This is a genomic window from Thalassospira sp. CA1, from assembly GCF_059052855.1.
On the sequence record NZ_JBZCIA010000002.1, the window covers coordinates 71,277 to 527,293 of the forward strand.

The following is a 456,017-nucleotide window of genomic DNA, read 5'->3' on the forward strand; positions in this document are numbered from 1 at the left end:
GTCCCCTTCGTCTAGAGGCCTAGGACACCGCCCTTTCACGGCGGCAACAGGGGTTCGAATCCCCTAGGGGACGCCACCAACCGAAAGTCACGACATTCGCACATAAATGCTTGTGCCTGTGTCCCCTTCGTCTAGAGGCCTAGGACACCGCCCTTTCACGGCGGCAACAGGGGTTCGAATCCCCTAGGGGACGCCATCTTTTCCAAATATAAATCAATATGTTGCGTTAGTATGCTCGAAAGCTATTTTGGCGGGCATTTTTTTTATGTCCATTTTTAACTTCATTTCTCAGTCTTAGGATCATTAAGTATATCCTCGTTGCTTTTTAGTTCCTGAATTATCGCGTATCCTGCCTCTTTCTGCTTTTTCCTTTCGGCATTATGCAGGTTTTCCCATCTGCCGAGGGAGAGGCTGTTTAGAAGCGTTTGTGAAACTCGGTCTTTATGTACTGCTATGAACCATAGCTGCAGTGCTTGGAATTCGATTGGTGCGGTTTTAGCTAGCCTCAGGTAGTCTTCGACGCAGCTAAAAAGTAAAAAATCATTCTGAATATCAGAAAATGTTTTTCTCGCATCTTCATTGCGATCAATTTCATCTTTGTTGCGTCCGATGTGTTTAAAAGCATTTCGATATATATTTCGTGCTGCAAAGTATTCAACAAGATCTAGGCTTGAGTTCGATTCTAGAACATCGGAATGAAATGGTCGCTCTCCAGTTCGCTCGCATAAATCGGAAAGTAGCTCGCTAGCGGCGCCAGCAAGGGTATGAACAGATACCGGATCGTCATCTTTAAAGAATAAATTAGTCGCTGTAAGTAGCTGTTGGCGAGCGATAAACAGTAAGTCCAATTTGGGCCTCTAAAATCTAAACTTATGTTGACGAACAGCTTTCTTTTTATGCTGCCGATAACGCCGTGTCAGGCTTTCGCGCAATTGTTCGGCAGTCGGTCGGGGCAGGTCGATGACCGTGCGCGGGGTTTCTGGTGTGATTGCGTCTGATTGCGCGGCATCATCGGTGATGGCGGCGATATCACCGGCAAACAAATCAACCGGATCAGCCATATCGGCGTCGTAAAGGTCGGCGACCCCGACGCCAAGCAACCGATAGCGTGTGCCATCGATTTCCTTTTTAAGCAGGGTCAGCGCTGCGTCCAGAATGACGTCTTCGCGCAAGGTCGGATAGGTCAGGCGCATGTTGCGCGTGCGGAGCTTGAAGTCCGATGATTTCAGTTTCAGGATCACGGTGTGCCCGGCGATTTCCTTGCGCGCCAGATCGCTGGCAACCCGCGATGTCAGGCGGGTGGCAATCTCGGAAAGCTCGGACAGGCTTGCGATATCTTCGTTGAATGTGGTTTCCGAAGACAGGCTTTTGCGTTCCGTGCTTTGCTCCACACGCCGGTTGTCTTCACCGCGCGAGAAGTAAAAGAACCGCTTGCCGATACTGCCATATCGGCCCTGAAGGGTATGGATGTCCATTTCCTGCAGCTGCCCGATGGTTGTAACGCCATCTGCGTGCAGTTTGCGCTCCATCGCGGGGCCAACACCCCACATCATACGCACTGGCTTGTCGGCCAGGAAATCAAGCGCCTCACGCCGCCCGATCATGGAAAAGCCAAACGGCTTGTTGAGGTCGGACGAGATTTTGGCAAGAAACTTGTTATAGGAAAGCCCGATCGAGACGGTAATGCCGACTTCGCGTTTGATTGTCGCCTGAAGGTCGATCAGGCATTCTGCCGCAGATTTGCCATGGGTTTCCATGGCGTTGGTCAGGTCCATAAAGGCCTCGTCAATCGACAGCGGTTCGATATCGGGGGTGAGTGCACGCATCATGTCGCGAATGCGATAGCCTTCGCGCTGATACTTTTTCATATCGGATTTCAGAAACACCGCATCAGGGCAGAGTTCCCGTGCCTTGAAGGCAGGCATCGCGGACCGCACACCATATTTGCGCGCAACATAACAGCATGTCGCGACAACACCACGATGACCGCCGCCAATGATGACAGGCTGATCGATCAGTTCCGGTCGATCACGCTTTTCGATCGAGGCATAAAAGGCATCGCAATCAAGATGACCAATCGAGAGTTCCGGCAATTCCGGGTGGGCGATTGCGCGCTTGCAGGAACAGACCGGGCAGGGCACATAGGACCCGCTGCCGCTTTTTGGGAGCGGTCGGTCAAGATGCAGTCGCCATTTGTGATGGCAATCCGGGCACAGCGCGTACAACATGCTTATGTGTACTGCTTTTGTTCCCGTTTTGCCAAGGGGTGAAATGAAGGTGGTGGCTGGTAAACCAAGGCTCCTGACCGGTTTGTCAGGAGGATGTCTGGCGGCGGTCGGTTATCGCGTCGGCTTGTCGTCGGTTGGTCTTGTCGGGGCAGGTCTGACGGCCTTTTTTGCGTCGCGCTTGGCGCGGCGCTGCCGGGCGATCATGTTGTCGATATAGCGCCCCTGGAACAGGGTAATGCCAAGCGACTGGCCGAACTTGATCGCGGTGGGCGAATCACAACGGCACAGGATCACGCGTTCCCGGCCCGAGTTCTTCACCAGACTGTCCATTTCCGAATATTTTTTGCGGATGACATTATCGGTCATCTCTTCGCGCCAGGCGACCTTGATAAAGTCTGCCTTAAGGCGTTTACGATCAACAAAGGACAGGGCTTCGACCGTCAGGTTGTCGATCAGAATGCGATAGCCGCGTTCATGGAAGTCGTCACGCACACTGAGATAGGTTTCAAGGTTTGAAAACAGATCAACCTGATTAAGCTCGATGATCACGTTGCCCTGCCAGTTGCGGCGCACGGTTTCGTCAAACTTGTCAAAATCCTTTGACGTCAGGGTGCCAAGATTGAGGTTGATCGAGAACGAACTTGCATGCGTCTTGAAGGTCCGCTTGCACAGGTAGTTCAGCATGCGTTTGTCGAGTGTCTCGGTCATGTGCTGGAACAGCCAGCGGTTTGACGCCAGATCAATATTGGGCATCAGCGCGTTGCGCAGATCGGTGATCGAGACAAAGAACTCGTCAAAAACTGGATGCAGTTCCTTGGAACTGCCATGGGCAAAGACACAGACCGGTTGCTGGCGAATATGTTCGGACAGATCGGCTGTGTGAATGGTTTCTTCAAGTTCGCCGAGGTTTTCGGCCGTGATCGGGTTCAGGACGTTGTTGTCTTTTTCACGCTGGATGGCGCTGCGCATGTTCAAGCTTTTCTGAAGCTTTTTGGCGCGCTCATCAAGGTGCTGACACAGCAACAGGAATTCCTGGAACTCGGTATTAAGGTTGTACCAGGTGCAAAAACCGGTTTCCTCGCTGTCGTCCTGTGACAGCGGATCATCGCGGAACAGATAGCGCAGCGTATCAACAGCCGGTTCGACATCGGCAATCGACTTGTCTTTCCAGACAAAGATCAGATCATTGTTGGTCAGAACAAAGATACGGCCGACATAGAGTTTGACATAGCTTTCAAAGGTATTGGTCGCAACGCGGATATGATAATCGCGGCGGTGGAACGGCTTTAGGCGCGACAGGTGAATATGTACCGCCCGGTGCCCGTATTTACGGGTCTCCAGCCGTTGCACATAATCCAGCAACAGGTATTCCTGAAGGGCCTGTTGGCCATATTGCTGCGGTTCAATCACGCCGAAACCCCTGAAAGAGAAAACGTTTTTTTGAGTGGTTATTTGCCGGTTGAATACACCGAAGACCGAAGTCTGATCAAATCATAATGTTCTGAAGGTCTGGTTAATGGTTGAGACACTCACTTTAGCACTATTCTATGTATAGAAACTATACGTATGGCAGGACAAGTGTCGCGTCAAAAACAGTGATTAATTTGCTTTAACGAATTGTTGGCAAGCAGAGTGCAAAATCAAGGCTGTATGGGGGAAGTCCATGCCGGGTTTTGCTGGAATATGAACTGGCACTACAGCATGATTTCCGAAACGGGTTTTATGGAATAGGGGATTGGCGCCATGCAGGTATCCGCAAAGCGGACCGGAAACTGGCTGAAAATCGGCAAGGGTATTGCTGTGATCGGTATGGTTTCATGGGTGTCGGCCTGTGCGCCGCTGCTGGATCAGGACTTCTGGGACGAGGCAACGTCCTTCGCCGATGACAATTACACGGCCCTTGGCCTGCAACAATTGGCCAGCGGTGATTATGCATCTGCTGAAAAGCTGTTTGACGAGGCACTGCGCAAAAATCCCCAGGATGGCCATGCAATGTTGTGGCGGTCTGTCCTTTATCAAAATACCAACCGCCCGGATCGGGCGCGCGACGGTTATGAAACACTGATCGCGATGAACCCTCCGGGTACGGTTCTGATGTCTTCGGCAACGGGCACACAGCCGCGTCCGCTGCGTGATGCAGCTGAATTCAACCTGTCGCGGCTTCAGCGCGGCCTGCCGGGGTCGCTTAGCATCAATGATCAAATCATCAGCGGGCCATCGGGCCTTGGCAATGGTGCCGCGGCTGTGGCCGCCGGTCGTGCCACAAACGCGCCAATGACGGGCAACTCGGTTTCGTCCATGACCAGCGCGTCAACCAGGTCGATGGATGTTCCGGCCGGTGCAGTCCTGTCGGCAGGGGACGAGGCAATCGCCAAACGGTTTGCGATCTTGCGCAATCTGCAGTCCACCGGACTTGTCACGCCCGAGGAATATTCCGCCCGCCGTTCGGCAAACCTTGGTGCCTTGCTGCCGATGAGCCAACCGGCACCGTCGGCATTCTTGAACAATCCGCCGCCAGATGGCGAACAGGTCGAACAGCGTCTTAATCAACTGAACCGTGCGCTTCAGATCGGGGCGATTACCGTGCAGGAACATGTTGCGGAACGCACCGCCATTCTCGATGCGTTGTTGCCAGCCCAGCCGCGTCAACGCGCAACCCCGCCGCCAGCCCCGCAAGGTCTGATGGATGCTGCACGCCAGATCGCACGCATCGAAGACCTGCAACAGATGAAGCTGGTGACACCCGATGAGTTCAAGCGCGAACGTGACGCGATTGAGGCCGCCATTGTCGAACCGGCACAGGGCACGGCAATGACCCTTAATTCCGGGGAACCGGTTCGCCGTGTCGCCACGGGTGAAAGCCGCCCGGTTCAGGCGGCTGAGGAAATGGCAAGCGCGCCTGCCGCTATGGCAAGTGGCTCCAAATCCGTTCATCTGGCGTCTTATCGTAATGAGGCACAGGCAGAACGCGGTTGGCAGATCCTGAGCAGCCGTTATGGCCAGCTTGCCCCGCTTCAACATGGTGTGACGCGCGCCAGCATTCCGGGCAAAGGCACCTATTATCGCCTGATGGCAACGGGGCTAAGCGATAGTGCGGCAAGCTCGCTGTGTGCGGAGCTTAAACGACGCGGCCAGTTCTGCGAGGTCAAGTAGCACTTCGGGTCCATGGACCTTATCTTAAAAGAATAGCGACAACGCCGGTGGGATCAAAATGTTGCCACCGGCGTTGTTGTCTTCAAGCTAGGTCCTGAGCCTAACCCTAACCCTATTCAACCGATATTCCGGTAACATGCCATGATCTTTGTCTTTAGCGATTTTGGTGTAAACGGCCCCTATAGCGGGACCATGCGGTCGGTCGTGATGCGTCATGCGCCGGACGTCCCGATCTGCGATCTGATGTGTGATGCGCCGGATAGGAACCCGAAAGCCGCAAGTTATCTTCTGGCGGCCTTGAGCCGTGAATTTCAGGCGGGTGATGTGGTGTTGAGTGTTGTTGATCCCGGCGTGGGCAGTGCGCGTCAGGGGCTTGTCATTACGGCCGACGGCGTTTCATATGTCGGGCCGGACAATGGTTTGTTTGAAATGATTATACGGCGTGCCGAAAAGGTATCGATCAAGGTCATTGACTGGATGCCCGATGATGCATCGGCAAGCTTCCATGGTCGGGATATCTTTGCCCCAGTTGCCGCATGGGTCGCAACCGATCAGGCGTTTACATCACATCCGATCGCACTTGATGCGAGGTTTGGCCCGGCACAGGATTGGCCCGATGAATTGGCCGAAGTGATCTATGTCGATCCTTATGGCAACCTGATGACGGGACTTTCTGCGCGTTCACGTGATGAAAAGATCACGATCAATACGCATATCGTTTCCGGGGCGCGGACATTCTCCGACGTGCCGGAAGGATCGGCTTTCCATTACCGCAATTCGATTGGGCTGTGTGAACTGGCGGTCAATTGCGGACGCGCCGACAAAATGATGGGCGCTGTGATCGGAAGCACTGTTGGCGTGAATTGAATATGTTACGCGCAATCGATGATTGGTTCGTAAGTATGTGATGTGATCGTTTGAAGGTGTGATAACTGGTGTTTGCGATAAGCAATCAATCCTTGAGCAGGGCTTGGTGAATGGCGATTGAGGTTAAATTCTGGGGCGTTCGTGGAAGCATTGCATGCCCGTCACCTGACCATGTTGTTTATGGTGGCAATACCAGTTGCATTGAAATGCGTGTCGGTGACGAGGTCCTGATCTTTGATGCAGGGACCGGGATCCGCAACCTTGGCAAGGACCTGATCCGGCGCAATGTTACCCATGCCCATATCTTCCTGACCCATACACACTGGGATCATATCAACGGATTTCCGTTCTTTGTGCCGGCCTATAACCCAAACGCGTCCTTCCGTGTCATGGCGGGGCATCTGACCCATCAGGGCGGGGTGGAACGCGTGTTTTCGGCCCAAATGGCCGACCCGACATTTCCTGTGCCGCTGTCTGCCATGCAATCGAAGCTGACATTTGAGGATTTCAGTGTCGGGGATGAATTGCATCCCGCTGATGGTATCGTGATCAAGACGGCACCCTTGCGTCACCCCAACGGGGCGACGGCGTTTCGTGTCGAGCATGATGGTAATGCGGTGTGTTATGTGACCGATACCGAACATGATCCGGAGACCCCGGACCCGATCATTCTTGATTTCATCGAAGATGCCGATCTGGTGATTTACGATTGCACTTACACCGACGAAGAATTTCCGCAGAAAGTCGGGTGGGGGCATTCGACATGGCAGGAAGGTATTCGGCTGTGCCGGGCCGCCAATGCCAAGCAACTGGCACTGTTCCATCACGATCCGGAACATGATGATGCGGCGATGACCATTATCGAGCAAAAGGCACGCGCCACCTGGTCAGGCGCGTTTGCTGCCCGCGATGAAATGGTGTTGCACATCGAATAGAGTGTTTTCGCGCAAAAAAGCCCAAGGCCGCGTCCCTGCGATCCTCGCAGGGACGCCTAGCCAGTCGTCTTAGCGCGAATTGCCGCTTTGCATGTCCTGGACAATCTCGTCGACATCGACCGTGAAGCTGGCCTGACGTGGGGGATATTCCTCAAACGACTGGAAGAACTTGTTTACCACACCGATGGCCGGCGCAAGGGTCCATGACCGGTTTTCCTGCCATTCATCAAAACCGCGTGCGTCGTGGAACCGCTCGAACGGATCAAGTTTCAGGTTGGTGATCAATGGCGTGGTCAGGTTGTTGGTAACCCCGTTGAACCATTGGTCCTGTTCAGTAAACAGGAATTTCCAATCGCCATAGCGCAAACCGTGGAACTTCGTTTCCGTGAAATAGAAGAATTCCTTGCGTTTGGTTGGGCCATCCTGGGTCAGGATATCGGTTTGATCATAGCCATCCAGATGGACCCGATATGTGCGATCACCAATCTTGTGACCATCAAGCAGCTTTTCCTTGAGATCCTTCTCACCCAGCTGCGACATAATGGTTGGTACCCAGTCTTCCATGGTCATGAATTCGCCGGTTGTCGTGCCGGGGGGCACAACGCCGGGCCATTTGACTGCCATGGGGACCCTGAACCCGCCTTCATAACCGCCAACACCTTTTTCACCGCGGAACGGCTGGTTGCCGCCATCGGGCCAACTGTTCGATGCCGCGCCATTGTCAGTGGAGAACATGACCATGGTGTTGTCTGCCACACCAAGCTCATCAAGAAGGTCGAGGAGCTCGCCGACATCGTCATCAAGCTCTTTCATGCCGTCGGCATAAAGGCCGTAGCCGGTTACACCTTCATATTCCTGGCTTAGATTGGTGCGGTAATGCATGCGCGTGGTGTTATGCCAGACAAAGAATGGTTTATCGTCTGACACAGCATCACGAATAAACCGTTTGGATTCTTCGAGGACTTCCTGATCAAGGGTCCGTTGCCGTTCGCGCCCGAAACTACCAAGGTCCTCGATGGATTGCGTGCCGTCTTCCTGATGCAGGGAATGAATAATACCGCGCTGGGCGATGTATTCGGCCACCTTGCTGCCGGTCGGATAGTCGTACTGTTCGACATATTCGCCGGCATTCAGGTGATAGAGAATGCCATAGAACTCGTCGAAGCCATGATTGGTCGGCAGGTGTTCATCGAGGTCGCCAAGGTGGTTCTTGCCGAACTGGCCGTTTGCATAGCCCTGTTCACGCAGCATTTCTGCAAGTGTCGGGTCTTCTTCCTGCAGGCCGATGGGCGATCCCGGGATGCCGACGGTACTAAGTCCGAGACGCATCGGATACTGGCCGGTCAGGAACGCCGCACGACCAGCCGTGCAGGATGCCTGTGCATAATGATCCATGAACAGCATGCCGTCATTGGCGATGCGATCAATATTAGGGGTGCTACCACCCATCATTCCACGGTGATAGGCGCTGATGTTCCACATTCCGACATCATCGCCCCATATGACGAGGATATTCGGGCGCTCGGAAGCTTGATTGGTTTGTGCAATAGCCGCACACGGGAGGATCATCAGGGCAGTCAGGGTTTGAAAAATTCTGGAGAGTTTCATTTTCCCACCTTCCTGTTTGACGTGTCAGCGCAGACCAGATGGTCGTCTGACCAAGCCAACAGAAAAGAAGGCTGAGCTCGGTGATAACCTAAGGGTGAAATTTTGTATCTTCTGCGCGCCCTTGAATTGTATTTCCGGGTCGGGTTGGCGTCAAGTTATGGTGGTGTGACAGGGGGACGTTTCAAAACACGCGGGAGTATTTCGGGAAGACACGGATTTCAATCCGGCGGTTGGCTTCGCGGTTTTCCGGGATCGGTTCGCCGAAATCGTTGCGGTTTGGCAATTTCGGTTTGGTATCGCCGTAAGAAATGGCGCGCATGCGTTTGCTGTCAGGATCAACGCCAAGGGCGGCAAAGAACCTGACAACTGCGATGGCACGACCCGCCGCCAGATCCCAGTTTGTCGGGAACCGCGGTGAATTGATCGGGCTATCGTCGGTGTGACCGGAAACTTCGACCTGAAAACCGAGATAGCGCGGTTCTTTCAGAAGATCCCCGACATCCTTAAGAAACAGGACAGCATCATTGGTCAGGTTGGCCGACCCCGGTTGGAAGAACGACGCGCTGCCCATTTCCATCAGGATGCCTTCGTCGTCGGTCGACACATTGACCGCACTGTCCAGCGCCATGTTGAAAACGACATCGCGCAGATCTGTCTCAAGCACCTGTGTCGGGCGGACGACTTCGCGTTTGCCAATCTGTTCGGCGATGCCTGCCTGTACCTTTTCAAACATCGGTATTTCGACCTTGGAAAAGCTGACCAGCATGACGAAAAACGCCATCAAAAGGGTGATGGCATCGGCATAGGTTGCAAGCCAATCCTCGTTGACCGGTTCTTCTTCCTTGAATTGCAGGCGTCTCTTGCCGCGGGCCATGATCTATCCCCTTACTTCGACGACTTGTCGATATTGAAATGAATGGCCGGATCAAGGAAGGAATTCATCCTGTCCTGAATGGCGCGCGGGCCTTTGCGATCTGCCAGCATGATCAGGCCTTCAGCTATCAGGTAATTGCGAAACCGCATGATTTCCTCGCGCTGCTGGATTTTGCTGGCCGCTGGCAGGAAAAAGAACCGGGCGGCGACAATGCCATACAATGTCGTGATCAGCGCAATCGCAAGACCGGCACCAAGTGACGTCGGATCATCGGCCATCTTATCAAGCATGATGACAAGGCCGACCAGTGTCCCGATCATGCCAAAGGCCGGGGCGGCGGCCGCCATGCTCTTAAGGATAGCAACCGGTACCAGGTTACGGCTAAAGGCGTTATCGATGGCATTGTGAAGCATCTCGGCGGTTTCCTCGCCGTCATAGCCTGTGATGACGACTTCCATCGCCCAACCCAGAAACGGTTCGTCCTTGCCGACCCGTTCGGCTTCCTGTTCAAGGGCGTTGATACCCTTTTTCTGCAACAGATAGCCCCATTTTACCACACGGCCGACTTCGCCGGTCAGTTGGCCACGGCCCATTTGCGGGGCGCGGAAAATCTTGAAAATCAGTCTGAGCGCCAGCAGCACATAGCGCGCCTCATAGGCAATAAATGTCGCGGCCAGCGTGCCGCCAACCACCATCAGTGCACTCGAAAGGCTTAAGAATACCAGATAGTTGTCGGTCGAAATAAAGATCGACCCGATAAACAGGCCAAGGCCGACCATAATGCCTAAAATCGTCGTAAACGACATTGTCCCCACAATCCCCCGGGTCGTCGACATGGCGCTTTTGTGTGTCAAAGACACAAGACATTAGAAAAAAGAATATTATTATTTTACGTAAGAATAGGCCCGCGTTTCGTTGTTTTGAAGTTAATTTTATTCAATTCAAAGTCGATAACGTCGGCCGGGGGCAGATGCAAGGGGTGTGGTCGTTGCAACTTCTGGCATAAGTTCGGTTCATTCGGTGGTTGCCAAAAACAAAACCGACGGCAAAACAACTGTCTTGCCGCCGGTCAATGGTGAACGATTTCTGCGCAGATTTGCGCTTAGCTGCTGCGGATGTCGGCAAGGAACTGATCGACCTGCGCGCGCAGATCGTTGGACAGCGTCCCAAGTTCTTCGGCAACATCAAGAACCAGATGGGCAGCCTGATCGGTATCGGCGACGGTGTTGCTGACCCGTTCGATATTGCTGCTGACTTCCTGGGTGCCGATGGCAGCCTGTTCGACATTCTGCGCGATCTCGTCGGTGGCATCGGATTGTTCGCCAACCGCGGCCGAGATGGTGTTGACCATTTCGGTGATGCGGCTGATCACATCCGAGATATCCCCGATCGAGCTGACCGTTTTGCCGGTTTCTTCCTGAATGGCCGTGATCTGTTCGGCAATTTCGTTGGTCGCGCGGGCCGTCTGGTTGGCAAGGTTCTTGACCTCTGCCGCGACCACGGCAAAACCTTTGCCAGCTTCGCCCGCACGGGCGGCCTCGATGGTGGCATTGAGCGCCAGAAGGTTGGTCTGTCCTGCAATGTCACTGATCAGCTCAACAATTTCACCAATGCGGTTGGCAACTTCCGACAGGCCCTGAACGGTTTCGGACGACTGGGCGGCCTCGCGCGATGCCTCGGCTGCAATCTGGGTTGATTGCTGTGCCTGTTCCCCGATCTGGGAGATTGATTCAGACAGATGGTCGGCGGCATCGGCCACAGTACGGACATTGACCGTTGCTTGTTCGGAGGCGGCGGCAACCGTGGTTGCGCTTTTGCTGGCCCGGTCGGCTGAATCGACAAGACCGCGTGCCGTGGTCTGCATGCGTTCGGCCGAGGCCGAGACCGCACCGACGATTTGCGCAATCACGCCTTCGAAACTGCCGATATGGCGTTCAAGGCTTTGCATGCGTTCTTCGCGGCGGCGGGATTCTTCTTTTTGTTCGGCTTCCATCTGCTTTTTGGCAATCGCATTGGTGCGGAAAACATCAACCGATTTCGCCATTTCGCCGATTTCATCCTGGCGCGACAGGGCGTTGATTTCAAAGTTGGTATTGCCGTCGGCCAACGCATTCATGTCATTGCCCAGATCAGAAAGCGGGCCGGTGACAATGCGAGACAGCAGCACCCGCATACCGATGATGGTGGCAATTGCGATTGCAAGGCCGCCCAGAACAATACCGATCAGGATACGGTTGGTTTTTTCCTGTTCGGGTGCGACGGAAAGGCTTGAGGACAGAACGGCGATTACGTCGCCGGTGTCGGCCTCCATCGCGCCATGGCAGCTAAAGCAGACTTCGCGATCCGCACCCTTGGTTTCCCCCAGCACAATCGGCATCGACAGGCGATAGGTGCCGTTATCAGTATAACGGCCAATCATCTTGCCGGTTTCGATGGCCTCGATATCAATCTCGTCGCGCGGGGTTTTAAGCGGCTTCTCGCCGAATTCTTCCATATAGGCCATGGTGGTCGGTCCCCATGCGGACCAGAGTTCGCCGGGATAGTCGCCATTGCGGCTGTCAAACCAGTTATTGAAAACCTGAATGCCGATATCGTCGACATCATCGGGGCGGGCGGCCATCACATTGACAATCAGCGCATGCAGCGACGTCAGCTCGTTTTCACTTAGCTGATGAAGCTTTTCATCCATGGCTTTTTCCTCGACCACAGTCATCATCAAAAGCGCAATAATCACAGTGGTAGAGACGCCAAATGCGGACGCCCACATAAAGCGTTTGCGAATGCTCATGGCGTTGAAGGCAGACAGGATGCGCATGGTAACTCCCCGATGGCATAGGCTTCAATAAACCCGACGGAACAGGATGTTTTTTGTTCTGTTTCGCGGGCTTGTGAACCATGCATGATCGCGGAAAAAGTGCTTTGATATGCCTCAAGCGGGGCGAATTGAATTGGTATAGTTCGTATCGCCAAACGGGCTGTTTTCAACGTTGCGGGGCTTGCAAGCCCAACGACAAACAGGCATAACCAGCCCAACAAACACATTCGATACACAGGACAATCTGATGACGCTTTCCTATAGCGACACCCGCAAGAAGCTTGATCAGATCACCGCAGAAATGCTGGGACTGATCCGCAAATACGGTCTGGATGCGGCAAGCCCGTTTGACGTGATCGAAGTCGCGCGTGCAAAGATCACTGACCAAAACGATTACATCCGTTTTCTGGAACTGTCGCTTGAGGGCCGGATATACGGTGAATATGGCGATGCCCTGCAAAAGCAGATCGACGAAGAAGCCAAACAGGCCGAAGCCGCCAAAAAGCTGAACTAGCGCTCTGAGCCTAGCGTTCTGGGAGCGTCGTTTGCGCATTGATCGAATTTATTTTCGGCCTGTCTTCTGTTTTGAAGACGGGCCGTTTTTATATGGCTGGTAAGCCGCAAACTGGCACAAATCTTCTAACCTCAGGAAAGGCTGATTTTGCGGCATCGGAAGAATTGGGCAAACTGTCACAAATTCTTCCTGATCTTGTCACCGTGCTGCAGTTGAGCGGCCATGAAGTTAGGACTATATGGCTTCTGTAAACGCCGCATCACAAAAATGGATGCGACAAAATTCGATGGGCAAAACCGTCGAAAACCAACGAGCAACAGGATGACTGACATGAAAAAGAGTTACGTCCAGACTCTGATGGAAGTCGAAAAAGTATTCGGTCAGATCAATGACCATGATTATCGCCTTTACCGGGCCGTTTGGGGCAATCGTCAGGCGGCACAAACCGGCTTGCCGCGTGGAACACGCGCAGAAATCAGCAAGAAGCTCGCCAATGACTTTGTTGCGGCGGTACCGTCTGTCGCACATATCAACCCGCGTCTGTCCACACCGCACGCGGCTTGACGCGGTTAAAAGCTTGGCTCCGGCAAGGCACGGATGATGGGATGTACCTTGCCAATTCACTCTGTTTCAGGCATCAAGTGACGCCGTATGTGATCTGGCCGTGATAGTCATGGCTTTTGAGCTGCGAAGTCGCATTTCCTGATATCTGGCCGGAGTATCCCATGTCGATCAAGTCGTTGATTCGTACCATTCCCGATTACCCGAAAAAGGGCATCATGTTTCGGGATATCACGACGCTGTTCGAGGACCCGTATGGTCTTAGCGAAGTGATCGACAGTTTCGCCGCCGAATTCCAGGACAAGAAGATCGACATGATCGCCGGGATCGAAGCGCGTGGCTTTGTCATCGGCCCGGCGGTTGCCGTCGCTCTTGGTATCGGTTTTGTCACCATCCGCAAGCAGGGCAAGCTCCCGGCTGAAACGGTCGGTGTCGAGTACGAACTCGAATATGGCACCGACGTCATCGAAATCCACAAGGATGCCGTCAAACCGGGCAGTCGTGTTCTGATCATGGATGATTTGATTGCCACCGGTGGCACTGCCCTTGCCGCGATTGATCTGGTCGAAAAGATCGGGGCAGAGGTCGCAGGTTGCGCCTTCATCATTGATCTGCCTGATCTTGGTGGGGCGCAGAAAATCCGCGATCGCGGTATCGAAGAATTTCACTTGGTCGAATTCGAAGGCGATTAAGACGCCTGGAAACTGAGGTGAGGGGCAGGAATTGCGAATTTCCTGCCGTATCACTATATATTCATGTATAATGCATGGATTAAATTAGGTCTTAGCCCATATCGGTCTTTCGCCAAGGCAGAGGAACATGATCGCACCGGTCCAAAACGCACAGACAGTCTCACAGGTTGGCCAGTATGGCCGACTTGCGCCTGCTGGTGCGCGCGGTGTGGCAACAGCCGACCGGGACAATCAGGTTGAGGCATCGTCTCAGAACTACACCTATGACCCCGATGATGACGGTATTCTGTTTAATGCCTATGTCGATGGCAAAAACAAACGTCAATCGGGGCAAGGCAATCCCGGCGAACAGAAAGACCAGCGCACCGAACAGCGCAATCTGTCAGCCGCGCGTCGCGCAAGTGACCGCGAGGGTGCTGTCGATATGCCCAGCGAGATCGATTTTGCCAGCCTGCTTGATCCATCAATCCCGTTTGACCTGTCGGCCAATAGCGGTACATCGTTTTATGCGGTGGTCAACGCGGTGGCCCACGGTGTGGGCGTGCGCGGCAAGCATCTGGATGCGACCGTTTAGGCTGGCCTGCCCATAGGCACTTCAAACCGCTACTTTCCCCGAAAATTTAAAAACCTGATCGGTGATGCTTGTTGGTATCTGCCATAGGTTTTATGATCCTTGGCAAAACGTGATCGTATCCCATGACCATCGGGCACAGCATGAAGAACAAGCCGGTTCTCAATACAGTATTTGATGCCGCATTCAGGTTCATTGACCTAGCACTCAATGACAACGAATATCTGCAGCCGCAAAAACTGCATCGTTTGTTGTATCTGGCCCAAGCCTATTACGGCGCGAACTATCACGGCAACATGTTGATGCCCGCCATCTTTGTCGCTGAGGAATTCGGCCCGGTCGAACCCAACCTTTATGCCGTGATGGAAGAATCCCGACCTGATGTGCGGCTAAAATCGGTTGATCCGAAAACCATCCATTTTCTTGAAAGCATCTGGGCGCATTTTGGTCATCACACGGTCGAACATCTCAGTGTGACCGTGCGTAATCATCCGCCCTTTACCAAGGCCTACAAGGAAGGGATCGGAACGATCATCCCGTTCGACGAACTGGTTGAATTTTATGCCTCGGTCCGCAAAACCGCGACCACGCCCGAGGCCAAGGAAGTCGTGCGCCCGCGCGTCATGCGCTCCCACAAAGGCAAACCGGTTGCGACCACCGACTGGTTGCCGCGCAAGATCAAGTAATCCGAAAAGCTTGGCTGAACGGGTTTTGGGGTTATTGCCCCATTCCCAGGTTCTGGCACGGATCGCCGCGCGCGATGTCATTGGTAAACCACATGAAATCGATATCGTCGGGGGCACCAAAACGCATGGCATAATCCTCGATGCTTGACGCGTCCGGGCCGGGATCATCGGCCTCGATCAGGCTGACGACTGCGATATCGCGCGGCTCAAGATCCGGTTCATAGCGCTGCAAATGCCAGGGGGTGGCAATGCTGTGGCGGACATGCATGGCACCCGCAATCAGGAAAGCACCATCAATGCCGTCAATATTTGCCGCATCGCTCATCGCACGCGCAAGCGACGCATCGCGGGCAAACTGAACGGCTGAAAAACCACCCAGCATGCTTTTGGGCAGCATATTGCAATGCCCCTCGGCGATTTCGACATTGAAGCGATCAAGTATTTCTGTCGGCATATCTGGCAAATCAAGCTTGGCAGCCAGATCATCGGGCAGGGCATCGTTGCCATTGCTGATCATGGGTTTAAGCAGATCATCCGGCAGATTACCCGCCACCATCATCAAACCGTTATCGCGTGCAGCCTGCGCAATCGGCGCGTAGTCATGCCATGACGGCCAACCGCGATCTTCCCACGCCATCGCCGGGCCGAGTTCCGAAACCGGAAGCGTCTGCCAGCTGTCTTCAAGCGATGCCTGTTGATCACGGGTAAACATTTCCCAGACAACCGCACGTTCACGTTCATCCGACTTGCTGAGTGCATTGACCAGCTGTGCCTGATGATGATGGTGGATGGGATTGTCGTGCTTTTCGCCGATCAGGATGTATTTGCGACCTGACAGCCGTTCGACCAGCGCATCAAACATGATGTATTCGCCAGCCACCACGTCAAAAATCAAACCCGGCGCCGGGGGCAGGGCATTGACGTCGGTCAGGCTGCCCTGAGGGGTGTTGCTATCATGTGCAACCGTCGGGGCGATGGGAAGGATAGTCGATGCCAGCGCAACCACAGAGAAACCGACAGTGCGTTTAACAGCATGTGTCCATGATCTGACTGCGATTTGGATCGGCATCGACTTGGGCATCGATCAGTTGAATCCTGATTGAAGACGGATGTGTCTTATTTGCTTAAGCGCAAGGCCGTTTCAAGGTCGTTAACAAGATCACCACAATCTTCGATCCCGACCGAAAGACGCAGAAGGTCTGCCGGTACCGGGCTGGTCGGCCCTTCGACCGAGGATCGATGTTCGATCAGGCTTTCAACCCCGCCAAGCGATGTCGCGCGTTTAAACAGTTTGCACTGGTTGTGGAATTCAACCGCGCGCTTTTCGCCGCCCTTGACGCGTAGCGACAGCATCCCGCCAAAACCACCTGACATCTGCTTTTTGGCAATTTCATGACCAACATGGCTTTCAAGGCCGGGATACTGAACCTGTTCGATTTCCGGGTGGTTTTCGAAATGCTTGGCAATCGCCATGGCATTGGCACTGGCGCGCTCCACACGGATCGAAAGGGTGCGCATCCCGCGCAGTAAAAGCCATGTTTCAAACACGCCCAGAACGGCACCGCCCGATGCGTGCTGTTTGCAAACGCGCTGCCAGAATTCGCTATCCTTGGCAGTGGTCAGGGACCCGGCAAGAACGTCACTATGACCGTTCAGATATTTGGTCGCCGAATGCATGACGATGTCGGCACCAAAATCAATCGGACGGGTCAGAAGCGGCGTGGCAACGGTGTTGTCAACGACCACAAACGCACCAGCGGCCTTGGCCAGTTTGGCAACCGCGGCGATATCGGTGATCTGCCAATCCGGGTTGGCCGGGGTTTCAAGCCAGACCAGCTTGGTCTTGCCGGCAACAATGCATTTGTCCCAATCGGCAATATCGGCGTTGTCGACAAAATCAAATGACAGTCCGGCACGTACACCGCTATCGAGCATAAAGCTGCGCAGCGCCCAATACATTACCTTGGGGGCGACGACGTGATCACCCGGATTCAGCGCATGCAAAACAGAAACGGCAGCCGCCATGCCCGATGCAAACAGGCGGGTTTCAGAACCGCCTTCAAGTTCGTTTAGGACTGCACAGGCCTGATCATAGGTCGGGTTGTCCGCACGGGTATAGCATCGCCCATCGTGATAGCTCAGATCCGTGTTGCGTTCGAACGTGGTGGACGGATAAAGCGGCGGTGTAACGGATTTGGTGGCTTCATCCACCCAGCCAAGCGCCTGTGCACTTACGGTGGCGGGGGACTGTTTTTTTGCATGATCAGACATGGTGGCACCTGATTTGGTTGAGATTTGTTGGCGCGCAACATAACGTGGTTCCCGCCACACACCAAATTGAATTGCCACCAATATTCATCTTTAGGTCCCCACATGACGAATTATCCGAAAATCACCCTGCCAAAGGAATGCGACGTCGTTGTCATCGGCGGCGGCATTCACGGGTCATCAAGCGCCTATTACCTGACCAAGGCCGGCATGAAAGTCGTGCTTTTGGAAAAGGATACCATCGCGTCACACCAGTCCGGTCGCGCCTGGGGCTTTGTCCGCCAGCAGGGGCGTGACCCGGTAGAACTGCCATTGATGATCGAATGCAACAAGATCTGGCAAGGTCTTGAAAAGGAACTGAATGCCGATCTGGAATGGCGCCAGGGCGGGGTGCTGTTTGTCGCCCGCGATGACAAGGAAATGTCGGAATTCGAGGGCTGGATTAACGACACCAAACACTTTGGCATCGAAACCCAGGTCCTTGACCCCAAGGGGGTCGAAAAACTGACACCGGGGATCACAGCACCGGGTGTTGGCGGGATCTACACGCCCTCAGACGGGCAGGCCGAACCGAAAAAGGCCGCCCCGGCAATCGCCAAACGCGCCAGTGAATTGGGTGCTGTGATTGCCGAGGGCTGCGGCGCGCTTTCGATTGAAACAGAGGCCGGCGCGATCAGTTCGGTGGTGTCCGAACAGGGCGAAATCAAATGCAAATACGTCATCTGTGCTGCCGGGGCTGCGACGCATAAATTCGTCGCCAAGTTCGGGCGGCGTTTGCCGCAGCAAACCACGCGCGGTACCGTGATCCGCACCACACCCGTGCCTGATATCTCGGCTGCGGGCACGCTGGCGGCTGGGCTTGCATTCCGGCAACGCGCAGATGGGTCGATGAACATCGCCGATGAATTCATGACCGACATTGATTTGACGCTGGGTCGGTTCAAGTATGCCCGCGATTTCATGCCGGGGCTGTTTGATAACTGGGCGACTTTCAAGTTCCACTTTAACAAGCGGTTCTTTGATGATCTGGTCGATCGTATGCCGGGATCGGATGCATCACGGCAACCCATGATCGGACGACGTACCAATCAGGCGGAACCGTATGAGGTGCGGGTTAAAAACGCGATGCGCAACCTGCAAAAGGTCCTGCCACAGATTAAGAAAGTCGGTATTGTCGATACCTGGGCGGGAGACATTGATGTCACCCCGGATGCGGTGCCGGTGATTGATCAATTCGACAATCCCAAACATTTCTTTGTCGCATCGGGCTTCTCGGGCCATGGCTTTGCCATGGGGCCGGTGGTTGGCAAGGTGCTGGCAGATTGGATCACCACCGGGCAGCCATCCATCACGCTAAAGGGCATGGAGCTTGGCCGGTTTGAAGACGGCACGCGCCGTGTGCCGCGCACGCGGGTCTGATCGCGTGTCGTGAAACAGATATTGGGTAGGGGCGGTTACAGGCTGCGTGCCAGACGCAGGACAATCGCTCCGCCCAGCGTCATCATGGTCGAGGACAGCTTTATAAGGTTAAGCTTCTCGCCCATGAAAAACACGCCGATCAGAAGGGCAAAGACAATGCCGGTTTCACGCAGGGCGACCACAAGCGGGATCGGCGCCTGTGTAAAGGCCCACATCACAGTGGCATAGGCCGCAAAGGACGCGGTGCCGCCAATCGCAAAGACCTTTTTGCCAGATCGCGCGATATCGACAAGGATGCGCGGGCGCATGAAGGTCACGATCACGGCGAAGATCACGACGTTGCCAATCGTCTGATAGCTGTAATAGCCAAGCGCCGTTCCGGCCAGCCTTGCACCGGTGCCATCGACCAGTGAATAGCTGCTGATGAAACAACCGGTAATGATCGCGGCAAGGGCAGCATTGCGGTTACGCATGCCATCGGCTTGTCGCGTTATGCACATGCTGATGATGCCAACCCCGATGATAACAATCGCCAGCCACTCGCTGACATGCAGGGTAACCCCCATGATCAACACGGACACCGCCGCAACAATCAGCGGCGAAGACCCGCGTGCTATCGGATAAACCTGGCTGAGATCGCCCAAACGATACGCCAGGATCAGAAACAACTGATAGCCGATATGAAGTCCAAGCGAAGTCAGAAGATAAGGCCAGCTTTCGGGGGCAGGAAGCTCAACAAACGGCAACAGGGTCAGAACAATCGGCGTATGACCCAGCACGATCGCCGTCATGTTCATCAATTTGTCCGAGCCACCCTTAACCAGTGCATTCCACACGGCATGCATCAGGGCAGCGCCCATTACAGCAAGAAAGACAGTCAAACTCATGGCGGGGCGACCAATGTTACGGTTTTGTGACGCAATCATTGATGCTTAGCATGCAGTTTGAAAAACCACCAAACCGAACTTGAAAGGGCAGCTATGAGCCAGACGCCGTATGCTCGACCTTTTGCGTGGTTGTCGATGCGGGTGCGGCTTTGCCATCAAAGAACCGGGTCGCGCCGATTGGTGGTGCAACGAAATCGCCATCTGCAATCCCGTTGTCCCTGCGGGCCGCCGCCAACCGGACCGGCGGCTCATCCACCGGCTCAGCCGTCAGAACAAACGTGCCCCAATGAATGGCAAGCGCCTGTTTGACGCCCATTTTCTGCATGATTTGAATGGCTTCTTCGGGGTTGCAGTGCGCATTACGCATGAAGTCGCGCGGGTCATAGGCCCCGATTGGGATCAGGCCGAAATCAATCCCGCCGTGGATTGCGCCCATTTCCGTAAACAGGGCTTCGTTCCAGCCAGTATCACCGACAAAATAGAACCGGTAGCCATCGCCGAATTCAAGGATATAGCCACCCCACAGCATTTCCTTGCGGTCCTTGGTGGTGCGGCTTGACCAGTGATTTGATGGCACGTGGGTGATTTTCAGATCATCGTGATGATGGCTTTCATCCCAATCCAGTTCGACATAACGATCAGCACGAATGCCCGCAGTTTCCAGCAGTGCACCATTCTTCAGCGGCAAGACATAACGCGGCGCGTTGCCAAGCTGCGTCAGGCTGGCCAGGTCAAAATGGTCATAGTGATTATGTGACAGCAACACCAGATCAAGCTTGGGCAACTGATCAATGGCTAGCCCCGGTTGGGTATAGCGTTTCGGTCCAACACGTTTGAACGGTGATGCGCGGTCGGAAAACACCGGATCGGTCAGGATATTGAGCCCGCCATATTGCACCAGAACCGTGGCATGACCGACCCAAGTGACTTGCAGGCGTTTGGGATCCGGGTTGTGAATGGCTTCGTGATCAGGTGTTTCGGTCGGGATTTTACCGACCTGATGTTTGGCCTTCGGCCAGTTATCATCACCGAAATAGCGCCGCTTTAAGAAATGCCAGAACGACCGTTTGACCGGATCGGGCAGGGGGTGACGGTTTTCAAAGCCGCTATCGGTGTGATGGGCTGGTTTTGTTTGCTGCTGCACTTTTGGGTCCTGATCCGGTTTGAATGTGGTCGCCATTCTGCATTTTACGCGGGTGACCATAAGGTAACTGGGAATTTGACCTGCGCAAGCGAAAGGCCGGAACGCGGGACACACATTCCGGCCTTTCTTGGTGGTCTTCCCATGCGGGGTGCAGACCAATGCTTTCGCAGTTGCTGGGGCGAGCCTTGCGAAAGCAGGGGGGACTGAATTTTATTCGATCACGGTCGCATAGGTTTCAAGCGCAGGGCTTTCGGTGATCAACCCCTGTTTGACCATGTAATCGGCAAAGCGGGCATAGCGCGCCTTATCAAGGGCCGCCGGACGCAGCGCAAAGCGCGGCAGGGTATCGGCCCATGCCTTGATATTGAGTTCATCATCAAGGTTCGGATAGGCGGCAATAAAGGCCTGCCAGCTGTCATCCGGATGGTTGATCAGGTACTGCACACCTTCTTCAAGGGCAGCCAGCATGCGGGCATAACGCGGGTCATCGACCTTGTCGTTACGCACGGTCAGGATCAGCTCGTCATAGGGCGGAACGCCTTCTTCCTCGACATAAAATGCCTTGCCTGGCTTGCCTTCGATTTCCATCTGGTTGAGCTCGAAATTGCGATAGCCGCCAATGATCGCATCGACTTGACCGGAATACAGCGACGGCGAGAGCGAGAAGTTCACATTGATCAGTTCGACATCGTCAATCGAAACCCCGTGATTGCCGAGCATGGTGCCAAGAAGCGCATCCTCAAAACCGGCCAGCGAATAGCCGATCTTCTTGCCCTTGAGATCGGCGATTTCCTTGATCGGGCCATCTTCAAGAACGATCAGGCTGTTAAGCGGGGTTGCAACCAGTGTGCCGATACGCGTCAGTGGCAGGCCTTCGGCGGCCTGAACGTGAAGCTGTGGCTGATAGTTCACGGCTACATCGCCCTGACCGGCGGCAACAAGGCGCGGCGGGGCGGACGGATCGGATGGTTCGATCAGTTCAACATCCAGATCATGGTTGGAAAAGAAACCCTTTTCCTTGGCAACAATCAGCGGTGCGTGATCGGGGTTCACAAACCAATCAAGAAGAATGACCAGCTTGTCCGCCGCAAAGGCGGTTGAAGACGTTCCAAGAACAAGTGCGCCCAGTGCGGTCACGGTGATCATGGATTTAAGGCGTGACATGGATGAACCTCCGTAAGATGCGCCAAATAAATAGTATGAGGATTTAAAACGCTGCCAAACAGGCAGGCGTGTGGTGTTTTACCGAACCGGTTTCAGGCTGTCGGGTTGCCATGGCAGGGCTGCGCGCAGCACGCGATCGACAATGAAATATTGCGTGATCGAAAACGCGCACAGGATCAGAAGACAGGCAAAAACCATATCGATCTGAACCCGCGCATTCGCATGCAGCATCAGATAACCCAGCCCGTGACTGGATCCGACCCATTCGCCAATCACCGCCCCGATCGGGGCAACGGCGGTGGCAACGCGGAAACCAGATGCAAAGGCGGGCAGAGCGGCGGGCAATCGGATATGGGTCAAAAGCCGCCAGCGACTTGCCCCCATGGTGCGCGCCAGATCAAGCCAGCCGCTTTCGGTCCGTGATAGGCCATCGAAAAACGCAACCGTGACCGGGAAGAAAATGATCAATGCGGCCATGGCGATCTTCGATGCCAGCCCAAAGCCCAGCCACAACACCAAAAGCGGGGCCAGAGCAAAGAACGGAATGGCCTGTGAGACCAAAAGGATCGGCATCAGCCAGAAACGCACCGGCGAAAACAGCGCCATCGGAATGGCGGCCAGCGTGCCAAGGGCGGCACCGGCAAACAGGCCGATCACGGTTTCAGCAATGGTATATTTCGCATGATCAAGCAGGACGGCATGACGCGCGATCAAGGTGTGCCAAACGTCAGCTGGCGGTGGCAGCATGTATTTCGGTGCGCCGGTAACAATCACCAACAGTTGCCAGGTGGCAATCAGCGCAATGATAATAATCAGCGGCCGCGCAAGGATCAGCCAGCGGCGCTCGGACAGTGCTTTTTTATTTGTATGAGGATTGATTTGCGTGCTCATGCCGCATCCTCCGACCGCTCGGCACCCAGTTGGCCGAGCAGTTCGGCCTGCTGTGCCAGAATTTCGGGATCGGCAATGTTGCGCGGGCTTTGTCCCTTGGGCGTGATGGCGTCTTGCAATTGTGCCGGGCTGCCGGTCAGGACATGAACCTGATCGCCAAGGCGCAATGCCTCAAGCGGGTCGTGGGTCACAAGCAACACCGTTTTGCCCCGCAGCACCCGTGCGGCGAGTTCCTGCAAGCGCAGGCGGTTGAGCGGATCAAGGGCCGAAAACGGTTCGTCCATCAAAACGACCGGGCGATCTTCCATCAATGTGCGGGCAAGGGCGGCGCGCTGTTTCATGCCGCCTGACAGTTCAGCCGGGCGCAGATCTGCCGCATCACGCAACCCGACTTCGGTCAGTAAATGTGAGGCTTTCTCATAATCGGGTTTTTCGTGGCGCAGAACAGCACCGAGTACGACATTTTCAAGAACACTGCGCCAAGGCAAGAGCAGGTCCTGCTGCGCCATATAGGCGACCCGACCGGTAAGCGGGGTGTTGTCTGAACAGGTGATGGTCCCGCTAACATCGCCTTCGACCAGGCCGGCGAGATAGCGCAAAAGCGTGCTTTTGCCAACACCACTTGGACCGAGCAGGCAGGTAAAGCTTCCCGCCTGCAAGGTCAGGTCAAGATCATGGAAAATATCGACGCCGTTGAAAGCCACGCGGGCGGCACGGAGCGCAATATCAAATCTGGTTGGATTGTCTTGCGCCATCTGGGGCGCGTGTTCTGTGCTGCGCATTCGATCCTTCCTACGCCGGTCTTAACCGGTTCAGGTTCAAAGGGTCGTTCGGCAACACCGAACCTCTCAGCCGATTTACGATCGGCCCCCCCGGAGATCAGGGGACTATGCGCAGACAAATCGCTGCCGTCAAGTTTTGTAACAGTTCTTGGACTTGATCCTGATCACAGCTTACCAGTGGGCAGCATAACGATGCAGCTTTCCTGCCGGATGAATCCAGCGATGTGGTGTTCCTGCGATGTTAACCGGAAAGGCGATGCGCCGGGCTGGACCCCAGTCCGTGTCTTCCACATGTGGGGCAATATCGGCATCTGTTTCCGCGGCGATCATGTCAATGCAGTCAGGCGCATGGCGGGCTGGATCGCGCATCTTTTTGAACAGCGCAAAAGTGGCAAGATCATTCGGCCACGCGCCAGCGTGTCCTGATGCGAATCAAATTGGGCGGCATAAGTTACATCTGACCCTCCCGTCATATGTACGGGGTCGAAGCCTCAGCCACCGTGCAATTTGATCTTCGGGCGTCGGGTTAGGGTCGGGCAACCACCTGCTTGATCCAGCCCGCGATCTTGTCAAACGTGCCGGGCGCATAGGCATACCGGCCAAGGGCGACATAAAGCATCTGGCGGGATGTCGGCATTTCACTGCTGAGCTGATAGTTGAACAAATTGCTTCTAAGCAGCCCGTGCGTGGCATCGGGGATGACAACCACCTCATTTTCAGGATGTCGACCGATCAGGATATCGCGATAGATATCCGCATCGGATTTTGCATCCACATTCAGATCATCATGTCCCCATATGGCAAGTGTCGGTGTTTCAAGCTGCGCCAGGTCTGCTTTTGCGTCAGATGTGATGTTGCGTTTTACGAATTCGTACCGGTCCGATGCCATCGGTGACGGATCACTGGTGTTTGCAAGGTAGGTTTCGTAACTTGCATCGGGCGCAAAGATCACGCTGTCCCGGACGTGGTTGCGTTCAATTTGACGTTCGATATCTTCTTGTGTTGCACCATCGGCCAAGAGGCGTTGGCGCGTGTAATACGCACCCTGTTCTTGCCAGTTCACCGCCCCGCCTATGATGACATTAAAGGCATTGTCCGGGATCATCCGCGATGCTTTGGGGATCACCCAGCCCGCCTGGGAAAAACCGATAAAGCCGATTTGTTGTCGGCTTCCGGGATGGGCCGTTCTGATTGCGTCATACGCCGCAACGGCTTCGTTTGCGCGGTCATTCATGGATTGCGAAAGCCAGTTTCCCGTGCTTTCGCCGATGCCGGCCTTGTCCCAGCTGTAAATACCGATCCCGCGATCAAGCAGGGCATTGATCACGGGTAAATAGCCATCGCCCGCAAAGCGGTCCTGCGGGCCATCGCCGTGAACCAGAAGGGCAATCGGGCCTGTATGCTGCGCATCTGGCAAGATCAGGCTGCCAGACAGAACAGCATCATCGTGTGCAAAGCTGATCTGTTCAGTCGGGCGGTTGCTGATATCAAAGTCAGACAATCCGACAAGTGCAAGACTTCCGGGAACAGCAACAAGCAGCACAAACAGAACAATCGCCACCCTGACAAGGTGGCGGTAACGAATGCGGCGGGGCGATGGCACGGCACAGCCTTTCAGGTTGGTGACAGCAAGGAATATTTGGCAGTGTTCGCAGATTGCGAGAAGTCAGGGGGCCCGTCAATCGCCTTGCAACCGGTTATGTCGATGAAATCAGGTGTTTAGCCCAAAAGCATCCAAGCCATAAGTGCAAGGCGCTAGGTCCTGAGCCGGGAATTGCACAAAACAGAACTTGAAAGAGCATCATGAAACGGTCAATGCTTTCGGCACTGCAACCAAATCTGCCCTGCGTGCCATTGTGATCCTTTCAGACGAGATACCAGACCACCGTATTGCCGATCCGGCCCCGCGCATGATTGCGGCCGAGATTTATCGTGGCTCAAGCTATGGTCCCAAGCATCCGCTGGCGATCCCGCGGGTGTCGCTGGTGGTTGATATGGTGCATGCGCTGGGTTGGGTGGATGAGACCACCTATCTGACCGGGCCGGTGGCAACACCCGATCAGCTCGCACGGTTCCATGACCCGGACTATATTGCCGCCGTCATGCAGGCCGAACGCGATCAGGCGCTGCCCGTCGAGATGATGGAGCGGTTCGGTCTGGGCAAGAATGGCAATCCGATCTATCCGGAAATTTTCCGGCGTCCGGCAACTGCCGCCGGATCATCGGTGATGGCGGCCAACCTGATCAGGGATGGCGGGATCATTCATCATCCGGCAGGGGGCACCCATCACGGTTTGCGCGATCGGGCATCCGGGTTCTGTTACTTCAACGATCCGGTTCTGGGCATTTATGCCTTGCTTGATAGCGGGTTGGACCGGGTGCTTTATGTTGATATCGACGCCCATCACGGCGACGGGGTGCAGATCGCCTTTGCCGAGGATGAACGCGTTCTGACCGTATCGATCCATCAGGAAGACCTGTGGCCCAAGACCGGCGCAATTGATGACATTGCAGGCGGTATGGCGCGCAACCTTCCGATGCCTGGCGGCATGCATGATGACGAGATGCGTTTCATCCTTTTCGAATATTTGGTTCCTCTTGGATTAAGTTTTGCACCCCAAGCTATTGTTTTACAATGTGGATGTGATACTCTTGCTGAAGATCCACTGTCCAGACAGCTTTTGGGCAATCAGTCGATCTGGGAAGTCGTGGGGGCGATGACCCGATTGGCGCCCCGAAGTCTTGTTCTTGGCGGCGGAGGATATAGTCCATATGGCGTTGCACGCTGTTGGTCCGGGGTGTGGGCAACCATTAACGGGATCGAAATACCTGATGTGTTACCCATCACAGCGGAAAATATCCTGCGTGTCATAAAATGGGCGCATAGTCGTGGAAGACAGCCGGCAAGTGAGTTGTTCACAACGCTTGCGGATCCATGGCGGGGTGGCGCCATCCGGGACGAGGTCCGGGATCGCGTCAAAAGACTAAGAGGATATGGGGTATGAAGTCGTTCTTTCAGATGGCTTTGGTTGTGTGTTTTGTCAGCGCGGCGGTTGTTGCCGGGCTGAATGCAAAGGCAACCGGTTATGAACGGTCGCGTCTTCTTGTTGATGGCGAAGTGTTCAATGTTGAACTGGCCATCACACCCGAAGAAAGGTCGCGCGGCCTGATGTTTCGTACCGAAATGGCTGAAGACGCCGGAATGCTGTTTGATTTCGGCGGACCTCGCGACATTTCTATGTGGATGAAAAACACCTTTATCTCGCTTGATATGCTGTTCATCGCAGCTGACGGCACGATTGTCGGCATTGAAAAGCGAACCGTGCCGCAATCAGAAACCATCATTCCATCGCCAAGGCCGGTGCGCTTTGTGCTTGAACTCAATGGTGGTTCGTCTGACCGGATGGGGTTTGAGGTTGGTGAAAAGGTCGAAGGACTGCCGCGCTAGGTAGCACCTTCGACACGCCACACAATCAATCAGCAATAGCAAGGCCGCAGGTGATATCTGCGGCCTTTGGTTTTTGCGTCGGTTTTTGTGTCATATTTTCGAGAAAAACACGCAATGCGGTCTTGCCCACCCAGCAAGATGGTGCTAAATCCACATCCGCGTCGGGGAGTAGCGCAGTCTGGTAGCGTACCTGCTTTGGGAGCAGGGGGTCGCGAGTTCGAATCTCGCCTTCCCGACCATTTCCCCTTTTATCGTTTTTCGGATGCCCAACGGGATTTCCAAGTCACGATAAAAGGTGTAAAAGATGAACTGATAGCAGGGGTTAGAGAGACCCGCTTAACTGCCATCATCATCTTATCCCGAAGGTCAAGACGAGGGTCCCGATGAAGGTCCGTGTTTACAAACCTGCCAAGAACGCCATGCAGTCCGGTCAGGCTGCGACCAAGCACTGGGTCATGGAATTTGAACCGGGTGCGAAAAAGGTTGCGGATCAGCTGATGGGCTGGATCGGATCTTCTGATACCCGTGGTCAGGTCCGCATGTATTTCGAAACCCTCGAAGAAGCGCAGGCCTTTGCCGCCAAGCACAAGCTGATCGCGGACATCGAAATGCCGAAACCGCGCAAACTTCAGCTCAAGGCCTATGCGGACAACTTCGCGTTCAAACGCGTCGTCTGATCTGGCAATCGCCAGCGTATTTGACCAATTCTCGGGGCGGATTTCCGCCCCGTTTCGTCTGACAGGGGACGTTAAAGCCTGTGAAGACAGTCGGGCAGGCGCCCAATGCCATGCCCCGGGGTTCGTAACCACCCCACCCAGCGGTCCCTTAGCTCAACTGGATAGAGCAACAGACTTCTAATCTGTAGGTTGCAGGTTCGAGTCCTGCAGGGATCGCCATTTTCATGCTTTGTGAGCCGGACTAATCGGTGTCGCTTGCTACCGCGGAATGCAATACCATTCTGACAACTGGATAGTTAATTATCGCCCATGTATTTGGATTTTATTGACTGAATTTGCTGTGAAATTGATAACGAACATTTTTCGCAGTAGTCTAGTGAATCTGTTATGGCGGACAATAGTAGGTCCTGTTTTTCTTTTTGCATACTAAAGTAGTCGGGGTGGCTTCTGTTGCTGATAATCCGTTGTGAAAGCTCCGTGAGTTGCACGAGATTTGTGTATGACGAAAAATTGTAGCTAGTAGTTCCGTGGGTTGAGATTAGTTTATTTAGATGATCCATTCTTCGGTGTAGTATGAACGCTGATCGTTCTACTGTTCGTGCCCACTCGTCTATCTTTTCTTTGTCGCTATCAGAGCCCCAAGCATTATTATTCTCTTCATGAAGCAGGTGCTGGATTTCTTGAAGGTTTTTCTTAGTGTTGACAATGACGTCGAGAGTAGTTTCGAGAGGTTGCGCTACTTGATCTGAGCGATGTTGATTCATTGTTGATACTTGGTGGCGTGCAGCGGCTATAACGAAGATACCGCCCATTAGACCTAATGTGCCTGCGACAATGCTTTCCCACTGAAACCCATTCCACACACGACAGCTTGCTATTCCGCTGCTGATACACGCGGTATCTATCGCTAATGCGACTACAATAATACCAAATGCCAAAGCTGTGACAATTAGCGCCAGTTTTAATGGGTGTTTCATATTGTACTTAATCTACCCCGATTGCAGAAGCGCCATGCATCATCTCTCTTTAGTGTCTATTTGGTCAATGCCATATGGGATAGTTACCAGTATTCGGGTTTTGCGGTCGCACTGAAATCTGCCTTGATTATTGAGGCAATTTAGTCGAGTTGCGGCGTGAGTTCGCGAAGCTGAGCGGGTAGGTCATACGTGTAGTTTGCGTTCTTATCGCGCCGAGAAATACCGTCCCGGACGATGGTTGAGTGCGATGATCAGGTTGAGGATGACTGCACCGAGGATCGAGAGCAGGACCTTGTCGAAGGGCAGGGTCAGGAAGGCGCAGACGAGGATCACCATGTCGACGGCGAGCTGGAAGTAACCGGCGCGGATATTGAAGTTTTCCTGAAGGTACAGGGCGAGGATATTGACCCCGCCAAGGCCGGCACGATGGCGAAACAGCATCAGCAGGCCAATCCCCATCAACGCACCCCCGGCAACCGCGGCATAGACCGGGTTGAGCGTGTTGAACTCTACCAGCATCGGGGTCAGCTTCGAGAAGGCCGAGACCAGACCAACGGCGATGAAGGTTTTGATGGTGAAGGCCTTGCCCATGCGTTTGAAAGCCAGCCAGTAAAAGGGCAGGTTGATCACAAAGAAGATCATGCCAAACGACAGCCCGGTGGCATGTTCAATCAGAAGGGCAGCGCCGGCGGTGCTGCCGGTGACAAGGATGCTTTCGCTATAAAGCGTGACGCCAAGCGACACCACCATCGTGCCCAGCAACAGGGCCAGGACATCCTCATACGGGCGATGGGCGATATCGTCCTTTTTGGGTGTTTCGCTGGTTGCGGCCGGGTCGGTTTTATCGTTGGTGTTTGCGGTGCTCATAAGCGGTGTGCTGCCAGTTGGTTGATTAGATTGAATTAAAATACGCTTTTCGCAGATGCGAAACAAGCTGTGCGCAAGATCGCAGCGTAAATCGCGTGTTTTTGATGTAACGGCATCGCCAAACGCAAAAGACCGGCTTAAAGCAAGCCGGTCTTGGTAATTTTGTATGTTTGTTCGCCGTTACGCCGGATGGTGATCAGGCGGCCTTGTCCCATTCCGGTGCGAAGGACGGATCAATCAGGCGGCCATTCGGATTGGCAAGATCATGGATTGCGTCCATGTCGTTTTCCGAAAGCTCGAAATCAAAGATATCGAAATTGGCCGCGGCATTTGTCGGTGAGCCCGATTTCGGGATGGCCATGACGCTGTCTTGTTGCAGCAACCAGCGCAAGGTGACCTGGACGGGCGACTTGCCGTATTTTTCACCGATGGCCTTAAGCGTTGCGTCCTTCATGACATTGCCGCGCGCAATCGGGCAGTAAGCCGTCAGCAGCATGTCATGCGCACGCACGCTTTCGAGCACCTTGGACTGGTCAAGATAGGGGTGATATTCGACCTGATTGACCGTCAGCGGCGCATCGGTCAGTGACACGGCCTGATCAATCAGGGCGGTCGGGAAGTTTGAAATCCCGATCAGGCGCGTCATGCCAAGGTTTTTGACCTCGTTCAAGGCTGCCATGGTTTCTTCAAGCGGCACGTCATCATTGGGCCAATGCAGAAGCAACAGATCAACATGGTCAAGATCAAGCTTGCGCAGGCTTTCGACCACGGAGGTCTGCAAATCACCGCTTTGGAATTTGTCGTACCAGACCTTGGTGGTCAGGAAGTAGTCATCGCGTGCAAGGCCGGAATTTTTCAGGCCCTGACCAACGCCCTGTTCGTTGTGATACATCTGGGCGGTATCGAAATGGCGATAGCCGATTTTGGCGGCCTCAGCGATCATTTTCGCCGCTTGATCGTTGTTGAGCTCGTACGTCCCAAAGCCAAGGGCCGGGATTTTAGTGTCCTGCCAGTTCCGGTAAATCATACTGGTGTACCCCCTTGTTTCGTTTGATTGTTGTGATTTTGGGTCTTCGCGGTGTCATGTGCAAATGACGATCCGGTGTCAGTTTGCCCGATTTGCGCCAGATTTAGTGCGCATGTCGCCGATCGCAACCTGTACATCAGGATGGTACAGGCTGTGCAATTGGCGAGAGGCCCGGGGTTGCCCCGTGTGCGGGTGGGGATTTTCAGGTAAAGAAAAAGGGCGACCAAATTAATGGGTCGCCCGAAGTTCAGGACTTAGAGTGAGGCTGTATCAAGCCAAGGACGAGATTGCCGCAATTGCTGGTGATGATCCTTGATGTGGCTCAAACGCGGTCGATTATTCTTTGACCGTGTTGCCATCATTGGTTTCGCTGACCGCGGCATTCAGGTGATAAAGCGATTCACGGATTACCTGGGGCCCAAGATCCTTGGTGATGAAGACGATCTTGGACCGGTGATCATCGCTTGGCCAGGCGGGCAGGGATGCCGGCGGGTGGAAAACATGCTGCACGGCATGAATGGCGACAGGCGCGTCTTCGCCGACCAGATTAAGGATGCCCTTTACACGCAAAAGGCTTTCACCGCGCATCTGGGTAAAGATTTCGGCCCAGGTAACAAAGGCATCCCAATGGATCGGTTCGTCAAAGGTGATGCAGAAGGATCGGATGTGGTCGTCATGGCGGTTGACGTCGTGGCTGTGATCATGGTGGTGGTCATGATGCGCGTGATCGTCGTGATGATGCGCATGATCATCGCCGTGCTGCTCATAGGCTTCATCACGCAGCCATTTCTGCACATCCATGCTTTTGGTTGTCGGGTCATACAGCCCGGCATTAAACAGCTTCGAAACCGCAATGTCGCCATTGATCACCGGATAGATCGGGGCGGCCGGATTGAGTGCGCGCAGGCGGGTTTCAAGTTTGGTGCGCGTTGCCTCATCGGCCAGATCGGCCTTGGTCATCAGGATGCGGTCGGCAACAGCCGCCTGCTTGACACTTTCGGGATGGTTATCAAGCTGGCCTGCGCCGTGGATGGCATCGACCGTGGTCACCACGCTATCAAGGCGGAACTTGGTGGTCAGAAGCGGGTCGGTCATCAGGGTGTGCAGGATCGGGGCCGGGTCGGCAAGGCCGGTGGTTTCAATGATCACCCGATCAAATTCCGGAATTTCACCGCGCGTGCGTTTGACAAACAAATCACGCAGACCCGAAATCAGATCACCGCGCACCGAGCAACAGATACAGCCGGAATTGAGCAACACCACATCTTCGGAAACTTCGCGCACCAGCAAATGATCCAGCCCGATTTCGCCGAACTCGTTGATCAGGACCGCCGTCTTATCCATGCCATCCTGTGTCAGCAGGGCATTCAAAAGCGTGGTCTTGCCACTGCCCAGAAAGCCGGTGATGACGGTGGTGGCGATGCGGTCAAACTGTTCGTTGGAAAGGGCCATGATCAATCAGGTCTTTTGCGCTGCGCGTTGGATTTGCGGGCTTATTTCTTGCCGTAAAGTTCTTCGGCCGAAACTTCCGGTTCGGAAATCACGACTTCCTTGCCATCACGGGCGGCGAAATAGAAACAGTTGCGCCGTCCGGTGTGGCAGGCAACACCAATCTGATCGACCTCGACCAGAATGGTGTCCATGTCGCAGTCATAACGAAAGTCGACAAGTTTCTGCACCTGGCCGGAGCTTTCACCCTTGCGCCAAAGTTTCCCGCGGGAGCGCGAGAAATAGCACACCCGGCCGGTTTCAAGGGTTTCAAGCACGGCATCGCGGTTCATCCACGCCATCATCAGGACTTCGCCCGTGTCATGTTGCTGGGCGATTGCCGGGATCAGGCCGTTTTCGTTGAATTTCAGTTTGTCGGCAATCAGTGCATTTGAGCCCGTCATGGGGAAGCTCCGGTCGATGGTGGTTGACTTTTGACGTTTGGCGCGTCAGAAAATGATATATTATAACATTTCATCAGATGCCACGGCTTTTTGAAATCGGTTGGGCCGAAACCGCCGAAACCAGATGGCCGTCGATACGAGATATTCAGCTATGAGCGATCTTTTCCCGAAAAAGGGCCATGATCACGACAGATGTGTGCATAGCGCACTTGCGCAGGCAGAGAAAGTCTGTGACAGCGAAAATGCGCGCTTTACCGACATGCGCCGCAAGGTCTTTACCCTGATCTGGCAATCGCACAAGGCGGTTACGGCCTATGAGTTGCTGGATGCGCTGACCGCTGAAGGGCAGCGGGTTCAACCGCCAACGGTTTATCGCGCGCTGGAATTCCTGACTGAGCTTGGTCTGGTGCACAGAATTGAATCGCTTAATGCCTATTTCGGTTGTGACCGGCCCGATTGCGAACATTTGGGGCAGTATTTCATCTGTACCGATTGCGGACGCGTCGCCGAGGCGGTCAACGAAGACATGAGCAACGCGGTTCGCAAGGCGGCCCGCAGTGTCGGTTTTACCATTCAGGCGACCACGGTCGAGATCAAGGGGCTGTGCCATGACTGCGCCACTCATTGAAGGCCGTGACCTTGTTCTGTCCTTTGGCAATGAGCGCGTGCTTGATCAGGTATCGCTTGCCATTCATCCGGGCGAGATCATTACCCTGATCGGGCCGAATGGTGCGGGCAAATCGACATTGGTCAAGACGCTTCTGGGTTTGCAGAAAGCCGATAGTGGTGAAGTCGTGCGCAAGCGCGGCCTTACGATTGGCTATGTGCCGCAAAAGCTTGCCATTGATCAGGTCTTGCCGATGACGGTGAAGCGGTTTCTGAGCCTGACCCGATCCGTGAGCCGGGCGGATTGCGAAGGTGTTTTGGCGCAGGTTGGGGCAGGGCATGTGATTGACGCGCAGATGAGCCAGCTTTCAGGCGGCGAGACGCAGCGCGTCATGCTGGCCCGCACCCTTTTGCTGCGCCCGCATTTGCTGGTGCTTGATGAGCCGACACAGGGCGTGGATGTTTCGGGGCAGGCGGAGCTTTATCGCCTGATTGACGAGATCCGCCGTGAACTTGATTGCGCGGTTCTGATGATTTCGCATGATCTGCATCTGGTGATGGCCAAGACCGATCAGGTGGTGTGTTTCAATCGCCATGTCTGTTGTTCGGGCATTCCCGAAACCGTGCGCCAGCATCCGGAATACCGGTCTTTGTTTGGCGTGCGCGAGGCCGATGCGATTGGCATTTATCACCACGAACATGATCACGAACATGATTTGTCGGGGCATGTTGTTGGCGGATGTGGTCACGATCATTCCCATGACCATGCGCATCACCATCACGCAGATGATCACGCGCATGATCACAATAAAGCCGTCAAAGAAGGGGCGGGAACAAACCAATGATGGACGATTTCCTGTTTCGCGCCGTTTTGGGCGGTGTTTTGCTGGCCGTCGTTTGTGGCCCGTTCGGCGCCTTTATCGTCTGGCGGCGCATGGCGTTTTTTGGCGACATGCTGGCGCATACGGCATTGCTGGGGGTGGCACTTGGCCTTCTGATCGGGGTCGATGTGCGGATCGGCATGATCGCGACCTGTCTGGCGGCCGCGCTTATTCTGGCTTATGGGCAGCGGCAATCGCGGATTGGCAGCGATACGGTGCTGGGCATGCTGGCGCACTCCACGCTGGCACTGGGCATGGTCGCGCTTTCCTTTGTGCAAGGTGTTGCTGTTGATCTGATGGCTTATCTGTTTGGTGATATTCTGGCGGTCAATACCGGGGACATCTTGCTTTTGGCGGTTGGCGGCGCCTTTGCACTTGGCATCCTTGCCTGGATGTGGCGGCCTTTGCTTGCGCTGACAGTCAGCCCGGAAATTGCCGCGGCCGAAAGCATCCCGGTCGAACGGCTGCGTTTGATTTTCATGCTTCTGATGGCGCTTGTGATCGGTATGGCAATCAAGATTGTTGGGGTTTTGCTGATTACAGCCCTTTTGATCGTTCCAGCCGCCAGTGCGCGTTTCTTTGCCCGCACACCTGAACAGATGGCGATTGGGGCCGGACTGTTTGGCGCGGCATCGGTTCTGGCGGGGATTTCCCTGTCCTGGCATGTTGATACGCCTGCCGGGCCGAGCATCGTGATTTCGGCTGCGGCGATCTTTGTTGCCAGCGGCATTGTGATGAGTGCCAAGCGCCACTTTGCAGGTGGCTAAACCGATATCGCCTTAAACACGGTGATCAGCTAGGCGCCCGATTCCGTAAAGCGCAGATAGAACCGCGTAAAAGGATATCGGTGTGCCGCAGCAGTCATCAACAGATCGAAACCCAGCATCCGCCCGCGAGCCCGAAGCGGATGCGCCTTTCTTTGTCGCCATCCCGCTGCCCGCGCGCTGGTTCGGGCTGACGGGAGCGATCCCGTTTGTTGGCTTGTCAATTGGCGGGGCATTCTTATCGGGTGCGCATCAATCACTGGCCTATTTCACCCTTGTCGCCTATGGCGCGGTGATCTTGTCATTTCTGGGCGGCGTGCATTGGGGGCGGGCGATCAAGGCCTTTGATCAGGGGACGGTTGCCGACAAGTTCCTGTGGGTCTCGCTTGGCATCAGTGTGGTGCCGTCGCTTATCGGATGGTTGACGCTGCTTGTGCCGCTGGCGATTGGCTTGCCCGTTTTGGCTGCAAGCTTCGCGGCCATGCTGTTGATTGACTTGCAGACCGTCAAAAGCGGGCAGTTTCCGGCGTGGTATGGCAACTTGCGCGTCATCCTGTCGGTGATTGTGATTGCATCGCTTTTGTTTGCGTGGCTGTGAAGCAGCGCAGGTTTGCGGGATTAAACTGAAAAGGGCGCTGAAAGTTCAGCGCCCTTTGTCATTTTCGGGTGTGCTTTTCGGATTTAGGCCGTTTTAAGCCGCGCAAACCCGGCTTCAAGATCGGCAATCAGATCATCCGGATCCTCAAGGCCGATATGGAGCCGGATCAACTGACCATCGTCGTCCCATTTGGTGGCGGTGCGGATTTTGGTCGGGTCTGAGGGCAGCATCAGGCTTTCAAAGCCACCCCAGCTAAAGCCCATGCCAAACAGTTCCATGTGATCGACCATATTGGCAAGCTGCGCCTTTTCGACCGGTTCCATGACAAAGGAAAACAGGCCGCAGGCACCAGTGAAATCGCGTTTCCAGATCGCATGGCCCGGATCATCGGGGAGGCCGGGATGCAGGACGCGTTTGACTTCCGGGCGGGTTTGCAGCCAGTTTGCGACCTTAAGGCCGCTTTCGTGGTGCTGTTTCAGGCGCACGGCAAGGGTGCGAAGCCCGCGCTGGGCGAGGTAACAATCATCTGGACCAACCGCGTCACCGGAAATCAGGACCTGCTTCTTGATGGTCAGAAGGTCTTCCTCGGTCGCAGTCGTGATGGTGCCCAGCATGACGTCGGAATGACCGACAATGTATTTGGTACCCGCCTGAACCGAGACATCAACGCCCAGTTCAAATGGGCGGCACAGGATTGGGGAAGCCCAGGTGTTATCAAGCATCACCTTTACATTGCGCGCGTGCGCGGCCTTGGCAATTGCCGGGATATCCTGCATTTCAAAGGTCAGCGACCCCGGGCTTTCGCACCAGACAAGGGCGGTGTTATCGCGAATAAGGCCCGCAATGTCGCCGCCAATCGTCGGATCATAATATTCCGTCTCGACCCCGAACTTCTTAAGAAACGTATTGCACAGGTTGCGAGTCGGAAAATAGGTGCTGTCGGTGATCAGGATATGATCGCCGGGCTTTACAAAGGCGAGGATGGCATTGGTAATCGCCGAAACGCCCGATGAAACGCACAGCGTGCCATAGCCACCTTCAAGTTCGGCAACGGCTTCTTCGAGCAGAAAGCGCGTCGGGGTGCCGTGGCGGCCATAGGTCGTTTTTCCGGGGACCGAGGCACCAGCCTTTTCAAGTTCTGCCAGGCTGTCAAACAGGATGGTCGAGGCATGCAGAACCGGCGGGTTGACCACACCGTGATACTGGCTAGAACGGCGACCGGCATGGACCAGTTTGGTTTGGGTATGTTTGGGGCTTTGCGATGACATAACAGGCGGTTCTCCTTGGGCGCGACGTCTTATGCCTCAAAGACAAACCACCTTGGCGGCGGGCATTCAAGGCTTTTTGCGTCAAAGCCATTGTTAATGCCTGATATCAGGCTATTTTTTACATTCAATAACAGCAACGAATGACACAGAATTCGGCAAGGGGGCCCCGTGATTGAACTTCAGGATTTTCGCACTGCGCGCAAGGCGATATCAGACCATATGCGCCTGACCCCGGTGTTTGCGGTCAGCAATTTTGGCGATGCATCCGGCTTTGTCGCGCGTGATCGCATCCCCGAGATGTTCCTGAAACTTGAAAACATGCAGGTCAGCGGGTCCTTCAAGGCACGTGGGGCGATGAATGCCGCACTGGCCCTTGAGCCCGAACAAAGATCTGCCGGGCTGTGCACGGCATCGGGCGGCAACCATGGCATGGGTGTGATCAATGCGGCCCGTACACTGGGTGTGCCGGTGAAAATCTTCCTGCCGACCAACACCCCGCATCCCAAAGTCAAAAAACTGCGCGCGCAGGGTGTTGATGTGGCTTTGATCGGGGCGGTTTGGGATGACGCCAACCGTGCCGCGATGGAGCACGCACATGAAAGCGGTATGGCCTATATCCACCCGTTCGCCGATCCCAAGGTGATTGCCGGGCAAGGAACCATCGCGCTTGAGCTTTTAGAGCAGCAACCCGACCTTGATACACTGGTGGTGGCGATTGGTGGTGGCGGGCTGATTGCCGGTGTGGCGACAGCCGCACGCTTGTTGCGCCCATCGATCCGAGTGATCGGTGTGGAGCCGACCGGGGCGGCAACCTTGTTTGAAAGCCTTAAGGCCAACGAGGTCGCGACTTTGCCCAGCGTGAATACAGCCGCGACCAGTCTGGCACCGCGTCAGTCATCGGCACTTAATGTCGATCTGATTGGCAGGAATGTGGATCGCATCGCATTGGTCAGTGACGAGGAAATGCAAAAATCTGCCAAGTGGCTTTGGAAGGAGTTCGGTATTTCGGTCGAACTTTCCGCCGCCGCCGGTATTGCGGCTGTCATGAATGATCGCCTCGGTGATCCCAATCCGGGGCGGGTCGGCGTGATCGTGTGTGGAGCCGGTATGGATGGTTTTGAGTAGGGATAAATAAAAAGGGATGAAACCAAACGGTTTCATCCCTTTTTAAACCAGACGCCAGTCCGATAGGACTGGCGCGGAAATATATAGCGTCGCAAACCGCCAAAGAGCAAAAAGCTCTCCGGTGCGGAATTACATCTTCGGCTCGACCACCTGACGACCACGGTACATACCGGTGTTCGGGTCAATGTGGTGCGGGCGATGCAGTTCGCCGGTCTCTTTGTCTTCGCGGTACGAGCCCTTGGCGAGCTTGTCATGCGAGCGACGCATGCCCTGACGGGACTTGGTCACTTTTTTCTTTGGCACTGCCATGGGTCATCATCCTCTGGCTTGGGTAAACTCAGGCGCGCTTGTTACCGTGCGCGGTCGGGAAAGTCAACGATCAAAGTGTCGGAATCTGCATTATTTGCATTTTCCGGATCACTTTCGCGATCAGGTGTATCGCTCGCGGGATGACCATCATGATCGACATGGTGGTCGATATGCGGGATCAGTCCTGTGTCGCGCGGATCATCAACAATATCGGTTCGGCGATCGTATATAGCAAATCCAGCCTTTTGGTAAGCCCCAAGTGCACTTGGATGATCAAGCGTGCAGGTATTGACCGTGATGCGGGTGGGTTTGAAGCTCCAGGCGGTATCAATCGCCCAATCCAGCAGATATTTGCCAAAGCCCTTGCCGATGAATTCCGGCATCAGGCCCATATAGTGCAGATCAATGACGTTATCCGATTCAAAATCCGTCAGATCAAGCTCCGCAAAGCCCGCAGGCACTCCGGCAACATAAAGCACATAAACATGCGTTTCCGGCTTGGCGAGGATCGCAGAGAGTTCTTCGTCGCTCATCAGGCGGCGTTGCCACCACAGCCATGGTTCGCCGACCGTATTATATAGGTAGCGGTAAAATGACAGGGTCGGATTTTCAGCCCGGATGATCGCGACCTTGCCGGGTGGGACGATGGCCGGTGCGCGTTCTGGCGGGCTTTGCATTTCAAGGAAGCTGATCACAACTTCCAGCTTGCGCGGATTGGATGGGGTCATTGGACTAAACTCTTGCGCATTATCTTGTTTTGGTGCGGATCAGGATCAGCCTGATCGGTGACGCTTGCTATAAAGTCATAGCCGAGTTTGGCGTAAAAATCACCCGCTGCGGCATTTTCAATCGTTATCCGAATTTCACTTAAGCCCGAAAGGCGCAGGATATCCTCGGCCAAACTTACTAGTTCGCGGCCAATCCCGCCTCCTTGGGCGTGTTCGGCGATTGCCAGATAATGAATCCAGCCAAAGACAGTGTCATGGCCGGTCATCATGGTGGCAAAGATTTGCTGATCATCTGGCATGCGCGCGACAATCAGGCTGCCATTGTCGGCCGCAATACAGTTTTCGATATCCTGCCGCGCATCGCGGATCGCCGGGATCAGTCCGGTCGCAATCCAAAGGCGGGTGATGGCGGCAATGTCGTCGTTAGTAGGGGTTTTAAGCTGTTCAAGTCTGATGCCCGCACCATCGGCGGTATTGTTCGTCATATCCGAACCGAACGGGGATGGGGCGGGCATCGGGTTTCTCTTTTTAAATGTGTGATACGGACAGGGCCGGATTTTCAGGCCGGGCCGGTATCAACCGGGCTGTCTTCCGTGGTGGCCCATTCCGCCCAGGATCCGTCATAGACCGCGACCTGTTTGTGGCCGGAAATATAGGCCCCCATCGCAAGGACACAGGCCGTGACGCCGGAACCACAACTGGCAACAATCGGCTTGTTAAGGTCGACACCTGCTGCGTCGAACGCAGCCTTGATTTCATCCGCCGACTTAAATGTGCCATCCGAATTCAGAAGTTCGGTAAAGGGCAGGTTGTAGGAGCCCGGCACGTGGCCAGATTTGCCCCACGGGTCGTCGACTTCACCACGGAACCGTTCGCCGGCACGGGCATCCACCAGCTGTTCGCGTTTGGTTTTGACGTTCGAGAGAACCTGATCATATTCACGCAGCAAAAAGCTGTTGGCGCGTGCGGTAAAGTGGCGTTCGCGCGGCGGGGTCGGTGCATCAGTGACCGGGCGTCCCTCGGCGATCCATTTTGGCAGGCCGCCATCAAGCACGACGACATCATGATGGCCGAAATGACGCAGCATCCACCATGCACGACAGGCGGCAAGGGCGGAACCCTTTTGGCTATAGACAACCACACGGACACCATCGCCGAGGCCCAGTTTGCGAACCTTGGCGGAAAACTTGATCGCGTCAGGCATCATATGCGGCAGCGGGGCGCTATCGTCGGCAGCAATGTCATCGATATCAAAGAAAACCGCGCCCGGAATGTGTTCAGCATCATAAAAGTCGCGGGCATTCTTGTTTTCGGCTGGCATGTACCAGCTGGCATCGACGACGCGCACATCCGGTGCATCAAGATGATCCGCAAGCCACTCGGTGGAAACAAGGGCGTCGGAAGGTGGGTTGGTCATGGACAAGCTCCGATTGGCAATGGTGGATATTGCTAGATCCCGGTTGAGTCCGGCATCATTTTAAATTGGTCCTGAGTTTCAGTCTAAATTTGTAACGGTCCTGCGCTTTACTGGCAACCGGCAGACAATGCGGATGGTGGAGATCCGCATTGCCGGGGAAGCTGGCGTTAGTCGGCGAAGACCACGTTGATCCGGCGGTTCTGACGGCCTTTCTTTTCGATCTTGGAAACCATGACCTTGCCGATCTCGCTGGTTTTGCGCACATGGGTGCCGCCACAGGGTTGGAAATCAATCCCTTCGATGGTGACAGTCCGGATGGAATGTCCGTCCATTGGCGGCTGCACCGACATGGTGCGCACCAGTTCCGGGTTGGCTTTAAGCTCGGCGACGGAGATTTCCCCGTCATAGACATCGGCATCGCGTGCGATCAGTTCATTAAGCTTTTCGCTGATTTCATCCTTATCGAGCGTGGCGTCCGGCAGGTTAAAGTCAAGCCGCGCCTTGTGGGCGGCGATATTGCCACCCGTGACATCGCCTTCGATGACGGCACACAAAAGATGCAGGCAGGTGTGAAAGCGCATCAGCTTGTGGCGATTGTCCCAATCAAGTTCGGCTGTGATCGTATCGCCAACCGCGGGCAGGGGATGATCATCAGCAATGATGTGCAAGATACGCCCGGTTTCGCGATCCTTGACCGTGGTAACGACGGGAAGTGCCGTGCCATCGCCAAGGGTTAGTGTGCCGACATCACCCGATTGGCCGCCAGCGGTCGCGTAAAATACCGTTTGATCAAGTTCGATCCCGCGATCTGAAATACTGGTGACGGTGGCGTTGCAATTCTTTGCATAGGCGTCTTCGCGAAACATCAGGCGTGTCATGTTTTCTGGTCTCCCGTTGGTGGCGGTTGATGGCGTTCTTGATTTTACCGCCCGGCGTTTGGTGCCGGGGCGTCCGTTCGTCGCGCAGCATTGGTGCGAATGGATTGATTGCCGGGATTATGGTGCGGTGGCGGACCGGCAATTGTCGAGACCAAAGTTACGGTAATCCTTCGGCTGAAGTGTAAGTTAGTATACATAAATGTAATATTGATGTTGAAAATTGTACGTAATGTATGGTATCGCTGCGGTGTAATTCAGGAGTGATATAGCCGTGCCAGCCATTATCCATGTCAAGCTTTCCGGTGAAGGGGACTTCGGCCCAGTCGATCTCGAATGTGCGATTCCGCCTGCGCGTTTGCCGGTGGTAATGGCTGCCTTGTTCGGGCAGACACCGTCAGTGCCGGGTATGGCTGTTGGCGCGGTGCGTGGTTCTGTACCTGGTGTTTCAGGCGGCGGTCGCCCGCGCGAGAACGGCGAGGTTGATGTCTTCGCCAATGAAAGTGCGGGGGCCAAGGTGGATGATCAGGCTGCGACGGCAGCCCATGGCGTGCCGGGGGCGGGCGAAGCACATCGTGCGATTGGATATACAGGCGATGCCGCATTTTCCGGCGCAATAGATCCCGGCATGTTCATTACAGGATTTGTCGGCAGTTTTGCCGATCTGGTCGGGCGCCTGCAACCACGTGGCTTTGCCGAGACGATTTTGCTTGCTGCGGTCTGGCTGCAATATCGCGATGGCAGGAGTTTTGTAACGCGCGGTGATGTGCGCCGCCTTTTGCGCCGCCAGGATCACCTGCGGATGCCGCGCAATTTTAGCCGGGATTTCCATGCGGCCGCGGCAAGAGGCTACCTTGAAGAAGTCGAGGGTGAGGACGGTTACACCGTTGCCGCTGATGGCTTCCACTGGTTTCGTAACGAGTGTATGAAATGATACAAAAAGTCGAAAAAGATATTGACGTTATGTATGTTTATTGTATCTTTTTTAGCAGGGACAAACAAAAACGGGTGGGACCAAATCATGAGCGCGTGGGAAGTCAGAAGCAGCTGCCGGGTATGGCGGGGCCGTTATGTCATTCGTGGCGATGTTGATCGTATTGCCAACGACATTGTCGAACTTCAGCAAAACCGTTTCCCGGGGCTTGATGCGGAAAAGGTTTCGCTTCGGGTTGTGACCATGGCGGTGATGTCGGTTCTGGCCGAGGAGTGCTGTGAAGACGGGGTGACCGCAGCCGAACTTTCCTTCCTTTTGACCACCTGCCTCGGGATGCCGATTTCGCCGACCCGGATTGAACGGGAAATGGAAGGTCTTTCTGGTCTTGTCTGGACCGGACAATGGGGTGGTGAAACCCTGTATGTCATGGAAAAACGTGGTTTGCGCTTCTTTGAAAGTGCACGTGCCAGGGCGCTTTGCGAAGACGGAAATGTAAACGCCAAGGACCGCGAAGGTGTTGCCGCCAGCGAAGCACAGGACGCGGTTAATGCCATGATCGATCCGGCCATCATTAGCGAACCGGCAGTGCATGCCCGCTATCGGGTTGTCAGCTAGCATCTTCGCTTGCAGGTCAGGCCATCAATGTTTCGTTGCACCCGCCGGTTTTGCTGGCGGGTGTTTTTCTTTGGTTTGGGGGGTGGTCAACAAGCGGCTTGACCAAACGAAAAAAGCGCCATATGCATTAAAGCATGGAAAACATTATTACACATCAGAACGCCTATTTTACGTCGTGCACATAGCGCGGCGCCTGTTGATGTGTTTGTAAATTAAACCAAGACCGGCTGCCCCAGGGCGGCCTTTGTTTTTTCCATAAACCGGTTTGCCCGAGGTGGCTTCACCAACAAGGAAACCGGAAAATGACCCATATCTCTCTTGCTGATCGCATGCCGACACTTGATTTCACGCCCAATGCCCTGAAAGACGGGATCGGGGTGGTGCCGCTTATTCTGATGGCCGGTTTTGCCGAGACCAGCACGGCGGCAAGTGAACTGGTTGCACGTGGTGCTGTCACCATCGAAGGCAAACAGATCATTGATCCCGACCATCATATCCTGAGCTACGCTTTTGATGATGGCGAAGTCCTGCGCCTTACGGTTGGGGGCAAAAGCACGATGCTGATCCGGCGGGCGGACTGAACCGGATGGGGTATCTGTTGCGGGATATGGGCAATGTTGCTGTTGATCTCAGAACAGCGACATTTGCCCGTTCGCGCTGGGACGTTTGAAGCCGCTGCAATCAAGGTTGAGAGACCGGTTGGTCAGGCCATGCTTTTTGCGCGCAGCGTCAAAGCGTTTGGCGATCAGATCGGCAATGGGGCCGGTGCCGCGCATGCGGGTGCCGAACTCCGATTGATAGGTTTGACCATCGCGCATCTGACGGATCAGCGACATCACCTTTGCCTTACGGTCGGGGTAGTGCGTTTCAAGCCATTCTTCGAACAGATCGGCGATTTCAAGCGGCAAGCGCAAGACGATGTGACCAATCGATTGCGCACCGGCTTCCTTGCAGGCCGACACTATCTTTTCGATCTCCGTATCATTCAGGCCCGGAATAATAGGCGCGCACAGGACGGTGACCGGAATGCCGGCATCTGAGAGCTGTCGGATGGCGTCAAGCCGACGGTGTGGGGCGGAGGCACGTGGTTCAAGAAGGTTTGACAACCGATGATCAAGGCTTGTGACGGATACTGCCACAGATGCCCGATTTCGGGCGGCCATCGGGGCGATCAGGTCAATGTCACGGGTGACCAATGCACTTTTGGTGATCAGTGAAAAGGGATGTTGGCAATCGGCCAGAACTTCGATGATCGACCGCGTCAGTTTCTTGTCACGGTCGACCGGCTGATAGGGATCCGTACTTGTGCCAATAACAATCGGGGCAGGTTGATAGGCCTTTGACGACAGCTGCTTGCGCAAAAGCTGGGCGGCTTCCGGTTTCCAGAACAGCCTCGTTTCAAAATCAAGACCGGGCGACAGACCCAGATAGGCATGGGTCGGGCGAGCAAAGCAATAGACACAGCCATGCTCACACCCGCGATAGGGATTGATCGACCGATCAAACGGGACATCCGGGCTTTGATTACGGGTGATCACAGAACGCGCGCCATCGATACCAAGGGTGGTTTTGGTGCGTGGGGCATCCTGATCTTCCATCAATGTGCCCAGCCATCCGTCATCAACCGCCTGATGGATGTGACGTTCAAATCGCCCGTCAATATTGGACACCGCGCCGCGTCCCTTTTGTCCGCGGGCGGGCAAGATGTTCAGATCACATTTCGCGTTTGACCACCCATCATCAAAAATGACAGCGCGGGCGTGGGCGTGGGTTTGGTTGATATTGTTCTTCATATGCTCACAATAAAGAACAAAAGAAGAACATTCAAGCCAAAGCCGATATGTCCATGTTTCTACGGTATCGCGTTATGGACAGGCGCTGCCGTCTACCGCGGTGCCATCGACTGTGATTGAGCCAGTAACGGTGGGAAGGGTTCCGCCGCCGTCACCACATGGGTTGAGGTTATTGGTGGTGTTACCTGTCCCTGACAGGTTGTTTATGGTTGATGAATTGGCGAAGAATACAAATCGCTTGTCGAAGCCTGCTCCGCTCACGGAAAGTTTGTTGTCATCGATGCTGATGTTGGAATTGTTGCCGATAATCGCCAGGAATCGGGCACCATTTGCATTGGAGGTAACGGATGAAACATTATTCTTGATCGTAACATCCTGGCTGTCTCTGATTATGATAGCCCCTGCTGTTGAGGTGTCGTTCTGCGTTGTCAGTTTGTTGTCCCGAATGGTAACATTCTGCTTTCCTTCGATGTGGACGATGTATGCTGACCCGGTTGTTGTGTTAACGTTCGCGGTCACACCAACCAGGCTGCTGTTATCGGCCATGTTAAAGAAACGTGCACCACCACCGGCGCCGCCATTGCTGCCGGTGCCCGAGATTGATGAAGCCGGAATGTTGACCGTAACCGACCGTCCTGTCGGGGTTTTGATGTCAAGTGCGCCACCCCCGACAATTGTTTGTCCACTTTGAACCGTTGTGACGGAATTGATTGCGGTGTAATTGCCGCTCAGGATCACGGTTGAATTGGCACCTGCATTGGCAATGTCAGTGGCAAAGTTCGCCGCCGATGTCGAGTTGCTGTTCAGAACTGTGATCGTTTCTCCGTCCGCAGTCTGGGTGATTTCACTTGCTTCTGAAAACTGTCCGGCCTGACTGACCACATCAATATCGCGAATGATGGGATCGGTCATGCGCCGTTCCATCGCGCTCAGGCGGGGTTTCGGCGTATCGCCGAAGCCTTGCAACGGGATACGAAGGCGGAAGCTGGCAAAGCCCTGCGTGCCCCGTGGGCTGTCATGCTGAATTTCCGCCCCGAGCGAAAAGCGTGACCCTTCCCACAAAAAGGGGACTTCATCAAAGGTCAGGTCCAGTCGCCCACGCGGACCCTGTACCGTATCAACACCGTCTTCCGTAAAGCGATAACCACCGGCATAGGCACGGAGTTGCTGTCCGGCATCAGCCGCAAATAACGGAATGCGCCAGCCAATTTCCCCGTCAAAACCACGTAATGCGCGTTCTTCACCTTGATTGTACATCAAGGTAGTGCCGCTTACATCAACAGTACTCAGACTGTCTTCCATGTATTGTGTGGTGCCGATCGGGACATAGGCATTGGCGCGAAAATCCCAATCAAGCGACAGGGCCTCTGCGCCGAAGGTCAATTGGTTGAATTTGTTGCCATAGGGGCTGTGGCGGCGGTCAAAGTAACCATAGCCGCCAATGTTCCATCCCGAATCAAGCATCTGACGGATGCCAAGACCGAAGTTCCCTTCGTGACTGTTATTGTCATCCATCCGGGCGCGAAGGCTGGTAAAGGTCAGTGTGTCCTCATCCTGCCAAAGCGGAATGAACAGGTCCGTCTCGCCAAGGTTACGATCCGTTCCGACTTTGCCTTCCAGATCAATATGCGGTCCCCATTTTGGGCCGGATGATTCTGCGGCGGCATGGGCAACTGGTGCAGCTAGCAGAAAGGGGGCACAAAGGGCGATGGAGCGGATGGATCGGGTAACGTGCATGTTTAACCTAGTCAGCAGGGCTCACATTGCGCCTGCGGGTGCAGGCACATTGCCAAGACATCAGAAGATTTTGCTCGTGGGGAGTTTCGTGCCCCGCCGTTGCATGGCTTTTGCCATATTGATTTTGTTGCACCGACCGTAGTGCCGCCCGATCCTGGCGGCCACTTCTATTCTTTATCATTTTCCCAGAAGTTATCATTTTCCTGATCCCGGCAGGCTGACCGGACCGGGTAGGGAAAATGTATGGTCACAATGATTTTCTTGCTGGTTGATCGAGCCGGGATATAGTCAAGACAAGGTGCGAAACGTCATCAGTCAATGCGCACCGTTTGATCATTTGCAAAGGATCGCCCCATGGATTGGTCACAGGTTTTGAGTTTTGCGCTGGTTGCGTCACTGCTTGTCATGTCGCCGGGGCCCAATGGCGTGCTGGTCGCCAAGACCGTCCCGACATCCGGGCGCGCGGCCGGGATGGCCAATGTTGCCGGATTTGTGACCGCCTTTTACCTGCATGGGACTCTGTCGATCCTTGGTATTTCGGTCATCCTTGTGCAATCGGCACAGGTCTTCATGATCGTGAAGTTTTTGGGGGCAGCTTATCTGTGCTGGGTCGGATTCAAGGCGCTGCGTGATGCCTGGCGCGGGGTAAAAACCGTTGCCGAGGTTTCACCGGCCAAGCGCAAGCGCACGCTCATCAAGGCCTATGGCGAGGGGTTTCTGACCAATGCGCTGAACCCGAAAGTCTCGATCTTTTATCTGGCAGCGTTTCCTCAATTCATCCCGGTGGGAGAAGGGGCGGTGACCTCGGCCTTCATGTTGGTCTGCCTGCATGCGGCAATCAACGCCATCTGGTTTGCGGCCATGATCATGTTGCTGGCACGCCTGACCCGCTTTGCCGGGAGTGGTCGTTTCCAGCGCGCGCTTAAGGCAACCACTGGTGCAGTGTTCATTGCCTTTGGCGTCAAGCTGGCGGCCCTGCGCCCATAAGGTTTGCCCAAGATATTCTTCTAAGCCCGTCGGTCAGGTGGATCGGCGGGCTTTTTATTTGCGCACGACAATCAGCGCCATGACAGCACAGAACAGGGCAAACAGAATGTCGCTTGCAGCGACGTTGTCTGTCACCAGGGCCTCAAACGCCGCAATCGGCAGGATGATCGAGGTCAGGACTAGAAAGACCGGGTTAAACAGTTTGTTTTTCATGTTACGCGCCCCCGTTCATCGTCGTGATCAAAAGTATGCCCAGCGCCATGAAGCCGCACAGTGCGGTCAGGATAACGCCGGTTTTAAGAACGACCGACAGCACTGGTCCTTCCTTTCCAGACAGGCCTACTGTTGAACAGCCCACCAGAATTTTCGACGGCGCCAGCATGCTGCCAAGTGATGCGCCCGTTGCCTGGGCGGCCAGAACAAGGGCGGTTGAAAGACCGGAAAGTTCGGCGGTGTGGCGCTGAAACATGCCAAAGACGACATTGGAATTGTTCGTGCTGCCGGTCATGAAGGCACCAAGCGCACCAATTGCCGGTGCAATCACCGGATAGGCAATGGCAAAAGCCCCGGAAAAGATCGCAGCGCCGCCTTCGGCCAGGGCATAGGTCATGCCGGCATGGTCCATGATGATGGCAAGACCGATCACCGGCACCATGCCGATACTGGTCGGAAGGCCGCTTTTAAGCGTGCGTTGCCAGATACGTTTGCCAATGCCGTCATCGTAATGACCGCGCAGCTTGAAGAACGTGAAGCTGATGGCGGCGGTATAAAGCAAAAGCGCTCCGGGATGGCCAAAGATCGCGATGGCCTTGGCACTTTCGGCTTCGATCACCCAACCGGCGGCCGTGGCCGTTTCCGGGAAATCAAGCGTGAAGCGGATTTTGCCAAGCAGCATCTCGACCGCCGGAACAAAGGTCGCCATGGTGACCAGAACGATGAACACCAGATAAGGCGTCAGTGCCTCGATCAAGGGCATGTGCTGATGATCATCGGCAACCTGTTCAGCGACATCATCGGGATGCGGTTTCCAGAACCGGGTCACAATGATAGAGGCAACGAGCCCGGCGATCCCGGCGGTCAACCCACCCAGCGTCCATACACCATAATTGGCCATGAAATACTGCACGACGCCCATGACGCCGGAAATCAGGACCAGCGGCACCATGCGGCGGCGAATGGTGCGGAACCCGCCATCCAGCCACAAAACAGCCGCCCCACACATAAAGCCCGACAGGCCAAGAAGGATCGCTGAATAATGGGTCAATTCGGTGCCCGGAATGCCGGTAACACCAATCAGTGCCTCGAACGAGGTTGCCATATTGCCAAACAGAACCGACCAGCTATGCCCGATCATCGGTGCGGCAACCGCCAACACCGGCGAGAAACCCATGCCGAGTAAAAGCGGTGCAACGACGGCAATCGGAACGCCAAATCCCGCAACACCCTGAAGGAAGCTTGCGAACACGTAGCCCAATATCAAAAGCTGTAGCGGCCGATCATCCGTGAGTGATCGAATGGCACGCCCGATGGTTTTGATCGCGCCGGCTTCTTCGGCCGCGAAATACAGGATCAGTGCGGCCCAGACGATATAAAGGATGTAAAGGGCCAGCATCACGCCCTTGGCCTGGGCAATGATCAGCATGTCGGTCGGCGCGCCAAAGAAGAATACTGCCAGGATGACGGTAACAAACCAGGCAGCCGCACCAGCACGCGCAGCGCCCCAGTTGACCTTGATCATCAGAAACAGAATGGTCGCAATTGGCAGGGCTGCCAGCAGGAAGTTGGTCATGAAGGGCGCACCATAACCTTTTGAAACAAGGGGCTATCGTTGAAGTCTTCAACGGGACGCGCATATTGTCCGACCAATGATGCAAGCGCAAGTGGTGTGTTCTGGTATTTCGTATGATGAAAGCAAAATGCCGGATTCACGAGGAACCCGGCATTTGCGAAAGTAAGGTGCCGCTTGGCCTTAGGCGCAGTCTTTGTTCTCGGACTTTGCGTTCATTTCGCCAAATAGCTCGGCAGAGATTTCAAAGGATTTCAGGCGTGCCGTCTGGTCATAGATGTTGGCAGTGACCATGATTTCGTCGGCCTTGGTCATGTAGGCAAATTCGCGCAGTTTCTTGCGCACCGTATCGCGCCCGCCGATTGCGGCATAGCGCATGGCGTGATCCACACCGGCCTTTTCAACGCGGTTCCAGATTTCGCTCATATCCTTGACCGGTTTTGGCAACTGGCCCGGTGTCCCGCGGCGCAGGTTCAGGAACTGCTGCTGCATCGAGGTGGCCAGATACTCGCCTTCCTCGTCGGTATCGGCGGCAAAGAAGCCCATCGCGGCCACCGCATAGGGTTTATCAAGGGCTTCGCTTGGCTCAAACCGGTTGCGATAAAGGGTCAGCGCATCCATCAGCATGTCGGGTGCAAAGTGCGACGCAAAGGCAAAGGGCAGGCCAAGGCGTGCGGCAAGATCGGCTGAAAACAGGCTGCTGCCCAAAAGCCACATCGGCACCTGCGAACCATAGCCCGGTACGGCCCGGATCGGCGGATTGCCTTCAAGCGGGGCCAGAAATGCCTGAACCTGCAAGACATCCTGAATGAAGCGTTCCTCAGACCCATGCATGTCACGGCGAAGGGCGGCGGCGGTGCGTTGATCCGTGCCTGGTGCGCGGCCAATGCCGAGATCAATGCGGCCCGGATGAAGCGCATCAAGGGTGCCAAACTGTTCGGCAATCACCAGCGGCGCATGGTTGGGCAGCATCACGCCACCTGACCCAACGCGGATGGTCTTGGTCCCCGCCGCGACATGGGCCATGACAACGGACGTCGCCGCACTGGCAATGCCGGGCATGTTGTGATGTTCGGCGAGCCAATAGCGATGATAGCCAAGCTTTTCGGCGTGTTGGGCAAGTGCCAGCGTATTGCGCAACGCATCGGAGGGATGTTCACCCGCATTTACTGGGCAAAGATCAAGAAGGGAATATCTTAGCATAGCCAGACTTTCGGTTTGGCGCGGGCATCACAGAAACAGATTTCAGCTGCGCGCCGGATTTCACAGTTGGCATTAATCTAGCGCGAAATTGCCAGCATGCCAGCCCCGAAAGGCAGAACAGTTGATCCTGTTAGCTTTGATGGGCGGCAAGGGTGCGGCTGACGAAATTACGCAATGCGGTGGAGATATCATTGCTGCGATAGGCCAGTGACAATTGCGCAATGGGCACTTCTCCTTCGATCTCGCGATAGGCGACACCCTTTGCCTGAAGCTGTGTCATCGGTTTGGGAACCAGTGAAAAGCCAAGCTCGGCCGCAACGAAATTGATCACGGATCCAAGCTGTGGCGCGATCTGACCCATTTGTGGTTCAAACCCGGCGTCGCGACAGGCGGTGACGACCTTGTCGTAATGGGTTGGCCCAACCGCACGCGGGGTCAGGATTAAAGCCTCATCGCGCAGTTCTGACAGGGCGACCTTTTCGCGTTGGGCAGCCGGGTGACCGGATGGAAGGACAAGCACCATCGGTTCGCTGGAAATCACATGCAGGCGAATGCCATCGCCTGCAATCGTATCCTGGCGCAGAAACACCGCATCAAGACGTTCGTCGCGCAGGCCGGCGACAAGCTGTGCGGAGTTGGCTTCTTCGAGTGTCATTTCAACGCCGGGGTAACTGCGGCGGAAGTCACGGAACACGCGCGGTACAGACGGACTGAAGGCGGCGGACGCCGTGAAGCCAACCCGGATCGATCCGACTTCGCCGCGTCCGGCGCGTTGGGCAGCACGAATAGCGCGTTCTGCCAGATCGGGGAACTGTGCAACGATTTCAAGAAACGCCGTGCCCGCCTCTGTCAGTTCGGCGCCATGGGGGACACGATGAAACAGGGTCGTGCCGATTTCATTTTCCAGATCGCGGATTTGCTGACTAAGCGGTGGCTGTCCGATGCCGATACGTGCCGCAGCACGGGTAAAGTTCCCTTCACGGGCGACGGCAAGGAAGTAGCGGATATGGCGTAGTTCCATCGCTGATATACCTAAAACATATCACAAAAGACACTTCCATATATTGGACGGATAGAAGTGATAGTGCAATCATAAGCGTCACCCCACGAACCATTCCAAAAGAGGTCGCAAATGTCTGTTTCCCGGGACACTGACCCAGAACAACATTCTGATAGTGCTGCTGATACGGCGTCATCTGATGCAACGCCCCCAATACGTTCGCAAAGCCCGCTCGCGTCCACCAACGCAAATGTGTCTGGCGATCCGGTCTGGATTAAACCGGGGTCCGCCGCATTTCGCCGTATCAGCATTGCACTGTTTTTGGCAGGCTACGCGACCTTTTCGCTGATTTACTGTGTGCAGCCACTGTTGCCGGAACTTGCAAACCACTTTGTGGTTGGGCCGGCTGAAAGCTCGCTCGCACTCTCATTGACCACCGGGTTTCTGGCCTTTGCCATTTTGCTGGCCGGTGCTGTGTCCGAGGCCGTCGGGCGCAAGCAATTGATGCTGATCTCTATCTGTGTGGCTTCGGTTTTGAACCTGATCGCGCCGTTTCTTTCCGATTGGCATGCCTTTCTTGTGGTGCGCGCGCTGGAAGGTCTGATGCTGGGCGGGGTTCCGGCCGTTGCCATGGCTTATTTGGCCGAAGAAATCGATCCCAAAGGCCTTGGCATGGCAATGGGTATTTATATTAGTGGCACGGCGATCGGCGGCCTAAGTGGTCGTGTCGTGATTGGTTTCCTGACTGATCTTTTCGGCTGGCACGTTGCGCTCGGCGCGATGGGGGCACTTGGTCTTGTCGCGGCCCTCGGTTTTGCGATCCTGTTGCCGGCATCGCGGAACTTTGTCCGGCGTCCCGGCTTTCAGGCGGGCTATCACCTGCGCGCTTGGGCCGGGCATCTGAAACATGCGGGCTTGCCGTTTGTATTCCTGATCGGTGCCTTTGCCATGGGCTGCTTCGTGACAGTGTTTAACTATGTCGGCTTCCGTCTTTCCGATGCACCCTATGGCCTGTCGCAAAGTCAGATCGGGTTGATCTTTGTGGTCTATCTGTGCGGGTCGTTGACCTCATCGATAGCCGGTGCGTTGTCTGACAAGATCGGGCGTGGCCCGGTGCTGGTGGTGGGGCTGTTGTTGGCGGCCCTTGGTGTCGGACTGACTGTCTCTGATAGCCTGTCGGTGATCATTGGCGGGATTGTCGTCCTGACCAGTGGCTTTTTCGTTGCCCATTCGATTGCAAGTGGCTGGGTCGGGCGACTTGCCGAAACGGCCAAGGGGCATGCATCATCGCTATATCTTCTGGCCTATTATCTGGGCTCCAGCATCATGGGGTCGGTTGGTGGCTGGTTCTGGGATCAGGGCGGATGGAACGCGGTGGCGGGCTTTGCCGGATCGTTGTTGCTGTGCGCACTGTTCTGCGGGCTTTATCTTTGGGCGCGTGCAGCGCAGGACATCCGCCAATCCCGAAGCGAGGTTGCCCGCGCGACCTGATTAAAACAAAACCCCCGCCGGAAACCGGACGGGGGTTTTATCTTTCAGGATGGCGGTGGCTTAGAGCCAATCGGGGCTCGGCAGGCCTTTTTCCTTGAGGAACGCCGGGTTCCAAAGCTTGCTCTGATAGCGGGTGCCAAGGTCACACAGAATGGTGACGATGGTTTTGCCCGGGCCCAGTTCACGTGCAAGGCGCACCGCACCAGCAATGTTGATACCCGTGGAGCCACCCATGCACAGACCTTCTTCTTTGAGCAGGTCAAACACGATTGGCAACATTTCCTCGTCCGAGATCTGGAACGGATGATCGATCTCAACGCCTTCAAGGTTGGCAGTGATACGACCCTGACCGATACCTTCCGAGATCGAGCTGCCTTCGGATTTCAGTTCACCGAATTTGTAGTGGCTGTAAAGGGCGGCACCCATCGGATCGGCAAGGCCGATCTGGATGTTTTTATTGCGATCCTTTAGCGCCATCGAAACACCGGCCAGCGTGCCGCCGGTACCAACCGCACAGATAAAGCCATCCACCTTGCCGTCGGTCTGTTCCCAGATTTCGGGGGCGGTGGTGTCGATGTGGCCCTGACGGTTGGCGACGTTGTCAAACTGGTTGGCCCAGATCGCGCCATTGGGTTCGAACTGTGCGAGTTCCTCGGCCAGACGGCGCGACACATGCACATAGTTGTTCTGATCGCGATAGGGGACAGCCGGAACTTCGCGCAGATCCGCACCCAGAAGCCGCAGCAGGTCTTTCTTTTCCTGGCTTTGGGTTTCCGGGATGACGATCACGGTGCGATAGCCCAGCGCATTGCCGACAACGGCAAGACCGATACCGGTGTTGCCAGCCGTACCTTCGACGATGACGCCGCCCGGTTTCAGAAGACCGCGCGCCTCAGCGTCGCGAATAATGGCAAGGGCTGCGCGGTCCTTGACCGACCCGCCCGGGTTTGCGTATTCCGCCTTGCCAAGAATGGTGCAGCCCGTCAGCTCGGAAACCTTTTTAAGCTTCACAAGAGGGGTGCGGCCAATGGCTTCGATGGTGCCATTGCGAATGTCCATGACAGACTCCAAACATGGTGATTTCAAATGTGTTTGATAGTTGATTGGTCTTTTTGCACACAAAAGTCAAGGCAGATTAAAAAATATAACGTAAAGTTTGTGTGATTACTGTTTTTCTGATTAATCACTTCGGCTTCCTCAAGCCTCTGAATTCTGCCGAAGTCGGTCACGGTTTAGCATCAGCCACTGAACGGCGATGGTCGTCATTGCATTGCAGAGTTGTCCATTCTGCAACATGGCAAAGCATTCTTCGGCCGATACCGTGAAGACCCGGATATCTTCACCTTCCTCGGCGACACCATGCAGCCCGCCAACATTGGTGGTATCGACCTGACCGTAAAACAGGTGGACCGTTTCAGTCGAGCATCCCGGTGTGACGTAATAATGAGAAATCAGTTCGGGCGATCCGATAAGTTCGCATCCGGCTTCTTCAAACGTTTCACGGCGCGCAACATCTTCGGCCGTTTCGCCGTCTTCTATGATGCCGGCGACGATTTCGGTCAGCCAGACCGGCATTTTTGGGTCGCTGTCGTTGACAGAAATCGCGCCGGGGCGGAATTGTTCAATCAGTACAACTTCATCCCGGACCGGATCATAGGGCAGGATGGCGACAGCGTGGCCGCGTTGAAGGACTTCGCGTCGCAGGACAGGGCTTTGACCACCATCAAATCGGTCATGTTGCAACTGATAGACATCAATCTTGCAGTAACCGTCCCAGCTTCGATTTTTGGCAATTATTTTAAATTTCATTTCTGTCACGGTGTTTCTCCCGGAAAATGTGCCATTGTCGATCTATTCAGTTGATTTATCGTTGCTCTTAATATTTTGTAGTTCTTATATATTCGGGCTGATCTGCTTTTATTTGATACCATGATGTTTCTCATCGTGACCATAATTGCTGGTTCGAGGGTGGCATCCGTCGGTTTCAATTGCATCAAAACTGATGTAATCTTTCGAATATGGTGCGCAGAGAAACAAGTCTTAGATAACTGTGCTTTCATTCAGGGTTTAGATGTGTCGGGGGATACAGGACGTTGATGCGGTTCGAACCAACAGAAATCGCACGTCTGTATGGGCGGTCACGCGTAGGCGTTGTTGTACACAAGGATCTCGAAGCTGTGTATGTCAACGATGCCTATGCGAAAATGTTGGGCCGTCGCGATGTCTCGGACTTTATGAGCGACCCGGACATGCGCCAGTATATTCCGCCAAGTTTCCATCACGAGGCGGACAAGCTTTCCAACAGTTTCCAGAAAAGCAGCGGTTTCCACGGCTGGAAGAAAGTCTACAATATCCGGACGGATGGAACGCCGGTCTGGATGGAAATCAGTGACGAGACCGTCGAATGGGAAGGCGGTAATGCGGTCCTGACCACGGCACAGATGATTGATAATGGTACGACTGCGATGCAGGTCGACCATATGCTGGGGCGGTCTTTCATTGGTGTGATGGTCCATCGCAATATGACAGCATTGTACGTTAATGAGAGCTTTGCCCGCCTGATGGGGGCAAAGGACGTCAGTGCCTTTATGGAAAACCCCAATATCCTTCGCTTTATCCCCGATGAAAATCGTCCGCGCGCAATTCGCCATGTCGCGGCAATTCTGAGCGGCGAACGACGCGGCGACCGGCACCGTGTGCGCGATATTCTCGATGATGGCAGCTCGGTCTGGCGTGATCTGACCGATGAACGCATTCTTTGGTATGACGGCAAGCCGGCGATCCTGACGACTGCCCATGATGTCCGCGATGAAGTCGAAATGCATCAGCAACTTGTCCGTGCCAAAGCAAGCCTTGAACAGGCGGTAACCGAAGTCATCCGGATGGTGCCGTCGGCTGTGGCGATGCTTGATGACAAGCTTGAGGTTATTCATTTCAATCACGAGTTTTCCCGTCTTTTTGGCGGAGAAACAACGGATGGATCCGAACCGGTATTTGATATTTCGGCACTGCATGAATGTTGTGCGGAGATGATGCGAAACGGGCATGGCCATGCCAATATCGACGAAATGCAGACGCCATCGGGCCGTCTGGCCGACATCCGCATGAACATGATGGATGATGGTGGCGTCATGGTGTCGGCGACTGATATTACCGATCACAAGCGCAAGGAGCAGATGCTAGACACCTTGGCATCAACCGATGCGTTGACCCGTGCACTTAACCGTCGCGGTTTTGAAAGCGCGGTTAGCAGATTGCGCGAAATTCGTCATCTTAAGGATAAAAGCTGGCTGTTCGGGTTGATCGTTCTTGATCTTGATTACTTCAAGGACGTGAATGATACCCATGGGCATGCGGTGGGCGACCGGGTTCTTGAAAGGGTTGCCGATACCTTGCGTCAGGCGTTGCGTGACGATGATCTTGTCGTTCGTCTGGGGGGCGAGGAATTTGCGGTATTGCTGCCATCTGCGACGGCTGCAGTCACCAAACGCATTGGCGAGCGTTTGTCGAACATGATCCGTGAAATCAGGGTGCCAATCGACAAGTCCGGCACGGAATATGTCAGTGTCACGGCCAGCTTTGGCGCAACGGTCGGCGGCGAGGGCCGGCAAAAATTCATCGAACTATCAGAAGCGATGAAGGTCGCAGACGAAGCAATGTACGCCGCCAAGGATGCCGGACGTGATCAGCTTGTCTTTCGCTTCGCCGGGCAAGAACAAGATAGCTGATCACCGGATCATCGATTATCATCGCCTTCCATAATGTTTTCCTGACATTCGATGCCGCACCTGATTGGTAGTTGCGTGGCAGTTTCTGTGCGAGGCCGTAATGCGTGTTCGTTCCATGACCGTTTCTGATGGTAATCGTGTTGTTGAAATTTATGGGCAGGCCATCAAATCAGGCCATGCCACGTTTCAGGAAAATCCAGGAACCTGGGAAGACTGGGATCAGGGACATTTGCCGGAATGCCGGCTGGTTGCCTGCGATGATAACGACATCGTCATTGGCTGGGCCGGGTTATCTGGCGTCTCAAATCGCTGTGTCTATCGCGGGATTGCCGAGATATCGGTCTATGTTGACCCCAATCACCACGGGAAGGGCATTGGCAAAGCGCTTCTTGCAGCCTTGATTGCTGCCAGCGAGGAAAATGGTATCTGGTCGCTTGAAGCCGGTATTTTTCCGGAAAATGAAGCAAGCCTGGTCCTGCATAAGGCATTGGGGTTCGAGATCGTCGGACGCAAGCGCGGGCTGGGGCGCATGGGCTATGGGCCGCTGGCCGGACAATGGCGTGATGTCATGCTGTTGCAGCGCCGCAGTCAGGTCGTTGGTGTCGACTAACTTAAAATCATATTGCGCATTTTTCCGCTTTGCGTGCGTAAATTGCGCGCCAAATGCGGTTTTTTCGAATTTGTATGTGGCTTGGTCGAAAACGTCCTTGGCACGCTTTAAATTCGCGCGGCAATAAGGTAATCAACAGGTCTGGGTAAGTGAGAACCCATAGACGAAAATTTGCCAGGAGCGCCACCGTGAACGAGATCCGTAAAATTGCGCCTGTCGCAATCTGGGACAATTTCCAGAAACTTTGCGATACACCGCGTCCGTCCAATAAAGAAGAAGCTGTTTTAAAGCTTCTGGAAAAAATGGCCGATGACAAGGGGCTTGCGCATTTCCGCGACAGCGGTGGCAACCTTGTTGTGTCTGTTCCGGCTACAGCCGGCTTTGAAGACCGCAAAATAGTGATCTTGCAGTCCCATGTCGACATGGTGACCCAGGCCAATTCCGGATCGACCCACAATTTCGACACCGACCCGATCCGCATGGTGATGGATGGGGAATGGATTACTGCCGATAATACAACGCTTGGTGCCGATAACGGTATAGGTGCGGCCGCAATGATGGGCTTCATGACCGAAGACGGTCTCGAGCATGGCCCGCTTGAACTTCTTTTCACGGTTGACGAAGAACGCGGCCTGACCGGTGCGATGAACCTGGAACCGGGCCGCCTGAAGGGTGAAATCCTTCTCAACCTTGATACCGAAGACGAGTATGAGCTTTGTGTTGGTTGTGCGGGCGGTGGCGATCTGGTCGCAAGCTATGACTACAGCGAAGAAGCCGTTGGCGCAGGGCAGGTGGCCCGTGATATCGCGCTGACCGGTTTGAAAGGTGGCCATTCCGGCATCGACATCATTCTTGGTCTTGGCAATGCCAACAAGCTGATGGCGCGCTTCCTGCGTACTGCGATCCGTGATTTTGATGCGCGTATTGTTAAAATCAATGCCGGGACCGCCCGCAACGCCATCCCGCGGGAGTCGTTTGCGACCATCGTTCTGCCGGAAGGCAAGGTTTCTGATTTCGATGCAGCATTGAGTGCTTTTGCCAGCGACATCAAAGATGAAATCGGCGCGATTGAGCCGAAATTTGCGATTGCCGCAACCAACGCAGATGTCCCTGCAAAGGCAATGAGCGCAAAAGACTCCAAGGCGTTCAACAATGCCTGTGTTGGTGCACCGAACGGCGTTCAGGCCATGAGCACCTCGGTCGAAGGCGTTGTTGAAACCTCGATCAACCTTGCCATCGTCAAGCTTGGCGAAGGTAAAGCCAAGGTGACGCTGTCAGCACGTAGCTCGATCAATTCTGCGCGCGATTCCCTGCGTGAAGTCGCAACAGCGGTATTTGAGAATATCGGCGCATCTGTTGCCTGGGGCGATGCCTATCCGGGCTGGAAGCCCGATGCAAACAGCGAAGTGGTCAACCTGATGAAGGCGGTTCACAAGGACATGTTTGGCAAGGAGCCGGAAATTCGCGTCATTCACGCCGGTCTTGAATGCGGCGTGTTGGGATCGAAATACCCGCATTGGGACATGGTATCGTTCGGTCCGACCATCAAACGCGCGCACAGCCCGGATGAATGCGTCCATGTGCCAAGCGTTGCGCGCTTCTGGGATTATCTTCTGGCTGCGCTAAAGGCAATCCCGGCCAAGGGATAAGGCCTTATCAGATTTGATGAAGTTGATGCGACTGATCGGGAAGCCGGTCAGTCGCATTTGTTTTCAGCACACCACGCATCGCGGGCATCAGAACCATTTCCGGGAACCAATGCGTCAAGGTTCACAAAGCCGTTTTCACCGATGCTGGTTTCAATTTCGATCCAGAAGCCCTGACTGTCGCCTGCGACATAGACAGTTTCAAAGCGGGTCAGGCGGCGAATGATGGTATCATTTACACTTGGGCCGTCGCGCAGGTTTAAAAGTTCACGATCAACATAATAGGGTTCGCGTTCTTCGCCAATCAGGTCCTTGACCTGACGGGTGATCTCCGTGCCTTGGCGGGCAACCAGTTCAGGGATGTCACGGGTGACAAATCCCTGGCCGGGGCCAAAGGCAATCAGGGCGGCAAAGATTAGCAGAAACAGCGGGCTAAGATGGAGCAGGGCATCGAACATGCCCGCACGCTTCCATTCGTCACGAACGCGCCGTGCGGGTTGTCCGTCGTCCAGGCGGCGCTGGGTTGCGCGCACCTGTTCAGCAAGGGCAGAGCGGTTCGACCCGATAAAATCAAGCGCCTGCATCAGAACAGCGCGTGCAAGCGGCTTGTTGCCAGACCGTTCAAAGGCATTGGCCTGGGTAAACAGCATCTTGGCGTTGCCTTCGGGCGGGAAAGTGCCGCCACGCATGTTGCCAACAATTGCCTTCCAGGCCGGTAAAAAGCTCTTCCAGCCCCAAAACCCGCGCAGCCATGTCTTGAAACTGGCCTTAAGGGCCATTCGCCTTGCGCCCTTGGGGGCGAGGTTGGCGGTGATGGTTTCAATATTGCAGGAATTCAGAAAACCACGCACGACCTTGAATTCCACCTGCCGCGGTTGGGCTGATACCACGCCGGTGACCGCGCACTGAATGAAGCCTTGTGCGTTGGGTTCGGTCTTTTTGCCTTTGTGGCGACGCGCACCGGGATGAATGTTGCTTTTGCGTGCATTGGCCTTGGCCTGCTGTTCGCGGTAGGCCTGATTGGCGCGGGCAAATTTTTCCTCGGCAGTTTCCTTGGCTTTTTCCTGTTTGCGCCCTGCGCCGGCAAAGCCCTGTTTCTGGTGGTTCGCATTTTGCGGACCCGCTGCGTTCGGCCCATAAGCGGTCGATGTCGCGTTGCTGGCGGTACCGGACTTTTGGGCTCCCGAGGGCGCATTGCCAGATTGCTTGGGCGGTTTACGCTCGCCAATCAGGATTTCATAAGCTTCGGTAATGTCCTTGAATCTGTCCTCGGAGTCCGGGTCTGTGTTGCGGTCCGGATGAAATTCAAAGGCCAGTTTGCGATAGGCCAGTTTGATTTCCTTTGCGCTCGCCCCCGGCGCAATGTTCAGCATGCGATAATAAATGCCGAGGTTATCGGTGTTCATGATGAATGAAAATTCCTGTCAGGCATGCTTGTCAGCGCAGTAATCCAGCAAACGACAATTTTATCGATTGTATTTCGCGGTGCAATCATATGCTGGAAATCTTAACACGTTGTCACTTTTGGCTAATTGCCATATTTTCAGGAATCGCAAGTGCACGCGATGCGAACAAACAGGTAAACGCCTTGAAACTGAAATTTTGGCAACGCAAGTCTGATGCGGATGGTGATGCGCCCGAAAAGGGCGGAGGTTCCGTTGGCGTCGCCCAAGGCGAGGCACCCGAATTTGAAATGCCGCCGGGACATCACCTTGATTTCGGCACGCGGATGCGCGCGAAGTGGGAAGGGTACGACGATCCTGTTGAATACTACCTTCTGCAGCTTGAAATCGATGCCTATACCGACTGGTTGCGCAAGATGCGCGTCTGGCTTGCCCGTCCGGTCGAGCCGGAGCTGAGTGAGCTTGCGCTTGATGACGAAATCGGGCGCTGGCCGCCGGATCGTATTCGGCTTTATGACAAACTGTTTGATCACGGGATCATGATGCCGGGCGGTCATGAATACGCCCTTGAGCTCGCCAAGCCACTGGCACTTGATGAAACACTCAGTTGTCTTGAAATCGGTGCAAAGCTTGGCGGTGTGGCCCGCTTGCTGGCGGATCGTCTTGGCGTTTGGGTGACCGCACTTGAGCCGGACGGCGAGCTTGCACTTCTCGGCATGGAGCGATCTGTTCAGGCCGGTGTTCAAAAAAGAGTCCCGGTTCAAACGCTTGACCCGCTTCAGCCAGAGCTTCGCAAGGGCTATTTCAACGTCGTTTATTCCTATGGCGAGCTTTATAAGATCCCGGAAAAGGAAACCTTTCTCAAAGCTTTGGCCGAAACGCTGCGCGATCATGGGCAGCTTCTGGTTACGGATTATGTTTTGACGCGTGATCTGAATGAGGATGAGTTGGCGAACTGGGCCAGGCTTGAAGGTGAAGAGCTGTTTCCGTGGACAGCACAGGAGTACAAATCCCGTCTTGGTCAGCTGAAATTCGATATCCGTATTGCCAAGGATGAGTCGGAAACGCATCTGAAGCATATCAAACTGGCGTGGATGACAATGCTTTCAGACATCCAGAAAGCCGGTCTGGACCCCGATATCATGGATTATCTGGAGCCAGAGATGGAAATGTGGATGAATCGCGTAAAAATGCTTGAAAATGGCAGCCTGGCCTTTTATCGGTTCTACGCAACGATCAACTGAGTGCTCAGGTTTAAGATCCTGAGCCGAGACTGCTGCTGGCGACGCAGAGGGGATTTGTTCCACTTTCTGTCGCCGCAACCTGTTTTAGGTGTTGACAGGGGCATGTCGTACTTCTATTTTCCGGCTTCCTCGAAGGGGCCAAGTTTCTAAGGTTTAAGATTATGAAGATCCGGAACTCATTGAAATCCGCGAAGCTGCGGGAAAAAGGCTGCCGTATCGTGCGCCGCCGTGGCCGCGTATACGTGATCAATAAAAAGAACCCGCGTTTCAAGGCGCGCCAGGGTTAATTCCCGGTACCTTGTTCTAAGGTTTTACAAAACGCCGCATCGGTTTATCCAATGCGGCGTTTTGTTATTTGTATTCCTTGAATGATGAAGGGGGCAGCAAATGCCCCCTTTCTTTATTTGTCGGGCCGGGTTGTAAACAGCTCTGTCGTGGTATGACGTCCGCGCAAAAGCACATCGCCTGCCTTGGCAACACGATCAGGGTCAGCCAGCAAGTTGCGGGTTGTCTCCGAGATCAGGATTTGTGTTCCGAGAACCTTGTTTTCCTGTTCAAGGCGTGACGCCGTATTGACGGCATCGCCGTGTACAGTGAATGACAGACGGGCTTTCGCGCCGACATTCCCGGCAACCATCGGGCCGGTATTCACACCACAGCGAACCTTTAACTCAAGCCCTTCGAACTTGCGCTTTTCAACTTCGCTTTGCAGGGCAATGGCGCTATCGACAGCGGCATCTGCATGGTTCTTTAGGTCATCAAACACGTTATAGACTGCAAGGATCGCATCGCCCTGGAACTGGGTAATGATGCCGCCATGGCGTTCGATGATCTGCGTCGCACAGTCGAAATAGTCATTAAGCATCGCAATGATCTGTTTCGGATCAAGACTTTCGCACATCGATGTAAAGCCGACGATATCGACAAAAAGGACGGTGGCTTCGGAGGTTTGCGGCGGCAGGACGCCAGAATCATTTCCCGATGCCAGAAGCTTTTTGGCAATGGATTGCGGCACGAACTTACCAAACAGGCTTGTGATGCGTTCACGATCATGTACGGCCATCATCATATGATTGAATGATCGCGCGGCGTCGTCATATTCACGAATGCGGCTGCCCTTGAGTTGCGGAACATCGATGGATGCGATGTCTTCGTCTTCAAAGGCGCGCGCAGCACTGGCAAACCGGCGGATCGGCTTGGTGAAGTGTCGCGACAGGACGATGGCAACGATCACCGACAGGATAAAGACAGCACCGCCAAGAACAGAGGCCAGAACCAGACGATCCCATTCATCGTCAAACAATTCCTGATCAAAATACATGCCGATTACGACCGGTGAAATTGGCGCGGTTTGAACCTGGCGCGTGACGATCAGGTGATAGCGATCATTGTACTCAAGCCCTGAAAGGCGAATGCCACTGTTGTGGCGTTCGTCATCGGGATCAAGCCGGATGCTTTCGGATTTTCCGATGTTGGCAAGAACAGGGTCGCCAATGTCATGAATGGTGGGCAGGGGAATCGGGCTGCGTGCGATGTTGTCGCCATTGACCAGCTCAGTTGTTGTTTTCTCCCCCCAGTTGCGCAATCCCGGATGGGCCATGACCCGATTGCCGCCAATCAGGACAAAGGGCGTGCCTGGCAAATCTTCGCGCCCTCGGATCAGGCTTTCTGACAAATTGGACAGCGACAGATACTGAATGAACGTTCCCAGATACTGCCCGTCATAAAACAGCGGTACCCAGCTTGTCAGGACGGTGCGGTCAAAATAGGGGTCCCAACGCGGATAGCCCGTGCGGTTGCTTACGGGCCCGCGGATATGCGCAAGCTCGGAAAACAGCATGTCGTCTTCGGGCAGGGTTCTTCGAATGTCACTCATGTCTTCGGGGTTGAAGCCGATAAATTCACGTTCCCCGGTCACAAGCCCATAGGCCATGACACCCATGTCTGCGGCTGCAAGGGCGCGCATCGTGCTGGTCCAGCCATATTGAAAACTTGGATCAAGCGCGCCACTGGCAACCTGTTCTGCGACCCAGTCAGAACGTTGTTCGACCTCGTCCATGCGTTCATGCATGGTGCGCTGCACCGATGTCAGGTCAATATCAGCCAGCATCACCCACAGATTGCGGGTGTTTTCATAGGCCGTTCCAAGACCGACATAAAGGGATAGTCCGACGCCAAAAACACTGGTGGCGATAAAACCGGCAAGCAGTACAGAAAGGACTGAATATCTGCGTTTTGATTTCAATCGGTTTTCTTCCAGAAAAGAGGTTTTCCCCAACCCCGCGCCGATCTTAGCGGCGATCGAACTTTGTTGAAAGGATGATTGAGCTTGATGTGCGTTTTATCCCCGACATTTCCCCGATCCGGTCAAGCACGCCATCAAGTTCCTCGGGCGTGTTTGCGGCGACCTCGGCAATCAGGTCATATTCGCCTGAAACCGCAAGGCACCGAATGCAGTGCGGGACTTTCTGAAGCGCGCCAACGACACCTGCCGACTGTTTTTGTTCAAGCTGTATCATGACTTCTGCCAGCAAGACGGGTTTTGCTACATCGCCAAGCTGAACGGTGTAACCCTTGATAACTTCTGCCTTTTCAAGGCGCTCCAACCTTTCCTGAACGGCACTGCGAGACAGGCCGACTTCGCGCGCAAGAGCAGCAGTAGGAATGCGAGCATTTTCTTGCAGGCGTGCGATCAGTTGGCGGTCAACTTCATCAATCTGACGTTTCATCGGTTTTACCCATTAAAATGACGGGGTTTTATTGTGTTTTGACAGTATTGCCGGGTTGAAAGCGTTCGTCCAGCGGCGGAACATTATGAGGGCAAAAACAAAACATGATCAGGGCAGGTACGACATCGACGGTGAAGATGTCTGCTCGTTCGGGAGTTAGAGAAAATGAAAAAGATTTTGATCCTCGGCGCCGGGAAAATTGGTCGCATTGCTGCGGTGATGCTCAATGAAAGTGGCGATTATGCGGTGACGCTGGCCGATGCCAGTGGCGAAATGCTGGAAGTCTGTGCCGAAGATAACGCAGCCACCTTGGTAAAAGTAGATGTCACGGATGAGGTCGCACTCACTGATGTTGCCAAAGGGCATGATGCGATCATGTCGACATGCCCGTTCTTCTTGAACGTGGCGATTGCCCGTGTTGCACGCGCGGTTGGGGCATCGTATTTTGACGTTACCGAAGATGTTGAAACAACCCGCGCTATTCGGGAAATTTCCAAGGGTGCGCAATGCGCATTTGTGCCGCAATGTGGTCTGGCGCCGGGATTTATTTCCATCGCGGCACATGACTTGTTCAAGCGATTTGATCATGTAAACAAGCTTCGTTTGCGTGTCGGGGCTTTGCCACAAAATCCGACCAACCGTTTGAAATATAACCTGACCTGGTCGACTGACGGGCTGATCAACGAGTATCTGAACCCGTGTGAGGCGATCCTGAATGGCAAGCGGGTCGAAGTGCTGCCCCTCGAAGGCTATGAGCGCTTTACCATCGACGGTACGGAGTATGAGGCCTTCAATACATCGGGTGGCGTGGGCGCGCTTTGTGACATGCTTGAAGGCAAGGTTGATAACCTTGACTACAAAACCGTGCGGTATCCGGGGCATCAGGAAATTCTTAAAATCCTGATCGAGGACCTCCGACTTGGTGAACGTCCGGAGATGATGAAGGAAATCTTTGAAAATGCCCTGCCAGTCACCAAGCAGGACGTGATCGTGATCTTTGCCGATGCTGTCGGCACGCGACGCGGGGAGCTTTGTGAAGAGAGCTTCATTCGCAAGGTCCATGGCACGCGTGTTGGTGATATGGACTGGTCCGCGATCCAGATTACGACATCGGCCGGATTGTGTGCTGTGATGGATATGGTTCTGACCGGTAAATTGCCTGCAACCGGTTATGTGCGACAAGAAGAAGTCAGGCTGGAAGATTTTCTGGCAAACCGGTTTGGTCGATATTACAGCCACGCTGGTTGAGTGTTCCCAACGACCAGCATTTGATATTTTGTATCGAAACCCTTCGGAGGTAATTCCGGAGGGTTTCTTTGTTTTTCAATGCTGTATTAGGGCAAAGTTTTCCTAGTTTCTCAGAAAAAGTTGTTCTTACAACCGGTTAGAGAAGCGATGACTTCGCCGTCGTGAATTGTTTTGAAAAATTCCATCAAGGACGTGGTTTGTTAACGGTTGGACCTTATGGTGGGACGAAATCTGCTTTCTCTTGGGTAATAGGTATTCCTTGTCTGATTTTGCCGACATCTACCGTTCTGCATTGAACCTGTATGAGGCAGGTCGATACGCAGAGGCAGAAGAATCCTGTCAGCGAATGATCCGATCATTCCCGCAGGCCGCAGAGGCAATGCATCTGGCCGGTCTCGTTGCAATGCGCCACGGTAATCAGTCCCTGGCCGCCGAGCGTATGGGCCGCGCCGCCATTGCCGATGCCAATAGTGCAGAAATTCAGCATGACCATGCGCAGGCCCTTAAGGCTATCGGCAAATTGCGCGACGCCGTTGGTGCGTTCAAGCGGGCCATTCGTCTGTGCCCGGATGCGCCGGCGCTTTATTGCAATATCGCCAATACCTATCGCCAGCTTGATGAACTTGAAGATGCGCGGGAAAATTATGAACGCGCGCTCGAATTGGCCCCTGATGTCGCCGAAATTCATGCCAATTATGCCGCCTGCCAATATGCAATGGGCGATATCGAAGGCGCTGAAACGTCTTGTTTGACCGCGCTTAAGATGCGCGACGACATCGTCAATGCATTGGTTCTGATCGGCCAAATCCGATTGGATCAGGGGCGCACAGTTTCCGCAAGCGAACCGCTGCGCCGTGCGCTGTCGCTTGAACCAGGTCATCCGCGCGCATTGACCGCCTATGGCGATGCACTGTTCCAACTGGGGCAGTTTGCCGGTGCGCAACATTGCCTGCGACAGGTTCTGGCCCTTGATCCGGATGACGCCAAGGCACGCAGGACGCTTGCGTTGCTTAATTTGCGCGTCGGGCAGGGGCATGAGGCGATTGGGGCGCTTGAGCCGCTATTGGTCCACAGTCCGGAAGATCCGCAATTACTGTTGATGATGGGCGAGGCGCTTAGCCTTGTTGGCCGTCATGGCGAGGCCGTTGAACAGTTTGGCGCAGCCATCGGAGCCGGTGGCGGTGATGACGCGGTTTTCCGTCTTGCCGTCGAGCTGGCCGAAGAAGGCGATACTGGCTCTGCGCAGTCGGTCCTGCAAAGCGGGATAGATCGCAAAATTGCCGCGGGCGAGAATACCGCGCTGTTCCGCACAGCACGCCGTTTGTTGTTTGCCCCTGTGCCGACCGATCTTGCTGCCCAGAATGATGAAGTTGTGCGTGATCTTCTTGATGATACGCTTGATGAAGACGCACTTGAGCCGGATCTTGAATTTGTTGGTTCTGACCGGATCGATCCCATTGTTCTGACCCGCTTTCCGCCGGTGTGGCGCGCCGCATTGCGCCCGGAAGGTGACAAACAGTTACGCGCGGTTGGCCATTATTGGGAACGCCTGGTGTCAGGTTATGATGTGCCGGAAGTCAGTGCGTCTGCCACGCGGCTCGGTGGGAAAATCCGGATCGGCATCGTTTCGGCCAATATGTGTGATAATGGCGTCGGACGTTGGATCGAAGGCCTTGCCGAGGCGATTGATCGCGACCGGTTTGATGTGACAATCATTCGTCCGCCGACGGGCGAGGACGACATTACCGCCCGCATTGACGAACATGCTGATCTTGTCGTGCCATTGCCGCTTGATCCGTTGCATTCGGCACGGGTGATTGCAGGGCTTGGTCTTGATGTTCTGCATTATGTCGACCCGCAGGCGGATGCCTACACGATGTTGCTGGCAAGCTGGCGTTTGGCACCGCTTCAGATTTCGGGTGGCGGGATTGCCGCGACCAGCGGTCTTTCCAACATTGATTACCATTTGATCGCCGAGGATTGGGAAACAGCCGGCGGTGAAAAGCGGTTCAGCGAGAAGCTGGTGCGCCTTCCGGGCTTGTTTGTGAATGCCACCCCGCCAGAACCTGTCGAGATGTCGACAACGGAGTTGCAGCGGCGCTGGCGATTGGCGCAGGACCGCAACACCTATTTATGCCCACAACCGCTTGATGTTCTGACGGCCGAGTTTGATCCGCTGATTGCCGAAATCTTGCGGCTGGATGAAACCGCAGAGCTTCTGCTGATTGCACCAGAACGCGATAGCTGGGATGCGGCATGGGGGCGCCGGTTTGCCATCAATCATGCCGATGTTGCCGGTCGGATGCGGTTTGTGAACGTGCGCAACCGGTCCGATTTGCTGTCACTTCTATGTGCTGTGGATGTCGTGCTTGAAAGTCCGGCATGGAATGATGCGATGCTGGCCTTTGATTGTCTGGGGCTTGGTGTACCGCTTGTTACCTTGCCGGGGAATGCGGCGCGGTCCCGGCGCAGTCACACCTGTTATCGCCAGATATCGGTCTTTGATTGCGTCGCCTACCATTCGGCCGACTTCGTCGACACGGCCCTGACGCTTGCGACTGATAAACGCCGTCGTTCGGTCGTTTCGCACGCCATCAAGAGCCGGTCGCACATTCTGTTTGGCCAGAAATCATCCTTTGATGCCTATATGCAGTTTCTTGATCGATCAATCGCACTGCCAGCCGATAAAGTGATTTAATTTCCGATAGATAACCTTGAAACTACCCAATCGACTCACAAATTCTAAGGTGATGTTTGTATATGGCAGTGATGCCAGACCCGGTTGAGGTAGTTTTATGGCCTTGCGTTTTTCCAAGGGGCAGATCGTCCGTCTGACTGTCGCCTTGGCTATTGTCGTTATTGCGATCTGGCAACTCGCACCACTTACCGTTTCTGATATTCGCCCGAACGGCGTTGTGAATGCCAAATTGGTGACCATTCAGGCCCCGATCAGTGGTCAGCTTGTTCGCGCAATCCCCGATGTCGGAGAGCCCGTTTCGGCCGGGTCGATTGTGACAAGAATAACCGATGACACAGAACCCCAGGCACTGCTAGCCCAGCTTGATGGTGAATATCAACTGCTGCGGTCGCGAAAAACGGCGTTGGTTGAAAAGCTGTCGACCCTGAATGGCCTGCGCCGCGAACTGGGCGAGCGCGTCCGTGAAATGGTGACCGGCTCAATGGAAAGCCTGCATTACAAAATGCTTGAGGCAGCGGCCCGCCAGAAAGGCTGGATGTCGGTCGTCAAGGAACGTGATCTGAGCCTTGCACGGCAGAAAACCCTGTTGGCGGATGGCCATGTTGCCAAGGCGCGCGTGGAAGAGGCCGAAAGCCTGCTTGAACAGGCGCAGCAAGAGGTCGAGCGTGCACGCGCCGATGAAGAACGTTACCGCAAGGAATCCGGGGCGCTTGAAAAAGGTGTCTTTGTCGGGGACGGGCAAAATGATGTGCCATATTCCCAGCAGCGTCTTGACGAAGTCGTTCTTGCGATTGCTGATCTGAATGTGCAACTGACCGAAACCAACGGGCGCATGGCATCACTTGAAAAGCAGTTGCGTGATGAAAGCGCGCGTGCGGGGCGTCGCGAATCCATGCTGGTGCGCAGCCCGATTGACGGGTTGATATGGCGGCGCATGGCAACAGAACTTGCGACGGTCACCAAAAACAATGACTTGGCAAAAATTCTGGATTGTTCGGACATTCGTATCGAGGTGCCGGTGGATGAAAGCCTGTCTGATCGGATGGAAATCGGGGCGGTTGTTTCGGTTCGCCTGCAAGGATCACCCGAAACGTTTGAAGGGATCATCAGCGGCGTGATCGGCACCCGTGCGGTATCGCCGGAACTTGAATATGCAGCCTTGCCGCCGTTGCTTAAGAAGGATGAAGTCCTTCTGGTCGTCAATATTCCCGATTCCGGCTTTGAAGATCGCCCCGAGACCTTCTGTAATGTCGGTCGTCGCGCCGAGGTCAGCATTCCAAGCCGACTTCATAGCTGGTTTGGCGAGAGCGATCCGTCATAATGAACGCGATGGCGCAATTCGCACCGCTGGCACTTGTTGTCGGTGTCATGATGCTGGCGTCACCGTTTCTGCGCCGTGACCGGTTATGGGCACGTTGGCTGGTTGTGTTTTTCCTGATCGCCCTGATTGCACGGTATTTGCCGTGGCGGATCACCGAAACAGTTTTGCCAGCCGACCTCACCACATTTCAGGGCTGGTGGATTGTCTTCCTGTTTGCGATCGAAATCGTGTTTCTGTGTGACATGCTGCGTCAGTCACTTATTCACTGCAAAATCGTAGATCGCAGTGCTGAAGCCGATCAGGCCTATGCCAGACTGTCCGCCCGGCCGGTCGAAAGCTGGCCAAGCGTCGATGTCTTCATTCCAAGTTACAACGAACCGCTTGATGTGCTTGAACGCAGCATTGTCGGTGCCTTGGCGATTGATTACCCGAACAAGACTGTCTGGGTGCTAGATGATGGCAAGCGGGATTGGTTGCGTGATTTCTGTAAGGAAAAGGGGGCCAAGTACCTTACGCGCAAGGACGGGACCCATGCCAAGGCCGGTAATGTAAACAATGGGCTGGCACATTCCAGTGGTGACCTGGTTTGTATTTTCGATGCAGATTTCGTGGCCTATCGCCACTTCCTGAAACGCGTGGTTGGATTTTTCGAAGACCCGACAATTGGTATCGTCCAGACGCCACAGCACTTCTTCAACAAGGACCCGATGCAGCGCAATCTTTGGATTGCCGATCGGTGGCCGGATGAACAAAGGCTGTTCTTTGATCACATTGCGCCGTCCGTTGATGCATGGGATTCAATGTTTTGCTGCGGATCTTGCATGGTCATGCGGCGCAAGGCACTGGATGCCATCGGTGGTGTGCCGACCGCATCCATCACCGAAGATATTCTGACCTCGCTTGAGATGCTGCGCGAAGGCTATCGCACCCGTTACCTCAATGAAAAACTATCGATCGGTCTTGCGGCCGAGAGCCTTCTTGCATTCCATACACAGCGCGAACGCTGGTGTCAGGGCGGTATCCAGACATTGTTTTTAAAGGCGGGGCCGCTGGGGCCGGGGCTTTCGCTTTGGCAGCGGATTTTGCTGTTTCCGATCTATTGGGTGTTTCATATCCCGGCGCGCTTGCTGGTGATCATGATCCCGATCTTTTATTTCTGGTTTGGCCTGCAACCGCTTGAAAATGCGCGAAGTTGGGAAATTTTTTATTGGCAATTGCCGGTTTTGATCGGCGGCTGGGCAACGGCGATGTGGCACAATGGCAGACAAGCCTATCCCATTGTCAATGAAGGGCCTGCGGTCCTGGTATCCCTCAGGCTGTTTCCAATTGTTGTGTCATCTTTGATCCGGCCGTTCGGGCGTCCGTTCAAGGTGACGCCCAAGGGATCCCAGTCCGGGGTGGGGAACTCCAGGGCCGAGGCAATCATTCTGGGCGTGCTGTTCGTTTTGACGATTGGCGGGTTCTTTTACAACATCAACACTGACATCCGGATCATTGATAACGCCGATTTTCTGCTTGTTGGGGGATTATGGGCTGCGATCAATTCGTTGACATTGCTTGTGGCAATACTGATTTGTTTTGAAAGCCCGGTCCAGCGCCAACAGGAACGGTTCCCCACCAGCTTGCGGGCAAAGATTGCGGCAAACAGTAACGATGACCCGCTTGATATGACGATCACCGACATGTCGTTGGGCGGCGCACGCGCGATGTGTCCTGCAACGGGCATTGATCGTGACAGGTTCCAGAAGGGAGCATTGATCAAGCTCGATGCCGAAGAACTGCCACCGTTGGACGCCAAATTGGCGCGTGTCTTTGTAAATGATCAGAAACAGCTTGTCCTGACACTCGACTTCACGCCGGAGCCCGCCGGCGAAGTTCGCGATGCGTTGATCCGTGTGCTTTACACAACCGGGATCGACAACGCATCAAAACCAGCAGGCAGTTTTGCGCTTTGGAGCGCGTTGTTGCGCCGGATTTTCGGACGTGGTCCTGTCAAAAGCTAGGACGCCGACGACGGGTTGAGGTTAGCTCAACGCGTCAATGTCGGCTTCGGAAAGGGCCGCTGGCACAATGGTCAGCGGCAGGCGCAATTGACCGACGGTATCGCTTTTGGTCAATGCCGTAATCAGTGGGCCGGGGCCTTCACTTGTCGTGCCTGCGGCAAGGACAAGAATGGAAATCTGTTCTTCTTCGTCAAGAAGGTTCAGCAACTCGTCCTTGAGACGTCCTTCGCGGATGAACAGAAGCGGCATGCTGCCGGTCTGTTCATGAACATAGGCCGCAAGTTCGTTCACACGGGATTCAGCCTCGTCACGGGCTTCTTCCTTCATCAGATCGCCAACCGCCATCCAGTGCTGGAACTCGGCCGGTTCAATGACGCTGAGAAGGGCGACACGACCGCCGGTATGTTGTGCGCGACGGCAGGCATAACGCAATGCCTTGGTCATCTCATCGCTGTCATCCACGACAACAAGAAATGTCCTGTTCGAAGTCGCACGAAGTTCCTGATCGGCATCAAAAGAAGGCATATGGGTTCTCTGAACAGTTGCACTCAACCGCTGCGACACTGAACAGATGTGGGACTGTTGTTACGAGCGGACAGTCAAATTGTGCCGCAACTCAATGCCGGTTTCCAAGTGATTTTTGGTAATAGCGACAAAGATTTATGCGTTGCATTATTGATTGAGGTAATGCTGCGGCTGCGAAGTCGCAAGGACCCGGAATGCGCGTTTTGAGGGTGAGCAGGCCCGCACGCTGTTAGCGTTTGCGGAATGCGACACTGGCAATCCAGCCGGCAACCACGGCAATGATCACGGCAATAATGCCGTAAAGTGCCGAGTAACGATGGGCGAATTCATAAACCTCGGCACTGATGCCGGTTTTTGAAACAACCAGTGGTGTGGTTTTGACACTGGCAACACGGCCGTCCCGGATCAGATACACATTGATGGTGTAGGTTCCCGTCGGGGTATTGGCCGGAAAATGGATATCAGTTCGAAACAGCTGATTGGACAAAAAACTGATTTTGGCCGGGCGTTCCCCAAACAGACCAACGCCTTGCATATTGCGCACCAGCGCCTCGCGATAGACTTTCTGATCATCATCGCTCAGCTTGCTTTCGCCTATAAAGCGCTGATTTTGAAGGCCAATGCGGTAATCGAGCAAGACTTCCGGGGATGCGATGATATCCATCGGGCGGTTTGATGCGCTGGCATAATAGGCTGGCACGTTCTTATAGCGCGCGCTTTCGCTGTTCACCCAAATGCCGACTTTACGCTCTTTTTTTCGGACCACCATGTCCTGATCCGGGCCGCGTACCGTGACGACGACGTCACCTTCTTCCTCGACCGCGCCAAACAACAAAACATTGGTGCCGGTAAAGCCGGTGGTGATGGCGACTAGATGGTTGGATAAATCGACAACCAGCGGATCAGCCGATGCCTTTTTGGGGCCAGCCCCAACGGTCAAAAGCGGCAGCGCCAAGGCAATCATAAAAGCGACCCGAATGGCTGAGGGTACTGTCATCACAGATCCCCCGGCATTACGGAATAAAGGTCGCTTGGCGTAATCACCAGGTCAAACAGAAGCTTCAGGCAGACCGACAAAACCAAAAGGCCAAGCAGGGCACGAAGATGTTCCGCCTTCAGGCGGGAGCCAAACTGCGCACCAAACTGTGCGCCGATAACCCCGCCAATCAGCAAAAGGATGGCAAGGGCGACATCAACCGTCTGGGTTTGCAACGATTGCAGGAAGGTGACGTTGGCCGTGACAAAGATGATCTGAAACAGCGATGTGCCAATGACAACGCCGGTCGGCATGCCCAACAGATAGATCATGGCCGGCACCATCACAAAGCCGCCACCAACACCCATCAATGCGGTCAGCATGCCGACAAAGAAGCCAACGGCAAGCGGCAACAGGGCGCTGATATAAAGCCCGGAGCGATAAAACCGCATTTTCAAGGGCAGGCCATGGATAAAGCTGTGTTGATGTTTCTTGGATCGGCGGATTTGGCCGCCGCGACGCCGTGTACGGAAGATGGCGCGCGTGGCTTCAAACAGCATCATGCCGCCGATGATACCAAGGAAGATCACGTAACAGAGCGAAATGACAAGATCGATCTGACCAAGTGACCGCAACCAGGCAAACACCCAGACACCGACGGTCGACCCGACAATACCGCCTGCCAGAAGAACCAGACCCATTTTAAGGTCGACATTGCCGCGCTTCCAATGGGCGAACACGCCCGATACAGAAGATGCGACGATCTGGTTCGCGGCAGTTGCCACGGATACGGCCGGGGGAATACCATAGAAAATCAAAAGCGGCGTAATCAGGAAGCCGCCGCCAACGCCAAAAAGACCCGACAAGAAGCCGACCCCGCCGCCCAGTCCCAAGATCAGAAATATATTTACCGATATCTCGGCAATCGGGAGATAGATTTGCATCGCGGGCGGGCTAACAGCGTTTGATTGATTGTTGTGGTTCAGTCTAACATATTGTGCAAATGCAACAATCGCCAATTGCCGCTATATCGGACCGGTTTCGTATTTTTTATAAGGTTTCTTATGTCGACATCTTCAAGTGGTCCCCATGATGCAATTCTCGACGCGCGCGGATTGATGTGCCCGATGCCCGTTCTAAAGGCAAAAAAAGCACTGCGCGACGTCAAGGATGGCGGAATTCTGCAAGTCCTTTCGACCGATCCCGGTTCTGTCGCCGATATGAAAGCGTTTTGCGAGATGACGGGTAATCGACTGATATCGTCTGAACAGGACGAAGATGTTTTTATCTATCACATTGAAAAATCCGGTACCTGAGACCGGGTTTTAAAGCGCCCCACACGATGAAAGTTCTCTGAATGTCGCCAACCCCACCTAATCTGACTTGGCTGGATTGTGATTTTGATGATCTGTCCGCGCGCCACGTGCACAGCCTTTTGAAGCTTCGCCAGCAGATTTTCATTATCGAGCAGACCTGCATATTTCCCGACATAGACGGGCTTGACCCACGATGCAGGCATATTGTTGCCTATGAGGGGGATGATGTTCTGGCTGCGGCCCGTATCGTTGCACCGGGCATTGATCCCGACCATGCAGAACAAGGTGACCGTCCCGCAATTGGTCGCGTTGTCGCCAGCGATCGTTTGCGCGGGCAGGGCATTGGCCGCGAGGTGATGCGCCGTGCGATTGAGGTTTGTGAAAAGCAGTTTGCAGGCAAACCGATCTACCTGAACGGGCAGCTATATCTTCGAGGTTTCTACGAAAGCCTCGGCTTCGTGCAATTCGGTGATGAATATGACGAAGACGGTATCGCCCATATCAGCATGGAACGCCCGGCGAACCTGAAATAGGTCCGACAGGAATGACCAATAGCGGCGGACCTTAGCGTGCGCCGCTGGTCGCCATGCCGGTGAAGAATTCAAGTTGCCAATTCATGTCATCCTCGCTCAGCGGATATTGATTGCCGCTGCGGGGATTAAGTGTCTGGCTCGGTGGAACATGACCAAGCTTGACCTGAATTTTCACAGCAAGATCGGCTGGAAGGCCAGCCTTCCATGCCAAGGATACAACGCCTTTTGCCGAATGGGTGTTAAGCACCTTTGATACGGCGTCGGGCGAAATTCCGGCCAGAACTGCCAGCGATGCGCGGGCGAATTTGACATCGTTTGCGGCCAGCGCCTTTGCCACTTCCTGATCGGTGAGCTTTTTCTTGGCATGCATGGCAAGTGCCTTTTCAAAGGCAGGTTCGCCTTCCTCTTCATCGCCGTCTTCTGCGACCACGCCTTTTTTGTCAGACTTCGGTTCTGCCTTGTCCGACGGTTTGGCCTTTTCCTTGTCAGCCTTGATCTTTTTCGCATCGGTCGCAACGTCGTCGCGCTTTTCGAATTCGCCAGATGCGATACGGCGCTGAACGACCTCGCGGACCGCATCAAGCTGGTCCTTCTTCAGGTCTTTGCGGCGTTCCAGCACACTGATCAGGTTTTCGGCGACAAAGCGCGCCAGTTTTCCAGCCGCAGTCGGTGTCAGGGTTGGACGTTTGACAAGGGGCTCGTGCCATTCCGGGTAGTCCGGTGCGCGATCAATCAGTTGATCAAGCGTTTCTTCGCGGATCTGTGCAGACTTGTTGCCAAGCAGATGGGAAATCGCATCCTTGTCACTGCTTGCGGCAATGGCATCGGCAAGCTTTTCACCAACGTTTCTGCGACGCGACACAAAGCTGAGCGCACCACGACCAGAGCTGCCCTCAATGATTTCAAGCAGATCTTCCTCGGTCAGAACCGGCGAATATTGCAAGACCGGGCCAGAAACGACACTTTCGGCGTCGCGTGCAAGCTGCTGAATGATTGGCTGCGGGGCGTCGGCAATATCTTTGAGGGTTTCAGAGATCACTTGGCGGACGTGAACAGCTTGGTCACGCACAAGCTTGTCGAGCGCCTCGTAGGTCATGCGGCGCAGTTTATCGGTTTCGTGGGCGGTCAGACCGGCAGAAAGATGCGCGATTTTTTCCGCCAGACTGCCACGGACACTGTCATCGCTGTCGTCAGTCAAAAGGACATCGGCCTGAACCGGCGTTGCCTGGTTGGCAGCAATGTGACGACGAACGGAAGAATCGTGGTCAGTGGCAAGGAAATACAGGATTTCAGGGCGGGTATCATGGCGTTGTGCCAGTTTGCCGCGAACATCTGCATCCGGGCTTGCCGCCATTTCCTTGGCTTCGTCATAGGTGATCGGCGTTTCGCTTCGCTTGGTAAATACCCGCTGCAAAAATCCCTTCATCGGGCATTCCTCCTAAACTTCGATTTTTGCCGGGTCTTTTGAGCCCGGCGCGGCAGCGATACCAAAACGGCCTTTGCCAAGTTTCTTGACCTGATACATGGTCTGATCTGCGCGTTGCACAAGTTGTTCAAGCGTTTCTTTTGAATCAGGTTCGTGAACCGCAATACCCACAGAAATGCCCAGCGGATGTTCGGCATCCCCGGAATATTTTCCAAGAACGGCACTTTCCTTCATCAGGGTCTTGGCGCGTGCCGACGCGGCAGGAATATCGGCACCTTCCAACCACAGAACAAATTCGTCGCCACCAAGGCGGGCTACAAGATCAGATGGGCGCACATTATCAAGTAACACTTGCGTTAGCGTAAGAATGGCGTCGTCACCAGCCTGATGGCCATGGATATCATTGACCAGTTTGAAGTTGTCCATATCGACATACATCAATGCCGCAGGCGCATTTTCACGGCGCAGGCGACTGTGGCGACGTTTGAGTTCCTCAAAGAACGCGCGACGGTTCAGAAGTCCGGTCATGCCATCAGTACGCGAAAGCGTCAGGATGCGTTCATGCTGGATGGCCTGTTCAATGGCGATACCGACCTGATCGGCAACCTCGGTCATGATGGCACGTTCGCCGTCGGTTGGTTCCGGGTGATCAGCATCAAACATAAAGATCACAGCGCCATTATTGCGCTGATGATAATGGCAGCTAAGACCAATGAGCCGGTAATTCCCGACATGGGCATCAAACGTTTCATTCGTTTTCTGCATCTGATGAAGCGCCTGGTGGGCGATCTCGTTGGCCGCCTTGTCTGCATCGCCGGCCGCCAGTTCAAGGTCGCCGGTTTCATCATTGCGTTTGAAAATAACGCAATGGGAACAGGCCAATGCACGCGTGCTGGCCTCTGACGCGCCCTTAAGGACCAAAAGCGGATCAATTTCATCACGCATGGTGCGCACGATATAGGTCATCAGGCGGTCACGGTTTCGGGCGGTTGCGACTTCGCTTTCGCGGCGGCGTTGTTCGGTAATGTCGTGGGCAAGACCACGTGTGCCAATCCAGACCCCTTCGCGCGAATAGACGGGCGTCGATGAAACCGAAAGACACGCGTCGCGTCCGTTCGAACGGCGGAACCAAACCGGGACATCGCGCACGGCCTTCTGGCTGCGAAATACGTGTTCGCTGTCCTGATCGGCAGTATCAAGCAGGAATTTCCCCGGGAACCGTCCAACGATGTCATCGGCACGGTATCCAAGTGCCCCGCGCGGAGAGACAAAGATAAACTTGCCTGTTTCATCCGTTTCCCAGGCAAAGGCGGAGGAAACTTCCACAATATCGCGATAGCGCTGCCGTGAGTCGATCAGGGCTTCACGCAAGTTCCGGTCCATGCTGACATCACGCGGCAGGATCATGACCTCGTTCTTTGTGGTCGGAAGGGCAGTTAGCTCCAATGTCGCCGTGCCGCGCTGGACTTCAAAGGTCATCAGTTCAACCACACCGCCCGGTGTGGTCAGGGCGCGTCGGATCAGTTGATAAATTTCTGGGAACAGGCCGTCACGAATGCCATTGGCAAAACCAACAGCATTTTTGTTGGCAAATAGCGGCACACCCTTTGCGTCCATCACAATGACGGGGGCCTCGGCCTCGGCCATGACTTTTGGGTCAAGGGTAAACACGTCGGCGTCGTAGTTTGTCAGATCGTCTGCAAAGTTTGTGTTCTGGTTTTGCGGATCCACCGGATGACGGGAAGTCATGCGCGTCCTCCTGTTGTGGTCGACGCGTTCTGATCGTCGGTGTCGGCACTGCTATTTGCGCTGGCGAGATTGGTCTTGTGATAATCGTCTTCGCTGCCGATCGTGATTGGCGGCCCCAGATGATAGCCTTGACCATAGTCGATACCCAGGTCACACACCAGTTCGTAACTGGCCTGATCGTGGATCATTTCGGCGATTGTATGAATACCAAGATCGCGACAAAGCAGGGCGGTTGCCTTAAGAAATGCGCGCCCTTTGGGATTGGCAAGCGCTGTTCTCATCGCCCCGCCATCAAACTTGATAATGTCGACATCAAGCGCACTCAGATATTCGAAGTTGGCTGCCCCGGCACCAAAGTCATCAAGACAGATGGCATGACCACGGGCGCGCAGCATCTGCAACCCGTTATTCACATCGGTCAATCCACGAATACGCGACGTTTCGGTCACTTCGAAAAGGACTTGTTCCGAGGGTATGTCATATTCGCCAAGCAATTCGATCAGGGCTGGCATGAAACCGGCCTGTTCAAGCGAGTGGCCGGAAAGATTGACGGCAACTGGATAGGGGATGCTGTCAGGATTGTCGCGCAGGTGATCAAGAACCTTGCTGCACATTGCCAGATCAAATTCGGTAATCAGACCGGTTCCTTCGGCGAAATGAATGATCTGGTCGACGGCCAACGTGCTGTCGCCGATGTTAAAGCGCGCCAACGCTTCGAAATGATGCATTTCCCTATTGCCAAGATGGACAATCGGCTGCAATGCAACAGCAAATGATCCATTTTCCACAATCTCGCGGAAGGCACGCACGGACTTCAGTGTTTCGTTGATCAGGTGCGGCAGGCTTGCCGAAAGGCGGGCGGCGGTGACGTCATTCTGTGCCTTGCGCTGCATCCGGTTGAGCGCATAGGCAACTGCCCGTGTCAGGTTGGTGTCCCGGTCACTTTCGGCATTCTCGGTATCGAAATGATGAATGTTCCGAGCACTTTCATAGTCATTGCCAAACAGGTCTTCTGTTTTGGACTTTTTGGTATTTTTGCCGTTAACGCCCGAGGTGTTGGTTAACGACATCAATCCGCTGATATTCTCGGCCGAGGTGGTTTTATCAATTTCCTCAAGGTCGGCGCGCAGCGCACTGGCATAGGCCACGATACGACGTTCGAGTTCGATCATCGGTTCGTCAACCGGGTGAATTTTGTGCGGTCGTCGTGACTGTTCCTGATCCTTAGCCACGCTCGCATTGAACTGCTTGGCGCCAATTCCGATCAGACGGGCCAATTCATTGGTTGCGGCCGTTTCCGCCTGGGAGCGCGAAGCCGCCAGGTTTTCGAGCACCACCAAGGCTTCGTTGTGGTAGTTCATGCTTGAAAGATCACCAACCGAACCGGTTTGGCTGGTTTCGGCGTTCATGTTCTGGCGAATGACGGCATTCTGCAAAATGATGCGGTCAATGCCCGATCTGGCGCGGGGACGAATGGCGCGATGGCGGGCTGCGATGTAATAGCGGCTTGAAGGGTCGGCGATCATATAGCCGCTGAGTGACAGCGGCACAGCTTCCTGAACCGGTTTGCCATCGGACTCGCAAAGCTGGAAATCAAGATCAAGCTCTTCAAGGCGTTTCAGCCCTGTGCCGCCGTGAAGATAGGCACGCAGCAAAGGACGTTCGGACTTAACAACAATTTTCTCGAAGGCTTCGCCGATCAGACGGTCAGGCGTGCATCCCAGAAGACTCTCGGTCGCGCCTGCTACAAACAGAATATAGCCGTTCTCATCGACCTCAAGAAGCATGTCAGCCCAGCAGAATGCCATGGCTGCCAGAAGGTCTTGGTCATTCGTTTCCGCCGAGTGGCCGGTGCTGTCTGTCATTTTCGACCCGTCATCGTAAGCCGCCTGTTTGTTTTTCTAAGCCGCAGCTTTGCCTGTCTCTCATAAATAGCGATCTTACAAAGGATATGAAGGATTTGCACTTGATATGGCAAAAAAAACATTCCGGCTTCAAAAGATCGATTTCTCACACGTCGCAAGGGGCTGAGTGTCGATCAATTCGAAGCGAAAGTTTAGGGAGGCTGACTTTCGCCTCAATGCCATCGCAGACATTGAGACTTGATGTTTTTCCTATTGTTCTATCAACTCTGAATTGGACAGTTCTCTGCGCCTTCCACCTTCTGTCCGGGAAACTGCATCATCAGCTTAGTGAGGTCTCTGTGTTAAGCCGAAACATCAACCGCCGCCGATTTATGAAGTCTGTCCTGATGGCAAGCGGGGCTGTCGCTTTTGCATCAAAATTTTCCGTCAAAAGCGCCCATGCGCTGGAAAATGTTTCTGTGGCTGTGGTCGGCGCAGGTATTGCTGGGCTCGGTGCGGCGAATTTGTTGCGTAAACACGGGGCCACAGTGACCGTGCTTGAGGCAAAGGACCATACCGGTGGTCGCCTTTTGACAGACTGGTCTATGGGCGCACCGTTTGAAGTCGGTGCTGGATGGATCCACGGTCCGTCGTCGGACAACCCGACCAAGCAACTTGCTGATGCGGTTAACGCCCAATATGCCGTCACCGACGATGAGAACGCAGTGTTCTTTGACATCAACGGCTATGAATATGATGAGGATGAGGTCGAGAGAATTGTCGATGCCTGGGAAGGGGTTCTTGAACACATCGACGGCACCTATGAGGTGAATGACCCGCGCAGTCTTTTGCAGGCGATCAAGGACTATCGTCCGGCGTATCTTGATGATCCGGGGATCATGTGGGCGTTTTCTGCCTTTACCGAATTTTCAAAGGGTGGGGCGATCGAAAAATTGTCAGCGCCCCTATTTAACTGGGATGAGGCATTTGACGGTGCGGATGTCGTCGTCACATCCGGCTATGACGAGATCTTAAATCCTCTGAAAGAGGGGCTTGATATCAAGCTTTCCCATGTGGTCTCGGCAATTGATTACAGTGCCGATGAGGGAGTGGTGATCACTACCGATCAGGGAACTTTCGAAGCCGACTATTGCATTTGTTCGGTTCCACTCGGTGTTCTGAAAGCCAGCAGTATCGGGTTTACGCCCGAACTTCCTGGCAGCTATCGCGATTCCATCGAAAATCTCGGCTTTGGCAGTGTGACCAAACTCGCACTGAAGTTCGAAGAACCGTTCTGGGATATCGAAACCCAGTATTTCGGCATCACAACCGAGCCGAAAGGGCGGTGGAACTATTGGCTGAGCTACCGCACGTTTTCAGATGAGAACATCTTGCTGGGGCTAAGTGTCGGGGATTATGCGCTGACGGCTGATCGTATGACCGATGCGGAGATGGTTGAAGATGCACTCGATGTGCTGCGGACAGTCTGGGAAGATGACGTGACAGAACCGATTGACGTTCTGGCAACCCACTGGGCCACCGATCCATTCACACTTGGCGCATATGCGTTTCCGCGTCCGGGTAACCGAAAATCTGATTTTGACGATCTCGGAGAGCCGATTTCAGATCGACTGATCTTGGCTGGTGAACACACGATCTTTGACTATGCCGGTACAACCCATGGGGCGTTCATGACCGGTCTGCGCGCGGCAGAGTATATAATCGACGAGGAAGGTTAGGGGAAGCCTACAGCCTGTCCTGTCTTACCGGATATCAGGCGGCGTTATGGTCGGCTTTACGGGGCTCGTTTGCCTCGCGGCGGCTGTGCTTCTGATCGTACATGGCTTCATCTGCTTCGCGGATCAAATCGGCGATATCGCATTTTGCGCCAAAGGATGCGTGCCCGAAGCTTGCCCTGATCGACAGTGCCTTGCCCTGCCATATCAGCGGGAATCGCTCCGTCGCATTCTGAAGCTGTACAATCCGTTTTGCCGCGGCGGCAGGATCGCTGCCGGTCATCAGGATGGCAAATTCGTCGCCGCCAAAGCGGGCGACAAAATCATCAGATCGGGTGTGCGTGCGCAGGTTCTGGCCAAAGTGTCGAAGGACGGCGTCCCCCGCAGCATGCCCGTGCATGTCATTGATTTGTTTGAAACCATCAAGATCGGCAATGACCAGAATGCCGCGTTCGTCGGTCCGTGACGCGCGCGAGATTGCCTCCCGGGTGCGCTTCATAAAGCCGCGACGGTTATAAAGCCCGGTCAACTCATCGGTTTCGACCATGAGTTCGAGCTGTCTGATCCGGTTTTGCTGCTGATCAAGGCGGGTTTGCATGTCACGGGCAAGATCAACCAATGTCGAAAGCGCACTACGTTGTTCGCTTTCGTCTGTTTCTTCGGTCGCGCGATTGTTGATTGCCGTCTGATGCTGAAAATCAGCAGCAAGCTCTATCAACAAATCTATCTGCGACTTTTCCATTGGACGTCTTGTTCTCAATGACATTGGATACCGAAACCCTTAAAAGGGGTGGAACCATTCTATCTTTCATGGCGTTACAAGAACATTAACGCACATGATGCGTATTTGTGACGAAGCACTGTCGATCACGCAAAGGAGCACGACGGATGAAGTACCTTTTTGGGGCCGGATTGGCGCGAAAAATCGCTGTTGCGGGTGTGGCTCTGGCGTTGGCAGGGTGTTCGTTCCTGCAAAAAGAAAACTTTACGGTTGGTGGTGAAATCACCGATCAGGGGCAGGAATGCGTTACGTTCCGTGCCGAAGACGGGACCCTATATGCACTCGCCAACAAGGCAAGCAGATTGCGCCCGGGCGACAAGGTGCGCATCACGGGCCATCTGGCACTGATGACAACCTGTACCGAGGCAACAACCCTGATCGTTGACAAAATTGTCCTGCTTGCACCTGCTGACTGACCCTTTGTCTAGCGCGCAGTTGCAAAACAATCCGTGCCGTCAGCTTTCAGCTGGCGGCATTGTTTTTGTGCAGACTCGGAGTCTTCAAATCCGGCAAGCTGCAGCCGGTGATAAATGCCCTGACTGCCGAGATCGGCGGATACGATTTTTTTGTCGTGCGATTTAGCCAATTCCGGATAGCGGATGCTAAAGCTTGCCCAATAGGTTTCAGCGGTAAATGTGTCGCTAAAGGCACCAAGCTGGATCCGGAAACCACCACCGCTGACTGCCGACACAGGCGTTGCTGTTTCAACAAGATCAGATGCCGTCGTGCGTTGCACGGTCACAGCGGGCTGTGTGGTCTGGTTCGCAGCCGAAATTGGTGAAGCCGCCGGGGTAATCCGAGTTTCCGTGGGGGATGGTGTCCTTTGACGGACGGGTTGGACCGAACGGACTAATGGCTTTCCATTGATCGTCCGTTGATACTGATCTGCCAAAGAGGGGATTTCGATTTCTTCCTCAAGCCGGGTTTCAGTTGGAATTGTTCCGGGTAGGAGGCTTAGAGGCTGATTGCCTGATCGCACACTTGACGCGCGGGCAGGCAAATCCGTCGGGATGATATCGATCCCGGTTTGTCCCGTTTCAGGCGCAAGCGTTTGTGCCACTGCACCGATATTAATGATCATGGCGGCCATCAGTGCCGCAGCGAAGGTGCCCGAAAAAGAAAAACCACCCCGCATTCCGGCAAAGCCAATCGCCTGCGACAACTGTGTCGCAGGGTTTGGATGTGCGTGGGGTGGTTTTGCCATTCCTACATCTCCGTGCGCGGACCATATGCATGGCGTTCGCGCAAAATCTGATCATTGTTGCGCAGGCGTTCCATGGCTTTGCCATAGACTGTGTCTGGCGCATATTGACCATCCGTCCGGTCACCTGTTGCCATCCCGGTCAGAAGCTCAATCGCATCATTGATGTGTTCCACCGTCCAGATGTTGAACTTGCCCTGGCGAATGGCCTGAACGACCTCTTCGCGCAGGACAACGTTTTCCGCATTGGCCGAGGGAATAATCACGCCCTGATCACCGGTAAAACCCTGATCAGCGCATATGCGATAGAAACCTTCGATCTTGTGCGAAATACCACCAACCGGCTGTGCCTGACCAAACTGGTTCATCGACCCCGTGATGCCAACATTCTGGCGCATCGGGATGTTGGAAACAGCGGAAATGATGGCGCAAAGTTCCGCCATCGAAGCCGAATCACCTTCGATCCCGCCATAGTTCTGTTCGAACGTAACGTTACAGGCAAAGGAAAGCGGGAAGTCCTGCGCAAAGCGTGATTTCAGGAAGCCTTCGATGATCATCACAGACTTTTGCTGCAATGGGCCGGACATATCGACCATGCGTTCGATGTTTAAAACGCCGAGGCTACCGACATAGGACCGTGCCGACACGCGCGCTGGGAGGCCAAAGGCATGATCACCATAATCGAGAACCGTCAGTGCGTTGACCTGACCAACCACGCTGCCAAAGCTGTCGATCAGGATTTCGCGCCTTTGGACCCGTTCGTGGGATCGGTCTTCAAGGCGTGAATTGCGATGGCGGCGTTCCTCGATCGCGCGTCGGACATCTGCGGCACGGATGGTTTCGCGACCTTCGGCCTTGCTAAGTGCGCCGGCCTCGATCGCGACATCTTCGACCCGTTCAATCTGGGCTGTCAGCTTGTCACGTTCGCCTGCCCAACGCGCCGCCTGACCAAGCAATTGTCGGATCGCACCATTATCAACCGGGATGCCGGAGCGTGACAGGGCGGACGCCCGCAGAAGCCCGGTATAGATCGAAATGTTGCGACCTGCTGCTGGCATATCGGCATCAATATCTGCCTTGACCCGGAAGTGATTTCGGAAATCTACATCCAGCGAGAAGAAGGTGTAATAAAACTTCGGTGCGCCGACGATAACCACCTTGAGATCAAGCGGGATCGGGCGCGGTTCCGGTGCGCCTGCGGTCGGAGGGCCGCCCTTATGGGTTTCTTCAATACGGATTTCACGGTCACGAAGGGCTGCTTTCAAAAAGCCCCAGCATTCTTCGTGTTCCAGAAGGCTTTCCGCACGCAACACAAGTACGCCGCCATTGGCGCGATGAAGGGCGCCCGGCTTGATCAGGCTGAAATGTGGGTGCATGCCACCCCCAATCGGGCGGTACTGAATTTGCCCAAACAGGTTGTCGTAGCTTGGACTCGGTTCAAGCACGACATCGGGGTGATTATCGCGCGAATGATCGATCAGCAGGTTGACGGCATAGCGATCATCGACGGTTTCGGGGATCTTGCCATCCCCGCTTTCGATGGCGGGTTGGTCGCTGGCTTCCTCGAACGCGTCGATATTGTCGAGAATGTCTTTTTCGAGCGCGTCGAACCATGCCTTAAGGCCGGGGCTTGTGAATTTGTCGCGCAGTTTCTTGATGCGCGGTTTCAGAACAACCTTTGCGGCCCCGCGACGCAAACTATCAAGGGTGTCGGCGATCTGTTCTTCAAGGTCGCGGGTGGAAAGCAGCGTTTTGCGGGCTTCTTCGGCGACTTCCTCAAACGCGTCTTCGGCCTCATTGCGGCGATCCTTGGGGATCTCATCGAGTGAAACCGGTTCGCCTTCCTCGTTCAGCGCGACAATCATCACGCCCTTTTCGTTTTCCTGCACATCCAGACCGCGTTCACGAGCATATTCACGCAGCGCATCGAACTTTTCGCGAAGCTGAGCACGCGCTTCTTCAGTCTGGGTCTGGGTTTCGGTCAGGTGAGCCGGGGCGTTGAAGGCCGAGGCAAAAGCTTCGCGCAGATGCGTGATCAGCGTTTCCATCGCCGCCAAAAGTTTTTGGCCCTGACCAGCCGGAAGGGCATATGGGCGCGGGCGATTGGTGCGCGAAAAATTGTTCAGATAGACCCAATCATCGGGGGCGTCGCGTTCTTCCATGGCCTTGTTGAGGTAATCAAGGGTCGCTGTCATGCGGCCAGCGCGATCAAGGCCAAGAACAAAAATGTTGAAACCGGGTTCGGACATCGAAAGTCCGAATTTAAGAGCCTCTGCCGCGCGGTAATGCGATGAAAAATCGAATATTTTCGGCTGTTGGTCTTTGTGTGGGCTGCGAATACGGAAATGCGGGAAACCGCAATCATCTGCGTCAAGGCGGGAAACTGGCATCTGCTGACTTTCTGCTGCCCAAGATCAAGGTATCAAGTAGGGGCAAGAAGCTCCTGCAGCATATCTTGGAAGCAACGCAATCACGCGGTCAAGCGTTGCGTGCGGAAATAATTGAAATGCCAGTAAGAACCGTGACTTCGCCTCAAAATTCCACGGCCATCACGCACAAGAAAAACGTGCGTTACATGACGACAGAATTGCCAAAATCACTGCTCTGAAGCAGTCGGTCGACGATTTGCACGCCGCGGCGCAATCTTTCGGGCGATCGTTCTGCGCCGAAGCATAGGCGCATACCCCTTGGCACGTGACCAACGGCGAATTGCTGTGCCGCGGTCAGAAGAACACCATTGTTGGCCGCATCCATCACCAGTTCACTGGTGTCGATATGTTCGGGAAGTTCCAGCCAGATGTGATAGTTGGTCGGGTGGAAACGGATATCATAACCCTTGAGCGTGCCAAGGACGATCGCCAGACGTTTGGCCGCTTCTTCGCGATGCCATGCCTCGAACTGGGCAAGGCTGCCATCCATGATCATGCGTGTGACAAGTTCAAGGTTGATGGTTGAAACCATCCAGCAGGTGGACCGGATTGCACTGGCAAGTTTGCCGATCATTTCGCCCGGTGCATGGATATAACCGACACGCAAACCACCACCGATGCTTTTTGATACGCCATCAAGATAAATGCTGCGTTCCGGTGCAAAGCAAGAAAGCGGGGGTGGGGCATCGGGATCAAGGAAGTGGTAAATGCCGTCTTCGATCAATGTCAGATCATATTTACGCAGGATTTCGGCAATTTCGATGCGGCGTTTCTGGCTCATGGTGCTACACAGCGGGTTGTGCAGCGTCGGCATCAGATAAATCGCACGCGGGCTTTGTGTGCGGCACATGTTTTCTAGTGCGTCAGGCATGATACCGTCATCGTCCATGGCCACACCGCGCAGACGGAACTGCAACAAATTGGCAAGGCTGCGCAGGTTGGGATAGGTGAGTTCCTCGCACAGGACAAGATCGCCGGGGCGCACTGTCGCCAGCAGCGAGACTGTCATGCCATGTTGAACGCCAGCCGTTGGTAAAACGCGTTCCGGATTGTCATCCAGACCCAGTCTTCCGGCGGAAAAAGCCAATGCTTCACGCTGATGGGCAACGCCATATTCCGATTTGTACGACACCATATCGTCTGTCGACATGGTAGTCGCAACCTCAATCAGGGTTTCGCGAATGCGGCCTTCCCTTGGCGGGAGAGGGCAGTTCATCCTGAAATTGATCGGTCCGGTATCTTCGGTCTCGTTTGACTGGGAATTCGTCGATGGCGCAGAACCGGTAGATCGCGCCAGCTGGGTGAGGTTGTTGGTAAAGGCCATCGGAATCGGTGCGGTGGCCGCCATATCAAGTTCCGACTGGATATTGTCGAGCACATAGGTTCCGCGGCCAACTTCACCAGCCACCAGCCCCAATCTTTCCGCCTCGCGGTAGGAGCGGGTAATTGTGCCGACCGTGACGCCAAGTTGATAGGCAAGGTCGCGATGGGTGGGCAGTCGGTCTCCGGGTTTCAGAGAGCCGTCTTTGACTGCTTTGCGGATGGCTTGCGCGATCTGTCGATAAACAGGACCACCAGCCTCATCAAGTTTCGGGAACCATATTGTCATGGTGACAATGTTTAAATTGACACAATAATAATGTCAATGACAAAACAATATCGAGACAATTCACCGAAAGGAGATGGAAATGGTAAATTGTAACGATACAATCCAGCTTCCTGGCATCAATGTCACTGAGCGCACAGTAAGCACCTCTAAACAGGCCAAGCAGCCTGTGACCTGGCGTGCCGCGATCATTGGTGTGATGATCTCTGCGGCTGAATATCTTGCCCGTCTGCAGGCGCATTCGCGCGATCGTCACGCTTTGCAAAGGCTTGATGATCATATGCTTAAGGACGTCGGGTTGACCCGATCAGATATCGAACAGGAACTGTCAAAGCCGTTCCTGTAAGGTTTCCCCCGGCGCGGCTCGCCACCGCCGCGTTTGACGGAGGCACTTTGCTCCCATTGTGCCTCCGTTCGGCGGGAATCTGCTGTAAACGCAAATTGTCACGATTTTGATCTATCAGGGATACAATACAATGTTTAATACGGGTGAGTTGCGCGAGGCTGCGGATTTTGTGCATCAATATGTTGCATCAACGCCGACAATTCAGTGGCCGCTGCTTGATCGTGCGACCGGATTGTCCCTGTATGTCAAACACGAAAACCATACCAGACTGGGTGCGTTCAAAATCCGGGGTGGGCTGACCTTTTGTCGTTATCTCGGAAAGTCGGTTGATGTGAACCGCGGGATTATCTCGGCGACACGTGGCAACCATGGTCAGAGCCTTGCCCATGCGGCCAGCCGTTTTGGTATGCCTGCGACCATTATTGTCCCGCATGGCAATTCCGTTGAAAAGAACGCCGCCATGCGAGCCTGGGGGGCAGAGGTGATTGAACATGGTCATGACTTCCAGGAGGCAGCCGAATACGCCAAGGCACTTGCCACCAAGGAAGACCTGGTAATGGTCCCGCCGTTCCATCGGGAACTTGTGCGTGGTGTCGCATCCTATGGGTTGGAGCTTTTTGACGCTATTTCCGGTCTGGATCGTATCTATGTGCCGGTTGGCATGGGATCCGGGATTTGTTCGCTGATCACGGTGCGTGATGCGCTGGGCCTTAAGACCGAAATTATTGGTGTGGTTGCAACGGGTGCGGATGCCATACGTCAGTCATTCATGGCCGGTGAAATCATCCAGACACCAACGGCCAATACATTCGCCGACGGGGTTGCCTGTCGTAGCCCCGATCCGGGCGCGTTTGAAATCATTAAAAGCGGTGCTGCGGACATTGTTGCTGTCGATGATGAACAGATCACGGATGCCATGCGCCTTTATTTCAGTTCGTGTCACACCATTGCCGAGGGGGCAGGTGCCGTGCCGCTGGCGGCTGCGATTGCACAGCGCGAAAGCAATATCGGCAAAAAGGTCGCCGTTGTGTTGACCGGGGCGAACATTGATCGCGCCGACTTTGCGCGCATCCTTTCAGGAGAGAACAAATGAACAGCATTTCAAATCGTTCAGACGACAGCCCCACTGTTGATGAACGTCATCTCATGTTTGATGACCTTGAAAAACTTGGCCGCATTCTTGTGGAAACAGGTGATGTCGCACACAGCTTTATTCAGGGTGCGGATAACATGGATGTAACCTGCCGCGATTTCTCTGCCTTTGACCCCTCGCGCCCCATGCCGGGGCAGGGACGCGGTGCGCTTGATGCGTTGCGGGCAGCGAAGGAAGAAATTCTGCCGCTGCTCGCCGCATCAATTGGTCCTCGTTATCTTGGATTTGTTACCGGAGGCACGACGCCGGCCGCCCTTGTTGGCGACTGGCTTGTCAGTGCAATTGATCAGAACGCCACCGGACCGGAAGGATCGGTCAATGCCGCGGTTGAAGAACAGGTCATCAACTGGTTGTGTGAACTGGGTGGTGTGCCGTCAGATACGTTTGATGGTGTTTTGACGACCGGTGCAACGGTATCAAACCTTTTGGGTCTGGTTGCGGCCCGGCAATGGTGTGGTGAACAGATTGGTGTGGATGTCGACGCCGATGGTGCAAGCGTTTTGCCAGATCTTGAGATTTTTGCCGCGAGTCCGCACGCCAGCATGATCAAGGATTTGTCGATTGCCGGCATTGGTCGTAACAGCTTTACCAAGGTTGCAACCAAACCAGGATCGGAAGAAACCGATATTGCAGACCTCAAGGCCAAGCTTGTGGCCAGTGATGCACGCGCCAAGATCGTTATTGCGTCGGCCGGAACCGTGAACGCAACAGATTTCGATAACCTTGATGCGATTGCCGATTTGTGCAGGGACTTTGGTGCATGGCTTCATGTCGATGCCGCGTTTGGCTTTTTCGCTGCCCTGGATGATCGTCGCGCCCACCTTACCAAGGGAATAACGCGCGCGGACTCCATCACATCTGATGGGCATAAGTGGCTCAATGTCCCGTATGATTGCGGAATTTTCCTAACCCGTCATATTTCGGTGCTGGAGACATGCTGCCGCGCCTTCGCGCCGTATCTCGATACCAAGGCGGACGGGAATAGCTATATCAATCGTGGGGTCGAAAACTCCAGACGCTTCCGCGCGTTGCCGCTTTGGATGGCGATGACGGCTTATGGTCGCGACGGAATTGCATCCATCATCCGGGCAAACTGTGATCAGGCGGCAAACCTGGCTGCGTGGATTCGAACCCATGAGAAGCTCGAACTACTGTGTGAGCCCAAACTCAATGTGACAATGTTCGCATCGCGTGGAACCGATGACGAGAATCGGGCCTTGCTCCAGCGTATCAATGAAGCCGGCAAGGTTTTCCTGACACCAACGGTTTATGGCGGTCGTTTTGGCTTCCGCGCGGCATTCAGCAATTGGCGGACCCGCGACGAAGATCTTGTGATCGTCAAGCAGGCCATTCAAACGGTCTTGTAAAGGCGAAACCAAATCATCGATAACGCAGACGATGTATCGACTTGTACATCAAACATATGCCGAGTTCAGGATAAGACAATGACGACTCAACCCCTGCCGATCTATCAGATCGATGCCTTCACCGATGTTTTGTTTGCCGGTAATCCGGCGGCGGTCGTGCCGTTATCGGATTGGTTGCCTGATGACGTGCTGCAAAAAATCGCGATGGAAAACAATCTCTCGGAAACGGCCTTTTTCGTGCCAAATGCGGGAGACGAGGCCGATTTTCATATTCGTTGGTTCACGCCGACCGTCGAGGTGCCGCTGTGTGGCCACGCGACGCTTGCAAGTGCATTTGTGATTTTCAATCAGCTTGGTTTTGAGGGCGATCTGATCAAGTTGCAAAGCCAAAGCGGCGTTTTGACCGCCCGGCGCGAAGGTGATGCGATTGTCCTGAACTTTCCGAAACAACCGATCAAGCGTGAAACTGTTTCCGAGGAGGTGCTTGTCGCACTTGGTGGAGTTAAGCCTGCCGAGACATATGGCGTGGTAAGCCGCGATACGGATATTGTGATTGTCTATGATGACGCTGCCATTGTGCGAAATATGCGCCCGGATATGTCGGCGTTGGGCAAATTGGCGGGGCGCGGTGTGATTGTTACGGCACCCGGCGATAAAACCGGACTTGATATTATTTCACGTTATTTCCTGCCAGCACTAGGCATCAATGAAGATCCGGTAACCGGCTATATGCACTGTGTCGTTGGGCCTTATTGGGCAGAAAAACTGGGGCAGGTCGATGTTGTCGGATATCAGGCGTCCGCGCGCGGTGGCGTGGTTGCCTGCACAATCGACGGTGATCGTGTGCATCTCAAGGGTGAAGCCGTGCAGTATCTCAAAGGGGAAATCACGGTTCCGGCTTGATTGGCCTGGCGGTGTCGGGCAATGAATTCAAAAGGGCGGGCAATCTGGTATTTGCCCGCCTTTGCTTGTTCAAGGGGCCTGCATTCTGTCTGGGGTATTCTACCGACGAATCCGCATTCGAACTGATTTGCTTTGTTTTTTTATTGACCGCGCTATAGGGCTTTCGTCTAAGTAAAAGGCAAAATGAAACGATTGTGGACAAATCTCGCCGGTGCAAAGGTGCGCGATAACCGCAAGAATGCAGGCTTTACAGGGGAAAGTTTATCGTGCTCGAAAGTGTTGTTGCCAGTTCTGCAACGCCGATGCAGATGTGGGTGGTCCTAGCACTCGTTGCCGGATCGCTTGTTCTGTATGGGTTGGAGCGCATCTCGCTCGAACTGACCAGTATTGCCCTTATCGCAACGCTTTTGCTTTTCTTTGATTTTTTCCCGCTGCTTGATGCGGATGGTGAAAACCTGATGGGGCCTGCCACGGTCATGTCGGGCTTTGCCAACCCGGCCTTGCTGACGGTGTTGTCCTTGCTGGTTGTCGGGCAGGGAATGGTTCTGACCGGGGGGGTCAGTTATATCGCCGGTCTGATTACCGAACATGGCGGAAAGAATGCCTCGATTGCGATTTTCGTCGGGTTGTTCGTGGTGATGGTATTGTCGGCCTTCCTGAACAATACGCCGGTTGTTGTTATCTTTATCCCGATTATTCAGGCACTTGCCGAGCGTATTGAACGTTCCCCATCGGCATTGATGATCCCGCTTTCCTATGCGGCGATCCTTGGCGGTATGACGACCCTGATCGGTTCATCGACCAACCTTCTGGTATCAAGTTCCCTGATCGAACTCGGCATGCCGGGGCTTGAATTCTTTGAATTCACAACGATTGGCAGCGTGCTTGCCCTGACCGGCTTCGTCTATGTCCTGTTGATTGCGCCGCGCCTGCTTCCGGCGCTGGCATCGATGCGCAGCAAGCTTGCTAATCCCGATAGCAGCGGCAAGCAGTTCATTGCACAGATCACGGTTGGACCAGCGGCAAACATGATCGGCACAAAGCCGGTGGCCGGGTTCTTCAAGAACCTGCCCAATATCACCGTTCAGATGATAGTGCGGCGCGAACATGCTGAACTGCCGCCGTTTGAAGACGATATGGAAATTCAGGCGGGCGACGTTCTGGTGGTTGCCGCCACCCGCAAGGCACTGACCGAGGCCCTGCAAAAGGACCCGGGATTATTGCATTCAGATGCCGCTGCCGTTGGTGCTGACGGCGACGAAACCCCGCAGAAATCCACGCAGTTATTGGCCGAAGTCATGTTGCCGCCGGGGTCGCGCCTTATTGGTTTCAACCTTGAGCAGATCGGGTTCCGGTATCAGTACAAGTGCCTTGTGCTTGGTATCCAGCGTCGTTCGCGCATGATCCGAAGCCAGATGACCGAGATCCGGCTTGAGGCCGGGGATGTTTTGCTGGTGCAAGGACGATCAGAGGATGTCGAGGCCCTTCGCACCATCCGCGACGTTGTGTTGCTGGAATGGTCGACCAGAACCTTGCCCCGTCCATTCCACGCGCGCCGGGCTGCGGCCATATTCCTGGGCGTGATTGCGCTTGCTGCGACCGGTGTCGTGCCGATCATGGTTTCAAGCTTTATTGGTGCCGGATTGATGATTGCATCCGGCGCGCTTAATTTGCGTCAGGCATCGCGTGCGATTGATCGCAAGATTGTTTTGCTTGTTGCCGCTGCACTTGCCCTTGGTAATGCGTTGCAATTGACCGGCGGCGCAGAATTCGTTGCCGATCAGTTGTTGGCCGCAACCCGCGGCGCACCCGCACCGGTTATTCTGTCACTGTTCTTCCTGATTGTAGCGGGCTTTACCAACGTTCTGTCCAACAACGCGTGCGCGGTTCTGTTTACGCCCATCGGAATTGGCATGGCGCAGCAACTTGGCGTGGAGCCACATGTGTTCGCAATTGCGGTGGTGATGGCGGCCAACTGCTCGTTTGCGTCGCCAGTCGGGTATCAAACCAACCTTCTTGTCATGGGGCCGGGCCACTATCGGTTTATCGACTTCCTGAAGGCAGGGACACCGCTGATCATCATTCTTTGGATTGCGTTCAGCCTGTTTGCGCCTTGGTATTACGATATCCCGTTCTAAGGGGCATAAACCAAAGAATGAATGTTGGCGCCGGTTCGTTTCAGCCATGCAAAAATGGCTGTCATGTCTGTGTGGAAGGCGTTTGACTTTTGCCTTTGGGGCAATAGGATCGGGTCGCTTGAATATTCTGAACCAACCTGCATTGGTTATCCTTCTTTCTCAGGAACTTACAGATGGCCCAGACTGCCGTACTTGCAAAGCCGACCACTCGTCCGACTAGCCCGAATTTTTCGTCGGGTCCGTGCAAAAAACGCCCGGGTTGGTCCGCAGACGCATTGCAGACGGAGATCCTTGGCCGTTCACATCGATCCAAGTTGGGCAAGCAGCGCCTTGAAGAGGTGATTGACCGTTCGCGCGCGATCCTGAACCTGCCAGATGATTATCTGTTGGGTGTGGTTCCGGCATCCGATACCGGTGCCGTCGAAATGGCGCTGTGGTCGATGCTTGGCGCGCGTGGCGTAGATATGCTGGCGTGGGAAAGCTTCGGGGCGACCTGGGTCACCGATGTGATCAAGCAGCTCAAGCTTGATGATGTACGCACCCTTGAAGCCGATTATGGCAAACTGCCGGATCTGGCATCGGTTGATTTTGATCGCGATGTTGTCTTTACCTGGAACGGCACGACGGCCGGTGTTCGCGTGCCCAATGGCGACTGGATTGCCGACGACCGCAAGGGTTTGACCATTTGCGATGCGACCTCGGCCATCTTTGCCATGGAACTGCCGTGGGACAAGCTCGATGTCGTGACCTATAGCTGGCAGAAGGTTCTGGGCGGCGAGGGTGGTCACGGGATCATCATCCTGAGCCCGCGTGCTGTTGAACGCCTTGAAAGCTACACGCCATCATGGCCAATGCCGAAAATCTTCCGCATGACCAAGGGTGGCAAACTGATTGACGGCATTTTCCGCGGCGAAACCATCAACACGCCATCGATGTTGGTGGTCGAAGATGCCATTGACACCTTGAAATGGGCCGAAGAGATTGGTGGCCTTGAAGGGCTTTTGAAGCGTACCCGCGCAAGCCGGGCGCATCTTGATGCGTGGCTTGCCAGCAGCGACTGGGCTGCCGACCTTGCCGAGGATCCGGCAACCGGCTCAAACACCTCGATGTGCATCAAGATTGTCGATCCCTGGGCGCTTGGTCTGTCTGCCGATCAGCAGGCTTTGCTGCCGAAAAAGATTTCGCAGCTTCTTGAAGCGGAAAATGTCGCACTTGATATCAACGGGTATCGTGATGCACCTCCGGGACTGCGTATTTGGGGCGGTGCAACCGTTGAGCCCAGCGATATCAAGGCTTTGCTGCCTTGGTTGGATTGGGCATATGCGGTGGTGAAAGCCGAATTTGCGGCCAACTAGGAAATAATTCGTACGTATTATTTGCGTTACAGGGTTTTTCCCCGTTGCTCTGTCCGGCACAACGCGGTAGTAACCGCTACCGGATAGTGAGCCCTGAGCGTTGCTCGGGATGTTATCAATTTAAATCTGCGCGCCTCGTCCGGGAAAGCACACAAAATGACCGAACTTGCCAGGAAAGCTCTTTTGCCCGCCGGCCTGCAGGATGTCCTGCCAGGAACCGCTGCACGGGAAGCTGAAATCCGTGAAAAGCTGATGGCCAGTCTGGCACATGCAGGCTATGACCGCGTGAAAACCCCACTGGTCGAGTTCGAAGAAAGCCTGCTTGAAGGTGCTGCACCTGAACTGTCGACCCAGACGTTCCGTTTGATGGATCCTGAGTCCCGCCGCATGATGGGCGTTCGTTCCGATATGACACCCCAGGTCGGACGCATTGCAGCGACCCGTCTGGTTGATGCGCCCCGTCCTCTGCGTCTTTCCTATTCCGGCGATGTCCTGCGGATCAAGGGATCGCATCTGCGCCCGGAACGCCAGTTTGCACAGGTCGGTGCCGAATTGATCGGTGTGTCGAGTGCTGCTGCTGATACCGAGATTGTTCTGCTTGCGCTCGAAGCTTTGGAAAGCATCGGTTTGCCGGATGTTTCGGTTGACCTTAATTTGCCAACACTCCCGGTTCGTCTTTTTGATGCCTTTGGTGTGTCACGCGATGACCGTGAAGTATTGACCGAGGCGCTTGAACGTCGTGATGTCGCGGCCCTTCGTGCTGCCGATGGCAAAGTTACCGGTGTTCTGGTGGCCTTGCTTGAGGCCGCTGGCCCGGCACAGTCAGCTTTGCCGAAACTCAAAAAACTCGAACTGCCGCTTGGTGCATCCGAGGAACTTTATCGCCTGATCGATGTTGCTGAACGCGTTCTGGCGTCCGGCCTTGATGCTGCCCTGACCATTGATCCGGTCGAAATGGCCGGTTTCCGCTATCAGACCGGCGTCAGCTTCACACTGTTTGCGCGCAACGTCCGCGGTGAAATCGGACGTGGTGGCCGTTATCGTGCCGGTGGTGCCTCGGGCGAAGCCGCAACGGGTATGTCGCTTTATATGGACAGCATTTTGCGTGGTCTTCCAGATGCCGAGCCGGTTGATCGTGTTTATCTGCCGCTTGGTACGCCACAGCGTGAAGCGCGCAAATTGCGTGCAGAAGGCCATTACACGGTTGCCGCGCTTGAAGGTGCGGCCGAGGCCAAAACCGAAGCCGCCGCACGCATCGAAGCGCAAGGCATGGGCTGCAATCATATTTATATCGGCGGTCAGGTTGTGCCGCTGAACGCCTAATCGAACGAACTTTTTATCGCGCAAGGAGTTTTGCGATGACCAATGTTGCCGTGATCGGTTCCCAGTGGGGGGACGAAGGTAAAGGCAAGATCGTCGACTGGCTGTCCGAACGGGCAGACGTTGTTGTGCGTTTCCAGGGTGGTCACAACGCCGGTCATACTTTGGTGATCGACGGAACCACCTATAAGCTGAGCCTGCTGCCGTCTGGTATTGTCCGTGAAAACAAACTTTCGGTGATCGGTAACGGCGTCGTTGTTGATCCGTGGGCGCTGCTTGCCGAAATCGGCCGCCTGAAAGAGCAGGGCGTGGATATCACCCCGGAAAACCTGCGTCTGGCTGAAAATGCCTGCCTGATCCTGCCACTGCATGGCAATCTTGACCGTGCGCGCGAAGCGGCGGCTTCGGGTGACAACAAGATCGGCACCACCGGTCGTGGCATCGGCCCGGCATATGAAGACCGCGTTGGTCGCCGTGCAATCCGCGTAGGTGATCTGGCAGACACTGATTTGCTTGAAGCCAAGGTCGAAAACCTTCTGACGCATCATAATGCACTTCTGCGTGGCTTGGGCCAGCCGGAAGTCGACGGTGCGGAGCTGCTAGCGCAGCTTAAGGAAATCGCGCCGAAAATCCTGCCGTTCTCCGACACTGTCTGGAAGTCGCTTAATCAGTTCAAGGAAGCGGGTAAACGCATCCTGTTCGAAGGCGCACAGGGCACTATGCTTGACGTTGATCACGGCACGTATCCGTTTGTGACCTCGTCGAACACTGTTTCCGGTCAGGCTGCTGCCGGTTCCGGTATGGGCCCGTCGGGTGTTGGTTATGTTCTGGGTATCACCAAGGCATACACCACCCGTGTTGGTGAAGGTCCGTTCCCGTCCGAGCTGTTTGATGAAGACGGCGAACGTCTTGGTCAGCGCGGTCACGAGTTCGGTGTTGTCACCGGCCGTAAGCGCCGCTGTGGCTGGTTTGATGCTGCCCTTGTCCGTCAGTCGGTCAAGGTCAACGGCATCACCGGTATTGCGCTTACCAAGCTGGATGTTCTTGATGGCTTTGATGAAATCAAGATCTGCACCGGTTATGACATTGATGGCAAAATCTATGACCATCTGCCGGCCAACCAGCGTCTGCAGGCAAAAGCCAAGCCGGTTTACGAAACCATCGACGGCTGGTCGGAAACGACCATGGGCGCGCGTAGCTGGGCCGATCTTCCGGCAACCGCGATCAAATATGTTCGCCGCATCGAAGAGCTGATTGAAGCACCGGTTGCGCTTCTGTCAACCAGCCCGGAGCGCGATGACACCATTCTGGTGCACGATCCGTTCAGCGCCTGATTGCCTGAATTTACGAACTTCGAAAGCCACCAGTTTATGACTGGTGGCTTTTTTGTTTGCAGTTGCGGGTCTTACTGTTCATCCGTGACTGCGCCTGAGGGATAACAGCTTGCCGACAGGGGGGATCACAAGTATCGTTTTATCAACCTTTTGAGGATAGCGTTCTGAGGGTTAGGTCAGGAAGACTTTTGGCCCAAGTAAGTGCGTCACTCAGGGAATGATAACCTGTAAAGAAATATCGGGACCATGGCAGAGCAAGCAGAAGATCAGGAACAGGACGTTTCGAATGGTGCTGCGACAGGGCCGGTGATGGATGCACCGGGCGGCGGTGCACCTGCACCTGCGCCTGAGGAACCCGAAGAATCCCCAGAACTTGATGGTGTTGCAATCAATGCAGGCGGCAAAAGTGTCGAGATCGGCAATTTTCGCGTCTTTCTGGATTTGCGGATGCCCGAATTCGATATGGGCCATTGCAAGGCCTATTCGGCTGACAATCTCCGCCGCGAAGAGGGTAGCGCCTTTGCGCTGGTAACTGATCCGGTTCTTCCGACCCGCCATGACCATCTGACCTTCCTGGCCGGTATGCATATGGCCGGTCAGATTGACCTTATCGATTATGAAACCGCCTACTGGCCGCCAATTGGTCGCAAGACCATGGTGCTTTTCTATGAAAAGCCCGCAGGCGGAAAGGTCGTTGCGCGCGAACACAAGAAACTCGCCATCGATGAGCATGATATCGCCACGGTTGTGGTCGAGCCGTTGATGAATGCCATGCAGGCATTCAGCGAGAAGGGGCTGGCACACCGCAATATTCGCGCCGATAACCTGTTCTTTGCCGATCCCATGCGTGAAAAGGTCGTGCTTGGCGATTGCGCCAGTGGTCCGCCCGGCTATGATCAGCCAGCGGTTTATGAGACCACGGCACGTATGAGCGCTGATCCTGCCGGTCGTGGTTCAGGCAATGCGACCGACGATTTCTATGCGCTTGGCATGACTTTGGCCGAGCTTGGCATCGGTCGCCAGCCACTCAAAAAGCTGAATGACCAGGAAATTATCGAACTTAAACTGGCCAAAGGGTCGTTTCAGGCGATCGCATCACACGAAAAGCTGCCGCTTGTTCTGATTGAACCTGTTCGTGGCCTGTTGTGTGATGACCCCGAAGAACGCTGGGGCTTGGCCGAGTTGAACGCATGGCTGGACGGAAGACGGACCAAGCCGGTTCAGGCCAATACAGAAAAGCGGGCAGCGCGGTCTCAAAACCTGGCTGGTCGGGATTATTATACCGTGCGTTCACTGGCGCAGGGGATCGCCAAGAACTGGGTGACCGCGCTTGGCCCGTTGCGTGACAGCACGGTCGAAGTCTGGTTGCGACGTGGCCTTGGCGATAATGATCGCGCCAAGGCGCTATCGGATGCCATGCGACAACTGCAGTGGGCCGGGACGGATAAACGGTCGGCAGAGGACGTGTTGGTTGCGCGGTCCATCCTGATTCTTGATCCGGCTGGCCCGATCCGGTTCAAGGGCTTTTCGTCGATGGTCGACGGGCTTGGTTTCATGCTGTCCTATGATGTCCAACATGGGAAGGGGCCCCAACGTTTTGCCGACGTGATCGTGCGCGATATTCCATCTTTCTGGTTTGGCCGTCAGATGGGATACAGCCCCGAGGTCCAGAGGCAGCAGCAGCTATACAAGAACCTGCGCTATTACATTCAGCAGCAAAGTGCCGGTTACGGGTATGAGCGCTGCCTCTATGCGACCGTGCGCAACCAGCATTGCCTGAGCCCGCTGGTCGAAGAGGAATATGTCGTCGAGATCGCAGATCTGCTGCCAGCCCTTGAAAAGGCAGCCGAAACCGCATCAGAAGAAAGCTGGCCGGTGGATCGTCATATCGCCGCCTTCATTGCCGCTCGCCTTGAGGACGATGTCGAGGGGCAGTTGTTGGCGATGCAAAACCCGTCAGACGAGGTCGAATATAGCCGCGCAATCATCAGCATGCTGGCGATTGTGCAATGGCGTCATGGGCCGGACAATTTGCAGAACCTGTCGCATTGGGTGGCGCGTTTGATGGAACCGGCGATCAAGGTGTTCCATAGCAAGGCACGTCGTGAACGGGTCGAGACCGAGATTCCCAAACTGGCCAAACGCGGCAATCTTGTCGAACTGTATAACCTGATCAATGACGAACAGGAACGTCGCAAGGATCAGTCAGAGTTTGTCGAAGCCGTCGCGGAATATTCCGAAGCGGAAAGCGAAGTGTTTGATCTTGAATCGTCGGGGCCGGCCCGTATGGAACTGGCCGAAAAGGTCGGGCAACAGGCGGCTGCTTTCGCGTCTACCATGATCGCACTACTGACAGTGTCCGCGCTGTTCTTGATGCATATCTTTTAAGGGATCGCCATGGCAAAGGGTAAACGAGCAGGCACAAAAAAAGGCGGTCGCAGCGCATTTTCCGGCTTGTCGGTTATTGCATCCGCCGTGCTGCTGTTCATGGTGGCACTCCCCACATTTATCACGTTGACGGTCGGGCTGTTGCCATCCCTTGTGGCCTTTATCTTTGATCGCAGTGCGGGCAGGACGATGGCGCGGTGTGTCTTCGGTCTGAACTTTTCAGGGGTCGCGCCCTATATTCTGGAAGTCTGGATGCAGCCATCGCAAACGGTCGGCGGGGCAACGCAGGCCGTTTTCCAACCACTGGCGCTGTCGATCATGTATGGGGCAGCGGGCCTTGGTTGGCTTCTATACCTCGCCATGCCGCCAATTGTTGCCAATGTTCTGAACCTGGCAGCCCAGCGTCGTGTCAGTGAATTGCGCAAGAAACAGCGCGGACTTATCAAAACCTGGGGCGATAGTCTGATCAAGGAAGTGGATCGGTCCGGGAACTGATCACTGCGTGACCTGATTGAAAAAGATCATACAAAAAAGAAAGCGGCGGACATTGTCCGCCGCAAGTCGTTTCAGAAGGGACGCAAAGCAGGCAGTATTAGTGGGGCAGGTCCGTATGGATCGATTTGCGGACCTTTTCAAAGGCGCGTACTTCGATCTGACGGATGCGCTCGCGTGAGATGCCATAGGCAAGGCTCAGGTTTTCAAGCGTGACCGGGCTTTCAAGCAGGCGGCGCTGCGTCAGAATATCGCGCTCACGATCATTGAGATGCGACATCGCGTTTTTGAGCATGCTCATGCGCTGCAGGAATTCTTCACGCTTGCCATAAAGGGTTTCCTGATCTTCGTCATCGCTTTCGATCCAGTCGACCCATTCCCCGTCACCCTCAATACGGACCGGCGCGTTCAGTGAGTGATCCGGACCGGCCAGGCGGCGGTTCATCATCACAACGTCATCTTCGGACACATTGAGTTTGGTCGCGATCAGTTCGACCTGTTCAGGTTGCAGGTCGCCTTCATCGATTGCTTGCATCTGGCTTTTGAGTTTGCGCAGGTTGAAGAACAGCTTTTTCTGTGCCGCAGTCGTACCCATTTTTACAAGCGACCATGAATGCAGGATGTATTCCTGAATGGCGGCGCGGATCCACCACATTGCATATGTCGCAAGGCGGAAGCCCTTGTCCGGGTCGAAGCGTTTTACCGACTGCAGCAGGCCGACATTGCCCTCGGAAATGAGTTCATTGATCGGCAGGCCATAACCGCGGTAACTCATCGCGATCTTGGCGACCAGCCGCAAATGGCTGGTAATCAGTTTTTCAGCAGATTTATCGCAATCCTTGTCCCGGAAATTGCAGGCATAAGTCGTCTCCTGTTCCGGGGTAAGCATCGGGTAGCGGCGTATACGTTGAAGGTATACCGTGAGACCATCTTGAGAGATAGTTGGAAGAGCGTTTCCTTGCTTCATCAAAGCCTCCCGTATTGCTTTCGAAAAGTGCATTTTACCCCTTGCACTTTTTAAGAGCTTATACGGGAGTATTAGAAACCGTCAATGGAAAATTAGACATTAAGGCTAGTATTGTCTATTCAAAAGTATAGTTCAAGAGCCTTCATCAGTGCCAAAAGGTCACCTGGTATAGGTGCCTCTGTGGATATATAGGCACCGGTGCGAGGGTGCAGAAATCCTAACGTTCGGGCATGCAGCGCCTGTTTGTTGAATGCGTTCAAAATCTGTTGCGCTTCTAGGTTGAGTTTGCCCGCTGGTCTGTTTCGGCTGTAAACCGGATCACATACAAGTGCGTGCCCAATATGGTTCATGTGAACACGAATTTGATGCGTCCGTCCGGTTGCAAGGCGGCATTCAACAAGGGCCGCCAACGAGTCGTCACGAGTTTGCAGAGTCTTGTAGTGTGTGAGGGCATATTTTCCCCCTTTTTTGACCACTGCCATCTTTTTCCGATTGCGCGGGCTGCGGCCAATATTGCCTTCGATATCACCTGATCGGGGGCGGGGAACACCCCACACGACTGCAAGGTAGGCGCGCTCGATGTTTTCCTTGTCCTCGGCAAACAGGCTTGAAAGGGCGCGATGGGCGGCATCGTTCTTGGCAACCACCATTGCACCGCTGGTGTCCTTGTCCAGCCTGTGCACGATCCCCGGGCGTTTAACCCCGCCAATACCCGAAAGACTGTCCCCGCAATGCGCAAGAAGCGCATTCACAAGCGTTCCGCTTTCATTGCCGGCCGCCGGATGAACAACCATGCCGGCGGGCTTGTTGATCACCAGCAGGTCTTCATCTTCAAAAAGCACATCAAGTTTGATGTCTTCGGGCGTCGGTTCGGCCATTTCCGGTTCGGGCACGCTCAGATCAAAAACATCACCAGCCTTGACCTTGGCAGCCATTTTGGCCGCAGGCGTGCCATTGACGCAAAGCTGACCGTCTTCGATCAAGGCCTTGATCCGCGAACGCGACTGATTGGGCCACGCGGTTGCCAACACCTTATCAAGGCGGGCACCTTCGTCCTGGTCTGTCGCGGTATAGGTCAGTTTTTCAGACATCGTTTGCTATTGGCATGGTTTGATTTGGTGACTGTAATGATGCATGTGTTCGCCGCTTTTAGCGCTTTGTCCGGCGATTGCAACGAATTGCGACAACTTGCTTCATTTGGCGTTGTTGCCTTGCAATTGGTCGTGCTTGTCGCTATGGCCTTGAAACAGGGTACGTATGATCGCGCGTGTGGCGAGCATGCAGGTTTCATCAAACTTTGTCAGTTGGAAATACGATGCGTGTAGTTAAGGCTCTGGTCGCGTTCATGGGCATTCTGATCGTGGTGGGTATCGGACTTGTCGTCTATGGCCTGTCGCTTGACAAGAACGCCACCGATCCAAGTGTTGAGGCAAACACACCAACGGTGACGCCGTCCGTGCCGTTTGCAGGTGGCGATAATGCGGCCGCGCAAGGTGCTCTTGGCGCATTCGATGACATCGTTATCGACCTTGAAGACGGTGAACGTCTTGTTGGCTATTCTGTCGATGGTCAGCTGGCAACGCTCCATATCGAAGGTCGACACGGTGATAGCGCGCGTCTCGTTATTGTTTCCTTAAGCGAAAAGAAGGTCCTTGGCCGTATCCTTTTGCAACAGGACGCGCAGTAGTCTGAAATCACAAGGGCGCGTGCAGCGATGGCAAACGGGCAGGGGATCGCAAACAACAGCTCATCAGGCGGCGATGATCAGACAAACATCGCGCTTGGCAAGGCGCTTCTCGAAGAAATCCGCGATTTCGCCGCTGTTAAATGGCCGGAGGAAGCCTGTGGCCTTCTGATTGCCGCCATCGATACCCCGAACCGGATCGACCGTGTTGTGTTTGCGCGCAACGTCGCGGAAGATCCACTGACCACGTTTGAAATTGATCCGCAAACCCTGATTGATGCCCATCGTACTGCGCGGCAAAATGGGGAGCAGGTTGTGGGATGTTTTCATTCCCATCCCAATGGCAAGGCCCTGCCATCGCCGACAGACCGCGCACGCGCTGATGAAAATGGTTTTCTGTGGCTGATCATTGCCACCGAACATAATCGGGCAGGCGACAGCGGCCTTTATCGCATCATTCTCCAGTCAACCGCCGACGCGGCAGAGCAATCCGAGCTGCGCTATTTCCGGCGCTGCCAGATTATTGATGGCTAAGCTTTCGCAAGGCGCCGAGGTTTAACCTTCCAGTGCTTCGACAATCTGTTGTGGCGACAGCGTCCCAATCGCAGTGTCTTTGGCATCACGCACCGTCAATGACGTGCCATTGGCAAGCGCAACCGGCAGGATATCGGCAAGGCGTGCATTTGCCTGGATGCTTGGCCAGCCTTCGCTTACAGCTTGGCTTTTACCAGACGTGATCGGTTCCATAATGGATTTTGCGCGCAAGACGCGTGATCTGTTCACATCGCGGGTAAAGGCCTGCACATAGTCATCTGCGGGCTTAAGCACGATTTCTTCCGGCCGTCCGACCTGCACCAGCTTGCCGTCTTTGAGGATCGCGATGCGGTCGCCGATCTTCAGAGCCTCGTCCAGATCATGGGTGATGAACACGATGGTCTTGTGAAGCTCCGCCTGAAGCTTCATCAACTCGTCCTGCATGTCAGACCGTATCAACGGATCAAGGGCCGAGAAAGCCTCGTCCATCAGCAAAACTTCCGGATCGGTCGCAAGGGCCCGGGCAAGGCCGACGCGTTGCTGCATGCCACCTGATAGTTGATCGGGATATTTGGCTTCATGTCCCGCCAGACCGACACGTTCGATCCATTTCGATGCGGAGGCTTCGCGTTCCTTGCGCGCGGTACCCTGGATTTCGAGCCCATAGGCAACGTTATCCATCACATTGCGGTGGGGAAGCAGGCCAAAGCGTTGAAACACCATGCCAAGCCGCTTGCGACGAAACGCATTGAGGGTTGGGATATCCATGGCAAGGATATCTTCGCCACCAAATGATACTTCGCCCGCTGTCGGATCAATCAGTCGATTAAGATGGCGGATCAGGGTTGATTTCCCCGATCCAGACAAGCCCATGACGACGAAGGTTTCCCCTTGTTCAATCGACAGGGACACATCGTGAAGACCAACGGTATGACCGGTTTTGGCAAGGATTTCATCCTTGTCAGCACCACCCTTTGCCAGTTCAAGTGCAGACTGCGGATCAGGCCCGAAGATTTTGAAAATATTGCGGATTTCGATGTAGCTCATTACGCGTCCTCCGCATCGTGCGATCGTTGTGATCGCTTGCCATAGGCCTGACCTATCCGGTCAAACACCACGGCCAGAAGAACAATCGCAACACCGGCTTCCATGCCCGCACCAACGTCCAGACGCTGAATTCCCATCAGGACCTGCTCACCCAATCCGCGTGCACCAATCATCGAGGCAATCACCACCATCGAGATTGACATCATCGTTGTCTGGTTGATCCCGGCCATGATGTTGGGAAGGGCAAGAGGCAACTGAACACCAAACAGGATCTGCTTGCGGCTGGCGCCAAATGATCGCGACGCTTCCAGCACTTCCTGATCAACAAGCCGGATACCAAGATCGGTCAGCCGCATGACGGGCGGGGCGGCATAGATCACCGTTGCCAGAATGGCCGGAACTTTGCCCAATCCAAACAACATCAGGGCAGGGATCAGGTACACAAAACTCGGCATGGTCTGCATGGTATCAAGGATCGGCAACATGACGGCCCGCAAACGATTGGACATTGCCATGGCAATGCCGACCGGAATGCCAATCAGAACCGAAAGCGATGTCGCGACAATCATCAGCGCCAAGGTCTGCATTGCTTTGTCCCACAGGCCCAATGTGCCAATGGCAAACATCGCGATCACTAAGCCAGCAACCAGTTTCCAGTTCTTGCTGGCATGCCAGGTGATGGCCGCAATGGCGACCAAAACCACCCACCAGGGCGCACCGCGCAGAACCTGTTCCAACGCGACGAGAACGGTCAGCAAACTGTCGGCAAAGGCCTCAAACGCCGCGCCGTAATTGACCACCAGCCAATCAACAAACTGATTGACCCACTTGCCCAAAGGCACATTCAACTGTTCTGGAAACATGGCGCAATTGGCCCGATCTGCTCAAAAAATCAATGAGCGTAAGAGCCTAACAAGATCACGGGGGCCGCGCGACCGTAAATCGAACTTTGACTGACATCTCCTGACTTCCTTTGGTAGCCTGTTAATGTGATTGATAATCCAGAGGCCAGCCAAAGCCGTAAATCATAGACAATATCGATTTCCCGAGAGGTTGCGATGATCACTGTGTTCTTTGACGGAAAATGCGGTCTGTGTTCGCGCGAAATCAATTACTACCGTAAGATAGCACCAAAAGGCGTTTTCGAATGGCGGGACATCACGGAACACGCAGGTGATCTCGAAAAGCACGGTATCTCCCTTGTCGAAGGGTTAAAGCAAATGCGCGCCCTGGACTCAGATGGGCAATGGCATGCCGGTGCTGATGCCTTCATTCTGATCTGGCGCCAGCTAGACAGATGGCGCGTTTTGGCAGCTATTGTCGCGTTGCCGGTTATTCGCCAGATTGCAAATCTTGTTTATCGCCTATGGGCCGCTTGGCGCTTCAAACGTCTTACGCATTGTCAGCTTGCCGCAGCAAACCAGTTAGGCTAGGTGCTGTTTTCGTTTAGCCCTATTTAAGTTTGAAGCGATTGCGGATACCCAGCAGAACTAAAAAGAGCAGTGCAGACGAAACAAGTGTCTGGAGGCCAAGGACAGCTGAAGTCAAAGTCGGGATTGCGTCGCCATACAGGCAATCATATGCCTGCATAATCAGTGTCCGGTCTGCGATCCCTGGGAACAAAAGTCCCTTACCAATCGATAGTTGAATGGCAGAGGCCCATTGCCAACCATCATTGTTGATACATTGCAATGCAATGTTAGTTGCAGACTGTTTGGCCGTTAGCAGATAGGTTGTTGCACTTAAGCCCACAAAAAGAAGCCAGAACACGAAAGGACGCAGGATGGATCGTCCATAATCCGAGGTGATTTGGAAGATGCCACTCAGAATCCAATCCCACCGCCATCTTTTATCGACCATCACTCGTTTTGATCGCAGTTCTTCGGCAAAGAACTCAACCTCATGCTTGTGGTCATGCCCCTGAATGGCAAGGCGTTTGAGCGCACGATAATTTGCAGTGACAGTGAAGTCCGGATCATGCGAAAATGTTCGTTGCTTGATGATGGTGCTGTAAATGTGGACATCATCAAGCAACGGCGCCTCTTCACAATGGGTTTGACGGAAGTCGGGAACTTCCTTGAACCGTGCCCCGCTCAGGTCAAAGGCTTGATTGATTTGGGCCGAGTTAAATGAGGAGTTGGCGTTAAACCACGAGCCTGAAAAACGGGTTGGCTTTTCAAAGCAAACGCTATTGAACCCCGCGTCGCCCTCAAAGGTCGCGCTGTCGAAGTCCGCGACGCCCTCAAAGCTCGCACCATTGAACCCCGCGTCGCCCTCAAAGGTTGCAGCGCTCCATTCAGAGACAGATGGAAAGAGCCAGCCTTCGAAAGAGGTTGCCTCCGGAAAAACATGTGGCGTTTCTTCTGAGGAAAAGACTACACGGGCGTCTTTGAACCATTTCTCAGTCGTCTTGTTTTCGGGGTATGCTTGTCCCCAATCGTCAACCGTGATTTCCGACTCGCCTTTGTCCTCCAGCGCCTTGCGTTCCGCCAGCATCTTTTCGGCCCAGGCATTCCAAGCCTGTTTGCCCTGTTTCCAAAGCGCGAGTGTTTCTTCCTGATTCATCTGGCTCCCCAATGCCATCGGCGGACTATGCAGTTTATCTGATTAAACGTGCCTTGGTATTGCTTTGCAATCTGGAATTGCAGTGGGTAGAGCCTTAAACGTAAAACACCCCGCAAGAATTCCCCTGCGGGGTGTTTGAGTAATTTATTGGTGGTGTTGCTTACATCGCACTTTCAACACGTGCTGCAACATCATCCGGCACCCAGGCTTTCCAGACATCCGGCTTGGATTTCAGGAAATGCATCGCGGCCCCGTCGGGCTTTTCGTCATTTTCCTGCATATAGGCCAGCATTTCCGAGACCAGCGCGTTGCTGGTTTCGTAGTTGGTCAGGAAGCTGATCAGGGTTGGTGCGGCGGCTTTGAAGTCGTTATTCACACCAATCGTGATCGTGCTTTGCGGGTAGGCGGTTGCCTTGGTCGGGTTTTCTTCCGTTTTCAGCGCATCAAAGATCGACTTGTCATAAGCCGGTTCTTCAAGGCGCGTGCTGTCATAAAGACCCATGACCCAGGTCGGCCCCCAATAGTAATAAAGGGCCGGTTTGCCGCGTTTATGCGCCGATGCGATCGCAGCCGAAAGCGCCGCACCCGTGCCCGGGCGGAAGTTGGTGAAGCTGTCATCAAGGTCATAGGCACCAAGCTTGGCCGAATTGACCTTTTCACAGACCCAGCCGGACGGGCAGTTATAAAAACGGCCTTTGCCCGGTTCTTCGGGGTCTTCAAACAGTTCAGTGTATTTCGCCAGATCATCGACCGATTTCAGGTCAGGCGCCATCGGCTCAATCCCGCGATCAACATCGCCTTCGATAACATAGGTTGGCACGAACCAGCCTTCTACGGCGTCATCGAAGTTAACCCCGATCTGGCTGACATTGCCGGCTTCTTCGGCCTTGGTCCAGGCCTCGGCGACATTGTCGCGCCAGATTTCCATGACGATATCAACATCCCCTTTGCCAGCCCCGGTCAAAAGCGGAATGACATCGCCGGGCAGGGCATCGGTCTGACAGCCATAGCCCTTTTCAATGATGAAGCGGGCAACGGCGTTGTGAAACAGCGCACTGTCGTAATTGAGACCGGCAAACATCACCGGTCGATCAATCTCGCATGCGGCATCTTGCGCGTTTGCGCTTGAATGAGAAGTAAATGCAAGGCCAGCGGCCAAAAGCATTGCGGCTCCGGTAGGCAGGGTTTTCATCCTTCTGTCCCTTCGTGGTTGCGGTCCGGAATCGCATCAAATGCATGGTCGGTGCGGGAAGCCCGCAAAGATTGGGATCAGATGTGATCCTGAACTTCGAATTGACCGTGCCCCTGATACAGGTGCGGCAATTCTAGACGTGTGGTTAGAATGCGCGCAACCCCCGGTGTCGATTATAACGCCGACGTGATAAGTGTTTTCGTGCTGATATCATTGCAGAATGCTCCTGACAGGAATGGCAGGAGATGTCAGGTAATGTGATTTACGGTAGTGGGCGCGATTGGTTTAACTCTGCCCGTGAATTTATCGGACTTTGTCGTTATGTTGAGAAAACCTACCAATCGGGCACAGATAATCGGGGGCCGTCATGATGCATACCAACCTGTTCGTTTTTGATATCGAAACCGTGCCCGATATTGATGTTCTGCCGCAGCTGACCGGCGAAACCGCGCCGGATCCTGAAGCCGGGCGCAAGATGCTGGAAGATTATCATCTTGAAATCACCAGTGGCCGCAATGGTTTCCCGCGCCAACCGTTTCATAAGGTGGTGGCGATCAGCTTCCTGCGGGCCACCATTCAGCGTGATGGCGATACCGAAATGTACGAGATCGAAGAGTTGCGATCCGGCGGCGAACTGACATCCGAGGAAAAGGACCTTGTGAACGGGTTCTTTGCCTATTGCGGCAAGCTTTATCCGCGTTTGGTCAGTTTCAATGGCCGTGGCTTTGATTTGCCGGTGTTGAAATACCGCGCGATGAAACATGGCGTTTCGGCCCGCTGGTTGCATCAGGCGTCCAACAAGTGGGAAAACTATACCGCGCGCTATGCACCGCACTGGCATTGCGATCTGGCGGAAGTTCTATCCGATTACGGTGCCTCGGCCCGCACCAAGATGAACGAGGTTTGTGCCGCCCTTGATCTGCCGGGCAAGACCGGGGTCGATGGCAGCAAGGTTTCGGACATGTATGACAATGGCGAGATTGATGGCATTCGTCGTTATTGCGAGACCGATGTTTTGAATACCTATTTGCTGTATCTGCGTCATGCGCTTCATACCGGGCTGACCGATCATGATGGCTATAACCATGCGATCAATCTGACCGTGGGCTGGCTTGAAGAACGGGCAGGGTACATTCCCGCCTATCAGGAATTCCTTGATGCCTGGAAGCAATCAAGTGGCGGGTCGTTCAACGTTCTTTGATGCGGCCCAACGTTGAGCCAAGCATGACTTCAGAAGTGAAGTCCGTCACATTTTGACACCCTGTCTTGCAAATTTGTGTTGAATTAAATGCGAGTTGATCTTAATTGCATTGAATATGCAAGTGAGTTGCAACGTCAGTACGTTTCAACGCGTACCCAAATTCAACAGGGTCAAACTCAACAGGGATCGTTCAAATGGATATCAAGAAACTCGTCGGTGGTGCGGTATTCGGCGCAACAGCGATGGCTGCGACAACCGCGATGGCACAGGAAGTTAATGTCTATTCCCTGCGTCAGGAATTTCTGGTCGAACCGCTTTTTGAGAAGTTCACCGCTGAAACCGGCATCGACGTCAATGTGATCTTTGCTGAAAAAGGTCTGGTCGAACGTATCAAGCAGGAAGGCGCGAACAGCCCGGCCGATATCCTGATGACCGTCGATATCAGCCGTATCCAGCAGGCCGTTCACGCCGGTGTGACTGAGGCCGTTTCGAATGACACCCTTGATGGCAATATTCCGGCCCACCTGCGCGACCCGGAAGGTCATTGGTTTGCCCTGACGCAGCGTGGTCGTGCGATCTATGCCTCCAAGGAGCGCGTGGCAGAAGGCGAGATCACGTCTTATGAAGACCTTGCCGACCCGAAATGGGAAGGCCGCATCTGCACCCGTTCTGGCACACACGTTTATAACGTTGCGCTGTTCGCTTCGATGATCGCCGTTCATGGCGAGGAAAAAGCCAAGGAATGGCTGCAGGGTCTTAAGAACAATCTGGCGCGCAAGCCGCAGGGCAATGACCGCGCACAGGTCAAGGCGATCAAGGAAGGCGTTTGCGATCTTTCGATCGGCAATACCTATTACTACGGCAAGATGCTCGATAACGAAGAACAGCGTCCTTGGGCAGAGGCCGTGAACCTTGTCTTCCCGAACCAGGACGGTCGTGGCATGTCGATGAACATTTCGGGCATGAGCCTGATTGCCGACGCGCCAAACCGTGAAAACGCCATCAAGCTGATGGAATTCCTGGCTGGTGACGTTGCACAGGGCATCTATGCTGAGGTCAATTACGAATATCCGGTCAAACCGGGCGTCGAGTGGGCTGAAAATGTGAAGTCCTGGGGCACGTTCAAGGCCGATGAAGTGTCACTGGCCGAGATTGCCCGCCTGAGCCCGGATGCGATCAAGATGGTCGATGAGATCGGTTATAACGAATAGTCAAACCGACTGAGTTTGATAAGCTTTTTGAAAGGGGTGGTGTAATGCCACCCCTTTTTTCAGTTTCGGCACGCGGTCTCCCGCCTGATGCGGTCGCGCATTCGTGACTTCGGGTATGGCTCTTATGTGGTTTTCTTGCTTGCAAAAGGCGGGGCGGGCCCTTTAATTTTGGCCACAGCAAATACAAATCATTCCTAATTGCTGTGCGACCTGCAGCTGATCCAAACGAGGCATTTATGATTTCTCTGCGCAAAACCGTTCTTGGTCTTGTTGTTTCCGCGATGGGGTTGTCCGTGTATCCCGCCGCACATGCCGCAGAGGAAGTTAATGTCTATTCGCTTCGACAGCCCTTTCTGATCGAACCGATGTTCAAACGCTTTACCGAGGAAACCGGTATTCGCGTCAACACGCTTTTCTCGCAAAGTGGACTGGTGGAGCGCATCAAGCACGAAGGGCGCAATACCCCGGCCGATCTGCTTTTGACCGTTGATATCGGCCGCATTCAGGATGCAGTCGATGCCGATATTGCCCAGCCGATCGAAAGTGCCGTTCTGGATGCCAATATTCCCGATCAGTTCCGTGATGAAGACAAGCTTTGGGTCGGGATGACGACGCGTGCGCGCGTGCTTTATACCTCGCTTGATCGGGTGGAGCCGGACGCCATCACGACCTATGAAGAGCTTGCCGATCCGAAATGGAAGGGGCGCATTTGTGTGCGTTCCGGCATGCATGTTTATAACATCGCCCTGATCGCCTCGATGATTGCCCATCATGGCGAAGAAGACACCAAAACCTGGCTGACCGGGCTTAAGGACAATCTGGCCCGTAAACCGCAGGGTGCCGATACCGATCAGATCGAGGCAGTGTCACAGGGCGTTTGTGACGTTGCGATTGGCAATTCCTATTATTACGGCAAGATGCTTGATGACCCGAACAAGGCCGATGCAGCCAAACAGGTCCGCATCGTTTTCCCCAATCAGGGCGATCGTGGCACGCATGTGAATATTTCGGGTGTGGCGCTGATGAAATATGCGCCGAACAAGGAAAATGCCATCAAGCTTGTGGAATTCCTGTCTGGTGCCGAAGCCCAGCATATGTATGCCGATATCAATTTTGAATATCCCGTCAAGCCGGGCGTTGCCTGGTCTGAACAGGTTCGGGCTTGGGGCACTTTTGTCCATGATGATCTGCCGCTTAATGCGGTTGCGGCCAATCGTGGCGCGGCAATTCGTCTGATTGATGAGGTCGGCTTTAACGAGTAGACCGTACGTCGATAGAAGGATATCAAGACCGCCCAACAGAACCGTTCGGAGTAGTCCGCGGCGAATGAAACGGAAACAGCCTTGAACAACGCTTGTCAGACGCAAAAGGAAGACGACATTCGGCCGAGCGCCATGGTGGAAACCTTTGATCCGATGCGCACGCCCACTGGACGTCGGGCGATGCTGTGGTTGCCGCGCGGCCAATCGGCAGCCTGGCTGATCGGCGCGTTTATCGTGGCGGCAATGGTTGCGGCACCGGTTGTTGCCGTCGCCTGGATTGCCCTCTTTCCGACCGAAAATATCTGGCCGCATCTGGCATCCACCATGTTGCCAAGGTACCTTAAGAATACCGGTATCCTGATGCTTGGCGTTGGTATTGGTGTGACCCTGATCGGGGTTGCGTCCGCATGGGTTGTGACCATGTGCCGAATTCCGGGAAAGCGGTTCTTTGAATGGGCGATGCTGCTGCCAATGGCGGTTCCGGCCTATATCGTGGCCTATGTTTATACCGATCTTCTGGAATATGCCGGACCGTTGCAGGGCTTCTTGCGGGAGTTGTTTGGTTGGCAATCGGCGGCCGATTACTGGTTTCCCGATATTCGCACCAAAGGTGGTGCGATCATGGTGCTCAGCCTGACACTTTATCCCTATGTTTACATGCTGGCGCGCGCGGCGTTCTTGTCGCAATCGATCTGTGCGATTGAGGCGGCCCGTATCCTCGGGCGGAGTGCCTGGAGTTCGTTTCTTACGGTCGCCTTGCCGTTGGCGCGACCGGCAATCGTTGTTGGCGTTGTGATTGCGTTGATGGAAACGCTCAATGACTTTGGTACGATTGATTTCTTTGCCGTGCATACCCTGACGGCCGGTATTTTCAACGTCTGGCTTGGTATGGGAAATGCCGGTGGTGCTGCCCAGATTGCCCTGACCATGCTGGCTGTTGTGATCGCGCTGATGGTAATCGAACGTTATTCACGCCGTCGCCAGCGTTTCCATGACACCACCAGTCGTTTTCAGGAACTGCCGGGCTATGAACTGAGCCCGCTTGCCAAGGCCGGGGCATTGGCGATATGCATTCTGCCAATTGTGCTGGGCTTTGTCGTGCCGTCGCTGGTGCTGATTTATTATTCCATCGGCTATTTTGATCAGAGCTGGACGGCGGATTTCTTTGAATTTGCCGGCAACAGCCTTTTGGTGTCCGGGCTTGCGACGCTTGTTGCCGTTGGTTGTGCGATATTCATGGCTTATGCGCTGCGCCTGTTCCCGCAGCCGCTTTTGAAATTCTGTGTCCGTCTGTCATCGGTCGGCTATGCCGTGCCGGGCGCGGTTTTGGCCATCGGGGTTTTGATCCCGTTTGCACGGTTTGACAACGCATTGGACGCGGTGATGCGCGACACCTTCGGCATATCGACCGGGTTACTGCTAAGCGGGACGGTATTCGCTTTGGTATTCGCCTATGCGGTACGGTTCATGGCGGTATCCTATGGCTCGATCGAAGCTGCCCTTGGCAAGGTTCGTCCAAGCATGGATGATGCGGCGCGCACCTTGGGCGAAAGCCCATGGGGCACGCTGAAACGCATTCACTTCCCGATGGTGCGTGGTGGCATTTTGGCGGCGTCGGTGCTGGTCTTTGTCGACGGTATGAAGGAACTGCCGGCAACGCTTATTTTGCGTCCTTTCAATTTTGATACGCTTGCCACCCATGTCTATCAGTTCGCCAAGGATGAAATGATTGAACATGCAGCCCTTGGGGCGCTAACCATTGTGCTTGTCGGTGTGGTGCCGGTGATTATGCTGAGCCGTGCGATTTCAAAATCCCGTCCGGGGCATAGCGGACAATCCTGATGCGTCCCGCCGATGATCGGGCTATTCTGATTACGGATGGGAATACAAAACAAGACCAAGGGCGGCAGGAAACTTCGGAATGCAAACAATCAAACCGGGACTGACAACACTTTCCGATGCGCTCGACATTGCCTTTGCCGAAGTGCCGGTGATGACGCCATCCGAAGAACGCCCGATCAGCGATTGTTACGGTGCGATTTTGCGCAAGGACGTCATTGCGCGGGTTTCAGTGCCGTCGGTGGATAACTCGGCAATGGATGGATATGCCCTGCGTCATGCCGATCTGGCCGCGATAGACGGCCCGGTTTCGGTGGTCGCGGCATCCTTGGCAGGCCACCCTTATGACGGAACCCTGCCAAAGGGGGCCGCGATCCGTATTGCGACCGGTGCTGCGATCCCCGACGGGGCGGATTGCGTGATCATTCAGGAAAATGTCACCGCCAATGCCGATGAAACCATCATCGAAATTGATCCCGACGTGATCGCACGCACCAGCGTGCATCAAAACATCCGCTGGCTGGGTGAAGACATCAAAACCGGTGATACAGTTTTGAAGGCAGGCACAATCCTGCGCCCCCAGGATATCGCGATTGCGGCTGGGCAGGGCTTTGGCAGCTTGTCGGTTGCACGGCCTCTGAAGGTTGCCGTCTTTTCCACCGGTGACGAACTGGCCAAACTGGGTGATCCTTTGCCACCGGGGGGCATTTATGATTCCAACCGTTTTGCGATGATCGGGATGTTGCGGTCCATCGGTTGCGATGTCACGGACCTTGGGTTGCTCACTGATAATTTTGATGTGTTGCAAAACGCGTTGTCGAGCGCGGCAAAGTCGCATGACGTGATCATGACATCTGGCGGTGTTTCGGTCGGCAAGGCCGATCTGCTGAAACCGGTGGTCGAGAGCCTTGGTGAAATCACCGCCTGGAAGCTTGCGATCAAGCCTGGCAAGCCTTTGATGCGCGGCAAGATCGGAGATTGTCTTGTGATCGGGCTTCCGGGGAACCCGGTATCAGTCCTGGTCTCAGGCTTGCTATATGTTTTGCCGTTGCTGCGTCATGCGATGGGCGCGGATCATTCCAAACTGGCGCCAACAAGTATTCCGGTTCGTGCAGGGTTTGATTTCAAGCGTGGCACCGGACGCAGGGAATGGTTGCGCGCGCGTCTGGTGCAAAATGATGACGGCGAATTCGAAGCGATTGCTTTTTCTTCGACCAGTTCCGGGATGTTGTCATCAATGGTCTGGGCCGAAGGTCTGATTGAACTGCCGGAAAATTGCGGGCAGGTCTCCAAGGGAGATCAGGTTCTTTATTTGCCGCTGCAAGGCCTGCAGTGACTTCATCAAAAATGATCCACATCATTGCAAACGAACATGGTTTGCCGGACTGTTGGATCGTTTCCAATCCGAGAAAGTGAATAGAATGACGATATCGGTGACGTTTTGTGGTGCTGCTGGTGGGGTGACCGGGTCTTGCTATTTTTTGCAGACTGATCGGGGCAATTTCCTTGTCGATTGCGGTATGTTCCAGGGCAGCAAAACCGTCCGTGAACTGAACTATGGCAAGTTACCGTTTGAGGCAGACCGGATTTCTGCTGTGTTGCTGACGCATGCGCATATTGACCATACCGGCCTGGTGCCCAAGCTGGTCAAGGCCGGTTTTGGTGGACCAATTTATGCAACGGAACCGACCTGTGATCTTCTGACCTATATGCTGCCGGACTCTGGATACATTCAGGAAAGCGAGGTCGAACGTCTGAACCGTCGCAATGCGCGGCGCGGTCGTCCGGAAGTCACCCCGATCTATACCCGTGAAGATGCGGAAAATACGCTGTCGCAGCTCAAGACGGTCGACTATCACGAATGGTTGCCGGTGATCGATGGCGTGCGGGCGCGATTCTGGGACGCTGGCCATCTTCTTGGTTCCGCTTCGATCGAGGTGGAAATTGAGAACGGCGACAAAGACGGTAAACCGACAAGATTGCTGTTTTCGGGCGATGTCGGCACCGGTGAGGCCGTATTTAACGAGGCGCCCGAGGCACCGACGGGGGTCGATTATCTGTTTGTCGAAACCACCTATGGCGATCGTAACCGTCCGGTGATGACCGACGAAGAACGCCGCGAGATGCTGCGCAAGGAAGTTCAGGATGCGCTGGGTAATGGCGGCAATCTGGTTATTCCGAGTTTTGCCGTTGCCAGAACGCAAGAGTTGCTTGTTGATCTTGCGCATCTTTTCAACCGTGGTCAGTTGCCACCGGCAAATGTCTTTGTCGATAGCCCCTTGGCGCAACGTGCGACCGATGTCTTTGCCAAACACCTGAAGCGCGGCGACGCACAGGCGCTGTCGCATCCGAAGTTCCATATGGTGCCGGATGTTCAGGCCAGTAAGCAGCTTGCACAGGTCACCAGTGGTGCGATCATTATTTCGGCAAGTGGTATGTGCGATGCCGGTCGCATTCGCTACCATCTGAAGAACAACCTGTGGCGGCCTAATTGCAGCGTGCTTCTGGTCGGTTTTCAGGCTGCGGGCTCTTTCGGGCGTGTTTTGCAGAGTGGAGCAAAACATGTGCGGATTCACGGCGATGAAATCGAAGTGCGTGCCCGTATTCGGACGTTGGACGTTTATTCCGGCCACGCCGATCAGGATATGCTTTTGAAATGGACCAAGAACCGCTTGCCAGTCGCGCGTCAGATTTTCCTCACCCACGGTGAAGAAGGCGCACGTGCGGCATTCCGAGAAGTTCTGATGGCGCATGGCATCGAGGAAAAGCTGATTTCCATGCCGATGCTTGATGATACGGTCACCCTCAAGAAGGGCAAAGGCCAACCGGCTATTCCGCAGGCACGTCTTTCGGGTGAAGAACTTTCGCGCGATGACTGGCATAATCTTTATGCAGGTACAGTAACGGCGCTTTCGGAAAAACTTCGTTCGCTTGAAACTGCGGAAGAAAGAAAAGAGATGCTCGAAAAAGTCTTGCGCGATATCGGTTCAGTATGAGAGCAATTGTCCGGGAGCTGAAAGAAGGGCGCAAACCCCGACTTCACGGATTTACTTGCCATAAACAAAGAACCTGTCACCCTGTTAATGGGGTGTGCGGGGAACTGAGATCACTACGCATACGGGCGGGGATATGTCAATCGTAGGGAATTCCGGATATCGGGTTCTGATTTACAGCCATGATACCTTTGGGCTTGGGCATTTGCGCCGTTGCCGTACGATTGCGCATGCGCTGGTATCGCATCGCGATGATGTATCTGTTCTGATTTTGTCGGGCTCACCGATTATCGGCAGCTTTGAATTCCGCTCGCGCGTGGACTTTGTCCGCATTCCGGGCGTGATCAAGCTGTCAAACGGCGAATATACTTCGCTTAACCTCAATATCGATGTCGACCAGATTCTGGCGATGCGGGAATCGATTATCCAGCATACAGCCGATGTGTTTAACCCGGACATCTTTATCGTTGATAAAGAACCGCTTGGCTTGCGCGGCGAGGTCGAGTCTACTCTGCAGATGTTGCGCCATCGGCGCACCCGTCTGGTGATGGGCCTGCGCGATGTGATGGATGATCCGGTGAACCTGCGCGAAGAATGGGACCGTAAGCAATGCGTTCCGGCCTTGGCAAACCTCTATGATGAAATCTGGGTTTATGGCCTTAAGGAAATCTGTAATCCGCTCGAAGGGATCGACTTGCCCCCGGGCGTTGAAGAAAAGATGTCCTATACTGGCTATCTGCCACGTACTGCCACCCGCAGACCCGCACCCGAGCACGGGGCGCTTGGTCTGGAAGAACCATATTATCTGGTGACGACCGGTGGCGGTGGGGACGGGGTCAATCTGGTCGATTGGGTGATTAGCGCCTATGAAACCGATCCGGACATTCCTGTGCCGTCGCTGGTTGTTCTCGGACCCTTTATGGGGCCGACACAACAAAACGAATTCATGCGCCGCGCTGAAAAGATCGACAAGCTGTCGGTCATTACCTTTGATGCCAATGTCGAAGTGTTGATGCACAAATCGGCTGGCGTAATCGGCATGGGCGGCTACAACACCTTCTGCGAGATCCTGTCCTTTGACAAACCGGCCGTTATCGTGCCGCGTACTGTTCCGCGTCTTGAACAATATGTTCGCGCTGCGGCGGCAGAAAAGCTTGGTCTGGTCAGAATGCTTACCGAAGACGGTGGTCGCGATCCGCGCGAAATGGCCGACGCACTGCGTGGTCTGATACATCAGCCAAAACCGTCACATGTGACTGTTCCAAACCTTATGGGCGGACTGGATCGCGTTGGCGAATTGGTTGATCGCTGGCTTCCGCCACAAATGGCCGCAGAATAATCATCGGGAATAGATTTGATGGCACGCGACAATCTGGCAATCGTGGTGAAGGGTTATCCGCGATTGTCGGAGACCTTTATCGCCCAGGAAATTTTGGGTATTCAGCAGGCAGGCATTCCCTATCGGATTGTGTCGCTGCGCCATCCAACCGACAAAAAACGCCATCCGATCAATGATCGCATTACAGGTGCGGTCGATTATCTCCCGGAATATGTCTGTCAGGAACCGATGCGGGTTTTGCGTGGCTGGCTTAAGGCGCGCAAGATGCCTGGATATCGTCGTGCCCTAAATATCTGGTGGCAGGATTACCGCCGGGACCGCACTGCCAATCGCGCGCGACGATTTGCCCAGGCCATGGTGATGGCCGCCGAGCTGCCCGATGATGTGACCCGCATCTATGCCCATTTCCTGCATACACCGGCATCGGTCGCGCGCTATTGCGCGATTATGCGCGGTTTGCCGTGGTCCTGTTCGGCGCATGCCAAGGATATCTATACCAGTCAGGACTGGGACATGCGCGAAAAGCTGCGCGATATGGATTGGCTGGTGACCTGTACAAGCGCCAATGTCGATTACCTGCGCACCCTTGCCGAGGATCCGGATAAAGTTAATCTGCTCTATCACGGACTGGATTTTTCGCGTTTCCCCGAAGACCTTCCAGAGAGACCTCTGCGCGATGGGACGGATGCCGATAACCCGGTAAGGATCCTGTCGGTTGGGCGATTGGTGGGCAAAAAGGGTTATGACGACCTTCTGCGCGCTTTGGCCAAGTTGCATGCCGACCTTCATTGGCGGTTCGTTCATATTGGTGGCGGCATTGCTGAAAAATATCAGCAGCTTGCGACAGAGCTCGGCATTGCAGACCGCTGCGATTGGCAAGGGGCGCGTGATCAGAAGGAAGTGATTTCGGCATGTCAGTCTTCCGATTTGTTCGTACTAGCCAGCCGGATTGAGAAGGATGGTGATCGCGACGGGCTGCCAAACGTTCTGATGGAATCGCAGCTTTGCGGACTTGCGGCTGTTTCGACTGCAATTTCGGCCATTCCTGAACTGATTGAAGACGGCGTAAACGGCAAACTTGTGCCCGAACGTGATCCGGATGCACTTGCGAGTGCGCTGAAAGCCCTGATCACTGATCCTCGCCTTCGCGAAACCATGGGCCGCAAGGGCAACGAGATTGTGCGTCGGGATTTCTCATTCTATCGCGGTATGAAGGAACTGGCAGAACGTTTCGGTGTTAACTCCCAGTCCGAAGAAAAGAAAGCAATCCCCGCCGAACAACCCGCCGCAGAGTAGGAGGCACGCACTTGCAGGTTGCCTTTTACGCCCCGTTAAAGCCGATTGATCATCCTGTTCCGTCGGGTGACCGCCTGATTGCCCGCATGCTGTGTGAGGCACTTCAGTCAGCAGGTATGAAGGTCGATGTTAGCGCCCGCCTTCGCAGTCGCATTGCTGATGGAAATGTCCTTAAACAGGCACGGCTTGCCGAACTGGGAACTAAACTTGCAGCCCGTTTACTGCGGCAATACCAATCGGGGTTCCGTCCCAAACCGGATATCTGGTTTACCTATCATCTTTATTACAAGGCACCGGACTGGATCGGGCCGGTTGTCGCCGATGCGCTGGGCATCCCGTATGTGGTGGCCGAAGCATCCTTTGCCCCAAAGCGTGCAAACGGTTCGTGGGGACAAAGCCATCTGGCAGTCGAGACCGCGCTTAGGCAAGCAGATGCGGTTTTCTCACTCAACCGGGTCGATATGGAATGCCTTGCGCAGGTCTGCCAACAGGATCGTCTGCATTTCCTGCCGCCCTTTACACGTGTCGCGTCATGGAATGTTGGACAGCGGGCAGCAATCAATCCGGAATACGTGCGGTTGGTGACAACTGCGATGATGCGTGATGGCGATAAACTGAAATCCTATGCGCTTCTGGCAGACGCACTGGGTCGCCTCAGGCGCAATGGTGTTGATAACTGGCATCTGACAGTGATTGGTGATGGCCCTGCGCGTCAGCAGGTCGAGGACCTTTTTGAAGAAAAAGGACTTGGTGAAGGCAAGGTTTCACTAGTGGGGCTGAAAACACCGGAACAAACCAAAGATGTTCTCGCGCAGTCAGATTTATTTGTCTGGCCCGCGATCAATGAAGCCTTCGGAATGGCGTTGCTTGAGGCGCAGTCTGCGGGGCTTCCGGTTCTCGCAGGGGATACTGGCGGTGTGTCGGGTATTGTTTCATCCGGTGTGACCGGGTGGCTTGTGCCTGTTGATGATGTCGCGGCTTTTTCAAACCGTTTGGCGGAATGCCTTGGGGCGGATGTCGCCGTACTGCGTGATATAGGTGCTGCTGGCGCATCGAAAGCAGCGCAGCATCACACGCTTGAAGCCGCAGCCGATCTTTTATCCACCACATTCAAGAAAATCATCCCGGGTCAGGTTTCGTCACAAATCGGGCAGGGTTTGGTATGAAAAAGATCCGTTTTGCATTGCTTCGCCATGGTGTCACGGCCTGGAATACCGAAAAGCGCATTCAGGGACGGACAGATATCTCAATCAGGCCCGAGACAGCTGCTTGGTATCGCCATCACCGCTTGCCCGCCAAGTGGACCAACGTGCCATGGTTTTCTTCGCCCTTGTCCCGGACACGTGAAACCGCAGATGCGCTTGGCATCAGAACCGTTGCCACTGAGCCCGCGTTCATTGAAATGGACTGGGGTACTTGGGAGGGCGAAAAACTGTCGGATCTTCGTGCAAGGATGGGGGAAGACCTTCGCGCCAATGAAGACCGTGGTTGGGATTTTTGCCCAGATGATGGCGAAAGCCCGCGTGACGTCTTAAACCGGGTTGCGACATTCCTAAAGGATTGTGACCTGCCGGAATTTGGTGCGGTCACCCACAAGGGCGTGATACGTGCTGTCTATGCTGCAGCACGCGGATGGGACATGATGGGCAAAATTCCAGACAAACTCGATTGGCACTGTTTACAGGTGTTTCAATATACTGATGAGGCCGGGTTCTCTGTTGACGCACTCAATGTGCCACTTGCGCCCGCGCAGGAGTCTGCGTGATGAGTGATGTCATGGTTTATGTTCAGCACTTGCTTGGCATTGGTCACGTCCGCCGTATGGCGTTGATCAATCAGGCGCTTCGCGATGAAGGGCTTGGCGTCACGGTCGTAAGCGGCGGTGTGCCCGATGACAGCCTTGATTTCGCAGCCAGTGAAGTTATTCAGCTTCCCCCGTGCAAAACATCCGATACTGGTTTCTCGGGGCTTGTCGATCCGGAAGGGAACGCCTTGGGGGACGATTGGCAGGAAGAACGTAAAAGACAACTGCAGACCGCGTTTAAGGAAACAGCGCCGAAACTGCTTTTGGTCGAAATGTTCCCATTCGGGCGCCGCGCATTTCGGTTCGAATTGATCCCGCTGTTTGACGCGGCGATTGAGGCAGGCATTCCGATCATTTGTTCTGTTAGAGACCTTTTAGTGCGTAAAAAAGACATCGGCAAAACGCGGTGGATGCGTGATACAGCACGTAAATATCTTGATGCGGTTCTGGTACACGGTGATCCGCAACTGTTTGGTTTTGATCGAAGCTTTGAATTTGCCGACGATATATCGGACCTGATCGTTTACACGGGGTATGTTGCACCAAATCTTGCCAATGACGTCTCGGAACGTGGGGAGGCAGAGCGTAGCGGTGTTCTCGTTTCTGCTGGCGGTGGTGCCGTCGGGGCAGAGCTGATCAGGCTTGCAATTTCGGCCCGCGCGCATTCGCAAAAATACAACGGCGCTATTTGGGACATTGTCGCTGGGCCGCATTTTCCCTCAGATCAGTTTGATATTTTGCGCGGCCAGTTGCCCGACGGTGTGATCCTGCATCGGTTCTTGCCCGATTTCCGTGAAAGGATGGCGCGTGCCGCCGTTTCCGTTTCACAGGCCGGATACAACACGTTGATGGATGTGTTGGCGACGCAAACCCCGGCGGTCATGGTGCCGTTTGCAGAAGGCGGCGAAAGCGAGCAAACCGAACGTGCAGAAGTCCTTGCCAATGAAGGGGTTATTTCCCTGCTTGATCTTGATGGCCTGTCTGCGCAATCATTAGCAAAACAAATAGATAACGCCAGACAGCCAAGCGGGATTAAAATCGCGCTGGATGGCGCAAAAAGAACTGCGTCAATCATCGCAGAAAAGATCAAAGGGCAGGTATGAGCAGCTGGGACCAATTACGCGCAGAGCTTGATCTGTGGCAGTCGGAAGACCGGATTGCCACCGCGTGGTGGCGGGACGACGATGCTGTTTCTGTCACCCCGGCGCTTGAAACACTTCTGCGTTTCGAACAAGACTATAAAGTGCCACTCGCACTTGCGGTTATTCCGGCGGCTTTGCAGGATGACCTTGTTGAACGTCTTGTCGAAACCCTTGATACCCGTGTGTTGCAGCATGGTTGGTCCCACCAAAACCATATGCCAGAGGGACGCAAGAAACAGGAACTCGATGACGTGCGCGATATTGGCGATGTCGTTGCTGATCTGCGCCACGGGTTTTCGGTTCTACAATCGCGTTTTGGCAATCGTTTCTTGCCGGTCCTGGTGCCGCCATGGAACCGGGTGGCCGAAGATGTCGTGGCGGCGTTGCATTCCCTTGGCTTTTACGGGATCAGTACATTCAATGCCCGCAAGGCGGCAGAACCGTATAAAGGCATCATGCAGGTCAACACGCATGTTGATGTCATTGATTGGCGCGGAACGCGCGGCTTTGTTGGCGAAGACGCGGCACTCGGCGCGATGATTGAACATCTGTCAGCGCGGCGAACAGGTCGGGTCGACGTGGACGAGCCGACGGGTATTCTGACCCATCACCTTGTCCATGACGAGGCCACTACGAAGTTCCTTGATAATCTGTTTTCTATGGACCATTCAGCTTTGCGCTGGTTGAGAATACCCGGAGTATTTCCATGGCAATAAGGCCAAAACAACACGTGGAACCTGAACAGGCACAGGCCCCCAGCGCCCCCAGTGTGCCAAGCACCGTGGACCCGGTAAAGCCGGCAGGTGTTGGTGACAGTGAAGTTCAGACGATGGGCTATCCATCCAAATTGATGGCGCCGGATTTGGCGAAATCAATTGTCGGGCTGCTGATTTGCGGGGTTATCGCGCTGATTCCCGAGATGCTCGCAATCATTCAATGGACGTCGGCAGGGCTTGCTTTGCTGTTCGTTTTCTATTTTGCCCGCACGGTTATCCGCTTCCAGTCAAAGATCTATGTTTCGGAATACGGCATTCGGCTTTCAAGCCTGCGCGGTGGAACGGCTTTTGCTTGGCCGGAACTTTCAAAGTTCCGCTTGCGTTACTTTAGTACCAAGCGCGATGGCAACAAGGGATGGTTCGAGCTGACCCTGCAGGCAGGGGATGCGAAAATTGTCGCAGAATCAACACTGGACGGTTTTGATGATCTCCTTGAAATTTCTCGTGATTGGGCGAAAGATAACCAGCTGCTTGTCGATGACGTCACAAGAACAAACTTGATGCGCATGGATGAGGCCGAAACACTGGTTAAGGCCGCTGCATCCGAACGCAAACACGGTGGTATCAACTAGAATGACCGATATTCTGCGCATCAAGGATCTGAAAGTTGAATTCGTACTGCCGCACATGCGTGTCAAGGCTGTCGAGAATGTAAGCTTTCGCATCGGTGCACAGGAAACCGTGGCACTGGTTGGTGAGTCCGGATCGGGCAAAAGTACCATTTCGCAGGCGATCATGGGCCTGTTGCCAAAGGTGGCCCAGGTCACCAAAGGATCTATCATCTTTGCCGATCCGAAAAAGCCCGGAACCCGGGTGGATATCGCCATGCTTGATCGTTCGGGCTCTGACATGCGCGCCATTCGCGGTGGCCGGATTTCGATGATTTTTCAGGAACCGATGAGTTCCCTGTCACCACTCCACACAATCGGCGATCAGATATGTGAGGCCGTCAAACTTCATCGCAAGGTCGGATCGGCCGAGGCGCGTGAACTTGCCGTTGAAATGCTGACACTGGTCGGCTTCCCGCAGCCCAAGCGTTCGCTGAAAACTTATCCATTCGAACTTTCCGGTGGCCTGCGCCAGCGCGCAATGATTGCGATGGCCCTTGTGTGTCGTCCGGCCTTGCTGATTGCGGATGAACCGACAACCGCGCTTGATGTAACCATTCAGGCGCAAATTCTGCGTCTGATCAAGGAAGTGCAGGCAGAGTTACAGATGTCGGTTCTGTTGATCACCCATGATCTTGGTGTGGTTGCCAATATGGCTGACCGGATGGTGGTGATCTATGACGGGCGGGTGGTCGAGGCTGGCAAAACCGACGATGTGTTCATCAATCCCGGCCATGCCTATACACGGTCATTGCTGGCGGCGGTTCCGCACTTTGATATGGGGCCGAACGAAAGATTGCGTCCGCTGCGCGAGATCAAGCCGAAAACCGGCAGTCTGCTTGCCAGTGCGGGCGATGGCGATACACAACAAAATACATCCGATGTTCCGACAACTTTGGCCCTGCATCCGACCATGGCCAGCGAGCCGGTTCTGGCAGTTCGCCATCTCAGCAAAAGCTTTACCACGCGCAAGGGTAACTGGATCAAATCCGAAGAGCGCCTTGTGCCCGCAGTGTCCGAAGTCTCACTGACTGTTAATCGCGGCGAATGCGTTGGTCTGGTGGGTGAAAGTGGTTGTGGTAAAACAACGCTTTCCAAACTGATCATGCGCGCGATGAGCCCGGATGAAGGTTCCATTCTGTTTCGCGGTGAAAGTGGACAGATGACTGAATTGACAGGGCTTGATGAAGATCAGCTCAATCCGTACCGAAAGCGGATACAATTTGTTTTTCAGGACCCGTTCGGATCGCTTAATCCGCGAATGACGGTTCAGGATATCATTACCGAACCCATGCTTATTCACGGTGTCGGGGATAGTAGCTATCGACAGAAAATGGTGCTGGAACTGATGGACCTGGTTGGTCTTGATCCGCGTTTTCTGAACCGGTATCCGCATAGCTTTTCGGGCGGGCAGCGCCAGCGTATCGGGATTGCGCGCGCGCTCAGCCTGAAGCCGGACTTGTTGATTTTTGATGAGCCGACATCGGCACTTGATGTGTCGGTTCAGGCGCAAATACTTAATCTTTTAAAAGATTTGCAGCGCGATCTTAATTTGACCTATCTGTTCATTTCGCACAATCTTGCGGTCGTGGATTACGTTGCAGACAGGATTGCCGTGATGTGTGCCGGGCGGATTGTTGAGTCCGCACCACGCGAAGTACTGTTTAAGAACCCGATGCATCCCTACACGCAGGCTTTGCTGCATGCCGTGCCGTTTGCCGATCTAGATCATCTGCTTGATTTCGACAAGATAATGGATGGCAAGGCATCTGATCCATCCCGGTGGCCAGCCCCGTTCACGATCAACCAGACCAGCGAGCCCAAGATGATGCAGGTCGCAGAAGAACACTTTGTTCGTGCCGAACGTGCCGATTTTACGGAGATCGCAATATGATCAGTGTGTTAAACCCGTCGATGTCTAGAATTCATCGTGCCTTTTCTGGCCTTGTGATGACGACAGGTTTTCTGGCGGCAAGTGTCCTGGTCGCACCGGCGCATGCAGAAGTCCCTTATTTCGAGGATGCGGTCGCAAGCGGGTCTTTGCCTGCAATGAACGACCGCCTGCCAGAACATCCGCATGTGATTGATTTTGCGGGTGAGGGTAAGGAAATCGGCAAATATGGTGGGGAATTTGTCACCATCATGGGGCGGTCCAAAGATATCCGTATGGCGGTTGTCTATGGCTATGCCCGCTTGATCGGCTATGATCAGGACCTGAACCTGCGTCCAGATATCCTTGAAGCGCTTGATGTGAATGAAGAAGGCAATGTCTTCACATTGCACATTCGCAAAGGTCACAAATGGTCGGATGGCGAGCCGTTCACGGCCGAGGATTTCCGCTATTACTGGGAAGATATCGTCAATAATGACGAACTGTTTCCGGTCGGACCGCCGCGTTTCCTGTTTGTCGGGAATGAACCGGCAACCTTTGAAATTCTTGACGAATATACCGTTCGCTACAGCTGGTCACAGCCAAACCCGTTTTTCCTGACCGAACTGGCAGCAACCCGCCCGCCATTTATTTATCGCCCGGCGCACTACCTGAAACAGTTCCATGAGAATTATCGTGATGCGGACGAACTTCAGGCGATGGTTGAAGAACGCGGTCTGCGTAGCTGGGCTGTGTTGCATACGGACATTGATCGTCCCTACAAGCTTTCCAACATTCATCGCCCGTCGCTGGAGCCATGGCTGATCACGACAGAGGAGCCCTCTGATCGCTTTGTCTTCGTGCGTAACCCGTATTATCACCGCGTCGATCCGGAAGGTAACCAGCTTCCTTACATCGACCGGATGATCTTCAATATTTCGAACGCAAAGCTGGTCCCGGCCAAAGTCGGCGCGGGCGAGGTTGATCTGCAAAGCAGGATTCTGTCGCTTAAGGACTATACGTTCCTGAAGCAATCCGAAGCCAATCAGAACTATGATGTGCGTCTTTGGGATGTCGGGGCGGGGGCTTATGCCGCATTGTATCCCAACCTGACCTGCAGCGATCCGGTCTGGCGCGAAGTTCTGCGCGATGTGCGTTTCCGTCGTGCACTGTCCTTGGCGATCAACCGCACCGAAATTAACCGGGTCATGTTCTTTGGTTTGGCGCAGCCGACCAACAATACCGTCTTGCCAAAAAGCCCGCTATTCAAGCCGGAATATCGCGAAAGCTATACCGATTTCGACGTCAAGGCTGCAAACCAACTGCTTGATGCAATGGGCCTCGATGAACGCAATGGCGAAGGTATCCGTCTTTTGCCTGATGGACGTCCGATGGAAATCATTGTCGAGACGTCCGGGGAAAACCCCGAACATGACGACATGCTTGAACTGGTTGGCGACAGTTGGCGTCAGGTTGGCATCAAGCTGTTCGTCAAGGGCCTGCAGCGCGAAGTGATGCGCAACCGTGCCTATACCGGCGAGACGATCATGTCGATTTTCAACGGTATTGATAACGGCCTTGCGACGCCCAACACTGCCCCTGATGAATTTGTTCCTGTCCTGCAAGACAGCCTGCAATGGCCGAAATGGGGGCAGTATTATCAAACGGACGGCGAGGCGGGTGAAGCACCCGATATGCCAGCCGCCAAGGAACTGATGGAACAGTATCGCAAGTGGCAAACCAGCAATGAAGCGGGCCAGAAACAAGCATGGCAGGCCATTCTCGATATCAATTCGGAAAACATGTTCTCAATCGGCCTGATCGGCAACGTGCCGCAACCGGTCGTTATCGACAAGGACATGCGCAACGTACCCGAAAAAGGCATCCATAGCTGGGAGCCGGGTGCGTTCTTTGGGATTTATCGGCCTGAGACCTTCTGGTGGGATCGGTAATCTTTTAACTAAAAACGTGTTGTTTTACGTCGTTGAGGGAATGGCGTGAAACAACCTGGGGGAGCAACAGCGCCGATGCTGACTTATCTGGCAAGACGGCTTTTCGTGATGATACCCACGCTGTTTATGATCAGCGTGCTGGTGTTTGTCATCATTCAGCTGCCGCCCGGCGACTTTCTGACCACATATCTCAACGAGCTTCAAGCACAGGGCGAGGCGGTTGACCCGGCCAAGATCGAGTTTCTCAAACGCCAGTACGGCCTGGATCAGCCGATTTATATTCAATATGCCGAATGGGCCTGGGGATTGTTGCAAGGCGATCTCGGCTTTTCGTTTGAATATAACCTGCCTGTGAGCGATGTGGTCGGTGATCGGCTTTGGCTGTCGCTGGTACTGAATTTCAGCACGGTGATCTTCATCTACATCGTCAGCTTCCCCATCGGGATCTATTCGGCAACCCGTCAATATAGCTGGGGCGACTACGGGTTCACCTTGCTGGGCTTCCTTGGGCTTGCCATGCCCAACTTCCTGTTTGCCCTGATCCTGCTTTATTACGCAAACGTCGTTTTCGGGACATCAATCGGTGGTCTGATGGACCCGGAATACATTAACCAAGGCTGGTCTTTGGCCAAAATGATGTCGGTTGTTGAACATCTTTGGGCACCGGTCGTGGTGATCGGGACGTCAGGGACTGCCGCCATGATCCGCCGTCTTCGCGCCAACCTGCTTGATGAATTGGGCAAGCAATATGTGGTTACGGCCCACGCGAAGGGCCTGTCACCGACCAAGGTATTGTTTAAGTATCCGCTGCGCATGGCGCTTAACCCGTTCATCGCAGATATCGGTAACATCCTGCCGCAGGTGGTGTCGGGGTCGGTTCTGGTGTCGGTGGTGATGTCACTACCCACAACGGGCCCGATGTTGCTCACGGCATTGCAAAGTCAGGATATGTATCTGGCAGGTTCCTTCCTGATGTTTTTGGCCCTTTTGACGGTTGTGGGCATGTTTGTTTCCGATGTGTTGCTTGCCTGGCTTGACCCGCGCATTCGTCTGCAGGGAGGGGTTGGCAATTGAGCAAGGAAACCGAAAAGCGCAACGAACATTTTGTTGATTCAGCACCGTTTGATCCCTGGGATCGCGAGGAACTGACGCCTGAGCAGGAAAAGTATTTCCTTGCCTCGCAGTGGCAATTGATGTGGTGGCGTTTGAAACGGCACCGGCTGGCGTATTTTTCACTGATTGTTCTGGCGATCATGTACGCGTCGGTCTTTATCGTCGAGTTCATAGCTCCCTATGCGCAGGAAACCCGCAATTCGGAATATATCCATCATCCGCCACAGGGTGTTCATCTGTTCCATGACGGCGAATTTGTCGGGCCTTTTACCTATGGCACCGATTTCTCCGTCAATATGGAAACTCTCAAACCGACTTACACGGTCAATCCGGACCGGATAGAGCCATTGCGCTTTTTCTGTTCGGGGGATGAGTATGAATTCTGGGGCATGATCGATATGGACTTCCATTTCGTCTGCCCGTCAGAAGACGGTACGCTGTTCATGTTCGGCACCGACAGGCTTGGTCGGGACATGTTGTCACGCATGATCTATGGCGCGCGGGTTTCGCTGACCATTGGTCTGGTGGGTATTTCCGTCAGTTTCCTTCTTGGTATCCTGATTGGCGGGGCGGCCGGTTATTACGGTGGCTGGGTGGATTCAACAGCCCAGCGTGCGATTGAAGTCATCCGTTCCTTGCCGGAAATTCCGCTTTGGATGGCGCTTTCGGCCGCACTGCCCGTGACCTGGAGCCCGATTTTAATCTATTTCGGGATCACGATTATCCTTGGTCTGATCGACTGGACCGGACTTGCCCGCGCAGTGAGATCGAAACTGCTTGCGCTTCGTGAAGAGGACTATGCACTGGCAGCACGCCTGATGGGGGCGAAGCCCAAGCGGATTATTGCACGTCACTTGCTGCCGAACTTTGCCAGCCACCTGATCGCATCGGTGACGCTGTCGATCCCGAACATGATCCTTGGTGAAACCGCGCTTAGCTTCCTTGGGCTTGGCCTGCGCGCGCCGGTGACCAGTTGGGGGGTGTTGCTCAATGAAGCGCAAAACATCAATGCGGTCGCGGTTTATCCCTGGCTGATGTTGCCGGTTGTCCCGGTTGTTGTCGTGGTGCTCGCCTTTAACTTCCTTGGCGACGGGCTGCGGGATGCAGCCGACCCCTACAAGAACTGAGCGGATTATGTCGTCTAAGGCCCCTAGGATTGAGACCGAACGCCTGATACTGCGCAGGATGTCGTTTGACGACTGGCCGGATTACGCGTCCATGCTTGCGTCAAAGCACTCAGCACACATGGGCGGCCCATATGACACTGAGGGTGCATGGGCTATGTTTTGTCGCGATGCTGCTCAATGGGATTTGTTCGGCGTTGGTGCGCTGATGATGGATGAGAAATCGACCGGTCATTGCGTTGGTCAAGTGGGCATCAATTTTGGGCCTCCGTTCCCTGAATATGAATTAGGTTGGCTTGTGTATCCGGATGCAGAAGGCAAGGGATATGCGTTTGAGGCAGCAACGGCCTTGCGTGATTGGGCGTTTAACGTGCGCGGCTTGCCAACGCTTGTCAGTTACATCGCACCGGAAAATGATCGTTCTATTACTCTGGCGGAACGCATTGGTGCCGTTTTGGACCAGACCGCGCAGCGGCCTGATCCGAATGACCTTGTTTTCAGGCATGCACACCCAAAGTAAGGATTACTTTTTGCGCAGCCACAGACTGGTCTCATGCGCGCCTTCGGGAAGGTGAATGCCGTTGGCTATGGATTGGTCGACCTCATCGCACATGCGGGTCTTCGCATATGCGCTTGACCACATGATTTCAAACCCGCCGCCAGCCAGAAGGGCTGCGACCCCTTGTTGCTCGTTATATCCGCGCCATTGCCAGATTTCCGGATAGTCATCGGGCAGGGTGATGTCGTGGATATGAATGATCGCCCCACTTGGCAGGGTCGGAATGACCGATGAAAACAGCAGATCAACATCGGTACCGGGCATCAGGATGTGGCTTGAGTCGATCGACAGGAAATCCGCACCGGTCAGGGTTTTGAAAACCGATGGGTCGGCCTTTTGCACGATGGTGCGTTCGACGGTGATCGGAAGCTTCGCGATATCGGCGCGTGGTGCCGGATCAATCGCATGAAAAGCCGTATCCAGTTCGCCGTCCTTGATCGCCCGGTAATAAAACCGTGTCGAATGACCCGATCCGATTTCAATGATCCGGTCCGGGCGAAATTCGCGGGTGAAGACATAGGCCATCATCCCATCAAGGCGCGGAAACCAGCTTTGTTGCCAGCGTGGCTCCGGCGGAGTGGCATTGCCGAAGCTGGCAAACGCTTCGTGATAATTGGCAGCCTTGGTCAACCACGCCTTCATGGTGGGGGCGGCGGTATCCATCATGGTTTCGATTGCCGGGTAGGTCGGGCGATCGACGGCCTTTGCCGTCTCGCTGGCATAGCGGTAAGGAATGAAATAGCCGGCAGGCTCAGCGCCAATCAGTGTTTTCAAACCAAGTTTCAAGCGGCGCATTCTTAGAGAGAACGGCATCGAGGTCATATCAAAGGCCCCTTTGAGTTCAAAATTATTGTCTTTTGGTTCGTGCCGGTAAGTTTAATCAGTTGCAAAAAGTCTGATCCTCTCCGCGCCAGGCTCGTGTCAGCACAATCGCAAATCCCATCGAAATCGCCGAAAATACCGCCATCAGGTAATAGACCTGCGATCCGAACTGTTCATACAGCGGGCCGGAAATCCAGATGCTGCTACCAAGGAAAACGCCCATGGACAGTGTTGCCATCAGGCTTTGTGCGGAGGTGGCAAGTTGTTGGGGTATGGCGCGGGCGATAAAACTGACAGCGGCCAAATGCGTGATCCCGAATGTCATGGCATGAAGGGGTTGAACCAAAATAATCAACCATAGATTGTCTGTTGTGCCCAGTACAATCCAGCGTAAAATTCCCGATCCCGCACCAATCGCAAACAAAATACCCGGATGACGACCACGGACAAACCGCCCGGCGACGGCAAACAGAACGATCTCGGCAATCACACCAATTGACCAGAAAACGCCAATCATTTCATGCGAATAACCGGCTGATTCCCAATGGACGGAGGCAAAGGCGTAGTAGGTGCCATGCGCGCCCTGGGCAAACCCGATGCAGGCAAGATAAATCAGAAAAACCGGTTTGCGCAGCAGATACATCAGCGAAGAACCGGACCTGAGCGGGCGATCTGTCTGCGGGTCGGGCATGCGGGTGGTAATGGCAAAATTCACGATGCCCGCAACAAACAGCATCCAGACGATCCATTCTGTTGATGTTCCATCCAGAACCCAGCCCGCCCCATAGGACGCCAGAATGAAGGCAAGCGAACCCCACAGCCGCACGCGCCCATAATCAAGTTCACGCGCCTTGCATTCGTGCACCGTGATGGTCGTGCCAAGCGGCAGCAGGGGCGAGAAGGTAAAGCCGATCACAACTGAAAGGGCGGCAAGCCACCAGAAATCGCTCGAGATTGGGAAGGCCAGAATGGATAAAACATAGATCCCGGCAAGCCACATCATCGGGGTCTTGCGATTGCCGGTGCGATCAGCACGTTGGGCAATCAACGGATCGGCAAAGACGCGCACCCAGTTCGGCAATGATAGCAAAATCCCGATTTCGGCCGCCGACAACCCCTGGGATTTCAGCCAGACCGGCCAATAGGGCAGAAAAACACCCTGAATCAAAAACAGCCCCGAAAAGAACAAGGCCAGCGTTGCCGCCGTTTTCATCCGGTCCGGATCGGTGGCTGGTAACGGTTTCGATGATGGTGTGGCGTTTGGCGTGTTCATGCGGTGAGTTGCCGACGCTTGAGGCCGCGAATGATGAAACGCGCCGGATGAATGGCGTGCATCAGCGCTTTTTCCAGAGGCAGGGGCATATCGCAAATCTCACTGGCAAGAATCTCAGCGGCGAGCGGGGCGCCGATCAGTCCGCGGGCCCCAAACCCGGTACAGATATACACGTCTTTGTGGTAGGGCGCATCGATATATCGCGCGCCTTTTTTGCCCTTGTCGATGTCGCCATATGACGCAAGATAGGCGTCAAAATCCGGCGCAGGTCCGATCAGGGGCAGGTGATCCGCCGTTGTCGTGCGCAAGGATGCCCGCCCTTGAAGCATGTCAGGCGAAAGCATTGCCGCAACATCGGGCAAAACTTTTCCAAGCTGGTTTATGTTAAACGCATGGTCATCTTCGCGCAGGTCCATCTGCGCATCGTCACGCCCAAAGGTTGCTCCAAATACATGCATGCCATCACGCGCTGGTGTGATGTAGCCCTTGTGGCTCAGAACGCAATTAATGGCGGAACCATCGCCAAGGTTTGCCACGATTTCTTCTGGCAGAAAGCTGATCTGACCGCGAACAGGATTAAGGTGGTCTTTAAGCCAGATTGTCTGATCCAGCATTTGCGTTTCAAGTGCACCGGCGATGATTACAGCGTCAAAAGGCCCATAGGAATCCCCGTTTTCAGCCGTCAGGATTTTGCCTTGTTCAGCATTGCTAATGGCCGTGATGGTCGTTGAAAGCCGCACATCAATTCCATCAGAAAAGGCCCGCACCACCGACGGCGGATTTACCCACCCTGCGGATGGATAAAAAACACCGCCATAGGGCAAGGGCAGGCCAAATCGTTCTGAGGCCTGATCACGGTCAAGCGCCTCGACAAGGTCGGGTTTGTCGCAAAGGCGTGCGATCAGGCCATCCAGCCGTTCATGTTTGCGTTCACTGGTGGCAAGATCAATCACGCCGCAGAAATCGGCCTCGACCAACCCCTGATCGGCGAGTTTTTTGATCTTGCGATGGCTGAAGCGGTAACCAGCCTCATAAAACCGGCCCATGATGGCATCATCAACGGTCAGATAGGGCTCCAACATGCCAATCGGATTGCCTGATGCCGCGCTGGCCAGTTGATCGGCCTTTTCAAAAAGGGTTACGGCAACGCCACGCGCCTTTAAGGCATCCGCGCAGCCCGCACCGGCAAGCCCCCCACCGATAACGGCGACAGATTTGGTTTTCTTTGGGCGGGGCAGGTTAAACCAAGGATCATCGGCGATTTCGAAAAGGTCCGACGCATCGTCGCTGTCACCAACCGGTGCCGAAAGCGTTGCCGTGATCATGTCACGTTTATAGCCAAACCCTTTGCGCTTGCTGATTTCAAATCCCGCACTTTCCAGACCGTCACGTGCAATGCGTGCGGCAGTAAAAGTCGCAAGGCTCGCACTGCGCGGGTTGGACGCGCCGGCAAGGGCAGCAAACAAGTCCGGGTGCCACATATCGGGATTGCGCGCGGGCGCAAAGCCATCAAGAAACCAGCAATCAATATTCCCGTCATAGCCAGACCAGCATTCAATCGCATCACCGATCAAAAGCGTCAGACTGATATCACCATCGGCAAGGGAAAAACGGTGCACGCCGGGCAACATGGTTTCATGCGGCCAGATTTCGGCGAGCTGTTTGGAATATTGCGATAGTTCCGGCCAGCGCTGGTGCGCGCGGATCATGTCATCGCGCGACAATGGGTATTTTTCAACGGAAACGAAATGCAGGCGTCTGGATCGTTTGGGATCACTATCCCAGCATTGCCACGCGGCCAAAAAGTTCAGTCCGGTGCCAAAGCCGGTTTCGCCAATAGCAAAGCTTTCGCGGTCCTGCCAGGCAGACGGAAGGGTGTTGCCCTCAATAAACACATAGCGCGTTTCAGCAAGCCCATCCTTGGGATTGAAATAGATATCACCAAAATGCGGAGAGAACGGCACATTGCCATCCTGCCAGGTTATTTCGCCGGCAGGTCTTGGTTCATCACCCTCCGCTGGCATGGTGACATCGTTTGCCGTCATGCAGACAGGACCTCGTCATCCTGTTCAGGGACAAGGGCCAGGGCTTCACGGACGACTTCCGTACCTGCACCCTTGCGATGGGCATTTTCGCTCAGATAACGGCGCCATTGTTTTGCACCGCGCATTTGCTGGAACAGGCCCAGCATATGGCGGGTGACATGGCCAATGGTGCCGTTTTCTTCTTTCAGGTGTTCTTCGATATAGGGCAGCATGGCCTCAACCACCTGATGGCGTGTCAGGGGCTTGGCATCATCGCCATAAAAACGCCGGTCGACATCGGCCAGAACGTATGGGTTCTGATAGGCCTCGCGCCCGATCATGACACCATCGACATGTTTCAGATGCTCTTCGGTTTCATCAAGCGTCTTGATGCCACCATTGATCAGGATTTCAAGCTCCGGGAATTCCTGTTTAAGCTGATAGACCAATTCGTATTTTAGCGGCGGAACTTCACGGTTTTCCTTGGGCGAAAGGCCCTTGAGCCACGCCTTGCGCGCATGAACGATGAAAGTCTTGCAGCCAGCCTCGGCAACCGTTTCGGTAAAGCGTTTGAGCGACGGGTAGTCTTCCTGATCATCAATGCCGATGCGGTTTTTGACTGTGACCGGGGCGTTGCTGGCTGAAATCATCGATTTCACGCAATTCGCAACGACATCTGGCGTTGCCATCAGACAGGCACCAAAGGCGCCGTTCTGCACACGATCAGACGGGCAACCGCAATTCAGATTGATTTCATCATAGGCATAGTCATTGGCGATTTCACAGGCGCGCGCCAGATCATCCGGGTCGCTGCCGCCAAGCTGAAGCGCAACCGGGTGTTCGGCGTCGTTATAGCGCAAATGACGTTCCACGCCGCCGTGAAGAATGGCACCCGTGGTGACCATTTCGGTATAAAGCAACGTATGACGACTGATCTGCCGCAGAAAATAGCGATCATGCCGATCCGTCCAATCCATCATCGGGGCGACGGAAATACGCCGATTAACAGTCATTTGCTTACCGTTTTTGTCAAAGCCGGGTGAAGAGGGTTGCTGTATTCCAAGCGCGGTCTTTATATAGGTTCCGGGATTTAGGGTCAAAACCGATTGCGCGATGCATGGCAGCATCCCGAAGATATTAAAGTACAGGATTTGATATGGTTACGATTTACGGCATCAAGAACTGCGATACTGTCCGCAAAACCCTGAAATGGTTTGAGGCCAAGGGTATTGAAAACAAGCTCCATGATTTCCGGGCTGACGGGATTGACGCCAAGACCATTGAAGGCTGGCTTGATGAAGTCGGGGGTAAGGTTTTGATCAACAAGCGCGGGCCGAGTTATCGCAACCTGAGTGACGACGACAAAGCGACATTGGAGCAGGGCGGTGCCGCCGCATCTGAAGTGCTTGCCGCCAATCCGACCGTGATCAAACGTCCGGTTGTTGATTTCGGATCGACACGGACGGTCGCCTATGACGAAGCGCGCTGGACCGAACTAGCTGCTTGATAAGGGATTAATCCATGAAAAAGCCTGTTGTTCGGGGTGTGATCTTTGATTGTGATGGTGTTTTGGTCGATACCGAAACACTGGCGTGTCGCGTGTTGACAGATCAGCTTTGCGATTATGGCTGCGACATGGATATGGCGAAGACTCATGATCTTTTCATTGGTGGCACATTGGCGATGGTGCCGCCAAAAATGGAACATATGTTTGGCATTACGCTACCAGAAGACTGGCTGTCTGAATGCTACGAACGTACGTTTACGGCCTTTCGTAACGATCTGACGCCATTCGCACATCTTGATCCGGTGCTAGATCTGCTGGAAGAAAACAACATTCCCATTGCGATTGGCAGCAACGGTCCACATGCCAAGATGGATGTATCGCTCGCCAAGGTTGGCTTGAAAGAACGTTTTGAAGGGCGGGTTTGCTCGGCACATGATGTCGAAAACCCTAAACCGCATCCGGATGTCTTTTTGCTGGCCGCACAGAAAATCGGTGTCGATATCAAGGACTGCATTGTTGTCGATGACAGCCAGAATGGCGTGCGCGCAGGTGTTGCATCCGGTGCGACGACCATCGGTCTTGTCGATATTACGCCGGCCAACTACCTTCTTGACGCTGGTGCGCACCATATTGCGACCGACCATCGCGACCTTTATCGCCTGTTGGCCGATTGGATGTCTGCCGCGTAGCTGGCGGACATAGTGTCCATCAAAAAAGAACGGGCAGCGCCGTGTTGGGCTGCCCGTTCTTTTGTTTACCCAGGATCTCTTTATTCACCAACCACTATGCCTTCGCGGCGGGAATCAGCCCCGCCAATCAGGCCGTCTTCGGTGATCATAATGGCGTGAATGCCGGAATTAAGATCGCGGATATCGGTCTTAAAGCCCATGCCTTCCAGTGCCGGGGCCAAGTTTTCGGCATCGGTACCGGCCTCAAGATCAAAGGTGCCGAACCGGTTGACCAGGTGGGGCATGTCGATGGCGTCCTTGGGCGACATGTTCCAATCAATCATCCCGATAACCGATTGGGCGACATAGCCAATGATGCGCGATCCACCCGGTGAACCGGTCACAATTACCGGTTTGTCGTCTTTCATCACGATGGTGGGCGCCATGGATGAACGCGGGCGTTTGCCCGGTGCCAAGGCGTTGGCAATAGGGACGCCATCGGAATGGGTCTTGAACGAGAAATCGGTCAGCTCGTTATTGAGCATAAAGCCGTTCACCATCAGGCGTGAACCAAATCCGTTTTCAATCGTGGTCGTCATCGAAACCGCATTGCCATAGATATCGACGATCGAGAAATGGCTGGTGCTTGGCAGTTCAATCGCTTCGTCGTCGGCCAATTTCATGGCGTGGCTAAAGCTTGGCATGCCGGGTTCGACGGATTCAAGTGCGGTATCCCGATCAAGCAGTTTGGATCGTTCCGCCAGATAGGTTTTATCGAGCAAGCCCGTCAATGGCATCGGGACAAAATCAATATCTGCCATGTAACGTCCGCGATCGGCAAATGCCAAACGCGATGCATCACCGATCAAACGCCAACTTTGCGCAGACTCAGGGCCCATCGCGGCGATATCATAGGGTTCAACCAGTCCAAGGATCTGTCCGACCGTTAGCGCCCCCGAAGAAGGTGGTCCCATGCCGCACACATCATGATCGCGATACTCGATACAGGCGGCCGGGCGTTCCTTGACGTGATACGTGGCGAAATCGGCAAGTGACAGGACGCCGGGGTTCCAACTGGCGCCTGCGACCTTATCGACAATGTCCTGTGCGATCTGACCCTGATAGAAGTTCACAATCCCGTTGGTCGCCAGGTCTTGCAGGGTCTTGGCATATTTCGGATTGCGAAGAACCGTACCGGCCGCAAGTGGCGCGCCATCCTGATCAAAGAAATAGCCCTTTGCTTCGGGATCGCGTGAAAGTTTTTCCTGATCATCGGCGATCAAGGCAGCAAGACGTGGAGAAACTTCAAAGCCCGTTGTGGCGATATCAATTGCCGGGTCGAGCAGGCTCTTCCAAGGAAGTTGACCCCACTTTTCGTGTGCAGCCTTTATCAGGGCAGGGGTTCCGGGCGTACCAACCGACCTGCCGCCAACAACCGCATCATAAAACTTAAGCGGTTCACCGTTTTCATCCTGGAATAGCGTCGGTGTTGCGTTCAGAGGCGCGGTTTCACGCCCATCAAGCGTGGTCAGTTTTCCAGTCGCTGCATCGAAGTAAACCAGAAACGCGCCGCCCCCAAGCCCGGACGATTGCGGTTCGACAAGGCCAAGCATGGTCTGAATGGTGACCATCGCATCAATGGCGTTGCCACCAGATCGCAAGATATTAGCACCTGCCTCAACTGCCAGCGGGTTGGCAGCACTAATCATCCAGTTGCTGGCAGTGGCGGCCTTGCGCATTTGAGACGAGGAACCGGCCGTGCTTGCCTCAGGCGCAACGGCGTCTGTTGTTTGCTGGGCAATAGCACTTTGACCAAGGCAGACGCATAAACCCGCAGCGATAAGGGCTGTCAGAAGCCGTGGGCGAAGTTTGACTGTTTCGAAAGATGCAGGAGCGTTAAGGGGCATGTTCCAGACCTTTGTTTTGGTTGGCAGGGTATTTCGTTTGTCGGGGCGCTCAAAAGCAAACACCCGCATCGTCGCAGATGCGGGTGCAAATGTGCAGTAAAAATCCAGTTTAGGTTGCCTAGGCTGCTGTCTTGTTACCTTTGCTGCGCTGTTGGCTAACGAGTTTGACCTGAAGCCATTCCAGTATGGTTTCGGCGACCTTTTCCCAGTTTTTATCGAGCATCATCGCGTGGTGGATGTCATCAATCAGGGCATAGTCCGCGCCATAGCGCTTGGCTGTGTGGTGGATCAGTTCGCTCTGGATGATTTCATCGTCGCGCGCGCCCATGACCAGCATGGCTGGCGCTTCATCCTTTGTCAGGAAGATCGGGTTGGCGCCCATCATGTCCGTAATCGCCCGTTGGCTTTCTGTTTCGAGCCGTCCGAAATAGATCATGCCTTCATCTTCGGCGATATCAGGCGACAGCATAGCGCGCCCCAGACGTTCACGAAGCAAGGTATGGGGGCCAATGGCCTGAAGCCAGAACATATGGAAAAACAGATCGGGCTGGGCCATTGCCATCATCGCATTGCTGGCAATCAGGCCTTCTGGCGGGACTGAGGCCATAAGGACGGCGGCCTCGGCACTGTGGCGTTCGAGATATTTCTGGATGACATAGCCGCCCATCGAATGACCAATCAGCACGGGCTTCTTGCCAAGGGTCTCGACAACCTCTTCAAGGTCTTCGACATAATCGTCAATGGATGCAAGGCTGCGCAGTTCGCGGCCGCCACTTCCGCCATGGCCGCGCAAGGAAAACGCCACGGTCTCAAAGCCGCGATCCGCAAACCATGTCAGGAAATGTTCGTTCCAGCACCACGCCCCGGTATAGGCGCCATGTACAAACACCAATGGATGTTTACTTTTGGGTTTGCCTGTCGGGCTGCGACGGAAAATCTCCAATTCGGGACTCATGGCCTGCCTCCTCGCGATGCGGGATCGATGCAAATATATGCCTTGATTAAAAAGAACTCGATTATGTTCGCACATGCAGCATAATCTTGTCCAATCACATGTGGGAGTCCGACTTTGGTTTGGCAATGATTGTCAGTCTGAAGTTGTTTGCTTATGATTGCGTCCGGGACAGTAAAAGATGTGAGGGAACGCAGGGGGTCTGTGCTCCGGACGCTAACAACACCGTAGTGAGAAGCTTGGGGGATATGGTTAAATTATCAGTGGTCGGCATTTTCGCGGATCTCGATGAGAGCGCGATTGCAGACGTCGAACGCCACGTCAACCGAAAGACGTTTGCGGCCGGGACGCAAATTATCGAACCGGAATCAGATAGTTCGGACGTTTACCTTATTTTGTCCGGGCGGGTACGGATCGTTAATTACTCGCTTTCGGGGCGTGAAATCACCCTTGAGGAAATCGGGGCAGGCGGCTGTGTAGGCCAGCTTTCTGCCATTGACGGGCAGCCGCGTTCGGCCTGTGTAATTGCGGTTGACGATACTAGTGTCGGTATTTTGAGCCCGGCCAACTTTGAAAAGGTCGTCAAAAATCACCCGTCAGTTGCCTGGAACGTGATCAGCGAACTGGCCAGAATTGTTCGGAACTCGACCCGAAGAATTGTTGATGTCAGCACACTTGGCGCCAACGAACGCGTCGTGGCGGAAATTTTGCGCCGTGCCAACAATGTTTGTGACGATAACGGTTCGGCACTTTTGTCACCCGTTCCGGTTCATTCCGAGGTCGCCGGGCGGGTCAGCACATCGCGTGAAACCGTTGCACGCGTCATGAGTACACTTGGACGCCGTCAGCTTGTGACAAAGGTTGAGACCGGTCTTTTCGTCCCGGATGTGCGCCGACTTGAAGAATTCCTAAGTGAGTCAATTCATTAGGTCGTATTTGTATGATTTTTTTTGTCTTCATGTGATGACTGTCACAGAGAAGAGGATGATCGACAGGTAAAGGTATTGGTGTGGCGGACATTTAAATGTTCCGGCACATCTCCCCCAAGAGAGTTACTGGCCGTACACTTGTTGTACGGCCATTTTTTTGCGTTTTCGCATGGCGGACGGATTTGTTGATGTCTAATCTGTTCGAAACAACTGCACTTCTTTGTAAGGGAACCTCTGATGCGTATTTCTGTGGTTATGGCCGGACTGAATGGTGCGATGGCGGTTGCGTTGGGGGCGTTTGCCGCCCATGGCATGGCTGGAAGCGAAATGGAATATGCACGCGGCCTGGTCGAGAAGGGCGCGCATTATCAGCTTGTGCATGCTGTTGCCCTGGCCGCGATTGCAGGCCTGGTTCATCATGTGCCCGATGAGAAGTTCCTGCGCATTGCCGCCTATGCAATGCTTGTCGGGATCGTTTTCTTCTGCGGGTCTTTGTACGCCATTGCCTTTGGCGGTATCTCTGCGTTTGGTGCAGTGGCCCCGATCGGCGGCTTTGCCTTTATTGGGGGCTGGTTGCTGCTTGCTGCGGCGGGATACAGACGCTTTGGCTGATATCGCAGTAGGTGGCATTTGACCTGAAACAGGCAAGTGCAAACAAAAAAAGACGTGTCCCGAAGGACACGTCTTTTTTAAATCTTTGCAATCAAGTTCCGAAGAACCAGATTACTTCATTTTCGCTTCTTTGAACACGACGTGCTTACGCACGACCGGGTCGTACTTGCGAAACTGGAATTTCTCGGTGGTATTCCGCGGGTTCTTCTTAACAACATAGAAGTAACCGGTGTCTGCGGTGCTTACCAACTTTACGAGGATCGAAGCGGGCTTCGCCATGTCTCTGCATCCTGTGTTCAGGTGTATCTCAGGCGGCGGAACATAAAGGTTATCGGCAGAGTGTCAAGCCATTTTGGAAAAAAGAATGTAATTTTATTGGCTGGCAAAAGTATCAGCGATTTCCTCTTGTCCGACATAGGCCAGATTCTTGTATTCACGGTTATTTTTCAGCAGCTCAAGTGCAACTTCGACATCAAATGTTTCGCCATTTGTGTTGGCCGGACAAACGCTGCGTAGTTCCCGTCTGCTCTTTTCGTCCTGATAGTCCAGCTTGCGCCATTTCATCATCACCGAGGCCGTCTCATCGCGCTTTGACAGGGCGTTCGCCACCTTGTGAATTGCGGTGCTACCTGTGCCGGATTTCGTGCAGATGGCCGGGAAAAGACCGATTCTGTCAAAGGTGTATCCAGAAGGGGCGGTCATACGCGACCAGGTAAAGGTCAATGTGCCATGGTTGGGCAGATCATTGATTGCCTGAACCGACCCCTTGCCAAAGCTTGTGGACCCGATCAGCACAGCACGATGGCGATCCTGAAGGGCCGCTGCAACCAGTTCGGCAGAAGAGGCTGTGCGCCCGTCAATCAGGACAACCAGCGGCGCGCCATTGGTCAAATCGCCGGTTTCTGCCTTGAATATGTGACGTGCGGCTGTGACACGCGAAAATGTCTTTCCGATCGGACCATCTGCCAGAAACAGGTCAGCCACGGCAACGCCCTGTTGCAGAAGTCCGCCACGGTTTCCACGAAGGTCGAGAATAACACCGTGAAGGCCACCACCATAAAGTTTTGCCTTCATAATGCTGTCGGCAAGCGTTGACGCGGTTGCTGAGTTGAAGCTGCTGACACGCGCAATCAGGATATTGTCACGGACATCATCGAATACGGTCCGGTCAATCACCCGTTCACGCAGTATCTCCATGGGGGTGATGGCGTTGCTCTTGGCTGCGTTCACTTCAAGCAGGACAGATGTACCTTCTTCGCCATGCAGCAGGTCGGCAGCATAGCGACTGGCTTTGCCATACATGTCCTCGCCATTGACGGTCAGGATCTGATCGCCGGGATGCAGTCCGGCACGCGCAGCCGGGCTTTCCGCATGAACAAGTTTGACAACAGGGTAGCCACTTCCGCCAACGACACGAACGCCGATGCCAATGTAGCCGTCACGACGGTTGCGCGCGTTTTCTGCACGTACCGGCCCCTCATAGCGGCTGTAACGGTCCAGATTGCGGATCGCACCACTGATCAGGGCAGACTCGACGTCTTTGGTGTCCGTGCTGCGCAGTTTGGCCGAATGTGCCCGGTATCTTGCCAATCCGGTGAGCGTGATTTCGGACCAGATCTGAAGGTTATCGTGATCCACCATGCCGTCGGATGACGCCGGCAGGGCAATTTTGCCGACCGTTCGGTCATCATATTGCAAGACCAGATCACTCGGGGTGATGTCGACGCGAATGTTTTCGTCAATCGATGAGAGCCCATCAAGGGTACTCACCAGGATCTGTTCACGGCTGATCGGATCGATATAGCGTGTTGCGACAAGTTCGATTGTTTGAGAAATCAGTTCGCGCGTCTGCAGATCATCAGGCGAGGTCACTGCCATCCGGTCTGAAGTGGTACAGGCAGCCTGCAATACACATAACCCGACGGCGACACAGATGCGCCGCAAACGTCGCACTCCTGCGTCGGGATTGTCATATGTATTCTGTGCTACGCGAAGTGCGACCAATTAAACAATCCGGTTAATTCAGGCGAGATAACCTACGCATTCTACTGGAAAAATTGGCATTCTGCCAACGACTATCCTTTGATGCGCATGGCCCATTGAGTGCCAAGAACAGCCCCTTTGATAAAGGGCAGAAAGCCAAGGCATAATGCGAAGGTGGCCGGAAGCCAGATCGAAAGTTGCAGTGCCATCGACGGACTGAAATTCTGTTCCATCGCCAAGGCACCCGGGACCACGATGTGTCCGACCAGAAAGATCGTGAAGTAGGGCGGGGCATCATCACAGCGATATTCCCCGATCGGGTGATTGCAAACATCACACTCGGAACGAAGCTTCAGATAGCCACCAAAAGCAAAACCGTGCCCGCAATTCGGGCATTTGCGGCGAAATCCGCGGCGCAAGCCGGTCATCAGTCGACCGCTGCTTTGGTTGCTGGTGGTGGCATTTGTTTCGGGAGAAATATCGTGTGGGGCATTCATGTTTAAAATTAACTCCTGTTATATCTCAGCGCCCTCTTGATCCGTGTGGCGAAAACAGGCATTGAGACTGTATGCCATCATCATGATGTTCGGTTGCGCAAGCAAGTAAAATCGCCCGTGCCTATTCACCTCAGGGGCGTATATATGGTCACATTTGCTTGATCAAACAGTTGCCAAGGGAGTGCCCAGTGGGAAGTGCAGACGCAGTCATTGCCGGTCTGAAACAGGACTTCATCGAGGACACGATCGAACGCATTGATCGCATTGAAACCACGATTGATCGTGTCGCCGGCGGAATGGACGAAGCAGGACCGGGAATTGCCGAACTGCGGCGCGAGGCGCACACTGTCAAAGGACTTGCCGGATCATTCGGCTTTCCGCTGGTGGGCGCGATTGCACATCGGCTTGAGGACTATATTGCCGAATTGACCCAAATTGATGATCTCGAAGCAGCATCGCTTGTGGATTTCACCAGCTGGATCCGTGAGATCATTGAAAGTGGCACCAACCCCCAGGCCGAGGAAGAAACCCGTATTCTGCGTTCCCTGCCGACCCGCAGCGCTAAGGCCGATGAGCAGGATGATGCATCCGAAGTTGCGGTTGCGCAGGATAAGGAAGTCCTTCTTGTCACCGCGACCGCTGTGCAGGGGCATTTTTTGCAACGTGCACTGCGTGAAAAGGGTTTTCGCACCATTACGGCCCGTTCGGCCGTCGAGGCGTTCGAAACGGTGGTTCAATCGCGCCCGGATGCCGTCATTACCGCGGCTGTGCTTGATGGGCTTAGTGGGATCGAACTGATCCGCGCCCTGGCTGCGATGAAGACCCTGTCAGACAAAAAGCTCGGCCTGTTGACGAGTTTCGATGCATCACATCCCGATCTTGAAGGTTTGCCTGAAAACGTTGCGATCATCAGTAACAAGGGCAAACAAACCGCAGAGCACCTGGCGAAATTCATCGAAACCATGCTCTGAGCTTTTATTGGAGCGTTGGTATCGAAAACAAAAAGGCGGCCATATCGGCCGCCTTTGGTTGTTTGTGTTGGCAGTTCGGTCTTAATCCGACTTTGGGCCCGGTTTGGGGGCGTTGCGCGCCGCCCGGTTGGATGCGACCAGCTTGCGCTGCTTTTTCGGTGTGGTCTTTTTCTTTGCCGCTGCTTTCTTGCCCTTCGACTTGGTCGCAGATGATCCAGCCGGGCCATTTGCATCCCGCGGGCCGGACCGGAAACCGGGCTTGCTGCCATGGCGATGGCTGCGGTCGCCGGGGCTGCCACGCCGTTTGCCCGCACCACGACGTCCACGTGGCCGTTCAACCAGGTCGCGGGCGGTAATGTCGGCGTGTTCTGCCAGTCGCAATGCCAATGATCCGGTGGCTGCATCGGCATCGGCGATCCTGACGACAACCGTATCACCCAGCTGGAACTTCTTGCCGCGATTTTGTCCGACAAGTGCGTGGCTTGCTGCGTCATGAACGTAATAGTCATCGGGCAGGGTGGATATCGGAACCAACCCGTCTGCCCCGGTTTCGTTCAATGAAACAAACAAACCAAAGTGGGTGACGCCAGAAATCTTGCCGGGGAACTCTGCCCCAACCTTGTCGGACATATAGGCTGCGACATAACGGTCAACCGCATCACGTTCGGCCATGGCCGCCCGTCGTTCGGTGCCCGAGATGTCCTCGCCAATCTGTTCGAACCGTTCGCCTTCTTCGGGCGTCAAACCGCCTTCACCAAGTTTAAGGCCCGCGATCAGAGCACGATGGACCAGAAGGTCGGCATAACGCCGGATCGGGGAGGTAAAGTGCGCATACCGTTTCAGTGCAAGGCCGAAGTGCCCGATATTGTCGGGGCTGTACATGGCCTGTGACTGGCTGCGCAGCACGACCGTGTTGATCAGCTCAGACTCTGGCGTGTCCTTGGCCAGTTCAAGAATGCGGTTGAAATCACGCGGTTTCAGGACCGATGCCTTGTTCAGCTTATAGCCAGCGCCTTCAAGGAATTCGTGCAACGCTTCAAGCTTTTCCTCGCTCGGTGCATCGTGGATACGATACATGCAGGGCTGCTTGATACGTTCAAGTTCCTCAGCAGCACAGACATTGGCTGCGATCATGAATTCTTCGATCAGCTTGTGACTGTCAAACCGTGCACGCGGTGCGATAGCGACAATCTGTCCGCTGTCATTAAGCTCGATCTTGCGTTCGGGCACATCAAGTTCGAGTACGCCACGTTTCTTGCGCGCTTCCAGAAACGCATGGAACGCGCCATACAGCGGCTTGATGATGGTATCAACCAGCGGACCGGTGGTGTCGTCTGGCTGGCCATCCATGGCGCGCTGAACCTGATCATAGGTCAGGCGGGCGGCCGACTTCATCATCCCGCGGCAGAACTTGTGACGCAGTTTATGGCCGTGTTTATCCAGCCACATTTCAACCGCCATGCAGCCGCGATCTTCGTGCGGGACAAGTGAACACCAGCCGTTCGAAAGTTCAAACGGCAACATCGGCACCACACGATCCGGAAAATAGCAGCTATTGCCGCGCTTGACCGCTTCACGATCAAGGGCATCACCCGGGCGCACATACCAGGACACATCGGCAATCGCGACCATGATGTGCCAGCCGCCTTCATTGGCGAGATCCGGGTCAGCTTCGGCCCAGACGGCATCGTCAAAGTCACGCGCATCGGCACCATCAATGGTGACCAGCGGGATGTCACGCAGGTCAGTGCGTTTACCCAGTGGTGTGGCCTTGGACTCACGTGCCTGAAGTTCGACTTCCGGCGGGAATTCAAATGGAATGCCGCGCGCATGGATTGACACAAGGCTGATGGATTTGGGTTCATTGATATTGCCAAGAACCTCGGTAATCCGGCCTTTGCGCAGACCAAAATGTTTGCCCGGCAAAATTTCGGTCAGAACCAGGGCGCCACTTTCAAGATCAGGATGGTCGTCAAGCGGGACCGCGATCTCGCCGCTATCCTTGCGATCTGTGGGCACAACGCGGCCTTCGCGTTCATTGGGGCGATAAAGTCCCAAGACGCGCTGTGGGCCGCTTCCAAGGACCCGCATGATGCTGGCTTCGTAGGTATGCTTGCCGGTATAGCGCAGCTTGGCGAGAATCTTGTCACCAATGCCTGGCGCACTCGGGCCGCCACGACGAATTGATTTCACAACAATCAGCGGCGGTTCGTATTCGTGTTTCCAGACATTCGGTTTGGCCAGAACTTCGCCGTCGTCATCAACGCCGGTAATTTCCAGAACTTCAACCGGGGGCAGGCGGTCGGGTTTGTCAAAGCGCCGGCGGCCCTTGACGACATCGCCGCCAATTTTAAGGTCTTTCAGGATCTTTTTGAGTTCGATCTTGGCTGCGCCCTTAATGTTGAAGGCGCGCGCAATTTCGCGCTTCCCAACCGGTGTCGGGCTCATATCGATGAATTCGATAATCTCTTCCTTGGTGGGGAAGTGTTTTTTGTCTTCTGTATCGTTCGCCAACGTTGCGGCGTCCTTTCATAGGTATTCCAGAGAAAAGGAAGGCGGCGATTAATTCGCCGCCGCCTTTTTCGTGGTTGTCTTCTTCGCTGCGGGTTTCTTTGCAGCCGTTTTCTTTTTCGCAGGGGCTTTTTTCTTAGCCGTTGCGGTTTTGGTTGCCGTTTTCTTGGTCGCGGCCTTGGTCGTTTTGCCCGACTTGGCTTCCTTTTCCTTGATGGCCTTGATGGCCATTTCAAGGGTGATGTCATCACGTTCTACATCGCGGATATTGGCGATGGTTTTCTTGTGCTTAACAAACGGTCCCCAGCGGCCAACGGCGACAAAGATCGGTTCACCATCATCGGGATGCTTGCCGATTTCCGTGCCGGACTTTTCACGCTTATCCGCGATCAAGGTGATCGCCCGGTTTTCACCGATCGTCAGAACATCATCGTCGGCCTTGAGAGAGGCAAAAATGCTACCCGCCTGAACATACGGACCGAAACGGCCGATATTGGCCTTCATTTCCTCGCCAGTATCGGGATAAATCCCGACAACACGTGGCAGGGTCAGAAGTTCTTCGGCCTTGGTCAGGTCAACAACGGATGGCTCCAATCCCTTGGGCAGGGACGTGCGTTTCGGTTTGACCTTTTTCGGTTTGCCGTTCTTGCCTTCGACTTCCTCTTCCTCGCCAAGCTGGACGTAAACGCCATACGGGCCTTTGCGAAGGGTGATTTCCTTGCCGGTTTCCTTATCAATGCCAAGGACTTTGGGGCCGGAATCAAGTTCGGACTCGGAGCCGTTTTCATTGGCAACGAGCGGCCGGGTATAATTGCATTCCGGATAGTTCGAGCAGCCCAGGAAGGCGCCAAACTTGCCGAGCTTGAGGCTAAGCGTTCCATCCGTGCATTTCGGGCATTTATGCGGGTCTGTTCCGTCTTCGCGCGGCGGGAACAGATAGTTTTCCAGCATCACCTGAAGGGCATCAAGGACGTCCGTGATTTTGAGTTCCTTGGCCTCGTCGACATTGCCTTTGAACGACTTCCAGAAATCCTTGAGAACGTCTTTCCATTCCAGCTTGCCCATGGAAACTTCATCAAGCTGGTTTTCCAGATCGGCCGTGAAGTTGTACTGGACATAGCGTTCAAAGAATTTCGACAGGAAGGCTGTTACCAGACGGCCACGGTCCTGTGCGACGAAACGGCGACGTTCCAGCAACACATAGTTACGGTCCTGAAGAACCGAAATGATAGACGCATAGGTCGACGGACGGCCAATGCCGAGTTCTTCCATCTTCTTGACCAGGCTCGCCTCGGTGTAGCGGGGCGGGGGCTGGGTGAAGTGCTGATCGATGCTGACTTTGCCAAGGTCGGGCTTCTGGCCCTCTTTTAGCGGCGGCAGGCGACGATCATTTTCGTCCTCGGCCTCGTCATCCTTGCCTTCCTGATAAAGTTTCAGGAAGCCGTCAAACTTCACAACGGAACCATTGGCACGCAGCACGACATGATTGTCATTCGATGACAGATCAACCGCGACCTGATCGAAACGGGCATCTTCCATCTGACAGGCGACGGTCCGTTTCCAGATCAGGGTGTAAAGTGCTAACTGGTCCTTATCAAGGTGACGCGAAACCTGTTCCGGGCGACGGAACAGATCGGTCGGGCGGACGGCTTCGTGGGCTTCCTGCGCATTCTTTGCCTTGTTGGCAAAGCTGCGCGCACTGGCCGGAAGGTATTGATCGCCATAATCCTTGCCAATCAGGCGGCGTGCGGCGGCGAGTGCTTCCTGTGACAGGACCACAGCATCGGTACGCATGTAGGTGATCAGACCAACCGTTTCGCCGCCAATATCGACACCTTCATAAAGGCGCTGGGCAAGCTGCATGGTGCGTTTCGCGCCAAAGCCCAGCTTACGCGATGCTTCCTGCTGCAGTGTCGATGTGGTGAAGGGGGGCTGCGGACGCCGTTTGACGTCTTTGCGCTCAACCTTTGAAACGGTGTAGCTGCGGCTTTCTACCTTTTCCTTGGCGATCTTGGCAGCACTTTCATCACCAAGTGCCAGCTTATCAAGCTTTTCGCCGTTCAGATGGGTCAGACGTGCGGAAAACTTGCCCTCGGGAACGGCAAAGCCAGCTTCGAGCGACCAGTATTCGTCGGGTTTGAAGGCCTCAATTTCGATCTCGCGTTCGCAAATCAGGCGGAGCGCAACCGATTGCACGCGGCCAGCCGAACGCGAACCGGGCAGTTTGCGCCACAGAACCGGCGACAGGTTAAAGCCGACAAGATAATCAAGCGCACGGCGCGCAAGATAGGCATCCACCAGTTCCTGATTAAGTTCGCGGGGATTTGCGATGGCTTCGGTGACAGCTTTCTTGGTGATCTCGTGGAACACGACGCGATGTACATCGCGACCGCGGAGCAGCTTTTTCTGCTCGAGAACTTCAAGAATATGCCAGGAAATGGCTTCACCTTCGCGATCCGGGTCAGTCGCGAGATAGATGGTGTCAGAGTCACGTGCCGCCGAAGCAATTTCCTTGATCTGCTTTTCGGAACGGCCATCGGTTTCCCAGACCATTGCAAAATCATTGTCGGTATCGACCGAACCATCCTTGGACGGCAGATCGCGGATATGACCAAACGAGGCCAGTACCTTATAATCGTCGCCGAGATATTTATTGATCGTCTTGGCTTTGGCCGGGGATTCGACGATGACAAGATTCATTACGTTTTTCGTGTCCGGTTCTTGCGCCCGAAGGCGGTCATTATGCTGTGTGGTCCGTAACCTGAAAGTCTGCACACATATATTATAGTGTGTCGCTGTTTTTCAGATCAAATTGCGCAAATTGCGGCAAATCACAACAATATTTGTCACATCCATATCCGACGCGACTCTCATTTGGCGATACGCGATACCCTATTTCCGGGGTGACGTTCAACCCTTCCTGCAAGTTCGAGCTCAATCAAAATTGTTGAAACCTGCTCGGCGGGCAAGTCAGACGTACGAATGAGCTCATCAATCAGAAGGGGGCTAGCAGATAGCAAATCAAAGAGTTTTTCCATCTCTTTGACGGAGTCTTCGTTGGCGTCGGTTTCGTCAGAAAGTTCTTCTAATTCAATTGATTGCCGGGTTTTCTTTTCACCCAGAATGACCGCGTCTTGTTCCAGTGATGCCGTTATCTCGTAATATGCCTCGGCTGAGGTGTCAGAGATTGCGTCGCGCGCATCTGTGTTGAAGGTGTGATTTTGTTCAAACAGATGACTGTTTTGCTCGGCAGTTCGAAGGGCATCCAGAATTACGTCGGCAGAGTCGCACAAGATTGCGCCATCACGGATCAAACTGTTCGGACCTGCTGCGCGCGGATCGGTCGGGGAGCCCGGAACGGCAAACACATCACGGCCCTGTTCGGCGGCAAAGCGGGCGGTGATAAGCGATCCGGAATTTCGACCGGCCTCAATGACAACCGTACCCAATGACATTCCGGAAATGATGCGGTTGCGACGGGGAAAGTGCCTTGCCTGTGGTTGAAGTCCGGGCGGCATTTCTGACACCACACAACCCTGTTCGCAGAGTTGCGCATAAAGGTCCTGATGTTCGCGGGGATAAACGACATCCACACCGCCACCCAGAACAGCAATCGTACCGCCGCCTGCATTATGGTTGCTTTGCAAGGCCGCCGCATGGGCTGCGCCATCGATGCCGCGTGCCATCCCTGACACAACCACATAGCCCGCGTTTACGAGCTCATGACTGATTTTACGGGCAAATCCGCATCCCGTTGCCGAAGCATTGCGCGCACCAACGATCCCGATGGCAGATTTTCCAAGAAGCTCAATCCGTCCGATGGCATAAAAATAGGGCGGGGCATCATCAATCCGCGCCAGAAGTGGCGGATATTCAGGGTCGCCAAAAATGATCGGTCGGGCGCGCGATGCCTTTGCGGCCTCAATTTCCGTAACCGTCTCGTCGCGGTTGGCAATCTTGATCTTGCGCGTGGTGTTTGCTTGGGCAATGACATCGGGCAGGGCATCAATGGCATTTCGGCCTGAACCAAACCGTTCCAGCAATTTGCGAAAGGTGACCGGTCCGACATTGGTGCCGCGCGCTAGTCGCATGCGTGCCAGACGTTCCGATTGCGATAATCGCGATGGTTGTTGGTTTGGTAAATGCATAACGCCCGGATTGTGGTCATCCGGGCGTTATTTCGTCAAGCTATTCGAAGGGGTATCTTGCGCCTAAGAAGCAGGGGTTTCTTCGTCAGCCTGCTTTTTCTTCTGGCCGATCTTGGGTTCCTCACCGCGCATCAGGCGTTTGATATTGGCGTGATGGGCAAGCCAGACAATGACAGCCAAGAATACACCAAGCCATCCAGCGCCAGGATCATTGGCGATGAAGAACGCGGCCAACGGGGCTGCGATCATAGCGATGAGTGCCGAAAGCGAAGAAATCCGGAAAATCAGCGCCATCACCAACCACGTCAATGCAGCGCAAAGGCCCATGATCCAGTTGACGGCGGCAAGCGTGCCAAGGGTGGTCGCAACCCCTTTGCCGCCCTTGAACCGCAGCCAAATCGGGAACATGTGGCCAATAACAGCGGCACCACCGGCAAAGATGCCTTGCTCTGCACCGTAAAGGTGGGTGAACAGCAGTGCTGCAAAGGCGCCTTTGCCTGCATCGCCGATCAGGGTCAGGAAGGCCAATCCCTTGCGACCTGTACGCAGAACGTTCGTTGCACCGATATTGCCGGAACCAATCTGGCGGATGTCGCCAAGCCCTGCCATGCGGGTCAGAACCAGACCAAACGGGATAGAACCCAACAGGTACCCACAGACCGTCGCAACCTGGAGCGACATCAACATTGCCTTATAGGTGGCATCAAGTTCCATTTCAGGCACCTTCCGAGAAGACTTCGCGGCCATCGATCAGGGTACGCAGGACGCGTCCCTGTGTCAGTCGGCCGTCAAACGGTGAATTTTTCGATTTCGAATGGAACTGGTAAGGATCAATTTTCCACGGGCGATCCGGATCAAAGATCACCAGATCGGCCGCGGTTCCCTCTGCCAGTGTTCCGGCCCCTTTGATGCGAACCAGTTCGGCTGGTGTGCGGGTCAGTTTGGTAATCACATCGAGCAGCGACATATGCCCGTTGTGATAAAGCTCCAGCGACATCGGAAGCAGCGTTTCAAACCCGACGGCACCAGCAGCCGCCTGCGCAAAGGGCAGGCGTTTGGAGTCGGCATCTTGCGGGTTGTGGTCCGATGCAATGGCATCAATCGTGCCATCGGCAAGGCCAGCAACAATCGCCTGACGGTCATCCTCTGAGCGAAGCGGCGGAGACAGCTTGGCAAAGGTTCGGTAATCCGAAACCGCATTCTCATTCAGTGCGAAATAGGGCGGTGCGGTATCGCAGGTGACTTTAAGGCCACGTTTCTTTGCCTTGCGGATGACTTCCACCGATTCACCGGTCGAAATATGGGCGAAATGCAGCCGCCCGCCGGTCATTTCAACCAGTCGCAAGTCGCGTTCGATCTGAATAACTTCAGCCAGTGGCGAAACACCCGACAGGCCAAGGCGGGTTGCCAGTTCGCCGCTATTCATCGACGCACCCTTGGAAAGCTCGGGCTCCTCAGGGTGCTGGACGATCATGCCATCAAAGAACGTCGAATAGGACAGGGCCTGGCGCAGCAGGCGTGCACTGGCGATGGTCTTGATCCCGTCGCAAAAGGCAACCGCACCGGCCTGATGAAGCAGGCCCATCTCGGTGATTTCCTGCCCCTCGATGCCCTTGGAGACGGCGCCATAGACAAATACCTTGGCCAAGCCAACCTTGCGGGCACGACGGGCAATGAATTCAACACCGGCCACGTCATCAATCACCGGATCGGTGTTGGGCAGGGCAATAATGGTGGTGACGCCACCGATTGCCGCCGATTTGCCAGCGGTTTCGATGGTTTCCTGATGCTCAAATCCCGGTTCGCGCAATTGGGCACGCATGTCAACCAGACCAGGTGCCAGGCATGCACCGCCAAGGTCAATGACTTCAAAACCTTCGGGAACAGTACCTTCGGTGATGTCCGGGCCACTTTTGACGATGGTGTCATCTTCAATCAGGAGGCCACCGGTTTCATCGGTTTGTTTGACCGGATCAAGCAGCCTTGCATTGATGAAGGCTTTTTTGCCGGCACCTTTGGCGCGAATGGCGGGGCTCATGCCTGACCTCCGATCTTTCTGTGGTTCTGCACAAGCAATTCAAGCGCTGCCATACGCACGGCGACGCCCATTTCGACCTGTTCGCGGATGACGGAACGTTCAACGTCATCAGCCACTTCGCTGTCGATCTCGACACCGCGGTTCATCGGGCCGGGATGCATGATCAGGGCATCTGGTTTGGCGTTGGCAAGCTTTGCACGGTCAAGCCCGTGGAAATGGAAGTACTCGCGAACCGACGGGATGAAGCTGCCTTCCATGCGTTCCAGCTGCAGACGCAACATCATGACGATGTCGCAGTCTTTCAGGCCTTCTTCCATGTTATGGAAAATCTCGACACCCATCCGGTCGATCTTCGACGGGATCAGGGTTGGCGGGGCGACAAGGCGCACGCGCGATCCCATGGTGTTCAAAAGCAGGATATTGGAACGTGCGACACGCGAATGGGCAATATCGCCACAGATCGCAACATTCAGGCGATGCAGGCGTCCCTTGTGGCGGCGAATGGTCAGGGCATCAAGAAGTGCCTGGGTCGGGTGTTCGTGGCGACCATCGCCCGCATTCAAAACCGCACAGTTGACCTTTTCGCTCAGAAGCTTGACCGCGCCACTGTCGCCATGGCGAACAACCAGTGCATCCGGGTTCATCGCATTAAGGGTCATCGCCGTATCGATCAGGGTTTCACCCTTTTTGACCGAACTGGTGCCGACCGTCATGTTGATGACATCAGCCCCCAGACGTTTGGCTGCCAGTTCAAACGATGTCAGCGTCCGGGTGGAGTTTTCGTAAAACAGATTAACAACTGTCGCGCCGGCCAGAATATTGCTGGTCTTGTCTGCGGAGCGGTTTTTTTCCGCATAGTGCTGGGCGCGGTCCAGAATAAGGGTGATTTCCCCGGGGGTAAGACCCTCGATCCCGAGGAGGTGTGGGTGCGGATAATGATCCGCCGCTGGTCCCATGACGCTCATGGCGTTGCACATTTCCCTTGGATGATCTTTGAAAAATTTCGGGCGGAGCATAACGAATTGCCCCTGTCACGAAAAGTTAAATATTGCCGGTAATACCGATGCAATCGCATCAAATTTCCTGACTGATCGGTCAGGTTTCAGGCGGCGAAGGCCAGACGATCGGCGATCAGACGGCTTGGGTCAAAATGGCGATCACCGGCATGGTGATAATCGCAAGCAAGGTGTGAACGGTGATGATACTGGCCATCATCTGGGCATCGCCCCCCATCAGGCGCGCAAGAACATAGGCACTGGCAGAGCAGGGCAGTGCCGCATAAAGCACCACCGCCGCAAGTTCGATATCGGGCAGTCCCAGCATAAGGCACAGACCCGCGGCAATCGCAGGGCTCAACACCAGTTTTCCAAAACTGGAAACCCCGACCGGGAAACCTGCGCGCCGGGCAGCCGATAGATCAAGCCCGGCACCAACGGCAAGCAGCCCGATGGGCAGGGCCGCGCGTCCAAGCACCTCAAGGAAGGGGCCAATGATCGGCGGCAAGCCAATTCCCAGAACGTTAAACAGGCTGCCCAGCACGCATGCCATCAAAAGCGGATTTTTTGCCACATCACGCAGCAATGACAAAACGCCGGGCTTGCGATCATTTTCACCCAGATGGGCGCAGGCCAACACAGATATCACGTTAACTGTCGGCACGACCAATGCGACGCAAAGGGCAGTAACGGTTAGCCCGTGTGTGCCAAGCAAGGCCGCGGCAACGGCAAGCCCGATATAGGTGTTTGGCCGAATGGCGCCTTGCACCAGCGATGAAAATGTTGGTGCGGAAACCTTCAAAACGGGGCGCACCACAAGGATCAGTGCGGTACAGATCGCAATCGTGCCCAGCATTGCCGTCGCAATCCCCAACAATGGCAGGCTGCCAAGGTCTGCTTTGGCGGTGTTGGAAAAAAGAAGGGCCGGGAAGGTGATGAAATAAGTCAGTTTCTCTGCACCTGGCCAAAAACTGTCGGGCAAGAAACGCCGTTCGCGCAGCACATACCCGACAACGATCAGGGCAAAGGTCGGCAGAAGTGCTGAGAGAATGGCAAGCATCAGGTAGCTTTCATCACGTAATGAAGAAGAACTTTCAACGTCACCATACTGTTATCACCGATCTGAGCAGGGCGAAATACGCTCGCAATATCTAATTGGCATAGATGACTAAAATTCAGTTGGTGTCGAGTTGTTCTTTGCCGGTGTTTTCCGATGTGATAGTCAGCACATCCAACAGGTTTTGGCGTCGATAGACTGTTTGTTCTGCAAAGTCGTCCAGCTCGCTGAATGTTCAAGGAAAGGGACGCCATGTCACGCGCGATTGATCACATTGTATTATGTGTGAATGATCTTGATGCCGCGATAGCTGTCTATACGCAGCTCGGATTCACAGTGACCCCGCGTGCAGTTCATCCCTTTGGTACCGGTAATGCCCTGATCCAGCTTGACGGCATGTATATCGAACTTCTTGCCGTGATTGATCCGGACAAGATTGCCGAAACGGACCTTGCCCAGCCATTTTCGTTTCCGATCTATAACCGCGACTATCTGCGTCATCGCGAAGGCATGTCTATGCTGGCCCTGCAATCGAGCGATGCCGAGCAGGACAGACAAAAATTTATCGCAGCCGGTGCCGCAGTGCCGCCGGTATTTCACTTTGAACGCGATGCCAAGACGCCTGACGGTGAAACAGTCGGCGTTGCCTTTTCGTTGGCTTATGCCAACCATCCGCTGTTGCGACATGCAGTGACGTTTGTGTGTCAACATCGTCACCCGGTGCAGAATTTCTATTTCCCTGACTATCAAAGCCATCAGAATGGGGCTGTTGCGATTGGCAAGGTACTTGTTGATCACTGGGCGGCCGAGGCGGTACGCGACTTCTATGAGGAAATCGGAGTCGACGCGATTGTTGATGCCTTGCATGGCGACGAACTGATTTCACGTTATGGGGTAGAGGACACCGCATTCCCGACAGACGGATTTGCCGGCTTTGAGTTGATTGTCGATGACATCGCGAAAATTACCGATGCAGCTGTCGCAATGGGGGCTGTAGAAAAAGACGGTATGCTTATCATCCCACCTTCAAAGTTCTTCGGGGTGTTGATGGTGATCAAAGCCAAATAAAAAGCTGCCTGAATGAACAGGCAGCTTTGATCTTGTTGGTCAGGGCGGGCTGACAATTATCAGTCTTCTTCAGTCTCGATATCGTCATCGTCGGCTTCGGCGTTCTCGCCGGGATCAGTATGGCGGTTCAAATGATCCAGTGCGCCTTGCAAGATATAGGCAGCAGCTGTCTTGTCGACGACTTCAGCGCGGCGTTTGCGGGTCATATCGACTTCTTCAATCAGAATACGCTCGACCGCGTTTGTTGACAGGCGCTCGTCCCACATCAAAACCGGCAGGTCGATATACTTTTCCATTTCGTCGATAAAGGCATAGACGCGATGGCACGCCTTGCCGATCGAACCATCTAGTTCGCGCGGGAAGCCGATGATAATGCCGCCGACATTCTGTTTGTCGATAATCGACGAAAGCTGGGCAATATCGCGTGTGAACTTCTTTCGTGAAATCAGCTCATACGGTGAGGCAATCTGCAGCCCTACATCTGATAGGGCTACGCCAATTGTTTTGGTGCCCAAATCAAGGCCCAATACACGTGCTGCCGGTGGCAAGAACCGCAGCAATTCCTGAGTGTCATTGCAAATCATGGCGACCTTATAGGAGTCTTTTTGCGAAATTGCCAGCGCAAAGCAAATGTATCGTTTTCCGATTTATGGAAGAAACGACGCCGAGTTGAGTGTGTGGGCGCATTTTATTCTAAATGCAGCCAAGAATGGCGGACTTCCTAACGTAAAAATCTTTCTGAATGATGAGGGGTTGAAGTGCCTCAGCAGGTTTGTTTTAATATCGCACTGCCGAAATTGATCGAAATCGAAATATGCAGGGCGAAGCAGGCAGACCGAATGCGCAGATCATCTTGAGAGAAAGAAAACAGAAGGAGGCAGCGCACCTATTACACGTGAGTGTCGCAATGCTTCTATCCACGGGGTTCGGGAACCGTCATGCTCGACAGGTTCCAGTTGATTTCCGCATACAAAAATCACCAAAAGCGAAAACGCTGAACAAACAATGACAAATCAGGGGGTATAGGGTTTGGCCGACGGTGCATCAAATGAAGCGTTCGTTGAGTTTGAACGTGTACAGAAAAGTTATGACGGCGAGACACTCGTCGTTAAAGATCTCAACCTAACAATGCCTAAAGGCGAGTTCCTGACGATGCTTGGTCCGTCAGGGTCTGGCAAGACGACTTGTCTTATGATGCTTGCCGGCTTCGAAACCGCGACCCACGGCGATATCCGCCTTGGTGGCGTTTCGATCAACGATATCCCGCCGCACAAGCGTGGTATCGGCATGGTCTTCCAGAACTACGCGCTCTTTCCGCATATGACCATTGCCGAAAATCTGGCTTTCCCGCTTGAGGTCCGCAAACTGGGCAAAGCGGAACAGGAAGAGAAGGTCAAACGCGCACTCGACATGGTTGAAATGGGAAGCTTCGGTGGCCGTCGTCCGGCACAGCTTTCCGGCGGCCAGCAGCAGCGTGTCGCGTTGGCCCGTGCGCTTGTGTTTGAACCTGAACTGGTTCTGATGGATGAGCCGCTCGGTGCGCTTGATAAACAGCTTCGCGAAAAGATGCAGTTTGAAATCACGCATCTGGCCCATCAACTTGGCATTACCACGGTTTACGTCACCCACGACCAGACCGAGGCATTGACCATGTCCGACCGCGTCGCCGTGTTTGACGACGGCCGCATTCAGCAGCTTGCACCGCCAGATAAACTGTACGAACAGCCCGAAAACAGCTTTGTCGCGCAGTTCATTGGCGAAAACAACACGCTCGAAGGCGTCATCAAGGAAATCAAGGGCAACACCTGTGTTGTCCAGCTTGATGGCGGCGAAATCATTGACGCCGTTCCGGTCAATGTCAGCCAGGTGGGTGAACGTACACGCGTTTCGATCCGTCCTGAACGTGTTGAATACAACCGTGATCGCCTGCATGCAGATGCGCATACGCTCAAGGCCGAGGTACTGGAATTCATCTATATGGGTGACATCTTCCGTACACGCCTGCGTGTGGCCGGCAATGATGAGTTTATCATCAAGACCAGGAACGCACCGGACCAGGTGCGTCTGAAGCCGGGTCAGGAAATCGAGATTGGCTGGCTTGCAGAAGATTGCCGCGCGCTTGACGCGTCGTAACTTTTAGTCAGGCAGATACAGGACCGGTACGCCCGGGTGCTGGTCCTCAACGAATAGTCCGGGAAACAATCAGGGAGTCTATTAATGCAGCTTATTAAAACCCTTACAGCATCAACAGCTTTGCTTGTTGTGGCGGCAGGCGCAGCCTATGCCGACGACCACATGGCGTCCGACATGACGCTGGTCAGCTGGGGCGGTGCCTATCAGAACAGCCAGATCAAGGCTTATGCTGAGCCTTATATGGAAATGAACCCGGGTGTTTCGATCACCTGGGATGAAAGCTCGAACGAAGCTGTTGCAAAACTGCGTGCAATGAACGAAGCCAACAACGTGACCTGGGATCTGGTTGACGTGGTTGCTGCTGATGCAATGCGCCTTTGCGATGAAGGCCTCGCAATGGAAATCGACCCGAACGAAGTTCTTGCAGAAGCGCCGGATGGCACCTCGGCAGAAGATGACTTCGGTGATCTCCTCGTAAGTGACTGCTTCATCCCGCAGATCGTTTATTCGACTACGTTTGGTTACCGCGAAGACATGGTTCCGGCTGGAACTCCGGCACCGACCGATATCTGTGCCCTGTTCGACACGGAAACCTATCCGGGCATGCGTTCGCTTGAAAAACGCCCGATCAACAACATGGAATGGGCTCTGCTCTGCGACGGTGTTGCCAAGGACGAAGTTTACAGCGTTCTTGAAACTCCGGAAGGTCAGCAGCGCGCTCTCGACAAACTGGCAACCATCAAAGACAGCGTTATCTGGTGGAGTGCTGGTGCAGATACCCCGCAGCTTCTGGCTGACGGCGAAGTCTTCATGGGTTCGACCTACAACGGTCGCCTGTTCTCCGCAATCGAAGAACAGGATCAGCCGATCGCCATGCTTTGGGACGCGCAGGTCTTTGACCTTGACGGCTGGATCATTCCGTCCGGTCTTCCGGAAGATCGTCTGAACCGCGTTCTGGACTTCGTGAAGTTCGCAACCGACACCCAGCGTCTTGCTGACCAGGCTGCTTACATCTCGTACGGTCCGGCTCGTTTCTCCTCGGCTCCGCTCGTTGGTAAGCACGCCGAACTCGGTATCGACATGGCTCCGCACATGCCGACCGATCCGGCAAACGCCAAGAACACGTTCCTCTATAACTACGAGTTCTGGGCTGACTACCGTGACGACATCGATGCCAAATTCCAGGCTTGGCTTGCTCAATAAGAGCTAAGGGTAGGGGGCCGTTCGCGGCCCCCTTTACCGACCAATTCGCTAAACAATAAATTGCCGGTCGAAACAATAGACCGAAAACACCGGGGCAGGCTTACGGGGGCGTAATGGGTGATACATCTCAAGAAGTAGTGTTAGCTGCTGATGGCAGACCGCTAAAACAAAGTCTACGAAGGGCATTGATGCGCCAGAAAATGCGCGCGCTCATGCTGGTTGCGCCACTTTTGATCTTTGTGGTCGTGACTTTTATCGTACCGATTCTCTCGATGCTTTTCCGGTCGGTTGAAAACGACATTGTGCCGAATACGATCCCGGGAACCGTGATTGCGCTTTCCCAGTGGGATGGATCAAGCGGGGAACCGCCGCACGAAAACGTCTACCGCAATCTTTACATTGATTTATTCAAGGCAGAAGAAGCCAAACAGCATACCCGTCTTGGTTCTCGCCTGAACTACGAGCAATCCGGATTGTCATCCTTGTTCCGCACCACGGGGCGGTCACTTGATGACATCGGTGAGCTTTGGCAGGATCCGCTTGAAGACATCGATCCGAACTTCGAAGAAGGTTCTTTCTGGTTCGAAATGATGTCGGGCACAGGCGGCGAAGATTTCCTTGAAACACGCCGTGAACTGATGGCGCTGATGTCTGATGAAGACATGAGTGGTGATGTCGGCTTTGTGCCGTCAGAAGAAATCATTCAACTGCTGCCCTGGACCGCACGCGCCTATACCGACTTTGCCCTTTGGGCGGCGATCCGTGATGGCGACACCGTCGCCGAGGAAGATCCGTGGGAGTCCGTTTATGGCGCCCTTGGTATGGACCTGACCAATCCGGATACGGTTTCGGCGATCAACAGCTATAACGGTGCGGGCGCAGGCGCCTTGCAGGCGGCGGCTGCGAATATTGATCAGCTTCCGCAATTCGGTTTCCGCGAAGCTTTCATCGAAGAAGACAAAGATTGGGGCTCTGCTGATATCTGGGCAACCATCAAGCTCTATTCGCCAAGCATGACCCCGGGCTACTTCCTGAATTCCGTCGATATGACGCTGACGCCCGACGGTATCGTGATGAAGCCCGAGAATCAGCAGATTTATACGACGCTGTTCATGCGTACGTTGATCATGGCGTTGATCATTACTGCAAGCTGCATTGTTCTTGGCTATCCGGTGGCATGGTTGCTTGCCAATCTGCCAATGCGCACGGCAAGTATCCTGATGATTTTGGTTCTGCTGCCGTTCTGGACGTCGCTTCTGGTGCGAACGTCGGCCTGGAAAGTTTTGTTGCAGCAGCAAGGGGTAATCAACGAAATCCTTGTCTGGCTTGGCTTCGTTAACGATGCGGATCGCCTTGTTCTCATGAATAACGCAACAGGTACGGTCATTGCGATGACCCACATCCTGCTGCCGTTCATGATCCTGCCGCTGTATTCGGTGATGAAAACCATTCCGCCCAGCTATCAACGTGCGGCCAAGTCACTTGGTGCGACGAACTGGACGGCCTTCTGGCGTGTCTATTTCCCGCAGTCAGTTCCGGGTATTGGTGCTGGTTCGATCCTCGTGTTCATTCTTGCGATCGGTTACTACATCACGCCGGAAATCGTTGGTGGTACGGATGGTGTCTTTATTTCCAACCGAATTGCCTATCATATTTCAAGTTCGCTCAACTGGGGCCTTGCGGCCGCACTCGGGTCTATCCTTCTCGTCGTCGTTCTTGGCCTTTACTGGTGCTATGACAAGATTGTGGGCATCGATAACGTGAAGTTGGGGGGCTAAGAACATGAATGAAGTAATCTCGTACGTAAGACGGCCCGAATTGATGACCTTCACGATGCCGCTGGTGGCCTTGTTGGGCGCGATGTTCGGCTTCATTACCGGCAACATCTTTGGCAGCCCGTGGGTCGGGTTCGTCATCGGTGCTGTGGTCGGTGCGGCACTGGCCTTTGTGTTCTCGAAAATCATCAAGGTAAAAAGCAAACAGAAAACGCTGGCAACTGGCGTGCTTTTCGGCGGTGTAGGCATGATTTTCGGTGGGCTTGGCGGCCTGTTTGGTGGCTTCCTTGTCGGTATTTCGATGGGCTGGTTTGCCAACTGGGTTGGAAGCGGTCGATATCGTGCTGGCGTTCCGATCTATTACACGCCGGGTCAGGTTCTTTGGCACAACGCATTTCTGTTTATCTGTGCGTTTGTGTTCTTCTTCCTGATCGCACCGCTTCTGCCGGTGATCTGGCTCAGCTTCAATGCCGAGAACTTCTTTACCTTCACGCCAGAAATGCTGAGCTTCAAGGCAGAGGGGTACAGCCTCAAGCATTATCGCGATTTCCTTGGGACCGACGAATGGATGGTGCCGCTCAAGAACTCGTTAATCATCGCGCCAATTGCGACGCTGATTTCGGTTTCTCTTGGCACCCTTGCCGCGATCGGTCTTAGCCAGTCGCACGTGCCGGGCCGTCAGGCGATGATGGCGGTGCTTATTTCACCGATGATCGTGCCGCTGATCATTTCGGCCACCGGCATGTTCTTCTTCTATGCACCGCTGGGCAACTGGCTTGAGCTTAATCTCGGGCTCAACCAGGCATTTGTCGGCTATGTAAAGGTGATCCTGGCCCACGCTGTTCTGGGTATTCCGTTTGTCATTATCACGGTCACCGCGACGTTGGTTGGCTTTGACAAGTCACTGACCCGTGCGGCGGCAAACATGGGGGCAAACCCGGTAACCACCTTCTTCAAGGTTCAGATGCCTCTGATCCTGCCTGGTGTGATTTCGGGCGGCCTGTTTGCCTTTATCACCTCGTTTGATGAAGTGGTTGTGGTGCTGTTTGTCGGGTCTGCCCGTCAGCAAACCCTGCCATGGCAGATGTATACCGGCCTGCGCGAACAGATTTCGCCGACCATTCTGGCAGCCGCGACGATACTTGTATCTGTCTCGATCCTGCTGCTTCTGACCGTGGAACTGCTGCGCCGTCGTTCCGAACGTCTGCGTGGTATGAGCCCGGGCTAAGCCGATCTGGCATTCTGTCGCGTAACACGGGGCAGGGCATAAACACGAAACAGGCCGGCAACATTCTTGTTGCCGGCCTGTTTGTTTTTGTATGCCCGATCCGATCTGGGCAGGTGATATTTTCGCGCGCGAGAGTTTTATCTGCCAGACAGCGCGACAACAGGCGTTCTTCGTTGCTTCGAACCCTTGCGGCAGGGGCGGCGGGGTGCTAGTTTCCGCGCTGTAATTCACGTTCTGGCAGATATCTCTCTGCCGGGTTTTTTGTCATTCCTTAAGAGAGACTTTCATCCATGTCGTCTTTGGATAAGGAAACAGTTCGCCGTATTGCCTATCTTTCGCGTATCAACGTGTCCGAAGAAGGCCTTTCCGAACTGGCGGGAGATTTGACCCGTATCCTCGATTTTGTCGAGGAACTGCAAGAAGTTGATGTTGAAGGCTGCGAGCCGCTGACATCTGTTGCCGATCTGACCCTGCCGCTGCGCAAGGACGAAGTCACCGATGGCAATATCCAGCAAAAAGTGCTGTCAAACGCACCGATGACCGATGCTGGCTGTTTTGTTGTGCCCAAGGTGGTTGAATAATGACTGATCTGACAAAGCTGACACTTGCAGAAGCCCGCGACGGGCTTGCAAAAGGTGATTATACCTCGGTCGAACTGACCGAAGCACACCTGAAATCGATGGACGCATATCGCAATCTGAATGCGTACATCACCGAAACCCCGGAAAAGGCCATGGAAATGGCCAAGGCATCCGATGCCAAGCGCGCCAAGGGCAGTGCTGGCAAGATGGAAGGCCTGCCGATTGCGGTCAAGGACCTGTTCTGCACCGAAGGTGTCCAGACCACGGCGGCATCGCACATCCTTGAAGGTTTCAAACCGGAATATGAATCCACTGTTACCAGCAACCTGTTTGGCAATGGTGCAGTGATGCTGGGCAAGGCGAACCTTGATGAGTTCGCCATGGGGTCATCGAACACCTCGTCCTATTACGGCAACGTGATCAACCCGTGGAAAGATAAATCCGGCAAGGATCTGGTTCCGGGTGGCTCATCTGGTGGTTCGGCGGCTGCTGTTGCTGCCAACATGGCGCTGGCAGCCACCGGTACTGATACCGGTGGTTCGATCCGTCAGCCGGCATCCTATTGCGGCATTGTTGGTCTGAAGCCGACCTATGGTCGTTGCTCGCGCTGGGGCATTGTTGCCTTCGCAAGTTCGCTTGATCAGGCCGGTCCGATGACCAAAACCGTTCGCGACGCGGCAATCATGCTGGGTTCAATGGCGGGTCATGACGCCAAGGACAGCACGTCTGCACCGATTGCCGTTCCGGATTTCGAAGCGGCCCTGACCGGTGACATCCGTGGCATGAAAATCGGTATTCCGAAGGAATATCGCGTTGATGGCATGCCGGAAGAAATCAGCAAGCTTTGGGATAACGGTGTTGCCATGTTGCGCGATGCTGGTGCCGAAGTTGTCGATGTTACCCTGCCGCACACCAAATATGCGCTGGGGACCTATTACATCGTCGCCCCGGCAGAGGCATCTTCGAACCTTGCACGTTATGACGGCCTTCGTTACGGCCAGCGTGTCATGGATGACGGCGACAGCCTTGATGACATGTACATGAAATCCCGTGCTGCCGGTTTCGGCAAGGAAGTCCAGCGCCGTATCATGATCGGTACCTATGTGCTGTCGGCTGGTTATTATGACGCCTATTACAACAAGGCGCTTAAAGTCCGTCGTCGTATTTATCAGGACTTCGAAGGTGCGTTTGGTCAGGTCGATGCGATTCTGACCCCGACCGCACCGTCTGCGGCCTTTGCCATCGGTGAAAACGAAGGTGATCCGGTCAAGATGTATCTCAATGACGTCTTTACCGTTCCGGCAAGCCTTGCCGGTCTTCCGGGCATTTCGGTGCCGACCGGTCTTTCGGCCGAAGGATTGCCGCTGGGTCTTCAGCTGATTGGCAAGCCGTTTGATGAAGAAACAGTTCTGCGTGTGGGGGGCGTGCTCGAAAGTGCTGCCAACTTTACCGCAAAACCTGCCGGGCAGGAGGGCTGATCCATGAGCTATATTCTTGAAGGTTCTACCGGCCCGTGGGAAATCGTTGTCGGTCTTGAAGTCCACTGCCAGGTGATTTCCAAGTCCAAGCTGTTTTCAGGTGCTTCGACCAAGTTCGGTAACGAGCCCAACAGCAATGTCAGCCTCGTTGATGCGGCCATGCCGGGCATGCTTCCGGTCGTGAACGCAGAATGCGTGCGTCAGGCGGTTAAAACCGGTCTGGGTCTTAAGGCCAAGATCAACAAGGAAAGCGTTTTTGCCCGCAAAAACTATTTCTATGCCGATCTGCCGCAGGGCTATCAGATTTCGCAGTTCGACAAACCGATTGTCGGCGAAGGCACGATTATTCTGGATATGCCTGATGGTTCGACCAAGTCGGTTGGCATTGAACGCCTGCATCTTGAACAGGATGCCGGGAAATCGATGCACGATCAGGACCCGAAATACTCACATATCGACCTGAACCGTTCGGGTGTGGCGCTGATGGAAATCGTTTCCATGCCAGACATCCGTTCACCGGAAGAAGCCGGTGCGTATCTGACCAAGCTGCGCGCGATTGTGCGTTACCTTGGCACGTGTGATGGCAACATGAACGAAGGCTCCATGCGTTGTGATGCCAACGTTTCTGTGCGCCGTCCGGGCGAAGGTTTTGGCACCCGTTGCGAGATCAAGAACGTCAACTCCATCCGTTTTGTGATGCAGGCGATCGAGATCGAGGCAAAACGCCAGATCGAAGTGATTGAAGGTGGCGGGGAAATCCAGCAGGAAACCCGTCTCTATGATCAGCGTTTGGGTGAAACCCGCTCCATGCGTTCCAAGGAAATGGCACATGATTATCGCTATTTCCCGGACCCGGATCTGCTTCCGCTGGTTTTCGATGATGCGTTCATTTCGGAAATCGAAAAAGAACTGCCGGAACTGCCGGACGAGAAAAAGGCCCGCTTCATGCGTGAAAACGGCCTGTCGGCATATGATGCCGGTGTTCTTGTCGCCGAAAAGGAAAAGGCTGATTACTACGAAGTCGTTGCCAAGGGCCGTGATGGCAAACTGGCGGCGAACTGGGTGATCACCAACCTGTTCGGTGCGCTGAACAAGGCGGAAGTCGGGATTGCTGATAGCCCGGTAACGGCCGAAAACCTTGGCAAGCTGATCGATCTGATCTCTGATGACACCATTTCTGGCCGTATTGCCAAGGACGTCTTTGAAATCATGATCGAAACCGGCGGCGATCCGGAAAAGATCGTCGAGGAAAAAGGTCTTAAGCAGATCACCGATACCGGTGCGATTGAAACGGAAATTGACGAAGTCATTGCCGCAAATCCGGACAAGGTTGAAGAGATCCGTGCTGGTAAGGACAAGATGCTTGGCTGGTTTGTCGGTCAGGTCATGAAATCCACGGGTGGCAAGGCCAACCCGGGCATGGTCAACAAGCTGCTACGCGATAAAATCCTCGGCTGATTATAATCATCAGACCAAAGAAAAAGCCGCCCGTTTGGGCGGCTTTTTTTGTATGACTAATTGGCCTGGTTTTGAATTTCGCTTGGAATAGCAGCCGTTAAGTGTCGAAGCGCGGTTTCAAGTAAGGACCGGCTGGGCGGATGGCGCACGATATCATCAACGTCAAAGTTCTTGCCGTTCAGCGGGATCGTTATGCACGCGTCAGTGATGATGTGTGCATCCATGGTGCGAATGGTTTCAATCAATGCCGCCTGTGCGATTGTTGCCCGGCCGGACGCATTCAGGCAGGCGACTGGTTTTTGCATGAATTCGCCACTGGCCACCACCCAATCAAGGGCATTCTTGATCGCGCCGGTGACACCATGGGCATATTCGGGACTGGCGATCAGGACTGCATCCGCGCGGCGAAGTGCATCTCGAAACGCCGCGACATTGCGATCATCGGTATCTTCATTGTCCGGATTAAAGATCGGAAGATGGCCCAAACCATCAAACAGATGAATGGTTGCGCCAAAGGGGCTAGCAATCTTTTGTGCCGCTTGAAGGAGCGTTCTGTTGATCGATGCTTGGCGAAGGCTTCCGCACAGGGCAGTGATATGAAAAGTCATTTGGTGCCGCTCTCTGTTTGTGGCGATGGTTGCACAAACGAGCACGCAGGGTAAAGAAAAGCCGCCAGCATATTTTCAATACTGGCGGCTCTGACGTTCGGGTGGGGGACGCGAACGTGGGTGTCTACTAGTCTAGCGGGCTTCAGATGCCGGATAGCCGGCATCGGTGATCGCCGCGATCAGGGCATTGACGTCCGGGTTTCCGGAAACAGCGACTTCGCCATTTGCCAGATCAACCTCGGCACCTTCAACGCCGCTGACCTTGGTTGCTGCTTTGGTCACGGCACTTGCGCAGTGACCGCAGCTCATTTTTTCGACCTTCAGTTTCACCATCAGATTTCTCTATATGATCAGTGTCTATGAACGCAGTATGGAGGTTCCAGTAGATGGAAGGTCAAGCAGTTTTATGCAGACAAAAGTTTGATGACTTCATCGGCCGTTGCATCGCTTGATGCCGGGTTCTGACCGGTGACAAGTTTGCCATCAACAACCGCATAGGAAGCCCAGTTATCGCCACGCTCAAATGTTGCGCCATGCTTCTTGAATTCGTCCTCAATCGACAGCGGTACAACGTTTTCTAGGCCGACCGCCTTTTCTTCATCATTGGTGAAGCTGGTAACACGTTTGCCCGAAACAAGCGGTTTGCCATCTGGCGTCTTGGCGTTCACCAAGGCGGCCGGACCATGGCAGACGGCAGCAACCGGTTTGTTCTGGGCGACGAACGCCTCGATCAGGGCAATGGATTTCTGATCAGTTGCCAGATCCCAGAGCGGACCATGCCCACCCGGATAGAACAGGGCGTCAAAATCATCGGCTTTCAGACCGTCAAGGGTGACGGTGTTGGCGAAAACAGCGTTTGCCGCTTCGTCCTTTTCAAACCGTTCGGTCGCATCGGTCAGGGCGTCGGGCACTTGGCTGTTGGGATCAAGGGGTGGCTTGCCGCCTTTGGGGGATGCCAACGTGATCTCTGCCCCGGCATCCTTGAAGCGGTAGTAGGGGGCAGCAAACTCTTCGAGCCAGATACCGGTCTTGTGTCCGGTGTCACCCATCTGATCATGCGACGTAACAATCATCAAAATACGCATCAGTTCCTCCATGCGTGGAATTCATTTGCACTCATCCTAACTGGCTGACAGAATTTGCGAAAGATTGATAAAGTGAACACATTGTCAAATTTAATGAGCATATAAAATGTCGGCACTTGATGAAGTTCGGGCGATGATGATTTTTGCCCGTGTTGTTGACGAAGGCGGGTTTTCTGCGGCTGCGCGGAAGATGGGGCTCAGCCGTGCTGCCATTTCCCATCAAATTCGCCAGCTTGAGACCCGCCTTGGCGTGCCTTTGTTGCGCAGAAGCACACGCAGTTTCAGCCTGACCGATGCAGGTGCACGCTATTACGACAGTTGCCGCACCATTTCCCTCGAAGCCGAAGCAGCGCGAAAACGCGTCGAAGAACTGCGTGACGATCCGGTGGGCAAAATATCGCTGACCTGTTCGGTTCATCTCGGCACACTTCGAATTGTGCCGATCCTTGACCGGTTCCGGCAAACATATCCGGGTGTCTCGATTGATGTGCATCTCAGCGACGAAGTTGTCGATCTGATTGGTCGCGGCATTGATATTGCCGTGCGTTCCGGGCCATTGAAAAATTCGGAACTCAAGAATTTCAAACTTTATCAGACCCACAGGATCATCGCAGCCAGCAAGTCCTACGTCAGCAAGTTCGGATTGCCCGAAAGCCCGGATGATTTATCCGAACATGAATGGGTAATGTATAGCCGTGTTCCTGAAACGCTGACGCTTCAATGCGCCGACGGCACCCGAAATATCCGCGTGTCGGGCAGTGTTCGGGTGGATAACGCGACAGCCAGATTGCAATTCCTGCGGGGTGGTCACGGATTGGCGGTTGTTCCGCTATGTGATGTTCAGCAGGAAATTGATAACGGCGACTTGATCCGGGTTTTGCCTGATTGCAAGCTGCCGGATCTTGAGATCTATGCCGTTTATCCGGGTGGTGTGACCCGCAGTGCAAAGGTTCAGTCGCTTCTTGATTACATGCGGCGTGAAATGCGTGAAATCGATATTTCGCGCAATGGGCAAGTTCAAGGCGACAGCCATATTGATCATTCGTGATTGTTGGGCTATTCCCCTGTGACGACTTTCGGGGGAGACGCATGGCCAATCTGTTTTTCTATTACTCGTCCATGAATGCGGGGAAATCGACCACCTTGCTTCAGGCGAGTTTCAATTACCGTGAACGCGGCATGGAAACGTTGCTGATGACAGTGGCGTTTGATAACCGCTTTGGCGAAGGCAAGATTGCGTCGCGCATTGGTCTTGAAGCACCGGCACTGCTGTTTGATGGCAATACCGATATGACGGCCCTGATCCTTGAGCAGGTCGAAAAGGGAAAAGTCGATTGTGTCCTGATTGACGAGGCACAGTTCCTCTCTAAAGAACAGGTCTGGCAACTTTCGGATATCGCAGATATCCATGGCATCCCCGTGCTGTGCTATGGCATCCGGACTGATTTCCAGGGGCAGCTGTTTGAAGGTTCCAAATGGCTGCTGGCGTGGGCGGACAAGCTTAATGAGCTCAAAACCATCTGCCATTGTGGCCGCAAAGCCGGCATGGTTTTGCGGGTTGATCAAGATGGCAAGCCTGTCCGCGAAGGTGCACAGGTCGAAATTGGTGGGAATGACCGTTATGTCCCGGTCTGTCGTCGCCATTTCAAGGAAGCGATGGACGAGTAGGGCGCACTCGATATGGCGTCCTAGTTCCCAATGAGCACCCGTATTTCCGGTGCCAGCAGGCTATAGGCCACCAGCCACATAACGCCACAGGTTACGCCATCAATGATCTTCCAGGTGATTGGGCGCGCGACATAGGGTGCAAGCCATGCAGCCCCCAAAGCAATGGCAAAGAACCAGACAAAACTGGCACTCATGGCGCCCAAGGCAAAGCCAAGTCTTTCGTCCGTTGGATACTGCCCGCCAATACCACCCAGCATGACAACCGTATCAAGATAGACATGCGGGTTCAAAAGCGTGACTGCGAGGGTGGTCGTAAGAACCGCCTTCCAGCCGGTTTTCGAAATCGCCTTTTCCGACAATGTTTCGGTTTCAAACAACCGCCGCAGAGCACCAAATCCATACCAGATCAGGAATAAACCGCCGCCCCAGGCCGCGATGCGGGTCAGAAGCGGGTAGGCGGCAATCAGCGTTCCAAGCCCTGCGACGCCCGCCGCAATCAAAACGGCATCACACAAGGCACAGACGAAGGCCACCATCAGCGGATGATTGCGCCGCAATCCCTGACCGAGAACAAAGGCATTCTGCGCGCCAATCGCAATGATCAGCCCGCCGCCAAGGCCAAATCCGGTGGCATAGGTTAAAAGCATTCTCTGGCATTCCTTGTGCTGTGGTTCGCCGTTGATAGCATCTTTGTCCTTTAAGAAAATCGAATTATACTAAACATGGATTAGTAAAATTGATGGTTGGTAATGCTCGATTATAAATTGGTTGAGGCCTGTGCGGAGGTTATCCGTTTCGGAAGCTTTGAGAAGGCGGCGCGGGCACTGGGACTGACCCAGTCTGCGATATCCCAGCGGGTCAAGCTGATGGAGGAGCGACTTGGTCAGCCAGTGTTGGTGCGCGCCAAGCCGATTGTCCCGACCGTGGCAGGCCAAAGGTTGCTTGCGCATTATCAGAGTGTCCGACTGCTTGAACAGGATCTTGGGGCGGAACTTCCCGAGGTGCGCGCCGAGGGCGAATTTGGTCAGGTAACGCTTGCGGTTAATGCCGACAGTCTGGCGACCTGGTTTGTCGATGTGCCCAAGATGCTGTTTGAGAATCTTGGGGTTCTGGTGCATTTGGTCGTCGATGATGAATCGCTTAATCATCAATCCTTGCAGGAAGGAAACGTGCTGGGTGCGGTTAGTTTGCGCGATACACCCATTCAGGGATGTCGGGTACGGCCGCTGGGCTCCATGCGTTACTTTATGGTGGTTTCACCAGAATTTCAGGAACGCTATTTCGAGGATGGCGTAACTGCGGATGCCTTGCGCGCCTGTCCGGCGGTGAATTTTTCCGAACATGATGAGCTGCAAAATCAGTTCCTTCATCAATATTTTGGACTTAACGCAGGGGAATTCCCCGCCCACACTGTTCCAAGTTCACAGGGCTTCGTGACCCTTGCCGAACAGGGCGTTGCCTATGCCGTTGTCGAACAGCATCAGGCGGAAGAGGGGCTTCGTACCGGAAAGCTGATTCGGCCGTGTCCGTTTGAAATTGATCGCCCATTATATTGGCACCATAAAACCATCAACAGTCGGCTTCTTGATCGGGTCAACGACATCGTCCTGTCTGAGGCGCGCCGTCATCTGCCGGAAATTCCGCAGTAAAATCATGCCTCTCTGAACATTGTTTTGTCTTATTTGCCAAGGACATTCACCACAGCCAAGTGACCCGATTTGACTTGCATGCAAAAGTGTCGCTTACTTTGATGTGCGAACCAGTCCGTATAACGGATTGTAAAAACAGGAAAACAATGTCTCATCGACTGATCGCCTGTGAAAATTGCGACTATCTCCATGTCGAGGAAGAAATCCCGACGGGCAGTGTCGCATATTGCGTTCGCTGTGGATCACCGTTGTACCGCGCGGCACAGGTGCGCTTTGACAAACCGTTGGCGCTGGCTGTCACGGCCTTTCTGTTGTTCTTGATTGCCAACAGCTACCCGGTTTTGACCTTTGCAATGGAAGGCCGGGTTGAAACCAACACACTGAGCAGTGGTGTGCTGACGTTCTGGCGCGAAGGGTTTCCGTTTTTGGCCATTATGGTCGCCGTCACATCTGTACTGGCACCGCTTGTCCTGATTCTGGCGCACATCTATGTATTGTTGCCGATCAGCTTGAACCGGCAAGTGCCCGGCATGCAGCAAGTCTGGCGCATTCTGGCGATCATCCGGCCCTGGTCGATGCTCGATGTCTTCCTGATCGGGTTGCTGGTGGCTTTGACCAAGCTGACGGATTTTGCTGACGTCATTGCCGGTCCTGCATTTTTTGCGATCTGCTGTCTGATCCCGACAGTTCTTCTGATGAATATCACGCTTGATCCACGCTACGTTTGGCGGCGGTTGGCACCGGCAAACCTGCGTTATCCGACATCTGAAGATATTGGCAACCAACAAGGTTCAGATCAGCAAGACAGAATACTTTTGACCTGTCACACATGCTCCATGGTTGTTCTGGGCGGCGGGCATGAAAATGTGCGTTGCCCGCGTTGTGGTGCGATGGTGCATCACCGAAAGCCGCGCAGCCTGTCGCGTTCTTGGGCTTTGTTGCTGGCTGCTGTCATTTTGTATGTGCCGGCAAATGTCTTTCCGATCATGACCGTGACGTATCTTGGCCGGGCAGAGGCAGACACAATACTTTCCGGGGTCAGCGCGCTCGTCCGGGCCGGGGAGTGGCCAATTGCCATCGTTGTCTTCACCGCAAGCATTCTGGTGCCAATCATCAAAATCCTGCTGTTGGGATGGGTTTATATTGCGACCGCCTTGGGGTTGTCTGGTCCACTCAAGGAGCGCACATTGATTTATCGTATTACGGAGCTGATCGGGCGATGGTCGATGGTTGATGTGTTTATGGTCTCGATCCTTGCAGCACTGGTGAAACTTGGAAATATCGCAACAGTTCAACCCGGTTTCGGGGCTGTGGCATTTTGTGGGGTGGTTATTTTGACAATGCTGTCGGCCATGGCCTTTGATCCGCGTTTGATTTGGGATCGCGCCGGTATGCAAACGGTCAAACGACCAGGATTGGCAAGTGTGAAGACAGATCATGACCGCGTTGAAAATCAGGGGATTCCGTCATGAGTGACGCGAAAAGTACAGAACCGGATCAACAGCCGGAAAAGCCCGACATCCGGACAGGTTGGGGCCGTTTTTCAATTATCTGGCTGGTGCCACTGGTGGCCTTGATCGTCGGTGGTTGGCTGTTGTGGCGTGATATCGTCTCAAAGGGGCCTGAAATCACCGTTACGTTTGAAGCGGCCGAAGGTCTGTCTGCCGGTAAGACAGCTGTACGTTATCGCGATGTCGATGTCGGTCAGGTAACAGCCATAAATCTTGCCGACGATATGGAACATGTTGTTCTGACGATCCGGATGAACGCAGATTTCAGCGATTACCTGACAGATAAAACGCGGTTCTGGGTTGTGCGCCCACGCGTGAGTGCGCGCGGTATTACCGGCTTGGAAACCATTGTTTCCGGCGCCTACATTGAAGTAATACCAGACAAGTCCGGGGAAAAGGCACGCCAATTTGTTGGCGAGGAAGAGCCGCAATTTATACCTGATGAAGAAAACGGCACGCGTTTTGTCCTGACCGCAGAAGAACTTGGTTCCTTGGGCGAGGGGACACCGGTCCTGCTGCGCGGGATCGAGGTCGGAGAGGTGCTTGATACCGAACTGGATGCCAATGCGGATGGTGTTTCAATCCCTATATTTATCCGCAAACCTTTCGATGCGCTTGTTAAACGGCAAACCAGATTTTGGGATTCAAGCGGGATTGCGCTTGATCTGAATGCCGAAGGCTTTTCTGTGCGTGCACAGTCTGTTCGCTCTGTTTTGGCGGGCGGGATCAACTTTTATACGCCGCCCGCAAATGAAAACGACGAAATGGCGACCGCGGATACGGTATTCCGCCTGCATGAAAGCCTTGAGAAAGCCGAGCTGCTTGCTGAGGGATACAGCCAGCGCTACATGCTTTATTTCGACTCTTCGGTTCGCGGGCTTTCGCGCGGTGCGCCTGTGGAATTCAATGGTATCCGTGTCGGGACAGTCGAAAGTGTCGACCTGGAATATGTCGTCACACAGCACGCCTTCCGTGTGCCGGTTGAAGTCACACTTGAACCCGAACGGGTAAGCATCGTCGGTGGGCGCCTGGGGGATGTCGACCCGCAGGAAACCATTGAAACCCTGATTGATAATGGCCTGCGTGCCCGCCTCAAGACAGGAAGTTTCATTACAGGTCAGTTGTTTGTCGATCTGTCCATGCATCCGGTTTCCCCGGCGCGCTATCTTGGCAATCAAGAGGGCAATTTACCGGAACTTCCGACATTGCCGCAAAAGTTGGACGAAATTGCCAATTCGCTAACCAGTCTTCTTGAAAAGGTCGAAACTTTCCCGATTGAAGAAATCGGAATTCGCCTGCTTGGGACCGTGGAGGGCATGGAGAATATCGTCACGTCGCCAGCATTAAATAACGGGATGATCAGCCTGCAACAGGCCGCAGCGGGCATTAATACGCTTGTCACCAATCTGGATGCGAGCGTGTTACCTGCAACCCAGACCGCACTGGATGCAGCGCGTGAGGCACTTGGCGGTGTTCGCGATGTCACCGCGCCAACATCACCTGTGCGATACAACCTTGAACAAGCCCTGAAAGAACTCGGCGCGACGGCGCGTTCCCTGCGTGAACTGACCGATTTCCTCGAACAGAACCCGAGTGCCCTTATCCTTGGCAAAAGCGGCCCGGAGGAGAATAAATGATGCGACAGACAGTCCGAAAAATGATCTCCAGATGGGGGGTGCTGCTGGTCGCACCACTTTTGGCCGCTTGCGCGTCACCCTCGGTTCCTGACCAGTATTATTTGCTGTCACCAATGGTGCAGCCGGTGTCGCCAGCATCCGGTGAAACGACGGTCATTGGTGTCGGGCCGGTGACAATTCCGAGCTATCTCGACCGATCGACGATCGTCACGCGCAGTGCCGCCAATCGGCCGGAGGTCAATTCCGGATACCGCTGGGCCGAACCGCTGGGCGAGAACATCAATCGTGTTCTTATGGATAACCTCGACAGGACTGGGGTTGCAGCGCGGTTGGAAGTCTTTCCGTGGAATTCACGGGATATGGTGGAATGGCAGGTGGTTGTCGATATCGACCGTTTTGAACGGCAGGCCGATGGCAATGTTAATCTGACAGCACGCTGGAAGCTCGTGCATTTCCAAAGTGGGGAAATCGTCGCAGCAGCCAAGTATGACAAGGTCAGCACACCAGCCGATCAAACACTCGATAACGCCGTTATCGCCATGAGCAGTCTGCTGGCCGATTTGACTGCCGAAATTGCGGCCCGGATACCGTGATTCGTCGCAAAAGGACGGTTGAGGGACCAATACGCAGTTTGATTTTCAGAATTTCCCAGCTCCAAGGGCTGGGGAATTCAGGAAATTCTAAAAAAATACCCGAAAGTATATAAAACATCTGCATCGAACTATTGTTTTAGGAACCCGAATAGCAGTATAAGTAAGAATAAATATAAAAATTGGGACACGCGCCTGACTAGTTAAACGGCAGACTTATGCCGCCCAAACAGGAAGTTAGGGAGCCAGAGCGCGTCATGTCGGATACGACATTTGAAGTTATGGTCCAGCGTGGGGATCGCTGGATAATCCATTCGACATTTGATGTCGAACAGGAGGCGGTTACAGAAGCTGAAAAGCTTGTGAAAACCAAGATCTCTGCCGTGCGCGTTATTCGTAACTGGGAACGCGGCGACGGTCGTCATATTGAAAAGGTACTTCTCGAAAAACAAGGTGCGGGCGAGGACCAGGACGATGACGTTCGGGTAACCTCCATCGACGAAGCGCCGTTGTGCGAGACGGATAACGACCTTTTGCAGAAAGAAAGCCGCGCGACCATCAACCGGTTGCTGCGCAAATATTTCGAACAGGAAATCCTTACGCCTTGCGAGGTAATGTACAATTACCAGAACCTGCGCAAGTTGATGTTCCATGACACCTTGATGCCGACAGCGGTTGACAAGGTTGCCGGGCTTCATGCCAAGGCGACTGACGGCGATCACATTGAGGCGATGAACAACCTTCATGGCGCGATTGAGCAGCTTTCTGCGCGCGCCCGCGAAGTTGAAAAAGTCGATCTGCCGGCATTCGAAGACGCCACCATTTCGGAAGTGCGTGACGAAATCCGGCGCCTCAACCTTGCGGAAGATACCGACTTCCTGACCATGGTCGCGCTGACGCGCGTACTGTCCTCGACCCGTAACTGGGTCGGGAAGCTTGACCTCGCGCTCAAGGTCAAGGGCGATGAAAAGGACGAAGCCGCCCGCAAGATGATTGATGACGTGATCGCCGATATTCTCGGTTCTCCCGTCGCACTCAAGGAACTGCTTGGCGGTTCCCGCAGCTTTGGCGAAGCGGTGACCCTGCACATTGATCTTGCACTTGGCCGCGCAAAGGGCAATCGCGGTGCTGCCGATGACATTCTGGAACTTCTGAACCCGCTGTTTGGGTCTGGTCTTTTGGCCAACAGTCAGGAAGCGATGTTTGATTACATCGTTCGCGAACTGCGCAGTGCCAATAACCTGCAACGCCACGAAAGCGATCCGGATCCGCTCGACGGGATCCTTGAACGTCTGATCACAGAGCAGGGCGTGATTTATGGCACGCCCATGGTCAGCGCGATTGCCGAACGTGGTGCTCGGTTGCGCAATGTTGGCGGCCCAAGGGCCCTGATCGAAGGTGTTGCAGAAATCAACAGTCGCCTGATCCCCAACTTCCGGAAGCTGACCTGGCTTATCGCGGTTGCCAACAGTGGGATTGTCGAAGACTTTGCCGATGAACTCTATGAAATGATGCGCGACGCTGTCGGTGATATGCGTGCTTTGCGCGCGTTCTGTGAGCCGGACGCCAAGCCACGCGACAAAATGGCGACCGTCAAACATATGAATGACGTGCTTGCGGCATCAAACGTTCCTGATGAGCAGAAGGCGGAAATCGGCGCCAAGCTTGATGACGGGCTGGCAGAGTATCTTGTCCGCGAGAAGGTGATTGAACGCATTGATAATCCGAGCCTGCATTTGCGCAAACGCGCCTATATGCTGGTTCAATTCTGTTCAAGCGGTGTTCTAATTGAGGGCAAATCGGCTGCCATGGCCCGTAAAAGGGTCGTCGGGTATCTGAAACAGCCCAACTTTACCGACAAATTGGTCGATGACATCAAGGACATGACGACCAAGGAAGGCACGATCCGCGATTTCTATGCATTGTTGCAACGAAGCGGGTTCTGACCCGAAGACATCCTTTTGGCGTTGAATGATCAAAACACCCCATGAAAGCCGGTTGGCGAGATTCGTGGGGTGTTTGTCATTGTTGCCACATTCGGGATTGGGCATGATGTATCTCTGACAAGGAGCTAGGATGATGTCCAACTCGCCCCACACCCCGAAATTAGTCGCCTGCCATGCCTTTGATGGTGTCATGAGCCTTGATGTCATCGGACCGCTTCAGGTGTTCGGCTCGGCAAATGACGAGCTTTCCGCGCTGGGACGGCCACAAGGATACGAAGGGATCGTTGTCGCCGGGGCGAGTGGGCCGGTACGCACATCTTGCGGCGTGCGAATATATGCCGATATGGCGTGGCGTGACCTTGATCTGGACACGGTCGATACTCTGCTGGTGCCAGGTGGTGTCGGTGTTCTGACGGAATGCAAAGAACCGCAAATCCTTGATTGGGTCAGAAAGGCCGAAGGTATCGTGCCACGGCTAGGCTCGATCTGTTCAGGTGCACTTATTCTGGCCGAGGCCGGGGTGCTTGATGGCAAAATGGCGACAACCCACTGGTCGCGTTGCGAACAAATGGCACGGGATTACCCGGCAATCCAAATGATGGGCGATCGGCTGCACAGCTATGATCCAGCGGGCCTCGATGGCGATCCGCATGTTTTCACATCAGCTGGCGTCACCGCCGGGATTGATCTGGCACTGGCACTCGTCGAAGCGGATTTTGGGCGTGCCTTGGCCTTATCCGTTGCGCGCAGGCTTGTGATGTTCCTCAAACGGCCCGGCGGGCAGGCGCAGTTCAGTGCCTATCTGATCCCTGAAACAGGCGCCACAGCACGGCTTGCAAATCTGCTTGAATGGTTGCCCGGCAATATCGCCAAGGATTTGTCGCTTGAAACGCTTGCCGAACGTGCGGGTATGACGCCGCGCACTTTTTCACGGGTGTTTGCGCGTGATCTGGGGATGAGCCCGGCGCGTTATGTCGAACGGGTTCGGGTAGAAGCCGCCCGTGCGCTGTTACAGGACGAAGCCCTTGCGATTGGACAGGTTGCCGAGTTGTGCGGCTTCCGGCATCCGGAAACGCTGCGCCGGGCGTTTCAGCGCCATCTTTCTGTCAGCCCCCAGGAATATGCGGAGCGTTTTGCCCGCAAATCATTAGTCACCGCAAACTAGCGATGGTTTGACGGCTTTCATCACAGTTTGAATTTCAGGAGTTGGGAACATGTTGTTGCTGACCAATGGATCATTGCGTCTTCTTTTCTTCGCACAGGCGCTGTATTGGTCCTGTTCACTGATCGGCATTACCCTGACATCGCTTGTCGGTGTATCGCTTGCCCCCGCGCCATCCATGGCAACTTTGCCACTTGGAATGCTTATGGTCGGCAATCTCGTATCTGTTCATCCGCTTGCCATGTTGATGCAGCGTCGTGGACGACGTGTTGGGTTGTTTGTCGGGACACTCTTTGGAGTTTTGGGGGGCCTGATTGTGGCTTACGGTATTTATATCGGATCGTTCTGGCTGGTCACGCTTGCCGCCGCACTGATTGGCACCTATCAGGCGTCTGCTATGTATTATCGTTACGCGGCGTTGGAAACTGTCGCGCCATCCGAAAAGGGGCGTGCTGCCGCCCTTGTTTTGGGTGGGGGTGTTGTTGCCGCGCTGATTGCCCCTGAGATTGCTGTTGCCAGCCAAGGCATGTTCCCGGTTCCGTTTGCCGGGGCCTACGTGGCACTGGCAGGTCTGGCGGCCTTGGGCGCGTCCTTGATGATCATGTTGCCAGACGGTGGCATTCCGCAACGTGCCGGGTCGAGCAGGGCGGTTATGTCCGATCTGTTGCGCCGCCCAGTCATTCGCGGCGCAATCGCCATCAGTGCCGCCGGGCAGGGGATTATGGTCTTGGTCATGACAGCGACGCCGCTTGCGATGAAATATTGTGGTTTTGATGTGGATGTTTCGGCCAACGTGATCCGCTGGCATTTGATCGGGATGTTCTTGCCGGCGTTCGTGGCCGGGCCAATGATCGACCGGTTTGGGCCACGCCGGGTCGCATCATTCGGGGTGTTTGCGCTGGTAACAAGTGTTGGCGTTGCCGTTTCGGGCATTTCGGTTGCCGCTTTTCTGATCAGTTCGTTCCTTCTGGGGATTGGCTGGAACATGATGCTGCTGGCGGGAACAACGATGCTGGGCGAGGGGCATGATGCGGCGGAACGCGGGCATGCTCAAAGCCTGATGGAGCTTGGCAACAGTGGGACAGCGACAGTCGCGTCAATTGCAAGCGGGGCATTGATCGCCGGTGCAGGTTGGAGCCTGATCAACTTTGGTGTGTTGCCGGTTTTGGTCATTGCATTGATTTTGATGTGGCGGGGATATGCCGCAAAGCAAGCAACCGCCAGCACTTGAAGCCAAAAGAAACCGCCGGTCAAGACGACCGGCGGTGAAGTTGCAGGGCGAACGGGGATCGTCGCCCCGGCGCGACTGAAATCGCTTGCATACCGAGCCGTTCGTGATGGACGCGAACGGGTCAGGTGCATGTGTAAAGGCAATAAAAAACCGGCCATCAGGCCGGTTGGGATACCAAACTTGTCGCGTTGCCTGCGACGAATTCCTTGATCTTCTGCAAAACGAAATCGCGTGAACTGTTTTCGGGGGTACGGAACAGGACTTCTCGGTCCTGAATGACCAGCCCCATGTAAACAGGGTCGTTATGACCTTCCTTGGTCATCTTGAGGGCGCGAAGGGTATGACCGAGATCATCCGTGCTTTGATAGATCGTACGCATTTTTCTCCAACCAGCATTTACGTCAAAAGACAGTGAAAAACCAATCGACCACACCGTTATGACAGCTGTTTTTTTCTGTCCGATGACAGCCATGTGATGGTTTGAAGACTCTTTTCCCAATCAACCGGGAAATGCAGTAAGCAATGCAGGCAAAAAGCTGCTGGTTTTATTTGGCAGGACTGTTAAAAAGAAAACGACCTTAACGCCGGTTTCGGGCATTGACATGCGCCATGGCGATGTTTAAGAAAGGCGTCGTTCCGCAGGGAACACCAAGGACATAAAGGGCAAGTGGCCGAGTGGCTGAAGGCGCTCCCCTGCTAAGGGAGTATAGGGTCAAAAGCCCTATCGAGGGTTCGAATCCCTCCTTGCCCGCCAGAGATTAAAGCACCCCAAAAGGGTGCTTTTTTCGTTTCAAGCCCGCGCATTTGGGCCGTGGCCGACGCGATTGATCATGGTGAGGCCACATCCGTTCCCAAATCACGTTCGCTCATCGCAAGAGATCAAAAATTACAACTGTTTAGTACATAGTGCCACCAGCGCAGCCAGCTTGATTTCGCCTGTTTCCTATGATCTATCTGAAAAGCTCCAAGCCGAAGGTGGAACAGAAAAAAGGCTTGAGCGTTCTGGTGTGCAGCAAAACAAGAAAACAGACGGGGCCGGAATGACGAGCCAGTTAAGCTATCTGAGCATTGATCGCCGAGATGATCTGAGCAGAGAAGAGTTTATTGACCAGTATCTTAAGCCCAAACGTCCCGTCATCATGCGCAGTTTCGCCGCAAACTGGCCTGCATTGGAAAAATGGTCTTATGACTACCTGAAGCAGGGCTGTGGCGATGTCGAGGTGCCGCTGTATAGCGAGGCATTTGCGAACTCGGACAACGACTATCTCGATTCAACCCAAAGCATGCCCTTTGGCGAATATCTTGATCTTATTCAGGCGGGGCCGACACCGCTTCGCATGTTTTTGTTCAATGTGTTCAAGCATATGCCGCAACTGCGCGAGGATTTTTCATATCCTGATCTGGGCGTCACGTTCCTGAAAAATCATCCATTCCTGTTTGTTGGTGGTCAGGACGCCTATGTCGATATTCATTACGACCTTGATCACAGTCATGTTTTCCTGACGCAGATGACCGGCACCAAACGTGTGATCCTGTATGGAAGCGAAAACGGACGTCACCTGTATCAGCATCCGCTGACTGTTTCGTGCAACATCGATTTTCGAAACCCGGATCTGGAACGCTATCCCAAGCTTAAGGATATTCACGGTTATGAATGCATTCTGGAGCCCGGCGATACCATCTTTATCCCCAGCCGCTGGTGGCATTTCATCGAATACAGCACGGCTGGCATCAGCCTGACATTGCGCGCCTTGCCTGAAACCTGGCCTGCGCGTGCGGCGGGTCTTGCCAGCATCTTCAAGCTTAAGGTCATTGACCAGTATCTCGGTAAGATGATTGGCGAAAAGAAGTGGTATCAGATGAAGGAAGACTGGGCACACGCCCGTGCGCGTAAGGTGTGAGGCAGGCCTCAAGCCTTTTTCAGGATGATGTCATAGCCGTTTTGAACCCCGGCATGGGCCCATCGGGTCAGTTCCTTGCGGTTGTCAAATTCGGATACCGGACGGCTTGGACTGAAATGGACTTTGACGGTACAGCCCGACGTTGCCATGAACCGCCAGAAATGGAAGGCAAGGGTGGTGTCGTCAAACCAAGGGTAAAGAACCGTTTCCGGTTCTGGCGAAGATCCACTCGCGCTGTTTTTCAAACATAAAACTGTTATCGGCTGAACGTGGCAAACTTCAGCGATCTTTTCGTCAAACACAAATTCCATCAGCGACGATTTGAACGGCAGGACGACACTGCCATCCGTACTTGTCCCTTCGGCAAACAGAACCAGCCGACGGTCGGGCAGGATCTTGTCGCGCAGGATCTTGATCTGTTCGTGGGATTTGATGGCCCGACGTTCAACGAAAATGGTTTGGCAACAGCGCGCAAGGAACCCGATCCCGGGCCAACTGCGAACTTCGGACTTGGCGATGAAATTAACGGTGAACAGCGCATTGATCACCGGAATGTCGAGGTAAGACGTATGGTTCCCCAGCAGCAGCAAAGGAAGGGTTTCGCTTGGCGATCCGGTGACTTCGACCTTGATGCCGGTGATCTTCCGGGCACCAAGATGCCAGATGCGGACAATCTGGGAACTGGCCCGGAGCTTAAGACCTTCAAGGATCAGGAAAGGGATCAGCATCGCAAACAGCCACACCATCAGCGTCGTGAATTTGAGCCCTGCCTTCACGTGCTGTGCTGGTGTGATCGGTGCAGTGATGTGGGGTGTTGCCATCTGGTCCAAAGCGCTTGAAAACCCTTGTTTGACGTCACGGATGTTTCTTTTAACAGTAATCGCACTCACGCGTTTAGAGGTGTGAGATCAAGGCGATCAGCCTGCTTTTTGTAGAATCTATAGTATTGATCTGGGACCTTGGCGACATCGACCGTAATCAATACATCAAGCGTCTTGAAATCGGGATCAAGTGCGACGCCATCGCCAACAACGCCACCCAGCGACAAGTAGGCTTTGATCAAGGGTGGCAATTTCGCAAGGGCCTCGTCCGGATCAATGTCGTCTTTTGCCATGCGTTCCATCGACTGATAATCGAGTGCGCGTGCAATATGAGGTTCATCATCCAATCGGTAGTGATGCAGGTATGACAGTTCGTAGGCGATCTTGTCGATATCGGTGGCATGGAAGCTTGCGCAGCCGAACAAATAGCGAACGTCATGATTGAAAATCAGCTTGGTGATACCGCGCCACAGAAGCTGAATGGCCTTGCCATCGCGATAGTCCTTGTGAACACAGGACCGGCCGACTTCCATGCAGTTGTCTTTCACGGCGTCAAGCAGGGGAATGGAGAACTCTTCCTGCGCGATGTATGACAGATCTGCGGGTTTCTGTTGCGAAAGCAGCAATCTGGTGGTGGCGATGACTTTCTTGTCATTTTCATTATCCACGACCAGCAGGTGTTCGCAGAACGCGTCGAATTTATCGCTATCAAGGCCGGCCGAGTGTTGCTCGGTCATGGCTTTGGCGTGAAATTCGCCAAAGAAGACCTCAAAGCGAAGTTCTTGCGCCGCTTTCAGGTCTTCTTTGGTCTTGGCAAGATGAACAGAAAATCTACCGGATGCCATATTGGAAATTAATTCTGTTGTTCTAATGAAACTTGGTTGCCGTCGCTTTCCGCGATGACAGAGTGATTTGTATCACATAATGAACTGTCTATGAAAACAATATGATAGCGTTAAATTGACCAGTGTTTTCGGGTCAACACCGTCGCGGATTGAAAAGCCCAAGGCGTATTGATGACAAGGTCAAATGCGTCATCTGGTATTGCCGTGATTTGCACTGTGACCAATCCAGAAAAATATTTTCTGCTGTATGGCATAAAGGTGGCCGGTGAAACGTTATCCTTAATGGGCTTGTCGCAATTTTGGGCAAAGTCCCCACATGAGTTTGGATGTTTTCACGATGACAGAGGTCGCCATGCCGTTCACAACCAGCTGGCTCAAATCAATTACGACCGGTTTTGTTCTTGTCGGTGCCAGTCTTGCCCTGACAACACCTGTACAGTCACATCCGGCCAATCAGGAGCATGATCACACTGTCGTCGAACTTGCCCAAGGCGGCGGTATTTTCAGTGATGAAGAACGGCGCATTATTCGCGATGTGCTTGATATTGCGACCGGGCAGACTGATCAAGATAGCGACAAAAAGAACAAGGGTAACAAGGGAAAAGGCAACAAAGGCTTGCCGCCCGGTATTGCCATGAAGCTTGAGCGCGGCGGCACCTTGCCGCCCGGCATTGCCAAACGCGATTTGCCCGATAACCTGATTTCACGGCTTCCTGCGCGCACGGACGGTGCGCTGCGTCAGATCGTTGGCGACGATGTCGTGCTGATCGAAAAGGGGACCGAGATCATTCTTGATGTGATCCGGGATGTTGCCAGGAACTAAGTGGCATTGCTTGCATCGGACAGAAAGAAAGCGGCGCCTGATTGGCGCCGCTTTTGGTTCTACAAGCTTGTTTTTCGGCCGTTTGCTCTTCAGGTGAAGGCGTTAAAAGTAATGATGGTCTGGGTATCCTTGATATGAGGCAGCTTGTGGATATATTCATTCACATAGCGCCCAATATCCTGTCCGTCATCAATATATACCTTGACCAACAATTCAAACGGGCCGGAGATGGAATAGACTTCGGAAACGCCTTCGACTTCTTCAACAAGCGCTGCTGCGACGTCATAGGCTTTGCCAAGTTCACATTTCACAAAGATGAAAAATGGATGCATCGGATCGGCTCCGGTTTGATGTTGAATTCAGAACAAGCTACCTGCGTTGCATGATCCATGCAATCATCAAGCAGGATCTTGGTATGGCCCCTTTGGGTCAAAGGACCTTGCTTTCGGCCTTTGCTGCGCGTTCTGTGACCGCGTCCAGCGTCAGATCCCAAACAGTGGTGCCCTCGGTTTCTGCCGTCAGGCTTGCCATGGCAAGGCCCGATGCCATTGCATCGTCAAAGCTTGTATGCGGTTTCGAGTAAGCCGACAGAAAACCGGAATAGAAGGCATCACCCGCACCATTGACGTCCTTGACCTTGGTGGGCAACGGATGCCAGAACGCCGTCCCTGATGCCGACGAGGACACAACCCCTTGGGCACCAAGCGTGATCACGACATCCGGGATACCCTTGCCGCGCAAAAGCTCGACCGCGACTTTCGCCTGCGCAAGATCGTTGATCTCGATACCCGTCAGGATGCGTGTTTCAGCACGGTTGGCAATCAGCAGGTCCAGCTTATCAAGTACCGGCTTGAACCGTACTGCCTTGCTGGGCGAAACGGTAGCTGCGCACAATTTTGTCGTCTGTTTGTTTTCGGCAAGCCACATGATGCTTTCGGTTGGCAGGTTCGCATCAACCAACCACCAGGGCCGTGCCAGAAGGTTTGCCAGATGCGGTTCAAGGCGATCAATGGTCAGCAGGTCATAGACCTCGGCATTCATCATGCCGAGCGCAAGTTCGCCGGTTTCATCAAGAAGGGCCGTGTAACCGGCCGTTGCCATGCCACTGATCTTCATCAGATGGCGGGTATCGATCCCAAGTTCGGACAACGCCTCGATCACTTGATCGCCATCCCCGTCATCCCCGACAGCGCCCAGCATTGCGACATTATTGCCCAGAAGCCGCAGATGCACCGCAATGTTGCGGCTGACACCGCCAGGTTTGCGATGCAAGGTCCGAACCGGGTTCGAGGCAGCGGGGACAAAAGTCTCGGTACATTGCAGGGTGCGGTCGAAATGGGCGGCACCAAAGCAAAGAATGTTGGCATTAGGCGTCATAGAGAACGGGTGCTCTTTGTCGTGGGACGTCACGCAGGTGACGGTCATGTGCTGTAAGCGATGTTGATAAGCCTCAAGCGCGCATGAAGGCAAGGAAAACAAAAAAGGCAGTCCGTAACGGACTGCCTTTCGGTCGCTTGATCACGCAGAAAACCTGTTTATTTCAGGTTGATGCGACCCTTGGTAGTCGGGGTCAGTGGCGAGTTAAGCCCAATATAGTCGGCAACAGCCTGTTCAAGGTTCGGTCCGAAGTCATAAACATCTTCGGCATTATCCCGGAACAGGGCGTAGCCATCACCGCCATTGCGCATGAAGTCGTTGGAAACAACGCCATACATTTTGCCGGTCTCGATCGGTACGAAGCCGTTGCCATCAGCAACCATGACGTTTGAAACACGCGATCCGGCAGGTTGCGAAAGATCAAGGTCAAATTTCAGGCCCGCAACCTGCGGAAACTGACCTTTGCCTTCCTCGACAAGCGATACACCATGTTCAAGCGACGCAACGATATCCGCACCGGAAAGCTTGAAGGTTGCCAAGGCGTTCTGGAACGGAAGAACCGTCAGGACTTCACCCATGGTAACCGTGCCTTCATCGATGCTTGCACGCACACCGCCGCCATTCTGAATGGCGATCTGATAGTCATCACCAGCTTTCCAAAGCATCGCATCAGCAACCAACGAACCCATGGAACATTCCATCTTGCGGCAGATTTCGCGCGATCCATCTGCAGGTGCTGTGAAGCTGCCGACTTCAAGGGTGCGAACGGCATCAACCTGACCGCTGGCCTCTGCTATAACGGCAAGAACGTCCTCGGCCGGCTTGATGCTGGCATCAAGGGCAATCGGATCCCCCGACCATGCTGTTGCCACACCGGCATCATCAAATGTGACGTTCAGGTCGCCGAGGTAACGGCTGTAGGCATATGCCTGGACGATCAGAACAGGTTTGCCATCGGCACCATTTTTGACGACCGGGTAGGGATGGGATGCCTTGTCATCACTGTTGGAAAACAGAAGATGATCATGACCGCCGACAATCACGTCAACACCAGTGACATCGCTGACATAGTCAAAATCGGCGTATGAGCCCGAATGGCTGAGAGCGACAATTTTGTTGATGCCCTGGGCGGTCAAACGATCAACTGAGCTTTGCAGTGATTGCGCAAGGTCGTTGAACTTGACGTTCGGACCAGCACTTGAAATGTCGGCCGTTTCCGGCGTTGTCAGCCCGACGATACCAATGCGTTCACCACCAACCGTGATGATGGTTTCAGGTTTGATCAGTTCGTTAAGACCATCCGTGGTGGCTTCGATGTTGGCCGACAAAATGGGGGTAAGGCTTTTTTTGATGAAGCTTGCCAGGACGTCCGGGCCGTCATCAAACTCATGGTTGCCAACCGCCATTGCGTCATAATTAACAAGGTTCATCAGCTTAGCCGTCAGCGAACCCTTGTAGGTCGAATAGTAAAGGGACCCCTGGAACTGATCACCTGCATCGACAACCAGAACGTTGCCGCCTTCGGCACGGGCGTCACGAATGGCCGTGGCAAGACGGCCGTAGCCGCCAAAGCACTTGCCTTCGGCTTCATCCTCCGCACTGCAGGTATTATTGTATTTTGTGACCGATTCAACGCGGTCATGGACGTCATTGGTATGGATCAGACGCAAATCGTAATCGGCCAACGCGCTTCCCGCACCAAGGCTGAGCATGGTGCAGGCCGACAGCAGCCCTGCAATTGTTCTTTTCATTCCTGTTCTCCAACAATAATCCACCCTTCCTGTCCCGATCGGGAGGGAAAGTATGAAAACGCAAATCTGTGGGTCGGAAAATCTTTGCCCCACGGAATGCTAGCACCAAACTTTCGCGAACGGTATGTCCGGTTGTTGACGGTGTGGTTAAAATTACACATCGGTTGTGGTCGTAGGTCCGCACCGGTTCATTTATGTCGGGAAGAATCGGAAACGCACCAATTTCAGTCATTCGAGGTTCAATGGTCCCGATTTGATGCCATTTACGCGCATCGACAAAGATAAATTACCATGCAGAAAAGGGTGGTTCAGGTTTGAGCCTGATCGGCTCGAAACTAAGGGAAACCCCGCAGATATGCGATTTGAAGTTCCGGTTGTAGTGCATTAGTGCTGACCAAGTGGACAGGTCTGTGCAACGTGTTGCGTGCTCAGCTATTTACAGGGCACTATATTTTGTAGTTACCATGAGCATTCGCAGCATGCCAAACCGCGCTGCATTGGTCCTCGACCAACGCCGCTTTGCCTATGTTGCGAGACATGTGTTTTCGATGAGGGAGTTCCGCCAAACAAGATGGGCATTGGCGGAAAGATAATCAGAATTCAAACAAAGAAGGGCATCGGAATGAAAAAGCTTCTGACCTCGGTGGTCGCGGCTGTTGCTTGCTATGCAGGCGTTGCTTCGGCTGCAGAAATCAATCCGGCTGTGGTTTACGATCTTGGTGGTCGTTTTGACCGCTCATTCAACCAAGCGGCATACACGGGTGCCGAGAAGTACAAGGAAGATACCGGTACTGAGTATCGTGACTTCGAAATCCAGAACGATTCACAGCGCGAGCAGGCAATGCGCAACTTTGCGCGCCGCGGCATGAATCCGATTGTTGCGATTGGTTTTTCCCAGGCTTCTGCACTTGAAAAAGTCGCTAAAGAATTCCCTGAAACCAAATTTACCATTGTTGACATGGTTGTAGACCTGCCGAACGTTCAGTCGGTGGTTTTCAAGGAACATGAAGGTTCGTTCCTTGTCGGTGTTCTGGCGGCTATGGCATCTGAAACCGGCAAGGTCGGTTTCGTCGGTGGTATGGACATTCCGCTGATCCGCAAATTCGCCTGCGGCTACGCACAGGGCGTAAAATATTCGAACGGTGACGCCGAAGTTTTCCAGAACATGACCGGCACCACCGGTGCTGCCTGGAACGATCCGGTAAAGGGTGGTGAACTTGCAAAATCGCAGTTCGACCGCGGTGCGGATGTTGTTTACCATGCTGCAGGTGGTACTGGCGTTGGTGTGCTTCAGGCTGCTGCAGATGCCGGTAAACTCGGCATTGGTGTGGACTCCAACCAGAACGGCCTGCATCCGGGTTCGGTTCTGACGTCTATGCTGAAACGCGTTGACGTTGCTGTTTACGAAGCGTTCGAGGCTGCTGCCAACGATACCTGGGAGCCGGGCCTGACCATTCTGGGTCTTGCAGAAGGCGGCGTTGATTGGGCACTTGATGAAAACAACGAAAGCCTGATCACCGACGAGATGAAAGCAGCCGTTGCCGAGGCCAAGGAAGCAATCATTTCCGGTAACCTTGAAGTACACGATTACATGAGCGATAGCGCCTGCCCAATGTAAGGCAGACGTCAAAGCAAATCGGGGATTTGTCGTGTCGGATACGATGCATCAAATGCACGGCGCCGGGGAAACCGGTGCCGTGCAACCCGCTATTGAACTGCGCGGTATAGACAAGCGGTTCGGTGCGGTACATGCCAATAAAGAAATCGACCTTAAGGTCGACAAAGGAACTATCCACGGAATCGTGGGCGAAAATGGGGCTGGTAAATCGACCCTGATGAGTATTCTGTACGGCTTTTATCAGGCCGATGCAGGAACCATTCACGTCGATGGCAAGCTCTGTGAAATCAACGGATCAGAAGACGCGATTGCGGTCGGGATTGGGATGGTTCACCAGCATTTCATGTTGGTTGAGACGTTCTCGGTGCTCGAAAACGTTATTCTTGGCGTCGAAGGCGGTGCTGTTCTGCGCGATGGTGTGCAAAAGGCACGCGAAGAACTCAAGCGTCTTGAACGCGAATATTCGCTCAATATCGATCCGGATGCCATCGTGGGTGATCTGTCGGTCGGGCTCCAGCAACGTGTGGAAATCCTGAAAGCCCTCTATCGCGGGGCGGAAATTCTTATTCTGGATGAGCCGACCGGTGTTTTGACACCGCAGGAAGCAGATCACCTTTTCAGAATTCTTGATACCCTGAAAGAGCAGGGCAAGACGGTTGTTCTGATTACCCACAAACTGCGCGAAATCATGGCCGCAACGGACGATGTTTCCGTCATGCGCCAGGGCGCAATGGTGGCGCATCGCAAAACAGCCGAAACCAGCCCGGAAGAACTGTCGGAATTAATGGTCGGCCGTAAGGTATTGCTACGCCTTGAAAAAGGTGAAGCCAAACCGGCTGAGACCGTGCTGAAAGTCGATAATCTTTGCGTTGATAATGCGCAGGGCGTTCGCAAGGTCAAAAATGCGACCTTTACCGTGCGCGCAGGCGAAATTGTCGGCATTGCCGGGGTTTCTGGCAACGGGCAAAGCGAACTGCTTGAAGCGCTTGGTGGAATCAGGTCTGCCAGCGAAGGGACCGTTGAGCTAAACGGGCAGGATGTAACGCCCGGCAAAGGGGTCGATGCCGCGGAGCTGCGTCGTCGTGGTGTCGCGCATGTGCCCGAGGATCGCCATCGCATGGCAATGGTCACGGCCTTTTCGGCCAAAGAGGCAGCCATTCTTGGTTATGAAGATGATCCTGCCTATCAAAAGGGCGGGCTTCTGGATTGGGATGCTATTTCAGCTGCCACAGCCAATATGATGTCGGAATTTGACGTTCGTCCGGACAATCCGGATTTGAAAGCAGCCAATTTCTCCGGCGGTAATCAGCAAAAGCTTGTTCTGGCGCGTGAAATCATGCGTGACCCGGAATTGCTTCTGGTGGGGCAGCCGACCCGTGGTGTCGATATAGGTGCCATTGAATTCATTCACAAACGTATTGTCGCCATGCGGGATGCAGGCAAAGCCGTCCTTTTGGTGTCAGTGGAGCTTGACGAGATTATGTCGCTTGCCGACCGCATTCTGGTGATGTGCGATGGTGCCATCATTGGTGAAGTTGCCGCGTCCGAGGCCAACGAACGCGTGCTTGGTTTGATGATGGCGGGCGTCGACCCCAATGAAGCCAAGGCAGCGGAGGGGCAGGCATGAGCAAAACTGTCGAACTGCCGCGCTGGATTGATGTGGGCGCGTTGCCTTTGCTGAATCTGCTGCTTGCCCTTGTTGTGTCCGGGCTTGTGGTTCTGGCGATTGGTGAAAACCCGGTTCAAGTGGTTGAAATCCTGCTTTATGGCGCGTTTGGCTATGAGGAGGCATGGGGTTATACGCTTTATTACACCACCAACTTCATCTTTACCGGCCTTGCCTTTGCCGTCGCGTTCCATTGCGGCCTGTTTAACATCGGCGCCGAAGGGCAGGCCTATATCGGTGGCCTTGGTGTGACGTTGGCAGCCCTTTATCTCGATTTCCTGCCATTCCCGATCATGTTGGTTGTGGCGATGTTGGCGGCGATGATTTTTGGCGCGGCGTGGGCGTATATCCCGGCCTACTTGCAGGCGCGGCGCGGATCGCACGTCGTGATCACGACGATCATGTTCAACTTCATCGCCTCATCGCTGATGGTGTATCTGTTGGTAAATGTGCTTCGTCCGGAGGGCTCGATGACGCCTGAAAGCGAACAGATCGCCGAGCATTTGCGATTGCCATTTATTCATGACATTGCAGCCGCGCTTGGCATTGAGATGGCGTCAAGCCCACTGAACCTGTCATTTGTTTATGCGATCGTCATCAGCGTCATGGTCTGGCTGTTTATCTGGCACACCCGTTGGGGCTATGCCATCCGGACAGTCGGTGCCAATGCTGTGGCGGCAACCTATGCCGGGCTTGAACCCGGGCGGTTTATTATCATCGCGATGATGATCTCAGGTGCTCTGTCATCCTTTGTGGCGCTAAATGAAGTCATGGGTGTTCAGCACCGCCTGCTGATTGATTTTACCGCCGGGTATGGCTTTGTCGGCATCGCTGTGGCGCTGATGGGGCGCAACCATCCATTTGGCATATTCCTTGCGGCATTGTTGTTTGGGATGCTCTATCAGGGCGGGGCGGAGCTTTCATTTGAAATTCCGACCATCTCGAATGACATGGTTGTGGTTATTCAGGGGCTTGTCATCCTGTTTACCGGGGCGATGGAACACATGTTCCGTCCGCGCGTGACAAAGATCTATACAGCCTGGCGTCTGCGCCAGGATGCCGGGGAGGCCGCATGATGGATACATTTCAGCTGATTATCCTGTTGCTTGATGCAACGCTGCGGACCTCGACACCGCTTATTCTCGCGGCCCTTGCGGGCATGTTTTCCGAACGGTCCGGGACGATTAACCTTGCCCTTGAAGGCATGATGCTGGGCGGTGCATTTTCGGCTGCTGCGGTTGCCTTCTATGTCGGAAGCCCGTGGGTCGGGCTTCTGGCCGCGATTGCAACCACGATTGCGCTTTCGCTTCTGCATGGGTTTGCCTGCATCACGCACAAGGGCAACCAGGTGGTTTCGGGCATGGCGATCAATATCCTGATGTCGGGTCTGACCGCCCTTGTCGGGATTGCACTTTTCGCACAGGGCGGCAAAACGCCAGCACTTGATAAAGGATCGCGTTTCCAGCCGATCACGTTCCCGGGGGCCGACGCCGTTCAGGACGTTCCGGTTCTGGGCCTGATTTATTCGGAACTGCTGAGCGGTCATAACATTCTGGTTTATGTCGCCTTCCTTGCCGTTCCGGCAGCCTGGTGGGTGATGTATCGCACCCGGTTTGGCTTGCGTCTGCGCGCGGTTGGCGAAAACCCAGGGGCTGTTGATACGGCGGGTATTGGCGTTGTTGCGATGCGCTATCGCGCCGTGATTTGCAGTGGTGTGCTTGTTGGCATGTCAGGCGCCTATCTTTCGACTGCGCAAGGCGCATCCTTCCTGCAAGACATGACCGCAGGCAAAGGCTATATCGCGCTGGCGGCCATGGTGTTTGGCAAGTGGCGCCCGTTTCCGGCATTGGCAGCTTGCCTGTTGTTTGGCTTCCTTGATGCCGCAGCCACACGTTTGCAGGGTGTTATTCTGCCCGGTATCGGCGAAGTTCCGGTCCAATTGGTGCAGGCATTGCCATACATCCTGACGGTCATTCTTCTGGCCGGGTTCATTGGCCGGGCCATTCCGCCAAAGGCACTTGGTCGGGCATACGTCAAGGAACGCTAAGCTTTTCGTGGTTCGGGTCTCGGCCTATGATACAGGCAGTCCCGAACCACTTTTCCAAAAATGTGCGCTTTGGTCAGGCGCGATAGGTAATCAAAACAGGATCAAACAAATGGTTGCTCATAAACAGGCTCCGCGCGATCTGATTGACGCGGCTCTTGCGGCTCGTGACAAGGCATATGCGCCTTACTCAAACTTCTTTGTCGGTGCTGCATTGCGCACAACTGAGGGCAAGGTCATTTCGGGCTGCAATGTTGAAAATGCGGCATATCCCGAGGGCGTCTGTGCCGAGGCCGGCGCGATTTCGGCGATGGTACTGTCAGGGGAAACACGTTTTGACGAGATCGTCGTTGTCGGGCTGGGCGATATCGCCTGTACCCCGTGTGGCGGGTGCCGCCAGAAGATTCGCGAATTTACCGGTCCCGATGCGACGATCTTCATCATCAATGATGCCGGTGAAACGCTTCTGACGCTTAGCCGTGAAGAACTTATTCCCCATTCCTTCGGGCCGGAGAACCTCAAATGAGCAATGTAAAAGCAGCGCTTGACGTCATTGCCGCCAAGGCGCCGGGTTTCAAGGCCGAAGTTGCGTTGGTTCTGGGCAGCGGACTTGGCGGTGTGGTTGACGCCGTAAGTGATGCGATCAGCATTGCCTATGAAGAATTGCCGGGCTTCCCGCGCCCCACCGTGGTTGGCCATGGCGGGACACTTGTTCTTGGCCGTATTGGCGGTGTGTCGGTCGCAGTGATGCAGGGGCGGGCGCATTATTACGAGCATGGCCGATCGGATCTGATGGCCGAACCGCTTGAAATTATGCGCGAACTTGGCGCAGAACGTCTGCTTTTGACCAATGCTGCCGGTTCACTGATCCCTGAGGCCGTGCCGGGCAGTCTGATGCTGATTACTGATCATATCAGCCTGTTTGGTCCCAATCCGATGATCGGCTATCACGGTAATGATCGTTTTGTCGGCATGGATGTGCCTTATGATCCTGAAATCGGGTCTGGGCTGCATGGTGCGGCGGCCAAGCTTGGCATCAAACTGTTTGAGGGAACCTATTGCTGGTGCACCGGGCCAAGCTTTGAGACGCCAGCGGAAATCCGCGCACTCAAGATTCTTGGCGCGGATGCGGTCGGCATGTCGACTGTACCGGAAAACATTCTGGCCCGCCGTCTTGGATTCAAGGTCGCCGCGGTTTCAAACATCACCAATCTGGCCGCCGGCATGAGTGCGACACCGCTGAGCCACGAGCAGACATTGGAAATGTCGAAAGCCGGTTCGGCCAATCTTATCAAGATATTACTACAATATTTTTCAAGCGCTTCCTGAAGTCGTGTGACTTCAAAGCGTCTGATCTGATTTAACGACACGTGCGCAGGAGACAGCACATGCTGCCCCAAGAAATCATTCGCCGGAAACGCGAAGGCGAAGTTCTGACAGACGCTGAGATTGCCTTTTTCGTCAAGGGCATCACAGATAACAGCATCAGCGAAGGTCAGGTTGCCGCCCTTGCCATGGCAGTGTTCTTTAATGGCATGACCATGAACGAACGCGCGGCGCTTACGCGCAACATGCGCGATAGCGGTACGGTTCTGGACTGGACGGCGCTTGGCCTTGACGGACCGGTAGTGGACAAGCATTCGACCGGTGGCGTTGGTGACAAGGTAAGCCTGATGCTAGGCCCGATTGTTGGTGCGTGCGGGGCGTTCGTGCCGATGATCTCCGGCCGTGGTCTTGGCCATACGGGCGGGACGCTGGACAAGTTTGATTCCATTCCGGGCTATCGCACGACACCAAGTCTTGACGAATTCGCCAAGGTCACCCGTGAAGTTGGCTGTGCCATTATCGGGCAGACAGCCGATCTGGCGCCGGCGGACAAACGGTTTTATGGCATTCGCGACGTGACTGCGACGGTCGAGAGCATCCCGTTGATCACGGCGTCCATCTTGTCAAAGAAGCTGGCAGCCGGGCTTGATAGCCTTGTCATGGATGTGAAATTCGGCTCTGGCGCCTTTATGAACGAGTATGAGCGTGCCCGCGAACTTGCCGAAAGCATCACCGAAGTTGCCACCCGCAACGGTGTTCCCACGGTCGCACTTCTAACGGATATGGAACAGGTGCTGGGTGACACAGTGGGCAATGCACTTGAAATGCAGGAAGCAATAGACTTCCTGACCGGAAAGCACCAGGAACAACGTGTCTATGATGTCACCATGGCGCTGGCGGCAGAAATGCTGACCGTTAGTGGTGTGGCAGCCGATGTTTCCGATGGCCTGCGTATGGCAACAGAGGCGCTTGAAAGCGGCAGGGCAGCCGAGACCTTTGGCAAGATGGTATCAAGTCTTGGTGGTCCTGCGGATTTTGTCGAAAACACCAACAAGTATCTTGAAGCCGCCCCGATGATAAATACGGTAACAGCCGCCAAGACAGGCCGTGTTCTTTCGATGGATGCCAGAAAGGTTGGTCTTGCGCTGGTGTCGCTTAAAGGCGGGCGCACGCGGGCGGATCAGAAGATCGACTTTGCGGTCGGCTTTACCGATTTTATCAAGGTTGGACAGCCGGTATCGGCCGAGACACCAATTTGCCTGGCCCATACCCGTGACGAGGCACAGCTTGAAGAAGCAACCGCCTTGCTGCGAGAAGCGATTGTGATTGGCGAGGGGGATGTCGATCCGACAGGTACCGAACCAGCTGTACGGGAACGGATCGTGGCACGCAAAAAGGCGTGATATGCACCAAGTCAAAAGCAAAAAGCCGGGGATGAAACCCGGCTTTTTTGTTTTCTGCTCTTAACGAAGTGCGCCGCCAGCATCCTGCGTGCATTTGCCTAAGGCGGACAAGGCTTGCCAAATGGCTCAAGAGAAAGCATTTTGATCAGGAATGAAAATTTTCCAATAAAGATGAAAATTGAAAACAGAAGGAGAGAGGCATGGGGAAACTGGATCGGCGTCGTAGAGAGATTTTGGAGCTTGTCGCCTCCAACAGCTTTATGACCATTGATACCCTTGCCGAACATTTTTCTGTCACGCCACAAACCATCCGACGCGACATCAATGAAATGGCCGAAGAAGGCCTAATTGCCCGCTATCACGGTGGAGCTGCCAGTGTCTCGACCACCGAAAATACCGCCTATACCGACCGTCAGGTTCTAAACCTTGGCAGCAAGCGCGAGATCGCAAAGCTGGTGGCGCAACATATCCCCGAAGGCGCGTCTCTTTTTATCAATATCGGAACGACCAACGAAGAAGTCGCACATGCGCTTCTGGGTCATAAAAGCCTTAAGATCATTACCAATAACCTGCATGTTGCAGAAATCTGTGCTGCCAATCAGGGCTTTGAAGTGATTATTGCCGGTGGCGTTGTGCGACAGCGCGATTTCGGTGTCATCGGCGAGGCCACCATTGATTTCATCAACCAGTTCAAGGTTGATTACGCGATTGTCGGGATATCCGGCGTCGACGAGGATGGCAGCCTGATGGATTTCGATTATCGTGAAGTGCGCGTCGCGCGGGCGATTATTTCCAACGCCCGCCAAACATTCCTGTGCACGGATGCATCGAAGTTTGGTCGTCGTGCGATGGTGCGTCTGGGACATCTTTCCGAAATCGACGCTCTGTTTACCGACCGTCATCCGGGGCCGGTTTGGGCCGATGTGATCCGCGAAGCCGACGTTTCGGTCTATACAGCCAACTAGATTCGGCACGGGGCAGGGTGTTTGCGCCGTTAGCTATAGACGTGGTCTTCGCGTTTGCCGGTTCGCATGGTGATCGGGCCCTGTGACGATCCGTTCAGCATCTGGGTCAGATGCGCATTATGTGCGTCATCGATATCTTTGGTTTTGCCCGCCCAGTAAACTTTACCGTCATGCATCATCATCAGGTTCTGATAACGGGTGCGGGCAATATGCATATCGTTGGTGATTGATATCACTGTGGTCCCGCGTTGTTCTGCAATCTTGCCAATCATGCGTTCGATATGGTTCGACAGAACCGGATCAAGTCCGGCGGTCGGATTGTCCAGCAACAGGATCGCTGGATCTGTGGAAATCGCCCGTGCGACACCAACGCGTTTTTGCATGCCGCCAGACAGATCACTTGGTGTTAAATCCGCACTTTCCGATGCCAGACCGACAAGGCCCAATAGATCAAGGGCACGTTCCCGGGCCTCCTTGCGGCTAAGAGTGCCGGTTTCGATCTGACGAAAGCAGATATTTTCCCAAACCTTCAGACTGTCAAACAGGGCATTCTGTTGAAATAGCATGCCAATGCGTTCCGCCCATTCGGCGCGTTTCGGAGCATTGGTTTGACTGACATCATCGCCATCCAACAGGATCTTGCCAGCATCGGCCCCGTAAATCCCAACCAGACATTTCATCAGCACACTTTTGCCTGCGGCGGACGGACCAATAATGGCCATGGTTTCGCCCTTGGGAAGATGCATACTGACATCATCAAGGGCAAGCTTGTCGCCAAACCGTTTGCTGAGATTTTCAACCGAGATAAAGGTCGGATGGGTCGCGGAGCTGGTTTCAGGCGTGGTCATTGGCAATCCGGATGATGAACGTGTTGGGCCGAGTTTCGGCAATTGCGCGGGTCTGGGCAAGGATCATTTTTACAAAAATGAAAACGGCCCCGCAAATGGGGGCCGTTTTGCAAAGATCGGATGTTTGATAGCCGATTAATGCGACAGGATCTGACTGAGGAACAGCTTTGTACGATCGCTTTTCGGGTTATCAAAGAACTCCTTCGGTCCAGCCATTTCGACGATCTGGCCTGCATCCATAAAGATCACACGGTCAGCAACCTCTTTGGCGAAGCCCATCTCGTGGGTCACGCAAAGCATGGTCATACCTTCCTTGGCGAGTTCGACCATCACGTCGAGAACTTCCTTGACCATTTCCGGGTCAAGCGCCGAGGTCGGTTCATCAAACAGCATGATTTTCGGCTGCATGCAGAGCGAGCGGGCAATCGCCACACGCTGCTGCTGACCGCCGGAAAGCTGACCCGGGAATTTGTGGGCCTGCTCGGCAATCCGCACACGCTCAAGGTAATGCATGGCCAGTTCGTTGGCTTGCTTCTTGGGCATCTTGCGAACCCAGATCGGAGCCAGCGTCAGGTTTTCCAGCACGGTCATGTGCGGGAAAAGGTTGAAATGCTGGAACACCATGCAGACTTCGCGGCGCACGGCTTCGATGTTTTTGACATCGTCGCCAAGCAAAATGCCGTCGACGTAAACTTCACCGCTTTGATAGGTTTCAAGGCGGTTCAGGGTGCGGATCAGCGTCGATTTACCTGAGCCGGACGGGCCGCAAATAACGATACGCTCACCTTTGCGAACAGACAGGTCAATATCCTGAAGAACATGGAAATTGCCATACCATTTGTTCATCTTGTTGACGGTGATGACATCCTCTTTGGACGGAGGAGGCACAGCGCCGGTAGTGGGTTCAGTTGCTACAGTCATTGTTTTTTCCTCACTCCTTACCTTTGTTCGCCTTTGCGAAGCTCTTTTTCAAGATAGGCGGAGTATTTCGCCATCGAGAAACAGATCAGGAAGAATATTGCCGCGGCGAAGGCATAACCTTCGACGTAATATTTGGTCCAGGCCGGGTCACTGCGCAGTGCCAGCTTCACCGTGCCAAGGAAGTCAAACAGGCCGATAATCACGACCAGTGTGGTGTCCTTGAACATGGAGATAAAGCTGTTGACGGTCGGCGGGATCACCAGACGCAGTGCCTGCGGCAAAATGATCAGACGCATCGACTGCCAATAAGACAGCGCAAGACTGTCACCAGCCTCAAACTGACCACGCGGAACGGCCTGCAGACCACCACGGAATACCTCGGCGAGGTAGGCGGCGGTAAACAGGATAATACCGATCTGCGCGCGCAGCAGCTTGTCGATGGTAACCCCATCGGGCAGGAACAGCGGGAACATAACCGATGCCATGAACAGAACCGTAATCAGCGGCACACCACGAATGACTTCGATGTACACCACGGAAACGGTTTTGATGGCCGGCATGTGCGACTGACGACCAAGTGCCAGCAGCAGCCCGAAGGGGAAGGCAAAGATCACACCGATCGAGGACAGGATCAGGGTCAGCGGCAGGCCACCCCAATAGCTGTTCTGGACATAGGTAAGGCCAAACACACCACCCCACATGAGGATGGCAATAATCGGCACACCAATGACCCACATCGGAATGATTGCCTTGCGCAGGCTCGGATACTTAACCGCACCCAGGCTACCGCAAATGATGCCCATCAGAAGGATCATGGCAAGAAGCGGCCGCCACTGTTCTTCAAACGGGTAGGTGCCAAACAGGATCAGTCGTAAATTGGCATTAACGAACCCCCAGCAGGCACCTGTCGCTTCCGCGCAGGCCTCAATTGATGGCGCCAACGTCGCATTGATGATGGCCCACTCGACGATTGGCGGGATCAGCCAAACGAGGAATGCAATCGAACCAAGGGTCAGGAGGGTGTTGAACCATCCATCAAACAGGTTCTTTTTGGACCATGCCACGGCACGCTCGGAAAAGGTGCCGGTCGGAAGAGGAGGTAATTTTGCGTTTTCTGACATGTTACCTCTCCACCAGTGCCATTTTCTTGTTGAACCAGTTCATAAAGAGCGAGGTCAACAAGGACAAACCAAGATAGATCGACATGAAGATCGAGATGGCCTCGATCGCCTGACCTGTCTGGTTCATGGTCGTGTTGGAAACAGAAACCAGATCCGGATAACCGACGGCAACAGCCAAAGAGCTGTTCTTGGTCAGGTTAAGATACTGGTTGGTCAGTGGCGGGATCGCAACACGCATGGATTGCGGCAAAATCACCTTGCGAAGCGCAATAGAACGGCGAATGCCCAAACTGTCGGCCGCTTCCCACTGGCCATTCGGAACAGCCTGAATACCGGAACGAACAACCTCGGCAACATAGGTCGAGGTGTAAACCGTAAGCCCGATCAGAACTGCCATGAATTCAGGCGAAATGTTGTAGCCACCCTGAATGTTGAAGCCTTTGAGAGCCGGCATGCTCATGTCGGTCGGTGCGCCACCTGCCAGATAGGCAGCCAGAACGAGACCGACGAAAATACCGATCCCGGCAAGAAGCATCGGGAAGGGCTGACCTGTGGCGTCCTGGCGTTTCTTGGCCCATTTCTTGACGAAATAGATCACAACGCAGGCAATCACGGCCGCAATGGTCATAAGGGTATAGGCGTTATCAGGTTCCGGCACCGGCAAATACATACCGCGCGACGTCAGCAAAACACCGGGCAGAGGCTCCAGCGCGTCGCGTGGATGCGGGAAAGCGCTTGGAATAAGTGCGTACCAGAAGAACAGTTGCAACAGGACCGGAATGTTCCGGAACGTTTCAACATACACAGTCGCAAGTTTGCGAACGATCCAGTTCGAGGACAGGCGCGCAACGCCAAAGATTGTCCCGATAATCGTGCACAAAATGATCCCAAGCAGTGACACCTTCACAGTGTTCAGAAGACCGACCATCAACGCCGTCGCATAGTCGCTTTGGGCGCTGTAATCGATCATGGTTTCGCTGATCTCGAAGGAAGCTTCAAGATCAAGGAACCCGTAACCGGTTGAGATGTTCTGTTGTTCAAGGTTGTACAAGGTGTTGGACACCAGGTACCAGCCCGCAAGAACGATCAGTCCAATTGCGACGACTTGATAAAGCACCGCACGGACGTTTTCGTCATTGAGATAATCAACGAGGCCCTTGGAACGAACATCCCCCGGGGCATTTTGAGGCTTACTCATATGACCCTCAGGTGTAGATTGTATCCAAAATCAGCAAGCACCTAACGAAAAGCTCCGCCCATGCGTTCAGGCAGTGGGGCGGAGCTTCGTAGGTTTAGGCAGTCGGTTTGCTAGCGATTAGCGAACCGGCCATGCATACTGCAGGCCACCGTCGGTCCACAGAGCGTTCAGACCCCGCTCAAGACCGAGCTTGGCGGTAACGTTTTTCTCATAGCTTTCGCCATAGTTACCGACCTGCTTGATGATGTTGTATGCCCAAGCTTCGTCAAGACCAAGAGCTTCACCCATGCCCGGTGAAACGCCAAGAAGACGCTGGATACCCGGGTTGGTGCTGTTTGCTTTCATGTCGTCAACATTTTCCATGGTGACGCCATACTCTTCTGCTTCAACCATTGCAGCAAAAGCCCAGCGAACAACGTCCGACCACTGTTCGTCGCCCTGGGCGACAACCGGGCCGAGCGGCTCTTTGGAGATGATTTCCGGAAGGATGACATAGTCAGCCGGATTTTCAGCCATCTGGGTACGGATGGAAGCAAGACCCGAAGCATCGGTGGTGTAAACGTCGCAACGGCCAGAGAAGAAGGCTGCGGTTGCTTCGTTGATGTTCTCGATAACGACCGGCTCGAAGGACATGCCTTTGGCGCGGAAGTAGTCAGCGAGGTTCAGCTCGGTCGTGGTGCCCGGCTCAACGCAGACGGTCGCACCGTCAAGCTCGGTTGCGCTGGAAACGCCGAGAGCTTTCGGGATCAGGAAGCCCTGACCGTCATAGTAGTTGATGCCGACAAAGGTCAGACCCAGTTTCGCATCACGGGTGGTGGTTGCAGTGGTGTTACGCGACAGGATGTCGATTTCACCGGACTGCAGAGCCGTGAAGCGCTGTGCTGCGGTCAGCGGGGTGTACTGAACGGCGTTTGCGTCACCAAAAACTGCAGCAGCTGCTGCACGGCAGACGTCAACGTCAATACCTTCCCATTTACCTTCGGCATTGGCAGCGGAGAAACCCGGAAGACCGGTGTTCACGCCGCACTGAACGAAACCTTTGGCCTTGATGCCGTCAAGAACGGCACCTGCCTGTGCGTTCTGCGCGGCAACGGCTGCAACGGTCATTGCGCCAGCGGCAAGGATCGTCTGGATTTTCATAAGATAGCTCCCTTATTAGCAAAGCATTGTTTTTAGCTTTTGTGCCACCCTGGATATGCACAGCCGCATATCCATTCGTCCGAAGAAGATCGGACCGCCAAATTAAGAAATTTTAGGCCGCCTTGTGTCAAGTGTGAAAAAATTTTGGCAACATTAGAACAGGCGGTGCTGGCTAAAAATCGAGGCTTTTTCTGCGGTTATATCGCGCGGCCATACGATCACATAAAATATACAAAACTTTGTTTGTCTCATATATTCAATAACCTAGTAGTAGTTTCGTTCTGATCACTGGCAAGGCCGAAAATTGCACGAACTTTTTTTCACCAAACAATCGGTCATGATCAAAAAAAGTGCATCAGTTCACACTGTTTAAAAAATGTGCATGGTTGCAGTGCGGAATCGGGAGCGGCATTCGTTAACCAGCGTGGTCGAGCATCTTGCAAAACCGGATCGACACGAAAAAGCCCCGCTTCGAGATGCGGGGCTTGTTTTGATCAGGTTTTCAGTTCCGACAGGTTGGAAAACAGTTCCAGTGCCGTCGGGTTGGCCAAGGCTTCCTGATTTTTTACCGGCCGTCCGTGGACAACATCACGAACAGCAAGTTCGGTAATTTTCCCCGATTTTGTCCGCGGGATATCGGCAACCGCAAGCACCTTGGCAGGGACGTGGCGTGGGGTGCAGTTGTTGCGGATCTGCTTCTTGATCTTGTCGATCAGTGCGGTATCCAATTCGTAATTGTCGCGGAGCACAACAAACAGGATCACCCGAACGTCGTTATCCCAGTCCTGGCCGATCACAATCGATTCCTGAATTTCAGGTAGTTTTTCTACCTGACGATAAATCTCTGCCGTGCCGATACGAACGCCGCCGGGGTTAAGGGTCGCATCCGAGCGCCCATAAATGACCATGCCGCCATCGTCATCAAGCTCGACATAGTCACCATGACACCAAATGTTATCAAACCGGTCAAAATAGGCGCTGTGATACCGCGATCCATCCGGGTCGTTCCAGAAGCCGACCGGCATGGATGGGAATGGTTTGGTGCAGACCAGTTCGCCTTTTTCATTGCGGACCGGTTTGCCATCGTCGTCAAACACGTCGACAGCAAGACCAAGGGCACGGGTCTGGATGACTCCACGTTTGACTGGCAGGACGGGGCAAGCCAGCACAAAGCAGCCAAGGATATCTGTGCCGCCCGAAATGGACGCCAGATGAATGTCTTCCTTAATGTCGCGATAAACGTAATCGAAGCTTTCCGGGGCAAGCGGCGAGCCGGTTGACGTCATCGCACGCACAGTGGACAGATCGTGTGTTTCGCGCGGTTTGAGTTCGGCCTTGGCCAACGCATCGATATATTTGGCAGATGTACCAAACAGCGTCATGCCTTCTGCATCGGCATAATCAAACAGGATGTTGCCACTCGGATAGAAGGGCGAGCCATCATAAAGCAGAAGGGTTGCACCGGCCGCAAGGCCCGCCATCAACCAGTTCCACATCATCCAGCCACAAGTGGTGAAATAGAAAACGCGATCACCGGGCGCGACATCACAATGCAGGATATGTTCCGAAACCTGTTTCAGCAGCGTTCCGCCCGTGCCGTGAACAATGCATTTCGGCTTGCCCGTCGTGCCAGACGAGAACATCACATAAAGCGGGTGATTGAACTCGACCTGTTCGAAGACGATTTTCTCGGTCCGGAAGGGGGCAATGAAGTCGTCATAGGTGACGGCATTGCGGATATCCGTCGTGTTGGCGCCGTCAAAGGCATAGGGCACGATGACGACCTTTTTCAGGCTGTCGATCCGCTCGACAACATCGTGAACCTTTTCGCGGATGTCGTGTTGCTTGCCGTTATAGTGATAACCGTCAACGGTGATCATCACGGTTGGTTCGATCTGGCCAAAGCGGTCTACAACACCCTGAACGCCGAAATCAGGTGAGGCGGAAGACCAGGTTGCCCCGATGGCTGCCGTTGCCAGCATCGCAATCACGGTTTCAGACATGTTTGGCATATAGCCGCATACGCGATCGCCCTTGCCAACGCCCTCAGCGCGAAGGGCCTGCGAGAATTTTGATACCGCAATATTAAGTTCCGCCCAGGATAGGCGGCTTTTGACCTTGTCTTCACCCCAGAAGATCAGGGCGTCGGTGTCGTCATCACGGACCAGAAGGTTCTCGGCAAAGTTCAGGCGCGCATCAGGGAAGAACTGGGCGCCCGGCATTTTGTTGCCGTCGATCAGCACGCGGTCGCCCCATGTTTCCGCTTTCAATTCGGCATATTCGATAAGAGCCGGCCAGAAACGCTCAATCTCGGCAACGGACCAGTCATAGAGTTCGGTGAAACTCTGAAGGTTAAGCGCATGCTTTTCATTCACCCAGTCGCGAAAGCGGGTGACGTTTGCATTTTCAACGCGTTCTTTCGTCGGTTGCCAAAGAAAGTCGCTCATCATGAGTCCTCTGTTTCCTGCCGAACGTTTCGATCTCGTCGGCGCATCCTTTGAGGGCGCCAAATTGGTAGTCCTTTACCGCTTTTCTAGGCGTAAAAATGCGGCCCAGCAAGTGAAGTAACGCAGATATCCTTAATTGGTAATACCAATTGCCTTTTTTTCATCATATACAAGGTGAGATTGTTTTCATACGTATTTGTTTAGAAATTATAAATGTCAGAAATTGTGATGCTCAAAAATATTGCGGGTTGGAGCTTAAAAATAGCCCGCAAGACTAATAAAATATCAAATGGCGGCCGGATTTTGTTCTATCGTGATTCGTTGGGTTGCGATGCCAGCGTGTCTTGCACGTGAAAACGCTTGCACGCCTGTCTGGGCATACTAGGTTGAGACAGCATTTTACGAGACATGGAGATAACCGTGGCAGGTATTGACGAAAGCCAACCCTTTGTATCGATCAATATTGCCGTATTGACCGTCAGCGATACGCGCGATCTCCATAACGACACCTCGGGCGAGGTTCTTTGTGAACGCATCATCGCCAAGGGCCATCACGTTTATGAACGCAAAATCTTGAAAGACGATCAATTGGCGTTGCGCAAGCAGCTAGGTGCTTGGTGCTCAAACCCGGATGTCGATGTGATCATTACCACGGGCGGCACAGGTGTTACCGGGCGCGACGTGACGGTGGAGGCCCACCGGGCAATCTACGAAAAGGAAATACCAGGCTTCGGCGAACTGTTCCGTTGGATATCATATCAAAAAATTGGCACATCCACCGTGCAATCACGGGCGACTGCGGGCGTGTGTATGGGAACTTATATGTTTGCGTTACCCGGGTCGACCGGAGCATGCAAAGATGCCTGGGACGAAATTCTGACCTATCAGCTTGATATCCGTCATCGGCCGTGCAACTTCGTCGAGCTCATGCCGCGTCTGCTTGAAGAATAGGGGCGCGCGCCGTCCATATCCGTTGCCCGCGATCCCTGAATTCCCCAAATAACAAGGACTTCCGATGGAATTTATCTCGGATCCGTTTTTCTATGTTGTAGGCATTCCCGCCGTCTTGATTGCGGGTGTTTCAAAAAGCGGCTTTGGCGGCGGGCTCGGTGTTGTGGCTGTGCCTTTGATGGCGTTGGCGGTATCGCCACAGGTCGCCGCGGCGATCATGCTTCCCATTCTGTGCCTGATGGACCTTGCAAATGTCTGGGCCTATCGCAACCGCTGGGATCGCCGGAACATGAAAATCCTGGTGCCGGCCGCACTGCTGGGCATTCTTGTCGGGACATTATCCTTCAGCTACCTGAACGAGGCAGCCGTCAAACTGATCATCGCGGTGATCGCGATCATCTTTACACTTGATCACTGGCTCCGTGGCCGGAAGGAAACCGGTGCACCGGGAAGAGCAACGATTGGCAAGGGTACGGTTCTTGGCGCACTGGCAGGTTTTACCAGTTTCGTCGCCCACGCAGGCGGGCCACCGGTATCGGTTTATCTACTGCCGCAGCGAATGGACAAATCGATCTTTGTCGGCACGACAGTCATGTTCTTCATTGTCGTCAATTACGTGAAACTGATCCCGTATGCGCTGCTTGGGCAATTCGATGCATCCAACCTCGGAACATCACTTTTGTTCGTGCCGATCGCGCTGTTCGGGACGTGGCTTGGCTTGTGGGCGCATGACAAAGTCAGTGTCAAATTGTTCTACCGGGTTTGTTACAGCCTGTTGTTCCTGACCGGGATTAAGCTGCTTGCGGATTCGATCCTCGAATTTACCGCCTGAGCATCGCAGCAGTTTGCGCGGCAGTTTACCCCACTGCGCTAACTGTCGGTGTATCGATCAATGGTTTTGATGCGATATGTCCACTCGCTTTAGGGTGGAAATGGTGTGCGCCAATGAGATAGCCGTGTGGTGCGAGTATAATCCTGTATTTACGTAATGGTATAAGTGGCTTATTAGATATCAGTGCTGCAAAGACAAGCAGAATGGATGGCGAATAAAAGCACGCGATCAGCAGCCAGGAGGAAACCTGATGCGCATATGGGAGCTTTATTTAAATGCCAGAAAGAATTCTGCAGGTTGCGACAGCAATTTCCGGGCAAGCCAATGATAAAATTACCGAAATCAAGGCCGTTACACGGGCAACACGAACCCTTGCACTGAATGCGTTGATCGAGGCCGCACGCGCAGGCGAAGTGGGCCGGGGTTTTGGTGTTGTTGCCAACGAGGTCAAGGAAATCTCGCAACGAGTGAACGTGATTACCGAAGAACTTGAAGACATGTTTCTGACGCTTGCCTCCGATCTGGAGAAAACAGCGCAGACGGTTCGTGGTGATCGTTTCGCCGACCTTGCCAGATACTCTGTCGAATTGATGGATCGCAACCTGTACGAACGATCTTGCGATGTGCGTTGGTGGGCAACCGACGCGGCCGTGGTCGATGTTTGTGAAAATCTGCAAGACCCTGCGTTTGCGTTGCGTGCATCGGAACGGCTCGGTGTGATCCTTGATTCCTATACTGTGTATCTTGATCTTTGGGTGGCTGACAGGAACGGGAACGTTATTGCCAATGGACGCCCGGACTCCTATCGCGTGATGGGGCAAAATGTTTCTGGTCAGGGCTGGTTTCAGGAAGCGTTGCGCTGTCGCGATGGTGGACATTATGCCGTCGCGGATGTGGCAGCCAATTCGCTGTTAAACAATGCCGCAACCCCGACTTATGCGACCGCCGTGCGCAGGGGCGGTTCTGTTGATGGCGATGTTATTGGTGTTTTGGGGGTCTTCTTTGACTGGGAAAGCCAGGCGCCGATGATCGTGAAATCGCTGAACTTCAACGCGGAAGAACGTGAACGTACCCGGGTGATGTTGATCGACGCAAAAAATCGGATCCTTGCTGCTTCCGATGACCGCGGCGTGCTCAGCGAAACATTTAATCTGCGGGTCGATGATCCTGCCCGCGGGGCCTATCTGCTTGAAGACGGATCCCTTGTGGCCTACGCCTTGACGCCAGGTTACGAAACCTATCAGGGGCTCGGCTGGCGTGGGGTCATCGTGCAAACACCAAGAGCGGAAAATGCCGCCGCCTGAACGTCGACGTCTAGGCAAACGGCGATATCGATCTGCTAAACGAAGACGGGTACCTTGTGTTGGTGCCCGTCTTCTTTTGTTTTGTGCTCAGGTGTTTGCGCTTGCCCCTTGGTGTGAAAAGAGATAACGATACTGTCACTTTATTGATAAAATGTCATCGTAGTTGCGTTGAAGGATGAAAGCTGTTGGAACTGATCCTTGCCAAAATTGCCGTGTCAATCGGAACGGTGCTGGGGCTTTCGATGCTTGCAGAAAGAGCAGGGCCACGTGTGGCCGGCGTGCTGTCAGGTTACCCGCTGGGAACAGCCATCCTTTTGTATTTCATCGCTATTGAGCAAGGTGTTGCCTTCGCAAGTGAAAGCGCGGTGTACGCATTACCGGGCCTGATTGCGACCTTAACCTTCCTCTATGCCTATTTCATTGTGTCGCGCCAATGCGTGCGCCTGCCTGTCTTTCCACAGATTCTGCTCAGCTCGCTTGGGGCGTTTGTCACTTATCTGTCTGTCTCCTGGCTGTTTCAGCTCGCACCGATGAGCTTGACGCAGGCGGCGGTGATTTTGCTGGTTGCGATCGTTGTCGCACTGATCCTTTTCCGTAAAATCGAGAATGTCCGTATTCTCAATCGGGTTCGCCTGACCAAGCGTGTTGTTTTGCTTCGCGCTTTACTGGCGGCAATCATCGTTCTGGTCATCAGCGGCATGGCGGCGTGGATTGGTCCGCGCTGGGCTGGATTGTTGTCAGGTTTCCCCGTCACACTCTATCCCATGATGCTGATCCTTCATTTCACCTATGGGGCAGAACCGGTGCATACGGTTATTCGAAACTTTCCAAGGGGAATGGGGGCATTATGGGTTTATATCCTTGCCGTGACCCTTGGTTACCCTGTTCTTGGGCTTGGCTTGGGCACGCTCTGTGCCTTTGGGGCAGCTACGGTCTATCTCATCGGGTACACCACTTTCGTCTGGGTCCGCCAAAAGTCCGTGCAAGCAGCGCAATGATCTCCTAACATTCAGAGAACACGACAATGATGGTCGGTCAAATCGACCGCACACAGGGAGTAGTCGCTGAATGCAGCAAGTCCAGTCACTGGTACGGGCGTTAAGTATCCTCAACGCGCTTGCCGAAAGCGAAGACGGGATGACCCTGACCGAAATTTCCCATCAGGTGAAATTGCCGCCCTCGACAGCACACCGGTTGCTGACCACCATGCAGCACGAACGCTATGTATCGTTCGAGGGGGAGCGCACCCTTTGGTTCGTCGGGGTGCAGGCTTTCAGCGTCGGCAATTCATTTACCAAAAATCGCAATCTTAGCCAGATCGCGCGGCCCTATATGCGCGCACTCATGGAAGACAGCGGTGAAACCGTTAATCTTGCTGTCGCAGATGGTGGCGAGGTCATTTTCCTGTCGCAGGTCGAATGCCGCAAAATGATGCGCGCACTCGTCACACCCGGTCGCCGGGCGTTGATGCATTGCTCTGGCGTTGGCAAGGCCTTGCTTGCCTTCTTGCCTGAAGAAGAACTTCATTCGGTCGTGGCAAAGCACGGGTTGCCCAAAATTACCGAACGAACCCTGATAACCCAGGAAGCTCTTGAGAAGGATCTGGAGCGTTGCCGCCAGCGCGGTTATGCCCTTGATGATGAAGAGCACGCGGTTGGTCTGCGGTGTGTGGCAGGGGTTGTTCGTGATGAAACGGGTTTGCCAATTGCAGCATTATCACTTTCGGGGCCCGCGGCCCGTATTCCAAACGACCATATAGAGCAATTGGGGCTTAAAATACGCCGTGTCTGCGCCGACCTGAGCCGTGAATATGGAGGAAAGCCGGTCTAAAGACCGGCGTTCTTCCACGGACCAAAGCTATCGCGCTCAGTCGGATTGCTGTTTACATACCCGGGCAGGAAACGCCGGTGCCGCCAAGGCCACAATACCCATCAGGATTCTTGTGAAGGTATTGCTGATGGAATTCCTCGGCATAAAAGAATTCCGGTGTCTCGGTGACTTCGGTTGTCACGTCGGCTTGACCTGCTTCTTTCAGTGCAGCGTTGTAGTCCTGACGCGACTGAACAGCCGCTTGCTGTTGTTCGGGCGTAAAGGTGTAGATCACGGACCGATATTGTGTGCCGATGTCATTGCCCTGACGCATGCCCTGAGTAGGGTCGTGGTTTTCCCAAAACAGCTTCAAAAGCGCTGAATAGGACGTCACCGCAGGATCAAAGACGACCAACACCACTTCGGCATGGCCTGTCATGCCGCTGCAAACTTCGCGATAGGTCGGGTTCTTGGTGAAGCCACCAGCGTAGCCAACAGCAGTGCTGTAAACGCCTTCAGCTTTCCAGAACAGGCGTTCCGCCCCCCAGAAGCATCCCATGCCAAAGACGGCAATTTCCAGATGATCCGGGAAGGGGCCCTTCATCGGATTGCCTGTGACGATATTGGCATCGGCAACCGGCAATGCTTCGTCGCGTCCCGGAAGGGCGGTGTCAGCGGTTGGCATTTTGGGTTTGTCTGATTTCAGCACGGAGAACATGTCTTAATTTCCCGAAGAAGAATTTGCGTTCATGCCTGCAATGTACTCCAGAAGAGGACAATAGCAATTGCCGTCTTGATCAAATGTCTTTGAACATTCTTTTGGCGGCACCACCAATCATGCCGATAATCCGCATCCAAAGTCCATGGAACTGAATGATGGAATGGCTTTGCACAGGTTCAAGCATTTGAAATCGTCAGCTTTGATGCTGTTGGGGGCGTTCAGTTTGCTGGTCGGGCTTTTGTTCCTGCCATTGCCACCACCATTTTTTGGCATGGTGTTTATTGCGCTTGGTATTCCATTGTTGGCAGCCGGATCAAAACGAACGCGGCGATTTATCCAGCATCTGCGTTGGCGGTATTACCGGCACAACACCAAGATCGAATTTTTTTTGGCAAAGATGCCCGGTTTCGTTCGAAGACACGGTCGGAAAACCCGCCCGGATGGCTTGATACGGTCTGAGAAGATGGCGGCATCCGCCAGACAACGGTCTAAGGACTAACGCGTCGAACCAGGCAATCCGTCCCGGCAGATTTCAAGCTGTTGCAAGCCTGCGTTGCCTCGCCAGAGGAAGCATACATTCCGGTCAGCAGGCGGAAAAACAAACCTTTGCCTTCAATCGCGATGCTGACGACTTCATGGTCTGCGACCGCCAGCATGCCATGCGCTGCGCTTTGGAACTTCGTCCATGCATCTTCCGCACGTCCGCGCGAACGATACGCTGCAAGTTGAACGGCGTAGTAGGGGCTATCACTTTGCGTGGTTTGGCTGGTTGCAGTTTCCGCCGGTGCCGAGTTTTCGGTTGATGGCACCATCACATTTTGTGTTGCCACCGGCTCTGTCGAGGTGATCGGAAGTTCAATCATGGGTGCTTCGGGTTTACGGTCAACAATATCAAGTTCGCCCTGTTCAGTCGGGCGCGCGTTTGAGGTGACCATTGCACCCTTATGTTCGGTTGAGGCTGCGTCGCCGGCAATCGTTGGCGCAGCAATTACGCGAACCGGTGCCGCGGATTGCACTGACTGACTGGGCACCGGCGCAGGGGCGGCAACCGGGGCAAGTTTTGAAACTGCCGTTTCTGTTCCACTGGTCGCCGGCCCGTCGGTTCTATTAGGGGCGGGGACAGGCGTTGCTGCAGGCGTCGTGTTTGGTGCGGCGGCCTGTCGGTCAACCCGTGTCAGTCGCGCCGTGTTTTCACTGACTTCCATCTCCATCCGAACGACGGGACTGGTGGGGGCTTCGGGTTCTGTCTCTACGACGTCACCGGTTTCATAAAACCGGCGATCACGTTCGACCTGCGGCGGATTGGGTAATTCTGGACCTGGTGCAACGGTGGCGGATGCGACAACGGCATCTATTTCTTTGGATCGCGCATATTCCGGGGATGACGCATCAAGCGTGACAAGGCGCCTCTGGGCGAGGCTGTTGATGCTGCCTGAAAGCCGCACACCTTGGCCGCAATCAAGATCGATCTTGGCGTCGGGCGGCGTCGCGGTCAGCCAAACATAAAGTTTGCGCGCACTTTCATAGTTGCCGTCCATGTCATAAGAAATTGCCTGAAGGAAGTTATCCTCGGGGCTTCGATCAAGTGAAATCGGTTCGGATGGGGTGGAGCCATCCTTCGCCATACCGGTACCAGCGGCAGTCGAGTGGCCGAAAAACAAACCACAGGCGGCCCGGTTGAAGCTTGTTTTTTCCGCCGCAGGCAATTGTTCGTTCGATGGGGGACTTAGTTCTTGCGACGCAGTGGATGAGCCGAACCAAAGACCGGAAAAATCAGAAGTGCTGCAAGCAGTCAGGAGCGGCAGGATAGCTGCGGCAGTTATTCTTCCCCAGTTGCGTCGAAGGGGAGTGTTTGTTGTCGCAAACCTGATTTTCACGCTTCACCTGATAATCGCTGTATTACAGAAAGTTATATCTTTCATCGCCAGCAAAAACAACTCCTGCTAATGCAACGATGATGATCAGCTGTCTTTGGAAATCAGGGACATAGCAAGCAAGCGGTATCGCATTCAGAAGGGTGACACAGCAGACAGGGAAATCACCGCATGGCCAATGGAACCATGATCCCGATAAGCAGGATCAGCACCGTTACGGCGATGACGATATTTATGATGCCTTTTGTTGCCTTATTTGCCGTTTCACGCGTCATGCCACGGCTTTGAGAAGATCGGCCGGAGGCACCCGTTGCACCGCCCGCGTTCTCAGATGTCAAAATCTTGATGACCTGCTTCTTTTCCTTGCGGGTATCTTGGTCGTACTTGTTTTCAACGATCCGTACTTCAGAATTGCCTTTGCTGCTGATCGCATCCTTGGCAGTCTTTAGGGCAGAACTGTAGTCCGATACCGGCTCGAGCTCCATCAGGTTCCCGGTCTTGCGCAGGCAAACCACAGTATAACTTTTGCTAAGTGCCGCGTCGGCCATCTTTATTCCTGTTTTTTGTGTACAACTTTGACAGACATATGGCGTGTTAGTGCAAAAATAAGAACCTATCCTAAAGAATAGGTTCTCTTGGCGGTCAAACGGGAGAGATCAGTTGGTAATGCTGCTGGCCAGCGTTTTGTACTCTTCGCAGTCCATGCCACAAAGCTGTTCCAGTCGCGCAAGGTTTTCCTGAGCCATTTCAGGTTTCCCGGTCTGAAGGAAAAGTTCGCCCTGATACTCAAGAGCGCCGACATGTTCAGGGTCAATCATCAGGGCGCGTTCATAGTTTTGCGCGGCACTGTCAAAGTCACCCATCTTGCGCTGGCTGTAGGCAAGGTAATTGTACAGATCGGCATTTTCCGGATCTTCTTCGAGCATGGTTTCAATCTTGTCGATCGCCATGTCGTACATACCGGTATCAACAAGCTCCGTAACAGCGGAAAGGTCGGTGCCTTCCGAGCTCCAGCTGTCCGAGCTGCCCATTGCAAAAGCGTTGCCTGCCAGAGGCGGGGTGGCAAGCATCATCATAACAGCACATGCCTTGATCATTTTTGGGGTTTCACCGTTACGGTCCATCGTCGTACCTTTCTGTGATCTGGTTTGGCATTAATACGTGTGTCGGGACGCGCTGAAAGTGTGATTTATCACAACTGAACGTTTTTCCTGTTCACTTGTTGGTGAGAATTATGGCTTTGAAAGGGCGGAATCTGTGGGGGTAATTGAAACTCTTGCGTTGGGAATGGGCGGGGCCTGGGCCAGTGGTGTAAACCTCTATGGCACAGTGGTTATTCTTGGTCTTCTGAACAATTTCGGGCTGCTTGATTTGCCGCCGGAGCTTCAGGTTCTGGGAACCTGGTGGGTACTGGCACTCGCCATGTTCCTCTATCTGATCGAGTTTGTGGCCGACAAGATCCCGATCGTTGATAGTGTGTGGGATGCCATTCATACCTTCATCAGGATTCCTGCCGGTGCACTCCTTGCCGCAGGCGCCATGAGCGGCCTTGATACCGGCATGGGCGACGGCGTTCAAACTGCGGTTGCCTTGCTGGTTGGTGGGACGGTTGCGGCCGGGAGCCACTTTACAAAGGCCGGCAGCCGCGCGGCAATCAATACATCGCCTGAACCGTTTAGTAACAGCATTGCCTCAGTCGCCGAGGATGTCGCCGTATTTGGCGCATTGTACACGGTCGCTTTCCATCCGGTGGTTTTCTTTGTGCTGTTTGCCCTGTTTGTTCTGCTTCTGGTCTGGCTGGTGCCAAAGATCTGGCGGTTTATCGGGCAGGTGTTTGGCAATGCACGTCATCCATCCGTGGCCTATGCCCAAACGCGTGCGCAACAAGCAAGCACCGGCACAGGGCTACCAAAACTCAATCTATCCGGGGCAGGTGGATCAGCTTTGCCACCATCGGATAAACCGAAACTTCCGCCTGAATAAGGTCACGTTGAGCCAAAAGAAAAGCCCGCAAGTATTTAACTTGCGGGCTTTATTGGTTGTGTTTCTAACGTCGATCAGAAGTCGGCTTCGATCACGCGATCGCGGATTTCGGCCGCCATTGCATCACCAAGTTCATCAATGCCAAACGTCTTCTGGTGCTTGAACCCAATGCGACGGACCGAAGCAGTTTTTTCTTCGGCTTCGCGTTTGCCAAGCGCAAGGATCATCGGGACCTTTGCATGGCTGTGTTCACGGACCTTGTAGTTGATCTTCTCGTTACGGGTATCGAGCTCAACATTCAGGCCCTTGGCTTCAAGTGCTGCCTTGACTTCATGGGCATAGTCATCGGCATCATTGGTAATGGTGCAAACAACTGCATGAACAGGTGACAGCCACAGCGGCAAGCGACCGGCATAGTTTTCGATCAGAATACCGATGAAGCGTTCAAGCGATCCAAGGATCGCACGGTGCAGCATGACCGGGCGGTGTTTTTCACCGTCTTCACCCATGTAGGATGCATCAAGACGTTCCGGTAGAACGAAGTCGGCCTGAAGCGTGCCGCACTGCCAGTCACGACCGATGGCATCCCGAAGCACGAACTCAAGCTTCGGCCCATAGAAAGCACCTTCACCCGGATTGACTTCAAGTGCCAGACCCGCTTCTTCAGCCGCTTCGCGAAGGGCTGCTTCGGCCTTGTCCCAGATTTCGTCGGAACCCGCACGCACTTCCGGACGGTCGGAGAACTTCACAAGAATGTCGGTAAAGCCGAAATCCTTATAGACCGACTTCAGAAGGTCACAGAAAATCTTGGTTTCCGAGACAATCTGGTCTTCGGTGCAGAAGATATGGGCGTCATCCTGAATGAACTGACGGACACGCATAATGCCATGCAATCCGCCAGACGGCTCATTGCGGTGACAGCAGCCAAATTCCGCCATACGCAGCGGCAGGTCACGGTATGACTTGCTGCCAAGGCGGAAGATCTGCACGTGACACGGGCAGTTCATCGGCTTAAGCGCCAGAACCTTCTCGGGATCATCTTCATCCGGGGTGGTGGTGAACATGTTCTCGCGGAACTTTTCCCAGTGACCGGATTTTTCCCAAAGCACGCGATCAACAAGCTGCGGCGTACGCACTTCCTGATACCCGGCGGCATCGAGGCGATCACGTATATAGGTTTCGACCTTGCGATAAAGCTTCAGACCCTTGTCATGCCAGAAGACAGAACCCTGGGCCTCTTCCTGCATGTGGAACAGGTCCATTTCACGGCCAAGGCGACGGTGATCGCGCTTTTCTGCTTCTTCAAGCATGTGCAGATACGCATCCAGGTCTTCCTTGCTTTCCCAGCAGGTGCCATAGATACGCTGAAGCATCTCGTTATCCGAATTGCCACGCCAATAGGCGCCGGCAACCTTCATCAATTTGAAGGCCTTGCCGATCTTGCCCGTCGACGGTGCATGCGGACCACGGCACAGGTCGATGAAATCGCCCTGGCGATAGCAAGTAATGGTCTCGGTTTCTGGAAGATCACGGATGATCTCGGCTTTGTATTTCTCACCTTTATCAAGGAAGAACTTGATTGCTTCGTTGCGGTCCCAGACCTCACGCACGATCGGTTCGTTGCGTTCGATGATCTTCTGCATCTGCTTTTCGATCTTGACCAGATCGTCGGGCGTGAACGGCGTTTCGCGGGCGAAATCATAATAGAAACCGTTCTCGATTGACGGGCCAATCGTGACCTGCGTATCGGGATAAAGTTCCTGGACGGCTTCGGCCATGACATGCGCACAATCGTGACGGATCAGCGGCAGAACTTCCGCATGGCCCTTGGTCACGATTTCGATAGTCGCGTCAGTGTCAATCTCGCGCGCGAGGTCGCGCACTTCACCGTTGACGATGATGGCAAAGGACTTCTTTGCCAGCGAAGAACTGATGCTTTTGGCGACATCGAAACCCGATACCGGGCCGTCAAATTCGCGCACGGCACCATCGGGAAGGGTCAGGGCAATCATGGTTGGCTCAACTCTGCTTTATCTGCGGGCATAATTCAGGAATGCACATATAGGACCCGCATGTTTACGCGGGGTAAATGCACAAGAAAAGGAATTTCAGGATGAGGTCAAGTTCGCTCTTTGAAAAAAGCGACTTTCGGGACAGCACGAACCGCCGCAACGCCAATCTGGCGTGCAGTTTTTTCGGCGGTATTCAACTTTTTGTCGGCAAAGCCGTGCATTGATACTATCCCGTAAGGTGAAGACTTAATATAACAGGACAAACTTGTAGAGCAAGACGCAAGCCTTTGCCAAAGGCAGGTTTTGTTCAACGCGTTATTACGGCGCCACCAACGCCATCGAAGGGAGCCCCAAATGTCGAGCCCGGAAGTTCGCCGGAACATCATGATTTTGAGTCTGTGCGTCGCGTTGTCTGCCAGCGCGATGTCGTTGATTTTCACCGTCGCCGCTGTGATCGGCTTTTCGCTGGCCAGTGACAAATCCCTTTCAACCCTGCCAGTCGCCTTCATGATGATTGCCATGATGGCGATGACGGCCCCGTCGGCGGTTGTCATGGCCAAGATGGGCCGAAAATTCGGGTTCTGGATGGGGGCGACCATTGCCATGATGGGTGCAGTGTCGGGTATGGGCGCTGTTTACTACGCCAATTTCTGGCTGCTTTGTGTTGCATGTGCCTGCATTGGTGCTGGCAATGCCATCGCCATGCAATACCGTTTTGCCGCCGCAGAAGCCGCACCGGTGGAATTTCGTGCGCGTGCGATTTCCTACACCATGCTGGGCGGGCTTGCCTCGGCCTTTATCGGGCCGAACCTGGCAAGCTTTGCGCGGGACTGGTTTGAGACGATCCCGTTTCTTGGCACCTTCGTTGCCCTGATCGGTTTGCAGTTCCTGTTGGTGATTGCCATTGGTCAGCTGCGCTTGCCCGATATGCGCGGGCACAAGCATCCTGAACCGGCGCGTCCGTTATCAACCGTAATGGGTCAACCCGCCGTCATCGTTGCGATCATTGCAGGTGCGCTTGGCTATGCGGTCATGAGCTTTGTCATGACGGCGACACCGCTTGCGATCCTTGATTGCGATTACGCGTTCGGTGATGCCGCCTTTATCATTCAGTGGCATGTGGTGGGCATGTATGCGCCCGGTTTCTTTACCGGTAACCTGATCAAACGATTTGGTGCGCTTAAGGTTATTCAGGCCGGTGCAATCCTGAACTTTGCCTGTCTTGCGGTTGGTCTTGCCGGACAGGACCTGATCGGCAATTTCTGGGTGTCGTTGGTACTTCTCGGCGTTGGCTGGAACTTCATGTTTGTCGGTGCGACGACGTTCCTGACCGAGAATTACCGTCCGTCCGAACAGGCGCGGGTGCAGGCGATCAACGAATTTTGCGTATTTGGCACCGTTGCGATTGCATCGCTGTCGGCAGGCACGATCTATGCCGGGTCGGGATGGGGCACGCTGCTTTACAGTGCCGCTTTGCCGGTTGGTCTGGTGTTGCTGATCGTTGCGACCTTCGCGATCCGCCGCAAGGCACAAGCGGCCTGAAGGCAGGACTTTGATAGATAAAAGAAAGGGCCGCACACGCGGCCCTTTTTCGTTGCTGTGCCGATCAGTGATGACCGCTCAGGATATCGAGTGCGTGCGATCGGAATTCCCGATTATAAAGAACCAGCGTCACCCAGGTCGCACAGACAATGAAGGCAAGCGGATGATAGAACCAGCCCAATGCCGAGAGTGCAAAGAAATAGGCGCGAATTCCGCGGTTGAAATTGTGGGCAGACATCATGCTCATGCGTGATGCCCGTGCAGCCGCGCGGGCAGCATCTGGCGCGTCGGCTTCCGGTGCGGCGCCGATCAGGATCGAGCAATAGTTCGATAACCGAAACGCCCACGTGAATTTGAAGAAGGCATAAATAAAGATCACGATCAGCAACACCACCTTGCACTCCCACACAGCCGGCGTGGTGACAGCGGCAAAGGGCAGGGCAGAAACAGTTTCAATCGCCTTGTCGGTATATCCCAGCAGCGCCATCAGGCCGATCAGGACCAGAATGGTTGTCGAGGAAAAGAAACTGATGCCGGTGATCAGGTTGCTGGAAATTGATGTATCAACCATCCGGATGTCGCGTTTAAGCATCTGTTCCATCCAGCGATGGCGATTGCGTGCCATATGGGCAGAGATGGAGTTACGGCGTCGCGAACTGGCATCGGCAAAAATCGTATAACCAACCCACCAGGCAAACGCCCAACAAATTGCGACAACATCAAGAAGCGTGAAGGTGGGCATAACGGGTTCCATTCAAAGCCGTTCCATCAGATTTATTCTAATCCTAGTGATAATGCGCTATCGTTCGCAATATTGTTTGCCACGCAATGTGATGGATGCATAGCAGATGGTCATGTCACCAGTCCGGGTTGAGTTTTCCCGCAATCCAGAGTATCAGCAGCGCAAATTTTGATTGGAGAGCGACATGAGCGATCTTGAAAACGATCTTGGCGACGACATCGACTTCGAAGAATTCGAAGCCCATACCGAAAAGCTGCTGGAAGACGGACGCACCAAAGACGACCTGTTCGAGTTCATCGGATTCATGAACATCAACGAAGTCGGCACGCACATGATTGCGGCCGAAATGGTGCTTGATGAAGATGCCATCGACCAGATGAGCAAAAACCTGCGGAAACTCGAAATCGATCTTTCACCCCTTGGCGAGCTAACTGGCGGACTTAAAGGTGGCGAAGACGTCAAACGCGCCCTTGGTGCCTTGTTCCTGGAGCTGGTCGAGCTTTGCGAAATTGATGAAGATGACGAAGACGCCGGCGAGCTTTCCGAAGAAGCACTGCTGCTGTTGAACTTCATCAAACGCTTCAATCCGCAAATGCGCCGCCTGACGGTTGCATTGACGGACACCGATGATGACGATGTGTCCTGCGAATATGAAGTGACCAACTGGTAAGCCAGGGCTTGCCGATCAGGCAAAAATTAATGTAGCTAAAGGCAGGGCATCGTTCCCTGCCTTTTTCTGTTTCGGAGCCACTACCGTGACCGCCTTGCGATCGACTGCTGCTGCCCAACGTCTTCAATCCTATCAGGACCGCTTTGCAAATGGCGTGGAGCCGATGCTAGAAGCCGCAGGCCTGCGTGCGTGGATCGATGAGAACCGAGATGTTTTTCACTCGGTCATGGAATGCGACCTCAAAACATGCGCGAAGATCGTTTACGACTTTTCTTCAAACGGCGATGTGGTGATTGGTGGCGAAAGCGATCCAGCACGCCAGACCGAAATCATGTGGCAGCAACTGGCCGATGCCAATGCCCCGGTTGGCATTGGACGTTATCGCGAAGACCGCATCTGTTATCAGTCCGAACAGTTCAAAAACGATGGCGAGGCCCGCAGTCAGCATCTTGGTATCGATCTGTTCGCACCGGCATATACGCCGGTCTTTGCACCGCTGGACGGCGTTGTGCAGAGCTTTGCCGATAACAACCTGCATCTGGATTATGGGCCGACCATTATCTTGCAGCATGAACCGGCGGAAGGAATCCGGTTCTATACGCTCTATGGTCATCTCAGCCGCGAATCCCTGGAAGGGCTTTACAAGGGCAAGGAAATCAACGCCGGTGACCTTCTGTGTCGGTTTGGCGATTTCCCGATCAATGGCGACTGGATTCCTCATCTGCATTTCCAGATCATCTTTGACATGCTGGGGCGTGAAGGGGACTTCTTTGGTGCCGCCAAGCCGTCTGAATGGGATATCTGGGAAAGTATCTGCCCCAACCCCAACCTGATCCTGCAAATGCCCGAAAACGTGACCGCGTCACGGGAAGGGGTATAGATGCAACCGCGTCTGAAAGCCGGGTTGTGGGTGCGCGCGCAGATCGCGATTTGCCAGTCGAACCTGATTACGGCGATGGTGGCCCATAAGGGCAACGAAGATGCAGGGGCCGTGCTTGTGAAGCTCAACCGGTTTGATGCAGGGTGCTTTGTCTATTCACGGGTGACCACACTTGATGGGGATCTGGGCTGGATGCTGCTGGCCGGTGGCCCGGACGGGGGCCGCGAAACCGAGTTTGCTTGCGATGAATACTGGCGCAAACAAATTGGCTATGATCCGGATGTCTGGGTGCTGGAGATCGAAGATCACAAGGGGCAATACGAACTTGATGCCCCGATTGTCGATTTCTGACAGGCGGGTCTGAAAAAGAAAAAGGCTGGCAATGAAATGCCAGCCTCTACGTTTTGCTTCACGCGGAAGCGATTGCTTATGCGGTGCGCTGCAGCAGGTGGTAACCGAAATCGGTCTCAACCACGTCAGACGTCGAACCAACTTCCATGCTGAACGCAGCAGCATCGAATTCCGGAACCATCATGCCACGGCCGAAGAAGCCAAGGTCGCCGCCCTGCTGGCCGGACGGGCAATCGGAGTTGGCTTTTGCCAGTTCTGCGAAATCGGAACCGTTTGCGATCTGGTCTTTAAGCGCGTTGATTTCGGTCAGGGCTTCGTCTTTGGTGCGGGTGGCGGTCGAACGTGCCGAACCGGCATACATCAGAAGAATGTGCGACGCGCGAACTTGTTCACTCATAATGGGTCCTTTCATCCGTCAAAACTTGCAACCGACGGATTTTCTGCAAGATTAGAAGTTTATGGATAACGCTAAGGGTCCAAATCCATGTACAGCCGTATACTCCTGTACATAGGGTTGGACCCTAGACATTGCCCATGCCTTGTGGCTTGTTACGACAAATCGAACCGAGATGAAAGAGAAGAGGCAGATTGATGCTTGCTGTTGTGTCCCCGGCCAAAAAGCTGGATTTCGAAACAGACGTCCCGGAAATGTCTGTTTCTCAACCCGCATTTCTGGACGACACCGAACAACTTGTTGATGTCGCGCGCAAAAAAAGCCGCAGCGATCTGATGAAGCTCATGGGCATCAGCGAAAACCTTGCCGATCTGAACTATCAGCGTTTTCAGCATTTTTCGCGTCCGTTTAATAGCACCAACGCCAAACCGGCGATCTTTGCATTCCGCGGTGATACCTATGTCGGCCTTGATGCCGATACCATGAAGGCCGAAGACATCGACTGGGCAGAAGATCATTTTCGGATGCTCTCGGGCCTTTATGGCCTTCTGAAGCCGCGCGATTTGATGCAGCCATATCGTCTTGAAATGGGAACGCGCCTTTCCAACCCGCGGGGCAAGGACCTTTACGCGTTCTGGGATGATAAGCTTTCAAAAGAAATCAACGCGATTACAAAAGGTCACAAGGATCGAAGCCTGATCAATCTCGCCTCGAACGAGTATTTCAAATCGATCAAGACCAAGGTCCTTGATGGCCCGGTAATTACGCCTGTGTTTAAGGAAGTGAAGGGCGGTACGGCCAAGGTTGTCGGCTTCTCGGCAAAGCGTGCGCGTGGCATGATGGCACGCTATATGATTGACAATCGGCTCGAAGACCCGCAAGAGCTCAAGAAGTTTAATGTTGATGGCTATCGCTATCAGGATGACCTCTCGACCGAGACAGAGTGGGTCTTCACGCGTATTCACGATCAGTAACACCAACTATTCCGGTGAAACCATATGACCGACGAGCATCTTGAACAGCTCGAGGATGAGAATGTCTTACCAGAGGCGCATCCGTTTTCTGGCTATCTGCGCACGTTCTTCCGTGGGCCGGGTCGTTCGCGCAGTCTGACACGCGAGGAGGCATTTGATGCGTTCTCGATGATCCTGCGCGACGAGGTCGAACCGATCCAGCTTGGCGCATTCCTTTTGATGCTGCGCTACCGTGCTGAGACGCCCGAAGAACTGGCCGGCATGATCGAAGCTGTGCGCAAGGCCGCGCGCCTTGAACCGGATGAAGACAGCAAAGATGACGCGCTTATGCGTCCTGCGCTGGATTGGCCATCCTATGCGGCCGGTCGGACCCGTGGTCTGCCCTGGTTTGTGCTGTCGGCGCTTTTGCTGTCGCAGAATAATGTTCCGGTGCTGATGCATGGCTATAACTCGCATCTGGTCAACGGGATCAGCACAGAAGTTGCCATCAAGGCGCTTAAGCTTCCGATTGCCATGTCTGCAGAAGAAGCGCGTTCTGATATCGCATCGAAGGGTTTTGCATATCTGCCGCTGCGTCACATGCATCCCAAGCTGCAGGAGCTGATTGGATTGCGTCCGCTTCTTGGGTTGCGCAGTCCGGTCAATACGTTACTGCGTTTGCTTAATCCGTTGCATGCGCGTGCAGCCTTCCTTGGTGTGTTTCATCCGGCGTTTCTTGATGTCCATCGTGAAACCGGCAAGCTTTTGGAACTTCCACGCATCGGTGTGATCAAGGGCGGTGGCGGCGAAGCCGAAAGAACACCCTATAAGCATGTCGATCTGCGCATGCTTGATAATGGTGAGCTCAATGATGTTCGCTGGCCCGCATTGCTGTCAAAAACCGAAAAGGATGGCGAAGATCAAAGCCCTGTGTCGCTAAAGCACTTCCTGGCAGTCTGGCGTGGCGAGGTGGAAGATATTCCCGCCGAAGCCAAGATCAAGGGGAGTGCCGCCATGGCAGCCTTCCTTGCTGGCAAGGCGGATTACATGGATGAGGCAGAAAGCCTTGTTCAAGGCTGGTGGGATAATCGCGACCGTGATGTTGGCTGATGTTCTGCGCCTAAGTGCGATCGAATAAAAGGGACGGGAAACCGTCCCTTTTTTAATGCTCAGAACGATGATCCGGGCTCTTTGAGAAACGCCACTTCCTCTGGCGTCGATGCGCGGCCCAGTATTTCGTTCCGATGTGGATAGCGGCCAAACCGGTCAATGATCTTTTTGTGTTTCAGCTCGAACTCGTAATTGTGCTCAAGGCCGGGCTGTGAAAACAGGTCAACCGCCACTTCATGAATGATTTCTGATTCTGAGTGCATGTAGGGCATATACAGGAATGCTTGTTCCTGCGGGGTGACCAGTTTGCGATCCAGCCTCAAGGAAACAGCTTCCTGCGCCAGCACCAATGCCATTGGATCCGATGCAAAGGACTGTGGCTGATCGCGGTACATATTGCGGGAAAACTGATCAAGAACGATGATCTCGGCAAGCCGTCCGTGGGCGGTTTTGCGCCAGTTAAAAAGCTCCCCGGCCGTGGCGGCGGCATGAAAATCGGCAAAGCGTTCCGCGATATGGCGATCCAGGGCTTCATCCTTGATAAACCACTGTTTTTCTTCGAGTTCCTTGAACCAGAAAACAAGAACCGTTTCAGGTTTCATAATGTTTCCACCCATCTGATTGCAGGCTTTTGCGGCCCGTCGGCAAAATTGCGGGTGATCTTCGCGCCCGGTTTAAGGCGCGTCAAGCCATCCGCAAAAAGATTGTCATGGACCATGGGGCAAGGAGTTGACAGCAATCCGTCCTGCGTGGATTATGACATTGTCTTTGGTGTTGATCCGATTGGACCAACTTAAAAGGGAACGTGGTGCGTCATGCATGACAAAGCCACGGCTGCCCCCGCAACTGTAAGCGTTCAGAGCATTGCTTATGCCACTGGTGCAAACCGGGAAGGCGCATTGCTGTTTAAACCGTGAGCCAGGAGACCTGCCTTTGACTGCCGGGTGCCGATTGCCCGGTATGAAACTGTTGGACGCCGGGGTGAGCGTCAGGTTGCAGGGGTACAAACGGTCTTTTGAAGATCCGCAATCTTGCTTCCAGCCATCCTATCGTTCTTTATCCTGACCCTGTGCGTTGGGCCTTTGGCCTGCGTGCATCGTTTGAGAAAGAGACGATTATATGTTTAAGACCCTTGGCAGGCTTGCAATTGCAAGCGCCTGCGTGCTGTCGGCGGCCATGCCGGCGCATGCGCATTTTCAATTGGCCTATACGCCGGACGTGAACGTGACCAAGGCCGGGGATCAGCCGGTTAAGCTGATTTTCTGGCACCCGTTTGAAAACGGTCATGTCATGGATATGGCCGAGCCGCTTGAATTTTATGCGGTTAACCGCGGTGAGAAACTTGATCTGAAATCAACGCTTTCGCCGATTACTTTCACCGGAATTGCCAACTCGGCAGCGGCCTTTGACGCAACTTTGACTCTGCGCCGCAGCGGTGATTACGTCATGGTGGTGGTCCCCGCGCCGTATTATGAAGAAAGCGAAGATATCTTCATCCAGCAGATCACGAAGTCCTATGTGAACCGCAATGAAATTCCGACCGACTGGATGGAACCGCAAGGTCTAAAAACCGAAATCCTGCCGTTTAATCGACCAACCAACATCATTGCCGGTTCGACCTTTACCGGCCGAGTGTTAGGGGAAGGCCAACCTGTGGCCGGTGTTGAAGTCGAAATCGAATACATGGCCGCAGAACCCGATATGGCCAGTAACACACCCAAAGGGCCAACGGCATCGCCAATGCCCGGTGGTGCGGTTGTGGCCATCTCCGATCAAAACGGGTATTTCACTTTTGGTGTCCCCAAGGCAGGTTTTTGGGGATTTGCAGCACTTGGCAGCGGCCCTGATAAAGAATTTCAGGGCAAGGAACTTTCACAGGATGCAGTCCTGTGGGTTCGCGCCTATGATGTGAAATAGGCGAGGGACAAAACAGATGCATATTGTTGATGGTGCGCTGGCACCGGAAGTCTTGATTGGTGGGGGTATTCTTGCAGTTGCCGGGCTTGGCCTTGGTCTGCGGAAACTGCCAATCGATAAAATTCCCGCAACCGGGGTTTTGTCGGCAACATTCTTTGTTGCGTCGCTTATTCATGTGCCGGTGGGACCATCCAGTGTGCATCTGATCATGAGCGGTCTTGCCGGGCTGGTGCTTGGCTGGACCGCGTTTCCGGCACTTTTTGTCGGTCTCTTGCTTCAGGCGGTTTTCTTTGGCTTTGGCGGCCTGACGGTTCTTGGCGTCAATACGGTCAATATCGCCTTTCCAGCTGTGCTGGCGGGGCTTTTGTTCCGGGGAATGGTATCGCGCAGCAACCCGGTCACAGCCGCCGTCCTTGGCGGATGTGCCGGTGCATCTTCCATCGGGCTGACAACGGTATTTGTCGCGATTTCGCTTGCGCTCAGCGGTGATGCGTTTGTCCCGGCGGCCAAGCTGGTCTTCTTTGCCCACATTCCGATCATGGTGGTCGAAGGACTGGTTTCAGCGGCATCAGTGTATCTGATCGCCAAGGTCAAACCGGCCTTGTTGCAGGCCGCCGATCAGATGTCGGGCTTTGAGATGCAGCCGGCAGCATCCTTACGTGCAAAGCAGGCGGGCGAGGTTTCCAATGGCTAGATCACTCATGCTGGTCTTTGCGCTTGGCATGCTTGTGGTTGGCGCAGCACCTGCACAGGCGCACAAGGTTATCGCATCCCTGTTTCCAAGTGGTTCGAACATCGAAGGTGAAATCGGTTTCTCCAACGGTGTCATGGCCGAAAACACGCTTGTTGAGATCTTTGATCTTGATGGCAACAAGATTGATGAAGTTACCACCGACGGTGATGGTTTCTTTGTCTACACACCAAGCCAGCAGGTTGATCTGCGTTTTCGTGCCGATCTCGGGGCAGGGCACGTTGCAGAGGCAACCTTTGCCATTGCGGACCTGACGGATGTTGATGGGGCTGTACAAACAGCATCGTCAAAGGCGCCGACAGCATCGGGGGCAGGGTCAAACGCTGGTCCTGCAATTACCCGCGCACAGGAAGAAATCATTGCGACCATCGTTCGTGACGAATTGCGTCCGCTCAGGCGCGAACTCACCGCCTACAAGGAAAAGAATGATCTTCAATCGATTCTGGGCGGCATTGGCTATATATTCGGTGCCTTCGGGACCATTTATTACATCGCTGCGCGACGGCTAAGAGCAAAAGCACCCAACGCATGAGCCACCTTTTCGGACATGACCAACCCCTGAGCGTTCAGGCGCGTGGCGGACATTCACCGTCATTCGTTGGAACGTTTGACCCAAGGGTAAGGGTGGTCGCGGCCTGTATTTTTGCAATCGTCGTGGTGGCCCTGCATCAGATCGAGTTTGCACTGGGTGCCCTGATATTGGCCGCCATTACAATGAACCTGACGGACCTGCCGCTGCGTGTAACCCTGAAACGTATGGCGGCGATGGACGGGTTCATTATCGTCATGCTGGTAATGTTGCCGTTTACGACCCCCGGAACACCGATGTTTTCGGTGCTTGGGGCAGAGGCCAGCAAGGAAGGCCTGATGCATGCCATCCTTGTCGGCATACGGGCCAATGCGGTTGTCCTGATGATGCTAAGCCTTTTGTCGGGTATGACGCCGGTGACACTTGGCCATACGCTATATCGTCTGAAATGTCCGCCGGTTCTGGTGCATCTGATGATGTTTACGGTGCGTTATATTTCGGTGCTGCATGATGAATATCATCGTCTTCGCATGGCGATGAAACTTCGCGGGTTTAAGGCACGCAACAATGCCCATACCTACCGGTCTTTCGGCTATTTGTTTGGCATGTTGGTAGTGCGGTCGCTTGAACGGGCCGAACGTGTGCTTGAAGCCATGAAATGCCGCGGATTTAGTGGTCATTTCCCGATGATTGATGATCTGGCATTCAAGCGTCGGGACGGTGCATTTGCCGTTTTCTTCCTTGCCCTGATTATTGCCCTTGTCCTGATGGATCGCATGTATGTCGTCGCTTATTGAACTGAATGATATTTCCTATGGCTATCGGGCAGGACAGAATGTGCTCGATCGTGTCAGTCTGACGCTTGATCCGGGCGAACGACTGTTTCTTGCAGGGCCGAATGGGGCTGGTAAAAGTACGCTTTTGCGTATTCTTGTCGGTCTGATTAAGCCGCATGCGGGTGAAATCCGTGCCTTTGGCACCTCGCGTGTGACCGATGCCGAATTTCACGATTTGCGCTGCCGGGTTGGTTTTATCGTGCAGGACCCTGATGACCAGCTTTTCTGCCCAACCGTGATCGAGGACATCGCTTTTGGTCCGCTAAACCTCGGTGCCAGCCGTGAAGAAGCCCTTGCGATTGTGGATGAGGTCCTGGATCAACTGCATCTCAAACACCTGCGTGAACGTATTACGCATGAGCTTTCTGGCGGTGAGAAACGGCTGGTTTCTGTGGCCGCTGTCCTTGCCATGAAGCCCGATGTTTTGCTGCTTGATGAGCCGACAAACGCGCTTGATGAAGAAAACCTGCGCCGGCTTGAAGAAATCCTGCTAGGGCTGCCACAAGCCATGATCCTTGTGTCGCACGATCCGCATTTCAGACGGAAACTTGCAACGCGGATCATTGAATTGCGCACCGGAAAAGTGCTTCAACTGCCAGACAAGAAATGCACGGCCAGTGAACGCACCAACCAGGCCGAGACCGCATCCTGAGGGCCCTGTGCCTCGGACGAGCATGAAAGGGCGGTGATGACATCAAACCTATCCCCGTTTTCCCAACCGGCCTTTCGCCATCTGTTTTCCGCCCAGATTACCTCCCTGATCGGGACAGGGCTGACGACGGTGGCGCTATCGTTGTTGGCTTATGACCTTGCCGGTGATGACGCTGGTCGGGTGCTCGGTTCCATCCTTGTTTTGAAAATGGTGGCCTATCTCGTGATCGCACCGGTTGCTGGGGGCATGGCCCATCTGTTGCCGCGTCGGATGTGGCTGGTCGGATTGGATGTGTTGCGGGCGGGGATCGTGCTTTGTCTGCCCTTTGTTGATCAGGTCTGGCAGATTTTCGTTCTGGTGTTTGTCGTAAACGCAGCTTCGGCGGCCTTTACCCCCGTGTTTCAGGCGATCATCCCGGAAATTCTCCCGGATGAAAAGGCATATACCAAGGGGCTTTCTTACGCGCGGCTGGCCTATGACCTTGAAAATCTGGCCAGCCCGGCCTTGGCCGCGGCCCTTTTGGTTGTGTGGTCGTTTGACAGTCTGTTTTTGGCCAATAGCCTGACCTTTGCGATCTCGGCTTTGCTGATCATGACAGCACAGATCCCGCCGGCCGCACCGACGGATCGGACTGGCGGTATTTATGCCAATACGGTGTTTGGCATTGTAGCTTATCTCAAGACGCCGCGTTTGCGCGGGCTTCTGGCCGTTTACTTTGCCGTGTCATCGGTTGGGGCAATGATCATCGTCAATACCGTGGTTCTGACGCGCGGCATTCTTGGCGGGACAGAGTTGCTGACGACAAGCTTTTTGGCCTGTGCCGGCACCGGGTCAATGTGTGCGGCATTCCTGATCCCGCGGCTGATCGAACGCGTGGGTGAACGCCATCTGATGTTGGCGGGTATTGTTGCTGCGGCGGTCGCAATGATCCTAGGCGGCGCTTTGATGATTTCAGATTTGGCGTCGGTCATCGCTTTCGCAGTTCTGTGGCTGATTGCCGGTGCCGGGACGACATTTGCCCAAACCCCCGGCGGACGGCTTGTGCAACGGTCTGCCGGGGAAGGCGATCGTTCCGCGTTTTTTGCGGCCAACTTCGCGTTATCGCATGGCGGGTGGCTGTTTGCTTATGGCATCGTTGGCTGGCTTGGAAGTTTGGCGGATCTGTCGGCAGCTTTTCTTGCATCCGGGGGCATGGCAATCGGTTCTGTGATTGTTGCTGTCATGCTCTGGCCGAAGGAAGACAGACTTGAAATCAAACACAGTCATCCGGGGTTTTGGCACGAACATCCGCACGACCATAATGACCCGCATCACGTCCATATTCATGAAGAAGTGGCTGAGACAGACAAGCATCGTCATCGGCACTTCCACCCGCCCGTAACCCACAAGCATCGCTTTGTCATCGACAGCCACCATACAAAATGGCCAATGGAAAGCGGCGATCGCGTCTAGGTAACTCGCGCTAAAACCAGAATGTGAGGAAAACTCACTTTTGCGTTTTACCGGGCGCGTGGTGACATTTCAAAAAGTATGAGGATATGAATTCAGGTGCCCTCACGGCGCGCCTGAAACAACATACTTGGCGTCAGGTTGTTTTGCGTTATGGTTTTGCAATCCAAACAGGGAGGGGCGGGGTATGGAAGTTGTTTACGTATCGAGTGACGGGCAAGAACACTGGATTGATGCCAAGACGCGCCCGACATTGACCCTTGATCAGGCGATTGCGCAAAGCCGGCCCGGACAAATGATCCGGATGATTGCGGGGGATTATTGCTTTGATGAACCCTTGCGTTTCCCGCGTAGTGGGACGGCTGATCAACCGATCATTGTCCGAGGTGAACCCGATGCGATAATCGACGCGGCAAAGCTTCCTGATTCTTCCGTTTCGGCAAGTAATCCGGGACGGGATGGGTATGCCGTCTTCCAATTGATTGATGTCGCCCATATCCGGCTTGAGCTTTTTACCATCAAGCGGGCTTGGCCAAGTGCTGTTTATATCGAAAACAGTCAGCATCTGGCGTTTCGCGACCTTGATATCACCGAGGGCACCTATGCGTTTTATGCCAACGGCGAACAAACCCGCGGCATCTCGATCACGGGTTGCCGTTGGGTCCAGAATCCCGATATCTGGCGTCAAATTCGCTGGGATGAAATTCACGACGGCAAGGACGAAGACGGCAATGTTATCGAGGTTGAGTATCGCTACCTGAACGGGGCGTTCTTCGGGGCTGATGATATTATCGGGGATGTCGAAATCATCCGAAACGATATCTGTGATTGCTACAACGGCGTTCGGATGGATGTATCCCAGCATAATCTGGATGCACCGGTCGGCAGCTTTAACCGCGACGTCAGAATCTTTGACAACCGGTTCAGATATATCCGCGACAACCCGATAGAGCCCGAAGCAACCGCCGTTGGCTGGTGGATCGGCCGCAACCGGTTTTATAACTGCCATAAGCTGTTCTCGCAGGACGGTGTGCGTGGCGGATTCTGGTATTATTTTGGCAATATCTGCTGGTTTGACAGCCGACCGGGCCCAGAAGGGGACGAGAATAACGGCGGCGCTGTTTTCAAGCTGGGCAAGGGCGGATCAGTGGCCCAGCCGGATTATATTTCCGCCTGCCTGCACAACAGCTTTTTCCTGCGCCAGAAATACATCAAGAAGGGCACGACGCGCGGCCTGATCAATGCCCGCAATGCAATTGAACATGCCGATCCGGCAAAACTCCCCGAAGACCTGATGCCACTGGATCAGACATTCTTTGGTCCGGCCGACAAACTTTCGCTGTCGGCGGATGGTCCATTGCCTGTTTCGTTTGAAGGCGATCTTGCCAACCATCCGACATATCCGGAAGTGTTTGATCCCTATGATGGTGTTTTGCGTGATCCGCGCGTTTCTGATGGTCCGTTGTTCGAAGATGGGCTGTCAGGGCGGTTTGATCTTCGCGCGCAACATCGAGAAGGGTATTGCGACACACTGAGCATCCCGATGCCTGATGGCGGGACTTGGTTGTCTCAACGCGCATTCTGGCCCGGTGCGTTGACAGATGGGGAAGTCTTCGAGGGACCGGACTATGTTCCCGTCGATCTTGATTACGTTCGAGGTTTGCCTGTTTACAATGATTGACAGGACGTCTTCGTAACGCCCGGCACCCGGTGTTATAGCCTTACGTATGCGTAAATCAGTTGACTGGGCTGTCGGAATGTTGCGATGGTGACGCACCGCATTCAACAAACAAGAAAAAACATGAACGATAAGCTTTATAGCATTACCGAGCTGGCCGAAGAATTTGACATTACGCCGCGTGCAATCCGGTTTTACGAAACCAAGAACCTGCTTGCACCACAGCGTGCCGGTGCGACGCGTGTATATAATTACCGTGACCGGGCGCGGCTGATGCTGGTGCTGCGTGGCAAGCGTCTTGGTTTCTCGCTTGAGGATATCAAGGAATATATCGATCTCTATGACGCAGACCGCAGTCGGACGGAACAGCTTGCCCATCTGATGCTGGTTGGACGTCGCCGGATCGAAGAGCTTGAACAGCAGCTTGAAGACGTGCAGACGACCTTGCAGGAACTGCGCACGATTGAGAATGAAGCAATTGATTCGCTGCGTGAAAAGGGCATCGACCCGGAAAAGGCCGTTGCCGATATCAAGGCCAAGCTTGTCGCAGAAACCGCCTGAAATTATCGACGCTTCTGCCTGAAACGAAAAAGCCCGGTATTTCACCGGGCTTTTGTTGTGTGGTCATGAAAATGCGGCTTATTCCGGGTCACGCTGCAAGGGCAGGGTGACTTCGAATACTTCTTCATCCGGGATAAATTTGCGGCTGAAGCCAAGGCTTTCGCAAAGGGTCAACATCCGACGGTTATTTGGCAGAACCTGGCCGATGAAGGTTTCTGTGCCCTTGCGGCGGCAGAATTCGATCATCTTTTCCATCAGAATGCGGCCAAGGCCGCGGCCCTTGATATCGGATCGCACCATAATGGCGTATTCGGCTTTCTCGTTGTTCGGATCAATGACGACCTGAACGATACCGTGAATTTCGCCTTCCTGATCACCGTTTGGCAGGATGGCGAGGAAGGCCATGTCGCGGTCGTAATCAAGCTGCGTCTGACGGGCCATTTCAGAATGCGGCAATTCACGGACCGATCCGAAGAAGCGGAAGTGAATATCTTCCGGGGTTAGCCGCGACATAAACTCGTAGTGGGCTGGTTCATCTTCGGGCTTGATCGGACGCAGCAAATAGGTTGTCCCGTCATCCATCACCACCTTTTCCTTCAAATGGCGCGGGTAGGGATGAATGGCCAGGCGCTGTTCGTCGCTTACAACCTTCGGCGTTACCTTGATACGGGCATCCAGCGCAATCACGCCTTCACGGTCGGCCAGAAGCGGGTTCATATCAAGCTCGACAACTTCGCCCAACTGCACAACCAGCTGCGAAAGCCGCACTAAGGTCATGTAAAGTTCTTCGAGGTTGACCGCCGGGACATCACGGTAACCTTGCAGAAGCTTATGAATGCGTGTGCCTTCGACCAGTTCACGGGCAAGCTTCATGTTGAGCGGCGGCAAGGCCATCGCACGGTCACGAACGACTTCGACTTCGACACCGCCATGCCCGAACAGGATAACAGGGCCAAAGATCGGGTCGGTGGTCATGCCGACAATCAATTCACGTGCGCCGTCACGTTTGACCATTTCCTGAACGGTGAAACCGCGCAGGCGGGCTTCCGGGAATTTCTTGCCAATAACGCGCTGCATTTTTTCGGCTGCTGCACGGACTTCCTCGCCGTTTTCAAGGTTCAGGATCACGCCGCCGACATCGGACTTGTGGCTGATGTCATCCGACAGGATCTTGAGTGCAACCGGGCGACCGATCTTCTCTGCTTTACTAACCGCATCGTCAACATCAAGGGCGGCATAGGTTTTGACCGTATTGATGCCAAAGCATTCCAGAACCGACTTTGCTTCCGGTTCGGTCAGCATGTGACGTCCGGCATGAATGGCGGCATGAATGATGCTGCGTGCCTTGTCGACATCCGGTGTGTAGTCATGCGGCACCGAAGGCGGCGTTTCCATCAAGAGTTCTTGCAGCTTGCGGAAATTGACCATGTGTTGGAAGGCGGCAACAGCATTTTCCGGCGTACGGTAGGTCGGAATACCAGCCGCATAAAACATATTGCGGGCTTCGGCCACGGTGGCTTCGCCAACCCAGTTGGTCAGGATGTTTTTCTTGCTGTTCTTGATGGTGTCGATCACACCCTGTGCGACTTCGACCGGATCGGTTATGGCCGTCGGGGCATGCATGACCAGCAAGCTGTCGATATTCTTGTCCTTCAGGACAACGTCAATGGTCTTGGCATAACGTTCACCCGGTGCATCGCCGATGATGTCAACCGGGTTTGCGTGCGACCAGGTCGGCGGGAGGACTTCATCAAGCGCTGCGATGGTTTCGTCGTCAAGATGGGCCAACTGGCCATGTCTTTCGATCAGGGCGTCAACCGCAAGCACCCCGATCCCGCCACCGTTTGTCACGATACCAAGCTTGTCACCACGGAACGGGCGCATGCGCGACAGCGTTTCAGCAGCTGAGAACATTTCACTGACCGTGTACACGCGCAAAACACCGGCACGTTTGATGGCGGCGTCAAAGACGTCATCGGCACCGGCAAGCGCCCCGGTGTGGGACGCGGCGGCCGCTGCTCCCTCGGCAAAGCGACCGGATTTGATGCACAGGATCGGTTTGTTACGCGATGCGGCACGGGCGGCAGAGATAAAGCTTCGGCGTTCGTGAATGGACTCAATATAAAGCATGATCGCCCGGGTATCGGGATCGGAGCCCAGATAGTCGATGACATCGCCAAAATCGACGTCATCGCATTCACCCAGCGAAATAAAGTGGGAAAACCCGATACCGCGTGCGGCAGCCCAGTCGAGAACGGCAGTGCACAAGGCACCTGATTGCGAAACAAAGGCAATCTTGCCATTGCCAATGCTTTGATGGCTGAAGCTGGCATTCAGGCCAATGCCCGGCACCATCAAGCCCAGACAGTTCGGACCAAGCAGACGCATTTTCTTGGAGGCCGCAATATCAAGCATCGCCTGTTTGACTGTGCGGTTGTCATCATATTGTTCTGCACTCAGGCCTGCGGTTAGGACAATCGCCGCAAGGCAGCCTTTTTCGGCCAGGCATTCCATAACCGGAACGACACCTTTGGGGGGAACACATATCACGGCAAGCTCTGGCACCACCGGCAGGCTATTGACGTCGGGGTAGGCCAGAACGCCACCGATCGACTGACTGCGTGGATTAACCGGCATGATCGGCCCGTCAAATCCACCGGCAAGCAGGTTCTTCATAATCACGCTGCCGACGGAGTGCGGCCGATTGGAAGCGCCAATCACGGCGACCGATTTCGGTTTAAACAGATGATCGAGGTTGATTGTACTCATCGCCAGTTTGCGCCTTGTCCTATGTGGGCCGGCCAAATTTCGGCCAACTCGCCCTATATGGTGATGCATGCGCTGTTTTTTCAGCGCACCATCATGATGCAGTGCGATATTTTAGAGCGATGCCAATTATATTGATTTGCTGTGCATCAATAAAGCGCTGCAAACACGAAGTTTTTATGGCAGTGCGATGCAGCAGGCTATGGGAAGCGTGAAGTGCGGAGATGCGGCGTCACGATTAATGCACGTGACCATGATGCCCATCGTCAAATCGCTCGGACTCTTCAAGCCAGGCTTCAACTTCATCCTGTGAACTCATGGCAAGCGCGATTTCGAGGTCGGCTTGGACATGGGCCAGGCTGTCGAACATCGGGCACCAGCCAAAGGCCTGTATCCGGGCATCGGTTGTCGACGAGATCGTGAACAGATCCCCGTCAATCGGGTGCACCAAGCCATGAATGATCCCGCCTTCGCCCGTAATCAACCATCCGCGGGTCGGCCCGGAGAGGGTGGCGAGTTCAACTTCGCGAAGGTCGATTTTGATGGTTTTCATGGGGCAAACATCCGTGTTTTGACGTTCAAAAGCAAAAGGGACCGAACATTACGTTCGGTCCCTTTTTAATTGGCTCCGGCAGCAGGACTCGAACCTGCGACCCAATGATTAACAGTCATTTGCTCTACCAACTGAGCTATGCCGGATCAGGTGCTGCGCGTCTTTCGATGCGCGTGGCAGGTGTATAATCAAACAGCCCGAGGCCCGCAAGACCTTTTTTGAGAAAATCCGGCCAAAATCGCGTCTTTTTTCAACATGGTCGCGACAGGTTATCGGCGGGCGCGATAATGATGGAAACCATTTCCCAACTGGTTGAATTGGATCACGTAAAGCGCATCGTGTTCTGTGATCGGGAAGGGGCAAATTACACTTGGAATAAATGCGGAGTTATATTGGCCCGGAAAGCAAAAACCCCCGGAACAGAGTTCCAGGGGTTTATGGCTCCGGCAGCAGGACTCGAACCTGCGACCCAATGATTAACAGTCATTTGCTCTACCAACTGAGCTATGCCGGATCAGTGGAGGCGCGAGCCGGAATCGAACCGGCGTGCAAGGATTTGCAGTCCTCTGCGTAACCACTCCGCCATCGCGCCTTCGCGTTGGCTGGAGCGGTGTATAGCCTCAACAAACGCACGCCGTCAAGCACCCAATTTTACATTTTTCTGAAGGCTTGGGGATTAGTGCTAAGAAAAAGAACAAACCACCCGGGAAAACTTCCCGGGTGGTCGTAAAAGCTTATGGGAATGTCATCCCACAGTTGGTCAAAGGGCTAGCCTTTGGCTTTACCAAAGCGGTTCTCAAGCCACGGTTTCAATCTTTCCTCGCGGATCTTACTCGGTGCGAAATCGAGGTTTGCGATGGTATCGAGACTGTTTTCAACCTCAAACGGAATGGTGGTGTTCGGGCCTTCGATGGTGATCTCGCCCTTTGTGCCTTCCTTGATCGCCTCAACGAGCGAGACCTTTACACCGCCCGCCGATATATCGATGGTCTGACCACGGATGGACTTCCCGTTGACCTTCACTGTTACGGCGAGTTGAGCTTCGTACCGGGGATCCTTGCGACGGTTTACTTCCGGCGTGGCAGTACGAACGATTCGAACAAGGCTCTTACGAAGTTCAGCGATGCTCTCATCAACTTCTTCGGCGATTTTGTTCATATCAGCCGCACGAGTGAGGTTGTCTTGCGCCTCGGAGGCAACATGGCCGATCTTTTCGGTCACTTCGTTCGATGCTTCTGCTGTCTGAACCACGTTACGGGCGATTTCCTGGGTTGCATCGTCCTGCTGGCGCACGCTGACCGCAACGTTGGAGGCGACTTCGTCAACGCGGCGGATGCTTGAAGTCATTTGCTGGACAGTTTCAACCACCGAACCGGTCACATTCTGGATTTCTCCCAGTTGACGGGTGATTTCCTCGGTGGATTTGGCGGTCTGATTGGCAAGGTTTTTAACTTCCTGGGCGACAACCGCGAAACCTTTGCCCGCATCACCGGCGCGGGCGGCCTCAATGGTTGCGTTCAACGCAAGAAGGTTGGTCTGAGCAGCAATATCACCGATCAGTTCGGCAACCTCGCCAATGCGATCAACGCTATCTTTCAGTGATTTGACCGTGTTTTCTGCGCTTTCACCAGCCCGGTTGGCTTCTGCTGTCAGGCTTGTTGCTTCTTCGATTTGGCGCGTAATTTCGCGGATTGACGCCGCCAGCTCTTCGGATGCACCAGAGACGGTTTCCGCGTTCGCCAAGGCTTCGTGTGCGGCAGCAGCAACACTCTCAGAGTTTTCCGAAACACGCTCTGAAGAGCCTGCCATATCAACAGCGGCCGCATTCAAACGCCCTGTTTGATCAATAATTGACTGAACAACCTTTTGCAGTTCTTGCTCGACGGTCTCGGCTAGGCCACGCAGCGCGCCAACGCGTTGTAGGTTGGACCTTGATTCATTCTCTTCGCGTTCGAGCCTGGCGTAGCAAAGCTTGGCGTGCAAAGCGCGCAATTGCTGTATCGTCGGTTTGAAATCGGAAACGGATGGCAGTTCAATCAAATAGCTCGAATCATTGGTTTCGATGGCTTCGAAATGATTTTCCATCTGTGCAAGCGGCCGTCTGAGCTTCTTGATCAACCATCCACCATAAATCACTGTCAAGATGATGGCGAGTGCAACGAGAACGAGTTCAATAATCAGGGTCTGAACGAAATCTGCGCGCGCCTGTTCGACCCGTTCGCCAGCGATCAGGTTTTGAAGAACAGACAGATTGCCGATGAGTTCGGTCAGCGGATCGATTTTCTGGTAAAGCTCTTCCCTGACCAGGGCATCAAGGGCTGCGCTATCCTCGGCGACTAAAATCTGTCGCAGGCGGTCGACCAGTTCGTCAGCGACGGGCAGCATGCCGCGGACTTCCTGAACGATTGGCGTTTCCCGACGGCCCAATTCACGATTGAGGTAAAGGTCAAGGTTCTCCTTAATGCGTGTCCTTGCCACATCAACGCTTTCAATGCCTTCCTGCCACGAAAAGTTGCCATTGCGAACCTTGTGAGAGGCATCAACAACGAAAACAGCGTAATCATCGGATATCTGTTTGAGCAAGTTCAGCGGTTTTACCCGATTGTCATAGAGGCTTATCAGCGCCTTCTCAGTGTTGTATTGGCCCCACAGCCCATATCCACCGATCAGCATCATCAGAATGACCATGGTGCCAAATGCAACGGTCAGGCTGCCTTTGATACTGGACAGGAAGTTGCCCAATTTTGCCTTGGTGCTGGTATCTACAATCTCACCATATTCAAGGCCGACATTTTTTGCCTGTCCCTTGCGCAAGTCGGCATAAGTGCTTTCGGCACGCCTCTTTTCTGCGTCCGTTGGTTTGGTGCGGATCGACACATAACCTGTGACCTCACCCTTTTCCAGGGTTGGGGTAACGGTTGCGCGAACCCAATAATGGTCACCATTTTTGGAGCGGTTTTTGACCAGACCTTGCCAGGGAAGTCCGGCTTTGATCGTTTCCCAAAGGTTTGCGAACGCCTCTTTGGGCATATCGCTGTGGCGTACAACATTGTGCGGCGAGCCGATCAGTTCGTCGTCTGTAAAGCCGCTAATATCCACAAAGGATTTGTTGGCGAACTTGATGCGCCCACCCGTATCTGTCCCGGAGACGAGAATATCATCGTCATTCATCAGGACTTCGCGATTGGTTACAGGACCATTATCACGCATTATTTTCCCCCAAATCTCATGCCGAGACAATTTGCGTCAGTCACCCCAAGCGCGACAGCAGAACCCGCTGTACGAAATTAATTCGTTTTGTCGGTGTTACTGCGTGCAATGCGCGCCAAAGACTATACGTTGGGTTATGTTTAGCGCGACGGAGGTCGTTTCAAGTGACGGTTGTAAAATTTTTGTTGTGTTTTGACGGGCGGATTGCTGTGTAACGATCTGACAACGCAGAAACATATTTCATATGAGTACGGAGCAGGTGGCATCGTATAGGGCCGAGTTCCCGGCATAAACAGGTGCGCAGTTGCCTTATCAAAAGACTCTTTGCGCGGATATGAGCGCGCAAAGGTCAATCTTTTAGTGCCCTCAATGTGTTAAAATCGAAGCCACACATTGATCCGATGTTGTCAGTTGCTTATGTGCTGACTATAAACAGGGCAATTGCCGCAGCCGTCTTTGGGGACAACAAGAGGACTGTGGTCTGTTTCTCGCGAGAATTTTCAGGTCAGATAATCATGGATTACCAAATCGCGCGCCATAACATGGTCGAAAATCAGGTTCGGACCAACAAGGTTACCGATCCGCTGGTCATTGCAGCGATGGAAGGGGTTCCGCGCGAACTGTTCCTGCCGGAAGGCAAGCGCGGCGTTGCCTATATCGACGAGGATATCGCCGTGGGTGCCGGGCGTTTTGCCATGGAGCCGATGGTGATCGCGCGCCTTATGCAAAATGCCGAGATTGCTGAAACGGATGTTGCCCTGGTGATTGGTGCCGGGTACGGCTATTCCAGCGCGTTGATCTCGCGCGTGGCAGAAACCGTGGTATCTGTTGAAAGCGACAAGGATATGGCTGCTGCTGCCGAGGCGACCTTCCAGAAGCTCAACTATGACAATGTCATTGTTGTCGAAGGTGATCTGGCTTCAGGGTATGCCAAACAGGCTCCTTACAACGTCATCGTCTTCGATGGCGCTGTCGCCGAAGTTCCGGCGGGTATCCTTGAACAGGTTTCCGAAGGTGGTCGTTTGCTCGCCGTGGTGCGTGAACCGGGCAAGGTAGGCGTTGCACGCCTTTACGAGCGCGAAAATGGTGTTACCGGGCATCGCGATCTGTTTGATGCGAACATTCCGTATCTTCCGGGATTTGAGCCGGCAGAAAGCTTTGTATTCTGATTGAGGTTTGACGGTGTTCGACATCAGTTGTGCTGAACTTGCGTCACGGCTTGATGCGAATGCACCGATTGCCTTGCTTGATGTCCGCGAAGATTGGGAACTTGAAATCTGCGCGATAGATCAGGCGCTCCATATTCCTCTTTCCCAACTATCGGGAAGGTTGGATGAACTGGCGCCTGATATGCCTTTGGCGATCATTTGTCATCATGGCGTTCGCAGTCGCCATGCGGGCCTGTTGCTTGAGGATCATGGATTTAAAGAGCTTTTTAATGTTCGCGGCGGTATAGATGCATGGGCGCTTGAAGTTGAGCGCGATATGAGCCGCTACGATTGAAAACGGCGATGACGGAGAAACGGGGCAAATTACTTTTTTTTGATGCAAATGCCTCTTTTCTTGGAAAATTTTCCTTCCGTCGTTACCATACGTGAAACTGCGCCGGGGTCGGGACTTGGTGTAGGATTTTACAAGGGTAGATAAATGATCAAACGGTTCTTGCTGACCTGCAGTATTCTGGCGACCGGCGGCATTGTTGCCAGCGGCGCTTCTGCAGAAAGCCTGGAAGACGCACTTATCAAGGCGTACCAGAGCAACCCGACACTCGAAGCCGGTCGTGCGGCACTTCGTTCGACCGATGAAGAAATTTCCTCGGCATTGTCAAACTGGCGGCCGAGTGTAAGCCTTTCTGGTAGCGCAGGCGTTCGTGATACCGAAACAGAAGTCAACGGCACGAAAACAGATAACAGCCTGACGCCTTATACGGTTGGCCTCAACGTTACGCAGCCGCTTTATCGTGGCGGCCGTACCACGGCAGAAACCGAACGTGCAGAGGCCCGCATCAAGGCTGCCCGCGCGTCGCTGCGCTCGACCGAACAAGACGTCATGCTTCAGGTGGCAACGGCGTATTTCAACGTTTTGCGTGATACTGCGGTTGTTGAGCTTAATCAGAACAACGTTCGCGTTCTGGAGCGTCAGCTTGAAGCAACCCGTGATCGTTTTGATGTTGGCGAGGTGACCCGTACGGACGTCTCCCAGGCCGAAGCGCGCCTTGCAGGTGCAAAGGCCAATTTGATCTCGGCACAGGGTGCCTTGGCCAATACCCGGGCGCAATACGAGCGCCTTGTCGGGAATCCGCCAAGCGATCTTGAAATTCCCAATGCGCTCTCGGGACTTCCGACAAGCATTTCCGATGTTCTGACGATTGCACAGGGTCAGCACCCTGATGTCTTGCAGGCAATTTACAGCGAAGAAGCTGCTCAGTCCGACATTCGTCTGAGCGAAGGTTCGCTTTATCCGGAAGTAAGCCTTGCTGCCGGGGTTGAGCGTCAGCATGAAGCCTCGAACGATGATTTCACGTCTGATACGGCGGACATTATCGCGTCAGTCTCGATTCCGCTGTACCAGCAGGGTGCTGTGTTCTCGAACGTGCGTTCGGCAAAGCAGACCGCCGGTCAGGCCCGGATCCAGATTGATGAAGCGCGCCGTTCCGTAATTGAAAACGCAACCAGTGCCTGGGAGACGCTTGTCACTGCACGTGCAAGCATCGAATCGCAGCAGGCACAGGTATCATCAGCTGAAGTCGCCCTTGATGGTGTTCAGCGTGAAGCATCGGTTGGATCGCGTACCGTTCTTGATGTTCTTGATCAGGAACAGGAACTGTTGCAGGCCCGTGTGGATCTTGTGGGGTCGCGCCGTGACGCTGCGGTTGCCGAGTTTCAGGTTAAGGCTGCCATGGGAGCGCTTAATGCGCAGGTCCTTGGTCTGCCGGTCGAAATTTATGACACTGAGTCCAACTATAACAAGGTCAAGGACCAGTGGTGGGGAACGGATTGATTGGTTGATGGTCGGGGCAGGGTGGCGACATCCTGCCTTCGAACTTGGGTCGGATCGGTCTGGTTAAATGACACTAGTGCGGAAGTTTAATTATGAGTGACGGGCAACAAGAACCTTCCATGGAGGATATCCTCCAGTCCATCCGCAAGATTCTTGCCGATGAGGGGGATGAAGAAAAACAGGAAGCTGCTCCTGAACCCGAACCGACGCCGGAACCGGAGCCAGAACCTGAGCCCGAGCCGGAACCAGAACCCGAGCCTGAAGAAGAAATCGACGAACTTGTGCTTGACGAAGAGCCTGAGGAACTTGAGTTCGAGGAAGAACCCGAGGAACTGGAGCTTGACGAGCCGGAAGAAGAGGAAGAACTCGAACTCGACGATATGCTCGATTTCGATGAAACACCTCTGGAAGAAGAATTCGACGAGCCGGAACCGGAACCAGAGCCCGAACCGGCAATGCCAGCCCTTTACGATGATGAAGACGACGAACCGCTGATTTCGAATTTGACGGAATCGACGGCCACCGGAACCATCTCGGAACTGGCGCAAGCTGTTGCAAAGAAACGCGCAGTTGCCCTTGGCATCAATGCGGGTCACGCAACCCTTGAGGATCTGGTGCGCGATATGCTGCGCCCGTTGCTTAAGGAATGGCTTGACGAAAACCTTCCCTATATGATCGAACGCCTTGTGAAAAAGGAAATCGAGCGGATTGTGAACCGCGCCGAAGACCTGTAGGCGAGCCGATTTTGACATTCGAGCGGCGCGCCAACGGTGCGCCGCTTTTTCTTTGGATAAACAATTAAACCCGCAGCGGATCAAAAGACCATGTTGGAGAAGACCTACAACCCGGCCGATGTTGAAGGCAGACTTTACGATAAATGGGAAAAAGCAGGGGCATTTGCCGCTGATCCGGCATCCAGTGCCGATCCCTATGTCATCATGATGCCGCCGCCCAACGTGACCGGTAGCCTCCACATGGGGCATGCACTGACCTTCACGCTTCAGGATATCCTGGTCCGCTATAACCGGATGAAGGGCAAGGATACCCTTTGGCAACCGGGTACCGACCATGCCGGCATCGCGACCCAGATGGTCGTTGAACGCCAGCTTGGCGAACAGAACGTCACACGCCATGACCTTGGCCGTGAAAAGTTTGTTGAGAAGGTCTGGGAGTGGAAAGAAAAGTCTGGCGGCACCATCACCAATCAGCTGCGCCGTCTGGGCGCGTCGCCCGATTGGCCGCGTGAACGCTTTACCATGGATGATGGCCTGTCTGCTGCGGTCCGCAAGGTGTTCGTGAAACTGCACAAGGATGGGCTGATTTACCGCGACAAGCGTCTGGTGAACTGGGATCCGAAACTTCTGACCGCGATTTCCGATCTTGAAGTCGTTCAGAAAGAAGTCAAAGGCCATTATTGGCACTTCAAATATCCGATCGAAGGCCGTGACGGCGAGTTCATCACCGTTGCCACCACACGTCCCGAGACGATGCTGGGCGATACCGGCGTTGCCGTCCATCCAGATGACGAACGCTATCAAGATCTGATCGGGAAATACTGCATTCTTCCGATTGTTGGACGCCGCATCAAGATCGTCGCCGACGAATATGCTGATCCGGAAAAAGGATCGGGTGCTGTTAAGATCACACCGGCGCATGATTTCAATGACTTTGAGGTCGGCAAACGTGCTGGTCTGGAAAAGATCAACATCCTTGATGATTATGCGCGCATCAATGATGAAGCGCCCGAGGAATACCGTGGCCTTGATCGCTTTGAGGCTCGCAAACTGATCGTTGCAAAGATGGACGAACTCGGTCTGCTTGAAAAGATCGAGGATACCGTTCACATGGTTCCATACGGCGACCGTTCGAACGTTGTGATCGAGCCGTATCTGACCGATCAGTGGTTTGTAAATGCCGAGGTTCTTGCCAAGCCCGCCACCGAGGCGGTTGAGGATGGCCGCATTCGCTTTGTGCCGAAGAACTGGGAAAACACCTATTTCGAATGGATGCGTAACATCCAGCCATGGTGTATCTCCCGTCAGCTTTGGTGGGGGCATCGTATTCCGGCATGGTTTGGCCCCGATGGGGAATTCTTCGTTGAAGAAACCGAGGAAGAAGCCTTGGCAGCTGCCAAGGCACATTATGGCAAGGATGTCGAACTGACCCAGGAAACCGACGTTCTTGATACCTGGTTCTCATCCGGTCTCTGGCCGTATTCGACGCTGGGCTGGCCGGAAAAGACCCCGGAACTTGCCAAATATTATCCGAGCGATGTTCTGGTCACCGGGTTTGACATCATCTTCTTCTGGGTTGCCCGGATGATCATGATGAGCATGTATTTCATGGACGGCAAAGTCCCGTTCCGTGACGTTTACATTCATGCGCTGGTGCGTGATGAGCACGGCCAGAAGATGTCAAAATCCAAGGGCAACGTTATCGATCCGCTTGAGATCATTGACGAATATGGCTGTGATGCGCTGCGCTTTACCCTGACAGCATTGGCCGCCCAGGGGCGCGACATCAAGCTTGCCGCATCTCGTGTTGAAGGCTATCGCAACTTCGCGACCAAGCTTTGGAATGCGGCCCGCTTTGCCGAAATGAATGAATGCAAACCGATTGATGGCTTTGATCCGGCGGGTGTGAAATCGACCCTTGGTCGTTGGATCGTTGGCAAAACGGTTGAAGCGGCCAAGGCCGTTGGCACCGGCATTGAAACCTATCGGTTCAACGATGCCGCCAGCAGTGCCTATCAGTTTGTTTGGGGTTCTTTCTGTGACTGGTATCTGGAACTGGCGAAACCGGTTCTGATGGGCAGTGACGAAGAAGCCAAGGCGGAAATTCGCGCGGTTACCGCGTGGGTTCTTGATCAGATCCTGTTGATCTTGCATCCGGTCATGCCGTTCATCACCGAAGAACTTTGGGAAAAAACCGCCGATAGTCGTGCCAAAATGCTGATCGCCGAAGGGTATCCGCAGTTTGACGACGCCCTGATTGATCGTGAAGCCGAGGCCGAGGTCGATCTGGCCATCCGCCTGATTGGTGACATCCGTGGTGTCCGTTCTGAAATGAATGTGCCGCCGGCGGCCGAAGTTCCGATCTATCTGGTTGATGCCACCGACGCCATGAAAGCGGCTGTCACGGCACAGGAAGCACAGGTCAAGCGCCTCGCGCGCGTTGCAGATGTTGCCTTTAAGGGGCAGGGCGATGTCGAGGCGATTGCCAAAGGTGCGATCCAGACTGTGGTTGATGGTGTGACGGTCTTTGTTTCGGTTGCCGATTTCATTGATGTTGCGGCTGAAAAAGCACGTCTTGAAAAGGAAATTCAGGACAAGACGAAATACATCAAGGCCCAGGAAGGCAAGCTTTCGAACGAGAAGTTCGTCAGCCGCGCACCTGAGCACATCGTCACGGCCGAAAAAGCCAAGCTTGAAGAAGCACGTGATACCCTTGCCAAGCTTAACGAAGCTTTTGCGCGTATTGCCGCGATGTAGGGTTTCCGACCAATCTGCGAGAAAGGCCAGCCATCTTTGGTTGGCCTTTTTTGTTCTGGGTTCAATTGAACTGTCGTAATGTCGCAAAAATCTTCACCCGATCATGCAGAATCGCTTAGATTGGCGTCGCCCGTTCCTGTGAGCGACAAGAACCCCCATGGAATGACGATTTTCGTCGCGTCCAGTCGATAAGAATGCGCCGGCCCAATGCTGATTGAAGAATGCCCCTATATCGAACCCGTTGATGCCTATGGCGCGTTTGCGCCATTTGCCGATAGCCATTTTTTGGATTCTGGTGACCGTGACCGGTTCTCCTACATTGTCGTGTCGCCACTGCATAAATTGACGGCAAAGAACGGGCAGGCGGTGCTGGATGGCTTTGAAATTCCGGGAAACCCGTTTGACGTCCTTGGCGATCTGTTGGCGCGCTATCAGATCGAAGCGAAGCCGGACCTGCCGCCGTTTCAGGGCGGTGCTGTTGGCTATTTTGGCTATGAGTTGGCGCATCAGACAGAGTTGTTGCCCACAGCACCGGACGACTGGCTTTCAATGCCGGACTTGGCCGTCGGGATTTATGATCTGGTGATCGCATTTGATCAGATTGACCGGCGGATGTGGCTCATTTCCACCGGCATTCCAGAGACCGAAGGTCCAAAGCGCGATCAGCGAGCAAATGATCGTATGGCCTTGATAAGCAAGTATCTAAGACTTGCACGCCCGCTGATTGATACGCCCGCTGTGCCGCATGTACCAAACGTTTCGACCTGGCAGTCAAACTTTGATCGCGCCAGCTACGAAGCCGCCGTACAGCGCGTGATTGATTACATATTTGCCGGTGACATCTTTCAGGTCAACCTGTCGCAAAGCTTCCGCGCAGAGTACGCACGCGATGCCATTCCAAAGCGGTTTGATCTTTATCGCCGGTTGCGTGATATCAGTTCCGCCCCCTTTGGCGCATTCCTGAATTTCGGGGATGTGGCGGTGCTGTCAAATTCGCCGGAACGGTTCCTCAGGGTCAGAAACCGGCAGGTCGAAACCAAGCCGATCAAGGGCACCAGGCCGCGCGGCGAGACACCTTTAAGCGATGCCGAACTGGCACAGGAATTAATGTTATCGCCAAAGGATCGCGCAGAAAACGTTATGATCGTTGATCTTTTGCGCAATGACCTTTCAAAGGTGAGTAATCCTCACACTGTGAAAACACCGGTGATCTGCGCGTTGGAAAGCTATGCCAATGTGCATCATCTGGTGTCCACCGTGACAGGCGAACTGCGAGAAGGCAAAACGGCTGTCGATGCATTGCGCGCATGTTTCCCCGGTGGGTCGATCACTGGTGCGCCCAAAATTCGCGCGATGGAGATCATCACCGAACTCGAGAAAACAACGCGCGGTGCCTATTGCGGTGCTATTGGCTATATCGGATTTGATGGGGCGATGGACACAAACATTGCCATCCGAACGCTTAGCATAAATGGCGGCAAGATGGCCTTCAATGTTGGCGGCGGGATCGTTGCGGACAGCGACCCGGCAGCGGAATACGAGGAAACGCTGGTTAAAGCCGCCAAGATGTTTGAGTTGTTCGGATTAAGTGCCGAGGATCTGCTATGATCCTGCTGATCGATAATTATGATTCTTTTGTCTTCAATCTTGCCCGCTATCTTGAGGAACTCGGACATGCGGTCACGGTTGTTCGAAACGATGAGATCACGGTGGCAGACGTTCGTGCCCTTAAACCGTTGGCGATCGTCTTTTCGCCGGGACCCTGCGGACCGGATGAGGCGGGAAACAGTCTGGAATTGATCAACGCGCTAAAAACCGAGTTTCCGATGCTTGGCGTTTGCCTTGGGCATCAGTCTATCGCCCAAGCATTCGGTGGAACGGTCAAGCGCGCGAAACGGCCGGTTCACGGGATGACATCATCGATCCGGCATAGCGGGGACGATTTGTTTGCCGGATTAAACAATCCTTTGCAAGTCACGCGATATCACTCGTTAATCGTTGATTTGCCAAATGATGGCACTTTGATCGAGACAGCAACAGGCCCGGACGGAGAAGTCATGGCATTTGCCCATGCGACCTTGCCGATTTACGGTGTTCAGTTCCACCCCGAGGCCGTGCTTACGGAACAGGGCCACGCGCTGTTGGCGAACTTTCTGAAACGTGCTTCCGGGCAGGGAGCCGATAACGATTAAAAGGGACCAGGCTATGCAGGTTTGGATGAATGGCAGTTTTCGTGATCTTGATGAAGCGTCCATTCCGGTAACGGATCGTGGCTTCCTGCTGGGTGATGGTTTCTTTGAAACCATGCGTGCGCACGAAGGGAAAATTGCCTGGCTGGAAGCTCATATGGGACGGCTTGACCACCATGCCGAGTTGATTGAGTTTCCGCTTGACCTGTTGCCCGAGACAGAAGAAGTCGCTGAAATCGTTGCGAAGCTGTTTGAGCAAATTCACCGCAAGGATGCGGTTGTCCGTATGACGGTGTCACGCGGCCCGGGCGAACGTGGATTGCTGCCACCGGGGTCGCCGGATCCGACCATCCTGATTACTGCAGAGCCTTTTGATCCGCTGGACCCGAATATCGGTCTGACCCTGGCGACGTCACAGAAAGTGCGCCGAAACCCGCATTCGGTCGCGGGTAACATCAAAAGTACCAACTATATGGACAACATCGCGGCTAAACAGGAAGTACAGAAATACGGTGCGCAAGACGCGCTTATTCTGTCGGCTGACGGCCATGTGGCGGAAACGACGGTTGCCAATCTGTTTGGTATCACCGGGGAAACCCTGTGGACGCCGGATGAGGATACCGGGATCCTTTGTGGGCTTGCCCGCGATTACGTGCTGCAAGTTGCCGAAGAATCTGAGATTGAAGTGACTTTCGAGCCGAAGGCACCAGAAGAGCTCAAAGAGTTCGATGCCGTGTTTACCGCCAATGCGCTGCAGGGATTGCGTGTTGTTGACCGAATTGATGGCTATGTTGTCGGTGTGCCGGCAAAAACCTTCTTTACCGACCTTGCTCTAAGGGTGGAGGCGGAGCTATGCGATGGTATAGTAATTTAGGTTGAATTCACCACTTTAGTGACGTATGTTCAGCTGCAATTCAAACTGGAATGCATATGAACGCGCACACCACCAAACCACCTGTCACGATCAGTCGCTTTGTCGAAAGCCTGCGTAAAAACGCGGCCAAAGGCAAAGCGATTTCGTTTGGGATCCTGAATATTCCGGCTGACTTGCGTCTTGGCACCGATGACTATCAGGCCATTACCCGGGATGCTTTCCACAATCTCCCCGAGAACACCAAGGTCCATCGCCTGGAAAACGGCATGGTGGCTTTTGTGCATGCAGGATCGTGGACAAACGATGACAACACCTTTGTCGAGCATATCCGGGAAATTCTGACCGATGTCCTGAACCGTCAGGGCCTTGGCCATATTCCAACCAATCTCTGGAACCGCTTTGAATGGCCCAAGGATCAGGAGAAGTTGGCAGATTTACTCGGCATCACACTTGCAGAAAGACCAAGCAGTGACGTTTCCGTGCGCTTTGATATGGCTGATATGCTGCGTGGCGCGATCACGACAGAGGCTGTATTCGACTCATGCCGGCGCCAGGCCATCGTCTGTTTTGATGACACTCGCCGCGAGGTGTTGGGCCACGAGATTTATTGTTCGCTTGATTACCTGCGCCAAAACCATCTTGCCAGTTTCCTGTTGGAAGGGCCGGGCGAGATCGAAATCCTGTCGCGTGTTCTCGATGAAAAAGTCATGGATGTTACGGCAGCACTGGCACCGTCCATTTTACCAGACCGACTGCATTTGAACATGCAAATCCAGACAGTTCACAGCGACAAGTTTACCGATTTCATCGCTGAACATGACGGTAAACTGATCGAAAACATGGCCATCGAGTTTTCCATGGAGAACGCGATCGCAAACTGGTGGGAATTTGAAGACGCGTGCGAATTCCTGCATTCCTTGGGGATACAGGTTGGTCTTGATCGCATCACGTTGCCAGCACTCGAATTTCTGTCGCCGCGCAAGATGAATGTCGATTTCATCAAGGTCATATGGGACCAGAACATTGTCGGATCGCGTCGCGCGGAAGTCGCCGAAAGACTGCGGGAGTTTGCTGTTTTGTTTGCCGACCGCAGCCTGATCCTTACACGGTGCGACAGCCGAACGGCGTTACGCATGGGCCGCAGTCTGGGTGTGGATGTCTTTGAAGGCAGCTATATCGACGCGATGCTTGGCGGCTATCTTCATCGGGAATGCAAATCCAAAAGCAGATCATCGGACAAAAAATGCGCCGTTTGCCAATGGGCGCCGCGCGAAGCCCGCAATAACGGATGTGATTTCCATTTCCGTGCAGGCAAACTGCTTTCAGACATTTAAACCACAAGGTTTTAAGGGTTTTATGGCGTTTGACAACACTGGCGCGCTTTCATAAAGTGCGCGTGTTGATCAATTATGGTCAACGTTTGTCGTTGAAACACGGCGCTTATTCTCAGGGCAGGGTGAAAATCCCGACCGGCGGTAAACCAGTTTTGGTAAGCCCGCGAGCGCCCATCGGTCGCAAGACTTTTGGGGTCAGCAGATCCGGTGAGATTCCGGAGCCGACGGTAACAGTCCGGATGGGAGAGGATAAAGCGTGACGGTCGTGACAGGAACGCCTTGGCGTGACTGGTATGCCGTCTGCCTGCGACCGCATTGTGAAATTTGTCGCAAAGCGGGCCTTTCTTTGTTGCCCTGGTTCGTAAGCCCCATCCGTAGAGGACGGTTATGAATCAGAGTATTGAAAAACAATCCGATCTGTCGATCTTTGGCGATTCGCATGCGCGCATGGAACGTGCGCTTGATGATCTGAGCCAGGGCAAAGGCGTTCTGGTTGTTGACGATGAAGATCGCGAAAATGAAGGCGATCTGATCTTTTCAGCAGAAAATCTGACCAATGAACAAATGGCGATGCTCATCCGTGATTGTAGCGGTATCGTCTGCCTGTGCCTGACCGACGAGAAGGCAACTGAACTTGAACTGCCGCCCATGGTTGCTGACAACACATCCAGCATGGGAACGGGGTTCACCGTCACCATCGAAGCCAAGGTTGGTGTAACCACCGGTGTATCGGCCGCGGACCGTGTCACCACGGTAAAAACGGCCATCGCCGATGACGCAAAACCGAGTGATCTGGCACGTCCGGGCCATGTCTTCCCCCTGCGTGCGCGTCCGGGTGGTGTTCTTGAACGTCGCGGCCATACCGAAGGTACGGTTGATCTGATGCGTCTGGCAGGGTTCAAGCCCGCTGGTGTGCTGTGTGAAGTAACCAATCCGGATGGCACCATGGCGCGGCTGCCGGAACTGATCGAATATGCCAAGACCCACGATATGGTCGTGATCAGCATCGAAGATATCGTTGCCTATCGCATGGCGATGAAGCAGGCGGCTGAATAAAGCCAATCTGTTGCCAATGATAAAAGAAAAGGGTCGCATCCTGATAGTTGCGGCCCTTTTGCTGTTTTGGTGATCGAACGCGATCAGTCGTCAATCATGCACCAGACTGGTGTGTGATCAGATGCCTTTTCCTTGCCGCGTGGTTCACGGTCGATATCCGATGCGCTCAGACGGTCTGCCGCCGCCGGGGTCAGAAGGAGGTGGTCAATACGAAGACCGTTATCCTTGTTCCATGCACCGGCACGATAGTCCCACCAGCTATATTGGTGACCTTTCGGGTTGAAGGTCCGGAATGCATCGGTAAAGCCCATATTCATCATGGTGCGCAAACGTTTACGTTCAACCGTTGTGCACAGCACCGTTTCGCGCAGTTTCACGGGGTCATACACGTCCATGTCGTCGGGCGCGATGTTGTAGTCGCCGCCCATGACAGCGGCGTCACCACTGGCACGAATTTTCTCAAACCGGGTGATCAGGCGATCCAGGAAATTCAGTTTGTAATCAAATTTCTCGTCACCAACGGCTGTTCCCATTGGAACATAGATCGATGCAACCCGGACCGGCCGATTGGATCCGATGGTTGCCTCGATATAGCGGGCTTGTTCGTCATCATCATTGCCGGGCAGGCCGCGTTCGACATCTTCGATCGGGAATTTGGAAAGGATCGCAACGCCGTTGTAGGTCTTTTGACCGTGAATGGCGATGTTGTACCCAAGGTCCTCAATCTCCATCGCTGGAAACGCGTCATCAACCGTCTTGGTTTCCTGTAACAGGACGACATCGGGTTTCCCGTCCTGCAGCCAGTCAAGAATGTTTGGCAGGCGTGCCTTGATCGAGTTGACATTCCACGTGGCGATTTTCATTCGGGCCTCGGTTTTTTGGGTGTTTGGTCAAACAAAACGGGGTTCGCCAATAACGAACCCCGTTTTATAAATCGGTTTGTCGATCCGGATCAAATCGAGAAACTTGATCCGCAGCCACATGAAGAGGTGGCATTCGGATTGTTTACACGAAAGGCCGAGCCAACCAACTCACGCACGAAATCAATCTCTGCACCGCCGAGAAGATCCAGGGATACTTCGTCGATCACCATTTTCGCACCGTGGTTTTCAAAGATACGATCTTCGTCAGTGGTGTCTGAATCGAGCGAGAACTCATACTGGAACCCACTGCAACCGCCGCCAGACACCTGCAAACGCAGCATGGTGTTCGCAGCACCTTCGCTGGCAATCAGTTCCTGAATGCGTTTTGCTGCACTTTCAGTCATTTGAACTTGCCGAGAAGAATCGGTCATTCAACACTCCTTGGTCTTGTCCTGCCGGGGCAGGTGTGTTTGCGATCCTTGATCACATCATAGCATGATCCGAACGCAGTATTTGAGTCAGTATTTAGCGCGCATGGCTGAAATGTCAAAACCTGTAATCACTCCAAACAAGGGTGACTTGCGTTTTGAGGTGAAATGGCTCAAAACAGGCGCCAGTCAATTGGCCGGTCCGGTCAGAACCAGAAATTACAAAGTTCCAAGTCATGAATGTTTTCAGCCTGTTGAAAAGCGACATCGAGAACCAGATTCTCGCCCTTGAAAAAGACGGTGTTCTCCCTGCGGGAACCGACACTTCACGTGTCACGGTGGAGCCGCCGCGCGATGCGTCTCATGGGGATGCCGCAACAAATGCGGCGATGTTGCTTTCAAAAGCTGCTGGCATGAAGCCGCGTGATCTGGCGGAAAAGCTGGCCGAAAAACTGCGTGGTCTTGATCACATCGAAGAAGTCGAAATTGCCGGCCCGGGTTTCATCAATCTGCGGATGGCCGAGCGGTTCTGGCTTTCACAGATCAGCCAGATCCTTGAAGTCGGCACTGCCTATGGCAATAGCGACCTTGGCAAAGGCGAAAAAATCAACGTCGAATATGTTTCGGCAAACCCGACCGGCCCGATGCATGTCGGCCATTGCCGCGGGGCGGTTGTTGGTGACGTGCTTGCCAACTTGCTTGCAAAGGCGGGCTACGCCGTTACCAAGGAATATTACACCAATGATGCCGGTGCGCAGGTAGATGTCCTCGCACGGTCGCTTCATTTGCGCTATCGCGAAGCCCTTGGTGAAGAGATCAGTGAAATTCCGCAAGGCCTGTATCCGGGGGATTATCTTGTCGCGCCGGGCAAAAAGCTGGCGGAACGCGATGGCGACAAGTGGCAGAATGCCCCGGAAGATGAATGGCTTGAAGAGTTTCGTGCTTTCGCCATCGTCGAGATGATGGCCCTGATCAAGGAAGACCTCCGTCTTCTTGGTGTTTCCCATGATGTCTTCACATCCGAAGACGGCTTGGTTAAGGCGGGCAAGGTCCAGTCGGCCTTTGAACATCTTGAGAAAAAAGGCGACATCTATGTCGGCGTTCTGGAGCCGCCAAAAGGCAAGAAGCCTGATGACTGGGAACCGCGCCCGCAAACCTTGTTCCGTGCAACAGAGTTTGGCGATGATGTCGATCGGCCTTTGAAAAAGTCGGATGGTAGCTGGACCTATTTTGCGTCCGACATTGCCTATCACTTTGATAAGTACGAACGCGGCTTTAACTTGATGATCGACATCTTTGGCGCCGACCATGGTGGCTATGTCAAACGCATGAAGGCGGCCACCAAGGCGATCACGCACGGCGAGGGCGAGCTTGATGTCAAACTTTGCCAGTTGGTCAGCCTGTTTGACAATGGCGAACCGGTCAAAATGTCGAAACGTGCCGGAACGTTCGTGACCCTGCGTGATGTTGTTGAGCGTGTTGGCAAGGATGTCGTGCGTTTCATCATGCTGACCCGTAAAAATGACGCAGCGCTAGAGTTTGATTTTGCCAAAGTGACCGAACAGTCCAAGGACAACCCGGTTTTCTATGTTCAGTATGCGCATGCACGTGTGAATTCGGTCTTCCGACAGGCGGCTGAAGCCTTCCCGGGACAGGACCTCTCGGAGAAGACGCTGGCGACTGCGGACCTGTCATTGCTGAGTTCGGAAGATGAAAAGCTTCTGGTGCGCCGCATGGCTGAGTGGCCGCGGATTATCGAACAGGCGGCCGTTGCCCATGAACCGCATCGCATTGCCTTTTTCCTGACAGAAATTGCCGCAGAATTCCATGCATTGTGGAACAAGGGACGTGACAACACAGCACTGCGCTTCATCATTGCCGATGATTTGCCTGCGACTCTGGCACGTCTAGCGATGATCCGTGCTGTTGCCACGGTCATTGCGTCCGGTCTTGAGGTTGTGGGCGTTAAGCCTGTCGAGGAGATGTAAGAGATGAGTGAAGAACACGGTGCCGACCTTCATGCAGAGCGTGCAGATCACTATGGATCAGAAAAGCCCGCCAGCAAGAGCATGATCAAAAGGCTGGCTACCGTGTTTCTTGGCGTTGTCGTGGTTGGTGGCGCGCTGGGCGGGGCAGGTTACTGGTTTTATAATCAGGGCCAACCCATTCAGGACGATGGCAATTTGCCGATCCTGCTTCCTGATCCGTCACCGATCAAAATTCGCCCGGAAGATCCGGGGGGAATGGAAGTTCCCCACCGTGAAACGACAGTCTACGACCAGCTAAGCGACGTTGATCCGGATGCAAATGTCGTGTTGCAGGAACTTCCGGACATGCCGCGCGTACCGGAAGTCTCGGCAACGCCCAAGGCGACCCAGCCAAATCCAACGGCCGAGGCACCGGCAGAAGCGGCCGCAACCGAAACAGCGAATGCACCGCAAAACGCCGAATCTGACGGCAATGCAGAGCCTGCGGTTAAAGCACCGGAAATTACAGCACCAGAATTGACTGACGCCGAGAAGGCGGTTGCCGCCGCTGAAAACCGCACGACCGAAGCCCCGGCCAAGGAGCAAGCAGCAGCCGAACCGGCCCCGGCACCGCAAACCACGACCGCGGCGCCTGCGTCTGGCGCATTCCGTGTGCAGCTGGCCTCGGTCCGCGAAGAAGGCGGGGCGGCAGCAGAATGGACACGGTTGTCATCGAAAAACAAAGACTTGCTTGGCAATCTTGAGATGTTTGTGCAACGTATTGAGATCGAAGGCAAAGGTGTCTTCTATCGGTTGCAGGCTGGTCCCCTTGGCGATGCCGGGGCTGCCGAAAAGCTTTGTGCGGATTTGAAAGAACGCAATGTGGGGTGCCTCATTGTCCGGCCTTGAAGTCAAAAAGCCACGTGCCTGCATTCTTGGTGTTTCGGGAACGGAACTCAGCAATTGGGAAAAGGGCTTCTTGCGTGAAGCCGATCCGTTCGGGTTTATCCTGTTTGCCCGCAACATCGAAAACCGCAATCAGGTCCGTGCCCTGACCAACGCACTGCGCGAAATCGTTGGTAACACCAATGTGCCGATTCTGGTCGATCAGGAAGGCGGCCGCGTGATGCGGTTGAAACCGCCACATTGGCGCAGCATTGCGCCGGCAGGTGTGTTTGGTGATCTGTTTGATCGAAACCCGGATGATGCACGCGAGGCTGCCTATACCAGTGCGCGGTTGATGGCGATGGACCTGCGCGAAGCCGGTTTTAATACAACTTGCGCCCCTGTTCTTGATCTTCGTCTGCCCGGTATGAGTGACGTGATCGGTGACCGGTCATACGGGGCAGAGGTCGGCAAGGTTGTGATGCTGGCCAGTGCTGTCGCCGCAGGCCTTCTGGATGGTGGTATTGCGCCGATCATCAAACATACTCCGGGACATGGCCGCGCGACGGTAGACAGTCACAAGGACCTGCCGATTGTCACCGTATCGCATGAGACGCTGTCCGAGTTTGATTTTGCGCCCTTTGCGCACATGAAGGATGTGCTGGCGGCAATGTCGGCCCACCTGCTGTTTACCGCCATTGATGATCAACGCCCCGGCACAGTTTCCGCAACTGTCATTCAGGACATTATTCGCGGCGAGATCGGCTTTGAGAACCTGCTGATCAGTGATGATCTGTCCATGGAGGCGCTGGGTGGCTCCATCGCCAGTCGGACGCATGAATGTCTGCGTGCCGGGTGCGATATTGCGCTTCATTGCAATGGTAAACGCACCGAGATGGAAGAGGTGGTATCAATGGCACCGCTTTTGACCGGTAAGTCCTTGCAACGCGCACAGAGCTTTACCAACCAAATTGCCACGTTCAAACACGACGCGCCAAGCAGCACCCAGATTACCGATTGGCAGGCCCGGCTTGCAGATCTTCTGGCACCGGTTTGGTCAGCAGGAGATGATCAGAAGTGAATGACACCATTGATCTGATCGTTTCGGCGACAACCTGGATCATTCCGGTTTTGCTTGCTGTGACGTTGCACGAAGCAGCCCATGGTTTCGCCGCCAAGCTGTTTGGTGATGATACGGCCCAACGCATGGGGCGGCTGAGCCTGAACCCGATCCGCCATATTGATCCGGTTGGTACCATCCTGATCCCGGGATTGCTTTTGATAACAGCCGCACCGTTCCTGTTTGGCTATGCCAAGCCGGTGCCCGTAGCGTTTCATCGCCTGCATCCGCAGCGTTTGGGCGTGATTGGTGTTGCGATTGCTGGTCCGGCGACCAACGTGGCACTTGCCATTGTATCAATCCTGCTTCTGGTGTGGCTGCCAAGCTTCTCGCCAGCGGTCAATGAATGGCTTGCGACGATGCTTAATCAGTCACTTTGGCTGAATTGCATTCTGGCGGTGTTTAACATGTTGCCGATCCCGCCACTTGACGGTGGGCGGGTTCTGACCGCAATTTCACCGATGCCGATTGCACGGGTCTTGGCGCGTATGGAAAAAACCGGCATGATCATATTGATCGGATTGGTCTTTCTGTTGCCCTATGTCACGACGCAACTTGGTATAGACCTGCCGGTGTTCCAGTGGTTGGTGCTTGAACCGGCCAATGCACTGGTCAGGCTTCTGGCAGATATCTTTGCCTGAACGCCGACAGACGCGGGGGATAGTCGGGGATAGATGGCAGACCAGTTCGAATTCGAAATTCCAGATGATGTGTTTGACAAGAAACCGGTCGACGAAGAACCGAGCCTTGCCGAACGCCTGATTCTTGATCTGGACGGGTTCGAGGGGCCGCTTGATGTGTTGCTTGAACTGGCACGCGATCAAAAGGTCGATATCATCAAGATTTCCATTCTCGATCTTGCCGAACAGTACCTTGAATTCATCAATACCGCACAGGGTTTGCGTCTTGAACTGGCGGCGGATTATCTGGTGATGGCCGCCTGGCTTGCCTACCTGAAATCGCGCCTGTTGCTTCCAAAACAGGAAAGTGACGAAGAAGAACTCAGTGCCGAGGAAATGGCAGAGCTTCTTGCCTTCCAGCTGAAACGCCTTGAGGCGATGAAAGCGGCCGGCGAAAAACTTCTGGAACGCCACAATTTGGGACGTGATTTCTTTGGTCGTGGCGATCCTGAGGAGGTCCGGGTTACAACGGCGTCTGTCTATGACGCGTCGCTTTATGACCTGCTGAAGGCTTATGCGCGGATCATGCTGACATCGGAAAGCAAAACGCTTGAGATCGAGGCATTTGATCTTTACGCGATGGATGATGCCATCCAACGGTTGCGCGATTTGTTTGGCCGCCGCGTGGTGCCGACATGGACACGGCTGCTTGAATTCATGCCGCGCGGGCTTGGAACGCCGCTTAAGGCGCGCTCTGCATTGGCGGCGCATTTTGTTGCCAGTCTTGAAATGTGCCGCGATGGTGAATTGGAAATCTCACAAGAAGAGACCTTTGGGCCGATTCTGCTGCGATCGCCACAGACTGTGCGGGAAGGGGATCTACCGCGCAATTATAACTACGACGCAGACACGTTTAAGAAATAAGTTGGGCAGGGGCACGCAATGAGCGAAGAAACGCAGCTTGAAATCGAAGGCGTCGAATTCGGTCCGGAGATTGATTTTCAACATATTCGCATTGTTGAAGCCGTTTTGTTCGCCTCTGCCGAACCAGTGAGTGAACGGGTGATCGCCGCACGCTTGCCCGAGGGCACGGATGTTGGCGCCATCATGCACGCGCTTGCCGAAACCTATGAGCCGCGTGGCGTCAACCTTAAACAGATTGGCGACAAGTGGGCATTTCGTACCGCGATGGACCTGGCTGGGGACCTTCATATCGAGGTCGAAAAGGCCAAGAAACTGACGCGTGCGACATTGGAAACCCTTGCCATCATTGCCTATCACGAGCCGGTCACAAGATCCGAGATCGAGGAAATTCGTGGTGTTGCGCTATCGAAGGGGACACTTGATATCCTGCTTGAATCCAAATGGATCCGTCCGCGTGGGCGCAAACGGGTGCCGGGGCGCCCGGTTCTTTGGGCGACAACAGATAACTTCCTTGATCATTTTGGTCTTGAAAGCCGTGACGACCTGCCGGGGCTGGCGGATCTCAAGGCGGCAGGGCTGCTTGATAGTCGACCGGGTATGGGCCGTTATGGTGCAAGTTCGGATGATGAAGCGTTGCCGGATCTGATCGATGATGGTGAGGTCACCGATTCTGTCGTCGAAGAGGCCCTGACCACCCGCAATCTCGACGATCTGGATGAAACCATCTATTCAGACAATCCGAACCTGTATGACGATGATGAACAGGTACCGGGCAGGGCACGCGAGAACGACCTTGAGGACCTTGCGGACGATGAAGACGCCCAAGTAAGCGATCACGATCCCAAAACCAATTGATCCATCTTCTTGCATCACACGGGCGCTGACCTTAAGTTCCACGAAAGATTTCGCAAATCATTTGCACCTGCGGGTGCCCGATCCCTGTTGTAAGAAGAGTTTTCGATGACCGACGGCCTGAAGATGTCGCATGTTTCTCACCTTTTCGGCGAGAACCGCGTTTTGCGCGATATCAGCTTTGATGTCGCCCCCGGCGAGTTGGTGTGTCTGCTTGGCCCGTCGGGGTGTGGCAAGACCACAGCACTTCGTTTGGCGGCTGGCCTTGAAAAGCTTCAGGTTGGTGCGATTTCCGTTGATGACCAGATTGTCGCCCAGCCGGGTGGCTATGTAGAGCCCGAAAAGCGCGGTGTCGGCATGGTCTTTCAGGACTATGCCCTGTTCCCGCATTTGAATGTGGCGAAGAATATCGGATTTGGCCTGCGTCATTTCAGCGAAACTGATCGCATGAGTGCAATCAAGGCGGCACTCGAACAGGTCGGCATGTCAGAATATCTCGATGCCTATCCACACGAGCTTTCTGGCGGTCAGCAGCAGCGCATCGCCTTAGCGCGCGCGCTTGCGCCGAAACCGCGGATCATGCTGCTTGATGAACCTTTTTCCGGTCTTGATGTCGCACGACGTGCGGATTTGCGCGATACCACCTTACACGTTCTTAAGGATGCCGGGATCGCCACTGTGATGGTCACCCACGATCCGCAGGAAGCCATGTATATGGCCGATCGGATCATCATCATGAATGAAGGGCAGATCATGCAGGACGGATCACCGGAAACACTGTATTTCCGGCCTGAAAGCCGTTTTGTGGCCTCATTCTTTGGCGAGGTAAACCGTTTCCCGGGGACAGTTGTGGATGGCAAGGTTGCGACACCGTTTGGTGATGTCGATAGCCAAAGCATCGAAAACGGCACTGAAGTGGAAGTTCTGATCCGGCCAGAAGGCCTTCATATCGGCGAAGCGCTGAACGGGCATGACGTTTTGGCGCATGTCGATGCGGTGCGTGTCCTTGGTGAAGTCAATCTGGTTCACCTGACACTTGAGGCCGGTGCCCACATTCACGCGCGTGTCCCGCGACGCTTTTCACCGATTAATCAGCCATCTGTCGCTATTACGCTTGATCCCGACATGGCCTTCGTGTTTCCTATGACCTGATGCGTCGTCGCGGACCGGGTTTCGGCCTGTTTCGACGGACAGAAAGACGCACATTAAACAGGTATTTTGCACTGCATGGTTATTAACCAACCGTCGCATTGCACAGTGGGGGGCTTTCTGCCATTATCCGGGCAAGTCGCCGGCAGGCAGAATGGATCTTTGGAGATTTAAGTTATGGGTATTGGCGTTTGGCAAATCGTTCTGATTCTTGCGATTGTCCTGATCATCTTCGGCGCAGGCAAGCTTCCGAAAGTGATGGGTGACATGGGCAAAGGCATCAAGAGCTTCAAAGCGGGCATCAACGAAAAAGAAGAAGATGCAGGCGCTTCGGCCAAGACCATCGAAAACACGACCTCTGCTTCGGTTTCATCCGAGAGCAAGGACAATGAAAAGGATTCTGTGAAATCCTGATCGTCTGTCGGATTTCCTTCAGATAGGCGTGTCATATGTTTGATATCGGCTGGACCGAAATGGCTCTTGTGGCCGTCGTCGCACTGTTTGTCGTCGGCCCCAAAGAGTTACCGCATCTGCTGTACAAATTGGCGGGCTACTGGAAAAAAGTGCGCGGTATGGCGCGTGAATTCCAGAGCGGAATTGATGACATCATCCGTGAAGCGGAACTTGATGATCTACGCAAGCAGGTCAACAGTTCGCATAGCAATCCGACCGATTTTCTGGAAAGCAAAATCTCAAGTCCCAAAAGCGACGGCAAAAAGACCGAGTCCAAGCCGAAAGCAGAGAAACCGGCCGAAAAGGCTGATACTCATGCTGCAAAACCGGCAACGACAACGGGTTCGCCCGCAGATGACAGCAAGAAAAAAGATCAGCCGGAGAGCCAGGCGTGAACATGCAATCGCATGACAAACAGATGCCGATCATGGAGCATCTGATCGAGCTGAGAAACCGCCTGACTTGGGCGGTTCTTGCTTTGTTTATTACCTTTGGTGTCTGCTATTACTTTGTCGAGGATATCTACGGGTTCCTCGTCCAACCGCTTGCAGAAATCATGGGGCCCGACAGGCGCATGATTTATACCGCCCTGACCGAAGTGTTCTTCACTTACGTCAAGGTTTCGTTCTTCGCGGCCTGTTTTGTCTCTGCACCGGTATTCCTCGGACAGTTTTGGGCGTTTGTCGCGCCGGGTCTTTACAAGAACGAACGTTCGGCATTCATGCCATTCATCTTTGCGACCCCGATCCTGTTCCTGATGGGCGGTGCATTGGTCTACTACCTGATCATGCCGCTGGCCTGGAAGTTCTTCCTCAGTTTCGAACAGGCGGGTGGCGCATCAAACCTTGCGATCCAGCTTGAAGCCAAGGTGGGCGAATACCTCTCGCTGGTCATGAAGCTGATCTTCGCGTTCGGGCTTTGCTTCCAGCTGCCGGTTCTTTTGACGTTGATGGCGCGTGCCGGCATCGTCACCGCGGATGGTCTTGCACGTCGCCGTAAGTACGCAATTGTTATCGCATTCGGGTTTGCCGCCGTTCTGACCCCGCCGGATCTGATTTCCCAGATCGGGTTGGGCATTCCGATTATCATTCTTTATGAAATCTCGATCATCATGGCGCGCATTTCCGAGCGTAAGCGTGCGAAAGCCGCCGCGGACGATGACGCGGACGATGACGCGGATGAGGATGACGAGACGGATTCAGATGATAACGACGGCGAGGCAGAGGCCGCAACCGGAACCGCAGTCGCAACGGCGCAAGACGGTGTCGACGCACAAGGTGAGGCCGCTGCATCCTATGATGACGGTCAGACTTCCTTGACCCGATCCTCCGACGACGAGGGGGATGCGCCGAAGCTGTCCGGACCGTCGAACAATGATGACGGCGAGGATGATTTCAACAACGCCCGTTGATTGAAATCCCCCGCCTGAACCGTCCGATTTGACGGGGTGGACCTTGTGTCCACCCCATCGTATAAAGCCACAAACAGATAGACTGACAGGGTGCTCTTCGATGCACGACATTAAATGGATTCGGGACAATCCCGAGGCTTTTGACGCAGCAATGACTGCGCGCAAACAGGACGTTACCGCACAGCGTCTGATCGATATCGACGTTGAACGCCGTAAACTGATGACCGAACATCAGGAAATGCTGGCCCGCCGTAAGGTGATTTCCGGCGAGATCGGCAAATTGCGCAAGAATGGCGAAAATGCCGACGACCTGATGGCCGAAATGGGCACGCTCAAGGACAAGATCAAGGAAGCCGAGGACGGTCAGGCATCGCTGAATGACCAGCTTGATCTTTTGCTGTCGTCCTTCCCGAACATTCTTGATCCCGAAGTCCCGGTTGGCGAAGACGAAAACGACAATGTCGAAGTCAATCGTTGGGGGACCCCGGGTGAGTTTGATTTCCAGGCGCTCGAGCATTTCGAGATCGGTGAGAAACTTGGCATGATGGATTTCGAAACCGCAGCCAAACTGTCTGGTTCGCGGTTCGTCATTCTGCGTGGCGGTTTGGCCAAGCTCGAACGTGCGCTTGCACAGTTCATGCTGGATCTGCACACAGGCGAACATGGTTACCAGGAAACCATCACGCCGATGCTGGTGCGCGATGACGCCATGTTTGGTACCGGCCAGTTGCCGAAATTCGCCGAGGATTCGTTTAAAACCACCAATGATTACTGGCTGATCCCGACGTCAGAAGTGACCCTGACCAACCAGGTTGCAGGTGACATTATCGATCAGGCAAAACTGCCGCTGCGCTATACCGCACTGACCCAGTGTTTCCGTTCCGAAGCCGGTTCGGCGGGCCGTGATACGCGCGGCATGATCCGCCAGCACCAGTTTTCCAAGGTGGAAATGGTTTCGGTGGTCGAAGCAGAGAAATCTGACGAGGAACTGACCCGCAAGACGCGCTGTGCGGAAACAGTCCTTGAACGTCTTGGCTTGCCGTATCGCACGGTTATTCTTTGCACCGGCGATATCGGGTTCTCGGCGGCAAAAACCTATGACATCGAAGTCTGGTTGCCGGGACAGGGCAAATATCGCGAAATCTCGTCATGCTCGAACACGCGTGATTTCCAGGCGCGTCGCATGAATGCACGTTATCGTGCTGCCGGTGACAAAAAGACCCAGTTTGTTCATACCCTGAACGGGTCTGGCCTTGCCGTTGGTCGTTGCCTGATTGCCGTGATGGAAAACTATCAGCAGGCGGATGGCTCGATCCGTGTTCCTGATGCGCTCAAACCCTATATGGGCGGGTTAGAGGTAATCTCGGCGGGCTAGGACGATACCGACATGATGGATCTCACCAAAGCACGCATCCTGATCAGTAATGATGATGGCATTGACGCGCCCGGGATCAAGATATTGGAACAGCTCGCACGCGAGTTTTCCGATGATGTGTGGGTGATTGCACCGTCGATGGAACAAAGCGGGGCGGGGCATTCCCTGACCCTGCGCCGTCCATTGCGTATTCATAAACGCGATGAACGGCATTTTGCTGTGGATGGTACGCCAACCGATTGCATTCTGCTTGGCTTGCAGCAGGTCATGCGCGACAACCCACCAGATATCGTGCTTTCGGGGATCAACCGGGGTGGCAACCTTGGTGAAGACGTGACTTACTCGGGGACGGTTGCCGCCGCCATGGAAGCAACTTTGCTTAATGTGCCCGCGGTCGCGTTTTCACAGTATTTCTCTGGCGACATGATTGATTGGACGATTGCCGAGAAATACCTCAAGGATGTTCTGGCAACTTTGGTCACGACAACCTGGCCTAAAGGCGTTCTGATCAACGTCAATTTCCCGGATCACGAAGCCAATGGCGGTGCAGAGATAAAAATCTCAAGACAAGGGCAGCGCAAGATCGGTGATCACATCGCCGAACGCCTTGATCCGCGCGGCGAGCCATATTACTGGATCGGGGCTATTCAGTCTGAACTGCCAGAAGACAAAAAGTCTGATCTGCGCGTGATCGAGCAGGGCAACGTCTCTGTCACCCCGATCAGCCTTGATTTCACCCACTACGATACGTTTGAAAAACTGACGAAGGCCTTTCCGTGAACGAGCCGGTGATTACGCGCGAAACCGCCATAGCCAACCTGTTGCAGATCCTTCGTGATGATGGCATTCACGATGAAGCCGTGTTGTCTGCACTGGCTGACATCCCGCGCGAGATTTTTGTCGCCGACCCGTTCGTCAGCCGGGCCTGGGAAAACGTCGCATTGCCGATCAGCAAGGGCCAAACGATTTCACAGCCCTATATCGTGGCCCTGATGACACAGGCGCTTGAGCTTAATGACCGTATGAAGGTGCTCGAAGTCGGCACTGGTTCTGGTTATCAGGCAGCGATTCTGGCCAAGCTCGCCCGGCGTGTTTATACCTTGGAACGTCACAAGCCGCTCCTCCGCGAGGCAGAGGACAAGTTTCGCGAGTTGGGCCTGCACACCATTTCGACATTGCATGCCGACGGCGGGCTTGGGTGGAAAGCGCAGGCACCGTTTGATCGCATTATTGTCACGGCGGCAGCACAGGACGTTCCGCCGGTGCTTGTCGATCAGCTTGCAGTTGGTGGCATCATGGTCGTGCCGGTGGGGGAAGTATCCCACACACAGCTTTTGTTGCGTGTCTTGCGTACGCCAAGCGGTGTCGATGTTACCGAACTGATGCCTGTCCGGTTCGTTCCCATGCTTCCGGGTACCGAGGAATTCTGACACCCGTCAGCCCGTTTAAATCCAACCTGAACACCCTGATGCTTACTGATTGTTAACCGCTGATCGGAGATAATCAGAAACATGATGGAAAATTGTGTCAAAAGCGCTGTTTATCACGGAAAACGCCTGTTGCTTGTTTGTGCAGCAAGTGCGGCGCTTGGCGGCTGTTTGCTCAATTCCGTGCCGGTACCGGTGGTTTATGGCGATGGGGCGAGCTACAGCCCCTATAGCATGCCAAAGCTCAAGAACGGGGAACGGGTCATCACGGTCGAGCCGGGCGACACAGTTTCGCAGCTTGCCGTGCGCTATCACATGGACTTTATGCAGTTCACCCGCCGCAATGAACTTCGCGAACCGTATGTGATCTATCCGGGGCAGCGCCTTGTCCTGCCGCCGTGGACACCCAATTACGACAGCCTGCCACCAGATACAGCGGTTGCGTCCAGATCAAGCACACCGACCAAAACCGTCACAATTGGCGGAAAGCGTCAGGTGGTAAGCGTTCCGGCGAAATCGACCAGTGCGCCCGTCCAGACTGCGCGGCCGACGGCGACCGTCGCACGGGTCTCACCGCGCAATGGCGGAAGCATTCCGACACCTGGACTGAAACCGCAGGACTATGCGGCTGCTGCCGAACGTCAGATAGCCTCCGCCCGCAGCTGGCAGACGGACAGCAAATCGACACCGATTGCCGGGCAGGGCAGCTCTGTGCGTCAGAATGTCACCTTGGCAGATCCATCTGCGCGTAAAGGTTTCATCTGGCCGGTTCAGGGCAAGGTTGTTCTGAAATACGGTGCTGGGACCGGTGGCCTGTTTAATGACGGTATCAATATTCAGGCCAATCGCGGTACGCCCATACTTGCCGCCGATAACGGTGTTGTGACCTATGTCGGCAACGAGTTACGCGGTTTTGGCAACCTGATCCTGATCAAGCATGCGGATAACTTTGTGACCGCCTATGCACACACCGAAAGCCCGCTGGTGGCCCGTGGTGATGTTGTGACGCGTGGTCAAAAGATTTCGACGGTTGGCACGACTGGGGCCGTGACGTTCCCGCAGCTTCACTTCGAAGTCCGCCAGGGTCGCAAGTCGTCTGACCCGATCAAGTTCCTGCCAAGCGTGATGGTGTCGCGCTAACAAAAACACCCGGACAATTTGCCCGGGTGTTTTCCGTTTTTGCGCTGTTTCAGTGTTGGCTAATCGATCGATTTGCCAAGTTCGCCCGCGACTTCCTGAATAAACTGCCAGGCAACACGGCCCGAACGGCTGCCGCGTGTAACGGTCCATTCCTTGGCACGGGCATGCAGCTCTTCGGTCGGGATATCGATCCCGAATTCCTTGGCATAGCCTTGGATGATCTCGAAATAGACGTCTTGCGAGATATTGTGGAAACCAAGCCAAAGACCGAACCTGTCCGATAGGGATACTTTTTCTTCAACCGCCTCGGACGGGTTGATCGCCGTGGAGCGTTCATTTTCAATCATGTCACGCGCCATCAGGTGGCGGCGGTTTGACGTCGCATAGAAGATCACATTCTTTGGGCGGCCTTCAATGCCGCCATCAAGAACCGCCTTCAGCGACTTGTAGCTTTCATCATGCATGTCAAAAGACAAATCATCGCAGAACAAAATTGTGCGGCGACCGCCTTCTTGCAGGATGTGCAAAAGGTCGGGCAGGGTCGGAATATCTTCACGATGAATTTCGACCAGTGCCAGTGATGCCGGGCTTTCAGCATTGATCTTGGCATGCATCGCCTTGACGATGGAGCTTTTACCCGTTCCACGCGCGCCCCAAAGCAATGCGTTGTTAGCCGGTAGGCCATCGGCAAAGCGCTTGGTGTTGTTATACAGGATTTCCTTTTGCTGCCCGATACCCTGAAGAAGCCCGATATCGACCCGGTTCACGTTCCGAACCGGTTGCAAGTAGCCTGTTCGTGCCTGCCAGACAAAGGCGTCGGCAGCGCTCAGATCGTTTTTGGCGCGCGCGGGCGGTGCCATGCGTTCAAGTGCTGCGGCAATTCGTTCGAGTGTGGGCAAAAGTTTATCGAAATCGCTACTCATCGGGGCCTCTTGGGTGTTTCTTTTTTCCGGTGACGTTTTTTGTTGGCCGGAAAGCTAGCACATTAGGATGCCAATGGAAGTGTTTGTTCTAAGGGCCTTCGTGCAACACAAGGTGAACAAAAGCACACAAGTGCCGATTTTACCGCTTTGAAACCGGTTCTCCCTTGCTTTGGCGTAACACCCCGTTATATTCCGGCAGTTGATATTTTTTGTTCTGAGGAATTAGGAGTTCCTAATGTTTATTTCGACGGCTTACGCTCAGGCCGCTGGTGGTGCAGATGGTGCTGGTGCACTGATGCAGTTTGCGCCGCTGATCCTGATTTTTGTTGTTTTCTATTTCCTGCTTATTCGTCCTCAGCAGAAAAAGCAGAAAGAACATAAGGCAATGCTTGAGGCGATCCGTCGTGGCGACAAGATCGTCACCGCCGGTGGCCTGATTGGTACCGTTGCCAAGGTTGTTGGCGACGATGAACTGTCGGTCGAGATCGCCGAAGGTGTGAAAGTCAAAGTCGCACGTGGCATGGTTTCAACGGTTCTTTCAAAAACCGAACCGGCCAAAAGCGATGCCAAAGACGAAAAAGAAGAAAAAGAAGAAGAGACCAAGAAAGACTAATCTCTTCGTATCAAGTGAGGCGGGGCAGTTGGCTCCGCCTTCTTGCATTTTGCCGGTGGCCTGAAGCGGTACCAAATACCCGTTGTTCCAAGAACCTTGGAACCAGACCAAGGTTGACCCTGACAGATCCGGTCACAAACACATGCTTTATTTTACCAAATGGAAAGCAGCACTGGTCCTTCTGGTGTGTGCTTTGGGCGTAATCTACGCTGCGCCAAACTTCCTGCCGGCGGGCACTCTGGCGACTGAGTCCAGTTACCTGCCGGGCAAGCAGATCAATCTCGGCCTCGATCTTCGTGGCGGCTCGCACATGCTGCTTGAAGTCGACACCGACAGTGTCCTGCGCGAACGTTATGACGCGCTTGCCGATGCGATCCGCACTGAACTGCGTCAGGAACAAATCCGTAACCGTCCGCGTGAAGCCACGGCGAACGGTGCCGAGATTACCATTCTGCGGGCCGATGACGTCGAAAAGGCGCGTGAAATCGCGCGCACCGCGGAACCGAATACCGAACTGAGCGGCGAGGGGAACAACATCGTTGTGACCTATAACGAAGTCGCTTATCGCGAACTGATTGACCGCGCGATTGCACAGTCGCTGGAAGTTGTCCGTCGTCGCGTTGACGAACTGGGTACCACCGAGCCATCCATCCAGCGCCAGGGCGAAAACCGCATCGTTGTTCAGGTTCCGGGTCTTGATGATCCGTCACGCCTGCGTGACATCCTGGGCCGTACCGCAAAGATGAACTTCCATCTTGTGAATAACGAAAAAACGGCCGCCGATGCACGTGCGACCGGCCTTCCGCCGGGAACCATGATCCTGCCCTCAGCAGATGAAGGCGATGGTATCCGTGAATACCTGATTGATCGTCGTATCGTTGTCTCAGGTGACAACCTTGTCGACTCTCAACCGACCTTCAGTGACGGTCGTCCGGTTGTTTCCTTCCGCTTTGATGCGGCAGGCGGTGCGCGATTTGGCGATATCACCAGTAAAAATGCCGGTCGTGGCCTTGCCATCGTTCTTGATGGTGAAGTGATTTCCGCACCACGCATCAACGAACCGATCCTTGGCGGTAATGGTATCATTACCGGCCAGTTCAGCGTTCAGGAAGCCAACGATCTTTCGCTGCTTCTGCGTGCTGGTGCATTGCCTGCACCGATGCAGATCCTTGAAGAACGCTCGGTTGGTCCGGGCCTTGGTCAGGATTCGGTCGAGGCCGGCGAATTTGCTGCCGTTCTTGGTCTGGTCTTTGTGATTGCCTTCATGGTGATCAGTTATGGCCGGTTTGGCGTCTATGCCGACATTGCGCTTATGATGAACCTGATCCTTGTTCTGGCGGTGATGTCGGTTCTTCAGGCGACCCTGACCCTGCCGGGGATTGCGGGTATCGTTCTGACCGTCGGTATGGCGGTTGATGCCAACGTTCTGATCTTTGAACGTATCCGCGAGGAACGCCGCAACGGCCGTACAATCATCAATGCGATTGATGCCGGTTATCGTAGCGCCATGTCGACCATTCTTGATGCCAACATCACGACCCTGATTGCAGCCCTTGTGCTGTTTAGCTTCGGATCTGGTCCGATCAAGGGCTTTGCCGTGACACTGGCCATCGGCATTATCACCTCAATGTTCTCGGCGATCTGGCTGACCCGACTGCTGATTGCAGCATGGGTAAAACGCAGCCGTCCGACCGAGTTGGTCATTTAAGGAAGGGAACAGGGAAGATATGAAACCTTTACATCTTATCCCGGATGACGTGAATATCCCGTTCCTTAAATTCCGGAAGATATTCTATATCGCGTCTTTGCTGATGGTGCTGGCCTCGGTCGGTATGTTCTTCACCAAGGGCCTTAACTTCGGGATCGATTTCCGGGGCGGCATTCTGGTCGAAATCAAGACCAATGGCCCGGCTGATATCAACGCACTGCGTGACAATCTTGGCAGCCTCGGCCTTGGCGATGTTTCCATTCAGGAATTCGGCGAGCCGGATGATGTCCTGATCCAGTTGCAGCGCCAGGATGGTGATGAAGAAGCCCAGATGGCGGCCCTTGCGGCTGTCACCAACGCACTTGGCGATGACGTCACCATTCGCCGTAGTGAACTTGTCGGTCCGAAAGTCGGTGGCGAGCTTAAGGAAGCCGGGTTCTATTCGGTCGTGATCTCGTTGTTCCTGATCATGGTCTATATCTGGGTTCGGTTCGAATGGCAGTTCGCTGTCGCATCGGTTGTAGCCTTGCTGCATGACGTCTTGATCACCATCGGTTTCTTTGTAATCACCGGTGTTCAGTTCGATCTGGCGACCTTGGCAGCGGTTCTGACGGTTGCCGGTTATTCGATCAACGATACGGTTGTTGTGTTTGACCGTATCCGTGAATATCTGCGCAAGTTCCGCAAGATGGAAATCCCGGATTTGCTGGACCTGTCGATCAACTCGACGCTTTCACGCACGACCATGACGTCCTTTACGACGTTGCTGGCACTTATTGCCTTGTTCGTGTTTGGCGGCGAAGCGATCCGTGGTTTCACCATGGCGTTGATCTTTGGCATCGTGATCGGGACCTATTCCTCGATCTGTGTCGCGTCGCCGTTGCTGATCGTCCTTCGCCTCAAACGTAAAATTCCCGAGGCAGAAGAAGGCCAGGAAGCTGGCGCCTGATCAACCGGGTTGGATTTATAGACATTTACACTATGGCCGGGTTTGTGAGAAAACAAACCCGGCCATTTCTTTGCGGGATTTGATCGTTTGCGGTCTTTGGTTTCCGTCCGTAGATAGCCGATAAAAAGTCCATTAAAAACTGGCTGCAACCGATGAAACCCCATATCGCGTCTAACCCCGAACATCGCGCAAATCTGATCGGCAGCATCTGGATGATGGCTGCGATGGTGGCGTTTTCCTTTGAGGATGCGTTTGTTAAGGCTGTCTCAGAAGCCCATGCCGTCGGTCAGGTCCTGGTTGTGTTTGGGGTCGGTGGGGCGATCCTGTTTGCAGTTGTCGCGCGGATCAACAAACAGCGCTTGCTTAATCCTGATGTGCTGTCGCGTGCGATGGGCATACGGATCGTTTTTGAAGTTATTGGCCGGTTGTTTTATGTCCTCGCATTGGCATTAACGCCACTTTCATCGACGACCGCAATTCTTCAGGCAACGCCGATTATTGTCGTTCTTGGAGCCGCCATCCTGTTTGGCGAAAAGGTGGGTTGGAGAAGATGGACGGCAATCATCGTCGGATTGATTGGCGTTTTGATTATTTTGCGTCCGACCGCTGACAGCTTTTCTGCGTTATCCCTGCTTGCTGTTATTGGCACGATTGGCTTTGCCGGACGTGATCTTGCCAGCCGTGCCGCACCTGTATCACTAAGCACGTCGATCCTGGGTTTCTACGGCTTTGTGGCCATTATCCTGGCTGGCATCGTGTTTTCATTGTGGGATGGAAAAGCTTTTACGTGGATGAGTATGCAAAGCGTTCTGTATTTCGTTGGCGCAATCCTGATGGGGGCGTTTGCCTATGTTGCCTTAATGAAAGCGATGCGCAGTGGCGATGTTTCGGCAGTTACGCCATTTAGGTACACCCGGTTGTTGTTTGGTATTGCATTGGGCATGATCCTGTTTGGCGAGGAGCCCGACATGTTGATGATGATCGGTTGCGGTATCGTCGTTTTATCCGGGTTGTTCATTCTGTGGCGCAGAAAAATTACCGAAGAGCACCTCGACACTGCGTGAAATCCAGACTAAGTCCAATTCAAATCAATTGAACAACCGCAAATGGGGCCAGCATGTCTCTTGAAGTAAGTACCTTGGTCGCCGAAGGCAGTAAAATGGTCACCAGCTATGGCGACGGCATTTTTCGATTTGGCGAAGAAACGGTTACGGGATCGATCCTGCTGTTTCCTGAAGCCGTCTATTCATGGAACGTTACGACAAAAGACGACATCACGCCGGACTCTTTTTCACGTGTGATCGAAAAGGCCGACGAAATCGAGATCCTGTTGCTTGGCATGGGGACACGTCTAACACCTGTCCCGATTGAGTGGCGCCAGGCGCTCAAGCCGCACGGTATTGTCATCGAACCAATGGATACCGGTGCTGCTTGCCGGACCTACAATGTGCTGGTGTCCGAGGCGCGTCGCGTCGCCGCGGCGATGATTGCTGTCTAAACGATAAGACCCTAGGCAAAGAACTTTTGAAGTTCATGGCGGATATCAAGAACGCTTGAAAAAAGTGCCGCCGGTCCCGGGGCCTGATCAATCGGGAAGACATCCCCGCACAGAAATACGTTTTTCCATGGTGCCCGCAGTTGCTGTCGACTGGCAGCCATTCCCGGCGTCATTTCAGGAAACGGAGCTTCGGCGTTGATGAACAAGTGGTTGGGATGCAGTGCATTGTCCGCATTATCTGATCGCGTTTGCAAATCAAGATTAAGGTACTGGTCACAGAGCCAAACACAACGTTGCCAGACAAGCTGCGCGAATTGATCAGCGTTCTGGGTATCTTGCAATTGCAAGCTGCTGTTCAGGCTTACCTGAAGATGTCGACGATTACAGTAGATCGCACGCACGATATCATCACTGACCAGAAGGGCTTGTGGTTCCGCAAATGGTTTGCGCATTTCAAACGTCATGCAGCGCCGATGCGCAGGTGCGGGAGATATACCGATATCGGGTACCGCATCGCATAATGGTTTGGGGTGCAGGGCCAGAACAACGGCATCATCAGGGTTCAGAACAATCTGACTGTCATCTTCGAACAGCAAATCGGTCGCGTAGTCCGAAGTGCTGTCGATATCGCCAAGTTTTGTTCGACTTCTGATGGTCCCACCCGCAGCAAGGAACCGTTCACGCAGGGCAGGCAGGGCAATATCGTTGAGGATAATCGGATCAATCGCCGCAAACACCGGTTCATGATGGCGCGCCAGCATCTCGCGCAACCTTGGCACCAGAACCCGTGCCAACAGGGATTTTGAACATCGGTGGGCAGGCATGGAAAACAGAACTTCGGCCAGAACAGTAAGCGCATCACGATGATAGGTGCCGGGCTGATGGGCTTTGTCGTCAGAGTCAAATGCACCCGATGAGAACGTGCTGTCGAGCCGGTTTTCTTCACTGGTAGATCGTTGTTGCCAAAGTGTCAGTGCGGTATAGGCACGCGCAGCAATGCTTATCCGCCGGTAAATCAGCGCCCGCGATATACCCTGATCAAGCGATACAATGGCGGGTTTGCGACGCCCACGTTTCAATCCCATCACACAATGGGCCGGTCTGATCAGTTTCGCGGGAATTTCCGGGTAGCCCGCAAAGAAGTCGGCAACCAGCCCCGACGGATCATAAAATATCTCTGGCTCTGCTGTTTTGTGGCTTTCAGGTGCAGTGTGCATGCCGCGCGTCCAGCGGCTTTCAAATGGCTCGGCTTCGTCATATAGCGTCACGTCAAAGCCGTCCTCGGCCATGCAGGTGGCAAGTGCCGAACCGGCCAGACCGCCGCCGATAATGTGTAAGCTTCCGGACGCAAATGATGCCATATGCCTGAGCCAATTTAGTTGTTATACAGAGGCCAGAGAACGATGTGCTACATAGTCGTACCAAGTCAGAAGTCGTAATAACCTTAACATCAGAACAGCTTACAAGCCATGGATGAAATCACCACCGAACTGGACAACCTGAACGAAGAGGTGATCGGCCACATGAATTCGTGGGTCGATATGCTTGGCGGCGGGGAGATCGGAAGGCTTGTCGGTGCTGCCTTGGTGCTGCTTGTTTTCTTTATCTTCAAGCGGGTTCTGGTGCGTGGTGCACTTGCTATCTTGCGTCGGATTGCACAGCAACGCTCAGAAAGTATGATGGGCAATGTGCTTGATGCCTTTGCCTTGCCTTTGCAAGCTTTGTTCATGCTGCTAGGCATTTATTTCGCAACCGAGGTGCTAACACTCCCCGAAGAAATTGATGCCTTTGCTGTTGAGGCTATTTCAGTCGCGGCCGGCTTCTGTGTCTTTTGGGCGCTGTTTCGGGCCGTGGAGCCGTTGGGGGTATCGTTAAATCGGCTGGTCGGCCGGTTTGGTGCCGGGCTTGGCGATGATCTCAGGCAATTCTTCATTCGCGGTGTGAAAACCCTGATCGTCGTTATTGGCGGCGTTATCATTCTGGAAAACTGGGGCATTGATGTTTCAGCGTTCCTGGGTGGTCTTGGTCTTGCCGGGATGGCGGTTGCGTTGGCGGCAAAGGATTCTGTTGCCAATATCTTTGGCGGCCTGACGATTTTCGCCGACAACCTGTATAAGCGCGGCGACTGGATCGAAACACCGCACTTCGAAGGAACGGTTGAGGTCGTGGGCCTGCGGGCGACCAAGGTACGTACCTTTGCCAAGGCCCTGGTTACGATGCCAAATGCCCAGATCGTTGATTCGCCTGTGATCAACTGGTCGCGAATGACACATCGTCGGATCAAGATGGTGATTGGTCTGGAATACCGAACGACCGCCAAACAAATGGAAGCGATCATCGACAAGCTGCGCGATTTTCTGAAGAACGATGAAGATGTCGCCCAGACCGATGTCGCCCAAATGGTGCATTTGTCAGACTTTGGTGCCAGTTCGATCAATATTGATCTTTATTACTTCACCAAAACTACTGACTGGGTGACGTGGCGCGATATTCGCAACCGTCACATCATTGCTTTCAAACGTATTGTCGAGGAAGAGGACGCAGCTTTCGCATTCCCGTCGCAATCGCTATATGTCGAAAGCATGCCGGAAATCATCAACAGCCCAAAAGACGATCAACGTTCAGAACGTAAGATCGGATAGGATAAATGCCCGATACGCCAAAGCTTTCCCACTGTGCCGACTATGTCAGGCGCCATGACCGGGACCGTTTCCTGTGTGCGCTGTTTGCGGCACCGGAAAAACGGGAATCTCTGTTCACGCTGTACGCCTTTAATCAGGAAGTCTCCAAAACGCGAGAGATGGTCAGTGAAGTCATGCTGGGCCATATCCGCTTGCAATGGTGGCGTGACACCCTGACCGAATTGGGCGCGGGGCAGGTGCGCAAGCACGAAGTTGTTGAGCCACTGGCTGACCTGGTCAAGGACGGGCACCTCGATATCGCCGACCTTGAGGCGATTGTTGCCGCGCGCGAGTTTGATCTTGAAGATCGCCAACCTGCCACCCAACAGGAACTTGATCGCTATATTGATCAAACGTCCGGGCAGATCAGTGTTCTGGCGTCAAGGCTGCTTGGGGCAGGTGGTGACGATGCAGACTATGCGGCACGGCTTGCAGGCAATGCGTATGGCCTGGTCGGCATCATGCGGGCCATCGTGTTCCATGGCCGATCAAAACGCCTTTATCTGCCAAAAGATCGGATGGAGCATCACGAAGTCGCGCAAGGCGACGTTTTTGAATTCCGCAAAAAACAGGAAATCCGCGAATTCATTCGCGAACTGGCCGAACTGGCGCATGCCAGCATTGCCGAAGCCCGCAAACATCGCAGCGCTTTGCCAAAACAGGCCCACGCCGCGGCATTGCCGGTGGTTTTAGCCGACGGGTACCTGCGCAAGCTTGCCAAGTCCGGATATGATCCGTTTTCTGCCGAATTCGGTTTGGCGCGACCGGCAAGTCTGCGGTTGACCCTTAACGGGATGCTCAAGAGATATTGATCCGATATCGCTTGTCACATGACCATTGTATAAATATCTCTTAGAGTGACAACAAAGATCAGGACAGCACTGAACTGTACGTGGTAGCGTTGGTAACCCTTTGATATCTGGCGCAAGATACGGGCATGCCCGACATGAGGACCAAGATGGCACATTTGATAAAAAAGACCCGGAAACGGTGGTTTGGCGGCCTGATGTTTGTCGGGTTGCTGTGCCTGTCTGTCATCACTGTTTCGCAGGCCCGTGCCGCGAGCATCGAGCCGTTCGTGGGTTCCTATCATGGCACAACCATCGAGCATGCCGAAAACGAGCTTCAAGCCCGTGATCTTGATGTGGTCATCAAGGAGACCGAACGCGGCTTTATCGTCGATTGGTCAACGGTCATCCACAAGCCAGACGGACGCGAAAAAACCGTATCTCTGGATGTTGAATTTTACGCAACCGAGCGTGCCGACATCTATGGCAGCGCCATGCGTTCGGGGCTGTTCGGAAAACGCATTCCCAATGACCCGCTCAAAGGCGAACCATTTTTCTGGGCACGGATTGTTGACAAGACCCTCACCATTCACGCGCTTTATATCAATGATGAAGGCGGGTATGAAATGCAGGTCTACAAGCGCACGCTCGACGATGACGGCAATCTTGATCTGATCTTTCGCAGGTTCCGTGACGGGGAACAAATCCGCGATGTTACGGGTAAGCTGACACGCCAACCTGATCGCTATTGATCGCACCTGTCGGGTCGAAGAAAAAAGCCGCATCACTTTCGATGCGGCTTTTGATTTTTCAGCCTGCGTTCACGGTGCTGAGCCACTCATCAAACAGCGGAATGGCACGATCGCTATAAAGCTTCTTGCGATCACGGCCTTTGACCCGTTTCTTGAGATCAAGATCGGGGAACAGACCAAAATTCACATTCATCGGCTGGAAGGTGCTTTCATCGGCACCGCCGGTGATGTGGTTCAATAGGGCACCCATGGCGGTTGCAAGCGGCGGCGTCGGGATGGTTTTCCCTGCTTTTTCGGCAGCTGTAAACCGACCAACCATCAGACCGACGGCGGCACTTTCTACATATCCTTCACAGCCTGTAATCTGTCCGGCAAAGCGGAGATCAGGACGTGATTTAAGGCGCAGATTCCCATCCAAAAGGCGTGGCGAGTTCAGGAAGGTATTGCGGTGAATGCCGCCAAGACGGGCGAATTCGGCATTTTCCAGCCCCGGAATGGTGCGGAACACTTCGACCTGCGCGCCGTATTTCAGTTTGGTCTGGAAACCGACCATATTGTAAAGCGTGCCAAGCGCATTATCCTGACGCAGCTGAACGATTGCGCGTGGCTTTTCTTTTGGATTATGCGGGTTGGTCAGGCCAACCGGTTTCATCGGGCCGTGGCGCAGCGTTTCGCGCCCACGTTCGGCCATGACTTCGATCGGAAGGCATCCGTCGAAATAGGGGGTGTCTTTTTCCCAGTCCTTGAATTCGGTTTTTTCGCCTTCGATCAGGGCGTCGATGAAGCGGTTATACTCATCTTCATACATCGGGCAATTGATGTAATCCTTGCCATCGCCCTTGTCATACCGCGACTGGAACCATGCCTTATCGAAATCAATACTGTCCTTATAGACAATCGGTGCGATCGCATCGAAGAAGGCAAGGCTTTCCTCGCCGGTTGCCTTGCGAATGGCATCGGCAAGCGCACCGGATGTCAGTGGTCCGGTCGCAATGATGGTATGTTCCCATTCTTCTGGCGGCAGACCATCAATTTCACCGCGCTCCATCGTGATCAAAGGATGGCTTTCAAGCGCGTTTGTAACGGCCTCGGAAAAACCTTCGCGGTCAACGGCCAGTGCGCCACCGGCGGGTACCTTGTGCTGATCAGCGCACCGCATGATGATCGAACCGGCACGGCGCATTTCATCATGGATCAGGCCGACAGCATTGTATTCCTTGTCATCGGACCGGAATGAATTCGAACAGACCAGCTCAGCACATTTGTCGGTATGGTGTGCATCGGTCGGGCGCGTCGGGCGCATTTCATGCAGGATGACGGGCACACCGGCTTCTGCCAATTGCCAGGCGGCTTCGCTGCCCGCCAGACCGGCGCCAATAATATGAACAGGCTTGACCGTATTCACGTGTGCGAACTCCTTGCCAGAGTGGGTTTTGATAACGTGGCACACACATAGCGGTGCATGGGGGCACATTTCAAGTCAATTGCACCGCAGGCAGAGCAAACCTGTTCACATTGTCTTGCATAACCGAAATTTTCACACCACCACATCCCAACCGTCTTACAGGACAGAGCCGTTCTGTCCCGATAACGTGAAGATGGCATTCCATGAGCTACCCGCATCATCCCTATAGCTACGAACCTACCCATTGTCCGGTGATCGGCCTTGTGCCGCGTCGGCGGCACGTCATGGATGCAGAGTTTGTCGAAGGCACCAAAGAGCCCGAGAGCGGGGATGGTGACGCGCAAAGCGACCACAAGGAAAGACGTCTTGGATTTCCATTCGGCGGCGCGGGCGAGGGTGCATTTGGTCCCGCCGACATCGAAGGCATGATCGAATATGTGGTTGCCACCCGTCAGGGATGGCGATCCTCGATGGTGATCCGGTCTTTCCTGCGTTGGTGGCGCGAAGATGAGGATGCCGATACCAGGGCCGCTCAGGATAGAAAGCAATCGGATGCCATCATCATGCTTCTGGCATTAAATCAGGGCCGAGACGGTTTCGTGCAGGGATATCTAAACGATCTCAAACACGAACAGCTTGAACGGCCCAAGTTGCCACTGGCAAATCCGGTTGAAGTGGCCTTTAACAAAAGCCTGCGTATCGCCGCCCTTGCCTTGGCACTTTCGCCGATTGTCCTTGTTTTTGCGGTCCTGCTTTTTGTGCAGGTCGACAACCTTATCAGCACCGGCAACGGAAAACTGTTTGGTTTCAGCTACGACCTGTTGTTCGTGGTTGGCAGTTTCGGTGCCATTGGTGCCCTGACCAGCATGATGATGCGGCTTGGCAAGGATGTGCCGTGGGGGGAAATGGAACCGGCTTCGGTATTCTTTAATTTCTTGTTCCGGCCGTGCATGGGGTTCTGCTTTGCGATCATCGTACTTTTAGCGCTTAGGGCCGGGATGTTGCCAATCCCCCTTGATGAGCTGCACAAGATTGATGATCTCGACCAAATCAGCCAATCAGCCGACGCAGGTCAGCAGATTTCCATCGTGCTTGTCTTCGCCTTCCTGTCGGGATTTAGCGAACGGCTAAGTACTGCGCTGGTCAAGCGGGTTGAAGACAGGGTCACGAATTCGGGTTAAGCCAAAACGAAAAGGGCAGCTTCATGCTGCCCTTATGTCTTATTCCAGTCCGAGATGGCGTTTCAGGTAGCGCCCTGTGTAACTGCGTTCATTGCCCATGATGTCTTCCGGTGTTCCGGCACCGACCAATTGGCCGCCACCATCACCGCCCTCGGGGCCGATATCAATGATCCAGTCCGCAGTTTTGATAACATCAAGGTTATGTTCGATCACGACAACCGTATTGCCCTGATCGACAAGCGTATGCAGCACTTCCAGAAGTTTGCGGATATCGTGGAAATGAAGCCCCGTTGTCGGCTCATCAAGGATATAGATCGTCCGGCCCGTCGCCCGTTTTGACAGTTCCTTGGCAAGCTTCACACGTTGGGCTTCGCCACCCGATAGGGTGGTGGCCTGCTGCCCCAGATGGATATAGGAGAGTCCGACCTGTTTAAGGGTTTCCATCTTGTCGCGAATGGACGGAACGGCCTTGAAGAAATCGGCACCTTCTTCGACTGTCATATCAAGGACGTCGGATATCGATTTGCCTTTAAACGATATTTCCAATGTCTCACGGTTATAGCGATGGCCTTTGCACTGGTCACATTCGACATAAACGTCGGGCAGGAAGTGCATTTCAATTTTGATGACGCCATCGCCCTGGCATGCTTCGCAGCGTCCGCCCTTGACGTTGAAGGAAAAACGACCGGGCTTGTAGCCGCGTGTTTTTGCCTCTGGCAATTGGGCGAACCATTCACGGATGGGTGTGAACGCACCGGTATAGGTCACCGGGTTGGAACGGGGCGTTCGGCCAATCGGGCTCTGGTCGATATCAATGATCTTGTCGATCAGCTCTACGCCCGTGATCTCGTCATGCGCGCCCGGATGATGGCGGGCATTATGCATCCGCTTGGCCAGCGCCTTATACAGCGTCTCAATCACAAGGCTTGATTTGCCGCCGCCCGAAACCCCGGTCACACAGATGAACTTGCCCAATGGGAAATCGACATCAATGCCCTGCAGGTTGTTGGCAGTTGCCCCTTTGATGGTAATCGCCTTGCCATTGCCCTTGCGGCGTTCCTTTGGAACCGCGATCTGTTCAACGCCGACAAGGTATTTACCCGTCAGGCTGTCTGGATTTTGCTGGATCTGTTCAGGGGTTCCTTCGGCAACAATACGGCCGCCATGAATACCGGCACCCGGGCCCATATCCACAACATAGTCGGCCGCCCGAATGGCGTCTTCGTCATGTTCAACGACAAGAACCGTGTTGCCAAGGTCGCGCAACCGTTTCAGCGTTTCAAGCAGGCGGTCATTATCGCGTTGATGCAGGCCGATTGATGGTTCATCGAGCACATACAAAACGCCCGTCAGGCCCGAACCGATCTGGGACGCCAGCCGGATTCGCTGGCTTTCGCCACCAGAAAGGGTGCCGGATGTGCGCGACATCGATAAGTAATCTAGGCCGACATCGCGCAGGAACCGCAGACGATCATTGATTTCGCGCAGGATACGACGTGCGATCTCGGTTTCTTTTGCGTTCAGCTTATCTTCCAGTGCCAAGAACCAATCGGCGGCCTTGGCAATCGAAAGATCGGTGACCTGTGAAATGTCGCAGCCATCAACCTTTACCGCCAGTGCTTCGGGTTTCAGGCGTTTGCCCGCACAGGTCGGGCAGTGCGATACCATCTGGTATTTGGACAGTTCATCACGGGCCCACTGGCTGTCGGTTTCACGCCAGCGGCGCGACATGTTGGGAATAACACCTTCGAACGGACGTGACACCTTATAGCTACGCGATCCGTCATCATAGGTCACCGTGACTTCTTCGTCGCCAGATCCATGCAGGATGATGTCCTGTGCTTTCTTGGGTAGTTTTTCCCATGGCACATTGGTTTTGAAGTCAAAGTGCTTGGCGACCGATTTCAGGGTCTGGAGATAGTATTTCGATGTTGTGCTTGCCCATGGGGCCACAGCGCCGCCTTCAAGTGTTTTGCTTTCATCCGGAACGACCAGCATCGGGTCGAATTCCATTTGGGTTCCAAGGCCATCACAGGCCGGGCAGGCGCCAAACGGGTTGTTGAATGAAAACAGGCGTGGTTCGATTTCCTCGATGGTGAAGCCGGAAACCGGGCAGGCGAACTTTGCCGAAAACACAGTGGTTTCGCCGGTTTTGGCATCTTCGGTCAAAACGATGCCATCGGTAAGTTCAAGCGCTGTTTCAAAACTGTCCGCCAGACGGGTGGAAATGCCATCCTTGACGATCAGGCGATCAACCACGACTGAAATATCGTGTTTGAGCTTCTTGTTCAGTTCCGGTGCTTCGTCGATGTCATACATTTCGCCATCGATCTTGACACGCTGGAAGCCGCGCGCGCGAAGTTCACGCAGTTCTTTTTTGTATTCACCTTTACGGCCACGCACGATCGGGGCCAGAAGGTAAAGACGCGTACCTTCTTCCATCTCCATCACGCGGTCGACCATTTGCGAAACGGTCTGACTGACAATCGGAAGTCCTGTGGCAGGCGAATAGGGGATGCCGACACGCGCCCACAACAGGCGCATATAGTCATAAATTTCGGTGACGGTGCCGACGGTCGAACGCGGGTTCTTCGAGGTCGTCTTTTGTTCGATGGAAATGGCTGGTGACAGCCCGTCGATGTATTCGACATCGGGCTTTTGCATAAGTTCAAGGAACTGGCGGGCATAGGCCGACAGGCTTTCGACATAGCGGCGCTGACCTTCGGCATAGATCGTATCAAAGGCCAAAGAACTTTTGCCTGATCCCGACAGACCGGTAATCACCACAAGGGAATCGCGCGGCAGTTCAACATCAATGTTCTGAAGGTTGTGTTCTTTCGCACCGCGAACCGAGATTTTCGTCAGCATGTCGGGCCTTTTGTTCCTGAATTGTTCGGAAAGTGTATAGAGGAGCCGTAAGCTATACGCAAGCGCACCCCTGACAGTTCCTGTCAGTATTTGTCAGGAGATCCGCAATTAACAACCCGATGCATGACAGAGCCACGAAAAAGCCCGCCGAACAAGACCGGCGGGCTTTATAAATCCTGTGACCGGAACGGTCATATTTTTGATCAGGCTTAGCCTTTGGTAACCGTACGACCGGTTGCGCCAAGGTCCTTGAAAGCTTCTTCGAGGCGCGCGGCCATCGACAGTTCAGCTTCGCGGATCCAGACGCGCGGATCATACTGTTTTTTGTAAGGCTGATCGGTTTCCGGGTCGACCTGATACTTGAACGCACGTGCGTTGGCTTCGACATACTCGCCAACCGGGCGGGCATAGGCGAACTGGGTATCGGTATCGATATTCATCTTGAAGCAGCCATAGCTGACAGCTTCTTCGATTTTCTCTTTTTCCGAACCGGAACCGCCATGGAACACGAAGTCGAGCGGGCGATCACCCAGACCGTGCTTCTCAGCCACGTATTTCTGGCTTTCCAGAAGGATCTCCGGACGAAGCTTGACGTTGCCGGGCTTGTAAACGCCGTGCACGTTGCCAAACGCCGCCGCGACCGAGAAGTGGCCAAGCGGCGAGAGACGACGATAAGCTTCTTCGACTTCTTCCGGGCGGGTGTAAAGGCGCGGATCGATTTCCTCAACCGAGGTATCAAGCTCATGACCAATACCGTCTTCTTCACCACCGGTGACGCCGAGTTCGATCTCAAGGCTCATCTCGATGGCGGACATCCGTTTCAGGAAGGTCTCGCAGGTTGCAAGGTTGTCTTCAACGGATTCTTCGGACAGATCCAGCATGTGCGAGCTGTAAAGCGCCTTGCCGGTTTCGGCATAGGCCTTTTCGCTCCATTTCAGCATTTCATCGACCCATGGCACAAACTTGCGGTTTGCGTGGTCGGTATGCATGACAACAGCAACACCATAATGTTCAGCCAGAAGCTGTGCATGACGCGCAGCAGATACGGCGCCGAGAACACGGGCCGCAGCAGCGTCCTTGATGCCCTTGCCGGCAAAGAACTGTGCACCACCATTCGAAAGCTGAATGATAATGTCAGAACCGGCATTTGCAGCAGCTTCAAGGGCCGCGTTCATCGTGCTTGAAGACGTAATATTGACGGCGGGAAGGGCGTAACCGTCCTGCTTGCAGGCAGAAACGAGTTCGCGATAGGCAGCACCGGTAACAACACCGGGTTTAACGGAAGGCATGTGGGTACTCCTCCTGGGGGTCAGAGTAAAAACAGATCAGCAGCAAAATCACCTGAAGACCCTGCATACAAACTGTTACAGAGCCCAATGCATCTTCGAAATGCTGTCTCAGGTCAAGGCTTTCCGTCATAGACTTTCGGAAAATATTGCGTTTGCTCAGGCGTAACTCTCTTGCACGCCCTTGATCCAGCTTCGCGTCACATTGAACTGATCATCAAACAAAATCATATCGGCCTGATAGCCCGGTGCCAAGCGACCAAGAACATGACCAAGTCCCAGGAACTCCGCTGGATAAAGCGATGCCATGCGAAGCGCTTCATCAAGCCCGATTTCGGCCATTTGCATGCAATTGCGCACAGCTGAAATCATATCAAGGTCCGAACCCGCCAACGTCCCATCCGCAAGCGCGCAGCGCCCATCAACTGCAATGATTTCCTCATCGCCCAGCTTGAACCGTTTATCGGCGGCACCAACCGTTGGCATGGCGTCGGTGACCAACATCATCTTGCCTGCGGCCTTGGCGCGTACGGCGGTTTTGATCACAGCTGGATGGACGTGAAACCCATCCGCAATCAGGCCACACCACGTACGATCATCAGAAAGGGCTGCACCGACGACACCCGGCTCCCGATGGGTCAGGGGGCTCATGGCATTAAACAGATGCGTGAAGCCCTGCATGCCCTCGTCGATTGCCGACATGATATCGCCGTAGGTGCCCGCTGTATGACCGGCGCAAACGCGAACATCGCGCGCAACGAGCTTTGCGATGACACCTTTATCAAGCAGTTCCGGCGCAAGTGTGACCAAAGTGCAGCCGTTGCGAAGCCGGCAGACGAGTTCGATTGCATCAGGCTCCATCGGCCTGATCTGGTCCGCTGGATGCACGCCACGGCGCTTTAGATTGAGATACGGTCCCTCAAGGTGAATGCCCACGACACCAGCAACGCCGTTATCCAGTACGTCCTGAACGGCAGCAATCGCGGCCTCCATCTTTTCACGAGAATCGGTAATCAGGGTTGGCAGCATGGATGTCGTGCCAAACCGGCGATGCGCAGCGACCATGGTTTTAATGGTTTCAAGATCAGGCGCATCATTCAGCAAGACACCGCCGCCACCATTGACCTGCACATCAATCAGACCGGGGGCGAGGGTTTGGCCACTACCATCTATTGTTTTGATACTAGCAGGTAGATCGTTATCCGCAACAATGGCGTCGATCTTGCCATCCGTGACCAGAACGGAATGCCCACACAGGAAGCGTGTTCCGTCAAAGAGTCGGGCATTTGATATGGCAAAGTCACTCACGCCTGGGTCTCCGGTTGCTGCGTATCCAAGTACGGTAGTCGCAGGATCAGCCCTGCGGTCGTGGACGTTTGGGCATCGTAATTGGATGATTTGATGACGGCAACGACCTTAACGACCAATTGTGAAGAAGTCGTCTGTGCCGACCATCTTCTAGGATAGTCGAAATATTCGAACACGAACATTCCATATAACAAGGTTAACCATGGACGCAGCAGGGCGATCTTCACAGTTTGGTCGCAAAACTTTCACTTGCCTGCAACACTTGACTTCTGCGGCGTGTCTGCATTTCACGGCACTTCTGCTGCCGGATTGCCGAAACACTAGGCAAACACTGGATCTTTGATCCTTTCAAAACTGCGCCCGCGAGGAGCTTCATAGTGAACTTATTGGATGTTCACTTGATCATTTATTGGCGAGTTTTGTGTCATTTCGCCGCCCATTCGCACATCAAAAGTAAGTTTCCGAAAACTGTCACTTGAGCAAAACGGCCCTCAAGAACAAAACGAACGCCTAGCCGGTCGCCGAATTACGGGCGGCGTACCGTGCCAAGTTTTCAATAGGGAGTTACTTGACCATGTTCCGCAAAACACTGATGGCTGCTGCTGCCGTGTTTGCCATTGGCAACACCGCACAGGCTGCAACCGAGATCACCTGGTGGCATGCAATGGACGGCGCACTTGGCGACGTTGTCAACCAGATCACCGAAGACTTCAATGCAAGCCAGGATGAATACAAACTCGTATCCATCAACAAGGGCGGCTACGAAGACACCATGACGGCCGGCATCGCAGCGTTCCGCGCGAAAAACCAGCCGAACATCATCCAGATCTTCGACGCAGGTGCTGCAACCATCATCAACGCCAAAGGCGCTGTTAAGCCGGTTCAGGATTTGCTTGAAGCAAACAACGTCAATTTCGACATCAATGATTACATCCCGGGTGTTCGTTACTTCTATGCCGATTCAGACGGCAAGATGATCGGCATGCCGTTCAACAGCTCGACCCCGCTTCTGTATTATAACAAAGAAGCGCTGGACAAAGCCGGTGTAGACGTTCCCAAAACCTGGCAGGAATTCGAAGCTGCTGCTCCGAAGCTCAAAGAAGCTGGTTACACCGCGCTTGCGCAGTCGCACAGCCCGTGGATCTTCTTCGAAAACTTCATGTCGCGTCACAACCTGCAGATGGCAACCGCCAATAACGGCTATGACAGCACCGACGTCGAAATCCTTTATAACAACGACGCTCTGAAAGATCACTGGCAGCACGTCAAGGATTGGAAAGACGCGGGTTACTATGGCTATTATGGCCGCGCATGGGGTGCGAACCAGGATGCGTTCGTGCAGCAGCAGGTCGCAATGTGGATCGGTTCTTCCGGTTCGTTTGGTGGCCTTCGCAAGTCCGCACAGTTTGACTTTGGCGCATCGACCCTTCCGTACTGGGAAGGCACCGGTGATGCACCGAAATCGACCTTCATCGGTGGTGCAGCACTGTTCGCATTCTCCGGTCACGATGCCGCACAGGATGCCGGTGTTGCCGAATTCTTCAAATTCCTGACCAAACCGGAAACCCAGTACTACTGGCACAAAGAAACCGGTTATGTACCGATCACCAATGCGGCTTATGAGCTGGCCAAAGAAGATGGCTACTACAAGGAAAGCCCGGATGCAGAAGTCGGCATCACCCAGCTTTCCGAAGAAGGTGGGGAGTGGACCAAGGGTTACCGTCTTGGCTTCTATGTTCAGATCCGCGAAGTGATTTATCGTGAAGTCGACAAGATCATGAACGGCGAAGAAACCGTTGATGCTGCCTTTGCGACCATCGAAGAAGAAGCAAACGGTCTGCTGAAGCGCTTCAACGATACCTACTCGAACTAATCTGCTTTTCGCCAAAGCGGGGCGGCCGATGATTTGGCCGCCCTGTTTTGCATTTTCTGATTTTGCTCTGAGGTTGCGTTCCCGATGAAGCGCGTACAATTTGAACACAGCGCGGTGCCATACCTGTTTATCGCACCCCAAATTCTGATTATTTCCATATTTTTCCTGTGGCCTGCGGTCCAGGCGCTGTATCAGTCGTTTCTGCTTGAAGACGCCTTTGGCATGTCTTCGCAGTTCGTCTGGTTCCGCAATTTTGAAGATGTGCTGACAAGCAGTTCGTGGACGCGATCTGCCATCTTTACCGTCGTATTTTCCGTTCTTGTCTCCGTGCTTTCGATCGCGATTTCACTGTTTCTCGCGGTTCGCGCCGACGAAGTAATCCGTGGGGCAAAATCCTATAAAACCCTTCTGATGTGGGGCTATGCCATTGCGCCGCCGGTGGCGGGACTTCTTGGTATCATGATGTTCAACCCGCTCATGGGGGACCTCTACAAGGCCTTCAACAGTTTCGGATTTGAATTCAACCACATCGAAAACGCCAATGACGCGGCCTTCATCGTCATTCTGATTGCGGTCTGGAAACAGGTCAGCGTGAACTTCATCTTCTTCCTCTCGGGGCTTCAGGGAATTCCGAAGTCGGTTCAGGAAGCAGCGACCCTTGACTGCAAGAGTCCTGAGCGTCGCTTCTGGACCATCACATTCCCGCTTTTGGCACCGACAACCTTCTTCCTGCTGGTGATCAACCTGACTTACGCCTTTTTCGAGACGTTCGGCATTATCGATGTTTCGACCAAAGGTGCCCCGGGTGGTTCGACCGCGACCCTTGTTTACAAGGTGTATGTCGATGGCTTCCTTGGTGCGGATATGGGCGGCAGTGCTGCGCAGTCAGTCTTGCTGATGATCATGGTCAGCGTCCTGACCGTGTTCCAGTTCCGCTTCATCGAACGCAAAGTGCATTATTAAGGGGAACGTCATCATGTATCAGTCCAAATGGCGTATTTTTACCAACCACACCATTCTGGTGCTTGGCTCACTTTTCATGATCCTTCCGGTTTGGATCGCCTTTGCTTCATCAACCCACACTCGCGAGTATATCTTCCAGAATGGCCTGCAATTCTTGCCAGGCGGGGAGTTCTTCACCAACTATGGCGCGATCCTGTTTGATGCAGAGGCGACAAAGGGCAGGGTGACCGCGCTTGAGATGCTGTTTAACAGCATGGTGCTTGGCCTTGGCTTTGCGATCGGAAAGGTCATCATTTCAATGATGGCGGCCTATGCGATTGTCTATTTCCGCTTCAAACTTGCTGTGCCGTTGTTCTGGATCATTTTCTCGACACTTCTGTTGCCGCTCGAAGTGCGTATCGTGCCGTCCTATGAGGTCGTGGCGAACCTTGGGCTGCTCAACACATATACCGGTCTGATCCTGCCGCTGATTGCGTCTGCCACGGGAACCTTCTTCTTCCGGCAGTTCTATCGGTCGGTCCCCGACGAACTTCTTGAAGCAGCAAGGCTGGACGGGGCAGGGCCGATCAGGTTCTTCATCGACATTCTGGTTCCCCTGTCGGTGACCATGATTGCTGCGATCTTCATCATCATGTTTGTGGTTGGCTGGAACCAGTATCTTTGGCCGCTGCTGATGACCACCGATGATCAGCTCTACACCATCGTGATCGGGATCAAGCAGGTCTACAACTCGCTTTATGAAGGCGGACAGATACCTCAGTTCCCCAAGGCATTCGCACTGACAATCATGGCATCGGTCCCGCCCGTACTGGTGGTGGTCATCTTCCAGCGCATGTTCGTCAAGGGTCTGGTTGAGACGGAAAAATAACCCGGTCTTCCCTGATCTCTGAATTGAAAATAATTGATCCGAATACAGGATAACCAAGATGGCAACTGTTACGCTTAATCAGGCCCAGAAAACCTACCCGAACGGCTTCAAGGCCATTCACGGCATCGACCTTAAAATCGAGCATGGCGAGTTCACGGTTCTTGTCGGTCCGTCCGGCTGTGGCAAATCGACATTGCTGCGCATGATCGCCGGCCTTGAAGGGATTTCGGATGGCGAAATCATCATTGATGACAAGGTCGTCAACACGGTGGCACCCGCAGATCGCGATATCGCCATGGTGTTCCAGAACTACGCGCTTTATCCGCACATGAACAACTACGGCAACATGGCCTATGGCCTGAAAAACCGCGGATACAGCAAGGCGGAAATTGATGCCAAGGTTCGCGAAGCCGCCCGCATTCTTCAGCTTGAAGATCACCTTGAACGCAAACCGCGCCAATTATCTGGTGGTCAGCGTCAGCGCGTCGCCATGGGCCGTGCGATCGTCCGCCAACCCAAAGTCTTCCTGTTTGACGAGCCGCTTTCGAACCTTGATGCCAAACTGCGTGTCGATATGCGCCTTGAAATCAAGAACCTGCAACAACGTCTTGGCATCACATCGGTCTATGTCACCCACGACCAGGTCGAAGCCATGACCCTTGCCGATCGTCTGATCGTGATGAATGGCGGCGTTGCAGAGCAGATCGGAACCCCGATTGATATCTACGAAAAGCCGGCCAGCCAGTTTGTCGCGGGTTTCATCGGCTCGCCCGCGATGAACTTCCTGAAGGGCAAAGTCTCTGATGACAAGAAACACGTCACAGTGGGGGACGGCGTGATGCTTGATCTTGATCACGACGTCGAGGCTGGCCGCGACGTAACGGTTGGCATTCGCCCCGAACATCTGGAACTTCTCAAAGACGGGGAAGGGCGGATTAATGCCGGTGTGCGCATGGTGGAGTCTCTTGGCGCAGAAACGCTGGCCTATCTCGATTTCGGGGCCAATGCCGACAATGTCACGTTGCGTTTGCAGGGGACGCACACATTCGAAAAAGGCGAGAAATTAAGCCTTTCAGTTCCGGCGTCGAAAATCCACCTGTTTGACATCGAAAGCGGTCAGCGCATCTGATTAAACTAGGCCAGTTAACACCAAACGCCTCTGACAAATTCAGACTGTCAGAGGCGTTTTTGTTTTCGGATTGGGGCACTTTACCCTTGTCTCGCACAGGGTGAACGGGGTAGTTCCTATGCGCGAAAGTTAAGGGAGTTCGATGTGCAGACCGACCAGAAAAAGGCGCTTTACGAAGAAGCGCAAAAAGAGCTGATAAGCATCACCGAAGGCGAAACCAACGTTCCCGCCCTGATGGCGACCGTATCGTGCGTCTTATCGCAAAAGTTCGACTATTACTTCTGGACCGGCTTCTATAATGTTGATCCGGAAAAGGAAAACGAACTTGTCGTCGGGCCATATCAGGGCACGCTTGGCTGTCTTCGTATCCCGTTTGGTCGCGGTGTTTGTGGTGCAGCCGCATCAACCCGCGAAACGCAGGTGGTCGCGGACGTTCATGCTTTTCCTGGTCACATCGCATGCGATAGCCGGACCAATTCCGAGATCGTTGTGCCGGTGATCAATGCGGATGGACAGTTGATCGCCGTGCTTGACGTCGATAGTGTCGAGCACAATTCGTTCGATGAAACGGATCGCATTGCACTTGAAACTTTAATGCAGCGCATTTTTGCGCAATGATAACCCACAAGTCCCGACCAATCGGGACAGCGGACAACACAAACTTTGGAAGATAACCCATGGCTGGCAGTGTCAATAAAGTCATTCTCGTCGGGAACCTTGGCCGCGATCCTGAAATCCGGTTTACCCAGGCTGGCAAAAAGATCGCCAATTTCAGCATCGCAACCTCCGAACAGTGGCGTGACCGTCAGTCCGGTGAGCGCCGCGAGCGGACCGAATGGCATCGCATCGTTGTTTTCAACGAAGGCCTTGCTGATGTCGTTGAGCGCTTTGTGAAAAAAGGCAGCAAGCTTTACATCGAAGGCCAGCTCCGCACCCGCAAATGGCAGGGGCAGGATGGCAAAGACAACTACACCACTGAAGTTGTTCTTGAAGGCTTCAACTCCAACCTGACCATGCTTGATAACCGCGGCGAAGGCGGCGGCATGGGTGGCGGTTCATCCTCTGGTGGTGGTTATGGCGGCGGCCAGGATAGTGGTGGCGGCTACGGCGGCGGTTCTGACGCTGGTTGGGGTAATGGTGGTTCTTCCGGTGGCGGATCCGCACCGGCTGGTGCCCCGGACCTCGATGACGAGATTCCGTTCTAAGCAATCGCTTAATGATATCGATCTAAAATCCCTCCGAAACGCTGATTGTTTTGGGGGGATTTGTTTTTGTGAGATTCTTTGTGTAACCATCCGGAAACGTCTGTCACAAAATCACCTGAAGTTGGTCTACAAGACTATAACCAAGCGATAAAATCTGATTTAAGAACGAAAACTCGGCCAATCGCGAAACAAGGAAGACCTGTTGACCGGTCCAATATTTGGAACCCCGCGTGTGGGGCAAAGCTATAACGTACAGGACTGTGTCTATGCCGTGATCAAACGCGAAAACGGCGACGTTGCCGTTGCGCGCACGCCCAAGGGTATTGTTCTTCTTGGCGGCGGCGTTGAAAACGGTGAAAGCGAACAGGACGCGCTTTGTCGTGAGGCTTATGAAGAATCGGGTTATCGGGCGCGCATCATCTCGCGGCTCGGTTTTGCGTCACAGTATGTCAATAACCCGGCCAAGGATCGATACCGCCTTAAGCGTGCTACCTTTTTCCTGTGCGAATTAACCGAAAAGCTTGGTCCGCCGGTCGATCAGGATCACGAATTGGTCTGGATGCCATATAAAGAAGCCCATGAAAGCTTACTCCGGCCATTTCATCAATGGGCACTGGAATTTGTGGGCTAACCACAGCACTTCTTGAATTTTTTGCCCGATCCACAAGGGCAGGGATCATTTCGACCGGCTTTGACAGGTGACGCGTTGATTTGGCTCATGCCCGGAAATATCCCGTCAACATAGAACCACTTGCCATCACGACGTTCGAAATTGGATCGCTCGTGCAGTTGGTGTGGTTTTCCGTTCTCGTCAAAATGGGCAACGAATTCAACAATCCCGGTTTGATCAAGAATTCCGCCAGCAACGCATTCAATGATGTCCAATCCAGTCCAGCGCGTTGTGTCCTGCGCAATACTTTCTGCATCAAAGCCGGAACGATTTTCCTCTGCCAGCGTTGATAATAGATAGTCCCCATTGCGCAACGCGAAGGCAGAGTAGCGTGATCGCATCAATTTTTCGGCCGTTTCGGCACTTGCAATCCCGGAATGATACTTCCCACAGCAGACGCCGTAATCTTTCAGGCTGCCACAGGGGCATAAAGTGTCTGCTGGCAAGGCTGGCATGATGAACTCCGGTCAAATGGCATTTTGAAGTCACCATACAGCAGGGGCCATTCGCACGCCACTTTGCCAAGCCCCGGAATTTCGCCTTAAACTTTCACAGATGCGCAAATTGCCTTTGTTTCGCCTTATATCGATCCTAGCGTGAGATATCAGCATTTTACTTACCCGACTATTTTTGTCGGTTATAATTGCTAGGATGCTGATATTGAGTGATTAATATAACTGAAACACGGGTCAGAAGTTCTTGACGAATTTGGTCGGGTTTAGCTATATTAATAAATGCGGGTGGGGGCCCAAAGGCACCGCCGGATCAACGTCCGGCCAATTGGCGGACATGTAAATTGTCGATTTGCTTCGAGTAAGGATGAGACACGATGAATACACTTCTTATTTGCGTCTACTGTCCTCTTCCATAGGTGACCTTGGAATGAGTTACGACCGGACCACGCTTCTTTTCCGACAAAACCCGGTCGTCCACGTGAATTAATTCACAACCGATAGTGTTTGCACGTCATCTAGCTTCTGACGGACTCCGTACCAAGAATAGATGCCGATGTGCAAACCTCTCAGGAGGACATAGAATGAGCGCCATTAAATTACCTGCTGTTTCCCAGGAAGAGGGTTTCTCGGGCTATCTCCGTGAAGTCTGGAAATTCCCGATGCTTACGGCGGACGAAGAATACATGCTGGCCCACCGTTATCAGGACCACGATGACACCGAGGCCGCCCACAAACTTGTTACCAGTCACTTGCGGCTTGTTGCCAAGATCGCGTTTGGTTATCGCGGTTATGGCTTGCCGATGGCAGACCTTGTCGCGGAGGGCAATACCGGCCTGATGCGTGCGGTGCAGAAGTTCGATCCGGAACGCGGTTTTCGCCTGTCGACCTATGCGATGTGGTGGATCCGTGCTGCGGTGACCGAATACATCCTGCAAAGCTGGTCGATGGTCAAACTCGGCACCATGGCAGCGCAAAAGAAACTGTTTTTCAGCCTGCGCAAAGCCAAGCGTCAGCTTAACATTTATGACAATGGTGAACTTTCGCCAGAGGAAGCTGATCAGGTTGCCGAAAAACTTGGTGTGACCGGTCGTGAAGCGCTTGAAATGAACCGCCGTCTTGCGGCGCGCGATTTCTCGCTCAACACACCGATGCCGAAAGACGAGGGGATGGAATATCTCGATACCCTGTCGTCTGACGCACCAAGCCCGGAAGCACTGGTTGCCGATGCCGAAGAACGTGTTCTTCATAACGGCATGCTGAAAAACGCACTTGGCGAATTGCCTGAACGTGAACAGGAAATCATCAAGGCCCGTTTCCTCAGCGATGACCCGATCACGCTGGAAAAGCTTGGTGAACGTTTTGGCGTCAGCCGCGAACGCGTCCGTCAGCTTGAAGCACGCGCATTCAAGAAAATTCAGGAAAGTGTCCTGACGCAGCATTCAGCGGCGTAAAAAAGATTAAATAGACCAAATCAAAAGGCGGCATCCTCTGGGTGCCGCCTTTTTCTCATTCCGTTGGTCTTGCTCGATTGTCTGTCGGTCAGCCGGATGAGAGGATATCCCGTGATTTCGCAATAACTTCAATGGTCTTGTTCCAAAGCGCATATTTGGTCACTTCCTTGACACTGACCCACTTGGCGTCAGCCGCGTCACCGCCAAGCGTGATATCGGGATTAAGCGCCACCGCGACAAAATCAATCAGCGTATAGTGATATTCGACCTTGTCGTCATCATTGGTGGAAATCATGTCCACCGCATCGACCAGGATCGGGCTTGAGATTTTGACGCCGGTTTCTTCCAGCACTTCGCGACAAACGGCATCGCGCACTGTTTCGCCCAGCTCCTGCGCGCCGCCCGGAAGGCTCCAGGTGCCGGCATGCGGTTCCTTGCCGCGCTGGATCAAAAGAATATGGTCCTTGTGCCAGACAACGGCACCAACACCGACAAGAGGACGCGGTAAAAAGGTTCGCTGATCAAGTTCAGTAATCGTCATCGTCTTCTTCCAAATCATCGTCCGGGTCAGGTACCTCATGTACGACCTTGCCGGTCATTTCTCGGGCACGAATACCGGGTGTTCCAAGAAACTGTTCTTCTGACTCCGGATGGAGTGACATCACAAAATCTTTCGATGGCGCGTCACCGATGGCAAACTGCCGCGCGGTGTCGTAGTCGGGGGCACGAACCTTGGCCGTTTTTATCCCAACCGAACCGTCATCATCGTAAATATATTCAACAATCCAGACCTGCAAAACGTCTCCACAATAATTCTGATCTGCAAATTACGGTTTGTTGGTTGCACCGCAAACTTGAATACTGCTATCACTTTAATAACCGGGAATAACCCGGCTTTAAGTCCCAGCTTTGCCATATTCTCACGTACAATGACCAAAAGCCAAAGACTAATCTCAAGTTTCGGCTTTTAACATTTGGCTCTTCTGCACAGGTGCTCAATGAACGCCAAGCGCGACGATAATGATGATCCGGAAAACAAAGGTTCGGAACATGTCCTCCCAAGCCCAGGTATGTTTGCCCGGATAAGAGCCTATTTCCTTACTGGTGTGCTGGTCAGTGCGCCTCTTGCGATTACCTTCGGGCTTGCCTGGTGGTTTATCGAATTCGTCGACAGCAAAGTCATCCCGCTGATCCCAGCACACTACAATCCGGAATCCTATCTTCCTGTCGGTTATCAGGATTACGGGATCCCAGGATTTGGCCTTTTGGTGGTTATCGTTTTCATCACCGTGGTTGGCTGGTTCACGACCAACTTTGCCGGTCGGGCGTTAATTAAGCTTTACGAGCGGATTCTTGGGCGTATTCCGGCGGTGCGCAGCATATATGGTGCGGTAAAGCAGATCCTTGAGACAGTTCTCGCCAATCAGTCGAATGCTTTTCGTCAGGCGGTTCTTCTGGAATATCCCCGCCGCGGGATGTGGGCGATTGGCTTTATCACTGGCGAGACCACAGGTGAGGTGCAAAACCTGACCGAAGACAAGGTCATCAATATCTTCCTGCCGACCACGCCAAACCCGACATCGGGCTTTTTGCTGTTCGTTCCGCGCCGGGATGTTGTCATCCTTGATATGACGGTCGAAGAGGCCATTAAAATGGTGATGTCAGGCGGTATCGTAACCCCGCCGGATCGTCGTCCGGCCGAAGAGCGCAATCAGCCGAAAGTGGCTGCCAAGACCTATGAGAATGTCGATACGCTGCGCGAAAAGGAAAATGTTCCGATTCTGGTATCAAGGGATATTCCGGCACGGATGGAACCTTCCGAAACAAAGTCCAAAGACGGCAAGACGCCGGAAGACGCATAGTCCAAGCGCATAATCACATAACAAACCAACAGGGCGCATCCATTCGGTGCGCCCTTGTTTATTATCCGGACCGGAAATATCGAACCGCTTCGTCACGTTCAAACAGATACAACAACAGACGCAATGCATCGCCGCGGGCCTTCTTCAGATCGGGGTCGCGTTCGACGATCAGGCGCGCATCATCGCGCGCAATCGCCAGCAAATCACCATGCAGCTCAAGATTGGCCAGCCGGTATTCCTGAAGGCCGCTTTGGCGCGTACCAAGAACCTCGCCCGCACCGCGAAGTTTCAGGTCTTCCTCGGCAATGATGAAACCGTCTTCGGTTTCACGCATGATTTTGAGGCGCGCCTTGGAAACCTGTCCAAGCGGGCTGCCATACAGCAACAAACAAGTCGATGCCGCATCCCCGCGGCCAATTCGCCCGCGAAGCTGGTGAAGCTGAGCAAGGCCAAAGCGTTCGGCATGTTCAATCACCATGATCGTTGCTTCGGGCACATTGACACCGACCTCGATCACAGTGGTTGCGACAAGGATGGACGTATCGCCATGGGCGAACTTTTCCATTACCTCGTCCTTTTCCTTGCCCTTCATCTTGCCATGGACAAGGCCGACACGATCCTGACCAAACAGCTCTGCCAGCACCCGGTACCGTTCATCGGCAGCCTGCAGGTCCAGAACCTCGGAGTCCTCGACCAGTGGACAGACCCAATAAATCTTGGTACCGCTGCGCATCGCACGCCCAATGCCGGAAATGACATCATCCACCTTGTCGATCGGCAGTACGCGGGTATCAACCGGTTTACGCCCCGGCGGTTTTTCATCCAGCCTGGAAACTTCCATATCACCAAAGGCGGTCAGGGTCAGCGTACGTGGAATAGGCGTTGCAGTCATAACCAACACATCAACCGCCTGACCTTTGCCAGCCAGCATCAAACGCTGATGCACGCCAAAGCGATGCTGCTCATCGACAACCGCAAAGGCAAGATCGTGGAACATTACGTCATCCTGAAACAGGGCGTGAGTTCCAACCGCAATCTGGACTTCGCCATTGGCAAAGCCTTCAAGCGCAGCCTTGCGTGACTTGCCCTTATCGCGCCCGGTCAGGATGGCGCATTTGATCCCGATTTTCTTCAGAAGCGGCGAAATCGTTTCAAAATGCTGGCGCGCCAGAATTTCAGTCGGCGCCATGAGCGCGGCCTGACGTCCGCATTCAACCGCATTCAGCATCGCCATCAATGCGACCACGGTCTTGCCCGAGCCAACGTCGCCCTGCAGCAGCCGGAGCATGCGGCCTTCGCTTGCCATATCGTCATAGATATCGCCAAGTGCGCGTTGCTGCGCACCAGTCATGGCAAAGGGCAGGCGGTCACCGAGTGCCACACGCAGGCGTCCGTCCCCCTTGGTCACACGCCCGCCAAGCTTGCGCATCTTTGCGCGGATCAATGTCAGGGCCAGTTGATTGGCCAGCAACTCATCATAAGCAAGCCGTTTGCGGGCGGGATGATCGGGTGACAGGTCAGTTTCGTCTTGCGGATTGTGGATGGTGTAGAGTGCCGTTTTCAAATCGGGCCATTTATGGCGCGTGACCAGTGCCGGATCATGCCATTCTGGCAAATCGGGAAGCGTTTCAAGTGCACCGCGCACCGCCTTGGTCAGCGTCTTTCCTGTGACCCCGGCCGACATCGGATAGATCGGCTCGACCGTCTGGATTTCAGCACGTTCTGCCTCGGTACCAATCCGGTCGGGATGGGTGATCTGATATTCCCCGCGATAATGATCGATCTTGCCCGAAACAATCCGCTTCTCACCAACCGGCAAAACGTCATTAAGGTATTTGGCCCGCGCATTGAAAAACGCCAAAACAAGCGTACCGCTTTGCGTTTTGCAGATCACGCGATAGGGACGACGACGGTTGGGGGCGGGCTCATGGCGTTCGACCCAGACATCCATGGTGACGACCGAGCCGTCGATGGTTTCCGAAAGGTCGGGCGAAAACCGGCGATCAATAATGCCCGATGGTAAATGCCAAAGCAGATCGGCGACATGTTCCCCGCCAATCAGGCGCGCTACCAACGGCTTTAAGCGCGGACCGATACCGGCCAGCGTGTCGATTTCAGCAAAAAGCGGGAACAGAATTTCCGGGCGCATGTCGGTTTTCGTTGAAACTTTCGATGAGAACGTTAATAGAACAATTGTGTTTATGGCACGGGTATACAACAAAACTATCCCGCCACAACCATCAAGTCATCATTTGATACAAAATGACCCGATCACGGCATGGACCCGTAGGAGATTTTGCCGTACAAACCATGCCACAGAACAGGCTGCAGTGGCCGCCCGCAAGGCGCTGCACAGGAAGTCAGGAGATCGAAGAATGACCGACACCGTATCGGACCTTGAAATGCGCCGTAAAAAGCTGCTGTTCCGTGGAAGCCACCGTGGCACCAAGGAGAACGATATCCTGATGGGGCGTTTCATGGACAAGCATTTGGCGACCCTGACGGCAGAACAACTTGATAGATTTGAAATCCTGATCAACGAAGTACCGGATGCCGATTTCTTCAAATGGGCAACCGGCAAGGAAGCGGCACCTGCACAGTATGACACGGATGTCCTGCGCATGATCCGGGACCTGAGTAACGCCTGACAAGACATTGAACAAGCTCAAAGAAATCATATCGACCAACGGTCGCAAACGGGTAGGCGGTGTGCCGGAAGGCGCAGACGCCCTGATCTTGCGCGAACTGCTTGATAATGCGGGCAAGAACAAGACCGTTCTTCACATTGCACGCGATGACAAGCGCATGGCCCAACTGGCGGAGGCATTGCAATTCTTCGCCGGTGAAATCGAAGTCCTGACGCTTCCGGCGTGGGACTGCCTGCCTTATGACCGTGTTTCACCGATTTCAGAAGTCACCGCACGGCGCGTCGAAACGCTGACAACCCTTGCCGACAGTAAAGAATCCGCCGCCGGAAATGGCCGTATTGTCCTGACAACCGCCGCCGCGGCAATGCAGCGTGTCCCGACCGTTGATGTCATGTGCAAGGGCAAGCTGGCGTTCAAGGCTGGCAGTGAATACGACCGCGCCGAGCTGACCGCCTATTTCGAGCGCATGGGCTATAACCGCGCAGAACAGGTGATGGAACCGGGCGACTACGCCGTTCGTGGTGACATTGTCGATATCTTTGCCCCGGGTATGAAGGAACCGGTGCGGCTTGATTTCTTTGGTGACGAGATCGAAAGCATCCGTCGCTTTGACGTCGAAACCCAGCGCACGGTTGGCAAGGTTAAGGAAATTTCCCTGTTGCCAGTGGGCGAGGTCTATCTTGACCCGGATAGCATTTCGCAGTTCCGAAGCAGCTATCGCGAACTGTTTGGCGCGGTGTCGCAGACCGATCCACTTTATGAATCAATTTCCAACGGCCTGAAATATGGCGGGATGGAACATTGGCTGCCGCTGTTTCATGACGGGTTGGATACCATATTCGCCTATGTGCCCGAAACCATCGTCAGCCTTGATTACCAATATGGCGAGGTCATCGAAAACCGCCTTGAGATGATTGATGATTACTATCAGGCACGTCTCAATATCAAGGGCGGCGGGCTATCGGGCGATAACGTCTATAAACCGGTGCCGCCAGAACGGCTGTATCTTGACCAGGCAGAGTTTGACCGCATGTTGTCAGACCGTCCGGTTCTGGAATTCTCGCCCTATTATGATGATGAAAATCCCGAACGCGGTATTTACGATCTTGGTGCGCGGGCAGGGCGCGATTTTGGCGATGTGCGTGCGCGTGCAGACGTCAATCTTTATGAAGAACTGCGTGATTTCATCACCACACAGCGCGGCAAGGAAAATCAGGTTGTTATTGCGACCTATTCCGATGGGTCGCGTGATCGCATTGTGTCATTGCTGCGCGAACATGGCGTGGGCAAAGTCGTTACTTGCGAATGCTGGGAGGATGTGACCGACGATCTGACACACGAGCATGTCGGCGTGGTGATCCTTGATATTGAACGCGGGTTCCGGCGCAAGGGGCTTTGGTTTGTTACCGAGCAGGATATCCTTGGTGACCGCATGAGCCGCCCGGGTGGACGCCGGCGCAAGGCCGACAATTTCCTGCGCGAAGCGTCCGAGATTTCCGAAGGTGACCTTGTTGTCCACCTTGAACACGGTATCGGGCGCTATCTGGGCCTGAAAACCGTGACGGCCGGTGGCGCACCGCATGACTGTCTTGAACTTGAATATGACGGCGGCGATAAACTGTTTGTGCCGGTCGAAAATATCGAGATCCTGTCGCGTTATGGATCGGACGAAGGTATCTCGATCCTTGATAAGTTGGGTGGTGTTGCCTGGCAGGCCCGTAAGGCCAAGCTGCGCGAACGCATCCGCGATATGGCAGGCAAGCTGATCAAGGTCGCCGCCGAACGTCATCTGCGCAAGGGCGCCATGCTTCAGGCACCTGAAGGCGCCTATGACGAGTTCTGCGCCGGCTTCCCGTTTGCCGAGACCGAGGATCAGGCACGCGCCATCCGCGATACTCTCGATGACCTGTCGGCTGGCAAGCCGATGGATCGTCTCGTTTGCGGTGATGTTGGCTTTGGTAAGACAGAGGTCGCCATGCGTGCGGCCTTTGCTGCCGTGATGTCGGGCAAACAGGTGGCCGTGGTGGCGCCGACAACACTTCTTTGCCGTCAGCATTACCTGAATTTCAAGGAACGCTTTGAAGGCCTGCCAGTTCGGGTTGAACAGCTGTCGCGCCTTGTTACCGGCAAGAACGCAAAACTGGTCAAGGACAATCTCGAAAGCGGCCATGTCGATATCGTCTGTGGCACTCATGCGCTTTTGGGGACGGGTGTGCATTTCAAGGACCTTGGCCTTCTGATCGTCGACGAGGAACAGCATTTCGGCGTCAAGCACAAGGAACGCCTCAAGGAACTGAAATCCGATGTACATGTCCTGACCCTGACCGCCACACCGATCCCGCGCACCTTGCAACTGGCCCTGACCGGGGTGAAGGAACTGTCGATCATTGCCACACCGCCGGTCGACCGTCTGGCGGTCCGGACCTATATCACGCCCTATGACCCGGTTGTCGTGCGCGAGGCCATCTTGCGCGAACGCCACCGTGGCGGCCAGATTTTCTATGTTTGCCCACGGGTCAATGAACTTGACCGGGTTGCCAAGGAACTTCAAAACCTTGTGCCGGAAATCAAGTTTGATGTGGCGCACGGCCAGATGGGCGCGCGTGACCTTGAACAGGTCATGACCGATTTCACCGACCGTAAGTTTGATTTGCTTCTTGCGACCAACATTATTGAGTCCGGTATTGATGTTCCAAATGCCAACACGATGATCATTCACCGGTCCGACATGTTCGGCTTGGCGCAGCTTTATCAGTTGCGTGGTCGTATCGGTCGCTCCAAGCAGCGTGCCTACGCCTATCTGACCTTGCCCAATGGCAAGAAACTGACGGCAACAGCACTCAAGCGCCTCGAGGTCATGCAGACCCTTGATAGCTTGGGTGCCGGGTTCAATCTGGCGAGCCACGATCTTGATATTCGCGGGGCAGGGAACCTGCTTGGTGAAGAACAATCGGGCCATATCAAGGAAGTCGGGATCGAGCTTTATCAACAGATGATCGAAGAAGCCGTGGCAGAAGCCAAGGGCGAGATCGATGCATCCGAAGAAGCAAGTTTCGTCCCGCAGATCAATATCGGCATGCCGGTTCTGATCCCGGATCGCTACGTGCCGGATCTTGGTGTGCGGCTTGGTCTTTATCGCCGTATTTCTGAACTGCGATCGCGCGAAGAGGTCGACCAGTTTGCTGCCGAAATGATTGACCGGTTTGGCAAATTGCCCAAGGAGGTCGAAAACCTTCTGGATGTAGTCACCATCAAACAATGGTGTCGGGTCGCCAATATCGAGAAACTTGATGCAGGCCCGAAAGGGGCACTCATCACGCTTCGGAATAACGAGTTCCCGAACCCGGCCGGTTTGATCGGCTTTATCCAGCAACAGGTTGGCGTCGCCCGCCTGCGCCCGGATCACAAGATCGTCTATTCTGCTGGCTGGGATGGCCCGACAGACCGGCTTGAAGGCCTCAAACGATTGATGAAACGCCTTTCAGATATCGCAGGAAACGCATAAAGAAAAGGCGGGTAACAGATTGTTATCCCGCCTTTTTCAATTCTCAATGGGCTCTTGTTTAGACCGGAATTTCTTCCTGTCGCGCCAGTCGGATCATGCGTTGAAGGATATCGGGTTCCTGTGCGCCCGAAAGGGCATGGCGGCTGTTAAACAGGAAGCACGGTACACCAGTTACACCCATCTGATGGGCGACCCGGTTTTCCTGACTAACAAATTCCCGGTCCATATCACCCGCAAGATATTCAAGAATTTCGTTTCTGTCTTCGCCATGGCGAACTGCGATTTCGGCCAGAAGTTCATGATTGCCGATATCCTGACCTTCAAGGAAATAGGCCACAAACAGATCTTCGACCAAATCATTGCCAACCGCTGGCCGTTCTGCGCACACCTTGTAGATCAGGCGATGAGAGTCCGTTGAATCTGGCGTCACGTTGATCAGATCAAACCTGAACGGGATACCGACCGCAGCCCCGGCATCCTCGATCGCCTTGTAAACCCGCTCAGCACTTTCGCTTCCGCCGAACTTTGCGGATAGATAAAGTTTGCGATCAATGCCGCCGCTCGGCATATCCGGGTTAAGCAAGAAAGGGCGCCAATGAATGATAAGGTTATCAAGCTTTTCGCGTGACAACGCCTTTTCAAGGCGCTTCTTGCCGATATAGCACCACGGACAAATTGTATCGACAATCGCCTCAATCCTGATCGGCGAATTTGATGCTTCACTTTGTCCGAACTGCCAGTTCATTCCACTTTATCCATTCAAGAAAGACGTTCCCGTCGCCAGCGGCGCAATCCCGAGATGGTCGGCAACCGTTTGACCGATATCGGCAAAGGTTTCGCGCATCCCGAACGGCCCTGGCGCAATCGCAGGTCCAAAGGCAAGGATCGGCACGAATTCGCGTGTATGGTCGTTGCCGCGCCAGGTCGGGTCACACCCGTGATCAGCGGTAATGATCACCAGATCACCGGGCTTTAACGCGGCGCGCAGTTCCGGAATTCGTTGATCAAATTCCTCAAGGGCGTTTGCATATCCAGCAACGTCACGACGGTGACCGAATTCCATGTCGAAGTCCACCAGGTTGGTGAACACAATGCTGTTATCCGGGGCTTCGTCGATTTCTTTCATCATGGCATCAAACAGCGCCATATTCCCCGAGGCCTTGACCTTTTTGGCGATCCCGCGATGGGCATAGATATCGGCGATTTTACCAACCGAAATCACCTTGCCACCGGATTTGCTGAACAGATCAAGCAGGGTTGGTTTATGGGGTGGAACGGCAAGATCACGACGGTTCGAGGTCCGCTTGAAATCAGCTGGCGTTTCACCAACAAACGGGCGGGCAATCACACGGCCAATATTATAGGGTTCAACCAGTTTGAAGGCGATTTCACAGACTTCATACAGGTGATCGAGACCAAAATGCTCTTCGTGGGCGGCAATCTGAAATACGCTATCGGCCGAGGTATAACAAATCGGCTTGCCGGTTTTGATATGCTCTTCGCCAAGCTCTGCGATGATCGTCGTGCCCGATGCATGGCAATTGCCAAGAATGCCTGGCAGCTTGGCCTGTTCGATCAGGGCATCGGTCAGTTCCGCCGGAAAGGTCGGAACCGTCAGAGGAAAATAACCCCAGTCGAAATCCACCGGCACACCGGCAATTTCCCAATGGCCGCTTGGTGTATCCTTACCGCGCGATAGTTCCTTGGCATGGCCAAATGCGCCGATCATTGCACCGCCATGATCAAGCCCGGGCGGGACACGACCAGTCGCATCCTTGGCAGCCTCGCCAAGACCAAGTGCGACCATGTTCGGCACATTCAGCGGACCACTGCGCTTGTCGCTATCGGCAAGGCCTTTGGCGCATTGTTCTGCAATGTGGCCAAGGGTATCAGAACCCTGATCACCAAATTTTGCCGCGTCCGGTGCCGAACCGATCCCGAAGCTGTCCGCCACGATAATGATGGCACGTGCCATTGATGTCTTCCTTCAAACCTTATCCGGGCAATGCGATGCCCAGCAGATAGTCATAAATTCTAGTAGTTGCCAGTCGCAGCTGGTGCATCACCCGGTTTCGAACCACAGGTTTCAAGCAACGCGGTCAAAACGCCACTTGCCCCGAAACGGAAGGTTTCCGGCTTTGCCCAGCCTTCGCCCATGATGCGATCGGCAATCGCAAGATAAAGGGCGGCGTCCTCGGTTGATTTAACTCCGCCGGATGCCTTGAAGCCGGCATCAATACCATCCTCATTGCGGGCATCACGAATGGCCGTCAGGATCGCAACCGCGGCTTCGGGCGTTGCGCCGACAGATACCTTGCCGGTCGATGTCTTGACGAAATTCGCACCATGCTTGATGGCCAGCCGGGCGGCGTCGTAAAGTTTGCCAAGATCATCAAACTCGCCGCTTTCAAGGATGACCTTCATGGTGGTCATCGTTCCGCACGCCGTGCGCGTCGCATCGACAACATCCGTTGCGGTCGCGACATCGCCTTTAAGAAATGCCTTGTAGGGGAAGACAAGATCGATCTCGTCCGCGCCCTTGGATACGCAATTTGCGGTCTCGTCGGCGACACGCTGGGCATTGGTACCGCCTTCGGGGAAGTTCACCACGGTTGCAGTTTTCACACCTGCCCGGCCCAGTGCCCGCCAAGAGGTTTCAATAAACGGGGCATAGACGCAAACAGCTGCTGTGTTCCCCTGGGGTGTTTGCGCGCGTTTGCACAGGGCTTCGATGACCTGTTCATTGTCATCATCATTCAGGCTGGTTAAATCCAGAACAGAAATCGCGCGGCGTGCGGTCTCGGCGTCTGGCACGGCCTTGTTCTTGGCAACTGAAATGACTTCTGAAACAGTTTTCGGATCGAACATCAAACATTCCTTGCAACGCGCACTGCGCGGTTCGTCAATATCGGCAAAATCGGTGACCATCTGGCCCGAATGAGAAAGACGGATCAACGACGGCCTGAAGGGTATCCAACCTTCATTCGGCAATCAATCGATCCGTCCCAAAATACAGTTTCAATCAGAACGCGGAAACGTCAAAGGCGCGCTATTTCGACAGAAGAAGCTGACCTTCACGTCCTTCAAGCGGCTTCTCACCCGCGACCGAGCACAGATATCCGCCCGGAACGACAAGTCGAATACCAATACGGGAATACAACACCCCGTCGGTTCGGCTAGAGAACGGGGTTTTTTCGCCGGTTTCGCAATCAAGAACATAGCCCAGCTGCTGACCGGCTTCGACTTTTGCGCCAGCATCAACCGCGAAAACAACCATGCCACCATGTGACGCCATCACGCGATCCACACCGGCAAGCGGGGTGGCATCACATTTGGCGTCCGGCATTGGGCCCGGATCACCTGCAATCAGGCCACGGCGTTGAAGGAACTTGAACAGATTGGCGGCGTCTGCGATTGCGTACTCATCATAGACATCGCGATCACCACGCAGCTCGATCGTGGTGGCCAGTGTGGCCATCGGGATCGGGAATTTGTCGCCATAGGCACGGCGAAGTTCGACCCATGGGCGGCTGAATGCCTCGTCAAACGGGTTGTCGCCACTGATTTCTGCGATCAGGCTGCACTCTGATCCGATCTGTGCTGAAAGATCCGCGGCATCCGGCCAGTTATGGTCGCTGATGTAAAGATGCATCGGCGCTTCCCAGTCGCAATGCAGGTCCATCACGTAATCGGCATCAATCGCAAGCTCTGCCAAGGTCAGACGCAAATCCTGCAGGTCTGTCAGCGGGCTGACATCCTTGCGGTGTTCCTTTATCAGGCGGCGCAACTCGGTCCGGATCAATGCAACGTTGTCCTCGGAATCCTGGCCAAGTTTGCCGTCAACGGCATCAATAAGTGCCGCACTCAGATCCGGATAATGACGGTTAAAGTTTTGACCACTGCGCATTTCGAAGCGGCCAAGCGGCTTCATATCGACATACTGGGTAAAACCGATCGGATTGGCGAAGGGAACAACAACGATTTCGCCGGTAATGTCACCCTTGGCGTCTGCTTCCTTCAGAAGTGCCTCAAGATGGTGCAGCGTAATGACGCCGGGCAATTCATCGGCGTGCAGGGCCGCCTGAAAATAGGCCTTTGGACCATGGCCGGGTTTACCAAAGCGCCGCACGGTCAAAGCGCGCGAGGTGCCCATTTGCGGGCGGACGAGTTCAATGCGTTCTTCTTGCATTTCGATATCCTGAAAGGTGGTGGCGTGGGGCAAATCAACCCGGCCGGATCAAGGCACCTGCGACACCATGCCGACAGGTACCTATCTCCGAATACCGGGTTTGATAGGGTATTTGTTGTTTAGGCCGAGGTTGCTGCTTTTGCTCTGCTTGTTTTGGGTTCGCTGCGCTGCTCACTGCGACGCAGATAGCGTTCGATCCCCTTGAAGCCAAAAGTCAGCGAGTAAACGATAATCAAATAGATCACACCGGCCGATATGAACGCCTCATAGGGAAGGGCGGTACGGGCAACGATCTTACGCGCAGCACCGGTCAGTTCCATCATGGTGACGGTCGATGCCAGCGACGTCGCCTTGAGGGTAAAGATCACATCGTTGGTGTAGGCAGGCCAGATCATCTGCCACATGCGGGGAAAGATAATGCGCCGATAGGTAATCCACGGCGACATGCCGCATGCACGGGCGGCTTCGAGTTCACCATTGGGCACGTTCTGAATGCCACCGCGCATGATTTCGGCAACATAGGCCGCCGTGTTCAGAACGAAGGTCAGCAGACAGTACCAATACGGGTCGCGCAGATAGGTCCAGGTCCAATGATCCTGAATGCCGTCGATGTTGGCAATCAGTTGCCCGACGCCATAATACATCATGAACAGTTGCCCGATCAGCGGCGTTCCACGGAAGACATAGATGAAGGCAAAGGGCAGGGCCTGTATCCAGACCTTCTTCGAAACACGCGCCACAGCCAACGGAATGGCCAAAAGCGTACCAAGCGTCACCGAAATCACCAGTAGCTCGATGGTCAGCAAAAAGCCGCGCCATAGCCAGGTGTCGTACTTGCCAAGAACGTATATGAAATCTTCAAACATCTGCTACGCCCTCGCCACACCGCGGGCAGCCCGCTTTTCAAGATAGTTGAAGACCAGTAGCGAAACCGTTGTAAATGAAAGGAACATAAGCATCGCCACCAGATAGAAGGTGAACGGTGCCTTCTCTGTACCAGCGCCAATGGCGGCCTTTCGCATGATCTCTTCGACACCGACAACCGAAATAAGCGCGGTGTCCTTGATCAGGACCTGAAACAGGTTGTTAAGCCCGGGCAGGGCGAAACGCCAAAGTTGCGGTAGCTTGATGCGCATGAAAATCTGCATCGGTGTCATGCCGCACGCTGTCGCAGCCTCGATCTGACCAATGGGGATCGATTGCATGGCGGCACGGAAAACTTCGGATGCGAATGCGCCCTGAACCAGAGCCAAGGCAGCAACACCTGACCAGAATGCAGGGATATCCACGCGGGTTTCCTCGCCGGAAATCGCTTCGGCAAGGCTTTGGACAGCGATGGTGCCGCCGAAATAAATCAACAAAATAACAAGCAGCTCGGGAATGCCGCGAATAAGAACGGTATAGCTTTCCCCGATCACACGTAGCGTGCGATAGCGCGACAGCTTTGCTGAGGCGCCCAATAAACCAATAACAATCATGAATGGCAAAACGGTTAGGCAAAGCTGAACTGTGACCAGTCCCCCTTCAAGCATCTGCCAGCCGCGGCCGTATAAATCAAGCATGGTATCTCCAGCTTTCCTTGATGCCGAACGTGCTTTTCACCCCTGATTAAAAGCAACACCCAACAATAAGGGAGGGGCGGCGAACAATTCGCCGCCCCGGATAGATCAGGCAGATCAATTCGGATGCAGATCGATCGCCGGGAAGTATTTCTTGTTCAGTTCTTCGTAAGAACCGTTTTCAAGCATTTCAGCCAGGGCTTTGTTGAAGATTTCCTTCAGGTCCTGGTCTTCCTTGCGAATACCGATACCGGCACCTTCGCCAAACCATTCGCTTGGTGCGAACTGGTTGGAAACGAAGCCGTAACCGTTGCCTTCTTCGGAGTTTACCCATGCTTCGAGGGTACCGGAGTCAGCAAGGGTCGCGTCGACACGGCCAGCGGTCAGGTCAAGCAGGGCTTCGTCCTGGGTGCCGTACATGCGGATTTCGATACCCGGGAAGTTGTCTTCAAGGAAGTTTGCGTGCGTGGTCGAACGCTGAACACCGATCACCATGCCATCAAGCGCGTCTTCGATGACTTCGCCGTCTTTGTAAGCGGTGATGCTCATGCCGTCCTTACCAACGAACACTGCCGGCGTGTTGCTGTAATAGTCGGAGAAATCGATGGAGCGCTTGCGCTCTTCGGTGATCGACATCTGAGCGATGATCGCGTCATATTTCTTGGCCAGAAGACCCGGGATCATGCCATCCCAGTCCTGAGCAACGATTTCGCATTCGATCTTTGCGGTTTCGCAAAGCTTGTTGGCGAAATCAACGTCGAAACCGATGAGGTTGCCATTGTCGTCCATCATGTTGAACGGAGGGTAGGCACCCTCGGTCGCGATAACGACTTTTTCCCAGGCAGCACTTGCTGCCGAAGCACTCAGTGCAATGCCAATTGCTGCGGCAGATGCAACCTTGATCCAGTTTTTCATTCATAGTCTCCCTTGTTGATTGGAATGGCGCGCAACGACGTGCTCCCATTCTTGCGGCCAGAGCCAACCAGGCCCTGGTCTGCCCAAATCAGAAATCGCGCTGAAGAAACTGCTTCATGCGTTCCGATTTTGGATTCTCGAATACATCGGTCGGATTGCCGAATTCCTCAACCCGTCCCTGATGCAAATACATCACATGACTTGATACACCGCGCGCAAAGCCCATCTCGTGGGTCACGACAAGCATCGTGCGGCCTTCTTCGGCAAGATCGGTCATTACCCTGAGAACTTCACCGACGAGTTCCGGATCAAGTGCCGATGTCGGCTCGTCAAACAGCAAAACGTCTGGTGAAATCGCAAGCGCGCGCGCAATGGCTGCACGCTGTTGCTGGCCGCCAGAGACATGACCGGGATAATAATCCCGACGTTCATACATACCGACCTTTTGCAGCAACGCGTCTGCGTTCTCGATTGCTTCTTTTCTCGGAACACCAAGCACGTGGATCGGTGCTTCAATGACATTCTCAAGAATGGTCAGGTGGCTCCAAAGATTGAAGCTTTGAAACACCATCGCAAGCTTGGTGCGAATACGCTGAAGCTGCTTCTTATCGGCGGCTTCCTGTGAACCATCCTTGAGCCTCTTCATGCGGATCAGTTCACCTTTGACGTGAACAGCGCCGGCATTGGGCGTTTCAAGCAGGTTGATACATCTCAGAAACGTACTTTTGCCCGAACCAGACGAGCCAATAATCGAAATCACGTCCCCGGTATTGGCCGTAAGATCAATTCCTTTAAGAACTTCATGGTCCCCAAAGCTTTTGAACATCCCTTCGACCTGTAGGGCGGGTATGTCTTTGCTCATAACGAGTTTAAATTATCCCTGTTGAGAGTCTTCATTCTTCGTTCGTCTTAGCATCCCAAATCGGATGCTCCCCCACAAGACACGCCAAAGCGCCTCTCATTCCGTCAATAATTGCCTGTCCAACGAGAGCATTTCCACTGATATTTTGCAGTTTTATGAAGAAAACTGCGGTTTCAGACGGTTACACATCACCATTAACGACCGCATTGCACAAATCGTGCAGCAGTAAGGGATTTTACGCAATAAAAAACTACATGGATTTTAGGGAGAAGATGCACCCAAGACGGAATCCGGCCGGTAGTTGGCAAAGACGACGGTCTCAAACCATGCAAACCAGTGACCGTTTGTTATCTAGTCGTTGTCGCGCACAGATTTCAGGAAACCAATAACTTCTTCCCTGAGACGCTGTGCAAGTTTTCGCAATTCCTGGGAAGACGAGAGGAGCGAGTTGGCTTCCTCACTTACCATGTTGGCGGTATCAGAGACGGCCGACACATTTTGCGAGACTTCCTGTGTGCCCGATGCTGCACGTTGAACGCTGTCTGCAATCTCTTGTGTTGCAGCCCCTTGTTGCTCAACCGCGGCTGCAATGGCATTGCAGAATTCGTTGATCCGCTCGATCGTTCCGGAAATAGACCTGATTTCCGACACCGAACGGTTCGACGATCCTTGAATACCATCTACCTGAACCTGAATGTCACCAGTAGCCTTGTCCGTTTGATTGGCAAGAGATTTTACCTCACCGGCAACGACGGCAAAGCCCTTACCAGCATCACCTGCACGTGCGGCTTCGATTGTAGCGTTTAGCGCCAGAAGGTTTGTTTGCCCGGCAATATCTTGAATGAGACCAACGACTTTTCCGATCCGTTCGGCAGCCTCGGCAAGCTCTGTGACCGTTGCAGAGGTACTGTTGACGCCAGAAACTGCCTCGGTCGCAACTTCGATTGATTGCGTAACCTGTGCACCAATTTCGCGAATGGCAGCAGAAAGCTCCTCGGTTGCGGACGCCACGGCCTGCACATTTTCCGTTGTTATGTTCGCTGCACTCGAAACTGCGGCGGCACGGGCCGTCGATTCCTCTGCATTGGCAGATAGCTGAGTTGCGACCGACTGCGTTTTTTCGGCCGCGTCAGCCACTGTCTCCACAATGGAAAGAACACTCTTCTCGAAATTGTCTGCCATTTGTTCCATGGCGCGTCTGCGCGCCTCAGCCGCGTGTCTGGTTGCGGCCTCGTTCTCGCTCGCCAGACGATCCACTTCTGCAGCGTTGTTTTTAAACACCAGAACAGCCGCGGCCATTGCGCCAATTTCGTCCTTGAGTTCCGTTCCCGGAACATCGACATCCCTCTGACCATTGGCGAGGCGGGTCATGGCCGACGTCATACTCATAACCGGCCGTGAAACCCAAATACGTACCAGCAGCCCCATCAGGCCCATTATGGCCAGAATGGCAATGACGGCGGTAATAATCGCAGTGTAGCGAAACTCGGTAAGCGACGCATATGCGGCATCGCGATCAAGTGCAAAGCCGAGATACCAGTTCACAGAAGGCAAGCCATTGACGCGGAAAAAGGTGAACAACTGATCGCCTGTGCCATCAATGATGTTCTCCATGCCTTCCTTTACCGTTGGTGTGTCGTCAGGAAACACTTCAGGCAGGGGTTTAAGGGTGAATTCCGCACTCGGATGGATCAGCACCGTTCCCTGATCATTAACCAGAAAGCCATATCCGATCCCGCCCAGATCGATGCTGCGAACCAGATCACCAAGGATACCAATATCGATATCGCCGCCAACAACGCCAAGAAGGTTTGATCCATCAAAAACAGGTGTGGTGGCCGTAACAATGAGCTGACCGGTGGATGCATCGGTGTATGGTTCGGTAAGCGTACTATCACCGACAGAAACGGCATCTGCGTACCATGGGCGTTGGCGCGGGTCGTAGTCTGGCGGCAGATCATCGGGCGGATACATTGTCATCACACCATCAGCACTGCCGAAATATGAAAAGATAAATGACTCGGCAAATGCCTCACCGCTTGCAACTTCAGAGACATTGGCGGGGGAACTGTCACGAGCAATATTGTTAGCAAGGCTCTCAACCAACAGGCGCCGGCCATCAAGCCAGTTTGAGATGCCGGCAGTGGCCAACGAACCACTCTCGGTCAATTTAGCCACAAGCGCATTCTGGATGTATGTTCGTTGCTGATAGTCGAAATAGAGGATGAATGCCGTAAACGTCGCAACAACGATCATTGCCGCAGCAAGCAATATCCGGCTACCAATATTGAGCGACATGCAGCAATCCTCCGGAAGAAGTACATTACATTAAACAAATGTGGTTGCCTGCCGCGATTACAAGCACTTGGCGCCGCGAACATTCAGGCTTTTGAAAAACTGATACATCAGAACGTCCTCTCGTTGCGCGCTACAACTAAAGTAGCACCCGACAAGAGATCGACATCACTATGAAATCTCATTGTTTTCGGTATTGATTAAGAACCACATTGCTATCAACTTTGAGTTTCCCCATATGAGGAAATGACTTGTGGCGAACTCTCACAAAATACCGATAAACGGAGGAAATTAATGAAACGCGCATTATTTGCAGGGATGGCGGTCGCGTTCGCGTTCGGGAGCACTGCTGCCGTAGCTCAGGATCGTTCTGACTGGCCGGAGAGCTTTACCGTTGGTACAGCTTCACAGGGCGGGACCTATTTCGCGTATGGTTCTGGCTGGGCGAACCTTGTGGCGGAAGAACTCGGCATCTCGGGTGGCGGTGAAGTCACCGGCGGCCCGATGCAGAACATGGCCCTTGTCCATACCGGTGAAGCTGCCTTTGGTATGACAACGATGGGTCCGGCTGCGGAATCACTCGCAGGTACGAACCCGATTGCACCGGGTCTTCAGATGACCAACGCCTGTGCTATGTTCCCGATGTATCAGACACCGTTCTCGATCACGGCTCTCTCTTCTTCGGGGATTACCTCGGTTGCGGAAATCCCGGCGGGTGCCAAAATCGGCTTTGGTCCGGCAGGTTCAACATCAGATACATATTTCCCGCGTATGCTTGAGGAACTCGGTGTTGACTTCGAACGTCGCAATGGTGGCTGGGCCGACCTTGGTGGTCAGCTGCAGGATGGTCTGCTTGACGTTATTGCGTTTGCCGCAGGTGTTCCGGTTCCGGCTGTCAGCCAGCTTGAAGTCCAGACTGACGTGAACATCATCGAATTCACCGAAGCTGAACAGAAACAGATCATGGATGCCTTCCCGGTTTCCGAGTTCGACATTGCCGCTGACACCTACACCACGCTGACAGAACCGGCACGTTCGGTTTCGATGTGGAACTTCGCGATCGCCAACTGTGAGCTTCCGGAAAGCTTTGTTTACGCCGCAACCGACGTTGTGATGTCTGACAACGAGCGGATGGTATCGATCCACCGTGCGGCCCGTTCGACTGTTCCGGCAAACTGGGACAAGAACAAGGTCATGAAGTGGCACCCGGGTGCTGCCAAGTGGTTCAACGAAAATGGCGCATCCATTCCGGCAGACATGATCCACTAATTTTTGTCTGTTAAACATCTTGAAGGCGGACTGTCCGGGCGGACGGTCCGCCATCTTTCAATTATCAGCTTGCCTGTGGCCAAAAACAAACTTGCGTGAGAGCGGGGGAACAGATGACAAACAAAAGCCAGGTGGAAGACGAACACCTTATTGCCGATGGTGTTGACGAAGAGCCGGTCGAACATAACCGACGTCTTTTCGAAGGCAGTGGCCTGACCTTTATCACGATTTCCGCTGCAATCTATGCAGCCTTCCACATGCTTGCACTGAATGGTGTTTCGCTCTCGGGGATGACCGGCGGGATTGTTAATCTGCCGTTTCTTCCTGACTTTCCGCTTGAGACATGGAACTTCCGTATCGTTCACGTTGCGGGCGCGCTTGCGCTTGGTTTTCTGTGGTACTCAGCCAACAGTTTCAATGACAGCCCGGGCACAGGTACACCGCTTTTGGGGTATCTGTCATATGTTCTTCTCGTGCCGGCATTCATGGCCACAGGTATGGCGTTTAGCTTCGCGCTCGACATCCAGAACGGCGTGATGTGGAACGGCATTGATGCGACAATCAAGTTTAATGAAACCTGGCTTTTCGGAACACCGCTTCTGGTGGCGACGGTCGGCGGTATTGTTTTGTCCTGGTTCCACAAAACATCGCGTGAAAAATATTCGGCCCCCGACTTTGTGCTGTGCGTCTGTGCCTTCGCTGTCGCTGTTTATCTGATCACGATTTATGGCACATTGATGCGCAACTCAACGGGTACACCCTTTGCGCCAATCGGAATTTCGATCGCTGCTGTCGCTGGCACATTGCTGATTATGGAGCTGACCAGAAGGGTTGCCGGTCTGGCATTGGTGGTCATTGCGACCATCTTCCTGATCTACGTTTTCGTTGGTGAATTCCTGCCAGGTTTCCTGCAGTCGCCATCTGTTACATGGCAGCGTTTCTTTAGCCAAGTTTACACTGACGCAGGGATCCTCGGCCCGACGACCGCTGTTTCGTCGACCTACATCATTCTCTTCATCATTTTTGCAGCCTTCCTGCAGGCGTCCAAGGTTGGCGACTATTTCGTGAACTTTGCATTCTCGGTCGCTGGTCGTGCCCGTGGTGGCCCGGCAAAGGTTGCGATCTTTGCATCCGGTTTGATGGGCATGATTAATGGTACGTCTGCCGGGAACGTGGTGGCCACCGGCTCGCTCACCATTCCGCTGATGAAAAAGGTCGGCTATCACAAGAAGACCGCTGGTGCGATTGAGGCTGCGGCGTCAACCGGTGGTCAGATCATGCCGCCAATTATGGGGGCAGGTGCCTTCATCATGGCCGAGATCACCGGCATTCCATATACCGAGATCGCGATTGCAGCCGTCATTCCGGCCATTCTTTACTTCGTGTCGATCTATTTCATGGTCGATTTTGAGGCCGCGAAACTTGGCATGCGCGGCATGCGCGAAGATGAATTGCCGCGCTTTGACGTAATGATCAAAAAGGTATTCCTGTTCCTTCCGATCATCATTCTGATCTTCGCACTGTTCCTCGGCTATTCCGTAATCAGGGCAGGGACCCTTGCCACTGTTGCGGCTGTCGTTGTCAGTTGGTTAACGCCAAATCGCGTGGGGGCCCGATCGGTTGCCAAGGCCTTTGAGCTGGCAGGCGGCATGTCGATCCAGATCATCGCGGTCTGCGCCTGTGCGGGTATCATTGTCGGTGTGATTGCGCTCACCGGGGTTGGTGCACGCTTCTCCAACCTTCTGCTTGGTTTGGCCGAAGCCTCCCAGCTTTTGGCTCTGGTCTTTGCCATGCTGATTGCCATTTTGCTTGGTATGGGAATGCCGACAACGGCGGCCTATGCGGTTGCGGCGTCTGTGGTAGCACCTGGCCTGATTGAGCTTGGAATTGAACCACTTACGGCACACTTCTTCGTGTTCTACTTTGCTGTGGTTTCTGCGATCACACCGCCGGTGGCACTGGCATCCTATGCTGCGGCCGGGATATCCGGGGCCAACCCGATGGAAACATCGGTTGCGTCATTCAAGATCGGTATTGCCGCCTTCATCGTACCGTTCATGTTCTTCTATAACTCTGCCATCCTCATGGACGGAACCTATCTTCAGATCGGTCAGGCGTTGATTACCGCCGTTGTGGGGGTATTCCTTCTGTCTTCTGGCGTTCAGGGCTGGTTCCTTGGCCGTTCGGCGGTTTGGTTCCTGCGCATTCTGCTTGTTATCGCAGCGTTGTTCATGATCTCCGGCGGTCTGATCACGGATCTGATCGGGGTGGGGATGGCAATCGGTACGCTCTTCATCCAGCGTATTTTGAAGCCGAAACCAGGAACGACATTCCGGACAGGCGGGGCTGACTAAGCCCTACGACGCAAATACCAATAAAAAGAAAAAGCGCACCACATTCGGTGCGCTTTTTTGCTTTTGGTCGAACTTGTATTCAGTTGCCTATTCAACAACCTTCTTTACGAACTCCGATTTCAGCCCCATCTGACCGATGCCCGGGATCTTGCAGTCGATGTCATGGTCACCATCGACAAGGCGAATGCCCTTAACCTTGGTCCCGACTTTGACAACAGCTGACGAACCTTTGACCTTGAGATCTTTGATAACTGAAACCGTATCGCCATCGGCAAGTGGGGTGCCATTGGAATCGCGAACAACATTTGCATCCGACTGACCTGTTGCAAGCGACCATTCGTGGGCGCATTCAGGACAGATCAACAAGTCACCGTCTTCGTAGGTGTAAGGGGATTCACATTTGGGGCAGGGTGGCAGTTCGCTCATATCAGTGGCCTTTCGACGATTATGACGTCCTGACAGATACGGCTTGGCAGCACGCAGAGAACATCACGGTGCGACTACTGAACTGGCTTTTGCACTGTCTTGGAGTAAATGGCGGAGAGGGTGGGATTCGAACCCACGGTACCCGTAAAGGCACGGCGGTTTTCAAGACCGCTGCATTCAACCGCTCTGCCACCTCTCCGCAAAACTGGTTGGAGCGTTTCGCTCTGGGCGCTTTCAATAAATTGGGGAGAATGACCTGTCAATAGGGCAATCCAATATTGCAGCTAAAGCTGGTGATTTATCCTGATTTCAGTATGGTAATGGTATTCAACAAACCAATTCTTTTTGGAATTCTCTAACGTGTTCTACTTCCTGTCCAAAACGGTCAGCATCCTGAGCGACGCTGTATTCATGCACGGTTTCCTCCTCACGGTTCTGTTGGGGTTCATGCTCATCAAAAGAACACGCAAATTTGCAGTAGTTGGCTTGATTATTGTGAGCGGAGCCTCGTTGCTAATCACGGTTATCCCGGTTGGAGATATGCTCTCGCATCCTCTTGAAACCCGTTTCGAGAAACCAAAACTCTCACAGATCGAGTTTGCTGGAACCGTCACATTGGCTGGGAGCCTTGACCCAGACAGTTACCTAGAGCGCGGCGAAATGAATGTAGGACAGTCCGCAGACCGGATATTCGCGATGCTGCGAGTTGCCAGCTTGTATCCTGATAAACCTGTCCTGTTCACTGGCGGGGATGGCAATCTGACAGAGCGTGGATTTAGCGAAGCAGTCGTCCTTGAAAACTGGTTGGACGAATCGGGCCTGAAGACGTCGAACATGTATTTTGAAAAAAAATCGCGGAACACGCACGAGAACGCGACGAAATCTCTGGAGATGGTCTATCGCGAGTGGCCTGAACGTGCCAAAAAGCCTTGGGTACTAATCACTTTGGCGCAACATATGCCAAGGGCGGTAGGTGTATTCCGTCAGGCCGGCTGGAATGTGATCCCGTATCCGGTCGACAGATCCACCTCAAATGACATCCATTTAGCAAGTCTTAACGTCTCTGACGGTATCAAATCGTTGGGCCGTGCTTTGCGGGAATGGGTTGGTTTAACCGCCTACTACTGGACCGGCCGCACAGATGCATGGTTCCCTGGGCCACAAAATCCTGGGGCGGAAAACTGATTACATGATTGGATGAGGCTTAGATGAAATTCTGGAAACTACTGACTGCCGCCTCCGTCGTTGCTGTGATGGCGGCAAATGCACCGGCCTTTGCACAGACCGATGAGAAACTTCCAGAATTCACCACCGAAGGATTTGACGAATGGCTCGTTGAATTCAAAAAGGAAGCCGCAAGCAAAGGCATTTCCGATGCCACACTCGACGTTGCCTTTGCCAATACCAAACCGATCCCCAAAGTGATCGAATATGATCGCAGCCAGCCGGAATTCAAACTGACCTTTGAGCAGTATCTTGATCGGGTTGTGCCGCAATCCCGCATCAATGAAGGTCGTAAGAAGTACGCTGAAAACCGCGAAATCATTGACGCTGCGGCCAAGAAATACGGTGTTCCGGGTCATTACCTGACAGCCTTCTGGGGCATTGAAACAGGATTTGGTCGTTTCACCGGCGGATACTCGGTCGTCGATTCACTTGCCACCCTCGCATTTGAGGGACGTCGCGCCGAATATTTCCGCAAGGAATTGATGAACGCGCTGACCATCATCGACGCTGGTCATATCGCGCCGGAAAAGATGTCTGGCTCTTGGGCGGGAGCCATGGGGCAGGCGCAGTTTATGCCATCTACCTTCTTGAATTACGCACGCGACGGCAACGGTGATGGCAAGATTGATCTTTGGGGGGCCAAGGAAGACGTCTTTGCCTCTGCAGCAAACTATCTTTCCTCGGTCGGATGGCATGCAGACGAGCGCTGGGGCCGCAAGATTTCGCTGCCGGAAAACTTCAATACCGAGTTTGAAGGTCGTGATCTCCGCAAACCAATTTCTGAATGGCAGGAACTTGGCGTTCGAATGCCAAACGGTGCAGATTTGCCCGCGGCAGACATGGAAGCATCAATTGTCATCGTAAATGACGGTGAAGGTCCCGCATATATGGTTTATAACAATTTCCATACCATCATGCATTGGAACCGTTCGACTTACTTTGCGATTGCGGTTGGCACATTGGCCGATGCGATTGCCGGTCGTTAAAAACAACGTCCGGGAAACGGACATCTTGTCTGAACGAGCATGGACAGAGCATCTACAAGCGGGGACACCTTGATGCCCAAACCACGAAAAAGTGCCTTCGCACACCTGCGAGCTAAATGCCGCATTACCCTGGCGGTTGCAGCATTTGGCGCATTGCTGGCGGGCTGTGCTGAAACGCAACTGGCCGTCCATGGCGTCAAACGGCTTGGCGGTCAATCACAACAACCTGCCCAAATCGGAAACTACAAGATCGGTAATCCATATGAGATTGCCGGCCAGTGGTATTATCCGGCCGTAGATTACGAGTACACTGAAACCGGTATTGCATCCTGGTATGGCCCCAAGTTCCATGGCAAGAAGACCGCCAACGGCGAGATTTTTGATCAATATGAAGTTTCAGCCGCCCATCGGACTTTGCCACTGCCGAGCATCGTTCGGGTGACAAACCTTGAAAACGGCAAGTCGATCAAGGTACGGGTCAATGACCGAGGACCATTCGCCCATGGGCGGATCATAGATATGTCGCGCCGCGCTGCCCAGCTTCTGGGGTTCGAGCGAAAAGGCACGGCAAAGGTTCTCGTCGAAGTGGTTGAAGCCGAAAGCCGTCAGATCGCAGCAATCGCGCAAGGTAAAGCCGCCCCGCAAGTGACCTCGGCCGAACAAAGCACCGTTACGGCAGCACCGCGCGATGTTGTTGAAACAGTCCGCCTTGATGACGGCCCGATAACCGACGCAGGCGAACCGACCACTTCAAGTATTAAACTGACGCCGCCGTCTTCCAGCGCCAGTGTTCAATCCGCACCCCTTGAAGGCGTGGTTGAAGAGGCCGCCGTGGTTGAAGTTGCGCCTGTCGCATCGTCTTCGATATATGTTCAGGCGGGTGCCTTTTCCATTTATGACAATGCCTTAAACCTGCGCAATCGCCTTTATGATCTTGCCCCCAGCAAGATTGAGTCGATCGACGTCAAAGGCACGACCTTTTACCGCGTACGGCTTGGTCCGTTGGAAACAGTCCCGGAAGCGGACATCCTGCTTGAACGGGTGATCGCGACCGGCCAAAACGGGGCAAAAGTTGTCGTTGAGTGTGCTGATGGCGGCTCGGCGACATCTGTCTGTTGATTGAAAAAAGCCGGTTATGCTACCGCATTTAAAATGCCGGGCTTGTTGGTGTTGCACAATTCTGCCGAATTTGCGACATAAGCAAATCAGCGGATACACCGTTTCCCGGTGCATAGAGAAATTATTTTACAGGGTTAGAATGCCATGACTTTGATGCCGCCAGTTCCGTTCAAAAACACTCTGAACCGGGTAGTGGCCGGAGCCTTTATTTTTGGCTCAGTCATGGCAATGTCGATGAGCTTTGCGAGCGCGCAGGCGATAGAGACCAGCGCACGTGAAGCTTTCATTATGGACTTCGATACCGGCGCTGTGCTGCTTGATAAAGAAGGGGACACCCTGACTGAGCCGGCTTCGATGACCAAGATGATGACCGTTCATATGCTGTTCAAGTATATCAAGGACGGTCGCGTTTCGATGGACGACACCTTCCACGTCAGCGAGAAAGCCTGGCGTAAGGGCGGATCGAAAATGTTTGTCGAGGTAAACTCCAACGTTTCGGTCTCGGATCTGCTGCACGGCATTATCGTTCAGTCGGGAAATGACGCGGCAATCGTCGTCGCAGAGGGTATTGGTGGATCCGAAGAAGCCTTTGCCGAGGCGATGACCGAAGAAGCCCGCGCGATCGGCATGACCAAGTCTGTCTTTAAAAACGCCACCGGCTGGCCGGCTGACGGCCACCTTGTAACAGTCCATGATCTTGCCATCCTTGCGCGCGATACCATTCGCAATTTCCCGGACCTTTACGAGCTCTATTCCGTCAAGGAATTCACCTATAACGGTATCCGTCAGCCCAACCGTAACCCACTATTGGGCACAAGTGCCGGTGTTGACGGCCTCAAAACCGGTCACACAGAAGCGGCCGGATACGGTCTTACGGCCTCGGCCGAGCGTGACGGGCGTCGGTTGATCCTTGTGGTCAATGGTCTGGATTCTGTACGTGAACGTCGCACGGAGTCCCAAAAGCTTCTGGATTGGGGATTCCGCGAATTTGACAACTACGATCTGTTTGCCGAGGGCGAAACCGTGAGTTCCGCCAATGTTTGGTTGGGTTCGGAAACCAAGGTTGATCTTGTCGCTGACAAGGAAATCCTTTTGACACTGCCGCGCAGTGCGAGCCGCGATATGAAGGTCACCGTCGTCTATGATGGCCCGGTGCCTGCCCCGATCAGTCAGGGCGATCAGATCGCAACACTTAAGGTCGAAGTCCCCGATCAGGACACCATCGAGTTCCCGCTTTATGCCGCCCATGATGTCGGACGCCTCGGATTTGTCGGCCGTATTGGCGCAGCCTTCAAATATCTTCTCTGGGGGGCAAACGGGTGAAGTCGAAGCCCGGTTTGTTCATCAGTTTCGAAGGCGGTGAAGGCAGCGGAAAGTCCACCCAGATCCACCATTTGGAAGCCTGGTTCCGCGAGCAGGGCCGGGATGTTGTCGTCACGCGTGAACCTGGCGGCTCGCCGGGTGCCGAGGAAATCCGCAACCTTATTCTGACGGGCGATCCCGGTCGCTGGGACGCCGTAACCGAGGCGCTTCTGATGTTTGCGTCGCGTCGCGATCATGTTGAACGCACCATTCGACCGGCCCTTGCCGACGGAAAAGTCGTTCTTTGTGACCGGTTCGCGGACTCATCAGTTGTCTATCAGGGCTACGGCCATGGCCTTGGTGCAGACTATATCCGCAATCTCTGGAAACTGGCGATCGGCGATTTCAAACCTGATCTGACCGTAATTTTCGATCTGCCTCTTGAAGTTGGTCTTGACCGAGCTGGGGCACGCTTTGCCAATGTCAGTGCCGCTGAGGATCGCTATGAGCGCATGGGACTTGCATTTCACGAGCGCATACGTGACGGTTATCGCGAAATTGCAGAAACTGAAAAAGACCGTTGTGTCGTCATTGACGCCAGTGGCGACATCAAAAGCGTAGGTGAACGGGTCATCGCCGCTGTTCAGGGGCGCATTGCCGGGCAGGGGACCTGATCATGGCCAAGGACGACCTTCCCGAAGAAGAAAACCCCTTTGAGCCGCGACGCAATGATGCCCTTCTAGGCCACGAAGAGGCCGAGAAAGTCATTCGTGATGCCTGGAACAGCAAACGCATGCATCACGCTTGGCTGCTTTGTGGCCCCAAGGGCGTCGGTAAGGCCACACTTGCCTATCGTATGGCGCGCTTTATCCTTTCTGGCGGCGGGAATAGCGGCGGTGCAGGGCTGTTTGGCGACCAGAATGACGGTCTTTATGTCGATCCGGAAGACCCGGTAGCACGAAGGATTGCTGGCGGCGGTCATGGTGATCTTAAGGTTATCGAGCGTCAGTACGACGACAAGAAGAAACGCCTGCAGGGCGAAATCACCGTTGCCAGCGTGCGGACGGTTGGAAATTTCATGTCGAAGACCTCGGCAGAAGGCGGATGGCGGATCGTCATCGTTGATGCCGCCGATGAACTGAACCGCAATGCTGCCAACGCGATCCTCAAGGTTCTCGAAGAACCGCCGGCCAACGCCATGATGATCCTTATTGCCCATCATCCGGGACGGTTGCTACCGACCATTCGGTCGCGCTGTCGGCGCCTTAATCTTGGACCACTGCAAGATCATCAGGTTGTCGATCTTCTGGGGCGTTATTGCCCGGATATGGATCTTGGCGCACGTGACGCACTTTCGGGTCTCGCAGAAGGCAGCATCGGTCGTGCACTTCAACTCCATGAAGTGGGCGGGCTTGAGCTTTATACCGAACTTGTCGATATCATCGCCGCACTCCCCAATGCCGATGTCGCAGCCCAACATAAGTTTGCAGAGCGATTTTCACCCGCAGACAAGGACGCGGCCTTTGCAACAATCACCGAATTGATGCATTGGTGGCTTGCGCGAATGATCCGGTTTGCCGCCACAGGGCAGGCGCCCCGCGAAGTCGTTGACGGTGAATTGCCCGCCATGCAGCGCATGGCAGCCGCGCAACCGCTTGATCAATGGCTGGAGGTATGGGAAAAGATCAACGAATTGATGGGCGCGACCCGCGGTTTGCATCTTGATCGCAAGCAGGCCTTGCTGAATGCATTCTTCATGCTTGAAGAAACCATGCGAACCTGACATCACTGCCCACATACCGAAATTTTGACCATCACGGCCCATTTCGGGCCGTTTTGTTTCACGACTTGCGCGAAGGATTTGCGACCATGACCGGGCACAAACAGCCCTATTACATCACGACACCGATCTATTACGTCAACGACAAGCCCCATATCGGCCATGCCTATACCACGCTTGCCTGCGACGTTCTGGCCCGCTTCAAGCGCCTGGACGGTTATGACGTGATGTTCCTGACCGGAACCGATGAACACGGTCAAAAGGTCGACAAATCGGCCGCAGCCAAGGGCATTGCCCCACAGGCGTTTACAGACCAGGTATCGCAGAACTTCCGCGATCTTGCCGTTCATATGAACTATTCCAACGATGACTTCATCCGCACCACTGAAGAACGTCACAAAAAGGCCTGTCAGGCGCTTTGGAATACGTTGCTTGAAAAGGGCGAGATTTATCTTGGCTCCTATGATGGCTGGTATTCTGTCCGTGACGAGGCGTTCTACGGCGAGAAGGAACTGATCGAAAAAGACGGCGAAAAACTTGCTCCAACCGGCGCACCGGTGGAGTGGGTGTCTGAACCAAGTTATTTCTTCAAGTTGTCTGCTTGGGGCGACCGCCTGCTGGAATTCTACGAACAGAACCCGGACTTCATCGCACCCCAGTCACGCCGTAACGAAGTGATCAGCTTTGTGAAGGGTGGCATGCATGATCTTTCCGTATCGCGCACCAGCTTCAAGTGGGGCGTTCCGGTGCCAGGTGACGAAGACCACGTCATGTATGTCTGGCTCGATGCCCTGACCAACTATCTGACCGCGATCGGTTACCCGGATGCGGATCCGGCCAAACTTGAAAAATACTGGCCCGCTGACCTGCATATGGTCGGCAAGGATATCCTACGTTTCCACGCTGTTTACTGGCCTGCATTCCTTCTGGCTGCGGGTATCACACCGCCCAAACGCGTCTTTGCCCACGGCTGGTGGACCAACGAAGGCCAGAAAATCTCCAAATCGATAGGTAATGTGATTGATCCGTATGACCTGACCGATAAATACGGTCTGGATCAGACGCGATATTTCCTTATGCGTGAAGTTCCGTTTGGTAATGATGGGGACTTTTCTCATCGTTCCATGGTCAACCGCATGAACAGCGAACTGGCCAATGATCTTGGCAATATGTGTCAGCGTGTTCTGTCGATGATCCACAAGAACTGCAACGCCGCGATCCCGACCCCGGGCGAGTTCACCGACGCAGACAAGGAAATCCTCGCCAAGGCACACGGCATGCTTGATACCGTGCGTCCGCTCTTTGATGAGCAGGCGTTTAACAAGGGGCTGGAAGCGATCTGGGGCCTTGTGGGTGATGCCAACCGCTATGTCGATGAAATGGCACCTTGGGGCCTGAAAAAAACCGATCCGGCACGCATGGAGACGGTTTTATATGTCCTGGCCGAGGTCATTCGCCACGTTGGCATCCTTGTTCAGCCAATCATGCCGGACTCAGCTGCCAAAATCCTTGATCAGCTGGTGCTGGCCGATGATCAGCGCGGGTTTGACGCACTTGGACCGGACAACGCCCTGAAACCGGGGTCGGAAATTCCGAAACCGGCTGGCGTTTTCCCGCGCTATGTCGAGACCGAGGATGAAGGAGAGAAGGCATGAATGTCGCCCTTGTCGACAGCCACTGCCATCTGGACTACCCGCAATTTTCCGACGATCTGAGCGGAACCCTTGCGCGGGCCAAGAATGCCGGCGTTGGCATGATGGTCAGCATCGGCGTGAAACTTACGACCTTTGACAAGGTCCGCGCGGTTGCCGAACAATCTGATCATATCTATTGCACGATTGGCGTTCATCCACACGAAGCCGGCGAGGAGGGGCTTTCAAGCCCCGATGCCCTGATCGAAAAGGCATCCGACCCGAAAGTCATCGGGATCGGCGAAAGCGGACTTGATTATTTCTATGACAATGCCCCGCGCGATGCGCAGCAGCAAAGCTTTCGTGCCCATATTGCGGCTTGCCGCGAAACGGGGTTACCCTTGATCGTCCATACCCGTGATGCCGATGACGACACCATGGATATTCTGGAAGAAGAATATGAAAAGGGGCCGTTTACCGGCGTTATTCATTGCTTTTCGAGCTCCGCCGCTCTGGCGCAGCGTGCCCTGAAGATCGGATTTTATATTTCTTGTTCGGGCATCATCACCTTTAATTCCGCCAAGGAAATTCGTGCCGCTGTTGAAGACGTACCGCTGGATCGGCTGCTGGTGGAAACCGACGCGCCGTATCTCGCACCAGTGCCCAAGCGCGGCAAACCGAACGAACCGAGCTATGTCGCCCATACAGCGGCCAAGCTAGCCGAGATCAAGGGTGTTGACATCGAAGAAATCACGCGAACAACGACGGATAACTTCTTCAAACTGTTCACAAAAGCTGATCGGAACAACCTGCTTGCGCTGGGAGCAGAATAACAGTGACGAAGGTAACCATCCTTGGCTGCGGCTCCTCAAATGGTGTGCCATCGGTTGGCCTTGGATGGGGAAAGTGCGACCCGAACAATCCGAAAAACCAACGTTTACGCAGCTCAATCCTGATCGAGGAAGCTGGGAAAAAGATCCTTGTCGACGTGACACCGGATTTTCGCCAACAGGCGCTGACGCACGGTATCGACCACGTCGATGCGATCCTGTTTACCCATTCGCATGCCGATCATGTGCATGGCATTGATGATGTTCGCTGGCTGAATGTCGCCATGGAACGTCCGATTGATATCTATGCGAATGCACAGACAATCTCGGACATTGATCATCGCTTCAATTATGTCTTCACGCCGCTGCCAGAAGGCGTTGAGTTCTATTTCAAACCGGTATTGATCCCGCATGTCATCACAGGGCCAATCAAGCCAGCAGGGCTCCCAATCACGGTTTTCAGCCAAGACCACGGCTATGGCGAGACCCTGGGTTTCAAAATAGGGAAGTTTGCCTATTCAACGGATGTGGTTGAGTTCCCCGAAGAATCCAGAGAACATCTCTATGATCTGGATGTCTGGGTCGTGGATTGCTTGCGGCATCGTCCGCACAACACGCACGCACATCTCGAAAAACTTCTGGGCTGGGTCGAAGAGTTCAAACCCAAGCAAGTCTATATGACGCATATGAGCATCCAGTTTGACTACGCACAGGCGATGGCAGACACGCCAGATCACGTCGAACCAGCTTATGATGGCTTGGTTATTGAGGTGAACTAAGCACCTAAGACTTCAGAGGTGAGGTCGAAATTCCCTAACGCGACACCACACCGCGTGGTTCTATAATATATATTATGACAAATTGTTGATTATGTATCCAGGCAACCTAACTGATTGAACTATCGCTGGGTTCTGACGCCCACACCAACACTCCGCTATACTGCGCCGGTACCGCCAAGGCAGAAACGCACATCTCAGGCTGCTCGCTTCGAGCAATAATGCCGGTCGCCTTAAACCGTGCTTCATAGAGACACCACGCATTATAAAATGCCTCTGCCGACAGTCCCACATCGGCCCAACCAAGCGACTGGATCACACCCTCAATATTTCGGTCAGGTTCGTGATACTCAACATCGATGCCAACCGCCATTTGTTCATCGCATCCGAGTGCGACGCAGATCAGATCTCGGCTATGGCTGATACTTGCCATCAAGGTTTTATTTGAAAGCCTGACTACCGGCCTGCCCGACGGCTCCTTTGAAACCTCAAATGCCTGAGATGGTCCTAAATGCTCTAGCGCGAGGTTACGGAGCATTGATTGCGCGGCACTTGACGATCGCAGGCGCTGTGCGCGACGGCTTGCGTTCGCCCCATGCTCCAATCGCAGAATGGACCATAAAACACTTCCATTTCCCGCTACCTGAACAGGAAATGACGGGAAATTTTCGTCTAAAGGCCAAGTTTTGGTTGAATGGTTCATCATGGTTTCATTACACAATTAAGTATTGTTGTAACATGCAACAATCATCCGCATCGGATGCACAACATAATATCGAGAATTGGTAGGTTGGATATGCGCCGTTTAAAGTTTGCCGTTGTCGGTTTGTTGACACTTCTTGTCGCGGCCTGCCGCACGGCACCTGTCGAAAATGTCACTCATCATGCATTCCCGGCCGGTACTGAAAAGCTCAGCCTTGCGCAAATTGAAGAAAGCATCATCAAAGCCGCGTCCGACCGTGACTGGATCATCACCCGTCAGGCGGAAGGCGTATTGTTCGCGACCTACTCGCCGCGCTCGCACATGGCAAAAGTTAGAATCGGCTTCGACAAAACCGAATTCTCGATTGTTTACGCCGATAGCACGAACCTGAACTATGACGGCGCCTCGATCCATTACAATTACAATCGTTGGGTCAATAACCTGCGTCAGGATATCTTGCGTGAAGTGTCGGCCAAAGCCGCGCTTGCCAACTGACCGCGCCACTTATGTCAGCGCAAGTCGGCATTACAAACTGGGCGTTCTGGTGCGGGTCTAACGATCACGCAGATTTGAAATACGGAACGCCCGGGCTGCTTCAATCCAGTAAAACCGGGATCGGCAAGGCTGACTTGGCTGGCGGTTTGAAACCGGCATGGAAACGCCGACTGGATCTGTATGGTCGTGCCGCAGCAGAGGTTCTTACCAGAACCTTGCGCACAGACGACAATCCATACATCGTGTTTGCGTCAAGACACGGAAATATCGAACGCACCGTAAAGCTTCTGCACCAGGTCATAACCAACGAAGCACTCTCCCCGGCCGACTTTGGCATTTCGGTCCATAACGCGCTGGTGGGCATCGCATCGATTAATTGGTCAATAACTGAAAGCCATACCGCCGTTGCCGCCGGTCCTGACAGCCTTGTCGCTGGTATGACAGAGGCAATTTGCCAGATCAATGACACCAACCTGCCCGTCATATTGTGCTATATCGACCTGCCGCTGCCTGATGTATACAGACATCTTGAACAGGACGACCAAACTGGAACCGCGCTGGCCGTGCGGTTCGAACCTTTATCGGATTCCAGCCAATCCAACAGTTACACGGCCGACTTCGGTACGACTTCGGAAACGACTGGAACATCGGCACCTCTTGAGGCAGAACGGTTTGCCGAGTTTTTGGAAAGCGGCCTAGGAAAACACACGCTTTTCGGCACCAACGGTTGTTGGACCGTTACCAAAAATGACTGACAAAATAGCCCAACAGCCAGCACCTCAGCGTAAACGCACCCAAAAAGGCTTTAACTGGTACTGGCGCCTTTTCGCCACGGGCTTTGCCTTTGCCAGTTTCGGGCTCGGCGGGCTTTTTATGGCGCTTACGATTTTTCTGGCCATGATGCTGGTGCTTCAGGACCGCGAAAAACGCAGGCGCTATGCCCAGCTCGTTATTTGTCGCGGTTTCCGAGTTTTTGCCAGAATGCTTGATACAATCGGCGTCGCCTCGGTCGAAACCGAGAATATTGCGCAGCTTCGTGCAGCAAACGGGTCGATCATCATCGCCAACCACCCTACTCTGCTTGATGTTGTGATGATCCTGGCACAGCTTGATAAGTGCCAATGTGTCGTAAAGCACCAGCTGTTTCGGAATCCGTTTTTGTTCGGTGTTGTGCGGGCTGCCGGCTTTATTCGCAACGATGACAACCCGGAACACCTGATTAAACAGGCGAAACATCATCTGAGTGATGGTGCGTGCATCCTGATTTTTCCGGAGGGAACACGCACGCCAAGCAACCAAACATTGGGGAAATTCCAACGTGGCGTTGCCAACATTGCGATAGAAACACAAGCCGACTTGATTCCGGTGGTTGTGCACTGTAATCACGATACTCTGCAAAAAGGGGTACCGTGGTATAGGATCGCACCATCGAAAATACGCTATCGTATCGTGGTGGATAAGCCGCTTGCATTTGGGGATTTGCATGATCCGGAGCTCAGCCGTGCCAAACAGGCCCGGTATGTTACCCGGTTCATCAGGGATTATTTTGTGGACAGACTGAAGAATGACCGCGCTGGAAAACGAACTTAAAGCCTTTATTATCGAGACGCTTAACCTTGAAGACGTCACAGTCGAAGAAATTGACAGCGAAGAACCGCTTTTTGTCGAGGGACTTGGACTTGATTCCATTGATGCGCTCGAACTCGGGGTCGCAATTCAGAAGAAATACGACGTCCGTATTGATGCCAAGAACGAAGATGTCAAAACCCACTTCGCTTCGGTCCGCAACCTTGCGCGCTTCATCGAACAGTCCGGCAAGGAGGGGTGATCATGCATAGCCGTGAAGACGTTTATCAGCAGCTCCATGATTATCTTGTCGATATGTTCGAAGTCCCGGCAGAGGACATCCAACCTGATGCCCGCCTGATGGAAGACCTTGATCTCGACAGTATTGATGCGGTTGATCTTATTGTGAAGTTTCAGGAAATTACCGGCAAGAAAATCCCGGCCATGGAATTCCGGTCGGTGCGCACGGTAGATGATGTGGTAGAGAAAATTCATGACCTGGTCAGTTCCTAAAAGGATTTTGACCATCGTTATTGCCCTGTTGGGCATCGCCTATCCGGTTATCGTGTATTTCGGTTTGGGCGCGGTTTCCCCACGTATTATCCTGATCGCGGCCATCATCTTTGTCATTGCACGCGCTGTTATGTTCTTCATCGCCAACAAATATGGTGCGGGACTGATCGCAGGCATTGCTGCCATTATCCTCGGCGCAGCAGGCTTTGCCAGCGAGATCTTGGCTTTGCGTTTCTACCCGGTCATTATCAGTGCAACCCTCGCCCTGGTGTTCACGCTGTCGCTGTTCTCCGGAATGCCGATTATTGAGCGGTTCGCCCGCCTTCAAACACCGGAACTCGATCCGTTCGGGGTGATTTACACCCGAAGATTGACCAAAGTATGGATCGCGTTCTTTATAGCGAATGGTCTGGTTGCCTTGTGGACCGCACTTTACGCAACACTTGAAATGTGGACCCTATATAACGGGTTGATTTCATATATTTTGATTGCAGTTTTGTTTGTCGGGGAATGGCCTGTTCGCCGCATCATCAAAGCCCGCCACCAACGTCACATCAATGATCATCGAGCATGAACGGATTTTTGACAGCCCTTTACCAGACAGAAAGCCGCAATAAGCCCCAGTGCATTGTTGGTGAACGGCTAGTCACGCGCGAAGAGTTGATCAAGGATGCCGTCACACTTTCGGCAAACCTTCCGGGTGAAAAACGCATCGCAGTTCACTGTCAATCTGCACATCTGTTCACGATTGCCCTGATGGCAATATGGCAGCGTGGCTCGACGGTAATCCTGCCTGCGACCGACAAACCCGCCTATCTCGGTACCATCGATGATCAGTATGATCTTTTCCTTGATGACGCATCAATCGACGATCTGGTGAAAGATGGTCAAGCAACCTGTCCTCAGCAACCAGACCAAACACCTGATCCAGCACGTTGTTTTGCCGTGTTTTTTACATCCGGCAGCACAGGCCTTCCGAAGCCTGTTGCGAAAACACTTGAACAGATTGAGCAAGAAGTCGCCATTCAGGCCCCCCTATGGTCGCCGATGATTTCAGCAAGCGCGCGGATTGTCGGGCTGGTTTCGCACCAGCATATTTACGGCCTGATCTTTCGTGTGATCTGGCCGGTCATGTCTGGCCGGATATTCACCGCTGACCCTGCGCCATTCTGGGAAATGATGCAGGGTGACCTTAAACAGGGAGATGTCCTGATCACCAGTCCCGCACATCTCAAGAACCTGCATCCGGGTCTGGTCGATATAGCGCGACCATCTTTGATTTTCTCGTCCGGCGGACCACTTGACTACGAACATGCACAAGCGACGCGGGACATGTTCGGAACCTGTCCTATCGAAATATATGGCAGCACGGAAACCGGCGGCATTGCTTATCGACGACAAACATCCGCTGAAACAGACTGGACGCCCCTGCCCGGCGTAACACCGCGTCTGAATGATAAGGGATGCCTTGCGGTGCAGGCACCGCATATTGCCCAAGCAGACTGGTATCAAACCGAAGACAAAGCAGATATTGACCAAACTTCCGGGAAGTTTCGTTTACTGGGGCGTGCCGACCGAATTGTAAAGGTTGAAGGAAAACGTGTTTCACTGAGTTCGGTGGAACAACATTTGATGGCCTCAGATCTGGTGTCAGAGGCGGTTGTTTTACTTCCCTACGATAATGATCGCCGACTTGGTGCAATTGTTGTCCTTAGCGATGTGGGCGATGCCCGGCATCAAGAATTGGGCACTTTTCGGATGGGGCGTTTGTTACGCCGGCAGATCGCCGAATTTGAAGAAGACGCCGCCCTGCCGCAGCGCTGGCGGTTTGTTGACCAGATCCCAACAGACAGCCAGGGCAAGCGCCCGCTTCATCTGTTGCGCGCTGTGTTCGCGCAAAGGCCAACGGAACCCGATATTCTCGACACTGTTCAAACCGACGATCAGGTCGCGCTCAAACTGAGGCTGCGCCAAGACCTGATTTACTTTGCCGGTCATTTCCCGGACATGCCAATTTTACCGGGCGTCACCCAACTTCATTGGGCGACGTCCTATGCGTCATCCATGTTCGGAACGCCTGAAACAACCTCTGAGGTTTCACAGCTTAAGTTCCGAAAACCGATCCTACCGGGGCATGTTGTGAACTTGGAAATGCGCCTTGATGCAAGTCGCCAGAAAGTAAAATTCCGTTACTTCTCGGACAGTGACGGCGATCTGAGCTCGGGCATCTTGAAGTATGATGGTGACGCCGCATGAAGCTTTGTGCCGTCGTCCCCACCCATAACCACAGTTCCGCGCTGGAAAGTGTCGTGACGCGCATTCGTGCGCACGATATCCCAGTTTTTATCGTCGATGATGGTTCGGACACCGAAACCCGAAACGCCGTAATCAAGTTACATTCACCTGATGGCGGTGTTTACTGCCAACGACTTGAAGAAAATGCTGGCAAAGGCGTGGCCGTGATGACGGGCATGGCCGCGGCCATGCGTCATGGTTTCACCCATGCCTTTCAGATTGATGCCGATGGTCAGCATGACCTTGATCGCATCGATGACATGGTCAAACTTGCGCAACAATCGCCCGGAGCCCTTATTACCGGGCTTCCGATATATGATGACAGCATCCCCACCGGGCGCAAGATCGGTCGCTGCGTGACCCATGTCTGGGTCTGGATTGAAACACTGTCGCTTCAGATCCGCGACAGCATGTGCGGGTTTCGGGTCTATCCCATTGGCCCGAGCCTTGATATCTGGAAACGCCATGGCATCGGCCACAAGATGGACTTCGACACAGAGATCATGGTTCGTCTTTTCTGGCAAGGCGTGCCCGTAATCCATATGCCCATCAAGGTCACCTACCCGGTTGGAAACACGTCGAACTTTCGTATGTGGCGCGATAACGTTCTGATCAGCTGGATGCATACCCGACTGGTGTGCGGCATGCTTGCACGGCTTCCACGCTTCATTGCCAAGGGCGGACGGTTTGCGTCATCCAAAAAGGCAGACAGTGGCAACCATTGGTCTGAAATCGATGAACGCGGCATTTATTGGGGCATGCGGTTTCTCGGACAGGTTTATCGTTTTGGCGGACGAAAGCTATGTCTGGCAGTGATGTCGCCGATCATTGCCTATTTCTTCGTGACAGGGCGCACAGCACGGGCGGCATCGCAAGACTTCCTAGAACGCGTAGCAGCGCATAATGGCGATCCCAAGCCGACCACGCGTGACAGCTTTGGCCATTTCATGAAGTTCGGGGAATCTGCCCTTGATAAAATCGCTGCCTGGTGCGGCGAAATGAACATTGATGATCTTGATCTGCCCGAAGATGCGGACAGTCTTTTTTCCTATATTCCCCGGGATCAGGCGGTAATCCTCTTTGTCTCGCACTTTGGCAATATCGAACTCGTTCGCGCTATCGCCAGCCGCGATCGTAACTTTCGGGTCAATGTGCTGCTTCATCAGAAAAATGCCGCACGGTTCGGCCGCGTGCTTCAACAGCTTGCCCCGGAAAGCCAGGTCGACCTGATCGAGGTTAGCGATATCGGCCCAGATACCGCGATGCTTCTCCGCGAAAAGGTGGAACGTGGTGAATGGATCGTAATTGCTGCTGACCGTGTGGCTATCGGCGCCCGGGATAAAACGGTTTCTGTACCTTTTATCGGCCAGAATGCGCCATTTCCGCAGGGGCCATTTATCCTTGCCCACCTTCTGCAGTGCCCGATCTACATGGTCGCGGCCTGGCGCGATGGCAAACGTTTCAACATTTCTTGGGAAAAGCTGGCTGAGCGCATAGACTTGCCGCGTAAGACACGCACGGCCACAATCACGAAATATGCAAAAACATATGCAAGCTGGCTGGAAAAGCTTGTTGTGAAACAACCGCTGCAATGGTTCAATTTTTACGATTTCTGGGCAGACAAGAAGGATAACAATGAATAACCACCAGGAACACGCCAGATGTGGCAATGAGGGCGTTTGATGATCAGCGCATCAGTCACAGAAATCGTACAGTTTTATCATCTCGACCCGATGAACGTGGTCTGGCATGGCAATTACGTTCAGTTCTTCGAGAATGCCCGGTGTGCCCTGCTCGACAAGATTGACTACAATTACCCGCGGATGGATGAGTCCGGCTTTGTCTGGCCAGTCGTCGATATGCGCGTCAAATATGTCGCCCCCTGTCGCTTTGGTCAGGAAATTACGATCACGGCAACCCTGCGGGAATATGAAAATCGCCTGAAGATCGACTATCTGGTGACGGACGCGAAAACGGGCCAAAAACTGACCAAGGGATTTACCATTCAGGTCGCTGTTGAAAAAGCCAGCGGCGAAATGCTGTATCGCAGCCCGGATTTCTTCATCGAAAAGATGGAGGCTCTCCTGTGATCCGCCGTTTTCTTGTTCTGATCAAACTGTGTGCGTTCGTCATTGTCGGTCTGTCGGCAGGACAGCGGGCATTGCACGCAGAGACAGCCAAACCCACCCCGCTTGATCAGAACGAGTACCTTCAAGGCACGTTTGAGCTTGCCCGTCATCTGGACGGATTTGAAAAGCCGCTGCTGTCGCGTGGTGAATTCGTTATATCGCCTCAAAATGGTTTGATCTGGAAAACAACTTTCCCGTTTCCCGGAATAACCGTCCTTGAGGGTGATGGAATTTTTACGATTACCCCGAATGGTGACCGAAATGCCTTGGCAAGTGGGTCAGAGACACGACAGTTCGTCCGCATGATCTCTTCGGTTTTGTCAGGTAACTGGGACACCTTGCAAAGCCAGTTTGATATTGCCGAAAACGCCACACAATCAAACACATGGGAAGCCATCCTAACGCCGATCACCAATAGCGCGGTCGCGACCCAGGTGAACCGGATCGCGGCGTCAGGCGATATCTTTGTCAGGACGGTGACGATCGAAAAACCATCATCGGATCAGGATGTCATTACGTTTGATGATCAGGTGGTTGGAATGCTTCCTCTTCCACCTGAATTCGCCAAACTCTTTACAGACGGGATACCCGAATGATGCGCAGCGCATTCATTTGGATCATTTGTCTCGTCGTGATGGCCAGCTTCTCTGTCTGGCAGTTTGCGATAGACCGGACCGAATTGGATGCTGACTTTCTGTCATTGATTGGCCAGGAACAGGAACGCAATCAGGATGGCATCAGCGATATTGACGCGGTACGGGCCCTCCTAAGGGAAAATGGTCGACAGGCGATTTTGATGTTGTCCCATACTGACCGGGATCAGCTGACATCCCTTGCCGAAAAGCTCAAAACAGAAATATCGCAGATAGATGGCACTGAAAGCGTCACGCTGCCCGGACAAAGCGCCGGACGCCTTGAAGACGTGCGCGGCCTCTATGGCCCCTATGCCAGCGGGTTGTTGTCTGACAGTGACAGGACTGCACTTGCCAACGGGCAAGCAGATCTGCTGTATCAGCGCACACTTCAACAGCTTTATTCGCCGGCATCATCCTTCACCAGCACAACGTTAAAGCAGGATCCGTTCCTGCTAATGCCGGAATTTCTGACTGGTTTGGCGACCAAACTCGGCCCCGGGAATGACATCGTCACCAAAAATGATCGCAGTTATCTTCCATTGATTGTCTCACTGCAAAGTGGTCAATCGGGCCGCCATGCTCAAAACTGGGTCGATCAGATCAACCTGATCATCAGCGACGCGCACCAAAATTCCCCCGAACTGAATATCTTAAAAACCGGTCAGATATTCTTTGCCGTGAACGAAGCCGCCACAGCCAAAAGTGACGTTCAAACCATTGCTTTGATTGCGACACTTGGGATCGCAATCATGATCGGCCTGACCTTTTTTTCACCGTTACCACTTATCGGCGCGATTGTGGTTGTCGGAAGTGGACTGATTGCGGGTGCTGCAGCCCTGACTGCCTTTTTCGGCACCATTCATGCGATTGCCCTGGTGTTCGGCGCGACAATGATCGGGATTTCAATTGACTATGCCCTGCATTTTCTCGTGGTTCCGACGGGTAAAACGGGGTCCGATGATCGCTTTAAAGCAATCCGAAGCGGTCTTGGTCTGGGGCTTTTAACCTCGGTGATCGGCTTTATCGCGCTGGCACTGAGCCCCACCAGTTTGTTGCTGCAAATCGCCATCTATTCGATTGCCGGACTGCTTTCGGCCTATTGTTCGGTAAAATTCCTGCTTCCGCTTTTCCCGGCCCGCAAAGTTCGGACTAACTCGCCGATAGCGGTCATACACAACAACCTTATGGTTGCCTTGTCCTACCTTGTTGTTTCAACGCGGCTGAGATTGATTGTGGCAGGCCTCCTGATCGCCGCCCTCCCCGTTACGGCTTATCTTATTCCAGGCCATGATGACATACGCGCGCTTGGTCAAAGCAACTCGATCCTGGTGTCAGACGCCCGGACCATATCAGAAACCCTTGGCTTGGGCGGAAGTCCGGCATTTATCCGGATTGACGGCGACAGCGCACAGAAACGTCTTGAGACATCCGAGGCGGTTCGCCAAGCCATCTCACCGCTGATCGCCGACGGGAAAATTCAGGGTGCTATGGCATTATCAGATTTTGTCCCCTCCATTGCGCGCCAGAAAGCCAACAGAGAACTGGTTCGAAAAAACCTTTACCAACCATTCGCCCCAGAACTGGGCGAAGCTTTGCAAATTTCCATCAACACCCCGGATTTGGACGCGCCGTACCTTAGTCCGGATAAGGTAGGCAATACCTTGCATGAGGTGACAACACTTCAAGCTGGCGCATCCGATATCATCCGACTGCGTGGTGTTTCAGATGGTGGCGCGGTCGCCAAGGTTCTTGAGCCGTTTGACGATGCCCGCCTGATCAGCCCAACGGAAACGATCAGCGCTCAATTCGCGGAATACCGCTATTGGGCCTATGTCGCACTTGGCTCGGTTCTGCTGATTGCGCTGTTTCTTGCCTCGCTGCGCTATGGCGTTCAAAAAGGTATCCGTATCTTTTCCGCCCCTGCCGGCGCGATCTTGTTTGCGCTCCTTGGCGGGACTGTGTTGGGTGTTTCGATCAGTTTCTTTACAACGATGGCAATGTTCCTCGTCTTTGCGATTGGCGCGGATTACGTGCTTTTCCTCAGTGAAGGAAATGACGGGGAACAAGCAGCACATACCCAGCTTGCGGTCTTTCTGTCGCTGATTAGCAGCGTTCTTGCATTTGGCCTTCTGGCGACCAGTTCAGTCCCGTTGGTTAGCGATATCGGCACTGTGATAGCAATCGGCTTGGTTGGCGCCTGGTTCCTTGCCTTCTGGATGACAGCACCAATCAAACTCACGACAACAACAGGACGTGGAAATTGAGACAGGATTGCGATATCGCCGTCATTGGCGCCGGTCCCGCTGGCAGCACAGTGGCAAAACTGCTTCACGATGCAGGACTTCATGTCACAGTGCTTGAGGCACAGGAATTTCCACGCTTCGTCATAGGCGAGAGTCTTCTGCCAAATTGCATGAATGTGCTTGAACGTGCCGGTTTTCTACCCGCCCTTGAAAAAGCGGGTTTCCAGCACAAAAACGGCGCTGTATTCGAGTCCGGCAAAAAACATCGCACTATTGATTTCCGCCAGAATTTCGAGACCAGTGATTGGGGCACAACCTATCAGGTGAAGCGTGCCGAATTTGATCATATCCTTGCCAACGAGGCTGCACGCGCCGGTGTTGACCTTCGATTTGGTCATACGGTCACAGCAGTACAGACCACAGACGGTAATTGTCTCATCACCTATCAGGATAAAGCGGGCGCAACATCCGAATTGCGGGCAGGTTTTATTGTCGATGCCAGCGGCTATGGTCGTGTTTTACCAAAACTTTTGGGACTTGCCCGTGCACCGCAATCAATCGCCCGGCGTGCATTGTTTACCCATGTAAACGACCGCATTGACGACCCTGGCTATGACCGTGACAAAATCCTGATCACCGTTCATCCTGATCGTCACGATATCTGGTACTGGCTGATCCCGTTTTCAGATGGCACCGCATCCGTTGGGGTTATTTATCCTGATGGCGACCCTGAATTTGCCGGTATGTCCGAACAGAACATCTTTGACCGACTGATATCCGAAACCCGCCTTGGTCATTTGCTGGCCAATGCGAACCAAGCCCGGCAATTGCAATCAATCGCCGGATACAGTGCGGAATCTGAAAAGCTGTGCGGCGACGGGTACGTATTGCTTGGCAATGCTGCCGGTTTCCTTGATCCGGTATTCTCGTCAGGTGTTACAATTGCCCTTCATTCCGCAGAATTGGCCGCGGATATGTTGATCGCGCGCCATCAGGGACGCACCGACATCGACTGGGAGACGGGCTTTGCCAAGCCATTGGTCCGGGGCGTGGAAACCTTCAGATCGTATGTCGATGCATGGTATGACGGCCGCTTGCAGACAATTATTTTTGAACAACCAGATGATGATTCCCAACTGAAACGTATGGTCGTTTCCATCCTGGCAGGTTATGCATGGAACATGGAAAATCCGCTGGTTGCCAAAACCGACCGTTATCTTGAGATGTTGCACGACCTATGCACTCCCGCATCCTGAAATCCGCAATGATCTTTGCCTGCATGATCGGCCTGTCGGCGTGCGAGACAATGAACCTGCCTCAGGTAACCCTGCCGGATGTATTTTCAGGCAATGTTGGGCATAAGGTTGCCTTGGCAGACGGGCTTGAATTCACGCTGCCCACGGCCCCTTGGGATGAAGACGAGACAATTGATGTTGCCCAACAGGTTGAAGCAACCTGGAACAATCAAACCCAATCCGGAACCGCAACCTTTCAGGGGCGCATCAATATTCAGCCCGATCGTGCGCGAATTGTCCTGATTGATGATCTTGGCCGTCGCGCCGTTGAAATCGACTGGACCGCTGAGGAAATCATAATCCACAATGCGAATTGGTTGCCGCAAGAATTTGATACCAAAAGACTTCTTGCGGACATTGTCATGACCTATTGGCCACTTGATGCTGTTGAAGATGCCCTGCCCGATAGTATGTCGGTTCATGAGGGATTTGGTGAACGAACCATTCGGCTTGACGATACGGGCCGCAAATACGCCTCCATCGAACACCCGATCAAAGACGTCTGGCAAGGTCAGGCCATTCTGAAAAACCAGCAATTCAACTATCGCATCAAGATCAATTCAATACGGACCGGGAATTAAGTATGACCCGGCATGCATTCTATCTGTCATCGCTTGGCATCATTTCCGCGTTGGGAAGTGGCAAGGCAGAGACCTCGGCGACACTTGCCGGAGGCAGACAGGCAGACATGATAAAACGCAGCGGTTTTTTACCGGACCGTGACGCCATTCTTGGCTCTGTTACGGCAGACCTGCCTGCACTGCCGCCGCAATTATCAGCACATGACACCCGCAATAACCGTCTTCTTTGGGCCGCTACAAGCCAGATCGGGAATGAGATTGAAGAGCTGATTGCCACCTATGGCCGGCAACGGATTGGCGTTCTGATCGGGACCAGCACCTCCGGGATTGAAGAAGGCACCAATTACTATCAGCACCGCATCGAAACCGGCGCGTTTCCTGATACCTTCCGGTATGAACATCAGGAAATAGGATCCCCATCTGCATTTTTAAGGGATGCCTTTAAGCTTGGGGGCCCTGCCTACTCCGTTTCTACCGCCTGCTCGTCGAGTGCAAAGGCGTTTGCATCGGGCATGCGATTGCTAAAGGCGGATATCTGCGATGCCGTTCTTGTTGGGGGCGTTGACAGTTTGTGTCGGCTGACCGTTGGCGGGTTTGATACGTTGCAATCACTTTCGGTGTCGATTTGTAACCCAATGAGCCGGAACCGCGACGGCATCAATATTGGTGAAGGTGCCGCCCTCTTCATTCTGCGCAAGGATGCAGGCGATATCCAATTGCTTGGTGTCGGTGAAAGCTCGGACGCCTATCACCCCAACGCCCCACACCCGGATGGCGTTGGCGCGGCACGTGCCATGCGCACCGCCTTGGCGCATGCAGGCCTGACAGCAAACGACATCGCCTATATCAACCTTCATGGCACGGCAACGCCACTTAATGATGTTATGGAGGCCAAGGCCGTTACAGAAGTTCTGGGATCAAACGTACCGGCCAGTTCGACCAAACCCCTGACCGGGCATAGCTTGGGGGCTGCTGGCGCAATCGAAGCCGCAATTCTTTGGCTATCTCTTTGCGAAAACAAGACTGGCGCACCGCTCCCGCAGCATCGCTGGGATGGCGAACGGGATGATGACATTCCGGAATTGAACCTTGTGGCTGCACAGCAATCCCTGGCGCCGGCTGATCGCCTGGCAATGATGAGCAACTCATTTGCCTTTGGCGGCAGCAATGTCTCCGTCATCCTTGGAAAAGGGTGGACAACTTCATGACCAACATGCCACAGCGCCATAATCATGCCCTGCCCCCGATCAGTGAACTGGTCATGCATGCAAAGCCGATGTTGTTGATTGATCGGGCCATGTCCGCCGACGAAACCTCACTGACCGCTGAAGTCGACATCACGGCCAACAGCATGTTCTGCGTTCCCAACAAAGGTGTGCCGAGCTATGTGGGCATTGAATATATTGCACAGACTGTTGCCGCCTATAGCGGCTGGCGCGCAAAAAACAATGATCCTGACGCGACACCACGTATCGGATACCTTCTGGGTTCGCGTAAGGTCACGCTGTCACGCAACTGGTTCCCGGTTGGCCGCACCCTGTCGGTTCACATAAGCAACATCTTTGAAGATGGTGAAATGGGTGTGTTTGACGGGGAGATCCGTTTGGGCGAGGAAATACTTGTCGCCGCACGCATCAATGTATATCAGCCCAAAGACAATGAAACTTCTTTGACATCACCTTCGGACAACAACCAAGAAACAACAGACCAATGACCAGGACCATATTGGTAACAGGCGCCAGCAAGGGCATAGGTGCCGCAACAGCACGACGTCTTGCACGGGATGGCTTTGACATCGTTCTTCATTATAACTCTGATCGTGATGGCGCTGAAACTGTCGCAAAAGATGTTCTGTCATCCGGGGTTCAGGCCCGCCTGGTTCAGTTTGATATCTCCAATCGGGATGCGACACGCGAAGCCTTGGAAAACGATATCGCCGAACATGGCGCACCATATGGCATTATTCTGAATGCAGGTGTCACACGGGATGGTCCATTTCCCGCCCTTGAAGACGATGACTGGGACAGCGTCATTCACACTAATCTTGACGGATTTTACAACGTTATCAAGCCGCTATTGATGCCAATTATTCAGCAGCGCAAAGGCGGGCGCATCGTGGCCCTGACATCAATTGCAGGAATTGCAGGCAACCGCGGCCAGGTGAATTATTCGGCGTCAAAGGCCGGGATCATCGGGGCGGTAAAGTCCCTCGCCCTGGAACTCGCGAAACGTAAAATCACCGTCAATGCTGTGGCACCCGGGATCATCGAAACACAGATGACCAAAGACCTCCCCAAAGATGAGGTCAAGGCCATGATCCCGATGCGCCGATATGGAACAGCCGATGAAGTCGCCGCGACCATTTCATTCCTGTGCAGCGACGATGCATCATATGTCACACGTCAGGTCATCAGTGTTAATGGGGGCATGTTATGACCCGCCGCGTTGTCGTCACCGGAATGTCCGGCATTACAGCACTTGGCAACGACTGGCCAACCATCAAAGCCCGCATGCAAGCTGGCGAGACCGGCATTGCGCGAATGTCGGAGTGGGATGACAAATACGATTTGCGTACCCGTCTTGCCGCACCTGTGCCGGACTTTTCGCTCAAAACTCGTTTTAATCGGAAACAGTTACGCAGCATGGGACGCGTCGCGCAGATGGCTGTCGCAGCAACCGACGACGCGCTTGAAATGGCGGGTTTGCGGAATGATACCGCATTGTTTGAAGGCGGACGGCTCGGTATCGCATATGGATCGTCATTTGGCAGCACACCACCAGTCCTTGGCTTTACCCGCCTGATGGAACACGGAGATAGCAACGCGATCACCGCCACCAGCTACATTCAGATGATGAGCCATACAGCAGCGGTCAATATTGGTGTTCTTTACGGGATTACCGGGCGGATCATTCCCACATCAACCGCCTGCACATCTGGCAGCATGGGGATCGGATATGCGTATGAGGCAATCAAATATGGCAAGCAAGATGTCATGATCGCCGGTGGTGCCGAAGAACTATGCCCGACCATGGTGGCCGTGTTTGATACGCTGTTTGCAACCAGCGTCAGCAATGATACGCCAGAAGCAACACCCCGTCCTTATGACGTCAAACGCGATGGCTTGGTGATTGGCGAAGGTGCTGGCACTCTGATCCTTGAAGAATTCGAGCACGCAAAGGCACGCGGAGCAAAAATTCTGGGCGAGATTGTCGGGTTTGCGACCAACTCGGATGGCTCACACATAACGCACCCAGCCAGCAAAACAATGGCCCGCACCCTTCAGGGGGCGCTTGATGATGCAGCGCTATCTGGTGGTGACATCGACATCGTCAGTGGGCATGGCACAGCAACTGACCACGGTGACATCGCCGAAAGTGAGGCTACGCGTGCTGTTTTCGATCGTGCGGTCCCGATACACACCCTTAAGGGCCACTTTGGCCACAGCCTTGGTGCTTGTGGCGCGATTGAAGCCTGGCTGGGGCTGGAAATGATGCGTGAAAGCAATTTCGTGACGACTGCAAACCTGTCAGAGGTCGATCCCGCCTGCGCCGAGCTGGACTATATTTCAGGCAGTGCCAGAAATATCCAAGCCGAACATTTGATGAGCAACAACTTTGCATTTGGCGGGATTAACACCTCGCTTATTTTCAGGCTCGAAGACCACTAAGCGACTGCGCCGGATTGAAAATCTGCCAAAGATTTAAGCTATCGAACCAATGCTTCGCTGTTGACATGAATGGCATAGACGCTTGTCGTTGCCGTAATCAAAAGCTCGTTCCCCCGTGCACCGCCGAACGTTAAATTCGATACGGTTTCGGGCACCAGTATCTTGCCGAGCAACACACCTGTCGGATCAAAGCAATGCACGCCGTCGGCCGCAGAACTCCATACATTGCCATAGCAATCTACTCTGATCCCGTCAGGCAAACCTTGATCGATCTCGGCAAAGTCACGACCATTTTCAAGTCTGTGTCCGTCTACAATGTCGTAAACCCGAATGACGGCGGGAACTCCCTCGTCGTGGCTGCTGCCTGATTCCGCGATATAAAGCAGCGTCTCATCATTCGAGAATGCCAAACCGTTTGGTTTATGAAACTCCGGTGTCACACTGGTTAAGGTGCCCTTTGCAGGATCAAGGCGAAATACATTGTTGTATTTCTGTTCCGGTGTGGCCTTGTAGCCCTCATAGTTCGACAATATTCCGTAGGTCGGGTCCGTAAACCAGATCGACCCATCGGATTTGGCGACAACGTCGTTTGGCGAATTAAGCCGACTGCCCTCAAATCCATCAGCAAGCGTCGTGATTGCGCCGTTATGTTCGGTTCGTGTCACTGATCGCGTGCCGTGCTGACAGGTAATCAGACGACCGTTGAAATCGATCGTATTGCCGTTGGCAAAGTCGGAATTCTCCCGGAACACGTTGACCAAACCGTCACACATCCAACGGAAGATCTTCTGATTTGGAATGTCAGAAAACAACAGGCATTGATGCGCTGGAAACCAAACCGGTCCCTCTGTCCACAAATGCCCGCCAGAAATTTTTCTCAGCCTGACATTTGGCAACACAAGGTCGCGGAACCGACGGTCAAGAACCTGATAGGGTTCCACCATACCGAATGCATCTTGATGCTTGTCTGCGGCACAGTTAGCCAATTGAACGTCCTTTGCTAAACGTATCTGATGTCCGAAAGTCTACGCCCCTAAGCGCAAATACCCTTAACGCACCAACTGTTGCCGCCCATAGATCAACAACATCCCGATGATCACCACGCCGAACACCACCTGTCGGAAAGTATCCGCAGGAATATCGACACCGAGTTGGGCAAAATACCGCTGCGGCTGAACCACCGACAGCATCGATTGCAAGATGGTAATCAAAATCACGCCGGCAACCGTCCCAACATACTTACCACGACCACCCAGAACATTCGTCCCGCCAAGAATGATCGCCGCAATGGTCGGCAACAGGTATGGATCACCCATCGCCTGATAAGACCTATTGGCCCACCCCGCCAAGAGAACGCCAGTCAACGCCGCACACGCACCGGAAAAGATAAAACAAGCCAAAATGACCTTGCGTGTATCAACGCCACTCAGAAAAACTGAACGTTCCTGATTTCCGACAGCATAGATACGCCGACCAAGAACGGACCTGTTCAGCATGAAGACAATCGCTGCCCCCAAAATGATCCAGATCAGAAGCGGATTGGGAATACCCGGAATGAAATGTCCGACAGCTAATTCCCGCATGAATTCGGTCGCCCGATCCTGCGGGGCAAAACCGCCAGTGTGATAAACCATAAGGCCTTGCGCCACGGCATTCATGCCGAGCGTGAAGATCATGGCTGGCGCACGCAAATATGCCACGCCAAGTCCATTTACCGTCCCGATCAATGCACCGCATAGAACGCCAAATGGAACGGCAAGTGTAACGCCCCACTCCGGCCCCAGAAACCCTGTGGCACCAGTTGCCATCATGCCGCCGACGCCGATTGTCCAGGGAATGGACAGATCAATATGCCCCAGCAGAATGACCAGCATCACCCCGCTTGCCACCACACCCAGGAAGGATGCGGTATGGAGCTGCTGGATCAAATATTTCGGTGACAGAAAGGCAGGTTCAACCATTGCCCCGATCAGAAGCAGAACAATCACACATGCAAACGCAATAAGGGTTGCCCGATCAAATTGCCTTGCGATTACGCCTGAAACACTCATTTTCCGCCTTACCGATAAATATCTAGTCTGTTCTTGATTCGGAGCACGCGTAGCGACCCGAGGCTGACCGCAACAAGCAGTACGACGCCCACAAATAGCGGCTGCAAGACTGGGTTGATGTCAAACACGATCAACAGATCACCAACGGTCCGCATGACAAAGGCCCCGAAAATCGAGCCAACCGCGCTGCCAACACCGCCAAACAAAGACGTACCGCCAATGACAACTGCGCCGATGGAATTAAGCGTGTACTCGTTGGCAATCGACATCTTCGCTGCGCCGGAATAGGTCAATGCTGTCAAAAGGATCCCGCCAATAGATGCCAACAAACCGCTTAGGGTGTAGGCCAGCATCTTTGCGCGATTGATCGGAATTCCGGACATATACGCTGCCTGTTCGGATGAGCCGATGGCAAAGGCGGCTCTACCCAAAACTGAACGGCGATACGGGATCCAGATGAACACAACGACAGCCAGCAACAGCAAAACACTGTGCGGTATGGCAAAAGATGATCGCGTCATAAAGTCGGCAAGTTCAAAATTGACCGAACCACCCGGCTGGGGCCGAACGGCAAGCGCAATACCGAAATAAACCGCACTGGTGGCCAATGTCGCGATCAGCGGCTGCAACCGCCCATAGACGATAATCAAGCCGTTTACAGCCCCGCAAGCCAGCCCAAGCAACAGCACACCCAAAATGCCGAACGTGGTTGCAATCGGCCCATCAACGACAATCGTCGAAGCAAGGCAGTTCGCCAGAACGAATGTCGCCCCCACCGACAGGTCAAGCCCGCGGGTGATAACAGGCAAGGTCTGCGCCATGGCGACAAGTGCGAGCAATGCGCCCTTGTTGGCCGCGGTATTTATCATGTTGGGCGTCAGGCCCGCTGCCTGCTTCCAGCCGTAGACGATGAACATGGTGGCAAAGATAAGCATTGCGATCAGAATACCGCGCTGTGCCGCCGACAGGCGGCCCACCCAGCCGAAGTATTTTTGGCGAGAAACCAGATCTGCTGGTTCTGAACTCACAGTCATAGCGACGCTTCCTGTAGTTTTTTTGGTTCAGGTCGGTTTGCTGCCTGTTCCGGCAGGTTAAGCGCGGCTGACACCAGATTTGTTTCGTTAAGATCATCGCCGGCAAGCGTTCGCACGATCCTGCCGTCATACATCACCAGCACTCGGTCGCAGCAGCCAATCAACTCGTCGTAATCGGTGGAATACAAAAGGATTGCACATCCCTCTGCCGCCAATTTTTGCAACAGTTGATAGATTTCCTGCTTGGTGCCGACATCAATTCCACGCGTCGGATCGTTCAACAGAATGATGCGTGGCTTGGTCATTAGCCACTTGCCGATAACGACTTTCTGCTGGTTCCCCCCGGATAGCGCCCCGACAGGACCGTCAATGCCGTCTGCCTTGATCTTTAGAAGCGCGATCATCTCGTCAATCGCAGCCTCTTCTGCGCGCTTATCAACAACACCCATCCGGCTCATTTTTTCGACCGCGGCAAAGGACAGGTTTTCACGCACGGTCATAGACAACATCAGGCCTTCGTATTTGCGGTCTTCGGGCACCAAAGCAATGCCGATGTCATCGGACTTCGCCATTTTCGGGCTGTTCAACTTTACCGGCGCGCCATTGATTTCCACTGATCCACTCGACCCGATCAGGGTCCCAAACAGCCCCAGTTGCAGTTGTCGTTGTCCCTGCCCATCCAAACCACCGAGCCCGACAATTTCCCCCGGCCGCATTTCCAGATCGATGCCATTAAGTTCATCGTTCCAGGAAAAGTCTGAGACCTTCAGGATCGGCTTGCTTGCGGTGGGTCGGGTGCTTTTTGCCGGATAGACACTGCTGTATTCGCGACCGATCATCATCTCGACAACAGCACTGTCCGATTTTGTGCCGTTTTTGAATGTCTCGACTTTCGTGCCATTGCGATAAACCGTACAGGTATCGGCCAGTTCAGCGATTTCAGGCATGCGGTGCGAAATATAGATGATCGCCATCCCTTCATCGCGAAGCCGATGAAGCATCTTAAAGACCTTATCGACATCGGCCGCCGTCAGGGCAGACGTCGCTTCATCCAAGATGAGAATTTTCGGGTTGCGTGCCAGTGCCTTGGCGATTTCAACCATCTGGCGCCGCGACAGTGAGAGATTGCTGACGGTTTCCATCGGATCAATGTTTTCGCCGCCCACACGCGCAAGGGCCTCTTCGGCGATGCGGCGCTGGGCCCGATAATCGATCATTCCGAATTTAAGTGGCGGACGGGTAATGCCAATGTTGTCGGCCACTGTCAGGTCCGGCAGCAGCGACAATTCCTGAAAAATGCAAGACACGCCCAGATCATTGGCCTGTTGCGGGTTTGCAAAGCTTACGGTGTTGCCATCAAGTTCGATCGTTCCGCTATCAGGCTGCACAACACCCGATAAGATCTTGATCAGCGTCGACTTCCCCGCACCGTTTTCACCAAGCAGCGCATGGATTGATCCGCGGTGCGTATCGAAGCTGACATTTTCCAGTGCGCGGACACCACCGTAACGTTTGGTGATGCCCGACATCGATAACAGATAAGGAGATTTGCTCTCTGACACGGCAGTTTTCCTAACTTTATTGAATACCGTCGACGCCACGCAAGGCATCGACGGTACCCGGACGTTTATTGTTGTTAGTTGTTTTCGCCTGTCTGAGACGCGATTTCTTCAGCCGTAAAGCCAATGTTGCAGGCTTCAAAATTGTTACCCGCAAAGAAGCTGCCCGGCAGTTTCGGGAACATCTCGACACCTTCCTTGAACGGGGAATAGGAAATCGAGGTCGGTAGCGCGATTTCTGACGGAACGACTTCACCCTTCAAGGCCGCAATTGCGGTTTTGATGGTCACAGATGATTGTGCCGGTCCCGTTCCACCCGACTGGCAGCTCAGCTCTGCGCTGTTGCAAAGCTGACGAAATGCATTCTCGGTTTCGCCGGAAATCGGGGCCTTGAACACGCCAGCATCGAGCATTGCGGTGGCAACACCCTGTGAGCCGCCCTGAACGTAAATACCGTCAAATACACCGCCAGCGGCAATGGCATCCGCAGTTACTTTTTGTCCGTCACCAGGCGCCCAGTTACCGACAACATCGACGACTTCGATATCACGCCCGGATTCCTTGATCACCTCATGGAAACCTTCATTACGTGCGATGTCGACGGGTTGGCCAGCCGGACCACGGACATGCAGGAACTTGGCCGGGCCATCACCGCTTTGTTCCAGAAGGAATTTACCGGCCGACATTCCAAGCCCTTTTTGATCAACGTTGATCGCGATCTGGTTGGGATCATCAATCACATTGTCAAACGATAGAACGACAACATTGGCTTCGTTGGCTTTACGCACCACCGATCCGAATGCGCGTGTGTTGTTGGCGTTAATGATAATGGCGTCAAAGCCCTGATCGATAAAGTTGTTGGCCGCGGCAATCTGTGCGGCGATGTCCTCACCAACCGACACAACTTTGAACTCTTCGATCTCGACCGCGACTTCCGGCTGTGCGGCATAGGCCTTTGCGACTGCGATCATCTGAACGCGCCAGTCATTGGCGATAAAGCCGTTTACAAGCGCAATCTTGTAGGGGCCTTCGCGCGCAGGCCACTGAAAGTAGGCAGTATCATCGGAAACCGGTGTGAAGCACGCCGGATCGGCACCCGGACCAGCAACAGTGTTCGGCCCGGCAAACGCAACGTGTGCAGTCATCATCAATGCGACAGTCGCTGTCGTCATCGTCAGTAATTTTTTCATGGTAGTCCTCCCGTTGGATGCGCTGTTCTTTATCGCTTCCTCAGCAGGTCAGCGCCCCTGCCCGCATTGTGCAAGTTCTTGACGTCTCGTTTGTCGCATGCCGACGACGAGCCTTCTGATCAAAGATCACAAGGGTCGGTTCTTCTGGTATTTTCAGAGAAATTTCGTTCTCACGCCGTTTTGGCGTGAACCGAGATTTCCCCCCTGATGTCAGCATGTGACTTATTGTTTTTGGTTGGCTCTTTGCCGTCGTGCGGCAAAGTTTGGTCAATGCCCGAAAACCAGACACCAAACCATGGCGCAATCTTCATCAGTTCCGATTAAATCGTAAAGAGCAGTTTCCGCAGAACGCATACGGTGTTACGCATCCAAGTTGCGGGTTCCCGCAAGACAAGAGAAATGCCTGTGAATATTATCGAAGAGCTGGAGGAAACCACTCATGTCGGATCTTGCTCATTACCTTCGCATCTCCAACTTGCTTGCGGGGAACCTTGATATTCACTCGGCGCTCAGCTCGGTCAAAACCGAGATCGAGAAGATTATCGAGTTTGATCACCTTGATGTGTGCTTGATTGACACGGACAAAAGGTGGGCAACAGCCTATGAGGTTGGCGTCGAAACAGCCTGGAGCAAAATGCGCTCCCATGTGCGCAAGGCGCCTATCCGCGACATTCTGCTGGGTAAAACAGACCATCTATTGACGGGAAATGCCCTTGAGGACCCCCGTTTCCTTTTCCCCGGTGCGGTAAGTGCGCCGATTATTGACCACGAACTTCGCAGCCGCGTCAGTGTCGGCATGAAGGTTCTCGGTGAAGTCGTTGGATCGTTGAATTGTTCTTCGAAGAAGGAAGATTTCTACGACCAGAGCCACCTTGAGCAGATGCGCATTCTGGCCGACATGCTGGCCCCATATTTCTATGCCTTGCGCGCCAACGAAAAGGCCAACAAAGAAGCGATCATTCGCGCTGAAATCCTTGCACGCGAAGAAGGTCTGCGTCTTGGCGCACTCAGCCTTACCGACGCGCTGGAGGCCGAACGCCAGCGCATCGGTATGGATTTGCATGATCAAACTTTGGCTGATCTGACACGCATTGCACGGGATCTTCGCCCGGGGCTGAGCGAAGCACAGTATCTAAGGCTGCAGCAGCAAGTCCAAAACATGATTCAGGGGCTGCGCGATATCATTGATACCTCGATCCCATCGATTCTTGACCTGTTTGGCTTCCACCACGCTGTCCAGACGCATCTGGAACGGGCTGTAAGCTATGACAGCGCAATGCGCTTCAAGGTCGATGATCAAACAGACGGGGCGATTGACCTGTTGCCTGAAACAACACGCATCGCAGTCTTTCGTATCTGTCAGGAAGCCATCAACAATGCCGTGCTGCATTCGAATGCGTCGCTTGTTTCGGTCTTGATTACCAAAAGCCCGGATGACTGTCTGACGATCCGCGTTTCGGATAACGGAAACTTCCAGCCCCATCCAAGAAAACCGTCCAGTGGTTTGGAACATATGAAAACACGCGCCCGCCTGATCGGCGCAAAATATGACCTTTCAACTTCCGACGGCACACAAATAACAATTCAGTTGCATCAAGCGACCAGACAAGAGGGAGAAACGATCAATGAAAATATTGCTGGTTGAAGATGACAACATGCACGCGGATTTCCTGATGGAAATCGTTGAAAATGCGTTACCGGAATTTGACGAAATCCTTGTTGCCCATAACGGCAAGGAAGCCGAAAAACTTGCCCATCTGCATCAGATTTCAGCCGTCGTAATGGACCTGCGCATGAAGGAACATAACGGCATTGAAGCCGCGCGAACGATCTGGGCAGAACGCCCCCACACAAGGATACTTTTCTGGTCGAACTATTCGGATGAGGCATATCTGCGAGGAATTACACGGATTGTTCCCGATCAAGCGGCATATGGATATGTGCTTAAAACCGCAACACCGGACAAGATGCGACTGGCGTTGCGTGCCGTCCTTATCGAAGCACAAATTGTTGTTGATCGCGAAGTTCACCAGATTCAGGCACAGCAGATGCGCTCGCGCAGTGCGCTGACGGAATTCGAATATCTGATATTGCTTGATCTGGCGCTGGGACTTCCTGACAAGGCAATTGCCATGCGCCGGAAACTTTCGCTCCGCACTGTCCAGAACAGATTGCTGTCGCTTTATGACAAGCTTGAAGTTGAGTCACAGGACCAGAACGAAATGGGCATTGTGCTAAACAAACGCACCCGCGCTGTTTCCAGTGCCATTGCCCGGAAGGTCATTAATCGCGAGGGTTTGATAAGTGCCAACAAGGAACTATCCGCCTGGCTTGCAGGTCAACCAGTGCCGCTGGACTAGGTTCTTGTTCGGCATCTCCAATCAGCAGGACTGGGCAATCAGTTTTCTTTGCGCTCGTCCAAAGGCGCCATATCGAAACTGATACTGAAGATGCACCCGCTATGCTCTTTGGGTTGCGTCAGTTTTACCTTGGTCTCATGCCGGGCAGCGATTTCCTTGACGATGGAAAGTCCCAGTCCGCATCCTTCGTCATATCCGGCATCATTGATCCGGTAGAACCGCTTGAAGACATCCTTGCGATGTTCGACCGGAATACCCGGTCCATTATCTTCGACGGTCAATATCACCTTGTTTTTGGCAGTGTTCTGTTCAAGTCGAACGGTCACAGCACTACCACTTGGGCAGTATGTCAGTGCGTTATGGACAAGGTTTTTTAGCAACTCTTCAATTAGGGTCGCATCACCCATAATCCACGCAGGATCAGTAATCCCCTCATATCCAAGGTCAATGCCGCGCTCGATCGCGACCGGCACTTTTGATCCGGTTACCGCACGGGTAATTTCACACAGATCAATCTTGTCAAACGGCCGGCCAGCAAGGCCTTCGGGTGCGGCACGTGCGGATGCCAATAACTGATTGGCCAGATGCGATGTCTGCCGGGTCGAGGCCGCAATGGTATCCATGATCTGGTGGATTTTCTCAGGATCCTTTTCACGCTGACCAAGTTCTGCCTGCGTTCGAAGTGCTGCCAAAGGCGTTCTAAGCTGATGCGCTGCATCTGCGGTAAAGCGTTGCATGGTCTTCAGGCTGTTTTCCAGACGGCTGAAAAGCTGGTTGATGGCGCCCACCAGATGGCGGACCTCGATCGGCACATCGTGCAAAATCGGCCTTAGATCACTCGGAGAACGGCGATTAAGCGCCTCCTCCAGGCGGGCCAGCGGTTTGAGGCCCTGACCGATCCCGAACCAGACGATCATGGCGGCAATGACAATCAGCAAGATCTGGCGCGCCGCGGCACTGGCAAGAATATCCTCACTAAGCCTTGTGCGGGTTCCCATGGTTTCGGCAACCAGCACATGAAAACGTGTCGCTTTGCGAACACTCGCCACATAGCGTGAAAGCGCTCCAATCCGGACCGTCTCGCCGTTATAAACCGCATCATAGAAAACCGGTTCTTCACGCAATGGCAGGAACTTCTCAGGCACCGGCGGCAGGTCTTCGTAGCCGGTAATGAATTCGCCCTGTGCGGTACTGACCTGATAGAAAACCCTGTCTTCCGCCGCACTTGTCAACATCTCGAGCGCGACATATGGAACGTCCACCTCGATCTTACCACCGATCAGGACAACACGGTCCGCAATGGCTAATGCAGAACTTAAAAGTGCACGGTCAAATGCTTGGTTTGTCGAATTAACTGCGTTACTGCGGACTTCAAGCAGCATCAGGGAACTGACCACCAAAAGCGGGATCAGCAGCGATATGACAAGCCTGCGCCGAAGCGATCGATTACGCCATTTCATGTTTTTTTCAACAGATAGCCAAGACCGCGAACGGTCTGGATTTTGACATCGGCCGCCTCGACCCGTTTGCGCAATCGACTGATATAAAGTTCGACCGCGTTGGCACTGATATCGTCTTCAAACCCGGCCAACTGATCAACGATTTGCTCCTTGCTCAGAACATGACCGACCCGCATCAACAGGATTTCAAGGATATTAAGCTCACGCTTTGGAATATCGACATCCGTGCCATCAACCGTTACCCGTCGCGCCACTGTATCGAAACTGAGCTTCCCACATTTAAGCTGGGTATTATGCGTCCCGGCATTACGCCGCATAAGCGCCCTCACCCGCGCTTCGAGCTCGACCAGTTCGAACGGTTTGGCCAGATAGTCATCCGCACCAAGATCAAGTCCCTTGACCCTGTCTTCGATGTCACCGCGCGCGGTCAGGATCAGAACGGCACTTTCGGCTCCGCGATGACGCAGGCGTTTCAATATCTCGAGCCCGTCAAGTTTCGGAAGGTTCAGATCAAGAACCACCAGGCCATATTCCTGGGTGCGCAGAACGTCGTCAGCCTCCTCGCCATCGGCAATCACATCGACCGCATAGCCAGACTGTCGCAGGGATCCTGCAATTCCATCTGCCAGTGCGGCATGATCTTCGACAACAAGGACTCTCATTGTTTGCGCGACTTTTCCCTGATAAACCTCGACAGAGGTAATTTCTATTCTGCCATTTTCCCGGCAAAGGCATTCAAGAACAAGCGATATCCTCGCCCCGGCACCATATGCCAATGACCATCCGCGACACAGAGTATTGCAGCATGATTTCGGGCCGTATCTGTATTGGTTTATGTTTCATCGCCCTCGCGATGCAAGTTTCTTCTGCGATGGCCGAAGTTTTCACCTATCCGGCATTGCGTTCGTCCCAGGCGTCCGATCCAGAACAATCACTGCTGACCAGCACACAACCAATGGCCGTTATCTATGGCTCCGCCGATATCGGTGCCTTTGTCCCGGTGATCGAAGCGTTTCAGCAAGACAACCCGTTTATTGGCGTTGAATACCACCAGCTGCAAACACTTGAGATGTATGACATTACCCAAAGCCAGCGCGCCAACGGTGAACCAACGGCGGACCTGATCATCAGCTCCTCGATGGATTTGCAGATGAAGCTGGCCAATGACGGATATGCCACCTCCTATCAAAGCAGTGAAACAGACGCTTTGCCCCATTGGGCACGCTGGCGCAACGAAGCCTTCGCTGTAACGCAAGAACCCGCCGTCATCGCCTATAACCGCGAGTTCTTCCGCGAAAACGAACTTGAACCGCCCAGAACCCGAGAAGACTTTATCCGGTTACTTGTCAACCACGACGAGTTGCTGAGTGAAAAAGTCACGACCTATGACATTGAACGCAGCGGTGTTGGCTTCCTGTTTCTGGCGCGCGATGAACGATTTTTCCCCGGTATCTGGGATTTTGTCCGCATTCTGGGTCAGGCGAAGGTAAAGCTTTATTCCAATACCTCTCCTATGCTTGAAAAAATCGCCTCCGGTCAGGTGGTGCTTGGCTATAACCTGCTGGGATCGTATGCGGAAACCTTTACCCAACGAAACCCGAACCTTGGCGTCATCCTGCCGGACGACTTTATTGTCGTTTATTCAAGGATTGCCATCATCCCGCGTGGTGCACGCAACCCCAACCTTGGCGGACGTTTCCTTGATTTCATGTTGTCGATAAAGGGCCAAAGCGTTTTGCAAAATGAAGGCAACTTCAACCCAGTGCGCGCCGACGTTCCGCCCAGCACATTCTCGTCGCTGATCTTTGACCGATATGGCGAACGCGTGCGCTCCTTCCCGGTCGGGCCGGGATTGCTGGTTTACCTTGATCAGGCCAAGCGCCAGCGCTTCCTGCGCCGCTGGCAAGATGCACTGCTGAACCGCAGATAACGCACCCTGCCCAACCACGTGTCTTGTTAAGACTTGGCACTATCTGGTACTGGACGACGCTCCGGACCGGTATAGTTCCAGATCATTCGGCGCGGGATTGGTCCCTTGTTGCGGCCGCCCTGTTGGGTTTGTTCCCACGCATGGGCAAGAATGCCCACCGACCGCGAAAGACAAAACAGCCCGCGCCCCAGTTCCGGCGCAAATCCCAGTTCGGCATAGATAACTGCCGTTGCACCATCGATGTTCATCGGGATCCGTTTGCCTTTACGCGCCAAAAGCTCTGACTCGATCGCGCTGGAAATTTCGCCATACCGGCCCGACACATGACCTTCCTGTGCTGCATCACGTACGAGTGCCAAAAGCCGTGGTGCACGCGGGTCAACCGGGTGGAACCGATGGCCAAAGCCCGGCACATGTTTGCCACGCTCGGCAATCTGATGATCAAGGCCGTCTGAAACCGCCGCGGCCATATCCTGTCCGGCATCCATACGTTGCGCGATGTCATGATAAAGGGCAACCGCCTGCTCGCCCGCCCCGCCATGCACATCACCCAGGACATTAACCGCACTGGCCATGGCATTGTTCAGACCAACGCCACACGTTGCCGCCATGCGGGCAATGGCGATGCTGGGGGCTTGCGGCCCGTGATCGATGGCCGAAACAAGCGCTGCTTCAAGCAGCTTGGCCTGCGGTGCTGATGGCAATTCGCCGCGTGTCATCAACCATATCATGGTTGGAAAGCTGATATTGCCAATCAGATCCTCAATCGCGTAACCGCCATAATGGATTTTGCCCGGCTCCATATCGATTATGCCGGTCTGCCACCAGTCGCGCACTTCGTTTTCAACGTCTTCAACGGTTTTCGAACTCACAGCACGCCCTCCTTGGCAAAGTTATCGATTTCATCATTGGAAAAGCCCAGCGACGACAGGATATCCTGATTGTCTTGTCCAAGTTCCGGCGGCGGTGCACTCACCGACGGGGCGTCGCCATCCATCTTGATCCCGGTTCGAAGAATTCGGATATCGCGATCTGCACCCGGAACATTGTCAAACGACGCCAACATCCCGCGATCAGCAATCTGTGGCAGCGAAAGCGCCTGTGGCACGGTCAGAACCGCGCCGGCCGGAACGCCAACGACGTTAAGCTTTTCAACCCAGTAATCGGTTTCTTGTGTGACCAGCACTTCTTCAAGCAGTTCGCTCAAAGCCGATCTGTTTTCGAGCCGTTCCTTGCGTGACACAAACCGCTGATCCTTGATAAGCGTTTCAAGACCAAGAACACCACACAGGGCTTCGAATTGTTCCTGCTTGTTTGCGGCGATGTTGATCTGGCCATCGGCCGTGGCAAAGGCGCCAGATGGTGAAGACGTGAAGTTGTCATTGCCATTGGCAGTCGGCTCCTTGCCGGCAATCAGATAGTTCGAGACCACCCACCCCATCGTGGCAATCACCGATTCCAGCATCGAAATATCAATGAAGCTGCCCTTGGCATCCTTGTTGCCAATGGCCCGGCCCGCCAACGCTGAACTAATGGCGAAGGCCGCAGTCATGCCGCCAATGGTATCGGCCATTGGATACCCGACGCGATAGGTCCCTTTATCCTCTTCACCGGTGATGGTCATGATGCCCGAAAGGCCCTGAACAATCTGATCATAGGCGGGAAGCTTCTTCATCGGGCCACTCTGGCCAAAGCCGGAAATCGCGCAATAAACCAGCGCCGGATTAACCTTTGAAAGCACATCATAGCCAAGCTCAAGACGATCCATCACGCCCGGGCGGAAGTTCTCGACCAGGACATCGGCATTGGCCACGAGCTTTTTGAGGATTTCCTTCCCGCGCGGATCCTTAAGGTTCAGCGTGATCGAACGTTTGCCGGCGTTTTGTGCCATGAATGAAACGCCCATCAGCTTTTCATTGAGCTCCATGTCGGCACCAAGCTGGCGGGCAAGATCACCACGCCCGGGCGCTTCGACCTTGATGACATCCGCCCCCATATGGGCCAGCTGGTGACAGCAAAACGGCCCGGCCAAAACATTGGTCAGGTCAAGAACCGTTATTCCGGAAAGAGATTTTGGTCCGCTCATGGATGTTTCCTAAATTCTGTCTGGTAGAATTATATTCTATTATATAGAATTTTGGACTTAGGGAAAATGATGTTCGCCCGGCCATGGCAACACCCCAGCGAACCGGAGCAGGTAAATCCATGTCAGAACAAAACGTTACAGCGGTTGAGCGCGCCTTGGGAATTCTTGATGCCTTCACCGATCAGGACCATGACCTGTCGCTCAAGGACCTGTCCGAGCGTACCGGAATGTATAAAAGCACCATCTCGAGACTGGCGGGAACGTTGGAGTCTTGTGGTTTTTTGATGATTTCGGGTCGTGGCCGCTATCGCCTTGGCCCGGCACTTTGGCGTCTTGGCTCCATTTACAGGCGATCATACGGCATGGACGATATCGTCCGCCCACACCTATCGATCCTTGTTTCGGAAAGCGGGGAAACCGCATCCTTTTACGTGCCCGAAGGCGCCAATCGCCTGTGCCTGTTTCGCGAAAACTCCCCAAGCAGCCTGCGTCATCATCTTGAAGAAGGCGCTATTCTTCCTTGTGAATTAGGGGCGGCTGGCCACGTGATCCGCGCATGGGGAGATGGGGTCGATGACCGTTCGTTACAGGTCCTCGAAGACAGGTTTGCCCTGAGCGAAGGTGAACGTGATCCGGACGTTTCGGCGATTGCCGTACCGGTACTGGATCGGCAGAACCACCTGCTTGGTGCACTTGCCCTTTCCGGTCCGATCAGTCGGTTCACCCCGGAAAAGCGACTCAAATGCCTGGCTTCGCTGCAATCACGTGCTGCGGATTGCGGTAAACGCATGTCTTCTTAATCACAAACGACCGCCCATCTTTGCCGTTGACGCATAAATCATGTGAACTTTTTTCACCCATTTTTTGCCAATGACAGGTTGGTGACAGGTTTGGCTGTTACCGTCCCGCCACTGCCGATCCGTGAGTCATAAATTGGCCCTGGAACAAACAAGAAGAAAATTCGGCAAGGGAGGTCAGGTCAATTTCCGGGGTCAGGTGGGCATTCATGCCTCTGAAAGCGGTGTTCGGACTCCCCTTGCTGGCGTTTTGTTCCATTGATCGTCTTGCCACTATTCGGGTGGCTGGGAAATTGCTTTAGTGTCTGGAGGAGACCCTGATGAACAAACTGTCGATGTTCTCGCGTCGCGGATTTATCGCAGCAGCCACGGCTGTTGCTGTTTCGACTGCTGCATTTGGTGCAATGGATGCCAAAGCTGCAGAAATCGACGAAATTCACTTCGTCATTCCGGGCGGCGCAGGCGGCGGCTGGGATGGCACGGCACGTGGTACCGGTGAAGCCCTGACCAAATCGGGTCTTGTTGGCACCGCGTCCTACGAAAACATGTCGGGCGGCGGCGGCGGTAAAGCTATCGCCTACATGATCGAAGCTGCTGATCGCCTTGACAACACCCTGATGGTCAACTCCACCCCGATCATCGTGCGTTCGCTGACCGGTGTCTTCCCGCAGTCGTTCCGCGACCTGACCCCGATCGCAGCCGTTGTTGCTGAATATGCAGCATTCGCTGTTCCGGCTGACAGCCCGTATCAGTCCTTCACCGACGTTGTTGACGCGGTCAAAGCTGATCCGTCCTCGGTCAAGTTCGGTGGCGGTTCGGTCCGTGGCGGTATGGACCACATCGTTGCAGCCTATGCCGTTCAGCAGGGCGGCGGCGATGCCAAACAGGTAAAATACATTCCGTATGACGCAGGCGGCAAAGCAATCGCTGGCCTTCTGTCGGGTGAAACCGAAGTTCTGTCGACCGGTCTGGGTGAGCTGCTTGAACTTGCCAAGGCAGGTCAGGTTCGCATTCTGGCTGTAACCTCGAAAGAACGCGTTGAAGCTGCTCCGGACGTTCCGTCGCTTGGTGAACTCGGCATTGATGCTGAATTCGTCAACTGGCGCGGTTACTTCGGTTCGCCGTCTCTGTCGGCTGAAAAAGCGGATGCCTATGCTGCGATCCTCAAGGACGTTCAGGCAACCCCGGAATGGGAAACCGTTCGTACCCGCAATGGCTGGGAAAAAATCTACAAGCCGCGTGCTGAGTTTTCTGCCTTCATGGAAAATCAGGAAAAGGTCGTTGGCGACCTGATGCGCGACCTTGGCTTCCTGAAATAAGCCGTTAATACACAAGTAAAAAGACCTCCGAAGGAAACCATGCCATGTCCATCAATCGCGACAAATTCGGCGCGCTGCTATTTCTTTGCCTTGCGCTGATATATGGCTTCTATGTCGATGACATCCCGCTGCTGTTTGGCGACGAGGATGCCCCGTTCAATGCCAGAACCCTCCCTAACGCCCTTGCATGGTTGCTTGGTGTGGTTTCCTTCATCCAACTGATACTGCCGACCAACAGAGAGGCCGGCAGTCTCGAACATGCATTCCGCGGTCTTAAGTGGAAACGCGTTGTTATCCTGGCAGCACTGATGGTCTTCTATGGCCTGACCATCCGCCAGCTGGGCTTCCCGATTTCAACATCGCTCTTCCTGATGGGCGGTTTTTATACGCTTGGCGAACGACGTCCGCTGGTTCTGATCCTGACGGCTGTCGGTGTCACGCTTGCTTTCTGGGGCTTGCTCTATGCCATGGGCATCTACCTGACCCCTGGCGATTTCTTCTATTATCTCGGTTGGATGTCAAACGATGCTTGAGGGAATTTTCTCCGGTCTTTCGACCGCTGTCATGCCGATCAACCTGTTGATGGTTGCGGTCGGCTGTTTCGCAGGCACCTTTATCGGGATGCTTCCCGGTCTTGGCCCAATCACTGCCATTGCCCTGATGATCCCGATCACCTACGGGTTTGATCCGTCCACCGGCCTTATTCTGATGGCGGGCGTGTATTACGGGGCAATCTTTGGTGGCTCGACCTCTTCTATTCTGATCAACGCGCCGGGTGTTGCCGGAACGGTTGCGACCGCCTTTGACGGTTACCCGATGGCCCAAAAGGGCCAGGCTGGCAAGGCACTGGCCATTGCCGCCTACTCGTCTTTCTCTGGCGGTACGATTGCTGCAATCTTCCTGCTGGTCGCCGCACCGGCACTGGCATCAGTTTCGTTGTCGTTCCAGTCGGGTGACTATTTCGCACTGATGGTGCTTGGCCTGACGGCTGTGTCTGCCTTTGCCGGCAAGGGACAGGTTCTTAAGGCGATTACCATGACCCTGTTCGGGATCATGCTTTCGACCATCGGCACCGACCCGGCGGCTGGCGTTGCCCGCTTTACCTTTGGCAGCATGGATCTTGTCGATGGCATCAGCTTCCTTTTGCTGGCCATGTCGACCTTTGCCCTTTCCGAGGCCCTGCTCTCGATCCTGCGTCCGACCAAGGACACCCGTTCCGAGGAAGAAAAGGCGCTTAAAAGCCTGGGCTCGATGAAGCTGTCTAAGGAAGAAGTCAAGATCATGATCCCGGTCATTGGCCGTTCCTCGGTTCTTGGCTTCTTTACCGGCGTTCTGCCGGGTGCCGGTGCAACGATTGCATCCTTCCTTGCATACGGCATGGAACGCAATATTGCCTCGGCCAAGGAAAAGCTCGGCTTTGGCAAAGGTTCCATCCGGGGTCTGGCGGCGCCGGAAACCGCAAACAACGCTGCGTGTTCCGGTTCCTTCGTGCCGCTTCTGACCCTTGGTATTCCGGGTTCGGGTACCACGGCTGTGATGATGGGTGCTCTGATTTCCTATGGCGTTCAGCCGGGTCCGCGTCTGTTTGTTGAACAGCCGGACGTGTTCTGGTCGGTGATCATTTCGATGTATATCGGCAATATTGTCCTGCTGGTTCTGAACCTGCCGCTGATCCCGTATATCTCGCGTCTTCTGGCCCTGCCCCAGCAGCTTCTTGTTCCGTTCGTTCTGTTCTTCTCGCTGGTTGGTGTCTATCTGGTGACCTTTAACACCATGGACATCCACATGATGGTGATTGCAGCTGCAATCGCGATCGGCCTGCGTCTTTTGAACTATCCGATGGCACCGATGCTGCTTGGCTTCATTCTGGGCAAGATGATGGAGGAAAACCTCCGTCGTGCACTGGCCATTAGTGACGGTTCCATTTCGTTCCTTTGGGAACGCCCGATCACGCTGGTGATCCTGTTGATCAGCATTCTGTTCCTTGCAGCCCCGTTGATCGGCAATCTGCGCAGCTGGTTGGCAAACCGCAAATCAGCACTTCCCAATGATGGTGAACTCTAAGATCTGCCTCTGAGCGACGTGAAGGATATTGGTAATGCGGTTTCTTGATAATCTGTCGATTGGTCCCAAAACCCTTTTGGTTCCGGTCTTCCTGATGATCGTCATTGTCGCCATGGGGATTGCCACTGTGGCAACCCTCGAAAGCGAAAAAGACACCCTTACCAGCCTTCGCGTTGAAGCCTATGAAAGGCGATCCGATGCGCTAACACTCAGCAACGCCCTGAACGAGGCGCACGGATCGCTGTTTCGTATTCTGACCTGGGACTCCAACGGCATTAATGCTGCTGTTGTGCCCGATCTTCGCGAACAGGTCGCCAAACTCGAAGAAGAACTCGCCCCCCTTGCCCAGCGCCTTGCCGCTGTGGGTGGCGATGCCTTTACCGATAACTATGAGAAATACATGGAACAGGTGAACCAGTTCCTTGTTGAAAGTGAAATGAACATCTATGGCGCGCTGGAAGTCATTGCCCAGGCTGATGAAACCTTCCAGGCCCTTCAGGCGCCACTCAACGATATCCTTGCCCAATCGCATGAAATTGCCACAACCTCGTTTGCCAATGCCTATGCGCAGGCCGAAGCCCTGCAGCGTGTCTTTGTCATCGTTGCACTGATTGTTGTGGTTGTTGCGGTTGTTGTGTCGATCTTTGTCTCCCGGCGCATTTCACGGCCAATGACCGACCTTGCCGAATTGATCGAACAAATTTCCAATGGCGATCTTGATGTGAGTGTTCGCGGCGGACAACGTGCTGACGAGATTGGCAAGGTCGCGCGCTCTGTCATGGTGCTGCGTGATCAGTCAAAGGAAGCAGAAGTCCTGCGTCAGGAACGCGAACGCGTGCGTGGCCTTGAAAGGCAGCGCCAGCAAAATCTGATCGACGCCACCAACCACTTCCAGCGCGTCGTTCAGGAAGCCCTTTCCGGCTTTGATCAGGAATTCAGCTCACTCAACGGATCTGCCAGCGACATGGAACAGATTGCAACCCTTGCCAGCGCACGTTCAGCCGACGCAAACCAGCATTCCGAGCAGGTTCTTCATCACATCGAAGCTGTTTCTCAGACGACCGCTAGCTTGTCCGAAGCCATTGCCGAAATCGGCCAGCAGGCCCAGAACTCGGCCGAGGTTGCCGGACGTGCACGTTCCGAAAGCGAACAGTCACGTGCCCTGTTTGAACAGCTGACCAACGCCACCCAACGGATTGGTGATATCGTCAGCCTGATCGAAGACATCGCCAACCAGACCAACCTGCTTGCCCTGAATGCCACCATTGAGGCCGCACGCGCCGGTGACGCCGGTAAGGGCTTTGCCGTGGTCGCGGGCGAAGTTAAAAACCTCGCATCCCAGACCGCACGCGCAACCGAAGATATCGCAAGTCAGGTCGAAGAAATTCGTGGCCTTACCGATAACGTGGTCAATGCCTTGCACGGTGTTGCGGATGTTATAGGCGAAGTGGACCAGTCGGCTGCTGCCATCGCCGCCGCCGTTGAAGAACAACAGGCCTCCACAGCCGGTATTTCTGACAGCATTCAGGATGCCAATGGCGGTATGCGGACCGTGGCCGAGGCGGTTGGTGCACTGGATAACGAAACAGCCCGCGTGCATAACGGTTCTGCAAACGTAACGCGCGCCACCAGTACATTGAATGACGAGGCCACCAAACTGCGTAACGCAATCGACGGCTTCCTTGAACAAATCGAGAAGAACAAGGCCGAAGCATAATGACGAGAACACCGGATGGTCGCTCAGGCGCCCATTGGATCAACCGACTTTCCGGTGTTTTGACACCCCAGTTTTTCAAAAAACTGTCGATTGCTTTGGCGATTGGCCTTATTGGCGGCCTGATCGCCCATTTCATCAATATGCCTCTGGCCTGGATGATGGGCCCGATGCTGGCCACGTTTGTCGCAAGCCTGCTGCGCGTGCCGATGGGTGTCCCGATGCAGTTTCGCTCTGGCATCCTTGGCGTCATCGGTATTTTCCTCGGCGCATCCTTTACCCCCGATACCCTTGATCAGGCTGCAAAGTGGCCGATCAGCATGATCGCGGTTCTGCTATATGTTCCGATCATCACATTCGTGATCACCTGTTTCTATTCCCGCATTGCCCGCCTTGACCCGGCCACAGCACTGTTTTCCGCAACTCCGGGCGGCCTGACACCGATGGTCGTTCTTGGGGCGGCTGCTGGCGGCAATGAACAGGAAATCGCCCTGACGCAGGGTTTACGTGTTTTGCTGCTGGTGATGTCGGCACCCCTGATTGTTTTGATGATCACGGGTGTTGTGGCAAACGGCCATGGCGATAGCCAATCGGTTCAAATGACACTGAACGAAGGCCTTTTGACCGCAGGTTGCGCGATCATCACAGTTCTGGTCTTTCGCAAGCTGCGCATCCCGGCGGCCTATATGACAGGTGCAATGGCGGCTAGCATGGTGTTGCATGTATCAGGCATCGTCGAGGGTAACCTGCCCGATTGGCTGCTTGCCGGAAGCCTGTTGATCCTTGGTTCTGCCATCGGCAGTCGGTTTTCGGGCGTCAAGATCGCTGTCCTTGTCCGCCTTGCGGGCTATTCGGTGCTGGCAACCTTTGTTGTCCTGGCCTTCACGGGCGGGGTTGCGTGGTTCGTATCGCAATGGCTTGATCTTGATTTCATTGCGGTATTGCTGGCCTTTGCACCGGGTGGCGTTGCTGAAATGTCATTGATTGCGCTCGCACTCAATGTCGAACCGAGCTTTGTCGCCTTTCATCATATCGTGCGCATTTTCGAGATCGTGTTGCTGGCGCCACTCCTTGCCAAGTGGTTTCAGCGCCACATGCAAAAGAAAGCCGCACGGCAAGATTAATCTGTTTCGGACGCTTCGCACGTCTGATTAGCCAAACATGTCCTTGGTAATCCCTTCATACCAGGCAACAGATTCCTCAAATGTATGCCGGCGGACATCGGCACTTTCATCGGGCTGGCTGATAAAGGATGATGTGCTGGCGATCGCGCCCTCAACATTGCCATATTGCGCCCCGACCTTGATCCCGTCATTGGTTTCGACAAGGCTCCAGCACGTATTGAGATAACGCGCTGGAAAGACCCGCGCATCCATCAGATCCGCCATCAAATGCATCACCACCACTTTCGCCTGACTGTTGGCAGCAGATCCTGACTTTGGCATGGCGCCTGCGATGGACGCATCACCGATGACAAAGATGTTCTGATCGCGTTTGGACCGCATGCTTTCGGCATCCACCGGGCAAAATCCACTGTCGTCCGACAGCCCCGCACTGATGGCAATGCTCCCGGCCTGCTGTGCTGGAATGATGTTGAGCAACGCACCGCTAAACGTATCAAAGTCGGTCTCAACCGTTCCGGCTTCGACATCGACACCCTTGATACCACCGTGGATATTGGGTCCATACCATTCCACCATGCCCGGATAGTATTTCTCCCACCCTTCTGCAAACAGACCCTGTTTGGAGAATTTCTCCTTCGGATCAAGAACAACGATCGTGCAGTCAGTGAGCCCGCGTGCCTTAAGCGTATGGGCGATCATGGAAACACGTTCATACGGGCCCGGCGGACACCGATACGGGTTGGGTGGCGCAACCATCACCACCTGATCACCATTTTTAAGGCCATCGATTTTTGATTTAAGCAATTGCGTCTGCGGCCCGGCCTGCCAGGCATGTGGGGCAATTTCCGCCAGCTCCGCCGAATATCCTGGAACACTATCGAATATCAGATCAATACCCGGCGACAGGACCAGCCGGTCATAGGGGATGGTTTCCCCGGTTGATGTGCGCACCTGATTCGCTGTGCGATCAATTTCTTCTGCCCGGGCTGTCACTTTGCGAATGTTATAATCATTGACCAGTCGATCATAGCCATGCGTGATCGAAGCAAAATCGCGATAGCCACCAAGATACAGGTTGGAGAAAAAGCAGGTCGTGTATTTCTCGGAATCCTCAATCAGGGTGATGTTGATTGCACCACCGGCCTTTTCCGCCAAATGACGGGCCACCGTCGCCCCACCGGCACCGCCGCCAACAATCACGACATTCTTGCGGCCTTGCGCGCGCAAAATGCCCGGCATTGCCATGATACCTGCACCGGCACCGAGAAACTTGTTGAACGTTCGCCTTGTGACATTGCTCATTTTCTTGTTCCTGATCCGTTGATTAACGACGTTTCACAAACTCCAACCTTTAGTCCTTCGTCGAAAAATAGGTCGCAAGCGCTGCCAATTCTTCCATACCAAGGCTTGCCATGATTGCCTGCATCACTGAGTTGTCGCGCAGGCGGTATTTGTATTCCAGCATCGCCTCGACAAAATACTCGCGCGGCAAACCATCGATCACCGGGATCGCATGATTGGCAGCGTGTCGCTGATGGCACGTCACACATTCTGTCGCGAGATAAGCGCCATAATCCGCATCACCGGGCATCGCCAATACCTGCCCGATGGCCTCACCCAATGGCATGTCCGGTGTCGGTTTCTCCGCGCCGGGCTCAGCAAACGAAAAGTTCGGGATCAAGAAGATCCCGAACGCAACACACAGCCAGATCTTATCAATGGCCAGCGCCCGAAACACGTGCGCTGTCAAAGCCCTGCCACCATCCGTTTCATGATGTTTCCGGTGACTGGTGCGCATTAATCGATCCCCGCCGCACCGTTTTCTTCATCGCCGTCCGGCGTAACATCAAGAATACGCGCGCGCATTACAATTTCGGCGGGGCCATCGCCACAGTTTTCCATGCAGGGTTCAACATTAGTCGCGAAATTTGGCTCTTCCAGACGATCGTCGGGATAGAAGTTCTCTTCGTTAGGCAACGAAATCTCGCTGAAGGTTTCATTGGACAACTCAAAGTCTTCTTCTGTGACAATATCGTTCAAATACAACAGGTAAGCTGTAATTGCGTAGGTCTGGTCAGCACTCAGCGACCGGGCATTCCCAAACGGCATTGCCCGATGGACATAGTCAAAAATCGTCGAGGCGAACGGCCAATAGGACCCGATGGTCTTGACCGGACGATCCGCCGTCAGGGTATCAAAGCCACCCGATAATACCGGCCAGCGTCCCTCACCTTCACCAAACACGCCGTGACACACCGCACAGTTTTCATCATAGAGCACGCCACCATCGGCAACCGTACCACTGCCAACAGGCAACCCGACACCGTCCGGACGCACATCAATATCCCACGCAGCAACTTCTTCGGGCAGTGCTTCGCGGCCAAGATGATAAACACCATGCTCAGGGATCACTGCATCCGCTGCATTCACAGCAGGTTCCGCTGCAGATGCGGTTTCAACAGCTGCTGCTGCCGGTGCAGACTCAGGTTCCGCTGCGGCTTGCTCTGCACTTTCCGAGAAGGTTGCCAGATAGGCGATCACATTGGCGATCTCGTCGTCCTTTTTCAGGCCGGTAAAGGCCATCTTCGTACCTTTGACATAGTCGCGCGGTTTCGCCAGATATTCGGTCAGACTGTCGTGGTCCCAGACCAAACCTTCTTCACCGGCCTTGGTCATCGCCTTGGAATATTTGAAATCCTCAAGCGATCCTGCGACACGCCCGAAGATTTCATTGAGTTCCGGTCCGACCTTGTTTTTGGCCCCTTCACCCACGGCGTGACAGGCGGCACATTTGCGGAAAACCTTCTCGCCTGCATCTGCATCTTGCGCGTTGGCATTGGTTGCCCATGCTGCGCCAAGCAGAACGATGCTTGCGGTAAACTTAAGAAACTTCGACATTTTCCGCCTCTCCGTTCGACTTCAGATACCAGGTCTGGATGCCATTATTATGATAGATCGAGTTATCGCCGCGTGCTGCACGCAGGGCGTCCTTGGTCGGCTGGACGTAACCCTGTTCGTCAATGGCACGCGATTGCAGATAAAGCGGCGATCCGTCCCAGTTGAACTCGTAATAGAAACGATGCAGCGACCGGCTAAGGCTCGGCCCGTCAATCCGGGCATGCTGCCAGTTGCGGCCACCGTCAGGCGACACATCAACGCGCTTGATCTTGCCATGGCCAGACCATGCAACGCCGGTAATGATCGTATGGCCGCGGCCATGGGTGATCGGGGCCTGCGGGCTTGGATTAGTGATGACAGATTTGACATCCATCGCCCAGGTAAAGCGCCGCGCACGGCCATCAGGCATAAGATCGGTGTATTTCGACGTCTCTTCGCGGAGCTGCCATGGCTTATCGCCGACCTCGATCCGGCGCAGCCATTTCACCCACATATTGCCTTCCCAACCCGGGACGCACAGACGCAACGGATATCCTTGTTCGGGGCGCAGGGCCTCGCCATTCATTTTGAAAGCAACAAGGCAGTCATCAAGCGCCTTTTCAATCGGGATCGAACGACCCATACCCGATGCATCGGCACCTTCGGCCAGGATCCATTTTCCGGCTGGTTTAACGCCGGCTTCTTCCAGAAGTGTACGCAGACGGACGCCGGTATACATCACGTTATGCAGCATACCGTGCGTAAACTGGCAGCCATTAAGCTGCGCGCCACGCCACTCCATGCCAGAGTTCGCCGCACATTCAAGGAAGTAGACCCGGTTTTCACGCGGGAAACGCATCAGATCCTGCATGGTAAAGACAAGCGGCTTGTCGACCAGACCATTGATCATCAGTCGATGCTCGGCCGGGTCCACTTCGGCGACCCCGCTATGATGACGCTCAAAGCAAAGACCATTTGGTGTGATGATGCCGTCAAGTTCATGCAACGGCGTAAAGTTGATCGATGATATCGGATCGGCGGTCAACCACGGCACATCACGACGCACGACATGGGCTTCAAACGGTGATGGCATCCCATAGGGTGCCGCATCCACGCCCGGACCGGAATACTGGTTCCAGTCCTTGAGTTCCGTAATCGCCGGATCCGGGGTTCCGGCCGCCAACGCTGCACCGCCACCAATTGCGGCAACCGCCGCCCCGCCGGCGGCTGTTAGCCCACCCTGAAGAAAGCTGCGCCGACTTGGCACAAAATTCTTATCTTTCTGAGGTTGTTTGGACATGGCTCTTGGTGCCCTCCCTACATATTCGATATTTTATATATATTGAGGCGAAAAATGCCCTGCCCGGTGATTGGAACCGGCCAGGTGATTTCGCCTAGTTCATTCCAATCACTTTCACGGTGTCATTGCGTGGAATATCAATGACCTTGTGACGGGTGATGTAGTTTTCCATCAGATCGTAGACCGCTGGTCCTTCAACGCCTTCGTTGACGGATGCCCAACCGGCGACAACATAACTGCGATCCGCTTCAATCGGCTCGCCAGTTTTGATCATCGTCATGTTCGAGATGCGGTTGCCGATACTTTCCTTGGGTGCGCAGCTATAGGCCATGCCACCGACACGGACCATGTCACCCCCCTGTTGGAAGAACGGATCCTTGTTAAACAGGTTGTCACAAACGTCCTCGAGGATTTCCTTGATCTGCGTACCTGTGAATTCCAGACGATAAACCGACGGGTAATTCATGCTGGTCTGGTTATAAAGATCATCGATGGTGATATCGTCACCCGGAAGCAATGTCGTACCCCAACGGAATCCCGGGCTAAATGCCAGTTCGGCATCACGTTCTTCCATGATCCCCTGACAAATCAGGTCATCCCATGTCCCGTTGAAATTACCGCGGCGATACAGCAGACCAGATGTCTTGCCGATAACGCGATTGCACTCTGCCTCATAAGGTGCGCGGACCTCGTCAATCTTGGCGGCCATTTCCGGATCGCGATCAATCACATCCGAGAACACCGGAATAAGTGCAGAATTATAATCGGTTACGCGTCCATCTTTAACTTCCAGATCAACGCGCCCCAGATATTTGCCGTGTGAACCCGATGACAAAAGCAACGTACTGCCGATCTTGATCGCCTCGGGCACGGCGTCATGGGTATGGCCGGTCAGGATGACATCAATGCCGTTCACAACGGTCGCCAGTTTCTGGTCCACGTCAAATCCGTTATGCGACAACAGGACGACCACAGCGGCCCCGGCCTCGCGCGCAGCATCGACATTGGCCTGAATAACTTCCGGGCGAATACCAAACGACCAGTTCGGGATCATCCAGCGCGGATTGGCAATCGGGGTATAGGGCATGGCCTGCCCGATCACCGCAACCTTATGTCCGCCGGTTTCATAGAACGCGGTATGTTCGAAAACCGGTTCATCCCATTCCGTGTCAAAGACGTTGCTGGCGAGGAACGGATAACCGAGATCATCAACGATCTCCTTGACCCGGTCTTCGCCAAAGGTGAATTCCCAGTGCCCAACCATCGCATCCGGCTTGAGCAGCTTCATGCAATCAACCATGTCCTGCCCATTGGTCTTGAGCGACGTATAGGACCCCTGCCAGGTATCACCGCCATCAAGGAACAGAACGTTGCTATCCCCGCGCTCGGCACGGATTGCCTTGACCAGCGTCGCGGTGCGATCAAGGCCGCCAAGGCGTCCATAAGTCCGCGCCATATCGACATAATCGACCATGGTATGCGCATAGGCGAGCGGACTGCCACGCTTAATCCCGAAGTGGGACAGGAATTCCTCACCGACCAGATGCGGCGGAATGCCTTCAAACGCCCCGACACCGTAGTTTTCTGATGGCGGGCGGAAATAGACAGGCTTTAGCTGGGCATGAACATCGGTGAAGTGCAAAAGCGTAATGTTGCCTTTGCTGTCAAACCTCAAAAGATCGTCCTGGGTCAGACGCTGTTGGGCGGCGACACGGGTCAAACTGCCCATATAGCCGGTCGCTGCGGTGGTCACAGCAGCCCATTGCAAAAATTCACGGCGCGAAAACATTTATTGGTGGCCTCCGGGCAATATTCACCTGTTCGGCAACGCGGCCGAGGCATTTAAAGGAAGAAAGGCGGGGCAACCGGGAGGATAAGCCAATCACCCCTGTAGTAACTTTTGGGCCCTATTGGCGAACTGCCGGTGTCTCGACGGACAAGCCGGTCCCACGCCAGGTCACATAGACCTCAAGCGCCATCAGTTCGTCAGAAAACGCAGCCGGGAATTCCGCACGGGTATCACGGATGCAACCGCGGAAACGGTTATGCAGTGACACCAGGCTGGCCTGCTTCAGGCGATAGGTCGGGAACCCGTTCACATTGCCCTGACTGAGATGGTCGGCGCGAATGTAGTTGCCATTGTTCTGTTCATGACAGGATGCACAGGACAGATTGAGCTGCCCGGTCCGGGTGTAATAAAGCTCGTTGCCCTTCTCCCACCAGCTTTGCATGTGCCCTTCGGCAAGATCGATGGCAACCGGCGTGCCCAACGACTGATGTTTGACATAGGCGGTCAACGCCTTCTGTTCAGGGGCGTCAAACTTATAGGCATCTGCCCCCATCTCTTCGGTGCGGCACTTGTTGATCTGAAGTTCCACATTGATCGGGCGGTTGGATGCTTCATCCCACTTCGGGAAGCTTGCCCCGACACCAGCCATGCTTTCCTCGGCATCCCCGTGACAAGATGCGCAGGATTTACCAGCACTTCCGTCAACCGTATTCCAAAGATCCGCACCGTCCTGCACTTCAAGCATTCCGGGGTTTTCAAAGGTATCAGTTTCCAAAAGACGCGTTTCTTCGGTTCGATACAGCCAACCTGACAGCACCTCGTCAAGCGGGTGACCTTCTGGCGGTGCCGCCCGGGTGATCATCTGGATTTCGCCGTCAATGACGAGTTCATCGTCAACCGGCCCACCGGCAAACGCAATCCCCGGGACAAGTGCGGTCATGGCAACCGCAGCAGCTTTGGCTATGATTTGGTTTCTCAAGACATTCCCTCCCGATGCAGTGGCGGGCCCGTGATCACCTGGATCAAGGACCCGTCCCGAATCATTTTATGGCGATCTTGTTTTCAGTCTCGTAGACAGAACCGTCATCATCCAACCAGCTGAACTTGAATGTTCCAGCCTCGTTAACCTTGGCGGAAAACTCGATATAGGGGTTGGCGGAAATTGCCGGCTCGAGTTCACAGGAAAACACGGGCTTGCCGTTGAATTCACAGGTGAACTTGTTGATGATCTGGCGCGGGATGAGATTGCCATCCTTGCCCTTGCGCAAACCTGATTCCATCGGATGGTTGATCAGGGTCTTGATGGTGATGATCTCACCAGCCGATGCGGATTTCGGCACTTTTACACGCGGCTTGATATTGTCCATTTGACTTTCTCCCGATCCGATCAGCCGCCGCAACCACCGATGGTCACTTTGACTTCTTTTTTATCCATGAAAACCTGCCCCTTGCTGGTCTTTGCGACCGCAACCACATTCTGGGTTTTCGCAAGACGCATGCGGGTTTTCGCTTCGGCTGCACCGCTCATCGGCGTGAAGTGGAATACAGCGACATCCGGATTTGGATTGCCTTCGGCATAGATGACAACCGACTCAACGTAATCGTCATCCGTCATCGGGCTTGCCACAGACACCTCGATCGGTACGGTGTTGCCGTTTTCGGCAATTTCCGGCGTCGTCAGGGTCAGGTCACCACCCATCGCGGGTTCTTTACCACCGGCAAAGTTTTTGATGCTTTCGGCTGTGGCTTCCGGCGTGGCAGAGGCGGACAGCGAGAAGCCGAACACTCCGGCTGCAGCTGCACCGACCGATGCACAAAGCATTTGGCGTCGTGTGAGATTCATCTTGGTTCCTCGGTGGTTGTTATTCTTTGAGCGTCGCCAAATAGGCCACGACATCTTCAACTTCCTGCGCGGTCAGGATTGTTTTGCCGACCAGATCTTCGCGGACATTGATGCCGACATTCAGCGAATAGAAGCCCGGCATAACCGTCTCTTCGGAGAAAACTTCTTTGGCATCAGCCACGATGGCACGAAGTTCACCCTCACTCCAGCGGTCGGCAGCACCGTCAAGCGGCGGCCCGACTTCGCCGTGGAACAGCTGGTCGCTTTGATCTTTGACCGCGTGACATGCCAGACAGTTGCCAAGGCTGCGATTGGCAAACACCTTACGCCCGTTTTCCGGGTCCCCCGGCTGGCTGGTCAATGACTGGGATACAGACATGTCATCGAATTTGACATCGGCAGGTGCAAGTGCATCAGCTGCGGCAAGGGCCGGAAGGCCAACGATCAGGCACGCAAGAAAGGTTCTTGGTTTCCAATACATGGCGTTGTGGTTCCTCCTGTGACGATGCCCCTGCCCTCTGTGTGGCATATGAACATCCCCGGTCTGACATCTGGCGGCTCTGACGTCGCCTTTAGTTCAAGTTATTCAAACTCAACTTTTAATTCAACACATAAATATGATATTTTTAATGTTTCATGTGCTGAACTATTAATTGTGCATGCATTCCAAGGGGTTGCTACTGCCCCAATCGCCCCTCTTCCTGAAGCTTCTGAATGATGCGGGCATGATATTTCTGGAAGTGCTCGTCGGTTTCATAGCCCTTCTCGTTCACCCAGCGAAACATATTCAGGAACGTCCATTTGCCAAACGCGCCCGGCATGGTCGCAACCGCGGCCTCGGCGACATTCTTGCCGTCTTCCGGTGCTTCTTCAGGCAGAAAAACGATGGTCGGGGTAAAGACATAGCCCCACTTGCGGGCGGCGGTTTTCTCGCTCAGCACGTCGCCATCGAGATCAATCACTTCTTCGTCGCCAAACATGTTGTATTGGACGACCTTGAAGTTCTCCTTGATGTAATCGGACACCTCTGGATCGCTCAGCAGTTCGGTATGCATCTTGGCGCAATAGATGCAGCCGCGCTGTTCAAAGATCATCACCAGACGCTTGTTTTCATCACGGGCAGCCGCAATATCGTCGGCAATGTCGCGAAATGTGATGGAAAACCAGTCCTGCTTGTGCAGGCCATCTTCGCCAATGGTTTCCGCGTCCGATCCTTGTGACCAACTCATTACCAGCAAACCGGCGAGCAGATATTTTGCCAAAGGCACTCCACGCAGCAGATGATGCGTATTCATGACGCAACTCCTATCCGAGGGTCGAAAGCGAGGGGAAAGTCTCAAGCAACCATTGGGCGATGGCCGACATTTGCCCGGTCATAAACAAGATACCGGTCAACACCAACAAGACCCCCATCGCACGTTCAACAGTGTGCATGTGTCGTTTGAATTTTCGGGACCAGCCAACGAACTGCCCGGCGAAAAGCCCCGCCAGCGCAAAGGGTAAACCGATTCCCAGCGAATAAACCGCAAGCAACCCTGCCCCGCGCAATGCCGTGCTTTCCGCCCCGGCAACAAACAGGATCGCGGCCAATGCTGGCCCCACGCAGGGTGTCCAGCCAAAGGCAAAGGCAAGCCCCATCACATAGGCCCCGACAAGACCCGCCGGCTTTTTCGCCACATTGACCCGTGCATCGCGATACAAAAGCGATATCCGGAAAACCCCCATGAAATGGAGGCCCATGACCGCAATCATGATCCCCGCGATGATCGATAAGATGTCAAAATAGCTCGCCAGTGACTGACCAATGACGCTCGCCGTCGCACCGAGTGCGATGAAAATCGTGCTAAAACCCGCAACAAAGGCCAATGCCGTAAAGAACACCTGACGTGACTTCGCACTTGCGACTGCACGATCATCTAGATCCGCAACACTGACCCCTGCCAGATAAGCAAGGTATGGCGGCACAATCGGCAAAACACAGGGCGTAAAGAACGACAACACCCCCGCAAGGAAGGCTGCGCCGAAACCAATATCGAGCAATTCATGTTCCTCCCGGCGCTGTGGGTATCTGATTTTGGAATTTGTTTATCAGCGCCCCTTCAAAGCATAGTATTTTTCATATATATAATTCAATCATAACTTTATGTAGAATTCAGGCATATGAAAAAACCTTACATTTCCGGGGCGTTCCGGATCATCCCAGCCATGCTTTTCGCATCACAGATGTGGATTGGCTCTGCATTGGCGACCGAATTACTGATGCTTGAACAGAAGGGATGCGCATGGTGTGTGCGCTGGCATCAGGAAATCGGCGAAGCCTACCCCAACACCGAACAGGGCAAACTGGCCCCTCTTCGCCGTGTTGATATTCATGAATGGCCCGAAGACCTTGAACACATCGCGCGTGAACGTGTTACACCGACATTCGTGTTAATCAGCAACAACCGGGAAGTCGCCCGCCTGCGAGGTTATCCCGGCGATCATTTTTTCTGGCCGATGCTTGACGATATGCTCTCGCAATTGCCGAACGATTAGGAAAACTGTATATTCGGTTTGAAGCACAGTATCCAGTCGTGTATTGACCTGGATGTCTGGTATAATCGGACATCTAATCGCTTTGGCCCTTTAACCGACGAGCACAGCAAACGATGGCCCTACCACGTTTCAAGCAAAACATGGACTCGACCGAAGCCGAAGCTCTCCTCAAGCAGGCGCGCAAGGCCAGCGAGATGCTCAAGGCGCTGTCGCACGAGACACGCTTGCTGATCCTTTGCATCCTGCAGGAAGGCGAAAAGTCGGTATCCGATCTCGAAGAAATTCTGTCCATGCCCCAGGCTGTTGTATCCCAACAACTGGCACGGCTTCGCATTGACGGTCTGGTCTCGGCCCGCCGCGAAGGCCGCATGATCTATTACCGCATTGTCGATACGGAAATGGCGACCATCATTGGCACGCTTTATGACCTGTTCTGTGCCCCGGTCCGCGACGAAGAAAAAGCCGCTGCCGAATAGGCGACAACTGCTGATCGAAAAAGCTTCCTTGAATTAGAACAGAAAAAACGTCACGATTCCGCCGACGCCTTGGCAAAAAATTACAATCAACAAGGCGGGAGGAAAACGTCATGCTGGGTTTGGATAATCCTTGGGCCCTGCCGCTTGTCGGTGTTTTGACCGGCATCGTGGTGGGATTTGTCGCACGTCGACAACATTTCTGCACGATGGCAGCCCTTGAACGCTATTGGTTTGCCGCCAATAGCATCGGCCTGCGCGCCTGGGTGCTGGCGGCCATCACCGCACTGATTTGCACCCAAACGTTTATCGCCATTGGCGTTATCGATCTTTCAAACAGTTTCTACATCACCCCGACCCTGCCTATTGCGGGCAGCATTCTGGGCGGGCTGATGTTTGGCTTTGGCATGGCTTTTGTCGGCACATGCGGATTTGGGGCCATCATTCGTCTGGGCGGGGGCAACCTGCGTGCGCTGGTCGTCCTGACCGGTATCGGACTGGCGGCCATTGCTGCCCTTCGCGGCGTAACGGGCCATTTTCGTGTCTGGTTTCTTGATCCGCTGTCGATTGAGTTCACGTCAGCCGGATCGCAATCGATTGGCGCGATCGCATCAAACGCCAGCGGATTTGATCTGCACTATCCGATTGCCCTACTGATCAGTGCCATCGGGCTTTGGTGGGTCTTTCGCAGTTCTGATTTCCGTGCCGAACGCGCCAAGGCGCTTGGCGCCATCACAATTGGTGCCTGCATATCGCTTGGTTGGATCTGGACGACGAGCTTTGCAAAATATCGCTTTGTTGAAACCCAGATCGAGGCAGGCTCCTTTGTCACCCCGGTTGGCGATACAATCATGCAGATCATCACCGTTACCGGGGCCCTGCCCGATTACGGGGTTGGATTGGTGATTGGGGTGTTTCTGGGCGCGGCACTGGCAGCTTGGAAAAGCAACGACATGCGCTGGGAAGCCTGCGATGACGCCCGCGAACTTGGTCGCCACCTGCTTGGCGCATTTTTGATGGGAACTGGCGGCGTTTTTGCCCTTGGCTGCACCATCGGCCAAGGTGTCAGCGCGTTCTCCACACTGGCAATCTCTTCGCCAATTGTGATGATCTCGATTGCCATCGGGGCACGGGTGGGTCTTGGCGTTCTTCTTGAAGGATCACCGTTCGGGTTCCTGCGCGCAATATCGCTGCGCAAGCACGGTTAAACCAAGACCCACGTAGCAATTATCCCGCCACAACAAACCGATATGCCGGACCTGCCCGCTCGATCACGCCAAGGCCTGGATGCGGCATGTGAAAGCCAATAATCCGCGATCCATCGACGGCAAGCCGATCGAGCAGCATCTTGCGCGTGGCAATGCCCTTTTCGGTATCCTGATCAGATCCACTTGGCCATTCTGGATGGACCAGGGATACGGCGACATTGGTAATGGCATCGCCAACAACAAGTGCGCTGTTTGATCCGTCATGGATCATGAAAGATGTATGCCCGGGTGTGTGACCGGCGGTATCGACCGCCTCGACACCGGGCGCCACCTCTGCGCCATAATCAAACAACTCGATACGGTCCTCAAGGAAGGCCATCCGGTTGCGCGCCCCGACCACAAAGCTTTTGCGCGCGTCGGGCGTTTTTTCAAGCGTATCCTCGGCCTGCCAGTATTCCCACTCGATCCGGTTCATGTGATAGCGCGCGTCGGCAAAGATCAATTCGTCGAAATCATCAATCAGCCCCCACAGATGGTCCGGATGCGCGTGGGTAAACACAATATCGGTCACTTCGTCCGGGCTGACACCGGCCGCATCAAGGTTATCCATCAGCTTGCCGGCTGACGGCATGAAATTCGGGCCAGCACCAACATCAAACATCACCACCCGATCACCACGGCGCAAAACGGTGATGTTGCAATCGGGCAGCAACGCATCCGTTGGCTGCCCCTCGGCCTTAAGCAACGCAACCAGTTCATCCTGTGAAACGTCGGGAAAGGCAAAAGATAACGGCAACATCAGATTACCATCCGATATGACCGTGATGTCTGACGCACCAAGTTTCAGGGAACCAAGCGCTGACACAGCCGCGGGAAACAACCCGGTTGCCCCCATACCCGCCAGTGCCAAAGAAGATTTCAGAACATCACGACGAGACCAGGAATTGCTTCCAGACATTGCATCCTCCACATATATGTTTTTTTGAATGAATGCACTCATGGTTGATTTGGTCAACCTAAAAACATACCAAGCGGAGCTTTCCACACGCCAACAACCCCGGATGTCGCACCAATCCTCGGGTACGACACCTAGACAACGCTGTGTGATTTTATATTTATTTACAATGATCTAAAGGACACATTGATCTCACTGCATTCAGTGACGATCTACCGCCCTTTCAACAATCTCATCGTGGTCCAGAACGGGTGCGACGTCGATGTCACTGGCATCCATCATCCCTGAAACACGTTGCAGGGCTGCGATGAGAAACGTCTGTTCCCATTCCTCAAGATTGTTGAACTTGTCCGAAAAACGGTCATGAAGCGCCATCGGCGCGCGATCCAGAATTGCTCTGCCCTGATCGGTAAGCCTGACGAACACCTTGCGCTTGTCGGTGTCTCCACGCTCGCGTGTCACAAGCCGCATCGCCTGCAACTTGTCGACAAGCGCCGTGGTCGATGCCTGGGCCAGATTAACCTTGGCCGCGATCTGGCCAACCGTCATCTCACCGAATTCCTCAAGCGATTGCAAAACAAGAAGCTGGGATGTTTTAAGCCCGGTCACCTTACCAAGCTTTTTGGCGTGGATATCACTCGCCCGCAAAATGCGGCGGATGGAGATCAACGCTTCATGCAATTTATCCATTGTTATTTTCCGGACGTTTTTCGTTTCTATAGCAAGCGTTGTTTTAGCCCCGGACCCGCGGCTGCGCAACGCTTTAAGACACTTTTATATCGAATTTCGATCATTTATTCCATCGATTATCGCTCTATTCAGGAAACAATATTTCATCGAAAGAATATTATCCTTATCGAAGGGCGATACATCAATGTTTAGCTTATTATCAATAACTTACAGAGTTTCACAGGAAAGTCACAGAGAAGGGGTTGATCAATTTGTATCGTTGTTCTATATATCTCTCGCGACATAAATGATCGTGTATCGAAATAACAGAGCAGGCAGACCGATGAAAATTGCCAACACAAACGGCAATACCGGCCAGAAAGCCAACCTGATTATCCGTAAACCCAAGGCCACAGACGGCGCTGCGGTGAATAACCTCATTGCCGACTGCAAGCCGCTGGATGAAAACTCGATGTATTGCAATCTGCTGCAGTGCTCGCACTTCTCAGGCACGTGCGCGATTGCCGAACTGAACGGCGAAGCCGTCGGTTTCGTTTCGGGCTACATCGTCCCCGACCAGCCTGAACAGCTTTTCATCTGGCAGGTGGCAGTTTCGCCCAAGGCCCGTGGCCTGCGTCTGGCGAAGCGTCTGATCCTTGATATTCTGGATCGTCCGTCCTGCCACAACGTCTCGCAGCTGAACACAACGATCACCTCGACGAACGCACCGTCGCAGGGTGTCTTCCGTTCCGTTGCGCGCGAACTGGGTGCTGATGTTAAGCGCAAGGTCCAGTTTGAACGCGAAACACACTTCGAAGGCGCCGCTGCCAGCGAAATTCTTTGGCAGATCGGTCCGTTCGAGCGCGAAGACGTCGAACGCGTCGCCGCCTAATCCGGCTGACCTAATTTCCCCACTTGTCATACGCGAAATGGCATCGACCATTTCTGGAACATCCGGCACGCCGGAACGTTCGGTATGACAGGTGGACTTGATTTTCCCAATCTGAAAGAGGGAACTATGACTGTATTTGATCGCCTTGAATCGGAAGTTCAGAGCTATGCACGCTCCTTCCCCGTAACCTTTGAAAGCGCTGAAGGCGCTTGGCTGACCGATGTTGATGGCAACCGCTATCTTGATTTCCTCGCCGGTGCCGGCACGCTGAACTATGGCCATAACCATCCTGTCCTGCAGGAAAAGCTGATTGATTACATCAAATCAAACGGCGTCACCCATGGTCTGGACATGCACACCAAGGCTAAGGCAGCGTTCCTTGAAGCGCTCGAAGAGAAAATCTTCAAGCCGCGCGACATGGAATACAAGGTCCAGTTTACTGGCCCGACCGGCACCAACGCCGTCGAAGCTGCTCTTAAACTGGCCCGTCGCGTCAAAGGCCGCGAAACCGTGATTTCGTTTACCAACGGCTTCCATGGTTGCACGCTTGGTTCGCTCGCCATCACGGGTAACGAACATCATCGTGGCGCTGCTGGCGTCTCGCTTGATAACGCTGTTGCCGTGCCGTTTGACGGTTACATGGGTGACGGTGCCGATACCACCGAGTATCTGGACCGTGTCCTTTCGGACAACTCCAGCGGTATCGCCCTGCCCGCAGCCGTGATCGTCGAAACCCTTCAGGGTGAAGGTGGCCTGAATGCCGCTGACTTCGGCTGGCTCAAGAACCTGGAAAAGGTTTGCCGCAAACATGACATCCTTCTGATTGTTGATGACATTCAGGCGGGCTGTGGCCGCACCGGTACATTCTTTAGCTTCGAACCTGCTGGTATCAAGCCGGACATCATCACGCTGTCGAAATCGCTTTCGGCTTATGGTCTTCCGCTTGCAGTGGTTCTGATGAAGCCGGAACTCGATGTCTGGCATCCGGGCGAACATAACGGCACCTTCCGTGGTAACAACCACGCGTTTGTGACTGCCGCTGCTGCGCTTGACCATTTCTGGTCAGATGACAAGTTTGCTGCTGATGTACGCGACAAGGCCGCGTTCCTCGAAACGCGCCTCGATGAAATCATTGATCGCTATGGCGATGGCAAACTCTATCGCAAGGGCCGCGGCCTGATGCAGGGTATTTGCTTTGAAAGTGGCGAACTGGCATCCAAGGTCACCAAGGAATGCTTCAAGCATAACCTTGTGATCGAAACCAGTGGTCCGGAAGACGAAGTGGTCAAATGCCTTGTGCCGCTGATCATCTCCAAGCAGGATCTGGCACATGGACTGGAAATCCTTGAACTGGCAACCGCCAAAGCCATGGGCAAGGACATTTCCCCGTCCAAAGCAGCCGCTGAGTAACATAGTTTGGGCGACGCTTAACTGCGTCGCCCGGCCCCACAACTTAATTATATCAAAGAGTTAAAAATGATTGTTCGTACTCTGAAAGAATGTGAAGCATCCGGTCGCCGCGTGGTTTCGGACAACTGGGAAAGCACCCGTCTTTCGCTTGCCGAAGATGGTATGGGTTTCTCGTTCCACATCACCACCATTTATGCCGGCACCGAAACCGAGATTTGCTACGCCAACCATTTCGAGACGGTTTACTGCATCTCGGGCAACGGCGAAGTCGAAACCATTGCTGACGGCAAGAAATACAAGATCGAGCCGGGCACGGTTTACATCCTCGACAAGCATGACCGCCACTATCTGCGTGGCGGCACCGAGGACATGGTTGTTGCGTGCGCATTCAACCCGCCGCTGAATGGCCGTGAAGTGCATGACGAGAACGGTGTTTATCCGCTCGATGGCGAAGCACTCGCTAGCTAACAATTTCTGGTCGGGCGGCACCTAACGACTGCCCGACCATTTAAAGCATATTCTTTAAAGGAAACGCCCCTAAAGGAGGCAACATGCTTTCAGCCCAGAAAAACAAGGACGCAGGGCATAGCGTTCACAAGATCGGCGGTACGTCGATGACTCAGGTTGATGCGGTCATGGACAACATTCTTGTCGGCAATCGCAAGGAAGACGAACTTTACAACCGTGTCTTTGTTGTTTCGGCATATGGCGGTTTTACCGACCTTTTGCTGGAAAACAAAAAGACCGGTGAACCGGGCGTCTATCAGCTTTACGCCGGCTCGGAAACCGATTGGGCCTGGGGCGATGCCTTGACCAAGGTCTCCGAAAAGATGTGCGCCATTAACGAAGAGATTTTTGGCGACGCGCCGGAACTGAAGCTTGCCAATGCCTTTGTACAGGAACGCATTGAAGGCACGCGCAGTTGCCTGATGGATCTTCATCGCCTGTGCAGCTTTGGTCACTTCAAGCTTGAAAAGCATCTTCTGACCGTACGTGAAATGCTGTCAGCCATTGGTGAAGCGCATAGCGCGCACAACACCATGCTGCTCCTGCGTGCCAAGGGTGTAAATGCGGTCTTTGCCGATCTTTCGGGCTGGCGTGAGCCAGAGGCCTCTACCCTTGATGGTCGTATTGGAAAGGTGTTTGATGACATCGACCTTTCCAAGCAGCTTGCCATTGCGACGGGCTATGCCCAGTGCAGCGAAGGCCTCATGAGCATCTATGGTCGTGGCTACAGTGAAGTGACCTTCTCGCGCATTGCCTGCCTGACCCAGGCGCGCGAAGCGATCATTCACAAGGAATTCCACTTGTCGAGTGCTGATCCGCGCATCGTCGGCGAAGACGCTGTGCGCCCGATTGGCCGCACCAGCTATGACGTGGCCGACCAGCTGTCGAACATGGGCATGGAAGCCATCCACCCGCGTGCAGCCAAAGGCCTGCGTCAGAACGACATTCCGCTGCGGATTGCCAATACCTTTGAACCGGAACACCCGGGCACGGTTATTGACGATCATTGGGAGCCGGAAAACAGCCGTGTTGAAATCGTGACTGGCGTTCCGACCGCGTTCGAGATTGAAGTATTCAATCAGGATATGGTTGGTGTTCCAGGTGGCGAGGAAGCGATCCTGAACGTTCTGAAACGTTACAAGGTTCCGACCGTCACCAAGAACCTGAACGCCAATACGATTACGCATTACGTGTCGGCACCGCTCAAGCAGATCCGGCGCTGTGTTGACGAGATCGAAGCAAATCAGCCAGAGGCAACCGTTCAGACCCGTAAGGTCGCGATTGTCTCGGTGATTGGTGCCAACATCGAACAGCCGGGTCTGTTCGCCCGCGCGGTATCAATCCTTGATGATGCCGGTGTTGAACTGGTGGCCTCCCACTATCCGAGCCGCCGCGTTGATCTGCAGTTTGTTGTTGCCGAAGGCGACTTCAACAAGGCAATTGTCGCCCTGCATCGCGGCCTCGTCGAAGGCAAAAAAGAAGAAAGTGCATCATCCAAGCGAACCAAGGATGACAGCACCGAAAAACAGGAAAAGCTCAAGGCTGCATAAGCCAAAAGGGCATCCGAACATCACAGCAAAACCCGCAAGTGCCGCATTGGCCTTGCGGGTTTTGTTTTGCCTTGATCATATGCTTGTCAGTTTTGATGCAGCGCGATAGGACTTAAAGGATAAACGGGGCACACCAGTAAAACAGACGGGACATCGACCATGACCACGCATAACAGCAAAGCCATCAACGAACTCCTCGACGTCATGGCAAAGCTGCGCAATCCCGATGGTGGCTGCCCTTGGGATCTCGAACAGGATTTCTCGACCATTGCCCCCTACACCATCGAAGAAGCCTACGAAGTGGCCGATGCGATTGCTGACAATGACATGCCCGAGCTTTGCAACGAGTTGGGTGATTTGCTATTGCAGGTGGTGTTCCATGCCCAGATGGCGAAGGAAGCCGGTCATTTCGAGTTCGAAGACGTCGCCAACAGCATCGTTTCAAAAATGATCAGCCGCCATCCGCATGTATTTGGCGACGGGGATGCCACGACGACCGATGGCGTCAATCAGACTTGGGAAAAGATCAAGGCCGCCGAACGCGCCCGAAAGGCAGAAGACAAAGGCCACGAACGCCACAGCGCCCTTGATGGGGTCGCAAGCGCCCTGCCCGCGTTAATGCGTGCGGAAAAGCTGACCAAGCGGGCTGCGCGTGTCGGGTTCGACTGGCCCAGCACCGATGAAGTCTTTGACAAGCTTCACGAAGAAATCGACGAACTCAAAGCCGAAATGACCGAAAACCCGGATCCCGCCCGTTTGCAGGATGAACTTGGCGATATGCTGTTTGTGATGGCCAATCTGGCGCGCAAGATCGGCGTTGATCCCGAAGTGGCGCTGCGGGGTGCGAACCACAAGTTCACCAAACGCTTCCATTTCATCGAAGACGAACTGGCACGCGACGGCCGCACGGCCGCGGACTCCGATCTGGCTGAAATGGATAGTCTCTGGAACCTGGCGAAAAAGACCGAACGCGGTCAGGTCTGATCAAACTCAGGTAAAGAGCGGTATCAGAATTTCATTGATTTCTGCCCACAGCTCCTCGGAACTGGCGCACAAAAGCCCGGCCGCCGTCGCATTGGCGTTATACTCATTATTCTTGTCGGCGGTGATATAGCGCGCATAGCCACCAGCCTCACGCACCAGCAACGTTCCCGGCGCATGATCCCAGGGTTTAAGTGTCCGATAGGCACAGAAATCAAACGCACCACGCGCTGTTTCCTCATACTCGGCACCACAGCAGGAATAATGCGCAACATCGGCAAAGAAATCGAGATGGCCGTAATGCTTGCGGATGCGGTCCCGGGCGTATGAAATCAGAAAACCTTTGGCATCAGAAGCCTTGGTGATGTTGGAACGCACGGAAACCGGCTGGTCCTGGTAACGCGTCCCCGACCCCAGTTCTGCAACGGTTGCCGCCCCTTCAATCGGATCGACAATCCAGGCAGCAACGGTTTCACCACCAGAATAAAGGCCGACCATGCAACGGAACGGTTGTTTGTGATGGGCAAAGTTCTTGGTGCCATCCACCGGATCAATGATCCAGAACGGATCATCGCCAGCAAAGATCCGCTCCTGTAAAGTCGGTTCTTCATGGGCGGCTTCTTCGCCAAGTGCGCGGCTGCCCGGCAAAAGATCAGTCAACCGGCGGGTCAGAACGCGTTCGGCTTCGGTATCGGCAATCGTCACCAGATCCATTGCATGGGTCTTGGTATCGATATCGGCGTCATCCAACTGGCCAAAACGCGGGGCAATCTCAGCAGCCGACACTTCCCGAATGATTTCGGTCACTTTGTCCATATCGACTTTAATCGCCACGCGCTGTCTCCCTATCAAACCAGATGAATATCGAGCCCGGCCTTGGCACACCAGTCTTCGAAACGGCCAACGCGGGTCGTATCGACGCGCACCTGAACCGAAATGCCGTCGGCACCTTCGTTGCGTTTCAAAACCTCGCCCTGCTCATAAAGCCGCGCCAATGATTTACCGTCCGAATACGGCACGCAAAGCTCAAATACCGGCATATCTTCGGTCAGCCGGTCTTCAATCAGGGCCAGCAATGCATCGCAATTCGTGCCTTTGATGGCTGAAATCGCGATCGTGTTGTCATGGCGCGCAGAATATTCTGAAACGGCTTGCAGCTCTTCGCCTTTGAGCTGATCAATCTTGTTCAGCGCCTCGACAAGTTCCTCACCGTCAATCGCCTTTTTAAGCCCAAGCTCCTTAAGAACCTCAAGCACATCAAGCTTTTGCTCTTCGGTTTCCGGTGAAGCCGCATCGCGGACATGAACAATCAGGTCGGCTTCAAGAACTTCTTCGAGCGTTGCACGGAACGCCGCGACAAGATCGTGCGGCAGATCGGACACAAAGCCCACGGTATCGGACAGAATAACCTTGCGACCACTTGGCAGGATCAAACCACGCATGGTCGGATCAAGCGTCGCAAACAGCATGTCTTCGGCAAAGACCTCGGACACGGTCAGCTGGTTAAACAGCGTCGATTTACCGGCGTTGGTGTACCCCACAAGGGCCACAATCGGATATGGCACACGACGGCGTGCTTCGCGATGAAGTTCACGCGTCCGTTTGACTTCCTCAAGCTCACGACGGAGCTTGGCAAGCTTGTCGCCGATCAAACGACGGTCGATCTCGATCTGACGTTCACCGGGACCGGCAAGAAAGCCACGCCCACCACGTTGACGTTCAAGGTGGGTCCAGGTCCGGACAAGGCGCGACCGCTGATAGCTCAGCAGTGCCAGTTGAACCTGCAAACGACCTTCACGCGTCCGCGCGCGATCAGCAAAGATTTCAAGGATCAGGCCGGTCCGGTCAATGACCTTGCATTTCCATTCGCGTTCCAGGTTACGTTGCTGGATCGGGGAAAGCTGGCCGTTGATCATCACAATGTCGGCCTCGATGGCCTTGATCTGCAGACCAAGACGTTCGGTAACGCCTTTGCCAAACAGGGTTGAAGGCCGCAATTTCGCGATGGGCACAATTTCCGCGCCCACCACTTCAAAATCAAGTGCCCCCGTAAGACTGACCGCTTCTTCGAGACGCGACGATGCGTCGCGCCAAGCACCGGTCTGGTCTGCGCGTTTTAGTTCCGGGTGGAAAACTAGGACCCGGGGAGCTTCTGGCGTATCGCCGCCCCCCGAAGTCAGAGATTCTTCAGCTATTTTCTTCTTCCGTCGCAGGCTGGCTCGGATCAAACAGTTTGATCGGCGTCGTCGGCATTACCGTCGAAATCGCATGTTTGTATACGAGCTGGGTATGAGCATCGCGCCGCAGCAAAACAGAGAAATTGTCAAACCAGGTAATGATGCCCTGCAATTTGACTCCGTTGACCAGAAACACGGTAACCGGCGTTTTGTTTTTACGGCAATAATTCAGGAAGACGTCCTGAACATTCTGTGATTTTTCCGCCATCGGTTAGACCTAGCCTTCTTTTATGAGCGTTTTTTTGGTTTCGGGCGGTCAAGGAAAATGTGGAACCGTCGACTTAAAGGTCTGTCACGATTCCGGCCCCATTTTTAATGACCTCTATGAACTATAAGACTTTCGAGAAGCCTTTTACAACCCCTACAAGCGCCCCGCAATCAGCGAAATGCCAATCAGGGCTAAGAGTCGCGGAATTCTGCGTATCGTCGTGACCGGTAATTTCATCGCCAATCAGAATTGCAGTCGCCCCGACGTTGCGCGCGCACTGAATATCGACCACGCTGTCGCCAACAAACCACAGATTCTCATATTGCGGCGCCGAAGAGTCGCCCATTGCCAGATGCACCGGATCGGGTGCCGGTTTGTCCTTGGCGGCATCGGTTGCACCTACAATCCTGCCAAAAAATGGTGTCCACCCAAGGTGATCGGCTTCCTTGCGCAAGAAATCCCCGTTCTTGTTACTGACCACCCCGATATAGGTGCCATTATCACGCAGTGCAGATAACAGGTCATGCGCCCCAGCCAGCGGCATCAGGGTTTCAAGGTGAATAGACTGGAAGTGACCATAAAAGCTGTCTTTGGCCTGCTCCCAGCGATCTTCACCAAACAAGATCGGGAAACTGTCACGCATCGAGCGCGCGACACGCTGCTTGGTTTGGTCAAGCGTCCATGTCTCAAGCCCGAAGTCGTCAAACGTCATGTTGAGCGCTGCCTGAATCGTCCCCCAGCTATCGACAAGGGTGTTATCCCAGTCAAAAATGACGGCCTTTGGCGGATGGGGCAATTGGTTTGACATTTGAACTTCCGGTGGCAGGATCGGGAATGTATTGTATGAGGATTAAAGCAACACTCTGATTTATCAGAAGTATTCAAGACGAACAGCGAACATCTTTTCGACCTTCTTGATCTGTTCCGACCCGGCAAATACGACAATCCGGTCGTTGGCCTCGATCACGGTGGCGGCGCGCGGCATCACAACTTCGCCATCGCGCAAAATGGCCCCAAAGACCACGCTTGCCGGCATCGCGATATCCTTGATCGCCTTACCAACGATTGGTGCAGTTTCAAGTGCCTCTGCCTCAAGAACCTCGCCGAAGCCCTCTGACAGGCTGTGCACGGCACGAATACGACCGCGGCGCACATGATGCAGGATGGTCGACACCGTCGTCATACGCGGGCTGATCACCACATCCACGCCAAGTTCGGAAACCAGCGAGTTGTAGGTGCTTTTGTTAATCAGTGTCAGCGCACGCGGGCAGCCATACCGCTTGGCCAAAAGTGATGCCAGAATGTTGGTTTCATCGTCATTGGTCAGCGCAACAACTGCCTCGGCATTGCCGACATTGGCTTCTTCAAGCAGTTCAGGATCAAGAACGTCACCCCGCAGAACAACGCTTTTCTTTGGCAGTTTCTGCGCGACATAGCGCGCACGTTCCGGGTCGGCTTCGACCAGTCGGGTGGTCACACCCGGGAAGTTCTTGTTGATTTCCTCGGCCAGGAACAATGCGATGTTCCCGCCACCAAAGATTACAATACGGCGTGCTTCGGGGTCTTCATGACCAAAGGCCGACATTGCGCGATCCACCTGATCGCTCGATACGGCAAGATACACAAGGTCACCCGCCAGCATCTGATCATCGCCCTTGGGATAGACCGCCTTGTCACCGCGGATCATGCCAAGGATCGAAATATTAAGATCCGGGAAAAGCTGATGGAGCTGACGCAACGGCGTGTTGATCACCGGGCAATCGTCGCTACACCGGATGCCAAGGATTTTGACCTTGTCATCTGCAAACGGGATCATGTCGAACGCACCGGGTGCCTGAAGACGGCGTGCAACCGCGCGCGCGACTTCCATCTCGGGCGAAATCACCACATCAATCGGAAGCTTTTCACGGCCAAACAGGCTGGCCCATTCCGGCTGCAAATAGGTCTGGCTGCGGATACGGGCAATTTTGGTTGGCACGTTAAACAGCGAATGCGCCACCTGACAGGCTGTCATATTGACTTCATCGGCAAAGGTTACCGCGATCAGCATGTCAGCCTCTTCGGCACCGGCCTGTTGCAACACATCCGGGTGCGAGCCAAAACCAATGATGCCCTTGACCTCTAGCGTGTCGGAAATCTTGCGCACCAGTTCTTCGGACTGGTCGATCACGGTTACATCATTGTTTTCCGCAGCCAGATATTTGGCAATGTGGAACCCCACCTGCCCGGCGCCGCAAATGATGACCTTCATTTCGAATTCTCCCGTTCACAACAGTCCATGATGAGTTTGGGCTTATTGCCCGTTCACACCAAGGCTTTTCAGCTTGCGATGCAAGGCTGAGCGTTCCATGCCGACAAAGCTTGCCGTTTTGGAGATATTCCCGCCAAAACGGTCGATCTGTGTCTGGAGATATTCTTTTTCAAACATCTCCCGCGCTTCGCGGAGCGGCAATGCCATGATTTCACTGGTCTTGTCAAAACTTAGCGACGTCGGCACGTCAGAAAACAGCTCTGATGGCAGCATTTTACCACTGATCAGATCAACCTTGTCGTCATCATCGGGCGCCATGATCATCAATCTTTCGATGACATTGCGCAACTGGCGCACATTGCCCGGCCAATCATAGGCATGCAGGGTTGCCATTGCTTCGGGCGAGAGTTTCCGTTTCGGAAGACCCGTCGCATCGGCATAGCGATCAAGGAACATTTCCGCCAACATCGGAATATCTTCCCGACGCTGCTGCAAGGATGGCACTTCAAGTGGCACAACATTGAGGCGGTAATAAAGGTCCTGGCGGAATTTCTGCTCGGCAATGCGTTGTTCAAGGTCGCGTGCAGTCGTTGCGATAACGCGCACATCAACATTGACCGGAACTGATCCGCCAACGCGTTCAAACGTCTGGTCCTGCAACACCCGGACAATCTTTCCCTGGGTCTCAAGCGGCATATCAGCCACTTCATCAAGCAATAAAGTCCCGCCATGGGCTAGCTCAAGCACACCTGTGCGCGCCTCACGGTCCGAAGTCGCAACCGCCCCAAACAGCGATTCTTCCATGGTGTCGGGCGAAATATTGGCACAGTTCAGCACGACAAACGGCGCTTCCGCACGGGCGGATTTCTGATGGATCAGGCGCGCGACAACTTCCTTGCCCGATCCGGCCGGGCCATGGATCAGAATGCGGCTACCGGTACGGGCAACCCGTTCGGCCGACTGGCGCAAGTTGTTCAAAACCGATGATTTGCCAACAAGTTCGGTATCGCCGCCGGCACGCAAGGTCAGTTCACGGTTTTCACGACGCAGACGCGCATCGTCAATGGCGCGTTCGACCACCATCAAAAGGCGGTCAGTATTGAACGGCTTCTCGATAAAATCGTACGCGCCGATGCGCGATGCTTCGAGTGCCGTTTCAATATTGCCATGACCGGAAATCATCACGACCGGGACTTCGCTGTGCTCGCGCTTGATCAGCTTAAGCGTCTCGATGCCATCGTGATCGCTTTCATCCATCCAGATATCAAGCACCACAAGGCTCGGCCGACGGGCTGCAACCTCTGACAGCGCACCCTGGCTTGATCCTGCCTGACGGGTTGTATACCCCTCGTCCTCGAGAATGCCTGATATCAGAGCCCGGATATCTTCTTCATCGTCGACAATAAGAATGTCGTGCGCCATGTCGTGACCAAATCAATCTTTTTCTTGTTTCGATTTTGACAACTAAATCAATTGCCTGAGGAATGTGCGTCCGAAGCCACACCATCAATTTCGGCTTCTACAACCTTTGGGAAAGATAGCGTAATCGTAGCTCCGCTTTCAACGCCGTCGGAGAGTATAAGCTCTCCACCATGGTCTTCCATGATTTTCTTTACGATCGCCAATCCAAGACCGGTTCCCTTCGATCGGGTGGTGACATAGGGCTCGGTCAGGCGTTCGCGATGCTCTGCCGGAAGACCTTTTCCGTTATCCGACACCGCCACAAAAACGCGCTGATTGTCGGGCGACACCGCGACTGAAATCTCGATCTTGCCAGGTGGCAGCTCACCCTCCGTGGGCTTTTCACGGCCTTCAATCGCCTCTGCCGCGTTCTTGAGCGTATTGGTCAGGCATTGATTGACCTGATGCGCATCACATGAAATTTGCAGATCTTCGATCCCACTGCGATCAAAATCATAAGTGATATTGCTGTGCGCCTGTTTTTGCAGGAAGACCGCACTTTTCACCAGTTCACCGATATTTTCCAAACGCATCGTTGGCGATGGCATGCGGGCAAAGCTGGAAAACTCGTCGACCATCCGCCCGATATCGGACACCTGTCGGATGATCGTATCGGTACAGGTCGTGAAGACTTCCTGATCATCGGTGATTTGTTTCAGATAGCGGCGCTTCAAACGTTCTGCTGAAAGCTGGATCGGTGTCAGCGGGTTTTTGATTTCATGGGCGATACGGCGCGCGACGTCAGCCCAGGCCGCCATACGCTGTGCGGTCTGAAGTTCGGTCACATCATCAAATGTCACGACATAACCAAACACCGTGCCATCATCGGCCCATTCCGCCGTTACACGCGCCATCAGTGTCAGGTTAACACCATCACGGCGGATTTCGATCTGACGTGGCTTGCTGCGATCCCCGTCGCGGGCAAAATCGTCAAACAGAGGCTGAAACTCCGGAATAACGTCGGTCAGTTCCTGTGCCAGGTAATCCTCAAGATCAACACCAAGAAGATCCGATGCACTGCGATTTGGAAGATCAATCTTGCGTGCCGGATCAAGGCCAATCACACCGGCGGTAACCCCGCCAAGGATGGCCTCGGTAAAGCGCCGCCGTTCATCATTCAGCCGGTTGGCCGCAATCAGTTCATTGCGCTGGGTTTCAAGCTGGGCTGTCATCCGGTTAAACGCCCGACTAAGCGCTTCAAGTTCATCCCCCTGCCCGTCAAGCGGCACACGGAAAGACAAATCCCCGTCGCGCACGCGCTCTGCACCGGTAATCAACTGCGACACAGGCTGCACCAAACGGGTTGCCACCATAAGGCCCAATGTCACAGCCGCCAAAAGCAGTACAACAGAGATCAGAACGAAGATCATGACAAAGGTAATCACAATCCCCGAACGTTCACCTTCAAGACTTTCATAGGCGTCAACCGCACGCCGTGCCTTGTCGATGCGATCCAGAACGTTGGGGTCCACAAACCGACCGACCAGCAAGAAGGCATCAATAAAGCTTGGGATCTTGGCAATTGCGCGAATGCGGTTATCACTTGATCCGATCATCAGAACGACGTCTTTCTGACGTGCTTCATCAAAGACTTCCGGTGGCACCGACACCTGATTGGTATCGTAGGAAAAACTGTATTCGGATTGGGCAATAATCTGACCGGAACCGTCGACCATCATCACTTCCGGCAACCCGCGCGCCAGCGCCTGATCGGTCAGAAAGTTCGAAATTCGGTCCGGACTGGTCGAAAAATTGACCCCGAAACGCTGCAAGTCACTGGTGGTTGCCAAGGCATCCGCGCGGATCAGTTCCTGGTGTTCGCGCAAATAGGCATCGGCGATGACCATACTTTCTTCAACGGCGGTTCTGATGCGGTCGCTAAACCAGCCCTGAATACCGAAATGCAGGAAAAGTGCCGAGAATATCGCAACGACAATCGCTGGCGTCACCGCCACCAGCGAAAACATCAAAACCATACGGGTATGAAGCTTCGCCCCGGCAACGCCGCGCCGGCGTTCCACCCAGATCTGGACAAGCTTGCGCGCCACGAGCGTCGCTAACAGCAACACCAACACGAGGTCGATGTTTAGCAGCAACAAAATCAGGCGCGGGTCAGGCCGGAATGGCGCCGTCCCCGTCATCGCCAGATAGGTCGCCGTTACCGAAACAAGGGCAGCCGTAACCAATCCGAACGCAAAACGCCGTGACTGTCCCAGCCGCCCCAGAAACCGTACAAAGCCCGACCGCAAGAACCGGTTGGAGATCGAACGGTCGGTATTATTCATTTCGTGCCCCTGACAACTTCCAGTCCAAGATCACGGATTTTCTTGCGCAGCGTATTGCGGTTAAGGCCAAGAACCTCTGCGGCCTTGACCTGATTGCCCCGCGTTGCTTCAAGCGTCACGTTCAGAAGCGGACGCTCCATTTCCCGCAAAATGCGATCATAAAGACCATTCGCAGGCAGATCATCATCATGGGCATCAAAATATTCGCGAACATGGCGTTCTATGGATTCTGAAAGCGACTGTGGTTCCGCAGTCGGTGCGGCTTCGCTGATATTATTCTCGGAAAACTCGGTTTCGATGACATCGACACCGATGACATCATGCGAATAAAGTGCCGTCAGGCGACGTACCATGTTTTCGAGTTCGCGGATGTTCCCCGGCCAGCGGTGCGCTTTTAGGCGCGCCATCGCCTCGGACGACAGCGTCTTACGCGGAAGACCTTCTTCGCTGGCTTGCATCAGGAAGTGATTGACCAGTTCCGGAATATCTTCCAGCCGTTCACGCAGCGACGGCAGACGGATCGGCACGACATTCAGGCGATAGAACAAATCTTCACGGAACGTGCCTTCACGGATCAGCTTGCGCAAATCACGGTGCGTGGCCGCAACAATGCGCACATTGACCCGAATGGGTGTGCGCCCACCAACACGGGTATATTCACCTTCCTGCAAAACGCGCAGCAAACGGGTCTGGGCCTCAAGCGGCATATCGCCGATTTCATCCAGAAACAGCGTACCGCCCTCGGCCTGCTCAAACCGACCGACCTTGCGTTCGTTTGCACCGGTAAAGGCGCCTTTTTCGTGGCCGAACAGCTCGCTTTCGATCAGTTCGCGTGGGATGGCGGCCATGTTGATGGCAACAAACGGACCATGACGGCGCCCGCCATATTCATGCAATGCGCGCGCAACCAGTTCCTTGCCCGTACCGCTTTCCCCGGTCACCATCACGGTCAGGTCGGTATTCATCAAACGCGCCAGCGCACGATAAATTTCCTGCATCGCCGGTGAACGGCCGATCAGAGGCAAGCGATCATCGCCCTCCTCATCCTCGGACTTACCGGTTTCATTTGCCTGTGGCGTCTCAAGTGCGCGATCAACAATCCCCATCAACTCATTAAGATCAAATGGTTTTGGAAGATATTCAAACGCACCGCGCTGGGCGGCCTTCACCGCCGTCATCAGCGTATTCTGAGCACTCATGACAATAACGCGAAGGTCCGGGCGCAGCTTGCGAATGCGCGGCACCATATCCAACCCGTTCTCGTCAGGCATCATCACATCGGTAATCACCAGATCGCCATCCCCATCGGCGATCCAGTCCCAAAGTGTGCGGCCATGGCCAGTACTGCGGACTTCGTGTCCCTGACGCGACAATGCCTGCGTCAGGACAGTGCGAATGGCCCGATCATCGTCGGCAACCAGAATTCTCGCAGGGCTCGTACTCATGCGGTTTCTTCCCTGTTATTGATTATGATCGGATCAGCGGCCCCCTCGGCCAATGCCCGATTGTAAATTGGCAGCATGATTTGAAACTCTGCACCTCCCCCGGGCACATCTTTCACTTCAATCACACCGCCATGGTCATTGATAATTTTCGCAACCAGCGCAAGGCCAAGTCCCGATCCGGTCGGTTTTGTCGTCACAAACGGGTCAAACAGGCTTTCGCGCATGTCTTGTGGAATGCCAGGCCCATTATCACGCACCGACACCACCAGCGGCAGGTGAACACGTGCGTCACCGCCAGCCACGGCAAGGCGGATACCATGCTGGTAGCGGGTCGAAATGGTAATAACACCGTCCTTTGGATCGACTGCCTCACCGGCATTCTTGATCAGGTTCAAAAACACCTGAACAAGCTGATCGCGATTGCCAAATACCGGCGGCAAGGACGGATCGTAAATTTCTTCGAATGTCAGGTTCTTGGCAAAGCCGTTTTCCGCCAGACGACGCACATGCTCAAGAACCGTATGGATATTGACAGCCCCGCGCTCCAGCGGCTTGTCAGAGAAAATCTCCATCCGGTCAACAAGTTCGACAATGCGGTCGGCTTCATCGCAAATAAGGCGCGTCAGCACACGATCATCTTCGTTGCTGGTTTGCTCAAGCAATTGCGCGGCACCACGAATACCCGAAAGCGGGTTCTTGATTTCATGCGCCAGAATGGCCGCCATGGCACTGACAGAGCGTGCTGAATTTCGGCTCAGCAACTGGTTATCGATCTTTTGCGCGATCGAGCGCGGCTCAAAGGTCAGAACCGCACAATCACTGTCATCGGGCATTGAGCCAACCGTCAAGTTGACCGTGTGCTTGCCGATTTTGGGGCTTTCGATCAGAAGATTATGATCGGCAACCAGGGTTGCCTCATCAACGGCCTGTCTGATCAGGGAAAAAACCGGGCTGTCCTGCGGGATGAAATCCGTCAGGTCACTGCGGCACAACACGGCGGCACTGGCGTTAAACAGTTGCTCGGTGGCCTGATTGACAAACTTGATTTTGCCATCCCGGTTGGCCACGACAACAGCACTCGCAATCGCGTTCAGAACGCCGGTCGGGTCGACCCCATTGCCTTTTCCAAATCCCAGTCTCATGCATATCTTCCCCGACAACAGTTTTTGACCGTCGCCATATTATTGTTATGAGGTAATCAGGCGGCTGCCTGATCCAGTTTGATTTCGTTTTCGATCAACGGTTCATAGAACGACCGGATTTGATTTTTGACTTCGGCTGGGTCATCCAACACATTGACAACGCGACGAAATTCCGTCGCGTTGCGCAGGCTGTTGCAATACCACGCCAGATGCTTACGTGCGATGCGAACACCTTGTCGCCCATGATGATCAATCATCGCATCATAGTGACGCAGGACGGTCTGAAGCTGAATTTCAAGTGTTGGCGCCGGAAGCTTTTTCCCCGTCGCAAGATAGTGCGAAACCTGTGCAAGGAACCATGGACGCCCCTGGGCTCCACGTCCGATCATGATCCCGTCAGCACCGGATCGATCCAGCAGTTCCTTGGCATCTTCTTCGCTGTTTACATCACCGTTGCCAAGTACCGGGATCGATACCGCGTCTTTGACCAGTGCAATCGCATCCCAGTCGGCATCGCCCTTATAGAACTGGCAGCGCGTGCGCCCATGAATGGTCAGCATCGCAATCCCCAGATCCTCGGCAATGCGGGCAAGCTTCGGGGCATTACGGTTATCATCATCCCAGCCAAGACGCATTTTCAACGTCACCGGAACCGACACCGCATCCACCGTCGCCTTGATAATATCGGCGGCCAGCTTTTCATCACGCATGAGTGCCGAGCCGGCATAACCCTTGGTGACCTTCTTGGCCGGGCACCCCATATTGATATCGATGATCATGGCCCCGCGGGCTTCGTTCATCTTGGCCGCTTCGGCCATTTCTTCAGGTTCGGTACCGGCAAGCTGAACCGAAAGCGGGCTTTCAGCAGCACAATCGCCATGCATTTTACGGACTTCTTTTTCATGCCGCTGGATGCGGGTCATGGCATCCGACGCAATCATTTCGGACACAACAAGATGTCCGCCAAACTGGCGGACCTGTTGCCGAAACGGAAGGTCAGTCACACCTGACATCGGTGCCAGCACAACATTCTCTGGCACATGTACAGAACCGATCTGCAATGACATGAAGGAATTCCAATTGCCTAAAACTTGGGCAGATTAATAAAACTGGCCACGACATGCAACAACTCTCAGCCTGTTGATGCAATTATCGTTGTTTCAAACCTGAAAATTCTAGGAAAATCCGACGAAAGTTCAACATTGCCGGGACTAACCATCCGATCAGGAATGCTTGTCCATGCCTGAATAATGACTAGCAATTATGCATACATCAAAAGGATGATCGTAAAAATTGAGCAAGACACAATCTGGCAGGGCTATCTGGTCGACCTGCTTTCGGGCTAGCCGATGATATAGCCGGTTACCAAACGAACGCCCGGAAACGCCAAGGTCAGAAGCAACCAGGCGCCAAGAACAAAGCGTACGGCCATGCGCCCGCGCAAGGTGGAGCGTTCATGGATAAAGATCAGCACACAAATGGTCGCGAAACCCAGCAAGGTCAGCAGCATCTTGTGGTCGATTTCCCACAGGCTCTGTCCTTCAACATATCGAAGCGCAAAGCCCGAAATGATCCCGATGATCAGGATCCAGGCCGACCATTTCAAAAACCCGACCAACATGTATTCACTGTCGCGCAGCGGCGGCAGACGTCGGCTCCAGCGGGTCGGCTTGCGTTTTTTCAGGGCGTATTCCTGAACGACATAAGCCATCGCGGCAATCGCTGCCAAAGTCACAAGCGCATAGGTGACCAGTGAACTGCCGATATGCGCCCAAAGCCAACCGGAATAAAGTGCCGGCCCATCCACGGTTTCGGCAACGTTGTTACCAAACACCCGGAAGACCGCCGCCAATACCGCGAAAAGAAGAAGATAACCGCCGATATACCCGGCCAATCGCCAAACCTGATGCGGGCCTTTGCAAATCACCAGACCACCAAAGATCAGGATTACGGTTAGTTCCGACCAATGCAGGGCCGCGGCAAAGCCACGCGACTGAACTTCCTCGCCGGTAACCCCCAGCAACACCATCGTACCGACAGCTGCCAGACAAATGGATGCATAAAGCCAGATATCACGCCGTGGTTCAGGGCGCATGATCTGTCCGGTCAGGGGCAACAGGGCAAGGATATGGATATATGCTGCAAGCATCTTGAAACCCGTTTCAGTCTCCGGGATCAATCGCGACCCCGATATTGCATTTGCCGACTTGGCAAAACCTCCGCAGAAAGATAGCCTGCGGCGCACTCACGACAAGCCATGGCTTTATGTTTATGACCCAAAAAACAGGCGTTGTCATCGTCGCTGCCGGCAGCGGTAGCAGATTTGGCGACCCGATACCAAAACAATATCACATGCTTGGCGGCAAAAGCATTCTTGCACATTGCATCGAATGCTTTGCACGACATACCGATCCCGGCCTTATTCAGGTGGTCTATAATCCAGCCCACCGGGAGTGGTATGAAAGCGCGACAGCGGCTTTGAATGAAACCGGATCACTCCCAGCACCAGTGGCAGGTGGTGACACCCGGCAGCAATCGGTTCTGAACGGATTGCGCGCCCTTGAGGCCAAGGGACCGGATATTGTTCTGATCCATGACGCCGCGCGCCCGGGGATATCCGATGATGTGATTGATCGGGTTATGACAGCGCTTCAGACCCATCCGGGGGCAATACCCACCCTGCCCGTGGCGGATACCATCAAGCAGACAGATCGGGATGGCGTCATCACCAAAACGATTGCACGCGAAACCCTGCAACGTGCGCAGACCCCTCAGGGGTTTGATTTCAAAACGATTCTCGATGCGCATCAGAAATTCGAAGGTCAGGAATTTACCGACGATGCAGCCCTGCTTGAGGCCATCGGGCTTGATGTGATTTGCGTTGCCGGCACCACCAACAATGACAAGATCACCCATCGCGATGATTTTGGCCGGGCACAAAGCTGGGCAAATACGACAGACAAGGAAACAGCGCACATGTCGCAAGAAGAATATCGGGCTGGCACCGGATTTGACGTTCACCGCTTCGCGCCCGGGGATCATTGCATCCTTTGCGGGGTAAAAGTCCCGCACAGCGCGCGCCTTGAAGGCCATTCCGACGCCGATGTCGGCCTGCATACCCTGACCGATGCGATTTTGGGCGCGATTGGGGCAGGCGACATTGGCCAACACTTCCCGCCAAGCGACATGCAATGGAAAGGGGCTGCGTCCGACATCTTTCTCAGACACGCGGCAGACCTTGTCCGCAAGCGTGGTGGACGGATTGTGAATGTCGATGTGACGCTGATCTGTGAACGTCCGAAAATCGGGCCACATACCCCGGCAATGCGCCAGAAAGTCGCGGAAATTCTCGGGATTGATGTGGACCGCGTCAACGTCAAGGCCACCACCACCGAACGACTTGGCTTTACTGGGCGCGAAGAAGGCATTGCCGCACAGGCGGCCGTCAGTGTTGCCCTTCCGATCAACTGATCAACCGCGAAGACCAACAGACAAAGGGCAGGATCAAAATCCTGCCCTTCTGCATTTTAAGGATATATGCGCGCATCAACAGCTTAGGACGCGGCCTTGTCGCCTTCTTCCTCTGGCAACTGGTGCTTCATCAGCACCGGTACCTGCGCCATGCCAAACACCATTGTGATCGGCATAATGCCCCAGACCTTGAAAGCCACCCAGGTATCGGTCGAGAAATTGCGCCAGACGATTTCATTGACCACGGCCAGAAACACAAAGAAGAACGCCCAACGCCAGGTCAGAATGCGCCAACCTTCATCGGTTGCCTTGAATGCGCTTTCCAGAACCAGCTTCAGGAACAGTTTTCTTGCTGCCAGTCCGCCAAACAGGATGCTGGCAAACAGCAAGTTCACTATGGTTGGCTTGATCTTGATGAACAATTCATCATCGAGATACAGCGTCAGGCCACCAAACACGATGACGAACACCCCACCGATCAGCGGCATCACCGGGATGGTTCGCGCCAGCGCATATGACGTCGCGAGTGCGACGACGGTGGCGGCGACGAACACTGCCGTTGCTGTCATCAGGTTGGTCGTTGCATTCACCGCAAAAAACAGGACCAACGGCCCCATTTCGAGGGCCATTTTGGTAAGCTGGTTCATTAACTCGTATCATCCCATGGAATAAATTTGCGCCATCCTAGGGGGCATGCCCACCAGATGCAATCACATCAGCCGTGATCCGGATCCCAATTGGGTTTGCAGCCATGAAACATAATCGTGATTGCCCCGCCCCAACGGGAGCTCAAGAATACAGGGGACCTCATAAGGGTGGTGATCTTCGACCCATTGCGCCAATTCAAGCGCCTTTGTTTTTGACGTTTTAAGGATAACCACCACCTCGGTTTCTTCCTCGACATCGCCATCCCATTCATAGATCGCCGTCATATGAGGCAAGACATTGGCACAGGCCGCAAGTTTTTCGCGAATAGCACCACCCGCAATCACACGTGCCATATCCATGTCAGGCACCGTAACATACAGAAATGACATCTCACTTGGTTGGAACTCTTCTGGCGTCATTGCGATTGCTCCATGGTTGATAATCCGTCACACTGATTAGGGTCAGGACCTAACATCCGATGTTTGTATCACCAATCATATCATAACGGTGCGAGGAGTACCGATGGCGGGGAAAAAACATTCGAAACCGACCGATGTGCAGCTTGAATGGCTGCGCCGTGGTCTTAGCCAGCCCGGTGGCAAATTGCCGCTTTTTGACGGCAATGGCAAACAGATCAGCGAAAAAACGGTTCGAAGCTGTATTGATCATGGCTGGGCGGCACCGTGGTTTGACAACCCTGTCAAACCCGATTGGCTGATCTGCAAGCTGACCGACGAAGGGCGTCGGGTCGCCAGTGCGGGCAATTAACGCCCTTTCCCCGAAAGCTTGGCCTGCCAAAGCCGCAAAATCCTGACCGATCTGATCCGATCCCGATGATTGCGGGTATCAGACTCATCTTGCTGATGGCAACAGATGAGTAAAGATCATGCCGATATTGCTGCGAAATATGTTCCGGGTGGTTACCGTTCTGGGTGGTTTGTTATGCCTTCCGCAGGCGGCTGCCGCATCCGACGAAGCGTGGCAAATTTGGCAGTCTGACGGTGTTCATGCCCTGATGCGCCATGCCATTGCGCCGGGCACCGGCGATCCGGCGAACTTCACCCTGGGCGATTGCACGACACAGCGTAATCTGGACGACACCGGCCGCCAACAAGCACGTCAAACAGGCGATCGCATCCGCGAGATGGGGGTTGAATTAACCTCAATCCTGACAAGCCAGTGGTGCCGATGCGTTGATACCGCGCGGTTGCTTGATCTTGGTCCGGTGACCGAGGAGCCAGCGCTAAATTCCTTTTTCCGCAATCGCATCACAGAAGCGGCACAGACCGCCGAAATCAAAGCAAAGCTTGCCAGTCTTCAAGGTGATGCAAAGCTGTTACTGGTGACCCATCAGGTGAACATCACCGCCCTGACCGACATTTTCCCGCGGTCTGGTGAAATCATCCTGTTCAGGATGGCGGATAACGGCACGGATATAGACGTACTTGCGCGTCTGATGCCGTAGCATACCGCGATGCGATTTTTCGCAATAATATAAAAGGGGAGATAATTGGTCGGAGCGAGAGGATTCGAACCTCCGACCCCCTGCACCCCATGCAGGTGCGCTACCAGGCTGCGCCACGCTCCGACCGTAGAGTTGCGCCGTTTGGCGCGGCTCGATAAATAGCGGCGCCACGCCAAAGACGCAAATGGTTTTTATGGATTTTTTTTAACGTCCTGCAGGCCTGTGCGCAGGATCGCCTGAAGTTCTTCGAGTTCGCCCAAAACAGCTTTCAGCGCTGTTTTGTCCGGACCGGAGACACTGGTCATTCCAGACACAGTGGAACTAGGCGCCATATCCGATGCGCCTGTTTCTGTGTCCTGGCCGGTTACAGCGATTTCCGATGGCAACTTGCCCTTGTTCTGATCAAGGAGCTTTTGCACCCCCTTGATCGTAAAGCCCTGGTCGTGCAGCAGCGTGCGAATATGGGCAAGGAAATCAATGTCTTCTGGACGATAATAACGTCTGCCCCCTGCCCGTTTCATCGGCTGGATCTGGGGAAACTTGGATTCCCAGAACCGCAGGACGTGCTGCTGAAGACCAAGCTCCTTTGCAGCCTCGCTAATTGTGCGAAAAGCAAAGTCAGACTTTGCTGTCCGGCGGGAAGTTCCCGCCGCAGCCCCCAAGTTCGTTTTCATGACTTCTTTTTCTTAAGCGTTAATTCGGGCTTTCAGGACCTGTGAAGGCCGGAAGACAAGCACCTTACGCGGAAGGATCGGTACTTCTTCACCCGTTTTCGGGTTTCGTCCGATACGCTGACCTTTTTGACGAACAGAGAAACTTCCGAAAGAGGAAATTTTTACAACTTCGTCCTTGATCAGTGCCGATGAAATTTCATCGAGAACAGTTTCAAGCAGCTGGGCGGATTCATTCCGCGACAGACCAACTTCCTGATAAACGGCTTCCGCGAGATCCGCACGGGTAATCGTTGTTTCCGACATGACAGGCCGCCTCCTAATTACGGGACTTAATTTACAAGGCTATATCTGGTAGCGAAATCACTCAATATCAACAGGATACAATGCTTTTTGACGGAATGTTGTGAAAATTAAGAATTTCACGTGAATTTGTGTCATTCCGTACAAATGGTCCGGCTTTACCAACGCATTAACGATGCGCCCCAGGTAAAACCGCCGCCCATGGCTTCAAGCACAACAATATCACCGCGTTTGACACGTCCGTCATGGACGGCCTCGGCCAGTGCCAATGGGATTGACGCCGCAGACGTGTTGGCGTGACGATCAACCGTCACAACCACCTTATCCTTGGAAATACCAAACTTGCGCGCCGTACTATCGAGAATGCGCTGGTTGGCCTGATGCGGCACCAGCCAGTCAATATCGCCCGGCTCAAGGCCGGTATCGGCCAGAACTTCGCGAATAACGCTGGCAAGGTTTGTCACAGCGTGACGGAAGACTTCCTGACCTTCCATGCGCAAATGCCCGACGGTCTGGGTCGCAGATGGTCCGCCATCAACATAAAGAAGCTCATACTTGCTGCCGTCAGAATGCAGACGGTTGGCAAGAATACCGACGTCTTCAATCGTGCCCTGGCCTTCAACGGCCTGCACAACGACAGCCCCCGCACCGTCGCCAAACAGCACGCAAGTCCGGCGATCTTCCCAATCAAGGATACGCGAAAAAGTCTCCGCCCCGATGACAAGCACGGTTTTGGCCTGACCGTTACGGATATACATATCCGCCGTCGTCAGCGCATAGATAAAGCCAGAACAAACAGCCTGAACATCAAAGGCGAACCCTTTGACCCCAAGGCGATTTTGCACCTTGGTAGCTGTGGCCGGGAATGTGTTGTCCGGGGTCGCGGTCGCAACAATGATCAAATCAATGTCATCAGATGTGACACCGGCATGTTCCATCGCGCTTTTGGCAGCAGCAAAAGCAAGATCACTGGTGGTTTCACCTTCGGCTGCGATGTGGCGCTGACGAATGCCCGTGCGGGCAACAATCCATTCATCTGACGTGTCAACGCGCTTGGCCAGATCATCATTGGTTACAACGTTTGCAGGCAAATATGAACCGCAACCAATAATGCGAGAACGAGTTGTCATGATTTGGGGACCGCCGGTTTTCTGTTTTTCTGGTGGGTTAATCAGTTGGCTTGACCAACAGGAACGGCAACGTCTTCTTGCTCCGCATTTTCAAGGCCGCTCATGGCCTCTTCAAATAGTGCAAGCTCGTGCTTGATGCTGTCATTGAGGTTGTTCACGATCAGATCGTGGCAAACCCCGATGGCATTGGAAAAACCAAGCGCGTCGGTGCCGCCGTGGCTTTTGACCGCAATGCCATTAAGGCCAAGCAACATGGCCCCGTTATAACGGCGCGGATCCATGCGATCACGGAAACGCTGAAGCGAACGACGGGCAAGAAGATAACCGATCTTGGCAAAGAACGAACTTTTGAACGTCTCGCGCAGGAAATGCACCAGCAGACGCGCAGTACCTTCTGCGGTTTTCAGCGCAACGTTGCCGGTAAACCCATCAGTCACGATCACATCGACCGTCCCCTTGGCCAGGTCATCCCCTTCGACAAAGCCCTCAAAACGGATCGGCAGATCAATGTCGCGCAAAATCGCCGCGGCTTTCTTGACCGACTCATTCCCCTTGAGCTCTTCGATACCAACGTTGAGCAAACCGACAGACGGTTTTTCAAGACCAAACAGGATCCGTGTGAAGACTTCCCCCATCAGGGCAAACTGCACAAGGTTGTGTTCGTCACATTCTATGTTTGCGCCAAGGTCAAGCATCACCGTCTCGCCGCGCTGTGTCGGCATATAGGTGGCGATTGCCGGGCGATCGATGCCACGGACAGTTTTCAAAACGAACTTGGCCATCGCCATCAGCGCACCGGTATTCCCGGCAGACACGACACCCTGTGCGTAGCCCTCTTTGACGGCGTTGATGGCAAGACGCATGCTGGAATCACGGCGCTGGCGAAGCGCGACGGAAGGTTTGTCTTCCATCATGACTTCCTGCGAAGCGTGGCGGATGTCGCTGACAGCTTCCAGTGTTGGATATTTGGCCAAAAGCGGTTTGAGTTTCGCTTCATCACCAAACATCAGAAACTTGAGATGGGGCAAACGCTTGAGCGCAATTTCGGCACCAGCCAAAACCATCTCAGGCGCGTGGTCTCCTCCCATCGCGTCAAGTGATATGCAAACCTGTTCAGGCAACGTATTCTCTTATGGTTGTTCTAAAATCTCTGAACCGGGTATCCGGCAGGCAAGCCAATAGGCAAAGCTTGTCATCAATGAGCCGGAACGCCCGTAATTACCGGAATTCTCCACCAGATACAAGGTAAAGCACATTCCGGTTACCCACACCATAACAGCGTGAACGCGATCATAGTGCAGTCAAAACGTGAAATGCCGGTAAATACCGGCATATTCAACAAGCCTAATCATCAGACGTTCCCGCCCGGATGACCACTATTTTTTCTTTTCAAGCTGTTCTTTAAGGCCTGCAAGCTGCGCAAACGGATTGGGTTTGTCGGCGTCGGCCTCTTCTTCGGTCTGGATCGAGTCCGGCAGTTCTGCATCATCCTTGCGCGGATACGGGTCCATCGCAACGGCAAGGAACTGTGCCACAACCTCGCCCAGATCAATCATGCCATCAACAAGCGGCTCGGGCTGTTCAAGCAGCGCCATCAATTCGGCTTCCGACAGATTTTCAAGATCGTCCGGGTTTGACGGCATGTCTTCTTCGGAAACATGCGGCGAGAAAAGAACCTCGACCGTATCTTCAACGGTTTCCGGCACGGGCTCGAGTGTGGCGACACAGCGCTGAACGATTTCGGCACTCATCGGGCCACGTACGGTAACTTCGCCGTTTGACGCGGTTTTAACTTCCAGCTCGGCGCGCAAGCTATCAATCGAAACCAGCTCGAACCGTTTGGCCAGTTCGGCACGTTCCTTTTCGTTGGCTTCAATAACAAGTTTCTCTTTGCCACTGACCATTTCATCGGTTTTGACAATACGGGAAAACTCGGGGGTAAAATTATCAGGCATCAGGTCGTTCTTTCTCGTGCGAGTCAGATACAGCAACAGCCGGGACATCGGGAAAATGAACCGCGCCGTTCTGCATTTGCAAAATGGTTTGATTTTCAAGGCTGGTCAGCGCGTCGTGGATATAGCCAACCATCGCCATAAGTTGTTCATTGCTGACATTACAATCAGCGTAAAGATTACGGTCCAGTGCGGCGGCAAGCTCGGCTGCGCCAGACTGAACACCTTCTTCATAGGCAACAATGCGCCCATGGTAGGATTCAGACATCTTGCGGATCCGTTTCAGGATACCGACATCGCCGATCCCCATTTCACGCATATTCTGATCAAGATCAGCAAACATTACATCAAAGATGCGCTGTGCAAGATCACGGTCACCATCATCGGCCTTCAGACGGCGAAACAGGATGAATGCATGAACGAGAATAAGGTCAAAGCGCCCTTCCATCTTATCGGGAACGCCAAGCTTTGCGTAGAAGTCCGGTTGGCGCGCCTGGGTTACCATTGCCGTGTAAAGCTCGAACGCAGCAGTTTGCTTGCGGTCTTTTTTCTTAAGCCATCCAAACAACAGTAACACTCCTTCGTTGACATTCCTGTCGTGGCACGCAGAATGCCGTAAATCTCTTTGGGGCATGTCTGCCCCATGCATTGCCCGGCAATATCATGCGCCTCGCGCAGAAACTCAAGGCAATTCCGGTTTCGCTTCAAGAAGAGGGTCGCTCAGGTGAGCTTCATGGATAACAAAACTACCCGCATTCCCCTGATCATGCTGGCAGGGCTGGCTATTGCCTTTGTCGCTGCCTGCAGCCCCAGAATTGCGACCCGCGGCCACGCGCCGGACCCAGAACAGCTTGAACAGATCTCTGTCGGAGAATCGACCAAGGGTGATGTCACCAATATTCTGGGATCGCCATCATCGGTTGCCGCCTTTGACGAAAATGTCTGGCTTTATATTTCCAGTGTGACCGAGACCGTCGCGTTCTTCGAACCCGAAACCGTCCAGCAGAAAGTCATTCTGATCAGCTTCGATGCGGCCAACCGCGTCGAAATCCTGAGTGAATATGACCTCGAAGACGGCAAGCCGGTTATCCCGACGGACCGCGTCACACCGACTGCCGGTCGTGAAATCACGATCCTGCAACAGCTGTTTGGCAACCTCGGCCGCTTCAGCGAGCAGAAATAAGCCGCCTGAGCCGATCTAGAGATCTGTCGTTACTTAAAATGGTCGAACCCGCCATCTGCGAGTTCGGCCATTTTTCCATCCGCACCGATCAGTGATACAACGCCAACCTCATCCGTCACCCCACCGATGACGGTGAAGGCATCACCTAGGGCAGCAACATCATCGGGTGCGCCAGCAATCAGAAGTTCGTAGTCATCACCGCCCGCAAGAATGCGCGACCACTGGTTTTCATCACCATCCAACACCGCGCGTGCCGCCTTGGATAGCGGAACAGCATCGCGGTTGATCACAAGACCGACACCCGACGCAGAACAAATCTTGCGACAATCCCCTGCAAGCCCGTCGGAAATATCCATGGCAGCCAGACGTCGTTTCGATGCGATACAGGCCGCACTTTCCATCATCCGTGGCTGCGGCAACCAATAACGGTCTTTCAGAAACGCAGCCAAATCCGGTGCAAGATCGGGAAATTCGCCGTTCAGTAGCGCCAGCCCCAAGGCCGCATCGCCCAACGTTCCGGTGACGGCCAAAACATCGCCCGGCTTTGCCAGATCACGTCGCAGGGCCCTGCCCGTTGGAACATAGCCAAATGCCGTCAGGCTGAAGAATGTCGGGCCCGGCGTTGCAACCGTATCCCCGCCCCAAAGCGAAACATCATAAGCCGCACAGTCTTCGCCAAAGCCCTTGGCAAATCGTGCCACCCAGTCATCCAACAGATCGCGATTATAACCCGAACTCAATACCACGCCCCCCGGTCGGGCGCCCATGGCCGTCAAGTCCGACAGGTTCACGCGCAGAACTTTCTTTGCGATCAGTTCGGGTTCATCAATGCTTCGGAAATGGACATCAGCCACCAGCGCATCGGTGGTTACAACAACCTCGTGCCCGGCTGGTGGTGAAAATACGGCCGCATCATCCTTCAAAGACAATGCGGCCGGATCACTTTGCGCAATGGGCGCAAAATGGCGCGCGATCAGTTCAAATTCGCCGGATCGCGCTGCCATATCAATTCTGTCCGGCTTCACCGGGACGCAAGGTTTTCCCGATACGGTCCAGCACGGCATTGACCAGCTTCGGTTCGTTCTCGTCAAAGAACGAATGCGCTGCGTCGACATATTCCGTGATGACAACCCGCATCGGCACGTCTTCACGTGCGATCAGTTCATACGTGCCCGCACGCAGGATACTGCGCAGAACCGTCTCAAGACGCTGCGTGGTCCAGCCCTTTTCAAGCGCACCATTGATCAGCGCATCAAGATCGACCATGCGCGCGGCAACGCCCTGAACCAGATCGGCGAAAAAGCCGCGATCCGGATCGATCAGGTCTTCGTTTGGCACATCAAGATCGCGACCACCCGTACCATCAAGGCGGAAGTCGGAATATTCGCGCACGATATCAGCGGCAGGCAGCTGCGAAAGTTCTGCCTGGTAAAGCGCCTGAATAGCGGCAAAACGCGCCGCGCTGCGCCGTTGTGCGGCTGATGCCTTTGATTTCTCGGTCATTACTTGTGATGTATTCCAAAGTGGTTTTGAACTTCAATCTGACGCAGAACAGCTTTGGCAGCCTCGCCACCCTTGTTCTTTTCGTCAGCCTTGGCTCGTGCAAGTGCCTGCGCCTCGTTCTCGACAGTCAGGATGCCATTGCCGATTGCCAGGTTGTAGTCAAGGCAAAGCTGCATCAGCGCACGGTTGGCTTCTTCGCAAATGTGATCGTAATGCGTGGTTTCGCCACGGATAACACACCCCAGCGCAAGATAACCGTCATAGCGCGGACCGGTGGCCAGTTCTTCCATCGACTGCACAGCATAACGGATGGTAATCGGCACTTCAAACGCACCCGCGACCGAAATACGGTCCCACGTCGCGCCACCAGCTTGCAACGTCGAAGCCGCCCCTTTGACAAGATCTTCGACGATATGCGTGTAATACGGCGCATCCACAATCAGAATGTGGGGGGCGTTGCTCATGATTTTATTCCTCCGAGACGACAAGCGGACGCTGATCAACCAGATTTAGACCGAAGCCGTCAAGTCCTACAATGTGGCGTTTGGTATTTGAAAGCAGAATCATGTCGCGAATGCCAAGATCATGCAAGATTTGTGCGCCGACACCATAGTCGCGCAAATCGCCATCACCGTTCTCATTCGCCAGTTCCTGACGCAGGGCATCACCATCACCGCCATTCATCTCGATCAGTTTGGCAATCGATGCAGACAGCGTGTTCGGGCGCGGTTCACGGATCAGGACAACCACACCACGCCCTTCCTCGCCAATCTGGCGCATGGCGGCCGAAAGTTGGCCCTGATGACCCGTTTGGGTATCGCCCAAGACATCTTCTATCACATTTAGGGCGTGCACACGGGTCAGAACCGGCGCATCATCAGAAATATCGCCTTTGACCAGCGCAATATGTTCGGCATATGTGACGTTGTTGACATAAAGATGCATGTCAAACTCGCCGCCATTCACACTTTTGATCTTGGTGGTGGCTTTACGCTGAACGACCTTTTCATGCTTGCGGCGATAGCGGATCAGATCGGCAATCTGCGCGATCTTGAGATCGTGCTTCTTGGCGAACTCGACCAGTTCTGGCAATCGCGCCATTTCACCCGAATCGCTCATGATTTCACAAATGACACCAGACGGGTTCAGGCCCGCAAGGCGTGCGATATCAACAGATGCCTCTGTGTGACCGGCCCGCACCAAAACCCCACCCGGACGCGCGCGGAGCGGGAATACATGGCCCGGTGTCACGATGTCGTGGCGACCGGCATTGGGATCAATTGCAACGGCCACAGTCCGCGCGCGGTCAGGGGCGGAAATACCGGTGGTCACGCCTGTCTTGGCCTCGATCGATACAGTAAAGGCTGTTTCGTGGCGCGTGCCGTTATGCGCGCTCATCATGGTCAGGCCAAGCTCGTCGCAGCGCTCAGATTCAAGCGTCAGGCAAATCAGGCCGCGACCATGGGTTGCCATGAAATTGATGGCATCGGGCGTTGCCATCTGGGCCGGAATAACCAGATCGCCCTCGTTTTCGCGGTCCTCGTCATCGACAAGAATAAACATCCGGCCATTGCGGGCCTCTTCGATGACGTCTTCTATTGGCGAAAGATAATTATGCGGCATTGTTGATCAATCCTTGCCCAGCATGCGCGCGACGTAGCGTGCCAGCATATCGATTTCAAAGTTGATCCGGTCGCCCGGCTGCTTTGAACCCAATGTGGTTTCGTTTTGGGTATGCGGTATCAGATTGATACCAAATGTGTTCCCGTCAACCTCGTTGACGGTCAAAGACACACCTTCAAGCGTCACCGATCCCTTGGATGCGATATATTTCGCAAAGGCTTCGGGCACTTCGAATGTAAGGCGCAAAGAGTCGCCTTCGGGTACGCGTTTGGTCAGCGTTGCGACGCCATCGACATGCCCGGATACGATGTGCCCCCCCAACTCATCGCCGACACGCGTCGCCTGTTCGAGATTGACCTTGGATCCGACAACAAGGTCACCCAGCGTCGTCCGCGACAGGCTTTCTGCCGATGCCTCGATGGCAAACCAGTCATCACCGGTTTCGATCACGGTCATGCAGGCACCATTGCAAGCGATCGATGCCCCCAAAACGATCTTTGAGGTATCAAACGATGTGGTGAACTCAAACCGGGTGTCGCCGGCTTTCTTGATTGCACGAACGGTTGCAATATCGGTGATGATGCCAGTGAACATTCATTTATTCCGTTATTTTATCGTAGGTTACCGCAATATCCGCACCCACTTCACGAACTGAAGTACGTTTGAAATGCGGTGCGTCGGCAAGCTGTTTCAGACCAAGATCCGCAATCATTGCCTTGCCGTCGTCACCAATCAACGATGGCGCGATGAAATGAATGATACGATCCACGACGCCCGCCCTGATCAAACCAGCGGCAAGATTTCCACCACTTTCAACAAGAACACGTGTCAGACCTTCATCTGCCAGCTTACACAGCACATCATGTAGGTCCAAATGATCATCTGCGCATCCGGCAGAAATCACTTTTACAGCAGTTTTTTCAAATTTTTCCGATAGTTCGGCGAAATTCTTGTCGGCTGTCACCACCCATGTCGGCACGTCGTCGGCCGTCTGGACAAGCTTGGCAGTCACTGGCACGCTACCTGCACGGTCCAGAATGACACGCACCGGTGATTGATGATCCCGCCCGGCAAGACGACAGGTCAAACTCGGATCATCGGCGATGACCGTCTTGGCACCGACCAGAATGGCGTCATGATTGGCGCGCAGCATGTGACCGGCTTCGCGTGCGCCAGCACCCGTAATCCACTGGCTTTCGCCACTGGCAGTGGCAGATCGCGCATCAAGGGTCGATGCCAGTTTAAGGGTGACAAACGGACGGGAACGTTCGGCCTTGGAAAGGAACCCTTCATTCACACGCCGGGCCTCGTCGGCATAAAGCCCGACATCAACCTGAATGCCCGCCTCACGCAGCATTTCATGCCCCCTGCCCGACACACGCGGATCCGGATCGGTCAGCGCGCTGACAACCCGCGACACCCCGGCTTCGATAAGACCGGTTGCACAGGGCGGCGTTTTGCCAACATGACTACAGGGTTCAAGGGTGACATAGGCGGTTGCACCACGGGCCAAGGGACCGGCCAGATCAAGGGCAACACGTTCGGCATGCGGACGGCCACCTGGCTGCGTGTGACCACGGCCAACGATGGTGCCATCAGAAGAAACAAGGACACAGCCAACCGACGGGTTAGGCCAGACATTTCCCAAACCGCGTTTTGACAGGCTCAATGCGACCCGCATGAAATGCCGGTCGTCTTCGCTAAACGCGGGGGCTGTCATTACTCTGCGTCCGCCTCTTCTTCCCCATCATGCATTTTTTCGACGAATTGTTCGAAATCGCGGGCTTCACGGAAATTCTTGTACACCGAAGCGTAGCGTACATAAGCCACCTGATCGAGGGCATTCAGCGCCTCCATCACCATTTCACCAATGGTATCGGTGGAAATGTCGCTTTCGCCACTGCTTTCAAGACGGCGTTGAATGCCATTAAGGGCCTTCTCAACACGTTCGTCTTCAATCGGGCGTTTGCGACACGCAAGAAAGATCGACCGCGCCAGTTTGTCGCGGTCGAACAATTCGCGTTGCCCGTCTGTTTTCACAACCATCAACTCACGCAACTGGACACGTTCAAATGTCGTGAAGCGTGAACCACAGGCAGGACAGAACCGGCGACGACGAATGGCATGATGCTCTTCGGTCGGACGGGAGTCCTTAACCTGGGTATCGGTATGTCCGCAAAACGGGCAACGCATATTTTTATCTAAGCCTCAAATCGATCAGGAATAGATCGGGAAACGCTTGCAGAGGTCTTCGACCTTCGCACGGACGGCGGCCTCGACTTCGGCATTGCCTTCCGGGTTGTCGACCATCGCATCCAGAACGTCACCGATCAGTTCACCAATCTGCTGGAACTCGGCAACACCGAAACCACGTGTCGTACCAGCCGGCGTACCAAGACGCACACCAGACGTAATGGTCGGCTTTTCGGTGTCAAACGGAATACCGTTTTTGTTACACGTGATGCCTGCACGTTCCAGTGCGACTTCCGCCGTGTTGCCTTTCAGGCCCTTCGGACGCAAGTCCACCAGCATCAGGTGCGTATCGGTACCACCGGTCACGATGTCAAAGCCACGTTTAACGAGGACTTCGGCCAGTGCCTTGGCGTTATCAACAACCTGCTGGGCATATGCCTTGAATTCCGGACGAAGTGCTTCGCCAAAGGCAACTGCCTTGGCTGCAATCACATGCATCAGCGGACCACCCTGCAGACCCGGGAAGACGGCGGAATTGATCTTTTTGCCGATCTCGAGGTTGTTTGACAGGATCATGCCGCCACGCGGACCGCGAAGGGTTTTATGCGTGGTGGTGGTTACGACGTCTGCATAGGGAAGCGGGCTCGGATGCACGCCACCGGCAACGAGGCCTGCAAAGTGCGCCATATCAACCATCAGAAGCGCGCCAACCTTGTCAGCGATTTCGCGGAAACGCTTGAAATCGATCTGACGCGGAATGGCCGAACCACCGGCAATGATCAGCGCCGGCTTGTGTTCAACCGCAAGGGCCTCAACCTGATCGTAATCAAGGGTCAGGTCATCTTCACGAACGCCATACTGAACCGCATTGAACCACTTGCCCGACAGTGCAGGACGCGCACCGTGCGTCAGATGGCCACCAGCATCAAGCGACATACCCAGAATGGTGTCGCCCGGCTTGCAAAGGGCCAGCATCACCGCACCGTTTGCCTGCGCACCGGAATGGGGCTGAACGTTGACAAACTCGCAGCCAAAGATTTCCTTGGCGCGATCAATTGCCAGCTGTTCGGCAACGTCAACATATTCACAACCACCATAATAACGGCGCGAAGGATAACCTTCGGCGTATTTGTTGGTCAGGACAGTGCCCTGCGCCTCAATAACCGCTTTGGAAACGATGTTTTCCGAAGCAATCATCTCGATCTGGTTCTGCTGACGATCAAGCTCGTCGGTGACAGATTTGTACAGTGCCGGATCAGCTTCGGCCAAGCTGGTGGTGAAAAAGCCTTTGAACGACATGCGGGGGCCTCTTTCGATGCGATGTGACGGGGAGCGACCCTTGGGGGCCGCCTGCCCGTTCCGGTTGATGCCAGATGGCGAGAAAATCAGACGGAGCAGGACATTTTTGCGACGCGACCTTCATGACGACCGCCTTCGAATTCGGTCGACAAGAAGGTATCAACGCAATCAAGTGCCGTGGCTTCACCAATCAGGCGGGCACCAAGGCACAGAACATTTGCGTTGTTATGTTGACGGCAAAGCTCCGTGGAAAGACGGTCATGAACCAGCGCTGCGCGGATTTGCGGATAGCGGTTGGCTGCCATGCTCATACCGATGCCAGATCCACAGACGAGAATACCCGCCTCGGCCTTGCCATCGATAAGGGCCTTGGCCACTGCCTGCGCATAATCGGGGTAATCAACCGAAGCCGAACCATCTGTGCCCAGATCAAGCACTTCAATCCCGCGCTTTTTCAAGGTTTCAGCAATGGTTGATTTCAGTTCCACACCACCGTGGTCGGAGGCAATCGCAAGGGTTTTGACGGTCATAGGCGTGCCTTTATTCAAAAGCAAAAGTTAAAATTTGAGCGCCTTGTAGCATATAGCGTCGGGACTGCCAACGCGCAGCTCATGCAAAACAGCAAGTTTTCCAAACAGAACTGACGCAGTAAAACCGTTATGGTTCAAACGCTCCGTATATTGAACACATATGTCAGCTTTAACGCCGTCAACAAGGTCCATGCAGGTATCAGAATGCCGCCATGGCCGTAAAGTACGATCCAACCATATAAACAGTATTATTGCGCAATCTGTTTGGTTGTATTTCCTGTACGATCTGAAATTTAAGAGGGTTTAATCATCGCCACCAAAGCATAAACTTTAATATAACATCCCTATAAACCAAAATATGGTCTATTAAACAAATAACCTTGTGTTTTTCTGTGGTTTGACTATACCGATTGAATAGTGCATTAAGTTTAATGTGATTTATCAAATGAAGGATTACTTCAATTATGGCTGAAACCGAGAACAGCGTGCTTGATCGCGACGAACTTTTACAGATGACCGTCGACATTGTATCTGCCTATGTCAGCAACAATGCGCTTGCCGCGGCACAGATTCCGGAACTGATTTCGACTGTCTTTGCTTCTCTTGATGATATACACGGTGTTGAAAAAGAACCGGAACAGGAACCGTTGAAACCGGCTGTTCCGATCAAAAAATCTATTGGCGATGATTATATTGTCTGCCTCGAAGACGGCAAAAAGCTGAAAATGCTGAAACGTCACCTGCGCACGACCTATAATCTCACCCCGGAAGAATACCGTGCGAAATGGGGCCTGCCGGCAGATTACCCGATGGTCGCACCGAATTACGCCAAGCAGCGTTCGCAGTTTGCCAAGAAAATCGGTTTGGGTCGCAAGGCGAAATAACGCCTTCCCCAGTCAAATACCGAAAGAAAAAACGCCGCCCTCATCCAGGGCGGCGTTTTTCGTATCCGACTGCAAAAGTCGGGTCAGTCCAGCTCTAGGCCGGACTGACCGTTTGCAATTGATTAAGGATTCTGGATAGCACCGTCGGTGTACTGACCGTCTTTCCAGGTGTAGATCCAGTAACCAGGAGCATCGACGTCGCCTTTGGCGTCAAACGAGATTTCGCCAAGAACGGTGTCGAATTTCTCGGAATGCAGGGCATCTACAACCGGCTCGAAGTCGGTCGAACCAGCTTTGTTGGCAGCCTGTGCCCAAGCCTGGATCGCACCATAGGTGAACAGGGTGTAACCTTCCGGCTTGTAACCGATTTCGTCGAAGTATTTGACGAGGTCGGCGTTACGCGGATCGGTTTCGATTGCAGGCGATGCGGTGAAGATGGTGCCTTCGCCGGAATCACCGGTAATTGCCCAATATTCAAGGGTGTTGATCGCGTCACCAGACATGACCATGGTGTCCATGCCCTGTGCGCGCATCTGACGAACGATCAGACCGAGTTCGGTGTGGTAACCACCATAATACAGAACTTCGATGCCTTCGGATTTCAGCTTGGTCACCAGAGCCGAGTAGTCTTTCTCAGCCGGGGTGATTGCTTCGTAAAGGGCTTCGGTTACGCCGTTCGCATTGAGGTTTTTCTTGGTTTCGTCAGCCAGACCTTTGGAATAAGCCTGTTTATCGTGAACGATGGCGATTTTCTTGTCGCCATAGTTTGCAGCTAGGTATTTACCAGCAACTTCACCCTGCTGATCGTCACGACCGCAAACACGGAACACGTTGTCCATGTCACGTTCGGTCAGCTGCGGGTTGGTCGAAGCCGGGGAAATCTGGATGATGCCCTCTTCGAAGTAAACTTCCGAAGCCGGGATCGAGGAACCAGAGCAGAAGTGACCAGCAACAAGTGCAACGTCTTTGCTAACCAACTGGTTGGCAACAGCAACAGCCTGTTTCGGATCGCAAGCGTCATCGCCGATTTCGAGAACGAGCATTTCGCCGTTCACGCCACCAGCTGCGTTGATGTCAGCAACTGCTTTCTCTGCACCCTGGGTCATCTGTTCGCCAAATGCAGCATACGGACCGGTCATCGGACCAACGGTCGCGACAACGATGTCAGCTTTTGCTACACCCATTGAAAGAACAAGCGCGGAAGCAGTGGCAAGAAGGCCGAGCTTGGTTTTCGACATAAGAGAAGTCTCCCTGTTCCAAAGGTTGATTCCATCACCATGACAGAATCATCTTTTTGGATCTGAAACCGGCCCGTGTTTATCGCCGATTACCGGTTTCAGTTCCCTCGCACCATAGCGCTCCGTATTCGGGGCGCATAAGTACAAACCAGATGGTTGCCCGTTATCGGGCAACCATGCGGGGACGCGTTACGTCCCCGCAAATATCAGCGAACATCAGCACCTTCGCGGGCGCGATACGCAAACGGACCAACCCGTTCATACAGCCACGGATATTGCGACAGCATCTTGTTCACCTGCGTCAGGCGGAACGCCGCGAAGGTGATTGCAAACAGGATTACCGTATCAAAAATGTAGCCGGAAAGTGAAAGAAGCTCACCTTCAAACAGGGCAAAAACCATGAAGCGGTCAACGCAACCAAGCAGCAGTGCATAAGGCACAAGCTGCCAGGCAGGACGCCAGGTGTTTGCGATGGCCTGACCGGTCATAAAACCGCAGAACCCCATCAGGATGATGGTCATTCCGATTGTGACACCAATGCTGGTACCCGTAATCGCTTCCATCTCAGAACTCCCTAGTGGCCACCCTCGAGGTAGGCTGCGCGGACTTCCGGGTTTGCCAGAAGTTCCGCACCCGTCCCCGAGAGCGTGATATTGCCATTGACCATCACATATCCACGATGAGCCAGTTTGAGCGCATGGAATGCGTTCTGCTCAACGAGGAAGACCGTCATCTTTTTCTCGCGGTTGATCTTCTCAACCGTTTCGAAAATCTGCTTCACGATCAGTGGCGCCAGACCAAGTGACGGCTCATCAAGCAGAAGAAGACGCGGACGGCCCATCAGGGCACGGCCAATCGCCAACATCTGCTGTTCACCACCAGACATCGTACCGGCACGCTGGTTGATGCGTTCCTTCAGACGCGGGAACAGATCAAACACCATTTCGATATCCGAATTGAAATATTTCGGATCCTGGGTGATTGCGCCCATCTGAAGGTTTTCATAAACCGACATGCGCGGGAAAATACGACGCCCTTCCGGCGACTGCTGAATACCAAGCTGGCAGATCTCATGCATTGGCATGCGACTGATATCCTGGCCTTCGAACAGAATGCGTCCCTTGCTGGCCTGCGGCGAACCGCAGCAGGTCATAAGCAACGTGGTTTTGCCGGCACCGTTGGCACCGATCAGGGTGACGATTTCACCTTCATTGACTTCCATATCAATGCCCTTGAGGGCTTCGATATTGCCATAGAAGGTATGAACACCTTCGATTTTAAGCATGGACATATCGATGGACTCCCTCACTGCGCTTTCGGATCAAGATGAAGGTCGGCAGCAACTTCCGGCGGAAGCTCGTCATCCTCTTCTTCGCCAAGATAGGCGCGGATAACAGCCGGATCATTCTTGACGGCCTCTGGATTGCCATCAGCAATCTTTTTACCGTAATCAAGAACGATCACATGGTCGGAAATCTGCATGACAACGCTCATATCATGCTCGATCAGAAGGCAGCCAACGCCCTGATCATCACGGATGCTCTGCAACAGAACGTTCAGTTCCGCCGACTCACGCGGGTTAAGGCCCGCAGCCGGTTCGTCCAGACAAAGCAGTGACGGGTCTGTGCACATGGCACGTGCGATTTCCAGGCGACGCTGGGAACCATATGGCAGGTTACCGGCATTCCAGTCAGCCTGTGCGTACAGACCAACCTTCTCCAACCAGAACTCCGCCTTTTCGACCGCTTCCTTTTCCGCCTTGGCATATTTGCCAAGGTTGAACAAACCGGCAAGAGAGAACGCAGAGGCCTCCATCAACCGGTTATGCTGGGCAACGATCAGGTTTTCCAGAACCGTCATCCCGGTAAACAGGCGGATGTTCTGGAACGTGCGGGCAACACCTTTGTTGCGTGGAATGCGGAACCCTTCGGTCCGTTCCAGCAACCGCGGGCCATCGTCGGCATGAAGGGTCAGACGACCCTCGGTCGGAACATAGAACCCGGTCAGGCAGTTAAACACAGTGGTTTTCCCTGCCCCGTTCGGGCCGATGATCGCTGTAATTTCACGCTTGTTGGCATTGAAAGAAAGATCATCAATCGCGACCAGTCCGCCGAAACGCATGGTCAGATGTTCGACTTCAAGCAGTTTGTTGTCGGTCATTTGATTTCTCCGGCAACTTTTTCTTTCTGGCTCATATTGAGCAGAATGGTCGGATCACGGAAGGACAACAGACCGCGCGGACGCCAGAGCATGATGGCAACAATACCTGCCCCGAAGATCAGCATGCGATATTCGGCCAATTCACGGAACATTTCCGGGAAACCGATCATCACAATTGCTGCCAACACAACGCCGATCTGGCTGCCCATGCCGCCCAGAACCACGATCGCAAGAATCACAGCCGATTCCAGGAAGGTGAAGCTTTCCGGGCTGATGAAGCCCTGACGGGTTGCAAAGAACGCACCGGCAAAACCACCAAACATCGCGCCGATGGCAAATGCCGACAGCTTGGTGTTGGTCGGGTTGATGCCAAGCGAACGGCAGGCAATTTCATCCTCGCGAAGCGCTTCCCAGGCACGCCCGATCGGCAGTTTGCGCAGACGCAGGGTCACGAAGTTCGTCACCAGTGCCAGCACAAGGATCAGGTAGTACAGGAAGATCAGGCGATGCATGGACGAGTATTCCATGCCGAACAGCTCGTTAAAGCCAATCGCCCCGTCCGGAACACGCCGCGAAAAATCGGCCATACCAAAGAAGCTCGGACGTTCAATCGACGAAATCCCGTCCGGACCACCGGTAAGGTCATACCAGTTGATCAGAACAACGCGGATAATCTCACCGAAACCAAGGGTCACGATCGCAAGATAGTCACCGCGCAGACGCAGAACCGGGAAGCCAAGGATAATCCCGAAGCTTGCGGCAAAGATACCGGCCAACGGCAGGCACAGCCAGAAGCTCAGATCGAAGTTCTGTGACAGCAATGCATAGGAGTACGCCCCGACCGCATAGAACGCCACATAGCCCAGATCCAGAAGACCTGCCAGACCAACCACGATATTCAGCCCCCACCCCAGCATGATGTAAATCATCACAAGGGTCGCAAGGTCGATTGCGGAACGGTCTTCGCCAAAGATGAACGGGAAAATGATAAAGAAGATAATCCCGATCAGACCGATTTTCTTGGTGTTCGAACGATACGCCAACTGGATTTTGGACGACAGTTTGGCGCTTTCATCGACATCCGCCGCGGTCTTGTCTTTCATCGTGAAATAGGCAGTGGCAAAAATGATCGCCACAAACGCGATACCAACGATGGTGCTGACCACACTGCCAAACGCCATATCAAGAGCCACCGGCGAAACCCAGCGGTCGTCAAGTTCGCGGAAACGTACGAACATTTCAAAAACGGCAACGGCAGAAAGCGTAATCAGAACGGCCTGGCCGAGACGTGAAATGTTCTCGCGGCGGAAAATCAAGCCAAGACGCCCGATCACTGTTGCACCGATTGCAATCAAGACAAGATCCCAACGCACGGCCAGTTCCAGACCGGTCGGACGGTCAACCGTCTCGACACCAAGGAGCATGACCGACATCAACAGCGCGATCACGGCAAAGAACGCAAGTTCCTTGACCACTTCCGAGCCATTGGTACGAGAAGAAGCAAATGCAGAAGACATCAGACTTTCTCCACCTCCGGCTTGCCGAGCAGACCCCACGGACGGAAGATCAGCACAAGAACCAGAATGCCAAACGTTGCGACATCCTTGTATTCAATCGTGAGATAACCCGACCAGAAAGCCTCGATCAGGCCGATCAGAAGACCGCCAAGCATTGCGCCCGGCAAAGATCCGATACCGCCAAGAACGGCTGCGGTGAAGGCCTTAACACCGGCAAGGAAGCCGATATAGAAGTCAATCACGCCGTAATACAACGTCACCATCATCCCCGCGACCGATGCCAGGGCAGCCCCCATGACAAACGTGGTCGAGATGGTGCGGTCAACGTTAACACCCAGAAGACCTGCCATCGTACGGTCCTGCTCACAGGCACGCTGTGCGCGGCCCAGGGACGTTTTGGCAATCAGCAGCGAGAAGACAACCATCAGCACGAATGTCAGAACGATAATCACGATCTGCATATAGCTGAGCTGAACGTCGAAATTCGCGCTTTCCATCAGGGTAATGCCGCCCTCAACAAGCGGCTGCATCGGTTTCACGCGCGCACCCTGCGAAATCTGAACGAAGTTCTGCAGGAAAATGGACATGCCGATGGCAGAAATCAAAGCTGCCAGACGGAATGAGCCGCGCAGCGGCCGATATGCAACCCGTTCCACGCCCCAACCATAGACAGAGGTCAGAACCATTGAAACGAACAGCATCAAAAGAAGGGTAAGAGGTAGAATTCCGCTGATACCGGCAGCCTGACAGATCAGGAAGGTAATCAGGGAATGGAACGCACCGATCATATAGATCTCACCGTGCGCAAAGTTGATCATGCCAATAATGCCATAAACCATCGTGTAACCGATGGCGATCAGACCATAAATGGCCCCCAGCGTCAGACCATTGATCAATTGTTGTAGGAAATAAGCCCAATCCATTGCACAACCTTAGATTTGGCACAGACATACAAGGACTTCGCCAGATCAGCAGAAGGTATCAATTCACACACAGATGTAATGATTGGATGAGACACTGTCTCCCCATAGCCCCCTGGCAAACCCGCAAAGCCTCCGTCTTATTGTTATCGGGTAACCCCCGGTTTTAACCCCTTATGCCGGTCATTCTTTTTGCGACCATTACATAAAGAGCGCGATTAGAGCGAGGACATTAGACACACGATTTCAAACCCTGCAAGCCGCTTTGACATTTTAGTGAAAATCACCAAAACAGGATTTGAAATTGGCATAAAACACTGACTTCGAAAGTCACCTACGCTTTATATTGTATAAATTATCCCTTTTTGAGAACGTATTCAAGTTTTTGTGCAGCAACGCGCTTCAGTTGTTCCGGATTCCGGCTGACAGGTCCGGCAACAGTCACTTCCACGCCTGTTTTGCCGTCAATGGCCGTACACCGCAGATAGGTGCCGACTTGCCGAAGCTCAAAATAAATCTCGTTCGAGGTGTTATAGCGTGAGGTCATTGATGCGCTGCTGTTATCAAAAATGGACTTGTCTATTGTGCTCCCATTTTCAGACAACGCAACATATAACAAAACGGGCCCGGAAATCCGGACCCGCTCGTTTGCTACTGCTTCTGGATACTTCTATTTCTCGCCATCCAGCATTTTAACGATGGCCGAAAAGTCCATGCCACCGTTGCCGCCATTCGAATAGAGCGCATACAGGCTTTCGGCCAACGCCCCCATCGGGGTTGTTGCACCAGATGCCGCTGATGCCTGCTGGGCAAGCTTCAAATCTTTCAGCATCATATCCACTGCAAAGCCCGGCTGATAATCACGGTTGGCCGGGGACGTAGGAACCGGCCCCGGGACCGGGCAATAACTTGTCAAAGCCCAGCACTGACCTGATGCCTTTGAAGACACCTCAAACAGTTTCTGGGCATCCAGGCCAAGGCGCTTTGCCAGCATAAAGGCCTCGGACACTGCAATCATGCTGACACCAAGCACCATGTTGTTGCAGATCTTTGCCGCCTGCCCGGCACCGCTGTCACCGGCATGAATGATATTACTGCCCATACCCGCCAAAATGGGTTGTGCACTGGCAAAGTCCGCCTCAGATCCACCAACCATGAATGTCAACGTACCCGCCGCCGCACCGGCCGTCCCGCCAGAGATCGGGGCATCAACAACACCAAGACCAGCCGCACGGGCCAGTTCGGCTGCCTTGCGGGCCGAGTCCACATCAATTGTCGAACTGTCGATCAGAACCGTGCCCGGCTTGGCATGCGCAATGACACCGTCCGGTCCATCATAAACGCCCAGCACATGCTTGCCCGCGGGCAACACCGTAACAACAAATTCGACGTCGCTGGCCGCTGCGCCAACCGATGCCGCCTTTGAGGCACCGGCCTCCACGGCCTTTGCCACCGCATCTGCCGACAGATCAAAGACCTTGACCGCATGTCCGGCCTTCACAAGGTTGGCCGCCATCGGGCCGCCCATATTGCCCAGACCGATAAAACCGATATTCGCCATTTGAAGTCTCCTCTGACACCCTATCTGGGTGTTTTGTTCTGATTTATGGTGATCTGGCAGGGTGATGTTCCCTACCCAATAGTCTAAAGATTAAGCTCTTTGTCTTTTGGCAGTTTTTCGAAATATTCCGCCACTTCGCGTGGATCGACCTGACCGATATCGCCATGCTGCCATTTCGGCGCATGATCCTTATCAACAATCACCGCCCTCACACCTTCAAACAGGTCCGGCTTGCACACCATGCGCTGCGACAGGCGATATTCCATGTTCAGGACCTCTGCCAGCGACATATCACTACCCTGACGGATTTGCTCGAAACTGACGCAAAGGGATGTCGGCGATTTGCCCAGCAACGTCTCAAGGGTCTCTGTGCCGAATGCACTGGCCGCAGTCCGCAAGGCTTCAAAGATCGCCGCGACACTGTCGCCAGCAAAGCAATGATCGATCTCGCTGCGAATTTCTGAAAGCGGCGCTGAACCGAACGGCGTTTCATGCTTATTGAGGATATCCTCGGCAACGGCAAAGCCATCACCGTCCCACGCCGCACTTGCCAGTGCATTCTTGATGGCATCCAGTTTCGCGCTTTCCGCCCCATGGGTTGCAAGTCCGGCATAAAGGCAATCTGCGGCCTTGATCCGCGCTCCGGTCAAACCAAGATACATCCCGATTTTGCCAGGACACCGCGGCAGGAAATAGCCCCCGCCGACATCCGGGAAAAATCCAATGCCCGTTTCAGGCATGGCAAACAACGTGCGTTCGGTCACGACCCGGAATCGGCCATGGATTGAAACCCCGACACCACCGCCCATAGTGATCCCGTCCATCAGTGCGATATATGGCTTTGGATAGGTCGCGATATAGTGGTTCAGGTGATATTCCCGACGATAGAACGCATCAAGCATCTCTTCGTCATCAACCTTGCGGGCATCATAAAGGCCGCGGATATCACCACCCGCGCAAAATGCCTTTTCACCCATCCCTTCAATGATGACGACCTTCACCGAAGGATCCTGTTCCCAGGATTTCAGCTGCGCCATCATCATATCGACCATCACCAGATCAAGCGCGTTTAGCGCCTTGGGACGGTTCAACAGGATACGGCCAACCGGCCCATCTTGGGAAAACAGAACCGGTGCGTCTGCGGTCTCAGTCGGCGAATTTGAAGCTGTGCTCATAACCTAGTCTTTCAGGGCTGCACGCGCGATGATCAGGCGCATGATTTCATTGGTACCTTCAAGGATCTGGTGCACGCGCAAGTCACGCAAAAGCCGCTCGATAGGGTATTCGCGAATATAACCATATCCGCCATGAAGCTGCAGCGCTTCGTTACAGACATTAAAGCCGACATCGGTGGCAAACCGTTTGGCCATCGCACAGAACTGCGTGGCATCATCGGTCTTGTGATCCAGCTTCCATGCCCCTTTATGCAGCATCAGCCGGGCGGCTTCGAGTTCAGTCACCATATCAGCAAATTTGAACTGCAACGCCTGAAACTGATCAAGGCTTTTGCCAAACTGCTTGCGGACTTTCATGTGTTCGCGGGCATGTTCCATTGCCGCACGCGCACCACCGATCGAACAGGCCGCGATATTTAACCGCCCGCCATCAAGGCCCTTCATGGCGAATTTGAAACCTTCGCCCTCTTCGCCCAGACGGTTTTCGACCGGCACCTTGCAATTACTAAAGATAACGGCGGCGGTCGGCTGACTGTTCCAGCCCATTTTTTCTTCAAGCTTGCCAAATGATAGCCCCTCGGCATCCTTTGGCACGATAAAGGTCGAAATGCCTTTCGGGCTGTCATCGCCCGTGCGCGCCATGACGACATAGATATCACTGCGCGAACCGCCGGAAATAAACGCCTTCTCGCCATTCAGGATATAATGATCGCCATCGCGCTCGGCCCGGGTGCGAAGCGACCCAGCATCCGATCCTGCCCCCGGCTCGGTCAGGCAATAACTTGCGAAATGTTCCATGGTGACGAGTTTCGGCAGATATTTCGCACGTTGCGCATCATTGCCAAACGTATCAATCATCCAGCAGGCCATATTATGGATCGAAATATAGGCCGCGGTTGACGGGCAAGCTGCCGCAAGCTCTTCAAAAATGACCGCAGCATCAAGGCGTCCAAGCCCTGTGCCACCATGTTCCTCACCGGTGTAGATCGCGGCAAACCCAAGCTCGGCTGCCTTGCGCAGGGTTTCTTCGGGAAATGTGTGATTGGCATCCCAGTCGCCTGCATATGGCGCCATTTCATTCTGCGCGAAATCCCGCGCAGCTTGGGCAAATGCCTGCTGATCTTCAGACAGGTTGAATTCCATTGGATCGCCGCCTCTTTTGATTTTCTATTTTCCCTTTACGTAAACGTGAAATCTGCTGCTTGTCAATTCATTCGGTATAATCGTACCGAATTATCACAATTCTCCTCCTGAACGCCTATGGCGTGCATGTTGCTCTGGCATTTCGCCAAATCTTCCTTGCGAATACAGGGCCGCTGCGCATACCCTCCTCGCCTCAGGAATCGCAATAAATCAGGGAAACAGTCATCATGTCTTCGACCAAGCCGGAAACAATTGTCCTTCATGCAGGCTACCGTGCCGAACCGACAACCGGTTCTGTCGCCGTCCCGCTCTATCAAACCACCAGTTATCAGTTCCGCGACACCCAGCATGCCGCAGACCTGTTTGCGCTTAAGGAACTGGGCAACATCTATACCCGCCTGATGAACCCGACCAATGATGTACTTGAACAGCGCGTCGCTGCCCTTGATGGCGGTGCTGCGGCGGTTGCACTGGCATCGGGCCAGGCAGCCTCGACCTTTGCGGTGCTGAACATCGCGCAGGCGGGTGACAACATTGTCAGCTCAACCGACCTTTATGGTGGCACCTGGAACCTGTTTGCCAACACCTTCAAACAGATGGGCATCGAAGTCCGCTTTGCCGATCCGGCCGATCCGGAAAACTTCCGTCGCCTTGCCGATGACAAGACCCGTGCGTTCTATGCCGAAACCCTGCCCAACCCGAAACTGCAGGTCTTCCCCATCCGCGAAGTTGCCGATATCGGCGATGACCTCGGCATTCCGTTGATCGTGGATAACACCGCCGCCCCGGTAATCTGCAAACCGATCGACCACGGTGCCAGCATCGTGATGTACTCGACCACCAAATTCATTGCCGGTCACGGCACGTCTGTTGGCGGCATCGTGGTTGATTCGGGCAAGTTTGATTGGGAAAAGCATGCGAAACGCTTCCCGCTTCTGAACGAACCGGATCCAAGCTATCACGGGGCCGTCTGGACCGAGGCCGTTAAGCCCATTGGACCAGTGGCATATGCGATCAAACTGCGCTGCACGTTGCTGCGAGATATTGGTGCTGCAGCTTCGCCGTTCAATTCCTTCCAGACCATTCAGGGTATGGAAACCTTGCCGCTTCGGATGGAACGCCATTGCGAAAACGCGCTCAAGGTTGCCGACTTCCTGGCATCCCACCCGAAGGTCACCAAAGTCATCCATCCCAGCAAACAGGATGGCGAAGCCCGCCGTCGTGCGGACAAGTACCTTCAGGGCGGCTTGGGCTCTTTGATGGGCTTTGAACTGGCTGGCGGCAAAGATGCCGGCGAAAAATTCATCAACTCGCTGGAGCTGCTCTACCACGTGGCCAATATCGGTGACACGCGCTCGCTTGCAATTCACCCGGCCACCACGACTCACAGCCAGCTCTCAGAGGAAGATCGCCTTTCATCGGGTGTGACCGATGGCTATGTCCGCCTGTCGATTGGCATCGAACATATTGATGACATTCTGGCGGATTTGACCCAGGCGCTTGATAAAGCCTGATAAACCACCGAATGCTGCTTTGCTGCAAAACCGGTCAGACCCTCGTCTGGCCGGTTTTTCTATTGACGCTTTTGCATGTCCGGGCTAACCAATATCGGCAATACATGCACAACATGCAAAACAGGCATATCGATGTCGAGCGTTTCAAGCCGTCAGGACGAAATCCAGAAACTTCTGCGCAGCCAGGGCACGGTTCATATCCACGATCTGGCCGCCCTGTTTCACGCATCCCTTGATACCATCCGCCGTGATCTGCGCCAGATGGAGGAAGAGGGTTATTTGCGCCGCATTCACGGTGGTGCGGTCCTGCCCAATTCGGCACAGGAAAGTTACGCGGAACGTGCGCAGGAACTGCAACCCGAACGCACCGCGATTGCCCAAAAGGCCGCACGCGAACTGATCCCCGATGATTGCGTGGCGTTTTTCGATAGTGGCACCACCGTGTGTGAAGTTGCACGCAACCTCAAACCATCCTTTCGCGGCACGGTGATTACAGTCAATCCGATGATCGCGGTCGAACTCGCCAGTCATCCGAATGCCGAAGTCATCATGTTGGGCGGTACGCTTCGCAAAACAGATATGGTGGTGTGCGGCCCGACGACCCTTGATCAACTCAGAAACTTTAATGCCGATATCGCACTCCTTGGCACCTGCGCGCTTCACCCCGAGGCAGGCCTGTCGACCAGCAGCACCGAAGAACGCGCCACCAAGGCAGCCATGATCGCCCAATCTGCCGAAGTCATTGCCATCACCACCGCCGATAAACTTGAAACCAGTTTGCCACACCGGGTCTGCGACATTGATGCGATTTCCCATCTGGTCACCGGGCGCAAACTTTCAAACGGCTATCTTGCTAATTACACCCGGCGTGGTTTGAACGTCATTCAGGCCTGATTGCCTTCCCTCGCCTTGCGGAGAAACTCGTTAAATGCAAACCCATGCCACTGCCCATAACCGGGTGCGCGCCATCTTCTTTTTGCATGGTGCCGCATTTTCAAGTTGGGTGCCGCATATCCCGCTGGTGCAGGAACGTCTTGGCCTTGGCCATGACGAACTTGGCGGCATTTTGCTGGCGGCGGCCATCGGTGTGCTTGCCGTGATGCCGGTCGCCGGAAGACTGGCAGACCGATTTGGCAGCGAACGCGTGGTGCGTTATTCGGGGCTGTTTTATTTCATCGCGGTTGGCGTGCCTGCCTTCATGCCCGATTATCTCAGCATTTCGATCGCGATGTTCGCGCTTGGCTTTTCCGGTGCCTTTCTGGATGTCGCAATGAATGCCAATGGCCTGCAGGTCGAACGCGTCAAGGGTCGCAGCATCATGTCGGGATTACATGGTTTCTGGAGTCTTGGCGGTTTTGTCGGCGCGGGGATTGCCGCCGCCTGGTTCGCCCTGCCCGTTGGCAATGAATTCCATCTGCCAATCGTGCTTTCTCTTTTCCTGATCGCGCACATCATCGCACAAGCGGGCCTTCTGTCGGATCAAGCGGCATCGGAACATCTGTCTGGCCCAAAGGATGCCAGCCAAACCACGGTTGCAAAGACCAAGGATCGCAATCTGTTCCTGATGCTGTTGCCATTCGGGATCTGCGCCTTTATTGGCCAGTTCGGTGAAGGTGTCCTGACCGACTGGGCGACGGTGTTTATGAATTCCGAACTGTCATCCGGCCCGACATTGGCCGCCGTCGGCTTTGCCATCTATTCCTTTGCCATGGCCGCCACCCGCCTTTCCGGTGATGCACTTGTCACCCGGTATGGCCGCGTGCCGGTATTGCTGACAAGTTCGGTACTGGCATCCCTTGGTACCCTTGTTTTGACCCTGTCTCCCAATATCGTCATCGCCTGGATCGGCTGCGGGATTGCCGGCATGGGGCTTGCGGTCATTCTGCCGCTGTTGCTTTCTGCGGCATCCCAGACAACGGGCAAAGGTGGCGGTGCAGTTGTATCGATCATTGCCGCAACCGGCTATTCCGCCATCATGGCCGGGCCACCGGTGATCGGTGCCATTGGTGAAGCCCTCGGACTGGTCACGGCCTTTGCCCTGACATCCGCATTCCTTGCCATGATTATCCCGGTTTACCTGTTAACCATGCGCAGGCGTTTGCAAATTGCGGCCAATGGTTGATCAACGGCGCAATCTGTCCCATAAATTGCCCAGCCTCACATTATAGAGAACAGATCATGGTCAACAAATTCGCCTATGGCACCTTCCCCAGCACCCGGCAGCGCCGCAACCGAATGACCGACTGGTCGCGCCGCATGGTCGCGGAAACGCGGTTGACCTCCCATGATCTGATCCTGCCTGTCTTTGTCATTGACGGCAAAAACGAACGCACCCCGATCCCGTCCATGCCCGGCGTTGAACGCCAGTCGGTCGATATTTTGGTCGAAACCGCCAAACATGCAGAAAAGCTTGGCATACCGGCTCTTGCCCTGTTCCCCTATATCGATGCCAGCCTGAAAACCAAGGACGCCCGCGAAGCCTATAACCCCGACAACGTCGTGTGCCGCGCGGTAAAGGCGATCAAGGATGCCTGCCCCAATCTTGGTGTCATCACCGATGTCGCACTTGATCCATTTAATGCCGACGGACAGGACGGCATTGTTGTCGATGGTCAGATCCTAAATGACGAAACGACCGAGGCCCTTGTCCGTCAGGCGCTTGTGCAGGCGCAGGCAGGCTGTGATGTGGTTGCACCGTCGGACATGATGGATGGCCGCATCGGTGCAATCCGCAAGATCCTTGAGGAAGCAAACCTCAAAAACGTTCAGATCATGGCCTATTCAGCCAAATACGCATCCGCCTTTTATGGTCCGTTCCGTGATGCGATCGGCTCGGCCAGCGCACTTGGCAAGGCTGACAAGAAAACCTATCAGCTGGATCCGGCCAACAGCGATGAGGCCATGCGCGAAGTCGCCTATGACCTTGATGAAGGTGCAGACTCGGTCATCGTCAAACCGGGCCTGCCCTATCTTGATGTGCTTTATCGCGTCAAACAGGAATTCGGCGTGCCAGTCTTTGCCTATCAAGTATCTGGCGAATACGCGATGATGCGTGCAGCCGGTCAGAATGGCTGGCTTGATTATATCGGCTGTGCGATTGAAACCCTGTCCTGCTTCAAGCGTGCCGGGGCATCCGGTGTTCTGACCTATAGCGCGATTGAAGTCGCCGAGGCACTGGAAGGCTGATTTCTGCGCCGCCACGGCAAGCAATAAAAAAGGGCCTCAATCGAGGCCCTTTTGCTTTGTGAAGCGAGTATCAAATCATGCGGACTTTGTCGCAATGCCATCCGCATCATCTTCAATGCCATGGCCAATCGCCCGCGCACAGAAATGCGGACGCAGGCCGGATCGGGCAAACACGCCTTCGATATCCTGTCCATCAAGGAACCCGCCCTGATGGACCAAAAGGGTTTTGATGCCTGACGCCAACCCACCCAGCACATCGGTATGCACCGTATCGCCAACCATCAGCACACGGCTGCGATCCACACCGGGATGGCGTTTCAGGACTTCTTCGAACACATGGTGATACGGTTTGCCAACACATTGCGGCATGACACCGGATGCATCACCCGCCAGATGCGCGAAGTACCCCGACTCAACCGAAAGGAAATCACCCATCGGTGCACAGATATCGGGATTACCCACCAGAACCGGCCGCGGATTATCCTTAAGGCTCTGCTCCAGAAGGGCTTGCTGGGTATCGGTCCAACTATCAGAATCAATCAACAGGAAGCCACCAACCGCATCGTAAAGCGCAGGATCACTGCCAAGCGGCTCGACCAGACCGGGCAGAATATCAAACGGCCAGTCGGTCGGCGCCATTGCCCCCCAATGAGTGATATCGGCATATTCGCCCATCAGCGGGGCGACGAACTGCTGGCTGCTGATCAGGCTGTTGTTGTCAAAATCAAAGCCGCGTTTGCGATGACGCGCCAGAATGGCCTCGCCCGAGCTTGAGGCATCATTGGTGACAACCGCAATCTTCTTGCCCATTTCCTGAAGGGTTGCGACCGTCTTGACCGCACCGGGAATGGCACTTTGTCCGCTATTTAGCACACCAAAGGCATCAAACACGATCAGATCAAACTGATCGGCAATCGCCAGAAGGTTGTCGACATAATCGGTTGCTTTGGGCACGGCATCGGGTGCGACCTGTGGCAGACGCGGTGCATAGCGCAAATAGGCCTCCAGGGCCTGCGCAAAATCCAGTTGCAACCGATTGGCACTCATCGTCATTTCTCCCACACGAACGGCACGTTATTAAAATTCTGGCGTATTCAAACCGATTAGCGCGTTAATTACACCCAAAATTATTCGCAACACCACAAACGCGGATAATCAACCAGAACACATCACGCAACTTCATTACCCATGCGCCACACGCATGGCAATAAAAAGCATCAAATCTGCATCAGCCATCCAGTTTAGAACAGTTAACGAGAGATTTCAGGGATTTCTGCGCTTTTCAATCCGCAGACATGCAAAAAACGCATTGGATTATATCCGCAATCACCCTTAGATTGCCTTCACGAAATGAATAGGACGTATCGACTGATGAATGCGCCACCAAGCAGTTGATCATTCGATACATCCCATGCAAACCGACACGTCAAACCAGCTAACTATTCCTGTGCGGAATATCTCGGTGAGAACATGCCGGTTAACTGAACAGACGCCGAATAATCGGCCGGTTTGAAATAGGTGATGAAATGATCGTAACCAAGATTTTTGCTTTCCTTCGCGCTCTGCGCGTTCAGTACCAGACCCAGAATGCGCTGCGTAAGCTTGATACGCGCGAACTGGCAGACATCGGTCTGAACCGCGACATGATCGACGATGTAGCACACCGTGTTGCTTTCGGTCGCTAAGCCACGACCGTAGCGTCCATGAGGAAGACCCCGACAGAGCATCTGTCGGGGTTTTTCTTTGTCCGGATTTTGGGATGGCCGCGAAAAAATCCGCTTTGCCTGCTTCGCCTTAGTTGGCAAAAAGGGCCTTGTGCTCTTCACGCAGGATATTCTTCTGCACCTTGCCCATCGCATTACGTGGCAGTTCATCGACAAAGAACACGCGCTTGGGCACCTTGAAGTTGGCAAGCTCGGATTTAATCGCGGCAATCACGCCCTCTTCGCTTAAGCTGCCTTTTTCTTCCGGCACGATCACGGCCACAACCGCCTCACCAAAGTCGGGATGTTGAACGCCAATCACGGCACTTTCAACAACGCCTTCCATCTTGTCGATCAGGGTTTCGATTTCCTTGGGATAAACGTTAAACCCGCCGGAAATGACCAGATCCTTGGCGCGCCCGACAATATGGACATAGCCCTTGGCGTCGATCTTGGCGATATCACCGGTGATAAAGAACCCGTCTTTGCGGAATTCCTCGGCAGTTTTTTCGGGCATCTGCCAATAACCGACAAATACGTTCGGTCCGCGCGCTTCAAGAACGCCGATCTCATCGACGCCCAGAACATTGCCATCCTCATTGCAAACCCGCACCTCGACATCGGGCAATGCCGGGCCAACCGTGTGAACAATGCGCTCGCCATCCAGCGGGTTGGATGTTGCCATACCCATTTCGGTCATACCGTAACGCTCAAGCAACGCCTTGCCCGTGCGCTCCTTGAATGCGGTAAAAGTCTCTGGCAGAAGCGGTGCGGACCCGGAAATGAACAGACGCATGTTTGCGGTGACATCCTTGGTGAAATCATCGCCCGACAACAGACGCACATAAAATGTCGGAACGCCCATCATCACCGAACTGCGCGGCAAAAGCGCCATCACCTGGTCACGATCAAACTTCGGTAGGAAGAACATCTTCGATCCCGACAGCATCACACAATGGCACGCAATGAAAAGCCCGTGGGTATGGAAGATTGGCAAGGCATGAAGCAGGGTATCGTCGGCCTTAAAGCCCCAAAGCTTTTCAAGCGTTGATGCGTTCGACCACAGATTCATCTGGGTCATCATCGCACCCTTGGGCTTGCCCGTTGTGCCCGACGTATAAAGAATGGCTGCCAGCTCGTCATCTTCACAGGCAACCGGGGGGAAGTCCGATGATTGCGATACCGCCCCGTCCATAAGGCTGCCCTCAGACTGCATGCCCAGTGTCAAAACATGCGCAACGCCCTGCTCGTCCGCGATGGCCTTGACCTCATCTTCGCGATGGGGTTGGCAGACGAAAATCACCGGCGACGCGTTATCCATGAAATAGGCAAGCTCGCCCGCCTGATACGCGGTATTCAGCGGCAAATAAACAAGGCCCGCACGAATGCAGCCAAGATAAAGAAACAGTGCCTCGGGGGATTTATCGACCTGAACGGCAACCCTGTCGCCCTTTTTCGCGCCCAGCGACGTCAGAAGACCGGCAATGCGTGCCGATGCTGTGTCCGCATCGCCGTAACTATAAGTCTTGCCATCAGGCGTCTCAATCAGAACTGAAGACAGATCGGCCGGAAACCGGTCACGGATGCGCATAAAAAGGCTGTTGGTCACTGTACTGCTTCCCCGAGAATTCGTTATGACCGGCAGGTTTCCCCTGCCGGTCTTTTCTGCGGGCAGCATAGTGCAACCAACCATTATAGGTAAACAAGTACCTTTTTACCGCAATGATCGATTTTGTCTGTCAATCAGACTGTGTTGGCCTTGTGATGCTAGTCCAGCGCAACCGACGGGAACTCCCCGTCAATATACGGAAACGCCTCACTGACCGTCACCTGCACCTCGGGATGGAAACCGTTGAAATGGGTGGCCAGCGCATTGCTATATGCCCCGATGTGACCAAACTCGATCCAGTCGCCTTCGCGGATATCGGCAGGCAAGGTCACGGTCGCAGGCAAGACATCCATATTGTCGCAGGTCGGCCCGTAGATGGTGAATTCCAGCGTTTCTTCCGGATCGAAATCACCCTCAATGCGCAGCGGACGCACCGGATAACGCAATTGCCCGGTCACGGTTTCCGACAGGCTGCCGTAAACACCGTCATTGATAAACAACGTGTCTTCCTTGCGCAGATGCACCTGCGTGATCAGGGAAATACCGCTCGATACCAGCGCCCTGCCCGGTTCGCACATATAGGTCGTGTCGGGCATATCAAGCCAGCGGATACAGTCCTTGATCTCGTCCATGAACTCTTCAAGGCTGGCACCACGTTGGTTCATATACTGGCCGGGGAAACCGCCACCAACGTCGATATGCTTGACCTTCACACCGGAAAAATCAACGACCTGACGGATAAGTTCGACCGCGATCCGATACCCGGTCGGTGTCGTGCATTGCGACCCGACATGGAAACACAGACCCGCATGGTAACCATATTCATCAACCTTCTTCAAAAGCTCGGCCGCCACCATCGGACGCGCACCAAACTTGGCTGACAGGTTATAGGTCGCACCGGCTGGCGGGGTTGCAAGACGCACATGGATCATCAGGTTCGTGTCGCCCTCGGTTTCCTCGCGGATTTTCTCAAGCTCTTCGGCGGTATCAATCACATAGTGTTCAATCCCGAACACCCGATAGGCATTGCGGATGGCATCCCGGCTTTTGACCGGATGCATGAAATAGGCCTTCATCCCCGGGAATTGCCGCCGCACGATCGAGATTTCCTCTGGCGACGCCGTGTCAAAATGACGCACCCCGCCTTCGTGAAGATATCGCATGACCTCCGGATGCGGATTGCATTTCACCGCATACAAGACGTCTCCCGGGAACATTTCGACAAAGCGCTGCGCTGTTTCTCGAAGAATATTGGGTCTAAGGCAATACACCGGATAGGAAGGCTTGAGTTCCTTAACAACATCGAACGTCGTATCGAAATGACGTGGCACAATATACTCCATCGTTTACCAATATCAGGCGCCCAGACACGTACCGCCGCCGGGCTGGCCTTTGAGTTAGGGTAACAGCCCTCTTGCCGCCTGTCATGCGACTTGCATGTGCACCACACCGATTAGGGTACTAATTGCGCTTGATATTGCATCGCCCTGTCGATAATTTGGTAAACCAATACCAAATAACCAATATCGTGCGCCCCGCGCGGTTTACCGCAGATGCACGCCAACCCACAGGGAGCCTGAAATGCCCATCGATCCGATCCTTGATCCATCCGTTCTGGCCAAGGAGCTGTCCGGTTATCATCTGATCAACGGTAAACTTGTCGCCCCGAAAAACGGCAAGACCTTTGATGTTCTTAATCCTGCCACGGGCAAGGTCATCGGTCAGGCTGCCGACGGTGACGCCGACGATGTCGCGATTGCGGTTGCAGCCGCCAAGGCCGCCCAGAAAGATTGGGCCGAACGCCCGGCGCGTGAACGCGGCAAACTGTTGGCCGAATGCGGCCGCATCCTGATGTCCCATGCCGAGGAATTGGGACGTCTGGTCGCCCTTGAATCGGGCAAGGCCCTTCGCACCGAAAGCCGGGTCGAGGCATCGGTTCTGGCCGACATGTTCGTCTTTTTCGGCGGACTTGCGTCAGAGCTTAAAGGTGAAACGGTTCCGTTCAACCCGAACATGATGACCCTGACCACGCGTGAGGCCGTTGGCGTCGTCGGTGCGATCATTCCGTGGAACGTTCCGATGATGCTGATGGCGATCAAGGTCGCCCCGGCGCTGGTTGCGGGTAACGCAGTCGTCGTCAAATCCGCCGAAGACACCCCGCTTGCGGTTCTGCGCGTGTGTCAGATCATGCAGGAAGTTCTCCCGGCTGGCGTCTTTAACATCCTGTCGGGCTTTGGTCCGTCTTGCGGTGGCCCGCTGGTCGAACACAAGGATGTCAAAAAGGTTTCCTTCACCGGATCGGTTGAAACCGGCCGCACGGTGTATCGCGCCGCTGCCGAAAAACTCATTCCGGTCACCCTTGAACTGGGTGGCAAATCCCCGATGATCGTCATGGGTGATGCCGACCTTGATAAGGCGATTGCCGGTGCGATTGGCGGCATGCGTTTTACCCGTCAGGGTCAAAGCTGCACGGCGGCGTCACGCATGCTGGTGCATGAAAGCCTGCATGATGAATTCGTCAAACGCCTGATTGATAAGGTCAACACCCTTAAAATGGGTGATCCGCTGGATGAAGAAACCGACATCGGCACGATCATCAACCGCAAACAGTTCGACAAGGTTTGTGGCTATATCGAAGTCGGCGAAAAGGAAGGCGCAACCAAGAACGAACTAAGCGCCCTTCCCACCGAAAGCGCCCTTTCCGATGGCCTGTTTGTCCGTCCTGTGATCTTCACCAATGTCGATCCGAATGCGCGGATTGCCCGTGAAGAAATCTTTGGTCCTGTCGCCTGTGTGTTCAAGTTCAAAACCTTTGAAGAGGCCCTTGAACTTGCCAATGACAGCGACTTCGGTCTGGCTGCGACCGTCTGGACGACGGACCTTAAAACCGCACTTGTTGCTACCAAGCGCCTCGAAGCGGGCTTTGTTCAGGTCAACCAGAACCTTGTTGTCCAGCCGAACCTGTCTTATGGCGGCATCAAGCTTTCCGGTCTGGGCAAGGAAGCATCGCTTGAAAGCATGCTCGAACACTTCACTTACAAGAAGACGATTATCCTGAACATGGAATAACCTGTCTGTCGCTTGAAACGATTGACCACAAGAAACCGGGTTGCACGTGACGCAACCCGGTTTTTCTTTTCCGATGCTTGACCTTGCGCGCGCAATCCGCAAAGGTGCGTTTCTCAAACACATCGAAACCCGGAAAGTACATGGCTATGTCTGCAGCTACTGACATCCTCGCATCACACTCTTGCCCGCCTCTTCGTGCCGGTGTGATCGCCATGATTATGGGTATTTCCGACCTGCGAATGTGATCCCTGTCATCTGCGGATGACAGGACCGGTTTAATACCGCTATTCACGCCATAAAATATTACTATAGCCATCGCATCAGAGTGCGGATGGCCGCAGGAGTACGGAAATCATGACTGTTTCCTATCACGATATTGTTCGCGCCTCGGGCTTGCTCGAAGGCATTGTTGCGAAAACACCACTGGTGAAATCCCTAACGCTATCAAACATTTGCCAGGCAGATGTTTATCTGAAACTTGAAAATCAGCAATATACCGCGTCGTTCAAGGAACGTGGCGCCTATGTCAAACTGGCAAGCCTGACTCCGGAAGAACGCGAAAAAGGTGTTATCGCCGTATCGGCTGGCAACCACGCGCAGGGCGTTGCCTATAACGCCAAACGACTTGGCATTCCGGCCACCATCGTGATGCCCAAAAACACCCCCTACACCAAGGTTCATCATACGCGTTCGCACGGTGCCGAAGTCGTTCTGACCGGCAACGTGTTTGCCGAAAGCCTTGAGGCCGCGGGCCGCATCCAGCAAGAACGCGGTCTGACCTTCGTCCATCCGTTTGATGATCCGCATATCATCGCAGGCCAAGGCACCGTCGGGCTCGAGATCCTTGATGAAAACAAAGACATCGATACGGTTGTCGTACCGATTGGCGGCGGTGGCTTGGCATCCGGCGTTGTCACCGCGATCAAGTCGCGCCGCCCCGACATTGAAGTGATCGGGGTTGAGACCAAGCTTTACCCGTCCATGTATGAAGGCATACACGGCAAGGAATTCACCGGCGGTGGCGTCACCATTGCCGAAGGCATCGCTGTCAAACAGCCCGGCGGCCTGACGCTTGAAATCTGTAAGGAAAAGCTCGATGACGTCGTTCTGGTTGAAGAAAGCTCGATCGAACGCTCCATCCAGATGATGATCGAGATCGAGAAAAGCGTTGTCGAAGGTGCCGGTGCGGCCCCACTCGCCGCCCTGCTCGATCACCCGGATCGCTTCAAGGGTAAGAAAGTCTGCCTGATTATCAGCGGCGGCAACATTGATACCCGCCTGCTGGCCCAAGTTCTGATGCGCGGCATGGCCCGTGAAGGCCGCCTTGTTCGTGTCCGGATCGAAATCCCGGATGTGCCGGGCGCACTTTCAACGATCAGTGCCTTGATCGGCGAAGAAGATGCCAACATCATTGAAGTCTATCACCAGCGCCACTTCTATGACGTCCCGGCAAAACAGACCGATGTCGACATGGTGCTTGAAGTGCGCGACACCCAGCACGGGCAACAGGTGATCGACCGCTTGATCAAGGAAGGATTCGGTGGCCGACTGCTTGGCAACACGTCCCTCGACTAGGGCTGCCCCCTGCATCTAAAAACAACAAAGGGCCGTTGGTGTTTCACCACGGCCCTTTTCTTATGTGAAATACATCACATCGCAAACAACAAAATCAGTCACCAAGCGTGCGATACCGCCCACCATAATACAGCAACGGCGCACCGGTTTCGCCCATCACCAGTTCCTGAACGTGACCAACAATGATGCTGTGATCACCGCCTTCATGCAGGGCGTGACGTTCGCAGGTAAGGGCTGCAACACTGCCTTTAAGGCGCGGCATGCCAAGGCTGTCATCTTCATATGCGACCTTGTCCCAACCATCCTGCCCGGGGGCCGAAAACAGCTCGGACACCTGCTTTTGGCTCTGGCTCAGGATATTGATGCAAAACCGTTTGGCATCCCCCGTGAACAGCGCATGAGTCGCCGCACGGTGATCAACCGAAAACAATACCAGCGCTGGATCAAGCGACACCGAGGCAAAGCTGTTGATGGTAATGCCCGCTTTTGCACCATCTTGGGCGCGGGTGGTTACAACGGCAACACCGGTTGTGAATTGACCAAGGCAATCGCGAAAATCGCGCGCAGAGAAAGACATATTGAAGGAAGCTCTCGTATACCAATATGGATGGGTGACGCGTCCCGAATGGAGCTTGGGGAAAATGGCGTCTATTCACCGCGCTGTCAAACCTAACTCGCAGCTAATTTAAACGCGATGTTAATAAGATTAAAACTTAATAAGAGCATATAGATATCAGAAACACGTTCTGCACTGCCGCAGAAGGCAGATGTTTCGATGAACTCGGGGTTGATCGTTCAGGTATCTGGCTTGGGGTAGCGGAGAAGAAAAAAGAATGTTCTTGATCATTGGTTATATCGTCGTAGTCGGCTCTGTCTTGGGTGGCTATCTGCCGCATGGCGACTTTGGCATTCTTGTACAACCGCTTGAAGTTCTGATCATTTTCGGGGCTGCGTTTGGTGCCTATTTGACTGCCAACCCGCTTGGCATCGTGAAGAAATCCTTCACCTACACCATTCGCGCCATGAAAGGCCCAAAGAAAAAGGCCGCCTATCTGGAACTTCTGATCTGCCTTTATGCGATTTTCCGCCTTGCGAAATCCAAAGGCGATCTTGCGCTTGAAAGCCACGTTGAAAACCCGGAAAGCTCCAGTCTGTTTTCCAATTTCCCGATGCTGATGAAAGATCATCATGCGATGGAATTCATGTGCGACTATCTGCGCTTGCTTACCCTTGGCACGACAAACGCCTATGAACTCGAAGCCGTGATGGATCAGGAACTTGAAACCCATCACGAAGAAGAACACGCAGTTGCGTCCGCCGTGCAAACGGCTGGTGACGGCCTTCCGGCGCTTGGCATTGTTGCGGCTGTTCTTGGCGTTATCGTTACCATGAGCTCGGTGACAGAACCGCCTGAAATTCTTGGTGGCCTGATTGCGGCGGCCCTTGTCGGTACCTTCCTTGGTATTCTCGGTGCGTATGGCTTTGTAGGCCCGACCGCATCGATCATCAAAAACACCGTGGACGCAGACGGCAAATATTACAGCTGCATCAAAGCAGCCTTGGTTGGTCACATGCAGGGATATGCCCCGCAGGTCTCGGTGGAGTTCGCCCGTAAAACCCTCCCGCATAATCTTCGACCCAGCTTCAAAGAGCTTGACGAAGCGCTGCAAGACGCGCCCACGGCTTGATTTTGCGATAAAAGATCTGGTTTAGAGGACAACGCAGCAAATGCCCGATATCGTCATAAAAAAGATCAAAAAAGGTGGGCACGGGCATCATGGTGGTGCCTGGAAAGTTGCCTATGCCGACTTTGTGACGGCGATGATGGCATTCTTCCTGTTGCTGTGGCTGCTTTCAAGCGCGACCGAGGAACAGCTGCAAGGCGTGTCGATGTATTTCACGCCCGAAACCATCTCGCAAAATGAATCGGGTTCTGGTGGATTACTGGGCGGCACCAGCCTGGCCGAAGAAGGTGCGCTGCGTTCCGAATTCGGATCGCCATCCATCAGCATGGAAATCCCGCCGGTCGAAACACCGGAAGAACGCGAAGCCATCCGTGTGGCCCAGATGGAAGAACAGGAATTCAACGAGGCACAGGAAGAACTCCTTAAGGCAATCGAAGCCAACGAGGAACTTCAGGGCCTTGAAAAGAACATCCGCATCGAAAACACCGATGAAGGGCTTCGCATCCAGATCCTTGACGAAGACGGCACCGCCATGTTCCCGAGTGGCAGTGCCGCCATGGCCGATCATACCCGCCTTCTGCTGCAACAGGTCGCAGGCGTGATTGAAAACATGCCACAGGATGTCTCGATCGAAGGCCATACCGATGCCGTGCCGTTCAACCGCACGGACGGATATTCCAACTGGGAACTGTCAGCTGATCGTGCGCTGGCCACACGTCGTGCGCTTGAAGACATGGGGCTTGAAACCGGACGCTTTGCCAAGGTTGCCGGTCTGTCGGATACCGACCCGCTCCTGCCCGAGGCACCGGAAAATGAAAGCAACCGCCGCATCAGCATCACCTTGCTGCGTGGTACTGGCGAACGTTCCGCGCTTGAAGGCACCGGCGAAGCTGGCCAAAACGGACAAACTGCACCGACAGGTGCAGCACCCGCTGGCCCGGCACCATCGCCTGCCCAACAACCGGCACAGGGTGAAAACCAGCGCCGCCCGACCTTCTCGGTTCCGTCACAACGGTGATTTGAAATCTGGCAACAGAAATCGGTGCCCTTTTGACCGTCAGGCCTTTAAACTGTCATAAACAACACCTAATCTCATAGAATAGTTCTCTTTGATGTGACCGGGACTGATCGGATCAAATGACAGTTAATCAGCGGCGCTTGACCCAGCACTATTTTATGACTGCACCGATGCCGTGCCCATACCTGCCCGGCCGGTTCGAACGTAAACTGGTCACGGAATTGCGCGGGCCCGAAGCCAACAACGTCCATGATCTTTTGTCGCGTGCAGGCTTTCGCCGCAGCCACTCCATCGCCTATCTGCCGGCCTGCAGTGATTGCAATGCCTGTGTTCCGGTTCGCGTCCGCTGCGACGGGTTCGAACCCAGCCGGTCCTTCCGCCGCATCAAGAACAGAAACAACGATCTTGTCCGCAAGGTAATGCCACCGTCCGCGACCCAAGAACAATATCAGCTGTTTAGCACCTATCAGGATGCCCGGCATGGCAATGGTGACATGGCGCGCATGGATGCCCGTGATTACCGCGCAATGATCGAAGACAGCACTGTGGAAACCTCGATCTTCGAGTATCGCCGGGATGATGACAGCCTGATTGCTGTGGCGCTGGTTGATATTCTGGCTGATGGACTGTCTGCTGTTTACAGCTTCTTTGACCCCGAAGAAGACCGCCGCGGACTGGGAACTTACATCGTGCTTGATCTGATCGACGAAGCCAGAATGCTCTCCCTTCCGCATGTCTATCTCGGCTACTGGATCGGCGATTGCCGCAAGATGTCCTATAAGATGCGCTTCCAGCCCCTTGAAGGCTTCCGCGACGGTCAGTGGATCTCGATGGAAGACGCCGATAGCGACGCGGACTAAGCTGTAAAAGTTCGCGTTCTGCACCAATTGCGCGAACCACTTTCCCCAATTAGACTAAAGTACCATACAACAACTCGATCCTCGGTTGCCTGCCCGTAAAGACGCATATAAGCTTCGTCTCAAAGCTGATCATCCAGCTTTTACAGATAAATCATGAGCTTGCATCTTTGGGAGGTTGTAACCAATGAAACGTCGCCAATTTCTTTCCGGCGCTGCCGTAGCAGGTGCGACTGCTGCTGCCGCGTCAACTTTCGCCAAACCGGCAATTGCCCAGGACGTCCGCGAATGGCGGATGGTCACCACCTGGCCGAAAAACTTTCCGGGCCTTGGCACCGGCGCAAACCTTCTTGCTGAATACATCACCAAGGCATCCGAAGGTCGCCTGAAAGTTACCGTTTTTGGCGCAGGTGAAATTGTTCCGGCATTCGAAGCCATCGACGCTGTTGGCAACGGCACCGTCGAAATGGGCCACGGCGCGCCTTACTACTGGAAAGGCAAAGTCGACGCGACCCAGTATATCGCAGCAATGCCGTTCGGTCTGAACGCACAGGAACAGAATGCGTGGTTCCAGTGGGGTGGCGGTCAAGAGCTGGCCGATAAGGTCTATGCGGAACTGAACTGTAAGTTCTTCCCGTCGGGCAACACCGGCACCCAGATGGGCGGTTGGTTCAACAAGGAAATGAATACCATTGACGACTATAAAGGTCTGAAAATGCGTATTCCGGGCCTTGGTGGCGAAGTTGTCAAAGCAGCTGGTGCCAACGTTGTGAACCTTCCGGGTGGCGAAATTCCGCCGGCACTTCAGTCGGGCGCGATTGACGCAACCGAATGGGTTGGTCCGTACAACGACTTGGCATTTGGTCTCTATAAATCGGCCAAATACTACTACTATCCGGGCTGGCACGAGCCGGCGACCGTTCTCGACAACTTCATCAACCTGGATGCATGGAATGCACTCCCGGATGATCTGAAAGCCATTGTCGAGCAGGCAAACCGTGCTGTGAACCAGATGGTTCTGTCGGAATTCACCGCGCGTAACGTTCAGGCACTCGACACCCTGCGTAACAAGCACGGCGTTGATGTTCGTCCGTTCTCTGACGACATTCTGACCGGCCTTGGCAAACTGTCGGGCGAAGTTCTACGTGATCTGGTTTCGTCGAACCCGCTGTCGCAGGAAGTCTTCGAAAGCCTTATCGCCTTCCGTACCCAGTCGATCGCATGGTCGAAATTCTCGGAAGCGGCATTCGCACAGGCACGTGTTCTGCCGTTCAAATACTAAGTTCTCCGAATTCGGAAAACGACAAAGGGCTGGCATTTGCCAGCCCTTTTTATTTGGCATGCTCCAAACTTATCAGAGCCGGCCACTGATACAAAAAAGGCACCCATACGGGTGCCTTTTTCTTTGATGATATGTCGCCGTCGTTCTTAGAACAGAACGCTCGGAAGCCAGGTTGCCAACCACGGGAAGGCAGCCACAAGGCACAGGCCAAGCATCTGAATAACCACGAACGGTACAATCCCGCGATAGATATCCCACGTCTTGATCGCCGCCGGGGCCACACCGCGCAGATAGAACAGCGCAAAGCCGAATGGCGGTGTCAGGAAGCTGGTCTGAAGGTTGATCGCAATCATCACACCCAGCCAGACCGGATCGACATCAAGCTTAAGCAGGATCGGGCCGACAATCGGGATCACAACGAACACGATCTCGATGAAGTCGAGGAAGAAGCCCATGACGAACATAAGCAACATCACGACCAGCATCGCACTGAACACACCACCCGGAAGGTTGTGCAGCAGTTCTTCAACCAGATGATCGCCACCCAGACCACGGAACACCAGCGAGAACACCGACGCACCCAGAAGGATGACAAACACCATCGCGCTGACCTGAACCGTCTGGCGCACCACATGGCGCAGCACAGGCATATCAAGACGGCGATAGAACGCAGCCAGAATGGTCGCACCGACCGAGCCGAATGCCGCGGATTCCGTCGGCGTTGCAATCCCGGTCAGGATGGAGCCCAGAACCGCCACGATCAGCAATGCCGGCGGCAGCAATGCACGCAGTACTTCACCCCAAAGGCCTGCCGGGCGTTTGCCCTCGACCAGTGCGGGTGCTGATTCCGGATCAATCAGGGATTTGATGATGATCCAGCCGATATAAAGCCCAACCAGCATAATTCCCGGAATGAAGGCACCGGCAAACAGATCCATCACCGAAATCGGTTCCGGTGCCCAGTTGCCCAGCGCACGCTGCGCTTCGGCATAGGCGCCCTGCAGGATATCACCCAGCAGAACCAGAACGATCGACGGCGGAATGATCTGACCCAGCGTACCCGATGCACAGATCACACCGGTCGACAGTTTCGGATCATAACCGGCTTTTTGCATCGCCGGCAGGCTGAGCAAGCCCATGGTCACAACCGTCGCACCGACAATACCGGTGGATGCCGCCAGCAACATGCCGACGATCACGACCGAAATACCAAGGCCGCCACGCATGGTGCCAAACAGCATGCCCATGGTGGTCAGAAGCTTCTCGGCGATCCGTGCGCGTTCAAGCATCACGCCCATGAACACGAACAACGGGATCGCAACATAAAGCTCGTTGGTCATCACGCCGAAATAGCGTGACGGCAAAGAGCCCAGAAGCGGCATATCGAATGTGCCCATGGCGTTGCCAATAAGCGCAAAAGCAAGACCGGTGCCCGCAAGTGAGAAAGCAACCGGAAAACCAAGAAGAAGCACGCCGCAAGCTACGGCGAACATCACCAGGCTAAGAATTTCCCCCGTCATCAGACGCCCTCGTGCTCTTCTTCTTTGATTTCAAACTCTTTGTGACCGGTCAGGACCAGAACACTGCGCGCTGCCAAAGACAGCCCCTGCAGCAGCATCAGGACACCAAAGACCAAAATCACAGACTTATAAAGGAACAGTCCCGGAAGCCCGCCGGTTTCATGCGATCCTTCCAGACGGTGCCAGCTCGTGACAACGTAAGGATAGCTGTACATCAGGATCATGATAACCACTGGCGCAAGCAGGAACAGGGAACCAAAAAGGTCTACCCATGCCTTGTAGCGCGCAGATGCCGGACGATAGAAAACGTCAACACGCACATGCCCCCCATGCAGCAGCGTGTAACCCGCGCCGACCATGAACATGATGCCGTAAAGCCACATATAGCTTTCCTGCATCGACACCCAGCCGACCGCAAAGCCATAACGCAACGTTGCCACCAAAAATGTGATCACCACCATGGGGATCACCAGCCAGGCTACTCCGCGTCCGATCCAGTCATTAAGACTGTCGACGGCGCGGACGAAATTTCCCAGAAACTTCACTTTTCACTCCCAAGCCCTTTTTTGAATCTCACAGGAAAATTGCGGGCTTCCTGTTAAACAGGTTGGGAAGTTACAGATTAACCACCGAAAACGCTATATCTTTTGCACCGAATTTCGGCCATTTCTGCCGGGAAATGCAACAAATCACAGGCAGTGCATCAATTTTCGTCATTCAGGCAAAGAAAAAGCCGGATGGCTTGGCACCACCCGGCTTTTATCAAGGCGTTTTAACACCCGTTATTCAAACTTGTTGGACCGCGGGAAGCCATTTGGCGGCAGGCGCCCTGCCCCGGCACGTTTGCCAATCCATTCGGCCAGCTCGGTCACAGTCCGGGTACGACCTTCGCTGCCGCCCATGGTCCAGCTGAGACCTTCTTCAAGGTTAAACAGGATAAGGTCCGAAAGCCCGCCCTGACGGTATTTCTGCAGGATCACACCGCGGCCACGCGTCATCTCTGGAATTTCCGAAACCGGATAAATCAGCAATTTGCGGTTATCCCCCAGAACGGCAACATGGTCTTGCTCAACCGGCAGGAAGATCTTGGCAACTTCACCAGTTCCAAGGTTAAGCACCTGTTTGCCGTTTTTGGTCTGCGCAACCACTTCTTTCTCGGCCACCAGGAAGCCGCGTCCACCGGAACTTGCCACGAGAAGGTTACGGCCCTCCTTGTGCACCACCATCGAAACAATGTCATGTTCCTGCGGCAGATCGATGGACAGACGGATCGGTTCCCCATGACCACGCCCGCCCGGCAGTTTGTCACACGACATGGTGTAACAACGCCCGGCCGTCGACAGGATCAGAAGCTTGTCGGTGGTAAATGCCTTCAGCGCAAAGCGATGCTCGTCACCATCCTTGAACTTCAGGTCGCTGATATCGGCAACGTGGCCCTTAAGCGCACGCACCCAGCCCATTTTCGAACAGATCACCGTAATCGGTTCACGTTCGATCAATGCTTCCAGCGGAACTTCGATTTCTTCCGGTGCATCGCCAATCTCGGTGCGGCGCTTGCCAATGGCAGTCTTCTTGCCAAAGTTTTCACGCATCACCTCGATCTCGTCGCGGATTTTCTCCCAACGCAGGCTCTCGCTGGCCAGCAGAGCCTCAAGACCCTGCTTTTCCTCGGTCAGTTTGGCATGCTCGTTCTTGATTTCCATCTCTTCGAGCTTGCGCAACGACCGCAGACGCATGTTAAGGATCGCATCGGCCTGCACTTCGGTCAGGTCAAACGCCTTCATCAGGGCGTTTTTCGGCTCATCCTCATAACGGATGATCCGGATCACTTCATCAAGGTTCAGATAGGCAACAAGATAGCCTTCTAACACCTCAAGACGGTGATTGATCTTGGCCAAACGATGGTTGGAACGGCGGATCAGAACATCCTGACGATGTGCTAGGAATGCGCGCAGAACTTCGCGCAAGTTCATCACACGTGGCGTGTTGTCGCCGTCCAGAACGTTCATATTCAAGCCGAACCTGATTTCCAGTTCGGTATTCTTGAACAGCATTTCCATCAGGTGTTCCGGTTCAACCGCGCGGGTGCGCGGCTCCAGAACCAGACGAATGATATCGGTCGACTCATCACGCACATCGTTCAGAAGCGGCAATTTCTTTGCCACCATCAGATCGGCGATCCGTTCAACCAACTTGGCTTTCTGAACCTGATAGGGAATTTCGGTAATCACGACCTGATAAAGACCGTGGCTAAGCTTCTCGACTTCCCATTTCGCACGCAGGCGGAATGATCCACGCCCGGTCGCATAGGCTTCGAGAATGTTCTCACGCGGCTCGACCAGAACACCACCGGTCGGGAAATCCGGACCCGGCACACAACGCACAAGCTGCGCAATCGAGGTTTCCGGATCATCAATCAGTTTGATCAGGGCCGTGCAAAGCTCGCCGGCATTATGCGGCGGAATGTTGGTCGCCATACCCACGGCAATGCCCGACGCCCCATTGGCCAAAAGGTTCGGGAAAGCAGCCGGCATCACAACCGGTTCTTTTTCCTCGCCGTCATAGGTCGGGCGAAAATCAACGGCATCTTCGTCAAGGCCATCCATCAACGCAGCGGCAACCGCTGTCATGCGGGCCTCGGTGTAACGCATTGCCGCCGCGTTATCGCCGTCAATGTTGCCGAAGTTGCCCTGACCATCAACAAGCGGATAACGAACCGCAAAATCCTGTGCCAGACGTACCAGCGCGTCATAGACCGACTGATCACCATGCGGGTGATATTTACCGATCACGTCACCGACAACACGCGCACATTTCTTGAACCCCTGTTCCGGGTTCAGTTTAAGCTGACGCATGGCGTAAAGAAGACGACGATGCACTGGCTTGAGGCCATCACGCACATCAGGCAGAGAACGCGACATGATTGTCGACATCGCATAGGCGAGATATCGTTCGCTCAGCGCGTCTGCAAGCCGGGTTTCCCGGATTTGTCCGGCACTTGCCGGATCGGAAGTCTTGGTGCTCATGAACGATTTTTCTTGTTGCTTGTCAAAATGGACATGTGCAAGTGCGTTCGGACCCGAACACCTTACGTTATTGGCAACATACTACGCCGGGCATGGTCTTGGTCAACATATGGCGCGCAAATTGCCGAATTTATTTTTCTGCTCAGATATCCGTGCGCCAGACATGGCTGACAAGACGGTCCCGCGCAGCAACAGGTTTGATACCTTTTGCCACGAAAATATCGCGGTGAATGAAAAAACCGGTCAGTTTCAGACCATCGCGCAATTGTTCTGATAAAGACATTTCCTTGCACGATTGAGACGCCCGACCAGAAGCAAGAAAGGCCGGCAACGGCAACATCCGGTCACGATACGCCTGCCCTGATGCCTCGCCAACAGCACGGCCGCTTTTGGGCGACACAAAGGCAAGGTTTTCGGTCTCGTTGGTTGCGGCACATCGATCCAACGCCAAGCCGTAACCGAGCTCTTCCAGTAACCCGACTTCCCAACGGATATAGGCAGGCAACCATTGCTCGGACTTAAGGGCCGACATCAGCGCGACGGTCCCACGATACAGATCCGGATGGGCTTCGCGTTCCGGAAGCGTCGCATCAAGCATCGCACAGGCCGAACTCATCGCCATCAAGGGGCCAGCATGCAACAAAAGGTCTGCGGCATGCGCGCCGGTCAATTCACAGCGAAATTGCCCAAGATGTTCGGCCAACCGGGCAGACCACCCCACCCGGATTTCATTGCCGGGCTCAAGGGTGCCACGCATGGATTTGCTGGTAGCACCCCGCACCAGCCCCGCATGGCGGCCATAATCACGGGTCAGGACAGAAAGACGGACTGAATTTTCACCCAGCTTGCGTGTCGAAAGAACGATACCGTCATCCCGCCAATCCATCCGCGTACCTTAGAAAAATCCGCTGGGTACAATGAGGCGGGTGACAAGGAAAAAGAACCCGAGCAGGCAGGACGCCAAACTGAACAACGCCAAACCGAACACAACCTTGCGCAGGATCGGGCGGTTCGGGATTTCTTCGATGGCATCAGAAAGCGGATCAGATGAGTCATTACGCATTAGGTCGGGCCTCCACCCGTCATGCGCCAGAACAGGCCCAGCACAAAGACGGCGATCGCAATCAGAAGTGCAATCAGGTTAAGCGGTTTGTGCAGGAACGATTTTTCACGTTGCACAGACGCACTGGAATTGCGGTTGCGGAACGGACGTCTGGCGACACGCGCAACAATCATTGCGGCAGCAGCGCCAACAATGATCATGACAATTCCCCAGACGGATCCGATTTCCATTACTTACCCGGCAATTTGTGGTCACGCAGCATGGGACAAAACAACGCGATCAGGCGTTGTGATCAAGACCCCACATGGCAAAGCGGTTGGGATCATCGCCCCAGTTTTCACGCACCTTCACAAACAGGAACAAATGTACCCGGCGTTCGAAAATGGCTTCAAGTTCCTTGCGGGCGTCACTGCCAAGCGCCTTGATACGTTTACCACCCTTGCCAAGGATGATCGCCTTCTGGCCTTCACGCTCGACAAAAATGGTCTGCTCAAGCTTGACCGATCCATCCTTGCGCTCTTCCCAAAGCTCGGTCTCGACCGTTGCCGAATAAGGAAGCTCCTGCTGAAGCTGGTAATAAAGCTTTTCACGGGTAATTTCGGCCGCAAGCAGTCGCAGCGGCATATCCGAAACATCGTCTTCCGGGAACATCCACGGGCCATCGGGCATCTTGGCGGCAAGGAAATTCACCAGATCCTGCGTACCCGCACCCTTTTTGGCCGAAATCATGAAGACATCGGTAAAGACTTCATGGGCAAACAGGTCTTGCGACAGACGCAGAAGCTTTTCCTTGTCCGATACCTTGTCGACCTTGTTCAACGCCAGGATTGCCTTGCGGTTCTGTTCCTTAAGCGTCTTGATGATGGCCAGGTCTTCGTCCGTGATGCCGCTTCCGGCATCAATCACCAGAACAACAAGGTCTGCGTCATCTGCCCCATTCCAGGCTGCCTTGACCATCGCGCGGTCAAGACGGCGTTTGGGTGCAAAGATGCCCGGCGTATCAATGAAAACAATCTGCGCGTCTTCGGTCATGACGATACCGCGCACGCGCGTTCGTGTCGTCTGGACCTTCGGCGAGACGATGGACACTTTCGTACCAACCAACTGGTTCAAAAGTGTCGATTTGCCGGCATTCGGCGCACCAACGAGGGCCACAAAGCCACAACGTTGCTGATAAGGTAATCTGTCTTCGGCCACCGGTGTGGGAACCTCATTCATCACTAAGTTTATCCAACATCAATTTTGCGGCGAGTTGTTCCGCCTCGCGTTTCGATTTGCCTTCGGCACTGACACTATCACCGTCGCCGGTCGTCAGTTCGATGGTAAATAACGGCGCGTGGGCCGGGCCTTCACGGCCGACCATCTCGTATTTCGGTAACGGCTTGCCCCGCCCTTGCAGCCATTCCTGCAATTGCGTCTTGGCATCCTGCGGCGGCTTGTTGGCTTCATCCAAAAGCGGCGTCCACAGCTTTTCAATAAAACGCCGTGCCGGTTCAAGACCACCATCAAGATAGAGTGCGGCAATCACCGCCTCCATGCAATCAGATAAAATCGCCGGATTGGTATCCGCCCCTGCTGCGCGTTCACCCTTGGCCATCTGGATATGTTCACCCAGTTTGATCTGTTCTGCCACGCGCGCCAAAGTCTCGCGGCGCACCAGTGCGACAAACCGTTTGGCCATGGCCCCTTCGCGCTCACGACCGAACCGGGTATAGAGCATCTCCGCCACGACAAGACCCAGCACACGGTCGCCAAGAAACTCAAGGCGCTCGTTGCCGCCGCTTAGCATATCCTTGCCCTTGGCGGCACTGCGATGGGTCAGCGCCACACGCAAAAGGTCGGGATCGGAAAAACCGTGATCAATCTCGGCGATCACCGGCAGGCCGTCGCTCATCAGTTAACCCCCTGGAACAGGCGATCAAAGCGGATGCTGCCAAGGTCATAAACCGGTTGGGAGCTGTCCTTGGAATAGAACAGGAATTCTGCGCGACCGACCAGGTTTTCAATCGGAACAAACCGGAAGCGCGACGGGAACGCACGGCTGTCTGCCGAATTGTCGCGGTTATCACCCATCATGAAGAAATGACCTTCGGGAACGGTGAAGGCTTCGGTGTTGTCGCTGGGTCCCTGATCGCCAAACATCTCAAGAATGCGATGCACACGACCATTTGGCAGGGTTTCGATATATTGCGGCACTGCGGCTGATCGCCCGCCACCATCGGTCAGGATGTAATCCTCGATGCGCTCGCGCTCGATCATCTTGTTGTTGATGTAAAGGCGGCCTTCCTTGACCTGAACCGTATCGCCCGGCAGGCCGATCACACGCTTGATGTAATCCTGCGAGGTATCAGACGGCAGTTTGAAGACAACCACATCGCCACGTTCCGGTTCGCTTTCAAATACACGGCCCGGAATGATCGGCAGGCTGAACGGCATGCTGTGCTTCGAATACCCATAAGAGAATTTCGACACAAACAGGTAATCCCCCACCAGCAAGGTCGGGATCATCGAGCCAGACGGAATATTGAACGGTTCGAAAGCAAAGGTCCGAACCATAAGTGCAATGACAATGGCCCAGAAAACGGTCTTCAAGGTGTCGAGCAAACCACCCGTTTTCTTCTTATGCACAAGCTTTTCCATTCCGTGTTCAACCAATCAATTTTTGTCAATCTGCCGAAATCACAACGACCGCATTGGCCATCGGATATTCGTCCGTCAGGGTCACATACACAGAGGCAGTTTTCCCATCCGGGGTCAATTCTTCAAGTCGTGCTTGCGCACCTTCAATCAAAACCATATCGGGCTTGCCGCTGGGCTGATGTACCACACCCATGGTGTTATGATAAACACCGCGACGAAAACCGGTCCCAAGCGCCTTTGAACAGGCTTCCTTGGCGGCAAACGCCATGGCAAGCGACGAGGCCGTCCGGTGCGGCTTGCGTTTGGCACGCGCAATCTCGATATCGGTAAAGACACGCTTCATGAAACGCTCACCATGGCGTTCAAGAGTAGCCTCTATCCGACGGATATCGCATAAATCTGTGCCAATCCCAATGATCATTTACGCATAACCTGCCTGCGTGCGTGCTTCATCCATCAAACGGCGCATTTCGGCAATCGCCGCTTCAAGCCCGACAAACACCGCTTCACCAATCAGGAAATGCCCGATATTAAGCTCGGCAATTTCCGGCATGGCGGCAATCGGCTTGACGGTTTCGAAATTCAAACCGTGACCGGCATGAATTTCAAGTCCGATCCCTGCCCCATATTGCACAGCATGGCGGATACGGTCCAGTTCGCGGGCACGTTCTTCGTCGGTCTTCGCATCGCAATAGGCCCCGGTATGGATTTCCACCACCGGCGCGCCAAGGCTTTTGGCCGCGTCAAGCTGTGCTTCGGATGCCTCGATGAACAGTGATACGCGAATGCCGGCATCACCAAGATCCGAGACAAAACGTTTCAGATGATTATGCCCACCGGCAACATCCAGCCCGCCTTCGGTCGTGCGTTCTTCGCGTTTTTCCGGCACCAGGCAAACCGCATGCGGCTTGGTCTGAATTGCGATGGCCATCATTTCATCGGTTGCCGCCATCTCGAAATTAAGCGGCAAATCAACTTCTTCGCGCAGGCGCTGCATATCCGCATCACGGATATGGCGACGGTCTTCGCGCAAGTGTGCGGTGATTCCATCCGCACCAGCCGCCTTGGCAAGTTCTGCTGCCCGCACCGGGTCGGGCAGATCGCCGCCGCGGGCGTTTCGAATGGTCGCAACATGGTCAATATTGACCCCGAGGCGCAGCTTCGCATTCATGATGTTTCATCCTGCTTTTTGGTGGCGTGCTTTGCGGCGGTTCCGATCTTTTCCTTGGCACTTTCAAGCATCGGGCCAAGGCCATGACGCTCGGTCTTTTTCATCCGGCGCAAGATGCGGTTATGGCGATAAATCACAACCGCACGGCGGATCGGGAAGTAAAACAGTATCCAGATAACAATCGTTGTCGGAATACAGCCAACCACCATCGGCCAGATGATATCAACAATGCTGGCCCAAAGTTGCCCCAGTGCCTGCTGATCGCTGACATCCCAATTGCCGAAAATAAGCCCGCCGCCGACATAGTTCAGGCCCAGGACAACAAATTCCCACAGCACCGCCATATCGAAATGCACTGTCGAACTTGCCGAATGCGCGCCAAGGATCCAGTTGCCGCAGGTATAAAGCCACAACCAGATAAATGGAAATGTCCAGGGATTGCCAACCACGGTGCCCAACAGGGATGCCACCACGTTACTGCGCGTCAAAAGGCTCAGCAGTGTCGAGATGACAAAGTGGAACCCGATAAACGGTGTGAAAGACACCGCTGCCCCAATCGCGAAACCCGATGCGATGCTATAGGGCGATCCCGGCAAACGGGCGACGCGATGGGCAAAATACTGTGACGAACGACGCCATCCGCCGCGCGGCCATACCACGTTGCGTACACGCTGAAAGGATGAAGGTTTGCTGCGGCGCCGAAACATGCGGGGTCAGTTCTGGATCTAATCACGTAATGCTGTAAAATCTTGAAGCATATGCGTAAGTGCTGACTGCGCGATTGGCAAGGCTTTTGCGCCAAATTCGCCTAAAAGGTGAAGGCGTTTACAGTTCGCCGTCACCCGCGCGCGCGTTCAACGGCATTGACCACAGGTGTGGCACGCAATGCGGCAATGATATTGGTCAGGTGTTTGACATCGACCACATCGATATCAATCAGCATTTCAAAGAAGTCTGTCGTGCGATTGGTAAAGCGCAGATTGGTGATGTTGCCATGGTTTTTGGCAATCACGCTGGTGATTGAACTAAGCGCCCCCTGCTCATGCCCGACGGTCAATCCAAGGCGGCCGATGAAGTGTTCCGGTTCGCCCTCGTTATCCCAACCGACATCAAGCCAGCGTTCGGGCTGCTCGGTAAAGGTTTCCAGCGTATCGCAGTCAATCGTATGGATCGTCACACCCTTGCCGGTTGTGACAATCCCGACAATTCGATCCCCCGGCAACGGGTGGCAGCACCCTGCATAATGCACGGCCATACCGGGAATAAGGCCCTTGATCGGGATGGCGTGGTCATGTTTGCGTGCGCGCACTTTATCAAGTGGCACAACCTTGCGCGCCGTTTCCTTGTCCTTGGTACCCGGGAACACGGCATGAACAACTTCACGCCCGGTGTGATGCCCCGCCCCGACAAGGGTCAAAAGCGCATCAACCGATGGCTGTTTGAAGATTTTAAGAACCCCTTCAAGCGCCTTGTCGGAATAGTCATAGCCTTCCTGACGGAATGCCTTTTGCAAGATCGCCTTGCCAAGATCCTTGTACTGGTCTTCCTGCTGCTGACGGATAAAGCGGCGAATTCTCGCCCGCGCCTTGCCGGTAACAACAAAGCGCTCCCAGGTCGGATTCGGCGTTTGCGCCTTGGAGGTAACAATCTCGACCTGGTCACCGTTATTGAGCACCGTGCGCAACGGCACCATCGCCCCATTAACCTTGGCCCCGACACAGGTATCGCCGATGTGGGTGTGGATCATATAGGCGAAATCAACCGGGGTCGCGCGGGCCGGAAGGGCGATCACATCGCCCTTCGGGCTAAAGCAGAACACCTGATCCTGGAACATCGCAAGCTTGGTATGTTCAAGGAATTCTTCCGGCTCTGACGCATGTTCCAGAATATCAAGAAGGTCACGCAGCCAGCGATACTGCACCCCTTCCTTCTGCTGTCCGGTCGGTGCTTCCTGCTTATAGGCCCAGTGCGCGGCCACACCGTTTTCGTTGACCTCGTGCATCTGGCGGGTACGGATCTGCACCTCGATGCGGTGATTTTCCGGGCCCAGCACCGTGGTATGGATCGAACGATATCCGTTGGGTTTCGGGGTCGAGATATAATCTTTGAACCTGCCCGGAACCACTTTGTAATTGGCGTGCAGATAGCCCAGCACTTCGTAGCAATTGGGCATGTCATCGACCAGCACGCGAAACGCCATGATGTCAGATAGCTCACCAAAGGTGATGTTCTTGCGCTGCATCTTCTGCCAAATCGAATAAGGCCGCTTTTCACGCCCGTAAATATCGACCTTTAGCCCCTGTCGCGACACGACATCGGTCAGTTCCGAAACAATCCGGCTGACAACGTTATCGTCTTTCTGGCGCAGGAACTCCAAGCGCGCCAGGATCGAATCCCGTGCTTCGGGATTGATATGCTGGAAGGCCAGATCTTCAAGCTCTTCCTTGATGTCATGCATACCGATGCGTTCGGCAAGCGGGGCATAAATCTCAAGCGTTTCAGCTGCGATCCGCACGCGCTTCTCCGGCTTGGAGATATAATGCAACGTCCGCATGTTGTGCAGTCGGTCGGCCAGCTTGACCAGCAACACGCGAATGTCTTCGGACATCGCCAAAAGCAGCTTGCGGAAGTTTTCCGCCTGCTTGGAATCTGCAGACTTCAGTTCGATCTGGGTCAGCTTGGTCACACCATCGACCAGCTTCATGATGTTGGTCCCGAAAAGCTTGGTGATCTCTTCAGGCGTCGCATCGGTATCTTCGATGGTGTCGTGCAGAAGGGCCGTGATGATCGTGTCGCAATCAAGCTTGTAATTGGTCAGAATGCCTGCGACTTCAATCGGATGGGAAAAATACGGGTCACCGGATGCGCGCTTTTGCGAACCGTGCTTCTGGGTCGCATAGACATAGGCCCGGTTCAGCGTGGTTTCGCACGCATCGGGGTCGTATGCCTTAACCCGTTCAACAAGTTCGTATTGCCGCATCATTCAGGGGCGTCTCCGCAAGTATTTCCGGGAACAGTCCGCGCTCCCTATTCATAAGATAGTACGATCTGGACAAAAAAAAGCCACGGAAGATAAACACCGTGGCTCTTCTTTTGGAAAGGTTCAGATCAAAACCAGTCTGACCTTATTCTTCTTCCGACGGAGCAACAACGCCAGCGGAAGCTTCTTCAACAGCTTCAGCAACCAGTTTCGGACCAAAATCGTCTTCGGTTTCTTCCGGCTCATCGGCTTCAACATGCCGCTGCAGACCCTGCACCATGCCATTGCGCAGATCGTCAAAATCAACCGTTACTTCGGCGATTTCACGCAGCGCAACAACCGGGTTCTTGTCGTTGTCACGATCAATGGTCAGTTCTGCACCGGCCGAGATGTTGCGTGCACGCTGAGCTGCAAGCATTACAAGCTCAAAGCGGTTCGGAATCTTGTCAACGCAATCTTCGACGGTAACGCGCGCCATAAATGTCTCCAGAAATACTTTTGGGGTGTCCAGACCGAGCTTTATAGCGTCGGATCACGTGTGTTGCAACAGCGAAACCACTCTTTCGATCAGGTTTTCGCATGCTTTATCAGCCATTCGTTTGTTTGCGAATCTGCTGATCGGCCGGCAGATCGGAAATCAGATCGTCTACTGTACGGTTCAAAACCGGGTGAACCCAGTCGGCAACCACGTCCCGCAAAGGCAGCAAGACAAACGCCCGCTCCGCCATGCGCGGATGCGGCACCTGAATACCACCCTCCTCGCGCACCAGTTCCCGGCCATAGGCAATCAGATCAAGGTCAATGACACGCGCGGCATTGCGTTCCCGCCGAACACGCCCGAATTCGGCCTCAACGTCATGTAACCGCAAAAGCAGATCATGTGCCGAAAGCTCGGTGGAAATGCGTGCAACACCGTTCACGTACCAGGGCTGATCGGAAATCGGCACCGGTGCGGTTTCATAAAACGATGACACCTGATCGATCGAAATGTCGCCATTTTCGGCCAATCGACGCAGTGCGGCTTTCAATGTTTGTGCAGGCGCACCATATTCTTCGGTAGGCAAATTTGCACCGAAAGCAATCAGGATAGCGTCATCCGCGATCATGCTGGTGTCTGACGGTGAAGAATTGCGCACAAAGAAGACCTTCGGTTCGGTGATTGGGCGTATGACAAGGTTCGGCAAGACGGCATATCTAAGGGAGCCACCCTGCTCTGTCCACGATATTTTCGCCTTTCTTTGTCCCTGCACCCACGGTAAACATGAAAGGTCTGTATTTGAAAGTTCCGTATTTTAGGAACTGCATAATTAAATTTGATGTTTGAGGAATTTAACGATGATTTTTTACCCGCAAGAACGCATCGGGTTATTTATCGACGGCTCCAATCTTTATGCCGCTGCCCGTGCCCTTGGTTTTGACATTGATTACAAACGTCTTTTGGATCTTTTCGCCCAGAAAGGTCAGCTGATCCGGGCCTTCTACTACACCGCCCTGATTGAAGATCAGGAATATTCCCCGATCCGCCCGCTTGTCGATTGGCTGGACTATAACGGCTACACCATGGTCACCAAACCGACCAAGGAATTCACCGATGCCGCCGGTCGCCGCAAGATCAAGGGCAACATGGATATCGAGTTGGCAATTGACGTCATGGAAATGGCGCAACACCTTGATCATGTTGTTATTTTCTCGGGCGATGGCGATTTCCGCCGTCTGGTCGATGCCGTGCAGCGTAAAGGTGTGCGCGTCACTGTTGTTTCGACCGTCAAATCAAATCCGCCGATGGTTGCCGACGAATTGCGCCGTCAGGCCGATAACTTTATCGAACTGACCGCCCTTGAAGGCACGATTGCACGTAAGGTTCAGCAACGCCGTGACGACGATCACCCCGATATCGACGATCATCCTGAACATCCCGATCTCGAAGAATTCGATTACGATTGATCGCGACATTGCGTCGCCCGTCACCCTGCCCTGATCACCACCGGTTACAGTCCGCACTGTAACCGGCAAAACGTCAGACTTGCCATGACCGCCTATCAGCAACCCGATATCGATTGTCAACTTTGCCCGCGCCTTGTTGAATTCCGCCGCAAGAATCAGGAAAAATTTCCCGAATTCTACAACGGGCCGGTGCGTCCGTTCGGACCGCTTGATGCGCGCCTTCTGATTGTCGGCCTTGCCCCCGGGCTTAAGGGGGCCAATGCCACCGGCCGTCCCTTCACCGGCGATTACGCGGGCGATCTTTTGTATGACACGCTTAAAAAGTTCGGCTTCGCCAGGGGCACCTATGACAAACGCCCGGATGACGGCCTTGAACTGCTTGATTGCCGCATCACCAACGCGGTGAAATGCGTGCCCCCGGAAAACAAGCCCACCGGGCCAGAGGCCAATACATGCCGCCCGTTCCTGATCAGCGAATTTGACGCCATGAAGAACCTGTCGGCTATTCTTTGCCTTGGACAGGTGGCGCATCAGGCGATGCTGCGCACCTTCGGGCTCAAGCTTTCATCGCTGAAATTTGGCCATGGCGCATCGCATAAAATGGAAAATGGCATCACATTGTTTGATAGCTATCACTGTTCGCGCTACAACACCCAGACCTATCGCCTGACGCCAGAGATGTTTGAAAACGTCTTTGCCGGAATTCGCGCACATCTGGACGGTTAATTTGCCCGATACATTGCCCATGCCCGACCTTCTCGACCGACCTGTACAACGTCAGCCGATTGACGTTCTGCAAGAAGTGTTCGGCTATGACAGCTTTCGCGGCCAACAGGCTGAAATCATTGATCATGTTATCGCTGGAAATGATGCACTAGTCCTGATGCCAACCGGTGGCGGCAAGTCGCTTTGCTATCAGGTTCCGGCACTGTGTCGTCCGGGAACGGCTGTTGTCGTGTCCCCGCTGATCGCGTTGATGAAGGATCAGGTCGATGCGCTTAATCAGCTGGGCGTCAAAGCCGCCTTTATCAATTCGACCCTTGCCCCCGATGCAGCGCGCGAAATTGAAACGCGTGCCGTCGATGGTGATATCGATCTTCTTTATGTGGCGCCGGAACGTTTTGCCTCTGACCGGTTTTTAAACCTGCTCGACCGGATCAGCATTTCACTGTTTGCGATTGATGAAGCCCACTGCGTGTCGCAATGGGGCCATGATTTCCGCCCGGAATATCGCCGGCTTGATTTGCTACCAACCCGCTTTGCCCATGTGCCGCGCATTGCACTTACCGCAACGGCCGATACCCCCACCCGCAAAGACATTGCCGAAAACCTGCATCTGACCGATGCACAGTGCTTTATCACCGGCTTTGACCGCCCGAACATCACCTATCGCATTGAAACCAAGGGCAATGCCAAGCAACGCTTGTTATCGTTCCTTAATCGCGAACATGCCGAGGATGCCGGGATCGTCTATTGCCTGTCACGACGCAAAACCGAAGACGTCGCGCAATGGCTTTCGGAAAATGGTCGACCGGCCCTGCCGTATCACGCAGGTCTGGCACAGGAAACACGCCAACTTCATCAGGACCGCTTCCTGCGTGAAGACGGGCTGATCATCTGTGCCACTGTGGCCTTTGGTATGGGGATCGACAAACCCAATGTACGCTTTGTCGCCCACCTCAACCTGCCCAAAAGCATGGAAGCCTATTATCAGGAAACCGGGCGTGCCGGGCGTGATGGGCTGCCGGCCAATGCGTGGATGAATTACGATCTGTCCGATATCGTCTCAATCCGAAGCATGGTGGCCGGTTCCGACGCACCCGAAGCCCAGAAACGCATTGAATCGCGTAAACTCGATGCGCTGGTTGGTCTTGCGGAAACCACCCGTTGCCGCCGTCAGGTGATCCTGTCCTATTTTGGTGAAGATCGCCACGAACCGTGCGGTAACTGCGACACCTGCCTTGAACCTGTTGATACCTGGGATGCCACCCAGGCCTCGCGCAAGGCGCTGTCGGCGGTATATCGCACCGGCCAACGCTTTGGCCCGGCGCATGTGATCGAAGTCCTGATGGGCCGCAAGACCGAAAAAATCCGCCAAAACGGCCATGACAAGCTTTCAGTCTATGCCATTGGCAAGGATATCGCCCAGCCACAATGGCGCTCGGTCTTCCGACAGCTCCTTGCCATGGGATATCTCGAAGTCGATGTCGAAGGACATGGCGGCGTCTATCTGACCGAGGAGTCCCGACCAGTTCTGCGCGGCGAAAAAGTCGTCGAAATGCGCAAAGACCCCGGCGAAAGCAAACGCGCCATGACCAAGCGCCTGCGCGATTTCGATACCGAATTCGAAAACGAGGAAGACCGCGACCTTTGGGAACGTTTGCGCACGCTCCGCCGCGAACTGGCTACCAGCCAAAACGTGCCGCCCTATGTGATTTTCAGTGACCGGACACTATGGGAAATGGTGCGCTTCAAACCCCGCACCCTTGAAGATATGGCATCTATCAACGGTGTCGGCGTCAAAAAGCTTGATCAGTACGGATTGGCATTTCTTGATGTCATGGACGGACGGCGGTAACCCGCCGTCCCGTCATCAAATCATCTTTTGGCAGTTTTGCCCTAAAGGCTTGCGCGAATGGCGCTGACAATTTCCTCGTCTTCCGGCTTGGTCCGGCTGTCAAAGCTTTGAATAAGCTTGCCATCGCGGCCAATCAGATATTTGTGGAAATTCCATTGCGGGGCGTTTTCAGCGCCCAATTCCTGCTCTGCCCACTTATAGAACGGATGCGCATCCGGGCCCTTGACCGTGGTTTTTGATGTCAGCGGGAAGTCGACATCAAAATTGACCTCACAGAAATCAAGGATATCGGCATCCTCGCTATATTCCTGTCCGCCGAAATCGGCCGACGGGACGCCAAGGACAACAAGCCCCTCGTCACGGTAGTCTTCCCACAGTTTCTGCAGGCCGGTATATTGTGGCGTAAACCCGCACATCGAGGCGGTATTTACCAGCAAAACGACTTTGTCGTTATACTCTGAAAGATGGATTTCACCGGCATCAATCGCCGGGAAAGAAAAGTCGTATGCAGATGGCGCATCATCCGATGCCATTGTCTCCCTCCAGGACAAACTCACGACAACAATAGTAAAGACAAAGAATACAACGAATTGCCGCCTATTCATAGCGCTCCTCCGTCCATGGGTCGGCATTGTTGTGATATCCGCGTTCTTCCCAGAAGCCCGGCTTGTCATCGCGGGCAAAGGTGATCTTTTTCACCCATTTGGCACTTTTCCAGAAATAAAGCTTCGGGATCACAACACGAAGCGGCCCGCCATGCTCTTCACTCAGCGGCTCACCCTCCCAATGATGGGCCAACAGCACGTCATCATCCAGAAACTGTTCGATCCGAACATTGGTCGTATAGCCATCATGGGCGGTAAACAGGACGTGACGCGCAGCGGGTAATGGATCAACAAGCTCTGCCAGCGTTGTGGCCAACACGCCCTGCCAGTGATTTTCGTATCGCGACCAACTGGTCACACAGTGAATGTCGTTTTTGGCCGTGACATGCGGCAAATCAAGCAGATCGGAAAAGCTCAATGTCACCGGCTTTCTGACCTGCCCGTTGATTTCAAGTTGATAGTCATCCGCTGACACATGCGGCGTGATGCCAAGGTCCAGAACCGGCCAATCCGTGACAAGACGCTGGCCCGGCGGCAAACGGTTCGCACGCTCAGTATCCGGCGCGCCGGTCATCAAGCGTCCGTCTTCGGCCCACTTGCGCTTGGCCGCGATCAGTTTGTCTTTGATCTTGCCTGAAAAGCTCTCGGTCACTGGATATTCCTTGGTTGATGATCGACATACGAAAAATGGCGCCAACACGTTCACCATGTCAGCGCCATTTAATCTCTTTTCATAAGGCTACGGCAAGTCACATGCCCGCGACCGATCTTTCAATCAGCCAAAGTCGCGCATCAAACGCGCCTTGTCGCGCTGCCAGTCACGCTCTTTGACCGCTTCACGCTTGTCGGCCTTTTTCTTGCCCTCGGCGATGGCGAGTTCAAGTTTCGCAATACCGCGCTCATTGAAATACAGTTTGACCGGAACAAGGGTGAAACCCTTCTTGTTCAGGGCATCATGCATCTTGGTGATTTCACGCTTATGCAAAAGCAGCTTGCGCGGTCGGCGCTCTTCGTGGCCGAACGGCATTTTGCTTTGATATTCAGGGATATAAGCGTTGATCAGCCACACTTCGCCGTTCTTCGCTTCGGCATAGGATTCCTGAATATTCCCCTTGCCATCGCGCAGCGATTTAACTTCGGTACCGCGCAGGGCGATGCCGGCTTCAAACGTTTCCGTCAGGAAAAAGTCAAAGCGGGCCCGCCGGTTCTGCGCGACAATCTTGTTGTTACTTGTTTCTTTCTTGGATGCCATAAGACGCTTGTTATCGCTTACTGGCCGAGAATACCAGCATTCTTAAGTGCGGCTTCGACCTTGCGTTTGGATTCTTCGGCAATCTCGACCATCGGCAAACGCATATGGCTGCCACACAGGCCAAGAAGCTCTGCTGCGTATTTCACCGGTCCGGGGCTGGATTCACAGAACATCGCCTTGTGAACCGGCATCAGTCGATAGTTCAACTCCTGAACCTTCGAAATGTTCCCCGCAGCCCAGGCGGCATGCAGATCAGCACACAATTTCGGCGCGATGTTCGATGTGACGGAAATACAGCCATGACCACCCTGTGCCAGGAACGGTACAATCGTACCGTCTTCACCCGACAGCTGGCAGAAATCGGCACCCGCCGCCAGGCGAGTCAGTGCCGGACGTTCCAGATCGCTTGTCGCATCCTTAACACCGACAATGCGCGGCAATTTGGCCAACTGCGCCATGGTGTCGACATTCATATCAACGATCGAACGGCCCGGAATGTTGTAAATCACAATCGGGATATCGGTCGCGTCATGAATTGCCTTGTAATGCGCATACAGGCCTTTCTGTGTCGGCTTGTTGTAATACGGCGTTACCACAAGTGCGGCATCCGCACCGGCATTCTGCGCATGACGGGTCAGCGACACCGCTTCTGCGGTCGAATTCGAACCCGTGCCGGCAATCACAGGACCGCGGCCTTTGGCAACTTCAAGTGCCAGTTCGACAACGCGATGATGCTCGGCATGGCTAAGGGTCGGAGATTCACCGGTGGTTCCGACAGGCACAACACCTGTCGTGCCCTGTTTAAGCTGCCAATCCACAAAAGACTGGAACGCCTTTTCATCAATCGCACCATCTTGCGTGAATGGTGTGATCAAAGCTGTGATTGAACCCTTAAACATAGAGATCTCCAAATTCGGGATATATTGAAAGCGGTCGCGAAAATAGCCGCTGTTGGGGTTTCCCGCAAGCACTGTATCCAATAATCCGGGCGATCCGGGATCGGGTCTGAAAATTCCCGTCAGGACTGTTTGGCTTTTATCAAATTCGCTGCCATAATGCCCGGCTCGAGAGAGCATTCGTTGCCGCAAGGCACAAGGGGAACATCACATGGCGCAAGCGTCTTTCCGCAAGATTTCGATCTGCGCATTGGCACTGGGCTTTTCGATCTTGATACCAGGCAGTTATCAGGTGCAGGCCGCAACGAATGAAGACAACGTTCTTCAGACGCAGCCGCCCTCGCCGCTGTATTCTGCTGTCAGCCGGGCGCGCCTGAACGCCTTTCTGGACGCGGTTGAAGATGGCAAGACCGACATTTTCGAACAACTCCTGACCAATTTTGATGATCCCCTGCTGCAAAAGGCAGCGGAATGGATGCTGCTGACCGCCCCCAATTCCGGGCACAGCTTCGAAGAAATCACCGCCTTCATCGATGCCCATCCGAAATGGCCCAATCAGGCGCTGCTGCGACAGCGCGCCGAAGAAGCCATGACCGATGCCGTGCCCGATGACGAAATCCTGGCCTGGTTCAAACGATCCGCCCCGGTGACTGCTGATGGCGCAACGCGCCAGATCAAGGCGTTACTGGGTGCCGGACAGGAATCGGCGGCCATCGCACTGGTCCGCCACAGCTGGATTAACGAGAATTTCGGCAGCGGTCAGGAACGCCGCTTCCTTGATCGCTACGGCGAATATATTGATCAGGAAACCCATCAACAGCGCCTTGATCGCCTGTTATGGGAAGGTCGCCTGACGACTGCCGCGCGCATGATGAAATATGTCAGCGACGATTACCGCCGCCTGGCCGAGGCCCGCGCCGCCCTTCGCGCCATGAGTGGCGGTGTTGATGGTGCGATCAATCGTGTTCCGGAAAAATACCGCGATGATCCCGGCCTGATTTACGAACGTGTGCGCTGGCGCCGCAAGAAGGACCGCGATCAGGATGCGCGTGATCTTCTGCTCTCGCAGGCCAATGATCTCGCCTATATCTCGATCCGACCGCAATACTGGTGGCTGGAAAAGGCCATTCTGGCCCGCCGCGCCCTGCAAAAGGGGCACATCACCGATGCCTATCGCCTTGTCGCCAACCATGGGCAGGTTGATCCAGGTGATATCGCCGAGGCCGAATGGTATGCCGGCTGGATCGCGCTTGAATTTTTGGGCGATGCCGACATCGCGCTGACCCATTTCCAGAACCTTTATGATGTCGTTCAATACCCGATCAGCTTGTCGCGTGGTTCTTACTGGGCCGGACGCGCCAACGAGGCGCTTGGCGATCAGAAACGCGCCAAGGAATGGTACGCAATCGCGGCCGAACATGCCCATACCTTCTATGGACAGCTCGCCATCGACAAACTGGGCAGCAAGCCATCCTATTCGGTTGAACAACCCGTCCCGACCGCCGAACAACGCGCCGAATTCGAAGCACAGGAACTGACCCAGGTTGTCCGCAAACTCGGCGCGATGGGCCTTGGCAATATTATCCGTCCGTTCATCATGGCGCTGGTTTACGAACATGATGAACCGGAATACCTCGCCATGGCGACCGATCTGGCGCGCGAATATGGCCGCACCGATCTGGGCATTCTTGCCGCCAAACGCAGCATCCGGACTGGCAGTGGCTATCTTGATGCCGCCTACCCGATCCATGAACAGGTTCCGCTGGGCCGCGCCCCGGATCCGGCGCTGGTCCATGCCATCATGCGTCAGGAAAGCCTGTTTAACCCGCAGGCGGTCTCGTCTGCTGGTGCACGTGGTCTGATGCAGTTGATGCCGGCCACGGCAAAGCGCATGGCACAGTCGCTCAAGCTTGATTACGACACTGATCGCCTGATCGAG

At 54.1% G+C, this 456,017-nt stretch carries 434 protein-coding genes, 10 tRNA genes and 3 riboswitches (1 of these 447 only partly in view); of the genes, 236 read left to right on the plus strand and 208 right to left on the minus strand.

Annotated features, from left to right (window positions below; all coding sequences use genetic code 11):
- Both AC5Q5A_RS04370 and AC5Q5A_RS04375 read left to right on the plus strand, forming a co-directional pair.
- A tRNA-Glu gene (locus tag AC5Q5A_RS04370) sits at positions 1 to 76 on the plus strand.
- A gap of 44 nt (positions 77 to 120) precedes the next feature.
- Positions 121 to 196, plus strand: a tRNA-Glu gene (locus AC5Q5A_RS04375).
- Between the two features lie 85 nt (positions 197 to 281).
- On the opposite strand, the gene AC5Q5A_RS04380 is transcribed toward AC5Q5A_RS04375, so the two are convergent.
- From AC5Q5A_RS04380 to AC5Q5A_RS04390, 3 genes are all read right to left on the minus strand, one after another.
- On the minus strand, positions 282 to 848 hold the full coding sequence (locus AC5Q5A_RS04380) for a hypothetical protein (RefSeq protein WP_493894467.1): 567 nt from the start codon (positions 846 to 848) through the stop codon (positions 282 to 284).
- A 9-nt stretch (positions 849 to 857) separates the two neighbouring features.
- Complete coding sequence (locus AC5Q5A_RS04385; protein WP_493894468.1) at positions 858 to 2,228, minus strand: DNA polymerase IV; 1,371 nt, start codon at positions 2,226 to 2,228, stop codon at positions 858 to 860.
- Positions 2,229 to 2,339: 111 nt separating this feature from the next.
- A complete protein-coding gene (locus AC5Q5A_RS04390) occupies positions 2,340 to 3,638 on the minus strand; it encodes an EAL domain-containing protein (RefSeq protein ID WP_493894469.1) in 1,299 nt (432 codons plus the stop codon).
- A gap of 333 nt (positions 3,639 to 3,971) precedes the next feature.
- Here AC5Q5A_RS04390 and AC5Q5A_RS04395 point away from each other — a divergent pair, with 333 nt between their 5' ends.
- The 3 genes from AC5Q5A_RS04395 (at position 3,972) to AC5Q5A_RS04405 (ending at position 7,183) form a co-directional block, all read left to right on the plus strand.
- Positions 3,972 to 5,381, plus strand: a complete 1,410-nt coding sequence (locus tag AC5Q5A_RS04395; protein WP_493894470.1) for an SPOR domain-containing protein — start codon at positions 3,972 to 3,974, stop codon at positions 5,379 to 5,381.
- 141 nt (positions 5,382 to 5,522) lie between these two features.
- Positions 5,523 to 6,248, plus strand: coding sequence for an SAM hydrolase/SAM-dependent halogenase family protein (locus tag AC5Q5A_RS04400; protein ID WP_493894471.1), 726 nt, complete (start codon positions 5,523 to 5,525; stop codon positions 6,246 to 6,248).
- Positions 6,249 to 6,358: 110 nt separating this feature from the next.
- Entirely contained in the window at positions 6,359 to 7,183 is an 825-nt protein-coding gene (locus AC5Q5A_RS04405) for an MBL fold metallo-hydrolase (protein ID WP_493894472.1), read from the plus strand.
- Positions 7,184 to 7,252: 69 nt separating this feature from the next.
- Here the strand turns inward: AC5Q5A_RS04405 and AC5Q5A_RS04410 are convergent, their stop codons facing one another.
- The 4 genes from AC5Q5A_RS04410 to AC5Q5A_RS04425 all read right to left on the minus strand — a co-directional run bounded on the left by AC5Q5A_RS04410 (position 7,253) and on the right by AC5Q5A_RS04425 (position 12,480).
- A complete protein-coding gene (locus AC5Q5A_RS04410) occupies positions 7,253 to 8,791 on the minus strand; it encodes an arylsulfatase (protein WP_493894473.1) in 1,539 nt (512 codons plus the stop codon).
- Between the two features lie 181 nt (positions 8,792 to 8,972).
- The gene (locus tag AC5Q5A_RS04415) at positions 8,973 to 9,665 is read right to left on the minus strand and encodes an OmpA/MotB family protein (RefSeq protein WP_064780769.1); all 693 of its coding nucleotides are present in this window, start codon (positions 9,663 to 9,665) and stop codon (positions 8,973 to 8,975) included.
- Positions 9,666 to 9,676: 11 nt separating this feature from the next.
- The gene (locus AC5Q5A_RS04420; RefSeq protein WP_063090019.1) at positions 9,677 to 10,471 is read right to left on the minus strand and encodes a motility protein A; all 795 of its coding nucleotides are present in this window, start codon (positions 10,469 to 10,471) and stop codon (positions 9,677 to 9,679) included.
- 296 nt (positions 10,472 to 10,767) lie between these two features.
- The gene (locus AC5Q5A_RS04425) at positions 10,768 to 12,480 is read right to left on the minus strand and encodes a methyl-accepting chemotaxis protein (RefSeq protein WP_082923532.1); all 1,713 of its coding nucleotides are present in this window, start codon (positions 12,478 to 12,480) and stop codon (positions 10,768 to 10,770) included.
- 247 nt (positions 12,481 to 12,727) lie between these two features.
- On the opposite strand from AC5Q5A_RS04425, the gene AC5Q5A_RS04430 reads away from it, so the two are divergent.
- The 6 genes from AC5Q5A_RS04430 (at position 12,728) to AC5Q5A_RS04455 (ending at position 15,504) form a co-directional block, all read left to right on the plus strand.
- The gene (locus tag AC5Q5A_RS04430; protein WP_008890910.1) at positions 12,728 to 12,994 is read left to right on the plus strand and encodes a hypothetical protein; all 267 of its coding nucleotides are present in this window, start codon (positions 12,728 to 12,730) and stop codon (positions 12,992 to 12,994) included.
- Positions 12,995 to 13,032: 38 nt separating this feature from the next.
- Positions 13,033 to 13,245 (plus strand): hypothetical protein, encoded by a 213-nt coding sequence (locus AC5Q5A_RS04435; RefSeq protein ID WP_493894474.1) that lies wholly within the window; start codon positions 13,033 to 13,035, stop codon positions 13,243 to 13,245.
- A 79-nt stretch (positions 13,246 to 13,324) separates the two neighbouring features.
- On the plus strand, positions 13,325 to 13,558 hold the full coding sequence (locus AC5Q5A_RS04440) for a hypothetical protein (RefSeq protein WP_008890909.1): 234 nt from the start codon (positions 13,325 to 13,327) through the stop codon (positions 13,556 to 13,558).
- 161 nt (positions 13,559 to 13,719) lie between these two features.
- A complete protein-coding gene (locus AC5Q5A_RS04445; protein WP_064780771.1) occupies positions 13,720 to 14,247 on the plus strand; it encodes an adenine phosphoribosyltransferase in 528 nt (175 codons plus the stop codon).
- 127 nt (positions 14,248 to 14,374) lie between these two features.
- Positions 14,375 to 14,821 carry a hypothetical protein gene (locus tag AC5Q5A_RS04450; protein ID WP_008890907.1) on the plus strand — a complete coding sequence of 149 codons (447 nt, stop codon included), beginning with the start codon at positions 14,375 to 14,377 and terminating at the stop codon, positions 14,819 to 14,821.
- Positions 14,822 to 14,943: 122 nt separating this feature from the next.
- Positions 14,944 to 15,504: a Panacea domain-containing protein gene (locus tag AC5Q5A_RS04455; protein WP_493894475.1), complete on the plus strand. Its 561-nt coding sequence runs from the start codon at positions 14,944 to 14,946 to the stop codon at positions 15,502 to 15,504.
- A 31-nt stretch (positions 15,505 to 15,535) separates the two neighbouring features.
- Here AC5Q5A_RS04455 and AC5Q5A_RS04460 read toward each other — a convergent pair whose 3' ends face one another.
- Both AC5Q5A_RS04460 and AC5Q5A_RS04465 read right to left on the minus strand, forming a co-directional pair.
- Entirely contained in the window at positions 15,536 to 16,585 is a 1,050-nt protein-coding gene (locus AC5Q5A_RS04460) for a ChaN family lipoprotein (RefSeq protein ID WP_493894476.1), read from the minus strand.
- A 35-nt stretch (positions 16,586 to 16,620) separates the two neighbouring features.
- The gene (locus AC5Q5A_RS04465) at positions 16,621 to 17,775 is read right to left on the minus strand and encodes a trans-sulfuration enzyme family protein (protein ID WP_493894477.1); all 1,155 of its coding nucleotides are present in this window, start codon (positions 17,773 to 17,775) and stop codon (positions 16,621 to 16,623) included.
- 102 nt (positions 17,776 to 17,877) lie between these two features.
- Between AC5Q5A_RS04465 and AC5Q5A_RS04470 the strand changes: the two genes are divergently transcribed.
- A complete protein-coding gene (locus tag AC5Q5A_RS04470; RefSeq protein WP_493894478.1) occupies positions 17,878 to 19,191 on the plus strand; it encodes an NAD(P)/FAD-dependent oxidoreductase in 1,314 nt (437 codons plus the stop codon).
- 35 nt (positions 19,192 to 19,226) lie between these two features.
- Here AC5Q5A_RS04470 and AC5Q5A_RS04475 read toward each other — a convergent pair whose 3' ends face one another.
- The 6 genes from AC5Q5A_RS04475 to AC5Q5A_RS04500 form a co-directional block, all read right to left on the minus strand.
- Positions 19,227 to 20,078 carry an EamA family transporter gene (locus AC5Q5A_RS04475; RefSeq protein WP_493894479.1) on the minus strand — a complete coding sequence of 284 codons (852 nt, stop codon included), beginning with the start codon at positions 20,076 to 20,078 and terminating at the stop codon, positions 19,227 to 19,229.
- Positions 20,079 to 20,169: 91 nt separating this feature from the next.
- Positions 20,170 to 21,222: an MBL fold metallo-hydrolase gene (locus AC5Q5A_RS04480; protein WP_493894480.1), complete on the minus strand. Its 1,053-nt coding sequence runs from the start codon at positions 21,220 to 21,222 to the stop codon at positions 20,170 to 20,172.
- Positions 21,223 to 21,432: 210 nt separating this feature from the next.
- Positions 21,433 to 22,386 (minus strand): ABC transporter substrate-binding protein, encoded by a 954-nt coding sequence (locus tag AC5Q5A_RS04485; RefSeq protein ID WP_493894481.1) that lies wholly within the window; start codon positions 22,384 to 22,386, stop codon positions 21,433 to 21,435.
- 78 nt (positions 22,387 to 22,464) lie between these two features.
- Entirely contained in the window at positions 22,465 to 23,277 is an 813-nt protein-coding gene (locus AC5Q5A_RS04490) for an ABC transporter permease (protein ID WP_493894482.1), read from the minus strand.
- Positions 23,274 to 24,059 (minus strand): ABC transporter ATP-binding protein, encoded by a 786-nt coding sequence (locus tag AC5Q5A_RS04495; protein WP_493894483.1) that lies wholly within the window; start codon positions 24,057 to 24,059, stop codon positions 23,274 to 23,276. The genes AC5Q5A_RS04490 and AC5Q5A_RS04495 overlap by 4 nt, the downstream gene beginning before the upstream one ends.
- Positions 24,050 to 24,161: riboswitch (TPP riboswitch) on the minus strand. (Overlaps the previous gene by 10 nt.)
- Before the next feature lie 424 nt (positions 24,162 to 24,585).
- Entirely contained in the window at positions 24,586 to 25,662 is a 1,077-nt protein-coding gene (locus tag AC5Q5A_RS04500; protein WP_493894484.1) for an alpha/beta hydrolase family protein, read from the minus strand.
- 187 nt (positions 25,663 to 25,849) lie between these two features.
- On the opposite strand from AC5Q5A_RS04500, the gene AC5Q5A_RS04505 reads away from it, so the two are divergent.
- From AC5Q5A_RS04505 to AC5Q5A_RS04525, 5 genes are all read left to right on the plus strand, one after another.
- A complete protein-coding gene (locus AC5Q5A_RS04505; RefSeq protein WP_493894485.1) occupies positions 25,850 to 27,064 on the plus strand; it encodes an acetoin utilization protein AcuC in 1,215 nt (404 codons plus the stop codon).
- A complete protein-coding gene (locus AC5Q5A_RS04510; RefSeq protein ID WP_008890893.1) occupies positions 27,061 to 27,507 on the plus strand; it encodes a DUF192 domain-containing protein in 447 nt (148 codons plus the stop codon). The genes AC5Q5A_RS04505 and AC5Q5A_RS04510 overlap by 4 nt, the downstream gene beginning before the upstream one ends.
- Positions 27,508 to 27,669: 162 nt before the next feature.
- Positions 27,670 to 27,746: transfer RNA gene (locus tag AC5Q5A_RS04515), tRNA-Pro, on the plus strand.
- 144 nt (positions 27,747 to 27,890) lie between these two features.
- Positions 27,891 to 28,184: an ETC complex I subunit gene (locus AC5Q5A_RS04520; RefSeq protein ID WP_287446590.1), complete on the plus strand. Its 294-nt coding sequence runs from the start codon at positions 27,891 to 27,893 to the stop codon at positions 28,182 to 28,184.
- A gap of 142 nt (positions 28,185 to 28,326) precedes the next feature.
- A tRNA-Arg gene (locus tag AC5Q5A_RS04525) sits at positions 28,327 to 28,403 on the plus strand.
- A 77-nt stretch (positions 28,404 to 28,480) separates the two neighbouring features.
- Here AC5Q5A_RS04525 and AC5Q5A_RS04530 read toward each other — a convergent pair.
- The 5 genes from AC5Q5A_RS04530 to hisI form a co-directional block, all read right to left on the minus strand.
- A complete protein-coding gene (locus tag AC5Q5A_RS04530) occupies positions 28,481 to 29,161 on the minus strand; it encodes a hypothetical protein (RefSeq protein ID WP_493894486.1) in 681 nt (226 codons plus the stop codon).
- A 204-nt stretch (positions 29,162 to 29,365) separates the two neighbouring features.
- Positions 29,366 to 30,028, minus strand: a complete 663-nt coding sequence (locus AC5Q5A_RS04535; protein WP_493894487.1) for a YitT family protein — start codon at positions 30,026 to 30,028, stop codon at positions 29,366 to 29,368.
- A gap of 196 nt (positions 30,029 to 30,224) precedes the next feature.
- Entirely contained in the window at positions 30,225 to 31,055 is an 831-nt protein-coding gene (locus tag AC5Q5A_RS04540; RefSeq protein ID WP_493894488.1) for an aldo/keto reductase, read from the minus strand.
- Positions 31,056 to 31,391: 336 nt separating this feature from the next.
- Positions 31,392 to 32,507: a CobW family GTP-binding protein gene (locus tag AC5Q5A_RS04545; protein WP_493894489.1), complete on the minus strand. Its 1,116-nt coding sequence runs from the start codon at positions 32,505 to 32,507 to the stop codon at positions 31,392 to 31,394.
- Between the two features lie 41 nt (positions 32,508 to 32,548).
- Complete coding sequence (gene hisI, locus AC5Q5A_RS04550) at positions 32,549 to 32,947, minus strand: phosphoribosyl-AMP cyclohydrolase (protein WP_493894490.1); 399 nt, start codon at positions 32,945 to 32,947, stop codon at positions 32,549 to 32,551.
- Between the two features lie 151 nt (positions 32,948 to 33,098).
- Between hisI and AC5Q5A_RS04555 the strand changes: the two genes are divergently transcribed.
- The 4 genes from AC5Q5A_RS04555 to AC5Q5A_RS04570 all read left to right on the plus strand — a co-directional run bounded on the left by AC5Q5A_RS04555 (position 33,099) and on the right by AC5Q5A_RS04570 (position 35,796).
- A complete protein-coding gene (locus AC5Q5A_RS04555) occupies positions 33,099 to 33,575 on the plus strand; it encodes a Fur family transcriptional regulator (RefSeq protein WP_008890884.1) in 477 nt (158 codons plus the stop codon).
- A complete protein-coding gene (gene znuC, locus AC5Q5A_RS04560; RefSeq protein WP_493894491.1) occupies positions 33,556 to 34,398 on the plus strand; it encodes a zinc ABC transporter ATP-binding protein ZnuC in 843 nt (280 codons plus the stop codon). Before AC5Q5A_RS04555 ends, znuC begins: the two co-directional genes overlap by 20 nt.
- Entirely contained in the window at positions 34,395 to 35,201 is an 807-nt protein-coding gene (locus tag AC5Q5A_RS04565) for a metal ABC transporter permease (RefSeq protein ID WP_493894492.1), read from the plus strand. The genes znuC and AC5Q5A_RS04565 overlap by 4 nt, the downstream gene beginning before the upstream one ends.
- A gap of 82 nt (positions 35,202 to 35,283) precedes the next feature.
- Positions 35,284 to 35,796, plus strand: coding sequence for a DUF3429 domain-containing protein (locus AC5Q5A_RS04570; protein ID WP_493894493.1), 513 nt, complete (start codon positions 35,284 to 35,286; stop codon positions 35,794 to 35,796).
- 83 nt (positions 35,797 to 35,879) lie between these two features.
- Here AC5Q5A_RS04570 and metC read toward each other — a convergent pair whose 3' ends face one another.
- Positions 35,880 to 37,064 (minus strand): cystathionine beta-lyase, encoded by a 1,185-nt coding sequence (gene metC, locus AC5Q5A_RS04575; RefSeq protein ID WP_493894494.1) that lies wholly within the window; start codon positions 37,062 to 37,064, stop codon positions 35,880 to 35,882.
- A gap of 168 nt (positions 37,065 to 37,232) precedes the next feature.
- On the opposite strand from metC, the gene AC5Q5A_RS04580 reads away from it, so the two are divergent.
- Complete coding sequence (locus tag AC5Q5A_RS04580) at positions 37,233 to 38,189, plus strand: threonine ammonia-lyase (protein WP_493894495.1); 957 nt, start codon at positions 37,233 to 37,235, stop codon at positions 38,187 to 38,189.
- Between the two features lie 129 nt (positions 38,190 to 38,318).
- On the opposite strand, the gene rpmF is transcribed toward AC5Q5A_RS04580, so the two are convergent.
- From rpmF to AC5Q5A_RS04605, 5 genes are all read right to left on the minus strand, one after another.
- Complete coding sequence (gene rpmF / locus AC5Q5A_RS04585) at positions 38,319 to 38,498, minus strand: 50S ribosomal protein L32 (protein ID WP_007090029.1); 180 nt, start codon at positions 38,496 to 38,498, stop codon at positions 38,319 to 38,321.
- A gap of 41 nt (positions 38,499 to 38,539) precedes the next feature.
- A complete protein-coding gene (locus AC5Q5A_RS04590) occupies positions 38,540 to 39,226 on the minus strand; it encodes a GNAT family N-acetyltransferase (RefSeq protein ID WP_063089978.1) in 687 nt (228 codons plus the stop codon).
- Positions 39,223 to 39,741 carry a GNAT family N-acetyltransferase gene (locus AC5Q5A_RS04595; protein WP_493894496.1) on the minus strand — a complete coding sequence of 173 codons (519 nt, stop codon included), beginning with the start codon at positions 39,739 to 39,741 and terminating at the stop codon, positions 39,223 to 39,225. The genes AC5Q5A_RS04590 and AC5Q5A_RS04595 overlap by 4 nt, the downstream gene beginning before the upstream one ends.
- Before the next feature lie 44 nt (positions 39,742 to 39,785).
- Positions 39,786 to 40,643, minus strand: a complete 858-nt coding sequence (sseA, locus tag AC5Q5A_RS04600; protein ID WP_493894497.1) for a 3-mercaptopyruvate sulfurtransferase — start codon at positions 40,641 to 40,643, stop codon at positions 39,786 to 39,788.
- A gap of 167 nt (positions 40,644 to 40,810) precedes the next feature.
- Positions 40,811 to 41,521, minus strand: a complete 711-nt coding sequence (locus AC5Q5A_RS04605) for an alanyl-tRNA editing protein (RefSeq protein WP_493894498.1) — start codon at positions 41,519 to 41,521, stop codon at positions 40,811 to 40,813.
- On the opposite strand from AC5Q5A_RS04605, the gene AC5Q5A_RS04610 reads away from it, so the two are divergent.
- The 4 genes from AC5Q5A_RS04610 (at position 41,520) to AC5Q5A_RS04625 (ending at position 43,648) form a co-directional block, all read left to right on the plus strand.
- Positions 41,520 to 41,687: a hypothetical protein gene (locus AC5Q5A_RS04610; RefSeq protein WP_493894499.1), complete on the plus strand. Its 168-nt coding sequence runs from the start codon at positions 41,520 to 41,522 to the stop codon at positions 41,685 to 41,687. The genes AC5Q5A_RS04605 and AC5Q5A_RS04610 overlap by 2 nt on opposite strands.
- Positions 41,688 to 41,792: 105 nt before the next feature.
- Entirely contained in the window at positions 41,793 to 42,452 is a 660-nt protein-coding gene (locus AC5Q5A_RS04615; protein WP_493894500.1) for a hypothetical protein, read from the plus strand.
- Positions 42,453 to 42,539: 87 nt separating this feature from the next.
- Positions 42,540 to 43,067, plus strand: a complete 528-nt coding sequence (locus AC5Q5A_RS04620) for a hypothetical protein (RefSeq protein ID WP_040823776.1) — start codon at positions 42,540 to 42,542, stop codon at positions 43,065 to 43,067.
- A 302-nt stretch (positions 43,068 to 43,369) separates the two neighbouring features.
- Complete coding sequence (locus AC5Q5A_RS04625; RefSeq protein ID WP_008890871.1) at positions 43,370 to 43,648, plus strand: tyrosine--tRNA ligase; 279 nt, start codon at positions 43,370 to 43,372, stop codon at positions 43,646 to 43,648.
- A 48-nt stretch (positions 43,649 to 43,696) separates the two neighbouring features.
- Here AC5Q5A_RS04625 and AC5Q5A_RS04630 read toward each other — a convergent pair whose 3' ends face one another.
- Both AC5Q5A_RS04630 and AC5Q5A_RS04635 read right to left on the minus strand, forming a co-directional pair.
- Positions 43,697 to 44,860 carry a PA0069 family radical SAM protein gene (locus AC5Q5A_RS04630; protein ID WP_493894501.1) on the minus strand — a complete coding sequence of 388 codons (1,164 nt, stop codon included), beginning with the start codon at positions 44,858 to 44,860 and terminating at the stop codon, positions 43,697 to 43,699.
- Between the two features lie 72 nt (positions 44,861 to 44,932).
- Complete coding sequence (locus AC5Q5A_RS04635) at positions 44,933 to 46,597, minus strand: inverse autotransporter beta domain-containing protein (RefSeq protein ID WP_493894502.1); 1,665 nt, start codon at positions 46,595 to 46,597, stop codon at positions 44,933 to 44,935.
- Positions 46,598 to 46,951: 354 nt separating this feature from the next.
- Here AC5Q5A_RS04635 and AC5Q5A_RS04640 point away from each other — a divergent pair, with 354 nt between their 5' ends.
- On the plus strand, positions 46,952 to 47,584 hold the full coding sequence (locus AC5Q5A_RS04640; RefSeq protein ID WP_493894503.1) for a LysE family translocator: 633 nt from the start codon (positions 46,952 to 46,954) through the stop codon (positions 47,582 to 47,584).
- Between the two features lie 54 nt (positions 47,585 to 47,638).
- Here the strand turns inward: AC5Q5A_RS04640 and AC5Q5A_RS04645 are convergent, their stop codons facing one another.
- The 4 genes from AC5Q5A_RS04645 to AC5Q5A_RS04660 form a co-directional block, all read right to left on the minus strand.
- Complete coding sequence (locus AC5Q5A_RS04645; protein ID WP_156518947.1) at positions 47,639 to 47,797, minus strand: hypothetical protein; 159 nt, start codon at positions 47,795 to 47,797, stop codon at positions 47,639 to 47,641.
- A 1-nt stretch (position 47,798) separates the two neighbouring features.
- The gene (locus AC5Q5A_RS04650; protein WP_493894504.1) at positions 47,799 to 49,373 is read right to left on the minus strand and encodes an L-lactate permease; all 1,575 of its coding nucleotides are present in this window, start codon (positions 49,371 to 49,373) and stop codon (positions 47,799 to 47,801) included.
- Between the two features lie 180 nt (positions 49,374 to 49,553).
- Positions 49,554 to 50,573: an LLM class flavin-dependent oxidoreductase gene (locus AC5Q5A_RS04655; protein ID WP_493894505.1), complete on the minus strand. Its 1,020-nt coding sequence runs from the start codon at positions 50,571 to 50,573 to the stop codon at positions 49,554 to 49,556.
- 130 nt (positions 50,574 to 50,703) lie between these two features.
- Entirely contained in the window at positions 50,704 to 51,594 is an 891-nt protein-coding gene (locus AC5Q5A_RS04660; protein ID WP_493894506.1) for a LysR family transcriptional regulator, read from the minus strand.
- Positions 51,595 to 51,705: 111 nt separating this feature from the next.
- On the opposite strand from AC5Q5A_RS04660, the gene AC5Q5A_RS04665 reads away from it, so the two are divergent.
- Positions 51,706 to 53,064 (plus strand): MFS transporter, encoded by a 1,359-nt coding sequence (locus AC5Q5A_RS04665; protein WP_493894507.1) that lies wholly within the window; start codon positions 51,706 to 51,708, stop codon positions 53,062 to 53,064.
- Positions 53,065 to 53,124: 60 nt separating this feature from the next.
- On the opposite strand, the gene AC5Q5A_RS04670 is transcribed toward AC5Q5A_RS04665, so the two are convergent.
- Together AC5Q5A_RS04670 and AC5Q5A_RS04675 are read right to left on the minus strand one after the other, a co-directional pair.
- Positions 53,125 to 54,123: a cysteine synthase A gene (locus tag AC5Q5A_RS04670; RefSeq protein WP_493894508.1), complete on the minus strand. Its 999-nt coding sequence runs from the start codon at positions 54,121 to 54,123 to the stop codon at positions 53,125 to 53,127.
- 138 nt (positions 54,124 to 54,261) lie between these two features.
- A complete protein-coding gene (locus tag AC5Q5A_RS04675; RefSeq protein ID WP_493894758.1) occupies positions 54,262 to 54,873 on the minus strand; it encodes an NUDIX domain-containing protein in 612 nt (203 codons plus the stop codon).
- 287 nt (positions 54,874 to 55,160) lie between these two features.
- Between AC5Q5A_RS04675 and AC5Q5A_RS04680 the strand changes: the two genes are divergently transcribed.
- The 3 genes from AC5Q5A_RS04680 to AC5Q5A_RS04690 all read left to right on the plus strand — a co-directional run bounded on the left by AC5Q5A_RS04680 (position 55,161) and on the right by AC5Q5A_RS04690 (position 59,051).
- On the plus strand, positions 55,161 to 56,792 hold the full coding sequence (locus tag AC5Q5A_RS04680) for a sensor domain-containing diguanylate cyclase (RefSeq protein WP_338181520.1): 1,632 nt from the start codon (positions 55,161 to 55,163) through the stop codon (positions 56,790 to 56,792).
- Between the two features lie 100 nt (positions 56,793 to 56,892).
- A complete protein-coding gene (locus AC5Q5A_RS04685) occupies positions 56,893 to 57,402 on the plus strand; it encodes a GNAT family N-acetyltransferase (RefSeq protein WP_493894509.1) in 510 nt (169 codons plus the stop codon).
- Between the two features lie 188 nt (positions 57,403 to 57,590).
- Positions 57,591 to 59,051: an aminoacyl-histidine dipeptidase gene (locus tag AC5Q5A_RS04690; protein ID WP_493894510.1), complete on the plus strand. Its 1,461-nt coding sequence runs from the start codon at positions 57,591 to 57,593 to the stop codon at positions 59,049 to 59,051.
- A gap of 47 nt (positions 59,052 to 59,098) precedes the next feature.
- On the opposite strand, the gene AC5Q5A_RS04695 is transcribed toward AC5Q5A_RS04690, so the two are convergent.
- The gene (locus AC5Q5A_RS04695; RefSeq protein WP_493894511.1) at positions 59,099 to 60,454 is read right to left on the minus strand and encodes a DnaJ domain-containing protein; all 1,356 of its coding nucleotides are present in this window, start codon (positions 60,452 to 60,454) and stop codon (positions 59,099 to 59,101) included.
- 182 nt (positions 60,455 to 60,636) lie between these two features.
- Between AC5Q5A_RS04695 and AC5Q5A_RS04700 the strand changes: the two genes are divergently transcribed.
- Both AC5Q5A_RS04700 and ykgO read left to right on the plus strand, forming a co-directional pair.
- Positions 60,637 to 61,695 (plus strand): methyltransferase domain-containing protein, encoded by a 1,059-nt coding sequence (locus AC5Q5A_RS04700; protein WP_493894512.1) that lies wholly within the window; start codon positions 60,637 to 60,639, stop codon positions 61,693 to 61,695.
- Between the two features lie 161 nt (positions 61,696 to 61,856).
- Positions 61,857 to 61,982: a type B 50S ribosomal protein L36 gene (gene ykgO, locus AC5Q5A_RS04705; RefSeq protein WP_007090004.1), complete on the plus strand. Its 126-nt coding sequence runs from the start codon at positions 61,857 to 61,859 to the stop codon at positions 61,980 to 61,982.
- Positions 61,983 to 62,095: 113 nt separating this feature from the next.
- On the opposite strand, the gene AC5Q5A_RS04710 is transcribed toward ykgO, so the two are convergent.
- Together AC5Q5A_RS04710 and AC5Q5A_RS04715 are read right to left on the minus strand one after the other, a co-directional pair.
- Complete coding sequence (locus tag AC5Q5A_RS04710) at positions 62,096 to 63,940, minus strand: adenylate/guanylate cyclase domain-containing protein (RefSeq protein WP_338181496.1); 1,845 nt, start codon at positions 63,938 to 63,940, stop codon at positions 62,096 to 62,098.
- Between the two features lie 46 nt (positions 63,941 to 63,986).
- Positions 63,987 to 64,424 (minus strand): Lrp/AsnC family transcriptional regulator, encoded by a 438-nt coding sequence (locus AC5Q5A_RS04715; RefSeq protein ID WP_120224880.1) that lies wholly within the window; start codon positions 64,422 to 64,424, stop codon positions 63,987 to 63,989.
- A 141-nt stretch (positions 64,425 to 64,565) separates the two neighbouring features.
- Between AC5Q5A_RS04715 and AC5Q5A_RS04720 the strand changes: the two genes are divergently transcribed.
- The 4 genes from AC5Q5A_RS04720 (at position 64,566) to AC5Q5A_RS04735 (ending at position 71,694) form a co-directional block, all read left to right on the plus strand.
- Positions 64,566 to 65,672, plus strand: a complete 1,107-nt coding sequence (locus AC5Q5A_RS04720) for a saccharopine dehydrogenase family protein (protein WP_493894759.1) — start codon at positions 64,566 to 64,568, stop codon at positions 65,670 to 65,672.
- Between the two features lie 292 nt (positions 65,673 to 65,964).
- Positions 65,965 to 68,370: a tetratricopeptide repeat protein gene (locus AC5Q5A_RS04725; RefSeq protein WP_493894760.1), complete on the plus strand. Its 2,406-nt coding sequence runs from the start codon at positions 65,965 to 65,967 to the stop codon at positions 68,368 to 68,370.
- Between the two features lie 97 nt (positions 68,371 to 68,467).
- The gene (locus AC5Q5A_RS04730) at positions 68,468 to 69,691 is read left to right on the plus strand and encodes an HlyD family secretion protein (protein ID WP_063089940.1); all 1,224 of its coding nucleotides are present in this window, start codon (positions 68,468 to 68,470) and stop codon (positions 69,689 to 69,691) included.
- 8 nt (positions 69,692 to 69,699) lie between these two features.
- Positions 69,700 to 71,694, plus strand: a complete 1,995-nt coding sequence (locus AC5Q5A_RS04735; RefSeq protein WP_493894513.1) for a glycosyltransferase — start codon at positions 69,700 to 69,702, stop codon at positions 71,692 to 71,694.
- A gap of 21 nt (positions 71,695 to 71,715) precedes the next feature.
- Here the strand turns inward: AC5Q5A_RS04735 and AC5Q5A_RS04740 are convergent, their stop codons facing one another.
- The 3 genes from AC5Q5A_RS04740 to AC5Q5A_RS04750 all read right to left on the minus strand — a co-directional run bounded on the left by AC5Q5A_RS04740 (position 71,716) and on the right by AC5Q5A_RS04750 (position 74,139).
- On the minus strand, positions 71,716 to 72,219 hold the full coding sequence (locus tag AC5Q5A_RS04740; RefSeq protein WP_008890850.1) for a universal stress protein: 504 nt from the start codon (positions 72,217 to 72,219) through the stop codon (positions 71,716 to 71,718).
- A gap of 229 nt (positions 72,220 to 72,448) precedes the next feature.
- On the minus strand, positions 72,449 to 73,216 hold the full coding sequence (locus AC5Q5A_RS04745) for a TIGR02186 family protein (protein ID WP_493894514.1): 768 nt from the start codon (positions 73,214 to 73,216) through the stop codon (positions 72,449 to 72,451).
- Positions 73,216 to 74,139, minus strand: coding sequence for a sulfite exporter TauE/SafE family protein (locus AC5Q5A_RS04750; protein ID WP_493894515.1), 924 nt, complete (start codon positions 74,137 to 74,139; stop codon positions 73,216 to 73,218). Before AC5Q5A_RS04750 ends, AC5Q5A_RS04745 begins: the two co-directional genes overlap by 1 nt.
- Before the next feature lie 120 nt (positions 74,140 to 74,259).
- Here AC5Q5A_RS04750 and AC5Q5A_RS04755 point away from each other — a divergent pair, with 120 nt between their 5' ends.
- A complete protein-coding gene (locus AC5Q5A_RS04755; RefSeq protein WP_493894516.1) occupies positions 74,260 to 74,511 on the plus strand; it encodes a sulfurtransferase TusA family protein in 252 nt (83 codons plus the stop codon).
- A 41-nt stretch (positions 74,512 to 74,552) separates the two neighbouring features.
- The gene (locus tag AC5Q5A_RS04760) at positions 74,553 to 75,044 is read left to right on the plus strand and encodes a GNAT family N-acetyltransferase (RefSeq protein WP_493894517.1); all 492 of its coding nucleotides are present in this window, start codon (positions 74,553 to 74,555) and stop codon (positions 75,042 to 75,044) included.
- A 31-nt stretch (positions 75,045 to 75,075) separates the two neighbouring features.
- On the opposite strand, the gene AC5Q5A_RS04765 is transcribed toward AC5Q5A_RS04760, so the two are convergent.
- From AC5Q5A_RS04765 to AC5Q5A_RS04775, 3 genes are read right to left on the minus strand one after another with little or no spacing between them, the layout of a single operon-like run.
- A complete protein-coding gene (locus AC5Q5A_RS04765) occupies positions 75,076 to 76,470 on the minus strand; it encodes a DUF2336 domain-containing protein (protein WP_063089931.1) in 1,395 nt (464 codons plus the stop codon).
- A 12-nt stretch (positions 76,471 to 76,482) separates the two neighbouring features.
- Positions 76,483 to 78,219 (minus strand): sensor domain-containing diguanylate cyclase, encoded by a 1,737-nt coding sequence (locus tag AC5Q5A_RS04770; RefSeq protein ID WP_493894518.1) that lies wholly within the window; start codon positions 78,217 to 78,219, stop codon positions 76,483 to 76,485.
- The gene (locus AC5Q5A_RS04775; RefSeq protein WP_493894519.1) at positions 78,216 to 80,084 is read right to left on the minus strand and encodes an EAL domain-containing protein; all 1,869 of its coding nucleotides are present in this window, start codon (positions 80,082 to 80,084) and stop codon (positions 78,216 to 78,218) included. Before AC5Q5A_RS04775 ends, AC5Q5A_RS04770 begins: the two co-directional genes overlap by 4 nt.
- Positions 80,085 to 80,470: 386 nt before the next feature.
- On the opposite strand from AC5Q5A_RS04775, the gene AC5Q5A_RS04780 reads away from it, so the two are divergent.
- Positions 80,471 to 81,802, plus strand: a complete 1,332-nt coding sequence (locus AC5Q5A_RS04780) for a flavin monoamine oxidase family protein (protein ID WP_493894520.1) — start codon at positions 80,471 to 80,473, stop codon at positions 81,800 to 81,802.
- A 34-nt stretch (positions 81,803 to 81,836) separates the two neighbouring features.
- Here AC5Q5A_RS04780 and AC5Q5A_RS04785 read toward each other — a convergent pair whose 3' ends face one another.
- Entirely contained in the window at positions 81,837 to 82,541 is a 705-nt protein-coding gene (locus AC5Q5A_RS04785; RefSeq protein ID WP_063089926.1) for a GGDEF domain-containing protein, read from the minus strand.
- A gap of 146 nt (positions 82,542 to 82,687) precedes the next feature.
- On the opposite strand from AC5Q5A_RS04785, the gene AC5Q5A_RS04790 reads away from it, so the two are divergent.
- Complete coding sequence (locus AC5Q5A_RS04790; protein WP_008890840.1) at positions 82,688 to 82,996, plus strand: DUF5818 domain-containing protein; 309 nt, start codon at positions 82,688 to 82,690, stop codon at positions 82,994 to 82,996.
- A gap of 8 nt (positions 82,997 to 83,004) precedes the next feature.
- Here AC5Q5A_RS04790 and AC5Q5A_RS04795 read toward each other — a convergent pair whose 3' ends face one another.
- Positions 83,005 to 83,784: an SPOR domain-containing protein gene (locus AC5Q5A_RS04795; RefSeq protein WP_493894521.1), complete on the minus strand. Its 780-nt coding sequence runs from the start codon at positions 83,782 to 83,784 to the stop codon at positions 83,005 to 83,007.
- A 2-nt stretch (positions 83,785 to 83,786) separates the two neighbouring features.
- Positions 83,787 to 86,030 (minus strand): AAA family ATPase, encoded by a 2,244-nt coding sequence (locus AC5Q5A_RS04800; RefSeq protein WP_493894522.1) that lies wholly within the window; start codon positions 86,028 to 86,030, stop codon positions 83,787 to 83,789.
- Positions 86,031 to 86,071: 41 nt separating this feature from the next.
- Here AC5Q5A_RS04800 and AC5Q5A_RS04805 point away from each other — a divergent pair, with 41 nt between their 5' ends.
- Complete coding sequence (locus tag AC5Q5A_RS04805) at positions 86,072 to 86,389, plus strand: hypothetical protein (protein WP_493894523.1); 318 nt, start codon at positions 86,072 to 86,074, stop codon at positions 86,387 to 86,389.
- Here the strand turns inward: AC5Q5A_RS04805 and AC5Q5A_RS04810 are convergent.
- The gene (locus tag AC5Q5A_RS04810; protein ID WP_493894524.1) at positions 86,353 to 87,819 is read right to left on the minus strand and encodes an aminotransferase-like domain-containing protein; all 1,467 of its coding nucleotides are present in this window, start codon (positions 87,817 to 87,819) and stop codon (positions 86,353 to 86,355) included. The genes AC5Q5A_RS04805 and AC5Q5A_RS04810 overlap by 37 nt on opposite strands.
- Before the next feature lie 79 nt (positions 87,820 to 87,898).
- On the opposite strand from AC5Q5A_RS04810, the gene AC5Q5A_RS04815 reads away from it, so the two are divergent.
- The 10 genes from AC5Q5A_RS04815 (at position 87,899) to AC5Q5A_RS04860 (ending at position 100,615) form a co-directional block, all read left to right on the plus strand.
- Positions 87,899 to 88,162 carry a DUF1127 domain-containing protein gene (locus AC5Q5A_RS04815; protein WP_008890836.1) on the plus strand — a complete coding sequence of 88 codons (264 nt, stop codon included), beginning with the start codon at positions 87,899 to 87,901 and terminating at the stop codon, positions 88,160 to 88,162.
- Between the two features lie 130 nt (positions 88,163 to 88,292).
- Positions 88,293 to 89,255, plus strand: a complete 963-nt coding sequence (locus tag AC5Q5A_RS04820; protein WP_493894525.1) for a threonine dehydratase — start codon at positions 88,293 to 88,295, stop codon at positions 89,253 to 89,255.
- Positions 89,252 to 90,682 carry a pyridoxal phosphate-dependent decarboxylase family protein gene (locus AC5Q5A_RS04825; protein WP_493894526.1) on the plus strand — a complete coding sequence of 477 codons (1,431 nt, stop codon included), beginning with the start codon at positions 89,252 to 89,254 and terminating at the stop codon, positions 90,680 to 90,682. The genes AC5Q5A_RS04820 and AC5Q5A_RS04825 overlap by 4 nt, the downstream gene beginning before the upstream one ends.
- Positions 90,683 to 90,760: 78 nt before the next feature.
- Positions 90,761 to 91,585 (plus strand): PhzF family phenazine biosynthesis protein, encoded by an 825-nt coding sequence (locus tag AC5Q5A_RS04830; protein ID WP_493894527.1) that lies wholly within the window; start codon positions 90,761 to 90,763, stop codon positions 91,583 to 91,585.
- A 266-nt stretch (positions 91,586 to 91,851) separates the two neighbouring features.
- Entirely contained in the window at positions 91,852 to 93,723 is a 1,872-nt protein-coding gene (locus tag AC5Q5A_RS04835) for an SLC13 family permease (RefSeq protein WP_008890832.1), read from the plus strand.
- Between the two features lie 173 nt (positions 93,724 to 93,896).
- The gene (locus tag AC5Q5A_RS04840; RefSeq protein ID WP_493894528.1) at positions 93,897 to 95,078 is read left to right on the plus strand and encodes a phosphoserine transaminase; all 1,182 of its coding nucleotides are present in this window, start codon (positions 93,897 to 93,899) and stop codon (positions 95,076 to 95,078) included.
- A 156-nt stretch (positions 95,079 to 95,234) separates the two neighbouring features.
- The gene (locus tag AC5Q5A_RS04845; RefSeq protein WP_008890830.1) at positions 95,235 to 96,401 is read left to right on the plus strand and encodes an ATP phosphoribosyltransferase regulatory subunit; all 1,167 of its coding nucleotides are present in this window, start codon (positions 95,235 to 95,237) and stop codon (positions 96,399 to 96,401) included.
- A gap of 35 nt (positions 96,402 to 96,436) precedes the next feature.
- The gene (locus AC5Q5A_RS04850; protein WP_063089905.1) at positions 96,437 to 97,732 is read left to right on the plus strand and encodes an adenylosuccinate synthase; all 1,296 of its coding nucleotides are present in this window, start codon (positions 96,437 to 96,439) and stop codon (positions 97,730 to 97,732) included.
- A gap of 246 nt (positions 97,733 to 97,978) precedes the next feature.
- On the plus strand, positions 97,979 to 100,120 hold the full coding sequence (locus AC5Q5A_RS04855; protein WP_493894529.1) for a serine/threonine-protein kinase: 2,142 nt from the start codon (positions 97,979 to 97,981) through the stop codon (positions 100,118 to 100,120).
- A gap of 9 nt (positions 100,121 to 100,129) precedes the next feature.
- Complete coding sequence (locus AC5Q5A_RS04860; protein WP_063089899.1) at positions 100,130 to 100,615, plus strand: hypothetical protein; 486 nt, start codon at positions 100,130 to 100,132, stop codon at positions 100,613 to 100,615.
- Between the two features lie 97 nt (positions 100,616 to 100,712).
- Here AC5Q5A_RS04860 and rpoH (AC5Q5A_RS04865) read toward each other — a convergent pair whose 3' ends face one another.
- Together rpoH (AC5Q5A_RS04865) and AC5Q5A_RS04870 are read right to left on the minus strand one after the other, a co-directional pair.
- The gene (gene rpoH, locus AC5Q5A_RS04865; protein ID WP_040823769.1) at positions 100,713 to 101,579 is read right to left on the minus strand and encodes an RNA polymerase sigma factor RpoH; all 867 of its coding nucleotides are present in this window, start codon (positions 101,577 to 101,579) and stop codon (positions 100,713 to 100,715) included.
- Positions 101,580 to 101,698: 119 nt separating this feature from the next.
- Complete coding sequence (locus AC5Q5A_RS04870; RefSeq protein WP_493894530.1) at positions 101,699 to 102,670, minus strand: RluA family pseudouridine synthase; 972 nt, start codon at positions 102,668 to 102,670, stop codon at positions 101,699 to 101,701.
- Between the two features lie 224 nt (positions 102,671 to 102,894).
- Between AC5Q5A_RS04870 and AC5Q5A_RS04875 the strand changes: the two genes are divergently transcribed.
- Positions 102,895 to 103,266, plus strand: coding sequence for a hypothetical protein (locus AC5Q5A_RS04875; RefSeq protein ID WP_493894531.1), 372 nt, complete (start codon positions 102,895 to 102,897; stop codon positions 103,264 to 103,266).
- Positions 103,267 to 103,293: 27 nt separating this feature from the next.
- On the plus strand, positions 103,294 to 103,797 hold the full coding sequence (locus AC5Q5A_RS04880) for a M67 family metallopeptidase (protein WP_493894532.1): 504 nt from the start codon (positions 103,294 to 103,296) through the stop codon (positions 103,795 to 103,797).
- A 21-nt stretch (positions 103,798 to 103,818) separates the two neighbouring features.
- Here AC5Q5A_RS04880 and AC5Q5A_RS04885 read toward each other — a convergent pair whose 3' ends face one another.
- Both AC5Q5A_RS04885 and AC5Q5A_RS04890 read right to left on the minus strand, forming a co-directional pair.
- A complete protein-coding gene (locus tag AC5Q5A_RS04885) occupies positions 103,819 to 104,844 on the minus strand; it encodes a quaternary amine ABC transporter ATP-binding protein (RefSeq protein WP_493894533.1) in 1,026 nt (341 codons plus the stop codon).
- Complete coding sequence (locus tag AC5Q5A_RS04890) at positions 104,844 to 105,707, minus strand: ABC transporter permease (protein WP_493894534.1); 864 nt, start codon at positions 105,705 to 105,707, stop codon at positions 104,844 to 104,846. Before AC5Q5A_RS04890 ends, AC5Q5A_RS04885 begins: the two co-directional genes overlap by 1 nt.
- A gap of 195 nt (positions 105,708 to 105,902) precedes the next feature.
- On the opposite strand from AC5Q5A_RS04890, the gene AC5Q5A_RS04895 reads away from it, so the two are divergent.
- Positions 105,903 to 106,277: a thiol-disulfide oxidoreductase DCC family protein gene (locus AC5Q5A_RS04895; protein WP_493894535.1), complete on the plus strand. Its 375-nt coding sequence runs from the start codon at positions 105,903 to 105,905 to the stop codon at positions 106,275 to 106,277.
- A 19-nt stretch (positions 106,278 to 106,296) separates the two neighbouring features.
- Here the strand turns inward: AC5Q5A_RS04895 and AC5Q5A_RS04900 are convergent, their stop codons facing one another.
- Positions 106,297 to 107,409 (minus strand): pentapeptide repeat-containing protein, encoded by a 1,113-nt coding sequence (locus AC5Q5A_RS04900; protein ID WP_493894536.1) that lies wholly within the window; start codon positions 107,407 to 107,409, stop codon positions 106,297 to 106,299.
- Positions 107,410 to 107,569: 160 nt separating this feature from the next.
- Complete coding sequence (locus AC5Q5A_RS04905; RefSeq protein WP_493894537.1) at positions 107,570 to 108,601, minus strand: ABC transporter substrate-binding protein; 1,032 nt, start codon at positions 108,599 to 108,601, stop codon at positions 107,570 to 107,572.
- A gap of 367 nt (positions 108,602 to 108,968) precedes the next feature.
- Between AC5Q5A_RS04905 and AC5Q5A_RS04910 the strand changes: the two genes are divergently transcribed.
- The 18 genes from AC5Q5A_RS04910 to AC5Q5A_RS04995 all read left to right on the plus strand — a co-directional run bounded on the left by AC5Q5A_RS04910 (position 108,969) and on the right by AC5Q5A_RS04995 (position 130,651).
- A complete protein-coding gene (locus tag AC5Q5A_RS04910) occupies positions 108,969 to 109,802 on the plus strand; it encodes a 3'-5' exonuclease (protein ID WP_493894538.1) in 834 nt (277 codons plus the stop codon).
- A 194-nt stretch (positions 109,803 to 109,996) separates the two neighbouring features.
- The gene (locus tag AC5Q5A_RS04915; RefSeq protein ID WP_493894539.1) at positions 109,997 to 111,013 is read left to right on the plus strand and encodes a Fe(3+) ABC transporter substrate-binding protein; all 1,017 of its coding nucleotides are present in this window, start codon (positions 109,997 to 109,999) and stop codon (positions 111,011 to 111,013) included.
- Positions 111,014 to 111,249: 236 nt separating this feature from the next.
- Positions 111,250 to 112,275, plus strand: a complete 1,026-nt coding sequence (locus tag AC5Q5A_RS04920) for a Fe(3+) ABC transporter substrate-binding protein (RefSeq protein WP_493894540.1) — start codon at positions 111,250 to 111,252, stop codon at positions 112,273 to 112,275.
- Between the two features lie 81 nt (positions 112,276 to 112,356).
- Positions 112,357 to 114,117, plus strand: a complete 1,761-nt coding sequence (locus tag AC5Q5A_RS04925; RefSeq protein WP_493894541.1) for an ABC transporter permease — start codon at positions 112,357 to 112,359, stop codon at positions 114,115 to 114,117.
- 79 nt (positions 114,118 to 114,196) lie between these two features.
- Entirely contained in the window at positions 114,197 to 115,450 is a 1,254-nt protein-coding gene (locus AC5Q5A_RS04930; protein WP_493894542.1) for a molybdopterin molybdotransferase MoeA, read from the plus strand.
- A gap of 85 nt (positions 115,451 to 115,535) precedes the next feature.
- The gene (locus tag AC5Q5A_RS04935) at positions 115,536 to 117,110 is read left to right on the plus strand and encodes an MBL fold metallo-hydrolase (RefSeq protein WP_493894543.1); all 1,575 of its coding nucleotides are present in this window, start codon (positions 115,536 to 115,538) and stop codon (positions 117,108 to 117,110) included.
- Between the two features lie 133 nt (positions 117,111 to 117,243).
- Positions 117,244 to 118,446, plus strand: a complete 1,203-nt coding sequence (locus tag AC5Q5A_RS04940; RefSeq protein WP_493894544.1) for a glycosyltransferase family protein — start codon at positions 117,244 to 117,246, stop codon at positions 118,444 to 118,446.
- Between the two features lie 18 nt (positions 118,447 to 118,464).
- Positions 118,465 to 119,742 carry a glycosyltransferase family 4 protein gene (locus tag AC5Q5A_RS04945; RefSeq protein ID WP_493894545.1) on the plus strand — a complete coding sequence of 426 codons (1,278 nt, stop codon included), beginning with the start codon at positions 118,465 to 118,467 and terminating at the stop codon, positions 119,740 to 119,742.
- 11 nt (positions 119,743 to 119,753) lie between these two features.
- Positions 119,754 to 120,908, plus strand: coding sequence for a glycosyltransferase family 4 protein (locus tag AC5Q5A_RS04950; protein ID WP_493894546.1), 1,155 nt, complete (start codon positions 119,754 to 119,756; stop codon positions 120,906 to 120,908).
- Entirely contained in the window at positions 120,905 to 121,507 is a 603-nt protein-coding gene (locus AC5Q5A_RS04955) for a histidine phosphatase family protein (RefSeq protein WP_493894547.1), read from the plus strand. The genes AC5Q5A_RS04950 and AC5Q5A_RS04955 overlap by 4 nt, the downstream gene beginning before the upstream one ends.
- Positions 121,507 to 122,649, plus strand: coding sequence for a glycosyltransferase family protein (locus AC5Q5A_RS04960; RefSeq protein ID WP_493894548.1), 1,143 nt, complete (start codon positions 121,507 to 121,509; stop codon positions 122,647 to 122,649). Before AC5Q5A_RS04955 ends, AC5Q5A_RS04960 begins: the two co-directional genes overlap by 1 nt.
- A complete protein-coding gene (locus tag AC5Q5A_RS04965) occupies positions 122,646 to 123,404 on the plus strand; it encodes a polysaccharide deacetylase family protein (RefSeq protein ID WP_493894549.1) in 759 nt (252 codons plus the stop codon). The genes AC5Q5A_RS04960 and AC5Q5A_RS04965 overlap by 4 nt, the downstream gene beginning before the upstream one ends.
- A 14-nt stretch (positions 123,405 to 123,418) precedes the next feature.
- On the plus strand, positions 123,419 to 124,036 hold the full coding sequence (locus tag AC5Q5A_RS04970) for a hypothetical protein (protein WP_493894550.1): 618 nt from the start codon (positions 123,419 to 123,421) through the stop codon (positions 124,034 to 124,036).
- Position 124,037: 1 nt separating this feature from the next.
- A complete protein-coding gene (locus AC5Q5A_RS04975; protein ID WP_493894551.1) occupies positions 124,038 to 125,966 on the plus strand; it encodes an ABC transporter ATP-binding protein in 1,929 nt (642 codons plus the stop codon).
- Positions 125,963 to 127,894 (plus strand): ABC transporter substrate-binding protein, encoded by a 1,932-nt coding sequence (locus tag AC5Q5A_RS04980; RefSeq protein ID WP_493894552.1) that lies wholly within the window; start codon positions 125,963 to 125,965, stop codon positions 127,892 to 127,894. The genes AC5Q5A_RS04975 and AC5Q5A_RS04980 overlap by 4 nt, the downstream gene beginning before the upstream one ends.
- A gap of 75 nt (positions 127,895 to 127,969) precedes the next feature.
- The gene (locus tag AC5Q5A_RS04985) at positions 127,970 to 128,968 is read left to right on the plus strand and encodes an ABC transporter permease (protein ID WP_063089838.1); all 999 of its coding nucleotides are present in this window, start codon (positions 127,970 to 127,972) and stop codon (positions 128,966 to 128,968) included.
- A complete protein-coding gene (locus AC5Q5A_RS04990; RefSeq protein WP_493894553.1) occupies positions 128,965 to 130,134 on the plus strand; it encodes an ABC transporter permease in 1,170 nt (389 codons plus the stop codon). The genes AC5Q5A_RS04985 and AC5Q5A_RS04990 overlap by 4 nt, the downstream gene beginning before the upstream one ends.
- Before the next feature lie 7 nt (positions 130,135 to 130,141).
- Positions 130,142 to 130,651, plus strand: a complete 510-nt coding sequence (locus AC5Q5A_RS04995) for a GNAT family N-acetyltransferase (RefSeq protein WP_493894761.1) — start codon at positions 130,142 to 130,144, stop codon at positions 130,649 to 130,651.
- A 3-nt stretch (positions 130,652 to 130,654) separates the two neighbouring features.
- Here the strand turns inward: AC5Q5A_RS04995 and AC5Q5A_RS05000 are convergent, their stop codons facing one another.
- The 4 genes from AC5Q5A_RS05000 to dusA are packed head-to-tail and all read right to left on the minus strand — an operon-like array spanning position 130,655 to position 135,822.
- Positions 130,655 to 131,512, minus strand: a complete 858-nt coding sequence (locus AC5Q5A_RS05000; RefSeq protein ID WP_493894554.1) for a class I SAM-dependent methyltransferase — start codon at positions 131,510 to 131,512, stop codon at positions 130,655 to 130,657.
- A gap of 58 nt (positions 131,513 to 131,570) precedes the next feature.
- Complete coding sequence (locus AC5Q5A_RS05005; protein WP_493894555.1) at positions 131,571 to 132,785, minus strand: 3-phenylpropionate MFS transporter; 1,215 nt, start codon at positions 132,783 to 132,785, stop codon at positions 131,571 to 131,573.
- Entirely contained in the window at positions 132,782 to 134,830 is a 2,049-nt protein-coding gene (gene mnmC, locus AC5Q5A_RS05010; protein WP_493894556.1) for a bifunctional tRNA (5-methylaminomethyl-2-thiouridine)(34)-methyltransferase MnmC2/FAD-dependent 5-carboxymethylaminomethyl-2-thiouridine(34) oxidoreductase MnmC1, read from the minus strand. The genes AC5Q5A_RS05005 and mnmC overlap by 4 nt, the downstream gene beginning before the upstream one ends.
- On the minus strand, positions 134,827 to 135,822 hold the full coding sequence (dusA, locus tag AC5Q5A_RS05015; RefSeq protein WP_493894557.1) for a tRNA dihydrouridine(20/20a) synthase DusA: 996 nt from the start codon (positions 135,820 to 135,822) through the stop codon (positions 134,827 to 134,829). The genes mnmC and dusA overlap by 4 nt, the downstream gene beginning before the upstream one ends.
- A 143-nt stretch (positions 135,823 to 135,965) precedes the next feature.
- On the opposite strand from dusA, the gene AC5Q5A_RS05020 reads away from it, so the two are divergent.
- A complete protein-coding gene (locus AC5Q5A_RS05020; RefSeq protein WP_493894558.1) occupies positions 135,966 to 136,316 on the plus strand; it encodes an ArsC/Spx/MgsR family protein in 351 nt (116 codons plus the stop codon).
- Between the two features lie 14 nt (positions 136,317 to 136,330).
- The gene (locus AC5Q5A_RS05025) at positions 136,331 to 137,005 is read left to right on the plus strand and encodes an HAD family hydrolase (protein WP_493894559.1); all 675 of its coding nucleotides are present in this window, start codon (positions 136,331 to 136,333) and stop codon (positions 137,003 to 137,005) included.
- Positions 137,006 to 137,085: 80 nt separating this feature from the next.
- Here AC5Q5A_RS05025 and ggt read toward each other — a convergent pair whose 3' ends face one another.
- Positions 137,086 to 138,723, minus strand: coding sequence for a gamma-glutamyltransferase (gene ggt / locus AC5Q5A_RS05030; protein ID WP_493894560.1), 1,638 nt, complete (start codon positions 138,721 to 138,723; stop codon positions 137,086 to 137,088).
- A gap of 286 nt (positions 138,724 to 139,009) precedes the next feature.
- Positions 139,010 to 139,846 carry an alpha/beta hydrolase gene (locus AC5Q5A_RS05035; protein WP_063089812.1) on the minus strand — a complete coding sequence of 279 codons (837 nt, stop codon included), beginning with the start codon at positions 139,844 to 139,846 and terminating at the stop codon, positions 139,010 to 139,012.
- 245 nt (positions 139,847 to 140,091) lie between these two features.
- Here AC5Q5A_RS05035 and AC5Q5A_RS05040 point away from each other — a divergent pair, with 245 nt between their 5' ends.
- The gene (locus tag AC5Q5A_RS05040; RefSeq protein WP_008890792.1) at positions 140,092 to 140,772 is read left to right on the plus strand and encodes a Crp/Fnr family transcriptional regulator; all 681 of its coding nucleotides are present in this window, start codon (positions 140,092 to 140,094) and stop codon (positions 140,770 to 140,772) included.
- Positions 140,773 to 141,009: 237 nt separating this feature from the next.
- Positions 141,010 to 141,384, plus strand: coding sequence for a DUF423 domain-containing protein (locus tag AC5Q5A_RS05045; RefSeq protein WP_338181338.1), 375 nt, complete (start codon positions 141,010 to 141,012; stop codon positions 141,382 to 141,384).
- 111 nt (positions 141,385 to 141,495) lie between these two features.
- On the opposite strand, the gene rpmG is transcribed toward AC5Q5A_RS05045, so the two are convergent.
- From rpmG to AC5Q5A_RS05060, 3 genes are all read right to left on the minus strand, one after another.
- Positions 141,496 to 141,663 (minus strand): 50S ribosomal protein L33, encoded by a 168-nt coding sequence (gene rpmG, locus AC5Q5A_RS05050; protein WP_008890790.1) that lies wholly within the window; start codon positions 141,661 to 141,663, stop codon positions 141,496 to 141,498.
- A gap of 93 nt (positions 141,664 to 141,756) precedes the next feature.
- Positions 141,757 to 143,262, minus strand: coding sequence for a S41 family peptidase (locus AC5Q5A_RS05055; protein WP_493894762.1), 1,506 nt, complete (start codon positions 143,260 to 143,262; stop codon positions 141,757 to 141,759).
- Between the two features lie 197 nt (positions 143,263 to 143,459).
- Positions 143,460 to 143,864 carry a DUF983 domain-containing protein gene (locus AC5Q5A_RS05060; RefSeq protein ID WP_493894561.1) on the minus strand — a complete coding sequence of 135 codons (405 nt, stop codon included), beginning with the start codon at positions 143,862 to 143,864 and terminating at the stop codon, positions 143,460 to 143,462.
- A 188-nt stretch (positions 143,865 to 144,052) separates the two neighbouring features.
- Here AC5Q5A_RS05060 and AC5Q5A_RS05065 point away from each other — a divergent pair, with 188 nt between their 5' ends.
- Positions 144,053 to 144,835, plus strand: a complete 783-nt coding sequence (locus AC5Q5A_RS05065; RefSeq protein ID WP_064780930.1) for an Hpt domain-containing protein — start codon at positions 144,053 to 144,055, stop codon at positions 144,833 to 144,835.
- A gap of 81 nt (positions 144,836 to 144,916) precedes the next feature.
- On the opposite strand, the gene rnr is transcribed toward AC5Q5A_RS05065, so the two are convergent.
- The 7 genes from rnr to AC5Q5A_RS05100 all read right to left on the minus strand — a co-directional run bounded on the left by rnr (position 144,917) and on the right by AC5Q5A_RS05100 (position 155,587).
- Positions 144,917 to 147,349, minus strand: a complete 2,433-nt coding sequence (gene rnr, locus AC5Q5A_RS05070; protein ID WP_493894562.1) for a ribonuclease R — start codon at positions 147,347 to 147,349, stop codon at positions 144,917 to 144,919.
- A 48-nt stretch (positions 147,350 to 147,397) separates the two neighbouring features.
- A complete protein-coding gene (topA, locus tag AC5Q5A_RS05075; protein WP_338181322.1) occupies positions 147,398 to 150,046 on the minus strand; it encodes a type I DNA topoisomerase in 2,649 nt (882 codons plus the stop codon).
- A 170-nt stretch (positions 150,047 to 150,216) separates the two neighbouring features.
- Complete coding sequence (gene dprA, locus AC5Q5A_RS05080) at positions 150,217 to 151,494, minus strand: DNA-processing protein DprA (protein ID WP_493894563.1); 1,278 nt, start codon at positions 151,492 to 151,494, stop codon at positions 150,217 to 150,219.
- A 63-nt stretch (positions 151,495 to 151,557) separates the two neighbouring features.
- Positions 151,558 to 152,208 carry a glycerol-3-phosphate 1-O-acyltransferase PlsY gene (gene plsY, locus AC5Q5A_RS05085; RefSeq protein ID WP_493894564.1) on the minus strand — a complete coding sequence of 217 codons (651 nt, stop codon included), beginning with the start codon at positions 152,206 to 152,208 and terminating at the stop codon, positions 151,558 to 151,560.
- A gap of 1 nt (position 152,209) precedes the next feature.
- Positions 152,210 to 153,532 carry a dihydroorotase gene (locus AC5Q5A_RS05090; RefSeq protein ID WP_493894565.1) on the minus strand — a complete coding sequence of 441 codons (1,323 nt, stop codon included), beginning with the start codon at positions 153,530 to 153,532 and terminating at the stop codon, positions 152,210 to 152,212.
- Positions 153,529 to 154,488 (minus strand): aspartate carbamoyltransferase catalytic subunit, encoded by a 960-nt coding sequence (locus tag AC5Q5A_RS05095; protein WP_086013196.1) that lies wholly within the window; start codon positions 154,486 to 154,488, stop codon positions 153,529 to 153,531. Before AC5Q5A_RS05095 ends, AC5Q5A_RS05090 begins: the two co-directional genes overlap by 4 nt.
- Positions 154,489 to 154,663: 175 nt before the next feature.
- Positions 154,664 to 155,587 (minus strand): AEC family transporter, encoded by a 924-nt coding sequence (locus AC5Q5A_RS05100; RefSeq protein ID WP_493894566.1) that lies wholly within the window; start codon positions 155,585 to 155,587, stop codon positions 154,664 to 154,666.
- 249 nt (positions 155,588 to 155,836) lie between these two features.
- On the opposite strand from AC5Q5A_RS05100, the gene AC5Q5A_RS05105 reads away from it, so the two are divergent.
- A complete protein-coding gene (locus AC5Q5A_RS05105) occupies positions 155,837 to 156,652 on the plus strand; it encodes a VOC family protein (protein ID WP_493894567.1) in 816 nt (271 codons plus the stop codon).
- A 59-nt stretch (positions 156,653 to 156,711) separates the two neighbouring features.
- Here the strand turns inward: AC5Q5A_RS05105 and ruvX are convergent, their stop codons facing one another.
- Positions 156,712 to 157,236 carry a Holliday junction resolvase RuvX gene (ruvX, locus tag AC5Q5A_RS05110; RefSeq protein ID WP_493894568.1) on the minus strand — a complete coding sequence of 175 codons (525 nt, stop codon included), beginning with the start codon at positions 157,234 to 157,236 and terminating at the stop codon, positions 156,712 to 156,714.
- A gap of 445 nt (positions 157,237 to 157,681) precedes the next feature.
- Here ruvX and AC5Q5A_RS05115 point away from each other — a divergent pair, with 445 nt between their 5' ends.
- The 7 genes from AC5Q5A_RS05115 (at position 157,682) to gatB (ending at position 166,508) form a co-directional block, all read left to right on the plus strand.
- The gene (locus AC5Q5A_RS05115) at positions 157,682 to 158,785 is read left to right on the plus strand and encodes an ABC transporter ATP-binding protein (protein WP_008890777.1); all 1,104 of its coding nucleotides are present in this window, start codon (positions 157,682 to 157,684) and stop codon (positions 158,783 to 158,785) included.
- A gap of 84 nt (positions 158,786 to 158,869) precedes the next feature.
- A complete protein-coding gene (locus AC5Q5A_RS05120) occupies positions 158,870 to 159,988 on the plus strand; it encodes an extracellular solute-binding protein (RefSeq protein ID WP_493894569.1) in 1,119 nt (372 codons plus the stop codon).
- A 188-nt stretch (positions 159,989 to 160,176) separates the two neighbouring features.
- Positions 160,177 to 161,766, plus strand: a complete 1,590-nt coding sequence (locus AC5Q5A_RS05125; protein ID WP_493894570.1) for an ABC transporter permease — start codon at positions 160,177 to 160,179, stop codon at positions 161,764 to 161,766.
- 4 nt (positions 161,767 to 161,770) lie between these two features.
- On the plus strand, positions 161,771 to 162,991 hold the full coding sequence (locus tag AC5Q5A_RS05130; RefSeq protein ID WP_040823753.1) for an ABC transporter permease: 1,221 nt from the start codon (positions 161,771 to 161,773) through the stop codon (positions 162,989 to 162,991).
- Positions 162,992 to 163,281: 290 nt separating this feature from the next.
- Positions 163,282 to 163,572 carry an Asp-tRNA(Asn)/Glu-tRNA(Gln) amidotransferase subunit GatC gene (gene gatC / locus AC5Q5A_RS05135; RefSeq protein ID WP_008890773.1) on the plus strand — a complete coding sequence of 97 codons (291 nt, stop codon included), beginning with the start codon at positions 163,282 to 163,284 and terminating at the stop codon, positions 163,570 to 163,572.
- Entirely contained in the window at positions 163,572 to 165,050 is a 1,479-nt protein-coding gene (gene gatA / locus AC5Q5A_RS05140) for an Asp-tRNA(Asn)/Glu-tRNA(Gln) amidotransferase subunit GatA (protein WP_493894571.1), read from the plus strand. The genes gatC and gatA overlap by 1 nt, the downstream gene beginning before the upstream one ends.
- A 3-nt stretch (positions 165,051 to 165,053) precedes the next feature.
- Positions 165,054 to 166,508 (plus strand): Asp-tRNA(Asn)/Glu-tRNA(Gln) amidotransferase subunit GatB, encoded by a 1,455-nt coding sequence (gene gatB, locus AC5Q5A_RS05145; protein WP_493894572.1) that lies wholly within the window; start codon positions 165,054 to 165,056, stop codon positions 166,506 to 166,508.
- A 56-nt stretch (positions 166,509 to 166,564) separates the two neighbouring features.
- On the opposite strand, the gene AC5Q5A_RS05150 is transcribed toward gatB, so the two are convergent.
- The 3 genes from AC5Q5A_RS05150 to AC5Q5A_RS05160 all read right to left on the minus strand — a co-directional run bounded on the left by AC5Q5A_RS05150 (position 166,565) and on the right by AC5Q5A_RS05160 (position 168,201).
- Positions 166,565 to 167,116: an NADPH-dependent FMN reductase gene (locus AC5Q5A_RS05150; protein WP_493894573.1), complete on the minus strand. Its 552-nt coding sequence runs from the start codon at positions 167,114 to 167,116 to the stop codon at positions 166,565 to 166,567.
- 132 nt (positions 167,117 to 167,248) lie between these two features.
- Positions 167,249 to 167,449, minus strand: coding sequence for a heavy-metal-associated domain-containing protein (locus AC5Q5A_RS05155; RefSeq protein WP_008890769.1), 201 nt, complete (start codon positions 167,447 to 167,449; stop codon positions 167,249 to 167,251).
- A 71-nt stretch (positions 167,450 to 167,520) separates the two neighbouring features.
- The gene (locus tag AC5Q5A_RS05160) at positions 167,521 to 168,201 is read right to left on the minus strand and encodes a type 1 glutamine amidotransferase domain-containing protein (protein ID WP_286792106.1); all 681 of its coding nucleotides are present in this window, start codon (positions 168,199 to 168,201) and stop codon (positions 167,521 to 167,523) included.
- A 106-nt stretch (positions 168,202 to 168,307) separates the two neighbouring features.
- On the opposite strand from AC5Q5A_RS05160, the gene AC5Q5A_RS05165 reads away from it, so the two are divergent.
- Both AC5Q5A_RS05165 and AC5Q5A_RS05170 read left to right on the plus strand, forming a co-directional pair.
- The gene (locus AC5Q5A_RS05165; protein WP_493894574.1) at positions 168,308 to 169,249 is read left to right on the plus strand and encodes a LysR family transcriptional regulator; all 942 of its coding nucleotides are present in this window, start codon (positions 168,308 to 168,310) and stop codon (positions 169,247 to 169,249) included.
- Between the two features lie 41 nt (positions 169,250 to 169,290).
- A complete protein-coding gene (locus tag AC5Q5A_RS05170; RefSeq protein WP_493894575.1) occupies positions 169,291 to 169,869 on the plus strand; it encodes a thymidine kinase in 579 nt (192 codons plus the stop codon).
- Between the two features lie 20 nt (positions 169,870 to 169,889).
- On the opposite strand, the gene AC5Q5A_RS05175 is transcribed toward AC5Q5A_RS05170, so the two are convergent.
- Positions 169,890 to 170,516: a LysE/ArgO family amino acid transporter gene (locus AC5Q5A_RS05175; RefSeq protein WP_493894576.1), complete on the minus strand. Its 627-nt coding sequence runs from the start codon at positions 170,514 to 170,516 to the stop codon at positions 169,890 to 169,892.
- A gap of 102 nt (positions 170,517 to 170,618) precedes the next feature.
- Here AC5Q5A_RS05175 and AC5Q5A_RS05180 point away from each other — a divergent pair, with 102 nt between their 5' ends.
- From AC5Q5A_RS05180 to AC5Q5A_RS05210, 7 genes are all read left to right on the plus strand, one after another.
- Complete coding sequence (locus AC5Q5A_RS05180; RefSeq protein WP_493894577.1) at positions 170,619 to 171,518, plus strand: LysR family transcriptional regulator ArgP; 900 nt, start codon at positions 170,619 to 170,621, stop codon at positions 171,516 to 171,518.
- A 146-nt stretch (positions 171,519 to 171,664) separates the two neighbouring features.
- Positions 171,665 to 172,990 (plus strand): paraquat-inducible protein A, encoded by a 1,326-nt coding sequence (locus AC5Q5A_RS05185; RefSeq protein ID WP_493894578.1) that lies wholly within the window; start codon positions 171,665 to 171,667, stop codon positions 172,988 to 172,990.
- Positions 172,987 to 174,666, plus strand: coding sequence for a PqiB family protein (locus AC5Q5A_RS05190; protein ID WP_493894579.1), 1,680 nt, complete (start codon positions 172,987 to 172,989; stop codon positions 174,664 to 174,666). Before AC5Q5A_RS05185 ends, AC5Q5A_RS05190 begins: the two co-directional genes overlap by 4 nt.
- The gene (locus tag AC5Q5A_RS05195) at positions 174,663 to 175,259 is read left to right on the plus strand and encodes a PqiC family protein (protein ID WP_493894580.1); all 597 of its coding nucleotides are present in this window, start codon (positions 174,663 to 174,665) and stop codon (positions 175,257 to 175,259) included. Before AC5Q5A_RS05190 ends, AC5Q5A_RS05195 begins: the two co-directional genes overlap by 4 nt.
- A gap of 254 nt (positions 175,260 to 175,513) precedes the next feature.
- A complete protein-coding gene (locus AC5Q5A_RS05200; RefSeq protein WP_493894581.1) occupies positions 175,514 to 177,202 on the plus strand; it encodes a hypothetical protein in 1,689 nt (562 codons plus the stop codon).
- A gap of 133 nt (positions 177,203 to 177,335) precedes the next feature.
- Positions 177,336 to 178,367 carry a GlxA family transcriptional regulator gene (locus tag AC5Q5A_RS05205; protein ID WP_493894582.1) on the plus strand — a complete coding sequence of 344 codons (1,032 nt, stop codon included), beginning with the start codon at positions 177,336 to 177,338 and terminating at the stop codon, positions 178,365 to 178,367.
- A gap of 49 nt (positions 178,368 to 178,416) precedes the next feature.
- Positions 178,417 to 179,595, plus strand: coding sequence for an MFS transporter (locus AC5Q5A_RS05210; RefSeq protein ID WP_493894583.1), 1,179 nt, complete (start codon positions 178,417 to 178,419; stop codon positions 179,593 to 179,595).
- 157 nt (positions 179,596 to 179,752) lie between these two features.
- Here AC5Q5A_RS05210 and AC5Q5A_RS05215 read toward each other — a convergent pair whose 3' ends face one another.
- Entirely contained in the window at positions 179,753 to 179,974 is a 222-nt protein-coding gene (locus AC5Q5A_RS05215; RefSeq protein WP_493894584.1) for a hypothetical protein, read from the minus strand.
- A gap of 282 nt (positions 179,975 to 180,256) precedes the next feature.
- Here AC5Q5A_RS05215 and AC5Q5A_RS05220 point away from each other — a divergent pair.
- Together AC5Q5A_RS05220 and AC5Q5A_RS05225 are read left to right on the plus strand one after the other, a co-directional pair.
- Positions 180,257 to 180,349 (plus strand) — tRNA-Ser (locus tag AC5Q5A_RS05220).
- 286 nt (positions 180,350 to 180,635) lie between these two features.
- Positions 180,636 to 181,496, plus strand: coding sequence for a cupin-like domain-containing protein (locus tag AC5Q5A_RS05225; protein WP_493894585.1), 861 nt, complete (start codon positions 180,636 to 180,638; stop codon positions 181,494 to 181,496).
- Between the two features lie 8 nt (positions 181,497 to 181,504).
- On the opposite strand, the gene AC5Q5A_RS05230 is transcribed toward AC5Q5A_RS05225, so the two are convergent.
- Together AC5Q5A_RS05230 and AC5Q5A_RS05235 are read right to left on the minus strand one after the other, a co-directional pair.
- Complete coding sequence (locus AC5Q5A_RS05230) at positions 181,505 to 182,317, minus strand: lysophospholipid acyltransferase family protein (RefSeq protein ID WP_493894586.1); 813 nt, start codon at positions 182,315 to 182,317, stop codon at positions 181,505 to 181,507.
- A gap of 65 nt (positions 182,318 to 182,382) precedes the next feature.
- Positions 182,383 to 183,162, minus strand: coding sequence for a GNAT family N-acetyltransferase (locus tag AC5Q5A_RS05235; RefSeq protein ID WP_493894587.1), 780 nt, complete (start codon positions 183,160 to 183,162; stop codon positions 182,383 to 182,385).
- Positions 183,163 to 183,478: 316 nt separating this feature from the next.
- Here AC5Q5A_RS05235 and AC5Q5A_RS05240 point away from each other — a divergent pair, with 316 nt between their 5' ends.
- Positions 183,479 to 183,985: a hypothetical protein gene (locus AC5Q5A_RS05240; RefSeq protein WP_493894588.1), complete on the plus strand. Its 507-nt coding sequence runs from the start codon at positions 183,479 to 183,481 to the stop codon at positions 183,983 to 183,985.
- Between the two features lie 89 nt (positions 183,986 to 184,074).
- Here the strand turns inward: AC5Q5A_RS05240 and AC5Q5A_RS05245 are convergent, their stop codons facing one another.
- From AC5Q5A_RS05245 to AC5Q5A_RS05255, 3 genes are all read right to left on the minus strand, one after another.
- On the minus strand, positions 184,075 to 184,317 hold the full coding sequence (locus AC5Q5A_RS05245) for an Lrp/AsnC ligand binding domain-containing protein (protein ID WP_008890752.1): 243 nt from the start codon (positions 184,315 to 184,317) through the stop codon (positions 184,075 to 184,077).
- A 97-nt stretch (positions 184,318 to 184,414) separates the two neighbouring features.
- On the minus strand, positions 184,415 to 185,362 hold the full coding sequence (locus AC5Q5A_RS05250; protein ID WP_493894589.1) for a carbohydrate kinase family protein: 948 nt from the start codon (positions 185,360 to 185,362) through the stop codon (positions 184,415 to 184,417).
- 158 nt (positions 185,363 to 185,520) lie between these two features.
- The gene (locus tag AC5Q5A_RS05255; protein ID WP_493894590.1) at positions 185,521 to 187,113 is read right to left on the minus strand and encodes a bifunctional metallophosphatase/5'-nucleotidase; all 1,593 of its coding nucleotides are present in this window, start codon (positions 187,111 to 187,113) and stop codon (positions 185,521 to 185,523) included.
- Positions 187,114 to 187,735: 622 nt separating this feature from the next.
- Here AC5Q5A_RS05255 and AC5Q5A_RS05260 point away from each other — a divergent pair.
- The 8 genes from AC5Q5A_RS05260 (at position 187,736) to AC5Q5A_RS05295 (ending at position 196,135) form a co-directional block, all read left to right on the plus strand.
- Positions 187,736 to 188,731, plus strand: a complete 996-nt coding sequence (locus AC5Q5A_RS05260; RefSeq protein ID WP_008890749.1) for a BMP family lipoprotein — start codon at positions 187,736 to 187,738, stop codon at positions 188,729 to 188,731.
- A gap of 43 nt (positions 188,732 to 188,774) precedes the next feature.
- Positions 188,775 to 190,358: an ABC transporter ATP-binding protein gene (locus AC5Q5A_RS05265; RefSeq protein WP_493894763.1), complete on the plus strand. Its 1,584-nt coding sequence runs from the start codon at positions 188,775 to 188,777 to the stop codon at positions 190,356 to 190,358.
- Positions 190,355 to 191,473 carry an ABC transporter permease gene (locus AC5Q5A_RS05270; protein WP_493894591.1) on the plus strand — a complete coding sequence of 373 codons (1,119 nt, stop codon included), beginning with the start codon at positions 190,355 to 190,357 and terminating at the stop codon, positions 191,471 to 191,473. The genes AC5Q5A_RS05265 and AC5Q5A_RS05270 overlap by 4 nt, the downstream gene beginning before the upstream one ends.
- Positions 191,473 to 192,444: an ABC transporter permease gene (locus AC5Q5A_RS05275; protein WP_493894764.1), complete on the plus strand. Its 972-nt coding sequence runs from the start codon at positions 191,473 to 191,475 to the stop codon at positions 192,442 to 192,444. Before AC5Q5A_RS05270 ends, AC5Q5A_RS05275 begins: the two co-directional genes overlap by 1 nt.
- A 109-nt stretch (positions 192,445 to 192,553) precedes the next feature.
- Complete coding sequence (locus tag AC5Q5A_RS05280) at positions 192,554 to 192,967, plus strand: cytidine deaminase (protein WP_008890745.1); 414 nt, start codon at positions 192,554 to 192,556, stop codon at positions 192,965 to 192,967.
- Positions 192,964 to 193,770, plus strand: a complete 807-nt coding sequence (locus AC5Q5A_RS05285; RefSeq protein WP_493894592.1) for a purine-nucleoside phosphorylase — start codon at positions 192,964 to 192,966, stop codon at positions 193,768 to 193,770. The genes AC5Q5A_RS05280 and AC5Q5A_RS05285 overlap by 4 nt, the downstream gene beginning before the upstream one ends.
- A 59-nt stretch (positions 193,771 to 193,829) precedes the next feature.
- Positions 193,830 to 195,170, plus strand: coding sequence for a thymidine phosphorylase (gene deoA / locus AC5Q5A_RS05290; protein WP_493894593.1), 1,341 nt, complete (start codon positions 193,830 to 193,832; stop codon positions 195,168 to 195,170).
- Between the two features lie 200 nt (positions 195,171 to 195,370).
- Positions 195,371 to 196,135, plus strand: coding sequence for a DeoR/GlpR family DNA-binding transcription regulator (locus tag AC5Q5A_RS05295; protein ID WP_008890742.1), 765 nt, complete (start codon positions 195,371 to 195,373; stop codon positions 196,133 to 196,135).
- 29 nt (positions 196,136 to 196,164) lie between these two features.
- Here the strand turns inward: AC5Q5A_RS05295 and AC5Q5A_RS05300 are convergent, their stop codons facing one another.
- The 6 genes from AC5Q5A_RS05300 to AC5Q5A_RS05325 all read right to left on the minus strand — a co-directional run bounded on the left by AC5Q5A_RS05300 (position 196,165) and on the right by AC5Q5A_RS05325 (position 203,810).
- Positions 196,165 to 196,983: an ABC transporter ATP-binding protein gene (locus tag AC5Q5A_RS05300; protein WP_493894594.1), complete on the minus strand. Its 819-nt coding sequence runs from the start codon at positions 196,981 to 196,983 to the stop codon at positions 196,165 to 196,167.
- 135 nt (positions 196,984 to 197,118) lie between these two features.
- Positions 197,119 to 197,904 (minus strand): amino acid ABC transporter ATP-binding protein, encoded by a 786-nt coding sequence (locus AC5Q5A_RS05305; protein WP_040823744.1) that lies wholly within the window; start codon positions 197,902 to 197,904, stop codon positions 197,119 to 197,121.
- A gap of 17 nt (positions 197,905 to 197,921) precedes the next feature.
- Positions 197,922 to 199,025 carry an amino acid ABC transporter permease gene (locus tag AC5Q5A_RS05310; protein ID WP_063089713.1) on the minus strand — a complete coding sequence of 368 codons (1,104 nt, stop codon included), beginning with the start codon at positions 199,023 to 199,025 and terminating at the stop codon, positions 197,922 to 197,924.
- Position 199,026: 1 nt separating this feature from the next.
- The gene (locus AC5Q5A_RS05315; RefSeq protein ID WP_210517560.1) at positions 199,027 to 200,223 is read right to left on the minus strand and encodes an amino acid ABC transporter permease; all 1,197 of its coding nucleotides are present in this window, start codon (positions 200,221 to 200,223) and stop codon (positions 199,027 to 199,029) included.
- Between the two features lie 117 nt (positions 200,224 to 200,340).
- Positions 200,341 to 201,363 (minus strand): amino acid ABC transporter substrate-binding protein, encoded by a 1,023-nt coding sequence (locus AC5Q5A_RS05320; RefSeq protein ID WP_064789656.1) that lies wholly within the window; start codon positions 201,361 to 201,363, stop codon positions 200,341 to 200,343.
- 494 nt (positions 201,364 to 201,857) lie between these two features.
- Entirely contained in the window at positions 201,858 to 203,810 is a 1,953-nt protein-coding gene (locus AC5Q5A_RS05325) for an acetoacetate--CoA ligase (protein ID WP_493894595.1), read from the minus strand.
- Between the two features lie 420 nt (positions 203,811 to 204,230).
- Here AC5Q5A_RS05325 and moaB point away from each other — a divergent pair, with 420 nt between their 5' ends.
- The 5 genes from moaB (at position 204,231) to AC5Q5A_RS05350 (ending at position 208,727) form a co-directional block, all read left to right on the plus strand.
- Positions 204,231 to 204,761, plus strand: a complete 531-nt coding sequence (moaB, locus tag AC5Q5A_RS05330; protein WP_040823811.1) for a molybdenum cofactor biosynthesis protein B — start codon at positions 204,231 to 204,233, stop codon at positions 204,759 to 204,761.
- Between the two features lie 64 nt (positions 204,762 to 204,825).
- Positions 204,826 to 205,593: a sulfite exporter TauE/SafE family protein gene (locus AC5Q5A_RS05335; protein ID WP_493894596.1), complete on the plus strand. Its 768-nt coding sequence runs from the start codon at positions 204,826 to 204,828 to the stop codon at positions 205,591 to 205,593.
- Between the two features lie 275 nt (positions 205,594 to 205,868).
- Positions 205,869 to 206,897 carry a methyl-accepting chemotaxis protein gene (locus tag AC5Q5A_RS05340; RefSeq protein ID WP_493894597.1) on the plus strand — a complete coding sequence of 343 codons (1,029 nt, stop codon included), beginning with the start codon at positions 205,869 to 205,871 and terminating at the stop codon, positions 206,895 to 206,897.
- A gap of 185 nt (positions 206,898 to 207,082) precedes the next feature.
- Complete coding sequence (locus AC5Q5A_RS05345) at positions 207,083 to 207,895, plus strand: hypothetical protein (RefSeq protein WP_493894598.1); 813 nt, start codon at positions 207,083 to 207,085, stop codon at positions 207,893 to 207,895.
- A 70-nt stretch (positions 207,896 to 207,965) separates the two neighbouring features.
- The gene (locus AC5Q5A_RS05350) at positions 207,966 to 208,727 is read left to right on the plus strand and encodes an IclR family transcriptional regulator (RefSeq protein WP_008890731.1); all 762 of its coding nucleotides are present in this window, start codon (positions 207,966 to 207,968) and stop codon (positions 208,725 to 208,727) included.
- Positions 208,728 to 208,779: 52 nt separating this feature from the next.
- On the opposite strand, the gene msrA is transcribed toward AC5Q5A_RS05350, so the two are convergent.
- Complete coding sequence (msrA, locus tag AC5Q5A_RS05355; protein ID WP_493894599.1) at positions 208,780 to 209,424, minus strand: peptide-methionine (S)-S-oxide reductase MsrA; 645 nt, start codon at positions 209,422 to 209,424, stop codon at positions 208,780 to 208,782.
- Positions 209,425 to 209,629: 205 nt separating this feature from the next.
- On the opposite strand from msrA, the gene AC5Q5A_RS05360 reads away from it, so the two are divergent.
- The gene (locus AC5Q5A_RS05360) at positions 209,630 to 209,926 is read left to right on the plus strand and encodes a hypothetical protein (protein ID WP_493894765.1); all 297 of its coding nucleotides are present in this window, start codon (positions 209,630 to 209,632) and stop codon (positions 209,924 to 209,926) included.
- Here the strand turns inward: AC5Q5A_RS05360 and AC5Q5A_RS05365 are convergent.
- The 3 genes from AC5Q5A_RS05365 to AC5Q5A_RS05375 all read right to left on the minus strand — a co-directional run bounded on the left by AC5Q5A_RS05365 (position 209,916) and on the right by AC5Q5A_RS05375 (position 212,425).
- Positions 209,916 to 211,133, minus strand: coding sequence for an SPOR domain-containing protein (locus AC5Q5A_RS05365; RefSeq protein WP_493894600.1), 1,218 nt, complete (start codon positions 211,131 to 211,133; stop codon positions 209,916 to 209,918). The two genes, AC5Q5A_RS05360 and AC5Q5A_RS05365, sit on opposite strands and share 11 nt — an antisense overlap.
- A gap of 332 nt (positions 211,134 to 211,465) precedes the next feature.
- On the minus strand, positions 211,466 to 211,849 hold the full coding sequence (locus tag AC5Q5A_RS05370; protein ID WP_493894601.1) for a hypothetical protein: 384 nt from the start codon (positions 211,847 to 211,849) through the stop codon (positions 211,466 to 211,468).
- Between the two features lie 108 nt (positions 211,850 to 211,957).
- Complete coding sequence (locus AC5Q5A_RS05375) at positions 211,958 to 212,425, minus strand: tetratricopeptide repeat protein (RefSeq protein WP_493894602.1); 468 nt, start codon at positions 212,423 to 212,425, stop codon at positions 211,958 to 211,960.
- Between the two features lie 133 nt (positions 212,426 to 212,558).
- Here AC5Q5A_RS05375 and AC5Q5A_RS05380 point away from each other — a divergent pair, with 133 nt between their 5' ends.
- Positions 212,559 to 213,284, plus strand: a complete 726-nt coding sequence (locus tag AC5Q5A_RS05380; RefSeq protein ID WP_493894603.1) for a DUF4126 domain-containing protein — start codon at positions 212,559 to 212,561, stop codon at positions 213,282 to 213,284.
- Positions 213,285 to 213,358: 74 nt separating this feature from the next.
- Here the strand turns inward: AC5Q5A_RS05380 and thrS are convergent, their stop codons facing one another.
- Positions 213,359 to 215,296 (minus strand): threonine--tRNA ligase, encoded by a 1,938-nt coding sequence (gene thrS, locus AC5Q5A_RS05385; RefSeq protein ID WP_493894604.1) that lies wholly within the window; start codon positions 215,294 to 215,296, stop codon positions 213,359 to 213,361.
- A gap of 354 nt (positions 215,297 to 215,650) precedes the next feature.
- On the opposite strand from thrS, the gene AC5Q5A_RS05390 reads away from it, so the two are divergent.
- Positions 215,651 to 216,838, plus strand: coding sequence for an MFS transporter (locus AC5Q5A_RS05390; protein WP_008890723.1), 1,188 nt, complete (start codon positions 215,651 to 215,653; stop codon positions 216,836 to 216,838).
- Between the two features lie 64 nt (positions 216,839 to 216,902).
- Here the strand turns inward: AC5Q5A_RS05390 and AC5Q5A_RS05395 are convergent, their stop codons facing one another.
- On the minus strand, positions 216,903 to 217,592 hold the full coding sequence (locus AC5Q5A_RS05395) for a DUF599 domain-containing protein (RefSeq protein ID WP_493894605.1): 690 nt from the start codon (positions 217,590 to 217,592) through the stop codon (positions 216,903 to 216,905).
- A 172-nt stretch (positions 217,593 to 217,764) separates the two neighbouring features.
- Here AC5Q5A_RS05395 and AC5Q5A_RS05400 point away from each other — a divergent pair, with 172 nt between their 5' ends.
- The 3 genes from AC5Q5A_RS05400 (at position 217,765) to AC5Q5A_RS05410 (ending at position 219,481) form a co-directional block, all read left to right on the plus strand.
- Entirely contained in the window at positions 217,765 to 218,250 is a 486-nt protein-coding gene (locus AC5Q5A_RS05400) for a hypothetical protein (protein ID WP_008890721.1), read from the plus strand.
- Between the two features lie 85 nt (positions 218,251 to 218,335).
- Positions 218,336 to 219,130: a peptidoglycan DD-metalloendopeptidase family protein gene (locus AC5Q5A_RS05405; RefSeq protein ID WP_493894606.1), complete on the plus strand. Its 795-nt coding sequence runs from the start codon at positions 218,336 to 218,338 to the stop codon at positions 219,128 to 219,130.
- Positions 219,131 to 219,481 carry a DUF1491 family protein gene (locus AC5Q5A_RS05410; protein WP_493894607.1) on the plus strand — a complete coding sequence of 117 codons (351 nt, stop codon included), beginning with the start codon at positions 219,131 to 219,133 and terminating at the stop codon, positions 219,479 to 219,481.
- Between the two features lie 76 nt (positions 219,482 to 219,557).
- On the opposite strand, the gene AC5Q5A_RS05415 is transcribed toward AC5Q5A_RS05410, so the two are convergent.
- Entirely contained in the window at positions 219,558 to 219,878 is a 321-nt protein-coding gene (locus AC5Q5A_RS05415; RefSeq protein WP_063089685.1) for a peptidylprolyl isomerase, read from the minus strand.
- Positions 219,879 to 220,072: 194 nt separating this feature from the next.
- On the opposite strand from AC5Q5A_RS05415, the gene yaaA reads away from it, so the two are divergent.
- Both yaaA and AC5Q5A_RS05425 read left to right on the plus strand, forming a co-directional pair.
- The gene (yaaA, locus tag AC5Q5A_RS05420) at positions 220,073 to 220,849 is read left to right on the plus strand and encodes a peroxide stress protein YaaA (RefSeq protein WP_493894608.1); all 777 of its coding nucleotides are present in this window, start codon (positions 220,073 to 220,075) and stop codon (positions 220,847 to 220,849) included.
- Positions 220,850 to 220,873: 24 nt separating this feature from the next.
- A complete protein-coding gene (locus AC5Q5A_RS05425; RefSeq protein WP_008890716.1) occupies positions 220,874 to 221,938 on the plus strand; it encodes a glycosyl transferase family protein in 1,065 nt (354 codons plus the stop codon).
- A 59-nt stretch (positions 221,939 to 221,997) separates the two neighbouring features.
- Here the strand turns inward: AC5Q5A_RS05425 and AC5Q5A_RS05430 are convergent, their stop codons facing one another.
- On the minus strand, positions 221,998 to 222,540 hold the full coding sequence (locus tag AC5Q5A_RS05430; protein WP_493894609.1) for a DUF924 family protein: 543 nt from the start codon (positions 222,538 to 222,540) through the stop codon (positions 221,998 to 222,000).
- Positions 222,541 to 222,690: 150 nt separating this feature from the next.
- A riboswitch (cobalamin riboswitch) is annotated at positions 222,691 to 222,887 on the plus strand.
- Between the two features lie 170 nt (positions 222,888 to 223,057).
- Between AC5Q5A_RS05430 and AC5Q5A_RS05435 the strand changes: the two genes are divergently transcribed.
- From AC5Q5A_RS05435 to AC5Q5A_RS05470, 8 genes are all read left to right on the plus strand, one after another.
- Entirely contained in the window at positions 223,058 to 223,855 is a 798-nt protein-coding gene (locus AC5Q5A_RS05435) for a DUF4198 domain-containing protein (protein ID WP_493894610.1), read from the plus strand.
- A gap of 16 nt (positions 223,856 to 223,871) precedes the next feature.
- Positions 223,872 to 224,549: a cobalt transporter CbiM gene (gene cbiM / locus AC5Q5A_RS05440; RefSeq protein WP_493894611.1), complete on the plus strand. Its 678-nt coding sequence runs from the start codon at positions 223,872 to 223,874 to the stop codon at positions 224,547 to 224,549.
- Positions 224,542 to 225,138 carry a NikL family nickel/cobalt ECF transporter subunit gene (locus AC5Q5A_RS05445; protein ID WP_493894612.1) on the plus strand — a complete coding sequence of 199 codons (597 nt, stop codon included), beginning with the start codon at positions 224,542 to 224,544 and terminating at the stop codon, positions 225,136 to 225,138. Before cbiM ends, AC5Q5A_RS05445 begins: the two co-directional genes overlap by 8 nt.
- Positions 225,135 to 225,932: a cobalt ECF transporter T component CbiQ gene (gene cbiQ / locus AC5Q5A_RS05450; protein ID WP_493894613.1), complete on the plus strand. Its 798-nt coding sequence runs from the start codon at positions 225,135 to 225,137 to the stop codon at positions 225,930 to 225,932. The genes AC5Q5A_RS05445 and cbiQ overlap by 4 nt, the downstream gene beginning before the upstream one ends.
- Positions 225,916 to 226,623 (plus strand): energy-coupling factor ABC transporter ATP-binding protein, encoded by a 708-nt coding sequence (locus tag AC5Q5A_RS05455; protein ID WP_493894614.1) that lies wholly within the window; start codon positions 225,916 to 225,918, stop codon positions 226,621 to 226,623. The genes cbiQ and AC5Q5A_RS05455 overlap by 17 nt, the downstream gene beginning before the upstream one ends.
- Positions 226,624 to 226,659: 36 nt before the next feature.
- Positions 226,660 to 228,075: an MFS transporter gene (locus AC5Q5A_RS05460; protein ID WP_493894615.1), complete on the plus strand. Its 1,416-nt coding sequence runs from the start codon at positions 226,660 to 226,662 to the stop codon at positions 228,073 to 228,075.
- Positions 228,076 to 228,259: 184 nt separating this feature from the next.
- Positions 228,260 to 229,753 carry a right-handed parallel beta-helix repeat-containing protein gene (locus tag AC5Q5A_RS05465; RefSeq protein WP_493894616.1) on the plus strand — a complete coding sequence of 498 codons (1,494 nt, stop codon included), beginning with the start codon at positions 228,260 to 228,262 and terminating at the stop codon, positions 229,751 to 229,753.
- A gap of 120 nt (positions 229,754 to 229,873) precedes the next feature.
- The gene (locus AC5Q5A_RS05470) at positions 229,874 to 230,311 is read left to right on the plus strand and encodes a MerR family transcriptional regulator (protein ID WP_063089670.1); all 438 of its coding nucleotides are present in this window, start codon (positions 229,874 to 229,876) and stop codon (positions 230,309 to 230,311) included.
- Between the two features lie 78 nt (positions 230,312 to 230,389).
- Here the strand turns inward: AC5Q5A_RS05470 and AC5Q5A_RS05475 are convergent, their stop codons facing one another.
- The 6 genes from AC5Q5A_RS05475 to AC5Q5A_RS05500 all read right to left on the minus strand — a co-directional run bounded on the left by AC5Q5A_RS05475 (position 230,390) and on the right by AC5Q5A_RS05500 (position 236,840).
- Positions 230,390 to 233,080 carry a bifunctional acetate--CoA ligase family protein/GNAT family N-acetyltransferase gene (locus tag AC5Q5A_RS05475; protein ID WP_286792076.1) on the minus strand — a complete coding sequence of 897 codons (2,691 nt, stop codon included), beginning with the start codon at positions 233,078 to 233,080 and terminating at the stop codon, positions 230,390 to 230,392.
- A 235-nt stretch (positions 233,081 to 233,315) separates the two neighbouring features.
- The gene (locus tag AC5Q5A_RS05480; RefSeq protein ID WP_008890705.1) at positions 233,316 to 233,630 is read right to left on the minus strand and encodes a hypothetical protein; all 315 of its coding nucleotides are present in this window, start codon (positions 233,628 to 233,630) and stop codon (positions 233,316 to 233,318) included.
- 70 nt (positions 233,631 to 233,700) lie between these two features.
- Positions 233,701 to 233,776: transfer RNA gene (locus AC5Q5A_RS05485), tRNA-Asn, on the minus strand.
- Between the two features lie 292 nt (positions 233,777 to 234,068).
- Positions 234,069 to 234,144, minus strand: a tRNA-Asn gene (locus tag AC5Q5A_RS05490).
- A gap of 4 nt (positions 234,145 to 234,148) precedes the next feature.
- Positions 234,149 to 234,222 (minus strand) — tRNA-Cys (locus AC5Q5A_RS05495).
- Positions 234,223 to 234,398: 176 nt separating this feature from the next.
- Positions 234,399 to 236,840, minus strand: coding sequence for a methyl-accepting chemotaxis protein (locus AC5Q5A_RS05500; RefSeq protein ID WP_493894617.1), 2,442 nt, complete (start codon positions 236,838 to 236,840; stop codon positions 234,399 to 234,401).
- Between the two features lie 515 nt (positions 236,841 to 237,355).
- Between AC5Q5A_RS05500 and AC5Q5A_RS05505 the strand changes: the two genes are divergently transcribed.
- The 10 genes from AC5Q5A_RS05505 to ribB (AC5Q5A_RS05550) all read left to right on the plus strand — a co-directional run bounded on the left by AC5Q5A_RS05505 (position 237,356) and on the right by ribB (AC5Q5A_RS05550) (position 248,784).
- Complete coding sequence (locus AC5Q5A_RS05505; protein WP_493894618.1) at positions 237,356 to 238,009, plus strand: protein-L-isoaspartate O-methyltransferase family protein; 654 nt, start codon at positions 237,356 to 237,358, stop codon at positions 238,007 to 238,009.
- A 13-nt stretch (positions 238,010 to 238,022) separates the two neighbouring features.
- A complete protein-coding gene (locus AC5Q5A_RS05510; RefSeq protein WP_493894619.1) occupies positions 238,023 to 238,343 on the plus strand; it encodes a rhodanese-like domain-containing protein in 321 nt (106 codons plus the stop codon).
- A gap of 144 nt (positions 238,344 to 238,487) precedes the next feature.
- Positions 238,488 to 239,840, plus strand: a complete 1,353-nt coding sequence (locus AC5Q5A_RS05515; RefSeq protein ID WP_063089661.1) for a TolC family outer membrane protein — start codon at positions 238,488 to 238,490, stop codon at positions 239,838 to 239,840.
- Between the two features lie 119 nt (positions 239,841 to 239,959).
- Entirely contained in the window at positions 239,960 to 240,574 is a 615-nt protein-coding gene (locus AC5Q5A_RS05520; protein WP_063089660.1) for a DUF2497 domain-containing protein, read from the plus strand.
- A gap of 90 nt (positions 240,575 to 240,664) precedes the next feature.
- A complete protein-coding gene (locus AC5Q5A_RS05525) occupies positions 240,665 to 243,331 on the plus strand; it encodes a valine--tRNA ligase (RefSeq protein WP_493894620.1) in 2,667 nt (888 codons plus the stop codon).
- Between the two features lie 207 nt (positions 243,332 to 243,538).
- Positions 243,539 to 244,939 carry an aminodeoxychorismate synthase component I gene (gene pabB, locus AC5Q5A_RS05530; protein WP_493894621.1) on the plus strand — a complete coding sequence of 467 codons (1,401 nt, stop codon included), beginning with the start codon at positions 243,539 to 243,541 and terminating at the stop codon, positions 244,937 to 244,939.
- On the plus strand, positions 244,936 to 245,523 hold the full coding sequence (locus tag AC5Q5A_RS05535; protein ID WP_493894622.1) for an anthranilate synthase component II: 588 nt from the start codon (positions 244,936 to 244,938) through the stop codon (positions 245,521 to 245,523). Before pabB ends, AC5Q5A_RS05535 begins: the two co-directional genes overlap by 4 nt.
- A 13-nt stretch (positions 245,524 to 245,536) precedes the next feature.
- The gene (locus AC5Q5A_RS05540) at positions 245,537 to 246,394 is read left to right on the plus strand and encodes an aminotransferase class IV (protein ID WP_493894623.1); all 858 of its coding nucleotides are present in this window, start codon (positions 245,537 to 245,539) and stop codon (positions 246,392 to 246,394) included.
- A gap of 56 nt (positions 246,395 to 246,450) precedes the next feature.
- Complete coding sequence (locus AC5Q5A_RS05545) at positions 246,451 to 247,728, plus strand: EAL domain-containing protein (protein WP_475352179.1); 1,278 nt, start codon at positions 246,451 to 246,453, stop codon at positions 247,726 to 247,728.
- A 104-nt stretch (positions 247,729 to 247,832) separates the two neighbouring features.
- A riboswitch (FMN riboswitch) is annotated at positions 247,833 to 247,983 on the plus strand.
- Between the two features lie 132 nt (positions 247,984 to 248,115).
- Entirely contained in the window at positions 248,116 to 248,784 is a 669-nt protein-coding gene (gene ribB, locus AC5Q5A_RS05550; RefSeq protein ID WP_493894624.1) for a 3,4-dihydroxy-2-butanone-4-phosphate synthase, read from the plus strand.
- 83 nt (positions 248,785 to 248,867) lie between these two features.
- Here ribB (AC5Q5A_RS05550) and xth read toward each other — a convergent pair whose 3' ends face one another.
- The gene (gene xth / locus AC5Q5A_RS05555; RefSeq protein ID WP_008890979.1) at positions 248,868 to 249,647 is read right to left on the minus strand and encodes an exodeoxyribonuclease III; all 780 of its coding nucleotides are present in this window, start codon (positions 249,645 to 249,647) and stop codon (positions 248,868 to 248,870) included.
- 89 nt (positions 249,648 to 249,736) lie between these two features.
- Entirely contained in the window at positions 249,737 to 250,078 is a 342-nt protein-coding gene (gene erpA / locus AC5Q5A_RS05560) for an iron-sulfur cluster insertion protein ErpA (RefSeq protein ID WP_008890980.1), read from the minus strand.
- Positions 250,079 to 250,311: 233 nt separating this feature from the next.
- Here erpA and argS point away from each other — a divergent pair, with 233 nt between their 5' ends.
- The 14 genes from argS to AC5Q5A_RS05630 all read left to right on the plus strand — a co-directional run bounded on the left by argS (position 250,312) and on the right by AC5Q5A_RS05630 (position 263,398).
- Positions 250,312 to 252,063, plus strand: coding sequence for an arginine--tRNA ligase (gene argS, locus AC5Q5A_RS05565; RefSeq protein WP_493894625.1), 1,752 nt, complete (start codon positions 250,312 to 250,314; stop codon positions 252,061 to 252,063).
- Between the two features lie 3 nt (positions 252,064 to 252,066).
- Complete coding sequence (locus AC5Q5A_RS05570) at positions 252,067 to 252,951, plus strand: SPOR domain-containing protein (protein WP_493894626.1); 885 nt, start codon at positions 252,067 to 252,069, stop codon at positions 252,949 to 252,951.
- Positions 252,938 to 254,008, plus strand: a complete 1,071-nt coding sequence (gene nagZ, locus AC5Q5A_RS05575; protein ID WP_493894627.1) for a beta-N-acetylhexosaminidase — start codon at positions 252,938 to 252,940, stop codon at positions 254,006 to 254,008. Before AC5Q5A_RS05570 ends, nagZ begins: the two co-directional genes overlap by 14 nt.
- Positions 254,005 to 254,688, plus strand: a complete 684-nt coding sequence (locus tag AC5Q5A_RS05580) for a site-2 protease family protein (protein ID WP_197147515.1) — start codon at positions 254,005 to 254,007, stop codon at positions 254,686 to 254,688. Before nagZ ends, AC5Q5A_RS05580 begins: the two co-directional genes overlap by 4 nt.
- Before the next feature lie 33 nt (positions 254,689 to 254,721).
- Positions 254,722 to 255,591: a segregation and condensation protein A gene (locus AC5Q5A_RS05585; protein ID WP_493894628.1), complete on the plus strand. Its 870-nt coding sequence runs from the start codon at positions 254,722 to 254,724 to the stop codon at positions 255,589 to 255,591.
- A gap of 18 nt (positions 255,592 to 255,609) precedes the next feature.
- The gene (gene scpB / locus AC5Q5A_RS05590) at positions 255,610 to 256,446 is read left to right on the plus strand and encodes an SMC-Scp complex subunit ScpB (RefSeq protein WP_493894629.1); all 837 of its coding nucleotides are present in this window, start codon (positions 255,610 to 255,612) and stop codon (positions 256,444 to 256,446) included.
- 105 nt (positions 256,447 to 256,551) lie between these two features.
- Positions 256,552 to 257,595 (plus strand): ABC transporter ATP-binding protein, encoded by a 1,044-nt coding sequence (locus tag AC5Q5A_RS05595; RefSeq protein ID WP_493894630.1) that lies wholly within the window; start codon positions 256,552 to 256,554, stop codon positions 257,593 to 257,595.
- 174 nt (positions 257,596 to 257,769) lie between these two features.
- Complete coding sequence (gene tatA, locus AC5Q5A_RS05600) at positions 257,770 to 258,006, plus strand: twin-arginine translocase TatA/TatE family subunit (protein ID WP_044829067.1); 237 nt, start codon at positions 257,770 to 257,772, stop codon at positions 258,004 to 258,006.
- A gap of 35 nt (positions 258,007 to 258,041) precedes the next feature.
- The gene (tatB, locus tag AC5Q5A_RS05605; RefSeq protein ID WP_493894631.1) at positions 258,042 to 258,440 is read left to right on the plus strand and encodes a Sec-independent protein translocase protein TatB; all 399 of its coding nucleotides are present in this window, start codon (positions 258,042 to 258,044) and stop codon (positions 258,438 to 258,440) included.
- Positions 258,441 to 258,442: 2 nt separating this feature from the next.
- The gene (tatC, locus tag AC5Q5A_RS05610; RefSeq protein WP_493894766.1) at positions 258,443 to 259,456 is read left to right on the plus strand and encodes a twin-arginine translocase subunit TatC; all 1,014 of its coding nucleotides are present in this window, start codon (positions 258,443 to 258,445) and stop codon (positions 259,454 to 259,456) included.
- 100 nt (positions 259,457 to 259,556) lie between these two features.
- Positions 259,557 to 260,831 (plus strand): serine--tRNA ligase, encoded by a 1,275-nt coding sequence (gene serS, locus AC5Q5A_RS05615; RefSeq protein WP_493894632.1) that lies wholly within the window; start codon positions 259,557 to 259,559, stop codon positions 260,829 to 260,831.
- A gap of 12 nt (positions 260,832 to 260,843) precedes the next feature.
- Positions 260,844 to 261,611 carry a 5'/3'-nucleotidase SurE gene (gene surE / locus AC5Q5A_RS05620; RefSeq protein ID WP_063089633.1) on the plus strand — a complete coding sequence of 256 codons (768 nt, stop codon included), beginning with the start codon at positions 260,844 to 260,846 and terminating at the stop codon, positions 261,609 to 261,611.
- On the plus strand, positions 261,608 to 262,261 hold the full coding sequence (locus AC5Q5A_RS05625) for a protein-L-isoaspartate(D-aspartate) O-methyltransferase (RefSeq protein ID WP_008890993.1): 654 nt from the start codon (positions 261,608 to 261,610) through the stop codon (positions 262,259 to 262,261). The genes surE and AC5Q5A_RS05625 overlap by 4 nt, the downstream gene beginning before the upstream one ends.
- Positions 262,262 to 262,342: 81 nt before the next feature.
- The gene (locus AC5Q5A_RS05630; RefSeq protein ID WP_493894633.1) at positions 262,343 to 263,398 is read left to right on the plus strand and encodes a peptidoglycan DD-metalloendopeptidase family protein; all 1,056 of its coding nucleotides are present in this window, start codon (positions 262,343 to 262,345) and stop codon (positions 263,396 to 263,398) included.
- Positions 263,399 to 263,457: 59 nt separating this feature from the next.
- Here the strand turns inward: AC5Q5A_RS05630 and AC5Q5A_RS05635 are convergent, their stop codons facing one another.
- The gene (locus AC5Q5A_RS05635) at positions 263,458 to 264,321 is read right to left on the minus strand and encodes an ATP-binding protein (RefSeq protein ID WP_493894634.1); all 864 of its coding nucleotides are present in this window, start codon (positions 264,319 to 264,321) and stop codon (positions 263,458 to 263,460) included.
- A 235-nt stretch (positions 264,322 to 264,556) separates the two neighbouring features.
- Here AC5Q5A_RS05635 and yajC point away from each other — a divergent pair, with 235 nt between their 5' ends.
- The 5 genes from yajC to AC5Q5A_RS05660 all read left to right on the plus strand — a co-directional run bounded on the left by yajC (position 264,557) and on the right by AC5Q5A_RS05660 (position 269,089).
- On the plus strand, positions 264,557 to 264,934 hold the full coding sequence (gene yajC, locus AC5Q5A_RS05640) for a preprotein translocase subunit YajC (RefSeq protein ID WP_493894635.1): 378 nt from the start codon (positions 264,557 to 264,559) through the stop codon (positions 264,932 to 264,934).
- A gap of 142 nt (positions 264,935 to 265,076) precedes the next feature.
- Entirely contained in the window at positions 265,077 to 266,642 is a 1,566-nt protein-coding gene (gene secD / locus AC5Q5A_RS05645) for a protein translocase subunit SecD (protein WP_008890997.1), read from the plus strand.
- A 19-nt stretch (positions 266,643 to 266,661) separates the two neighbouring features.
- The gene (gene secF / locus AC5Q5A_RS05650; RefSeq protein ID WP_064781335.1) at positions 266,662 to 267,591 is read left to right on the plus strand and encodes a protein translocase subunit SecF; all 930 of its coding nucleotides are present in this window, start codon (positions 266,662 to 266,664) and stop codon (positions 267,589 to 267,591) included.
- A gap of 152 nt (positions 267,592 to 267,743) precedes the next feature.
- Entirely contained in the window at positions 267,744 to 268,655 is a 912-nt protein-coding gene (locus AC5Q5A_RS05655) for a DMT family transporter (RefSeq protein WP_493894636.1), read from the plus strand.
- A 53-nt stretch (positions 268,656 to 268,708) separates the two neighbouring features.
- A complete protein-coding gene (locus AC5Q5A_RS05660) occupies positions 268,709 to 269,089 on the plus strand; it encodes an Mth938-like domain-containing protein (protein ID WP_064789251.1) in 381 nt (126 codons plus the stop codon).
- 11 nt (positions 269,090 to 269,100) lie between these two features.
- Here the strand turns inward: AC5Q5A_RS05660 and AC5Q5A_RS05665 are convergent, their stop codons facing one another.
- Positions 269,101 to 270,450 (minus strand): NAD(P)-binding protein, encoded by a 1,350-nt coding sequence (locus AC5Q5A_RS05665; protein WP_493894637.1) that lies wholly within the window; start codon positions 270,448 to 270,450, stop codon positions 269,101 to 269,103.
- A 108-nt stretch (positions 270,451 to 270,558) separates the two neighbouring features.
- On the opposite strand from AC5Q5A_RS05665, the gene AC5Q5A_RS05670 reads away from it, so the two are divergent.
- The 3 genes from AC5Q5A_RS05670 (at position 270,559) to AC5Q5A_RS05680 (ending at position 273,310) form a co-directional block, all read left to right on the plus strand.
- The gene (locus AC5Q5A_RS05670; protein ID WP_493894638.1) at positions 270,559 to 271,731 is read left to right on the plus strand and encodes a mechanosensitive ion channel family protein; all 1,173 of its coding nucleotides are present in this window, start codon (positions 270,559 to 270,561) and stop codon (positions 271,729 to 271,731) included.
- Between the two features lie 5 nt (positions 271,732 to 271,736).
- Positions 271,737 to 272,582: a phytoene/squalene synthase family protein gene (locus tag AC5Q5A_RS05675; RefSeq protein WP_493894639.1), complete on the plus strand. Its 846-nt coding sequence runs from the start codon at positions 271,737 to 271,739 to the stop codon at positions 272,580 to 272,582.
- Between the two features lie 146 nt (positions 272,583 to 272,728).
- On the plus strand, positions 272,729 to 273,310 hold the full coding sequence (locus tag AC5Q5A_RS05680) for a hypothetical protein (RefSeq protein ID WP_493894640.1): 582 nt from the start codon (positions 272,729 to 272,731) through the stop codon (positions 273,308 to 273,310).
- 58 nt (positions 273,311 to 273,368) lie between these two features.
- Here the strand turns inward: AC5Q5A_RS05680 and trmFO are convergent, their stop codons facing one another.
- Positions 273,369 to 274,715, minus strand: a complete 1,347-nt coding sequence (trmFO, locus tag AC5Q5A_RS05685) for a methylenetetrahydrofolate--tRNA-(uracil(54)-C(5))-methyltransferase (FADH(2)-oxidizing) TrmFO (protein ID WP_493894641.1) — start codon at positions 274,713 to 274,715, stop codon at positions 273,369 to 273,371.
- 203 nt (positions 274,716 to 274,918) lie between these two features.
- Between trmFO and AC5Q5A_RS05690 the strand changes: the two genes are divergently transcribed.
- Positions 274,919 to 275,896, plus strand: coding sequence for a hypothetical protein (locus tag AC5Q5A_RS05690; protein WP_493894642.1), 978 nt, complete (start codon positions 274,919 to 274,921; stop codon positions 275,894 to 275,896).
- Positions 275,897 to 275,935: 39 nt separating this feature from the next.
- Here AC5Q5A_RS05690 and uvrA read toward each other — a convergent pair whose 3' ends face one another.
- The 3 genes from uvrA to nagA all read right to left on the minus strand — a co-directional run bounded on the left by uvrA (position 275,936) and on the right by nagA (position 281,358).
- Positions 275,936 to 278,764, minus strand: coding sequence for an excinuclease ABC subunit UvrA (uvrA, locus tag AC5Q5A_RS05695; protein ID WP_338181021.1), 2,829 nt, complete (start codon positions 278,762 to 278,764; stop codon positions 275,936 to 275,938).
- 209 nt (positions 278,765 to 278,973) lie between these two features.
- On the minus strand, positions 278,974 to 280,053 hold the full coding sequence (gene fbaA / locus AC5Q5A_RS05700) for a class II fructose-bisphosphate aldolase (protein WP_064781343.1): 1,080 nt from the start codon (positions 280,051 to 280,053) through the stop codon (positions 278,974 to 278,976).
- A gap of 156 nt (positions 280,054 to 280,209) precedes the next feature.
- Complete coding sequence (gene nagA / locus AC5Q5A_RS05705; protein ID WP_064781344.1) at positions 280,210 to 281,358, minus strand: N-acetylglucosamine-6-phosphate deacetylase; 1,149 nt, start codon at positions 281,356 to 281,358, stop codon at positions 280,210 to 280,212.
- 574 nt (positions 281,359 to 281,932) lie between these two features.
- On the opposite strand from nagA, the gene AC5Q5A_RS05710 reads away from it, so the two are divergent.
- From AC5Q5A_RS05710 to AC5Q5A_RS05740, 7 genes are all read left to right on the plus strand, one after another.
- On the plus strand, positions 281,933 to 283,231 hold the full coding sequence (locus AC5Q5A_RS05710) for an extracellular solute-binding protein (RefSeq protein WP_008891010.1): 1,299 nt from the start codon (positions 281,933 to 281,935) through the stop codon (positions 283,229 to 283,231).
- Positions 283,232 to 283,315: 84 nt separating this feature from the next.
- The gene (locus AC5Q5A_RS05715) at positions 283,316 to 284,194 is read left to right on the plus strand and encodes an ABC transporter permease subunit (protein WP_064781346.1); all 879 of its coding nucleotides are present in this window, start codon (positions 283,316 to 283,318) and stop codon (positions 284,192 to 284,194) included.
- Positions 284,195 to 284,207: 13 nt separating this feature from the next.
- Positions 284,208 to 285,062: a sn-glycerol-3-phosphate ABC transporter permease UgpE gene (gene ugpE, locus AC5Q5A_RS05720; protein ID WP_008891012.1), complete on the plus strand. Its 855-nt coding sequence runs from the start codon at positions 284,208 to 284,210 to the stop codon at positions 285,060 to 285,062.
- Between the two features lie 58 nt (positions 285,063 to 285,120).
- Positions 285,121 to 286,191, plus strand: a complete 1,071-nt coding sequence (locus tag AC5Q5A_RS05725; protein ID WP_064781347.1) for a sn-glycerol-3-phosphate import ATP-binding protein UgpC — start codon at positions 285,121 to 285,123, stop codon at positions 286,189 to 286,191.
- A gap of 144 nt (positions 286,192 to 286,335) precedes the next feature.
- A complete protein-coding gene (locus AC5Q5A_RS05730) occupies positions 286,336 to 286,809 on the plus strand; it encodes a GAF domain-containing protein (RefSeq protein ID WP_008891014.1) in 474 nt (157 codons plus the stop codon).
- A gap of 59 nt (positions 286,810 to 286,868) precedes the next feature.
- The gene (gene ssb, locus AC5Q5A_RS05735) at positions 286,869 to 287,396 is read left to right on the plus strand and encodes a single-stranded DNA-binding protein (RefSeq protein ID WP_008891015.1); all 528 of its coding nucleotides are present in this window, start codon (positions 286,869 to 286,871) and stop codon (positions 287,394 to 287,396) included.
- 202 nt (positions 287,397 to 287,598) lie between these two features.
- A complete protein-coding gene (locus tag AC5Q5A_RS05740) occupies positions 287,599 to 288,027 on the plus strand; it encodes an NUDIX hydrolase (RefSeq protein ID WP_063089603.1) in 429 nt (142 codons plus the stop codon).
- On the opposite strand, the gene AC5Q5A_RS05745 is transcribed toward AC5Q5A_RS05740, so the two are convergent.
- Positions 288,024 to 288,521, minus strand: coding sequence for a YchJ family protein (locus AC5Q5A_RS05745; RefSeq protein WP_064781348.1), 498 nt, complete (start codon positions 288,519 to 288,521; stop codon positions 288,024 to 288,026). The two genes, AC5Q5A_RS05740 and AC5Q5A_RS05745, sit on opposite strands and share 4 nt — an antisense overlap.
- A gap of 581 nt (positions 288,522 to 289,102) precedes the next feature.
- On the opposite strand from AC5Q5A_RS05745, the gene rpoH (AC5Q5A_RS05750) reads away from it, so the two are divergent.
- The gene (gene rpoH / locus AC5Q5A_RS05750; protein ID WP_008891018.1) at positions 289,103 to 289,972 is read left to right on the plus strand and encodes an RNA polymerase sigma factor RpoH; all 870 of its coding nucleotides are present in this window, start codon (positions 289,103 to 289,105) and stop codon (positions 289,970 to 289,972) included.
- A gap of 88 nt (positions 289,973 to 290,060) precedes the next feature.
- Here rpoH (AC5Q5A_RS05750) and AC5Q5A_RS05755 read toward each other — a convergent pair whose 3' ends face one another.
- Positions 290,061 to 290,513, minus strand: coding sequence for an NUDIX hydrolase (locus AC5Q5A_RS05755; RefSeq protein WP_493894643.1), 453 nt, complete (start codon positions 290,511 to 290,513; stop codon positions 290,061 to 290,063).
- Complete coding sequence (locus AC5Q5A_RS05760; RefSeq protein WP_008891020.1) at positions 290,500 to 290,769, minus strand: hypothetical protein; 270 nt, start codon at positions 290,767 to 290,769, stop codon at positions 290,500 to 290,502. Before AC5Q5A_RS05760 ends, AC5Q5A_RS05755 begins: the two co-directional genes overlap by 14 nt.
- 201 nt (positions 290,770 to 290,970) lie before the next feature.
- Here AC5Q5A_RS05760 and AC5Q5A_RS05765 point away from each other — a divergent pair, with 201 nt between their 5' ends.
- Positions 290,971 to 291,834 carry a DUF502 domain-containing protein gene (locus AC5Q5A_RS05765; RefSeq protein WP_493894644.1) on the plus strand — a complete coding sequence of 288 codons (864 nt, stop codon included), beginning with the start codon at positions 290,971 to 290,973 and terminating at the stop codon, positions 291,832 to 291,834.
- Between the two features lie 61 nt (positions 291,835 to 291,895).
- Here AC5Q5A_RS05765 and recG read toward each other — a convergent pair whose 3' ends face one another.
- Positions 291,896 to 293,983 carry an ATP-dependent DNA helicase RecG gene (gene recG / locus AC5Q5A_RS05770; RefSeq protein ID WP_493894645.1) on the minus strand — a complete coding sequence of 696 codons (2,088 nt, stop codon included), beginning with the start codon at positions 293,981 to 293,983 and terminating at the stop codon, positions 291,896 to 291,898.
- Between the two features lie 226 nt (positions 293,984 to 294,209).
- Here recG and AC5Q5A_RS05775 point away from each other — a divergent pair, with 226 nt between their 5' ends.
- On the plus strand, positions 294,210 to 294,482 hold the full coding sequence (locus tag AC5Q5A_RS05775) for an FAD assembly factor SdhE (RefSeq protein ID WP_063089593.1): 273 nt from the start codon (positions 294,210 to 294,212) through the stop codon (positions 294,480 to 294,482).
- 7 nt (positions 294,483 to 294,489) lie between these two features.
- The gene (mfd, locus tag AC5Q5A_RS05780) at positions 294,490 to 297,987 is read left to right on the plus strand and encodes a transcription-repair coupling factor (RefSeq protein WP_493894646.1); all 3,498 of its coding nucleotides are present in this window, start codon (positions 294,490 to 294,492) and stop codon (positions 297,985 to 297,987) included.
- 58 nt (positions 297,988 to 298,045) lie between these two features.
- On the opposite strand, the gene AC5Q5A_RS05785 is transcribed toward mfd, so the two are convergent.
- From AC5Q5A_RS05785 to AC5Q5A_RS05825, 9 genes are all read right to left on the minus strand, one after another.
- A complete protein-coding gene (locus AC5Q5A_RS05785; protein ID WP_493894647.1) occupies positions 298,046 to 298,732 on the minus strand; it encodes a DsbA family oxidoreductase in 687 nt (228 codons plus the stop codon).
- Between the two features lie 6 nt (positions 298,733 to 298,738).
- On the minus strand, positions 298,739 to 299,962 hold the full coding sequence (locus AC5Q5A_RS05790; RefSeq protein WP_493894648.1) for a phosphopentomutase: 1,224 nt from the start codon (positions 299,960 to 299,962) through the stop codon (positions 298,739 to 298,741).
- Between the two features lie 59 nt (positions 299,963 to 300,021).
- Positions 300,022 to 300,855, minus strand: coding sequence for a deoxyribose-phosphate aldolase (deoC, locus tag AC5Q5A_RS05795; protein ID WP_493894649.1), 834 nt, complete (start codon positions 300,853 to 300,855; stop codon positions 300,022 to 300,024).
- A gap of 181 nt (positions 300,856 to 301,036) precedes the next feature.
- Positions 301,037 to 302,176, minus strand: coding sequence for a succinylglutamate desuccinylase/aspartoacylase family protein (locus AC5Q5A_RS05800; RefSeq protein WP_493894650.1), 1,140 nt, complete (start codon positions 302,174 to 302,176; stop codon positions 301,037 to 301,039).
- Positions 302,177 to 302,295: 119 nt separating this feature from the next.
- Entirely contained in the window at positions 302,296 to 303,042 is a 747-nt protein-coding gene (locus AC5Q5A_RS05805; RefSeq protein ID WP_493894651.1) for an ABC transporter permease, read from the minus strand.
- A gap of 3 nt (positions 303,043 to 303,045) precedes the next feature.
- The gene (locus AC5Q5A_RS05810) at positions 303,046 to 303,738 is read right to left on the minus strand and encodes an ABC transporter permease (RefSeq protein WP_008891030.1); all 693 of its coding nucleotides are present in this window, start codon (positions 303,736 to 303,738) and stop codon (positions 303,046 to 303,048) included.
- A 114-nt stretch (positions 303,739 to 303,852) separates the two neighbouring features.
- Entirely contained in the window at positions 303,853 to 304,650 is a 798-nt protein-coding gene (locus tag AC5Q5A_RS05815; RefSeq protein ID WP_063089584.1) for a transporter substrate-binding domain-containing protein, read from the minus strand.
- Positions 304,651 to 304,738: 88 nt separating this feature from the next.
- Positions 304,739 to 305,512 (minus strand): ABC transporter ATP-binding protein, encoded by a 774-nt coding sequence (locus AC5Q5A_RS05820; RefSeq protein WP_063089583.1) that lies wholly within the window; start codon positions 305,510 to 305,512, stop codon positions 304,739 to 304,741.
- A 351-nt stretch (positions 305,513 to 305,863) separates the two neighbouring features.
- On the minus strand, positions 305,864 to 307,810 hold the full coding sequence (locus AC5Q5A_RS05825) for a methyl-accepting chemotaxis protein (protein ID WP_493894652.1): 1,947 nt from the start codon (positions 307,808 to 307,810) through the stop codon (positions 305,864 to 305,866).
- Positions 307,811 to 308,101: 291 nt separating this feature from the next.
- On the opposite strand from AC5Q5A_RS05825, the gene AC5Q5A_RS05830 reads away from it, so the two are divergent.
- Positions 308,102 to 309,076, plus strand: coding sequence for a TAXI family TRAP transporter solute-binding subunit (locus AC5Q5A_RS05830; protein WP_197147485.1), 975 nt, complete (start codon positions 308,102 to 308,104; stop codon positions 309,074 to 309,076).
- Positions 309,077 to 309,189: 113 nt separating this feature from the next.
- Positions 309,190 to 311,430: a TRAP transporter permease gene (locus tag AC5Q5A_RS05835; protein ID WP_493894653.1), complete on the plus strand. Its 2,241-nt coding sequence runs from the start codon at positions 309,190 to 309,192 to the stop codon at positions 311,428 to 311,430.
- A gap of 87 nt (positions 311,431 to 311,517) precedes the next feature.
- Here AC5Q5A_RS05835 and AC5Q5A_RS05840 read toward each other — a convergent pair whose 3' ends face one another.
- Positions 311,518 to 311,856, minus strand: a complete 339-nt coding sequence (locus AC5Q5A_RS05840; protein WP_493894654.1) for a zinc ribbon domain-containing protein YjdM — start codon at positions 311,854 to 311,856, stop codon at positions 311,518 to 311,520.
- 109 nt (positions 311,857 to 311,965) lie between these two features.
- A tRNA-Ser gene (locus AC5Q5A_RS05845) sits at positions 311,966 to 312,055 on the minus strand.
- Between the two features lie 161 nt (positions 312,056 to 312,216).
- On the opposite strand from AC5Q5A_RS05845, the gene AC5Q5A_RS05850 reads away from it, so the two are divergent.
- From AC5Q5A_RS05850 to AC5Q5A_RS05890, 9 genes are all read left to right on the plus strand, one after another.
- Positions 312,217 to 313,041: a YdcF family protein gene (locus AC5Q5A_RS05850; protein WP_493894655.1), complete on the plus strand. Its 825-nt coding sequence runs from the start codon at positions 312,217 to 312,219 to the stop codon at positions 313,039 to 313,041.
- A 23-nt stretch (positions 313,042 to 313,064) separates the two neighbouring features.
- Entirely contained in the window at positions 313,065 to 314,069 is a 1,005-nt protein-coding gene (locus tag AC5Q5A_RS05855) for a lytic murein transglycosylase (protein WP_493894656.1), read from the plus strand.
- A gap of 72 nt (positions 314,070 to 314,141) precedes the next feature.
- Positions 314,142 to 315,188, plus strand: coding sequence for a septal ring lytic transglycosylase RlpA family protein (locus tag AC5Q5A_RS05860; protein ID WP_493894657.1), 1,047 nt, complete (start codon positions 314,142 to 314,144; stop codon positions 315,186 to 315,188).
- A gap of 144 nt (positions 315,189 to 315,332) precedes the next feature.
- On the plus strand, positions 315,333 to 316,511 hold the full coding sequence (locus AC5Q5A_RS05865) for a D-alanyl-D-alanine carboxypeptidase family protein (protein WP_493894658.1): 1,179 nt from the start codon (positions 315,333 to 315,335) through the stop codon (positions 316,509 to 316,511).
- On the plus strand, positions 316,508 to 317,164 hold the full coding sequence (gene tmk, locus AC5Q5A_RS05870) for a dTMP kinase (RefSeq protein WP_493894659.1): 657 nt from the start codon (positions 316,508 to 316,510) through the stop codon (positions 317,162 to 317,164). The genes AC5Q5A_RS05865 and tmk overlap by 4 nt, the downstream gene beginning before the upstream one ends.
- A gap of 2 nt (positions 317,165 to 317,166) precedes the next feature.
- Positions 317,167 to 318,273, plus strand: a complete 1,107-nt coding sequence (locus AC5Q5A_RS05875) for a DNA polymerase III subunit delta' (protein ID WP_493894660.1) — start codon at positions 317,167 to 317,169, stop codon at positions 318,271 to 318,273.
- Between the two features lie 86 nt (positions 318,274 to 318,359).
- Positions 318,360 to 319,925 carry a methionine--tRNA ligase gene (metG, locus tag AC5Q5A_RS05880; protein ID WP_493894661.1) on the plus strand — a complete coding sequence of 522 codons (1,566 nt, stop codon included), beginning with the start codon at positions 318,360 to 318,362 and terminating at the stop codon, positions 319,923 to 319,925.
- Positions 319,922 to 320,734, plus strand: coding sequence for a TatD family hydrolase (locus AC5Q5A_RS05885; protein ID WP_493894662.1), 813 nt, complete (start codon positions 319,922 to 319,924; stop codon positions 320,732 to 320,734). The genes metG and AC5Q5A_RS05885 overlap by 4 nt, the downstream gene beginning before the upstream one ends.
- Positions 320,735 to 320,736: 2 nt before the next feature.
- Complete coding sequence (locus AC5Q5A_RS05890; RefSeq protein ID WP_493894663.1) at positions 320,737 to 321,510, plus strand: MBL fold metallo-hydrolase; 774 nt, start codon at positions 320,737 to 320,739, stop codon at positions 321,508 to 321,510.
- Between the two features lie 106 nt (positions 321,511 to 321,616).
- Here the strand turns inward: AC5Q5A_RS05890 and AC5Q5A_RS05895 are convergent, their stop codons facing one another.
- The gene (locus AC5Q5A_RS05895) at positions 321,617 to 322,210 is read right to left on the minus strand and encodes a 4'-phosphopantetheinyl transferase family protein (RefSeq protein ID WP_493894664.1); all 594 of its coding nucleotides are present in this window, start codon (positions 322,208 to 322,210) and stop codon (positions 321,617 to 321,619) included.
- Positions 322,211 to 322,303: 93 nt separating this feature from the next.
- Here AC5Q5A_RS05895 and AC5Q5A_RS05900 point away from each other — a divergent pair, with 93 nt between their 5' ends.
- From AC5Q5A_RS05900 to AC5Q5A_RS05980, 17 genes are read left to right on the plus strand one after another with little or no spacing between them, the layout of a single operon-like run.
- Complete coding sequence (locus AC5Q5A_RS05900; protein WP_493894665.1) at positions 322,304 to 322,705, plus strand: hypothetical protein; 402 nt, start codon at positions 322,304 to 322,306, stop codon at positions 322,703 to 322,705.
- A gap of 11 nt (positions 322,706 to 322,716) precedes the next feature.
- A complete protein-coding gene (locus AC5Q5A_RS05905; protein WP_493894666.1) occupies positions 322,717 to 323,460 on the plus strand; it encodes a beta-ketoacyl synthase chain length factor in 744 nt (247 codons plus the stop codon).
- Positions 323,453 to 324,295 (plus strand): lysophospholipid acyltransferase family protein, encoded by an 843-nt coding sequence (locus tag AC5Q5A_RS05910; protein ID WP_493894667.1) that lies wholly within the window; start codon positions 323,453 to 323,455, stop codon positions 324,293 to 324,295. Before AC5Q5A_RS05905 ends, AC5Q5A_RS05910 begins: the two co-directional genes overlap by 8 nt.
- Entirely contained in the window at positions 324,270 to 324,533 is a 264-nt protein-coding gene (locus tag AC5Q5A_RS05915) for a phosphopantetheine-binding protein (protein ID WP_064781382.1), read from the plus strand. The genes AC5Q5A_RS05910 and AC5Q5A_RS05915 overlap by 26 nt, the downstream gene beginning before the upstream one ends.
- Before the next feature lie 2 nt (positions 324,534 to 324,535).
- A complete protein-coding gene (locus AC5Q5A_RS05920; RefSeq protein WP_064781383.1) occupies positions 324,536 to 324,784 on the plus strand; it encodes an acyl carrier protein in 249 nt (82 codons plus the stop codon).
- Positions 324,765 to 325,358 (plus strand): COG4648 family protein, encoded by a 594-nt coding sequence (locus AC5Q5A_RS05925; RefSeq protein WP_493894668.1) that lies wholly within the window; start codon positions 324,765 to 324,767, stop codon positions 325,356 to 325,358. The genes AC5Q5A_RS05920 and AC5Q5A_RS05925 overlap by 20 nt, the downstream gene beginning before the upstream one ends.
- Positions 325,355 to 327,040: an ApeI family dehydratase gene (locus AC5Q5A_RS05930; protein ID WP_493894669.1), complete on the plus strand. Its 1,686-nt coding sequence runs from the start codon at positions 325,355 to 325,357 to the stop codon at positions 327,038 to 327,040. Before AC5Q5A_RS05925 ends, AC5Q5A_RS05930 begins: the two co-directional genes overlap by 4 nt.
- Complete coding sequence (locus AC5Q5A_RS05935) at positions 327,037 to 328,722, plus strand: glycosyltransferase family 2 protein (RefSeq protein ID WP_493894670.1); 1,686 nt, start codon at positions 327,037 to 327,039, stop codon at positions 328,720 to 328,722. The genes AC5Q5A_RS05930 and AC5Q5A_RS05935 overlap by 4 nt, the downstream gene beginning before the upstream one ends.
- A gap of 39 nt (positions 328,723 to 328,761) precedes the next feature.
- A complete protein-coding gene (locus AC5Q5A_RS05940; protein WP_493894671.1) occupies positions 328,762 to 329,169 on the plus strand; it encodes an acyl-CoA thioesterase in 408 nt (135 codons plus the stop codon).
- Positions 329,166 to 329,804 (plus strand): LolA family protein, encoded by a 639-nt coding sequence (locus tag AC5Q5A_RS05945; RefSeq protein ID WP_493894672.1) that lies wholly within the window; start codon positions 329,166 to 329,168, stop codon positions 329,802 to 329,804. Before AC5Q5A_RS05940 ends, AC5Q5A_RS05945 begins: the two co-directional genes overlap by 4 nt.
- Positions 329,801 to 332,107, plus strand: a complete 2,307-nt coding sequence (locus AC5Q5A_RS05950) for an MMPL family transporter (RefSeq protein WP_493894673.1) — start codon at positions 329,801 to 329,803, stop codon at positions 332,105 to 332,107. The genes AC5Q5A_RS05945 and AC5Q5A_RS05950 overlap by 4 nt, the downstream gene beginning before the upstream one ends.
- Entirely contained in the window at positions 332,104 to 333,342 is a 1,239-nt protein-coding gene (locus AC5Q5A_RS05955) for an NAD(P)/FAD-dependent oxidoreductase (RefSeq protein WP_493894674.1), read from the plus strand. Before AC5Q5A_RS05950 ends, AC5Q5A_RS05955 begins: the two co-directional genes overlap by 4 nt.
- Positions 333,324 to 333,962 (plus strand): DUF3261 domain-containing protein, encoded by a 639-nt coding sequence (locus AC5Q5A_RS05960; protein WP_493894675.1) that lies wholly within the window; start codon positions 333,324 to 333,326, stop codon positions 333,960 to 333,962. Before AC5Q5A_RS05955 ends, AC5Q5A_RS05960 begins: the two co-directional genes overlap by 19 nt.
- A 2-nt stretch (positions 333,963 to 333,964) precedes the next feature.
- Positions 333,965 to 335,170: a beta-ketoacyl-[acyl-carrier-protein] synthase family protein gene (locus AC5Q5A_RS05965; protein WP_493894676.1), complete on the plus strand. Its 1,206-nt coding sequence runs from the start codon at positions 333,965 to 333,967 to the stop codon at positions 335,168 to 335,170.
- Positions 335,167 to 335,676: a hotdog family protein gene (locus tag AC5Q5A_RS05970; RefSeq protein ID WP_493894677.1), complete on the plus strand. Its 510-nt coding sequence runs from the start codon at positions 335,167 to 335,169 to the stop codon at positions 335,674 to 335,676. The genes AC5Q5A_RS05965 and AC5Q5A_RS05970 overlap by 4 nt, the downstream gene beginning before the upstream one ends.
- Positions 335,673 to 336,398, plus strand: a complete 726-nt coding sequence (gene fabG, locus AC5Q5A_RS05975; protein WP_493894678.1) for a 3-oxoacyl-ACP reductase FabG — start codon at positions 335,673 to 335,675, stop codon at positions 336,396 to 336,398. The genes AC5Q5A_RS05970 and fabG overlap by 4 nt, the downstream gene beginning before the upstream one ends.
- On the plus strand, positions 336,395 to 337,630 hold the full coding sequence (locus AC5Q5A_RS05980) for a beta-ketoacyl-ACP synthase (RefSeq protein WP_493894679.1): 1,236 nt from the start codon (positions 336,395 to 336,397) through the stop codon (positions 337,628 to 337,630). The genes fabG and AC5Q5A_RS05980 overlap by 4 nt, the downstream gene beginning before the upstream one ends.
- Positions 337,631 to 337,668: 38 nt before the next feature.
- Here AC5Q5A_RS05980 and AC5Q5A_RS05985 read toward each other — a convergent pair whose 3' ends face one another.
- The 5 genes from AC5Q5A_RS05985 to AC5Q5A_RS06005 form a co-directional block, all read right to left on the minus strand.
- On the minus strand, positions 337,669 to 338,574 hold the full coding sequence (locus tag AC5Q5A_RS05985; RefSeq protein WP_493894767.1) for an SMP-30/gluconolactonase/LRE family protein: 906 nt from the start codon (positions 338,572 to 338,574) through the stop codon (positions 337,669 to 337,671).
- Positions 338,575 to 338,679: 105 nt separating this feature from the next.
- Positions 338,680 to 339,681: an ABC transporter permease gene (locus tag AC5Q5A_RS05990; RefSeq protein ID WP_063089527.1), complete on the minus strand. Its 1,002-nt coding sequence runs from the start codon at positions 339,679 to 339,681 to the stop codon at positions 338,680 to 338,682.
- An 8-nt stretch (positions 339,682 to 339,689) separates the two neighbouring features.
- Positions 339,690 to 340,715 (minus strand): ABC transporter permease, encoded by a 1,026-nt coding sequence (locus tag AC5Q5A_RS05995; protein ID WP_493894680.1) that lies wholly within the window; start codon positions 340,713 to 340,715, stop codon positions 339,690 to 339,692.
- Complete coding sequence (locus AC5Q5A_RS06000) at positions 340,712 to 342,277, minus strand: sugar ABC transporter ATP-binding protein (protein WP_493894681.1); 1,566 nt, start codon at positions 342,275 to 342,277, stop codon at positions 340,712 to 340,714. Before AC5Q5A_RS06000 ends, AC5Q5A_RS05995 begins: the two co-directional genes overlap by 4 nt.
- Positions 342,278 to 342,351: 74 nt before the next feature.
- Complete coding sequence (locus AC5Q5A_RS06005) at positions 342,352 to 343,464, minus strand: substrate-binding domain-containing protein (protein WP_493894682.1); 1,113 nt, start codon at positions 343,462 to 343,464, stop codon at positions 342,352 to 342,354.
- A 439-nt stretch (positions 343,465 to 343,903) separates the two neighbouring features.
- Here AC5Q5A_RS06005 and AC5Q5A_RS06010 point away from each other — a divergent pair, with 439 nt between their 5' ends.
- Together AC5Q5A_RS06010 and AC5Q5A_RS06015 are read left to right on the plus strand one after the other, a co-directional pair.
- Positions 343,904 to 345,109, plus strand: coding sequence for a sensor histidine kinase (locus AC5Q5A_RS06010; protein ID WP_493894683.1), 1,206 nt, complete (start codon positions 343,904 to 343,906; stop codon positions 345,107 to 345,109).
- On the plus strand, positions 345,090 to 345,824 hold the full coding sequence (locus AC5Q5A_RS06015) for a response regulator (protein ID WP_063089521.1): 735 nt from the start codon (positions 345,090 to 345,092) through the stop codon (positions 345,822 to 345,824). Before AC5Q5A_RS06010 ends, AC5Q5A_RS06015 begins: the two co-directional genes overlap by 20 nt.
- 38 nt (positions 345,825 to 345,862) lie before the next feature.
- Here the strand turns inward: AC5Q5A_RS06015 and AC5Q5A_RS06020 are convergent, their stop codons facing one another.
- Entirely contained in the window at positions 345,863 to 347,284 is a 1,422-nt protein-coding gene (locus tag AC5Q5A_RS06020; RefSeq protein WP_493894684.1) for a sensor histidine kinase, read from the minus strand.
- Positions 347,281 to 347,946, minus strand: coding sequence for a response regulator transcription factor (locus AC5Q5A_RS06025; protein ID WP_008891048.1), 666 nt, complete (start codon positions 347,944 to 347,946; stop codon positions 347,281 to 347,283). The genes AC5Q5A_RS06020 and AC5Q5A_RS06025 overlap by 4 nt, the downstream gene beginning before the upstream one ends.
- 209 nt (positions 347,947 to 348,155) lie before the next feature.
- Between AC5Q5A_RS06025 and AC5Q5A_RS06030 the strand changes: the two genes are divergently transcribed.
- Positions 348,156 to 349,214, plus strand: a complete 1,059-nt coding sequence (locus tag AC5Q5A_RS06030; protein ID WP_493894685.1) for an ABC transporter substrate-binding protein — start codon at positions 348,156 to 348,158, stop codon at positions 349,212 to 349,214.
- 26 nt (positions 349,215 to 349,240) lie between these two features.
- Here the strand turns inward: AC5Q5A_RS06030 and AC5Q5A_RS06035 are convergent, their stop codons facing one another.
- Positions 349,241 to 350,086, minus strand: coding sequence for a citryl-CoA lyase (locus tag AC5Q5A_RS06035; protein ID WP_493894686.1), 846 nt, complete (start codon positions 350,084 to 350,086; stop codon positions 349,241 to 349,243).
- On the minus strand, positions 350,083 to 351,300 hold the full coding sequence (locus tag AC5Q5A_RS06040; RefSeq protein WP_493894687.1) for a CaiB/BaiF CoA transferase family protein: 1,218 nt from the start codon (positions 351,298 to 351,300) through the stop codon (positions 350,083 to 350,085). Before AC5Q5A_RS06040 ends, AC5Q5A_RS06035 begins: the two co-directional genes overlap by 4 nt.
- Before the next feature lie 119 nt (positions 351,301 to 351,419).
- Between AC5Q5A_RS06040 and AC5Q5A_RS06045 the strand changes: the two genes are divergently transcribed.
- From AC5Q5A_RS06045 to AC5Q5A_RS06070, 6 genes are all read left to right on the plus strand, one after another.
- Positions 351,420 to 352,100: an IclR family transcriptional regulator gene (locus tag AC5Q5A_RS06045; protein WP_197147461.1), complete on the plus strand. Its 681-nt coding sequence runs from the start codon at positions 351,420 to 351,422 to the stop codon at positions 352,098 to 352,100.
- A gap of 317 nt (positions 352,101 to 352,417) precedes the next feature.
- Entirely contained in the window at positions 352,418 to 353,416 is a 999-nt protein-coding gene (locus AC5Q5A_RS06050; RefSeq protein ID WP_174713879.1) for a tripartite tricarboxylate transporter substrate binding protein, read from the plus strand.
- Between the two features lie 44 nt (positions 353,417 to 353,460).
- On the plus strand, positions 353,461 to 353,949 hold the full coding sequence (locus tag AC5Q5A_RS06055; protein WP_064781406.1) for a tripartite tricarboxylate transporter TctB family protein: 489 nt from the start codon (positions 353,461 to 353,463) through the stop codon (positions 353,947 to 353,949).
- Entirely contained in the window at positions 353,942 to 355,480 is a 1,539-nt protein-coding gene (locus AC5Q5A_RS06060; RefSeq protein ID WP_008891055.1) for a tripartite tricarboxylate transporter permease, read from the plus strand. The genes AC5Q5A_RS06055 and AC5Q5A_RS06060 overlap by 8 nt, the downstream gene beginning before the upstream one ends.
- A gap of 34 nt (positions 355,481 to 355,514) precedes the next feature.
- Complete coding sequence (locus AC5Q5A_RS06065; RefSeq protein ID WP_493894688.1) at positions 355,515 to 357,197, plus strand: methyl-accepting chemotaxis protein; 1,683 nt, start codon at positions 355,515 to 355,517, stop codon at positions 357,195 to 357,197.
- Complete coding sequence (locus tag AC5Q5A_RS06070) at positions 357,197 to 358,318, plus strand: AbrB family transcriptional regulator (protein ID WP_493894689.1); 1,122 nt, start codon at positions 357,197 to 357,199, stop codon at positions 358,316 to 358,318. The genes AC5Q5A_RS06065 and AC5Q5A_RS06070 overlap by 1 nt, the downstream gene beginning before the upstream one ends.
- A 27-nt stretch (positions 358,319 to 358,345) precedes the next feature.
- Here the strand turns inward: AC5Q5A_RS06070 and AC5Q5A_RS06075 are convergent, their stop codons facing one another.
- From AC5Q5A_RS06075 to AC5Q5A_RS06125, 11 genes are all read right to left on the minus strand, one after another.
- The gene (locus AC5Q5A_RS06075) at positions 358,346 to 359,620 is read right to left on the minus strand and encodes an NAD(P)/FAD-dependent oxidoreductase (RefSeq protein ID WP_493894690.1); all 1,275 of its coding nucleotides are present in this window, start codon (positions 359,618 to 359,620) and stop codon (positions 358,346 to 358,348) included.
- A 49-nt stretch (positions 359,621 to 359,669) separates the two neighbouring features.
- On the minus strand, positions 359,670 to 360,068 hold the full coding sequence (locus tag AC5Q5A_RS06080; RefSeq protein ID WP_493894691.1) for a c-type cytochrome: 399 nt from the start codon (positions 360,066 to 360,068) through the stop codon (positions 359,670 to 359,672).
- A 47-nt stretch (positions 360,069 to 360,115) separates the two neighbouring features.
- Entirely contained in the window at positions 360,116 to 361,216 is a 1,101-nt protein-coding gene (locus tag AC5Q5A_RS06085) for a c-type cytochrome (RefSeq protein ID WP_493894692.1), read from the minus strand.
- Complete coding sequence (gene soxC, locus AC5Q5A_RS06090; protein WP_493894693.1) at positions 361,200 to 362,495, minus strand: sulfite dehydrogenase; 1,296 nt, start codon at positions 362,493 to 362,495, stop codon at positions 361,200 to 361,202. The genes AC5Q5A_RS06085 and soxC overlap by 17 nt, the downstream gene beginning before the upstream one ends.
- A 94-nt stretch (positions 362,496 to 362,589) precedes the next feature.
- The gene (gene soxB, locus AC5Q5A_RS06095) at positions 362,590 to 364,284 is read right to left on the minus strand and encodes a thiosulfohydrolase SoxB (protein ID WP_493894694.1); all 1,695 of its coding nucleotides are present in this window, start codon (positions 364,282 to 364,284) and stop codon (positions 362,590 to 362,592) included.
- 118 nt (positions 364,285 to 364,402) lie between these two features.
- A complete protein-coding gene (gene soxA / locus AC5Q5A_RS06100) occupies positions 364,403 to 365,263 on the minus strand; it encodes a sulfur oxidation c-type cytochrome SoxA (RefSeq protein WP_493894695.1) in 861 nt (286 codons plus the stop codon).
- 61 nt (positions 365,264 to 365,324) lie between these two features.
- Positions 365,325 to 365,651 carry a thiosulfate oxidation carrier complex protein SoxZ gene (soxZ, locus tag AC5Q5A_RS06105; protein WP_063089497.1) on the minus strand — a complete coding sequence of 109 codons (327 nt, stop codon included), beginning with the start codon at positions 365,649 to 365,651 and terminating at the stop codon, positions 365,325 to 365,327.
- A 20-nt stretch (positions 365,652 to 365,671) separates the two neighbouring features.
- Positions 365,672 to 366,127, minus strand: a complete 456-nt coding sequence (soxY, locus tag AC5Q5A_RS06110) for a thiosulfate oxidation carrier protein SoxY (protein ID WP_008891065.1) — start codon at positions 366,125 to 366,127, stop codon at positions 365,672 to 365,674.
- 19 nt (positions 366,128 to 366,146) lie between these two features.
- Positions 366,147 to 366,608, minus strand: coding sequence for a sulfur oxidation c-type cytochrome SoxX (gene soxX / locus AC5Q5A_RS06115; RefSeq protein ID WP_493894696.1), 462 nt, complete (start codon positions 366,606 to 366,608; stop codon positions 366,147 to 366,149).
- A gap of 196 nt (positions 366,609 to 366,804) precedes the next feature.
- Entirely contained in the window at positions 366,805 to 367,422 is a 618-nt protein-coding gene (locus tag AC5Q5A_RS06120; RefSeq protein WP_493894697.1) for a SoxW family protein, read from the minus strand.
- A gap of 10 nt (positions 367,423 to 367,432) precedes the next feature.
- Entirely contained in the window at positions 367,433 to 368,167 is a 735-nt protein-coding gene (locus AC5Q5A_RS06125; protein WP_475352096.1) for a cytochrome c biogenesis CcdA family protein, read from the minus strand.
- 165 nt (positions 368,168 to 368,332) lie between these two features.
- On the opposite strand from AC5Q5A_RS06125, the gene AC5Q5A_RS06130 reads away from it, so the two are divergent.
- The 3 genes from AC5Q5A_RS06130 (at position 368,333) to AC5Q5A_RS06140 (ending at position 370,343) form a co-directional block, all read left to right on the plus strand.
- The gene (locus AC5Q5A_RS06130; RefSeq protein ID WP_493894698.1) at positions 368,333 to 368,662 is read left to right on the plus strand and encodes a thioredoxin domain-containing protein; all 330 of its coding nucleotides are present in this window, start codon (positions 368,333 to 368,335) and stop codon (positions 368,660 to 368,662) included.
- A 113-nt stretch (positions 368,663 to 368,775) separates the two neighbouring features.
- Positions 368,776 to 369,138, plus strand: coding sequence for an ArsR/SmtB family transcription factor (locus AC5Q5A_RS06135; RefSeq protein WP_040823953.1), 363 nt, complete (start codon positions 368,776 to 368,778; stop codon positions 369,136 to 369,138).
- Between the two features lie 110 nt (positions 369,139 to 369,248).
- Positions 369,249 to 370,343 carry a YeeE/YedE family protein gene (locus tag AC5Q5A_RS06140; RefSeq protein WP_493894699.1) on the plus strand — a complete coding sequence of 365 codons (1,095 nt, stop codon included), beginning with the start codon at positions 369,249 to 369,251 and terminating at the stop codon, positions 370,341 to 370,343.
- 19 nt (positions 370,344 to 370,362) lie between these two features.
- On the opposite strand, the gene AC5Q5A_RS06145 is transcribed toward AC5Q5A_RS06140, so the two are convergent.
- Positions 370,363 to 371,301, minus strand: coding sequence for an MBL fold metallo-hydrolase (locus tag AC5Q5A_RS06145; protein WP_493894700.1), 939 nt, complete (start codon positions 371,299 to 371,301; stop codon positions 370,363 to 370,365).
- Between the two features lie 198 nt (positions 371,302 to 371,499).
- Positions 371,500 to 371,988 carry a MarR family winged helix-turn-helix transcriptional regulator gene (locus tag AC5Q5A_RS06150; RefSeq protein WP_008891073.1) on the minus strand — a complete coding sequence of 163 codons (489 nt, stop codon included), beginning with the start codon at positions 371,986 to 371,988 and terminating at the stop codon, positions 371,500 to 371,502.
- Positions 371,989 to 372,310: 322 nt separating this feature from the next.
- Between AC5Q5A_RS06150 and ectA the strand changes: the two genes are divergently transcribed.
- From ectA to mazG, 5 genes are all read left to right on the plus strand, one after another.
- On the plus strand, positions 372,311 to 372,859 hold the full coding sequence (gene ectA, locus AC5Q5A_RS06155) for a diaminobutyrate acetyltransferase (RefSeq protein ID WP_008891074.1): 549 nt from the start codon (positions 372,311 to 372,313) through the stop codon (positions 372,857 to 372,859).
- Between the two features lie 126 nt (positions 372,860 to 372,985).
- Positions 372,986 to 374,269, plus strand: a complete 1,284-nt coding sequence (gene ectB, locus AC5Q5A_RS06160; protein WP_493894701.1) for a diaminobutyrate--2-oxoglutarate transaminase — start codon at positions 372,986 to 372,988, stop codon at positions 374,267 to 374,269.
- 66 nt (positions 374,270 to 374,335) lie between these two features.
- The gene (locus AC5Q5A_RS06165) at positions 374,336 to 374,737 is read left to right on the plus strand and encodes an ectoine synthase (protein ID WP_008891076.1); all 402 of its coding nucleotides are present in this window, start codon (positions 374,336 to 374,338) and stop codon (positions 374,735 to 374,737) included.
- Between the two features lie 83 nt (positions 374,738 to 374,820).
- Positions 374,821 to 376,326 carry an aspartate kinase gene (locus tag AC5Q5A_RS06170; RefSeq protein ID WP_493894702.1) on the plus strand — a complete coding sequence of 502 codons (1,506 nt, stop codon included), beginning with the start codon at positions 374,821 to 374,823 and terminating at the stop codon, positions 376,324 to 376,326.
- A gap of 159 nt (positions 376,327 to 376,485) precedes the next feature.
- Positions 376,486 to 377,310 (plus strand): nucleoside triphosphate pyrophosphohydrolase, encoded by an 825-nt coding sequence (mazG, locus tag AC5Q5A_RS06175; RefSeq protein ID WP_296992424.1) that lies wholly within the window; start codon positions 376,486 to 376,488, stop codon positions 377,308 to 377,310.
- A gap of 6 nt (positions 377,311 to 377,316) precedes the next feature.
- On the opposite strand, the gene AC5Q5A_RS06180 is transcribed toward mazG, so the two are convergent.
- The 11 genes from AC5Q5A_RS06180 to ccsA all read right to left on the minus strand — a co-directional run bounded on the left by AC5Q5A_RS06180 (position 377,317) and on the right by ccsA (position 390,485).
- The gene (locus AC5Q5A_RS06180; protein ID WP_493894703.1) at positions 377,317 to 378,141 is read right to left on the minus strand and encodes an inositol monophosphatase family protein; all 825 of its coding nucleotides are present in this window, start codon (positions 378,139 to 378,141) and stop codon (positions 377,317 to 377,319) included.
- A gap of 14 nt (positions 378,142 to 378,155) precedes the next feature.
- Positions 378,156 to 379,487, minus strand: coding sequence for a GTPase HflX (gene hflX, locus AC5Q5A_RS06185; RefSeq protein WP_493894768.1), 1,332 nt, complete (start codon positions 379,485 to 379,487; stop codon positions 378,156 to 378,158).
- A 7-nt stretch (positions 379,488 to 379,494) separates the two neighbouring features.
- Positions 379,495 to 379,752 (minus strand): RNA chaperone Hfq, encoded by a 258-nt coding sequence (gene hfq, locus AC5Q5A_RS06190; RefSeq protein WP_008891082.1) that lies wholly within the window; start codon positions 379,750 to 379,752, stop codon positions 379,495 to 379,497.
- 121 nt (positions 379,753 to 379,873) lie between these two features.
- A complete protein-coding gene (locus AC5Q5A_RS06195; protein ID WP_493894704.1) occupies positions 379,874 to 380,560 on the minus strand; it encodes an HAD family hydrolase in 687 nt (228 codons plus the stop codon).
- Positions 380,561 to 380,623: 63 nt separating this feature from the next.
- Positions 380,624 to 382,003: a Trk system potassium transporter TrkA gene (trkA, locus tag AC5Q5A_RS06200; protein WP_008891084.1), complete on the minus strand. Its 1,380-nt coding sequence runs from the start codon at positions 382,001 to 382,003 to the stop codon at positions 380,624 to 380,626.
- Between the two features lie 42 nt (positions 382,004 to 382,045).
- Positions 382,046 to 383,425, minus strand: a complete 1,380-nt coding sequence (gene ntrX, locus AC5Q5A_RS06205; protein ID WP_008891085.1) for a nitrogen assimilation response regulator NtrX — start codon at positions 383,423 to 383,425, stop codon at positions 382,046 to 382,048.
- 47 nt (positions 383,426 to 383,472) lie between these two features.
- The gene (locus AC5Q5A_RS06210) at positions 383,473 to 385,749 is read right to left on the minus strand and encodes a sensor histidine kinase NtrY-like (protein ID WP_493894705.1); all 2,277 of its coding nucleotides are present in this window, start codon (positions 385,747 to 385,749) and stop codon (positions 383,473 to 383,475) included.
- Positions 385,746 to 387,194 carry a nitrogen regulation protein NR(I) gene (gene ntrC, locus AC5Q5A_RS06215; RefSeq protein WP_008891087.1) on the minus strand — a complete coding sequence of 483 codons (1,449 nt, stop codon included), beginning with the start codon at positions 387,192 to 387,194 and terminating at the stop codon, positions 385,746 to 385,748. Before ntrC ends, AC5Q5A_RS06210 begins: the two co-directional genes overlap by 4 nt.
- Entirely contained in the window at positions 387,191 to 388,336 is a 1,146-nt protein-coding gene (locus AC5Q5A_RS06220; RefSeq protein WP_493894706.1) for a two-component system sensor histidine kinase NtrB, read from the minus strand. Before AC5Q5A_RS06220 ends, ntrC begins: the two co-directional genes overlap by 4 nt.
- A gap of 56 nt (positions 388,337 to 388,392) precedes the next feature.
- Positions 388,393 to 389,403 (minus strand): tRNA dihydrouridine synthase DusB, encoded by a 1,011-nt coding sequence (dusB, locus tag AC5Q5A_RS06225; RefSeq protein ID WP_493894707.1) that lies wholly within the window; start codon positions 389,401 to 389,403, stop codon positions 388,393 to 388,395.
- Positions 389,404 to 389,678: 275 nt separating this feature from the next.
- The gene (ccsA, locus tag AC5Q5A_RS06230; protein WP_493894708.1) at positions 389,679 to 390,485 is read right to left on the minus strand and encodes a cytochrome c biogenesis protein CcsA; all 807 of its coding nucleotides are present in this window, start codon (positions 390,483 to 390,485) and stop codon (positions 389,679 to 389,681) included.
- Between the two features lie 116 nt (positions 390,486 to 390,601).
- On the opposite strand from ccsA, the gene AC5Q5A_RS06235 reads away from it, so the two are divergent.
- The gene (locus AC5Q5A_RS06235) at positions 390,602 to 391,807 is read left to right on the plus strand and encodes a bifunctional 2-C-methyl-D-erythritol 4-phosphate cytidylyltransferase/2-C-methyl-D-erythritol 2,4-cyclodiphosphate synthase (protein WP_493894709.1); all 1,206 of its coding nucleotides are present in this window, start codon (positions 390,602 to 390,604) and stop codon (positions 391,805 to 391,807) included.
- 83 nt (positions 391,808 to 391,890) lie between these two features.
- Here AC5Q5A_RS06235 and AC5Q5A_RS06240 read toward each other — a convergent pair whose 3' ends face one another.
- Positions 391,891 to 392,454, minus strand: coding sequence for a septation protein A (locus AC5Q5A_RS06240; RefSeq protein ID WP_120226037.1), 564 nt, complete (start codon positions 392,452 to 392,454; stop codon positions 391,891 to 391,893).
- A gap of 63 nt (positions 392,455 to 392,517) precedes the next feature.
- Positions 392,518 to 392,874, minus strand: a complete 357-nt coding sequence (cutA, locus tag AC5Q5A_RS06245) for a divalent-cation tolerance protein CutA (protein WP_008891093.1) — start codon at positions 392,872 to 392,874, stop codon at positions 392,518 to 392,520.
- A 103-nt stretch (positions 392,875 to 392,977) separates the two neighbouring features.
- On the opposite strand from cutA, the gene AC5Q5A_RS06250 reads away from it, so the two are divergent.
- Both AC5Q5A_RS06250 and AC5Q5A_RS06255 read left to right on the plus strand, forming a co-directional pair.
- Positions 392,978 to 393,223, plus strand: a complete 246-nt coding sequence (locus tag AC5Q5A_RS06250) for a hypothetical protein (RefSeq protein WP_063089473.1) — start codon at positions 392,978 to 392,980, stop codon at positions 393,221 to 393,223.
- 118 nt (positions 393,224 to 393,341) lie between these two features.
- Entirely contained in the window at positions 393,342 to 393,920 is a 579-nt protein-coding gene (locus AC5Q5A_RS06255; protein ID WP_493894710.1) for a histidine phosphatase family protein, read from the plus strand.
- Between the two features lie 46 nt (positions 393,921 to 393,966).
- Here AC5Q5A_RS06255 and AC5Q5A_RS06260 read toward each other — a convergent pair.
- The 7 genes from AC5Q5A_RS06260 to AC5Q5A_RS06290 all read right to left on the minus strand — a co-directional run bounded on the left by AC5Q5A_RS06260 (position 393,967) and on the right by AC5Q5A_RS06290 (position 398,544).
- Positions 393,967 to 394,043: transfer RNA gene (locus tag AC5Q5A_RS06260), tRNA-Pro, on the minus strand.
- Between the two features lie 68 nt (positions 394,044 to 394,111).
- Positions 394,112 to 394,582, minus strand: a complete 471-nt coding sequence (locus AC5Q5A_RS06265) for a MerR family transcriptional regulator (protein ID WP_493894711.1) — start codon at positions 394,580 to 394,582, stop codon at positions 394,112 to 394,114.
- Positions 394,583 to 394,606: 24 nt separating this feature from the next.
- Entirely contained in the window at positions 394,607 to 394,897 is a 291-nt protein-coding gene (locus tag AC5Q5A_RS06270; RefSeq protein WP_008891097.1) for an integration host factor subunit alpha, read from the minus strand.
- Between the two features lie 155 nt (positions 394,898 to 395,052).
- Positions 395,053 to 396,024 (minus strand): beta-ketoacyl-ACP synthase III, encoded by a 972-nt coding sequence (locus AC5Q5A_RS06275; RefSeq protein ID WP_493894712.1) that lies wholly within the window; start codon positions 396,022 to 396,024, stop codon positions 395,053 to 395,055.
- A 41-nt stretch (positions 396,025 to 396,065) separates the two neighbouring features.
- A complete protein-coding gene (gene plsX / locus AC5Q5A_RS06280) occupies positions 396,066 to 397,145 on the minus strand; it encodes a phosphate acyltransferase PlsX (RefSeq protein ID WP_493894713.1) in 1,080 nt (359 codons plus the stop codon).
- A 255-nt stretch (positions 397,146 to 397,400) separates the two neighbouring features.
- The gene (locus tag AC5Q5A_RS06285) at positions 397,401 to 397,979 is read right to left on the minus strand and encodes a YceD family protein (protein ID WP_008891100.1); all 579 of its coding nucleotides are present in this window, start codon (positions 397,977 to 397,979) and stop codon (positions 397,401 to 397,403) included.
- A complete protein-coding gene (locus AC5Q5A_RS06290; protein WP_064789166.1) occupies positions 397,972 to 398,544 on the minus strand; it encodes a ubiquinol-cytochrome C chaperone family protein in 573 nt (190 codons plus the stop codon). Before AC5Q5A_RS06290 ends, AC5Q5A_RS06285 begins: the two co-directional genes overlap by 8 nt.
- A 165-nt stretch (positions 398,545 to 398,709) precedes the next feature.
- On the opposite strand from AC5Q5A_RS06290, the gene AC5Q5A_RS06295 reads away from it, so the two are divergent.
- Positions 398,710 to 399,159 (plus strand): outer membrane protein assembly factor BamE, encoded by a 450-nt coding sequence (locus AC5Q5A_RS06295; protein WP_008891102.1) that lies wholly within the window; start codon positions 398,710 to 398,712, stop codon positions 399,157 to 399,159.
- A gap of 29 nt (positions 399,160 to 399,188) precedes the next feature.
- Here AC5Q5A_RS06295 and thiL read toward each other — a convergent pair whose 3' ends face one another.
- From thiL to rpiB, 9 genes are all read right to left on the minus strand, one after another.
- The gene (gene thiL / locus AC5Q5A_RS06300) at positions 399,189 to 400,163 is read right to left on the minus strand and encodes a thiamine-phosphate kinase (protein WP_493894714.1); all 975 of its coding nucleotides are present in this window, start codon (positions 400,161 to 400,163) and stop codon (positions 399,189 to 399,191) included.
- A gap of 1 nt (position 400,164) precedes the next feature.
- Positions 400,165 to 400,662 carry a transcription antitermination factor NusB gene (gene nusB, locus AC5Q5A_RS06305; RefSeq protein WP_063089462.1) on the minus strand — a complete coding sequence of 166 codons (498 nt, stop codon included), beginning with the start codon at positions 400,660 to 400,662 and terminating at the stop codon, positions 400,165 to 400,167.
- A complete protein-coding gene (gene ribH, locus AC5Q5A_RS06310; protein WP_008891105.1) occupies positions 400,662 to 401,126 on the minus strand; it encodes a 6,7-dimethyl-8-ribityllumazine synthase in 465 nt (154 codons plus the stop codon). Before ribH ends, nusB begins: the two co-directional genes overlap by 1 nt.
- 4 nt (positions 401,127 to 401,130) lie before the next feature.
- Complete coding sequence (ribB, locus tag AC5Q5A_RS06315; protein ID WP_493894715.1) at positions 401,131 to 402,285, minus strand: 3,4-dihydroxy-2-butanone-4-phosphate synthase; 1,155 nt, start codon at positions 402,283 to 402,285, stop codon at positions 401,131 to 401,133.
- Positions 402,286 to 402,291: 6 nt separating this feature from the next.
- Positions 402,292 to 402,879 carry a riboflavin synthase gene (locus tag AC5Q5A_RS06320; protein WP_493894716.1) on the minus strand — a complete coding sequence of 196 codons (588 nt, stop codon included), beginning with the start codon at positions 402,877 to 402,879 and terminating at the stop codon, positions 402,292 to 402,294.
- Between the two features lie 4 nt (positions 402,880 to 402,883).
- Positions 402,884 to 404,005, minus strand: coding sequence for a bifunctional diaminohydroxyphosphoribosylaminopyrimidine deaminase/5-amino-6-(5-phosphoribosylamino)uracil reductase RibD (gene ribD / locus AC5Q5A_RS06325; RefSeq protein WP_493894717.1), 1,122 nt, complete (start codon positions 404,003 to 404,005; stop codon positions 402,884 to 402,886).
- Complete coding sequence (nrdR, locus tag AC5Q5A_RS06330; protein ID WP_008891109.1) at positions 404,005 to 404,478, minus strand: transcriptional regulator NrdR; 474 nt, start codon at positions 404,476 to 404,478, stop codon at positions 404,005 to 404,007. The genes ribD and nrdR overlap by 1 nt, the downstream gene beginning before the upstream one ends.
- A gap of 24 nt (positions 404,479 to 404,502) precedes the next feature.
- Positions 404,503 to 405,777, minus strand: a complete 1,275-nt coding sequence (glyA, locus tag AC5Q5A_RS06335) for a serine hydroxymethyltransferase (RefSeq protein WP_064789160.1) — start codon at positions 405,775 to 405,777, stop codon at positions 404,503 to 404,505.
- 86 nt (positions 405,778 to 405,863) lie between these two features.
- Positions 405,864 to 406,307 (minus strand): ribose 5-phosphate isomerase B, encoded by a 444-nt coding sequence (gene rpiB / locus AC5Q5A_RS06340; protein ID WP_008891111.1) that lies wholly within the window; start codon positions 406,305 to 406,307, stop codon positions 405,864 to 405,866.
- A gap of 464 nt (positions 406,308 to 406,771) precedes the next feature.
- Here rpiB and AC5Q5A_RS06345 point away from each other — a divergent pair, with 464 nt between their 5' ends.
- A complete protein-coding gene (locus AC5Q5A_RS06345; protein ID WP_008891112.1) occupies positions 406,772 to 407,191 on the plus strand; it encodes a Ros/MucR family transcriptional regulator in 420 nt (139 codons plus the stop codon).
- Positions 407,192 to 407,313: 122 nt separating this feature from the next.
- Here AC5Q5A_RS06345 and AC5Q5A_RS06350 read toward each other — a convergent pair whose 3' ends face one another.
- The 10 genes from AC5Q5A_RS06350 to AC5Q5A_RS06395 all read right to left on the minus strand — a co-directional run bounded on the left by AC5Q5A_RS06350 (position 407,314) and on the right by AC5Q5A_RS06395 (position 416,905).
- Complete coding sequence (locus AC5Q5A_RS06350; RefSeq protein WP_008891113.1) at positions 407,314 to 408,429, minus strand: branched-chain amino acid ABC transporter substrate-binding protein; 1,116 nt, start codon at positions 408,427 to 408,429, stop codon at positions 407,314 to 407,316.
- A 206-nt stretch (positions 408,430 to 408,635) separates the two neighbouring features.
- Positions 408,636 to 408,992: a DUF6867 family protein gene (locus AC5Q5A_RS06355; RefSeq protein ID WP_008891114.1), complete on the minus strand. Its 357-nt coding sequence runs from the start codon at positions 408,990 to 408,992 to the stop codon at positions 408,636 to 408,638.
- Between the two features lie 11 nt (positions 408,993 to 409,003).
- Positions 409,004 to 409,714, minus strand: a complete 711-nt coding sequence (locus AC5Q5A_RS06360) for an ABC transporter ATP-binding protein (RefSeq protein ID WP_008891115.1) — start codon at positions 409,712 to 409,714, stop codon at positions 409,004 to 409,006.
- 20 nt (positions 409,715 to 409,734) lie between these two features.
- Positions 409,735 to 410,589 carry an ABC transporter ATP-binding protein gene (locus tag AC5Q5A_RS06365; protein ID WP_063089455.1) on the minus strand — a complete coding sequence of 285 codons (855 nt, stop codon included), beginning with the start codon at positions 410,587 to 410,589 and terminating at the stop codon, positions 409,735 to 409,737.
- On the minus strand, positions 410,586 to 412,106 hold the full coding sequence (livM, locus tag AC5Q5A_RS06370) for a high-affinity branched-chain amino acid ABC transporter permease LivM (RefSeq protein ID WP_493894718.1): 1,521 nt from the start codon (positions 412,104 to 412,106) through the stop codon (positions 410,586 to 410,588). Before livM ends, AC5Q5A_RS06365 begins: the two co-directional genes overlap by 4 nt.
- Positions 412,106 to 413,029 carry an ABC transporter permease subunit gene (locus tag AC5Q5A_RS06375; RefSeq protein ID WP_008891118.1) on the minus strand — a complete coding sequence of 308 codons (924 nt, stop codon included), beginning with the start codon at positions 413,027 to 413,029 and terminating at the stop codon, positions 412,106 to 412,108. Before AC5Q5A_RS06375 ends, livM begins: the two co-directional genes overlap by 1 nt.
- Positions 413,030 to 413,381: 352 nt before the next feature.
- A complete protein-coding gene (locus tag AC5Q5A_RS06380; protein WP_008891119.1) occupies positions 413,382 to 413,573 on the minus strand; it encodes a DUF6898 family protein in 192 nt (63 codons plus the stop codon).
- A gap of 123 nt (positions 413,574 to 413,696) precedes the next feature.
- Entirely contained in the window at positions 413,697 to 414,587 is an 891-nt protein-coding gene (mmsB, locus tag AC5Q5A_RS06385; RefSeq protein WP_063089452.1) for a 3-hydroxyisobutyrate dehydrogenase, read from the minus strand.
- An 83-nt stretch (positions 414,588 to 414,670) separates the two neighbouring features.
- On the minus strand, positions 414,671 to 415,762 hold the full coding sequence (locus AC5Q5A_RS06390) for an enoyl-CoA hydratase/isomerase family protein (RefSeq protein ID WP_493894719.1): 1,092 nt from the start codon (positions 415,760 to 415,762) through the stop codon (positions 414,671 to 414,673).
- Between the two features lie 3 nt (positions 415,763 to 415,765).
- A complete protein-coding gene (locus tag AC5Q5A_RS06395; RefSeq protein WP_417836625.1) occupies positions 415,766 to 416,905 on the minus strand; it encodes an acyl-CoA dehydrogenase family protein in 1,140 nt (379 codons plus the stop codon).
- Between the two features lie 227 nt (positions 416,906 to 417,132).
- Here AC5Q5A_RS06395 and AC5Q5A_RS06400 point away from each other — a divergent pair, with 227 nt between their 5' ends.
- The 4 genes from AC5Q5A_RS06400 to hemB all read left to right on the plus strand — a co-directional run bounded on the left by AC5Q5A_RS06400 (position 417,133) and on the right by hemB (position 421,605).
- Positions 417,133 to 418,419: an O-acetylhomoserine aminocarboxypropyltransferase/cysteine synthase family protein gene (locus AC5Q5A_RS06400; RefSeq protein ID WP_493894720.1), complete on the plus strand. Its 1,287-nt coding sequence runs from the start codon at positions 417,133 to 417,135 to the stop codon at positions 418,417 to 418,419.
- Positions 418,420 to 418,551: 132 nt separating this feature from the next.
- The gene (locus AC5Q5A_RS06405) at positions 418,552 to 419,313 is read left to right on the plus strand and encodes a DeoR/GlpR family DNA-binding transcription regulator (RefSeq protein ID WP_493894721.1); all 762 of its coding nucleotides are present in this window, start codon (positions 418,552 to 418,554) and stop codon (positions 419,311 to 419,313) included.
- Between the two features lie 34 nt (positions 419,314 to 419,347).
- Entirely contained in the window at positions 419,348 to 420,541 is a 1,194-nt protein-coding gene (locus AC5Q5A_RS06410) for an MFS transporter (protein WP_493894722.1), read from the plus strand.
- A 56-nt stretch (positions 420,542 to 420,597) separates the two neighbouring features.
- On the plus strand, positions 420,598 to 421,605 hold the full coding sequence (hemB, locus tag AC5Q5A_RS06415) for a porphobilinogen synthase (protein WP_008891126.1): 1,008 nt from the start codon (positions 420,598 to 420,600) through the stop codon (positions 421,603 to 421,605).
- A gap of 75 nt (positions 421,606 to 421,680) precedes the next feature.
- Here the strand turns inward: hemB and AC5Q5A_RS06420 are convergent, their stop codons facing one another.
- Entirely contained in the window at positions 421,681 to 422,652 is a 972-nt protein-coding gene (locus tag AC5Q5A_RS06420; RefSeq protein WP_493894723.1) for an HAD-IIA family hydrolase, read from the minus strand.
- A 479-nt stretch (positions 422,653 to 423,131) separates the two neighbouring features.
- Between AC5Q5A_RS06420 and AC5Q5A_RS06425 the strand changes: the two genes are divergently transcribed.
- Positions 423,132 to 423,290 (plus strand): DUF1127 domain-containing protein, encoded by a 159-nt coding sequence (locus AC5Q5A_RS06425; protein WP_082923501.1) that lies wholly within the window; start codon positions 423,132 to 423,134, stop codon positions 423,288 to 423,290.
- A 109-nt stretch (positions 423,291 to 423,399) separates the two neighbouring features.
- Here AC5Q5A_RS06425 and AC5Q5A_RS06430 read toward each other — a convergent pair whose 3' ends face one another.
- Positions 423,400 to 424,917: a malonate--CoA ligase gene (locus tag AC5Q5A_RS06430; protein ID WP_493894724.1), complete on the minus strand. Its 1,518-nt coding sequence runs from the start codon at positions 424,915 to 424,917 to the stop codon at positions 423,400 to 423,402.
- A 158-nt stretch (positions 424,918 to 425,075) separates the two neighbouring features.
- Positions 425,076 to 426,260, minus strand: coding sequence for a type III PLP-dependent enzyme (locus tag AC5Q5A_RS06435; protein ID WP_493894725.1), 1,185 nt, complete (start codon positions 426,258 to 426,260; stop codon positions 425,076 to 425,078).
- A gap of 238 nt (positions 426,261 to 426,498) precedes the next feature.
- Here AC5Q5A_RS06435 and AC5Q5A_RS06440 point away from each other — a divergent pair, with 238 nt between their 5' ends.
- Entirely contained in the window at positions 426,499 to 427,986 is a 1,488-nt protein-coding gene (locus AC5Q5A_RS06440) for an aldehyde dehydrogenase family protein (protein WP_493894726.1), read from the plus strand.
- Between the two features lie 354 nt (positions 427,987 to 428,340).
- A complete protein-coding gene (locus tag AC5Q5A_RS06445) occupies positions 428,341 to 429,561 on the plus strand; it encodes a threonine ammonia-lyase (RefSeq protein ID WP_064781451.1) in 1,221 nt (406 codons plus the stop codon).
- 94 nt (positions 429,562 to 429,655) lie between these two features.
- Here AC5Q5A_RS06445 and AC5Q5A_RS06450 read toward each other — a convergent pair whose 3' ends face one another.
- Positions 429,656 to 430,138 (minus strand): flavin reductase family protein, encoded by a 483-nt coding sequence (locus tag AC5Q5A_RS06450; RefSeq protein WP_064781452.1) that lies wholly within the window; start codon positions 430,136 to 430,138, stop codon positions 429,656 to 429,658.
- 256 nt (positions 430,139 to 430,394) lie between these two features.
- On the opposite strand from AC5Q5A_RS06450, the gene motA reads away from it, so the two are divergent.
- The 4 genes from motA to AC5Q5A_RS06470 all read left to right on the plus strand — a co-directional run bounded on the left by motA (position 430,395) and on the right by AC5Q5A_RS06470 (position 434,403).
- Positions 430,395 to 431,249 carry a flagellar motor stator protein MotA gene (motA, locus tag AC5Q5A_RS06455; protein WP_008891134.1) on the plus strand — a complete coding sequence of 285 codons (855 nt, stop codon included), beginning with the start codon at positions 430,395 to 430,397 and terminating at the stop codon, positions 431,247 to 431,249.
- Positions 431,250 to 431,289: 40 nt separating this feature from the next.
- Positions 431,290 to 432,264 (plus strand): flagellar motor protein MotB, encoded by a 975-nt coding sequence (locus AC5Q5A_RS06460; RefSeq protein ID WP_064781453.1) that lies wholly within the window; start codon positions 431,290 to 431,292, stop codon positions 432,262 to 432,264.
- 119 nt (positions 432,265 to 432,383) lie between these two features.
- The gene (locus AC5Q5A_RS06465) at positions 432,384 to 433,124 is read left to right on the plus strand and encodes an arginyltransferase (protein WP_493894727.1); all 741 of its coding nucleotides are present in this window, start codon (positions 432,384 to 432,386) and stop codon (positions 433,122 to 433,124) included.
- A gap of 184 nt (positions 433,125 to 433,308) precedes the next feature.
- A complete protein-coding gene (locus tag AC5Q5A_RS06470) occupies positions 433,309 to 434,403 on the plus strand; it encodes a TRAP transporter substrate-binding protein (RefSeq protein WP_008891137.1) in 1,095 nt (364 codons plus the stop codon).
- Positions 434,404 to 434,549: 146 nt separating this feature from the next.
- On the opposite strand, the gene AC5Q5A_RS06475 is transcribed toward AC5Q5A_RS06470, so the two are convergent.
- The 15 genes from AC5Q5A_RS06475 to folK form a co-directional block, all read right to left on the minus strand.
- The gene (locus AC5Q5A_RS06475) at positions 434,550 to 435,923 is read right to left on the minus strand and encodes a TRAP transporter large permease (RefSeq protein ID WP_008891138.1); all 1,374 of its coding nucleotides are present in this window, start codon (positions 435,921 to 435,923) and stop codon (positions 434,550 to 434,552) included.
- Positions 435,923 to 436,468, minus strand: a complete 546-nt coding sequence (locus tag AC5Q5A_RS06480) for a TRAP transporter small permease subunit (protein ID WP_063089431.1) — start codon at positions 436,466 to 436,468, stop codon at positions 435,923 to 435,925. The genes AC5Q5A_RS06475 and AC5Q5A_RS06480 overlap by 1 nt, the downstream gene beginning before the upstream one ends.
- Positions 436,469 to 436,705: 237 nt before the next feature.
- Entirely contained in the window at positions 436,706 to 438,949 is a 2,244-nt protein-coding gene (gene parC, locus AC5Q5A_RS06485) for a DNA topoisomerase IV subunit A (protein ID WP_008891140.1), read from the minus strand.
- Positions 438,950 to 439,091: 142 nt separating this feature from the next.
- The gene (gene recO / locus AC5Q5A_RS06490) at positions 439,092 to 439,835 is read right to left on the minus strand and encodes a DNA repair protein RecO (RefSeq protein WP_493894728.1); all 744 of its coding nucleotides are present in this window, start codon (positions 439,833 to 439,835) and stop codon (positions 439,092 to 439,094) included.
- Positions 439,836 to 439,844: 9 nt separating this feature from the next.
- On the minus strand, positions 439,845 to 440,012 hold the full coding sequence (locus AC5Q5A_RS06495; protein WP_156518943.1) for a hypothetical protein: 168 nt from the start codon (positions 440,010 to 440,012) through the stop codon (positions 439,845 to 439,847).
- Positions 440,012 to 440,242 (minus strand): hypothetical protein, encoded by a 231-nt coding sequence (locus tag AC5Q5A_RS06500; protein ID WP_008891142.1) that lies wholly within the window; start codon positions 440,240 to 440,242, stop codon positions 440,012 to 440,014. Before AC5Q5A_RS06500 ends, AC5Q5A_RS06495 begins: the two co-directional genes overlap by 1 nt.
- Positions 440,243 to 440,291: 49 nt before the next feature.
- Positions 440,292 to 441,230 (minus strand): GTPase Era, encoded by a 939-nt coding sequence (era, locus tag AC5Q5A_RS06505; RefSeq protein ID WP_008891143.1) that lies wholly within the window; start codon positions 441,228 to 441,230, stop codon positions 440,292 to 440,294.
- Positions 441,223 to 441,906, minus strand: coding sequence for a ribonuclease III (rnc, locus tag AC5Q5A_RS06510; RefSeq protein WP_008891144.1), 684 nt, complete (start codon positions 441,904 to 441,906; stop codon positions 441,223 to 441,225). The genes era and rnc overlap by 8 nt, the downstream gene beginning before the upstream one ends.
- Complete coding sequence (lepB, locus tag AC5Q5A_RS06515; protein ID WP_008891145.1) at positions 441,906 to 442,652, minus strand: signal peptidase I; 747 nt, start codon at positions 442,650 to 442,652, stop codon at positions 441,906 to 441,908. Before lepB ends, rnc begins: the two co-directional genes overlap by 1 nt.
- Positions 442,653 to 442,677: 25 nt before the next feature.
- Complete coding sequence (gene acpS / locus AC5Q5A_RS06520) at positions 442,678 to 443,073, minus strand: holo-ACP synthase (RefSeq protein WP_064789141.1); 396 nt, start codon at positions 443,071 to 443,073, stop codon at positions 442,678 to 442,680.
- Positions 443,074 to 443,823, minus strand: coding sequence for a pyridoxine 5'-phosphate synthase (locus AC5Q5A_RS06525; RefSeq protein ID WP_493894729.1), 750 nt, complete (start codon positions 443,821 to 443,823; stop codon positions 443,074 to 443,076). It abuts the gene before it with no gap.
- Positions 443,820 to 444,482: a DUF2062 domain-containing protein gene (locus AC5Q5A_RS06530; RefSeq protein WP_231959728.1), complete on the minus strand. Its 663-nt coding sequence runs from the start codon at positions 444,480 to 444,482 to the stop codon at positions 443,820 to 443,822. Before AC5Q5A_RS06530 ends, AC5Q5A_RS06525 begins: the two co-directional genes overlap by 4 nt.
- Positions 444,483 to 444,661: 179 nt before the next feature.
- The gene (locus AC5Q5A_RS06535; RefSeq protein ID WP_493894730.1) at positions 444,662 to 446,806 is read right to left on the minus strand and encodes a RelA/SpoT family protein; all 2,145 of its coding nucleotides are present in this window, start codon (positions 446,804 to 446,806) and stop codon (positions 444,662 to 444,664) included.
- 142 nt (positions 446,807 to 446,948) lie between these two features.
- Positions 446,949 to 447,281, minus strand: a complete 333-nt coding sequence (gene rpoZ, locus AC5Q5A_RS06540; protein WP_008891150.1) for a DNA-directed RNA polymerase subunit omega — start codon at positions 447,279 to 447,281, stop codon at positions 446,949 to 446,951.
- 109 nt (positions 447,282 to 447,390) lie between these two features.
- Complete coding sequence (gene folK / locus AC5Q5A_RS06545) at positions 447,391 to 447,939, minus strand: 2-amino-4-hydroxy-6-hydroxymethyldihydropteridine diphosphokinase (protein WP_493894731.1); 549 nt, start codon at positions 447,937 to 447,939, stop codon at positions 447,391 to 447,393.
- 199 nt (positions 447,940 to 448,138) lie between these two features.
- Here folK and AC5Q5A_RS06550 point away from each other — a divergent pair, with 199 nt between their 5' ends.
- The 3 genes from AC5Q5A_RS06550 to recQ all read left to right on the plus strand — a co-directional run bounded on the left by AC5Q5A_RS06550 (position 448,139) and on the right by recQ (position 451,325).
- Entirely contained in the window at positions 448,139 to 448,747 is a 609-nt protein-coding gene (locus AC5Q5A_RS06550) for a LabA-like NYN domain-containing protein (protein ID WP_008891152.1), read from the plus strand.
- 84 nt (positions 448,748 to 448,831) lie between these two features.
- Positions 448,832 to 449,473: a uracil-DNA glycosylase gene (locus AC5Q5A_RS06555; RefSeq protein WP_493894732.1), complete on the plus strand. Its 642-nt coding sequence runs from the start codon at positions 448,832 to 448,834 to the stop codon at positions 449,471 to 449,473.
- Between the two features lie 19 nt (positions 449,474 to 449,492).
- Positions 449,493 to 451,325, plus strand: coding sequence for a DNA helicase RecQ (gene recQ, locus AC5Q5A_RS06560; RefSeq protein WP_063089420.1), 1,833 nt, complete (start codon positions 449,493 to 449,495; stop codon positions 451,323 to 451,325).
- Between the two features lie 41 nt (positions 451,326 to 451,366).
- On the opposite strand, the gene AC5Q5A_RS06565 is transcribed toward recQ, so the two are convergent.
- The 4 genes from AC5Q5A_RS06565 to dapA all read right to left on the minus strand — a co-directional run bounded on the left by AC5Q5A_RS06565 (position 451,367) and on the right by dapA (position 454,081).
- The gene (locus tag AC5Q5A_RS06565) at positions 451,367 to 451,858 is read right to left on the minus strand and encodes a glutathione peroxidase (protein ID WP_008891155.1); all 492 of its coding nucleotides are present in this window, start codon (positions 451,856 to 451,858) and stop codon (positions 451,367 to 451,369) included.
- A gap of 64 nt (positions 451,859 to 451,922) precedes the next feature.
- Positions 451,923 to 452,582: a sulfite oxidase-like oxidoreductase gene (locus AC5Q5A_RS06570; RefSeq protein ID WP_493894733.1), complete on the minus strand. Its 660-nt coding sequence runs from the start codon at positions 452,580 to 452,582 to the stop codon at positions 451,923 to 451,925.
- 123 nt (positions 452,583 to 452,705) lie between these two features.
- A complete protein-coding gene (gene smpB / locus AC5Q5A_RS06575; protein WP_493894734.1) occupies positions 452,706 to 453,182 on the minus strand; it encodes an SsrA-binding protein SmpB in 477 nt (158 codons plus the stop codon).
- A gap of 17 nt (positions 453,183 to 453,199) precedes the next feature.
- Positions 453,200 to 454,081 carry a 4-hydroxy-tetrahydrodipicolinate synthase gene (dapA, locus tag AC5Q5A_RS06580; protein ID WP_493894735.1) on the minus strand — a complete coding sequence of 294 codons (882 nt, stop codon included), beginning with the start codon at positions 454,079 to 454,081 and terminating at the stop codon, positions 453,200 to 453,202.
- A 208-nt stretch (positions 454,082 to 454,289) separates the two neighbouring features.
- Between dapA and AC5Q5A_RS06585 the strand changes: the two genes are divergently transcribed.
- On the plus strand, positions 454,290 to 456,017 hold the 5' portion of the coding sequence (locus tag AC5Q5A_RS06585) for a lytic transglycosylase domain-containing protein (protein ID WP_197147416.1). The gene runs 309 nt beyond the window's last position; 1,728 of the gene's 2,037 nt are visible here — the first part of the coding sequence; it begins with the start codon at positions 454,290 to 454,292; its stop codon lies beyond the right edge, outside the window.

What these genes read in the sequence shown, in the direction of transcription:
- AC5Q5A_RS06235 (WP_493894709.1), top strand. Translation starts at nt 390,602, where the DNA reads ATGTTTATGACCCAAAAAACAGGCGTTGTCATCGTCGCTGCCGGCAGC.
- AC5Q5A_RS05885 (WP_493894662.1), top strand. Translation starts at nt 319,922, where the DNA reads ATGAATGTCGCCCTTGTCGACAGCCACTGCCATCTGGACTACCCGCAA.
- mnmC (WP_493894556.1), bottom strand. Translation starts at nt 134,830, where the DNA reads ATGACGGCAAACGATGTCACCATGCCAGCGGAGGGTGATGAACCAAGA.
- AC5Q5A_RS04565 (WP_493894492.1), top strand. Translation starts at nt 34,395, where the DNA reads ATGATGGACGATTTCCTGTTTCGCGCCGTTTTGGGCGGTGTTTTGCTG.
- AC5Q5A_RS05375 (WP_493894602.1), bottom strand. Translation starts at nt 212,425, where the DNA reads ATGGACCGTAACGGTGAAACCCCAAAAATGATCAAGGCATGTGCTGTT.
- AC5Q5A_RS06120 (WP_493894697.1), bottom strand. Translation starts at nt 367,422, where the DNA reads ATGAATACGCATCATCTGCTGCGTGGAGTGCCTTTGGCAAAATATCTG.
- AC5Q5A_RS04670 (WP_493894508.1), bottom strand. Translation starts at nt 54,123, where the DNA reads ATGGACATTCGCAATGGCACCATCGAAGCCATTGGCCGCACCCCTCTT.
- AC5Q5A_RS06425 (WP_082923501.1), top strand. Translation starts at nt 423,132, where the DNA reads ATGATCGTAACCAAGATTTTTGCTTTCCTTCGCGCTCTGCGCGTTCAG.
- AC5Q5A_RS04790 (WP_008890840.1), top strand. Translation starts at nt 82,688, where the DNA reads ATGAAGTACCTTTTTGGGGCCGGATTGGCGCGAAAAATCGCTGTTGCG.
- AC5Q5A_RS06390 (WP_493894719.1), bottom strand. Translation starts at nt 415,762, where the DNA reads ATGAGCACAGCTTCAAATTCGCCGACTGAGACCGCAGACGCACCGGTT.
- AC5Q5A_RS05125 (WP_493894570.1), top strand. Translation starts at nt 160,177, where the DNA reads ATGCGCCAGAAAATGCGCGCGCTCATGCTGGTTGCGCCACTTTTGATC.
- AC5Q5A_RS05225 (WP_493894585.1), top strand. Translation starts at nt 180,636, where the DNA reads ATGACGAGCCAGTTAAGCTATCTGAGCATTGATCGCCGAGATGATCTG.
- rnc (WP_008891144.1), bottom strand. Translation starts at nt 441,906, where the DNA reads ATGAGCGACGGCCTGCCGGTGATCGCCGAGATTGATCACGGTTTTTCC.
- AC5Q5A_RS04455 (WP_493894475.1), top strand. Translation starts at nt 14,944, where the DNA reads ATGACCATCGGGCACAGCATGAAGAACAAGCCGGTTCTCAATACAGTA.
- acpS (WP_064789141.1), bottom strand. Translation starts at nt 443,073, where the DNA reads ATGATCATTGGGATTGGCACAGATTTATGCGATATCCGTCGGATAGAG.
- AC5Q5A_RS06470 (WP_008891137.1), top strand. Translation starts at nt 433,309, where the DNA reads ATGAAACGTCGCCAATTTCTTTCCGGCGCTGCCGTAGCAGGTGCGACT.
- AC5Q5A_RS05935 (WP_493894670.1), top strand. Translation starts at nt 327,037, where the DNA reads ATGAAGCTTTGTGCCGTCGTCCCCACCCATAACCACAGTTCCGCGCTG.
- AC5Q5A_RS04955 (WP_493894547.1), top strand. Translation starts at nt 120,905, where the DNA reads ATGAAAAAGATCCGTTTTGCATTGCTTCGCCATGGTGTCACGGCCTGG.
- AC5Q5A_RS05270 (WP_493894591.1), top strand. Translation starts at nt 190,355, where the DNA reads ATGAGCAAAACTGTCGAACTGCCGCGCTGGATTGATGTGGGCGCGTTG.
- mmsB (WP_063089452.1), bottom strand. Translation starts at nt 414,587, where the DNA reads ATGGCGAATATCGGTTTTATCGGTCTGGGCAATATGGGCGGCCCGATG.
- livM (WP_493894718.1), bottom strand. Translation starts at nt 412,106, where the DNA reads ATGTCTTCTGCATTTGCTTCTTCTCGTACCAATGGCTCGGAAGTGGTC.
- AC5Q5A_RS06380 (WP_008891119.1), bottom strand. Translation starts at nt 413,573, where the DNA reads ATGACCTCACGCTATAACACCTCGAACGAGATTTATTTTGAGCTTCGG.
- AC5Q5A_RS05340 (WP_493894597.1), top strand. Translation starts at nt 205,869, where the DNA reads ATGCCAGAAAGAATTCTGCAGGTTGCGACAGCAATTTCCGGGCAAGCC.
- AC5Q5A_RS04900 (WP_493894536.1), bottom strand. Translation starts at nt 107,409, where the DNA reads ATGAATCAGGAAGAAACACTCGCGCTTTGGAAACAGGGCAAACAGGCT.
- AC5Q5A_RS05820 (WP_063089583.1), bottom strand. Translation starts at nt 305,512, where the DNA reads ATGAGCAAAGACATACCCGCCCTACAGGTCGAAGGGATGTTCAAAAGC.
- AC5Q5A_RS04415 (WP_064780769.1), bottom strand. Translation starts at nt 9,665, where the DNA reads ATGGCCCGCGGCAAGAGACGCCTGCAATTCAAGGAAGAAGAACCGGTC.
- AC5Q5A_RS04845 (WP_008890830.1), top strand. Translation starts at nt 95,235, where the DNA reads ATGACCGAACTTGCCAGGAAAGCTCTTTTGCCCGCCGGCCTGCAGGAT.
- AC5Q5A_RS05900 (WP_493894665.1), top strand. Translation starts at nt 322,304, where the DNA reads ATGCGCCGTTTAAAGTTTGCCGTTGTCGGTTTGTTGACACTTCTTGTC.
- AC5Q5A_RS05000 (WP_493894554.1), bottom strand. Translation starts at nt 131,512, where the DNA reads ATGACCTCGATGCCGTTCTCTCTAAGAATGCGCCGCTTGAAACTTGGT.
- AC5Q5A_RS05815 (WP_063089584.1), bottom strand. Translation starts at nt 304,650, where the DNA reads ATGAAAAACTGGATCAAGGTTGCATCTGCCGCAGCAATTGGCATTGCA.
- znuC (WP_493894491.1), top strand. Translation starts at nt 33,556, where the DNA reads ATGACTGCGCCACTCATTGAAGGCCGTGACCTTGTTCTGTCCTTTGGC.
- AC5Q5A_RS05020 (WP_493894558.1), top strand. Translation starts at nt 135,966, where the DNA reads ATGGTTACGATTTACGGCATCAAGAACTGCGATACTGTCCGCAAAACC.
- AC5Q5A_RS05595 (WP_493894630.1), top strand. Translation starts at nt 256,552, where the DNA reads ATGACCGACGGCCTGAAGATGTCGCATGTTTCTCACCTTTTCGGCGAG.
- AC5Q5A_RS05980 (WP_493894679.1), top strand. Translation starts at nt 336,395, where the DNA reads ATGACCCGCCGCGTTGTCGTCACCGGAATGTCCGGCATTACAGCACTT.
- AC5Q5A_RS05990 (WP_063089527.1), bottom strand. Translation starts at nt 339,681, where the DNA reads ATGAGTGTTTCAGGCGTAATCGCAAGGCAATTTGATCGGGCAACCCTT.
- deoC (WP_493894649.1), bottom strand. Translation starts at nt 300,855, where the DNA reads ATGTTCGATCCGAAAACTGTTTCAGAAGTCATTTCAGTTGCCAAGAAC.
- AC5Q5A_RS05570 (WP_493894626.1), top strand. Translation starts at nt 252,067, where the DNA reads ATGAGTGAAGAACACGGTGCCGACCTTCATGCAGAGCGTGCAGATCAC.
- AC5Q5A_RS05905 (WP_493894666.1), top strand. Translation starts at nt 322,717, where the DNA reads ATGTCAGCGCAAGTCGGCATTACAAACTGGGCGTTCTGGTGCGGGTCT.
- AC5Q5A_RS04590 (WP_063089978.1), bottom strand. Translation starts at nt 39,226, where the DNA reads ATGACCCCATCCAATCCGCGCAAGCTGGAAGTTGTGATCAGCTTCCTT.
- AC5Q5A_RS04840 (WP_493894528.1), top strand. Translation starts at nt 93,897, where the DNA reads ATGGCCCAGACTGCCGTACTTGCAAAGCCGACCACTCGTCCGACTAGC.
- AC5Q5A_RS05630 (WP_493894633.1), top strand. Translation starts at nt 262,343, where the DNA reads ATGATGGAAAATTGTGTCAAAAGCGCTGTTTATCACGGAAAACGCCTG.
- AC5Q5A_RS05300 (WP_493894594.1), bottom strand. Translation starts at nt 196,983, where the DNA reads ATGACCACGCCTGAAACCAGCTCCGCGACCCATCCGACCTTTATCTCG.
- AC5Q5A_RS04825 (WP_493894526.1), top strand. Translation starts at nt 89,252, where the DNA reads ATGAACAGCATTTCAAATCGTTCAGACGACAGCCCCACTGTTGATGAA.
- AC5Q5A_RS05865 (WP_493894658.1), top strand. Translation starts at nt 315,333, where the DNA reads ATGACTTTGATGCCGCCAGTTCCGTTCAAAAACACTCTGAACCGGGTA.
- AC5Q5A_RS05920 (WP_064781383.1), top strand. Translation starts at nt 324,536, where the DNA reads ATGCATAGCCGTGAAGACGTTTATCAGCAGCTCCATGATTATCTTGTC.
- AC5Q5A_RS05525 (WP_493894620.1), top strand. Translation starts at nt 240,665, where the DNA reads ATGTTGGAGAAGACCTACAACCCGGCCGATGTTGAAGGCAGACTTTAC.
- AC5Q5A_RS05165 (WP_493894574.1), top strand. Translation starts at nt 168,308, where the DNA reads ATGTCGGCACTTGATGAAGTTCGGGCGATGATGATTTTTGCCCGTGTT.
- AC5Q5A_RS04905 (WP_493894537.1), bottom strand. Translation starts at nt 108,601, where the DNA reads ATGAAAACCCTGCCTACCGGAGCCGCAATGCTTTTGGCCGCTGGCCTT.
- AC5Q5A_RS04975 (WP_493894551.1), top strand. Translation starts at nt 124,038, where the DNA reads ATGACCGATATTCTGCGCATCAAGGATCTGAAAGTTGAATTCGTACTG.
- dusA (WP_493894557.1), bottom strand. Translation starts at nt 135,822, where the DNA reads ATGACTGTTAATCGGCGTATTTCCGTCGCCCCGATGATGGATTGGACG.
- rpoH (WP_040823769.1), bottom strand. Translation starts at nt 101,579, where the DNA reads ATGAAGCAAGGAAACGCTCTTCCAACTATCTCTCAAGATGGTCTCACG.
- AC5Q5A_RS05055 (WP_493894762.1), bottom strand. Translation starts at nt 143,262, where the DNA reads ATGGCAGTGACCTCGCCTGATGATCTGCAGACGCGCGAACTGATTTCT.
- AC5Q5A_RS04625 (WP_008890871.1), top strand. Translation starts at nt 43,370, where the DNA reads ATGACCCATATCTCTCTTGCTGATCGCATGCCGACACTTGATTTCACG.
- AC5Q5A_RS04665 (WP_493894507.1), top strand. Translation starts at nt 51,706, where the DNA reads ATGTCTGTTTCCCGGGACACTGACCCAGAACAACATTCTGATAGTGCT.
- AC5Q5A_RS04635 (WP_493894502.1), bottom strand. Translation starts at nt 46,597, where the DNA reads ATGCACGTTACCCGATCCATCCGCTCCATCGCCCTTTGTGCCCCCTTT.
- AC5Q5A_RS05105 (WP_493894567.1), top strand. Translation starts at nt 155,837, where the DNA reads ATGTCACGCGCGATTGATCACATTGTATTATGTGTGAATGATCTTGAT.
- AC5Q5A_RS05860 (WP_493894657.1), top strand. Translation starts at nt 314,142, where the DNA reads ATGCCCAAACCACGAAAAAGTGCCTTCGCACACCTGCGAGCTAAATGC.
- AC5Q5A_RS06075 (WP_493894690.1), bottom strand. Translation starts at nt 359,620, where the DNA reads ATGAGCAATGTCACAAGGCGAACGTTCAACAAGTTTCTCGGTGCCGGT.
- AC5Q5A_RS04510 (WP_008890893.1), top strand. Translation starts at nt 27,061, where the DNA reads ATGAAGTCGTTCTTTCAGATGGCTTTGGTTGTGTGTTTTGTCAGCGCG.
- AC5Q5A_RS05465 (WP_493894616.1), top strand. Translation starts at nt 228,260, where the DNA reads ATGGAAGTTGTTTACGTATCGAGTGACGGGCAAGAACACTGGATTGAT.
- ribB (WP_493894624.1), top strand. Translation starts at nt 248,116, where the DNA reads ATGAATCAGAGTATTGAAAAACAATCCGATCTGTCGATCTTTGGCGAT.
- gatB (WP_493894572.1), top strand. Translation starts at nt 165,054, where the DNA reads ATGAGCTATATTCTTGAAGGTTCTACCGGCCCGTGGGAAATCGTTGTC.
- AC5Q5A_RS05875 (WP_493894660.1), top strand. Translation starts at nt 317,167, where the DNA reads ATGGCCAAGGACGACCTTCCCGAAGAAGAAAACCCCTTTGAGCCGCGA.
- lepB (WP_008891145.1), bottom strand. Translation starts at nt 442,652, where the DNA reads ATGGAAAAGCTTGTGCATAAGAAGAAAACGGGTGGTTTGCTCGACACC.
- serS (WP_493894632.1), top strand. Translation starts at nt 259,557, where the DNA reads ATGCACGACATTAAATGGATTCGGGACAATCCCGAGGCTTTTGACGCA.
- AC5Q5A_RS04935 (WP_493894543.1), top strand. Translation starts at nt 115,536, where the DNA reads ATGACGATATCGGTGACGTTTTGTGGTGCTGCTGGTGGGGTGACCGGG.
- AC5Q5A_RS06500 (WP_008891142.1), bottom strand. Translation starts at nt 440,242, where the DNA reads ATGGAAATCGGATCCGTCTGGGGAATTGTCATGATCATTGTTGGCGCT.
- gatC (WP_008890773.1), top strand. Translation starts at nt 163,282, where the DNA reads ATGTCGTCTTTGGATAAGGAAACAGTTCGCCGTATTGCCTATCTTTCG.
- AC5Q5A_RS05430 (WP_493894609.1), bottom strand. Translation starts at nt 222,540, where the DNA reads ATGAAACCTGAAACGGTTCTTGTTTTCTGGTTCAAGGAACTCGAAGAA.
- trkA (WP_008891084.1), bottom strand. Translation starts at nt 382,003, where the DNA reads ATGAAGGTCATCATTTGCGGCGCCGGGCAGGTGGGGTTCCACATTGCC.
- AC5Q5A_RS05670 (WP_493894638.1), top strand. Translation starts at nt 270,559, where the DNA reads ATGGATGAAATCACCACCGAACTGGACAACCTGAACGAAGAGGTGATC.
- AC5Q5A_RS04775 (WP_493894519.1), bottom strand. Translation starts at nt 80,084, where the DNA reads ATGACAGACAGCACCGGCCACTCGGCGGAAACGAATGACCAAGACCTT.
- AC5Q5A_RS05930 (WP_493894669.1), top strand. Translation starts at nt 325,355, where the DNA reads ATGAACGGATTTTTGACAGCCCTTTACCAGACAGAAAGCCGCAATAAG.
- AC5Q5A_RS05090 (WP_493894565.1), bottom strand. Translation starts at nt 153,532, where the DNA reads ATGAGCCCCGCCATTCGCGCCAAAGGTGCCGGCAAAAAAGCCTTCATC.
- rpoH (WP_008891018.1), top strand. Translation starts at nt 289,103, where the DNA reads ATGAGCGCCATTAAATTACCTGCTGTTTCCCAGGAAGAGGGTTTCTCG.
- AC5Q5A_RS04650 (WP_493894504.1), bottom strand. Translation starts at nt 49,373, where the DNA reads ATGACCAACTTCCTGCTGGCAGCCCTGCCAATTGCGACCATTCTGTTT.
- AC5Q5A_RS05805 (WP_493894651.1), bottom strand. Translation starts at nt 303,042, where the DNA reads ATGTTTGAAGATTTCATATACGTTCTTGGCAAGTACGACACCTGGCTA.
- rpmG (WP_008890790.1), bottom strand. Translation starts at nt 141,663, where the DNA reads ATGGCGAAGCCCGCTTCGATCCTCGTAAAGTTGGTAAGCACCGCAGAC.
- recO (WP_493894728.1), bottom strand. Translation starts at nt 439,835, where the DNA reads ATGGATTGGCGGGATGACGGTATCGTTCTTTCGACACGCAAGCTGGGT.
- argS (WP_493894625.1), top strand. Translation starts at nt 250,312, where the DNA reads ATGAATGTTTTCAGCCTGTTGAAAAGCGACATCGAGAACCAGATTCTC.
- AC5Q5A_RS04460 (WP_493894476.1), bottom strand. Translation starts at nt 16,585, where the DNA reads ATGCCCAAGTCGATGCCGATCCAAATCGCAGTCAGATCATGGACACAT.
- AC5Q5A_RS04760 (WP_493894517.1), top strand. Translation starts at nt 74,553, where the DNA reads ATGTCGCCAACCCCACCTAATCTGACTTGGCTGGATTGTGATTTTGAT.
- tatB (WP_493894631.1), top strand. Translation starts at nt 258,042, where the DNA reads ATGTTTGATATCGGCTGGACCGAAATGGCTCTTGTGGCCGTCGTCGCA.
- AC5Q5A_RS06535 (WP_493894730.1), bottom strand. Translation starts at nt 446,806, where the DNA reads ATGATGCGGCAATACGAACTTGTTGAACGGGTTAAGGCATACGACCCC.
- AC5Q5A_RS04680 (WP_338181520.1), top strand. Translation starts at nt 55,161, where the DNA reads ATGCGGTTCGAACCAACAGAAATCGCACGTCTGTATGGGCGGTCACGC.
- AC5Q5A_RS05095 (WP_086013196.1), bottom strand. Translation starts at nt 154,488, where the DNA reads ATGGGACCAGCGGCGGATCATTATCCGCACCCACACCTCCTCGGGATC.
- AC5Q5A_RS05045 (WP_338181338.1), top strand. Translation starts at nt 141,010, where the DNA reads ATGCGTATTTCTGTGGTTATGGCCGGACTGAATGGTGCGATGGCGGTT.
- AC5Q5A_RS04940 (WP_493894544.1), top strand. Translation starts at nt 117,244, where the DNA reads ATGTCAATCGTAGGGAATTCCGGATATCGGGTTCTGATTTACAGCCAT.
- AC5Q5A_RS06320 (WP_493894716.1), bottom strand. Translation starts at nt 402,879, where the DNA reads ATGTTCACTGGCATCATCACCGATATTGCAACCGTTCGTGCAATCAAG.
- AC5Q5A_RS05130 (WP_040823753.1), top strand. Translation starts at nt 161,771, where the DNA reads ATGAATGAAGTAATCTCGTACGTAAGACGGCCCGAATTGATGACCTTC.
- AC5Q5A_RS05395 (WP_493894605.1), bottom strand. Translation starts at nt 217,592, where the DNA reads ATGGAACCCGTTATGCCCACCTTCACGCTTCTTGATGTTGTCGCAATT.
- AC5Q5A_RS06040 (WP_493894687.1), bottom strand. Translation starts at nt 351,300, where the DNA reads ATGAGCGGACCAAAATCTCTTTCCGGAATAACGGTTCTTGACCTGACC.
- AC5Q5A_RS06045 (WP_197147461.1), top strand. Translation starts at nt 351,420, where the DNA reads ATGTCAGAACAAAACGTTACAGCGGTTGAGCGCGCCTTGGGAATTCTT.
- nusB (WP_063089462.1), bottom strand. Translation starts at nt 400,662, where the DNA reads ATGACCGAGAAATCAAAGGCATCAGCCGCACAACGGCGCAGCGCGGCG.
- parC (WP_008891140.1), bottom strand. Translation starts at nt 438,949, where the DNA reads ATGAGCACCAAGACTTCCGATCCGGCAAGTGCCGGACAAATCCGGGAA.
- AC5Q5A_RS06285 (WP_008891100.1), bottom strand. Translation starts at nt 397,979, where the DNA reads ATGCCTGATAATTTTACCCCCGAGTTTTCCCGTATTGTCAAAACCGAT.
- AC5Q5A_RS05835 (WP_493894653.1), top strand. Translation starts at nt 309,190, where the DNA reads ATGACAAACAAAAGCCAGGTGGAAGACGAACACCTTATTGCCGATGGT.
- AC5Q5A_RS04490 (WP_493894482.1), bottom strand. Translation starts at nt 23,277, where the DNA reads ATGAGCACGCAAATCAATCCTCATACAAATAAAAAAGCACTGTCCGAG.
- AC5Q5A_RS06525 (WP_493894729.1), bottom strand. Translation starts at nt 443,823, where the DNA reads ATGAATGCGAAGCTGCGCCTCGGGGTCAATATTGACCATGTTGCGACC.
- AC5Q5A_RS04980 (WP_493894552.1), top strand. Translation starts at nt 125,963, where the DNA reads ATGATCAGTGTGTTAAACCCGTCGATGTCTAGAATTCATCGTGCCTTT.
- AC5Q5A_RS05515 (WP_063089661.1), top strand. Translation starts at nt 238,488, where the DNA reads ATGATCAAACGGTTCTTGCTGACCTGCAGTATTCTGGCGACCGGCGGC.
- AC5Q5A_RS06395 (WP_417836625.1), bottom strand. Translation starts at nt 416,905, where the DNA reads ATGGAATTCAACCTGTCTGAAGATCAGCAGGCATTTGCCCAAGCTGCG.
- deoA (WP_493894593.1), top strand. Translation starts at nt 193,830, where the DNA reads ATGCTGCCCCAAGAAATCATTCGCCGGAAACGCGAAGGCGAAGTTCTG.
- AC5Q5A_RS04640 (WP_493894503.1), top strand. Translation starts at nt 46,952, where the DNA reads ATGGATTGGTCACAGGTTTTGAGTTTTGCGCTGGTTGCGTCACTGCTT.
- AC5Q5A_RS04820 (WP_493894525.1), top strand. Translation starts at nt 88,293, where the DNA reads ATGTTTAATACGGGTGAGTTGCGCGAGGCTGCGGATTTTGTGCATCAA.
- AC5Q5A_RS06460 (WP_064781453.1), top strand. Translation starts at nt 431,290, where the DNA reads ATGCCCGATATCGTCATAAAAAAGATCAAAAAAGGTGGGCACGGGCAT.
- AC5Q5A_RS05435 (WP_493894610.1), top strand. Translation starts at nt 223,058, where the DNA reads ATGTTTAAGACCCTTGGCAGGCTTGCAATTGCAAGCGCCTGCGTGCTG.
- AC5Q5A_RS05665 (WP_493894637.1), bottom strand. Translation starts at nt 270,450, where the DNA reads ATGGCATCATTTGCGTCCGGAAGCTTACACATTATCGGCGGCGGTCTG.
- AC5Q5A_RS05295 (WP_008890742.1), top strand. Translation starts at nt 195,371, where the DNA reads ATGGGGAAACTGGATCGGCGTCGTAGAGAGATTTTGGAGCTTGTCGCC.
- AC5Q5A_RS05915 (WP_064781382.1), top strand. Translation starts at nt 324,270, where the DNA reads ATGACCGCGCTGGAAAACGAACTTAAAGCCTTTATTATCGAGACGCTT.
- mazG (WP_296992424.1), top strand. Translation starts at nt 376,486, where the DNA reads ATGACCACGCATAACAGCAAAGCCATCAACGAACTCCTCGACGTCATG.
- AC5Q5A_RS05445 (WP_493894612.1), top strand. Translation starts at nt 224,542, where the DNA reads ATGGCTAGATCACTCATGCTGGTCTTTGCGCTTGGCATGCTTGTGGTT.
- AC5Q5A_RS06165 (WP_008891076.1), top strand. Translation starts at nt 374,336, where the DNA reads ATGATTGTTCGTACTCTGAAAGAATGTGAAGCATCCGGTCGCCGCGTG.
- AC5Q5A_RS04610 (WP_493894499.1), top strand. Translation starts at nt 41,520, where the DNA reads ATGTTTTCTGGTCTCCCGTTGGTGGCGGTTGATGGCGTTCTTGATTTT.
- recQ (WP_063089420.1), top strand. Translation starts at nt 449,493, where the DNA reads ATGCCCGACCTTCTCGACCGACCTGTACAACGTCAGCCGATTGACGTT.
- AC5Q5A_RS05170 (WP_493894575.1), top strand. Translation starts at nt 169,291, where the DNA reads ATGGCCAATCTGTTTTTCTATTACTCGTCCATGAATGCGGGGAAATCG.
- AC5Q5A_RS04485 (WP_493894481.1), bottom strand. Translation starts at nt 22,386, where the DNA reads ATGTCACGCCTTAAATCCATGATCACCGTGACCGCACTGGGCGCACTT.
- AC5Q5A_RS04450 (WP_008890907.1), top strand. Translation starts at nt 14,375, where the DNA reads ATGATCGCACCGGTCCAAAACGCACAGACAGTCTCACAGGTTGGCCAG.
- rpiB (WP_008891111.1), bottom strand. Translation starts at nt 406,307, where the DNA reads ATGACCGTCAAAACCCTTGCGATTGCCTCCGACCACGGTGGTGTGGAA.
- hfq (WP_008891082.1), bottom strand. Translation starts at nt 379,752, where the DNA reads ATGGCGGAAAAATCACAGAATGTTCAGGACGTCTTCCTGAATTATTGC.
- AC5Q5A_RS05185 (WP_493894578.1), top strand. Translation starts at nt 171,665, where the DNA reads ATGTCTCATCGACTGATCGCCTGTGAAAATTGCGACTATCTCCATGTC.
- AC5Q5A_RS05155 (WP_008890769.1), bottom strand. Translation starts at nt 167,449, where the DNA reads ATGGTGAAACTGAAGGTCGAAAAAATGAGCTGCGGTCACTGCGCAAGT.
- AC5Q5A_RS04630 (WP_493894501.1), bottom strand. Translation starts at nt 44,860, where the DNA reads ATGAAGAACAATATCAACCAAACCCACGCCCACGCCCGCGCTGTCATT.
- AC5Q5A_RS04890 (WP_493894534.1), bottom strand. Translation starts at nt 105,707, where the DNA reads ATGTTTCCAGAACAGTTGAATGTGCCTTTGGGCAAGTGGGTCAATCAG.
- AC5Q5A_RS04880 (WP_493894532.1), top strand. Translation starts at nt 103,294, where the DNA reads ATGGCAAACGGGCAGGGGATCGCAAACAACAGCTCATCAGGCGGCGAT.
- AC5Q5A_RS04645 (WP_156518947.1), bottom strand. Translation starts at nt 47,797, where the DNA reads ATGAAAAACAAACTGTTTAACCCGGTCTTTCTAGTCCTGACCTCGATC.
- AC5Q5A_RS04465 (WP_493894477.1), bottom strand. Translation starts at nt 17,775, where the DNA reads ATGTCTGATCATGCAAAAAAACAGTCCCCCGCCACCGTAAGTGCACAG.
- AC5Q5A_RS06435 (WP_493894725.1), bottom strand. Translation starts at nt 426,260, where the DNA reads ATGGAGTATATTGTGCCACGTCATTTCGATACGACGTTCGATGTTGTT.
- ribD (WP_493894717.1), bottom strand. Translation starts at nt 404,005, where the DNA reads ATGACAGCCCCCGCGTTTAGCGAAGACGACCGGCATTTCATGCGGGTC.
- AC5Q5A_RS06375 (WP_008891118.1), bottom strand. Translation starts at nt 413,029, where the DNA reads ATGGATTGGGCTTATTTCCTACAACAATTGATCAATGGTCTGACGCTG.
- AC5Q5A_RS05230 (WP_493894586.1), bottom strand. Translation starts at nt 182,317, where the DNA reads ATGGCAACACCCCACATCACTGCACCGATCACACCAGCACAGCACGTG.
- AC5Q5A_RS06170 (WP_493894702.1), top strand. Translation starts at nt 374,821, where the DNA reads ATGCTTTCAGCCCAGAAAAACAAGGACGCAGGGCATAGCGTTCACAAG.
- AC5Q5A_RS05505 (WP_493894618.1), top strand. Translation starts at nt 237,356, where the DNA reads ATGGATTACCAAATCGCGCGCCATAACATGGTCGAAAATCAGGTTCGG.
- metG (WP_493894661.1), top strand. Translation starts at nt 318,360, where the DNA reads ATGACCGGGCACAAACAGCCCTATTACATCACGACACCGATCTATTAC.
- secF (WP_064781335.1), top strand. Translation starts at nt 266,662, where the DNA reads ATGAAACCTTTACATCTTATCCCGGATGACGTGAATATCCCGTTCCTT.
- AC5Q5A_RS04685 (WP_493894509.1), top strand. Translation starts at nt 56,893, where the DNA reads ATGCGTGTTCGTTCCATGACCGTTTCTGATGGTAATCGTGTTGTTGAA.
- AC5Q5A_RS04920 (WP_493894540.1), top strand. Translation starts at nt 111,250, where the DNA reads ATGATTTCTCTGCGCAAAACCGTTCTTGGTCTTGTTGTTTCCGCGATG.
- AC5Q5A_RS05275 (WP_493894764.1), top strand. Translation starts at nt 191,473, where the DNA reads ATGGATACATTTCAGCTGATTATCCTGTTGCTTGATGCAACGCTGCGG.
- AC5Q5A_RS04470 (WP_493894478.1), top strand. Translation starts at nt 17,878, where the DNA reads ATGACGAATTATCCGAAAATCACCCTGCCAAAGGAATGCGACGTCGTT.
- AC5Q5A_RS04735 (WP_493894513.1), top strand. Translation starts at nt 69,700, where the DNA reads ATGGCGCAATTCGCACCGCTGGCACTTGTTGTCGGTGTCATGATGCTG.
- AC5Q5A_RS05305 (WP_040823744.1), bottom strand. Translation starts at nt 197,904, where the DNA reads ATGACTGTAGCAACTGAACCCACTACCGGCGCTGTGCCTCCTCCGTCC.
- AC5Q5A_RS06140 (WP_493894699.1), top strand. Translation starts at nt 369,249, where the DNA reads ATGCTGGGTTTGGATAATCCTTGGGCCCTGCCGCTTGTCGGTGTTTTG.
- pabB (WP_493894621.1), top strand. Translation starts at nt 243,539, where the DNA reads ATGCTGATTGAAGAATGCCCCTATATCGAACCCGTTGATGCCTATGGC.
- AC5Q5A_RS05325 (WP_493894595.1), bottom strand. Translation starts at nt 203,810, where the DNA reads ATGAGCGACTTTCTTTGGCAACCGACGAAAGAACGCGTTGAAAATGCA.
- AC5Q5A_RS05715 (WP_064781346.1), top strand. Translation starts at nt 283,316, where the DNA reads ATGAAGCGCGTACAATTTGAACACAGCGCGGTGCCATACCTGTTTATC.
- AC5Q5A_RS05520 (WP_063089660.1), top strand. Translation starts at nt 239,960, where the DNA reads ATGGAGGATATCCTCCAGTCCATCCGCAAGATTCTTGCCGATGAGGGG.
- AC5Q5A_RS04810 (WP_493894524.1), bottom strand. Translation starts at nt 87,819, where the DNA reads ATGACAATATGGTTCCCGAAACTTGATGAGGCTGGTGGTCCTGTTTAT.
- AC5Q5A_RS04830 (WP_493894527.1), top strand. Translation starts at nt 90,761, where the DNA reads ATGACGACTCAACCCCTGCCGATCTATCAGATCGATGCCTTCACCGAT.
- AC5Q5A_RS05635 (WP_493894634.1), bottom strand. Translation starts at nt 264,321, where the DNA reads ATGAGTAGCGATTTCGATAAACTTTTGCCCACACTCGAACGAATTGCC.
- AC5Q5A_RS05910 (WP_493894667.1), top strand. Translation starts at nt 323,453, where the DNA reads ATGACTGACAAAATAGCCCAACAGCCAGCACCTCAGCGTAAACGCACC.
- AC5Q5A_RS04885 (WP_493894533.1), bottom strand. Translation starts at nt 104,844, where the DNA reads ATGAGCTACATCGAAATCCGCAATATTTTCAAAATCTTCGGGCCTGAT.
- fbaA (WP_064781343.1), bottom strand. Translation starts at nt 280,053, where the DNA reads ATGCCTTCCGTTAAACCCGGTGTTGTTACCGGTGCTGCCTATCGCGAA.
- AC5Q5A_RS05500 (WP_493894617.1), bottom strand. Translation starts at nt 236,840, where the DNA reads ATGCGTGATAATGGTCCTGTAACCAATCGCGAAGTCCTGATGAATGAC.
- AC5Q5A_RS05800 (WP_493894650.1), bottom strand. Translation starts at nt 302,176, where the DNA reads ATGCAAGAAGAACGCATTGAACTCGTCCGCCCGCAAATGGGCACCTCG.
- AC5Q5A_RS05250 (WP_493894589.1), bottom strand. Translation starts at nt 185,362, where the DNA reads ATGACGCCTAATGCCAACATTCTTTGCTTTGGTGCCGCCCATTTCGAC.
- AC5Q5A_RS05960 (WP_493894675.1), top strand. Translation starts at nt 333,324, where the DNA reads ATGCACTCCCGCATCCTGAAATCCGCAATGATCTTTGCCTGCATGATC.
- AC5Q5A_RS06220 (WP_493894706.1), bottom strand. Translation starts at nt 388,336, where the DNA reads ATGAGACTGGGATTTGGAAAAGGCAATGGGGTCGACCCGACCGGCGTT.
- AC5Q5A_RS04780 (WP_493894520.1), top strand. Translation starts at nt 80,471, where the DNA reads ATGGCAAGCGGGGCTGTCGCTTTTGCATCAAAATTTTCCGTCAAAAGC.
- AC5Q5A_RS05950 (WP_493894673.1), top strand. Translation starts at nt 329,801, where the DNA reads ATGATGCGCAGCGCATTCATTTGGATCATTTGTCTCGTCGTGATGGCC.
- AC5Q5A_RS05210 (WP_493894583.1), top strand. Translation starts at nt 178,417, where the DNA reads ATGTTGTTGCTGACCAATGGATCATTGCGTCTTCTTTTCTTCGCACAG.
- AC5Q5A_RS05260 (WP_008890749.1), top strand. Translation starts at nt 187,736, where the DNA reads ATGAAAAAGCTTCTGACCTCGGTGGTCGCGGCTGTTGCTTGCTATGCA.
- AC5Q5A_RS05785 (WP_493894647.1), bottom strand. Translation starts at nt 298,732, where the DNA reads ATGAACTGGCAGTTCGGACAAAGTGAAGCATCAAATTCGCCGATCAGG.
- AC5Q5A_RS04445 (WP_064780771.1), top strand. Translation starts at nt 13,720, where the DNA reads ATGTCGATCAAGTCGTTGATTCGTACCATTCCCGATTACCCGAAAAAG.
- AC5Q5A_RS05205 (WP_493894582.1), top strand. Translation starts at nt 177,336, where the DNA reads ATGTCCAACTCGCCCCACACCCCGAAATTAGTCGCCTGCCATGCCTTT.
- AC5Q5A_RS04715 (WP_120224880.1), bottom strand. Translation starts at nt 64,424, where the DNA reads ATGAAACGTCAGATTGATGAAGTTGACCGCCAACTGATCGCACGCCTG.
- AC5Q5A_RS04740 (WP_008890850.1), bottom strand. Translation starts at nt 72,219, where the DNA reads ATGCCTTCTTTTGATGCCGATCAGGAACTTCGTGCGACTTCGAACAGG.
- AC5Q5A_RS06020 (WP_493894684.1), bottom strand. Translation starts at nt 347,284, where the DNA reads ATGAAATGGCGTAATCGATCGCTTCGGCGCAGGCTTGTCATATCGCTG.
- AC5Q5A_RS04540 (WP_493894488.1), bottom strand. Translation starts at nt 31,055, where the DNA reads ATGATTTACCGGAACTGGCAGGACACTAAAATCCCGGCCCTTGGCTTT.
- AC5Q5A_RS04595 (WP_493894496.1), bottom strand. Translation starts at nt 39,741, where the DNA reads ATGCCCGCCCCATCCCCGTTCGGTTCGGATATGACGAACAATACCGCC.
- AC5Q5A_RS05200 (WP_493894581.1), top strand. Translation starts at nt 175,514, where the DNA reads ATGTCGGATACGACATTTGAAGTTATGGTCCAGCGTGGGGATCGCTGG.
- AC5Q5A_RS04995 (WP_493894761.1), top strand. Translation starts at nt 130,142, where the DNA reads ATGTCGTCTAAGGCCCCTAGGATTGAGACCGAACGCCTGATACTGCGC.
- AC5Q5A_RS04620 (WP_040823776.1), top strand. Translation starts at nt 42,540, where the DNA reads ATGAGCGCGTGGGAAGTCAGAAGCAGCTGCCGGGTATGGCGGGGCCGT.
- AC5Q5A_RS06055 (WP_064781406.1), top strand. Translation starts at nt 353,461, where the DNA reads ATGTCCATCAATCGCGACAAATTCGGCGCGCTGCTATTTCTTTGCCTT.
- ruvX (WP_493894568.1), bottom strand. Translation starts at nt 157,236, where the DNA reads ATGATTTGCAATGACACTCAGGAATTGCTGCGGTTCTTGCCACCGGCA.
- AC5Q5A_RS06150 (WP_008891073.1), bottom strand. Translation starts at nt 371,988, where the DNA reads ATGGATAAATTGCATGAAGCGTTGATCTCCATCCGCCGCATTTTGCGG.
- AC5Q5A_RS04730 (WP_063089940.1), top strand. Translation starts at nt 68,468, where the DNA reads ATGGCCTTGCGTTTTTCCAAGGGGCAGATCGTCCGTCTGACTGTCGCC.
- ectB (WP_493894701.1), top strand. Translation starts at nt 372,986, where the DNA reads ATGACTGTATTTGATCGCCTTGAATCGGAAGTTCAGAGCTATGCACGC.
- AC5Q5A_RS06195 (WP_493894704.1), bottom strand. Translation starts at nt 380,560, where the DNA reads ATGTCAAACCAATTGCCCCATCCGCCAAAGGCCGTCATTTTTGACTGG.
- dusB (WP_493894707.1), bottom strand. Translation starts at nt 389,403, where the DNA reads ATGTCATTGCAGATCGGTTCTGTACATGTGCCAGAGAATGTTGTGCTG.
- soxZ (WP_063089497.1), bottom strand. Translation starts at nt 365,651, where the DNA reads ATGGACAATATCAAGCCGCGTGTAAAAGTGCCGAAATCCGCATCGGCT.
- AC5Q5A_RS05810 (WP_008891030.1), bottom strand. Translation starts at nt 303,738, where the DNA reads ATGCTTGATTTATACGGCCGCGGCTGGCAGATGCTTGAAGGGGGACTG.
- AC5Q5A_RS04805 (WP_493894523.1), top strand. Translation starts at nt 86,072, where the DNA reads ATGAAAAATCGAATATTTTCGGCTGTTGGTCTTTGTGTGGGCTGCGAA.
- AC5Q5A_RS04795 (WP_493894521.1), bottom strand. Translation starts at nt 83,784, where the DNA reads ATGGCAAAACCACCCCACGCACATCCAAACCCTGCGACACAGTTGTCG.
- AC5Q5A_RS06050 (WP_174713879.1), top strand. Translation starts at nt 352,418, where the DNA reads ATGAACAAACTGTCGATGTTCTCGCGTCGCGGATTTATCGCAGCAGCC.
- uvrA (WP_338181021.1), bottom strand. Translation starts at nt 278,764, where the DNA reads ATGCTGACGAAAATCTCGGTTCGCGGTGCGAAAGAACACAACCTTCAG.
- AC5Q5A_RS05755 (WP_493894643.1), bottom strand. Translation starts at nt 290,513, where the DNA reads ATGACGATTACTGAACTTGATCAGCGAACCTTTTTACCGCGTCCTCTT.
- AC5Q5A_RS06350 (WP_008891113.1), bottom strand. Translation starts at nt 408,429, where the DNA reads ATGTCGAAAACCAAGCTCGGCCTTCTTGCCACTGCTTCCGCGCTTGTT.
- glyA (WP_064789160.1), bottom strand. Translation starts at nt 405,777, where the DNA reads ATGTCGTTCAAAGGCTTTTTCACCACCAGCTTGGCCGAAGCTGATCCG.
- AC5Q5A_RS05265 (WP_493894763.1), top strand. Translation starts at nt 188,775, where the DNA reads ATGCATCAAATGCACGGCGCCGGGGAAACCGGTGCCGTGCAACCCGCT.
- hisI (WP_493894490.1), bottom strand. Translation starts at nt 32,947, where the DNA reads ATGACGGGCTCAAATGCACTGATTGCCGACAAACTGAAATTCAACGAA.
- AC5Q5A_RS06065 (WP_493894688.1), top strand. Translation starts at nt 355,515, where the DNA reads ATGCGGTTTCTTGATAATCTGTCGATTGGTCCCAAAACCCTTTTGGTT.
- AC5Q5A_RS05285 (WP_493894592.1), top strand. Translation starts at nt 192,964, where the DNA reads ATGAGCAATGTAAAAGCAGCGCTTGACGTCATTGCCGCCAAGGCGCCG.
- AC5Q5A_RS05690 (WP_493894642.1), top strand. Translation starts at nt 274,919, where the DNA reads ATGAGCTACCCGCATCATCCCTATAGCTACGAACCTACCCATTGTCCG.
- AC5Q5A_RS05855 (WP_493894656.1), top strand. Translation starts at nt 313,065, where the DNA reads ATGAAATTCTGGAAACTACTGACTGCCGCCTCCGTCGTTGCTGTGATG.
- AC5Q5A_RS05150 (WP_493894573.1), bottom strand. Translation starts at nt 167,116, where the DNA reads ATGACTTTTCATATCACTGCCCTGTGCGGAAGCCTTCGCCAAGCATCG.
- AC5Q5A_RS05825 (WP_493894652.1), bottom strand. Translation starts at nt 307,810, where the DNA reads ATGTCGCTCAATATTGGTAGCCGGATATTGCTTGCTGCGGCAATGATC.
- AC5Q5A_RS04945 (WP_493894545.1), top strand. Translation starts at nt 118,465, where the DNA reads ATGGCACGCGACAATCTGGCAATCGTGGTGAAGGGTTATCCGCGATTG.
- AC5Q5A_RS04750 (WP_493894515.1), bottom strand. Translation starts at nt 74,139, where the DNA reads ATGCAAATCTATCTCCCGATTGCCGAGATATCGGTAAATATATTTCTG.
- AC5Q5A_RS06130 (WP_493894698.1), top strand. Translation starts at nt 368,333, where the DNA reads ATGCTTTTCGCATCACAGATGTGGATTGGCTCTGCATTGGCGACCGAA.
- AC5Q5A_RS04965 (WP_493894549.1), top strand. Translation starts at nt 122,646, where the DNA reads ATGAGCAGCTGGGACCAATTACGCGCAGAGCTTGATCTGTGGCAGTCG.
- AC5Q5A_RS06400 (WP_493894720.1), top strand. Translation starts at nt 417,133, where the DNA reads ATGTCTTCGACCAAGCCGGAAACAATTGTCCTTCATGCAGGCTACCGT.
- AC5Q5A_RS04895 (WP_493894535.1), top strand. Translation starts at nt 105,903, where the DNA reads ATGATCACTGTGTTCTTTGACGGAAAATGCGGTCTGTGTTCGCGCGAA.
- AC5Q5A_RS06475 (WP_008891138.1), bottom strand. Translation starts at nt 435,923, where the DNA reads ATGACGGGGGAAATTCTTAGCCTGGTGATGTTCGCCGTAGCTTGCGGC.
- erpA (WP_008890980.1), bottom strand. Translation starts at nt 250,078, where the DNA reads ATGACCGATTCTTCTCGGCAAGTTCAAATGACTGAAAGTGCAGCAAAA.
- AC5Q5A_RS05655 (WP_493894636.1), top strand. Translation starts at nt 267,744, where the DNA reads ATGAAACCCCATATCGCGTCTAACCCCGAACATCGCGCAAATCTGATC.
- AC5Q5A_RS06565 (WP_008891155.1), bottom strand. Translation starts at nt 451,858, where the DNA reads ATGGCATCGGATGATGCGCCATCTGCATACGACTTTTCTTTCCCGGCG.
- AC5Q5A_RS06275 (WP_493894712.1), bottom strand. Translation starts at nt 396,024, where the DNA reads ATGACAACTCGTTCTCGCATTATTGGTTGCGGTTCATATTTGCCTGCA.
- AC5Q5A_RS04385 (WP_493894468.1), bottom strand. Translation starts at nt 2,228, where the DNA reads ATGTTGTACGCGCTGTGCCCGGATTGCCATCACAAATGGCGACTGCAT.
- AC5Q5A_RS05545 (WP_475352179.1), top strand. Translation starts at nt 246,451, where the DNA reads ATGAACGCGCACACCACCAAACCACCTGTCACGATCAGTCGCTTTGTC.
- era (WP_008891143.1), bottom strand. Translation starts at nt 441,230, where the DNA reads ATGAATGAGGTTCCCACACCGGTGGCCGAAGACAGATTACCTTATCAG.
- AC5Q5A_RS05460 (WP_493894615.1), top strand. Translation starts at nt 226,660, where the DNA reads ATGACATCAAACCTATCCCCGTTTTCCCAACCGGCCTTTCGCCATCTG.
- AC5Q5A_RS06015 (WP_063089521.1), top strand. Translation starts at nt 345,090, where the DNA reads ATGAAAATATTGCTGGTTGAAGATGACAACATGCACGCGGATTTCCTG.
- AC5Q5A_RS05765 (WP_493894644.1), top strand. Translation starts at nt 290,971, where the DNA reads ATGAACGCCAAGCGCGACGATAATGATGATCCGGAAAACAAAGGTTCG.
- AC5Q5A_RS05415 (WP_063089685.1), bottom strand. Translation starts at nt 219,878, where the DNA reads ATGAGTGAACAAGTTCGCGCGTCGCACATTCTTCTGATGTATGCCGGT.
- AC5Q5A_RS06010 (WP_493894683.1), top strand. Translation starts at nt 343,904, where the DNA reads ATGTCGGATCTTGCTCATTACCTTCGCATCTCCAACTTGCTTGCGGGG.
- AC5Q5A_RS04770 (WP_493894518.1), bottom strand. Translation starts at nt 78,219, where the DNA reads ATGACTTCCCGTCATCCGGTGGATCCGCAAAACCAGAACACAAACTTT.
- AC5Q5A_RS04870 (WP_493894530.1), bottom strand. Translation starts at nt 102,670, where the DNA reads ATGTCTGAAAAACTGACCTATACCGCGACAGACCAGGACGAAGGTGCC.
- AC5Q5A_RS05315 (WP_210517560.1), bottom strand. Translation starts at nt 200,223, where the DNA reads ATGAGTAAGCCTCAAAATGCCCCGGGGGATGTTCGTTCCAAGGGCCTC.
- AC5Q5A_RS05190 (WP_493894579.1), top strand. Translation starts at nt 172,987, where the DNA reads ATGAGTGACGCGAAAAGTACAGAACCGGATCAACAGCCGGAAAAGCCC.
- AC5Q5A_RS05775 (WP_063089593.1), top strand. Translation starts at nt 294,210, where the DNA reads ATGACCGACACCGTATCGGACCTTGAAATGCGCCGTAAAAAGCTGCTG.
- hemB (WP_008891126.1), top strand. Translation starts at nt 420,598, where the DNA reads ATGGTCAACAAATTCGCCTATGGCACCTTCCCCAGCACCCGGCAGCGC.
- tatA (WP_044829067.1), top strand. Translation starts at nt 257,770, where the DNA reads ATGGGTATTGGCGTTTGGCAAATCGTTCTGATTCTTGCGATTGTCCTG.
- AC5Q5A_RS05425 (WP_008890716.1), top strand. Translation starts at nt 220,874, where the DNA reads ATGACCGACGAGCATCTTGAACAGCTCGAGGATGAGAATGTCTTACCA.
- AC5Q5A_RS04555 (WP_008890884.1), top strand. Translation starts at nt 33,099, where the DNA reads ATGAGCGATCTTTTCCCGAAAAAGGGCCATGATCACGACAGATGTGTG.
- recG (WP_493894645.1), bottom strand. Translation starts at nt 293,983, where the DNA reads ATGCGCCCGGAAATTCTGTTCCCGCTTTTTGCTGAAATCGACACGCTG.
- AC5Q5A_RS05410 (WP_493894607.1), top strand. Translation starts at nt 219,131, where the DNA reads ATGCAACCGCGTCTGAAAGCCGGGTTGTGGGTGCGCGCGCAGATCGCG.
- thrS (WP_493894604.1), bottom strand. Translation starts at nt 215,296, where the DNA reads ATGATTGCCCTGACCCTTCCCGATGGTGCCGTGCGCGAATTTGACGGC.
- ribH (WP_008891105.1), bottom strand. Translation starts at nt 401,126, where the DNA reads ATGAGCAACGCCCCCCACATTCTGATTGTGGATGCGCCGTATTACACG.
- yaaA (WP_493894608.1), top strand. Translation starts at nt 220,073, where the DNA reads ATGCTTGCTGTTGTGTCCCCGGCCAAAAAGCTGGATTTCGAAACAGAC.
- AC5Q5A_RS05320 (WP_064789656.1), bottom strand. Translation starts at nt 201,363, where the DNA reads ATGAAAATCCAGACGATCCTTGCCGCTGGCGCAATGACCGTTGCAGCC.
- AC5Q5A_RS04850 (WP_063089905.1), top strand. Translation starts at nt 96,437, where the DNA reads ATGACCAATGTTGCCGTGATCGGTTCCCAGTGGGGGGACGAAGGTAAA.
- AC5Q5A_RS05725 (WP_064781347.1), top strand. Translation starts at nt 285,121, where the DNA reads ATGGCAACTGTTACGCTTAATCAGGCCCAGAAAACCTACCCGAACGGC.
- AC5Q5A_RS06060 (WP_008891055.1), top strand. Translation starts at nt 353,942, where the DNA reads ATGCTTGAGGGAATTTTCTCCGGTCTTTCGACCGCTGTCATGCCGATC.
- ribB (WP_493894715.1), bottom strand. Translation starts at nt 402,285, where the DNA reads ATGCCGCATAATTATCTTTCGCCAATAGAAGACGTCATCGAAGAGGCC.
- AC5Q5A_RS06085 (WP_493894692.1), bottom strand. Translation starts at nt 361,216, where the DNA reads ATGTCGAAGTTTCTTAAGTTTACCGCAAGCATCGTTCTGCTTGGCGCA.
- AC5Q5A_RS06250 (WP_063089473.1), top strand. Translation starts at nt 392,978, where the DNA reads ATGGCGGGGAAAAAACATTCGAAACCGACCGATGTGCAGCTTGAATGG.
- AC5Q5A_RS04395 (WP_493894470.1), top strand. Translation starts at nt 3,972, where the DNA reads ATGCAGGTATCCGCAAAGCGGACCGGAAACTGGCTGAAAATCGGCAAG.
- AC5Q5A_RS05585 (WP_493894628.1), top strand. Translation starts at nt 254,722, where the DNA reads ATGGCAGACCAGTTCGAATTCGAAATTCCAGATGATGTGTTTGACAAG.
- nrdR (WP_008891109.1), bottom strand. Translation starts at nt 404,478, where the DNA reads ATGCGTTGCCCGTTTTGCGGACATACCGATACCCAGGTTAAGGACTCC.
- AC5Q5A_RS06295 (WP_008891102.1), top strand. Translation starts at nt 398,710, where the DNA reads ATGGATAACAAAACTACCCGCATTCCCCTGATCATGCTGGCAGGGCTG.
- AC5Q5A_RS05985 (WP_493894767.1), bottom strand. Translation starts at nt 338,574, where the DNA reads ATGGTGGAACCCTATCAGGTTCTTGACCGTCGGTTCCGCGACCTTGTG.
- rpmF (WP_007090029.1), bottom strand. Translation starts at nt 38,498, where the DNA reads ATGGCAGTGCCAAAGAAAAAAGTGACCAAGTCCCGTCAGGGCATGCGT.
- AC5Q5A_RS04855 (WP_493894529.1), top strand. Translation starts at nt 97,979, where the DNA reads ATGGCAGAGCAAGCAGAAGATCAGGAACAGGACGTTTCGAATGGTGCT.
- ggt (WP_493894560.1), bottom strand. Translation starts at nt 138,723, where the DNA reads ATGCGCAAGGCCGCCACTGCCAGCAACTGGATGATTAGTGCTGCCAAC.
- AC5Q5A_RS04420 (WP_063090019.1), bottom strand. Translation starts at nt 10,471, where the DNA reads ATGTCGTTTACGACGATTTTAGGCATTATGGTCGGCCTTGGCCTGTTT.
- msrA (WP_493894599.1), bottom strand. Translation starts at nt 209,424, where the DNA reads ATGTTCTCCGTGCTGAAATCAGACAAACCCAAAATGCCAACCGCTGAC.
- AC5Q5A_RS04875 (WP_493894531.1), top strand. Translation starts at nt 102,895, where the DNA reads ATGCGTGTAGTTAAGGCTCTGGTCGCGTTCATGGGCATTCTGATCGTG.
- AC5Q5A_RS06345 (WP_008891112.1), top strand. Translation starts at nt 406,772, where the DNA reads ATGGCTGAAACCGAGAACAGCGTGCTTGATCGCGACGAACTTTTACAG.
- soxC (WP_493894693.1), bottom strand. Translation starts at nt 362,495, where the DNA reads ATGTCCAAACAACCTCAGAAAGATAAGAATTTTGTGCCAAGTCGGCGC.
- soxB (WP_493894694.1), bottom strand. Translation starts at nt 364,284, where the DNA reads ATGTTTTCGCGCCGTGAATTTTTGCAATGGGCTGCTGTGACCACCGCA.
- AC5Q5A_RS04440 (WP_008890909.1), top strand. Translation starts at nt 13,325, where the DNA reads ATGAAAAAGAGTTACGTCCAGACTCTGATGGAAGTCGAAAAAGTATTC.
- AC5Q5A_RS04535 (WP_493894487.1), bottom strand. Translation starts at nt 30,028, where the DNA reads ATGAGCACCGCAAACACCAACGATAAAACCGACCCGGCCGCAACCAGC.
- soxY (WP_008891065.1), bottom strand. Translation starts at nt 366,127, where the DNA reads ATGAATCTCACACGACGCCAAATGCTTTGTGCATCGGTCGGTGCAGCT.
- AC5Q5A_RS05370 (WP_493894601.1), bottom strand. Translation starts at nt 211,849, where the DNA reads ATGGCCGACGCGGCACTTAGCAAAAGTTATACTGTGGTTTGCCTGCGC.
- AC5Q5A_RS05390 (WP_008890723.1), top strand. Translation starts at nt 215,651, where the DNA reads ATGTCGAGCCCGGAAGTTCGCCGGAACATCATGATTTTGAGTCTGTGC.
- AC5Q5A_RS05310 (WP_063089713.1), bottom strand. Translation starts at nt 199,025, where the DNA reads ATGTCAGAAAACGCAAAATTACCTCCTCTTCCGACCGGCACCTTTTCC.
- AC5Q5A_RS05995 (WP_493894680.1), bottom strand. Translation starts at nt 340,715, where the DNA reads ATGACTGTGAGTTCAGAACCAGCAGATCTGGTTTCTCGCCAAAAATAC.
- AC5Q5A_RS04545 (WP_493894489.1), bottom strand. Translation starts at nt 32,507, where the DNA reads ATGGCCCTTTCCAACGAACAGTTTGACCGCATCGCCACCACCGTCATC.
- sseA (WP_493894497.1), bottom strand. Translation starts at nt 40,643, where the DNA reads ATGACCAACCCACCTTCCGACGCCCTTGTTTCCACCGAGTGGCTTGCG.
- ccsA (WP_493894708.1), bottom strand. Translation starts at nt 390,485, where the DNA reads ATGCTTGCAGCATATATCCATATCCTTGCCCTGTTGCCCCTGACCGGA.
- AC5Q5A_RS04400 (WP_493894471.1), top strand. Translation starts at nt 5,523, where the DNA reads ATGATCTTTGTCTTTAGCGATTTTGGTGTAAACGGCCCCTATAGCGGG.
- AC5Q5A_RS04655 (WP_493894505.1), bottom strand. Translation starts at nt 50,573, where the DNA reads ATGCTAAGATATTCCCTTCTTGATCTTTGCCCAGTAAATGCGGGTGAA.
- ssb (WP_008891015.1), top strand. Translation starts at nt 286,869, where the DNA reads ATGGCTGGCAGTGTCAATAAAGTCATTCTCGTCGGGAACCTTGGCCGC.
- plsY (WP_493894564.1), bottom strand. Translation starts at nt 152,208, where the DNA reads ATGGAACTTGATGCCACCTATAAGGCAATGTTGATGTCGCTCCAGGTT.
- AC5Q5A_RS04695 (WP_493894511.1), bottom strand. Translation starts at nt 60,454, where the DNA reads ATGAACACCGATAACCTCGGCATTTATTATCGCATGCTGAACATTGCG.
- AC5Q5A_RS04660 (WP_493894506.1), bottom strand. Translation starts at nt 51,594, where the DNA reads ATGGAACTACGCCATATCCGCTACTTCCTTGCCGTCGCCCGTGAAGGG.
- AC5Q5A_RS05280 (WP_008890745.1), top strand. Translation starts at nt 192,554, where the DNA reads ATGGTTGCTCATAAACAGGCTCCGCGCGATCTGATTGACGCGGCTCTT.
- AC5Q5A_RS05830 (WP_197147485.1), top strand. Translation starts at nt 308,102, where the DNA reads ATGAAACGCGCATTATTTGCAGGGATGGCGGTCGCGTTCGCGTTCGGG.
- AC5Q5A_RS05790 (WP_493894648.1), bottom strand. Translation starts at nt 299,962, where the DNA reads ATGGCACGTGCCATCATTATCGTGGCGGACAGCTTCGGGATCGGTTCG.
- AC5Q5A_RS05160 (WP_286792106.1), bottom strand. Translation starts at nt 168,201, where the DNA reads ATGCGTATTTTGATGATTGTTACGTCGCATGATCAGATGGGTGACACC.
- AC5Q5A_RS04985 (WP_063089838.1), top strand. Translation starts at nt 127,970, where the DNA reads ATGCTGACTTATCTGGCAAGACGGCTTTTCGTGATGATACCCACGCTG.
- AC5Q5A_RS04495 (WP_493894483.1), bottom strand. Translation starts at nt 24,059, where the DNA reads ATGCGCAGCACAGAACACGCGCCCCAGATGGCGCAAGACAATCCAACC.
- AC5Q5A_RS04860 (WP_063089899.1), top strand. Translation starts at nt 100,130, where the DNA reads ATGGCAAAGGGTAAACGAGCAGGCACAAAAAAAGGCGGTCGCAGCGCA.
- AC5Q5A_RS06270 (WP_008891097.1), bottom strand. Translation starts at nt 394,897, where the DNA reads ATGTCGGAAACAACGATTACCCGTGCGGATCTCGCGGAAGCCGTTTAT.
- smpB (WP_493894734.1), bottom strand. Translation starts at nt 453,182, where the DNA reads ATGGCATCCAAGAAAGAAACAAGTAACAACAAGATTGTCGCGCAGAAC.
- AC5Q5A_RS05710 (WP_008891010.1), top strand. Translation starts at nt 281,933, where the DNA reads ATGTTCCGCAAAACACTGATGGCTGCTGCTGCCGTGTTTGCCATTGGC.
- AC5Q5A_RS04960 (WP_493894548.1), top strand. Translation starts at nt 121,507, where the DNA reads ATGAGTGATGTCATGGTTTATGTTCAGCACTTGCTTGGCATTGGTCAC.
- AC5Q5A_RS05675 (WP_493894639.1), top strand. Translation starts at nt 271,737, where the DNA reads ATGCCCGATACGCCAAAGCTTTCCCACTGTGCCGACTATGTCAGGCGC.
- AC5Q5A_RS04425 (WP_082923532.1), bottom strand. Translation starts at nt 12,480, where the DNA reads ATGCGCATCCTGTCTGCCTTCAACGCCATGAGCATTCGCAAACGCTTT.
- AC5Q5A_RS05350 (WP_008890731.1), top strand. Translation starts at nt 207,966, where the DNA reads ATGCAGCAAGTCCAGTCACTGGTACGGGCGTTAAGTATCCTCAACGCG.
- AC5Q5A_RS04755 (WP_493894516.1), top strand. Translation starts at nt 74,260, where the DNA reads ATGTCGACATCTTCAAGTGGTCCCCATGATGCAATTCTCGACGCGCGC.
- AC5Q5A_RS05680 (WP_493894640.1), top strand. Translation starts at nt 272,729, where the DNA reads ATGGCACATTTGATAAAAAAGACCCGGAAACGGTGGTTTGGCGGCCTG.
- AC5Q5A_RS05175 (WP_493894576.1), bottom strand. Translation starts at nt 170,516, where the DNA reads ATGCTTTTAACCTATGCCACCGGATTTGGCCTTGGCGGCGGGCTGATC.
- AC5Q5A_RS05660 (WP_064789251.1), top strand. Translation starts at nt 268,709, where the DNA reads ATGTCTCTTGAAGTAAGTACCTTGGTCGCCGAAGGCAGTAAAATGGTC.
- AC5Q5A_RS06145 (WP_493894700.1), bottom strand. Translation starts at nt 371,301, where the DNA reads ATGTCTGGAAGCAATTCCTGGTCTCGTCGTGATGTTCTGAAATCTTCT.
- AC5Q5A_RS06210 (WP_493894705.1), bottom strand. Translation starts at nt 385,749, where the DNA reads ATGAATAATACCGACCGTTCGATCTCCAACCGGTTCTTGCGGTCGGGC.
- cbiQ (WP_493894613.1), top strand. Translation starts at nt 225,135, where the DNA reads ATGAGCCACCTTTTCGGACATGACCAACCCCTGAGCGTTCAGGCGCGT.
- fabG (WP_493894678.1), top strand. Translation starts at nt 335,673, where the DNA reads ATGACCAGGACCATATTGGTAACAGGCGCCAGCAAGGGCATAGGTGCC.
- cbiM (WP_493894611.1), top strand. Translation starts at nt 223,872, where the DNA reads ATGCATATTGTTGATGGTGCGCTGGCACCGGAAGTCTTGATTGGTGGG.
- AC5Q5A_RS05040 (WP_008890792.1), top strand. Translation starts at nt 140,092, where the DNA reads ATGGTTAAATTATCAGTGGTCGGCATTTTCGCGGATCTCGATGAGAGC.
- ntrX (WP_008891085.1), bottom strand. Translation starts at nt 383,425, where the DNA reads ATGGCGCACGACATTCTTATTGTCGACGATGAAGAAGATATCCGGGCT.
- AC5Q5A_RS04430 (WP_008890910.1), top strand. Translation starts at nt 12,728, where the DNA reads ATGACGCTTTCCTATAGCGACACCCGCAAGAAGCTTGATCAGATCACC.
- AC5Q5A_RS04785 (WP_063089926.1), bottom strand. Translation starts at nt 82,541, where the DNA reads ATGGAAAAGTCGCAGATAGATTTGTTGATAGAGCTTGCTGCTGATTTT.
- AC5Q5A_RS06445 (WP_064781451.1), top strand. Translation starts at nt 428,341, where the DNA reads ATGACTGTTTCCTATCACGATATTGTTCGCGCCTCGGGCTTGCTCGAA.
- AC5Q5A_RS05540 (WP_493894623.1), top strand. Translation starts at nt 245,537, where the DNA reads ATGCAGGTTTGGATGAATGGCAGTTTTCGTGATCTTGATGAAGCGTCC.
- AC5Q5A_RS04475 (WP_493894479.1), bottom strand. Translation starts at nt 20,078, where the DNA reads ATGAGTTTGACTGTCTTTCTTGCTGTAATGGGCGCTGCCCTGATGCAT.
- AC5Q5A_RS06450 (WP_064781452.1), bottom strand. Translation starts at nt 430,138, where the DNA reads ATGTCTTTCTCTGCGCGCGATTTTCGCGATTGCCTTGGTCAATTCACA.
- ykgO (WP_007090004.1), top strand. Translation starts at nt 61,857, where the DNA reads ATGAAGATCCGGAACTCATTGAAATCCGCGAAGCTGCGGGAAAAAGGC.
- AC5Q5A_RS05195 (WP_493894580.1), top strand. Translation starts at nt 174,663, where the DNA reads ATGATGCGACAGACAGTCCGAAAAATGATCTCCAGATGGGGGGTGCTG.
- AC5Q5A_RS06440 (WP_493894726.1), top strand. Translation starts at nt 426,499, where the DNA reads ATGCCCATCGATCCGATCCTTGATCCATCCGTTCTGGCCAAGGAGCTG.
- AC5Q5A_RS06555 (WP_493894732.1), top strand. Translation starts at nt 448,832, where the DNA reads ATGACCGCCTATCAGCAACCCGATATCGATTGTCAACTTTGCCCGCGC.
- AC5Q5A_RS04410 (WP_493894473.1), bottom strand. Translation starts at nt 8,791, where the DNA reads ATGAAACTCTCCAGAATTTTTCAAACCCTGACTGCCCTGATGATCCTC.
- gatA (WP_493894571.1), top strand. Translation starts at nt 163,572, where the DNA reads ATGACTGATCTGACAAAGCTGACACTTGCAGAAGCCCGCGACGGGCTT.
- AC5Q5A_RS06240 (WP_120226037.1), bottom strand. Translation starts at nt 392,454, where the DNA reads ATGAACCAGCTTACCAAAATGGCCCTCGAAATGGGGCCGTTGGTCCTG.
- AC5Q5A_RS05025 (WP_493894559.1), top strand. Translation starts at nt 136,331, where the DNA reads ATGAAAAAGCCTGTTGTTCGGGGTGTGATCTTTGATTGTGATGGTGTT.
- AC5Q5A_RS05060 (WP_493894561.1), bottom strand. Translation starts at nt 143,864, where the DNA reads ATGAATGCCCCACACGATATTTCTCCCGAAACAAATGCCACCACCAGC.
- AC5Q5A_RS05180 (WP_493894577.1), top strand. Translation starts at nt 170,619, where the DNA reads ATGCTCGATTATAAATTGGTTGAGGCCTGTGCGGAGGTTATCCGTTTC.
- AC5Q5A_RS04800 (WP_493894522.1), bottom strand. Translation starts at nt 86,030, where the DNA reads ATGTCCGAACCCGGTTTCAACATTTTTGTTCTTGGCCTTGATCGCGCT.
- AC5Q5A_RS05455 (WP_493894614.1), top strand. Translation starts at nt 225,916, where the DNA reads ATGTCGTCGCTTATTGAACTGAATGATATTTCCTATGGCTATCGGGCA.
- AC5Q5A_RS06135 (WP_040823953.1), top strand. Translation starts at nt 368,776, where the DNA reads ATGGCCCTACCACGTTTCAAGCAAAACATGGACTCGACCGAAGCCGAA.
- AC5Q5A_RS04915 (WP_493894539.1), top strand. Translation starts at nt 109,997, where the DNA reads ATGGATATCAAGAAACTCGTCGGTGGTGCGGTATTCGGCGCAACAGCG.
- AC5Q5A_RS06420 (WP_493894723.1), bottom strand. Translation starts at nt 422,652, where the DNA reads ATGAGTGCCAATCGGTTGCAACTGGATTTTGCGCAGGCCCTGGAGGCC.
- tatC (WP_493894766.1), top strand. Translation starts at nt 258,443, where the DNA reads ATGCAATCGCATGACAAACAGATGCCGATCATGGAGCATCTGATCGAG.
- AC5Q5A_RS06465 (WP_493894727.1), top strand. Translation starts at nt 432,384, where the DNA reads ATGACAGTTAATCAGCGGCGCTTGACCCAGCACTATTTTATGACTGCA.
- AC5Q5A_RS06495 (WP_156518943.1), bottom strand. Translation starts at nt 440,012, where the DNA reads ATGCGTAATGACTCATCTGATCCGCTTTCTGATGCCATCGAAGAAATC.
- AC5Q5A_RS04675 (WP_493894758.1), bottom strand. Translation starts at nt 54,873, where the DNA reads ATGAAATTTAAAATAATTGCCAAAAATCGAAGCTGGGACGGTTACTGC.
- AC5Q5A_RS06025 (WP_008891048.1), bottom strand. Translation starts at nt 347,946, where the DNA reads ATGAGAGTCCTTGTTGTCGAAGATCATGCCGCACTGGCAGATGGAATT.
- AC5Q5A_RS06070 (WP_493894689.1), top strand. Translation starts at nt 357,197, where the DNA reads ATGACGAGAACACCGGATGGTCGCTCAGGCGCCCATTGGATCAACCGA.
- AC5Q5A_RS06365 (WP_063089455.1), bottom strand. Translation starts at nt 410,589, where the DNA reads ATGACCGACAACAAACTGCTTGAAGTCGAACATCTGACCATGCGTTTC.
- AC5Q5A_RS05120 (WP_493894569.1), top strand. Translation starts at nt 158,870, where the DNA reads ATGCAGCTTATTAAAACCCTTACAGCATCAACAGCTTTGCTTGTTGTG.
- secD (WP_008890997.1), top strand. Translation starts at nt 265,077, where the DNA reads ATGCTTTATTTTACCAAATGGAAAGCAGCACTGGTCCTTCTGGTGTGT.
- AC5Q5A_RS04745 (WP_493894514.1), bottom strand. Translation starts at nt 73,216, where the DNA reads ATGACAGTACCCTCAGCCATTCGGGTCGCTTTTATGATTGCCTTGGCG.
- rpoZ (WP_008891150.1), bottom strand. Translation starts at nt 447,281, where the DNA reads ATGGCGCGCGTTACCGTCGAAGATTGCGTTGACAAGATTCCGAACCGC.
- ntrC (WP_008891087.1), bottom strand. Translation starts at nt 387,194, where the DNA reads ATGAGTACGAGCCCTGCGAGAATTCTGGTTGCCGACGATGATCGGGCC.
- AC5Q5A_RS04815 (WP_008890836.1), top strand. Translation starts at nt 87,899, where the DNA reads ATGGTAAATTGTAACGATACAATCCAGCTTCCTGGCATCAATGTCACT.
- AC5Q5A_RS05535 (WP_493894622.1), top strand. Translation starts at nt 244,936, where the DNA reads ATGATCCTGCTGATCGATAATTATGATTCTTTTGTCTTCAATCTTGCC.
- scpB (WP_493894629.1), top strand. Translation starts at nt 255,610, where the DNA reads ATGAGCGAAGAAACGCAGCTTGAAATCGAAGGCGTCGAATTCGGTCCG.
- AC5Q5A_RS05400 (WP_008890721.1), top strand. Translation starts at nt 217,765, where the DNA reads ATGAGCGATCTTGAAAACGATCTTGGCGACGACATCGACTTCGAAGAA.
- AC5Q5A_RS05970 (WP_493894677.1), top strand. Translation starts at nt 335,167, where the DNA reads ATGACCAACATGCCACAGCGCCATAATCATGCCCTGCCCCCGATCAGT.
- AC5Q5A_RS05255 (WP_493894590.1), bottom strand. Translation starts at nt 187,113, where the DNA reads ATGAAAAGAACAATTGCAGGGCTGCTGTCGGCCTGCACCATGCTCAGC.
- metC (WP_493894494.1), bottom strand. Translation starts at nt 37,064, where the DNA reads ATGTCATCGCAAAGCCCCAAACATACCCAAACCAAACTGGTCCATGCC.
- AC5Q5A_RS05005 (WP_493894555.1), bottom strand. Translation starts at nt 132,785, where the DNA reads ATGAACACGCCAAACGCCACACCATCATCGAAACCGTTACCAGCCACC.
- AC5Q5A_RS05965 (WP_493894676.1), top strand. Translation starts at nt 333,965, where the DNA reads ATGACCCGGCATGCATTCTATCTGTCATCGCTTGGCATCATTTCCGCG.
- AC5Q5A_RS05745 (WP_064781348.1), bottom strand. Translation starts at nt 288,521, where the DNA reads ATGCCAGCCTTGCCAGCAGACACTTTATGCCCCTGTGGCAGCCTGAAA.
- AC5Q5A_RS06405 (WP_493894721.1), top strand. Translation starts at nt 418,552, where the DNA reads ATGTCGAGCGTTTCAAGCCGTCAGGACGAAATCCAGAAACTTCTGCGC.
- AC5Q5A_RS05925 (WP_493894668.1), top strand. Translation starts at nt 324,765, where the DNA reads ATGACCTGGTCAGTTCCTAAAAGGATTTTGACCATCGTTATTGCCCTG.
- AC5Q5A_RS06030 (WP_493894685.1), top strand. Translation starts at nt 348,156, where the DNA reads ATGGCCGAAGTTTTCACCTATCCGGCATTGCGTTCGTCCCAGGCGTCC.
- AC5Q5A_RS06355 (WP_008891114.1), bottom strand. Translation starts at nt 408,992, where the DNA reads ATGGAAGCGATTACGGGTACCAGCATTGGTGTCACAATCGGAATGACC.
- motA (WP_008891134.1), top strand. Translation starts at nt 430,395, where the DNA reads ATGTTCTTGATCATTGGTTATATCGTCGTAGTCGGCTCTGTCTTGGGT.
- dapA (WP_493894735.1), bottom strand. Translation starts at nt 454,081, where the DNA reads ATGTTTAAGGGTTCAATCACAGCTTTGATCACACCATTCACGCAAGAT.
- ugpE (WP_008891012.1), top strand. Translation starts at nt 284,208, where the DNA reads ATGTATCAGTCCAAATGGCGTATTTTTACCAACCACACCATTCTGGTG.
- soxX (WP_493894696.1), bottom strand. Translation starts at nt 366,608, where the DNA reads ATGTATTGGAAACCAAGAACCTTTCTTGCGTGCCTGATCGTTGGCCTT.
- thiL (WP_493894714.1), bottom strand. Translation starts at nt 400,163, where the DNA reads ATGGCAGCGCGATCCGGCGAATTTGAACTGATCGCGCGCCATTTTGCG.
- cutA (WP_008891093.1), bottom strand. Translation starts at nt 392,874, where the DNA reads ATGACGCCAGAAGAGTTCCAACCAAGTGAGATGTCATTTCTGTATGTT.
- AC5Q5A_RS04605 (WP_493894498.1), bottom strand. Translation starts at nt 41,521, where the DNA reads ATGACACGCCTGATGTTTCGCGAAGACGCCTATGCAAAGAATTGCAAC.
- AC5Q5A_RS04530 (WP_493894486.1), bottom strand. Translation starts at nt 29,161, where the DNA reads ATGAAACACCCATTAAAACTGGCGCTAATTGTCACAGCTTTGGCATTT.
- AC5Q5A_RS04910 (WP_493894538.1), top strand. Translation starts at nt 108,969, where the DNA reads ATGATGCATACCAACCTGTTCGTTTTTGATATCGAAACCGTGCCCGAT.
- AC5Q5A_RS05475 (WP_286792076.1), bottom strand. Translation starts at nt 233,080, where the DNA reads ATGAGTACAATCAACCTCGATCATCTGTTTAAACCGAAATCGGTCGCC.
- AC5Q5A_RS05215 (WP_493894584.1), bottom strand. Translation starts at nt 179,974, where the DNA reads ATGCGTACGATCTATCAAAGCACGGATGATCTCGGTCATACCCTTCGC.
- AC5Q5A_RS04765 (WP_063089931.1), bottom strand. Translation starts at nt 76,470, where the DNA reads ATGAAGGGATTTTTGCAGCGGGTATTTACCAAGCGAAGCGAAACGCCG.
- AC5Q5A_RS04520 (WP_287446590.1), top strand. Translation starts at nt 27,891, where the DNA reads ATGAAGGTCCGTGTTTACAAACCTGCCAAGAACGCCATGCAGTCCGGT.
- AC5Q5A_RS05235 (WP_493894587.1), bottom strand. Translation starts at nt 183,162, where the DNA reads ATGGCATCCGGTAGATTTTCTGTTCATCTTGCCAAGACCAAAGAAGAC.
- AC5Q5A_RS05245 (WP_008890752.1), bottom strand. Translation starts at nt 184,317, where the DNA reads ATGCATCCATTTTTCATCTTTGTGAAATGTGAACTTGGCAAAGCCTAT.
- AC5Q5A_RS05470 (WP_063089670.1), top strand. Translation starts at nt 229,874, where the DNA reads ATGAACGATAAGCTTTATAGCATTACCGAGCTGGCCGAAGAATTTGAC.
- dprA (WP_493894563.1), bottom strand. Translation starts at nt 151,494, where the DNA reads ATGCATTTACCAAACCAACAACCATCGCGATTATCGCAATCGGAACGT.
- AC5Q5A_RS04930 (WP_493894542.1), top strand. Translation starts at nt 114,197, where the DNA reads ATGCAAACAATCAAACCGGGACTGACAACACTTTCCGATGCGCTCGAC.
- topA (WP_338181322.1), bottom strand. Translation starts at nt 150,046, where the DNA reads ATGAATCTTGTCATCGTCGAATCCCCGGCCAAAGCCAAGACGATCAAT.
- AC5Q5A_RS04405 (WP_493894472.1), top strand. Translation starts at nt 6,359, where the DNA reads ATGGCGATTGAGGTTAAATTCTGGGGCGTTCGTGGAAGCATTGCATGC.
- AC5Q5A_RS06550 (WP_008891152.1), top strand. Translation starts at nt 448,139, where the DNA reads ATGATTTTTTACCCGCAAGAACGCATCGGGTTATTTATCGACGGCTCC.
- AC5Q5A_RS06360 (WP_008891115.1), bottom strand. Translation starts at nt 409,714, where the DNA reads ATGCTTAAAATCGAAGGTGTTCATACCTTCTATGGCAATATCGAAGCC.
- AC5Q5A_RS05240 (WP_493894588.1), top strand. Translation starts at nt 183,479, where the DNA reads ATGAGTTTGGATGTTTTCACGATGACAGAGGTCGCCATGCCGTTCACA.
- AC5Q5A_RS05940 (WP_493894671.1), top strand. Translation starts at nt 328,762, where the DNA reads ATGATCAGCGCATCAGTCACAGAAATCGTACAGTTTTATCATCTCGAC.
- AC5Q5A_RS06410 (WP_493894722.1), top strand. Translation starts at nt 419,348, where the DNA reads ATGCAAACCCATGCCACTGCCCATAACCGGGTGCGCGCCATCTTCTTT.
- AC5Q5A_RS05360 (WP_493894765.1), top strand. Translation starts at nt 209,630, where the DNA reads ATGCTGTTGGGGGCGTTCAGTTTGCTGGTCGGGCTTTTGTTCCTGCCA.
- AC5Q5A_RS06005 (WP_493894682.1), bottom strand. Translation starts at nt 343,464, where the DNA reads ATGAAAAAATTACTGACGATGACGACAGCGACTGTCGCATTGATGATG.
- surE (WP_063089633.1), top strand. Translation starts at nt 260,844, where the DNA reads ATGATGGATCTCACCAAAGCACGCATCCTGATCAGTAATGATGATGGC.
- AC5Q5A_RS06255 (WP_493894710.1), top strand. Translation starts at nt 393,342, where the DNA reads ATGCCGATATTGCTGCGAAATATGTTCCGGGTGGTTACCGTTCTGGGT.
- xth (WP_008890979.1), bottom strand. Translation starts at nt 249,647, where the DNA reads ATGAAAATCGCCACGTGGAATGTCAACTCGATCAAGGCACGCCTGCCA.
- AC5Q5A_RS05840 (WP_493894654.1), bottom strand. Translation starts at nt 311,856, where the DNA reads ATGAGCGAACTGCCACCCTGCCCCAAATGTGAATCCCCTTACACCTAC.
- AC5Q5A_RS05480 (WP_008890705.1), bottom strand. Translation starts at nt 233,630, where the DNA reads ATGAAAACCATCAAAATCGACCTTCGCGAAGTTGAACTCGCCACCCTC.
- ectA (WP_008891074.1), top strand. Translation starts at nt 372,311, where the DNA reads ATGAAAATTGCCAACACAAACGGCAATACCGGCCAGAAAGCCAACCTG.
- AC5Q5A_RS05895 (WP_493894664.1), bottom strand. Translation starts at nt 322,210, where the DNA reads ATGAACCATTCAACCAAAACTTGGCCTTTAGACGAAAATTTCCCGTCA.
- AC5Q5A_RS05335 (WP_493894596.1), top strand. Translation starts at nt 204,826, where the DNA reads ATGGAATTTATCTCGGATCCGTTTTTCTATGTTGTAGGCATTCCCGCC.
- AC5Q5A_RS05035 (WP_063089812.1), bottom strand. Translation starts at nt 139,846, where the DNA reads ATGAGTCCCGAATTGGAGATTTTCCGTCGCAGCCCGACAGGCAAACCC.
- AC5Q5A_RS05100 (WP_493894566.1), bottom strand. Translation starts at nt 155,587, where the DNA reads ATGCTTGCCATTCTCTCAGCACTTCTGCCGACCTTTGCCCTGATCGTT.
- yajC (WP_493894635.1), top strand. Translation starts at nt 264,557, where the DNA reads ATGTTTATTTCGACGGCTTACGCTCAGGCCGCTGGTGGTGCAGATGGT.